The 456,122-nt window shown below is 71.3% G+C and carries 418 protein-coding genes, 1 pseudogene and 2 riboswitches (2 of these 421 running past the window's edge); of the genes and pseudogenes, 227 read left to right on the top strand and 192 right to left on the bottom strand.

Going from position 1 to position 456,122, the window contains the following annotated elements; translation table 11 throughout:
- On the bottom strand, window positions 1–265 hold the 5' portion of the coding sequence (locus OHU35_RS26045) for a hypothetical protein (RefSeq protein ID WP_189722695.1). 608 nt of this gene lie to the left of the window's left edge; the window shows 265 of its 873 coding nt (coding positions 1–265); it begins with the start codon at window positions 263–265; the stop codon falls past the left edge of the window.
- Between the two features lie 74 nt (window positions 266–339).
- Between OHU35_RS26045 and OHU35_RS26050 the strand changes: the two genes are divergently transcribed.
- The 4 genes from OHU35_RS26050 to glmM all read left to right on the top strand — a co-directional run bounded on the left by OHU35_RS26050 (window position 340) and on the right by glmM (window position 3,442).
- The gene (locus OHU35_RS26050; RefSeq protein ID WP_189722696.1) at window positions 340–705 is read left to right on the top strand and encodes a hypothetical protein; all 366 of its coding nucleotides are present in this window, start codon (window positions 340–342) and stop codon (window positions 703–705) included.
- Window positions 706–919: 214 nt separating this feature from the next.
- Window positions 920–1,363 carry a 50S ribosomal protein L13 gene (gene rplM / locus OHU35_RS26055; RefSeq protein ID WP_003992380.1) on the top strand — a complete coding sequence of 148 codons (444 nt, stop codon included), beginning with the start codon at window positions 920–922 and terminating at the stop codon, window positions 1,361–1,363.
- Window positions 1,364–1,407: 44 nt separating this feature from the next.
- Entirely contained in the window at window positions 1,408–1,920 is a 513-nt protein-coding gene (gene rpsI, locus OHU35_RS26060) for a 30S ribosomal protein S9 (protein ID WP_184591418.1), read from the top strand.
- A 163-nt stretch (window positions 1,921–2,083) separates the two neighbouring features.
- The gene (gene glmM, locus OHU35_RS26065; protein WP_189722697.1) at window positions 2,084–3,442 is read left to right on the top strand and encodes a phosphoglucosamine mutase; all 1,359 of its coding nucleotides are present in this window, start codon (window positions 2,084–2,086) and stop codon (window positions 3,440–3,442) included.
- A 98-nt stretch (window positions 3,443–3,540) separates the two neighbouring features.
- Here the strand turns inward: glmM and OHU35_RS26070 are convergent, their stop codons facing one another.
- Window positions 3,541–4,479, bottom strand: a complete 939-nt coding sequence (locus OHU35_RS26070; protein WP_189722698.1) for a DUF389 domain-containing protein — start codon at window positions 4,477–4,479, stop codon at window positions 3,541–3,543.
- Window positions 4,480–4,511: 32 nt separating this feature from the next.
- Window positions 4,512–5,480 (bottom strand): type I pantothenate kinase, encoded by a 969-nt coding sequence (gene coaA, locus OHU35_RS26075; protein WP_189723274.1) that lies wholly within the window; start codon window positions 5,478–5,480, stop codon window positions 4,512–4,514.
- A gap of 201 nt (window positions 5,481–5,681) precedes the next feature.
- Here coaA and OHU35_RS26080 point away from each other — a divergent pair, with 201 nt between their 5' ends.
- The 3 genes from OHU35_RS26080 (at window position 5,682) to glmS (ending at window position 9,471) form a co-directional block, all read left to right on the top strand.
- Entirely contained in the window at window positions 5,682–6,710 is a 1,029-nt protein-coding gene (locus OHU35_RS26080; protein WP_189722699.1) for an ATP-binding cassette domain-containing protein, read from the top strand.
- Window positions 6,707–7,516 carry an ABC transporter permease gene (locus OHU35_RS26085; protein WP_189722700.1) on the top strand — a complete coding sequence of 270 codons (810 nt, stop codon included), beginning with the start codon at window positions 6,707–6,709 and terminating at the stop codon, window positions 7,514–7,516. The genes OHU35_RS26080 and OHU35_RS26085 overlap by 4 nt, the downstream gene beginning before the upstream one ends.
- Window positions 7,517–7,623: 107 nt before the next feature.
- Window positions 7,624–9,471 carry a glutamine--fructose-6-phosphate transaminase (isomerizing) gene (gene glmS / locus OHU35_RS26090; RefSeq protein ID WP_405507068.1) on the top strand — a complete coding sequence of 616 codons (1,848 nt, stop codon included), beginning with the start codon at window positions 7,624–7,626 and terminating at the stop codon, window positions 9,469–9,471.
- 70 nt (window positions 9,472–9,541) lie between these two features.
- Here the strand turns inward: glmS and OHU35_RS26095 are convergent, their stop codons facing one another.
- Window positions 9,542–9,901: a hypothetical protein gene (locus OHU35_RS26095; RefSeq protein WP_405507069.1), complete on the bottom strand. Its 360-nt coding sequence runs from the start codon at window positions 9,899–9,901 to the stop codon at window positions 9,542–9,544.
- A gap of 172 nt (window positions 9,902–10,073) precedes the next feature.
- Window positions 10,074–10,748 (bottom strand): ankyrin repeat domain-containing protein, encoded by a 675-nt coding sequence (locus OHU35_RS26100; protein ID WP_405507071.1) that lies wholly within the window; start codon window positions 10,746–10,748, stop codon window positions 10,074–10,076.
- A 49-nt stretch (window positions 10,749–10,797) separates the two neighbouring features.
- Here OHU35_RS26100 and OHU35_RS26105 point away from each other — a divergent pair, with 49 nt between their 5' ends.
- Window positions 10,798–11,169 carry a holo-ACP synthase gene (locus OHU35_RS26105; RefSeq protein ID WP_189722704.1) on the top strand — a complete coding sequence of 124 codons (372 nt, stop codon included), beginning with the start codon at window positions 10,798–10,800 and terminating at the stop codon, window positions 11,167–11,169.
- A gap of 14 nt (window positions 11,170–11,183) precedes the next feature.
- Here OHU35_RS26105 and OHU35_RS26110 read toward each other — a convergent pair whose 3' ends face one another.
- Window positions 11,184–11,456: a hypothetical protein gene (locus OHU35_RS26110; RefSeq protein WP_405507073.1), complete on the bottom strand. Its 273-nt coding sequence runs from the start codon at window positions 11,454–11,456 to the stop codon at window positions 11,184–11,186.
- An 82-nt stretch (window positions 11,457–11,538) separates the two neighbouring features.
- Between OHU35_RS26110 and OHU35_RS26115 the strand changes: the two genes are divergently transcribed.
- Window positions 11,539–12,543 (top strand): BtrH N-terminal domain-containing protein, encoded by a 1,005-nt coding sequence (locus OHU35_RS26115; RefSeq protein WP_405507075.1) that lies wholly within the window; start codon window positions 11,539–11,541, stop codon window positions 12,541–12,543.
- A gap of 24 nt (window positions 12,544–12,567) precedes the next feature.
- On the opposite strand, the gene OHU35_RS26120 is transcribed toward OHU35_RS26115, so the two are convergent.
- Window positions 12,568–13,722: a hypothetical protein gene (locus OHU35_RS26120; RefSeq protein ID WP_405507077.1), complete on the bottom strand. Its 1,155-nt coding sequence runs from the start codon at window positions 13,720–13,722 to the stop codon at window positions 12,568–12,570.
- Window positions 13,723–13,965: 243 nt separating this feature from the next.
- On the opposite strand from OHU35_RS26120, the gene OHU35_RS26125 reads away from it, so the two are divergent.
- The 5 genes from OHU35_RS26125 to OHU35_RS26145 all read left to right on the top strand — a co-directional run bounded on the left by OHU35_RS26125 (window position 13,966) and on the right by OHU35_RS26145 (window position 18,874).
- On the top strand, window positions 13,966–15,402 hold the full coding sequence (locus OHU35_RS26125) for an NAD(P)H-hydrate dehydratase (protein WP_359887210.1): 1,437 nt from the start codon (window positions 13,966–13,968) through the stop codon (window positions 15,400–15,402).
- 123 nt (window positions 15,403–15,525) lie between these two features.
- Complete coding sequence (gene alr / locus OHU35_RS26130) at window positions 15,526–16,695, top strand: alanine racemase (protein ID WP_189722709.1); 1,170 nt, start codon at window positions 15,526–15,528, stop codon at window positions 16,693–16,695.
- A gap of 122 nt (window positions 16,696–16,817) precedes the next feature.
- A complete protein-coding gene (locus tag OHU35_RS26135) occupies window positions 16,818–18,077 on the top strand; it encodes an alpha/beta hydrolase (protein ID WP_359887206.1) in 1,260 nt (419 codons plus the stop codon).
- A complete protein-coding gene (gene tsaE, locus OHU35_RS26140) occupies window positions 18,046–18,564 on the top strand; it encodes a tRNA (adenosine(37)-N6)-threonylcarbamoyltransferase complex ATPase subunit type 1 TsaE (protein WP_184591390.1) in 519 nt (172 codons plus the stop codon). Before OHU35_RS26135 ends, tsaE begins: the two co-directional genes overlap by 32 nt.
- 142 nt (window positions 18,565–18,706) lie before the next feature.
- The gene (locus OHU35_RS26145) at window positions 18,707–18,874 is read left to right on the top strand and encodes a hypothetical protein (RefSeq protein WP_189722711.1); all 168 of its coding nucleotides are present in this window, start codon (window positions 18,707–18,709) and stop codon (window positions 18,872–18,874) included.
- A 17-nt stretch (window positions 18,875–18,891) separates the two neighbouring features.
- Here OHU35_RS26145 and OHU35_RS26150 read toward each other — a convergent pair whose 3' ends face one another.
- On the bottom strand, window positions 18,892–19,446 hold the full coding sequence (locus OHU35_RS26150; RefSeq protein WP_189722712.1) for a hypothetical protein: 555 nt from the start codon (window positions 19,444–19,446) through the stop codon (window positions 18,892–18,894).
- Window positions 19,447–19,776: 330 nt separating this feature from the next.
- On the opposite strand from OHU35_RS26150, the gene tsaB reads away from it, so the two are divergent.
- The 4 genes from tsaB to OHU35_RS26170 are packed head-to-tail and all read left to right on the top strand — an operon-like array spanning window position 19,777 to window position 22,289.
- Window positions 19,777–20,430, top strand: a complete 654-nt coding sequence (gene tsaB, locus OHU35_RS26155) for a tRNA (adenosine(37)-N6)-threonylcarbamoyltransferase complex dimerization subunit type 1 TsaB (RefSeq protein WP_189722713.1) — start codon at window positions 19,777–19,779, stop codon at window positions 20,428–20,430.
- An 11-nt stretch (window positions 20,431–20,441) separates the two neighbouring features.
- Window positions 20,442–20,933 carry a ribosomal protein S18-alanine N-acetyltransferase gene (gene rimI, locus OHU35_RS26160; protein ID WP_405509328.1) on the top strand — a complete coding sequence of 164 codons (492 nt, stop codon included), beginning with the start codon at window positions 20,442–20,444 and terminating at the stop codon, window positions 20,931–20,933.
- The gene (tsaD, locus tag OHU35_RS26165; protein WP_405507079.1) at window positions 20,926–22,035 is read left to right on the top strand and encodes a tRNA (adenosine(37)-N6)-threonylcarbamoyltransferase complex transferase subunit TsaD; all 1,110 of its coding nucleotides are present in this window, start codon (window positions 20,926–20,928) and stop codon (window positions 22,033–22,035) included. The genes rimI and tsaD overlap by 8 nt, the downstream gene beginning before the upstream one ends.
- Window positions 22,032–22,289: a hypothetical protein gene (locus OHU35_RS26170; protein WP_189722715.1), complete on the top strand. Its 258-nt coding sequence runs from the start codon at window positions 22,032–22,034 to the stop codon at window positions 22,287–22,289. The genes tsaD and OHU35_RS26170 overlap by 4 nt, the downstream gene beginning before the upstream one ends.
- Window positions 22,290–22,298: 9 nt before the next feature.
- On the opposite strand, the gene OHU35_RS26175 is transcribed toward OHU35_RS26170, so the two are convergent.
- The gene (locus OHU35_RS26175) at window positions 22,299–24,623 is read right to left on the bottom strand and encodes a glycoside hydrolase family 3 N-terminal domain-containing protein (protein ID WP_405507081.1); all 2,325 of its coding nucleotides are present in this window, start codon (window positions 24,621–24,623) and stop codon (window positions 22,299–22,301) included.
- A 163-nt stretch (window positions 24,624–24,786) separates the two neighbouring features.
- Between OHU35_RS26175 and OHU35_RS26180 the strand changes: the two genes are divergently transcribed.
- From OHU35_RS26180 to OHU35_RS26195, 4 genes are all read left to right on the top strand, one after another.
- The gene (locus OHU35_RS26180) at window positions 24,787–25,866 is read left to right on the top strand and encodes a LacI family DNA-binding transcriptional regulator (protein WP_405507083.1); all 1,080 of its coding nucleotides are present in this window, start codon (window positions 24,787–24,789) and stop codon (window positions 25,864–25,866) included.
- Window positions 25,867–26,084: 218 nt separating this feature from the next.
- Window positions 26,085–27,128 carry an LCP family protein gene (locus OHU35_RS26185; protein WP_405507085.1) on the top strand — a complete coding sequence of 348 codons (1,044 nt, stop codon included), beginning with the start codon at window positions 26,085–26,087 and terminating at the stop codon, window positions 27,126–27,128.
- A gap of 141 nt (window positions 27,129–27,269) precedes the next feature.
- A complete protein-coding gene (locus OHU35_RS26190; protein WP_189722719.1) occupies window positions 27,270–27,626 on the top strand; it encodes a YciI family protein in 357 nt (118 codons plus the stop codon).
- 47 nt (window positions 27,627–27,673) lie between these two features.
- Entirely contained in the window at window positions 27,674–28,951 is a 1,278-nt protein-coding gene (locus tag OHU35_RS26195) for an RNA polymerase sigma factor (protein ID WP_405507087.1), read from the top strand.
- Between the two features lie 11 nt (window positions 28,952–28,962).
- Here the strand turns inward: OHU35_RS26195 and OHU35_RS26200 are convergent, their stop codons facing one another.
- Complete coding sequence (locus OHU35_RS26200; protein WP_189722721.1) at window positions 28,963–30,126, bottom strand: THUMP-like domain-containing protein; 1,164 nt, start codon at window positions 30,124–30,126, stop codon at window positions 28,963–28,965.
- A gap of 176 nt (window positions 30,127–30,302) precedes the next feature.
- Between OHU35_RS26200 and OHU35_RS26205 the strand changes: the two genes are divergently transcribed.
- The 4 genes from OHU35_RS26205 to groL all read left to right on the top strand — a co-directional run bounded on the left by OHU35_RS26205 (window position 30,303) and on the right by groL (window position 34,170).
- Window positions 30,303–31,181, top strand: a complete 879-nt coding sequence (locus OHU35_RS26205) for a polysaccharide deacetylase family protein (RefSeq protein WP_359887184.1) — start codon at window positions 30,303–30,305, stop codon at window positions 31,179–31,181.
- Window positions 31,178–31,945 carry a polysaccharide deacetylase family protein gene (locus OHU35_RS26210; RefSeq protein ID WP_405507089.1) on the top strand — a complete coding sequence of 256 codons (768 nt, stop codon included), beginning with the start codon at window positions 31,178–31,180 and terminating at the stop codon, window positions 31,943–31,945. Before OHU35_RS26205 ends, OHU35_RS26210 begins: the two co-directional genes overlap by 4 nt.
- Before the next feature lie 169 nt (window positions 31,946–32,114).
- Entirely contained in the window at window positions 32,115–32,423 is a 309-nt protein-coding gene (gene groES, locus OHU35_RS26215) for a co-chaperone GroES (RefSeq protein WP_003974211.1), read from the top strand.
- Between the two features lie 121 nt (window positions 32,424–32,544).
- Window positions 32,545–34,170 (top strand): chaperonin GroEL, encoded by a 1,626-nt coding sequence (gene groL / locus OHU35_RS26220; protein ID WP_189722724.1) that lies wholly within the window; start codon window positions 32,545–32,547, stop codon window positions 34,168–34,170.
- 74 nt (window positions 34,171–34,244) lie between these two features.
- Here groL and OHU35_RS26225 read toward each other — a convergent pair whose 3' ends face one another.
- From OHU35_RS26225 to OHU35_RS26235, 3 genes are all read right to left on the bottom strand, one after another.
- Window positions 34,245–34,952 carry an ester cyclase gene (locus OHU35_RS26225; protein WP_189722725.1) on the bottom strand — a complete coding sequence of 236 codons (708 nt, stop codon included), beginning with the start codon at window positions 34,950–34,952 and terminating at the stop codon, window positions 34,245–34,247.
- A gap of 94 nt (window positions 34,953–35,046) precedes the next feature.
- Window positions 35,047–35,820 (bottom strand): SDR family oxidoreductase, encoded by a 774-nt coding sequence (locus OHU35_RS26230; RefSeq protein ID WP_189722726.1) that lies wholly within the window; start codon window positions 35,818–35,820, stop codon window positions 35,047–35,049.
- A gap of 94 nt (window positions 35,821–35,914) precedes the next feature.
- Entirely contained in the window at window positions 35,915–36,583 is a 669-nt protein-coding gene (locus tag OHU35_RS26235; RefSeq protein WP_405507092.1) for an MOSC domain-containing protein, read from the bottom strand.
- Window positions 36,584–36,664: 81 nt separating this feature from the next.
- On the opposite strand from OHU35_RS26235, the gene OHU35_RS26240 reads away from it, so the two are divergent.
- The gene (locus OHU35_RS26240) at window positions 36,665–37,561 is read left to right on the top strand and encodes a LysR family transcriptional regulator (protein WP_189722728.1); all 897 of its coding nucleotides are present in this window, start codon (window positions 36,665–36,667) and stop codon (window positions 37,559–37,561) included.
- 47 nt (window positions 37,562–37,608) lie between these two features.
- On the opposite strand, the gene OHU35_RS26245 is transcribed toward OHU35_RS26240, so the two are convergent.
- Complete coding sequence (locus OHU35_RS26245; protein WP_184591351.1) at window positions 37,609–37,938, bottom strand: WhiB family transcriptional regulator; 330 nt, start codon at window positions 37,936–37,938, stop codon at window positions 37,609–37,611.
- 380 nt (window positions 37,939–38,318) lie between these two features.
- Between OHU35_RS26245 and OHU35_RS26250 the strand changes: the two genes are divergently transcribed.
- The 4 genes from OHU35_RS26250 (at window position 38,319) to OHU35_RS26265 (ending at window position 42,904) form a co-directional block, all read left to right on the top strand.
- On the top strand, window positions 38,319–38,930 hold the full coding sequence (locus OHU35_RS26250; RefSeq protein ID WP_003948568.1) for a response regulator transcription factor: 612 nt from the start codon (window positions 38,319–38,321) through the stop codon (window positions 38,928–38,930).
- A 487-nt stretch (window positions 38,931–39,417) separates the two neighbouring features.
- On the top strand, window positions 39,418–40,005 hold the full coding sequence (locus tag OHU35_RS26255) for a sigma-70 family RNA polymerase sigma factor (protein ID WP_189722729.1): 588 nt from the start codon (window positions 39,418–39,420) through the stop codon (window positions 40,003–40,005).
- 149 nt (window positions 40,006–40,154) lie between these two features.
- Window positions 40,155–41,663, top strand: coding sequence for an IMP dehydrogenase (gene guaB, locus OHU35_RS26260; protein WP_189722730.1), 1,509 nt, complete (start codon window positions 40,155–40,157; stop codon window positions 41,661–41,663).
- 116 nt (window positions 41,664–41,779) lie between these two features.
- Complete coding sequence (locus OHU35_RS26265) at window positions 41,780–42,904, top strand: GuaB3 family IMP dehydrogenase-related protein (RefSeq protein ID WP_184591345.1); 1,125 nt, start codon at window positions 41,780–41,782, stop codon at window positions 42,902–42,904.
- A gap of 15 nt (window positions 42,905–42,919) precedes the next feature.
- On the opposite strand, the gene OHU35_RS26270 is transcribed toward OHU35_RS26265, so the two are convergent.
- Entirely contained in the window at window positions 42,920–44,128 is a 1,209-nt protein-coding gene (locus OHU35_RS26270) for a nucleotide sugar dehydrogenase (RefSeq protein ID WP_189722731.1), read from the bottom strand.
- 270 nt (window positions 44,129–44,398) lie between these two features.
- On the opposite strand from OHU35_RS26270, the gene OHU35_RS26275 reads away from it, so the two are divergent.
- Entirely contained in the window at window positions 44,399–46,105 is a 1,707-nt protein-coding gene (locus tag OHU35_RS26275) for a glycerol-3-phosphate dehydrogenase/oxidase (RefSeq protein WP_189722732.1), read from the top strand.
- A gap of 56 nt (window positions 46,106–46,161) precedes the next feature.
- Here OHU35_RS26275 and OHU35_RS26280 read toward each other — a convergent pair whose 3' ends face one another.
- Window positions 46,162–47,205 (bottom strand): serine hydrolase domain-containing protein, encoded by a 1,044-nt coding sequence (locus OHU35_RS26280; RefSeq protein WP_405507095.1) that lies wholly within the window; start codon window positions 47,203–47,205, stop codon window positions 46,162–46,164.
- A gap of 172 nt (window positions 47,206–47,377) precedes the next feature.
- On the opposite strand from OHU35_RS26280, the gene OHU35_RS26285 reads away from it, so the two are divergent.
- The 8 genes from OHU35_RS26285 to OHU35_RS26320 all read left to right on the top strand — a co-directional run bounded on the left by OHU35_RS26285 (window position 47,378) and on the right by OHU35_RS26320 (window position 62,377).
- A complete protein-coding gene (locus tag OHU35_RS26285; protein ID WP_189722734.1) occupies window positions 47,378–49,423 on the top strand; it encodes a serine/threonine-protein kinase in 2,046 nt (681 codons plus the stop codon).
- 153 nt (window positions 49,424–49,576) lie between these two features.
- Window positions 49,577–52,078: a protein kinase gene (locus OHU35_RS26290; protein WP_405507097.1), complete on the top strand. Its 2,502-nt coding sequence runs from the start codon at window positions 49,577–49,579 to the stop codon at window positions 52,076–52,078.
- Window positions 52,079–52,245: 167 nt separating this feature from the next.
- The gene (locus tag OHU35_RS26295) at window positions 52,246–53,997 is read left to right on the top strand and encodes a serine/threonine-protein kinase (RefSeq protein WP_189722736.1); all 1,752 of its coding nucleotides are present in this window, start codon (window positions 52,246–52,248) and stop codon (window positions 53,995–53,997) included.
- A gap of 105 nt (window positions 53,998–54,102) precedes the next feature.
- The gene (locus OHU35_RS26300; RefSeq protein ID WP_359887162.1) at window positions 54,103–55,314 is read left to right on the top strand and encodes a protein kinase domain-containing protein; all 1,212 of its coding nucleotides are present in this window, start codon (window positions 54,103–54,105) and stop codon (window positions 55,312–55,314) included.
- An 81-nt stretch (window positions 55,315–55,395) separates the two neighbouring features.
- Window positions 55,396–57,057: a serine/threonine-protein kinase gene (locus tag OHU35_RS26305; protein WP_405507099.1), complete on the top strand. Its 1,662-nt coding sequence runs from the start codon at window positions 55,396–55,398 to the stop codon at window positions 57,055–57,057.
- Window positions 57,058–57,128: 71 nt separating this feature from the next.
- Complete coding sequence (locus tag OHU35_RS26310) at window positions 57,129–58,742, top strand: protein kinase domain-containing protein (RefSeq protein WP_405507101.1); 1,614 nt, start codon at window positions 57,129–57,131, stop codon at window positions 58,740–58,742.
- A 144-nt stretch (window positions 58,743–58,886) separates the two neighbouring features.
- Complete coding sequence (locus OHU35_RS26315; protein ID WP_405507102.1) at window positions 58,887–60,515, top strand: succinic semialdehyde dehydrogenase; 1,629 nt, start codon at window positions 58,887–58,889, stop codon at window positions 60,513–60,515.
- A 74-nt stretch (window positions 60,516–60,589) separates the two neighbouring features.
- Window positions 60,590–62,377, top strand: a complete 1,788-nt coding sequence (locus tag OHU35_RS26320; RefSeq protein WP_405507104.1) for a GMC family oxidoreductase N-terminal domain-containing protein — start codon at window positions 60,590–60,592, stop codon at window positions 62,375–62,377.
- Between the two features lie 81 nt (window positions 62,378–62,458).
- Here the strand turns inward: OHU35_RS26320 and OHU35_RS26325 are convergent, their stop codons facing one another.
- Window positions 62,459–63,445: an LAETG motif-containing sortase-dependent surface protein gene (locus tag OHU35_RS26325; RefSeq protein WP_189722742.1), complete on the bottom strand. Its 987-nt coding sequence runs from the start codon at window positions 63,443–63,445 to the stop codon at window positions 62,459–62,461.
- A gap of 212 nt (window positions 63,446–63,657) precedes the next feature.
- On the opposite strand from OHU35_RS26325, the gene OHU35_RS26330 reads away from it, so the two are divergent.
- Window positions 63,658–64,794, top strand: coding sequence for a hypothetical protein (locus OHU35_RS26330; protein WP_405507106.1), 1,137 nt, complete (start codon window positions 63,658–63,660; stop codon window positions 64,792–64,794).
- Window positions 64,795–65,251: 457 nt separating this feature from the next.
- Here OHU35_RS26330 and OHU35_RS26335 read toward each other — a convergent pair whose 3' ends face one another.
- Window positions 65,252–65,545: a chorismate mutase gene (locus tag OHU35_RS26335; RefSeq protein WP_189722744.1), complete on the bottom strand. Its 294-nt coding sequence runs from the start codon at window positions 65,543–65,545 to the stop codon at window positions 65,252–65,254.
- Window positions 65,546–65,902: 357 nt separating this feature from the next.
- On the opposite strand from OHU35_RS26335, the gene guaA reads away from it, so the two are divergent.
- Entirely contained in the window at window positions 65,903–67,483 is a 1,581-nt protein-coding gene (gene guaA / locus OHU35_RS26340) for a glutamine-hydrolyzing GMP synthase (protein WP_189722745.1), read from the top strand.
- 9 nt (window positions 67,484–67,492) lie between these two features.
- On the opposite strand, the gene OHU35_RS26345 is transcribed toward guaA, so the two are convergent.
- Window positions 67,493–67,966: a pyridoxamine 5'-phosphate oxidase family protein gene (locus OHU35_RS26345; RefSeq protein ID WP_189722746.1), complete on the bottom strand. Its 474-nt coding sequence runs from the start codon at window positions 67,964–67,966 to the stop codon at window positions 67,493–67,495.
- 188 nt (window positions 67,967–68,154) lie between these two features.
- Here OHU35_RS26345 and OHU35_RS26350 point away from each other — a divergent pair, with 188 nt between their 5' ends.
- Entirely contained in the window at window positions 68,155–68,949 is a 795-nt protein-coding gene (locus OHU35_RS26350) for a class II aldolase/adducin family protein (protein WP_189722747.1), read from the top strand.
- Between the two features lie 8 nt (window positions 68,950–68,957).
- On the opposite strand, the gene OHU35_RS26355 is transcribed toward OHU35_RS26350, so the two are convergent.
- A complete protein-coding gene (locus OHU35_RS26355; protein ID WP_405507108.1) occupies window positions 68,958–69,851 on the bottom strand; it encodes a DUF4429 domain-containing protein in 894 nt (297 codons plus the stop codon).
- Between the two features lie 184 nt (window positions 69,852–70,035).
- Here OHU35_RS26355 and OHU35_RS26360 point away from each other — a divergent pair, with 184 nt between their 5' ends.
- Together OHU35_RS26360 and OHU35_RS26365 are read left to right on the top strand one after the other, a co-directional pair.
- Complete coding sequence (locus OHU35_RS26360; protein WP_405507109.1) at window positions 70,036–71,412, top strand: hypothetical protein; 1,377 nt, start codon at window positions 70,036–70,038, stop codon at window positions 71,410–71,412.
- Between the two features lie 157 nt (window positions 71,413–71,569).
- Window positions 71,570–72,097 (top strand): DoxX family protein, encoded by a 528-nt coding sequence (locus tag OHU35_RS26365; protein ID WP_189722749.1) that lies wholly within the window; start codon window positions 71,570–71,572, stop codon window positions 72,095–72,097.
- A gap of 21 nt (window positions 72,098–72,118) precedes the next feature.
- On the opposite strand, the gene OHU35_RS26370 is transcribed toward OHU35_RS26365, so the two are convergent.
- Together OHU35_RS26370 and OHU35_RS26375 are read right to left on the bottom strand one after the other, a co-directional pair.
- Window positions 72,119–72,337: a hypothetical protein gene (locus OHU35_RS26370; protein ID WP_189722750.1), complete on the bottom strand. Its 219-nt coding sequence runs from the start codon at window positions 72,335–72,337 to the stop codon at window positions 72,119–72,121.
- Window positions 72,324–73,787 (bottom strand): PspC domain-containing protein, encoded by a 1,464-nt coding sequence (locus tag OHU35_RS26375; protein ID WP_405507111.1) that lies wholly within the window; start codon window positions 73,785–73,787, stop codon window positions 72,324–72,326. Before OHU35_RS26375 ends, OHU35_RS26370 begins: the two co-directional genes overlap by 14 nt.
- Window positions 73,788–73,965: 178 nt before the next feature.
- Between OHU35_RS26375 and OHU35_RS26380 the strand changes: the two genes are divergently transcribed.
- Together OHU35_RS26380 and OHU35_RS26385 are read left to right on the top strand one after the other, a co-directional pair.
- Complete coding sequence (locus OHU35_RS26380; protein ID WP_372498747.1) at window positions 73,966–75,252, top strand: PspC domain-containing protein; 1,287 nt, start codon at window positions 73,966–73,968, stop codon at window positions 75,250–75,252.
- Complete coding sequence (locus OHU35_RS26385) at window positions 75,249–75,992, top strand: response regulator transcription factor (protein ID WP_189722753.1); 744 nt, start codon at window positions 75,249–75,251, stop codon at window positions 75,990–75,992. Before OHU35_RS26380 ends, OHU35_RS26385 begins: the two co-directional genes overlap by 4 nt.
- A 23-nt stretch (window positions 75,993–76,015) precedes the next feature.
- On the opposite strand, the gene OHU35_RS26390 is transcribed toward OHU35_RS26385, so the two are convergent.
- Window positions 76,016–77,083, bottom strand: coding sequence for an NlpC/P60 family protein (locus tag OHU35_RS26390; RefSeq protein ID WP_405509329.1), 1,068 nt, complete (start codon window positions 77,081–77,083; stop codon window positions 76,016–76,018).
- Window positions 77,084–77,505: 422 nt separating this feature from the next.
- On the opposite strand from OHU35_RS26390, the gene OHU35_RS26395 reads away from it, so the two are divergent.
- On the top strand, window positions 77,506–77,859 hold the full coding sequence (locus tag OHU35_RS26395) for a hypothetical protein (protein ID WP_189722754.1): 354 nt from the start codon (window positions 77,506–77,508) through the stop codon (window positions 77,857–77,859).
- Here OHU35_RS26395 and OHU35_RS26400 read toward each other — a convergent pair.
- Entirely contained in the window at window positions 77,837–78,853 is a 1,017-nt protein-coding gene (locus OHU35_RS26400) for a hypothetical protein (RefSeq protein ID WP_359887137.1), read from the bottom strand. The two genes, OHU35_RS26395 and OHU35_RS26400, sit on opposite strands and share 23 nt — an antisense overlap.
- Before the next feature lie 77 nt (window positions 78,854–78,930).
- Complete coding sequence (locus OHU35_RS26405) at window positions 78,931–80,115, bottom strand: C40 family peptidase (protein WP_189722756.1); 1,185 nt, start codon at window positions 80,113–80,115, stop codon at window positions 78,931–78,933.
- 8 nt (window positions 80,116–80,123) lie between these two features.
- A riboswitch (cyclic di-AMP (ydaO/yuaA leader) is annotated at window positions 80,124–80,281 on the bottom strand.
- Between the two features lie 304 nt (window positions 80,282–80,585).
- Between OHU35_RS26405 and pcrA the strand changes: the two genes are divergently transcribed.
- A complete protein-coding gene (gene pcrA, locus OHU35_RS26410) occupies window positions 80,586–83,066 on the top strand; it encodes a DNA helicase PcrA (RefSeq protein WP_189722757.1) in 2,481 nt (826 codons plus the stop codon).
- An 82-nt stretch (window positions 83,067–83,148) separates the two neighbouring features.
- On the opposite strand, the gene OHU35_RS26415 is transcribed toward pcrA, so the two are convergent.
- Both OHU35_RS26415 and OHU35_RS26420 read right to left on the bottom strand, forming a co-directional pair.
- A complete protein-coding gene (locus OHU35_RS26415) occupies window positions 83,149–84,816 on the bottom strand; it encodes a M23 family metallopeptidase (protein WP_405507113.1) in 1,668 nt (555 codons plus the stop codon).
- 97 nt (window positions 84,817–84,913) lie between these two features.
- Complete coding sequence (locus OHU35_RS26420) at window positions 84,914–85,780, bottom strand: triacylglycerol lipase (RefSeq protein WP_189722759.1); 867 nt, start codon at window positions 85,778–85,780, stop codon at window positions 84,914–84,916.
- 476 nt (window positions 85,781–86,256) lie between these two features.
- On the opposite strand from OHU35_RS26420, the gene OHU35_RS26425 reads away from it, so the two are divergent.
- Window positions 86,257–86,673 carry a cobalamin B12-binding domain-containing protein gene (locus OHU35_RS26425; protein WP_189722760.1) on the top strand — a complete coding sequence of 139 codons (417 nt, stop codon included), beginning with the start codon at window positions 86,257–86,259 and terminating at the stop codon, window positions 86,671–86,673.
- A 143-nt stretch (window positions 86,674–86,816) separates the two neighbouring features.
- On the opposite strand, the gene OHU35_RS26430 is transcribed toward OHU35_RS26425, so the two are convergent.
- Complete coding sequence (locus OHU35_RS26430; protein ID WP_405507114.1) at window positions 86,817–88,484, bottom strand: DUF5691 domain-containing protein; 1,668 nt, start codon at window positions 88,482–88,484, stop codon at window positions 86,817–86,819.
- A 160-nt stretch (window positions 88,485–88,644) separates the two neighbouring features.
- Window positions 88,645–90,000: an SWIM zinc finger family protein gene (locus tag OHU35_RS26435; RefSeq protein WP_405507116.1), complete on the bottom strand. Its 1,356-nt coding sequence runs from the start codon at window positions 89,998–90,000 to the stop codon at window positions 88,645–88,647.
- A 145-nt stretch (window positions 90,001–90,145) separates the two neighbouring features.
- Here OHU35_RS26435 and OHU35_RS26440 point away from each other — a divergent pair, with 145 nt between their 5' ends.
- The 6 genes from OHU35_RS26440 to sucD all read left to right on the top strand — a co-directional run bounded on the left by OHU35_RS26440 (window position 90,146) and on the right by sucD (window position 98,912).
- On the top strand, window positions 90,146–91,264 hold the full coding sequence (locus OHU35_RS26440; protein ID WP_405507117.1) for an AAA family ATPase: 1,119 nt from the start codon (window positions 90,146–90,148) through the stop codon (window positions 91,262–91,264).
- A 52-nt stretch (window positions 91,265–91,316) separates the two neighbouring features.
- The gene (locus OHU35_RS26445; protein WP_189722764.1) at window positions 91,317–93,707 is read left to right on the top strand and encodes a DUF5682 family protein; all 2,391 of its coding nucleotides are present in this window, start codon (window positions 91,317–91,319) and stop codon (window positions 93,705–93,707) included.
- A 139-nt stretch (window positions 93,708–93,846) separates the two neighbouring features.
- Window positions 93,847–95,010 (top strand): VWA domain-containing protein, encoded by a 1,164-nt coding sequence (locus tag OHU35_RS26450; RefSeq protein ID WP_405507119.1) that lies wholly within the window; start codon window positions 93,847–93,849, stop codon window positions 95,008–95,010.
- Window positions 95,011–95,233: 223 nt separating this feature from the next.
- On the top strand, window positions 95,234–96,325 hold the full coding sequence (locus tag OHU35_RS26455) for a hypothetical protein (protein ID WP_405507121.1): 1,092 nt from the start codon (window positions 95,234–95,236) through the stop codon (window positions 96,323–96,325).
- Window positions 96,326–96,827: 502 nt separating this feature from the next.
- A complete protein-coding gene (sucC, locus tag OHU35_RS26460; protein WP_189722767.1) occupies window positions 96,828–98,006 on the top strand; it encodes an ADP-forming succinate--CoA ligase subunit beta in 1,179 nt (392 codons plus the stop codon).
- A 21-nt stretch (window positions 98,007–98,027) separates the two neighbouring features.
- A complete protein-coding gene (gene sucD, locus OHU35_RS26465) occupies window positions 98,028–98,912 on the top strand; it encodes a succinate--CoA ligase subunit alpha (RefSeq protein WP_189722768.1) in 885 nt (294 codons plus the stop codon).
- 74 nt (window positions 98,913–98,986) lie between these two features.
- Here sucD and OHU35_RS26470 read toward each other — a convergent pair whose 3' ends face one another.
- Window positions 98,987–100,228, bottom strand: a complete 1,242-nt coding sequence (locus OHU35_RS26470) for a helix-turn-helix domain-containing protein (RefSeq protein ID WP_405507124.1) — start codon at window positions 100,226–100,228, stop codon at window positions 98,987–98,989.
- 114 nt (window positions 100,229–100,342) lie between these two features.
- On the opposite strand from OHU35_RS26470, the gene OHU35_RS26475 reads away from it, so the two are divergent.
- The gene (locus tag OHU35_RS26475; RefSeq protein WP_405509331.1) at window positions 100,343–102,379 is read left to right on the top strand and encodes a DUF6350 family protein; all 2,037 of its coding nucleotides are present in this window, start codon (window positions 100,343–100,345) and stop codon (window positions 102,377–102,379) included.
- A gap of 16 nt (window positions 102,380–102,395) precedes the next feature.
- Here OHU35_RS26475 and OHU35_RS26480 read toward each other — a convergent pair whose 3' ends face one another.
- On the bottom strand, window positions 102,396–103,169 hold the full coding sequence (locus OHU35_RS26480; RefSeq protein ID WP_405507125.1) for a hypothetical protein: 774 nt from the start codon (window positions 103,167–103,169) through the stop codon (window positions 102,396–102,398).
- Between the two features lie 346 nt (window positions 103,170–103,515).
- Here OHU35_RS26480 and purN point away from each other — a divergent pair, with 346 nt between their 5' ends.
- On the top strand, window positions 103,516–104,154 hold the full coding sequence (gene purN / locus OHU35_RS26485) for a phosphoribosylglycinamide formyltransferase (protein WP_189722771.1): 639 nt from the start codon (window positions 103,516–103,518) through the stop codon (window positions 104,152–104,154).
- A complete protein-coding gene (gene purH / locus OHU35_RS26490) occupies window positions 104,151–105,716 on the top strand; it encodes a bifunctional phosphoribosylaminoimidazolecarboxamide formyltransferase/IMP cyclohydrolase (RefSeq protein ID WP_405507127.1) in 1,566 nt (521 codons plus the stop codon). Before purN ends, purH begins: the two co-directional genes overlap by 4 nt.
- 332 nt (window positions 105,717–106,048) lie before the next feature.
- Here purH and OHU35_RS26495 read toward each other — a convergent pair whose 3' ends face one another.
- The 12 genes from OHU35_RS26495 to OHU35_RS26550 form a co-directional block, all read right to left on the bottom strand.
- On the bottom strand, window positions 106,049–106,480 hold the full coding sequence (locus OHU35_RS26495) for a peptidoglycan-binding protein (RefSeq protein WP_189722773.1): 432 nt from the start codon (window positions 106,478–106,480) through the stop codon (window positions 106,049–106,051).
- Window positions 106,481–106,680: 200 nt separating this feature from the next.
- Window positions 106,681–107,133: a peptidoglycan-binding protein gene (locus OHU35_RS26500; RefSeq protein WP_189722774.1), complete on the bottom strand. Its 453-nt coding sequence runs from the start codon at window positions 107,131–107,133 to the stop codon at window positions 106,681–106,683.
- A 136-nt stretch (window positions 107,134–107,269) separates the two neighbouring features.
- A complete protein-coding gene (locus OHU35_RS26505) occupies window positions 107,270–107,656 on the bottom strand; it encodes a peptidoglycan-binding protein (RefSeq protein ID WP_189722775.1) in 387 nt (128 codons plus the stop codon).
- 262 nt (window positions 107,657–107,918) lie between these two features.
- On the bottom strand, window positions 107,919–108,386 hold the full coding sequence (locus tag OHU35_RS26510; RefSeq protein WP_189722776.1) for a peptidoglycan-binding protein: 468 nt from the start codon (window positions 108,384–108,386) through the stop codon (window positions 107,919–107,921).
- A gap of 342 nt (window positions 108,387–108,728) precedes the next feature.
- Complete coding sequence (locus OHU35_RS26515) at window positions 108,729–110,216, bottom strand: protein kinase domain-containing protein (RefSeq protein WP_405507129.1); 1,488 nt, start codon at window positions 110,214–110,216, stop codon at window positions 108,729–108,731.
- Window positions 110,213–110,389 (bottom strand): hypothetical protein, encoded by a 177-nt coding sequence (locus tag OHU35_RS26520; RefSeq protein ID WP_189722778.1) that lies wholly within the window; start codon window positions 110,387–110,389, stop codon window positions 110,213–110,215. Before OHU35_RS26520 ends, OHU35_RS26515 begins: the two co-directional genes overlap by 4 nt.
- Window positions 110,390–110,511: 122 nt before the next feature.
- The gene (locus OHU35_RS26525; protein WP_405507132.1) at window positions 110,512–111,120 is read right to left on the bottom strand and encodes an ALF repeat-containing protein; all 609 of its coding nucleotides are present in this window, start codon (window positions 111,118–111,120) and stop codon (window positions 110,512–110,514) included.
- 105 nt (window positions 111,121–111,225) lie between these two features.
- Window positions 111,226–112,578: a protein kinase domain-containing protein gene (locus OHU35_RS26530; RefSeq protein ID WP_405507134.1), complete on the bottom strand. Its 1,353-nt coding sequence runs from the start codon at window positions 112,576–112,578 to the stop codon at window positions 111,226–111,228.
- Window positions 112,575–113,315, bottom strand: a complete 741-nt coding sequence (locus OHU35_RS26535; RefSeq protein WP_405507136.1) for an FHA domain-containing protein — start codon at window positions 113,313–113,315, stop codon at window positions 112,575–112,577. Before OHU35_RS26535 ends, OHU35_RS26530 begins: the two co-directional genes overlap by 4 nt.
- Window positions 113,316–113,507: 192 nt before the next feature.
- Window positions 113,508–115,064 (bottom strand): protein kinase domain-containing protein, encoded by a 1,557-nt coding sequence (locus tag OHU35_RS26540; protein WP_233878536.1) that lies wholly within the window; start codon window positions 115,062–115,064, stop codon window positions 113,508–113,510.
- A complete protein-coding gene (locus OHU35_RS26545) occupies window positions 115,061–115,807 on the bottom strand; it encodes an FHA domain-containing protein (RefSeq protein ID WP_405507138.1) in 747 nt (248 codons plus the stop codon). Before OHU35_RS26545 ends, OHU35_RS26540 begins: the two co-directional genes overlap by 4 nt.
- A 133-nt stretch (window positions 115,808–115,940) precedes the next feature.
- Window positions 115,941–116,516, bottom strand: a complete 576-nt coding sequence (locus OHU35_RS26550) for a hypothetical protein (RefSeq protein WP_189722784.1) — start codon at window positions 116,514–116,516, stop codon at window positions 115,941–115,943.
- Between the two features lie 276 nt (window positions 116,517–116,792).
- Between OHU35_RS26550 and OHU35_RS26555 the strand changes: the two genes are divergently transcribed.
- From OHU35_RS26555 to OHU35_RS26600, 10 genes are all read left to right on the top strand, one after another.
- Window positions 116,793–117,647 (top strand): bifunctional methylenetetrahydrofolate dehydrogenase/methenyltetrahydrofolate cyclohydrolase, encoded by an 855-nt coding sequence (locus OHU35_RS26555; protein WP_086602564.1) that lies wholly within the window; start codon window positions 116,793–116,795, stop codon window positions 117,645–117,647.
- Entirely contained in the window at window positions 117,637–118,248 is a 612-nt protein-coding gene (locus tag OHU35_RS26560) for a DUF3017 domain-containing protein (RefSeq protein WP_189722785.1), read from the top strand. The genes OHU35_RS26555 and OHU35_RS26560 overlap by 11 nt, the downstream gene beginning before the upstream one ends.
- Before the next feature lie 393 nt (window positions 118,249–118,641).
- Window positions 118,642–119,973: an XRE family transcriptional regulator gene (locus OHU35_RS26565; RefSeq protein ID WP_229872856.1), complete on the top strand. Its 1,332-nt coding sequence runs from the start codon at window positions 118,642–118,644 to the stop codon at window positions 119,971–119,973.
- A gap of 546 nt (window positions 119,974–120,519) precedes the next feature.
- Entirely contained in the window at window positions 120,520–121,509 is a 990-nt protein-coding gene (locus OHU35_RS26570) for a malate dehydrogenase (protein ID WP_189722787.1), read from the top strand.
- An 81-nt stretch (window positions 121,510–121,590) separates the two neighbouring features.
- Window positions 121,591–122,175 (top strand): DinB family protein, encoded by a 585-nt coding sequence (locus OHU35_RS26575; protein ID WP_359887084.1) that lies wholly within the window; start codon window positions 121,591–121,593, stop codon window positions 122,173–122,175.
- A gap of 180 nt (window positions 122,176–122,355) precedes the next feature.
- On the top strand, window positions 122,356–123,876 hold the full coding sequence (locus OHU35_RS26580; protein WP_405507142.1) for an aldehyde dehydrogenase family protein: 1,521 nt from the start codon (window positions 122,356–122,358) through the stop codon (window positions 123,874–123,876).
- A gap of 67 nt (window positions 123,877–123,943) precedes the next feature.
- Window positions 123,944–125,476: a GMC family oxidoreductase gene (locus OHU35_RS26585; RefSeq protein WP_405507144.1), complete on the top strand. Its 1,533-nt coding sequence runs from the start codon at window positions 123,944–123,946 to the stop codon at window positions 125,474–125,476.
- A gap of 41 nt (window positions 125,477–125,517) precedes the next feature.
- Window positions 125,518–126,588, top strand: coding sequence for a glycine betaine/L-proline ABC transporter ATP-binding protein (locus OHU35_RS26590; protein ID WP_189722790.1), 1,071 nt, complete (start codon window positions 125,518–125,520; stop codon window positions 126,586–126,588).
- Window positions 126,588–128,537, top strand: coding sequence for an ABC transporter permease (locus OHU35_RS26595; RefSeq protein ID WP_405507146.1), 1,950 nt, complete (start codon window positions 126,588–126,590; stop codon window positions 128,535–128,537). The genes OHU35_RS26590 and OHU35_RS26595 overlap by 1 nt, the downstream gene beginning before the upstream one ends.
- Window position 128,538: 1 nt before the next feature.
- Window positions 128,539–129,495: an ABC transporter substrate-binding protein gene (locus OHU35_RS26600; protein WP_189722792.1), complete on the top strand. Its 957-nt coding sequence runs from the start codon at window positions 128,539–128,541 to the stop codon at window positions 129,493–129,495.
- Between the two features lie 6 nt (window positions 129,496–129,501).
- Here the strand turns inward: OHU35_RS26600 and OHU35_RS26605 are convergent, their stop codons facing one another.
- From OHU35_RS26605 to OHU35_RS26615, 3 genes are read right to left on the bottom strand one after another with little or no spacing between them, the layout of a single operon-like run.
- The gene (locus OHU35_RS26605) at window positions 129,502–130,218 is read right to left on the bottom strand and encodes an isocitrate lyase/phosphoenolpyruvate mutase family protein (RefSeq protein ID WP_189722793.1); all 717 of its coding nucleotides are present in this window, start codon (window positions 130,216–130,218) and stop codon (window positions 129,502–129,504) included.
- Window positions 130,215–130,661, bottom strand: coding sequence for a carboxymuconolactone decarboxylase family protein (locus tag OHU35_RS26610; RefSeq protein ID WP_405507148.1), 447 nt, complete (start codon window positions 130,659–130,661; stop codon window positions 130,215–130,217). Before OHU35_RS26610 ends, OHU35_RS26605 begins: the two co-directional genes overlap by 4 nt.
- Window positions 130,658–131,176: a carboxymuconolactone decarboxylase family protein gene (locus OHU35_RS26615; RefSeq protein WP_405507150.1), complete on the bottom strand. Its 519-nt coding sequence runs from the start codon at window positions 131,174–131,176 to the stop codon at window positions 130,658–130,660. Before OHU35_RS26615 ends, OHU35_RS26610 begins: the two co-directional genes overlap by 4 nt.
- Window positions 131,177–131,223: 47 nt before the next feature.
- On the opposite strand from OHU35_RS26615, the gene OHU35_RS26620 reads away from it, so the two are divergent.
- The gene (locus OHU35_RS26620; RefSeq protein WP_405507152.1) at window positions 131,224–132,612 is read left to right on the top strand and encodes a PLP-dependent aminotransferase family protein; all 1,389 of its coding nucleotides are present in this window, start codon (window positions 131,224–131,226) and stop codon (window positions 132,610–132,612) included.
- Window positions 132,613–132,661: 49 nt separating this feature from the next.
- A complete protein-coding gene (locus OHU35_RS26625) occupies window positions 132,662–133,129 on the top strand; it encodes a carboxymuconolactone decarboxylase family protein (protein WP_189722797.1) in 468 nt (155 codons plus the stop codon).
- Window positions 133,130–133,212: 83 nt separating this feature from the next.
- Here OHU35_RS26625 and OHU35_RS26630 read toward each other — a convergent pair whose 3' ends face one another.
- The 7 genes from OHU35_RS26630 to OHU35_RS26660 form a co-directional block, all read right to left on the bottom strand.
- Window positions 133,213–134,010, bottom strand: coding sequence for an aminotransferase class IV (locus OHU35_RS26630; protein ID WP_189723277.1), 798 nt, complete (start codon window positions 134,008–134,010; stop codon window positions 133,213–133,215).
- A 13-nt stretch (window positions 134,011–134,023) separates the two neighbouring features.
- Entirely contained in the window at window positions 134,024–135,202 is a 1,179-nt protein-coding gene (locus tag OHU35_RS26635; protein WP_405507154.1) for an FAD-dependent monooxygenase, read from the bottom strand.
- Window positions 135,199–136,800 (bottom strand): class I adenylate-forming enzyme family protein, encoded by a 1,602-nt coding sequence (locus OHU35_RS26640; protein ID WP_405507156.1) that lies wholly within the window; start codon window positions 136,798–136,800, stop codon window positions 135,199–135,201. The genes OHU35_RS26635 and OHU35_RS26640 overlap by 4 nt, the downstream gene beginning before the upstream one ends.
- A gap of 23 nt (window positions 136,801–136,823) precedes the next feature.
- Complete coding sequence (locus tag OHU35_RS26645) at window positions 136,824–138,347, bottom strand: AMP-binding protein (RefSeq protein WP_405507158.1); 1,524 nt, start codon at window positions 138,345–138,347, stop codon at window positions 136,824–136,826.
- Window positions 138,344–141,028: an aminodeoxychorismate synthase component I gene (gene pabB / locus OHU35_RS26650; RefSeq protein WP_405507160.1), complete on the bottom strand. Its 2,685-nt coding sequence runs from the start codon at window positions 141,026–141,028 to the stop codon at window positions 138,344–138,346. The genes OHU35_RS26645 and pabB overlap by 4 nt, the downstream gene beginning before the upstream one ends.
- Before the next feature lie 30 nt (window positions 141,029–141,058).
- Window positions 141,059–141,673, bottom strand: a complete 615-nt coding sequence (locus OHU35_RS26655) for an antibiotic biosynthesis monooxygenase (RefSeq protein ID WP_405507161.1) — start codon at window positions 141,671–141,673, stop codon at window positions 141,059–141,061.
- Window positions 141,674–141,750: 77 nt separating this feature from the next.
- Window positions 141,751–142,611, bottom strand: a complete 861-nt coding sequence (locus OHU35_RS26660) for a hypothetical protein (RefSeq protein ID WP_405509333.1) — start codon at window positions 142,609–142,611, stop codon at window positions 141,751–141,753.
- Window positions 142,612–142,736: 125 nt separating this feature from the next.
- On the opposite strand from OHU35_RS26660, the gene OHU35_RS26665 reads away from it, so the two are divergent.
- The 5 genes from OHU35_RS26665 to OHU35_RS26685 all read left to right on the top strand — a co-directional run bounded on the left by OHU35_RS26665 (window position 142,737) and on the right by OHU35_RS26685 (window position 147,780).
- A complete protein-coding gene (locus OHU35_RS26665) occupies window positions 142,737–143,099 on the top strand; it encodes a hypothetical protein (protein WP_189722801.1) in 363 nt (120 codons plus the stop codon).
- Between the two features lie 14 nt (window positions 143,100–143,113).
- The gene (locus OHU35_RS26670; protein WP_189722802.1) at window positions 143,114–144,298 is read left to right on the top strand and encodes a glutathionylspermidine synthase family protein; all 1,185 of its coding nucleotides are present in this window, start codon (window positions 143,114–143,116) and stop codon (window positions 144,296–144,298) included.
- 69 nt (window positions 144,299–144,367) lie between these two features.
- A riboswitch (ZMP/ZTP riboswitch) is annotated at window positions 144,368–144,454 on the top strand.
- On the top strand, window positions 144,454–145,932 hold the full coding sequence (locus OHU35_RS26675; protein ID WP_268249316.1) for a glycine hydroxymethyltransferase: 1,479 nt from the start codon (window positions 144,454–144,456) through the stop codon (window positions 145,930–145,932). Its footprint overlaps the riboswitch before it by 1 nt.
- Before the next feature lie 114 nt (window positions 145,933–146,046).
- A complete protein-coding gene (gene trpS / locus OHU35_RS26680) occupies window positions 146,047–147,060 on the top strand; it encodes a tryptophan--tRNA ligase (RefSeq protein ID WP_189722804.1) in 1,014 nt (337 codons plus the stop codon).
- 141 nt (window positions 147,061–147,201) lie between these two features.
- Window positions 147,202–147,780 carry a 2'-5' RNA ligase family protein gene (locus OHU35_RS26685; RefSeq protein WP_189722805.1) on the top strand — a complete coding sequence of 193 codons (579 nt, stop codon included), beginning with the start codon at window positions 147,202–147,204 and terminating at the stop codon, window positions 147,778–147,780.
- A 274-nt stretch (window positions 147,781–148,054) separates the two neighbouring features.
- Here the strand turns inward: OHU35_RS26685 and OHU35_RS26690 are convergent, their stop codons facing one another.
- Both OHU35_RS26690 and OHU35_RS26695 read right to left on the bottom strand, forming a co-directional pair.
- On the bottom strand, window positions 148,055–148,810 hold the full coding sequence (locus OHU35_RS26690) for a decaprenylphospho-beta-D-erythro-pentofuranosid-2-ulose 2-reductase (protein WP_189722806.1): 756 nt from the start codon (window positions 148,808–148,810) through the stop codon (window positions 148,055–148,057).
- Between the two features lie 24 nt (window positions 148,811–148,834).
- Entirely contained in the window at window positions 148,835–150,217 is a 1,383-nt protein-coding gene (locus OHU35_RS26695) for an FAD-binding protein (protein ID WP_405507165.1), read from the bottom strand.
- Between the two features lie 133 nt (window positions 150,218–150,350).
- Between OHU35_RS26695 and OHU35_RS26700 the strand changes: the two genes are divergently transcribed.
- The 4 genes from OHU35_RS26700 to OHU35_RS26715 are packed head-to-tail and all read left to right on the top strand — an operon-like array spanning window position 150,351 to window position 153,178.
- Complete coding sequence (locus OHU35_RS26700) at window positions 150,351–150,872, top strand: phosphatase PAP2 family protein (protein ID WP_189722808.1); 522 nt, start codon at window positions 150,351–150,353, stop codon at window positions 150,870–150,872.
- Window positions 150,865–151,809, top strand: coding sequence for a decaprenyl-phosphate phosphoribosyltransferase (locus tag OHU35_RS26705; RefSeq protein ID WP_189722809.1), 945 nt, complete (start codon window positions 150,865–150,867; stop codon window positions 151,807–151,809). The genes OHU35_RS26700 and OHU35_RS26705 overlap by 8 nt, the downstream gene beginning before the upstream one ends.
- Window positions 151,806–152,261 (top strand): GtrA family protein, encoded by a 456-nt coding sequence (locus OHU35_RS26710; protein WP_189722810.1) that lies wholly within the window; start codon window positions 151,806–151,808, stop codon window positions 152,259–152,261. The genes OHU35_RS26705 and OHU35_RS26710 overlap by 4 nt, the downstream gene beginning before the upstream one ends.
- Window positions 152,249–153,178 (top strand): YihY/virulence factor BrkB family protein, encoded by a 930-nt coding sequence (locus OHU35_RS26715; protein ID WP_189722811.1) that lies wholly within the window; start codon window positions 152,249–152,251, stop codon window positions 153,176–153,178. Before OHU35_RS26710 ends, OHU35_RS26715 begins: the two co-directional genes overlap by 13 nt.
- A 200-nt stretch (window positions 153,179–153,378) precedes the next feature.
- Here OHU35_RS26715 and OHU35_RS26720 read toward each other — a convergent pair whose 3' ends face one another.
- Window positions 153,379–154,692 (bottom strand): D-alanyl-D-alanine carboxypeptidase family protein, encoded by a 1,314-nt coding sequence (locus OHU35_RS26720; RefSeq protein WP_405507168.1) that lies wholly within the window; start codon window positions 154,690–154,692, stop codon window positions 153,379–153,381.
- A 91-nt stretch (window positions 154,693–154,783) separates the two neighbouring features.
- On the opposite strand from OHU35_RS26720, the gene OHU35_RS26725 reads away from it, so the two are divergent.
- From OHU35_RS26725 to OHU35_RS26735, 3 genes are all read left to right on the top strand, one after another.
- Window positions 154,784–155,023 carry an SCO4848 family membrane protein gene (locus OHU35_RS26725; protein ID WP_189722813.1) on the top strand — a complete coding sequence of 80 codons (240 nt, stop codon included), beginning with the start codon at window positions 154,784–154,786 and terminating at the stop codon, window positions 155,021–155,023.
- Window positions 155,024–155,046: 23 nt separating this feature from the next.
- Complete coding sequence (locus OHU35_RS26730; RefSeq protein WP_405507171.1) at window positions 155,047–156,720, top strand: metallophosphoesterase; 1,674 nt, start codon at window positions 155,047–155,049, stop codon at window positions 156,718–156,720.
- 200 nt (window positions 156,721–156,920) lie between these two features.
- Window positions 156,921–158,477, top strand: coding sequence for an ABC transporter substrate-binding protein (locus tag OHU35_RS26735; protein ID WP_405507172.1), 1,557 nt, complete (start codon window positions 156,921–156,923; stop codon window positions 158,475–158,477).
- 16 nt (window positions 158,478–158,493) lie between these two features.
- Here the strand turns inward: OHU35_RS26735 and OHU35_RS26740 are convergent, their stop codons facing one another.
- The 9 genes from OHU35_RS26740 to OHU35_RS26780 form a co-directional block, all read right to left on the bottom strand.
- Window positions 158,494–159,237, bottom strand: a complete 744-nt coding sequence (locus OHU35_RS26740; RefSeq protein WP_189722816.1) for a TetR/AcrR family transcriptional regulator — start codon at window positions 159,235–159,237, stop codon at window positions 158,494–158,496.
- A 32-nt stretch (window positions 159,238–159,269) separates the two neighbouring features.
- Window positions 159,270–159,764, bottom strand: a complete 495-nt coding sequence (locus OHU35_RS26745) for a DCC1-like thiol-disulfide oxidoreductase family protein (RefSeq protein ID WP_359887023.1) — start codon at window positions 159,762–159,764, stop codon at window positions 159,270–159,272.
- Window positions 159,765–159,776: 12 nt separating this feature from the next.
- Entirely contained in the window at window positions 159,777–160,184 is a 408-nt protein-coding gene (locus OHU35_RS26750; RefSeq protein ID WP_184591204.1) for a hypothetical protein, read from the bottom strand.
- A 214-nt stretch (window positions 160,185–160,398) separates the two neighbouring features.
- Window positions 160,399–161,019: a Uma2 family endonuclease gene (locus OHU35_RS26755; protein WP_189722818.1), complete on the bottom strand. Its 621-nt coding sequence runs from the start codon at window positions 161,017–161,019 to the stop codon at window positions 160,399–160,401.
- A gap of 156 nt (window positions 161,020–161,175) precedes the next feature.
- The gene (locus tag OHU35_RS26760) at window positions 161,176–161,955 is read right to left on the bottom strand and encodes a succinate dehydrogenase iron-sulfur subunit (protein WP_359887018.1); all 780 of its coding nucleotides are present in this window, start codon (window positions 161,953–161,955) and stop codon (window positions 161,176–161,178) included.
- Window positions 161,955–163,709 (bottom strand): succinate dehydrogenase flavoprotein subunit, encoded by a 1,755-nt coding sequence (sdhA, locus tag OHU35_RS26765; protein WP_189722820.1) that lies wholly within the window; start codon window positions 163,707–163,709, stop codon window positions 161,955–161,957. The genes OHU35_RS26760 and sdhA overlap by 1 nt, the downstream gene beginning before the upstream one ends.
- Before the next feature lie 19 nt (window positions 163,710–163,728).
- A complete protein-coding gene (locus OHU35_RS26770) occupies window positions 163,729–164,211 on the bottom strand; it encodes a succinate dehydrogenase hydrophobic membrane anchor subunit (RefSeq protein WP_189722821.1) in 483 nt (160 codons plus the stop codon).
- 5 nt (window positions 164,212–164,216) lie between these two features.
- Window positions 164,217–164,597, bottom strand: coding sequence for a succinate dehydrogenase, cytochrome b556 subunit (gene sdhC, locus OHU35_RS26775; RefSeq protein ID WP_031107855.1), 381 nt, complete (start codon window positions 164,595–164,597; stop codon window positions 164,217–164,219).
- A 192-nt stretch (window positions 164,598–164,789) separates the two neighbouring features.
- The gene (locus tag OHU35_RS26780; protein WP_405507175.1) at window positions 164,790–165,284 is read right to left on the bottom strand and encodes a 2-oxo-4-hydroxy-4-carboxy-5-ureidoimidazoline decarboxylase; all 495 of its coding nucleotides are present in this window, start codon (window positions 165,282–165,284) and stop codon (window positions 164,790–164,792) included.
- Window positions 165,285–165,592: 308 nt separating this feature from the next.
- Between OHU35_RS26780 and OHU35_RS26785 the strand changes: the two genes are divergently transcribed.
- The 4 genes from OHU35_RS26785 to OHU35_RS26800 all read left to right on the top strand — a co-directional run bounded on the left by OHU35_RS26785 (window position 165,593) and on the right by OHU35_RS26800 (window position 168,981).
- On the top strand, window positions 165,593–167,170 hold the full coding sequence (locus OHU35_RS26785) for a beta-N-acetylhexosaminidase (RefSeq protein WP_405509334.1): 1,578 nt from the start codon (window positions 165,593–165,595) through the stop codon (window positions 167,168–167,170).
- A gap of 96 nt (window positions 167,171–167,266) precedes the next feature.
- Window positions 167,267–167,773: a hypothetical protein gene (locus OHU35_RS26790; RefSeq protein WP_189722823.1), complete on the top strand. Its 507-nt coding sequence runs from the start codon at window positions 167,267–167,269 to the stop codon at window positions 167,771–167,773.
- Between the two features lie 108 nt (window positions 167,774–167,881).
- Window positions 167,882–168,436 (top strand): hypothetical protein, encoded by a 555-nt coding sequence (locus OHU35_RS26795; RefSeq protein ID WP_189722824.1) that lies wholly within the window; start codon window positions 167,882–167,884, stop codon window positions 168,434–168,436.
- Between the two features lie 149 nt (window positions 168,437–168,585).
- Complete coding sequence (locus tag OHU35_RS26800; RefSeq protein WP_189722825.1) at window positions 168,586–168,981, top strand: hypothetical protein; 396 nt, start codon at window positions 168,586–168,588, stop codon at window positions 168,979–168,981.
- 2 nt (window positions 168,982–168,983) lie between these two features.
- Here OHU35_RS26800 and OHU35_RS26805 read toward each other — a convergent pair whose 3' ends face one another.
- Window positions 168,984–170,231, bottom strand: a complete 1,248-nt coding sequence (locus tag OHU35_RS26805) for an N-acetylmuramoyl-L-alanine amidase (RefSeq protein WP_405507176.1) — start codon at window positions 170,229–170,231, stop codon at window positions 168,984–168,986.
- A gap of 231 nt (window positions 170,232–170,462) precedes the next feature.
- On the opposite strand from OHU35_RS26805, the gene OHU35_RS26810 reads away from it, so the two are divergent.
- Together OHU35_RS26810 and OHU35_RS26815 are read left to right on the top strand one after the other, a co-directional pair.
- Window positions 170,463–171,080 carry an RNA polymerase sigma factor gene (locus OHU35_RS26810; RefSeq protein WP_405507178.1) on the top strand — a complete coding sequence of 206 codons (618 nt, stop codon included), beginning with the start codon at window positions 170,463–170,465 and terminating at the stop codon, window positions 171,078–171,080.
- A gap of 137 nt (window positions 171,081–171,217) precedes the next feature.
- Entirely contained in the window at window positions 171,218–171,763 is a 546-nt protein-coding gene (locus OHU35_RS26815) for a hypothetical protein (protein ID WP_189722828.1), read from the top strand.
- 30 nt (window positions 171,764–171,793) lie between these two features.
- Here the strand turns inward: OHU35_RS26815 and OHU35_RS26820 are convergent, their stop codons facing one another.
- The 21 genes from OHU35_RS26820 to OHU35_RS26920 form a co-directional block, all read right to left on the bottom strand.
- Window positions 171,794–172,768, bottom strand: a complete 975-nt coding sequence (locus tag OHU35_RS26820) for a ScbA/BarX family gamma-butyrolactone biosynthesis protein (protein ID WP_405507180.1) — start codon at window positions 172,766–172,768, stop codon at window positions 171,794–171,796.
- Between the two features lie 415 nt (window positions 172,769–173,183).
- Window positions 173,184–173,660, bottom strand: a complete 477-nt coding sequence (locus OHU35_RS26825; RefSeq protein ID WP_189722830.1) for a flavin reductase family protein — start codon at window positions 173,658–173,660, stop codon at window positions 173,184–173,186.
- A 123-nt stretch (window positions 173,661–173,783) separates the two neighbouring features.
- On the bottom strand, window positions 173,784–174,893 hold the full coding sequence (locus OHU35_RS26830; RefSeq protein WP_189722831.1) for an LLM class flavin-dependent oxidoreductase: 1,110 nt from the start codon (window positions 174,891–174,893) through the stop codon (window positions 173,784–173,786).
- Between the two features lie 88 nt (window positions 174,894–174,981).
- Window positions 174,982–176,247: an ATP-grasp domain-containing protein gene (locus OHU35_RS26835; protein ID WP_405507182.1), complete on the bottom strand. Its 1,266-nt coding sequence runs from the start codon at window positions 176,245–176,247 to the stop codon at window positions 174,982–174,984.
- Window positions 176,244–177,587: a PLP-dependent aminotransferase family protein gene (locus tag OHU35_RS26840; protein WP_405507184.1), complete on the bottom strand. Its 1,344-nt coding sequence runs from the start codon at window positions 177,585–177,587 to the stop codon at window positions 176,244–176,246. The genes OHU35_RS26835 and OHU35_RS26840 overlap by 4 nt, the downstream gene beginning before the upstream one ends.
- Window positions 177,588–177,661: 74 nt before the next feature.
- On the bottom strand, window positions 177,662–177,964 hold the full coding sequence (locus OHU35_RS26845; protein ID WP_189722833.1) for a YciI family protein: 303 nt from the start codon (window positions 177,962–177,964) through the stop codon (window positions 177,662–177,664).
- A 56-nt stretch (window positions 177,965–178,020) separates the two neighbouring features.
- Window positions 178,021–178,776 carry an SDR family NAD(P)-dependent oxidoreductase gene (locus tag OHU35_RS26850; protein WP_189722834.1) on the bottom strand — a complete coding sequence of 252 codons (756 nt, stop codon included), beginning with the start codon at window positions 178,774–178,776 and terminating at the stop codon, window positions 178,021–178,023.
- Window positions 178,777–178,782: 6 nt separating this feature from the next.
- A complete protein-coding gene (locus tag OHU35_RS26855; protein ID WP_359886995.1) occupies window positions 178,783–180,072 on the bottom strand; it encodes an MFS transporter in 1,290 nt (429 codons plus the stop codon).
- The gene (locus OHU35_RS26860; protein WP_405507186.1) at window positions 180,072–181,547 is read right to left on the bottom strand and encodes a transposase; all 1,476 of its coding nucleotides are present in this window, start codon (window positions 181,545–181,547) and stop codon (window positions 180,072–180,074) included. Before OHU35_RS26860 ends, OHU35_RS26855 begins: the two co-directional genes overlap by 1 nt.
- Window positions 181,548–181,701: 154 nt before the next feature.
- Window positions 181,702–182,931: a hypothetical protein gene (locus OHU35_RS26865; RefSeq protein ID WP_405507188.1), complete on the bottom strand. Its 1,230-nt coding sequence runs from the start codon at window positions 182,929–182,931 to the stop codon at window positions 181,702–181,704.
- Window positions 182,928–183,815: an FAH family protein gene (locus tag OHU35_RS26870; protein WP_405507190.1), complete on the bottom strand. Its 888-nt coding sequence runs from the start codon at window positions 183,813–183,815 to the stop codon at window positions 182,928–182,930. The genes OHU35_RS26865 and OHU35_RS26870 overlap by 4 nt, the downstream gene beginning before the upstream one ends.
- Window positions 183,816–183,887: 72 nt before the next feature.
- A complete protein-coding gene (locus OHU35_RS26875) occupies window positions 183,888–185,033 on the bottom strand; it encodes an enolase C-terminal domain-like protein (protein WP_229872860.1) in 1,146 nt (381 codons plus the stop codon).
- Window positions 185,023–185,904, bottom strand: coding sequence for an alpha/beta hydrolase (locus tag OHU35_RS26880; protein ID WP_189722838.1), 882 nt, complete (start codon window positions 185,902–185,904; stop codon window positions 185,023–185,025). Before OHU35_RS26880 ends, OHU35_RS26875 begins: the two co-directional genes overlap by 11 nt.
- 50 nt (window positions 185,905–185,954) lie before the next feature.
- Entirely contained in the window at window positions 185,955–187,628 is a 1,674-nt protein-coding gene (locus OHU35_RS26885) for a GH3 auxin-responsive promoter family protein (protein ID WP_189722839.1), read from the bottom strand.
- Window positions 187,629–187,768: 140 nt separating this feature from the next.
- Entirely contained in the window at window positions 187,769–187,963 is a 195-nt protein-coding gene (locus OHU35_RS26890) for a hypothetical protein (protein ID WP_189722840.1), read from the bottom strand.
- Entirely contained in the window at window positions 187,960–188,652 is a 693-nt protein-coding gene (locus OHU35_RS26895; RefSeq protein ID WP_405507193.1) for a hypothetical protein, read from the bottom strand. The genes OHU35_RS26890 and OHU35_RS26895 overlap by 4 nt, the downstream gene beginning before the upstream one ends.
- A gap of 302 nt (window positions 188,653–188,954) precedes the next feature.
- Window positions 188,955–189,761: a carbon-nitrogen family hydrolase gene (locus OHU35_RS26900; protein ID WP_189722842.1), complete on the bottom strand. Its 807-nt coding sequence runs from the start codon at window positions 189,759–189,761 to the stop codon at window positions 188,955–188,957.
- Between the two features lie 47 nt (window positions 189,762–189,808).
- Window positions 189,809–190,570: an SDR family NAD(P)-dependent oxidoreductase gene (locus OHU35_RS26905; RefSeq protein WP_189722843.1), complete on the bottom strand. Its 762-nt coding sequence runs from the start codon at window positions 190,568–190,570 to the stop codon at window positions 189,809–189,811.
- Window positions 190,571–190,613: 43 nt separating this feature from the next.
- Complete coding sequence (locus OHU35_RS26910) at window positions 190,614–191,177, bottom strand: TetR family transcriptional regulator (protein WP_229872861.1); 564 nt, start codon at window positions 191,175–191,177, stop codon at window positions 190,614–190,616.
- 204 nt (window positions 191,178–191,381) lie between these two features.
- On the bottom strand, window positions 191,382–192,350 hold the full coding sequence (locus OHU35_RS26915; protein WP_189722844.1) for an NAD(P)-dependent oxidoreductase: 969 nt from the start codon (window positions 192,348–192,350) through the stop codon (window positions 191,382–191,384).
- On the bottom strand, window positions 192,347–193,012 hold the full coding sequence (locus OHU35_RS26920; protein ID WP_189722845.1) for a ScbR family autoregulator-binding transcription factor: 666 nt from the start codon (window positions 193,010–193,012) through the stop codon (window positions 192,347–192,349). Before OHU35_RS26920 ends, OHU35_RS26915 begins: the two co-directional genes overlap by 4 nt.
- A gap of 141 nt (window positions 193,013–193,153) precedes the next feature.
- Between OHU35_RS26920 and OHU35_RS26925 the strand changes: the two genes are divergently transcribed.
- The gene (locus OHU35_RS26925) at window positions 193,154–194,095 is read left to right on the top strand and encodes a ScbA/BarX family gamma-butyrolactone biosynthesis protein (protein ID WP_189722846.1); all 942 of its coding nucleotides are present in this window, start codon (window positions 193,154–193,156) and stop codon (window positions 194,093–194,095) included.
- A 49-nt stretch (window positions 194,096–194,144) separates the two neighbouring features.
- Here the strand turns inward: OHU35_RS26925 and OHU35_RS26930 are convergent, their stop codons facing one another.
- The gene (locus OHU35_RS26930) at window positions 194,145–195,065 is read right to left on the bottom strand and encodes a LysR family transcriptional regulator (protein WP_189722847.1); all 921 of its coding nucleotides are present in this window, start codon (window positions 195,063–195,065) and stop codon (window positions 194,145–194,147) included.
- Between the two features lie 126 nt (window positions 195,066–195,191).
- On the opposite strand from OHU35_RS26930, the gene OHU35_RS26935 reads away from it, so the two are divergent.
- The 4 genes from OHU35_RS26935 (at window position 195,192) to OHU35_RS26950 (ending at window position 199,141) form a co-directional block, all read left to right on the top strand.
- Window positions 195,192–196,217 (top strand): DMT family transporter, encoded by a 1,026-nt coding sequence (locus OHU35_RS26935; protein WP_229872862.1) that lies wholly within the window; start codon window positions 195,192–195,194, stop codon window positions 196,215–196,217.
- Window positions 196,214–196,978: a cyclase family protein gene (locus OHU35_RS26940; protein ID WP_189722848.1), complete on the top strand. Its 765-nt coding sequence runs from the start codon at window positions 196,214–196,216 to the stop codon at window positions 196,976–196,978. The genes OHU35_RS26935 and OHU35_RS26940 overlap by 4 nt, the downstream gene beginning before the upstream one ends.
- 397 nt (window positions 196,979–197,375) lie before the next feature.
- Complete coding sequence (locus OHU35_RS26945) at window positions 197,376–198,050, top strand: RNA polymerase sigma factor (RefSeq protein WP_189723285.1); 675 nt, start codon at window positions 197,376–197,378, stop codon at window positions 198,048–198,050.
- On the top strand, window positions 198,050–199,141 hold the full coding sequence (locus OHU35_RS26950) for a hypothetical protein (RefSeq protein WP_189722849.1): 1,092 nt from the start codon (window positions 198,050–198,052) through the stop codon (window positions 199,139–199,141). Before OHU35_RS26945 ends, OHU35_RS26950 begins: the two co-directional genes overlap by 1 nt.
- A 157-nt stretch (window positions 199,142–199,298) precedes the next feature.
- On the opposite strand, the gene OHU35_RS26955 is transcribed toward OHU35_RS26950, so the two are convergent.
- Window positions 199,299–200,147, bottom strand: a complete 849-nt coding sequence (locus OHU35_RS26955) for a L,D-transpeptidase family protein (RefSeq protein ID WP_189723286.1) — start codon at window positions 200,145–200,147, stop codon at window positions 199,299–199,301.
- A gap of 149 nt (window positions 200,148–200,296) precedes the next feature.
- Between OHU35_RS26955 and OHU35_RS26960 the strand changes: the two genes are divergently transcribed.
- Together OHU35_RS26960 and leuE are read left to right on the top strand one after the other, a co-directional pair.
- Window positions 200,297–201,877, top strand: a complete 1,581-nt coding sequence (locus OHU35_RS26960) for a methylmalonyl-CoA mutase (protein ID WP_189722850.1) — start codon at window positions 200,297–200,299, stop codon at window positions 201,875–201,877.
- Between the two features lie 66 nt (window positions 201,878–201,943).
- Complete coding sequence (gene leuE / locus OHU35_RS26965) at window positions 201,944–202,597, top strand: leucine efflux protein LeuE (protein WP_189722851.1); 654 nt, start codon at window positions 201,944–201,946, stop codon at window positions 202,595–202,597.
- 4 nt (window positions 202,598–202,601) lie between these two features.
- Here the strand turns inward: leuE and OHU35_RS26970 are convergent, their stop codons facing one another.
- Window positions 202,602–204,005, bottom strand: a complete 1,404-nt coding sequence (locus tag OHU35_RS26970) for an FAD-dependent oxidoreductase (protein WP_189722852.1) — start codon at window positions 204,003–204,005, stop codon at window positions 202,602–202,604.
- A 75-nt stretch (window positions 204,006–204,080) separates the two neighbouring features.
- Between OHU35_RS26970 and OHU35_RS26975 the strand changes: the two genes are divergently transcribed.
- Entirely contained in the window at window positions 204,081–204,731 is a 651-nt protein-coding gene (locus OHU35_RS26975; RefSeq protein ID WP_189722853.1) for a TetR/AcrR family transcriptional regulator C-terminal domain-containing protein, read from the top strand.
- Window positions 204,732–204,740: 9 nt separating this feature from the next.
- Here OHU35_RS26975 and OHU35_RS26980 read toward each other — a convergent pair whose 3' ends face one another.
- From OHU35_RS26980 to OHU35_RS26995, 4 genes are all read right to left on the bottom strand, one after another.
- Window positions 204,741–205,661 (bottom strand): class I SAM-dependent methyltransferase, encoded by a 921-nt coding sequence (locus OHU35_RS26980; RefSeq protein ID WP_189722854.1) that lies wholly within the window; start codon window positions 205,659–205,661, stop codon window positions 204,741–204,743.
- A 63-nt stretch (window positions 205,662–205,724) separates the two neighbouring features.
- On the bottom strand, window positions 205,725–206,879 hold the full coding sequence (locus OHU35_RS26985) for an acyltransferase (RefSeq protein WP_189722855.1): 1,155 nt from the start codon (window positions 206,877–206,879) through the stop codon (window positions 205,725–205,727).
- Between the two features lie 253 nt (window positions 206,880–207,132).
- Window positions 207,133–208,464 (bottom strand): alpha-2,8-polysialyltransferase family protein, encoded by a 1,332-nt coding sequence (locus OHU35_RS26990; RefSeq protein WP_189722856.1) that lies wholly within the window; start codon window positions 208,462–208,464, stop codon window positions 207,133–207,135.
- Entirely contained in the window at window positions 208,464–209,450 is a 987-nt protein-coding gene (locus tag OHU35_RS26995) for a glycosyltransferase family 2 protein (protein ID WP_189722857.1), read from the bottom strand. Before OHU35_RS26995 ends, OHU35_RS26990 begins: the two co-directional genes overlap by 1 nt.
- A 198-nt stretch (window positions 209,451–209,648) precedes the next feature.
- Between OHU35_RS26995 and OHU35_RS27000 the strand changes: the two genes are divergently transcribed.
- The 4 genes and pseudogenes from OHU35_RS27000 to OHU35_RS27015 all read left to right on the top strand — a co-directional run.
- Window positions 209,649–210,995, top strand: coding sequence for a DUF6716 putative glycosyltransferase (locus OHU35_RS27000; protein ID WP_189722858.1), 1,347 nt, complete (start codon window positions 209,649–209,651; stop codon window positions 210,993–210,995).
- Window positions 210,996–211,030: 35 nt separating this feature from the next.
- Window positions 211,031–212,296 carry an N-acylneuraminate cytidylyltransferase gene (locus tag OHU35_RS27005; protein WP_189722859.1) on the top strand — a complete coding sequence of 422 codons (1,266 nt, stop codon included), beginning with the start codon at window positions 211,031–211,033 and terminating at the stop codon, window positions 212,294–212,296.
- 13 nt (window positions 212,297–212,309) lie between these two features.
- Window positions 212,310–213,248, top strand: coding sequence for an N-acetylneuraminate synthase family protein (locus OHU35_RS27010; protein WP_189722860.1), 939 nt, complete (start codon window positions 212,310–212,312; stop codon window positions 213,246–213,248).
- 47 nt (window positions 213,249–213,295) lie between these two features.
- Window positions 213,296–214,342: pseudogene (locus tag OHU35_RS27015) on the top strand (hypothetical protein); the annotation flags it as partial.
- Window positions 214,343–215,202: 860 nt separating this feature from the next.
- Here the strand turns inward: OHU35_RS27015 and OHU35_RS27020 are convergent.
- Window positions 215,203–215,883 (bottom strand): class I SAM-dependent methyltransferase, encoded by a 681-nt coding sequence (locus tag OHU35_RS27020; RefSeq protein WP_189722862.1) that lies wholly within the window; start codon window positions 215,881–215,883, stop codon window positions 215,203–215,205.
- Window positions 215,884–216,182: 299 nt separating this feature from the next.
- Between OHU35_RS27020 and OHU35_RS27025 the strand changes: the two genes are divergently transcribed.
- The 9 genes from OHU35_RS27025 (at window position 216,183) to OHU35_RS27065 (ending at window position 226,634) form a co-directional block, all read left to right on the top strand.
- The gene (locus OHU35_RS27025) at window positions 216,183–217,415 is read left to right on the top strand and encodes a M20 family metallopeptidase (protein ID WP_189723287.1); all 1,233 of its coding nucleotides are present in this window, start codon (window positions 216,183–216,185) and stop codon (window positions 217,413–217,415) included.
- A gap of 249 nt (window positions 217,416–217,664) precedes the next feature.
- Entirely contained in the window at window positions 217,665–218,711 is a 1,047-nt protein-coding gene (locus OHU35_RS27030) for a BMP family protein (RefSeq protein WP_189722863.1), read from the top strand.
- Between the two features lie 263 nt (window positions 218,712–218,974).
- Window positions 218,975–220,024, top strand: a complete 1,050-nt coding sequence (locus tag OHU35_RS27035) for a BMP family protein (RefSeq protein WP_189722864.1) — start codon at window positions 218,975–218,977, stop codon at window positions 220,022–220,024.
- 212 nt (window positions 220,025–220,236) lie between these two features.
- Entirely contained in the window at window positions 220,237–221,808 is a 1,572-nt protein-coding gene (locus tag OHU35_RS27040) for an ABC transporter ATP-binding protein (protein ID WP_189722865.1), read from the top strand.
- Entirely contained in the window at window positions 221,808–222,929 is a 1,122-nt protein-coding gene (locus tag OHU35_RS27045; protein WP_405507195.1) for an ABC transporter permease, read from the top strand. Before OHU35_RS27040 ends, OHU35_RS27045 begins: the two co-directional genes overlap by 1 nt.
- Window positions 222,926–224,191 carry an ABC transporter permease gene (locus OHU35_RS27050; protein WP_359886943.1) on the top strand — a complete coding sequence of 422 codons (1,266 nt, stop codon included), beginning with the start codon at window positions 222,926–222,928 and terminating at the stop codon, window positions 224,189–224,191. Before OHU35_RS27045 ends, OHU35_RS27050 begins: the two co-directional genes overlap by 4 nt.
- Window positions 224,188–224,592, top strand: coding sequence for a cytidine deaminase (locus tag OHU35_RS27055; protein ID WP_405507197.1), 405 nt, complete (start codon window positions 224,188–224,190; stop codon window positions 224,590–224,592). Before OHU35_RS27050 ends, OHU35_RS27055 begins: the two co-directional genes overlap by 4 nt.
- Window positions 224,593–224,676: 84 nt before the next feature.
- Window positions 224,677–225,954, top strand: a complete 1,278-nt coding sequence (locus OHU35_RS27060; protein ID WP_405509336.1) for a thymidine phosphorylase — start codon at window positions 224,677–224,679, stop codon at window positions 225,952–225,954.
- A gap of 95 nt (window positions 225,955–226,049) precedes the next feature.
- On the top strand, window positions 226,050–226,634 hold the full coding sequence (locus tag OHU35_RS27065) for a Uma2 family endonuclease (RefSeq protein ID WP_359886938.1): 585 nt from the start codon (window positions 226,050–226,052) through the stop codon (window positions 226,632–226,634).
- 1 nt (window position 226,635) lies between these two features.
- Here OHU35_RS27065 and OHU35_RS27070 read toward each other — a convergent pair whose 3' ends face one another.
- Window positions 226,636–227,562, bottom strand: coding sequence for an AEC family transporter (locus OHU35_RS27070; RefSeq protein WP_189722870.1), 927 nt, complete (start codon window positions 227,560–227,562; stop codon window positions 226,636–226,638).
- A 138-nt stretch (window positions 227,563–227,700) separates the two neighbouring features.
- Between OHU35_RS27070 and OHU35_RS27075 the strand changes: the two genes are divergently transcribed.
- The gene (locus OHU35_RS27075) at window positions 227,701–228,087 is read left to right on the top strand and encodes an STAS domain-containing protein (protein WP_405507199.1); all 387 of its coding nucleotides are present in this window, start codon (window positions 227,701–227,703) and stop codon (window positions 228,085–228,087) included.
- On the opposite strand, the gene OHU35_RS27080 is transcribed toward OHU35_RS27075, so the two are convergent.
- The 3 genes from OHU35_RS27080 to OHU35_RS27090 form a co-directional block, all read right to left on the bottom strand.
- Window positions 227,971–228,987 carry a sigma-70 family RNA polymerase sigma factor gene (locus OHU35_RS27080; protein WP_189722872.1) on the bottom strand — a complete coding sequence of 339 codons (1,017 nt, stop codon included), beginning with the start codon at window positions 228,985–228,987 and terminating at the stop codon, window positions 227,971–227,973. The two genes, OHU35_RS27075 and OHU35_RS27080, sit on opposite strands and share 117 nt — an antisense overlap.
- 140 nt (window positions 228,988–229,127) lie before the next feature.
- Window positions 229,128–230,279: a DNA polymerase III subunit beta gene (dnaN, locus tag OHU35_RS27085; RefSeq protein ID WP_405507201.1), complete on the bottom strand. Its 1,152-nt coding sequence runs from the start codon at window positions 230,277–230,279 to the stop codon at window positions 229,128–229,130.
- A 99-nt stretch (window positions 230,280–230,378) separates the two neighbouring features.
- Window positions 230,379–231,650 carry an MFS transporter gene (locus tag OHU35_RS27090; RefSeq protein ID WP_189722874.1) on the bottom strand — a complete coding sequence of 424 codons (1,272 nt, stop codon included), beginning with the start codon at window positions 231,648–231,650 and terminating at the stop codon, window positions 230,379–230,381.
- 63 nt (window positions 231,651–231,713) lie between these two features.
- Here OHU35_RS27090 and OHU35_RS27095 point away from each other — a divergent pair, with 63 nt between their 5' ends.
- A complete protein-coding gene (locus OHU35_RS27095; protein WP_189722875.1) occupies window positions 231,714–232,673 on the top strand; it encodes a LysR family transcriptional regulator in 960 nt (319 codons plus the stop codon).
- A gap of 74 nt (window positions 232,674–232,747) precedes the next feature.
- Here the strand turns inward: OHU35_RS27095 and OHU35_RS27100 are convergent, their stop codons facing one another.
- Window positions 232,748–233,509, bottom strand: a complete 762-nt coding sequence (locus OHU35_RS27100; protein WP_359886924.1) for an alpha/beta hydrolase — start codon at window positions 233,507–233,509, stop codon at window positions 232,748–232,750.
- Window positions 233,510–233,632: 123 nt separating this feature from the next.
- Here OHU35_RS27100 and OHU35_RS27105 point away from each other — a divergent pair, with 123 nt between their 5' ends.
- The gene (locus OHU35_RS27105) at window positions 233,633–234,790 is read left to right on the top strand and encodes an adenosine deaminase (RefSeq protein ID WP_189722877.1); all 1,158 of its coding nucleotides are present in this window, start codon (window positions 233,633–233,635) and stop codon (window positions 234,788–234,790) included.
- 142 nt (window positions 234,791–234,932) lie between these two features.
- A complete protein-coding gene (locus OHU35_RS27110; protein ID WP_189722878.1) occupies window positions 234,933–235,259 on the top strand; it encodes an ATP-binding protein in 327 nt (108 codons plus the stop codon).
- Between the two features lie 85 nt (window positions 235,260–235,344).
- Here the strand turns inward: OHU35_RS27110 and OHU35_RS27115 are convergent, their stop codons facing one another.
- The 5 genes from OHU35_RS27115 to afsQ1 all read right to left on the bottom strand — a co-directional run bounded on the left by OHU35_RS27115 (window position 235,345) and on the right by afsQ1 (window position 239,202).
- Entirely contained in the window at window positions 235,345–235,557 is a 213-nt protein-coding gene (locus OHU35_RS27115) for a PspC domain-containing protein (protein ID WP_189722879.1), read from the bottom strand.
- Window positions 235,558–235,620: 63 nt separating this feature from the next.
- Window positions 235,621–236,205: a VanZ family protein gene (locus tag OHU35_RS27120; protein ID WP_189722880.1), complete on the bottom strand. Its 585-nt coding sequence runs from the start codon at window positions 236,203–236,205 to the stop codon at window positions 235,621–235,623.
- A gap of 98 nt (window positions 236,206–236,303) precedes the next feature.
- Window positions 236,304–236,924 (bottom strand): hypothetical protein, encoded by a 621-nt coding sequence (locus tag OHU35_RS27125; protein WP_359886915.1) that lies wholly within the window; start codon window positions 236,922–236,924, stop codon window positions 236,304–236,306.
- Window positions 236,924–238,528: a HAMP domain-containing sensor histidine kinase gene (locus OHU35_RS27130; RefSeq protein WP_359886913.1), complete on the bottom strand. Its 1,605-nt coding sequence runs from the start codon at window positions 238,526–238,528 to the stop codon at window positions 236,924–236,926. The genes OHU35_RS27125 and OHU35_RS27130 overlap by 1 nt, the downstream gene beginning before the upstream one ends.
- Window positions 238,525–239,202, bottom strand: coding sequence for a two-component system response regulator AfsQ1 (gene afsQ1, locus OHU35_RS27135; RefSeq protein WP_097219620.1), 678 nt, complete (start codon window positions 239,200–239,202; stop codon window positions 238,525–238,527). The genes OHU35_RS27130 and afsQ1 overlap by 4 nt, the downstream gene beginning before the upstream one ends.
- A 237-nt stretch (window positions 239,203–239,439) precedes the next feature.
- On the opposite strand from afsQ1, the gene OHU35_RS27140 reads away from it, so the two are divergent.
- Window positions 239,440–240,180, top strand: coding sequence for a SigE family RNA polymerase sigma factor (locus OHU35_RS27140; RefSeq protein ID WP_189722883.1), 741 nt, complete (start codon window positions 239,440–239,442; stop codon window positions 240,178–240,180).
- Between the two features lie 215 nt (window positions 240,181–240,395).
- Here the strand turns inward: OHU35_RS27140 and OHU35_RS27145 are convergent, their stop codons facing one another.
- Window positions 240,396–241,100 (bottom strand): uridine kinase, encoded by a 705-nt coding sequence (locus tag OHU35_RS27145; RefSeq protein ID WP_372498748.1) that lies wholly within the window; start codon window positions 241,098–241,100, stop codon window positions 240,396–240,398.
- A 56-nt stretch (window positions 241,101–241,156) separates the two neighbouring features.
- On the opposite strand from OHU35_RS27145, the gene OHU35_RS27150 reads away from it, so the two are divergent.
- Window positions 241,157–241,552, top strand: coding sequence for a hypothetical protein (locus OHU35_RS27150; protein ID WP_189722885.1), 396 nt, complete (start codon window positions 241,157–241,159; stop codon window positions 241,550–241,552).
- A gap of 1 nt (window position 241,553) precedes the next feature.
- Here the strand turns inward: OHU35_RS27150 and OHU35_RS27155 are convergent, their stop codons facing one another.
- A complete protein-coding gene (locus tag OHU35_RS27155) occupies window positions 241,554–243,077 on the bottom strand; it encodes a DHA2 family efflux MFS transporter permease subunit (RefSeq protein WP_405507205.1) in 1,524 nt (507 codons plus the stop codon).
- Window positions 243,074–243,670: an NADPH-dependent FMN reductase gene (locus tag OHU35_RS27160; RefSeq protein WP_405507207.1), complete on the bottom strand. Its 597-nt coding sequence runs from the start codon at window positions 243,668–243,670 to the stop codon at window positions 243,074–243,076. Before OHU35_RS27160 ends, OHU35_RS27155 begins: the two co-directional genes overlap by 4 nt.
- 115 nt (window positions 243,671–243,785) lie before the next feature.
- On the opposite strand from OHU35_RS27160, the gene OHU35_RS27165 reads away from it, so the two are divergent.
- Entirely contained in the window at window positions 243,786–244,532 is a 747-nt protein-coding gene (locus OHU35_RS27165; RefSeq protein WP_189722888.1) for a TetR/AcrR family transcriptional regulator, read from the top strand.
- Between the two features lie 75 nt (window positions 244,533–244,607).
- On the opposite strand, the gene OHU35_RS27170 is transcribed toward OHU35_RS27165, so the two are convergent.
- From OHU35_RS27170 to deoC, 3 genes are read right to left on the bottom strand one after another with little or no spacing between them, the layout of a single operon-like run.
- Window positions 244,608–245,492: an aldehyde dehydrogenase family protein gene (locus OHU35_RS27170; RefSeq protein ID WP_405507209.1), complete on the bottom strand. Its 885-nt coding sequence runs from the start codon at window positions 245,490–245,492 to the stop codon at window positions 244,608–244,610.
- Window positions 245,485–246,921 carry an aldehyde dehydrogenase family protein gene (locus tag OHU35_RS27175; protein ID WP_189722890.1) on the bottom strand — a complete coding sequence of 479 codons (1,437 nt, stop codon included), beginning with the start codon at window positions 246,919–246,921 and terminating at the stop codon, window positions 245,485–245,487. Before OHU35_RS27175 ends, OHU35_RS27170 begins: the two co-directional genes overlap by 8 nt.
- 20 nt (window positions 246,922–246,941) lie before the next feature.
- A complete protein-coding gene (deoC, locus tag OHU35_RS27180; RefSeq protein ID WP_189722891.1) occupies window positions 246,942–247,904 on the bottom strand; it encodes a deoxyribose-phosphate aldolase in 963 nt (320 codons plus the stop codon).
- Window positions 247,905–248,059: 155 nt separating this feature from the next.
- Between deoC and OHU35_RS27185 the strand changes: the two genes are divergently transcribed.
- A complete protein-coding gene (locus OHU35_RS27185) occupies window positions 248,060–248,761 on the top strand; it encodes a PH domain-containing protein (protein ID WP_189722892.1) in 702 nt (233 codons plus the stop codon).
- A gap of 104 nt (window positions 248,762–248,865) precedes the next feature.
- On the opposite strand, the gene OHU35_RS27190 is transcribed toward OHU35_RS27185, so the two are convergent.
- The 3 genes from OHU35_RS27190 to OHU35_RS27200 all read right to left on the bottom strand — a co-directional run bounded on the left by OHU35_RS27190 (window position 248,866) and on the right by OHU35_RS27200 (window position 252,205).
- Window positions 248,866–250,530 (bottom strand): phospho-sugar mutase, encoded by a 1,665-nt coding sequence (locus OHU35_RS27190; protein WP_405507212.1) that lies wholly within the window; start codon window positions 250,528–250,530, stop codon window positions 248,866–248,868.
- A 309-nt stretch (window positions 250,531–250,839) separates the two neighbouring features.
- Window positions 250,840–251,676 (bottom strand): purine-nucleoside phosphorylase, encoded by an 837-nt coding sequence (locus OHU35_RS27195; protein WP_189722894.1) that lies wholly within the window; start codon window positions 251,674–251,676, stop codon window positions 250,840–250,842.
- 91 nt (window positions 251,677–251,767) lie between these two features.
- On the bottom strand, window positions 251,768–252,205 hold the full coding sequence (locus OHU35_RS27200; RefSeq protein ID WP_189722895.1) for a gamma-glutamylcyclotransferase: 438 nt from the start codon (window positions 252,203–252,205) through the stop codon (window positions 251,768–251,770).
- Window positions 252,206–252,301: 96 nt separating this feature from the next.
- On the opposite strand from OHU35_RS27200, the gene OHU35_RS27205 reads away from it, so the two are divergent.
- Together OHU35_RS27205 and OHU35_RS27210 are read left to right on the top strand one after the other, a co-directional pair.
- Window positions 252,302–253,750 carry an NAD(P)H-quinone dehydrogenase gene (locus OHU35_RS27205; protein ID WP_189722896.1) on the top strand — a complete coding sequence of 483 codons (1,449 nt, stop codon included), beginning with the start codon at window positions 252,302–252,304 and terminating at the stop codon, window positions 253,748–253,750.
- Window positions 253,751–253,915: 165 nt separating this feature from the next.
- Window positions 253,916–254,890 carry a DeoR/GlpR family DNA-binding transcription regulator gene (locus OHU35_RS27210; protein WP_405507213.1) on the top strand — a complete coding sequence of 325 codons (975 nt, stop codon included), beginning with the start codon at window positions 253,916–253,918 and terminating at the stop codon, window positions 254,888–254,890.
- Window positions 254,891–255,095: 205 nt separating this feature from the next.
- On the opposite strand, the gene OHU35_RS27215 is transcribed toward OHU35_RS27210, so the two are convergent.
- Window positions 255,096–256,871, bottom strand: a complete 1,776-nt coding sequence (locus OHU35_RS27215; RefSeq protein ID WP_189722898.1) for a biotin carboxylase N-terminal domain-containing protein — start codon at window positions 256,869–256,871, stop codon at window positions 255,096–255,098.
- A gap of 344 nt (window positions 256,872–257,215) precedes the next feature.
- On the opposite strand from OHU35_RS27215, the gene OHU35_RS27220 reads away from it, so the two are divergent.
- Window positions 257,216–257,692, top strand: coding sequence for a hypothetical protein (locus OHU35_RS27220; RefSeq protein WP_189722899.1), 477 nt, complete (start codon window positions 257,216–257,218; stop codon window positions 257,690–257,692).
- Here OHU35_RS27220 and OHU35_RS27225 read toward each other — a convergent pair.
- The 4 genes from OHU35_RS27225 to OHU35_RS27240 form a co-directional block, all read right to left on the bottom strand.
- Window positions 257,661–258,281, bottom strand: a complete 621-nt coding sequence (locus OHU35_RS27225; RefSeq protein WP_189722900.1) for a nucleoside triphosphate pyrophosphatase — start codon at window positions 258,279–258,281, stop codon at window positions 257,661–257,663. The genes OHU35_RS27220 and OHU35_RS27225 overlap by 32 nt on opposite strands.
- A 27-nt stretch (window positions 258,282–258,308) precedes the next feature.
- Window positions 258,309–258,437 (bottom strand): morphogenic membrane protein MmpB, encoded by a 129-nt coding sequence (mmpB, locus tag OHU35_RS27230; RefSeq protein ID WP_255961279.1) that lies wholly within the window; start codon window positions 258,435–258,437, stop codon window positions 258,309–258,311.
- A 110-nt stretch (window positions 258,438–258,547) separates the two neighbouring features.
- Window positions 258,548–258,757: an acyl-CoA carboxylase subunit epsilon gene (locus OHU35_RS27235; protein WP_189722901.1), complete on the bottom strand. Its 210-nt coding sequence runs from the start codon at window positions 258,755–258,757 to the stop codon at window positions 258,548–258,550.
- A 24-nt stretch (window positions 258,758–258,781) separates the two neighbouring features.
- On the bottom strand, window positions 258,782–260,386 hold the full coding sequence (locus OHU35_RS27240) for an acyl-CoA carboxylase subunit beta (RefSeq protein WP_189722902.1): 1,605 nt from the start codon (window positions 260,384–260,386) through the stop codon (window positions 258,782–258,784).
- A 110-nt stretch (window positions 260,387–260,496) separates the two neighbouring features.
- Between OHU35_RS27240 and OHU35_RS27245 the strand changes: the two genes are divergently transcribed.
- Together OHU35_RS27245 and OHU35_RS27250 are read left to right on the top strand one after the other, a co-directional pair.
- Complete coding sequence (locus OHU35_RS27245) at window positions 260,497–261,372, top strand: biotin--[acetyl-CoA-carboxylase] ligase (protein WP_359886885.1); 876 nt, start codon at window positions 260,497–260,499, stop codon at window positions 261,370–261,372.
- 213 nt (window positions 261,373–261,585) lie between these two features.
- Complete coding sequence (locus OHU35_RS27250) at window positions 261,586–262,689, top strand: adenylate/guanylate cyclase domain-containing protein (protein ID WP_189722904.1); 1,104 nt, start codon at window positions 261,586–261,588, stop codon at window positions 262,687–262,689.
- A 9-nt stretch (window positions 262,690–262,698) separates the two neighbouring features.
- On the opposite strand, the gene OHU35_RS27255 is transcribed toward OHU35_RS27250, so the two are convergent.
- Window positions 262,699–263,349: a hypothetical protein gene (locus OHU35_RS27255; RefSeq protein ID WP_405507218.1), complete on the bottom strand. Its 651-nt coding sequence runs from the start codon at window positions 263,347–263,349 to the stop codon at window positions 262,699–262,701.
- 218 nt (window positions 263,350–263,567) lie between these two features.
- Between OHU35_RS27255 and OHU35_RS27260 the strand changes: the two genes are divergently transcribed.
- From OHU35_RS27260 to hutH, 3 genes are all read left to right on the top strand, one after another.
- Entirely contained in the window at window positions 263,568–264,368 is an 801-nt protein-coding gene (locus OHU35_RS27260; protein ID WP_189722906.1) for an enoyl-CoA hydratase/isomerase family protein, read from the top strand.
- Window positions 264,369–264,497: 129 nt separating this feature from the next.
- Window positions 264,498–265,652, top strand: a complete 1,155-nt coding sequence (locus OHU35_RS27265; protein ID WP_189722907.1) for a sensor domain-containing diguanylate cyclase — start codon at window positions 264,498–264,500, stop codon at window positions 265,650–265,652.
- Window positions 265,653–265,748: 96 nt separating this feature from the next.
- Window positions 265,749–267,287, top strand: coding sequence for a histidine ammonia-lyase (gene hutH / locus OHU35_RS27270; protein ID WP_405509338.1), 1,539 nt, complete (start codon window positions 265,749–265,751; stop codon window positions 267,285–267,287).
- A 67-nt stretch (window positions 267,288–267,354) separates the two neighbouring features.
- Here the strand turns inward: hutH and OHU35_RS27275 are convergent, their stop codons facing one another.
- Window positions 267,355–267,669, bottom strand: coding sequence for a hypothetical protein (locus OHU35_RS27275; RefSeq protein WP_189722908.1), 315 nt, complete (start codon window positions 267,667–267,669; stop codon window positions 267,355–267,357).
- Window positions 267,670–267,778: 109 nt separating this feature from the next.
- On the opposite strand from OHU35_RS27275, the gene OHU35_RS27280 reads away from it, so the two are divergent.
- The 5 genes from OHU35_RS27280 (at window position 267,779) to OHU35_RS27300 (ending at window position 275,580) form a co-directional block, all read left to right on the top strand.
- Window positions 267,779–268,159: a hypothetical protein gene (locus OHU35_RS27280; protein ID WP_189722909.1), complete on the top strand. Its 381-nt coding sequence runs from the start codon at window positions 267,779–267,781 to the stop codon at window positions 268,157–268,159.
- 244 nt (window positions 268,160–268,403) lie between these two features.
- Window positions 268,404–269,669, top strand: coding sequence for an Ig-like domain-containing protein (locus tag OHU35_RS27285; RefSeq protein WP_189722910.1), 1,266 nt, complete (start codon window positions 268,404–268,406; stop codon window positions 269,667–269,669).
- 143 nt (window positions 269,670–269,812) lie between these two features.
- Window positions 269,813–271,270 (top strand): ABC transporter permease, encoded by a 1,458-nt coding sequence (locus OHU35_RS27290; protein ID WP_189722911.1) that lies wholly within the window; start codon window positions 269,813–269,815, stop codon window positions 271,268–271,270.
- A gap of 104 nt (window positions 271,271–271,374) precedes the next feature.
- Window positions 271,375–272,058, top strand: coding sequence for an ABC transporter ATP-binding protein (locus OHU35_RS27295; RefSeq protein ID WP_189722912.1), 684 nt, complete (start codon window positions 271,375–271,377; stop codon window positions 272,056–272,058).
- A 207-nt stretch (window positions 272,059–272,265) separates the two neighbouring features.
- On the top strand, window positions 272,266–275,580 hold the full coding sequence (locus OHU35_RS27300; RefSeq protein ID WP_405509340.1) for a S8 family peptidase: 3,315 nt from the start codon (window positions 272,266–272,268) through the stop codon (window positions 275,578–275,580).
- A 59-nt stretch (window positions 275,581–275,639) separates the two neighbouring features.
- On the opposite strand, the gene OHU35_RS27305 is transcribed toward OHU35_RS27300, so the two are convergent.
- Complete coding sequence (locus tag OHU35_RS27305) at window positions 275,640–276,566, bottom strand: helix-turn-helix domain-containing protein (RefSeq protein WP_405507220.1); 927 nt, start codon at window positions 276,564–276,566, stop codon at window positions 275,640–275,642.
- A gap of 180 nt (window positions 276,567–276,746) precedes the next feature.
- Between OHU35_RS27305 and OHU35_RS27310 the strand changes: the two genes are divergently transcribed.
- Window positions 276,747–277,787 carry an NAD(P)-dependent alcohol dehydrogenase gene (locus tag OHU35_RS27310; protein ID WP_189722914.1) on the top strand — a complete coding sequence of 347 codons (1,041 nt, stop codon included), beginning with the start codon at window positions 276,747–276,749 and terminating at the stop codon, window positions 277,785–277,787.
- Between the two features lie 46 nt (window positions 277,788–277,833).
- Here the strand turns inward: OHU35_RS27310 and OHU35_RS27315 are convergent, their stop codons facing one another.
- Genes OHU35_RS27315 through OHU35_RS27325 form a run of 3 tightly spaced genes read right to left on the bottom strand, consistent with a single transcriptional unit; the run spans window position 277,834 to window position 280,933 of the window.
- Entirely contained in the window at window positions 277,834–278,886 is a 1,053-nt protein-coding gene (locus OHU35_RS27315) for an iron ABC transporter permease (RefSeq protein WP_359886868.1), read from the bottom strand.
- The gene (locus tag OHU35_RS27320) at window positions 278,883–279,893 is read right to left on the bottom strand and encodes a FecCD family ABC transporter permease (RefSeq protein ID WP_405507223.1); all 1,011 of its coding nucleotides are present in this window, start codon (window positions 279,891–279,893) and stop codon (window positions 278,883–278,885) included. The genes OHU35_RS27315 and OHU35_RS27320 overlap by 4 nt, the downstream gene beginning before the upstream one ends.
- A complete protein-coding gene (locus OHU35_RS27325) occupies window positions 279,890–280,933 on the bottom strand; it encodes an ABC transporter substrate-binding protein (RefSeq protein WP_405509342.1) in 1,044 nt (347 codons plus the stop codon). Before OHU35_RS27325 ends, OHU35_RS27320 begins: the two co-directional genes overlap by 4 nt.
- A 96-nt stretch (window positions 280,934–281,029) precedes the next feature.
- On the opposite strand from OHU35_RS27325, the gene OHU35_RS27330 reads away from it, so the two are divergent.
- Complete coding sequence (locus OHU35_RS27330; RefSeq protein ID WP_189722917.1) at window positions 281,030–281,413, top strand: VOC family protein; 384 nt, start codon at window positions 281,030–281,032, stop codon at window positions 281,411–281,413.
- Window positions 281,414–281,521: 108 nt separating this feature from the next.
- Entirely contained in the window at window positions 281,522–282,283 is a 762-nt protein-coding gene (locus OHU35_RS27335) for an SDR family oxidoreductase (RefSeq protein WP_405507225.1), read from the top strand.
- Between the two features lie 30 nt (window positions 282,284–282,313).
- On the opposite strand, the gene OHU35_RS27340 is transcribed toward OHU35_RS27335, so the two are convergent.
- The 5 genes from OHU35_RS27340 to OHU35_RS27360 all read right to left on the bottom strand — a co-directional run bounded on the left by OHU35_RS27340 (window position 282,314) and on the right by OHU35_RS27360 (window position 287,241).
- Window positions 282,314–283,231: a DUF5829 family protein gene (locus tag OHU35_RS27340; RefSeq protein WP_405509344.1), complete on the bottom strand. Its 918-nt coding sequence runs from the start codon at window positions 283,229–283,231 to the stop codon at window positions 282,314–282,316.
- A gap of 88 nt (window positions 283,232–283,319) precedes the next feature.
- Window positions 283,320–284,021 (bottom strand): DUF4389 domain-containing protein, encoded by a 702-nt coding sequence (locus tag OHU35_RS27345; RefSeq protein ID WP_189722919.1) that lies wholly within the window; start codon window positions 284,019–284,021, stop codon window positions 283,320–283,322.
- Between the two features lie 102 nt (window positions 284,022–284,123).
- Window positions 284,124–285,230 (bottom strand): AI-2E family transporter, encoded by a 1,107-nt coding sequence (locus OHU35_RS27350; protein WP_372498749.1) that lies wholly within the window; start codon window positions 285,228–285,230, stop codon window positions 284,124–284,126.
- Window positions 285,231–285,365: 135 nt separating this feature from the next.
- Window positions 285,366–286,034: a peptide-methionine (S)-S-oxide reductase MsrA gene (gene msrA, locus OHU35_RS27355; RefSeq protein ID WP_405507227.1), complete on the bottom strand. Its 669-nt coding sequence runs from the start codon at window positions 286,032–286,034 to the stop codon at window positions 285,366–285,368.
- Window positions 286,035–286,122: 88 nt separating this feature from the next.
- On the bottom strand, window positions 286,123–287,241 hold the full coding sequence (locus tag OHU35_RS27360) for a hypothetical protein (protein ID WP_405507229.1): 1,119 nt from the start codon (window positions 287,239–287,241) through the stop codon (window positions 286,123–286,125).
- A gap of 163 nt (window positions 287,242–287,404) precedes the next feature.
- Between OHU35_RS27360 and OHU35_RS27365 the strand changes: the two genes are divergently transcribed.
- Complete coding sequence (locus tag OHU35_RS27365; protein ID WP_189722922.1) at window positions 287,405–288,559, top strand: cystathionine gamma-synthase; 1,155 nt, start codon at window positions 287,405–287,407, stop codon at window positions 288,557–288,559.
- 20 nt (window positions 288,560–288,579) lie between these two features.
- Here OHU35_RS27365 and OHU35_RS27370 read toward each other — a convergent pair whose 3' ends face one another.
- From OHU35_RS27370 to OHU35_RS27380, 3 genes are all read right to left on the bottom strand, one after another.
- Window positions 288,580–288,828, bottom strand: a complete 249-nt coding sequence (locus OHU35_RS27370; protein ID WP_189722923.1) for a hypothetical protein — start codon at window positions 288,826–288,828, stop codon at window positions 288,580–288,582.
- Between the two features lie 25 nt (window positions 288,829–288,853).
- Window positions 288,854–289,357 (bottom strand): sigma factor-like helix-turn-helix DNA-binding protein, encoded by a 504-nt coding sequence (locus tag OHU35_RS27375; protein WP_405507231.1) that lies wholly within the window; start codon window positions 289,355–289,357, stop codon window positions 288,854–288,856.
- 135 nt (window positions 289,358–289,492) lie between these two features.
- A complete protein-coding gene (locus OHU35_RS27380) occupies window positions 289,493–289,999 on the bottom strand; it encodes a MarR family transcriptional regulator (protein WP_189722925.1) in 507 nt (168 codons plus the stop codon).
- A 163-nt stretch (window positions 290,000–290,162) separates the two neighbouring features.
- Between OHU35_RS27380 and ilvA the strand changes: the two genes are divergently transcribed.
- From ilvA to OHU35_RS27395, 3 genes are all read left to right on the top strand, one after another.
- Complete coding sequence (gene ilvA, locus OHU35_RS27385) at window positions 290,163–291,392, top strand: threonine ammonia-lyase (RefSeq protein ID WP_189722926.1); 1,230 nt, start codon at window positions 290,163–290,165, stop codon at window positions 291,390–291,392.
- Window positions 291,393–291,540: 148 nt separating this feature from the next.
- Window positions 291,541–292,542, top strand: coding sequence for an ATP-binding cassette domain-containing protein (locus tag OHU35_RS27390; protein WP_189722927.1), 1,002 nt, complete (start codon window positions 291,541–291,543; stop codon window positions 292,540–292,542).
- Window positions 292,539–293,396 (top strand): ABC transporter permease, encoded by an 858-nt coding sequence (locus OHU35_RS27395; RefSeq protein ID WP_189722928.1) that lies wholly within the window; start codon window positions 292,539–292,541, stop codon window positions 293,394–293,396. Before OHU35_RS27390 ends, OHU35_RS27395 begins: the two co-directional genes overlap by 4 nt.
- Before the next feature lie 62 nt (window positions 293,397–293,458).
- Here the strand turns inward: OHU35_RS27395 and greA are convergent, their stop codons facing one another.
- Window positions 293,459–293,956: a transcription elongation factor GreA gene (gene greA / locus OHU35_RS27400; protein ID WP_184591048.1), complete on the bottom strand. Its 498-nt coding sequence runs from the start codon at window positions 293,954–293,956 to the stop codon at window positions 293,459–293,461.
- A 179-nt stretch (window positions 293,957–294,135) separates the two neighbouring features.
- Window positions 294,136–294,534 carry a DUF4307 domain-containing protein gene (locus OHU35_RS27405; RefSeq protein ID WP_189722929.1) on the bottom strand — a complete coding sequence of 133 codons (399 nt, stop codon included), beginning with the start codon at window positions 294,532–294,534 and terminating at the stop codon, window positions 294,136–294,138.
- Between the two features lie 146 nt (window positions 294,535–294,680).
- Here OHU35_RS27405 and mca point away from each other — a divergent pair, with 146 nt between their 5' ends.
- Together mca and OHU35_RS27415 are read left to right on the top strand one after the other, a co-directional pair.
- Window positions 294,681–295,562: a mycothiol conjugate amidase Mca gene (mca, locus tag OHU35_RS27410; RefSeq protein ID WP_405507234.1), complete on the top strand. Its 882-nt coding sequence runs from the start codon at window positions 294,681–294,683 to the stop codon at window positions 295,560–295,562.
- Window positions 295,555–295,848, top strand: coding sequence for a hypothetical protein (locus OHU35_RS27415; RefSeq protein ID WP_189722931.1), 294 nt, complete (start codon window positions 295,555–295,557; stop codon window positions 295,846–295,848). Before mca ends, OHU35_RS27415 begins: the two co-directional genes overlap by 8 nt.
- Window positions 295,849–295,880: 32 nt before the next feature.
- On the opposite strand, the gene OHU35_RS27420 is transcribed toward OHU35_RS27415, so the two are convergent.
- The 4 genes from OHU35_RS27420 to OHU35_RS27435 all read right to left on the bottom strand — a co-directional run bounded on the left by OHU35_RS27420 (window position 295,881) and on the right by OHU35_RS27435 (window position 304,389).
- The gene (locus tag OHU35_RS27420) at window positions 295,881–296,870 is read right to left on the bottom strand and encodes a hypothetical protein (RefSeq protein ID WP_405507236.1); all 990 of its coding nucleotides are present in this window, start codon (window positions 296,868–296,870) and stop codon (window positions 295,881–295,883) included.
- On the bottom strand, window positions 296,867–298,204 hold the full coding sequence (locus OHU35_RS27425; RefSeq protein WP_405507237.1) for a CHAT domain-containing protein: 1,338 nt from the start codon (window positions 298,202–298,204) through the stop codon (window positions 296,867–296,869). The genes OHU35_RS27420 and OHU35_RS27425 overlap by 4 nt, the downstream gene beginning before the upstream one ends.
- A 13-nt stretch (window positions 298,205–298,217) precedes the next feature.
- Window positions 298,218–301,082 (bottom strand): hypothetical protein, encoded by a 2,865-nt coding sequence (locus tag OHU35_RS27430; RefSeq protein ID WP_405507239.1) that lies wholly within the window; start codon window positions 301,080–301,082, stop codon window positions 298,218–298,220.
- A 106-nt stretch (window positions 301,083–301,188) separates the two neighbouring features.
- Window positions 301,189–304,389 (bottom strand): tetratricopeptide repeat protein, encoded by a 3,201-nt coding sequence (locus OHU35_RS27435; protein WP_405507241.1) that lies wholly within the window; start codon window positions 304,387–304,389, stop codon window positions 301,189–301,191.
- A gap of 237 nt (window positions 304,390–304,626) precedes the next feature.
- On the opposite strand from OHU35_RS27435, the gene OHU35_RS27440 reads away from it, so the two are divergent.
- The 5 genes from OHU35_RS27440 (at window position 304,627) to OHU35_RS27460 (ending at window position 313,379) form a co-directional block, all read left to right on the top strand.
- Window positions 304,627–306,663, top strand: coding sequence for a thioredoxin domain-containing protein (locus OHU35_RS27440; RefSeq protein ID WP_405507243.1), 2,037 nt, complete (start codon window positions 304,627–304,629; stop codon window positions 306,661–306,663).
- A 147-nt stretch (window positions 306,664–306,810) separates the two neighbouring features.
- Complete coding sequence (locus OHU35_RS27445; protein WP_189722937.1) at window positions 306,811–308,130, top strand: glycosyltransferase; 1,320 nt, start codon at window positions 306,811–306,813, stop codon at window positions 308,128–308,130.
- Window positions 308,127–309,779, top strand: a complete 1,653-nt coding sequence (locus tag OHU35_RS27450; protein ID WP_405507245.1) for an ArnT family glycosyltransferase — start codon at window positions 308,127–308,129, stop codon at window positions 309,777–309,779. The genes OHU35_RS27445 and OHU35_RS27450 overlap by 4 nt, the downstream gene beginning before the upstream one ends.
- On the top strand, window positions 309,776–310,984 hold the full coding sequence (locus OHU35_RS27455; protein WP_359886834.1) for a glycosyltransferase family 2 protein: 1,209 nt from the start codon (window positions 309,776–309,778) through the stop codon (window positions 310,982–310,984). Before OHU35_RS27450 ends, OHU35_RS27455 begins: the two co-directional genes overlap by 4 nt.
- A complete protein-coding gene (locus OHU35_RS27460) occupies window positions 310,968–313,379 on the top strand; it encodes a galactose oxidase-like domain-containing protein (RefSeq protein WP_405507248.1) in 2,412 nt (803 codons plus the stop codon). The genes OHU35_RS27455 and OHU35_RS27460 overlap by 17 nt, the downstream gene beginning before the upstream one ends.
- Here OHU35_RS27460 and OHU35_RS27465 read toward each other — a convergent pair.
- The 4 genes from OHU35_RS27465 to OHU35_RS27480 form a co-directional block, all read right to left on the bottom strand.
- Entirely contained in the window at window positions 313,370–314,101 is a 732-nt protein-coding gene (locus tag OHU35_RS27465) for a Mut7-C RNAse domain-containing protein (protein WP_189722941.1), read from the bottom strand. The two genes, OHU35_RS27460 and OHU35_RS27465, sit on opposite strands and share 10 nt — an antisense overlap.
- Before the next feature lie 33 nt (window positions 314,102–314,134).
- On the bottom strand, window positions 314,135–314,761 hold the full coding sequence (locus tag OHU35_RS27470) for a TetR family transcriptional regulator (protein WP_359886829.1): 627 nt from the start codon (window positions 314,759–314,761) through the stop codon (window positions 314,135–314,137).
- Window positions 314,762–314,766: 5 nt separating this feature from the next.
- On the bottom strand, window positions 314,767–316,326 hold the full coding sequence (locus OHU35_RS27475) for a DHA2 family efflux MFS transporter permease subunit (protein ID WP_405507250.1): 1,560 nt from the start codon (window positions 316,324–316,326) through the stop codon (window positions 314,767–314,769).
- Between the two features lie 112 nt (window positions 316,327–316,438).
- Window positions 316,439–317,152: a hemolysin III family protein gene (locus OHU35_RS27480; protein ID WP_189722943.1), complete on the bottom strand. Its 714-nt coding sequence runs from the start codon at window positions 317,150–317,152 to the stop codon at window positions 316,439–316,441.
- 328 nt (window positions 317,153–317,480) lie between these two features.
- Here OHU35_RS27480 and OHU35_RS27485 point away from each other — a divergent pair, with 328 nt between their 5' ends.
- Both OHU35_RS27485 and OHU35_RS27490 read left to right on the top strand, forming a co-directional pair.
- A complete protein-coding gene (locus OHU35_RS27485) occupies window positions 317,481–319,310 on the top strand; it encodes a phosphoenolpyruvate carboxykinase (GTP) (RefSeq protein ID WP_189722944.1) in 1,830 nt (609 codons plus the stop codon).
- A 240-nt stretch (window positions 319,311–319,550) separates the two neighbouring features.
- Window positions 319,551–321,284, top strand: coding sequence for an Ig-like domain repeat protein (locus OHU35_RS27490; protein WP_405507252.1), 1,734 nt, complete (start codon window positions 319,551–319,553; stop codon window positions 321,282–321,284).
- 202 nt (window positions 321,285–321,486) lie between these two features.
- Here OHU35_RS27490 and OHU35_RS27495 read toward each other — a convergent pair whose 3' ends face one another.
- Together OHU35_RS27495 and OHU35_RS27500 are read right to left on the bottom strand one after the other, a co-directional pair.
- The gene (locus OHU35_RS27495) at window positions 321,487–321,903 is read right to left on the bottom strand and encodes a hypothetical protein (RefSeq protein WP_189722946.1); all 417 of its coding nucleotides are present in this window, start codon (window positions 321,901–321,903) and stop codon (window positions 321,487–321,489) included.
- A 110-nt stretch (window positions 321,904–322,013) separates the two neighbouring features.
- The gene (locus OHU35_RS27500; protein ID WP_189722947.1) at window positions 322,014–323,225 is read right to left on the bottom strand and encodes a pyridoxal phosphate-dependent aminotransferase; all 1,212 of its coding nucleotides are present in this window, start codon (window positions 323,223–323,225) and stop codon (window positions 322,014–322,016) included.
- Between the two features lie 126 nt (window positions 323,226–323,351).
- On the opposite strand from OHU35_RS27500, the gene OHU35_RS27505 reads away from it, so the two are divergent.
- Both OHU35_RS27505 and OHU35_RS27510 read left to right on the top strand, forming a co-directional pair.
- Window positions 323,352–324,026, top strand: coding sequence for a hypothetical protein (locus OHU35_RS27505; protein WP_405507253.1), 675 nt, complete (start codon window positions 323,352–323,354; stop codon window positions 324,024–324,026).
- 161 nt (window positions 324,027–324,187) lie between these two features.
- Window positions 324,188–325,114, top strand: a complete 927-nt coding sequence (locus tag OHU35_RS27510) for a serine protease (RefSeq protein WP_189722949.1) — start codon at window positions 324,188–324,190, stop codon at window positions 325,112–325,114.
- A 22-nt stretch (window positions 325,115–325,136) separates the two neighbouring features.
- On the opposite strand, the gene OHU35_RS27515 is transcribed toward OHU35_RS27510, so the two are convergent.
- Together OHU35_RS27515 and OHU35_RS27520 are read right to left on the bottom strand one after the other, a co-directional pair.
- Window positions 325,137–326,750, bottom strand: coding sequence for an amidohydrolase family protein (locus OHU35_RS27515; protein WP_189722950.1), 1,614 nt, complete (start codon window positions 326,748–326,750; stop codon window positions 325,137–325,139).
- A 12-nt stretch (window positions 326,751–326,762) separates the two neighbouring features.
- Complete coding sequence (locus OHU35_RS27520; RefSeq protein ID WP_189722951.1) at window positions 326,763–328,040, bottom strand: amino acid deaminase; 1,278 nt, start codon at window positions 328,038–328,040, stop codon at window positions 326,763–326,765.
- Between the two features lie 141 nt (window positions 328,041–328,181).
- Between OHU35_RS27520 and OHU35_RS27525 the strand changes: the two genes are divergently transcribed.
- From OHU35_RS27525 to OHU35_RS27545, 5 genes are all read left to right on the top strand, one after another.
- Window positions 328,182–329,216, top strand: a complete 1,035-nt coding sequence (locus tag OHU35_RS27525; protein WP_189722952.1) for a sugar kinase — start codon at window positions 328,182–328,184, stop codon at window positions 329,214–329,216.
- Window positions 329,213–329,974 carry an IclR family transcriptional regulator gene (locus tag OHU35_RS27530; protein ID WP_189722953.1) on the top strand — a complete coding sequence of 254 codons (762 nt, stop codon included), beginning with the start codon at window positions 329,213–329,215 and terminating at the stop codon, window positions 329,972–329,974. The genes OHU35_RS27525 and OHU35_RS27530 overlap by 4 nt, the downstream gene beginning before the upstream one ends.
- Entirely contained in the window at window positions 329,971–330,381 is a 411-nt protein-coding gene (locus tag OHU35_RS27535) for a RidA family protein (protein WP_189722954.1), read from the top strand. The genes OHU35_RS27530 and OHU35_RS27535 overlap by 4 nt, the downstream gene beginning before the upstream one ends.
- Window positions 330,382–330,483: 102 nt before the next feature.
- On the top strand, window positions 330,484–331,962 hold the full coding sequence (locus OHU35_RS27540; RefSeq protein WP_189722955.1) for a GntP family permease: 1,479 nt from the start codon (window positions 330,484–330,486) through the stop codon (window positions 331,960–331,962).
- Window positions 331,963–332,027: 65 nt separating this feature from the next.
- A complete protein-coding gene (locus OHU35_RS27545) occupies window positions 332,028–332,558 on the top strand; it encodes a hypothetical protein (RefSeq protein ID WP_189722956.1) in 531 nt (176 codons plus the stop codon).
- Window positions 332,559–332,579: 21 nt separating this feature from the next.
- Here the strand turns inward: OHU35_RS27545 and OHU35_RS27550 are convergent, their stop codons facing one another.
- On the bottom strand, window positions 332,580–333,932 hold the full coding sequence (locus OHU35_RS27550; protein WP_189722957.1) for a M14 family metallopeptidase: 1,353 nt from the start codon (window positions 333,930–333,932) through the stop codon (window positions 332,580–332,582).
- Window positions 333,933–334,204: 272 nt separating this feature from the next.
- Between OHU35_RS27550 and OHU35_RS27555 the strand changes: the two genes are divergently transcribed.
- From OHU35_RS27555 to OHU35_RS27575, 5 genes are all read left to right on the top strand, one after another.
- Window positions 334,205–337,321 (top strand): LuxR C-terminal-related transcriptional regulator, encoded by a 3,117-nt coding sequence (locus OHU35_RS27555; RefSeq protein ID WP_308400931.1) that lies wholly within the window; start codon window positions 334,205–334,207, stop codon window positions 337,319–337,321.
- A gap of 43 nt (window positions 337,322–337,364) precedes the next feature.
- Complete coding sequence (locus OHU35_RS27560; protein WP_189722958.1) at window positions 337,365–338,276, top strand: MEDS domain-containing protein; 912 nt, start codon at window positions 337,365–337,367, stop codon at window positions 338,274–338,276.
- A gap of 73 nt (window positions 338,277–338,349) precedes the next feature.
- Window positions 338,350–338,832 (top strand): ATP-binding protein, encoded by a 483-nt coding sequence (locus tag OHU35_RS27565; RefSeq protein ID WP_229872868.1) that lies wholly within the window; start codon window positions 338,350–338,352, stop codon window positions 338,830–338,832.
- Window positions 338,833–338,989: 157 nt separating this feature from the next.
- Window positions 338,990–340,306: an Nramp family divalent metal transporter gene (locus OHU35_RS27570; RefSeq protein WP_189722959.1), complete on the top strand. Its 1,317-nt coding sequence runs from the start codon at window positions 338,990–338,992 to the stop codon at window positions 340,304–340,306.
- Window positions 340,307–340,323: 17 nt separating this feature from the next.
- Window positions 340,324–340,764, top strand: coding sequence for a hypothetical protein (locus OHU35_RS27575; protein ID WP_189722960.1), 441 nt, complete (start codon window positions 340,324–340,326; stop codon window positions 340,762–340,764).
- Window positions 340,765–340,770: 6 nt separating this feature from the next.
- Here the strand turns inward: OHU35_RS27575 and OHU35_RS27580 are convergent, their stop codons facing one another.
- The 5 genes from OHU35_RS27580 to OHU35_RS27600 are packed head-to-tail and all read right to left on the bottom strand — an operon-like array spanning window position 340,771 to window position 345,454.
- Window positions 340,771–342,459: a chitinase gene (locus OHU35_RS27580; RefSeq protein WP_189722961.1), complete on the bottom strand. Its 1,689-nt coding sequence runs from the start codon at window positions 342,457–342,459 to the stop codon at window positions 340,771–340,773.
- 31 nt (window positions 342,460–342,490) lie between these two features.
- The gene (locus tag OHU35_RS27585; RefSeq protein ID WP_189722962.1) at window positions 342,491–342,880 is read right to left on the bottom strand and encodes a hypothetical protein; all 390 of its coding nucleotides are present in this window, start codon (window positions 342,878–342,880) and stop codon (window positions 342,491–342,493) included.
- Entirely contained in the window at window positions 342,880–343,311 is a 432-nt protein-coding gene (locus tag OHU35_RS27590; protein ID WP_189722963.1) for a DUF3592 domain-containing protein, read from the bottom strand. Before OHU35_RS27590 ends, OHU35_RS27585 begins: the two co-directional genes overlap by 1 nt.
- A 2-nt stretch (window positions 343,312–343,313) precedes the next feature.
- A complete protein-coding gene (locus OHU35_RS27595; protein WP_189722964.1) occupies window positions 343,314–343,874 on the bottom strand; it encodes a hypothetical protein in 561 nt (186 codons plus the stop codon).
- 20 nt (window positions 343,875–343,894) lie between these two features.
- The gene (locus tag OHU35_RS27600) at window positions 343,895–345,454 is read right to left on the bottom strand and encodes a hypothetical protein (protein WP_189722965.1); all 1,560 of its coding nucleotides are present in this window, start codon (window positions 345,452–345,454) and stop codon (window positions 343,895–343,897) included.
- Window positions 345,455–345,835: 381 nt separating this feature from the next.
- Here OHU35_RS27600 and OHU35_RS27605 point away from each other — a divergent pair, with 381 nt between their 5' ends.
- The 17 genes from OHU35_RS27605 to OHU35_RS27685 all read left to right on the top strand — a co-directional run bounded on the left by OHU35_RS27605 (window position 345,836) and on the right by OHU35_RS27685 (window position 361,310).
- Window positions 345,836–346,669, top strand: a complete 834-nt coding sequence (locus OHU35_RS27605; RefSeq protein ID WP_189723297.1) for a hypothetical protein — start codon at window positions 345,836–345,838, stop codon at window positions 346,667–346,669.
- A 70-nt stretch (window positions 346,670–346,739) separates the two neighbouring features.
- The gene (gene cpaB / locus OHU35_RS27610; protein WP_189722966.1) at window positions 346,740–347,447 is read left to right on the top strand and encodes a Flp pilus assembly protein CpaB; all 708 of its coding nucleotides are present in this window, start codon (window positions 346,740–346,742) and stop codon (window positions 347,445–347,447) included.
- Between the two features lie 9 nt (window positions 347,448–347,456).
- Complete coding sequence (locus OHU35_RS27615) at window positions 347,457–348,710, top strand: AAA family ATPase (protein WP_189722967.1); 1,254 nt, start codon at window positions 347,457–347,459, stop codon at window positions 348,708–348,710.
- Complete coding sequence (locus OHU35_RS27620; protein ID WP_189722968.1) at window positions 348,707–349,087, top strand: TadE/TadG family type IV pilus assembly protein; 381 nt, start codon at window positions 348,707–348,709, stop codon at window positions 349,085–349,087. The genes OHU35_RS27615 and OHU35_RS27620 overlap by 4 nt, the downstream gene beginning before the upstream one ends.
- Window position 349,088: 1 nt before the next feature.
- A complete protein-coding gene (locus OHU35_RS27625; protein ID WP_189722969.1) occupies window positions 349,089–349,448 on the top strand; it encodes a TadE/TadG family type IV pilus assembly protein in 360 nt (119 codons plus the stop codon).
- Window positions 349,449–349,464: 16 nt separating this feature from the next.
- The gene (locus OHU35_RS27630) at window positions 349,465–350,802 is read left to right on the top strand and encodes a CpaF family protein (protein ID WP_189722970.1); all 1,338 of its coding nucleotides are present in this window, start codon (window positions 349,465–349,467) and stop codon (window positions 350,800–350,802) included.
- A 9-nt stretch (window positions 350,803–350,811) separates the two neighbouring features.
- Entirely contained in the window at window positions 350,812–351,756 is a 945-nt protein-coding gene (locus OHU35_RS27635) for a type II secretion system F family protein (RefSeq protein ID WP_189722971.1), read from the top strand.
- Between the two features lie 23 nt (window positions 351,757–351,779).
- Window positions 351,780–352,667, top strand: coding sequence for a DUF5936 domain-containing protein (locus OHU35_RS27640; protein ID WP_189722972.1), 888 nt, complete (start codon window positions 351,780–351,782; stop codon window positions 352,665–352,667).
- Between the two features lie 12 nt (window positions 352,668–352,679).
- The gene (locus tag OHU35_RS27645; RefSeq protein ID WP_189722973.1) at window positions 352,680–354,248 is read left to right on the top strand and encodes a histidine kinase; all 1,569 of its coding nucleotides are present in this window, start codon (window positions 352,680–352,682) and stop codon (window positions 354,246–354,248) included.
- 24 nt (window positions 354,249–354,272) lie between these two features.
- Window positions 354,273–355,256, top strand: coding sequence for a response regulator transcription factor (locus OHU35_RS27650; RefSeq protein ID WP_189722974.1), 984 nt, complete (start codon window positions 354,273–354,275; stop codon window positions 355,254–355,256).
- Window positions 355,257–355,401: 145 nt separating this feature from the next.
- Window positions 355,402–355,635 carry a hypothetical protein gene (locus OHU35_RS27655; protein ID WP_189722975.1) on the top strand — a complete coding sequence of 78 codons (234 nt, stop codon included), beginning with the start codon at window positions 355,402–355,404 and terminating at the stop codon, window positions 355,633–355,635.
- Complete coding sequence (locus tag OHU35_RS27660; RefSeq protein WP_189722976.1) at window positions 355,635–356,252, top strand: pilus assembly protein TadG-related protein; 618 nt, start codon at window positions 355,635–355,637, stop codon at window positions 356,250–356,252. Before OHU35_RS27655 ends, OHU35_RS27660 begins: the two co-directional genes overlap by 1 nt.
- Before the next feature lie 16 nt (window positions 356,253–356,268).
- Entirely contained in the window at window positions 356,269–356,850 is a 582-nt protein-coding gene (locus OHU35_RS27665; protein ID WP_189722977.1) for a hypothetical protein, read from the top strand.
- 8 nt (window positions 356,851–356,858) lie between these two features.
- Entirely contained in the window at window positions 356,859–357,506 is a 648-nt protein-coding gene (locus OHU35_RS27670) for an OmpA family protein (protein ID WP_189722978.1), read from the top strand.
- A gap of 128 nt (window positions 357,507–357,634) precedes the next feature.
- Complete coding sequence (locus tag OHU35_RS27675) at window positions 357,635–359,707, top strand: Flp family type IVb pilin (protein ID WP_189722979.1); 2,073 nt, start codon at window positions 357,635–357,637, stop codon at window positions 359,705–359,707.
- Complete coding sequence (locus OHU35_RS27680; protein WP_189722980.1) at window positions 359,704–360,543, top strand: hypothetical protein; 840 nt, start codon at window positions 359,704–359,706, stop codon at window positions 360,541–360,543. Before OHU35_RS27675 ends, OHU35_RS27680 begins: the two co-directional genes overlap by 4 nt.
- A gap of 59 nt (window positions 360,544–360,602) precedes the next feature.
- Window positions 360,603–361,310, top strand: coding sequence for a hypothetical protein (locus OHU35_RS27685; protein ID WP_189722981.1), 708 nt, complete (start codon window positions 360,603–360,605; stop codon window positions 361,308–361,310).
- 16 nt (window positions 361,311–361,326) lie between these two features.
- Here the strand turns inward: OHU35_RS27685 and OHU35_RS27690 are convergent, their stop codons facing one another.
- Entirely contained in the window at window positions 361,327–361,704 is a 378-nt protein-coding gene (locus OHU35_RS27690) for a DUF192 domain-containing protein (protein ID WP_189722982.1), read from the bottom strand.
- Between the two features lie 332 nt (window positions 361,705–362,036).
- On the opposite strand from OHU35_RS27690, the gene OHU35_RS27695 reads away from it, so the two are divergent.
- The 5 genes from OHU35_RS27695 to OHU35_RS27715 all read left to right on the top strand — a co-directional run bounded on the left by OHU35_RS27695 (window position 362,037) and on the right by OHU35_RS27715 (window position 366,259).
- The gene (locus OHU35_RS27695) at window positions 362,037–362,696 is read left to right on the top strand and encodes a hypothetical protein (RefSeq protein ID WP_189722983.1); all 660 of its coding nucleotides are present in this window, start codon (window positions 362,037–362,039) and stop codon (window positions 362,694–362,696) included.
- Between the two features lie 71 nt (window positions 362,697–362,767).
- Window positions 362,768–363,721: a hypothetical protein gene (locus OHU35_RS27700; RefSeq protein ID WP_189722984.1), complete on the top strand. Its 954-nt coding sequence runs from the start codon at window positions 362,768–362,770 to the stop codon at window positions 363,719–363,721.
- A gap of 127 nt (window positions 363,722–363,848) precedes the next feature.
- Complete coding sequence (locus OHU35_RS27705) at window positions 363,849–364,169, top strand: hypothetical protein (RefSeq protein ID WP_189722985.1); 321 nt, start codon at window positions 363,849–363,851, stop codon at window positions 364,167–364,169.
- Complete coding sequence (locus tag OHU35_RS27710) at window positions 364,166–365,527, top strand: putative T7SS-secreted protein (protein WP_189722986.1); 1,362 nt, start codon at window positions 364,166–364,168, stop codon at window positions 365,525–365,527. The genes OHU35_RS27705 and OHU35_RS27710 overlap by 4 nt, the downstream gene beginning before the upstream one ends.
- A gap of 120 nt (window positions 365,528–365,647) precedes the next feature.
- Window positions 365,648–366,259 carry a hypothetical protein gene (locus tag OHU35_RS27715; protein ID WP_189722987.1) on the top strand — a complete coding sequence of 204 codons (612 nt, stop codon included), beginning with the start codon at window positions 365,648–365,650 and terminating at the stop codon, window positions 366,257–366,259.
- A gap of 532 nt (window positions 366,260–366,791) precedes the next feature.
- Here OHU35_RS27715 and OHU35_RS27720 read toward each other — a convergent pair.
- Window positions 366,792–367,076, bottom strand: coding sequence for a hypothetical protein (locus OHU35_RS27720; protein WP_189722988.1), 285 nt, complete (start codon window positions 367,074–367,076; stop codon window positions 366,792–366,794).
- Between the two features lie 298 nt (window positions 367,077–367,374).
- Here OHU35_RS27720 and OHU35_RS27725 point away from each other — a divergent pair, with 298 nt between their 5' ends.
- From OHU35_RS27725 to OHU35_RS27735, 3 genes are read left to right on the top strand one after another with little or no spacing between them, the layout of a single operon-like run.
- Window positions 367,375–368,253, top strand: a complete 879-nt coding sequence (locus tag OHU35_RS27725; RefSeq protein WP_189722989.1) for an LLM class flavin-dependent oxidoreductase — start codon at window positions 367,375–367,377, stop codon at window positions 368,251–368,253.
- Between the two features lie 55 nt (window positions 368,254–368,308).
- A complete protein-coding gene (locus OHU35_RS27730) occupies window positions 368,309–368,770 on the top strand; it encodes a GNAT family N-acetyltransferase (RefSeq protein WP_189722990.1) in 462 nt (153 codons plus the stop codon).
- Between the two features lie 20 nt (window positions 368,771–368,790).
- The gene (locus OHU35_RS27735) at window positions 368,791–369,609 is read left to right on the top strand and encodes a class I SAM-dependent methyltransferase (RefSeq protein ID WP_189722991.1); all 819 of its coding nucleotides are present in this window, start codon (window positions 368,791–368,793) and stop codon (window positions 369,607–369,609) included.
- On the opposite strand, the gene OHU35_RS27740 is transcribed toward OHU35_RS27735, so the two are convergent.
- On the bottom strand, window positions 369,610–370,761 hold the full coding sequence (locus OHU35_RS27740; protein WP_189722992.1) for a winged helix DNA-binding domain-containing protein: 1,152 nt from the start codon (window positions 370,759–370,761) through the stop codon (window positions 369,610–369,612). It lies immediately after the preceding gene.
- Window positions 370,762–371,517: 756 nt separating this feature from the next.
- Between OHU35_RS27740 and OHU35_RS27745 the strand changes: the two genes are divergently transcribed.
- From OHU35_RS27745 to OHU35_RS27760, 4 genes are all read left to right on the top strand, one after another.
- Window positions 371,518–372,291, top strand: a complete 774-nt coding sequence (locus OHU35_RS27745) for an isoprenyl transferase (protein ID WP_189722993.1) — start codon at window positions 371,518–371,520, stop codon at window positions 372,289–372,291.
- A 388-nt stretch (window positions 372,292–372,679) separates the two neighbouring features.
- The gene (locus OHU35_RS27750) at window positions 372,680–374,005 is read left to right on the top strand and encodes a PhoH family protein (RefSeq protein ID WP_189722994.1); all 1,326 of its coding nucleotides are present in this window, start codon (window positions 372,680–372,682) and stop codon (window positions 374,003–374,005) included.
- 401 nt (window positions 374,006–374,406) lie between these two features.
- Window positions 374,407–375,114, top strand: coding sequence for a transglycosylase SLT domain-containing protein (locus OHU35_RS27755; protein ID WP_189722995.1), 708 nt, complete (start codon window positions 374,407–374,409; stop codon window positions 375,112–375,114).
- Between the two features lie 85 nt (window positions 375,115–375,199).
- Window positions 375,200–376,510 carry an AI-2E family transporter gene (locus OHU35_RS27760; RefSeq protein WP_189722996.1) on the top strand — a complete coding sequence of 437 codons (1,311 nt, stop codon included), beginning with the start codon at window positions 375,200–375,202 and terminating at the stop codon, window positions 376,508–376,510.
- Window positions 376,511–376,588: 78 nt separating this feature from the next.
- Here OHU35_RS27760 and OHU35_RS27765 read toward each other — a convergent pair whose 3' ends face one another.
- On the bottom strand, window positions 376,589–377,122 hold the full coding sequence (locus OHU35_RS27765) for an alkyl hydroperoxide reductase (RefSeq protein ID WP_189722997.1): 534 nt from the start codon (window positions 377,120–377,122) through the stop codon (window positions 376,589–376,591).
- Window positions 377,123–377,128: 6 nt separating this feature from the next.
- Window positions 377,129–377,683, bottom strand: coding sequence for a peroxiredoxin (locus OHU35_RS27770; RefSeq protein WP_189722998.1), 555 nt, complete (start codon window positions 377,681–377,683; stop codon window positions 377,129–377,131).
- A gap of 133 nt (window positions 377,684–377,816) precedes the next feature.
- On the opposite strand from OHU35_RS27770, the gene OHU35_RS27775 reads away from it, so the two are divergent.
- The gene (locus OHU35_RS27775; protein ID WP_189722999.1) at window positions 377,817–378,767 is read left to right on the top strand and encodes a LysR substrate-binding domain-containing protein; all 951 of its coding nucleotides are present in this window, start codon (window positions 377,817–377,819) and stop codon (window positions 378,765–378,767) included.
- A gap of 33 nt (window positions 378,768–378,800) precedes the next feature.
- Here OHU35_RS27775 and OHU35_RS27780 read toward each other — a convergent pair whose 3' ends face one another.
- The 5 genes from OHU35_RS27780 to OHU35_RS27800 form a co-directional block, all read right to left on the bottom strand.
- Window positions 378,801–381,143, bottom strand: a complete 2,343-nt coding sequence (locus OHU35_RS27780) for an ABC transporter permease (protein ID WP_189723000.1) — start codon at window positions 381,141–381,143, stop codon at window positions 378,801–378,803.
- The gene (locus tag OHU35_RS27785; protein ID WP_189723001.1) at window positions 381,140–381,829 is read right to left on the bottom strand and encodes an ABC transporter ATP-binding protein; all 690 of its coding nucleotides are present in this window, start codon (window positions 381,827–381,829) and stop codon (window positions 381,140–381,142) included. The genes OHU35_RS27780 and OHU35_RS27785 overlap by 4 nt, the downstream gene beginning before the upstream one ends.
- On the bottom strand, window positions 381,826–382,350 hold the full coding sequence (locus tag OHU35_RS27790) for a PadR family transcriptional regulator (protein WP_189723002.1): 525 nt from the start codon (window positions 382,348–382,350) through the stop codon (window positions 381,826–381,828). The genes OHU35_RS27785 and OHU35_RS27790 overlap by 4 nt, the downstream gene beginning before the upstream one ends.
- A gap of 143 nt (window positions 382,351–382,493) precedes the next feature.
- Window positions 382,494–382,754 (bottom strand): hypothetical protein, encoded by a 261-nt coding sequence (locus OHU35_RS27795; RefSeq protein WP_189723003.1) that lies wholly within the window; start codon window positions 382,752–382,754, stop codon window positions 382,494–382,496.
- Window positions 382,751–383,686, bottom strand: coding sequence for an SPFH domain-containing protein (locus OHU35_RS27800; RefSeq protein ID WP_189723004.1), 936 nt, complete (start codon window positions 383,684–383,686; stop codon window positions 382,751–382,753). Before OHU35_RS27800 ends, OHU35_RS27795 begins: the two co-directional genes overlap by 4 nt.
- Window positions 383,687–383,947: 261 nt before the next feature.
- Here OHU35_RS27800 and OHU35_RS27805 point away from each other — a divergent pair, with 261 nt between their 5' ends.
- A complete protein-coding gene (locus OHU35_RS27805; protein WP_405507264.1) occupies window positions 383,948–386,236 on the top strand; it encodes a transglycosylase domain-containing protein in 2,289 nt (762 codons plus the stop codon).
- Between the two features lie 70 nt (window positions 386,237–386,306).
- Here the strand turns inward: OHU35_RS27805 and OHU35_RS27810 are convergent, their stop codons facing one another.
- Complete coding sequence (locus OHU35_RS27810; RefSeq protein WP_189723006.1) at window positions 386,307–386,687, bottom strand: hypothetical protein; 381 nt, start codon at window positions 386,685–386,687, stop codon at window positions 386,307–386,309.
- Window positions 386,688–386,866: 179 nt separating this feature from the next.
- Between OHU35_RS27810 and OHU35_RS27815 the strand changes: the two genes are divergently transcribed.
- Complete coding sequence (locus tag OHU35_RS27815; protein WP_189723007.1) at window positions 386,867–387,466, top strand: hypothetical protein; 600 nt, start codon at window positions 386,867–386,869, stop codon at window positions 387,464–387,466.
- Window positions 387,467–387,705: 239 nt separating this feature from the next.
- On the opposite strand, the gene OHU35_RS27820 is transcribed toward OHU35_RS27815, so the two are convergent.
- From OHU35_RS27820 to OHU35_RS27845, 6 genes are all read right to left on the bottom strand, one after another.
- A complete protein-coding gene (locus OHU35_RS27820) occupies window positions 387,706–389,850 on the bottom strand; it encodes a SpoIIE family protein phosphatase (RefSeq protein ID WP_189723008.1) in 2,145 nt (714 codons plus the stop codon).
- 322 nt (window positions 389,851–390,172) lie between these two features.
- Window positions 390,173–390,865 (bottom strand): DUF402 domain-containing protein, encoded by a 693-nt coding sequence (locus OHU35_RS27825; protein WP_189723009.1) that lies wholly within the window; start codon window positions 390,863–390,865, stop codon window positions 390,173–390,175.
- 83 nt (window positions 390,866–390,948) lie between these two features.
- Window positions 390,949–392,346 (bottom strand): aspartate ammonia-lyase, encoded by a 1,398-nt coding sequence (locus OHU35_RS27830; RefSeq protein ID WP_189723010.1) that lies wholly within the window; start codon window positions 392,344–392,346, stop codon window positions 390,949–390,951.
- Between the two features lie 69 nt (window positions 392,347–392,415).
- Window positions 392,416–395,601 carry an NACHT domain-containing protein gene (locus OHU35_RS27835; RefSeq protein WP_405507266.1) on the bottom strand — a complete coding sequence of 1,062 codons (3,186 nt, stop codon included), beginning with the start codon at window positions 395,599–395,601 and terminating at the stop codon, window positions 392,416–392,418.
- Window positions 395,564–395,947 carry a hypothetical protein gene (locus tag OHU35_RS27840; protein WP_359886723.1) on the bottom strand — a complete coding sequence of 128 codons (384 nt, stop codon included), beginning with the start codon at window positions 395,945–395,947 and terminating at the stop codon, window positions 395,564–395,566. The genes OHU35_RS27835 and OHU35_RS27840 overlap by 38 nt, the downstream gene beginning before the upstream one ends.
- 224 nt (window positions 395,948–396,171) lie before the next feature.
- Window positions 396,172–397,842: a fumarate hydratase gene (locus OHU35_RS27845; protein WP_189723013.1), complete on the bottom strand. Its 1,671-nt coding sequence runs from the start codon at window positions 397,840–397,842 to the stop codon at window positions 396,172–396,174.
- A 177-nt stretch (window positions 397,843–398,019) separates the two neighbouring features.
- On the opposite strand from OHU35_RS27845, the gene OHU35_RS27850 reads away from it, so the two are divergent.
- Window positions 398,020–398,700 (top strand): DUF1707 domain-containing protein, encoded by a 681-nt coding sequence (locus OHU35_RS27850; protein ID WP_189723014.1) that lies wholly within the window; start codon window positions 398,020–398,022, stop codon window positions 398,698–398,700.
- 174 nt (window positions 398,701–398,874) lie between these two features.
- Window positions 398,875–399,252 carry a WhiB family transcriptional regulator gene (locus OHU35_RS27855; protein WP_184590908.1) on the top strand — a complete coding sequence of 126 codons (378 nt, stop codon included), beginning with the start codon at window positions 398,875–398,877 and terminating at the stop codon, window positions 399,250–399,252.
- A gap of 98 nt (window positions 399,253–399,350) precedes the next feature.
- Here the strand turns inward: OHU35_RS27855 and glpX are convergent, their stop codons facing one another.
- A complete protein-coding gene (gene glpX / locus OHU35_RS27860; RefSeq protein ID WP_184590906.1) occupies window positions 399,351–400,385 on the bottom strand; it encodes a class II fructose-bisphosphatase in 1,035 nt (344 codons plus the stop codon).
- A gap of 127 nt (window positions 400,386–400,512) precedes the next feature.
- On the opposite strand from glpX, the gene OHU35_RS27865 reads away from it, so the two are divergent.
- The gene (locus OHU35_RS27865; RefSeq protein ID WP_189723015.1) at window positions 400,513–401,037 is read left to right on the top strand and encodes a DUF4245 domain-containing protein; all 525 of its coding nucleotides are present in this window, start codon (window positions 400,513–400,515) and stop codon (window positions 401,035–401,037) included.
- 74 nt (window positions 401,038–401,111) lie between these two features.
- Here OHU35_RS27865 and OHU35_RS27870 read toward each other — a convergent pair whose 3' ends face one another.
- From OHU35_RS27870 to xseA, 3 genes are all read right to left on the bottom strand, one after another.
- The gene (locus OHU35_RS27870; RefSeq protein ID WP_184590902.1) at window positions 401,112–401,702 is read right to left on the bottom strand and encodes a malonic semialdehyde reductase; all 591 of its coding nucleotides are present in this window, start codon (window positions 401,700–401,702) and stop codon (window positions 401,112–401,114) included.
- 124 nt (window positions 401,703–401,826) lie between these two features.
- Window positions 401,827–402,072: an exodeoxyribonuclease VII small subunit gene (locus tag OHU35_RS27875; protein WP_189723016.1), complete on the bottom strand. Its 246-nt coding sequence runs from the start codon at window positions 402,070–402,072 to the stop codon at window positions 401,827–401,829.
- A gap of 9 nt (window positions 402,073–402,081) precedes the next feature.
- Window positions 402,082–403,290, bottom strand: coding sequence for an exodeoxyribonuclease VII large subunit (gene xseA, locus OHU35_RS27880; protein ID WP_189723017.1), 1,209 nt, complete (start codon window positions 403,288–403,290; stop codon window positions 402,082–402,084).
- Window positions 403,291–403,588: 298 nt separating this feature from the next.
- On the opposite strand from xseA, the gene OHU35_RS27885 reads away from it, so the two are divergent.
- Both OHU35_RS27885 and ppgK read left to right on the top strand, forming a co-directional pair.
- Window positions 403,589–404,626, top strand: coding sequence for a 4-hydroxy-3-methylbut-2-enyl diphosphate reductase (locus OHU35_RS27885; RefSeq protein WP_189723018.1), 1,038 nt, complete (start codon window positions 403,589–403,591; stop codon window positions 404,624–404,626).
- 92 nt (window positions 404,627–404,718) lie between these two features.
- On the top strand, window positions 404,719–405,465 hold the full coding sequence (gene ppgK, locus OHU35_RS27890) for a polyphosphate--glucose phosphotransferase (protein WP_189723019.1): 747 nt from the start codon (window positions 404,719–404,721) through the stop codon (window positions 405,463–405,465).
- 31 nt (window positions 405,466–405,496) lie between these two features.
- Here ppgK and OHU35_RS27895 read toward each other — a convergent pair whose 3' ends face one another.
- The gene (locus tag OHU35_RS27895; protein ID WP_189723020.1) at window positions 405,497–406,105 is read right to left on the bottom strand and encodes a DUF6542 domain-containing protein; all 609 of its coding nucleotides are present in this window, start codon (window positions 406,103–406,105) and stop codon (window positions 405,497–405,499) included.
- 170 nt (window positions 406,106–406,275) lie between these two features.
- Here OHU35_RS27895 and ychF point away from each other — a divergent pair, with 170 nt between their 5' ends.
- Both ychF and OHU35_RS27905 read left to right on the top strand, forming a co-directional pair.
- Window positions 406,276–407,364 (top strand): redox-regulated ATPase YchF, encoded by a 1,089-nt coding sequence (ychF, locus tag OHU35_RS27900; RefSeq protein WP_189723021.1) that lies wholly within the window; start codon window positions 406,276–406,278, stop codon window positions 407,362–407,364.
- Window positions 407,365–407,488: 124 nt separating this feature from the next.
- Window positions 407,489–408,928 carry an ATP-binding protein gene (locus OHU35_RS27905; RefSeq protein WP_405507272.1) on the top strand — a complete coding sequence of 480 codons (1,440 nt, stop codon included), beginning with the start codon at window positions 407,489–407,491 and terminating at the stop codon, window positions 408,926–408,928.
- Window positions 408,929–408,984: 56 nt separating this feature from the next.
- Here OHU35_RS27905 and OHU35_RS27910 read toward each other — a convergent pair whose 3' ends face one another.
- Both OHU35_RS27910 and OHU35_RS27915 read right to left on the bottom strand, forming a co-directional pair.
- Window positions 408,985–409,398 carry a cupin domain-containing protein gene (locus OHU35_RS27910; protein ID WP_359886708.1) on the bottom strand — a complete coding sequence of 138 codons (414 nt, stop codon included), beginning with the start codon at window positions 409,396–409,398 and terminating at the stop codon, window positions 408,985–408,987.
- 30 nt (window positions 409,399–409,428) lie between these two features.
- The gene (locus tag OHU35_RS27915) at window positions 409,429–409,749 is read right to left on the bottom strand and encodes a carboxymuconolactone decarboxylase family protein (protein WP_405507274.1); all 321 of its coding nucleotides are present in this window, start codon (window positions 409,747–409,749) and stop codon (window positions 409,429–409,431) included.
- Window positions 409,750–409,901: 152 nt separating this feature from the next.
- Here OHU35_RS27915 and OHU35_RS27920 point away from each other — a divergent pair, with 152 nt between their 5' ends.
- Entirely contained in the window at window positions 409,902–410,798 is an 897-nt protein-coding gene (locus OHU35_RS27920; RefSeq protein ID WP_189723025.1) for a helix-turn-helix transcriptional regulator, read from the top strand.
- 30 nt (window positions 410,799–410,828) lie between these two features.
- Here OHU35_RS27920 and arsM read toward each other — a convergent pair whose 3' ends face one another.
- Window positions 410,829–411,578, bottom strand: coding sequence for an arsenite methyltransferase (arsM, locus tag OHU35_RS27925; protein ID WP_189723026.1), 750 nt, complete (start codon window positions 411,576–411,578; stop codon window positions 410,829–410,831).
- Window positions 411,579–411,659: 81 nt separating this feature from the next.
- Between arsM and OHU35_RS27930 the strand changes: the two genes are divergently transcribed.
- The 3 genes from OHU35_RS27930 to OHU35_RS27940 are packed head-to-tail and all read left to right on the top strand — an operon-like array spanning window position 411,660 to window position 413,311.
- Complete coding sequence (locus OHU35_RS27930) at window positions 411,660–412,130, top strand: ArsR/SmtB family transcription factor (RefSeq protein WP_405507276.1); 471 nt, start codon at window positions 411,660–411,662, stop codon at window positions 412,128–412,130.
- Window positions 412,127–412,858, top strand: coding sequence for an aquaporin (locus tag OHU35_RS27935; protein ID WP_405507278.1), 732 nt, complete (start codon window positions 412,127–412,129; stop codon window positions 412,856–412,858). The genes OHU35_RS27930 and OHU35_RS27935 overlap by 4 nt, the downstream gene beginning before the upstream one ends.
- Before the next feature lie 30 nt (window positions 412,859–412,888).
- Window positions 412,889–413,311: an arsenate reductase ArsC gene (locus tag OHU35_RS27940; protein WP_189723028.1), complete on the top strand. Its 423-nt coding sequence runs from the start codon at window positions 412,889–412,891 to the stop codon at window positions 413,309–413,311.
- A gap of 57 nt (window positions 413,312–413,368) precedes the next feature.
- Here OHU35_RS27940 and OHU35_RS27945 read toward each other — a convergent pair whose 3' ends face one another.
- Both OHU35_RS27945 and OHU35_RS27950 read right to left on the bottom strand, forming a co-directional pair.
- Window positions 413,369–414,949 (bottom strand): S8 family peptidase, encoded by a 1,581-nt coding sequence (locus OHU35_RS27945; RefSeq protein WP_405507280.1) that lies wholly within the window; start codon window positions 414,947–414,949, stop codon window positions 413,369–413,371.
- 215 nt (window positions 414,950–415,164) lie between these two features.
- Window positions 415,165–415,995, bottom strand: coding sequence for an oxidoreductase (locus OHU35_RS27950; RefSeq protein WP_359886699.1), 831 nt, complete (start codon window positions 415,993–415,995; stop codon window positions 415,165–415,167).
- An 88-nt stretch (window positions 415,996–416,083) separates the two neighbouring features.
- Here OHU35_RS27950 and OHU35_RS27955 point away from each other — a divergent pair, with 88 nt between their 5' ends.
- On the top strand, window positions 416,084–416,989 hold the full coding sequence (locus tag OHU35_RS27955; RefSeq protein WP_405509345.1) for a LysR family transcriptional regulator: 906 nt from the start codon (window positions 416,084–416,086) through the stop codon (window positions 416,987–416,989).
- A 50-nt stretch (window positions 416,990–417,039) separates the two neighbouring features.
- On the opposite strand, the gene OHU35_RS27960 is transcribed toward OHU35_RS27955, so the two are convergent.
- On the bottom strand, window positions 417,040–417,189 hold the full coding sequence (locus OHU35_RS27960) for a hypothetical protein (RefSeq protein ID WP_359886694.1): 150 nt from the start codon (window positions 417,187–417,189) through the stop codon (window positions 417,040–417,042).
- Between the two features lie 244 nt (window positions 417,190–417,433).
- On the opposite strand from OHU35_RS27960, the gene OHU35_RS27965 reads away from it, so the two are divergent.
- From OHU35_RS27965 to OHU35_RS27990, 6 genes are all read left to right on the top strand, one after another.
- On the top strand, window positions 417,434–418,552 hold the full coding sequence (locus tag OHU35_RS27965; protein ID WP_405507281.1) for a septum formation family protein: 1,119 nt from the start codon (window positions 417,434–417,436) through the stop codon (window positions 418,550–418,552).
- Between the two features lie 147 nt (window positions 418,553–418,699).
- On the top strand, window positions 418,700–419,452 hold the full coding sequence (locus OHU35_RS27970; RefSeq protein ID WP_189723032.1) for a GntR family transcriptional regulator: 753 nt from the start codon (window positions 418,700–418,702) through the stop codon (window positions 419,450–419,452).
- Between the two features lie 341 nt (window positions 419,453–419,793).
- On the top strand, window positions 419,794–419,979 hold the full coding sequence (locus tag OHU35_RS27975; protein WP_184590840.1) for an SPOR domain-containing protein: 186 nt from the start codon (window positions 419,794–419,796) through the stop codon (window positions 419,977–419,979).
- 69 nt (window positions 419,980–420,048) lie between these two features.
- Window positions 420,049–420,501 (top strand): (deoxy)nucleoside triphosphate pyrophosphohydrolase, encoded by a 453-nt coding sequence (locus tag OHU35_RS27980; RefSeq protein WP_359886685.1) that lies wholly within the window; start codon window positions 420,049–420,051, stop codon window positions 420,499–420,501.
- Between the two features lie 172 nt (window positions 420,502–420,673).
- Window positions 420,674–421,069, top strand: a complete 396-nt coding sequence (locus tag OHU35_RS27985; RefSeq protein WP_189723034.1) for an ATP-binding protein — start codon at window positions 420,674–420,676, stop codon at window positions 421,067–421,069.
- A gap of 252 nt (window positions 421,070–421,321) precedes the next feature.
- Window positions 421,322–424,015: a SpoIIE family protein phosphatase gene (locus tag OHU35_RS27990; protein WP_189723035.1), complete on the top strand. Its 2,694-nt coding sequence runs from the start codon at window positions 421,322–421,324 to the stop codon at window positions 424,013–424,015.
- 24 nt (window positions 424,016–424,039) lie between these two features.
- On the opposite strand, the gene OHU35_RS27995 is transcribed toward OHU35_RS27990, so the two are convergent.
- From OHU35_RS27995 to OHU35_RS28015, 5 genes are all read right to left on the bottom strand, one after another.
- Window positions 424,040–424,318 (bottom strand): hypothetical protein, encoded by a 279-nt coding sequence (locus OHU35_RS27995; protein ID WP_405507283.1) that lies wholly within the window; start codon window positions 424,316–424,318, stop codon window positions 424,040–424,042.
- Between the two features lie 97 nt (window positions 424,319–424,415).
- A complete protein-coding gene (locus OHU35_RS28000; RefSeq protein ID WP_189723037.1) occupies window positions 424,416–425,192 on the bottom strand; it encodes a succinate dehydrogenase/fumarate reductase iron-sulfur subunit in 777 nt (258 codons plus the stop codon).
- Window positions 425,189–427,126, bottom strand: a complete 1,938-nt coding sequence (locus OHU35_RS28005; RefSeq protein WP_189723038.1) for a fumarate reductase/succinate dehydrogenase flavoprotein subunit — start codon at window positions 427,124–427,126, stop codon at window positions 425,189–425,191. The genes OHU35_RS28000 and OHU35_RS28005 overlap by 4 nt, the downstream gene beginning before the upstream one ends.
- A 16-nt stretch (window positions 427,127–427,142) precedes the next feature.
- Complete coding sequence (locus tag OHU35_RS28010) at window positions 427,143–427,979, bottom strand: hypothetical protein (RefSeq protein ID WP_405507285.1); 837 nt, start codon at window positions 427,977–427,979, stop codon at window positions 427,143–427,145.
- Window positions 427,980–428,034: 55 nt separating this feature from the next.
- Window positions 428,035–428,325 carry a hypothetical protein gene (locus tag OHU35_RS28015; RefSeq protein ID WP_189723040.1) on the bottom strand — a complete coding sequence of 97 codons (291 nt, stop codon included), beginning with the start codon at window positions 428,323–428,325 and terminating at the stop codon, window positions 428,035–428,037.
- Between the two features lie 289 nt (window positions 428,326–428,614).
- On the opposite strand from OHU35_RS28015, the gene OHU35_RS28020 reads away from it, so the two are divergent.
- The 7 genes from OHU35_RS28020 (at window position 428,615) to OHU35_RS28050 (ending at window position 439,321) form a co-directional block, all read left to right on the top strand.
- A complete protein-coding gene (locus OHU35_RS28020) occupies window positions 428,615–430,744 on the top strand; it encodes an ABC transporter family substrate-binding protein (RefSeq protein ID WP_189723041.1) in 2,130 nt (709 codons plus the stop codon).
- 235 nt (window positions 430,745–430,979) lie between these two features.
- Window positions 430,980–432,887, top strand: coding sequence for a translational GTPase TypA (typA, locus tag OHU35_RS28025; RefSeq protein ID WP_189723042.1), 1,908 nt, complete (start codon window positions 430,980–430,982; stop codon window positions 432,885–432,887).
- Window positions 432,888–433,479: 592 nt separating this feature from the next.
- Window positions 433,480–435,093, top strand: a complete 1,614-nt coding sequence (locus tag OHU35_RS28030; RefSeq protein ID WP_189723043.1) for an ABC transporter substrate-binding protein — start codon at window positions 433,480–433,482, stop codon at window positions 435,091–435,093.
- A gap of 132 nt (window positions 435,094–435,225) precedes the next feature.
- Window positions 435,226–436,155, top strand: a complete 930-nt coding sequence (locus tag OHU35_RS28035) for an ABC transporter permease (RefSeq protein ID WP_189723044.1) — start codon at window positions 435,226–435,228, stop codon at window positions 436,153–436,155.
- The gene (locus OHU35_RS28040) at window positions 436,148–437,110 is read left to right on the top strand and encodes an ABC transporter permease (protein WP_189723045.1); all 963 of its coding nucleotides are present in this window, start codon (window positions 436,148–436,150) and stop codon (window positions 437,108–437,110) included. The genes OHU35_RS28035 and OHU35_RS28040 overlap by 8 nt, the downstream gene beginning before the upstream one ends.
- 11 nt (window positions 437,111–437,121) lie before the next feature.
- Window positions 437,122–438,180 (top strand): ABC transporter ATP-binding protein, encoded by a 1,059-nt coding sequence (locus OHU35_RS28045; protein WP_189723046.1) that lies wholly within the window; start codon window positions 437,122–437,124, stop codon window positions 438,178–438,180.
- Window positions 438,173–439,321 carry an ABC transporter ATP-binding protein gene (locus OHU35_RS28050; RefSeq protein WP_189723047.1) on the top strand — a complete coding sequence of 383 codons (1,149 nt, stop codon included), beginning with the start codon at window positions 438,173–438,175 and terminating at the stop codon, window positions 439,319–439,321. The genes OHU35_RS28045 and OHU35_RS28050 overlap by 8 nt, the downstream gene beginning before the upstream one ends.
- 138 nt (window positions 439,322–439,459) lie before the next feature.
- On the opposite strand, the gene OHU35_RS28055 is transcribed toward OHU35_RS28050, so the two are convergent.
- Window positions 439,460–439,900, bottom strand: a complete 441-nt coding sequence (locus OHU35_RS28055) for a GNAT family N-acetyltransferase (RefSeq protein ID WP_405507288.1) — start codon at window positions 439,898–439,900, stop codon at window positions 439,460–439,462.
- 249 nt (window positions 439,901–440,149) lie between these two features.
- Window positions 440,150–442,270, bottom strand: a complete 2,121-nt coding sequence (locus OHU35_RS28060) for a prolyl oligopeptidase family serine peptidase (protein WP_405507290.1) — start codon at window positions 442,268–442,270, stop codon at window positions 440,150–440,152.
- 177 nt (window positions 442,271–442,447) lie between these two features.
- Here OHU35_RS28060 and OHU35_RS28065 point away from each other — a divergent pair, with 177 nt between their 5' ends.
- The 8 genes from OHU35_RS28065 to OHU35_RS28100 all read left to right on the top strand — a co-directional run bounded on the left by OHU35_RS28065 (window position 442,448) and on the right by OHU35_RS28100 (window position 450,178).
- Window positions 442,448–442,642 carry a hypothetical protein gene (locus tag OHU35_RS28065; protein ID WP_189190144.1) on the top strand — a complete coding sequence of 65 codons (195 nt, stop codon included), beginning with the start codon at window positions 442,448–442,450 and terminating at the stop codon, window positions 442,640–442,642.
- Between the two features lie 61 nt (window positions 442,643–442,703).
- Complete coding sequence (gene mshB, locus OHU35_RS28070; protein WP_359886665.1) at window positions 442,704–443,564, top strand: N-acetyl-1-D-myo-inositol-2-amino-2-deoxy-alpha-D-glucopyranoside deacetylase; 861 nt, start codon at window positions 442,704–442,706, stop codon at window positions 443,562–443,564.
- Window positions 443,561–443,971 (top strand): DUF6113 family protein, encoded by a 411-nt coding sequence (locus OHU35_RS28075; protein ID WP_359886662.1) that lies wholly within the window; start codon window positions 443,561–443,563, stop codon window positions 443,969–443,971. The genes mshB and OHU35_RS28075 overlap by 4 nt, the downstream gene beginning before the upstream one ends.
- Window positions 443,972–444,126: 155 nt before the next feature.
- Window positions 444,127–446,610, top strand: coding sequence for a hypothetical protein (locus OHU35_RS28080; RefSeq protein WP_405507293.1), 2,484 nt, complete (start codon window positions 444,127–444,129; stop codon window positions 446,608–446,610).
- A 142-nt stretch (window positions 446,611–446,752) separates the two neighbouring features.
- Window positions 446,753–447,664, top strand: coding sequence for an ABC transporter ATP-binding protein (locus OHU35_RS28085; RefSeq protein ID WP_189723052.1), 912 nt, complete (start codon window positions 446,753–446,755; stop codon window positions 447,662–447,664).
- Complete coding sequence (locus OHU35_RS28090) at window positions 447,661–448,401, top strand: ABC transporter permease (protein ID WP_189723053.1); 741 nt, start codon at window positions 447,661–447,663, stop codon at window positions 448,399–448,401. Before OHU35_RS28085 ends, OHU35_RS28090 begins: the two co-directional genes overlap by 4 nt.
- Entirely contained in the window at window positions 448,398–449,567 is a 1,170-nt protein-coding gene (locus tag OHU35_RS28095) for a sensor histidine kinase (protein WP_405507296.1), read from the top strand. The genes OHU35_RS28090 and OHU35_RS28095 overlap by 4 nt, the downstream gene beginning before the upstream one ends.
- Window positions 449,564–450,178 (top strand): response regulator transcription factor, encoded by a 615-nt coding sequence (locus tag OHU35_RS28100; RefSeq protein ID WP_189723055.1) that lies wholly within the window; start codon window positions 449,564–449,566, stop codon window positions 450,176–450,178. Before OHU35_RS28095 ends, OHU35_RS28100 begins: the two co-directional genes overlap by 4 nt.
- Before the next feature lie 85 nt (window positions 450,179–450,263).
- Here OHU35_RS28100 and OHU35_RS28105 read toward each other — a convergent pair whose 3' ends face one another.
- Window positions 450,264–451,115 carry a transglutaminase-like domain-containing protein gene (locus tag OHU35_RS28105; protein ID WP_189723056.1) on the bottom strand — a complete coding sequence of 284 codons (852 nt, stop codon included), beginning with the start codon at window positions 451,113–451,115 and terminating at the stop codon, window positions 450,264–450,266.
- A 30-nt stretch (window positions 451,116–451,145) separates the two neighbouring features.
- Window positions 451,146–452,162 (bottom strand): GNAT family N-acetyltransferase, encoded by a 1,017-nt coding sequence (locus OHU35_RS28110; RefSeq protein ID WP_189723057.1) that lies wholly within the window; start codon window positions 452,160–452,162, stop codon window positions 451,146–451,148.
- Window positions 452,163–452,302: 140 nt separating this feature from the next.
- Here OHU35_RS28110 and fdxA point away from each other — a divergent pair, with 140 nt between their 5' ends.
- The gene (gene fdxA / locus OHU35_RS28115; RefSeq protein ID WP_010047804.1) at window positions 452,303–452,620 is read left to right on the top strand and encodes a ferredoxin; all 318 of its coding nucleotides are present in this window, start codon (window positions 452,303–452,305) and stop codon (window positions 452,618–452,620) included.
- 126 nt (window positions 452,621–452,746) lie between these two features.
- Window positions 452,747–453,838, top strand: a complete 1,092-nt coding sequence (locus OHU35_RS28120; RefSeq protein ID WP_189723058.1) for a bifunctional succinyldiaminopimelate transaminase/glutamate-prephenate aminotransferase — start codon at window positions 452,747–452,749, stop codon at window positions 453,836–453,838.
- Between the two features lie 94 nt (window positions 453,839–453,932).
- Here the strand turns inward: OHU35_RS28120 and OHU35_RS28125 are convergent, their stop codons facing one another.
- Window positions 453,933–454,379, bottom strand: a complete 447-nt coding sequence (locus OHU35_RS28125; protein ID WP_189723059.1) for an ATP-binding protein — start codon at window positions 454,377–454,379, stop codon at window positions 453,933–453,935.
- Window positions 454,380–454,722: 343 nt separating this feature from the next.
- Window positions 454,723–455,706 carry a heavy metal transporter gene (locus OHU35_RS28130; protein WP_189723060.1) on the bottom strand — a complete coding sequence of 328 codons (984 nt, stop codon included), beginning with the start codon at window positions 455,704–455,706 and terminating at the stop codon, window positions 454,723–454,725.
- An 85-nt stretch (window positions 455,707–455,791) separates the two neighbouring features.
- Between OHU35_RS28130 and dapE the strand changes: the two genes are divergently transcribed.
- Window positions 455,792–456,122: the 5' portion of a succinyl-diaminopimelate desuccinylase gene (gene dapE, locus OHU35_RS28135; RefSeq protein ID WP_189723061.1), read on the top strand. 749 nt of this gene lie beyond the right edge of the window; 331 of the gene's 1,080 nt are visible here — the first part of the coding sequence; its start codon is at window positions 455,792–455,794; its stop codon lies beyond the right edge, outside the window.

Below are 456,122 nucleotides of genomic sequence, written 5' to 3' on the forward strand. Positions count from 1 at the left end.
CCGAGGGCAGGGAGGCCGGGTTGTTCGCCTGGTTGTCGCCATTGGCCGAGACCACGGCCACGGCGACGGCGGCACCGATCGCGACGGTGGCGACCGCGCCGCCGCCGACCAGCAGCAGCCGGCGTCGTTTGTTACGTGACTCGGACGCCTCGGCGAGCGCGGCCCAGTCCGGAGACTGGCCTCCGCCCCCGCTGTTCCAGGGCTGCTGCGACTGCGGTTTCCAGGGATCCCACTGGGACTGGGGTCCCCCCTGCCCATAGCTCATGGGGCGCATCTTAGACGGGACATGGGGTGTGCTGGTCCGCACGGATCGGCCTCGTAACCCCTAGCGTTCCTCCCATGCGGACGGGCAAAGGCGACATCTCCGGGTGGTTGGGGCGACTCGTGAGCGGGAGCCTGTGGGTGGGGTCCGTGGGGGTGCGGGCGCTGGTGGCCGTGGCGCTGCTGGTGTGCCTGCTGTCGTGGCCGGCGGTCGGACTGCAGGCCGGGCTGTCGGCCGGGACGTCTGCGGGGATCGCTGTGCTGCGGGCGTGCCGTCGTCCGCGCGGTGGCGGTTCCGTGCTGCGGTGGGGTGCCGCGGTGGTCGTCGATGTGCTGCTGTCGTCGGTGTTTCCGTTTGTGCGGCCGGTCCGGCGCAGGACCCTGAGGAGGGCTGTCACGCTGTGTGCGGGCCTGTGCGTCTGCGTGTTCGACCGTCGACGATGATCCCGCGTTTTGACCCTTGTGGTGAGCCCCGGTACTCTGCTTGTTCGTTGTGTATTGGCTTGCTCATTCTCACGGGACGGGCCCTTACACCGGTCCGCCGGGCCGATGACCAGCGACCAGCACGCGGTTTGCGTCACCGCAGTGCGGTCAAGGCTGTCGTGATCGTTTCGGTGACCTGTTCAGGACCATTCACTCGAAGCGAAGGCTACGAACCGTGCGTACGTACAGCCCCAAGCCCGGCGATGTGACGCGCCAGTGGCACGTCATCGACGCCCAGGACGTTGTCCTGGGTCGTCTCGCCACCACCGCAGCGACCCTCCTCCGGGGCAAGCACAAGCCGATCTACGCCCCCCACGTCGACGCTGGTGACTTCGTCATCATCATCAACGCGGACAAGGTGCACCTGTCCGGCAACAAGCGGACCCAGAAGATGGCGTACCGCCACTCCGGTTACCCGGGTGGTCTGCGCTCCGTCCGTTACGACGAGCTGCTGGACAAGAACCCCGAGAAGGCCGTCGAAAAGGCCGTCAAGGGCATGCTCCCCAAGAACTCCCTGGGCCGTCAGATGCTCTCGAAGCTGAAGGTCTACAAGGGTGACCAGCACCCGCACGGCGCGCAGCAGCCGCAGCCGTACGAGATCACCCAGGTCGCGCAGTAAGTCCGGCCACACCCCCTAAGACTGAACAGAATCTGAGGAGCATCGTGGCCGAGACCACTGCCGAGCAGCCGCTCGAAGAAGTTGACATCGACAGCTACACCACCGAGTCCGAGGTTCCGGTGGAGGGTGAGTACACCTCCGAGTCCCTCGCCTCGCGTTTCGGTGAGCCCCAGCCGGCCGCCGGCCTGGGCCGTCGCAAGAACGCCATCGCCCGTGTCCGGATCGTCCCGGGCACCGGCAAGTGGAAGATCAACGGTCGCACCCTTGAGGACTACTTCCCGAACAAGGTGCACCAGCAGGAAGTCAACGAGCCCTTCAAGGTGCTCGAGCTCGACGACCGCTACGACGTCGTCGCCCGCATCTCCGGCGGCGGTGTCTCCGGTCAGGCCGGTGCGCTCCGTCTCGGTGTCGCCCGTGCGCTGAACGAGGCGGACGTCGACAACAACCGCGGCCCGCTGAAGAAGGCCGGCTTCCTCAAGCGCGACGACCGTGCGGTCGAGCGCAAGAAGGCCGGTCTGAAGAAGGCCCGCAAGGCCCCGCAGTACAGCAAGCGCTAATCGCGTCCGCTGTTTTTGCAACGATCGCCCCGGCGGCACGAATGGTGCCGCCGGGGCGGTTCGTTTACACAACCCCTACCGCCCCCGGACAGTCTCAGGGATGTACTAGGGATGTACTTGGGGATGTGAGCCGCACTCTCACAGCAATTCGGAGGACACCACAGTGGGACGACTCTTCGGCACTGACGGCGTGCGCGGTGTCGCCAACGCGGATCTGACGGCGGAGATGGCCCTGGGCCTCTCCGTGGCCGCGGCGCACGTACTGGCCGAGGCGGGCACCTTCGAGGGGCACCGCCCGACCGCGGTCGTCGGGCGCGACCCGCGCGCGTCCGGGGAGTTCCTGGAGGCCGCCGTGGTCGCGGGCCTCGCCAGCGCCGGTGTGGACGTCCTGCGGGTCGGCGTGCTGCCGACCCCGGCGGTGGCGTTTCTGACCGGAGCGCTCGGCGCCGACCTCGGTGTGATGCTCTCCGCGAGCCACAACGCCATGCCCGACAACGGCATCAAGTTCTTCGCCCGCGGCGGGCACAAGCTCGCCGACGAGCTGGAGGACCGGATCGAGTCCGTCTACGAGGAGCACCGCACCGGCGCCCCGTGGGAGCGGCCGACCGGGGCCGGAGTGGGCCGCGTCCGGGAGTACGGGGAGGGCTTCGACCGGTACGTCGAGCATCTGCTGGGTGCCCTGCCGAACCGGCTCGACGGGCTGAAGGTCGTCCTCGACGAGGCGCACGGCGCCGCCGCCCGGGTCTCGCCTGAGGCGTTCCAGCGGGCCGGTGCCGAGGTCGTCACGATCGGGGCCGAGCCCGACGGGCTCAACATCAACGACGGGTGCGGCTCCACGCACCTGGACAAGATCAAGGCCGCCGTCGTCGAGCACGGGGCCGACCTGGGCATCGCGCACGACGGTGACGCCGACCGGTGCCTCGCCGTGGACCACACCGGCGCGGAGGTGGACGGCGACCAGATCCTGGCCGTGCTCGCGCTGGCGATGCGGGAGCGCTCCGCTCTGCGGGCCGAGACGGTGGTCGCCACGGTGATGTCCAACCTCGGGTTCAAGCTGGCCATGGAGCGTGAGGGCATCCGGCTGGTGCAGACCGCTGTCGGCGACCGGTATGTGCTGGAGGAGATGAAGGAGCACGGGTTCGCCCTCGGGGGCGAGCAGTCCGGGCACGTGATCATCCTCGACCACGCGACGACCGGGGACGGGACGCTGACGGGGCTGCTGCTGGCGGCTCGGGTGGCAGAGAGCGGGCGTGCGTTGCGGGAGCTGGCCTCTGTCATGGAGCGGTTGCCGCAGGTGCTGATCAATGTGCCGGATGTCGACAGGACGCGGGTGGGGACGTCCGCGGAGCTGTCGGCGGCCGTTGCCGATGCGGAGCGGGAGCTCGGGGCTACCGGGCGGGTGCTGCTGAGGCCCTCCGGGACCGAGCCGTTGGTTCGGGTGATGGTGGAGGCGGCTGATATCGAGCAGGCGCGGTCTGTCGCGGGGCGGCTGGCTGATGCGGTGAAGTCCGCGTTGGGGTAGTTGGCCTTTGCGGTTCGGGGTGGGGGGTCTGTTGTGGGCGGGCTGCGGCTGCGTCGTGGCTTGTCGCGCAGTTCCCCGCGCCCCTGGGGACGCTGCCCCTAAAGGGCGTCTACTTGCTTACGTTGTTTCGACCAGAGCCATTTCTGGGTCAGCAGCGTTGCCGTGCCGGCGACGATGATGCCCAGGAGGTTCAGCAGGAGTTGCTCGGTGGAGCCCCAGGTCTGGGTGGTGTCGCCGTAGCTCAGGGCCACCGCGGCGTTCGCGGCTGCCGGGACCGTCGTCACGGAGATGGCCACGCCGACCAGGGCGCCGGACTTCGCTGAGGTCAGGGAGAGGGTGCCGGCGATGCCGGCCAGGACCGCCACGACGAAGGAGAACCAGTCGGGGGCGTAGATGAAGCCGGTGTTCGGGCGGTCGGCCTCGAGCTGTTCCTTGCTGAACAGGTCGACCGCTTCCATGAAGAGGCTGAAGGCCACCGTCACCGCCATCGCCACCGCGAAGCCCACCAGCAGCGCGATCAGCGAGCGCAGGGCCAGGCGCGATCTGCGCCGGACGATCGCGGTGCAGACGCCGGCGAGGGGGCCGAACTCCGGGCCCACCGCCATGGCGCCCACGATCAGGATCGCGTTGTCCAGGACCACACCGCAGGCCGCGATCATCGTGGCGAGCGTGATGAAGGCCAGGTAGGTGACGGAGAGCGTCGACTCCTCGTGGGTCGCGTCGCTCAGGTGCTCCCACAGGACCGCGTCCGCGCCCTCGCCCGGCGCGTCGGCCTCGGCTTGGTCGGCTCGCTCGGACAGCGACAGGTCGATGGTCTCGACGGCGATGGAGCCGCTGGTGTCGATGCCCAGTTCCCGCAGGCCGGTGAGCAGTTCGTCGCCCGCCTCGCGGGCCACGTCGCACATGACGACATCCCCGGAGGGGTTGCGGGCGGCGTCCGGCAGCACGACGAGGTGGGTGGTGCCGACCGTCTTCTCGATCAGCAGCACCACTTCGTCGGTCTTCCCGGACGGCGTGATCAGGCGCAGGTGAAGCATGGCGACCATCTAACCGGCCTTTTCCCCGGGAGTCACAGCTTGCGCAGGCTGAGGCGCTGCACCTTGTGGTCGGGGCCCTTGCGCACGACGAGGGCGGCCCGGCCGCGGGTGGGGGCGATGTTCTCGACCAGGTTGGGCCGGTTGATCGTGCGCCACATCGTCTGCGCGTAGTCGAGGGCCTCCTCCTCCGAGACCTGGGTGTACTTGCGGAAGTACGAGGACGGGTTCTGGAAGGCGGTCGCGCGCAGCTTGCGGAAGCGGTTGAGATACCAGCGCTCGACGTCCTCGACGCGGGCGTCGACGTACACGCTGAAGTCGAAGTAGTCGGCGAGGCCGACCCGGGTGCGGCCGTCCTTGCCGGGCAGGGCCGGCTGGAGGACGTTCAGGCCCTCGACGATCAGGATGTCGGGGCGGCGGACCGTGAGCTTCTGGTCCGGGACGATGTCGTAGATGAGGTGGGAGTAGACCGGGGCCGTGACCTCGTCCTTGCCGGCCTTGATGTCGGCGACGAAGCGGGTCAGGGCGCGGCGGTCGTAGGACTCGGGGAAGCCCTTTCGTGACATCAGGCCGCGGGCCTGGAGCTCCTTGGTGGGCAGCAGGAAGCCGTCGGTGGTGACCAGCTCGACGCGCGGGTGCTCCGGCCAGCGTGAGAGCAGGGCCTGGAGGAGGCGGGCGACCGTGGACTTGCCGACCGCGACCGAGCCGGCGACTCCTATGACGAACGGGGTGCCGGACTGGGAGCCCTGTTCGCCCAGGAACGTGTTCAGGGCGCCTCTGAGGCCGTCCGTGGCGCCGACGTAGAGGTTGAGGAGTCTGGACAGCGGGAGGTAGATGTCCCGCACCTCGTCGAGGTCGATGACATCGCCGAGACCGCGCAGCTTCTCGACCTCCTCGGCCGTCAGTGGCAGCGGCGTCTTGTCACGCAGCGCGCTCCACTCGGCTCGGGTGAGGTCGACATAGGGAGTCGCCTCCGGCCGCTGCCGGTGGGCGCTCCGGGGCATCGAGGAGACCGGAGAGATCACAGTCCATTGTTACGGGCATACGAACGGACGGTGAGGTGGGATCCGTCACGCGAGGTATTCGCCCCTGTCCGCCCGTGTTTGTTCGGAGAAATTCCGACACGGGCGGAATGTCAGTGGCGTGCGTCACAGTTGTGGGAGGAGTGGGCCCGGTCCGGGGTCCATGAACGCCTGGGGGTACCCATGACGTATGCGATAGAGGCGGAAGGCCTGGTCAAGCGGTTCAAGGAGACCGAGGCGCTGGCCGGCGTCGACCTGGCCGCCCGCAAGGGCACGGTGCTCGGGTTGCTGGGGCCCAACGGTGCCGGGAAGACGACCGCGGTGCGGATCTTCGCGACACTGCTGCGCCCGGACGGAGGCAGAGCCCGGGTGGCCGGCCACGACGTGGTCCGGGAGGCCGGGGTCGTACGCTCCCTCGTCGGGCTGACCGGGCAGTACGCGGCGGTGGACGAGAACCTGACCGGTACGGAGAACCTGCTGCTCATCGGCCGGCTGCTGGGTCTGTCGCGGCGGGAGGCGAAGGCGCGGGCGGGTGAGCTGCTGGAGCGGTTTCAGCTGACGCACGCGGCCGGGCGGGCCGCGAAGACCTTCTCGGGCGGCATGCGGCGACGCCTGGACCTCGCGGCCAGTCTGGTGGGGCGGCCCAGCATTCTCTTCCTCGACGAGCCGACCACGGGTCTTGATCCGCACAGCCGCGGTGAGCTGTGGGATCTGCTGCGCGGCCTGGTCGCGGACGGGGCGACCGCCCTGCTGACCACGCAGTATCTGAACGAGGCCGATGTGCTCGCCGACGACATCGTGGTGATCGACAAGGGCCGGGTGATCGCCGAGGGCACACCGGACCGGCTGAAGGCGCAAGTCGGCGGGCAGGTGCTGGAGCTGCGGCCGATCGTCGGGAAGGACCTCGCGCGGGCGCACGCGCTGGTGGCCGGGGCCGCCGGACCCGAGGCCCGGATCGAGGGCGAGATGGTCACCGCCCCGGTGAAGGACCCCGAGCTGATGCCGGCCGTGGTGCGCGCGCTGGACCGGGAGGGGATCGCGGTGGGGGAGCTGGCCCTGCGCCGTTCCTCGCTCGACGAGGTCTTCCTCGCCCTGACCGGACATCGCGCCGAGCCGGGCGAGCCCGAGGGGAACGGCGGGGCCGCCGTCCACGACGACGGTGAGACCGCCCGCGACGACGACGGGCTGGAGAAGGCGGTGAGCCGGTCATGACCGCCACCACGCTGACTCCGCCCGTCACCGCGTCGGGCCGTGTGCCGCCCCTCGCCGGGATGCGGCAGACCTTCACGATGGCCTGGCGGAGTCTGGTCGCCGTCAAGCACAACCCGCTCGAACTGGTCGACTACAGCATCACGCCGATCATGTTCGTGTTCCTCTTCACCTATGTGCTGGGCGGGCAGATGGCCGGATCGCCCGAGGCGTATCTGAAGTACGCGCTGCCCGGGATCATCGTGCAGAACACCCTGTTCATGACGATGTACACGGCGATGGCGCTCAACACCGACCTCACCAAAGGCGTTTTCGACCGGCTGCGCAGCCTGCCGATCGCGCGTTCCGCGCCGCTCATCGGGCGGATCACCGCGGACCTCGCCAAGCATCTGTGGGCGCTGGTGCTGATGATCGGCCTCGGTCTGGCGCTCGGCTTCCGCATCACCGGCGGATTCGGCGGGTTCCTGCTCGGGGCGCTGCTGGTGACGGTGTTCGCCGCGGCCGTGTCCTGGAGCGCGGTGCTGATCGGGATGCTGGCGGGCGACGCGGAGAAGGTGCAGGCGTTCGCCTTCACGCTCATCTTCCCGATCACCTTCACCAGTAGCGCGTTCGTCGTCGTGGACACGATGCCCGGCTGGCTGCAGGCGTGGAGTGACGTCAATCCGGTCACGCATCTGTCCGACGCGTTCCGGGGGCTGCTGCTGGGCGGGGCGGTGGCGGAGCCTGTGATGTGGTCGTTGGTGTGGGCTGCGGGGATCGCGGTGGTGTTCTATCCGTTGGCCATGCGGGCTTATCGGGCGAAGGTCTGAGGAAAGGGCGCCCGTTCGCGATCCGGCGTTCGTGCGACGGTGGGAATTTCCGATTTCGGGCACGCAACGGCCCGTTCGGCACGGGAATCGACCCTAAGCTGCCGCCCATGTGTGGAATCGTGGGATACGTGGGGCCGCAGTCCGCGCTCGAGGTTGTGATGGCCGGGCTGAAGCGACTGGAGTACCGGGGGTACGACTCGGCGGGTGTCGCCGTGCTGGCCGATGGTGGGCTGGCGGCGGCGAAGAAGGCCGGGAAGCTCATCAATCTGGAGAAGGAGCTGGACGGCAGGCCGCTGCCGACCGGCACGACGGGGATCGGGCACACCCGGTGGGCCACGCACGGCGGGCCGACGGACTCCAACGCCCACCCGCACCTCGACAACGCGGGTCGGGTCGCTGTCGTGCACAACGGCATCATCGAGAACTTCGCCCTGCTGCGGGCCGAGTTGGAGGAGCGGGGCCACGCGCTGGGCTCCGAGACGGACACCGAGGTCGTCGCGCATCTGCTCGCCGAGGAGTTCTCGTCGTGCGCGGATCTCGCCGAGGCGATGCGGCTGGTGTGCCGGCGGCTGGAGGGCGCGTTCACGCTGGTCGCGGTGCATGCGGACGAGCCGGACGTGGTGGTGGGCGCACGGCGGAACTCGCCGCTGGTGGTGGGCGTCGGAGAGGGCGAGGCCTTTCTCGCCTCGGACGTCGCCGCGTTCATCGCCCACACGCGGTCGGCGATCGAGCTGGGGCAGGACCAGGTGGTGGAGCTGCGCCGGGACGGGGTGACGGTGACCGGCTTCGACGGACGGTCCGCCGACGTCCGCTCGTACCACGTCGACTGGGACGCGTCGGCCGCGGAAAAGGGGGGCTATGACTACTTCATGCTCAAGGAGATCGCCGAGCAGCCCAAGGCGGTCGCCGATACGCTGCTGGGCCGGATCGACGGCTCAGGGTCGCTGACCCTGGACGAGGTGCGGATCCCCCAGGGGGTGCTGCGGGAGATCGACAAGGTCGTCATCGTCGCGTGCGGTACGGCCTTCCACGCCGGGATGATCGCCAAGTACGCCATCGAGCACTGGACGCGCATTCCGTGCGAGGTGGAGCTGGCCAGCGAGTTCCGGTACCGGGATCCGATCCTGGACGCGCAGACCCTGGTCATCGCCATCTCGCAGTCCGGCGAGACCATGGACACGCTCATGGCACTGCGCCACGCCCGCGAGCAGGGCGCCAAGGTCCTGGCCATCTGCAACACCAATGGCTCGACGATCCCGCGCGAGTCCGACGCGGTGCTGTACACGCATGCCGGGCCGGAGGTCGCGGTGGCGTCCACCAAGGCGTTCCTGACGCAGTTGGTGGCCTGCTATCTGGTCGCCCTGTATCTGGGGCAGGTGCGGGGCACCAAGTGGGGCGACGAGATCCGGGCCGTGATCCGGGACCTGTCCTCGATCGCCGGTGCGGTGGAGCAGGTCCTGGGGACCATGGAGCCGGTGCGGGAGCTGGCCCGTTCGCTCGCCTCCAAGGACACGGTGCTGTTCCTGGGGCGGCATGTCGGGTATCCCGTGGCGCTCGAGGGCGCGCTGAAGCTCAAGGAACTGGCGTACATGCACGCCGAGGGGTTCGCGGCGGGGGAGTTGAAGCACGGTCCGATCGCCCTGATCGAGGAGGACATGCCGGTGGTCGTCGTGGTGCCGTCGCCGCGAGGGCGGTCCGTGCTGTACGACAAGATCGTGTCCAACATCCAGGAGATCCGGGCGCGAGGGGCTCGGACGATCGTCGTCGCGGAGGAGGGGGACGAGGCCGTGGTGCCGTACGCGGATCACCTCATCCGGATTCCCGTCACGCCGACTCTGCTGCAGCCGCTCGTCGCGACGGTGCCGCTTCAGGTGTTCGCGTGTGAGCTGGCGACGGCTCGCGGCAACGACGTGGACCAGCCTCGGAACCTGGCGAAGTCGGTGACGGTGGAGTGAGAGTGGGGGGCGAACGGCTGGGTTCCGTTCGCCCCCTGGGTCAGCCGGTCAGGCCGTCAGGTGCTCAGGCTCAGACGGGCAGGCAGGTCGCCGGGACCCAGCCTTCCTTGCTGGTGCTGTTGGGGCCGCCGAAGTACCACTTGTTGCTCGTCTTGCCGCAGGCCGTGTAGCTGCCACCCGTGGTGGGCTTGCGGTCGCCGAAGCAGACCCCGCCCTTCTGGCCCTTGCCCCAGGTGCCGAGAGCCGTGGCGCTCGTCTTGGGAGCGCTGCGGAGGTTGACGGTTTGCTTGGGCTTCACGTTGACCAGCGCGCTGCTGCAGTCGGGCTTCGTCGCCGCGGCGGCGGTGCCGGCGGTGGCGACGGCGCCGGTGAGGGCCGTGCCTATGAGGGCCGCGGTGGTCAGCGCGGTGCCCAGAGACTTCAACTTCAAAGCTGTGTCCTCCCGTTTGCGCGATGCCGTTTGCTCATCGCGATCATCGCGAACTGTACAAGGGACAGGGCGAGTTCAGGCTCGGGGGGTGTCCGCTGGGAGTTCGGTGCGGAGGGCTGCTGTGAAGTGGGTGAGAGTTGCTGCCGGGAAGTTCATCGCTGCGTGAGGGACGTCAGTACGGGTAGCTCCAGGGCGGCGGCGGTGCGGGGCTGTACGCGAGCTTGGTCCAGCCGTCCGGGGTCACGTGGTAGAAGTCCCCGTTGTCGCCGTCCATCCGGGACCTGCCGTTCACGTGCACGGTGTCCGTGTGCAGGCGGTAGTGGAAGCCGCCCATCATGCCGACCACCCGGAAGAAGATCCGCACGTCCAGACCCTCCGTCAGGGGAGACAGCGGTGGCAGCAGGTGCTCGATCTCGTCGAAGCAGCTGCCGGTGCGCTCCCGCAGCATCGCGTGGAAGTGGTGCTCCAGCACGTCAGAGGGGGAGGGGAGCTGCCGCACCGCGACCGGCTCCAGGAGCTCCAGCAGATGCGCATGACCCCGCTCCCGTGCGATATCCACGGGGAGCCGTCCGTCCCGGGTGCGCCGCGTGCGCCAGGCGCCGTGCGCGATCAGCCGGGAGACGACGGCCACGCCGGCGCCGTGCCAGGCGGCCTGGTGCAGCGGGGCGAATCCGCTGCGGTTCCCGGGCCGGGCGAGATTGACGTACCCGGGATTCTTCTCCAGCTCCCCGAACAGGCCGTCCCAGTCGGCATCCCGGGCCAGGTCCGAGAATCGGTCCCGAGCCTTCAGATACCAGTCCCCGTAGCGGTCGCGGTCGGTGAGGCCGTCCCATTCCATGCTGATCATGCTAGTCACCGCGAGCAATGCGCCGTGGCGTCACCGTAGGGTGCTGCGCATGAGCATCATCGGGGTCGGGATCGACGTCGCCGAGATCGATCGGTTCGCGGCGTCCTTGGAGCGTACGCCCGCGTTGGCCGAGCGGCTGTTCGTGGAGCGGGAGTTGCTGCTGCCCAGTGGGGAACGCCGGGGTGTCGCCTCCCTGGCCGCCCGGTTCGCCGCCAAGGAGGCCCTGGCCAAGGCGCTCGGTGCCCCGGCCGGGCTGCTCTGGACGGACGCCGAGGTGTACGTCGAGGACAGTGGGCGGCCCCGGCTGCGGGTGACCGGGACCGTGGCCGCGCGGGCCGCCGAGCTCGGGGTGCGGTCCTGGCACGTGTCCCTGAGCCATGACGCCGGAGTGGCCTCGGCGGTTGTCATCGCGGAGGGGTGACATGTGCCGATGGGTCAGTACATCGCCCACAGGAGGGTGACGGTGCCGATGAAGCCCGCCGCGCCCAGTGCCGTGCCCGTCGCCGCCGTCCACAGCCGGCCCATGCCCTTGCGGGCGTAGTGGATGCCCATCGCGCCGAACGTCATGGCCAGCGCACCGGCCATCACCGTCCAGGGGATCAGGAACGCCCACGTGCCCACGGCGGAGAAGGCGCCGAGGACGAGTGCCGTGGGACCAAGGGCGGTGGCGGGCGTGTCGGTTGCCGTGGACGCGGTGGATCCGGTCATGGTCTGGCCTCCCGTCGGAGAACGACTTTTTGAACGAGTTCAAATCGTACGTTGATCGTAGCGGACTTCCGGGAGGCTCGGCATGGCCATGGTGAAAGGCATCGACACCCGCGGTGCGCAGCACTGCGAGACGACGGCACTGGGAGTGCTGCTGCGGCACCAGGGCATCGATCTGTCCGAGCCCATGCTCTTCGGCCTCGGCTCCGGCCTGTCCTTCGTCTACTGGGACAGCAAGAAGATGGACTTCCCGTTCCTCGGAGGGCGGGTCAAGCCCTTCGAGCTCACCAGGAACCTGGCCGGCAGACTCGGGCTGGGGCTCGTGGTGCAGGAGACCGGATCCGCCCGCAAGGGATGGGAGAACGTGGCGGCGGCCATCGACGCCGGCCGCCCCGTCGGGCTGCAGCTCGACAGCTACCACCTGGACTACTTCACCTCGAGGGTGCACTTCGGCGGCCATGTCGTCGCCCTGTACGGCTACGACGAGCAGGACGCCTACCTGGTGGACACCGTCCAGCAGGGCGGCGCCGTGTCCACCGGCCTGGCCGCCCTGGCCCGGGCCAGGGCCGCACGCGGGCCGATGACCGCCCGGCACCGGTCCTTCGTGCTGACCGCTCCGGGGAAGCCGCCCGCCCTGCAAGACCGGATCGTTCCCGCCATCACCGCCTGCGCGGACGCCTTTCTCGAACCGCCCATCGCCAACCTTGGTCACCGGGGCATCGACAAGGCCGGGAAGCTCGTACCCGGCTGGCTCCAGCGCACCGACGCCCCCCAGAGGGACCTGCCGCAGGCTGCCCGCCTGATGGAGAAGGCCGGCACCGGTGGTGCCCTGTTCCGCAACCTCTACCGCGACTTCCTCGCCGAATGCGCCGAGTGGCTCGACAGCGGGCATCTCCGCACCGGGCACAGGCTGTACTCCGAGGCGGCCGCGCTGTGGACGGATGTCGCGGCCCTGATCGCGCGAGCCGGCGAGTCGGGCGATGAGGGGTGTCTCGTGCGGGCGGGCACCGTCCTGTCCGACATCGCGCGCGTCGAGCGCGACGCCATGCGGGCGCTGAGCCGCCTGCGCGGTGAAGCCCCCGCCGGGTGAGGGCGAGGGCTCCGCGGACGGGCGTCAGCAGATCGACTGGCTGGTGTTCACCCGCGTGATGTTGCGGAACGTCGTGTTCTCGCCGCACGGGCTTTCCCTGATGGCCGAGTTGGTGACCGTCAGGTTCTGGACGGTGATGTCCTTGTTGTTCGGGAACTCCGAGCGGGCGGCCAGGCGCAGTTCGCCGCCACCCGTGATCGTGCCGCTCTGGGCCGCCAGATCGACGTTGTAGCAGTTCTCGATCAGGACCGAGTTGTTGCCGGTGCCGGAGAGCGTCACCTTGTTGATCGTCGCCCCGCCGCTCTCCGAGACGCAGAACACGCCGCGTCCGCCGCCGCGGGCGATGACCTCGCCGACGCGGATGTTGGTGGGGTAGCCGCTGCCGACCCGGCCGTTGCGGTTGGCCATGCGGAAGGCGGCGTAGCCGGTGCCGGTGCCGGCGTTCTCCGCGTCGACCTTGGTGACGTCGGCGTTGATCGTCTGGTTGAGCAGCAGGCCGGACTCGCCCACGTTGCGGGCGGTGACCGTGCCGATGGTGAGGCCGTCGACGCCGTAGGTCTCGACCGCGTGGCTGGACGCGCCGGAGACGTAGACGTTGTCGATGCGGACGTTGCGCGTCCACTGGCTGGTGTCGCCGCGGTTGTCGATACGGACGCCCAGGCCGCGGGAGAGGCGCATGTCGATCTGGCCGAGCACCACGTTCTGGACGTTGCGCAGGAAGATGCCGTAGAGCGGGGTGCCGGTGAGCTTGAGGTTCCGCACCTCGATGTCGCGTGTGCCGCGGGAGTAGACCGGCGCCTGGTCGCCCGAGCCGCTGCCGGTGACGTCGATGGTGCCGCAGACGTCGAGGACGGTGTAGCTCGGGAGGGAGACGCGTGAGCCCGCCGGGATCGAGCCCGAGCCGCGGACCACGACCCGCTCCTTCGAAGTCCGGCCCGAGGTGAGGCTGTTGACGGCGGCCTGGACGGCGGCGCGCATGTCGGTGCCGGTGTAGACCGTGCTGCTGCCGCGCCGGGCGGTCCAGTTGGCGCCGTTCTGCACGGCCTCCGCCTGGTAGGAGCCGTCTCCGCAGGCCGCCGCTCGCGTGGGGGCGGCGGTGGCGGGAGCGGTCAGGGTGCCGGCGGCGGTGAGGAGGGCGATGGCACCGGCGGCGGCGAGGAAGGCGGATCTGCGTCCCATGAGGGCCTCGATTTCGTCGGACGTGGGGGGTGTGCAAGCGCTTTCTCCGCCTGCGGCCGGTGAGTCTGGCAAAGGGTCGGCAAAGCGTCAATGGATAGGGCAGGGCGTCGAGTTGGGCGGGATGCGGCACGGTTCCGGGGTGCGGGACACGGCACCGTTCGCGGTCGTGCGAGGCAGGCAGCGGTTCGCGGTCGCGCGAGTTGCGCGGGAGTGGCCGGGCGGTCGTACGGGAAACTCGACCGCATGCGGAGTGCGTACAGCGTGGAGACGGTCAGGACCGCCGAACGGGAGCTGATGGCGCGGCTGCCGGAGGGGGCGCTGATGCAACGCGCCGCCGCCGGACTCGCCGCCGCCTGCGCCGACCTGCTCGGGCGGGTGTACGGCAGCCGGATCGTGCTGCTGGTCGGGAGCGGCGACAATGGCGGTGACGCGCTGTACGCCGGCGCCCGGCTGGCCCGGCGCGGGGCCGGAGTCACCGCCGTGCTGCTCGCGCCGGAGCGTGCCCATGCGGCGGGGCTCGCGGCGTTGCGGCGGGCCGGAGGGCGGGTCGCAGAAGCCGGTGGCGGTGGCGTCGAGGAGTTGATCGAGCGGGCGGACCTCGTCCTCGACGGCATCGTCGGGATCGGCGGGAAGGGCGGGCTGCGGCCGGACGCCGTGCCACTGGCCGCAGCCGCTGGGCGGGCGCGGGGCGCCGTGGTCGCCGTCGATCTGCCGAGCGGGGTCGACGTCGACACCGGGCAGGTGCGCGGCGTCGCGGTCCGGGCCGATCTGACGGTGACGTTCGGGACGCACAAGCCGGGCCTGCTGATCGATCCGGCTCGGGAGTACGCCGGGTCGGTGCGGCTGGTCGACATCGGCCTCGAGCTGCCGGTCGAGCCGGAGCTGGAGGCGTTGCAGCACGCGGACGTGGCGGGGCTGCTGCCGGTGCCCCGGGCCGAGAGCGACAAGTACCGGCGGGGTGTCGTCGGGATCGCCGCCGGGTCCGCGCGCTACCCGGGCGCCGCCGTACTGGCTGTCTCGGGGGCGTTGCGGGGCGGGGCCGGGGCCGTGCGGTACGTGGGGCCGGCCGGGGACGCCGTCATCGCACGGTTTCCCGAGACGCTCGTGTCGGACCAGGGGCCGAAGCACGCCGGGCGGGTGCAGGCTTGGGTCGTCGGGCCGGGGGCCGGGGACGACGCGGCGACGGTGGGGGAGGTGCTGGCGGCGGACGTGCCGGTGCTGATCGACGCGGACGGGTTGCGGCTGGCCGGCGCGGAGGCCGTACGGGGGCGGAGGGCGCCGACGCTCATGACGCCGCATGCCGGGGAGGCGGCGGCGCTGCTCGGCGTGGACCGCGGGGAGGTCGAAGGGGCCCGGCTGGCGGCGGTGCGGGAGCTGGCGGGGCGGTACGGGGCGACCGTGCTGCTGAAGGGGTCCACGACGCTGGTCGCCGACTCGGGAGGCGGGGCGGTGCGGGTGAATCCGACGGGGACGTCCTGGCTGGCCACGGCGGGGAGCGGGGACGTGTTGTCCGGGCTGGCGGGGTCGTTGCTGGCGGCGGGGCTGTCCGCGGTGGACGCGGGGAGCGTCGGGGCGTATGTGCATGGGCTCGCCGGGAGGCTGGCGGCGGACGGGGCGCCGGTGGGGGCGCACGATGTGGCGGAGGCCGTTCCGATGGCCTGGCGGAACGTCCTTGGCTGAGGAAGTGGGGGCGGGTGGGGGCCTCGTCTCGGCCTGGACGGCCTCGTCCTCGAGTGCCGGACGGGCTGACATTGCGGGGCCGCTGCCCCGGCAGTGCCGGGCCGCTCTGAGACACTGGGCGCGATGAGCGAGAGAACAGCCCCGCGGACCGCGCCCTCGCGGGCCCGCGCCGAGATCGATCTGGCCGCCCTGCGGGCCAATGTGCGGGCCCTGCGTGCCCACGCGCCGGGCGCGGCCCTGATGGCCGTGGTGAAGTCCGAGGCGTACGGCCACGGGGCTGTGCCGTGCGCCCGCGCCGCCGTCGCCGCGGGGGCGGACTGGCTGGGCACCGCCACGCCCGAGGAGGCCCTCGCCCTGCGGGCCGCCGGGCTGCCGGGCCGCATCATGTGCTGGCTGTGGACGCCCGGCGGGCCCTGGCGCGAGGCCATCGAGGCCGACCTCGACGTGTCCGTCAGTGCGATGTGGGCCCTGGACGAGGTCACCGCGGCGGCCCGGCTCGCCGGGCGGCCCGCGCGGGTGCAGCTCAAGGCCGACACCGGGCTCGGACGCAACGGCTGCCAGCCCGGCGACGACTGGGCCGGACTCGTCCGCGCGGCCCTGCGCGCCGAGGCCGAGGGACTCCTGCGCGTCACGGGGCTGTGGTCGCACTTCGCCTGTGCCGACGAGCCCGGCCATCCCTCCATCGCCGCCCAGCTCGCCCTCTTCCGGGAGATGGTCGCCTACGCCGAGGAGCGGGGCGCCCGGCCCGAGGTCCGGCACATCGCCAACTCGCCGGCCACGCTCACCCTCCCCGAGAGCCATTTCGACCTGGTCCGCACCGGCATCGCGACCTACGGCATCTCGCCCAGCCCCGAGCTCGGCACCCCGGCCGACTTCGGGCTGCGCCCGGTGATGACGCTGTCCGCCTCGCTCGCGCTGGTCAAGCACGTACCGGGCGGGCACGGGGTCAGCTACGGCCACCGGTACGTGACCCCTGGCGAGACCACTCTCGGCCTCGTCCCGCTGGGCTACGCGGACGGCATCCCGCGGCACGCTTCCTCGGCCGGACCGGTCCTGGTCGAGGGCAAGTGGCGCACGATCGCGGGACGGGTCGCCATGGACCAGTTCGTGGTGGACCTGGGCGGCGACGAGCCCGCGGCGGGCGCCGAGGCGGTGCTCTTCGGGCCCGGGGACCGCGGTGAGCCCACCGCCGAGGACTGGGCCCAGGCGGCCGGAACCATCGCCTACGAGATCGTGACGCGGATCGGAACGCGCGTTCCCCGCGTCTATGTGAATGAGGAACAGGACGGGTAACTCGCACAGGGAGCCGTCACGCGAGAAACAACAGGCACCCTGACAACAGTGGCACCAACGGCAGCACCCGACCGTCCCATGACAACGAACCTGATCAGCACCCCGGCGAAGAGGAGCGGTACGTGAGCGAGAGCAGTGCGGAGGCCGTCGCGAACGCCGCCTCCGCGGCCGTCGCGGCCTCCGCCGCGGGGGCGGCGGGAGGCTGGCGCCGGGCGACCGGTATCGCCGGCGTCGCTATAGGCGTGGTGGCCGCGGGCGCGGCCGCCGGTGTCGCCCTGGAGCGGATGACGGTCGGCCGGGGCATGCGCCAGAAGGCCCGGCTCGCCCTGGACTCGGCGGGGCCCTACGGCTCGCTGCGCGGCATGCCAGGCAAGGCGTTCGCCGACGACGGTACGGAGCTGTACTACGAGGTCGACGACATCGACCCGGAGGCCGCGCCCGCCGCCATCGGCCCGCGCCGCCGCAGGCTCTTCGGCCGCAAGGCACCCGCTCCCGTCACGGTCGTCTTCAGCCACGGCTACTGCCTCAGCCAGGACTCCTGGCACTTCCAGCGGGCCGCGCTGCGCGGCGTCGTACGGACCGTGCACTGGGACCAGCGCAGCCACGGCCGGTCCGCGCGGGGCGTGGCGCAGGCGCGGGACGGCGAGCCGGTCACCATCGAGCAGCTGGGCCGCGACCTCAAGGCCGTCATCGACGCGGCCGCCCCGGAGGGGCCGATCGTGCTGGTCGGCCACTCGATGGGCGGCATGACGGTGATGGCGCTGGCCGACCAGTACCCCGAGCTGATCAGCGAGCGGGTCGTCGGGGTCGCCTTCGTGGGCACGTCGTCGGGGCGGCTCGGCGAGGTCAACTACGGGCTTCCGGTCGCCGGCGTCAACGCGGTGCGGCGGGTGCTGCCCGGCGTGCTGAAGGCGCTGGGACAGCGGGCCGACCTGGTGGAGAAGGGGCGCCGGGCCACCGCCGACCTGTTCGCCGGGATCATCAAGCGGTACTCCTTCGCGTCCCGGGACGTCGATCCGGCCGTCGCCCGGTTCGCCGAGCGGATGATCGAGAGCACGCCGATCGACGTGGTCGCCGAGTACTACCCGGCGTTCAACGACCACGACAAGACCGAGGCGCTCGGATGCTTCGCCGGCATGCCGGTCCTCGTCCTGGCCGGTGTGCAGGATCTGGTCACGCCCAGTGAGCACAGCGAGGCCATCGCCGATCTGCTGCCGGACGCCGAGCTGGTGCTGGTGCCGGACGCGGGGCATCTGGTGATGCTGGAGCATCCGGAGGTGGTCACCGACCGCCTCGCCGACCTGCTCACCCGCACGGGTGCCGTGCCGGCAGGGGCTACCGTGAAGGGCTATGGAAGCACCAGCACCGCACAGCCCGGCTGAGCCCGGATCCGTCCAGATCGTCGTCACGTCCCCCGAGCAGATGCGGGAGCTGGGCCGCCGGCTCGCGAAACTGCTGCGCGCGGGTGACCTGGTGATGCTCAGCGGAGAGCTCGGGGCGGGCAAGACGACACTGACCCGTGGGCTGGGGGAGGGGCTGGGCGTGCGCGGGGCCGTCACCTCGCCGACCTTCGTGATCGCCCGGGTGCATCCCTCGCTGGGCGACGGGCCGCCGCTGGTCCATGTCGACGCCTACCGGCTCTCCGGCGGCCTTGACGAGATGGAGGACCTCGACCTCGATGTCTCGCTGCCCGAGTCCGTGATGGTCGTTGAGTGGGGAGAGGGCAAGGTCGAGGAGCTGACCGAGGACCGGCTCCAGGTCGTCATCCACCGCGCGGTGGGCGACACGACCGACGAGGTCCGGCAGATGACGATCACCGGTGTGGGCGAACGCTGGGCGTCGGCGGACCTGAGCGTGCTCGCCGCGTAAGTCGCGGTGTGCGGTCTTTTGATGAACGTTCCGACAAGACGTCGGCAAGATGTTGCGTTCGGCGTCTTGTGCGTGGTCACATGGTATCCAGTCCGTGGTTAGGTGAACCTAACTTCGTTGCCCCGGCCTTCGGGAGGCGTCCATGTCGGCTACAGAGAGCAAGGGGCAGCCGCAGCCGTTCGCGGTCGCCGGGGTGTCCATGCGTGACCTGCTGGCGGCCGGCGAGGCGGCGGCCCTGATCTCCACGCCCCCGCGCGCTCCCGAGCCCGAGTTCTCCGAACGGGCCCCGGAACACCGCGAAGCGGCCTAGGCCCTACGGACGGATCCCTAGCGGACCACGACGACCCTGCGGCCGATCGTCGCGAACGTCCACATCGCGTCGCCGTTCACACGTGACTCGCGGATGCCACCCGTGCGGACCTTCGGGTCGGGGGTGGCGGTCGAGCCGGGCACGGCCGCGCTGAAGCCGATGACCACGCCGTCCACGCTGGTGAAGCGCACGACATGCTCGACGGGGATGCCGTCGGAGCCGGTGATCGCGTTCGAGCGGGACGTCACCGAGTAGCTGCCCGGGGCCGGATCCACCGCGCTCGGGTCGACCTCGAACGTGCGCGTGACCACCTCGTCCGTGCCGACCAGCCACACCCGGTCGCCGCCCAGGGAGTACACGACCCGGGCGCCCTGGCCGGAGCCGCCGGGCAGCGCGGCAGGGTCCTTCTTGGGCCGGGGCGCCTTCGAGGCGCCGGCCTTCGGCGAGGCGCCCGCCTGCGGCCTGCCCAGACCGGCCGGGACGGTCGCCGACGCCTGGTAGGCCAGGTAGCCGACCGTCGCGAGGGCCGCGGCGGTGAGCCCGGCCACGATTCCCGAGCTGCTGACTGCCACCGGCGGCCACCTCCGCGTCTTACGTCCCTGCCGTGACGGAAGGTGACGGTAGCAGCAGGTGACGGCCCGGCAGGTGCGGCTCCGCCGGGCCGGAGGCCCGTGTCGAACGTCGTGCGTGCCGCGCGATGCCAGGCACGCACGCTCGCCGCGCTGTCGGGCCGTCTCCGACCCCCTGGAACGGGGATGGCCCTCGGCCCTGCGGCGCACCTCCCCGAGCATCCGGCTTCGCCGGAGATGGGGGGCCACCCCCTCCGTGCCGCCGCGGGGCCCGCTCGACGGGCGGAGGGCAAGGCGTCCGACACCCGCCCTGAGGAGCCGTAGGCTGTTTGCGTGCTCTTGCTCGCTCTGGATACCGCCACACCCGCCGTCACCGTCGCGCTGCACGACGGCCGCGACGTCATCGCCTCGTCGAGTCAGGTGGACGCGCGGCGGCACGGGGAACTGTTGCTGCCGGCGATCGACCGGGTGCTCGCCGAGGCCGGTCTGAAGCTGGACGCCGTCACCGGGATCGTCGCCGGCATCGGTCCGGGCCCGTACACCGGGCTGCGCGTCGGGCTGATGACCGCCGAGACCTTCGGGCTGGCGCTCGGCGTCCCCGTGCACGGCGTGTGCACGCTGGACGGCCTCGCCTTCGCCGCCGACCTCGAGGGCCCGTTCGTCGTGGCGACCGACGCCCGCCGCAAGGAGGTGTACTGGGCGCGCTACGCCGACTCCCGCACCCGCCTCACCGACCCGGCCGTCGACCGGCCCGCCGACATCGCCGAGCAGGTCAAGGGCCTGCCCGCGGTCGGCGCGGGCGCGCTGCTCTACCCGGACACCTTCCCCAAGGCGCACGAGCCCGAGCACGTGTCCGCCGCCGCCCTCGCCCGGCTGGCCGCCGAGAAACTGGCGGCGGGCGAGGAGTTCGCCGCGCCCCGGCCGCTGTATCTGCGCCGCCCGGATGCCCAGGTCCCCAAGAACTACAAGGTGGTCACCCCCAAGTGACCGAACCCGTGATGTGTGCGCTGCGTGAGATGCGCTGGTGGGACATCGACCCCGTACTGGAACTGGAACGGGACCTGTTTCCCGAGGACGCCTGGTCGCGAGGCATGTTCTGGTCCGAACTGGCCCACTCGCGCGGGCCGGGGGCGACCCGGCGGTACGTGGTCGCCGAGTCCGGCGGCCGGATCACCGGGTACGCCGGACTCGTCGCCACCGGCGAGCAGGCCGACGTCCAGACCATCGCCGTCGCCCGGGACCTGTGGGGCACCGGCCTCGGCGGGCTGCTGCTGGCCGAGTTGCTCCGCGCGGCGACCGCCTTCGAGTGCGCCGAGGTGATGCTGGAGTGCCGCGTCGACAACGTCCGCGCGCAGAAGCTCTACGAGCGCTTCGGCTTCGAGCCCATCGGCTTCCGGCGCGGCTATTACCAGCCCGGGAACGTGGACGCCCTCGTGATGCGCCTCACCGACCCTTCAACTTCCGTACAAGGAACCGAGATCAATGGCTGACGAACCGCTCGTCCTCGGCATCGAGACCTCCTGCGACGAGACCGGCGTCGGCATCGTCCGCGGCACCACCCTGCTGGCCGACGCCATCGCCTCCAGCGTCGACGAGCACGCCCGCTTCGGCGGCGTCGTCCCGGAGGTCGCGAGCCGTGCCCACCTGGAGGCGATGGTCCCCACCATCGACCGCGCGCTGAAGGAGGCGGGCGTCAGCGCCCGCGACCTCGACGGCATCGCCGTCACGGCCGGTCCCGGCCTCGCCGGTGCGCTGCTGGTCGGCGTCTCGGCCGCGAAGGCCTACGCGTACGCGCTCGGCAAGCCCCTCTACGGCGTCAACCACCTCGCCTCGCACATCTGCGTGGACCAGCTGGAGCACGGCCCGCTGCCCGAGCCGACCATGGCGCTGCTGGTCTCCGGCGGCCACTCCTCGCTGCTGCTGTCCTCGGACATCACCTCCGACGTCCGCCCGATGGGCGCGACCATCGACGACGCGGCCGGGGAGGCCTTCGACAAGATCGCGCGGGTGCTGAACCTGGGCTTCCCGGGCGGGCCGGTCATCGACCGGTACGCGCGGGAGGGCGACCCGAACGCGATCGCGTTCCCGCGCGGCCTGACCGGCCCGCGCGATCCGGCCTACGACTTCTCCTTCTCGGGGCTGAAGACGGCCGTGGCCCGCTGGATCGAGGCCAAGCGGGCGGTGGGGGAGGAGGTCCCGGTGCGGGACGTGTCGGCCTCCTTCCAGGAGGCGGTCGTGGACGTGCTGACCCGCAAGGCCGTCCGGGCCTGCAAGGACGAGGGCGTCGACCACCTGATGATCGGCGGCGGTGTCGCCGCCAACTCCCGGCTGCGCGCCCTGGCCCAGGAGCGCTGCGAGGCGGCCGGGATCCGGCTGCGGGTGCCGCGGCCCAAGCTGTGCACGGACAACGGGGCGATGGTCGCCGCGCTCGGCGCCGAGATGGTGGCCCGGAACCGGACCGCGTCGAGCTGGGACCTGCCGGCCGACTCCTCGCTGCCGGTGACGGAGCCTCATGTGCCGGGCAAGGACCACGGCCACCACCACGGCCACGACCATGTGCACGAGGTCAGCAAGGAGAACCTCTACCCGTGACAGTCGCCCTGATGTGGGAGGCGCGGGCCGTTCCCGGGCGCGGCGAGGAGCTGCTGGCCTGGGCACGCGCCCAGGAGCTGCCCCGCGAGCCGCTGCGCCGGGAGACCCTGCGCGCTCCCCAGGACCGGGTCCTCGTCCTCACCTGGTGGGACGCCCCGTACGACGCCGAGCTGCCGGAACTGCCCGAGCCGGACGGGGAGTTGGTGACCCGGGCGGTGCACCGGTGGCGGTTCGAGTCGGTCGCCGTCGGCTGACCGGGCCGGTCAGCTCGGGTTCGGCGACACCTCCGTCTCGCAGCGCAGCCGCCGGTCGGTGCCGAGCACCCGGACCGGGCCCGTCAGGGTGAGGCACGCGGTGTGCCGCACGTCCGCGCTCGATGCCGCCAGCCTCAGTTCCAGGGCGCCCGGCTCGACCACCCGCCGCCCCGCGCGGTCGGTGAAGGACGACAGGTCCGCGTGGAAGCGGAACGTCACCCGGGCCGTCTCGCCCGGGGCCGCCGCCACCCGCTGATAGCCGATCAGCCGCATGTCGGGGCGGGTCACGGACGCCACCGGGTCGTGCAGATACAGCTGCACCACCTCCGCGCCCTCGCGCTCGCCCGTGTTGCGGACCGTCACCGACACGTCGTACGAGCCGTCCGTGCCGATCTCGGCCGGCTCCGCGCCGCCCGTGCCGTCCTCCCAGGCGAACGTCGTGTACGAGCGGCCGTGGCCGAAGGCGTACAGCGGGGTCGGGTCGAGGTTGCTGACCTCGCCCGCGAGGCCCAGGGGCGGCTGGAGATACGTCCAGGGCTGGCCGCCGGGGACCTGCGGGACGCTCACGGGGAGACGGCCCGACGGGTTCACGCGGCCCGACAGGACGCCCGCGACCGCCGGGCCGCCCTCCTCCCCCGGGAAGAAGGCCTGGACGACGGCTCCCAGACGTCCGTGCCACCGCCCGAGGGCGTACGGCCGGCCGGTCAGCAGGACCAGGACCACGGGCACGCCGGTGGCGATCAGCGCGTCCAGCAACTCGCCCTGGGCGCCCGGCAGGCCGAGGTCCGTCGCGTCGCAGCCCTCGCCCGAGGTGCCCCGGCCGAACAGGCCCGCCCGGTCGCCGAGGACCGCCACGCACACGTCCGCCTCGGCGGTGCGGGCGACGGCCTCCTCGAATCCCGCCGTGTCCGGGCCGGTCACGTCGCACCCCTGCGCGAACGTCACCTTGGCGTCGGGAAGTTCGGTGCGCAGGGCGTCGAGGACGGTCGGGATCTCGATGCCGGTCGGCACGTCGGGGTGGTGGGTGAGGACGTGGGACGGGAAGGAGTAGCAGCCCAGCATGGCCAGGGCGTCGGCCGCCCGGGGGCCGACCACCGCGATCCGGGTGTCGGGGGCCAGCGGGAGCAGTCCGTCGGGGTTGTCGAGCAGGACCACCGACTCCTCGGCCAGGCGGCGGGCCAGGATCCGGTTGCCCGTGGAGTCCAGGTTCACCGCGGCGGTCGGCTCGGGGGTCCAGTCCTCGTCCAGCAGGCCCAGTTCGCACTTCTGGAGCAGGACGCGGCGGGCCGCGCGGTCCACGAGTTCCTCGGGCACCTGGCCCGACCGGACGGCGGCCGGCAGCGGATCGCCGTAGCACTTGAGGGTGGGCAGTTCGACGTCGATGCCGGCGGTGAGGGCCGCGTGGGCCGCCTCGGCCGGGGTGCCGGCGACGCGGTGCAGGGTCTGGAGGAAGCCGATGCCGAAGTAGTCGGCGACGACCGTGCCGGTGAAGCCCCACTCCTCGCGCAGGAGTTCGGTCAGCAGCTCGGGGTCCGCCGAGGCCGGGACGCCGTCCCGCTCGGTGTACGCGGCCATCACCGAGCGCGCCCCGCCCTCGCGCAGCGCCATCTCGAAGGGCGGGAGCGTGACGTCCGCGAACTCGCGGACGCCGGCCCGTACCGGTGCCAGATTGCGGGCGCCCGCCGAGGAGGCGTACCCGGCGAAGTGCTTGAGCGTGGCGACGACCCCGGCCGACTCCAGGCCCCGCACATAGGCCGAACCGACCGTGCCGACCAGATACGGATCCTCGCCGATGGTCTCCTCCACCCGGCCCCAGCGCGGATCGCGTACGACGTCCAGCACGGGCGCGAGGCCCTGGTGGACACCGGCCGAGCGCAGGTCGTCGCCGATCCGGCGGGCCATCTCCTCGACCAGCGGGGGATCCCAGGTCGCGCCCCAGGCCAGCGGGACCGGATAGGCCGTGGCCTGCCAGGCGGTGAAGCCGGCCAGGCACTCCTCGTGCGCGATCGCCGGGATGCCGAAGCGGCCGGCCTCGGTGATACGGCGCTGGGCGCGGGCCAGAGCACGCACGCCGAGCGCCGGGTCAACGGGGGCGGTGCCGAAGGAGCGCGTGAGCTGGCCCAGGCCGCGCGTGATCAGCTCGTCCCATGCCTCGTCGGAGTAGTCGACGGTCATGTCGTGCTGATGCGGAGCGACTCCGTCGCCGTCCGTCGAGGCGCCCACCCACACGCCGTACAGCTGGGCGGTCTTCTCCTCCAGGGTCATCCGGGAGAGCAGGTCGTCGACGCGGGCGGCGGCGGGCAGGGCGTGGTCACGCCAGGGCGCGGTGGTCATGAAGCTCCTGTCGGGTGGACGGACGGCCCTCTCACGAACGGTGCTGACGAGCGTTTCTCACGAACGTATTCACGAATGTTTCGTTATGTACTCCGAATGTTCCGGGAACCTATGGCGCCGCGAGGACTTCGTCAAGGGGGCCCGCAGGGTTACGATCGCCGCCATGACTTCCCCGGAGCCCGCTGAAAGCCGGCCGCAAACCCGGACGCAATCCCGGACGCAGGGGCGCACCGCGCAGACCGCGACGCTCGCCGAGATCGCCCGTGAGGCCGGTGTGTCGGCGCCGACTGTTTCGAAGGTCCTGAACGGCCGGGCCGATGTCGCCCCGGCCACCCGGGCCCGCGTGGAGGACCTGCTGCGCGCCCACGGCTACCGGCGCCGCCGCGCCGAGGCGACCCGCTCGCCCCTGATCGACCTGGTCTTCCACGAGTTGGAGAGCGCCTGGGCGATGGAGGTCATCCGGGGCGTGGAGAACGTGGCCCGGGACGCCGGGCTGAGCGTGGTGCTGTCGGAGAGCGCGGGGCGGCTCACCCCCGGGCGTACCTGGGCCGACCAGGTCGCCGCGCGCCGCCCGCACGGCGTCGTCCTCGTGCTGTCCGGACTCGACGCGTCGCAGCGGGCGCTGCTGACCAGCCGCTCCATCCCGTTCGTGGTGATGGACCCGGCCGGCGACCCGGGCGCCGACGTGCCGTCGATCGGCGCGACCAACTGGCAGGGCGGTCTCGCGGCCACCCGGCATCTGGTCGAGCTGGGGCACCGCAGGATCGGCGCGATCACCGGGCCGTCGCAGATGATGTGCAGCCGCGCCCGGATCGACGGCTACCGGGCCGCGCTGGAGACGGCCGGGCTGCCGGTGGACCCCGAGCTGATCGCGGACGGCGACTTCCACCACGAGGCCGGCTACCGGCGGGGCCTGGAGCTGCTGCGCCGCCCGGACCGGCCGACCGCCGTCTTCGCCGGGAACGACCTCCAGGCGCTCGGGCTGTACGAGGCCGCGCGCGAACTGGGGCTGCGCATCCCCGAGGACCTGAGCGTGGTCGGGTTCGACGACCTGCCGGTGGCGCCCCTGGTCGGGCCGCCGCTGACGACCGTACGGCAGCCGCTGACGGAGATGGCCGAGGCGGCGGCCAAGCTGGTCCTCGACCTCGGCCGCGAGGAGGGCACCCCGGCGGCGACCCGGGTCGAGCTGGCCACGAGCCTGGTGGTGCGCAGCAGCACGGCGGCGCCCCTGGCCGGAAGGTGACGTATGGACGGGTGGGACGGGCGTCTCCACCCTCCTCCGAAGCCAATCGGTTGCACCATCGAAACTTTCGAAGGCGCCCGCAAGGAGACCGTTGTTCGCCGCCTGGGACGTGGTGAACGAACCGTGCGGCGAAACCTGGTCCATCGTCGTCTGAGAATTTCCGAAGAAAAGGCGCGTCGAGGTCCCTGCCCGTAATAATTCGGACTTATGTTCCTGCCGTGACGGGACACGAGGCGAACGGGGACGAGAGCAGAGGCGCGGGCCGGCGGTCGATCGCGCTCCGGACCGCCGGCCTCACCCTGACGGCCCTGCTGATGCTGGCCGCCGCGGCGGCGGGCTGGGCCTACTGGCATCTCGACAGCAACATCAAGAGCGTCGACATCGACAACGCGCTGGGCGACAACCGCCCGCCGAAGCCGGTGGCCACACCGTCGCCCTCGGCGTCCGCCCTGCCCAGTGGGGCGCTCAACATCCTGGTCCTGGGCTCGGACTCGCGCAGCGGCGAGGAGAACCAGAGGCTCGGCGGCGGCGACAGCGCGGGTGCCCGCTCCGACACGGCGATGGTCGTCCACCTCGACGCCGGGCGGACCAGCGCGACGGTGGTGAGCATCCCGCGCGACACCCTGGTCACCCGCCCGTCCTGCCCGCGCTCCTCCGGCGGGTCGACGGCGGTTGCCTACGACTCCATGTTCAACAGCGCCTACGCGGTGGGCGGTCCGGTCTGCGCCGTGAAGACGGTCGAGTCGCTCACCGGCGTCCGCATGGACCACTACATCGAGATCGACTTCTCCGGCTTCGCGAAGCTCGTGGACGCGCTCGGCGGCGTCACCGTCACCACGAAGGAGGACATCGCCGACGACCACAGCCATCTGCGCCTGAAAGCCGGCACCCACCACCTGGACGGCACCCGGGCCCTCGCCCTGGCCCGCACCCGGCACGGCATCGGCGACGGCAGCGACCTCGGCCGCATCGGCCTCCAGCAGACGCTGGTGAAGGCACTGCTGGAACAGATCACCGCACAGAACCTGCTCACCGACCCGGCGCAGCTGTACCGGGTCGCGGACGCGGTGACCGCCGGCCTCACCACCGACACCGGCCTGGACTCCCTGACCGACCTGACCCGGCTCGGACAGAGCCTGCGGGGCCTGTCGGCGAGCGAGGTGCGGACGGTGACCATGCCGGTGGTGCGGGCGCCGTCGGACCCCAACCGGGTGGTGGCCGAGGAGCCCGAGGCGAAGAAGCTGTGGGAGTCGCTGCGCTGACCTGCGCGAACGCGGCCCGGAAAAGTATCCGGAAAAAAATCCCGAAGAAACGCTGCGACCGTGTCGATCCCGGCGTCTCCCGATCGACGCAGGGGTGTGAGCGGGAACAGACACCGCTCCGGAGACCCCCGAGGAGTCACCATGCCGCGCTTTCTCACCCTGATCCGCATCGACGAGAAGAACGCCCCCGCCGAGGGCCCGAGCCCCGAGCTCATGGAGCGGATGGGCACGCTCCTGGAGGAGATCACCAAGGCCGGGGTCATGCTCGACACCGCCGGGCTCACCCCGACCTCCGACGGCAGCCGGGTGACCTGGGAGGGCGGGCGGCTGTCCGTCACCGACGGGCCGTTCACCGAGTCCAAGGAGGTCATCGGCGGCTACTCGATCAGCCAGTGCAAGGACAAGGCCGAGGCGATCGAGTGGACCAAGCGGTTCCTGTCCGTGCACGAGGACTACTGGACGATCACGGCCGAGGTCCGGCAGATCACCGAGGACTGACCGGATCTGCTTGGCCGGGTGCCGCCGAGGGTGTCTGATGGTGGGCTGTGACAGCGCAGCCCACCCCGGACCCGAGCGGCACCGGCACGGCCATCGAAACGGTCTTCCGCATCGAGTCGCCTCGCATCATCGCCGGCGTCGCCCGGGTCGTCCGGGACGTCGGCATCGCCGAGGAACTCGCGCAGGACGCCCTGGTCGCCGCGCTGGAGCAGTGGCCGCGGGACGGGGTGCCCGACAACCCGGGCGCCTGGCTGATGACCACCGCCCGCAACCGCGCCGTCGACCTGGTCCGCCGCCGGGAGAACTACGCCCGCAAGCTGGCGGAGATCGGCCGCGACCTGTCGACCGTGTCTCCCCCGGAGGAGCCCGCGGTTCTCCATGACCCTGACGACATCGACGACGACCTGCTGCGCCTGGTCTTCACCGCCTGCCACCCGGTGCTGTCCACCGAGGCCCGCACCGCCCTCACCCTGCGCCTCCTCGGCGGCCTCACCACGGCCGAGATCGCCCGCGCCGTCCTGGTCCCGGAACCGACCGTCGCGCAACGCATCGTCCGCGCGAAACGCACCCTGGCGACGCGGAACATCGCCTTCGAGGTGCCCTACGGCCCCGACCGCGAGGCCCGTCTCGGCTCCGTCCTCGACGTCATCTACCTCATCTTCAACGAGGGCTACGCCGCCACGGCCGGCGACGACTGGCTCCGCCCGTCCCTGTGCGAGGACGCCCTGCGGCTGGCCCGGGTGCTCTCGTCCCTCATGCCGAAGGAACCCGAGGTCCACGGCCTGACCGCGCTCCTGGAGTTCCAGGCGTCCCGCACGGCGGCCCGGACCGGCCCCTCCGGCGACCCCGTCCTCCTCAAGGACCAGAACCGCGCCCGCTGGAACCGCATGCTCATCGCCCGCGGCGTCGCCGCGCTGGGCAGGGCCGAGGCCACCTCCTCCGGCGCCCCGGGCCCCTACCTCCTGCAGGCCGCCATCGCCGCCTGCCACGCGCACGCCTACACCTACGAGGAGACCGACTGGCCGCGCATCGCCGTGCTGTACGGCCTCCTGGCCGCTCGCTCGCCCTCCCCGGTCGTGGAGCTGAACCGCGCGGTGGCCGTCTCCATGGCCGAGGGCCCGTCCCAGGCCCTGCCCATCGTCGACGCCCTGACCGACGACCCCGCCCTGCGGGACTACCACCTGCTCCCCAGCGTCCGGGCCGACCTCCTCTCCCGCCTGGACCGTACGACGGAGGCCCGGGCCGAGTTCGAACGGGCGGCGTCGCTGACGCGGAACGAACGGGAACGGGAGTTGCTGCTGCGCCGGGCGGCGGAACAGTCCTGACGGTGTCCCGGCTACGCGGGGTGCCCGATGAGCATCGCCGGTGCCCCCGCCATCCGGGTCAGGAACACCGTGGCCGCGTGCGGGCCCTGCGGCTTGACCTTCTTGCGGAGTTCCTCCGGCTCGACGGCCGAACCCCGCTTCTTGACGGTGAGGGTGCCGACCTGACGCTCCCTCAGCAGGGCCTTCAGCTTCTTGACGTTGAAGGGGAGATGGTCGGTGATCTCGTAGGCGGTGGCGTACGGGGTCGGGTGCAGGGCGTCGGCCGTGACGTACGCGATGGTCGCGTCGAGCAGGCCGCCGTCGACCCGGTCGGCCACCTCGGAGACCAGATGGGCCCGGATGACGGCGCCGTCGGGCTCGTACAGGTAGCGGCCGGGCGGGCGGACCTCCGGGTCGGGCAGACCGCGCGAGAGCAGGGTGCGGGGGCCCGGCAGCAGCGTGGCCCGTACCGCCCCCGGCTCGGTGCCGAACCACAGCACCGCCTCCTTCACGTCCCCGCCGTCGGAGATCCACTCGGCCTCGGCGTCCTCGGGCACCGCCTCGTGCGGGATGCCGGGGGCGATCTTCAGCGCGGCGGCGCGAGGGGCCCGGCGGGCGGCCGACACCGCCCAGGACAGGGGCGGTGAGTAGGCCTCGGGGTCGAAGATCCGGCCCCGGCCGCCGCGCCGGGCCGGGTCGACGAAGACGGCGTCGTACCCCGCCGTGTCCACCTCGGTGACATCGGCCTCCCGCACCTCGATCAGGCCTGCGAGACCCAGCGCGTCGGCGTTCGCCCGCGCCGCCGCGGCCGTCAGCGGGTCCCGGTCCACGGCCAAGACCCGGATCCCGGCGCGGGCCAGCGCGATCGCGTCCCCGCCGATGCCGGAACACAGGTCGGCGACGGAGGTGATCCCCAGGTCCTTCATCCGCTCGGCCCGATACGCCGCCACACTCGCCCGGGTCGACTGCTCCACCCCGTTCGGCGTGAAGAACATCCGCCCCGCGTCCTGGGCCCCGAACTTCACCGCCGCCCGCTGCCGCAGCCGCGCCTGGCCCAGCGCCGCCGACACCAGCTCGGCGGGGTGCTCCCGGCGCAGCCGCGTCGCCACGGCCAGCTCCCGCGCCGGGTCGGTGTCCCGCACCTCGTCGAGGAGGGCGCGGCCTTCGGGGGTGAGGAGGAGGGCGAGGTCGTTCACCGGATCATTGTCGGCCACGGAGCGGCGGGGGCGGCGGGCCGGGGCGGATGTGGGCCAGTCGGAGGACGGTGGGGCCGTCGGCCGCGGTGTCGCGGCGGGTTCACAGGGGTGGGCTGCGAGGATCCGGCATCATGCGAGCAGTCGTACAAAATGACAAAAGGCGGTCAACTGGCGGCGTGCGCATCGGCCTCGCCGTACTCGCCCTCGCTGCCATCGCCTCGGGCTGCGCGCAGGCGGACGGCGGCCAGGTCGCCCCGGCCGGCGGTCAGCAGCCCCTCGAGGCGCCCCCGGCCCGCGCGCTGGACTCCTACGCCACCAAGCTGCGCGCCGCGCACGCCGCCCGCATCGCCGCGGCGCACCGCTGGGGGCTGAGGAGGGTCCCGCTGGCCGCCCCGCCGGCTCCCGGGAAGAAGCCCAGGATCAGGACCCGCAAGGGCTTCGAGGTGGACGGTCACCGGGAGCTGGATCTGCCGCCCGTCTTCACCGCGATCCCCACCCGGGACAAGGTCGTCTTCCTCACCATCGACGACGGCGCCGAGAAGGACCCGGCGTTCCTGCGGATGATGAGCGACCTGGACGTCCCGTACACCGCCTTCCTCAGCGGCTACCTCGTGAAGGACGACGACCGCTACTTCCGGCAGATGCAGGCCAGGGGCGCGGTCCTGAACAACCACACCCTCTGGCACCGCTACATGCCGGGCCTGTCGTACCGCGCGCAGCGGCGCGAGATCTGCGGCATGCAGCGCTTCATCGAAAGGCGCTACGGCACCCGCCCCACCCTCTTCCGCCCGCCCTTCGGCAGCTACGAAAGGGCGACCCTGCGCGCCGCCAAGGACTGCGGCATCGAGTACGTCCCCCTCTGGAACGCGGAGGTCTTCGTCGACCACTGGGAGTACCGCGAGCCGGGCCGGAGGCTGCGGCCGGGCGACATCGTCCTCACCCACTTCCGGGGCCGCGAGCAGTGGAAGGGCGCGATGCCCGACATGATCCGCCGCTTCCTGAACAAGGTCACGACCGAGGGATACGCGGTGGCGCGGCTGGAGGACTACCTGTGAGGCGGCTGCCGACGGCCGCCGCGCTCTGTGCGGTCGTGCTCCTGCTGGCCGGGTGCGCCGGGGCGGCGGGGGAGCGGGCGGGAGCGGACGCCCGGGGCCAGGACCCGGCACACGCGGCCGGCCCCCTCGTGCGTCCGGCGCGCCTGCCGCCCGTCGTGGACCGGGTCCGCACCCGCGACCCGGTCGTCTTCCTGACCTACGACGACGGCGCCGAACGCGACCCCGGCTTCGCCGGCCTCGTCAGCGAACGGCGGCTCCCGGTCACCCTGTTCCTCACGGACCGCGTGGCGGGCCCCGGATACGGCCACCTGGCCCGGCTGCGCGCGGTCGGCGCGTCCCTCCAGAACCACACCCTCGACCACCCGGCCCTGCGCGGCCTGCCCCACGCCGGCCAGCGCGCCGAGATCTGCGGCCAGCAGCACAAACTCCGCTCCCGCTTCGGCATCCGCCCCCACCTCTTCCGCCCGCCCTACGGCACGTACGACAGGACGACCCTGCGCGCCGCCGCCGACTGCGGCATCACGGCGGTCGTCCTCTGGCGGGCGTCCCTGTCCGCCGACGGCGAACTGACGTACCCCCACGGCGAGCCGCGCCTTCGCCCCGGCGACATCATCTCCGTGCCGTCGGCCGAGACGGAGTCCCTGACGCCGGCGGAACGGACCGTGCGGCTGCTGGGCGAGATCGAGGGGCGGGGGCTGCGGGTGGGGCGGCTGGAGGACTACCTCCGACACGAAATCACCGGCCGACGCGCCGCAGGCAATTAGCAGTCCGCTTGACCGAGTGCTAATCGCGGTCATAGTCTCGGCTCTGGCACTCCCCACTGGAGAGTGCCAACACAGCGACGGGCAGGTCCGGCACCCGCGACGACGGATCGACCTGGTCGCCACCTCAGACAGTTAACCCCGTGAGATCTCCGAAGGGGGAGGTCGGATCGTGACGACCACCAGCTCCAAGGTTGCCATCAAGCCGCTCGAGGACCGCATTGTGGTCCAGCCGCTCGACGCCGAGCAGACCACCGCCTCTGGCCTGGTCATCCCGGACACCGCCAAGGAGAAGCCCCAGGAGGGCGTCGTCCTGGCCGTGGGCCCGGGCCGCTTCGAGGACGGTAACCGTCTTCCGCTCGACGTCTCCGTCGGCGATGTCGTGCTCTACAGCAAGTACGGCGGCACCGAGGTGAAGTACAACGGCGAGGAGTACCTCGTCCTCTCGGCTCGCGACGTGCTCGCGATCGTCGAGAAGTAATTCACCCGGCATTACCAGCATTGCAGTGAACTGCGCCCCTGGCCCCCGCGACCTTATGAAGCCGGGCGTCGGGGGCGCAGTTCGTTTCACCCACGTTTTCCGAGAGGGCTGAACCGCTCCCATGGCGAAGATCCTGAAGTTCGACGAGGACGCCCGTCGCGCCCTCGAGCGCGGCGTCAACAAGCTTGCCGACACGGTCAAGGTGACGATCGGCCCCAAGGGCCGCAACGTCGTCATCGACAAGAAGTTCGGCGCCCCCACCATCACCAACGACGGTGTGACCATCGCCCGCGAGGTCGAGGTCGAGGACCCGTACGAGAACCTCGGTGCCCAGCTGGTCAAGGAGGTGGCGACCAAGACCAACGACATCGCGGGTGACGGTACGACCACCGCGACCGTGCTCGCCCAGGCGCTCGTGCGCGAGGGCCTGAAGAACGTCGCCGCCGGTGCCTCCCCGGCCGCCCTGAAGAAGGGCATCGACGCCGCGGTCAAGGCCGTGTCCGAGGAGCTCCTCGCGACCGCCCGCCCGATCGACGAGAAGTCCGACATCGCCGCCGTCGCCGGTCTGTCCGCCCAGGACCAGCAGGTCGGCGAGCTCATCGCCGAGGCGATGGACAAGGTCGGCAAGGACGGTGTCATCACCGTCGAGGAGTCCAACACCTTCGGTCTGGAGCTGGACTTCACCGAGGGCATGGCCTTCGACAAGGGCTACCTGTCGCCGTACTTCGTGACGGACCAGGAGCGCATGGAAGCCGTCCTGGACGACCCGTACGTCCTCATCACGCAGGGCAAGATCTCCGCCATCGCGGACCTGCTGCCGCTGCTGGAGAAGGTCATCCAGGCCAACGCCTCCAAGCCGCTGCTGATCATCGCCGAGGACGTCGACGGCGAGGCGCTGTCCACCCTCGTCGTGAACAAGATCCGCGGCACCTTCAACGCCGTCGCGGTGAAGGCCCCCGGCTTCGGCGACCGCCGCAAGGCGATGCTGCAGGACCTCGCGGTCCTCACCGGCGCCACGGTCGTCTCCGAGGAGGTCGGCCTCAAGCTCGACCAGGTCGGCCTGGACGTCCTCGGCTCCGCCCGCCGCATCACCGTCACCAAGGACGACACCACGGTCGTCGACGGCGCCGGCAACAAGGACGACGTGCAGGGCCGCGTCGCCCAGATCAAGGCCGAGATCGAGTCCACCGACTCCGACTGGGACCGCGAGAAGCTCCAGGAGCGCCTCGCGAAGCTGGCCGGCGGCGTGTGCGTCATCCGCGTGGGTGCCGCCACCGAGGTCGAGCTCAAGGAGCGCAAGCACCGTCTGGAGGACGCCATCTCCGCGACCCGCGCCGCGGTCGAGGAGGGCATCGTCTCCGGTGGTGGCTCCGCGCTCGTCCACGCCGTGAAGGTCCTCGAGGGCAACCTCGGCAAGACCGGCGACGAGGCCACCGGTGTCGCCGTCGTCCGCAAGGCCGCCGTCGAGCCGCTGCGCTGGATCGCCGAGAACGCCGGCCTGGAGGGTTACGTCATCACCTCCAAGGTCGCCGAGCTCGACAAGGGCCAGGGCTTCAACGCCGCCACCGGCGAGTACGGCGACCTGGTCAAGGCCGGCGTCATCGACCCGGTCAAGGTCACCCGCTCCGCCCTGGAGAACGCCGCCTCCATCGCCTCCCTCCTCCTCACGACCGAGACCCTGGTCGTCGAGAAGAAGGAAGAGGAGGAGCCGGCCGCCGGGGGCCACGGCCACGGCCACGCCCACTGAGGCACCGACCTCGTAGCAGAAGCCCCCGTTCCGCCCAGGCGGAACGGGGGCTTCTCCCGTAGATCCCGCGCCGGTCAGAGCTCCAGCGGCTCGAGCGCCCCGAGCTGCTGCATCAGCCCCAGCCGGTCGTACTCCCACCAGCCCTCGGCGATCTTCCCGTCCGGCGTGCACCGGTGGACGGTCGTCCCGGTCATGGTGACGTCCTTCCCGGTCGGCGGAATCCCGAGGAAGTCGCCCTTGTGGTGCCCCTTCCAGGCCCACCGGGTGCACACCCGGTCGCCCTGGGCGAGCTGGTCCTCGACCGTGAACGAGAAGTCGAAGCCGCCCCGCCACATCTCCACCTCGCGCCGCATCGCGTCCAGCCCGATGACGTCCTGCACATTGGCGGGATCGTGGTCGTGGTAGTCCTCGATGAACACGTCGTTGAACGGGGGCGCCGCACCCTGCCCGGGCGCCTGCTCGAAGAACCTGCGCGCGGTGGCCGCGTACAGCTGCTCGTCCCGCACCACGTCCAGATCGGTGAACGTCGGCGTCTCGTCGCAGAGCGCCACCATCTCCTGGAAGATCCGGTCGGTCTCCGGAAGCCCGGAGTTCCGCATCGCCTCCTCGTACGACGGAAACTCCACGATCTCGACGACGTGCGAGGCGTCGGCCCGGTCCTTCGCCACCACACTGTGCGAAGCGGTCCGCTTCCCCTTGGTCTGCTCGACCCACCTGTCCATCAGCCGGTTCATCTCGTCGAGCCGACTGGTCCTGCATTCGATGAGCTGTACGAAGGTCATGGCCTCGCCTCCGGCCCCCCTGGGTCCGGCTGAACAGCTCCATCATCCCAAGCGGGACGCCCGGGTGCCTCCCGGCCGGACCGACCGTCGTCCCCTACCGCGGCCCGTACTTCCGCCCCGTCCTGGACGAGACCGCCCCGAGCATCCCTCTGGGCACCAGCTTCGCCGCCCCCATCAGCGCCTTGTACCGCGGGTCCGGGATCGACAGCGTCTTGCCCCGGGCCAGGTCGTGCAGCGCCGCCGCCACCAGCTTGTCCGCGTCGAGCCACATCCAGCTCGGGATGTTGTCCGTGCCCATGCCGGCCCGGTCGTGGAACTCCGTGCGCACGAAACCGGGGCAGAGCGCCATCAGCCGTACGCCGCTGCCGGCCAGGTCGCGCGCCGCGCCCTGCGTGAACTGCACGACCCAGGCCTTGGACGCGCCGTAGGTGCCCCGCGGGACGAACGCGGCGACCGACGCCACATTGACGACACCACCCCGGCCGCGCGCCCGCATGCCCTCGGTCGCCGCCGACGTCAGCCGCAGCACCGCCTCGCAGTGCACCTTGAGCATCCGCAGCTCATCGGCCATGGAGACATCGAGATAGCGGCCCTTGTTGCCGAATCCGGCGTTGTTGACCAGGAGGTCGACGGGGTTCTTGCGGTCGCCCAGCCTGGCGGCCACCGCCTCGATGCCCTTGTCCTCCGCCAGGTCGGCCGTCAGCACCTCCGCCTCGATGCCGTGCCCGTCGTGCAGCTCGGTCGCCTGTTCCCTGAGCCGCTTGGTGTCGCGGGCCACCAGCACCAGGTTGTGCCCGTCCGCCGCCAGTCGCCGCGCGAACGCGGCCCCGATGCCTGCCGTCGATCCCGTAATCAGAGCCGTTGTCATGGCAGAAGGTTAGTGACCCGGACTGGGTGCGTCCGCTTCCGGACGGGGCCTTCGCCGGTGAAGGGTCGGTGGAGACAGCCGCGGTGAGCCGCCGTCAGGCCCCGTACTTCTCCACGTACTCCCGCGCCGTCCGCAGTACCTCCGGGTGCAGCGCCTCGCCCGCCGCCAGCAGCCGCGGCAGCAGCGGCCGCTCGGTGGTCACCGCCCGGAACTGCAGGGCCACCGTCACGTCGTGGTCCGGCCGGTGCACGATCTCGACGGCGTCGCCCGCCCGAATCGCGCCGGGCTCGATCACCCGCAGATACGCCCCCGGCGCGCCGCGCTGTGTGAACCGCTTCACCCAGCCCTTCTCCTCCAGATGGCCCTGGAACGTGCGGCACGGGATCCGCCCGGAGGTGATCTCCAGCACCACCTCGGGCCCGATGCGCCAGCGCTCGCCGATCCGCGCGCCGGACACGTCCAGCCCCTGGGTCGTGAGGTTCTCGCCGAACGCCCCGTCGGCCAGCGTCCGGCCCAGCTCGCGCTCCCACTCGTCCAGGTCCTCGCGCGCCATCGCGTACACCGCCTGGTCGTCGCCGCCGTGGTGCTCCAGCTTGCACACCGCGTCCCCGGCCAGACCGCTCCCGCCGATGCCCTTGGGCCCGGGCGCGGACACCCGCACGGACCCGTCCACCGGCTGCTTGTCGATCCCGGTCACGCCCTCCGGGTTGTCCGTGTACGGCACAGCCTTGGCGCGGCCCAGATTCACAGACAGAAGCTTCATGCACCGCACGGTAAGGGACCGGACCCCAAAGCGTCGACGCATTATTCGCATCGGCGTCAAAGGGTCGCTTATTCTCGAAGGGTGATCGAAGCTCGTCATCTCCGCGTACTGCGCGCCGTCGCCGCCACCGGTTCCTTCTCCGCCGCGGGACGGGAACTGGGCTGCACCCAGCCCGCCGTCAGCCAGCAGATGAAGGCCCTGGAAACCTCCGTCGGCACCCCCCTTCTCATCCGCACCGGGCGCGAGATGCGTCTGACCCAGGCCGGTGAGGCGCTGGTGCGGCACGCCGCCGGGATCCTCGCCGGGCTCACGGCCGCGGAGGAGGAGGTCGCCGCCATCGCCGGGCTGCGCGCGGGACGGGTCCGGCTCGTCTCCTTCCCCAGCGGCAGCTCCACGCTCGTGCCGACGGCCCTCGCCGCGCTGCGCGCGGCACACCCCGGCACCCGCGTCTCCCTGGAGGAGGCCGAACCGCCCGCATCGGTCGGCCTGCTGCGCGAGGGCGACTGCGACGTGGCGCTCGCCTTCCGCTACGAGGGCGCCGCGGGCGCGGAGGAGTGGGACGACCTCGTCGTACGGCCGCTGCTGTCGGACCGGCTCGTCGCCCTCGTGCCGGAGCGGCACCGGCTCGCGGGCGCGCGGTCCGTCGCCATCGGCGAGCTCGCGCAGGAGCCGTGGATCGCGGGCTGCCCGCGCTGTCGCGGCCAGTTGGTCGAGGTGTGCGCGGCGGCCGGCTTCACGCCTCGCATCGACTTCGCCACCGACGACTACCCGGCGGTCGTCGGCCTGGTCGGCGCCGGACTGGGTGTGGCCGTGCTGCCGCAGCTGGCCGTCGAGTCGGTACGGCCCCGGGGCGTACGCACCGTGACGCTGGAACCGGCGGTGCGGCGGGAGATCGTCGCGCTCACCCTGCCCGACCTCGCCCAGGTCCCGGCGGTGTCGGCGACGCTCGATCAGCTGGCGCGGGCGGCCGTCCGCTAGCGAAAACCAAGAGCACGCGTGCGCGTGCCGTTCGCAGAAACGTTATTTCAGTGGTGCGAGGCGGTATGCCCGCCCGGTGCCGACGCCGACACCAGCCGGTTGCGCGCCCGCCCCATGAGCTCTTCGCGCTCGTCCTCGGTCAGCCCGCCCCACACGCCGTACGGCTCGCGCACCGCCAGTGCGTGGGCGGCGCACTCGGCGCGTACCGGGCACCTCATGCAGACCTCTTTGGCCGAGTTCTCGCGAGCACTCCGAGCCGCACCGCGCTCGCCCTCCGGATGGAAGAAGAGCGAGCTGTCCACCCCGCGACAGGCAGCCAGCAGCTGCCAGTCCCACAGGTCCGCGTTCGGTCCGGGAAGGCGGGAGAAATCTGCCATTACGTGACCCCTTGTTGCCGTTTTGGGCGGATCCGGTGTCTACGACCGTACAACTACGATCTAAGGAGATGAAAATATGACTCATTGCGAATCTAGCTCCAGACACTGGCAAAGCGGAAGAAATGGGTCTGAATGGGGCATAGGTTGTGATGAAAGTTCGTGGGTCTGCTGCGCATGTCTGCACCGTGTCCGCCCCCTCACGTAGAGTGCCGAAGATGACAGCCGACCCCGTAACTCTTTCGAGTGACCGTCGTTGAGAGGGCGAGGCGGTTGAAGGAACAAGCGCTCGGACGGGCGTCCGAGTCGGTCGACCGCACAGGTGACGATTTCGTACCAGCCTGGAGGCTCAAGGTGACGTGCATCAGCTGCGGAGGGCGGTCATGACTTCCGTCCTCGTCTGCGACGACTCCCCGCTTGCCCGAGAGGCGCTCCGTCGCGCGGTCGCGACCGTGCCCGGCGTAGAGCGCGTGACGACGGCGGCCAACGGCGAGGAAGTCCTCCGCCGCTGGGGGGCCGACCGCTCGGACCTGATTCTGATGGACGTGCGCATGCCCGGTCTGGGCGGCGTCGAGACGGTCCGGCGGCTGCTGTCGGCCGACCCCGGTGCGCGCATCATCATGCTCACGGTCGCCGAGGACCTGGACGGCGTGGCGCTCGCTGTCGCCGCCGGTGCCCGGGGTTATCTGCACAAGGACGCCTCCCGCGCCGAGCTGCGCGCGACGGTGACGCAGGCCCTGGCCGACCCGACCTGGCGACTGGCCCCGCGCCGGCTGCGCTCGGCCGAGATGGGCGCCGCGCCCACGCTCACGGCGCGTGAGATCCAGGTCCTCGAAGGCATGAGCCACGGCCGCTCGAACGCGGAGATCGGCCGCGAGCTGTTCCTCTCCGAGGACACCGTCAAGACGCACGCCCGGCGCCTGTTCAAGAAGCTCGGCGCCTCGGACCGGGCCCACGCCGTGGCGCTCGGCTTCCGGTGGGGCCTGGTGCGCTAGGGCCTGTCGTTCGGATCGGGCCGGCTTCGGCGCGAGGCATTCGGCGCGGGCCGGTGAGCGGGGGCATGCGGATGCCCCCGCGCGAGCCGTACGCACGCGTGCGACGGCCGGCGGCCGACGGCAAAGCCGGTGCGGGGCACCGCCTCCCGGGACGGAGTCGAGAGTTCGGCCGGGTGCCTGCGAGGCCGCCTGCCCCCGGGACGATCCGAACGGCAGGTCCTGAGGGCGGCCGCGCATGTGGCGGTGGTCGCAGTGGGGGCACGAAGAGCCAGGTGGGCGGGGTCGGGCCGGGTGTCCGCCGGGAGCCCGCTGCTTGTTTCGCCGCGGATGCCGCATCCTTGAGGGTGTGGAGTTCCTCGGGGACGAGTCGGTCGAGCGGAAGGGGAGGGCGCAGGGGATGAGTGCCGGCGCACCTGCTCATAACGCTTCGGTGCACAACAACGGGCGCGGTGCCGCGGACCCAGTGGCCGCAAGGCACCATGGACCGATGCGCGACGACGAGGCGGTCAATGCCCATGGGGCGATCGGAGCGCTCGTCCACCGCGCCGTCGACGGGGACGAGCAGGCCACGCACGATCTGCTCGCCCATGTCCACCCCTTGGCGCTGCGCTACTGCCGCACCCGTCTGTCCCGTCTCCCGGGCGACGCCCGGCACTTCGTGGAGGACCTCGCCCAGGAGGTGTGCGTGGCGGTGCTCCTCGCGCTGCCCCGCTACCGGGACACCGGGCGTCCCTTCGAGGCGTTCGTCTTCGCCATCGCCGCCCACAAGGTCGCCGACCTGCAGCGCGCGGCGATGCGCCACCCCGGCTCGACGGCCATCCCCTCCGACGAGATGCCCGAGCGCCCCGACGACTCCCTGGGACCGGAGGAGCGCGCACTGCTGAGCAGTGACGCCGAATGGGCCAAGAAACTCCTGGCCAACCTGCCCGAGAACCAGCGGGAGCTGTTGCTGCTGCGCATCGCGGTGGGGCTCACGGCCGAGGAGACGGGCCAGATGTTGGGAATGTCACCCGGCGCGGTCCGGGTGGCGCAGCACCGGGCGCTGAGCCGGCTGCGGGCGCTCGCCGAGCAGTAGCCCTTCAGCAGCCCTTGATTGAACAGGCGGTGCGCGGCTTCCGTACGAACATACGAAGCCCGGAGCCGACCGGAACCGTGGAATGAGACAGCCGCGCTTCCCGTTAGCATGGACATCCGCACCGATCAAGGCCATTTGGGGAAGGTGTCATGACTGCCAACGTCGACGGAGTGCCCGGAAAATTCGCGACACTCGGGCTGACCTACGACGACGTGCTGCTGCTGCCGGGCCCGTCGGACATGGCACCCGACGAGATCGACACCGCCTCGTACGTCTCGAAGAACGTGCGGGTCAACATCCCGCTGCTGTCCGCCGCCATGGACAAGGTCACCGAGTCGCGCATGGCGATCGCGATGGCCCGCCAGGGCGGCGTCGGCGTGTTGCACCGCAACCTGTCCATCGAGGACCAGGCCAACCAGGTCGACCTGGTGAAGCGGTCCGAGTCGGGCATGGTGGCCGACCCGATCACGGTCCACCCGGACGCCACGCTCGCCGAGGCCGACGCGCTGTGCGCCAAGTTCCGCATCAGCGGTGTCCCGGTCACCGACCCCGCCAAGAAGCTGCTCGGCATCGTCACCAACCGCGACATGGCCTTCGAGACCGACCGCACCCGCCGGGTCCGGGAGGTCATGACGCCGATGCCGCTGGTCACCGGCAAGGTCGGCATCTCCGGTGTCGAGGCCATGGAGCTGCTGCGCAAGCACAAGATCGAGAAGCTGCCGCTGGTCGACGACGAGGGCGTTCTCAAGGGCCTGATCACCGTCAAGGACTTCGTCAAGGCGGAGAAGTACCCGAGCGCCGCCAAGGACGCGGAGGGCCGCCTCCTCGTCGGCGCCGCCGTCGGTGTCGCGGGTGACTCCTACGAGCGGGCCCAGGCCCTGATCGAGGCGGGCGTCGACTTCATCGTCGTCGACACGGCGCACGGCCACTCCCGGCTGGTCGGCGACATGGTCGCCAAGATCAAGTCGAACGCGTCCGGTGTCGACGTCATCGGCGGCAACATCGCCACGCGCGACGGTGCCAAGGCCCTGGTCGACGCGGGCGTCGACGGCATCAAGGTCGGTGTCGGCCCCGGCTCCATCTGCACCACCCGCGTGGTCGCCGGTGTCGGCGTTCCGCAGGTCACGGCCATCTACGAGGCCGCTCTCGCCGCCAAGGCGGCCGGTGTCCCGGTCATCGGCGACGGCGGTCTGCAGTACTCCGGCGACATCGCCAAGGCCCTGGTCGCCGGCGCCGACACCGTGATGCTGGGCTCGCTGCTGGCCGGCTGCGAGGAGTCGCCGGGCGAGCTGCTCTTCATCAACGGCAAGCAGTTCAAGTCGTACCGCGGCATGGGCTCTCTGGGTGCCATGCAGACCCGCGGCGACCGCAAGTCCTTCTCCAAGGACCGCTACTTCCAGGAGGGCGTCGCCTCCGACGAGCAGCTGGTCCCCGAGGGCATCGAGGGCCAGGTGCCCTACCGCGGCCCGCTCTCCTCGGTCGTCCACCAGCTGGTCGGCGGCCTGCGCCAGTCGATGTTCTACGTCGGCGGCCGCACGGTGCCGGACCTCCAGGACAACGGCCGTTTCGTCCGGATCACGTCCGCGGGCCTCAAGGAGAGCCACCCGCACGACATCCAGATGACGGTCGAGGCGCCCAACTACAGCCGCAGCAAGTGACCCGCACGCGCGCGTGAGACGGACCAGGGGCGGTCCCGGAGCATCCGGGACCGCCCCTGTCGTGCCCGTCGGCGATACTGGAAGACGCTGCAACGCATCAGGGAAAGGCCACAGACGTGACTGAGATCGAGATCGGGCGCGGCAAGCGCGGCCGCCGGGCGTACGCCTTCGACGACATCGCCGTCGTCCCCAGCCGCCGTACGCGGGACCCGAAGGAGGTCTCGATCGCCTGGCAGATCGACGCCTACCGCTTCGAGCTGCCGTTCCTGGCCGCCCCCATGGACTCGGTCGTCTCCCCGGCCACCGCCATCCGCATCGGCGAGCTGGGCGGCCTCGGCGTGCTGAACCTCGAGGGCCTGTGGACGCGCCACGAGGACCCGCAGCCGCTGCTGGACGAGATCGCCGAGCTGCCCGCCGAGGCGGCGACCCGGCGCCTTCAGGAGATCTACGCCGCGCCGATCAAGGAGGAGCTGATCGGCGCCCGCATCAAGGAGGTGCGCGACTCGGGCGTGGTCACGGCCGCCGCGCTCTCCCCGCAGCGCACGGCCCAGTTCTCCAAGGCCGTCGTCGACGCGGGCGTGGACATCTTCGTCATCCGCGGTACGACGGTCTCGGCGGAGCATGTCTCCGGGGCGTCCGAGCCGCTGAACCTGAAGCAGTTCATCTACGAGCTGGACGTTCCGGTGATCGTCGGCGGCTGCGCCACGTACACCGCGGCCCTGCACCTGATGCGCACCGGCGCGGCCGGTGTGCTGGTCGGCTTCGGCGGCGGCGCCGCGCACACCACGCGCAATGTGCTCGGCATCCAGGTCCCCATGGCGACGGCGGTCGCCGACGTCGCGGCCGCGCGCCGTGACTACATGGACGAGTCCGGCGGCCGGTACGTGCACGTGATCGCGGACGGCGGTGTCGGCTGGTCCGGCGACCTGCCCAAGGCGATCGCCTGCGGTGCCGACGCGGTCATGATGGGCTCCCCGCTCGCCCGCGCGACCGACGGTCCGGGCAAGGGGCACCACTGGGGCATGGAGGCCGTGAACGAGGAGCTGCCGCGCGGCAAGAAGGTCGACCTCGGCACGGTCGGGACCATCGAGGAGATCCTCACCGGCCCGTCCCACACCCCCGACGGCTCGATGAACCTCTTCGGCGCCCTGCGCCGCGCCATGGCCACCACCGGCTACAGCGAGCTGAAGGAGTTCCAGCGCGTCGAGGTGACGGTGGCGGACTCGCAGCACCGGCGGTAGGCCTCGGGCACGATGTCACAGACGGTGGGCGGCACCCGCGGGTGCCGCCCCTCGTGTGTCCAGGAGCAGCTGCGCCTTCACCGACAGGCCCTGGAGGTCGTAGGTGCGGTGCTGCTGGAGCAGGATGGTCAGATCCGCGTCGGCGGCCGCTTCGTAGAGGGAGTCCGCCCGGGGGACGGGGCGGTCGAGGACGCTCCAGGCCGGGACGTGCGGGTCGTGGTAGCTGACCGACGCGCCCAGGTCCATCAGACGCAGGGCGATCTCCTGGGCGGGGGTGCCCTGCAGGTCGGCGAGGTCGGGCTCGTAGGTGACGCCCAGGAGCAGCACGCGTGCGCCGCGCGCGGACTTGCCGTGCTCGTTGAGGAGCTGGGCGCCGCGCTGGACGACGTAGCGGGGCATCCGGCTGTTGACCTTCTGGGCCAGTTCCACCATGCGCAGGCTGCGGCCGCCGTGGGCGGTCAGGTCCTGGGGGAGGGTGTGGCCGCCGACGCCCGGGCCGGGGCGGAAGGCCTGGAAGCCGAACGGCTTGGTCTCCGCGCAGCGGATCACGTCCCACAGGTCGATGCCCAGGTCGTGGCAGAGCGCGGCCATCTCGTTGACGAGGGCGATGTTGACGTGCCGGTAGTTGGTCTCCAGCAGCTGCACGGTCTCCGCCTCGCGCAGTCCACGCGCGCGTACCACCTTGTCCGTGAGCCGTCCGTAGAAGGCGGCGGCCGACTCGGTGCAGGCCGGGGTGAGGCCGCCGATGACCTTGGGGGTGCCGGCGGGCGTGAAGTCGCGATTGCCGGGGTCGACGCGGCTGGGGGAGTGGGCGAGGTGGAAGTCGCGGCCCGCCCGCAGGCCCGAGCCCTCTTCGAGGAGCGGGCGCAGGAATTCCTCTGTCGCCCCGGGGTACACAGGTGACTCCAGGATCACCGTGGTGTGCGGGCGCAGGTGTGCGGCCAGGGTGCGGGCGGCGGTCTCCACCTGGCTCAGATCGAGCCGGCCGTCCGCATCCGGCGGGGTCGGTGCGCAGATGACCGCGGTGCGTACCCGGCCGAGCTCGGCGGCGTTCGTGGTCGGCCGGAAGCCCCCCGAGAGCATCCGGCGCAGTTCGGCGGGGCTGAGGGAACCGGTCTCGGGGCCGGTCCGGTAGCCGATGGTGGGGACGCCGGCGGCGACGGCGGCCTGAGCCAGGGGCAGGCCGTAAGGGCCGAGTCCGATGACGGCGAGATCTGCGGGCACGGCGTGGCCGTCCTTCCCAGTAGCCGAAGTGGGACAGGTGCGCAAGCCCTGTGGACAGGACGGGCGAGCGCAATGTCAGACTAGGAGTAAATATGACCGATATGTGGGATTGCCTGGCCGAGTTTCGGTGAGTGTTCCGTGCGGGTTGTCCACAGGCTGAGGGCCCGTGGTGGCTGAAGCCGGGCAACCCGGTCAGAATTTGGGCAGGGGGGATACGACGGGGCCTCACCCGACGGGTGCGGCCGGCGCGACCGATGAGCGGGAGGCAGCGTGAGGACAGCGACACTCGGGCCGGCGCAGCGAGCCGAGTCACTTGCATCCATGGCCGAGCGAGAGCTGGACGTGCTGGTCGTGGGCGCGGGCGTGGTCGGTGCGGGCACCGCCCTCGACGCCGTGACCCGGGGCCTCGCCACAGGCCTGGTCGAGGCCCGCGACTGGGCCTCGGGCACCTCCAGCCGGTCCAGCAAACTGATCCACGGCGGTCTGCGCTATCTGGAGATGCTCGACTTCGCGCTCGTCCGGGAGGCGCTGAAGGAGCGCGGCCTGCTGCTGGAGCGGCTCGCCCCGCATCTGGTGAAGCCCGTGCCGTTCCTGTACCCGCTGCGGCACAAGGGCTGGGAGCGCCTGTACGCCGGGTCCGGCGTGGCGATGTACGACGCCATGTCCATGGCGCGCGGCCATGGCCGGGGCCTGCCCGTGCACCGCCACCTGACCCGCTCTCACGCCCTGCGCGTGGCGCCCTGCTTGAAGAAGGACGCGCTGGTCGGGGCGCTCCAGTACTACGACGCCCAGATGGACGACGCCCGCTACGTGACGAACATGGTGCGCACGGCGGTGGCGTACGGCGCGAAGGCCGCCAACCGCGCGCGGGTGACGGGCTTCCTGCGCGAGGGCGAGCGGGTCGTCGGCGCGCGGGTGCAGGACGTCGAGGGGGGCGGGGAGTACGAGATCCGCGCCAAGCAGGTCGTCAACGCGACCGGCGTGTGGACGGACGACACCCAGGCGATGGTCGGGGAGCGCGGCCAGTTCCACGTCCGGGCCTCCAAGGGCATCCACCTGGTCGTGCCGCGCGACCGGATCCACTCCACGACCGGGCTGATCCTGCGCACGGAGAAGTCCGTGCTGTTCGTCATCCCCTGGGGCCGGCACTGGATCGTCGGGACCACCGACACCGACTGGGACCTCGACAAGGCCCACCCGGCCGCGTCCAGCGCGGACATCGACTACCTGCTGGAACATGTCAACTCGGTGCTGGCGGTGCCCCTCACCAGGGATGACGTCCAGGGTGTGTACGCGGGCCTGCGGCCGCTGCTCGCGGGCGAGTCGGACGCCACCAGCAAGCTGTCGCGCGAGCACACCGTGGCGCACCCGGTGCCCGGGCTCGTCGTCGTCGCGGGCGGCAAGTACACGACGTACCGGGTCATGGCCAAGGACGCGGTGGACGCGGCGGTGCACGGGCTCGACATGCGCGTCGCCGAGTGCGTCACCGAGGACGTGCCGCTGCTGGGCGCCGAGGGCTACCGGGCGCTGTGGAACGCGCGGGCGCGGATCGCCGCCCGGACCGGACTGCACGTGGTGCGGGTGGAGCACCTGCTGAACCGGTACGGGGCGCTGACCGAGGAGCTCCTCGAGCTCATCGCCGAGGACCCGTCGCTGGGCGAGCCCCTGGCGGCGGCCGACGACTATCTGCGCGCCGAGATCGTGTACGCGGCCTCGCACGAGGGGGCGCGGCATCTGGACGACGTGCTGACCCGGCGGACGCGCATCTCGATCGAGACCTTCGACCGGGGCAGCCGCAGCGCACGCGACGCCGCCGGGCTGATGGCGCCCGTGCTCGGCTGGGACAAGGACCAGGTCGAGCGCGAGGTCGAGCATTACCAGAAGCGGGTGGAGGCCGAGCGGGAGTCGCAGCGGCAGCCCGACGACCTCACGGCGGACGCGGCGCGGCTGGGGGCGCCGGACATCGTGCCCCGGTAGGCACCTCACTCGAACGAGTGTCGTGAACGGGGATCTCCGTTCGGGGCCCGGTCGTTCTACGGGGTGCGGGGGCAGAACTCGGCCGCGAGCACCGCGGGTTCGAGGTCGGGATCCGCGATCGCGTCCGTGTTCACGCGGAAGGTGAGGACATGCCGGCCGTCGACGGTGGCTGCGGTGCGCACGTAGCTGCCGGAGATGTGCCCGTTGTGCCCCCACACCGTGGTGCCGCACGGAAGTTTCTCGGGGAGCAGACCCATGCCGTACGCGCCGTGTGCGGCACGGGTGTCGAGCATCTCGCGCAGCCGGCGCGGGGGCAGCAGCCTGCCGTCGAGCAGGGCCGCGTAGAAGCGGTCCAGATCGGCGAGCGTGGTCACCAGCTCGCCCGCCGCGCCGGCCACCCGCGGGTCGAGATCGGTGACGTCGGTTCCGTCGGCGGCGTAGGCGCGGCCGTGCGGAGAGGGCAGCGAGGAGCGGGAGCCGGGGAAGGAGGTGCCCGTCAGACGCAGGGGAGTGATGATGCGGCGCTCGGCCTCGGTGGCGTACGAGTCGCCGGTGACCTGCTGGATGACCAGGCCGAGCAGGACGTAGTTGGTGTTCGAGTAGGAGAAGCGGCCGCGCGCGGCCGGAGGGTGGGTGAGGGCGATGCGGACGGCCTGACGGGGTGTGACGGGTGCCGTTCCGCCGGTGTCCGCGGTGAAGTCGTACAGGCCGCTGGTGTGGGTGAGCAGGGAGCGCAGGGTCAGCGCGCGGCCGTCGTTGCCCGCTCCCCGCACCAGGCCGGGCAGGTGCCGCTCCACGGTGTCGGACAGCGACAGGCGGTGCTCGGCGGCCAGTTGCAGCACGACCGTCGCGATGAACGTCTTCGTGATGCTGCCGGCGCGGAAATGGTCCGAACGGGCGATTCCGGGACCGGCATGGGCATAGCGGGTGGTGTGTCCCTCCCGGGCCAGCAGGGCCGCGGCGGGAGCTTCGCCCCGGGTCACAAGCAGCGGCAGCACCGCGTCCGTGGGCGGGGCCGAGAGGTCCGAGGAGTCGGCCGGGGGCAGGCCGAGGAGGGCGACGGACACCGGCAGGGCCAGCAAGGTCCGAAGCGGCGGCATGCGGGCTCCTCCCTCGTCAGGGCCCATCATGCAAGGCGGCGCGGGGCGTGGCACACCCGGGTTCCGGGTGGGTGGGCCCGGTGCCCGGTGCCCAGGGGCCCCCTGGGCACGGGGCACTTGTCGGGTGAGAGACAATGGAGGCTCTGTCAGGGCGGGTTGTATGAGGGGACGCATGTCGGAGGCGGAGCGGGCGGCGGGCACATCTCGTCAGGACACTCGTCAGGACAACAGGGAGCGTCTCCTGGCCGGGCGGTACCGGCTGGGCGAGGTGCTCGGCCGCGGCGGCATGGGCACCGTGTGGCGTGCCGAGGACGAGACGCTGGGGCGGACGGTCGCCGTCAAGGAGCTGCGGTTCCCGACGAACATCGACCAGGAGGAGAAGCGGCGGCTGATCACGCGGACGCTGCGCGAGGCCAAGGCGATCGCGCGGATCCGCAACAACAGCGCCGTGACCGTCTTCGACGTGGTCCAGGAGGACGACCGGCCCTGGATCGTGATGGAGCTCGTCGAGGGCAAGTCGCTCGCCGAGGCCATCCGGGAGGACGGCCTCCTCGAGCCGAAGCGGGCCGCGGAGGTCGGGCTCGCCGTCCTCGACGTGCTGCGGTCCGCGCACCGCGAGGGCATCCTGCACCGCGACGTGAAGCCGTCGAACGTGCTGATCTCCGAGGACGGCCGGGTCGTGCTCACCGACTTCGGTATCGCCCAGGTCGAGGGCGACCCGTCCATCACCTCGACCGGCATGCTCGTCGGCGCGCCCTCCTACATCTCCCCGGAGCGGGCGCGCGGGCACAAGCCGGGCCCGGCCGCCGACCTGTGGTCGCTCGGCGGGCTGCTGTACGCGTCGGTGGAGGGAGCTCCGCCGTACGACAAGGGGTCGGCCATAGCGACCCTCACCGCGGTGATGACCGAGCCGCTGGAGGAGCCGAAGAACGCGGGTCCGCTGAAGGACGTCATCCACGGGCTGCTCACCAAGGACCCCGCCAAGCGGCTCGACGACGCGGGCGCCCGGGCGATGCTGAACTCCGTCATCCACGCGCCGGAGACGGCCGAGCCGGAGCCGATGGACGCGACGAAGGTCGTGCCGCTGCCTGCGCAGCCGGACAAGGCGTCGCGCAAGGGCGGCTCGGCGGGTGCCGGGAGCAAGCGGGGCGAGGAGGCCGGGGAGCGGCTGCGCGGGGCGTTGCGCTCCGTGCGCAAGGCCGCGGCCGGACCGGCCGCGGCGTCGGCCGCGACCCGTACCAAGACCGAGGGCGCCAAGGCCACACCCGGACCGAAGGACGAGGCGGCCGCCGGGAGCGCGGGCACGGCCGTGTCGCAGTCGGGTCCCAAGCAGGCCTCGGGGGCGACGGCTTCCGGGTCCGGTGAGCGGGGCGCGCAGGACGCGAAGGCGACCTCCGAGGGACGGAGTTCGGGGTGGCCCGTCATGCCGCCGCCGGACCTGCCGCCCCGGCAGGTGCCCCGGGCGCCGCTCACCGACGTGGTATCGCGCCGGACCCTGCTGATCATCGCCGTGGTCGTGGTGCTCGCCGTGATCGGCACGGTGCTCACCATCGCGTTCAGCGGGGACGACAAGGGCTCGAAGGGGGCCGCCGGCGGGAACGGCGGCAAGACCGTCGCCACCGCGTCGGGCAGCGCCGACACCAAGGGCGACGAGAAGGACGGCGCGGGCACCGACAACACCGCGACGCAGCCCGCGCCGTCGGGGCCCACCTCGAACACCGAACCGAGCGGCGGGGCGAGCGGATCCGCCGGCGACGGCGAGGGCGGGTCCGCCGGAAAGGGCACCGCGGCGGAGTCGACTCACGAGGGGAACCAGGGGTACTCGATCGGCCTGCCGAAGGGGTGGAAGTTCCAGTCCACGGGCTCCGCCGGCGACCGGTTCACCGGGCCCGACGGGCAGAAGCTGCTCATCGCCTGGACGTCCACGCCCAAGGGCGACCCGGTGGCGGACTGGAAGAGCCAGGAAAGCTACATGCAGCGCGCGGCGTACAAGAAGATCCGCATAGAGAAGGTGGATTACCGCGGCTGGAACACGGCCGACTGGGAGTTCACCTACCGGGAGAGCGGCACCAAGTACCGGACCATCGACCGCGGATTCGTCGTCGACGACTCCCAGGGCTACGCGCTGATGTACACGGCGAAGGCGGCCGACTGGGACGGCGAGTCGCGCAAGGACACGTGGGCGACGCTGACCAAGACCTTCGAACCCAAGTCCTGAGCATGAGCGTCCCGGGGTTTGGGGAGGCAGATCTGGCATCCCCACATTGCGGGTTGCCTGCGGCACGTATCGTAAATATTTGCGGTCCGTGCGCAGCCGGAACGGACCGTGGGGCGAACGGATGTGACCGACCGGGCTGACGGGGGAGGCAACGTGGACGACTATGCGGGCCGGGTACTCGCCGACCGCTACCGCCTGCCGCTGCCGCCGTCCGACGAGTACGAACTCACCGAGACCCGGGCCTTCGACACCTACAGCGGACAGGAAGTCCTGGTCAGGCAGGTGCCGTTGCCGGAGGTGGTCGAGGCCGAGGTCCTCGACGCGGAGGGACTGCCCGACGGCTTCACCGCGCGTGACGGTGGTGCGCGCCGGTCCGGCACGCGCCCGGGCCCCCGGCGGCCCACGGACCCGGTGGTACGGCGCGCGGTCGACGCCGCGCAGGCCGCCGCGGCCATTCCCGACCATCCACGGCTCGACCAGGTCTTCGACGTGTTCGCCGAGGGCGGTTCGCTGTGGATCGTCAGTGAGCTGGTGGCCGCGCGTCCGCTGGCGGCGCTGCTCGCCGAGAAGCCGCTGACGCCGTATCGGGCCGCCGAGGTCGCTTCCGACGTCCTCATGGCGCTGCGGGTGCTGCACGCCCACGGCTGGGTGCACCGGAACGTCACCGCGCGGACGGTGCTCGTCTGCGACGACGGCCGGGTGATGCTGACCGGTCTCGCGGTGGGCGCGGCGGAGGAGGCGCTGTGCGGGTACGACCCGGTTCCGGCCTCCGAGGAGCTTGAGCAGGGACCGGGCCACGGCGGTGGTGCCGTCGGAGGTCCGGGGGGCGGCGCCCCGGCCGGCCTCGGTGGCGCGGCCGATCCCGAGGCCGCGCGGCGAGCCGCCATAGAGGCGCGGGAGGCCAGGGGACTGCCCTCGGCCGGGGGTGACACGGCGGGCGGGGGCCCGGCCGTGCCGGCCCGCAGAAGTGTGGACGACAGCGGTGACCCACGGGTCGCGCGAGCCGGGGCGATCGCGGCCTACCGGGCGGGGGCCCGGGCCGCCGCACGGGTCCAGGAGGCGCAGGAGGGCGAGCGGGCCGCACTGCCCGGTGCCCGGTCCGCCCCGGACAGCGGGCCCGCGCCCCACGGCAACGGCTCGGCGCAGTCCCCGTACATCCCCGGGCAGGGCACGGCACCCGGTGCGCCCCCGCCGGGTCGGATAGCCGACCCCTACGGCGTCGGCGGCGCCCCCCGGACCACCGCCTGGCACGGTGCCACGCCCCGGGGCGGAACCGGCAGCGCGCCCCTGCCGCAGGGGCAGGAGCAGGCGGCTCTCCCGCCGGCCCCGGACCCCTCCGCCCAGGGCTCGCCCGCCCGGTGGGACGAGCTGGTCGCCGACACCCCCGCACCCCGGCGCGGCCCGGCCACGGCCCTGGCCGCCGAGCGGGCGCGGCAGGCGCGGATGGCCGTGGTGGGTCCCGTGACGGAGCGCTGGGCGCCCGAGCAGGCCGGACCCGTGCACGAGAACTGGCAGTTGGCCGCCCCGATCGGTCCCGCGACCGACCTGTGGGCGCTCGGCGCGCTGCTCTTCAGGGCCGTGCAGGGGCATGCGCCCTACCCGGAGGAGTCGACGGCCGAGCTGGTGCAGATGGTGTGCGCCGAACCGCCCGCGTACGCCGAGGAGTGCGGGCCGCTGCGGCCGGTCGTGGAGTCGCTGCTGCGTCAGGACCCCACCGAGCGCCTCGACTTCGAGGAACTGCGCGGCTGGCTGCGCTCGCTCGTACGCTCGGCGCCCGAGCCGGAGGCCGGGGTGCACGTCGTCGCGGCGCCGCCCGCCGACGCGAGCCGGCTGCCCGTCGTACGCCGCCGGGGCGAGCTGGTGCGCAGGCGCAAGGCCGGGCTGCCCGCGCACCACGGGCGGCACAAACGGGCCAAGCGCGAGTCCCGGTCGCCGAACCGCCTCGGCCGCACCCTGCTCCTGCTGGTCCTGCTCGTGATGGCCGCCGCGATCGCCTACGCCATGCTCTTCATGCCCAAGTCGAAGACCGACGGGGCAGAAGGCACGGACGGCACGGACCGCACCGGTTCCGCCGGTGAGGTCAGCCAGGCGCCCGGGCCGGACGCCAGCAGCGAGCCCCGGCCCGACCAGACGTCGCCCGAGCCGGAGAAGAGCCCGTCGACGTCGGCCGGTTCCGCCGAGACGCAGACCGCCGGCCCCGATGTCGCCGACGGCTTCACCCTGCGCAAGGACGCGGCGGGGTTCCAGGTCGCCGTCGCCAAGGGCTGGGACCGCACCTCGCGGGGCAGCGGCCAGGTCGTCTACGCGAAGGGCGACTTCGAGCTCATCGTCGTACCGGGCCGGGACAGCGCCGCGGAGTTCGGCGGTGATCCGATGGCCTACCAGCGGGAGAGGGAGCGCGAGTTGCAGCCGTACCGCGACTCCAGCTGGGCCACCTCCACCGGGCTGAAGACGATCGAGGTGGGCGGGCGGACCATGGCCGAGGGGCAGTTCACCTGGACCGGCGGCGACGGGGGCGAGCTGTATGTGCGCAACCTCGCGATGCTGGTCAAGGGGCGGTACCACGTGGTCCAGGTGCGCGGGCCGGAGGCCGAGCGGGACGAGGTGACGCGGCTGTACGAGCAGGCGGCGGCGACCTACAAGGCGACGGGCTGAGCGCCCGGCGCGCCGCCTGTACGCGGTAGTTCAACCTCTGGTTGCCTCGCGTCCCGACAGGCGACAACCGTCACAGTGCGGTCACCGTGGTACCCCGCTTGTTCCCTGAGGAAGGGCGGGTCCTTACGCTGACCCTGTCAAGACCATTGCGGGGCAACGTGAATCAGATGCAGGGCCAGCTCGTCGCGGGCCGCTACCGGCTCGCCGACTCCATCGGCAGCGGCGGCATGGGCCGGGTGTGGCGCGCCCATGACGAGGTGCTGCACCGATCCGTCGCCATCAAGGAGTTGACGGCAGCCCTCTACGTCTCCGAGAGCGAGCAGGCCATCCTCCTGGCGCGCACCCGGGCGGAGGCGCGGGCCGCCGCGCGGATCAACCACTCGGCGGTCGTCACGGTGCACGACGTGCTGGAGCACGACGGCCGCCCGTGGATCGTGATGGAGCTGGTCGAGGGCCGCTCGCTGGCCGACGCGGTCAAGGAGGAGGGGCGCGTCGAGCCGCGCGAGGCGGCACGCGTCGGCCTCTGGGTGCTGCGGGCCCTGCGCGCTGCGCACACCGCCGGTGTCCTGCACCGCGACGTCAAGCCGGGCAACGTCCTCCTCGGCCGGGACGGACGCGTCCTGCTCACAGACTTCGGCATCGCCCAGATCGAGGGCGACACGACCATCACACGGACCGGAGAGGTCGTCGGCTCGGTCGACTACCTGGCGCCCGAGCGGGTGCGCGGCCATGACCCGGGTCCGTCCTCCGATCTGTGGGCGCTCGCCGCGACGCTCTACACGGCGGTGGAGGGCCGGTCGCCGTTCCGCCGGACCACCCCGCTGACCACGATGCAGGCGGTGGTCGAGGAAGAGGCCGCCCAACTGCAGCACGCCGGTCCGCTCGCGCCCGTCATCAACGCCCTGCTGCGCAAGGATCCGGCCACCCGGCCCGACGCGTCCGAGGCCGAGCAGATGCTCGCCGAGGCGGCGGAGGGGCGTCGGCCGAGCGGGGCACAGGCGTACGTCCCGACGCAGTACGGGGGGACGCCGTACCGGGACGTCCACAGCGGCATGGGCACGGCGGGCACGGGCACGACCGGCCCGGGCATGGGCACGGGCCCGTCCGGCACCGGCTCCGGGTCGCACACCCGGACACCGCTTCCGCCGCTGGCCGGCACCCCCGCCACAGGCACCCCGGCCCCCGGGACGCCGGCGTCCGGGACCCCCGTCGCCGGCCATCCACCGACCAATCCCACCACCATCGGTCCGACGGCGACGGGTCCGCAGCAGACCGGTCCGGGCCGGCGTCGCCGGCTGCGTACGCTCGCCCTCGTCGTCGCGCTCGCGGCCATCATCGGCGGGACCACCGCCGTGGTGCTGCAGCAGTGGAACGAGGGCCGGCAGACGCCGGGCGGCGCCGCCGACTCGGCGAGTCCCACGAGTACACAGCAGCCCGGGGGATCGGTTCCCGACAGCTGGGTCCGCCACGACGACCCCGCGGGTTTCAGCCTCTCCCTGCCCAAGGGCTGGAAGCGCAAGCCCTTCGGACCGCAGGGCGAGCTCAAGCAGATCGACTACACGCCGGACGGCGGACGGCACTTCGTGCGCATAGCCGTCGACACCTCCCCGGACTTCGCCGACCCGTACGCGCACCAGCTCGACCTGGAGCAGCAGATCAAGGATCTGGTCGCCTACAAGCGGATCACGCTGGAGCGCAACGTCTACCGTGACCGGGGCGGCGCCCTGTGGGAGTACACCTGGACCGCGCGGGCGAAGGACACCCCGTTCCCCGGCCCGCGCCGCGCCATCGAGGAGACGTACATCGCCCGCGACGGCACCGAGTACGCGCTCTACATGTCGTCGCCCGCGCAGGACTGGGCCAAGGCGCGCAAGCAGTTCACCTCGCTGCTCCAGGGCTGGCAGGAGAAGACCTCCTGACGCAGGGGCCTCCTGACGTGGAGCCCCTCTGACGCGGGCCGTCTGTTTCGGCCACCCGCGGCCGCGGCCCCGGAGCCGATCCGTCCGGTGGGGCATGATTGCCGCATGGGGACCGAGGGGCACAACACGCGTGTCATCGCGGGCCGCTACCGGTTCGAGGAGAGACTCGGGCGCGGTGGCATGGGCGTGGTGTGGCGGGCGACCGACCAGCTGCTCGGCCGGGGCGTGGCCGTCAAGGAACTCCCCTACGACGAGACGCTCTCCGCGGCGGAGGCACGCAGGCAGCGGGACCGTACGCTGCGCGAGGCCCGGGCCGTCGCCCAGCTGAGCCATCCGCACATCATCGTCGTCCATGACGTCGTCGAGGACGACGAACGCCCGTACATCGTCATGGAGCTGATCGAGGGCGGCTCGCTCGCCGACCGGCTCGCCCACCATGGTCCGGTCGACGCCTCCGAAGCGGCCCGCATCGGCATTGCCCTGCTCGGCGCGCTGAGCGCCGCGCACGCGGCCGGTGTGCTGCACCGCGACCTCAAGCCGGACAACGTGCTGCTGGAGACCGGCACCGACCGCGTCCTCCTGACCGACTTCGGCATCGCCCAGGTCGCCGGAACCCCCACCCTCACCGAGAACAACTCCTTCGTCGGCTCGCCCGAGTACACCGCGCCCGAGCGGATGTCCGGAGCCAGGACCGGGCCCGAGTCCGACCTGTGGTCGCTGGGCGCGCTGCTGTGCGCGGCCCTCAGCGGCGAGTCGCCGTTCCGCCGCGACTCGTTGGGCGGCATCCTGCACGCGGTCGTCGCCGCCGAGATCCGGCCACCCGCGCAGGCCGAGCCGCTCCTGCCCGTCGTACAGGGCCTGCTCGAACGCGATCCGGACCGGCGGCTTGACGCGGACCGGGCGGAGCGGATGCTGCGGGCCTTCCGAGACACGGGCCGGACGCCGGAGGCGCCGCCGCCCGGGTACGCGCCGACGGTCCGCCACGCACCGCGCGGCCGGTCGCGCCGAACACCGCAGGACACCGCGGGCCGGCAGCCGTTCACGACGCCGGCGGGCATGCCCGCACCGGGCCGGCTCGCCGAACAGCTGATGCGGCAGCCCACCCGGAGGGTGCTCGTGGCCGCGCTGCTGGTCGCCGCGATGGCGGGGGCCGGGGTGTCCGCGGCGGCGCTGCTCATGGACGAGGGCGGCGAGCCGGGAGGCCACACGCCGACGAGTTCGGCTCCCGAGACGCCCACGACCCGGCCCTCGTCCCCGAGCGCCTCCGCCCCCACGACCACCCCTGTCAGCTCTCCTACCGGCACAAAGGGGAGATAAGGCCCAGCCAGGGTCACGGGTCTGTGACCGGTTCGCGGCCTTGGTGGATACGTAAGCGCTTGGCGCGATATGGATGACCTCATGAGCAGCGACGGGGGATCTCGATCCGGGGCCGATGAGCCGACAAGTTTTGTTCTGCAACCTCCCCATCCGCCGGCGCCGATACCGGGCAACCCGTACGCGACGCCCACCCAGGTCGTGCGGCCCCGGTCGGCGGACGCGGCACCGGCGGCGACGGAAACGGCCGAGGATCCCGGTGCCGGGCGCCTCATCGCCGGGCGCTACCGGCTGATCGCCAAGCTCGGGCACGGCGGCATGGGCACGGTGTGGCGGGCCGAGGACGAGACGGTGGACCGGGAGGTCGCCGTCAAGGAGCCCCGCGTCCCGGATCATCTTCCCGAACGCGAACGTGCCAACGCCTTCGAGCGTATGCGTCGTGAGGCGCGTGCCGCGGCCCGGCTCGACCACCCGGCGGTGGTCGACGTCCACGACGTGGCGGTCGTGGACGACCAGCCGTGGATCGTGATGGAGCTGGTGCGGGGCCGGTCGCTGGGCGACGCGCTCCAGGAAGGGACCCTGTCCGCGCGCGAGGCGGCCCGGATCGGCCTGGAGGTGCTCGGCGCGCTGGAGGCCGCGCACGCGGCGGGCATCCTGCACCGCGATGTGAAACCGGACAACGTGCTGCTCGGCCGGTACGACCGGGTCGTCCTCACGGACTTCGGCATCGCCCAGATCGAGGGCGAGACCAACCTGACCGACACCGGCGGCTTCGTGGGCTCGCCCGAGTACATCGCGCCGGAACGGGTGCTGGGCCAGCGCCCGGGACCGGCCAGCGACCTGTGGTCCCTGGGCGTGGTGCTGTACGCGGCGACGGAGGGCGTCTCGCCGTTCCGCCGCAGCAACACCCCCGCCACGCTGCAGTCCGTCCTCAACGCCACGCCCGCGCCGCCCGCCTCCGCCCCGAGCCCGCTCGCCGAGGTCATCACGGGCCTGCTGCACAAGGACCCGGCCCGCCGCCCGAACGCGGCACAGGTGCGTGCCCGGCTGGAGGCGGCCGCGAACCCGCCGGCCGCTCAGCCCACCCAGGTCGTGCGGGTCACGGGCCAGGGCGCCGCCGGCCGGGGCATCCGGCTCGGCCGCGGGGCGTGGACCGGACTCGGCGCGCTGGTCGTCGCGGCGGCGGTGACGGCGTACCTGGTCATGGCGGACCCGTTCGCCGGGCCGTTGCCCGACGGCTGGCAGACCAAGCAGGAGAAGGGCCTCGCCGCGTCGCTGGCGGTTCCCGGCGACTACCAGCGGACCGTGCCCGACCGGGAGAGGGACCAGGGGCGCTGGGTCACGTACACCGACTGGAGCGGCAGCATCTGGATCGGCCTGACCCTCGAAAAGAAGGCGGAGGACACCGGCAGCAATATCGCGGGCTCCGCGGCCGCCGAGATGTACGACGACGACAGCGGGTTCAAGGACAGCGGCAGCTACGACCTGGACATGCCGGAGAACCCGAGGACCAACCCCCGGGTGACCACCTACAGAGACAAGAAGGCCGCCGAGAACACCGTCTCCTACGACACCGACGACAGCGAGAACCCCCGCCCCCGCGAACTGCGGATGCTCTACTACAAGACTCCCGGCGGCGACATGTACAAGCTCACCGTCAGCTACCCGGGCAAGGGCGACTTCACCGAGCGCGGACGTGAGGTGGCGAGCACGGCGATCGCGAACCTCGACATCGACGGGACCTGAACCCGCGCCTCCAACGCCCCCGGAAAACACCCGCGTCGACAACCGCCCGCCCCGCACGGTACTGATGGGGCATGAGCAACGACGGGGGCGGGACGGGCGCTCAGGGCCGGCTGATCGGTGGGCGCTACCGGCTGATCGAGCGCATCGGCTCCGGCGGGACGGGCACCGTCTGGCGGGCCCGCGATGAGCTCGTACAGCGTGAAGTCGCCGTCAGACAGCCCCGGTTGCCGGGCCGCCCGGAGGACGAGAGCCACCGGCGGGCGGCCCACCGGCTCCACCGTGAGGCCCGGGCCGCCGCCCGCGTCGACCACCCCGCCGCCGTCACCATCCACGACGTGGTCGTCGAGGCGGAGCGGCCGGACGAAGGCCTGCGCCCTTCGGGCCCCGACGAGCTCGACGCGGCCGAGGCGCTCGACGGACTCCCCTGGATCGTCATGGAGTCGGTCCAGGGCGAGTCCCTGCACGAGACGCTCCGGCGCGGACCCGTCGACGCGCGCGAAGCGGCCCGGATCGGCCTCGCCGTCCTCGGCGCCCTGCGCGCCGCGCACTCCGTCGGCATCGTGCACCGGGACGTGAAGCCCGCCAACGTGCTGCTCGGCCCCGGCCGGCGCGTCGTCCTCACCGACTTCGGCATGGCCCATGTCCAGGGCGAGGAGTCCCTCACGGGCGGCGGGGAGTTCGCCGGCTCGCCGGAGTTCGTCGCCCCCGAGCGGATGTCCGGCCGTACCGCCGGGCCCGCATCCGACCTGTGGTCCCTGGGCGTCCTGCTGTACACAGCCGTGGAGGGCTCGTCGCCGTTCCGCCGGACCACGCCGGAGGCCACACTCGCCGCGATCCGCGCCGCCGAGCCGCCCGAACCGGAGCGGGCCGGACCGCTCGGGCCGCTGATCGTCCGGCTGCTGGCGCACGACCCCGACCGGCGGCCGGACGCCGAAGAGGTCGCGAAGGAACTGGAAGCGGTGGCGGGGCCGACAGCGGCCGGGGAACCTCAGGAGGCCGAGCCCATACGGGAGTTCCCGGAGGACACCGGCACACCGGCGCCCGAGGAGAGCACCGAACCGCCGGAGGACGGCCCCGCGGAGCGGCGGGATTCCGCACCCCCGAAGCGCCAGAGCCTCCTCCGCCCCGCCCCCTTCGCCCTCCTGAGCGCACTGCTCGCCGGCGGCATAGGCGCAGCGACCCACCTCGACGGCGCCGGCAGGGCGGAGAGCGCCGAACAGGCCGCCGACACGACGGACACCTGGACCCCGCACCACGATCCCGACCTGGCGGCCGTCCTCCATCTCCCGCGCCACTACCGCGAACTCGACCGGACCGGCAGCGCGATCGACCAGCCCCGCACGGTGCTCTACGGCGACGAACGGGGCGGCACCGTCCAGGTCCGCCTCCTCCTCTGGGACCGGGCCCCGGGCTCCCCGATGGACCAGGCCCGCAAGACACCCGTCGTCCCGGGTGACACGCGGTACACCCGCACCGGCGTCCAGGGCCACGAAGCCGCCCTCGCCGACACCACCTACTACGCGGACCAGCGCCCCAGGCGGGTCACGCGCGTGCTGATCCGCACCGGTGACGACCGCATGTACGAACTGCGCGTCGACATGCCGAGGGGCACACCGGAGGAGGAGGAAGGCACCTCGGTGTTCCAGGGCGCCCGGGACCGGCTGGAGGTCGGCACGGGATCGTAAAAGGCTGAATTACACCGACTGTCACCGCACAACGCCCTGATCAGGGTGTTTGTTGCCAGCAGCCACTGGCGTCGTGTGTGCAGTCGGTGAAGCCGTATTACCGACGGGTACCCAAAGCCTCCGCCGGGGCATACCCTGCGCCTCATGACGGACGCGCACGCCCCGGAGAAGACCGGCACGGCACAGACCGGCACGAACCCCCTCGCCCCCGCCCCGGAGGGCGCCCGCACCGCCGCCGACGTGGTCACCCCCGAGCTGGTCGCCCAGCTCACCAAGGGCGTGGTCGGTTCCGGGCGCACCGCCAACCACACGCCGTTCACCGGGGAGAAGCTGGCCGACCTCCCCGAGTCGACGCCCGAGGACGTGGCGAGGGCCTTCGAACTGGCCCGCACCGCCCAGGCCGTGTGGGAACGGACGCCCGTACGGCAGCGCGCCGCCGTCCTGCTCCGCTTCCACGACCTGGTGCTGGAGCGCCAGGCCGAGGTGCTCGACCTGATCCAGCTGGAGACGGGCAAGGCCCGGCTGCACGCCCACGAGGAGGTCCAGGCCGTCGCGGTCGCCGCCCGGCACTACGGCCGCAAGGCCCCCGCCTACCTCCGGCCCAAGCGGCACGCCGGTGCCATGCCGACCCTCACCAAGGTCACCGAACTGCGCCACCCGCGTGGTGTGATCGGCCAGATCGCCCCCTGGAACTACCCGCTGGAGCTGTCGGTCGGCGACGCGCTTCCGGCGTTCGTCGCGGGCAACGCGGTCGTCATGAAGCCGGACACGGAGACCTGCCTCACCGCCCTGTGGGCCCGTGACCTGCTCATCGAGGCCGGCCTGCCCGCCGATGTCTTCCAGGTCGTCCTCGGCGACGGCCCGGTCGTCGGCCCCGAGGTCGTCCGGCACGCCGACTACGTCTCCTTCACCGGCTCCACCCGCACCGGCCGCGAGGTCGCCCAGGGCGCCGCCGCCCGGCTGGTCGGCGTCTCCCTCGAACTCGGCGGCAAGAACGCCATGCTGGTGCTCGAGGACGCCGACATCGAGAAGGCGGCGGCCGGCGCCGTCCGCGCCTGCTTCTCCTCCGCGGGCCAGCTCTGCATCTCCATCGAGCGGCTGTACGTCCACGAGTCCGTCGCGGACGCCTTCCTGGAGCGCTTCGCCGCCCGTACGAGGACGATGCGCCTGGGCAGGTCGCTGGCGTACGGCGCCGACATGGGCTCCCTGGTCGGCGAACGCCAGCTCGAGACCGTCACGCGGCATGTGGAGGAGGCGGTTTCCAAGGGCGCGAAGGTCCTCGCCGGCGGGACGGCCCGCCCGGACATCGGCCCGTACTTCTTCGAGCCCACGATCCTCGACGGGGTCGAAACGGAGATGTCCGTCTGCACCGAGGAGACCTTCGGCCCGGTCGTCTCGATCTACCGCTTCAAGGACGAGGACGAGGTCATCGAGCGCGCCAATGCCACGGCGTACGGCCTGAACTCCTCGGTCTGGACGAAGAACGGCCGACGTGGCCAGGAGGTCGCCGCCCGTCTGCGCACCGGCACGGTCAACATCAACGAGGGTTACGCCCCCGCGTACGGCAGCGTCCAGTCGCCCATGGGCGGCATGAAGGACTCCGGCCTGGGCCGCCGCCACGGCTCCGAGGGCATCCTCAAGTACACCGAGGCCCAGACGGTCGCCCACCAGCGCGTCCTTCCGATGGCCCCCTCCCTGGGCATGGACGACGAGAAGTACGCCCAGTTCATGAGCAGGAGCCTCCGCCTGATGAAGGCATTCCGCTTCCGGTGACGCCTTAGGGGCGCGGGGAACTGCGCGAGCAACCACAGAGCACCCGCACTGCACACTCAAAGGGGAGACGGCACGTGCCAAAGGACGCTTACGACTACGACGTCATCGTGGTCGGCTCCGGCTTCGGCGGCTCGGTGACCGCCCTGCGCCTCACCGAAAAGGGCTACAAGGTAGGCGTCCTGGAGGCCGGCCGCCGCTTCACCCGCGAATCCTTCCCCAAGAACTCCTGGGACCTCAAGAACTACCTCTGGGCGCCGAAGCTCGGCATGTACGGCATCCAGCGCATCCACCTGCTGGGCAACGTCATGGTCCTGGCGGGCGCGGGCGTCGGCGGCGGCTCCCTCAACTACGCCAACACCCTCTACGTCCCGCCGAAGCCGTTCTTCGAGGATCCGCAGTGGCGGGACATCACGGACTGGCAGGACGAGCTGAAGCCCTTCTACGACCAGGCCCGGCGCATGCTGGGCGTGCGGCTCAACCCGACCATGACCCCGTCGGACGTCCACCTGAAGGCCGCCGCGGAGCGCATGGGCTGCGGCGACTCCTTCCACCTCGCCCCGGTCGGCGTCTTCTTCGGCGACGGCGAGGACGCCGACGGTACGGCGAAGGCGAAGCCGGGCCAGGAGGTGCCCGACCCGTACTTCGGCGGCGCGGGGCCGGCCCGCCGGGCCTGCGCGGAGTGCGGCGAGTGCATGACCGGCTGCCGCCACGGCGCGAAGAACACCCTCAACGAGAACTATCTGCACCTGGCCGAGAAGGCCGGCGCGGTCGTCCACCCCCTGACGACGGTCGTCTCGGTCACCGACGACTCACGCGGCGGATACGCCGTCGCCACGCTCCCCACCGACGACCGCCGCAAGGCGAAGGGCCGCACCTTCACGGCCCGCAAGGTCGTCCTCGCGGCCGGCACCTACGGCACCCAGACCCTGCTGCACCGCATGAAGGCCGGCGGCCAGCTGCCCTACATCTCCGACAAGCTGGGCGAGCTGACCCGCACCAACTCCGAGGCCCTGGTCGGCGCCCAGACCGACGACCGGCGCTACCGCAAGGCCCACGGTGCCCGGAAGGCCGACTTCACCCGGGGCGTGGCCATCACGTCCTCGATCCACCCGGACGAGAACACCCACATCGAGCCGGTTCGCTACGGCAAGGGCTCCAACTCGATGGGCGGCCTGTCCATCCTCCAGGTCCCCTACGCCCGCGGCGCCTCGGGCACCTCGCGGGTCCTCGGCTTCCTCGCCCACGCGGCGAAACACCCCTTGCTGGTGCTGCGTTCCCTGTCCAACCGCCGCTGGTCGGAGCGGACCATCATCGGCCTGGTGATGCAGTCGCTGGACAACTCCCTGACGACGTACCTGAAACCGTCGGGTGCCGGCCGCGGCCTGCTCACCGCACGCCAGGGCCACGGCGCCCCCAACCCCAAGCAGATCAAGGCCGCCACGGAGAGCGCCTCGGCGCTGGCCGCCGAGATCAACGGCTTCGCGGGCTCGAACGTCGGCGAACTGATGGGCACCCCGCTCACCGCTCACTTCCTGGGCGGCTGCCCCATCGGCGCCTCCCGCGAGACCGGCGTGATCGACCCGTACCACCGCCTCTACGGCCACTCGGGCATCTCGGTGGTCGACGGCGCCGCGGTCTCCGCCAACCTGGGCGTCAACCCGTCCCTCACCATCACCGCCCAGGCCGAGCGGGCGATGTCGTACTGGCCCAACAAGGGCGAGCCCGACCTCCGGCCGCGGCAGGGCACGGCCTACGAACGTCTCCAGCCGGTCGAGCCCAAGTCCCCGGCGGTCCCGGCGGACGCGTTCGGCGCGCTGCGGCTGCCGTTCCTGGGCATGCCCGCGGTGCCGCCGAAGAAGTAACCGAGCCGGTACAGAGAAGAGGGACCTGCGCCCCCCTCCGAGCGCAGGTCCCTCTTCCGTCTTGCGTAAAGCTCTGGCGTGTTACGCCTCCGCGCCGGCCTTGCGGCGACGCACCACGAAGATCGCACCGGCACCGGCGACGACCGCGGCACCGCCGACGAGGCTGATCATCGGCAGGGCTGAGCTGGAGCCGGTCTCGGCGAGGCTGCCGGTGACCTCCGGCGTGGTGCCGGCCGGCTTCTTGTCGGTGACGGGCGCCTTGCCGCCTTCCTGCGGCTTGGTGCCGCCGGTGTCCGTACCGGCCGAGACGATCTGGAACTTGTAGGAGATCTGGCCGAAGCCGGTGCACTCGGCGTCGTTGTCGCCGTAGATCGTCGCGCCGAGCGAGAAGCCGGCGCCGACCGGGGCGGACTTGCTGACGTTGAGACGCAGCGGGATGTTGACCTCGTAGTCGGGCTTCAGCTCGTCGGTGTAACCGACGTAGCCGACCGCGAGGCCGCCCTCGTTGAGGTCGACCCAGATCTTGTCCTGGGGGTCCCAGGCCTGGAGCTGGACCTGCTTGCTGGAGAACAGGTCCTCGCCGTTCTTGTCGGCGGAGGCGCCGGCGAAGAAGTCGAGGTCGTTCAGCGTGGAGTCGGAGTTGTTGAGCACGTTCAGCGAGAACTTGTGCCAGCCGCTGCCCGCCGAGATCTTGCCGGGCAGGCCGCTGATGCTGACGTCGACCTTGGTGTCCTCGCAGACCGAGGGCTCGGGGTCGGGGGACTCCGACTCCTCGGGCTCGGACGCGGTGGGCGCCGGGGAGGACTCGCTCGTGGACGGGCTCGGCGAGGTGGACGTCTCGGGAGCGGACTCGCTCACGGACGCGCTCGGGGTCGGCGTCGTCTCGGCGGGCTTGGACTCGGTCGCCGACGGCGAGGGACTGTTGCTCTCGGGCGCCGACTCGCTCGCGGAGGCGCTCGGCGTGGGCGTCGTTTCGTCGGTCGCGTACGCGGCCGGTGCCGCGAGCAGTGCCACCGGGGCTATGACCGCCGTAGCGGCCGCTGCTGCCATGGCGCGGCGAAGCTTCATGAAGACCTCGGAGAGTCCGGCGTACCGCACTGTGCGGTACGAACTGGGGGAGGCCTCCGCGTGTGGGGCGCGGGAGTGGCCCGTGGTTCTGAAGGTTTGATCCGTGAAACCTGTGAATGGTTGCGCTGGCATTCACAGAATTCTTATGTGGTCTGAGTCACAGCCATGACCTTCTTGTGAAGGCGCTTGCCGAGCGCCTAGAACTGTCGCTCGTGTCTGACAAGCCGTCCGACGATCATTCGTCGGCCTCCGAGATCCCCGACGATGTCTGGGAACAGTTCATCCGCGACGCCGAACGGGACACCCGCGGCTCAGCCCCGAAGGAGCCGTCCGCGCGGGCGCGCATGGTGACCGAGCGGTTGCGTCGGCAGGAGGAGCGGGGCGAGTCGCCCCCGGGGTGGCGTACCGGCCCCGTGTCGCCGGAGACGAACGGCCGGGCGGGCCGCCGTCGCACGCTGTGGGCCGTTCTCGGTGTGCCGGTCGCCGTCGCCGTGGCCCTGGTGGCCCTGAAGCCGTCACTGCTGCCCGGTGACCCGTTCGGTACGGGTGAGTCCGCGGCCGCCGAGGCTTCGCCCCTGCCTGCCGAGTCGGCGGCGCCCACCGCCGCACCCGGGGCGTCGGACCCCGAGCCCCCCACCCTGGACGAGCCCTTCGCCGGCTCTCCGGCGCTGCGCTGGGCCGACGGCGAGGCCGGCATCGTCCTGCCCGAGGCGAAGGCCGTCGGCCCGGTCTCGAAGGACCGTGTGGAACAGGCGCTGAAGCTGACGAGGAAGCTGCTGGTCGCCGCCAACCTCGACCCGGAGACGGTACGCGGCGAGCGTCCCGAGGCCGCGCTCTCCCTGCTCGACCCCAAGCAGCCGGGACTCCTCGACGACCTGAACACCGCCCTGCGCGCCCCGAGCGGCACGCACGACCCGGTGACGATGTTCAGCCGGTTCGACCCCGACGAGATACGGCCGGCCGGCGACGTGATCAAGACGCGCGGGCGCATGACGTTCGAGAAGGGCTCGCACGCCGGGGTCGCGGTGCGCGCCGACTACACCTTCGTCTACCCCGTCACGCGGGCCGACGGATCGACCGAGGTCACCCGAACGATCGTGCGCAGGGTTCTCGACGTCGAACTCGCCGATCCCGCCCACTACCGGGTCACCCCGGGCCGGCTGACCGTCCGGAAGTACGACGAGGAGATCGGCAACTCCACCTGCGACGTCAACGACGGCTACCTGCACCCGGAGTTCCCGTCGAGGAGGGAGAAGGGCCCCGACCCCACCGGCCCGACGACGGATCCGTACGACCGCAGCAGGAGCCTCGACGACGGCCACGCCTGCGGGACGGTGACCCGCACCTGAGCAGGCGCGAAAAAGCATGAGCGGGCGCGAAAAGCATGAGCGAAGGGCCCCGCGGGATGGAGCCGCGGGGCCCTTCCTCTCGTCAGCACCGACGTCAGGGCTGCGCCGGTGCCTGGAAGCGGCGCCGGGGGGTTGCGCCGCTGGTCTCGACCTTCTGGCAGTCGGGCAAATGCGGGTGTCGGCGGGGGATGTCCGCCGGGCGGCCCCGGGCGTCCCCGGAGCCGTCCGTTCTCTTGGGTGACCGGGCTGCTGTCCCCTGCCGTCCGGTCACTTCCCTGGAGCGAGGTCCCACGACGTACGGCACGATCCGTACGTCTCATCGCTCCAGTGAGCCACGCGTGGTTCTTTCGGGCCCGCCCCTGGCTGGCACGGACAACGAGACCAACGAGGCGTCCCGGGGCCGGTCACGCGCCGTACGGGTGAGAGGGGTGCGTACGTCTGTCCCGGGAACGCGGATTCAGATCTTGCCCCGGCACAGCTCCAGCAGGGTCATCGCCAGGGCCGTACCCGGCTTGCCCAGCGCGTCCCTGTAGTGGCCGAGCACCTCCATCTCGCGGGAGAGGTTCACGCGCCGGCCTCCGGAGGTGATCCGCGCCTCCTGGATGACGGCCGACACGGCCACCCGTTCCTGGATCAGGCCGATGATCCGGTCGTCGAGCGCGTCGATCCGCTCACGCGCGCCGGTGATCACCTCGGCGGCCTCGGGGGTACGGGCGCCGGTCACCTCGGTGGTGGTCGTGGGAACGGTCATGGGAGGGGCTCCTCGTCGTCTGGGGGTGCCCCGGAGCGGCAAGGCCCGGACGACGACAGACGCCCCGGGCCTTGTCGGCCCGGGGCGCCTGGGAAGTCGCTTGTCAGTTGCTCAAGCAGCACGACCATGGCAGCCGGCGGGCCGGATGCCATAGGTAAAGCGGAAGGTCTGGTGCGTGAGCATGGCGCTCAGTATGCCCTGGGGCGGCGCGGCGTCCAAGCGGGTTCGCATGGTGAGACTCGCATGGTGAGACGAGAGGTCCGGAGTCCGGGCCTCCCGTGGGCGGGACACCGCGCACGAGCACCTCGGTAGAATCGGGTGGCACAAGACCCCCGCCCCACCGCCGGAAGGCACCCCGTGTCATCAGCGACTCCCGCTGCGAACGCCCCCGACACCGTCCTGGTCGTCGACTTCGGCGCGCAGTACGCCCAGCTCATCGCCCGTCGTGTCCGCGAGGCGCGGGTCTACAGCGAGATCGTGCCGAGCACCATGCCGGTCCAGGAGATCCTCGCCAAGAACCCCGCGGCGATCATCCTCTCCGGCGGCCCCTCGTCGGTCTACGAGGAGGGCGCCCCGAGCCTCGACCGCGCCATCTTCGAGGCCGGCGTCCCCGTCTTCGGCATGTGCTACGGCTTCCAGCTGATGGCGCGGACCCTCGGCGGCACCGTCGACAACACCGGAGCCCGCGAGTACGGCCGTACCGGCCTGCACGTCTCCAAGTCGTCCTCCACCCTCTTCGAGGGCACCCCCGCCGAGCAGGCCGTCTGGATGTCGCACGGCGACGCCTGCTCCGCCGCCCCCGAGGGCTTCTCCGTCACGGCCTCCACGGACGTCGTCCCGGTCGCCGCGTTCGAGAACGACGAGAAGAAGCTCTACGGCGTCCAGTACCACCCCGAGGTGATGCACTCCACGCACGGGCAGCAGGTGCTGGAGCACTTCCTGTACCGGGGCGCGGGCCTCACGCCGAACTGGACGACCGGCAACGTGATCGAGGAGCAGGTCGCCGCGATCCGCGAGCAGGTCGGTGACCGGCGTGCCATCTGCGGGCTGTCCGGCGGTGTGGACTCCGCCGTCGCCGCCGCCCTCGTCCAGAAGGCCATCGGCTCCCAGCTGACCTGCGTGTACGTCGACCACGGCCTGATGCGCAAGGGCGAGACCGAGCAGGTCGAGAAGGACTTCGTGGCCGCGACCGGCGTACAGCTGAAGGTCGTGGACGCGGAGGAGCGGTTCCTCAAGGCGCTCGCCGGGGTCTCCGACCCCGAGGAGAAGCGGAAGATCATCGGCCGTGAGTTCATCCGGGTCTTCGAGCAGGCCCAGGCCGAGATCATCGCCGACCAGGGCCCCGCGGTGGAGTTCCTCGTCCAGGGCACCCTCTACCCGGACGTGGTCGAGTCCGGCGGCGGCACCGGCACTGCCAACATCAAGTCCCACCACAACGTGGGCGGCCTGCCCGAGGACCTCGAGTTCAAGCTGATCGAGCCGCTGCGCCAGCTGTTCAAGGACGAGGTCCGGATGGTCGGCCAGGAGCTCGGCCTGCCGGACGAGATCGTCCAGCGCCAGCCGTTCCCCGGCCCGGGCCTCGGCATCCGTATCGTCGGCGCGGTCAGCAAGGAGCGCCTGGACCTGCTGCGCGAGGCCGACGCCATCGCCCGCGAGGAGCTGACGGCGGCCGGCCTCGACCGGGACATCTGGCAGTGCCCGGTGGTCCTGCTCGCGGACGTCCGCAGCGTCGGCGTCCAGGGCGACGGCCGTACGTACGGCCACCCGATCGTCCTGCGCCCCGTCTCGTCCGAGGACGCCATGACGGCCGACTGGTCGCGCCTGCCGTACGACGTCCTCGCCCGGATCTCCACGCGGATCACGAACGAGGTCAAGGACGTCAACCGCGTCGTCCTCGACGTGACCTCGAAGCCCCCGGGGACGATCGAGTGGGAGTGACCCCCAGGCCTATGTGCGCTTGATCGTGCGCAGGGGCTCGCCGGGCGTCCAGACCTGGACGACGAGGTACGTGTCGTCCTCGACGTAGGTCCTCACGACCTCCGTCAGCTCGGTGCGGAAGAGGTGGAACGGCTCCGGCGGTTCCACCTCTTCGACGTATCCGGCCTTGGTCTCGGCGTCTTCCACCTCGATCGCCCGGCCGCTGATCCGGACGTCGCCGCCGCCCATGCCCGTGCCCTCCCCGGGGTTCGCCTGGAGCGCGAAGCGCGGGTCGCGGCGCAGGTCGAGCGCCTTCACCGAGTCCGGCATCATGCCGAGCCACAGCTCACCGCTCAGGAACCGCACCTCCAGGCCGCTGGTGCGGGGCGAACCGTCCTTGCGGAGGGTGGCGAGGACGTGGTGGGTGTAGGCGCCGAAGCGCTTCTCGACCGTGTCGGCCAGGTCCGGTTCGGCGGTCGCGAAAGCCGCCCAGTTCGCTGTCATACGGAGAGTGTGGCGCCGAAATCCGACATCTTCTGTCGGCTATTCGTGGGGTAGGGGAGACCGGAGGCACGAGGGTGCGCACAGGGTGCTCACGGGGGCGCTCGTCTCATCTTTACGAAACGGTTCTGTTCATCCCGGCCCGACCGGCGGTAGCTTCCGCCCGTACGAAGAACCACGCTGGAGGACCTATGCACGGGCCCACCCCGCCCCTGCCGCTGCCCACCGACCGGCTGCGGTTCGCGATGCCGCCCATGCACGAGTCGGTCGAGGACGAACGCCGGCACCGCAAGGAACGGCTCGCGGGCGCCCTCAGGATCTTCGGGCGGCTCGGCTTCGAGGACGGCGTGTCCGGTCACATCACCGCCCGCGACCCGGAGTACACCGACTGCTTCTGGGTCAACCCGTTCGGGCTGCCCTTCCGGCACGTCACGGTGAGCGACCTGGTCCTCGCCAACCAGGACGGCCAGGTCGTCGAGGGCCGCTACCACGTCAACCAGGCCGCGTTCACCGTGCACGCCCAGGTGCACGCCGCCCGCCCCGACGTGGTCGCCGTCGCCCACTGCCACTCGGTGCACGGCCGGGCGCTCGCGGCCCTCGGCGAGCTGCTGGAGCCGATCACCCAGGAGAGCTGCGCCTTCTACGAGGACCACGCCCTCTACGACGCCTACACCGGCGTCGCGGTCGACGCCGAGGAGGGGCGGCGCATCGCGGCCGTGCTCGGCTCCCGCAAGGCGCTCGTGCTGCGCAACCACGGCCTGCTGACCGTCGGCGACTCGGTGGACGCGGCGGCCTGGTGGTTCGTGTCGATGGAGCGGTCCTGCCAGGTGCAGCTGACGGCGCAGGCGGCCGGGCGGCCGGTCCGGATCGACCACCGGATGGCGGTGGCGACGCGGGAGCAGCTGGGTGGCGACCTGGTGGCGTGGATCAACTACCAGCCGATGTGGCAGGACGTCAGCCGGAGCGAGCCGGATCTGCTGAGCTAGGAGAGCCTTCAGAAGCCGCGCAGCACCACGGCCTTCGTTCGTGCGAACTCCTCGTCCGTGAGCACGCCGTCCCGGTGCAACCGGCCCAACTCGCGCAGGCGGCGCAGCAGCACGTCGTGATGGTCGGCCGCAAGCGGCAGGGCATGTGCCGATCGGGAGTCCTGAGCGTACGAGTCGCTCTCTGACCCGGCCCGGGACGACGGGTGCGGCAGCCGGGCCGTGACCGCCGTGGCGACGAGCGCCGTGAGCAGATCGCGGCGGGCACTGCCCCACAGGTCCAGGGCGTACGGGTCCTTCTCCGGCGGCAGCTTCGAGAACACCGTCTCGCGGGTCACGAACCGCAGGAGGCCGTCCTCGTGGCCGGAGTTCGGCAGCCACTCGACCTGGACCAGGTCGCCCATGGTGATGATCCGCGGGCCGGTGGCGCGTTTGACCCGCTCGGAGGTGTCGGCCCAGTCGATCCGTACCCGGGTGCCGTCGAAGGAGACCGTCCCGTCGGACGAACGGACCGAGACCGGGACCGGCGGGCCGGGCAGCAGATAGGCCTTCGCCGGCTCCTTCGGGATCCGGTCCAGGAGCAGCGCGCGGCGGATCTCCTCGGCGACGTACTCGGCGACCCCCGTCCGGTCGGCGTCCACCGCCAGCCGGTACGGATCGGCCGCGTCCGGCAGCCGCCCGCCGGTCGCCTGGAGCAGGGGGTCGGCGCCCTCCCGCAGCCGCAACCGCAGTCGTCCGCGCCTGCGTTCCGGTTCGAGGACGACACCCGAGACCGCCTCGAGCGGCACGGCGATCTCTCCGTACGTCTGCCGGAACAACGGAACGGAGCGGTGCAGACCGGGCGTGATCCGGACCGTGTCGCCGTCGAAGGCCCAGGTCCCGTCACGCTGGATGATCTCGGCCATAGGGGAATTCTCCCAGTCAGGTCAACACGGCACGCCGAACTTCACCCGTGTTGACCAGACCGAGCGGACGTGAACCGGCTGGTGTAGGGCACAATTCGCTGTCGTCGCAGGGGAGTTGTACAGCGGTGTTTCCGGGGTCCGGAAGGCCGACGGTGGTTGGGTCGCGGGAAGGCGGGCGTCGGGCGTGGCGGTGCGCGAGGGACAGGGCGGCGCGGACGCGGGTGGGTACGCGGACGCGGGGGCGTATGCGGGCCGGTACGCGGGTGGGCCCGGCGGGTACGCGGGCGGCCAGGGCGGTGCTTATGGCAGTGCTCCCGGCGGTGTTCATGAAGGCGGGTGTGCCTGCGGGGACTGTCCGCACGGGGCGCGTGAGGGGCACCGGCGGGCCGTCGCCGCGTTCCTGCGCAGGCGCGACGAGTTCGCGGCCGGGCAGGGACTGCCGGCCGCGGTGGCCCACTCCGCCTCGGCTTCCCGGCAGTGGGTCTCGGAGGAACTGGCGCAGTCCGCGGAGTGCGTCGCCGAGCGCGGGCGGGCCGAGGGCCGGGCCTGGCTGACGGGCCTGTGGCGCCGTACGGCGGGTGTGGTGTGGGCGGCCGTCGTGCTGTTGCTGCTCGGGCAGTGCCTCACCGCGGTCGGCGCGGGCTGGACGACGGCGCGTACGGCCGGGCTGGCCGCGGCGCTGGTGGTGGCCGGTGCGGTGACCGCGGCGTCGTGGTTCCACCGGTCGAAGGGCGGTGCGCTGGCGCCCGTGATCGGCGACGACAACCGGCTGTCCACCTCCCGCACGGTCGCCGCGGCGTGGGTGCTGTTCGTGGCCTACGCGGTGCTCGTCCTGGCGGGGCGGCTGGCGGCCGCCTCCCGGCACCGGGAGCGGGACGCGCTGATCTCCGGGCTGGAACTCGCCCGCGGCGCCGGGGTCGTGACCGTGCTCGCCGTGGTGTGCGGGATCGCCGTGCTCGTGCGGCGGGTGGTCGGGCTGCGGGTGCTGGGGCAACGGCTGCAGAAGGTGCGTGCCGACCGGCCGCGCGCCGCCGACCTGCTGACCGACGACGCGGGCCGGGGCACCTTCGCCGACATCCAGTACGTCGTCATCAGCGGTGTCGCCCTGGTCTTCGCGGCGGTGCGGCTGGCCAGGCGCCCGGACCAGTTGCCGGACCTGCCGTGGGGTCTGGCGGTCGTGGTCCTGGTGTCGGCGGCGACCTATCTGGCCGGCAAGTACGCGGAGGGCGGCCGGCCGGTCATCCTCTCCGTGGTCCGGGCCCGGGAGGCCGGCGACCTCGACGGGCCGATCCGCACGGGCGACGACATCGAGATCCGGGGCGCCGGGTTCGTGCCGCCGGGTGCGCAAGGGGCCGACCGGTTGGCCCGGATGGTCGTCCGGGTGGGTGCCGTGCACGTCCACGTCCCGCTGGTACCGGTCCCCGGCGGCTTCAGCAACCCGGCGGACACGCTGCTGACGGTGCCGGTGCCGGCGGATGTGGAACCGGGGCGGGTGGACGTGCAGGTGGTCACGGCGGCGGGGGTGGAGACGAATCGGTACGCGGTTGATGTGACGGAGTGACGGTCGCCCGCCGGATCCGGCGCTGGGGCGAAAACAGGGACACGCAAGGGACACGTCAGAAAAAAGCCGTCGCGTCAGGATTGAGCGCGGTCTGTTTGTCGTACGTATCGTCTGTTGAGGGGGTCTCGGCACCGGCGGCGAGAGGCGGCTAGCAGCGATGACTCACAGTATGCGATCGGACACGCCCACCCCCCACTTCCGCGGCGACGGAGGCTGGCGGGATACCGCCGGCCGCTACGCCCTCCTTCCTCTGCGCATCTTCCTCGGCGTCACCTTCATCTACGCCGGCCTGGACAAAATCACCGACAGCGCCTTCATGAAGGACTCCGGCGCCGGGTCGATCGGCGACATGATGCGCGCCGTCCGCGACTCCTCCGCCATTCCCGCCCTGGTCGACCTCTCCCTGAAGAGCCCGGTCGGCTTCGGCTACGCCATCGCCTTCGGAGAACTGGCCGTCGGCATCGGCACCCTCCTCGGTGTGCTCGCCCGTCTGGCCGCATTCGGCGGCGCGCTGATCTCCCTCAGCCTGTGGCTGACCGTGAGCTGGGCCTCCGATCCGTACTACTACGGCAACGACCTCGCCTACCTCATGGCCTGGACCCCCCTCGTCCTGGCGGGCGCGCCCCTGTGGTCCGTGGACGCCGCCCTGAGGTCACGACGACGGCAGAGGCGGGAGTACCGGTAGCCGGAGCCCCGGTACCGGCGGCTAGTCGGCGGCGGTACGGCCCGCCGTGCGGCGTCGGCGCAGGCGGCCCGTCAGGAACGCCACCGCGCCGGCCAGGCACAGTCCGCCCGTGACGAGGGGGAGCGCCACGAACCACGGGATCTCCCAGGCGCCGCCCGCGTCACCGGCGTAGAGGACGCCCGTCAGGACGAGTACGACACCGGCGACCAGCTTTCCGGGCTTGGGCTCATGACGCAGCACGGGTCACCTCCGCCTGTCCCATGCCGACCTGGAGGTCCAGGTCGATGGTGCCGGACCTCTCGACGCCCTGGGCGGGGGAGAGGGTGATCCGCTTCTGCTGGCCCGGTTTCACGTCCACGTCCTTCGTGTCGTCGCCCGGCAGCTGGAGGTCGCCGAGTCCTACGTCGACGCTCAGCCGCACGGTCACGTCCTCGGGCACGAGCACCTTCACCCGGCCGATGCCCACATCGGCGCGTGTCGTCACGGTCTGTCTCCCGGCCACGTCCAGCCCGGTCAGGTCGAGGGTGCCGACGCCGGTGCCCAGTTCGTACTGCTGCTGTACGTCCGCCACCGTGGCGGGCCGCCAGGTCGTGCGGGCCCACTGGGTGTCGATGTCCTTGGGCAGTGCCGCCGAGCCGGCGAGCAGTCCGGCCGTGATGATCGCCAGGAGGATCGAGCCCGCTCCGGTCCGCCCCAGGAAGGCGCTGACGGCTATGCCCAGGCCCAGGACGGCGAGCGCGCAGGACAGACCCGTCTGCAGGCTGGTGCCCAGCGGGTGCTCGTCCCAGGTCAGGTCGGTGCCCAGGGCACCGGCGAGCAGGGCCAGCAGGAAGACCCAGCCGCCGATCCAGCGGGGGCCGCGCGGCTCGGGTGGCCGGCCGCGCGGGACGGCTATGTCCTCGCGGCCGCCGGCCCGGGTGCCGAGCCCGATGTTGATGGCTGCCGCGACGTCCGGGTCGCGGGCGTCGCGGGGGCCCCACAGATAGCCCGTGCCGCCGATGTGGGTGCCGTCCTTGACGATGGGGTCGCGCCACCAGGAGGGGGAGGTGGCGAGGACCGGCGGCGCCTGGGGTTCGGGCGGGGCGTCGGCGGCGGCCTGGGCGGCCAGCGGGTCGGGGCTGGGGGCGCCGCGCTGGCGTGACCAGTACCCGGAGCCGGCCAGCAGTATGGAGAGGACGAAGGCGAAGGTCAGCACTCCGCCGTTGTTCAGCAGGGTCAGGAACACTCCGCAGCCGACCAGCGCGAACAGCACGGCTGTCAGCGCCTGGCCGTCGACGCGGCCGGTCAGCAGCTTGCGCACCTCGTTCTCGTCCTCGTCGTCGTACGGGACGAGGAGCCAGACGAAGCCGTAGAAGAGCAGACCGATGCCGCCGGTGACGGAGAGCACCGCGAGCGTGATCCGGAAGATCACCGGGTCCAGGTCGCACTGCCGCCCGAGCCCGGCGCAGACGCCGGCCAGGGTCTTGTGGCGGCGGTCGCGACGGAACGCGCGGGGAGGGCCGGGCGGGCCGGGCGGGGTGGCTTCCCCGGCCGGGTCGGCCGCGTCGGTGGCTCCTCCCTGTTCTCCCGCGCCCACACGCCCTTGCGCGGAGGAGCCGGCGGGCGCGGCATCCTGCGGCCCGGCGCCCGGTGCGGGGCGCGGGCCGGAGCCGGGTCCCGGACCCGTCGCGGCGTGCTCGTGATCGGTCATGGGTCCATGGTGACGGGCGCGGCGCCGCGGCGGCAGTCGGAATGACCCTGGCCGGACCCTGATATCGGCCCTGAGGAACGGCGCGGGAAACGTTCGACGGGCCGGCCCGCGGAGATCAGGGGAGTCTCCGGGGTCGACCCTGATGCTCCGGCCTTCCGGCCGTGTGACCATCAATGGCATGTCGGAAGCCGCAGCAGCGCCACTCGCCGAACCGCGGCCGCCGCGCAAGCTCTACCGCAGCAGTGACGGACGCTGGCTCGGTGGCGTGGCGCGAGGCCTCGCCGGGCACCTCGGGCTGCCCGTCGTCTGGGTGCGGCTCATGTTCGTCGGCCTGTTCATGGCCGACGGCCTCGGCGCGCTGCTGTACGCCGCGTTCTGGTTCTTCGTCCCGCTCGGCGTCGGCGGAGTCGACGCGCAGAAGCCGCCGGCCGCCTCGGAGACCGCGCCCGACGGCCGCCGCAGACTCGTCGCCCGCAAACCCGACAAGGGCCAGATAGTGGCTCTGCTGCTCATGGTCGCCGTGGCCCTGGTGTTCGTGGGCAATGTGAACCTCAGCGGCGGGGCCCGGGCCTACCTCTGGCCGGCGGTGCTCGTCGGCGCGGGTGTCGCCCTGGTCTGGCGGCAGGCGGACAACGCCCGCCGGGCCCGCTGGGTCGAGGTCGGCCGCCGCCGGCGCACGGTCACGCTGCTGCGCGCGGGGGGCGGGGTGCTGCTGGTGACGGCCGGCGTCTCCGGCATCTTCGTCATGCAGGGATCCGCCGCCCATCTCGGCTCCGTCCTGCAGGCGGCCCTCGCGGTCCTCGTCGGGATAACGCTCCTCGCCGGGCCGTATCTGGTGCGCATGACGCAGGACCTCTCCGAGGAGCGCCTGATGCGCATCCGTGCCCAGGAGCGCGCGGAGGTCGCCGCCCATGTGCACGACTCGGTGCTGCACACCCTCACCCTGATCCAGCGCAACGCGGAGAACGCGAACGAGGTGCGCCGCCTCGCCCGCGCCCAGGAGCGCGACCTGCGCACCTGGCTCTACAAGCCCGAGGGCACCGGCAAGGACGAGGCCGACGAACCCACCACGCTCGCCGACGCCGTGCGGCGCAACGCGGCCGAGGTGGAGGACAAGCACGGCGTCCCCATCGAGGTCGTGGTGGTGGGGGACTGCCCGCTCGACGAGGGGATCGGCGCACAGATGCAAGCCGCACGGGAAGCAATGGTGAACGCCGCCAAGTACGGTGGCGAGGGCGGAGCCGTACAGGTCTACGCCGAGGTCGAGGGGAAGACGGTCTTCGTGTCCGTCCGGGATCGTGGCCCCGGCTTCGACCTCGACTCGATACCCGCCGACCGCATGGGTGTCAGAGAATCGATCATCGGCCGCATGGAGCGCCACGGCGGCACGGCGCGGCTGCGCGCGGTGCCGGACGGCGGCACGGAGGTCGAGCTGGAGATGGAGAGGGCGGAGAAGACGTCATGAGCGACCCGACCGAGGCGAACGGTACGGCGGAACCGGCGGAGGCGGCCGGGCCCGCGGAGTCGGGCGGCGGCGCCGTCGGGCGTCGGGTGCGCGTGGTCCTCGTCGACGACCACCGCATGTTCCGTACGGGGGTCCAGGCCGAGATCGGGCAGACCGAGCAGACCGGTGTCGAGGTCGTCGGCGAGGCCGCGGACGTCGACCAGGCGGTCACGGTCATCACCGCGACCCGGCCCGAGGTGGTCCTCCTCGACGTGCATCTCCCGGGCGGCGGCGGGGTGGAAGTGCTGCGCCGCTGTGCCCCGTTGATGGCCGACGCCGAGCAGCCGGTCCGCTTCCTCGCGCTGTCCGTGTCGGACGCGGCGGAGGACGTGATCGGCGTGATCCGCGGCGGGGCCCGCGGGTACGTCACCAAGACGATCACCGGCACGGACCTCGTCGACTCCGTCTTCCGCGTCCAGGAGGGCGACGCGGTGTTCTCCCCGCGGCTGGCCGGGTTCGTCCTCGACGCCTTCGCCTCCACGGACGCGCCTCCGGTCGACGAGGACCTGGACCGGCTGACCCAGCGCGAGCGCGAGGTGCTGCGGCTCATCGCCCGGGGGTACGCGTACAAGGAGATAGCCAAGCAGCTGTTCATCTCCGTGAAGACGGTCGAGTCGCATGTCTCGGCGGTCCTGCGCAAGCTCCAGCTCTCCAACCGGCACGAGCTGACGCGGTGGGCCACGGCTCGACGGCTGGTGTGACCCGCGGCCCGGGGTCGGCCCGGTCAGACCACCCGCGTCGCCCCCGCGTAAGGCATCTCGTCGAGCGGGGCGACCCGTACCGGGGCCGCTGAGTTCGGGGCGTGGATCATTTGCCCGTTGCCCACGTAGATGCCGACGTGGCTGATGCCGGCGTAGTAGAAGACCAGGTCACCGGGGAGGAGTTCGGAGCGGGAGACGCGGCGGCCGGCGGCGATCTGGGAGTACGTCGTGCGGGGCAGCGAGACGCCCGCGGAGCGGTACGCGGCCTGGACGAGGCCCGAGCAGTCGAAGGCGTTCGGGCCGGTCGCGCCCCAGACGTAGGGGCTGCCGAGCTTCTGGTAGGCGTAGGAGACGGCTGCGGCCGCGCGGGCGTTGGGCGCCTGCGAGCCGGCGGACCCGGGGGCCGCCAGGGTGTCCCGGAGGCCCGTCGAGGAGCGTGAGGCGCGGTTCGTGCCCGGCCCTTCGCCTAGGGAGGCACGTTCCTGCGCGGTGAGCCGGGACAGCAGCTGCCGTGCGGAGCCCAGCTTTCCGGTGATCGTCTTCTTGTGCCGCTTCAGCTCCGTCTGCCGCGACTTCAGGGACGTCAGCTCGATGTGGGCGGCCCCGCGCAGCTGCTCGATCTCCCGGAGCTGCTTGCGGACTCCCGCGACGGCGGACTTCTGCCGGTTGCCGGCCCGCTCCACGAACTCTGCGTTCTCGAGGTACCGGTCGGGATCGTCGGACAGGGCTAGCCGGAGGGCGGGGTCGATGCCGCCGTCCCGGTACTGCGCGGCGGCGACCGAGCCCAGGGCGTCGCGGGCCGAGTTGAGCCGTTCCTCCTTGCGGGCCGCCTGGTCCTGGAGCTTCTTGATCCGCTCTCCGGCGGCGTCGGCCTTCTCCTTCGCGCCGTTGTACTTCTCGGTGGCGACCTCCGCCTCCTGGTACAGCTTGTCCACCTCGGCCTTGACCTGGCCGGGGGTGAGCTGCGGTTCGGCGTGCCCGGTTCCGTCGAAGCCCGTCGCGGTCGCCGCGCCGGCGAGCGCGATCGTGGCGGCCGTACGGGCCGTGTTGCCGCTCGCGGTGCGCTGTCGGGGCTTGCGGTGCGCTGCCACCTTGGGAGCCACGTCCTTTCGTGCGACCGCCCGGGTGCGTGCGACGGCCGCCGTGGGGAGCGGACGGGCGGCCTGCGCGTCCGGCGACGGCCCGCACAGGGGAAGCGGGCCGCCGCCGACCTTCTGGCGGTGGTGCCCGACTGCCGCCCCTGGCCCGGGCGGCGGTGGGGAGCCGGTCACCTGGGGGAGGACGCTAAACCTCGCCATGGCGGGCCCGTGGCCGGTGCGCGGAACTGTTCCGAGAGGACCGACGGTGACCGTATGCGACCGCGATCCCGCCGTGACGCCGTCGCCTTAACTCAGCGTGATGACCGATGCGTCGAATCATGGGCGAGTGACGGTGATCGGGTGCTATGGGGCGCATTTATGCATCGGTGGGCCGGTGTCGGGCGGATCGGACCCCCTGATTAGGCTCCGGCCTCATGGACGTACTCATCCACCTCTTCGTCGGCCTCCACATCATCGGCATCGCCTCGCTCCTGGGCGGCTTTCTCACCCAGATGAAGGCGATAGGCGAGGGCACCGCCCGCTACACCCCGGCGATGCTGCACGGCGCGCTGACGATGCTGGTCACCGGTGTGATCCTGGTCGGCCTCAACCAGGCCGACGACCAGTCCGTGAACAACATCAAGATCGGCGTGAAGCTGGCCCTCCTGATCGTGATCCTCGGCCTGGTCTACGTGAAACGGGACGACGAGAAGGTGGACAAGGGCCTGTTCGGCCTGGTCGGGCTGCTGACCACGGCGAACATCTTCATCGCCGTGCTCTGGACCTGACCGGGCGCCCGGGGAGCAGCCCGGAACGGGCCGAGGCCGCCGTCCAGGCGGCGGCCACGAGCCACGCCGCGACCGCGATCCACAACAGCGCCTCCCCGAACCCGTCGAGCCAGGAGACGTCGAGGGCGACGGCGACGGCCAGGGCCGCCGTCCCCGTCTTGGCCCAGGTGAACACGGTCGCCCAGCGGCGGACGTCATGGCGGGGCCGGGGCCACAGGAACTCGGCGGCGAGCAGGACGGCGTAGCAGACCAGTGCGAGCACGAGCAGCACGACGGTGACGGTGCGCAGGACGTCCCGGTCGTCCTCGTTCCACAGGTACAGGCGCGCGCTGTCGGCGCTGAGCAGCCGCGCCCCGGCGAGCGCCGAGAGGGCGAGCGCCCCGCCCGCGAGCCAGTGATCGCCGGTCCCCCCGGCCACCTGCCGCACATCGAAACGGACCAGGGCGAGGACGTACAGCACCAGCCCCAGCCAGAACAGCACCAGAGCCGCGTGCGCGAACCAGGCCTCCGACTCGGCCGCGGCCAGCGTGGCGCCGAGCACGGCGAGCCCCTGCGTGGCCATGCAGCGCGCGAACACCGTCCCGGGCTTGCGCCGCTCCCCGCCCTGCGGGACGAGGACGAGCGGCACCGGCCAGAGCAGTACGGCGAGCACCAGCAGCGTCACGGCCAGAGCCTGGGAGCCGGCCGCCGAGAAGGCGGTCCCCAGGACGGCCGTCGCCGCCACGGTGGTGAGGGCGGCCGTCGTCACGCTCTCGAGGACGCCCGGCCTGCGCGCATACGCCCGCCACCTGGTCCCGGCCCGCAGCAGCCGCCGGGTGAAGTCCGCGGCGAACATCAGCCAGGCCGCGCAGGCCAGGCCGAGGGTGATGTGCGAGAGGACCTCGTACCCCGACAGATCCAGACCGACCGACAGGGTGCCGGTCGCCAGCACGGCGGCACTGGCCGCCGGAGCACGCTGCGCCCACCAGGTGACAGAAGGGGAGGTGCCGGGCATACGGCCGATGCTAGGAGGCCCCGCGCGCGTTACCGGCCAGGGCACGCGCGCGGGGCCCCAAAAACGTGCGAGACCGGTCAGGCCGGCCGCACCACGCTGTGGATCGACGACTCGCCGTCGTAGTAGATCGACTCCTCGCGCACGTACGTGCCGGGCTTCGGAGCGTGGATCATCATGCCGTTGCCGATGTAGATGCCGACGTGGGTGACATCGTCGTAGAAGAAGACCAGGTCACCGGGCCGGGCGTCGGCCAGGGGGACCGTGGTGCCGGCGTTGACCTGGTCGTACGTCGTCCGCGGCAGGGTCACCCCGGCGGCCTTCCAGGCGGCCTGGGTGATGCCGGAGCAGTCGTAGGAGCCGGGGCCGGTGGCGCCCCAGACGTACGGCTTGCCGATCTGGGCGCGGGCGAAGGCGAGCGCCTTGTCGGCCTTGGTGGCGTACGAGGAGTCGGGCGCGGTGGACGACGAGGACGACCCCGCGGACGAGGACGAACCCGCCGAGGAGGAGCCGCTGCCCTGCTGCTGGGCGGCCTCCTGCTCCCGCTCCTTCTGCTGTTCGGCCTGCTGCCGGGCCAGCTCGGCGGCCTTGCGGGCGGCCTCCTGCTGCTTCTCCTTCTCGATCGCCGCGAGCCGCGCCTTCTCCTCGGCGGTCAGCTTCGACAGCAGTTCGCGCGCGTCGGCGAGCTTCCTCTGGACGGTCGCCTTGGCCGTCTTCAGGTCACCCTGTGACTCGGTGAGCGTCTCGAGGCTCTCGGCGGCCTCCTGACGCTTCTCCATCGTCTCTGACTGCTGGGTGATGTAGTCGTCGACCGCCACCTTCTGACGGCCGGTCATCCGGTCCATCAGCTGGGTCTGGTCGAAGTAGTCCTGCGGGGTGTCCGCGAGCAGGAACGTGGCGGTGTCCGGGGCGGAGGCGCCGGTGCGGTACTGGGCGGCGGCGAAGGTGCCCAGCTCCTCCCGCGCCTCGTTCAGCTTCTGGGTGCGCTGGGCGACGTCGTCGAGGAGGGTGTCGACGCGCTTGCGCTGCTTGGCGGTCTTCTCCTTGGCCCCGTTGTACTTCTCGGTCGCGGACCCCGCCTGGCGGTAGAGGTCGTCGACCTTTTTCTCGACTTCCTCGAGGCTGGGCTTGTCGTCGGCCTCGGGGGCGGCGTTGGCCGACTGGGACAGCAGGGCCACGGAGGTGAGGGCCGCCGTTGCGAGGGCGGGGGTCCGTATGCCTGCCACGCGCGAACCCGTAGGACGCGACTTGCGGTGCGACGCCAAGGGAGGCGACTCCTTCCATGCTCCGCCTACCGGGTTAGCTGTCGGGTTCGGGCGGATGCTTCGGAAGGGTTGCCCTACGGCCTTCTCCGGAAAGGGAGTCGGGCCGATTCACCCCGGGGTCTCGGTGGGTCCCCGGCTCTGGCTGCCGCTGCGGCACGCCGGACTCGGCGGAGGCCACGCGGCCCGGCGACGTTCGCCGGTGGGGGTCGTGTGGCCTCCTCGCACGGTAGCCAACTCGTGTGGCCCTTGTGAAGGTTGAAGGGTGATATGCCCGATACATTTCCGTGACCTTGCTCATGAACGTCGCCGAGAGTGATCAATCGAGGGGGGTTGGTCACCATTCGCACGTAATTGTGAAGGCCATAGCGGCCTGTGATCGCGTGGACCTGGAGGGTGACAGGGGGGTCCTTTCGGCGATGTTCTCAGGGCGGCGGCGGGCTGTCAGTGGGGCGCCCTAGACTCGGAGAGCGATGAGCAGCCTCTTTGACGACAGCTTCCTGGCGGACCTCCAGGCCCAGCGGGGCCCCGCGGACGAGCCCCCGCCGCCGCCCGAGGACGATCACGGATCGGAGCACGTTCCGGACGATCTGTTCGGCGGGAAGTTCGACGTGCCGCCGGACCGCGACGCCTACTACCGGGACGGCGCCGCGCGCCCGCCGGTGGACGCCGCCGCGCTCCTGGAGGGGCTGAACGACAACCAGCGCGCCGCCGTCGTGCACTCCGGCTCCCCGCTGCTCATCGTGGCCGGCGCCGGCTCCGGCAAGACCCGCGTGCTCACGCACCGCATCGCCCACCTCCTCGCCGAGCGGGACGTCCACCCGGGCCAGATCCTCGCCATCACCTTCACCAACAAGGCCGCCGGCGAGATGAAGGAGCGCGTCGAGCAGCTCGTCGGCCCGCGCGCGAACGCCATGTGGGTGATGACGTTCCACAGTGCCTGCGTGCGCATCCTGCGCCGGGAGAGCAAGAGGCTCGGCTTCACGTCGAGCTTCTCGATCTACGACGCCGCCGACTCCAAGCGCCTGATGGCCCTGGTCTGCCGCGACCTGGACCTCGACCCCAAGCGCTTCCCGCCGAAGTCCTTCAGCGCCAAGATCAGCAACCTGAAGAACGAGCTGATCGACGAGGAGGACTTCGCCGCCCAGGCCGCCGACGGCTTCGAGAAGACCCTCGCCCAGGCCTACGCGATGTACCAGTCGCGGCTGCGCGAGGCGAACGCCCTCGACTTCGACGACCTGATCATGACGACGGTCAATCTGCTGCGCGCCTTCCCGGACGTCGCCGAGCACTACCACCGCCGCTTCCGCCATGTGCTGGTGGACGAGTACCAGGACACCAACCACGCCCAGTACGCCCTCGTCCGGGAGCTCGTGGGCACCTCCGAGCACCCCGTCGACGTACCGCCCAGCGCGGACGACCTGCCGCCCGCCGAGCTGTGCGTGGTGGGTGACGCCGACCAGTCGATCTACGCCTTCCGCGGCGCGACGATCCGCAACATCCTCCAGTTCGAGGAGGACTACCCGAACGCGACGACGATCCTGCTGGAGCAGAACTACCGCTCCACGCAGACGATCCTGAGCGCGGCCAACGCGGTCATCGAGCGCAACGAGTCCCGCCGCCCCAAGAACCTGTGGACCAACGCGGGCACGGGCGCGCAGATCACCGGCTATGTCGCCGACACCGAGCACGACGAGGCCCAGTTCGTCGCCGACGAGATAGACCGTCTCACCGACGCGGGCGAGGCGAAGGCGGGCGACGTCGCCGTCTTCTACCGCACCAACGCCCAGTCCCGTGTCTTCGAAGAGATCTTCATCCGCGTCGGCCTGCCCTACAAGGTCGTCGGCGGTGTCCGCTTCTACGAGCGCAAGGAGGTCCGGGACGTCCTGGCCTACCTGCGCGTGCTGGCCAACCCGGAGGACTCGGTGCCGCTGCGCCGGATCCTCAACGTGCCCAAGCGGGGTATCGGCGACCGCGCCGAGGCGATGATCGACGCCCTCTCCCAGCGGGAGAAGATCAGCTTCCCGCAGGCGCTGAAGCGCGTAGACGAGGCGTACGGCATGGCCGCGCGCTCCACCAACGCCGTCAAGCGGTTCAACACGCTGATGGAGGACCTCCGTACGGTCGTCGAGTCCGGCGCCGGCCCCGCCACCGTGCTGGAGGCGATCCTGGAGCGCACCGGATACCTCGCCGAACTGCAGGCCTCCACCGACCCGCAGGACGAGACCCGGATCGAGAACCTCCAGGAACTCGCCGCCGTCGCCATGGAGTTCGAGCAGGAGCGCGGCGAGGACGAGCGGGGCACCCTGGCCGACTTCCTCGAGCAGGTCGCGCTGGTCGCCGACTCCGACCAGATCCCCGACGAGGAGGACGGCGACGGCGTCATCACCCTGATGACCCTGCACACCGCCAAGGGACTGGAGTTCCCGGTCGTCTTCCTGACCGGCATGGAGGACGGCGTCTTCCCGCACATGCGCGCCCTCGGCCAGACCAAGGAACTGGAGGAGGAGCGGCGCCTGGCGTACGTGGGCATCACGCGCGCACGGGAACGGCTGTATCTGACGCGCTCCACCCTGCGCAGCGCCTGGGGCCAGCCGTCGTACAACCCGCCCTCCCGGTTCCTGGAGGAGATCCCGCCGACCCACTTGGAGTGGAAGCGGACCGGTGCGACCGCGCCCGCGTCCTCCGGGCCGGTCTCCGCCGTGGCGGCCTCGCTGTCGTCGTCCCGTTCGCGTTCGTCGGCTTCGGGAGCCTCAGGTTTCGCCACCCGCCGTACCTCCGAGAAGCCGGTCGTGGCACTGGCTGTCGGGGACCGGGTCACGCACGACCAGTTCGGGCTCGGGACCGTCGTGGGGGTCAAGGGCACCGGCGGGAACGCCGAGGCGACGATCGACTTCGGGGACACCAAGCCGAAGCGGCTGCTGCTGCGGTACGCACCGGTGGAGAAGCTGTAGCCCGGTGCGGCGGCAGTCCCGTGAGGCAGTAGTCCTGTGAGGTGAGCCTCCGCCGGCCGGACCGGCGGGGGCCGCCGGGACGTTACGTCGGGTCGACGCCGTGGCTGCGCAGCCACGGGAGCGGGTCGATCGGCGAGCCGCCGGCCGGACGCACCTCGAAGTGCAGATGAGGGCCGGTCGAGTTGCCGGAGTTGCCCGAGCGCGCGATCGGATCGCCGGCCTTCACGGACGTACCGGAGGGGACCGTGTAGGTGGAGAGGTGGCAGTACCACGTCTCCGTGCCGTCCTTCGCGGTCAGGATCAGCATGTTGCCGTACGCGCTGTTCCACTGGGTGCGGACGGTGCCGTCGGTCGCGGCCATCACGGTCGTGCCGTACGAGACGGGGAAGTCGATGCCGGTGTGCAGGGACATCCAGTTGATGCCGGACTGGCCGTACTGGGCGCTGAGTCCGTGGCGGGCGACCGGCATGGCGAACTTCGGGCGCAGCCGTTCCTTGCGGGCCGCCTCTTCCGCCGCCCTCTTCCGCTCGGCCGCCTGCTGAGCCTTGAGGTCGATACGTTCCTGCGTACGGCTGGCCCGGTCGGCGAAGTCGTCGGCTCCGGCGGAGAGGCTCTGCAGCTGTGTGTCCAGCTTGTTGTTGGCGGCGGCCGGCTGCACCGGCTGCGCGTCCGCCGCGGTGGTCTGCGCCTCCGCGGCGCTGTCCTCGGTGAGGCTGCCGACGGACGCGGCGGCGATCCCCGCGACGCCCATCACACACGCCGAGGGCACCGCGATGGTCATCAGCGCCGAGCGCTTGGGGGGCGTACGGCGGCGGGAACGGGACCCGGCGCGCGCGGCCGCCCGTGCGGCGGTGCGCGGGCCGACCTCTTCCTGGCCGTCCAGGAGCGGGGCGACGGTGGGCAGTTCGCCGGTGGCGGCCGGCTCACCGCCGTCCGCGGCGGGGTCGTCGTAGGAGGCCCCGGTGGCCTCGTCGTAGCCGAGCTGCTCGAACGTCGCCGTCTCTTGCTGGTGGAAGGCGTCCGCGTGCTGCTCGTACCCGTCGGGGGACGGCGCGGCGGAGCCGTCGGAGTTCCACTGCGTGGCGTCGTAGGTGCCGGTGTCGAAGGCCTGCGTGCCCCATTCCCACTGCTGGGTCTGGTCGGCCGGATTGCCGGACTGGTCGGGCTTGAGCCAGGCGCCGGTGTCCCACTGGCCGGTGGCGTCGGGGGACGCGGCCTGCGGCGGGATGACCGACAGCGGCTGCTGCTGGGCCGGCCAGGAGGTCGTGTCGTAGACACCGGTGTCGTAGGCGGCGTGGTGCTGGGCCGCGTACGCGTCGTAGTGCGGGTTCTCGTGCGTGCCCGTGGGCCAGTGACCGGTGTCGTACGTGCCCGTGTCGGAGCCGCTGCCCGGGAGGTTGCCGAAGAGGGGGTCGCTGGCGAAGCTCGCGGTGGCGTGCCCGGTGGCATCGAAACCGGCGCCGTCCGTACCGGTGGTGTGGACGCCGGTGGCGTCGAATCCGGTGGCGGCGTAGTCGCCGTACGTGGTGAAGTCGCCGTACGGGGCTTCCTGGGTGCCGTACGACGCGTAGTGCGCCGAGGCGGCCTCGGAAGCCGGAGCCGGGGGCATGGTCCCCGACGGGTGACGGTCGTTCACCAACTTCTCTTTCGCCTCGACAACAGGGGCTGCCAGAGCAGTGCGGCGACTGTACCCGGCGGTACGCGGGCACGACAATCTTCGGCAGGTTTCGCGCGCGCATGAAACGGGCATTCGGCCGTGTTTTGGCGGACGGCGGGCGCGGGTTTGGCTTTGTGTTCGAAGTTTGTTCGACATTTCGATGCGAGGCGGGCGTCGGCCGGGTCCGGTGTCAGGCCACCGTGAGGCCGCCGGTGTGATCGACGGACGGTTCACCCGGGTGGGCCGTGTCGAGGACCTGCCGTATTCCGTTGGCGACTGCGGGGTGCACGGGCAGGGCGAGATGGCCGATGCCGGTCACCCGCACGTTCTGCACCGTCAGATCGGGATGGTCGATGCGGGCCGTCTCCAGCGGGTCCATCACGGTGTCCAGGTCGCTCCAGTAGCTGACGAAGTGCGTACGGCAGTCAGGGGCGGGCCGAGTGAGCTCCTCGAGCACCGGTGAGCCGGGGCGCATCTGGCGCACGATGGGGTGCGCGTCCGCCAGGGGCGCGACTCGGGTGCCGGAGTGCGGCGTGCCGAGGGTGACGAGGGTCCGGACACGGGCGTCACCGCCGAGCCGCTGTACGTAGTAACGCGCTATCAGGCCGCCGAGGCTGTGCCCGACGACATCGACCCGCGGGGCTCCGGTGCGCTCGCAGATCTCCTCTATGCGCCGGCCGAGCAGCTCGGCCGCGGCGCGTATGTCGCAGGTCAGCGGCGAGTAGTTGAGGGATTCGATCTGCTGCCTGCCGTGCTGGGCGAGGCTGCGGCGCAGCAGGACGAAGACCGAGCGGTTGTCGATGAAGCCGTGCAGCAGGACGACCGGGGGCTTGGCCTCCGTGGGCAGTTGGGCTGCGCCGTCCGCCGGGGGCAGTGCCGGGGCGGGGGCTCGTCGCTCCTGGGTGATGCCGGAGGGATAGAGAAGGAGATGCCCGGCCAGGATCGCGATCTCCAGTGCGGTGGCCTTCAGAAGTGCCAGGGAGAGTCCCGTCAGCCGGCTCGGCAGCAGGCGCTGGCAGAACGGAAGAAAGGGCAGAGCAGCCCTGGTGACCTTCATGGCCGACCTCCTGTCGGCACGCGGAAGGACGGCTCCGCCCCCCGTGTGCCCTCGTGGAAAGCTGCTGCGAAGACGGCCGGCGATGACCACGTGAGCGGCCTGAGCCGCGTGTGCCGTGGGGCCCGAGTGTGGTGTGTGGCGTGTGTGGCGCCAGTGGTCCCCTGCGTGCGGTATGTGCCGTACGTGCGGTTCTTGCCCTGCGTGTCTTCGCCGAAGTGCCGTACCGCCGCTGTGCGTGGTGGGTGGAGCGGCGGTACGGCGACTTCGTCGCGGCTCCCCTTGCGCTTGTCCCACCGTGTGATTTCCCCCTCGGTCCACAGCGCGAAACTGCCGGTGGCGGGATCCTGGAGATAACGTTCGTTCACTTGCCCGGACGATGCGGGGCGAGGTGTCCGTGCGGTGCGGCGTGTACGGCGTGCCCGATGTGTGCGGTACTTGTCGGTACGGATGGATGTATTCGCTTCATGGAGGCAGTGATGGGTGTGGCAGCCGGTCCGATCCGCGTAGTGGTGGCCAAGCCGGGGCTCGACGGCCACGATCGCGGGGCCAAGGTGATCGCGCGGGCCCTGCGTGACGCCGGTATGGAGGTCATCTACACGGGGCTCCACCAGACTCCCGAGCAGATCGTCGGCACGGCGATCCAGGAGGACGCCGACGCGATCGGGCTGTCCATCCTCTCCGGCGCGCACAACACGCTCTTCGCGGCGGTGATCGAGCTGCTCAAGGAGCGGGACGCGGCGGACATCCTGGTCTTCGGCGGCGGGATCATCCCCGAGGCGGACATCCCCCTGCTGAAGGAGAAGGGCGTCGCGGAGATCTTCACGCCCGGCGCGACGACGACGTCGATCGTGGAGTGGGTCCGGACGAACGTACGCCAGCCGGCCGGGGCGTAGGCCTCCGGCGGTGGGGCCGGGACGGCTTCGGCTGGTCGGAGCCGGAGCCGGAGCCGGAGCCGGAGCTGGGCCCGGGGTCGGGGCTGGTGGGGCTTTTGTCGGCCGGGGCCGGTTCCTCGCGCAGTCGTCGGGTACCAGCGGGTCTACGACGCGCTCAGTTCCTCCGCCATCGCCGCGCGCAGCCGCAGGGTCGTGACCAGGCGCTGGAAGGCCTCCGCCCAGTAGCCGCCGGCCCCGGGTGACGCGTTCTCCGGTTCGTCCGGTACGGCCAGCAGAGCGTCGAGACGGCCGGCCTCGGACGGGTCGAGGCAGCGCTCGGCCAGGCCCATGACCCCGCTGAAACTCCATGGATAACTCCCTGCGTCCCGAGCGATGTTGAGCGCGTCCACCACCGCCCGGCCGAGCGGCCCGGACCACGGCACCGCGCACACCCCGAGCAGCTGAAAGGCCTCGGACAGGCCGTGCGTCGCGATGAAGCCGGCCACCCACTCGGCCCGTTCGGCGGCGCCCAGCGTGCCGAGCAGCTTGGCGCGTTCGGCCAGGGACACCGCGCCCGGGCCGCCTGCCTCCGGCGCCGAGGGTTCGCCGAGCAGCGCGCGCGACCACTCGGCGTCCCGCTGGCGCACCGCCGCGCGGCACCAAGCCGCGTGCAGTTCGCCCTGCCAGTCGTCCGCCACCGGCAGCGCCACGATCTCCCGGGGCGTCCGCCCGCCCAGGCGCCGCGACCAGGTCCCGAGCGGTGCCGCCTCCACCAACTGGCCGAACCACCAGGACCGTTCTCCCCGCCCCGCCGGGGCCTTCGCCACGACGCCGTCGCGCTCCATGCCCGGGTCGCACTCGTGGGGTGCTTCGACGGCGATCGTCGGTGCGGTCGGTGCGGCCTGGGCAGTCTGAGCTGCCGGTGCGGCCTGTGGGGTCTGCGTGTGGTCGATGGCCACACATGCCTCCGCCCTGACCGCCATCCGCGCGGCGAGCGCCGAACCGGGCAGCGCCGACAGCAGCTCCGCCGCCGTCGCCCGGACGTTGCGGCTGCGGTCGGCCAGGGCCTGTTCCAGGAACGGCTCGTCGTCCGGGCCCAGGCCCGCGCGCAGGGAGTCGAGGAACATCAGTCGGTCCTCGGCCCGTTCCTTCGTCCAGGTCGCCGCGATCAGTTCGCGTGCGGCGGCCGGTTCGCGGGAGCGCAGGGCGGAGAGGAGAGCGACCCGTTCGGCGAACAGGCCCTCCTGCCACAGCTGCTGGATCCGGTCGTCGTCATCGACGTGCGGCAGGGATGCCCCACCGCCCGGTGCCGAGCGCAGGGCGAACCGCCAGTCCTGGTTCAGCCGCGCCAGCCACAGGGCCCGCGGCCCGGCGAATTCCAGTACCGCAGGACGCAGGTCGGTACGCCCCCGGGCCGCGTCCAGCAGCGCGGGAAGCGCGTGCGGAGGCGGTGCGAAACCGCGGGTGTTGGCCGCCGCGAGCCACTGGGGCAGCAGCTCCATCAGGTCGGGCGCGGAGCCCCGGCGGCCACCGCCGGACGGACCGGGGCGGTCGGCCAGCAGCAGGGCGAGTCTGCGGGCCGCCGCGGGCGGCAGCGGCGGACGAGGGTCCTCCGGGGCCGCTTGCGGGCGCTCCGCCGCCCGCGCCGGACGCAGCCCGGCCCGGCGCCGCACGGTCTCCGTCGCCGCCGTGTCCAGCAGGGCAACCGGTGCCTCCGGGCCCGGCCCGGTGCCCGGCGGGGTGCGCCGGTCCGTGCCCAGCAGCGCCGTGGTGACGAGCCCCTCCCAGGCGCCCGTGACGGGCGCGTCCACAGGAGCGGAGGTCCTGGTCATGAGCTTCCTTTCCGTGGGGCGCCCGGGAGTGGTTGAAGACTCACCCTTACCGGTTGTCCCGTGATGCCTGAAAGATGCGTTGATTTGGTTGATTCATGGGAAGGGTGGGTCGAGGGGAAAAGGTGGTTCGGGGCGGAAAGGCCGGTCCGCCGCCGTCGGTTCAGCACAGGGCCACCGCGTCGCCCGGGCCCTCGGGCCAGGCCGTCAGCGGGGTGAAGCCCTGGTGGCCGCATTCGCCGAAGACCCTGACCGGTGCGCCGCCCGACAGGGCGACGAGCCGCCACAGGCCGGGCCGGGAACGCGCGGCGGGTGTGAGCGGCAGCGCCGCGTCCTCGTCGGCGTCCGCCAACTGCCAGGAGCCGCCGTCCGGTGTGGGGACGACCCGGTCCAGCGTCACCGGGACGGACTCCAGCCATGGATCGTCGCGCAGGGCGTCGCCGTAACGGGCCGCCGCCTGCGATGTCGTCACTCCCGGCGGACGCATGTCCGTGGGCATGGGTGGTGCGAACTGTTCGCCCAGGCCCACCCGCAGCTGCCCGGCGCCCGGGTAGGCGGACAACTCGGCATCCAGGCTCAGGCCTACCGGCAGCGCCAGCTCCGGGGCGCGGCCGGCGGCGCCGTAGGAGAGGAGCAGCACGGTGTGGTGCGAGCCGGCGCCGTGCAGCCAGATCCGGCGGGTCGTCAGGCGTGGGTCCGTCGTGTCGTACTGGGCGAGCACCAGCCAGCGGTCCCGTACCGGCGGGCCCTCCGCGGAGGCCGGCAGGCCGATCCGGGAACGGACCGTGGCGGCGAGACCGTCCGGCAGCCGCTCGCGGCGCAGCCAGCCCTGGCCGAGGAGATGCAGCAGCGCGCACTCCTCCAGCAGCCGCACCGGCCAGCCCGGACCGGTGGACGGGATCGCCCCCAGCTCCCGGACCCGCGTGGCAAGGCCCTGCGCCTGCGCGTCGACCATGCGGGCCGCCGTCTCCTCCCAGAGGCCGTAGCCCGACTGCTCCGCTGTCGCCAGGCCGCCGCGCAACAGGTCCGCCAGGCGCTGCTCCAGCTCCACCGCGCCTGCCGTGACCCGCTCGGCCCGCCGTTCCGCACGGCGCCGCGCCGCCTCCGGATCAGCGGACCCGGACGGCGAACCCGAGCTCTCCCCCGGCCCCTTCTCCTCAGCGCGCTTGCGCCGCCCCGCTATCCACTGCCCGGCCCACTCCGGTGCCTGTCCCGACGGCACCGCTCCGTCGCCGCCCGCCCAGAGCAGCAGCAGCCCGAGAGCGTGCTTGCACGGGAACTTGCGGCTCGGACAACTGCACTTGTACGCGGGCCCGGAGGCGTCCGCGATGTCGACGACCGTCTGATACGGCTTGCTTCCGCTGCCCTTGCACAGCCCCCACACCGTCCCCTCGTCGGAACTCCCCGCCTCGGACCACGGCCCCGCCGCGCCGAGTTTGCTTCCCGCTTTGCGTGACGCGGTGTCAGGCGCCAGTGCCAGCACCTGGTCCGCCGTCCAGCGCACCCCCTGCTGAGTCATGTCATCGAAGGTAGATCCCACCACTGACAATCGGGTCCGTGAGCGGCTCCGGCAGGGCGTTTGTGCAGGTCAGAACGCATTGTCAGTGGTGTGGTGCAACGTGGTCACCAGATCCGAACCGGCCGAGCTGGAGGGGGACTCAGCCATGCCTGTGTCCGTTGAACCGACGTCGCAGACCGACGGTACCGAGGCGCTGCGGCCGCACGCCGAGGACGCTTTCGCCGGCGAACTCGCCGCACTCGCCGCGCAGGACGACCGCCCGCGCCCGGCCCGCTGGAAGCTGTCGCCGTGGGCCGTCGCGACCTACCTGCTCGGCGGCACGCTGCCGGACGGCACGGTGATCTCACCGAAGTACGTGGGCCCGCGCCGCATCGTCGAGGTCGCGGTCACCACGCTCGCCACCGACCGAGCCCTGCTCCTGCTCGGCGTGCCCGGCACGGCGAAGACCTGGGTGTCCGAGCACCTGGCCGCGGCGGTCAGCGGCGACTCCACGCTGCTGGTGCAGGGCACCGCCGGCACACCGGAGGAGGCCATCCGGTACGGCTGGAACTACGCGCGGTTGCTCGCCCACGGCCCGAGCCGCGACGCCCTCGTGCCCAGCCCGGTCATGCGGGCGATGGCCGACGGCATGACCGCCCGCGTCGAGGAGCTGACGCGTATCCCGGCCGATGTGCAGGACACGCTCATCACGATCCTGTCGGAGAAGACGCTGCCGATACCGGAGCTGGGCCAGGAGGTGCAGGCGGTCCGCGGCTTCAATCTGATCGCCACGGCCAACGACCGCGACCGCGGGGTCAACGACCTGTCCAGCGCCCTGCGCCGCCGCTTCAACACGGTGGTGCTGCCGTTGCCGGAGAGCCCCGAGGCCGAGGTCGACATCGTCTCGCGCCGCGTCGACCAGATCGGCCGCTCCCTCGACCTGCCGGCCGCGCCCGACGGCCTCGACGAGATCCGCCGGGTCGTCACGGTCTTCCGGGAGCTGCGCGACGGGGTCACGGCCGACGGCCGCACGAAGCTGAAGTCGCCCAGCGGCACGCTGTCCACGGCCGAGGCGATCTCCGTCGTCACCAACGGACTCGCCCTGGCCGCCCACTTCGGCGACGGCGTGCTGCGGCCCAGCGATGTCGCCGCGGGCATCCTCGGCGCGGTGGTCCGCGACCCGGCGGCCGACCGCGTCATCTGGCAGGAGTACCTGGAGACGGTGGTCCGCGAGCGCGACGACTGGAAGGACTTCTACCGGGCCTGCCGTGAGGTGAGCGTGTGAGCGGTACGAGGAGGGGCCAGCAGGGGCGCGCGTGGAGGGGGAGGGGGTTGGCGTGACAGGCGTGGAGAGGGCTGAGGGCCGGGGGGCCGGGGCCGGGCCGCTGCTGCTCGGCGTGCGGCATCACGGGCCGGGGTCCGCCCGGGCGGTGCGGGCCGCGCTGGAGGAGGCCCGGCCGCGGGTCGTGCTGATCGAGGGCCCGCCCGAGGCCGATGCCCTGATCCCGCTCGCCGCCGACGAGGAGATGCGGCCTCCGGTCGCCCTGCTCGCCCATGCCGTGGACGAACCCGGCCGCTCGTCGTTCTGGCCGCTGGCCGAGTTCTCCCCGGAGTGGGTCGCCATCCGCTGGGCCCTGGCACACGACGTCCCGGCCCGCTTCATCGACCTGCCGGCCACGCACACGCTGGCCTGGGGGAGGCAGGAGGACGCGACGAGTGCCGACGGCGACGGCGACGGCGAAGGCGAAGGCGACAGCGACTCGGGCCCCGGCCCAGCCGACCTGCGGATCGATCCGCTCGGCGTGCTCGCCGAGGCCGCCGGCTACGACGATCCGGAGCGGTGGTGGGAGGACGTCGTGGAGCACCGGGGCGTGGGGAAGGGCGACGCGCTCGCGCCGTTCACCGTGCTCGAGGAGGCCATGGGGGCGCTGCGCGAGACCTACGGCGTCGGGGGCCATGAGCGGGACCTGGTGCGGGAGGCCCATATGCGGCTCCAGCTGCGGGCCGCGCAGCGGGAGTTCGAGGACGGCGTGGCCGTCGTCTGCGGGGCCTGGCACGTGCCCGCCCTGCGGCAGAAGGCGACCGTCGCGGCCGACAAGGCGCTGCTGAAGGGGCTGCCCAAGGTCAAGACGGACATGACCTGGGTGCCGTGGACCCACCGCAGGCTGTCCCGGATCAGTGGATACGGGGCCGGCATCGAGTCGCCGGGTTGGTACGGGCATCTGTTCAGCGCCCCGGACCGGCCGGTCGAACGGTGGCTGACCAAGGTGGCCGGGCTGCTGCGCGCCGAGGACCGCATCGTCTCCTCCGCGCATGTCATCGAGGCGGTGCGGCTGGCCGAGACGCTCGCCGCGATGCGCGGCCGTCCGCTGCCCGGCCTGAGCGAGACGACCGACGCGGTGCGGGCGGTGATGTGCGAGGGCTCGGACGTACCGCTGGCGCTGGTGCACGACCGGCTGGTCGTGGGGGACGTGCTGGGGGAGGTGCCGCCGACGGCGCCGGCGGTTCCGCTGCAGCGGGACCTCGCCCGGCTCCAGCGCCGGCTGCGGCTGAAACCGGAGGCGCTGGAGCGGGAGTTGGAGCTCGACCTGCGCAAGGAGACCGACGCCGGCCGCAGCAGGCTGCTGCACCGGCTGCGATTGCTCGGAGTCGGGTGGGGCGAACCGGCCGCCTCACGCGGCAGTACGGGCACGTTCCGGGAGACCTGGCGGCTGCGCTGGGAGCCCGAGCTGTCGGTGCGGGTCGCCGAGGCCGGTGTGTGGGGGACGACCGTACTGTCTGCCGCGACCGCGAAGGCCGAGGCGGACGGGGTCGCCGCGCAGGGCCTCGCCGATGTCACCGCGCTCGCCGAGCGCTGCCTGCTGGCCGAACTGCCCGACGCCCTGCCCACGGTGATGCGGATCCTCGCCGACCGGGCGGCCCTCGACACGGACGTCGGCCATCTCGCCCAGGCGCTGCCGGCCCTGGTCCGCTCCCTGCGCTACGGCGATGTGCGCGGCACGGACACCGGGGCCCTGGCGGAGGTCGCCGCGGGCCTGGCCGAGCGGGTCTTCGTCGGCCTGCCCCCGGCCTGCGCCGCGCTCGACGCGGACGCCGCCGAGGAGATGCGGCGCCATGTGGACGCGGTGCACGGGGCGGTGGGACTCCTGGGCGACGCACCCGCGGCGGGACACGGCCACTTGAGAGGCCGTTGGCAGTCCGTGCTGCGCGTGCTGTGCGGGCGGGACACCGTGCCCGGGGTGATCCGGGGGCGGGCCGTGCGGCTCCTGCTCGACGACGGGGAGCTGGCGCAGGACGAGGCGGCGCTGCTCATGGGGCTCGTCCTGTCACCGGGCACGCCGCCCGCGGACGCGGCCGCGTGGATCGAGGGCTTCGTGGGAGGAGGCTCCGGTGGCGGGATGCTCCTGGTGCACGACGAGCGGCTGCTCGGGCTGGTCGACGCGTGGCTGACCGGAGTGCCGGCGGAGGCCTTCACGGACGTGCTGCCCCTGCTGCGGCGGACGTTCTCGGCGTACGAGCCCGGGGTGCGCCGGACCCTCGGCGAGCTCGTCCGGCGCGGGCCGGGCGGCGGGGGCGGTTCGGCAGCGGCCGGCTCCGGCATACCCGGCTTCGGGCCCGAGCTCGACACGGCGCGCGCGGATGCCGTGCTGCCGGTCGTGCGGCTGCTGCTCGGGCTGGACGACGTGGAAGAGAGAACCGGTAACGACCTGGCGGGGGTGACGGGATGACGACCGACGGACTGAGGGAGCCGGCTCCGAGGACGGAAGCGGCGGACACCATCGGGAACGGGCCCCGGGCGGAAGGCCGGCCGACGACGACCGTGCCGGTGATCCCGCTGTGGGAACGGCCTCGCGGGGGAGGACACGGATGACGACCGAGGTGACGGACCCGGCGCAGGTGCGGTTGCGGCGGTGGCGGCTGGTGCTCGGCGGTGACACGGCGGACGGCACCGGATGCGCGCTGTCGGGGCAGGACGCCGCGATGGACGGGGCGCTCACCGCGCTCTACGGCAAGGGCGAGAAGCCACAGGGAGGCCGGGACCGTTCGGCGGGGCTCGGGGCGTCGGCGCCGTCCGTGGCGCGCTGGCTCGGGGACATCCGGAGGTACTTCCCGTCCTCCGTCGTGCAGGTCATGCAGCGCGACGCCATCGACCGGCTCGGTCTCGCCACGCTGCTGCTGGAGCCGGAGATGCTGGAGGCGGTGGAGGCCGACGTGCATCTCGTCGGCACGCTGCTGTCGCTCAACAAGGCCATGCCGGAGACGACGAAGGAGACGGCACGGGCCGTCGTGCGCAAGGTCGTCGAGGACCTGGAGAAGCGGCTCGCCACCCGCACCCGGGCCACCCTCACCGGCGCCCTCGACCGCAGCGCCCGCATCAACCGGCCCCGTCACCACGACATCGACTGGAACCGCACGATCGCGGCCAACCTCAAGCACTACCTGCCCGAGTACCGAACGATCGTGCCGGAACGGCTCATCGGGTTCGGGCGGGCGTCCCAGTCCACGAAGAAGGAGGTCATCCTCTGTATCGACCAGTCGGGATCCATGGCGGCATCGGTTGTGTACGCGTCGGTGTTCGGAGCGGTGCTCGCCTCGATGCGGACGATCTCCACGCGACTCGTCGTCTTCGACACGGCGGTCGTCGACCTCACGGACCAGCTCGACGACCCGGTCGACGTGCTCTTCGGCACGCAACTCGGTGGCGGTACGGACATCAACCGGGCGCTCGCGTACTGCCAGTCGCAGATCACCCGGCCGGCGGAGACGGTGGTCGTGCTGATCAGCGACCTCTACGAAGGGGGCATCCGGAACGAGATGCTCAAGCGGGTCTCGGCGATGAAGGCGTCGGGGGTGCAGTTCGTGACGCTGCTGGCGCTCTCGGACGAGGGGGCACCGGCGTACGACCGGGAGCACGCGGCCGCGCTCGCCGCTCTGGGGGCACCGGCGTTCGCCTGCACGCCCGATCTGTTCCCGGAGGTGATGGCGGCGGCGATCGAGAAGCGGCCGCTGCCGATACCGGACGCGGTGTGACGATTTGTCGACGCATCGTCGTCCGATTCGGTCCGGCAAAACGGATATGACGGGCCATCAGTCGAGAGGGGCTTGCGCGACCTCCGCACTCCCGTGCGAGGATCGGCGCCTGCTCGCCAGGGCGTCGCGCCGCGCCGGGCAGTGCCGCGTTGTGCCGACTCGCTGCCCGTAACGCGTGATGCGTTCCGCACTTGTTCCGTCGCACGGGAGGAAGCTCCCCCTCTTGTCCTCGTCAGCAGCTCTGTCCGGTGCCGCTGTGCGCATGCTGCGCACGGCGGCCGGGCGGCGTGCGCTCCAAGTGGCGCTGCTGGTGGGCGGGGTGCTCGTCATCGGGCTCCTGTGCGGCGAGCGGGCGTATGCGGCGGACGGTGTGCGGGCGTCGGCGGACAGCCCGGCCGGGCGGTTGGTCAGCGGGCAGAGACTGCTGGTTCGACCCGACGCGCACGCTCCGGCGGCCCGGGATCAGTCAGACGCGCACGCTCCGGCAGTCCGGAAGCGTCCCTCCGGCAGCACTCAGCTCGTCCGGGGCGTGGGGGAGCGGGCCGTACAAGTGGCCGACGGCGCGAGGGAGTCGGTCAGCAGGGAGCTGGTGAAGGCACAGGCGAGCCTGCCGACGCCGCCGAAGGTTCCCTCGCTGCCGGATGTGCCGGCCCTGCCCGTACCACCGAAGGTGCCGACGCTCCCCGTACCGCCGAAGGCGCCGTCCGCGCCTGCCCTGCCCGGTCTGCCGACCCTGCCTGACGCGCCGGCGATGCCGGACCTGCCCGGACTGCCGGGCCCACCCGCTCCGTCCGACGGCGACGTCACGGTCCCGGGAGCGCCCGCTCTGCCCGCGGCCCCCGGCGACCCGGCGTTCCCCAGTGACCCCCTGCCCGCGCCCGGCACGGTCGATCCGCAGCCGGGCGGGGCGACGACCCCGGCGGCGGGCACTCCTTCCGCCCCCGGCCGGACCGGGGCGGCGGCCCCCGTGGCGCGCGGCGTGCAGGGCGACCAGTACGGCGCCACACAAGCCGACCGCGCAGCCCACGATCACGCGGGCCACGACCGCGCGCACCACGTCAGACGCGCAGCCCATGCCGGACCGTCCGCGAGCGTCGGAGGCGCCGCCCCGGTCGGCCACGTGCCCGGAGGCCGTCCGGACGGCACGCTCTGCACCCGTTCCATGGCCGACAACGGCACACCGCGTCACGGCGACGCACATGCCGTCACGCTGAGCAGCCGTGCTCCGCTGAGCCTCGTGCGCGGTGTCGCTGCCCGCACCTGCGTGGCCGGCACCCGGGACAGCCACCGGGACATTCCCGTCCTTCCCGGCTAGCAGTCGCGCGGGGGCGTGCCCTTTCTGCCGCCCTCCACCGCAAGCACCCCTTGCCCCCAAGACTCCGCGAGCCCTCACGCCCGGACGGTCGAAAGCCGTCGACGGTCCGAGGCCGAAACCTCGTGGATGAGGTCGGCCGGCCCCCATTGGGGTGGGGACCAACCGACCCGCGCCCCGGAGAGCAGGGCCCTGAACTGGGCCTTTGTGTTCCTTCGGAGGTGTTCGGCGGGCCTCACCGGGTTTACCCCAGCCCGGTGAGGCCCCTCACTCCAGGCACGCTGTGCCAGAGAGCGCGGCATCATGTGACAGGTATCACCGCTCAGGTGTGACCCTCGATTTAGGGGCCTCCTGCAAGCAGCGATAACCTGCGAGACGGACATGCCGCGCGCTCGGACACCGTGTGCGCCTCCCTTGTGACTGACAGACGGCGGACGTCACGTTGCCCTCGCGGCACGCCCACGCAGACAACGAACCGCGAGATCACTGATAGGGACGGAAGCGCGTGGACCTGTTCGAGTACCAGGCGAGGGACCTCTTCGCCAAGCACGATGTACCGGTGCTGGCCGGTGAAGTCATCGACACGCCTGAGGCGGCCCGCGCAGCCACCGAGCGCCTCGGTGGCAAGTCCGTCGTCAAGGCCCAGGTGAAGGTCGGCGGCCGCGGCAAGGCCGGCGGCGTGAAGCTGGCGGCGACCACCGACGAGGCGGTCGAGCACGCGACCAACATCCTCGGCATGGACATCAAGGGCCACACGGTCCACAAGGTGATGATCGCCGAGACGGCTCCGGAGATCCTGGAGGAGTACTACGTCTCCTTCCTCCTGGACCGTGCCAACCGCACCTTCCTCTCCATCGCGTCCGTCGAGGGCGGCATGGAGATCGAGGAGGTGGCGGAGACCCGCCCCGAGGCCGTCGCCAAGACGCCGATCGACGCCAACGTGGGTGTGACCCCCGAGGTCGCGCGCCAGATCGTCGAGGCCGCGAACTTCCCGGCCGAGGTCGCCGACAAGGTCGCGAACATCCTCGTCACCCTGTGGAAGACCTTCGTCGAGGAGGACGCCCTCCTGGTCGAGGTCAACCCGCTGGCCAAGGTCGCCTCCGGTGACGTCATCGCCCTGGACGGCAAGGTCTCCCTCGACGAGAACGCCGAGTTCCGTCAGCCGGAGCACGAGGCTCTCCAGGACAAGGACGCGGCCAACCCGCTCGAGGCCGCCGCCAAGGAGAAGAACCTCAACTACGTCAAGCTCGACGGCGAGGTCGGCATCATCGGCAACGGCGCGGGTCTCGTCATGAGCACCCTGGACGTCGTCGCGTACGCCGGTGAGGCGCACGGTGGCGTCAAGCCCGCCAACTTCCTCGACATCGGCGGTGGCGCCTCCGCCGCCGTCATGGCGAACGGCCTGGAGATCATCCTCGGCGACCCGGACGTCAAGTCCGTCTTCGTCAACGTCTTCGGTGGCATCACCGCCTGCGACGAGGTCGCCAACGGCATCGTCCAGGCGCTCCAGCTGCTCAAGGACAAGGGCGAGGAAGTCACCAAGCCCCTGGTCGTCCGCCTGGACGGCAACAACGCGGAGCTCGGGCGCAAGATCCTCTCCGACGCCAACCACCCGCTGGTGCAGCGCGTGGACACCATGGACGGAGCGGCCGACAAGGCCGCCGAGCTCGCGGCTGCGAAGTAAGGGACGAGGGACTAAACAGCCATGGCTATCTTCCTCAACAAGGACAGCAAGGTCATCGTCCAGGGCATGACCGGTGCCACGGGCATGAAGCACACCAAGCTCATGCTGGCGGACGGCACGAACATCGTCGGTGGCGTGAACCCCCGCAAGGCGGGCACGTCCGTCGACATCGACGGCAACGACATCCCGGTCTTCGGCTCGGTCGCCGAGGCGATCGAGAAGACGGGTGCCGACGTATCCGTCCTCTTCGTGCCGCCGGCCTTCGCCAAGGCCGCCGTCGTCGAGGCCATCGACGCCGAGATCCCGCTCGCGGTCGTCATCACCGAGGGCATCGCCGTCCACGACTCGGCCGCGTTCTACGCCTACGCCGTGTCCCAGGGCAACAAGACCCGCATCATCGGCCCGAACTGCCCCGGTCTCATCACCCCGGGCCAGTCCAACGCCGGCATCATCCCGGGCGACATCACGAAGCCGGGCCGCATCGGTCTGGTCTCGAAGTCCGGCACGCTGACGTACCAGATGATGTACGAGCTGCGTGACATCGGCTTCTCCTCGGCCGTCGGCATCGGTGGCGACCCGGTCATCGGCACGACGCACATCGACGCGCTCGCCGCGTTCGAAGCCGACCCCGACACCGACCTGATCGTGATGATCGGTGAGATCGGCGGCGACGCCGAGGAGCGGGCCGCGGCCTTCATCAAGGAGAACGTGAAGAAGCCGGTCGTCGGCTACGTCGCGGGCTTCACCGCGCCCGAGGGCAAGACCATGGGCCACGCCGGCGCCATCGTCTCCGGCTCCTCCGGCACGGCCGCCGCGAAGAAGGAGGCCCTCGAGGCCGCCGGCGTCAAGGTCGGCAAGACCCCGACCGAGACGGCGAAGCTGGCCCGCGCCATCCTCGCCGGCTGAGCAGCGCCTCACGGCTCACAGGTGGGCCCGCTCCCCGCACGGGGGCGGGCCCACCGCCGTTTCACCAAGGGCGCTCACCGCGGCTGCGGCATCAGCCGGTCCGGCCCTTTCTGCTGCTCCTTGCGCAGCTTGGACCGCAGGTCCCGCTCCGACTCCGACAGCGGTCCGGGCGCCACCGGTGGCGGAACGCCCTGGACGGTCTCGCCCGGCGGCACCGGCGGCTCGTAGCGCGTCGGGGCCGTGCGCACAGTGAGCACCGTGGTCCCGGTCAGCAGGACCGTGAAGGCGATGGCGGCCCGGGTCCAGAGGCGGGCCCGGCGTTCCCCGGCCTGCCGCACCACCAGCGGCTTGGCGGCCCGCAGCCGCTCGGTGGAGGCGAGTTCGACCAGCCGCCAGTGCAGGACCTCCGGGTCCGCCAGTTCCGGCAGCCGCTCGGCGACCGCCTCGCGCGCGTGCATCAGCCGGTTCACGGCGGCGCGGGTGCTCGCCTCCGTCTCCGCCGCCGTCTCCGGGAGGCCCAGGCCGACACCGTCGTAGAGCAGCAGGGTGCGGCGGTACGACGGCGGGAGCCCCAGCAGGGTGTCCATCAGCGCGCGGTCGAACGCGTCGGGAGGCGGCGGCTCGGGGTGCCGGTAGCGGGGCCGGAGCCGGTGCCATGGGGAGAGCGCGCACTCGTACGCCACCGCGCGCACCCAGCCCGCCGGGTCCCGGTCGCGGGCCACCTCGGGCCAGCGATGCCAGGCGATCTGAAAGGCCCGCTCGACGGACTCCCGGGCCAGCTCACGGCGCCCGGTCAGCAGGTAGGTCTGCCGGACCAGCGCGGGTGCGCAGAAGGCGTACAGCGCGTCGAAGGCCTGTTCAGGGGCCAGGGCGGAGGTCGCGTCGTCCGGCCGGTGCGGGGCCTTCGCACGGTCGGGGGCCCGGCTGCGGCCGGCGAGGGTGACGCGGGCGGTGGTGTGCCCGCGGTCGGGGGCGGCGGCGCGGCCCCGGTCGGCGAGACGGGTGCGGTCCCGGTCCCTGGCCGGCGGGCGGCTCCTGGCACTCCTGCCCGGGGCGGAGGCCCTGCCTCGGTCGCTGGTGGCGACGCCCATATGAGGCTCCGTCACCTCCCGCTCCGTACCCAGTGAGTTCAGCAGTCGCGCGTACTTCTCCCCCTTCCGGCCGCGCGGCGTCGCGCGGCCGGTCTCCCATCCGCGCACCGTCTCGCTGGTGACGCCCACCCGGGAAGCCAGCTGAGCCCGCGTCAGCGAGGCGGCCTCGCGCAGGCGTCGGCGTTCCTTGGGCGGAGGCAGCGCGAGGGCAGGGCTCTGTGTCACAGGGCGCCCCTCAGTACGGAAAAGTACATAAACGTATATTGAGCGACACAACGGTGGTTCGCCTGTTACGACGGGAAAGCGCGTGTCGTTGGGAGCATGGCGGGCGTGATCAAGATGACCGCTCGCCGACGTCTGTTGGCGCTCCTGCTCACCCGGGTGCGCGACCGTTCGCCCGGACTGGGCGACGCCCTCGTGAGTGGTGCGGTGGCGGCGGGCCTGGGGCTCGCGTGGTTCGCCGTGCTGGTGATGATGCTGTGGATCACTTCGCCGTACCCCGACAGCGGGCCCGGCGGCGTGCTGCACGTCACGGCGGCGCTGTGGCTGCTGGCCCACGGAGCCGAGCTGGTCCGCGTCGACACGCTCTCCGGCGTCCCCGCCCCCGTGGGCATCTCGCCGCTGCTCCTGCTCGCGCTGCCCGTGTGGCTGTTGCTCCGGGCGGCACGCGACGCCACGGACGGCGGGGCGGGGGAAGGGGACGACGACGCCGACGGCTTCGAGGACATCGAGGATGTCGAGGACATGGACGGTGCGGGGCCGCCGCTGGTCGCCGCCCGTACGGCGTGGACGGGCGTCGTCCTCGGCTATCTGGCCGTCGCCCTGCCCGCCGCGCTGTTCGCCGCAGGCGGTGTGCTGCGGCCGTCGTGGCTGTGGACGGCGGTGTACGTGCCACTGGTCGCCGCCGTGGCGGCGGGGGTGGGTGTGTGGTCGGCGTACGGCCGTCCGGGCGGTCCGCTGCGGCGGCTGCTGCGGGTCCTGCCGGTGGGCCTGCGGCAGCTGGTCCACGGCCCGGACGGGCGCCCGGGTGTCGCCGCCCGGGCCGCGGCGGCCGGGGTGGCGGTGCTGCTCGGCGGCGGCGCGCTGCTGGTGGCGGTGTCGCTGGTGGTGCACGGCACGGACGCCCAGGCGTCGCTGCTCCGGCTGACCGAGGGGTGGTCGGGGCGGTTCGCGGTCCTGCTGCTGTGCGCGGCCCTGGTGCCGAACGCGGCGGTGTGGGGCGCCTCGTACGCCCTCGGCCCCGGCTTCGTCCTCGGCGCCGGCCATGTCGTCGGGCCGCTGTCCTCCGCGCCGCCGCCTTACCTGCCGACGTTTCCGCTGCTGGCGGCCGTGCCGGAGGCGGGGCAGGGGGCGTTGATGCACTGGGCGGCCGGGGCCGTTCCGGTGGTCGCCGGGGTGGTGGTGGGCCGGACCGTGGTGAAGGGCGCGGCCCCCGGCGAGCGCGGCGGGACGAAGCCGGGCGGCGGGCGGGGCGTCGGCTGGTCGCCGTGGCGCGGTGCCCGTGCCGCCGCTCTGGCGGCGCTGCTGTGCGCGGCCGTGCTCGCGGGGCTCGCCGCGCTGGCGGGCGGGCCGCTCGGGGTCGCCGTACTGGCCCGTTTCGGGCCGGTGTGGTGGCAGGTGGGCGCGGCGACCCTGGCATGGCTGACGCTGGTGGCGGTCCCGACGGCGGTGGGGGTCGGGATCTGGCGCTGCCGGTCACCCCGCGTGGAGGAGCCGGTGATCGGCAGGCAGCGTGAGGAGCCGGCCGAGGGCGCCCACAAGGCCGGGCGGAGGCGCCGCCGCGGGGGTTGGTTCGCGCGCTCCGGAGCCGCCGGAGCCGCAGGGCGGTCCGGACGCGCCGCGAGCGCCGGGGGCACGGGAGCCGCCGGGGATGGCGGAGCCGCCCGGGGCGCCAGGAACGCCAAGGGTGCCGGAGCCGCCGGGGATGCCAGAACCGCCAGAACCGCCAGAACCGCCAGAAATGCCAAGGGCGCCGGAGCCGCCTGGGATGCCGGAGTCGCCGAGGATGTCGGAACCGCCCGGGACGCCAAGAGCGCCAGGGGCGCCGGAGCGGACTGGGACGCTGGAGTCGCCGGGGATGCCAGAACCGCCAAGAGCGCCGGAGTCGCCGAGGATGCCGAAACCGCCCGGGACGCCAAGAGCGCCAGGGGCGCCGAGAACATCAAGGGCACCGGAAACGCCGGACGCGGCGCCTCGGCGTCGGACGGGGCTACGACGCCGCGCACCCCGGATTCCGCGACGGACCTGCCCTACGTCCCCTACGCACCCTTCGAGTACGACGCCCCGTACGGCCTGCGCGACGAGGACGACGACGCCGGCTACGAGCCCTACGACTTCCTGCCGGCCGACCCGGCTCGCGGGTCCGACAGCACCTGACGGTGCCGGGACCGCCTCAGTCGTTCGTCCCCAGCAGCCCCCGCAGCTCCTCCGGCAGAAGCTTCGTACAGGACTGCTCGGCCTGGTTGGTGAGGGCGTCGTTCGTGCACGTGTAGTAGTCGCTGTAGACCAGCTGCGCCGTGAAGGACGCGGCGACCAGGGCGATCGCCAGGGACGCCGTGACCAGGCCGCTGACCGCGGCGGTCGTCTGGGGGCGGCCCGGCTGCTCGGGGGCCGGGGAGTCCGGGTCGGGCCTGCGGGGCTTGGCGCGCAGCGCGCTGATGCCCCAGTAGAGGGCGAGCGCGCCGAGCAGCAGCGCCACGTACGGCCAGCTGAACAGGGCGAAGAAGAAGGCCCACATGCCCGACAGCAGGGCATAGCGCGCACGGCGCTGGGAGGGGTCCGTCGGGTCCCAGCGCAGGTTCGGGCCGCCCTGGGGCCCCTGGCCCTCGGGGCCGCCGCGGGGGCGCTCTCCGAAGCCGTCGGGGGAGCGGCCGGGCTGCCGGTCGCTCCACTGACTGCCCCACGGCGCACGGTCGCCCTCGCCGCCGTCCTGGGAGTCGTCGCCCGACGGGCGGCGGGGCTGCCAGGGCCGGTCCGGGGTGCCCTCGGGCGGCGGGGCGAAGGGGTTGTCCTCCTGGGGGCCGCGCTCCCGCCCGTCACCGCCGGAGCCGTCCGACGGCGCGTCGGGCGGTGAGCTGGGGCGCTCCCGCAGCAGCACGGCGCCGCGCTCCCCTCCCTGTGCCGACGGCGGGGGGAACGTGAGGAGTCGCAGGCTGCGGTCCGGCATCAAGTGAGCGTCTTCCCGTTGGTGAGTAGGACGGTGAGTGGGATCGGGGGTTCGGGACTGGGGGATCAGGACTGGACGAACAGAAGTCGGTGCGGCGTCGGGACCGGCTCCGTCACCCTCCTGAACGCGTCACGCCCGGACGGCGTTCCCGAACCGGCTCCGCCCAGACGCTACCTTCCGGCCACGCCCCCGTCCCGTGGGGGCCGTCCGGTGTGCCGGTATCGTTGCTGACGGCCGGCCGGTTCGTAGGCTTCCCCGTATACGGGAGCCCGAAGCATTCGTATGAATGTACAAACGCCACGGTCCGGCCGCCTGGACAGACGCTCCCCCGAGAAAGGCCCCCACCGTGGCCGCCAAGCCCGTGGCCCCGCGCGCCAAGCGCCTCGTCGTGCTGGTCTCCGGATCCGGCACCAACTTGCAGGCGCTCCTCGACGAGATCGCCGCCACCGGTGCGCAGGCGTACGGGGCCGAGATCGTGGCCGTCGGCGCCGACCGCGAGGGCATCGAGGGGCTGGCGCGCGCCGAGCGGGCCGGGCTGCCGACCTTCGTCCGCAAGGTCAAGGACCACGGGAGTCGCGAGGAGTGGGACACCGCCCTCGCCGAGGCCGTCGCCGCCTTCGAGCCCGACCTCGTCGTCTCCGCCGGCTTCATGAAGATCGTCGGCAAGGAGTTCCTCGCGCGGTTCGGCGGGCGGTTCGTCAACACGCACCCCGCCCTGCTGCCCAGTTTCCCGGGGGCCCACGGCGTGCGGGACGCGCTCGCGTACGGCGCCAAGGTCACCGGCTGCACCGTCCACTTCGTCGACGACGGCGTCGACACCGGGCCGATCATCGCGCAGGGCGTGGTGGAGGTCCGGGACGAGGACGACGAGAGCGCTCTGCACGAGCGCATCAAGGACGTCGAGCGAAGGCTGCTCGTCGAGGTCGTGGGGCGCCTGGCCCGCAACGGCTATCGCATTGAGGGACGAAAGGTAGTTATCCAGTGACCGCCGAGAGCAACAAGCGGCCCCTTCGCCGGGCGCTCGTCAGCGTCTACGACAAGACCGGGCTCGAGGACCTCGCGCGCGGGCTCCACGAGGCCGGGGTCGAGCTCGTCTCCACCGGCTCCACGGCCGCGAAGATCGCCGCTGCCGGCGTCCCCGTCACCAAGGTCGAGGAACTCACCGGCTTCCCCGAGTGCCTGGACGGCCGCGTCAAGACCCTGCACCCGCGCGTGCACGCGGGCATCCTCGCCGACCTGCGCCTCGAGGACCACCAGCGGCAGCTCGCCGAGCTGGGCGTCGAGCCGTTCGACCTGGTCGTCGTCAACCTCTACCCGTTCCGCGAGACCGTCGCCTCGGGCGCCTCGCCCGACGAGTGCGTCGAGCAGATCGACATCGGCGGTCCTTCGATGGTCCGCGCCGCCGCCAAGAACCACCCGTCGGTCGCGGTCGTCACCAGCCCCGCGCGCTACGCGGACGTCCTGTCCGCCGTGCAGAACGGCGGCTTCGACCTCGACACCCGCAAGCGGCTCGCCGCCGAGGCGTTCCAGCACACGGCCGCCTACGACGTCGCCGTCGCCTCCTGGTTCGCCTCCTCCTACGCGCCCGTCGACGAGTCGCGGTTCCCCGACTTCCTCGGCGCCACCTGGGAGCGCGAGCACACCCTGCGCTACGGCGAGAACCCGCACCAGCCGGCCGCGCTCTACGTCTCCCCGGACGGCGGCGGCCTCGCCCAGGCCGAGCAGCTGCACGGCAAGGAGATGTCGTACAACAACTACACGGACACGGACGCCGCCCGCCGTGCCGCGTACGACCACGCCGAGCCGTGCGTCGCGATCATCAAGCACGCCAACCCCTGCGGGATCGCGGTCGGCGCGGACGTCGCCGAGGCGCACCGCAAGGCGCACGCCTGCGACCCGCTGTCGGCGTTCGGCGGCGTGATCGCGGTCAACCGCCCGGTCAGCAAGGAGATGGCGGAGCAGGTCGCGGAGATCTTCACCGAGGTCATCGTGGCGCCGGACTACGAGGACGGCGCCCTCGAGGCCCTCACCAAGAAGAAGAACATCCGGGTGCTGCGCTGCCCCGACGGCCCCTCCGCCCCGGTCGAGGTCAAGCCGATCGACGGCGGCGCGTTGCTGCAGGTGACGGACCGGCTCCAGGCCGACGGCGACGACCCGGCCAACTGGACGCTGGCGACCGGCGAGGCGCTGAGCGCCGACGAGCTGGCCGACCTGGCCTTCGCCTGGAAGGCCTGCCGCGCGGTGAAGTCCAACGCGATCCTGCTCGCCAAGGACGGCGCCTCGGTGGGCGTCGGCATGGGACAGGTCAACCGCGTGGACTCCGCGAAGCTGGCAGTCGAGCGGGCAGGCGCCGAGCGCGCGGAGGGTTCGTACGCCGCCTCCGACGCCTTCTTCCCCTTCCCGGACGGCCTGGAGATCCTCACTGAGGCCGGTGTGAAGGCCGTGGTCCAGCCCGGCGGTTCGGTCCGTGACGAGCTGGTCGTCGAGGCCGCGCAGAAGGCGGGCGTCACGATGTACTTCACGGGGACGCGGCACTTCTTCCACTGACGGACACCTCACCCGGGCGGCGCCGCGGCGGCTCGACACCTACGTCGAACTGCGCGGTGCCGCCCAGGTGTTGGGTCACACCTTGCCGTCCACGGCGAGGTCCTTGGTCCAGGAACAGGGAGCGCCGGGTCCTGTGGAAAGGCCGCGGTGAGCGGAGGAAACGTGACGCTCACCGCGGCCGCGTACACGGGATGGACCACGCACCTCTGTCGGGGGCGTCAGCCGTACCGACTCCCCCGAGAGTGGTGCGTGAAAACACAGAGGCTGCGCCCGGACGCCCGACGCCGCGTCAGCCCCGTGCTCCGTTCACCCTGTCAAGGCAACGGGGTGGCTTAGACGCCCAGCTTCGAGCAACCCTGCACCGAGCCGCTGCCTCCCTTGTAGAGGGGCCACTTCATCACTTTGCGGGTCTCCGGCCCGTACACGCCGTCCACCCCCACGTCTCCGGCGTCCTGTACGGCCCGTACCGCCCGCCTGGTCTCCGGGCCGTAGATACCGTCCCGTGAGATGTCCTGATGACAGGTGTCGATGGCGATCTGGAGCGCGTACACGGCGTCCGACTGGGCCCCTTGAGACATCTCGCAGTTCCGTGATCCCGTGCCGGTGTAGTAGGGCTGGTAGGTGAAGAGCGACCCGGATGCGGACACCACCTTCTTGGCGTTGCACGTGGGGTACGAGGCGGCGTGAACCGCACCCGGAGACGTCAACACCGCACCCGCGCCCAACGCGAGAGCCCCCAGAGCAGAAGCCAGCTGCTTTCCCATGATCTCTTCCTCCCTCACACCAGAGTCTTCTGGCTGTCGTAGAAGCCGTGTCGCTCGGAAGCCGTAATTGCTGTGGCCGCTAGAGCTGCCGGCAGGCGTGTTCGCCGTTGCCGCTTCCGGTGCCGGACAACAGGACTGCTGCGGCCAGAGGCCCTGCGGGGGCTCGGGACGCGCGAGTGTTCGTCATGATGGCCCGGTTGTCAGAGTCGAACGCACTTGTAGTCGTAGGAGCCGCTGGTTCGGATGAACTCCCACTTCAGGTGAGTGCGGGTCTGGCTGCCGTAGATGCCGTCGGCGCTGATCCCTTCCTTGCCCTGGGCGTACTTCACGGCACTGGTGGTTTTGGGGCCGTATATGCCGTCCGGGTCCAGGCTGCGGTTGTAGCACGTGTTCAGCGAGCTCTGGAGCAGGGCGACGGAGCCGCTCGTCGCGTTCGGGCCCATCGTGCAGTCCTTGTTGCCGTTGTAGCCGGGGAGGTATGCCTTGTAGGCGACCCCGCCGAAGGTCTTGGTCACCGTGGCATAGCCGTCGTTGCAGTAGCCGGCGTACGCGGAGGCCGGCGCTGCCGTGGCGACGCCGAGGCCGAGACCCGACAACAGCGTCAGACTCGCGACGGCGCCTGCCGTGACGCGTGACCTGCGGAACTTCTTCATGTCTTCCCCCGTTTCGTGGTTGGTGTTTCTTGCAGTCGGCAGCACCCGTCTCGCGGTTCGGAGCGGGCGGATACGAAGGCTCGTGAGAACGAGCAACGATGCATCACCGCGGCATCGGACTGAGTGCCGCCGTCCGTTACGAGACAGTGCCGCAGTTGCCGGTCGTGGCGAGCCAGCGGAGCTTGTCGCGGGTCTTCGGGCCGTATACACCGTCGGCCGTGAGGTCCAGCTTTCCCTGCACGATCTCCAGTTCCTGCTCGGTGATCGGCCCGAAGTGACCGTCGACCTCCACTTTGGTTCGGCCGTGGCAGTGGCGCAGCGCGTTCTGGATCGCCTTCACGTGGGAACCGCTGGCGCCCTGCCCGGTGATGCAGCTGTCCGTGCTGCCGTAGGCGGGGATGTTGGTCAGTTGGTGCCCTTCCGCGTTGATGAAACGCCCGAGCGTCTTGTTGCACCAGTAGGTGGCGGAGTCGGCCGCGGTGGCGGTGGTGCCGGACAGGCTCAGCCCGGCAAGTAGCACCACGCCGGCGGAGAGTCCCGCCTTGGTTCGCAGAGTGCTGAGAGTGCGCAAGGTCTTTATGCCCCCTTGTTCTGGTTTGTCGGGTGCGATGGATGCGAGGCGAGGCCCTTCAGCCGGTCACAGATAGGCGTACTCGCCGCCGGCTTCCTCCGTGTTCATGAAGTGCCAGCCGATGTTGGTGCACGACTGCTTGCCGTAGACGCCGTCGAGGCGTGCTGAACGGTGTCTTGAGTGCCCTTATCGGATCGATCCCCCGTTTGTCCGGTTACGCTTCGATGTGGTGGTACTCGCCGAGCCGGACGCAGCCCCAGCGGGATCCCGACCGCTGGTCCCAGTACCAGTCGAGGCCCTCACGCGACTCCTTGCCGTACTTGCCGTCCACGCCCAGCCCTTCCTTGCCCTGCGCGTACTTGAGGGCTGCCTCGGTGGCGGGGCCGAAGTCTCCGTCGACGTCGAGGCTGCGGCCGTAGCACTTGTTCAGCGAGATCTGGAGCGCCTCCACGGCCGCGCTGTTCGCGCCCCGGTTCATGTAGCAGTCCATGGACTTGTCGTGGGCGGGGATCTTCGCTTCGAAGGCGAAGCTGAGGGAACCGAGCGCGCTGCTCCGGGTCACCGACTTGTTGCAGTAACCCGCGTAAGCCTCGGCCGGCGACGCCGTGGCCAGGCCGAGGCCGACGCCGGACAGCAGGACGGCGGCGGTGGAGAGTCCCGCCTTGGCGCGCAGAGTGCTCAATACGTGCATGGTCATTTCCCCCTTGGTGTGTGGCTTGCCCTCACTCTGGCGGAGGTGAGAAAGGACCTGAACCTGAAACTTTTCAGGGTCTGCCCCGTAGTTCGCACCACACGGTCTTGCCTTGTGCGTGCTGGTTCACGCCCCAGCGTGTGGCGACGGCGTACAGCAGGTGGCCGCGGCCTCGTCGTCGGTGGAGGGGTGGCGCATGACCAGCCAGGCGTGCGGGTCCGTGTCGGTGACCTCCTAGGTGCCGGCGGTCGGGTTCGGGTTGCAGGCGTGGGCGGGAGCGTCATGCCGAGCACGGCGCCCGCCTTACAGTGCCGCCCCATGGACCTTGGGGTCTCAGCCGAACAGCGAAAGGATCGTCCACAGCGTCGACTTGGTCGAGCAGCTGTCCACCAGCCGGTGCGACCGCGGTGCGGCCTCTCCCGCCACGTTGCCCATGGAGTTCACGGTCGAGCAGCCGCTGCGTTGGGCCATGCGGCGGCGGTCGGCACCGGCGGGCTCGAAGTCCGCCCCGCGGAAGTAGGTCACGTCGTGGTTCTTCCGCTCGTCCGCGACGTTGTTGAAGATCGAGCGGACCGGAGCACTGGCCGCCCATGTGCAGGTCTCGTCGCCCGAGTGCCAGTCGGCGTCGTCGCCGCGCCAGCTGCACAGGTCACCGTTGCCGTTGTATTCGCTGAAGAAGCAGACGCTGTCCTCGGGGCACCGGTGGTAGCCGTAGACCAGCTGGCCGTCAGGCCCTCTTGACGCCGACTCCGTGGGCAGGGCGGCGTACACCGGCACTCCGTCGTCCTGGTTCACGTAGATGTACCCCGCCCCGAGCGTCCCGGTCGTGGCCAGCAGCACTGTGGCCAGGGCCGACGTCAGTACGGGGTGCCGCTGCCAGAAGCGGGGGCGCAGGCGCGGCAGGCGGGCCGAGCGGGCGACGCCCGCCGCCTCCTCCACGCGGCGCAGGAGCGTGGCCGTGTCGTGCGTGACGCGTTCCCGGTGTTTCGGGGCCAGGCAGTCCCGCACTATCTCCCGCCACGCCTCGGGCAGATCGGGAGACAGCCGCAGTTCCTCCGCGCCCCGCGCGTACCGCATCGCCGCGTCGGTGCGAGCCTCCGTGCTGCTGCCCGGCAAGGGGTAGGAGCCCGTGAGGACCACGTGTGCGAGGACGCCGAAGGACCAGACATCGGCGGAAGGTCGGATCCGCGTGCCCCGCTCGTCGATCTCGGCCCAGAACAGTTCCGGTGGGGTGTAGTCGGGGGTGGCGAAGACGGGCGCGTACGCGTGTGTGCCTTCCAGTTCGGCGGCCAGGTTGAAGTCGGCCAGTCGTACCGAACCGTCCTTCATCAGCAGGACGTTGGCGGGCTTCAGATCGCCGTGCACCCAGCCCGCGTGGTGCAGTTGGTGCAGGCCCTCGCAGATCTGGGCCAGCAGCGCGGGGCCCGACTCGGGCGTCGGGTCGTGTTCCAGCAGGGCGTCCAGGGAGCCTTCGGCGCGTTCCAGGACGAGGACGGTGGCGCCGTCGAGTTCGGGGTGGTCCGGGTCGTCCACGGTCAGTGTCTCGTACATCCGGATCAGGCGCGGTGCGCGGAGCCGCTCCAGCAACTCCACTTCCCGCTTGGCCAGTTCGCGCAGATGGCGCAGTTGGCGCGGGGTGCGGGTGCCCGTCGGCAGGAACTTCAGGGCGGCCCGGCGGGGCAGGTCCGGATCCGCCTCGCCGGTCGCCCTGCCCGCGTACACGGTCGCGAAGGCCCCCGACGCCAGAGGCTCCCGTATCTCCCAGTGCCCCACGCGATAGCCCTGCGGTACGGGGACCGTGTGCGACTGCTGTCCGGTCATGGGGCCGCCTCGCTCGGTGCCGCGGTCAGCACGGCCGGGTCGTCCTCGCGGACCAGGCCGAAGGGCATCGCGAGGGAGACCGGCGACCCCAGGCGTTCCACCAGTTGCTCGACCGCCCGCAGCGGGGCGTCCGGTCCGACGCAAGCCGGTGGCACGACGATGACTCTGTGCACGGACCCGCCCCTCCCCCGATCCACGAGGGCAACCCTCACCCGCCAACGAAGGGCAGAGTAAGGGTCGTTCCAGACAGACGACGAAGCTTTGCCCGGGCCAGGGCGCGTCCGCGAGACGGGGCCTAGCCGTCCACCTCGTACTGCCCCACCTCGATGAAGTACCGCAGCTCCTCCGGCGTCCCGTCGATGGCGTCCTCCGCCGCGGCCCGCAGCGCGTCGCTGATGGTCGGGTCGGCGAGGATGCGGGCGACACGGACGCGGTCGTCCTCGGCCCGGGCGAGGCGGTAGCCGGTCTCCAGGAAGGCGCGAAGGGCCTGAGGGGTGTTGGCGTCGAGAGCCTCGTTGGCCTCCCTGATGACCGCCTTGTCGGTCTTCGGGGCGGCAGACGCGAGGATGCGGGCGATGGCGACGCGATCGTCCTCGGCCTGGGCTGTCCAACGGCCCGTCTCCAGGAAGTACCGCTGGTCCTCGATGGTGCCGTCCATGGCCTGCTGCGCGGCGGCGTACACGGCCTTGCCGGTGCTCGGGTCGGCGATGATGCGCATGATCGCGACTCGGACGTCGTCGTCGGACATCTCGTCGACACCCGAACCGGCCGCGTCGGTCGCGGTCGCCACGGCGACGGCGGACGGCGGAACGGACTCGGCGGCGACGGCCGGGCCGGTCAGCAGGAGCGCCGGGGCCAGTGCGGCGGTTGCCACGAGGGTCAGGGCGGTACCTATCGGTCTCACGTGTGAACCTTCCTTGAACCTGAATACGTCATGTGCCGGTGTGTGTATCTTTCCTGAGCTCGTGAGCCCGCGCCGGAGATCACCGCAATATCCAAGTCCCGCAGGTCACACCTCCCCGCCCTTCCGCAGCGCGTTCCACGTGCGCGCCTCCACCACTCCGTCGGCGTCCAGCCCCGCCCCCTTCTGGAAAGTCACCACCGCCCCGTGCGTCAGCGGGCCGAAGTCCCCGTCAACCTCGCCGACTTCGGTGATGCCGTGCAGATACCTGAGCAGGCACTGGGCCTCACGGACCTGGCTGCCGCCCTCACCCTGCTTGATGGTGAAGTCCCAGGTGTTGTTCCAGCCCGCGGTGTAGCCGCGGCCATGCGCCTCGTCCTCGTACACCACGGGCTTCTCGCAGCTGGGAGGTGCCGTGGCGGCGGGGGGCTCGTCGCGCAGCGCGTAGGTCACCGCTGTCCCGCCCAGCACCGCCACCGCCACGACCGCCGAGACCAGCACCGGACGCCGCCACCGCCGGGGCCGCAGCCTGGGCAGACGGGCCGAGCGGGAGGCGCCCGCCGCCTCTTCCACCCGGCGCAGGAGCGCACCGGCGTCAAGGACCCGGGCGACGCGCTCCACGTGAGTGGGGGCCAGACAGTCCCGGACGATCTCCCCCCAGGATTCGGGGAGTTCGGGGGACAGGCGTAACTCCTCGGCGCCGCGCGCAAAGCGCATCGCCGCGTCGGTACGTGCCTCGGTGCTGCCGCCCGGCAACGGGAAGGAGCCCGTGAGGACGACATGGGCGAGGACGCCGAAGGCCCAGACGTCGGCGGACGTACGGATGCGCGTGCCCCGCTCGTCGATCTCGGGCCACAGCAGCTCCGGTGGGGTGTAGTCGGGCGTGGCGAAGGCGGGTGAGTAGGCGTGCGTGCCCTCCAGCTCCGCCGCCATGTTGAAGTCGGCCAGTCGTACCGAGCCGTCTTTCAGCAACAGCACGTTGGCGGGCTTCAGGTCGCCGTGCACCCAGCCCGCGTGGTGCAACTGGTGCAGGCCCTCGCAGATCTGGGCCAGCAGAGCCGGGCCCGAATCCGGCTTCGGCTCGTGTTCCAGTACGGCGTCCAGGGAGCCCTCGGCCTGCTCCAGCACGAGCACGGTGGCGCCGTCCAGGTCCGGGTGCCCCGGGTCGTCGACCGTCAGGGTGTCGTACATGCGGATCAGCCGGGGCGCGCGCAGGCGGCCCAGCAACTCGACCTCTCGCTCGGCGAGTTCACGCAGGTGCCGCAGCTGCCGAGGTGTGCGGGTGCCGGTGGGCAGGAACTTCAGGGCGGCCCGGCCGGGCATCCCGGAGTCCCTTTCCTCGACGAGCCGCGCCGCGTACACGGTGGCGAACGCACCGGAGGCCAGAGCCCCGCGCACCTCCCACGCGCCGACCCGGTAGCCCTTCGGGACGGGGACGGCGTAGGACGACTGCCTGGTCACCGGACTGTCTCGCCCGCCGTCGCGGCCAGCACCACCAGGTCGTCCTCGCGGACCAGGTCGAAACGGAGCGCGAGCGAGACCAGCGAGTCCTTCTTGCCGTTGACGCGCAGGCTGGGCTCGGCGGCGTCGGGGCCGGGGCGCAGCCGGAGTTTGAGGGCCAGGTAGTCGATGTTCCAGTAGACGGACGACCGGCTGACCGTCGGCCAGACCGGACGTAATCGGTCCACCAACTGCTCCACCGCCGGAAGCGACGCGTGCGGTTCCCCGCGCAGCCGGGGCTCGCACAGGGCGGCCAGCACCGCGAAATACCGGCTGGTGCGGTCCAGGGCGAACGCCGGTGCCGTGGCGGCGCCGGGGAGTCCCCGGCGGTCGGCGCTGCGGAAGGCGTGGCGTGGCGCCCAGACGTCGAAGGTGAGCAGGTCTCCCGCCGCGGGCAGGACCACCCGTGAGAACTCGAACGGTACCGGGGCTTCCGTGCGGCCCGGCGCGATCTTGAGGTGTTCTCCCGCGCCCTCCGGGTTCTCCACCACGTAGGTCTGGTCCTCGCTGAGGTTGCTCAGCAGCCAGAAGGACCGGTGTGCCGTGATCTCCCCGGCGACCCGGGGCACCCCTTCGTGGTCGATCACGAGTCCGCCGTCCGTCCCGGCCCTGCCGAACGTCAGCCGTTCGCCCGCGGCGATCCTGATCTGCCCCTCCGTGCTGCCGCACATCGGTGGTACGACGATGACGCTGTACATGGAGTCGTCCCCCTCCTCCTACGACGCCAAGGGGCGCAGCCCTCAGTCCGATGAGGGGCAGGGTATGGGACGTTTTTCAACGAGTAAGAAGCCCTGCGCCTGATACGGCGTGTCTGTGAAGGGTTCGTGAGAGAAAGCGCCACCCGCGCGGGACGGGACCGGGACGACGGGGGTACCTCAGATCTCCCAGGATCACCTCTTCCCCGGCGGGCTGTACTCCTTGAGGTAGTGCGCGACGCGGTCGGCGTAGGCACGGGTGTCCGGGGGAACGCCGCCCGCGTCGTTCACCGTCTTGTACGACGTCCGGTACGCGGCGGCGACCAGCACCCGCCTCTCGCCCCGCAGCCCGGGCTCCAGGCGCGGGGCGATCCAGCACAGGTAGCGGCCCATCGCCGGGATGGACTCGGCGGGCGGGAACGGGGGTCGGGGGACGGCCTCGCCGGGAGTGCCGTCCTCGTTCATCCACCAGCGCAGGACGCGCGGGGTCCAGCGGGCGATGCCGTACTCGTCGTTGGCGGGGTCGGAGAGGTCCGGGTCGAAGTCGCTCTCCACCTTCAGCATGGCGGCGATCAGGGCCGGGGTGACGTCCTTCTGGTCGCAGTCGTGCGCCGTCTCCACGATCAGCAGCCGGTAGGCGGGCGGGATGCCCTGGTCGGTGCGCAGGTCGGAGGCGCCGTACGTGGCGGCCGAGACGTTCGCGGTGGCGCCGGAGCCACTGCCGCCGGGGGCGCCGTCGGCCCAGACGCTGAAGCCGTAGGCCAGGGCGGCGAGGACGCCGGCGGCCACGGCCGCCGCGACGGACGTACGGCGCACGCGGCGGGCCGGTCCCAGCCGGGGCAGCCGGAAGGGACGGAGAGCCGTCCCGGCGGCAGCCGCCCGGACGCGGCGCAGCAGTGCCTCGCCGGTGATGCGGTCCTGGTGCGACCGGGTCAGACAGGCCCGTACGATCTCCCGCCAGTCGTCGGCCAGTTCGGGCGACAGGCGCAGCTCGTCCGTGCCGCGGGCGTAGGCCGCCGCCGCGTCGCGGCGGGCGGTCGGGGTGGCGCCGGGCAGCGGGAAGGAGTCGGTGAGGACGAGGTGGGCGAGGACGCCGAAGGCCCACACGTCGGCGGAGGGGCGGATGCGGCGGCCCCGTTCGCCGATCTCGGTCCACAAGAGCTCGGGCGGCGTGTAGTCGGGGGTCGAGAAGGCCGGGGTGTAGGCGTGGGTGCCCTCCAGCTCGGCGGCCATGTTGAAGTCGGCCAGCCGGACCGAACCGTCCTCCATCAGCAGCACGTTGGCCGGCTTCAGGTCGCCGTGCACCCAGCCGGCGTCGTGCAACTGGGCCAGCCCCTCGCAGATCTGCGCGAGCAGCGCGGGACCCGCCTCGGGCCGGGGCGTCGCCGAGAGCAGGGCGGACAGGGAGCCCTTGGCCCGCTCCAGGACGAGGACGGTGGCGCCGTCCAGCTCCGGGTGGCCCGGGTCGTCGACGGTCAGCGTCTCGTACATCCGCACCAGGCGCGGGTGCTTCAGCCGCCGGTACAGCGCGACCTCCCGCTCGATCAGCTCGCGCAGGTGGGTGAGCCGGCGGGGCGTGGCCGTACCGGTGGGCAGGAACTTCAGGGCGGCGGTCCGGGGCAGCTCCGCGCTCTCACCGACGCGCCGGGCGGCGTACACACTGCCGAAGGCGCCGGTCGCGATCGGCTCGCGCACCTCCCAGGCGCCGACCCGGTAGCCCTTCGGCACGGGCACCGCGTAGGCCTCGTTCACCGGGTCACCCGGCCCGACGGGGCGGCCAGGACGACCAGGTCGTCCTCCCGGACCAGGTCGAAGCGGAGCGCCAGGGAGACCAGGGACTCCTTCTTGCCGTTGAGCCGCGGGCCCGTGTCCGCGCTCTCCGGGCCCGGTTTGAGGCGCAGCTTCACGGCGAGGTAGTCGATGTTCCACTGCACGGCCGTGCGGGACGCGGCCGGCCAGCTGGGGCGCAGGCGCTCGGCGACCTGGTCGACTGTGGGCAGCGGCGCGTGCGGGGTGCCGCGCAGGCGCGGTTCGCACAGGGCCGCCAGGACCGCGAAGTAGCGCTTGGTGCGGTCGACCGAGAAGGCCGGCGCGGTCGTGGCGCCGTCGAGGCCGCCCGAGCCGCTCAGATAGTCGTGGCGCGGCGCCCACACCTCCAGCGCCAGCAGGTCGCCTGCGGCGGGCAGCACGATCCGCGAGAACTCGAAGGGGATCGGCGCGTCCAGCCGCCCCGGCGCCACCTTGACGTGTTCGCCCGCGCCCTCCGGGTTCTCCACCACGTAGGTCTGTTCGCGGCTGAGGTTGCTCAGGATCCAGAAGGCGCCCTGCGCGGTGATCTCACCGGCCCGGCGGGAGACCCCGTCGTGGGTGATGGGCAGGTCGTTGTCGTGCGCGGACCGGCCGAAGGTGAGGCGTTCGCCGGGCGCGAGTCTCAGTTGGGTGCGGTTTCGCTCGTCCTCCGTGGTCGGCGGAGGTACCACGATGATGCTGTACAAGGTGCTCTCCCCGTGCCTGAACAGCTACCACCGTCAGACTAGGGCGACGCACCAGGGCCGTGCCCCCCACGTACGGGTGAGACACGGCCCTTGGATGTGATTGGCGTGAACTGGTCCGGTCGCCGGGGGAGGTTCAGTAACGGGGGCGGTTGAACCAGGCCTTGCCGTTGGCGTTGCCGACGAACACCGCGACCAGGATGGCCAGGATGGTGTGCACCAGGCCGATGATGACGAACGGGTAGATGCCGAGGACGGCCGTGATGATGGCGAAGACCAGGATGGTGATCCGGGCGCTGTTGCCGCCGGACTTGAACTTCGTCGCCAGGACCGCGCCGAACACGAGCCAGGCCAGGCCGAACACGACGTAGCCCCAGATCACGCCGGTCGACTGGCCGACCAGGTCCTGGAAGGCGGTGTTGTCCTGGAGGGACTCGTCGTCCTTGGCGGCGTTGAGGGCCGCGGCGGCGAAGGCCATGAGCGCCACGCCGACGACCTGCAGACCGACGATCACCCACATCATCGCGCGGGCCGCGCTCACCGAGCCCGCCATCGTGGTCGGCGCGGCGGGGCCGGCGCCGTAGGGGGACACCGGAGGGGCCTGCGGGTAGCCGTATCCGGGCGCCTGGCCCTGCTGCGGGGTGCCGTAGCCCGGCTGCTGCGGCTGTCCCTGGGGAGCGCCGTAGGGGTTGTTCGGGTCGCCGTAGCTCATGGCTGGTTTTCCTCCGTTGGTTCCGAGTGCGGGGACGACGCGGGGCATCCGCACGGAGGAGAAGTACTTCAGATTGCGACCGTCCCCCCGTTGAACTGCCCGCGGCACTTGTCATGTCATCGTTCTGCACCGGTGACTGGCTTGTCCAGCCGCATTCCCGATGTGTTGTGCAAGTGCAACATCGCTGATCATGGGCGGATACGGGAGGAGGGGCCCTCGGTGCCCGGATTGTGGCCGGATTGGAACCGTGGGCGGGTCATCCGCGAGGATGGGGGCATGACCGCCCAGATTCTCGATGGCAAGGCCACCGCAGCCGCGATCAAGTCCGATCTGACCGCCCGCGTGGCGGCGCTGAAGGAGAAGGGCGTCACGCCCGGCCTCGGCACGATCCTGGTCGGGGACGACCCCGGCAGCCAGAAGTACGTCGCGGGCAAGCACCGCGACTGCGCGCAGGTCGGTATCGCCTCCATCCAGCGTGAGCTGCCCGCGACGGCCACGCAGGAGGAGATCGAGGCGGCCGTCCGCGAACTGAACGAGGACCCGGCCTGCACCGGGTACATCGTGCAACTCCCGCTCCCCAAGGGCATCGACGAGAACCGCATCCTTGAACTGATGGACCCGGACAAGGACGCCGACGGGCTCCACCCCATGAACCTCGGCCGCCTGGTCCTGAACGAGCCGGCCCCGCTGCCCTGCACCCCGAACGGCGTGCTGACCCTCCTGCGCCGCTACGGCGTGGAGATCAAGGGCGCGGAGGTCGTGGTGGTCGGCCGGGGCGTGACCATCGGCCGGCCGATGCCGCTGCTGCTGACGCGGCGCAGCGAGAACGCGACGGTGACCCAGTGCCACACCGGCACGCGTGATCTGTCGGCGCACCTCAAGCGCGCGGACATCATCGTCGCCGCGGCCGGTTCCGCCCATCTGATCCGCGCCGAGGACGTCAAGCCGGGCGCGGCCGTCCTCGACGTCGGTGTCTCCCGCAGCGCCGAGGGCAAGATCGTGGGCGACGTCCACCCCGACGTGGCCGAGGTCGCCGGCTGGATCTCCCCGAACCCCGGCGGAGTCGGCCCGATGACCCGTGCCCAGCTGCTCGTCAACGTGGTCGAGGCGGCGGAGCGCAGTGTCGGCTGAGCGGAGCGCGCGGAGCGCGGCGGGCGGCGGGAGCGTGGAGAGCGCCCGGGCCGGTCTGAGCGCGGAGGCCGCCGAGGCCGGCCGGGGCGTCGAGGACGGGCAGGCGGATCCGAGCGCTCCGGCCGAGCCGGGCGGGCAGGACCCGGACCAGGACGACCTCACCGTCCGGGATCCGGTCAGCGCGCCCGACGCCGAGGGGCGGCCGCGGCGGGTCACCCGGCGGTTCCCGCTGTTCACCAAGGACACCGCACGGCCCGAGGGCGGCGGCCGGGCCGTGTCCGGGGACGCGCCCGCGCCCGTGCGGCAGTGGCCCGTTCTCGCCGTGCTGGGGCTGGTGGGGCTCGGGCTGCTGGTGACCGCCTTCGACCAGTTCCGGCTCGGGACGCTGCTGATCGGCGTCGCCCTGCTGGGCAGTGGCGTGATGCGCTGGCTGCTGCCGGACGTCGGCATGCTCGCCGTCCGCTCCCGCTTCACGGACATGGTCACCTACGGCGTGCTGGGCCTGGTGATCGTCCTGCTGGCGCTGATGGCACAGCCGGAGCCGTGGCTCCAGATCCCGTTCCTGAAGGACACGCTGCACTTCACGGTCACCAGCGGATGACCGGACGGCGGTCCGTCCTCTCCCCCGAGGAAGGACGGGCCGCCGCCACGAACCACCCTCCTGCACGGCGAACGGCCTGTTCAACGGCTGTCAGAGCGCTGTGGCACGGAGGTGACAGTTCCGGTACTTCCTCTGGCGGATTACGCACGAAGTGGTGCGACAACGGGGTTGGCGTGGACAATCAGGACGGTCCGGGGGGTATCGCGCGCGGTCTCCATGCTTCTGTGCGCCCCCAGTCAGGGAACTGAGATCCTGAGTGTGCGCATCCCTGTGGGTATCCAGAACGGGGACTCGGACGAGGCCGCCAACGCGCGGGGCGAACAGCGCGGGACATATCAGCACGACCGGCACGACCGGGGGGAAGAGGGGGAAGCAATGCCTCGTTGGAGGGCCTTGCCGGATGAGCTCGATCCACAGATCAGGGAGTTCACCAGCCAGCTGCGCAGGCTCGTGGACCGCAGTGGTCTGAGCATCGCGTCGCTGGCGGACCGCACGGGTTACAGCAAGACGTCGTGGGAGCGTTATCTGAACGGCCGGCTGCTCGCGCCCAAGGGCGCGATCGTGGCGCTGGCCGAGGTCACCGGGACCAACCCGTTGCACCTGACCACCATGTGGGAGCTCGCCGAGCGCGCCTGGAGCCGCTCGGAGATGCGGCACGACATGACGATGGAGGCCATCCGGATCTCCCAGGCGCGCGCCGCGCTCGGGGAGTTCGGCGGGCAGGACTTCGGCGACCCTTCGGCCGGCTCCAAGAGCGGCGGTACGACGGCCTCCGGCGGCAAGACCGCTTCGGGCAAGTCGGCGTCCGGGGGCGACGACAAGCCCGCCCGAAGGAGCGGCAGCGCCACGGTCACGCCGGGTATCGCGGGGCCGGCCGGAGTGGCCCCGACCGTGCCGCCGCAGCCGACGGCGCCCGAGGTCCAGGACTCCTCCACCAGCGGTGGTGTGCGGGAGGACGGTGGCCGGGGCGGTGCGACCGGGGTCAACTCGTGGGGCATAGCCGGGTACCAGGGGCCGTCGCCGTCGGGCAGTCGCTCCACCGGCACCGGCACCGGCAGTGGCACCGGCACCGGCAGTGGACTCGGCACCGGCAGCGGTTCCCGGCCGGGTGCGGGTGGCGGCACTCCCGCCGGGGTGCCCGACGGGCCCGCCCGGACGCCGGGTTCGGGCGGCGGCTCGTACGACCGGTCGCCGCGGGATGCCTCCCGGGGCCGGGCGAAGGGGCCCGCCGGGGGCAAGCGGCGGACCGTGACGTTCCTCGCGGGTGTCGTGGGCGTGCTCGTGGTGATCGCCGGCGCGTTCTATCTCACCGGCGGCGGTGGCGACGACGAGGCCAAGGGCAATGCCAAGTCGCCCACGCCGAGCGCCACCACGAACCCGGACCTGCCGCCCGGTGTGAAGTGCAGCGGCGACAGCTGCACCGGCAAGGACGCGGAGAGCATGGGGTGCAGTGGTGACCTGGTCACCACGGCGCAGACCGCGACCGTCGGCAACACCGTCGTGGAGGTCCGCTACAGCGAGACCTGCAAGGCGGCCTGGGGCCGTGTCACCCAGGCGACACAGGGCGACGAGGTCCAGATCAGCGTGGGCAAGGCGAAGCAGACCGGAAGCATCACCGTCGCCGGCGACGCGATCGCGTACACCCCGATGGTGGCGGTGAAGAACGCCACCGACGCCAAGGCCTGCGCGACCTTGGCATCGGGCCAGCAGGGCTGCACGGAGTAGGCCGCCGGGCGGCGTCGCGGGCGGCCTGCCCCGGCTCGCCGCCCCAAGGGACTTGATCGGGCGCCGACACGCGGTGCCCCGGACGGCGGGTGCGGGCCGGTGGGGGTTGTTCGCGCGGTTCCCCGCGCCCCTGGAAGGTGCCTGTCGGCAGCGCCTTCCAGGGGCGCGGGGAACTGCGCGACCGGCCACGACGGCGCCGCGGCCGACGTGGCATCCGGCGCCGGACGGCCCGGTCGTCGGACCCGTCCGAACGAATTTCGGAGACGGAGGAATGGCCGGGGGAATCGGGGGCACGCGAACCGTACCCCCACGGGAGTCCGGCACGGTCGGTTCCCCCCGGCGGCCGCCTCAGTCCACCTCTCCCGGACGGGCGGCCGCCTTTTGCACGGGCCCCGGACGGGTTGTGGGGTGGGCCACACCGACCCGGCCGTGCGAGATACCGGATGCGCGATAGCCTGACCGCCGGTGGATCTCTTGATACCAAGAGATCGATCAAACGTCCGGGGCAGGGACCGCCCCACCGCCAGCTGTCATACGGAGAACGCCATGACCCGCACTCCCGTGAACGTCACCGTCACCGGCGCGGCCGGCCAGATCGGTTACGCCCTGCTCTTCCGCATCGCCTCCGGTCAGCTGCTCGGCCCGGACGTGCCGGTCAAGCTGCGCCTCCTCGAGATCACCCCGGCGCTCAAGGCCGCCGAGGGCACGGCCATGGAGCTGGACGACTGTGCGTTCCCGCTCCTGCAGGGCATCGAGATCTCGGACGACCCGAACGTCGCCTTCGACGGCGCCAACGTCGCGCTGCTCGTCGGCGCCCGCCCCCGTACCAAGGGCATGGAGCGCGGTGACCTCCTCGAGGCCAACGGCGGCATCTTCAAGCCGCAGGGCCAGGCCATCAACGCCCACGCCGCGGACGACATCAAGGTCCTGGTCGTCGGCAACCCGGCCAACACCAACGCCCTGATCGCCCAGGCCGCCGCGCCGGACGTACCGGCCGAGCGGTTCACGGCCATGACCCGCCTCGACCACAACCGCGCGCTGACGCAGCTCGCGAAGAAGACCGGCTCGACCGTCGCCGACATCAAGCGGCTGACCATCTGGGGCAACCACTCCGCCACCCAGTACCCGGACATCTTCCACGCCACGGTCGCCGGCAAGAACGCCGCCGAGGTCGTGAACGACGAGAAGTGGCTGGCCGAGGACTTCATCCCGACCGTCGCCAAGCGCGGCGCCGCCATCATCGAGGCCCGTGGCGCCTCGTCGGCCGCCTCCGCCGCGAACGCCGCCATCGACCACGTCTACTCGTGGGTCAACGGCACCGCCGACGGCGACTGGGTCTCCATGGGCATCCCGTCGGACGGTTCGTACGGCGTCCCGGAGGGCCTGATCTCCTCCTTCCCGGTCACCACCAAGGACGGCAAGTACGACATCGTCCAGGGCCTGGACATCAACGAGTTCTCCCGCGCCCGGATCGACGCCTCCGTCAAGGAGCTCGAGGAGGAGCGCGAGGCGGTCCGCGGCCTCGGCCTCATCTGACCGGAGCCTCTCCGCGCAGGCCCCCACCGGTTTCGGCCGGTGCGGGGCCTGTCGGCTGTTCCGGGTCGTAGTCTTCGCGGCATGACACCGGACGTGGAACGGGTCGTGGCCGAGATACCGCTGGAGCCGCCGCTCGCGGGCGACGAGGCCGACACGCTGGTCGGCTCCCTGGAGCGCCAGCGCAGGACGTTCGCCTGGAAGTGCGAGGGGCTGGACGAGACCGGTCTGAGCGCGCGGGTGGCCTCCTCGGCCGTCACGCTGGGCGGGCTGCTCAAGCATCTCGCCCTGGTCGAGGACCACTACCTGTCCGTGCGGCTGCTGGGGAGGGAGCCCGCGCCGCCGTGGGACGCGGTGGACTGGGACGCCGAGCCGGACTGGGAGTGGAGCTCGGCCGCCGGGGACCCGCCCGAGCAGCTGTACACACTGTGGACGGAGTCCGTGCTGCGGTCCCGGGCGAATCTGCGGGAGGTGCTCGCGGAGAGCGACGCCGGCCGCCTCGCCGCCTTCACGACCCGGGACGGCCGGTCACCGAGCGTGCGGCGGCTGCTGGTCGACCTCATCGAGGAGTACGCCCGCCACGTCGGCCACGCCGACCTCCTGCGCGAGTCGATCGACGGGCGCGTGGGCGAAGACCCCCCGGAGGGCTTCCGACCTCGGACGACCTGACGTCAGCCGCATCTGATCAGCGAGTGTTTCGCCCCTGTTTGCCCGCATTTTCAGTGACGCAGCGCACTTTCGGCCACGGATCGCGCATGCATCCGGGGGTCGAGGGCAGGCGCACTCGGTCTCTTAGTGACACACCTGTGACACAAGGGCGCTGATCAGGAACGGAAGGCGAAAGCGGTCATGGCGGAAAGCAACGTACTTCAGGCGCGCAGCACCATCCACGCGGGAGGGGAGTGGCGTGCTGCCGTCTCCGGCGCCACCCGGGAGATCCTCGACCCCGCGGACGCGCAGCCGTTCGCCGTGGTCGCGGAAGGCGACGAGAAGGACACCGACCTGGCGATCGCCGCCGCCCGGCGCGCCTTCGACGAGGGCGAGTGGCCCCGCACGCCCGTCACCGAGCGCGCCGCGCTGCTGAGGCGCGTCGCCGACCTGCTGGTGCGCGACCGCGAGCAGCTCGGGCGGCTGGAGGCCCAGGACGCGGGCAAGACCGTCGAGGAGGGCCGCGTCGACATCGACTGTGTCGCCGACGCCTTCCGCTACTTCGCCGACCTGGTCGCGGGCGAGGCTCCCGGCCGGGTCGTGGACGCGGGCTCGCCCGATGTCCACAGCGTCGTCGTGCACGAGCCCATCGGCGTCTGCGCGATGATCACGCCCTGGAACTACCCGCTGCTGCAGGCCAGCTGGAAGATCGCCCCGGCGCTCGCGGCGGGCAACACCTTCGTCATCAAGCCGAGCGAGATCACGCCGATGACGACCATCGCGGTCATCGAGCTGCTGGTCGAGGCCGGGCTGCCCGCCGGCGTCGCCAACATCGTCACCGGGCCCGGCCACTCGGTCGGCGCGCGGCTCTCCGAGCACCCCGACGTCGACCTGGTCTCCTTCACCGGCGGTCTGGTCAGCGGCACCAAGGTCGCCCAGGCCGCCGCTCCCGGCGTCAAGAAGGTCGCCCTCGAACTCGGCGGCAAGAACCCCAACGTCGTCTTCGCCGACGCCTGCGCCACCGAGGAGGGCTTCGACACCGCCGTCGACCAGGCCCTCAACGCCGCCTTCATCCACAGCGGCCAGGTCTGCTCGGCCGGTGCCCGCCTCATCATCGAGGAGTCGATCCGGGACCGCTTCGTCGCCGAACTCGCCCGCCGTGCCGAGAGGATCCGGCTCGGCCGCGGCACCGAGGACGGGGTCGAGTGCGGCCCGCTCGTCTCCGAGCAGCAGCGCGCCAAGGTCGAGATGTACGTCGAGTCCGCCCTCAAGGAGGGCGCGGTGCTGCGCTCCGGCGGCAAGCGCCCCGAGCCGTCCCCGCAGCGCCCCGAGAACGGCTACTTCTACGAGCCGACCGTCCTCGACCACTGCCACCGCGAGATGCGTGTCATCCGGGAGGAGGTCTTCGGGCCGGTCCTCACCGTCGAGACCTTCCGCACCGAGGACGAGGCCGTCACCCTCGCCAACGACACCGAGTACGGCCTCGCCGGCGGTGTCTGGACCTCCGACGCGGGCCGCGCCCGGCGGGTGGCCGGCCGGCTGCGTCACGGCACGATCTGGATCAACGACTTCCACCCCTACCTGCCGCAGGCGGAGTGGGGCGGCTTCGGCAAGAGCGGAGTGGGCCGGGAACTCGGCCCGGCCGGACTCGCCGAGTACCGAGAGACCAAGCACGTCTACCAGAACCTCGCTCCGAAGCCGGTGCGCTGGTTCGCGGGCTGACCTCCCTCACCCTTCGGACCCGACCTCTTCGTCCCCGCTGGTTCATCCCCTCTGGAGCAAGTACGCCATGTCCCACACCAGTCATGAGTACGACTATGTCGTGATAGGAGGCGGAACCGCAGGTTCCGTCATTGCCTCCCGCCTGACCGAGAACCCCGACGTCACCGTCGCCGTCATCGAGGGCGGCCCCAGCGACGTCGGCCGCGACGACGTGCTGACCCTGCGCCGCTGGATGGGCCTGCTGGGCGGCGAGCTCGACTACGACTACCCGACCACCGAGCAGCCACGCGGAAACTCGCATATCCGGCACAGCCGCGCCCGGGTCCTGGGCGGCTGCTCCTCGCACAACACCCTGATCGCCTTCAAGCCGCTGCCGGCCGACTGGGACGAGTGGGAGGCCGCCGGCGCCAAGGGCTGGGGCGCGGTGCAGATGGAGGCGTACTTCGCGCGCCTGCTCAACAACGTCGTCCCGGTCGACGAGAAGGACCGGAACGCCATCGCCCGCGACTTCGTCGACGCGGCCCAGGCGGCGCTGAACGTGCCGCGCGTGGAGGGCTTCAACAAGAAGCCGTTCACCGAGGGCGTCGGCTTCTTCGACCTCGCCTACCACCCCGAGAACAACAAGCGCTCCTCGGCGTCGGTGGCGTATCTGCACCCGGTCATGGACGAGCGGCCCAACCTGACGATCCTGCTGGAGACCTGGGCGTACAAGCTGGAGCTGGACGGCAACCGCGCCGAGGGCGTGCACGTCCGCACCAAGGACGGCGAGGAGATCCTCGTCAAGGCCCGCAACGAGGTCCTGCTCTGTGCCGGCGCGGTCGACTCGCCCCGGCTGCTGATGCACTCCGGCATCGGCCCGAAGGCGGACCTTGAGCGGCTCGGCATACCCGTGACGCACGACCTGCCGGGCATCGGCGAGAACCTGCTCGACCACCCCGAGTCGGTGATCGTGTGGGAGACCAACGGCCCCATCCCGGAGAACTCCGCGATGGACTCCGACGCGGGCCTGTTCGTGCGCCGGGACCCCGAACAGCCGCACCCCGACCTGATGTTCCACTTCTACCAGATCCCGTTCACGGACAACCCGGAGCGACTGGGCTACCAGCGGCCGGAGTTCGGCGTCTCGATGACCCCGAACATCCCCAAGCCGAAGAGCCGCGGCCGGCTCTACCTGACCAGCGCCGACCCCGAGGTCAAGCCGGCCCTGGACTTCCGCTACTTCACCGACGAGGACGACTACGACGGTCAGACCCTCGTCGACGGCATCAAGATCGCCCGTGAGATCGCCAAGACCGAGCCGCTGGCCGGATGGCTCAAGCGCGAGGTGGCGCCCGGCCCGGACGTGACCGACGACGCGGAGCTCAGCGAGTACGCCCGCAAGGTCGCGCACACCGTCTACCACCCCGCGGGCACCTGCAAGATGGGCGACAGCGACGACCGGCTCGCGGTCGTCGACCCCGAGCTGCGCGTCCGCGGCCTGGAGGGCATCCGCATCGCGGACGCCTCCGTGTTCCCCACCATGACCACCGTGAACCCGATGATCGGCGTGCTCATGGTCGGGGAGAAGGCCGCCGAGCTGATCGGTGGTGGTGACCGGTGACCGAGATCCCGACCCTCGAACCCCCCACAGAGGAGCAGAGCATGGACACCACCCCCGTCTTCTCGGTGGAGGGCCTGTGGAAGGTGTTCGGCCCCAAGGCCGAGCGCGTCCCCGCCGACCCCGAGCTCACCGCCCTCGACCCCGCCGAGCTGCGCTCGCGCACCGGCTGCACGGCCGCCGTCCGCGACGTCAGCTTCGATGTGCGCAAGGGCGAGGTCTTCGTCGTCATGGGCCTGTCCGGCTCCGGCAAGTCCACGCTGGTGCGCTGTCTGACCCGGCTCATCGAGCCGACGGCCGGCACCATCGCCATCGACGGCGAGGACGTCCGCGCCATGGACCGCTCCCGGCTGCGCGAACTGCGCCGCCACCGCGCCGCCATGGTCTTCCAGCACTTCGGCCTGCTGCCGCACCGCACCGTCCTCGACAACGTCGCCTACGGCCTGGAGATCCAGGGCATGGGCAAGGCCGAGCGGCGTGAGCGCGCCGCCGAGGTCGTCGCCAAGGTCGGTCTGGAAGGCATGGAGCACCGCCGCCCCAGCCAGCTCTCCGGCGGCCAGCGGCAGCGCGTCGGCCTGGCCCGCGCGCTCGCCGTCGACCCCGCGGTCCTGCTCTTCGACGAGCCGTTCAGCGCGCTCGACCCCCTCATCCGGCGGGAGATGCAGGAGGAGGTGATCCGGCTGCACCGCGAGGAGGGCCGCACGATGGTCTTCATCACCCATGACCTCCAGGAGGCCCTCAAGCTGGGCGACCGCATCGCCCTGATGCGCGACGGCCGGGTCGTGCAGCTCGGCACGCCCGAGGAGATCGTGGGCTCGCCCGCCGACGACTACGTCCGCGAGTTCGTCCGGGACGTCCCGCGCGAGCAGGTCCTCACCGTCCGTACGGCCATGCGCAACCCCTCGGCGGACCTGGACGGCAGCGGACCGGCGGTGCGGCCCGACGCGACGGTCTCCGAGGCGATCGAGGCCGTCGCCCGCGCCGGCGCTCCGGCCCGGGTCGTGGACGACGGCCGGTGCGTGGGGATGGTCGACTCCGACACGCTGCTCGGTGTCGTCGCCGGCACGGAGCAGCCAGCTCCGCCCGGGACGGAGAAGTCCAAGGAGGCGGTGTGATGGCGACCATCACCGCGAACCCGCCCCGGGTCGGCCTGCCCGGCCTCCTCAAGCACCGGGCCGTGCACAAGCTGCTGCTCCTCGCCCTGGCCGCCGCGATCCTCGTCCCCCTGGCCAACGCCCGCTGGGCGAGCGGCAGCTGGCCCACCGCCCTGACCGTCGACTTCTCCGAGCCGCTCGCCAAGGCCAGCGACTGGATCATCGACAACCGCGACAGCCACCCGCTGTTCCTGTACTTCTTCGGCCACGTCAGCAACGTCGTCGTCATCGCCGTACGAGCCGTCTACCTCGGCCTCCTGGCCGTCGGCTGGGCGGGCGTCACCGCCCTGGGCGCGCTGGTCGCCTGGCGCGTCGCCGGCATCCGGCTCGCGCTCGGCACGGGCGTCGCGTTCCTGGCCTGCGGCCTGCTCGGCATGTGGGTGCCCACCATGCAGACGCTCGCCCTGATGGTCGTCGCGGTCCTCGCGTCGGTCGTGGTGGGCGCGCTGCTCGGGCTCGCCGCCGGGCTGTCCGACCGGATGGACCGCCTCCTGCGCCCGGTCCTGGACACCATGCAGGTGCTCCCGGCCTTCGCCTATCTGCTGCCGGTGGTGCTGGTCTTCGGCATCGGCGTCCCGGCGGCCGTCCTGGCCACCGTCATCTACGCCGCCCCGCCCATGGCCCGCCTGACCTCGCTCGGTCTGCGCGGCGCCGACAAGGAGGTGCTGGAGGCGGTCGAGTCACTCGGCTCCACCGCACGCCAGCGGCTGCTGACGGCCCGTATCCCGCTGGCCCGCAAGGAACTCCTGCTCGGCCTCAACCAGACGATCATGATGGCGCTGTCGATGGCCGTCATCGCGGCCGTCATCGGCGCGGGCGGTCTCGGTGACCGCGTCTACCAGGCACTGGCCTCGGTCGACGTCGGTGCCGCGCTCGCCGCCGGTATCCCGATCGTGCTGCTGGCCGTCGTCCTGGACCGAGTCACGGGCGCGGCGGGGGAGCGGCTCGGCGCCGAACCGGAGCCCCGGCGCGGGCTCGGCTGGCTGTACGCCCTGGTCGCCTTCGCCGCCGTGGCGGTCGCCGGGCGCCTCGTCGGCCGGCTCGACTGGCCCGAGTCGTGGGTCGTCGGCATCGCCGAGCCCGTCAACCGCGCGGTCGACTGGATGACCGCGCACCTCTACTCCGGCGTCCCCGTGATCGGCGGCACCGCCGACTGGGCGGGCCACTTCACCACCTGGGTCCTCGACCCGATGCGTGACGGCCTGCAGACGCTGCCCTGGTGGGGCGTCCTGCTGATCGTCGCCGCCCTGGCCTGGGTGATCGGCACCTGGCGCACCGCGCTCACCGCCGTCCTCGCCATGGCCGCGATCGGCGTGCTCGGCGTCTGGAAGCCGTCCCTCGACACCCTGTCGCAGGTCCTCGCGGCCGTCGCCGTCACCCTCGTCGTCGGCTTCGCCGTCGGTATCGCCGCAGCCCGCAGCGACCGCCTGGAGCGGCTGCTGCGCCCGGTCCTGGACGTGTTCCAGACGATGCCGCAGTTCGTGTACCTGATCCCGGTCGTCGCCCTGTTCGGCGTCGGCCGCGCCCCGGCCGTCGCGGCCGCGATCGTGTACGCGCTGCCGGCCGTCGTCCGGATCACCACCCAGGGCCTGCGCCAGGTCGACCCGGCCGCGCTGGAGGCCTCCGGCTCGCTCGGCGCGACCAGCTGGCAGCAGCTGAGGCAGGTCCAGCTCCCGCTGGCCCGCCCGGCCTTGCTGCTCGCTGTCAACCAGGGCCTCGTCCTGGTCCTCGCCGTCGTCGTCATCGGCGGCCTGGTCGGCGGTGGCGCGCTCGGCTACGACGTGGTCTTCGGCCTCGCCCAGGGCGACCTGGCGACCGGTCTGGTGGCCGGCGGGGCGATCGTCTGCCTCGGCCTGATGCTCGACCGGGTGACCCAGCCCACCGAACGCCGCGCGAAGAAGGGAGCGTGACATGCGAGTCCGTACGACTGCCATGATCGCCGCCGTGAGCTCCCTGGCGCTGCTCACCGGCTGCGGCGCCGCCGACATGACCAAGCAGTCCTCGCCCTTCGCCAACGCGCAGGGCGCCAAGTCCGTGACCCTGTCCGTGCAGTCCTGGGTGGGCGCGCAGGCCAACGTGGCCGTCGCCCAGTACCTCCTGGAGCACGAGCTGGGCTACCGCGTCGACACCGTCCAGGTCGACGAGGTGCCCGCCTGGGACGCGCTCAGCCAGGGCCGCGTCGACGCGCTCCTGGAGGACTGGGGCCACCCCGAGCAGGAGCAGCGGTACGTCAAGGACAAGAAGACGATCGCGCCCGGCGGCGGACTCGGCGTCACCGGGCACATCGGCTGGTTCGTCCCGACGTACTTCGCCAAGAAGCACCCGGACGTCACCAACTGGAAGAACCTCAACAAGTACGCCGATCAGTTCCGCACCCCGGAGAGCGGCAGCAAGGGCCAGCTGATGGACGGTTCGCCGTCCTATGTCACCAACGACAAGGCGCTGGTGAAGAACCTGAAGCTGGACTACCAGGTGGTGTTCGCCGGCTCCGAGGCGGCACAGATCACCCAGATGAGGCAGTTCGCCAAGGAGAAGAAGCCCTTCCTCACCTACTGGTACTCCCCTCAGTGGCTGTTCAAGAAGGTCCCGATGACCGAGGTGAAGCTGCCGGCGTACAAGGAGGGCTGCGACGCCGACCTGGAGAAGGTCGCCTGCGCCTACCCGCACACGCCGCTGCAGAAGTACCTCAACGCGGACTTCGCCAAGAACGGCGGCAAGGCGGCGGCGTTCCTGAAGAAGTTCAAGTGGACGACCGAGGACCAGAACGAGGTCTCCCTGCTGATCGCCGACAAGAAGATGACCCCGGAGGAGGCGGCGAAGAAGTGGGTGGACAGCCACAAGTCCACGTGGAAGAAGTGGCTGTCCTGACCTGCCCTACGTCAGCTGAGCGGCGATCTCCCGCAGGGCCCGGGCGGCCCGCCGCTGGAGTCCCGGCCCGAAGGTGATCCGGGTGGCCCCTCGCGCGCCGAGTTCGGCGGGCGAGGGGCCCTCGTCGGTCAGGGCTCCCACGTTGACGGGCCCCTGGATCCCGGCCCGCAGCAAGGGCAGCACCTCGTACGGGGCCCCGATCGGGTAGACACAGTCGGCGCCCGCGGCGACGTACAACGCGGCCCGCTCGATGGCCCGTCCGGGATCGGCGACCCCGCAGGCGAAGGTGTCCACGCGCGCGTTCACGAACAGCCGGTCGCCGGCCGCGGCCCGCACCTCGGCCAGCCGGTCGGCGTGCGCGCGCGGGTCCTTGAGCACCCCGTCCTCGGAGTCCTCCAGATTGCAGCCCACCGCCCCCGTCTCCAGCAGCCGCTCCACCAGCTCCTTCGGCGCGAGTCCGTAGCCGCCCTCGACGTCCGCCGACACCGGCACGTCGACGGCACGGACGATCCGGGCGACCGCGGCGAACATCTCGTCGGCCGGGGTCTGTCCGTCCGCGTACCCCAGGGACGCGGCGACCCCGGCGCTGGGTGTGGCGAGCGCCGGGAAGCCCGCCTCCACGAACACCCGGGCACTGGCCGCGTCCCAGGGGCCGGGCAGGACCAGGGGATCGCCGGGCACCCGGTGGTGGTGCAGGGCGCGGAACACATCGGCCTTGCTCATGGCGTGTAACCCCCCGGCGGGATCCGGCGGCTCACCATCACCCGGTTCCAGTTGTTGATGGCGACGACCAGCCCGATCAGATGGGCCAGCCGGGCCTCGTCGAAGTGCTTGGCGGCGTTCTCGTACACCTCGTCCGGCACGAAGCCCTCCGTCAGGAGAGTCACCGCCTCCGTCAGCGCCAGCGCGGCCCGCTCCCGCTCGTCGAAGACGTCCTCGGCCTCCTCCCACGCGGCCAGCAGGTCGAGCTGCTTCTCACTCACCCCGTACTCGCGGGCGATCGCGAGATGCATGTCGAGGCAGAACGCGCAGTGGTTGAGCTGCGAGGCGCGGATCATGACGAGTTCGGCCAGGGCCGGGTCGCCGAGGCCCTGCTTGGCGACCTTGCTGAGCGCGGACATGGCCCCGCCGACCGCCGGGTCCAGCAGCCGGGTCCGGGTCGTCACTTGTACTGGCCCGGCTGGTAGTGCCCCGGCGTCATCCGGCAGGTCACGCCGAACCGGTTCCAGGCGTTGATCACCGTGATCGCGGCGATCAGCTGCGCCAGCTCCGCCTCGTCGAAGTGCTCGGCGGCCCGCTCGTACACCTCGTCCGGCACGAAGCCGTCCGTCAGGACCGTCACGGCCTCGGTCAGCTCCAGCGCCGCGAGCTCCTTGGCCGTGTAGAAGTGCCGCGACTCGTCCCAGGCGCCGAGCTGCACGATCCGCTCGACGCTCTCGCCCGTCGCGAGGGCGTCCTTGGTGTGCATGTCGATGCAGAAGGCGCAGTGGTTGATCTGGGAGGCGCGGATCTTCACCAGCTCGTACAGCGTGTGGTCCAGGCCCTGCCGGGCGGCGGTCTCCAGCCGGACCATCGCCTTGTAGACGTCGGGCGCGTGCTTGGCCCACTCCAGGCGGGCGGGCCGCTCGGCGGCGTACTCCACGCTCGTCGGGGTCGTCGTCTCATCGGGGTGCGTCGTCATGCCTTCGACCCTAGGAAGGAAGCAGCCCAGGAGTATGGTCCATTTCCATGGCGGAACCATGGGCCACTCTGGGCATCGACCTGCACGTGGAGCCGACCGGTCCGGGCCTGCGCCGCGGGTTGACCGACGCCCTGCGCGAGGCGGTGCGCTCCGGCCGGCTAACCCCCGGCACCCGGCTGCCCTCCTCCCGCGCGCTCGCCGCCGACCTGGGCATCGCCCGCAACACGGTCGCCGACGCCTACGCCGACCTGGTCGCCGAGGGCTGGCTCACCGCCCGGCAGGGCTCGGGGACCCGGGTCGCCGCGAGGACGGTCGTCCCGCCGGCCGGTACGGCACGCCACCCCCGCGCCCGCACCCGCCCGGCCTACGACCTGCGCCCCGGCAGCCCCGACCTCGCGTCCTTCCCGCGCGCGGAGTGGCTCAAGGCCGCCCGCCGCGCCCTCACCGCCGCCCCGTACGACGCGCTGGACTACGGCGACCCCCGGGGCCGCCCGGAGCTGCGGACCGCGCTCGCCGGCTACCTCTCCCGGGCCCGGGGCGTACGCGCCGACCCCGAACGGATCGTGGTGTGCGCCGGATTCGCGCACGGCCTGAAGCTGCTCGGCACGGCCCTGCGGGCACGCGGGGCCCGGACCGTCGTGGTCGAGTCGTACGGGCTCGACACGCACTGGAGGCTCCTCGCCGCGTCCGGCCTGCGCACCGTCCCGCTGCCCTTCGACGGACTGGGCACGGACCCGGGCGAGTTGTCCGGCGCCGACGCGATCCTCCTCACCCCCGCCCACCAGTTCCCCATGGGCGTGCCCCTGCACCGCGACCGCCGTGCGGCCGTCGTGGACTGGGCGCGCCGCACCGGCGGGCTGGTGCTGGAGGACGACTACGACGGCGAGTTCCGCTACGACCGGCAGCCCGTGGGCGCGCTCCAGGGCCTGGACCCCGACCGGGCGGTGTACCTGGGCACCGCCAGCAAGTCCCTCGCCCCCGGGCTGCGGCTGGCCTGGGCGGTGCTGCCGCCGGGCCTCGCCGAGGAGGTCGCGGCGGCGAAGGGCGGCGTCGACACCTGCGGGGTGCTGGACCAGCTGACCCTGGCCGAGTTCCTCGCCTCCGGGGCCTACGACCGCCATGTGCGCGCGACCCGCCTGCGCTACCGCCGCCGCCGGGACGCCCTGGTCGCCGCCGTCGCGGCCCGTGCTCCCGAGGCCCGGGTTACCGGCATCGCGGCCGGTCTGCACGTCCTGCTGCGGCTGCCGCCCGGCACCGAGCAGTCCGTGGTCCAGGCCGCCCACTGGCGGGGCCTCGCCGTCCACGGACTCGCCCGCTATCAGCACCCCGCCGCGCGCGCCGAGCCCGTCGACGCGCTGGTCGTCGGCTACGGGACACCACCGGACCACGCCTGGTCCGGGGCGCTGGACGCACTGTGCGCGGTACTGCCCGGATAATCGCGCGAATTCCCCTTCGAGAATGCGCTTCCGAGGATATGGTCACCTCATGAGTGAAAGCCTTTCCCCGTCCCGCGTGGCCCTGAAGAAAATCACCCCGGACGTCTCCGCCGCAATGGGTTCCCTGCACTCCGCCGCCGTTTCCGCGGCGCAGGACGCCAAGGTCGAACCGGAACTGCTCGAACTGGTCAGGATCCGCGCCTCGCAGATCAACGGCTGCGCGTTCTGCCTCGACATGCACACCAAGGACGCCCGCGCCCAGGGCGAGACCGAGCAGCGCCTCTACACCCTGAACGCCTGGCGGGAGACGCCTTTCTTCACCGAGCGGGAGCGCGCCGCACTGGCGCTGACCGAGGCCGTGACCCTGGTCCACGACGGTCGCGTCCCGGACGCGGTGTACGCCGAGGCGGCCGAGGTGTTCGACGAGAACCAGATCGCCGCGTTGATCTGGGCGGCCACCGTCATCAATGCCTACAACCGCATCGCGATAGCCACGCGTATGGTGCCGAAAGACTGAAAGAACTGAAACGAACAGCGGAAATCACGCCGGGTCGAATTCCTTCGACCCGGCGTCGTCATGTCTTCTGTTCTTCTGCGAATTCAGCTCGGCAGCGGCTCCATGAGGCCGTCCAGCCAGGTCCGCCATTCCGCGGCCCGCTGTGCCGGAGGCACCCGCATCGGGCGTCCCGTCCAGCCCGTCACGGGCCGGAGCCCGTGCAGCGCGTTCACCAGCCACACCTCACGGCCGTCCAACTCGGCCACGGTCCGCTCGCGGTGCGCGATCCGGATCCCGGACCGCAGCGCCCGCTCCTGGACGAGCCCGGCCGTCACACCCGGCAGGACGGGCAGCCGGGGCGGGGGCAGGCACAGGGTGTCGTCCTCCCACCACAGCACGCTGGCGGTGGCCGACTCCAGCACCGTGCCCGAGGGCGCGATCAGCACCGCCTCCTCCGCGCCCTCGCCTGCGGCCCGGCGACGCACCCGGGCCAGGGTCTCCAGGTCCGGGCCCTTGCGCCGGGGCACGGTCCGCGGGTCGGGCTGGCCCGCCGCCCACAGCCGGATCTCCGTGCCGAGCGCCGGGGCGGGACGCACCAGCAGCCGCAACTCCAGGGAGCCCGCCGCGAGTTCCACCCGCGGGAACCACTCACCCGTGCGCGGCAGCGCGGCGGTCACGTCCTGCCAGAACGCGACGAGCCGGCGCGGCTCCGGCCCGCCGCACTCGACGCAGGACCGCGAGAACCGCTCCCGGTGCCGGGCATAGGCCCGCACCCGGCCCTCGCGCAGCAGCCACGAGTCCGCGACGAGCAGTCGTCCCCCGGCCTCCTGGTCCGGGGCGGGGGCCAGGCCACGGCCGGGCGTCCACGTCCACACGCCTTCCGCCACCGCCGGTCGTGTCACCACCAGGGCCTCCTCAGTACTTGCGGCCCGCGACGGCCGGTGCCCCGTTCCGGGGCCCGTACGGCGCGTGCTCCAGCCATGATCCGCACCACGGCAGCACCGGCGCCAGGGCCGCCGCAGCCCGCTGCCTGACCCGGACGATACGGCGGTGCGGCCGCAGCTGGTCCAGGGCCGTACCGGCGGCGGCGCTGTTGAACAGGCCCGCCGCCCGCCGCACCTCCGCGAAGCGCGCGACCGCCTCGCGGGTCCCCGCGGCGATCGCCTCGGCGGCGGCCGCCGCGTCCGCGATCCCGCTGTTCATGCCGCGTGCCCCGAACGGCGGGAAGAGATGCGCCGCCTCCCCGGCCAGCAGCACGCGCCCGTGCGGATCGGTGAACGAGGCCGCCACCTTGCGCAGGAAGCGGTACGTCGACACCCACAGGATCCGCTCGCCGTAGCCGTCCCCGACGATCGCGGGCAGCCAGCGCCGTACGGCCTCCTCGGTCCCGAACTCCTCCTGCGCGTCGTCGTCCCGGCACTGCAGGTCGACCTGGAAGCCCCCGGTGAACGGCACCCGCATCACACTGCGCCCGCCGACCCCGGGATGCTCGTAGTGGAAGACCCGCTCCAGCGGCAGCTCCGCGCCCGGCACGTCGGCGACGTCCACCACGACGTGGAAGCCCTCGCCGTGCGTGCCCTCCATGGGGATGCCCAGCTCGCGCCGGATCGCAGAGCGGGCGCCGTCGGCGGCCACGGCGTACGCGCCGGTCCACACCCGCCCGTCCTCACCCGTCAGCCGGACCCCCGTATCCGAGGTGCTCACGCCCGCCACGCGGGCGCCCCACACGAACTCCACCCCGGCCCCCTCGCAGGCCGCGCGCAGGAACCGTTCGGTGTCGGTCTGGCGCAGGCTGGTGAAGGGCGGCGGACCGGACGGCGGCGGGAACGTGCGGGCGTAGACCTCACGTCCCCGGTAGAGGGTGCGCCGGGTGTGCCAGGTCCGCCCGTACGAGGTGATCTCGGCGGCGAGACCGGGCAGCATCGCGTCCAGCAGGCCCAGGGTCTCCCGGTGCACGAACAGGGCCCGGCTGCCGGGCCGTTCCCGGTCCTCGGGGTCGGCCTCCAGCAGCACGACCGGGAGTCCGTGCCCGCGCAGCGCCAGAGCCGCCGACAGGCCGACGGGTCCGGCGCCGACGACCACGACCGGCGTCATGCCCGGGCGCCTTCGGCCCTGGTGCCGGCCAGCATCCGGGCGATCTCCACGCGCTTCACCTTCCACGTCGCGGTCATCGGCAGGTCCTCGAACCGCCACTGCCGCGGCTCGGCCATCGCCGGCAGCCCCGCCGTCGCCTGCCGCCAGCGCTCCGGGTCCAGGGGCCGCTCGCCGCGCACGCACACCACCGGCACCGGCTCGCGGTCCGCGCCCGGCACGATGACGACCTCGCGCAGCTCCTCCAGCCGGGACATCAGCGCGTCCTCGACCTCCAGATTGCTGTGCACGGCGTCGATCTGGTCCACCTCACGGTCGATCAGGTACAGCCCGCCCAGGCGGCTCCGGTAGCCCATGTCGCCCATCTCCCACCAGCCGTCGGTGAGCTGACGGTCGTAGCGCTCCGGCATGCCGAGGTAGGTGAGGATCCGGCCCCGGGTGCGGGCCTCGATCCGGCCGGGCGTCCCGGGCGCGACCCGTCGGCCCTCGGCGTCGGTGACACGGACCCGGGTGAAGCCGGGTATCCCGATCCCGACCCGGCGCCCGTCCACCCGGGCGGCACCGCGCCGGGTCACCACCTGGAACGCCACCGGGCCCGTCTCGCTCTGCCCGTACAGCTGGATCAGCCAGGGCGTACGGCGCCGGGAGGCACCCAGCAGCCGCCGTACGGTGCGCGGATGGATCGCGTCGAACGTGGAGCCGTACGACCGGACCCGGGACAGCGGGGCCCCGGGCGCGTCGGCCAGCTCCTCCCACAGCACGAACGTGTTGGGATGCGTCTCCACGATCCCGGGCCGGTGCCGGACCAGCAGCGGGCCCACCGCGGCCGGATCCGGGTCGGTGATCAGCACGAGCGGGCTGCCGAAGTGCAGCAGGACGCCCAGCAGATGGTAGAAGCGCGAGTGCACGAAGGACATGTGCAGCGCAGCCGGCTCGCCACGGGTGGGCCAGCCCATCGCCTGCTGCGGCACGAGCCGGTTCCACATGGTCTGCGCGCAGTGCACGGCCAGCTTCGGCACGCCGGTGGTGCCCGAGCTGTGGGTGATCAGGGCGGGTTCGCGCGGGTGGAGCCGGACCGGCGGGGGCGGCTCGGCGCCGGCGTACTTCGCCAGGGGCTCCGCCCCGGGAGCGTCGTCCACGGAGAGCGTCCGCCGCACGAGCCCGGACAGGGCGAGGTCCTTCAGACCGTCCAGGGTGGCGCTGTCGGTGATCAGCCAGGGGCGGCGCAGCCGTGCGAGGAGCTGCCCGGCCACCTGAGGGGCCAGCGCGGGCGACAGCAGCACGGGCACGGCGCCGATCCTGGAGGCGGCGCAGGTCAGCAGCATGATGTCGACGTTGTCGGCCTTGTGCACGACGACCTGCTCCGAGGGCCGCACCCCGGCCTCCCACAGCCGGCCCGACAGCTCCTCGACCACGTCGGCGAGCACCGTGTAGCTCAGGTCGACCCCGAGGGAGGGGCTGACGTCCAGCGGCCGGTCCAGGGTGACGAAGACGGCCCCGTGCCGGTCGGCGGCACGCCGGAAGACCGGTCCCAGCCAGAAGGCGCGATCGGCGAGCGAGGGCAAGGGCAGGGACAAGGGCCGGTCCTGGGACTTTCGCATGCGGCCGTTCCTTTCCGTGGTGTTCACCAGGCACCCCGGCGCACCAGATGGCGGCGGAGCTTCCCGGTCGGGGTGCGCGGCAGCGACGAGACGAAGCTGACGCTGCGGGGGACCTTGAAGGCGGCGAGGCTCTCCCGCGCCAGGCCGATCAGCTCGTCCGACAGACCGTCCCGTACGGACGCGACCGGCACCACGAAGGCCCGCAGCCGGCTCGCGCCCCGCCCGTCCGCGACCGCCGCGACGGCCACCTCCCGCACCGCCGGATGGCCGCGCAGCACGGCCTCCACCTCCAGCGGGGAGACGGTGATGCCGCCGACCATCTCCATGTCGTCGGCGCGGCCCAGATGCCGGTAGGAGCCGTCCGGTTCGCGGCAGGCCCGGTCGCGGGTGGCCAGCCAGCCTCCCACCAGGGTCCGCGCGGTCTCCTCGGGCCGGTTCAGATAGCCCGGCGTGACCGTCGGCCCGCGCACCCACATCTCGCCCTCCTCGCCGTCCGGCACCGGGCGCCCGTCACGGTCCCGCAGTTCCACCTCGAAGCCGGGCACGGGCCGGCCGACGGTGCCCGGGTGGTCGTGGGCGAAGCCGTTGGCGCAGAACGCGTGACCGGCCTCGGTGGAGCCGATCTGCTCCAGCACCGGCGCCCCGAGCAGCGCGGTCAGCTGCCGTGCGAGCCCCTCCGGCAGACCCTCGCCGGCCGACACCGCGGCGCGCACCGAGGCGAAGCAGCCCTCGTGCCCGTTGCCCCGCTCGGCGACCAGCGCGGCGTACGCGGACGGCACGGAGTAGAGCAGCGTCACGCGATGCCGGGCGACCAGCTCGTCGATGGTGGCCGGACCGGGACGCCGGTCCACCAGCACCGCGGACGAACCGGAGAACAGCGGGAAGACGAAGGCGTTGCCGAAGCCGTAGGCGAAGTACAGCCTCGACACCGACAGGGTGACGTCGTCCGCGGTGATCCGCAGCACTCGCCGGCCGACCAGGTCGTGGTACGTCCGCGGATCGCCGTGCGTGTGCACGACGCCCTTGGGGCGGCCCGTGGTGCCGGAGGTGTACTGGATGTAGAGCGGGGCGTGCGCGTCGACCTGGTGGGCGGTCGCGGGCTCGGCGGCCGGGGCGAGCGCCATCAGCTGATCCGCTCCGAGGCAGGACCGGCGGGCGAACCGCTCCTCCAGGCCCGGCCCCGTCACGCACAGCAGGGCCCCGGTGTCCTCGGCCAGGAACACATGGTCGGCCGCGGGGAGTTCGGGGTTGACCAGGACCGCGACGGCGCCGAGACGGGCGGTGGCGAGGAACGCCGTCACCCAGGCGAGGGAGTCGGGCAGCGCCAGCAGCACACGGTCCCCGGGGCGTACCCCGTGCTCGGAGAGCACGGTGGCCGCACGGGCCGCGAGGTCGTGCACCTCCCCGTGGGTCCAGGCCCGGTGCCCCTGGTGAAAGGCGGTCCGCCCGCCCCACCCGCGCCGCTCGGCGAGCTCCGCGAGCTGGGCCGCCATGTTCCCGGGCGCCGCGGCCTCGGCCGGGTTCAGCTCCACCTGCGGACTGGTCATCGCAGGGCCTCCCCGGCCGCCCCGGCTCTGTCCCCCGGCGGGGCCTGCCGCCGTATCCGGTCGGCCGTGTGCTGGTGCAGGGCCCGCATCGGGGCCGCGGTCTTCAGCAGCATCTCCTCGTACTCCGCCTCCGGATCGGAGCCGAGCACGATCGCACCGCCCGCGCCCAGCTGCAGCTGGCCGTCGGCGAACACGGCGGTACGGATGACGATGCTCAGATCCGCGCCGCCGCCGCACCCGAAGTAGCCGAGGGCGCCGGAGTACACGCCCCGGGCCTCGGTCTCCAGCGAGTCGATGATCTCCAGCGTGCGCAGCTTCGGCGCGCCGGTCATCGACCCGCCGGGGAAGCAGGCCCGGACGCAGTCCACCGCGTCCGTGCCCGGCCGCAGCCGTCCCACCACCGTCGAGACGAGCTGATGCACCGTGGCGTACGTCTCCGTGGCCATCAGCTTGGAGACCCGCACCGTCCCCGTCCGGCAGACCTGCCCCAGGTCGTTGCGGAGCAGATCGACGATCATCAGGTTCTCGGCCCGCGTCTTGTCGTCCGACGCGAGCGCGTCCCGCAGCCGGGCGTCCTCCTCCGGCCCGTCGCCCCGGGGCGCGGTCCCCTTGATGGGCCTGGCCTCGGCGGTACCGTCGCGCCCGATCCGCAGGAACCGCTCGGGCGAGGAACCGGCCACCTCCAGTTCCCCGAACCTCAGGAACGCCGCGTACGGGGCCGGGTTGTCGCGGCGCAGCGTCCGGTAGAACTCGAGCGCGTCGGGCGGAGCGGGTAACCGGGCGGCGTTCGTGAGGCAGACCTCGTAGCTGGTGCCGGCCCGCAACTCCCGCCGGCACGCCTCGATGTCCGCGAGATATGTCGCCCGGTCGCGTACGAGCCACGGCTCGGCGGCGCCGGGGTCGGCCGGGGCCGACGTCACGGGCAGGGGTGCCCGTTCCGTCGCCACGCAGCTGAGGTCCGCCAGCGCGCTCTCCAGCCAGTCGGCGGCCTCCCGGGCCGCCTGCGGGGTGTCCTCCGCCAGGCACACGGCGTAGGTGAAGCCCTCCTGGTGGTCCACCGCGATCACCCGGTCGGCGAACAGCCAGGCGGCGTCCGGGGTGGGGGAGCGGTGCCGGTTGGGCGACCCGCAGTCGGCCTTCACCTCGTAGCCGAGGTAGCCGACGTACCCCCCGGTGAAGTCGAACGGCAACCCGGTCGCGTCCACCCGCCGATTCGTCAACTGCCGCTTCAGATAGTCGAAGACACTCGCCGCGATCTTGCGCACCGGCCGCCCGGCCCGCTCGATCTCACAGCGCCCGGTGGTGACGTCGTACCGCACGAACTCGGCGAGCGGCCCGCTGTCGTCCCCCAGGAACGAGAACCGCGACCGCCCCGGCTCGACCAGTGAACTGTCCAGCCAGAACGACCGGGGCGACCCGGCGAACATCCGGGTGAAGGCCGCCTCGGTGTCGACGGCACCGGTGACCCGGCGGGTGTGCAGGCGGTAGCCGACCCGTCCGGGGCGCCGGGGGCGGGGAATGGCGGCGGTGGGCGGCGTGGCGCCGCCGACCGGAACGGAGTCTCCGGCCGCCACAGCCCCGTCGGCTGGTTCCACCGACGCCCGGGCCATCGCCGAGACGGGGAAGACGGCCGCGGGCCGAGCAACTCCGCCCCACAGCGGGCCCGCCGCGGCCCCGGGCTGATGGCCGGCCCCGGCCGTGGAAGCGGCCGCCGTCCGACTGCCGGCCCCGGCCTCGGAAACCCCCGCCGTCCGGCTGTTCGCCGCGGCGCCGGGAGCGGCCGCCGGCCGAGGTTCCGCCCCGGCGCCGGAGACAGCCCCGGGCTGATGGCCGGCCCCGGCCGTGGAAGCGGCCGTCGATCGACTGCCGGCCCCGGCCTCGGAAACCCCCGCCGTCCGGCTGCTCGCCGTGGCGCCGGGAGCGGCCGCCGGCCGAGCATCCGCCCCGGCTCCCGTAACAACCGCCGCCGCAGCCCCCACCGTCGCTCCCCGGCCCCCGGCCGGTCGCCGGACCCCCGCGTCGCACTCCGGTACCACCGTCCGGCGCCGGGTCGGTGCCTCGGGGGACGGCACCGCCGTGTTCTTCGTGCGCAGCTTGCCGGCGCGCTCGGCGGTCAGGTTGCGGAAGTTCACGAGCATGCGGTGGCCGTACTCCGTGAGGACGGACTCCGGGTGGAACTGCACGCCCCACAGCGGCCGGCTGCGGTGCCGCAGCCCCATCAGGACGCCGTCCTCCGCCCAGGCCGTGGCCTCGAGCGCCGGAGGCAACGGCTCGCGCACGGCCAGCGAGTGATAGCGGACGGCGGTGAAATGCTGCGGCAGGCCCTGGAACAGATCCCGTTCGTCATGCCGGACCGTGGAGAGGTGCCCGTGTCGCGGCTCCGGAGCCGGCCCCACCAGCCCCCGCTCCCCGAGCGCGATGCCCTGATGGCCGAGACAGACGCCGAGCACGGGAAGCGGGGAGGTCGCGAGCAGCCTGGTCCCGATGCCGAAGTCACGCGCGTCGCCCGGGTGCCCGGGGCCCGGGGACACCACCAGATTGTCGAACTCCCGGAGATCCGGAATCCCGTCGACGGGGGCGTCGTTACGCACCACCACCGGCTCCTCGCCGTTGACCTCGGCGATCAGCTGGAACAGGTTGTACGTGTACGAGTCGTAATTGTCGATGAGCAGGGTCTTCACCCGCCCACCTCCCTCTGTTCGTTCGCGGACCTACGTGGCCCGGCGTTTGTGCCGCCCACGAAGCGCCTGGAGCGACGGGTACAGCCATTTCCTGAAGAAACGCTGGAGGCGCGGCATGAGAATCCAGGTGACAAGGGCGGTCACACACAGACATAACAACAGCGTGCGTATCAGTGCATTGAGATCACCGAGATAGGGAAGCACCGTCAGATTGAACAGGAGCACCGGCGGGAAAACCGCGCTCATATTCACGAACCACAGTTTCCATTTCTTCGGCGGTGCCGGTGGCGCGGGCGTCAGCGTCTGCGCGTCGAACCAGGCCCGGGCGCCCGGCACTCTCCGGCGCTCCGCCTCCCGGGCGACCCCCTCCAGCCGGGCGTCCCACTGTGTCCGGGAGAGCGATTGCTCCCAGGCCAGGGCCGCCCCCTCGCTGACGAAGCGATAGACGACATGCCACTCCGCCCCTCCTTCGGCAAGAACCCCACCCCCCAGAAACCCCGGCTGCCGCGCGGTCGCGCCCAGCATGGCCCACCCCCAGGAGTGAAAGTCGGCCGCACGGCCCGGCGTCACGCGATAGGCCACGGTGACCGTGACGGGATTACTGGTCACGCCGTCCCATACGGAAAGCGGTTCCTGCGCGTTCAAGATTCAACAAACAATTTTCCGGCTGTCCGGAACGTGAAGTTTTACGGCAGGTGCACCTCTCTGGGGAAAAGGCCGGCTCACTTCGGCGCGACCGCGTCCTCCCCGGCCGCATCGCCCTCGGCCTCCACCGGCGCCTCCCCGAACCGCGACAGCGCCAGCGCCCCGGCCACCGCCACCGCGAATCCGAGCACCGCCAGCCAGCCCAGCCCCTCCCGCGTACGGTCCCCGAGCCACACCACGCCGATCAGCGCGGGCGCGACCGTCTCCCCGAGCACCAGACCGGCCGTCGCCGTGGTCACCGACCCGCGCTGCAGGGCCGAGGTCAGCAGCAGGAACGCGGCCCCGCCCCCGAGCACCAGCGCGTAAGCCGCCGGATTCGTGAAGAGCTCCCCGGGCGACAGCCCGTCGATGAGCCGCACCGCCACCTCCACCACCCCGAACCCGCAGCCGGCCCCGAGGCCGAGCGCGAGCGCCCGCCCCCGCTCCGGCAGCCGCCCGCCCACCGCCCCGAGCAGCAGCACCCCGCCCGCCGCACCGAGCATCGCCCACCTCAGCCAGGCCGGCCCGGCCTCGTCGCCCTCCGCCCCGGCCGCAAGGCCCAGCAGCGCGAGCCCGGCGCACACCACCCCCACCGCCCCCCACTCCATGCGGCTCAGCCGCACCTCGAGCAGCCGCGCCGCGACCACGGCCGTCACCGCGAGGCTCGCGGCCAGCGCCGCCCCCACGGCATAGATCGGCACCGACCGCAGCGCCACGATCTGCAGCAGGAAACCGAGCCCGTCCAGCGCGAGCCCCACCAGATACCGCCACTGCCGCAGCGCCCGCCACAGCAGCGCCACGTCCCCGCCCGGGCCGGTCGCCGCGGCCGACCGCGCGGCCATCGCCTGCAACACCGTCGCCGTACCGAAGCAGACGGACGCACCAAGGGCGCACACCATTCCAAAGATCACAAAACGACAGTAGGGGAGGGGGCCCGGGCAGGGGGGCATGCACGCCCGCTCTCACCGCTCTCTAGGCTGACCGCTCGGCAGGTACACGACGGGGAACACGGGGAGAGACGAAGATGGCCGAGACACGGCGGCGACTGCGCTCGAGCACGGTGGTGCTGGGCGGCATGGGTGTCCTCGCGGCGGCCCTGTCCGCCTGCGGCTCCGACCCGGACCGCCGCTGCGTGGACCGGGACAGCTACGACTACATCAACGGCTACAAGATCGTCGCCGACAAGAACTGCAACTCCGGCTCCTCGTCCGGCTCCTCCTACGGCAAGGGCCGCAAGAAGACCGGCAAGACCAAGACCACGAACGCCGACTGGTACTACGACGCCGACGTCAGCGGCGGCTACGCCGACGACGGCACCTTCAGCCGCAGTGAGGCCGTCGACCGGGGCGGCTTCGGCTGCTCGGGCTCCGGCAGCGGCGGCGGCTGAACGGGCCCGGGCAGATGGAACGCCGCACCATGGAGCCCCGCCCCGGCTGGCAGCAGACCGTCGAGGAACAGGGCCTGATCTACCCCCTCACCCGCTACCCCGACGACTCCCTGCGCCCCTACTGGGACGAGAGCGCGTACTACGTCTTCACCCTGGCGGAGATCGAGGCGCTGGAAGAGGTCGTCGAGGAACTCCACCGCATGTGCCTGGAGGCGGCCCGCCACATCGTCGCCGAGGACCGTTTCGCGGACCTGGGCATCACCGACCCCCGCGTGGCCCGGGCGGTCGCCGAGTCCTGGCACCGCCGCGCCGAACTCCCCTCCCTCTACGGCCGTTTCGACCTCCGCTACGACGGAACCGGCCCGGCCAAGCTCCTGGAGTACAACGCCGACACCCCCACCTCACTGGTCGAGGCCGCCTCCCCCCAGTGGTTCTGGATGGAGGAGCGCTTCCCCGGCGCCGACCAGTGGAACTCCCTCCACGAACGCCTGATCGACGCCTGGAAGAAGCAGGCCGCCCTCCTCCCGCCGGGCAGCCCCCTGTACTTCGCGTACTCCTCCGCCGACGAACTCGGCGAGGACCTGATGACGGTCGCCTACCTCAAGGAGACGGCCGAGCAGGCGGGCCTGGAAACCGACTGGATCTCCATGGAGGAGATCGGCTGGGACCGACTCTCCGGCCGCTTCGTCGACCAGCGCCTCCGCTTCATCCGCAGCGCCTTCAAGCTCTATCCCTGGGAGTGGCTCACCACCGACCGCTTCGCCGGCCACGTCCTGGACACCCTCGACAACGGCGGCGGCACGGGCTCCACGCTGTGGATCGAACCGGCCTGGAAGATGCTCCTCAGCAACAAGGCCCTGCTCGCGATCCTCTGGGAGCTGTACCCCGGCCACCCGAACCTCCTCCCCGCGTACCTGGACGGCCCTCGCGACCTGTCGTCCACCAAGGGCTGGGTGGCCAAGCCCCTCCTCGGCCGAGAGGGCGCGGGCGTCACGGTCCACGACCCCGGCACCGACCCCTTCGTCCGGGACGAACCCTGCGTCTACCAGCAGCTCGCCCCCCTGCCCGACTTCGACGGCAACCGCGTGGTCCTGGGCGCGTGGGTGGTGGAGAACGAGTCGGCGGGCCTGGGCATCAGAGAGTCGTCGGGCTTGATCACAGACGAATACGCCCGCTTCTTGCCCCACGTGATCCTTTAGCGACTTGAGGGGCGCGGGGAACTGCGCGACCAGCCACAACGAGACCCGCAGACGCCGTCCGGTAGGCTGCCCAAGGGCCGTGACTGGCGCGCTGGGATGGGACCGACCATCGGGGAGCGGCCCGAACGACAAGAGCCGTGCGCCTGGGCCGTACCGTGAACGCTGAACGCAACGTCCGGAGGTCCCCCATGCCCGAGCCCCTCTCCACCGCTTCCACCGCCTACCGCGCCGCGCTGGACGTGATCCGCGCCGTGGAGCCCCGCGTAGCGGACGCCATCGGCCAGGAGGTCGCCGACCAGCGCGAGATGCTCAAGCTGATCGCCTCGGAGAACTACGCCTCCCCGGCCACCCTCCTGACGATGGGCAACTGGTTCAGCGACAAGTACGCCGAGGGCACCATCGGCCGCCGCTTCTACGCCGGCTGCCGCAACGTCGACACCGTCGAGTCCCTGGCCGCCGAGCACGCCAAGGAGCTCTTCGGCGCCCGCCACGCCTACGTCCAGCCGCACTCCGGCATCGACGCCAACCTCGTCGCCTTCTGGGCCGTCCTCGGCGCCCGCGTCGAGGTGCCCTTCCTGGAGAAGACCGGCGTACGCCAGATCAACGACCTCACGGACGCCGACTGGTCCGAGCTGCGCCAGGCCTTCGGCAACCAGCGCATGCTGGGCATGTCCCTGGACGCCGGCGGCCACCTCACCCACGGCTTCCGCCCGAACATCTCCGGCAAGATGTTCGACCAGCGCTCCTACGGCACCGACCCGGCCACCGGCCTGATCGACTACGAGGCCCTGCGTGCCCAGGCCCGCGAGTTCAAGCCGCTGATCATCGTCGCGGGCTACTCGGCCTACCCCCGCCTGGTGAACTTCCGGATCATGCGCGAGATCGCCGACGAGGTCGGCGCCACGCTGATGGTCGACATGGCGCACTTCGCCGGCCTGGTCGCGGGCAAGGTCCTGACCGGCGACTTCGACCCGGTCCCGCACGCCCAGATCGTGACGACGACCACCCACAAGTCGCTGCGCGGCCCCCGCGGCGGCATGGTCCTGTGCGACGACTCCCTGAAGGACCAGGTCGACCGCGGCTGCCCGATGGTCCTCGGCGGCCCGCTCCCGCACGTGATGGCCGCCAAGGCGGTCGCCCTCGCGGAGGCCCGCCAGGAGTCCTTCCGTGACTACGCCCAGCGCATCGTCGACAACTCCCGCGCCCTCGCCGAGGGCCTGATGCGCCGCGGCGCGACGCTGGTGACGGGCGGCACGGACAACCACCTCAACCTGATCGACGTCGCCTCCTCCTACGGCCTCACCGGCCGCCAGGCCGAGGCCGCCCTGCTCGAGTCGGGCATCGTCACCAACCGCAACGCGATCCCCGCCGACCCGAACGGCGCCTGGTACACCTCCGGCATCCGCATCGGCACCCCGGCCCTGACCACCCGCGGCCTGGGCACGGCCGAGATGGACGAGGTCGCCGGCCTCATCGACCGCGTCCTCACCTCGACGGAGGCGGGCACGACCAAGTCGGGCGCCCCCTCCAAGGCGTCCCACGTCCTGGACGCGAAGATCGCCGACGAGATCAGCCACAGGGCGACGGACCTGGTCGCGGGCTTCCCCCTGTACCCGGAGATCGACCTCGGCTGACGATGCCGTCAGGGGCAGCGTCCTCAGGGGCGCGGGGAACTGCGCGAACGGGCCCCACCGGCCCGCAGTTCCCCGCGAACCGATCCCCCCGAGGTCTCTGAGACAATAAGAAACATGGCCTCTGACCGTCCCCGCGTGCTCTCCGGTATCCAGCCCACCGCCGGCTCGTTCCACCTCGGCAACTACCTCGGCGCCGTCCGCCAGTGGGTAGCCCTCCAGGAGACCCACGACGCGTTCTACATGGTCGTCGACCTGCACGCGATCACCATCCCGCAGGACCCGAAGGACCTGCGCGCGAACACCCGCCTGGCCGCCGCCCAGCTCCTCGCGGCCGGTCTCGACCCGGAGCGCTGCACGCTCTTCGTCCAGAGCCACGTCCCCGAGCACGCCCAGCTCGCCTGGATCATGAACTGCCTCACCGGCTTCGGCGAGGCCGGCCGGATGACCCAGTTCAAGGACAAGTCCGCCAAGCAGGGCGCCGAGCGCGCGTCCGTCGGCCTGTTCACGTACCCGATCCTCCAGGTCGCGGACATCCTGCTCTACCAGGCCCACGAGGTCCCGGTCGGCGAGGACCAGCGCCAGCACATCGAGCTCACCCGCGACCTCGCCGAGCGCTTCAACGGCCGTTTCGGCCCGACCTTCACCGTGCCGAAGCCGTACATCCTCAAGGAGACGGCGAAGATCTACGACCTTCAGGACCCGACGATCAAGATGAGCAAGTCGGCGTCCACGCCGAAGGGGCTCATCAACCTCCTCGACGAGCCGAAGGCCACCGCGAAGAAGGTCAAGAGCGCGGTCACGGACACCGACACCGTCATCCGCTACGACGCGGCCGAGAAGCCCGGCATCAGCAACCTCCTCGGCATCTACTCGACCCTCACCGGGGCGGGCATCGCCGAGCTGGAGGCGAAGTACGAGGGCAAGGGCTACGGCGCGCTCAAGACGGACCTCGCGGAGGTCATGGTCGATTTCGTGACGCCGTTCCGGGAGCGCACCCAGCAGTACCTGGACGACCCCGAGACGCTCGACTCGATCCTCGCCAAGGGCGCCGAGAAGGCACGCGCGGTCGCCGCGGAAACCCTTTCCCAGACGTACGACCGGGTCGGTTTCCTGCCCGCCAAGCACTGAACCCGCCCCCGCGCACAGCCGTACCACCGGACAGCGCTGTACATCACTCCGGTTGCGCCTGCCCGTAACCCGGCGGTGGCCGTACAGTCGATAACCGGGTGGTCGTATCAGCGACCCGCCAACTGAACGACAGGAGACGACGTGGGGACCGTAACGATCGGTGTCTCGATCGCGGTCCCGGAGCCTCACGGCAGCGAGCTCCAGCAGCTGCGCGCGGGCTTCGGCGACGCCTCGGCTCACGGCATCCCCACACACGTCACCCTGCTGCCGCCGACGGAGATCGACGAGGCCGCGCTGCCGGCCGTCGAGGCGCATCTGACCGAGGTCGCAGCGGCCGGCCGGCCGTTCCCCATGCGGCTGTCCGGCACGGGCACGTTCCGGCCCGTGTCGCCGGTCGTGTTCGTCCAGGTCGCCTCGGGAGCGGAGGCCTGCACGGGGCTCCAGCAGCAGGTCCGCGACCCCGCCGGGCCGGTCCCGCGCGAACTGCAGTTCCCGTACCACCCGCACGTCACGGTGGCGCACGGCATCGACGAGGCGGCGATGGACCGCGCCTTCGAGGAACTCGCCGGCTACGAGGCCGAGTGGCCCTGCACCGGCTTCGCCCTCTACGAACAGGGCTCCGACGGCGTCTGGCGCAAGCTCCGCGACTTCCCCTTCGGCGGCGCGGTCGTACCACCCCAGGTAGGCCCCGCGGAACGCGGCTCGGTCCCGACGCGCTGAAGCGACGGGCGCTGCTCGGGCGCGGAAGCGGCCCGCGTCACCTCGCGCTCAAGTGCCCCGCGTCGCCCCCGCGCTGAAGCGGCGCTTGCCCCCGGGACGGCGGCCGCGGGGCGTCTGTGGCTTGGCGCGCCCACGCGGCGGTAGCCGCACATCGATACAGCCCCGCGCCCTGAGGGCGGACATCGATACAGCCCCGCGCCCTGAGGGCGGACATCGATACAGCCCCGCGCCCCGAGGGCGGACATCGATACAGCCCCGCGCCCCGAGGGCGGTCTCAGATCGGCAGCCGCCGGAACACCCCGCGTGGCAGGTGGCGCAGTGCCGCCATCACCACGCGCAGGGCGCCCGGTACCCACACCGTCTCCGAGCGGCGGCGCAGACCCAGCTCCACGGCCGTCGCGACCGCCTCGGGCGTGGTCGCGAGGGGGGCCTCGGGCAGGCCGGCGGTCATCCGCGTGCGGACGAAGCCGGGGCGTACGACCATGACGTGCACGCCCGTGCCGTGCAGCGCGTCGCCCAGGCCCTGCGCGAAGGCGTCGAGGCCGGCCTTGCTGGAGCCGTAGATGAAGTTCGCGCGGCGGGCCCGCTCGCCCGCGACGGAGGACATGACGACCAGGGAGCCGTGCCCCTGCGCCTGGAGCGCACGGGCGCACACCAGGCTCGCCGAGACCGCGCCGGTGTAGTTGGTCTGCGCGACCCGCACCGCCGCCTCCGGCTCCCGCTCGTCACGGGCCTGGTCGCCGAGCAGGCCGAAGGCGAGCAGCACCATGTCGATGTCGCCCTCGGCGAAGACCTTGCCGAGCACGGCCTCGTGGGAGGTGGGGTCGAGCGCGTCGAACGCGATGGTGTGCACATCGGCCCCGAGCCCGCGCAGCCGCCCGGCGGCCTCCTCCAGGGCGGCCGAGGGGCGGCCCGCCAGCCAGACCGTGCGGGTGCGGCGGGCGACCAGCCGGCGGGCGGTCGCCAGCGCGATCTCCGACGTACCGCCGAGGACGAGCAGGGACTGCGGGAGGCCGAAGGCGTCCTTCATGACAGCTCCTAGTACCGAGGGGGCTTAGAGGTGGAGGCGGCGGGCCAGGTCGGACACGAACACCCCGTGCGGGTCCAGTTCGGCGCGCAGCGCGCGGAAGTCGTCCAGGCGCGGGTACATGGCCGCGAGCAGCTCCGGACGCAGCCGGGCGTCCTTGGCGAGGTAGACGCGCCCGCCCGCGTCGGCGACCTCCTCGTCGAGTTCGTCGAGGAAGGCCCCGAGGCCGGGCAGCCCCGCCGGGATGTCCAGCGCCAGCGTCCAGCCCGGCACGGGGAACGACAGCCAGCCAGGGTCGGACTCCCCGAAGCGCTTGAGGACGGCCAGGAAGGACGGGCAGCGGCGCTCCGAGATGCGGCGGACGACGCGGCGCAGCGCGTCCTCCCGGCCGTGGCCGACGACGAACTGGTACTGCACGAAGCCGCCGCGGCCGTAGACCCGGTTCCAGTGGGGCACGCCGTCCAGGGGGTGGAAGAAAGCGGAGATGCGCTGGAGTTGGCCGATCCGCGCGCGGGGGGCCTTGCGGTACCAGAGCTCGTTGAAGAGGCCCACCGTCGTCCGGCCGAGCAGGCCCTCGGGGAGGATGGCGGGGGCAGCCGGGAGCCGGGGGGTGCGGAAGGCGAGCGGGTCCGAGCGCAGGCGGGCGGGCAGGGCGTCCAGGGGCGCGTGGTCGCCGCGGGTGAGGACCGCCCGGCCGGTGGCGGCGCCGCGGGCCAGCAGGTCGATCCAGGCGACCGAGTAGCGGTAGCGGTGGTCGGTGGCCGCCAGCCGGGCCATCAGGTCGTCGAGGTCCGCCGCCCGTTCCGTGTCGACCGACATCAGCGAGGTCTCGACCGGCTGGAGGCGGATCGTCGCGGTGAGGATCACGCCGGTCAGCCCCATGCCGCCCGCAGTGGCGTCGAACAGGGGCGTGCCGGGGATCACCGTGCGGATCTCGCCGTCGGCGGTGAGCAGTTCGAAGGACAGGACATGCCGCGAGAACGAGCCCGAGACATGGTGGTTCTTGCCGTGGATGTCGGCGCCGATCGCCCCGCCGACGGTGACGTAGCGCGTGCCGGGGGTGACCGGCACGAACCAGCCGAGCGGCAGCAGCACCTGCATCAGCCGGTGCAGGGAGACGCCCGCGTCGCACAGCACGGTCCCGCCGGCGGCGTCGATCGCGTGGACGCGGTCCAGGCCCGTCATGTCGAGCACGGACCCGCCCGCGTTCTGCGCCGCGTCCCCGTACGCCCGTCCCAGGCCCCGGGGGATCCCGCCGCGCGCCCCGCACTCCCGGACGGCCGCCGCGGCCTCCTCGTACGTCCTCGGACGGATCAGCCAGCCCGCGGTGGGAGCGGTGCGGCCCCAGCCGGTGACGGTGGTGTGGTCCGGGCCCATGACGTCCGGGGCGGAATCGGTGTCGGCAGACATGTCCGTGACCGTATCGCCCTCTTGTGAGTGATTAGTTAGCGAACATGGCATCCCTCCCCGAAATGGGTGATTAATGGGATGTCGCTCAATATTGCCGGAGTTCGGGCCACACGGGCGTGAACAGTGAGTCCACATGGACGACCTCGACGATCTCCACGACATGGACCACCGGATCGTTTCGGCGCTCAGGGCGTGCGGCACCGACCCACGCGTGGCCGGAGCCGCGCGTGCCCTGTCCTGGGCCGGCGAGCACGCGGCGCTGTGGCTGGCGGCGGGGCTCGCCGGAGCCGCCGTGGACGGCGGGCGGCGCGGCGCCTGGCTGCGCGGCACGGCGCTGACCGCCGGGGCCCATCTCGTCAGCATGGGCGTGAAACGAGTCGTGCGCCGACCGCGCCCGGCCCATGTCGAGCCCCTGGTGCGCACCGTCGGCCGGCACTCCTTCCCCAGCTCGCACGCCGCCTCCGCCGCGGCCGCCGCCGTCGCCTTCGGCGCCCTGGGAGCGCGCGCGGTCCCGCCCCTCGCCGCCGCCGTGTGCGTCTCACGGCTGGTGGCCGGCGTCCACTACCCCTCGGACGTCGCGGCCGGTGCCGTCCTCGGCGCGCTCACGGCCCGGCTCGGCGCCCGCTGGGTGAAGGGAGGCGCCCGCCATGACTGAGACGGCCGTCCTGCGGCAGCGCGCGGGCGGGGAGCCGCCCGCGCCACCCCGCAAGGGCAGTCTCCTGGCCGGTCTCCTCAGGACCGCGCGTCCCCGGCAGTGGATCAAGAACATCCTCGTGGTCGCCGCCCCCGCGGCCGCGGGCGAGCTCTTCTCCCGGCACGCCCTGACGCAACTCGCCCTGGTCTTCGTCCTCTTCACCGCCTGCGCCGCCGCCGTCTACCTCGTCAACGACGCCCGCGACGCCGAAGCCGACCGGGCCCACCCGACCAAGCGGCACCGCCCGGTCGCCGCCGGGCAGGTCCCGGTGCCCGTCGCCTACGCCGTCGGCGGCGTCCTCGCCGTCCTCGCGCCCGTCGCCGCGGCCCGGCTGTGCTCCCCGGCCGTCGCCGCCCTGCTGGCCGCCTACCTCGGCATGCAACTGGCCTACTGCATCAGCCTCAAGCACGTCCTCGTCGTCGACCTCGCCGTCGTCACGACCGGCTTCCTGATGCGGGCGATGATCGGCGGACTCGCCCTCGGCATCCCGCTGTCGCGCTGGTTCCTGATCACCACCGGCTTCGGCGCGCTGTTCATGGTGTCGGCCAAGCGGTACTCCGAGGCCGTGCAGATGGCCGGGAAGGCGGGCGCCACGCGCGCGTTGCTCACCGAGTACACCAGCGACTACCTCCGCTTCGTCTGGCAGCTCGCGGCCGGGGTCGCCGTCCTCGGCTACTGCCTGTGGGCCATGGAGGAGGGCGGCGTCCCGCACACCAGCGTGCTGCCCTGGCGGCAGCTGTCCATGGTCGCCTTCATCCTCGCCATCCTGAGGTACGCCGTCTTCGCCGACCGGGGCACGGCCGGCGAACCCGAGGACGTCGTCCTGCGCGACCGGGCGCTGGCCCTCATCGGCCTGGTGTGGATGGCGATGTACGGCCTGGCGGTGGCCAATTGGTGACCACGCGCGCGTGGCAGAACCGACCGGCTCTCCCGTGGCGCCGGGAACTGGCCGGCTTCGCCGCCGTCGGTCTCCTCGCCTACGCCGTCGACCTGGCCCTGTTCACCTGCCTGCGCGGCCCCGCCGGACTCGGCCCGCTCACCGCCAAGGCCCTGTCCTTCGTGGCCGCCTGCTCGGTGGCCTACGCGGGCAACGCCCTCGGCACCTACCGGACCACGCGGGGGCGGGGCTGGCGGCCGTACGCCGTCTTCTGCGCGGTGAACCTCGCCGGCGCCGCCGTCCAGCTGCTGTGCCTCGCCGTCAGCCACTACGGCCTCGGGCTCACCTCCCAGCGCGCGGACACGGTCTCCGGGGCGGTCGTCGGCATGGCCCTGGCCACGATTCTGCGGTTCTGGGGTACCCGTACATGGGTGTTCCGGGCGGAGGGCAGAAGCGGATCATGGACTGGCTGAAAAAGCTCCCGGTCGTCGGGCCGTGGGTGACACGGCTGATGATCACGCACGCGTGGCGGTCGTACGAGCGGCTGGACCGCGTGGCGTGGACGCGGCTGGCCGCCGCGATGACCTTCATCAGCTTCGTCGCGCTGTTCCCGCTGCTGACCGTGGCCGCCGCGATCGCCGCCGCCACGCTCAGCACGGACCAGCAGGACAAGCTGCAGGACAAGATCGCCGAGCAGGTGCCCGGCATCTCCGACCAGCTGAACATCTCAGGGCTGGTGGACAACGCCGGCACCATCGGCCTCATCGCGGGCGCGCTGCTGTTCTTCACCGGCATCAGCTGGGCCGGCTCCATGCGCGAGTGCCTGCGCGCGGTGTGGGAGCTGCCCGAGGAGGAGGAGAACCCGGTCCTGCGCAAGGTCAAGGACGCGGGCGTCCTGGTCGGCCTCGGCGGCGCGATCCTCGTCACCCTCGCCGCCTCCGCGGTCGCCTCCGCGATGGTCGGCTGGATCACCCGGCAGCTGGGCATCGACGAGGGCGGCTGGGGCGGGGTCCTGTTGCGGATCGCCGCGTTCCTGGTCGCCGTCCTCGCCGACTTCCTGCTCCTGCTCTACGTCCTGACGCTGCTGCCCGGCGTGGAGCCGACGCGCCACCGCCTGGTCGTCGCCGCGCTGACCGGCGCGGTCGGCTTCGAACTGCTGAAACTGCTGCTCAGCGGCTACCTCCAGGGCGTGGCCGCGAAGAGCATGTACGGCGCGTTCGGCGTGCCCGTGGCCCTGCTGCTGTGGATCAACTTCACCTCGAAGCTGGTGCTGTTCTGCGCGGCCTGGACGGCGACACAGAGCAAGGAGGACGAACTCCCGGACACCGGCCCTCGCCCCCCGGGTGCGTCAGACGGTGCGTCGGATCCGGCGGTGGCGGGCGGCGGGTGACCTGGAAGGCATCGCCCCGCGAGCAGCCTCCGGTGATGCCCGAGCGGGTGCCGGCTGCTGGGCGCCAGCTGTGGTCGCCCGGGCGCGTCAGACGGTGCGTCGGATCCGTCGAGGGCGGGCGGCGGGTGATCGGGGAGGCGTCGCCCGCGAGCGGTTCAGCGCCTCCCCGGTGATGCCCGAGCGTGGTGCCTGCTCCGGCGTCAGCTGTCGTCGCTCGAACGGGCCCGGCGGCGTACCAGGTCCGGCAGCGGCCAGCGGCGGTTGACCAGGAAGGCGCCGGCCGCGAGGAGCACCAGCACCCCACCGGTGATGCCGAGCGCGGTTCCGATGCCGCTGGAGCCGTCCGCGGCCGAGGCGCTGGCCACCGGCTTCGAACCGGTTCCGGCCTTGCCGCCGTCGCCGGAGCCACCGGCCTCGCCGGAGGGGTTGGCGCCGGGCCGGTCACTGCCCTGCGCGGCGCTCTTCGGCGGCACCAGCTCACCGACCGGCTGCACCTTCCCGGCCGCCTTGAACCCCCAGTCGAACAGCCGGGCGGTCTCCTTGTAGACCTCGTTGTGCTCGTCCTTCTCCGGGTTCATCACCGTGACCAGCAGCACCTTGCCGTTCCGCTCGGCGACGCCGGTGAACGTGGCACCCGCGTTGGTGGTGTTGCCGTTCTTCACGCCCGCGATGCCCTGGTAGACGGGCACGTCCGAGTCACCGCTCAGCAGCCGGTTGGTGTTGCGGATCTCGAAGGACTTGCGGACAGACTTCCCCTTCTTGTCCTTCTTCGTCTCGCCGGGGAACTTCGCGCTGACCGTCGAGCTGTACTCCCGGAAGTCCTTCTTCTGGAGCCCCGAGCGGGCGATCAGCGTCAGGTCGTACGCCGACGAGACCTGTCCCTCGGCGTCGTAGCCGTCCGGGCTGACGACGTGCGTGTCGAGGGCCTGGAGCTCCTCGGCGTGCGCGTTCATCTCCTTGACGGTGTTCTCGACGCCCTTGTTCATCGCGGACAGGACATGCACCGCGTCGTTGCCGGACTGCAGGAAGACGCCGAGCCACAGGTCGTGGACGGTGTACGTCTCCTCCTCCTTTATCCCGACCATGCTGGACCCCGCGCCGATACCCGCCAGGTCGGAGGGCACGACCTTGTGCTCGGCCGTGCTCGGGAACTTCGGCAGCAGCGTGTCCGCGAACAGCATCTTCAGCGTGCTCGCCGGGGCCAGCCGCCAGTGCGCGTTGTGCGCGGCGAGCACGTCACCGGTCTCGGCGTCGGAGACGATCCAGGAGCGGGCGCTCAGGTCCTTCGGCAGCACCGGCACACCGCTCGCCAGGTTCACCTGCGTCCCCGGCCGCCCGAGCCGGGCGCCGCCCAGGGTCGACATCGATGCCGGGGGAGTGGCCGAGGGGCTCGCCGACGGACTGCCCGAGGGCTTCGGGGCGGCGACGGCGGCGGGCGCGGCCAGGGCGAGGGACGACAGGGCGGCGGCGGTGACCAGCAGGGATCGCCTGGCGGTCTTCTTCGGTGCGGGCACGGTCGGAAACGTACATGCCGTACGCAGGGAAGTCCCGCTTCCACCCCCACCCCGGGAACGGAACAGGACACGCTCTGGCGATACTGGACTCATGAAGCTCAGCCGCCCCGTCTCCTGGTTCCTGCTCGCCTTCGGGGTGTGGAGCTGGGTCATCTGGATCACTTTCGTCAAAAACCTTGTCAAGGACGGCAGCGGGCTCGCCTTCGACGGCGGTCATCCCACGGCGTACTTCTGGGTGCACCTGTTGCTCGCCGTCGTGTCCTTCGTATTGGGGACGGTCGTCGGGGCCATCGGGTTGCGTGGTCTGCGCGCACTGCGCCGGACGTCATAACAGCAATCGGGAGACACGACACCGTGGCCATCGTCTTCGTACTCGTCGCACTGCTGGTCCTGGCCGTCATCGTGACGGCCAACTGGTACGTGTGGCGCCGCCTGTTCCGCGACACGACCCGCGGCCCGGGCCTCACCCGCCGCGCGGGCGCGGTCCTGATCGCCGGGGGCTGGGCCCTGGCGATCGCGGCCCTGGTCGCCGAACGCTCCGGCGCCCCCTTCTGGCTCCAGCAGACCCTCGCCTGGCCGGGCTTCCTGTGGCTGGCCCTGTCGATATACCTGCTGCTGGCGGTGGTGGCGGGCGAGGTCGTACGCCCCCTGCTGCGGCGGTTCCTGGAACGCCGGGACAGAACGAGGGCCGAGACCGGAACGGCGCCGACGGCGTCTACTGCGGACCAGGCACACGCCACGGCGACCCTGGACACCGACGAGGGCCCGAACGCCCCTGCCGCACCGGGCGGAGCGGGTGCTGCCGGGACAGCGGCCGATCCGAAGGCCGGTGTCGGCGCCGCAGCGCCGGGTGCAGCGGCGGCTGCCGCCGCGCAGGCAGACCCCCGAGGCGGAGCGGTCGCCTCCGCCTCGGCGCCGGCTTCCGCGACGGCCGCCGGCCCGCAGGTGGGCGGCGGTGCCGGGGTGCCCGGCGGAGCGGCTGACGCCGGGACGGTGGTCGACCCGCAGGCCGGCGTCGTCGCCGCGCCCGGTGCCGCAACGGCTTCCCCGGCGGCTGCCGCCGCACAGGCCGGCCCTCGAGGCGGAGCGACCGCCTCCGCCACCCGGCCCCACCCTCGGACGGACCCCACCCCCGACGCCCCGGAGGCCACCCCGCAGCCGCTCGCCCCCACCACCGGCACCACACCCCCCACCCCCACCGGCCCCTCCCGCCGCCTCTTCGTCTCGCGGGTCGTCGCCGGGGCCGCCGCGGCCGCCGCTGTCGGGACCGTGGGGTACGGCACGTACGGCGTGCTGCGGGGGCCGAAGGTGAAGCGGGTCACCGTGCCGCTGGCCAAGCTGCCGCGCGCGGCGCACGGCTTCCGGATCGCGGTGGTCAGCGACATCCACCTCGGCCCGGTCCTGGGCCGCGGCTTCGCGCAGACGGTCGTCGACACGATCAACGCGACCCAGCCCGACCTGATCGCGGTCGTCGGCGACCTGGTCGATGGCAGCGTCAAGGACCTCGGCCCCGCCGCGGCCCCGCTGGCCCAGCTGAGGGCCCGTCACGGGTCCTACTTCGTCACCGGCAACCACGAGTACTTCTCGGGCGCCGAACAGTGGGTCGAGGAAGTCCGGCGCCTGGGCCTCGACCCCCTGGAGAACGCTCGCAGGGAACTCCCGTACTTCGACCTGGCCGGAGTCAACGACATCGCGGGCGAGGACGAGGGCCAGGGCCCCGACTTCGCCCGGGCACTCGGCGACCGGGACACCGCCCGCGCGTGCGTCCTGCTCGCCCACCAGCCCGTCCAGATCGACGACGCGGTCGAGCACGGCGTGGACCTCCAGCTCTCCGGCCACACCCACGGCGGCCAGCTCTGGCCCGGCAACCTCATCGCCTCCGCCGCCAACCCGACCCTCGCGGGCCTGGAGCGCTACGGCGACACCCAGCTCTACGTCTCGCGCGGCGCGGGCGCCTGGGGCCCGCCCACCCGGGTCGGCGCACCGTCGGACATCACCCTGATCGAGCTGGCGTCGAAGCAGGCCTGACCGAGCAGCCCCTGTGAGTTCCCCTGCGCATCACCCTGTGAGACCGCTGTGAAACCGGACCGATTCACCCATCGGTAAGTTCTTTCCCAAGTCGGCAGATCTCCCTTCCCCGAGGTCAAAAGCCTGTGATTGGGTGAGGCCGCCACGAAGGGGTGTGGCACCGGCACAAGGGCCCAAAGGGCCTGGGGAGGGCAAGGCCGATGCGATCGGTTCGCATGCGGATACTCGCGGGGCTGCTCGTCCTGGCCGCCGTGGGCGTGGGCGCCTGGCAGTTCCTGCCGTCGAAGAGCGACGGCAAGACCATCACGGTGGGCACGACGGACGCCGTCACCTCGCTCGACCCGGCCGGTGCCTACGACGCCGGCTCCTGGGCGCTGTTCAGCAATGTCTTCCAGTCGCTGCTCACCTTCACGCCGGGGGGCGCCGCACCCGTACCGGACGCGGCGAAGAGCTGCGCGTTCACCGGCGGCGACCTGACGACGTACCGCTGCGACCTGCGCTCCGGCCTCACCTTCCCGAGCGGCCGGACGATGACCGCCGAGGACGTGAAGTACTCCTTCGACCGGATCCTGAGGATCAAGTCGCCCGTCGGCCCGGCGCCCCTGCTCGACACCCTCGGTTCCGTGAGCGCCGACCGGCTGACCGTCACCTTCCACCTGTCGTCGCCCGACGCGACCTTCCCGTTCAAGGTGGCCACCGGCGCCGGCTCGATCGTCGACCACACCGCGTACCCGGCCGGCAAGCTGCGCACCGACAACGGTGTCGACGGCACCGGCCCGTACACCCTCACCTCCTACACGAGGAACGCCACGGCGGTCCTCGCGCCCAACGCCGGGTACCAGGGCGCCGTCAAGGGCGGCGCGGGCCGCCCCGTCGAGCTGCGCTACTACGACAGCCCCGACGCCCTCGACACCGCCTGGAAGGACAGGCAGGTCGAGGTCGCGACCCGCCAGCTGCCGCCCCAGGTCCTCGCCGACCTGAACCCGAGCGACCCCGCGCAGCGCGTCTTCGAGGCGGACGGCTCCGAGACCCGCAACCTGTACTTCAACACCCGCGCGGGCAAGCCCCTGCACAACCCCAAGGTCCGCCAGGCCCTGGCCTGGCTGATCGACCGCGAGCGACTGGCGGCCACCGTCTACGACGGCACCGTAGACCCCCTGTACTCCCTGATCCCGGCGGGCATCACCGGCCACACCGCCTCGTTCTTCGACGACTACCCCGAGCAGGACGCGAAGAAGGCACGGCAGTTGCTCACCAAGGCCGGTGCCACCCTGCCGGTCCCCCTCACGTACGGCTACGCCAAGGGCCGCGGCGCCGGTGCCCAGGAGGGCGCCGAGATCAAACGGGAGCTGGAGGCGAGCGGACTCTTCAAGGTCACTCTCCAGGGCTACGAGTGGACCGACTTCCAGAAGCGGTGGGCGGACGGCAAGCTCGACGCGTACGCCGTCGGCTGGGTCGCCGACTTCCCCGACCCGGACACCTTCGGCGCCGCGCTCGTCGGCACCGGCAGCGCCATGAACACTGGCTACAGCAGCAAGACCGTGGACCGGCTCATCAAGGACAGCCAGCGCTACGCCGACCGCGGCGAGGCCGACCGGGACTTCCGCGAGGTGCAGCAGACCGTCGCGCAGGACGTGCCGGTGCTCCCGCTGTGGCAGGCGAAGGAGTACGTCGTCACCACCGAGGACATCGGCGGCGGCCAGTACCTCTCGGACGGCACGGGGGTCTTCCGCCTCTGGAGCCTCACAAGGCTGTGAGGTGCCCTGCGCGGCCCTACGACTCGGTGCGGCGCGCCGCCGGGTCCGGGATCGCCCGTGTCATCCCCGGCAGGAAGTCCGTGAACAGCTCGTGCACCTCCCGCACCAGGGGCCGCAGCACCCGGAAGCGGGCCAGGGCGACACCCCGGGCGGTGAGCCGGGCACCGCGCTCCGCGAGCCGGTAGCTGCGCTCCCGCCCCTCCGTACGGTCGAAGATCCAGTACAGGACGAGCCCCATCTGGGACAGCCACATCAGCTCGGGCAGGATGTCCCGCAGTTCCTCGGGCACCTTCGTCTTGGTCGCCCCGGCCAGCACCTCCCGGTGGACGCTGATGGCCTCCACGCGCGCGTGCTCCGACTCGGGGGAGAAGGGGCTGAGCGGGCTGTCCGGGTCGGCGGCGTTCTTGAAGAACTGCACCGCGAACTCGTGGTAGGGCGCGGCGATGTCCAGCCAGGTCCGCAGGACACCCGCGAGCCGTGCCTCCAGGTCGGCCTCCCGGTCCAGGATCTCCCGGACCGCCACCTGGTGCTCGGCGGCGATCCGGTCGTAGAAGCCCTGGATCAGGTGCTCCTTGCCCGCGAAGTAGTAGTACGCGTTGCCGACGGAGACCCCGGCCTCCTGGGCGATGGCCCGCATCGTCGTCTTGTCGTAGCCGCGCTCCTGGAACAGCCGCATGGCCGTCTCCAGGATCAGGGCGCGGGTCTGCTCGGACTTCGTGGGGGCGGCGCCGTCGTCGGGGCCGTCGTTCTTCGCGGACACGGGAAGAGAGCCTAACGTCAGCACCGGTGCGGCTACCGAGGGGCGCAGGTGCCGTCGGCGCAGCCCGGCGCGCTGTAGGTCCAGCCGGCGTCCGGGTCGTACCCCCACCCGTCCGCGCGCCGGTACACCCGGCCGCCCCACTGCGCCCCGCCCCGAGGCCCCTGGTTCCACTGCGCCCCGCGCCACTTGGCGGCGGCGAGCACCGCGCCCTTGGCCAGCCGGGCGCCGGACGGGGTGCTCAGCCGGTGGGCGAGCGGCCGGTGCTCGCGCAGCGCCCACAGGGTGACGATCCAGGCGGCGGGCCCTCGGTAGACCTGCCCGGCGTCGCCGACGACGGTGATCTCGTCGAGGGTGGCGCCGTGATCGAGTCCGGGAAAGCGCCGCCGGGCCTCCTCGGAGGCGGCCGGGACCAGCTCCAGCGGCACCAGCTGGGGCTGCCGCAGGAGCCAGTCGCGCACGAACGCGCACAGGGAGCACTCGGCGTCGTACAGGACGGTGAGCCGGCGGACCGGTGCGGTGGCGTTCACCCGGGCCTCCGCTCAGGCCCGGGCCGACGGGGCCGCCCAGCCCTGCGGTGGCACGGGCGGCACCTGCTCCCGCTCCATCACACCCCGCCGCCGGATCCGGTTCAGCACATAGACGTTGGCCAGGTGCATCACGCCGAGCACCAGCAGCACCACGCCGAGCTTGGTCGACAGGGCCTCGAAGACGCCGCGCGTGTCGGTGATGGTCTCGTCGCCGCTCAGATACAGCGCGACGAACCCGAGGTTGACGAGATAGAAGCCGACCACCAGAAGGTGGTTGACGGCATCGGCGAGCTTCTCGTTGCCGTGCAGCACATCGGCGAGGAAGACCTTCCCGTTCCGGCTGAGCGTCCGGGCCACCCAGATGGTCAACGCGACGCTGACCAGCAGGTAGATGACGTAGGCGATGACCGTGCGGTCCATTGCCCCACCCTTCTTGAACACGTTCAAAACGCTGTCGAGAAGACTGTAGACCTCTTTTTGAACGTGTTCAAGATGGGATTCAGGAGTGAAAACAGAAGAGCCGGGGCCGTCTTCGGCGAAGACGGCCCCGGCTCTTCTGGTCACATCAGTCACAGGAGCCGTGAGACAGGTGGCCGGAACCAGCCCGAATCTGGCCGGTTCCGGGCCCTGCGACTCAGTCGCTCGTCTTCGGCTGGCCGGCCTTGAGGATCTCCGCCACTTCGAGGGTCACCTTGGCGCCGATGGAGTCCGGGAGAGTGACGAGCTCGCCGGGGGCATGAGGACGGTGGTTCTCGTAGGTGCTTCCGACCGGGTCGGTCAGGACGTGGAGGCGCTGGTGCTTGCGGTCCACGATGACGTAGACGGGCACCGTGGCCTCGGCGTAGGCGGCGACCTTGGTCTTGAGGTCGTCCTTCCAGTTGCCGGAGGTGACCTCCAGGACGAGGCGGAAGCAGGCCGGTTCGTACGCGTTGTTCTCGACGAAGTGGTCGTCGATGTCGGCGTCCACCACCACGAGGTCGGGGATGGCGTAGTCCTCGGCGCCGGTGGGGAGCCAGAGTCCTACGTTCTGGAGTACTTCGGTTTCGCCGCCGTGCAGGCCGGCTGCGATGAACGGGATCATGAGACCGGTCAGAGCACGAGCGTGGGCAACATCCGGGGACGGGGTCACGAGGAGATGGCCTCCGATGATCTCGACGCGGTAGCCCGGATGGCGCTCCATGATCTCGTCGGCGATGGTCGTGAGGGTGACCGGCTCTTCATCGTGGAAGGGCTGCTCGACGGAAGCTGCGGACATCAGGTGCCTCCTGGGGGGCTGGTGTCGAGAGCATCATCGTAGGTCCGAGGCAGCCCACACGTCCGTCCTGGACGCCTTCACCCGAAGGTGTGGCATATGCCAGAGGGCCCTGTTCCCAGTGGGAACAGGGCCCTCAAAGCCGTACGGCGAACGACCTCAGAAGCGGCGCGTGATCAGCGCTCGCTTCACCTCCGCGATCGCCTTCGTGACCTCGATGCCGCGCGGGCACGCGTCCGTGCAGTTGAAGGTCGTGCGGCAGCGCCAGACGCCGTCGCGGTCGTTGAGGACCTCCAGGCGCTGCTCTCCGGCCTCGTCGCGCGAGTCGAAGATGAAGCGGTGCGCGTTGACGATGGCCGCCGGGCCGAAGTACTGGCCGTCGTTCCAGAAGACCGGGCACGACGAGGTGCAGGCCGCGCAGAGGATGCACTTCGTGGTGTCGTCGAAGCGCTCGCGGTCCTCGGCCGTCTGAAGGCGCTCGCGCGTCGGCTCGTTCGTGTCCTTCGTGATGAGGAAGGGCATGACGTCGCGGTACGCCTGGAAGAACGGCTCCATGTCGACCACGAGGTCCTTCAGGACCGTGAGGCCCTTTATCGGCTCGACCGTGATCGGCTTCTCGGGGTTGATGTCCTTGATCAGCGTCTTGCACGCGAGGCGGTTCTTGCCGTTGATCCGCATGGCGTCGGAGCCGCAGATGCCGTGCGCGCAGGAGCGGCGGAACGTCAGCGTGCCGTCGACGTCCCACTTGATCTTGTGGAGGCCGTCGAGGACGCGCTCCTTGGGGTCGATCTCCAGCTGGAAGTCTTCCCAGGTCGCCTCGGCCGAGACCTCCGGGTTGAAGCGGCGGACCCGGAAGGTGACGGTGATGTAGGGGGAGTCGGCGAAGCCGGGCTCGGGCTGGCCGGCCGCTTCCGCCTTGTCCACAACAGGGGTAGCCATCAGTACTTACGCTCCATCGGCTGGTAGCGGGTCTGGACGACCGGCTTGTAGTCGAGACGGACGGTTTCGGAACCGTCGGCCCCGACCTCGCGGTACGCCATGGTGTGCCGCATGAAGTTGACGTCGTCGCGGTTCGGGTAGTCCTCACGGTAGTGACCGCCGCGGGACTCCTTGCGGGCGAGCGCGGAGACCGCCATGACCTCGGCGAGGTCCAGCAGGTTGCCCAGCTCGATGGCCTCCAGCAGGTCCGTGTTGAACCGCTTGCCCTTGTCCTGGATCGACACGTTCTTGAACCGCTCGCGCAGCTCCGCGATCTTCTCGACCGCCGTCTTGATCGTCTGCTCGGTGCGGAACACCATGACGTTGGCGTCCATGGTGTCCTGCAGTTCGCGACGGATCGCCGTCACACGCTCGGTGCCGGTGGAGTCGCGCAGGCGCTCCACCTGCTCGATCACGAGCTCCGCCGGGTTCTCCGGCAGCTCGACGAACTCCGCCGTCTGCGAGTACTCCGCGGCGGCGATGCCCGCGCGCTTGCCGAACACGTTGATGTCCAGCAGGGAGTTGGTGCCGAGGCGGTTGGCGCCGTGCACGGACACACAGGCGACCTCGCCGGCCGCGTACAGGCCCGGGACGACGGTGGTGTTGTCCGCCAGGACCTCACCCTCGACGTTCGTCGGGATGCCGCCCATGACGTAGTGCGCCGTGGGCTGGATCGGGATCGGGTCCGTGTAGGGCTCGATGCCGAGGTAGGTGCGGGCGAACTCCGTGATGTCCGGGAGCTTCGCGTCCAGCTGCTCCGGCGGGAGGTGCGTCAGGTCCAGGTAGACGTGGTCGCCCTCGGGGCCGCAGCCGCGGCCTTCCCGGATCTCCGTGTAGATGGAGCGCGAGACGACGTCCCGGGACGCGAGGTCCTTCATGACCGGCGCGTACTTCTCCATGAAGCGCTCGCCGTCCTTGTTGCGGAGGATGCCGCCCTCACCACGGGCGCCCTCCGTCAGCAGGATGCCCATGCGCCAGATGCCGGTCGGGTGGAACTGGAAGAACTCCATGTCCTCCAGCGGCAGACCCCGGCGGTAGACCGCCGCCTGGCCGTCGCCCGTCAGCGTGTGCGCGTTGGACGTCACCTTGAAGAACTTGCCGCAGCCGCCGGACGCGTAGACCACGGACTTCGCCTGGAAGACGTGGATCTCGCCGGTGGCGAGCTCGTACGCCACCACACCGGCCGACTTCTTGACGCCGTCGACCTCGGTGATCAGCTGGTCCAGGACGTAGAACTCGTTGTAGAACTCCACGCCCTCCTTGACGCAGTTCTGGTACAGCGTCTGGAGGATCATGTGGCCGGTGCGGTCGGCCGCGTAGCAGGAGCGGCGGACCGGGGCCTCGCCGTGGTTACGGCTGTGACCGCCGAAGCGGCGCTGGTCGATGGTGCCGTTCGGCGTGCGGTTGAACGGCAGGCCCATCTTCTCCAGGTCGAGGACGGAGTCGATGGCCTCCTTCGCCAGGATCTCGGCGGCGTCCTGGTCGACCAGGTAGTCGCCGCCCTTGACCGTGTCGAAGGTGTGCCACTCCCAGTTGTCCTCCTCCACGTTGGCCAGCGCGGCGGCCATGCCGCCCTGCGCGGCGCCCGTGTGGGAGCGGGTGGGGTACAGCTTGGTCAGCACGGCGGTGCGGCTGCGCTTCGTGGACTCGATGGCCGCGCGCATGCCCGCGCCACCGGCGCCGACGATGACGGTGTCGTACTTGTGGATCTTCATGATTCTCGCAGCCCCGTGCCTAGCGGATGTTCGGGTCGAAGGTGAAGATCACCAGCGTGCCCAGCAGGATGGTGAACACCGTGGCGGTGTAGAGCAGGCCCTTGAGCCACAGCCGGGTGTTCGCGCGCTCCGCGTAGTCGTTGATGACCGTGCGCAGGCCGTTGGCGCCGTGCAGCATCGCGAGCCACAGCATCAGCAGGTCCCAGACCTGCCAGAAGGGGCTCGCCCAGCGGCCCGCCACGAAGGCGAAGCCGATCTTCGACACGCCGCCGTCCAGCACGAGCTGGATCAGCAGGTGGCCGAGGACCAGCACGACCAGCACCACGCCCGACAGGCGCATGAACAGCCAGGCGACCATCTCGAAGTTGCCCCGGGTGGTCTTCGGGGTCTTCTTGGTGCGCTGGCGCGGGGCCTCGATGAAGGGGGCCGGGTTGTCGACGGTGTAGACGGCGCCGCCCTCGACGGGGCCGACGCCGGCGGCGGTCTTCTCAGACGTGGACATTGGCGTCAGCTCCCGAAGAGTTCACGAGCGGCGTGGCCGAGGACGGGGTAGATCGCCCCGAGCATCAGCACGACCCACAGGGCGACGACGGTCCAGAGCATCTGCTTCTGGTACCGGGCGCCCTTGATCCAGAAATCGACGGCGATGACACGCAGGCCGTTGAGCGCGTGGAAGAGGATGGCGGCGACGAGGCCGTACTCCAGCAGCGCGACGATCGGCGTCTTGTACGTGGCCACGACGGTGTCGTAGGCCTCAGGGGACACGCGGACGAGAGCGGTGTCCAGCACGTGAACGAACAGGAAGAAGAAGATGAGGACGCCGGTGACTCGATGAGCCACCCAGGACCACATTCCTTCCCGGCCGCGGTACAGCGTTCCAGCCGGCACGGAATTTTCCTCCGGGAGCGGGGATTGGGGCCGCGCCGGCTTGGTGTGTCGGTCGGGCCCGGCCGGGTACGGTCCACCGGCCCCCAGCATCGTAGCGATGCGCTGCCGCTTGGCTTAGCGGGGGTCTGGCTGTGTGATCAAACTGGCATGCTTACGGGCTAGCCTCTGCGGCTTCTGGGGTGTGATTTCCCGTTATCTGCCGGGTGCGGGTTCGTTGTGGTCGATCGCGCCGTTCCCCGCGCCCCTGAGGGCGTCCACCAGCCGTTCCTTCGCCAGGCGTCGCAGCTCATCGGCCACCACCGCCCGCTCCTCTTCGAGATCGTTGGTCAACCGTGACCGGACGGCCTCCAGGATGTGGTCCAGGACCTCGTTCGGTGTCAGGCCGTCCAGACAGATGACGAACACATGGCCGAAGCGGGCCTCGTAGGCGGCGTGGGCCGCGCTGAGGGCCGTGTGGGCCGCGGCGTAGGTGTCCGGGGGCAGCGCGGGCAGGGGCTCGGCCGCCAGGGCTTCCGTGAGGTCGCCCCATGCCAGGTCGTACGCCGCCTCGTCGGCGGCGGCGAGCAGGGAGGCCAGGTCCGGATAGGGGCGGTGTTCCGCGACACGCCGGGACCAGCGATGGCTGCGCAAGCAGGTGAGGAGCGTCTGCTCCAGCTCCTGCGCGGAGGCTGCGTTGACGTGCTCCACCGGTATGGCGGCTCGGCCGGGGAGGTCTGGGAGACGGTGCGCGGGCAGCGTGGGTCCTCGTGGGCGTCACGTGTGTAGGCAGGGCAAGGTGTGAGAGATGTGACGTCACGCTATCGAGTACGACCGAGACGTGTCCGACGGATGCCCGAATTTCACCCGGGGGAGAGAGTTTCGGAACGTGTGGTGGACGCGCGCCGCGCGCCGTGGGGTTTTAGGTTGGCCGTGTGAGTCAGCACAGGCGCCGGGATACGGCGAAGCAGGTGAAACAGCGGCCAGTGCTGGTCGTGGCCATGGCCGTCGCATTGGTCATGGTCGCGGCCGGGGTGAGTCTGGGGCTCTGGGCGGCCTCGGACGGCGACGGCGGGTCCACGGGGACGGAGGCCAGACCCTCCCAGGGCCGGACCGCGGCCGCCCCGCGGGGCACCTCACCGGAGAGCAGCCCGAGTCCGAGCCGCTCGTACGCCCTGTCCAAGGCGCCGCAGACGATCCCCGCCGTGCGTGACCACGAGCCGGCGCGCGGCCCGGGCTGGCGGCCCGAGAGTGGCAACCGCGTGGTCGTGGACGACGCGGCGCTGGCCGACGAGGGGCGGCTGGTCGCCGGCGAGCTGGGGCTGACGTACGCGGGCGAGAAGGGCGACCGGCGCGCCGGGGATCTGCGGCTGGCGCTGGGCGGTGACAAGAAGGCGAACCCGGAGTCGTACGTCATGACCGTGCGCGACGGGCGCGCGGAGATCACCGGGCCCGCCGACGCGGGCGTCTTCTACGGCACCCGCACGCTCAAGCAGGAGACGCACGACGGCGGGACGGCGCCCGAGGGCGTGGTGCGGGACGAGCCGGCCAAGCCGGTGCGCGGGTTCATGCTGGACATCGCGCGCAAGAACTTCACCGCCGACTGGATCGAGGACCGGATCCGGGAGCTGGGCGATCTGAAGTTCAACCAGCTGGGCCTGCACTTCTCCGACGACCAGGGGTTCCGGATCGAGTCCGACTCGCATCCGGAGATCGTGTCCCAGGAGCATCTGACCAAGGCGCAGGTGCGGAAGATCGTCGACCTCGCGGAGAGCCGGCACATCGCCGTCGTGCCCGAGATCGACTCGCCCGGGCACCTCGGCGCGGTCATCGACGCCCACCCCGACCTCCAGCTGCGCACCGCGCAGGGGTCGGCGGTGCAGGGGGCCATCGACATCTCCAAGGCCGAGAGCGCCGAGATCGTCGACGATCTGCTGAACGAGTACGCGGACCTCTTCCCCGGCCGGCCCTGGCACCTCGGGGCCGACGAGTACCAGGCGCTGGTCCGCTCCGACCCGGAGGCGGCGTTCCCGCAGCTGGCCGCCGCGGCGCAGAAGAAGTACGGCTCCGGCGCCACGGTCGCCGACCTCACCACGGGCTGGCTCAACGACCGCGCCGCCACCGTCCGCGAGCACGGGCGCACCCCGCGCGCGTGGAACGACGGGTTCTTCCGCGGCGGGTCCGTCCAGGCCGACAAGGACATCCAGGTCGCCTACTGGACCGGCAAGGAGATCGGCGCCCGGGAGCCCCTGGAGTACCTGGATGCGGGCCGGAAGGTGATCAACTACAACGACGAGTTCCTGTACTACGTGCTCGGCGAGCCGCAGACCTTCGTCTACCCGACGGGGCAGCGGATCTACGAGCAGTGGACACCGCTGGTGCTGCGCGGCACCACGGCCGTACCCGAGCGCTACAACGGGCAGATCCTCGGCGGGTCCTTCGCCGTCTGGTGCGACCTGGCGAACGCGCAGACACAGGACCAGGTGGCGGCCGGGATCCGGATGCCGCTGCGGGCGACCGTCCAGAAGCTGTGGGACCCGGACAGGCCCGAGCTGTCCTGGGCGGAGTTCCGGGCGCTGGCGGACAGGCTCGGCTGACTCCGCACGAATTGACCCATACGGCTGCGAACTCCCGTGCGACTGTGGTGGTCTTCTGGCGGGAGTCGGACCGAATATGCCGGGGGGAACCGGAACATGGGCTACTGGGGTTACTTCGTCGTGGGCAGAGCGGAGCAGCCGCTGGCGGAGCTGGCCACGCTGCCGGGGGCCGAGGGCGGTATGACACCGCACAGCTCGGCGCCGGGCGGATGGCAGCTGTGGGAGTACCCGAGCGGCGACGGCGACGTCGGAAGCATGAACGACCTCGCCCGGGAGACCGGGGCGCCCTCGCTGTTCGGGTACGTCATGAACAGCGAGTGCGTGGTGCTGGAGGCCGCGGCGCCGGAGAGCGGGGCGTGGACGACGTGCCTCGCGCGGACCGCGATGGCCGGCTACTTAGGCGCGGACCGGGAGGGCCTCACGCTGGAGGACTACTTCCTCGAACCCCGCGACGCCGCCGAGCGCGCGGTGCGCTGGGCCGCCGAGGCCGGACTCGAGGTGAACGCCGACGCGCTGCTGGACGTACTGACTGCAGACCCCGATCCCCTGGCCGAAAACCTCTTCTTCCGCTTCCTCGACCGACTGGGCGTGGTGCCCCTGTGACACTCCGGGGCTGTTGCGCGCAGTAAGGGGAAGTGCGGGTTCCGTGAGGGGTGAGGGCTGGTAGCGGCCTGGTTGGGCCCCGGAGATGGCCCGCGGAGGGAGGCGTGGATGAGCCTGGTGGAGTTGATCGCACAGGCCGACGAACGCGGGCTGGCCGCGAGCGGGCTGGCTTGTTTGGATCGGTGCGTGCCCCTGCTGGGCGGTGACGACGAGATCCTGCGGCCGCTGTGGGCGAGCCTCACCGACGACGCCGGTGCCGGCGACTGGGGTGACGGTCTTGAGCAGGCGCGCGGGAAGCTGGACGCCGCGGGCGACGGGGACGAGGCGGTCGCGCTCGCCCACCGGATGCTCGAGGCCGCCCCCGCGGAGCGGTCCGCCGCCGAGGTGCGGGTGTGGGCCGACGCCTGTTCCGTCGCCTCCCTCCAGATCCACCGCCTCCTCGACACCGCCCCGGACGAGTCCTCCTCGGTCGACACCCGTCGCCAGGGCCGTACGGAGGGCATGTCGCCGCTCGTCGCCGCCGAACTGCGCCGCCAGGTCACCGTCCTCGAGGTCCTGGCCGGACACGGGCCCGCCGGGCTGCGGCGGGCGCTGGAGGTGTCGACGGAGGGGCGCCGGGTGCTGCGCGCCGTGGTCTCCCGCCGGACCCGGCAACGGGGCTGAGCCCGTGAGGGCACCCTGACCGGCCTAAACCCCGTTCCTGAAAGAGTCCTGTGACTGTCGTAAGGCCGAGGTGGGGCGGTCCTGCACCACTTCAGGGAAGTCGCCGATTTCGCGTGACGAAACGCCGCCCCGTAGCGCATTGAAGGGGTGTGACGACTCAGCAGGAGACCAGGCCATCGGCGGCTGCGAAGCCGCTGCGGTGGGCGGCGGACACAGTGGCGACGATGCGCGAGGGAGCACGACTGCGCCTCGACTACTCGGCACAGAGTCTGTGGAGCATCGACCGCATGATCGAGGGGATACGGCGGGAAGGAGCGCCGTACGCGGCCGTGGAGGAGGTGTTGCGCGGGTTCGGGGCCTATGCCGGTGAGGTGATGGCACGTCAGGCCGGGGCCGAGTGGTGGGCCACCGGCGGCGACCACTGGATCCGCACCCCCGACGGGCGCCTCTGGGACCCGATCGACGAGGCCCGCCGCTGCTACGGCGGTCACGGATCGCTGCGGCTGCTGTGCCGGGACGCGGTGGGCACGGCGCCCCGGCAGTAGCGTCAGCGCGCGAGCACGCCCTCGATCCCCATCTCGGCGAGCTCCGTCTCCGACCCGAGGTCCCACTCCGGTGCCGGCTCGGGTTCCGGTTCCGTTGCCGGCTCCGGGTTCGGTGCCGGTGCGACGAGCGTGCCGGGCTTCGTGGCGAGGGAGCGGATCTCGGGCAGGTCGTCGTAGAGATTCTGTCCGGGGCACTCCGTCGGGGAGCCGTCGCGGTGCCCGGAGATGCGGTTGAGCGTGACCTTCTGGCCCGCCTGGTACTTGCCGTTGTCGGCACCGGAGGTCAGCACCACGGTCCCGGCCGGGTCGAGGCCGTACAGGCCGAGCTTCCAGGCCGCCACCTTGGCGACCGCCGCGCGCACCGCGGCGTTGGTGGTCGCCGTGGAGTAGTCGCCGAGCACCGACACACTGCTGGTGGCGGTGTTGAAGCCGTAGGTGTGCGCGCCGAGGACGGGCTTGTCGATGCCGCCCGCACGGCCCTCGAAGACGGTCCCGCACTTGTCGACGAGGAAGTGGTAGCCGATGTCGTTCCAGCCGTTGCTCTGCACGTGGTACAGGAACACACCGCGCACGACCGACGCCGACTGGGAGCAGGTGTAGTCGTTGGTGCCCGCCGTGTGGTGGACGAACATCGCCTGGGTGCCGGTGGTGTAGGTGGGCGGGTCCTTCACCAGGGACTCGTCGGCGCCCCAGGCGGAGCGCGACGTCACGGTGGGGCGGCCGGCCAGGGGCGCTCCGGGGGCCGGTTCGACGGCACCGGGTTCCGGGACGCCCGGTTCGACGACCGAGGTGTGCACGGCGTCCGACCCGCCGTCGGGATCGACCAGCTCGACGCGCAGCCCCTGGGGCAGCCGCCCGCCCGAGACACGCACCTGGACGCCGTCCGAGGGCCCGGTCCACAGCGGCTGGGTGCCGCCGCGCACCCCGGCGTGGTCGTGGTCGGGGCCGCTCTCGGGCGTGCGCACATCGGTGTCCAGCGCCCGCCACGCGCTCCACTCGCCGCTCCCGCGGGAGCGGGTGCGCACATACGCGGTGCCGTCCAGGGCGGCGTCCGGGTCCGCCCAGGTGACTCCGACCATGCTGAACGGCTCGGTGGTGCGCGGGGCGAGGGACCGCTTGTGCGGATCACCGTCCGGCACGCGGACGGTGTACACGCCGTCCGAGGACGAGGCCCGGGCGGGCTGGGTCAGACCGAGGGCACCGAGGGCCAGAGCGGTGGCGACGGCGGTGCGCAGGAGGGGGGACGGCATACGGCGCTCGCCTTTCGTGGGGCGGTTGCATCGCGTGCAGAGCTCCCCGGTACGTCACTTGGCCCAAACCTCCGAGGGCCGGCGCTCCCGAGGACGGCGGGTCGGGTTGACCCGAACGGTGGTCGGCCTCCGGGCGCCTGACGCGCTGTGACACTTCCGCCCGCACCGGCGCTGATCACCGTGGGGGCGTGGTACGGGAGGGCGCGCACTCGGTACGGACAGGGACGGTACGTGGGTCAGGGAGCGGCACCCCGGCGCGTGCAGGCGTACGACGGGGAACTGGGCGCGGCCGTCGCGCGGGCCCAGCATGGAGACGAGGCGGCCTTCGCGGTCGCCTACCGGCTCGTGCAGCCCGGCCTGCTCGGCTATCTGCGCGGCCTGGTCGGGGACGACGCGGAGGACGTGGCGTCCGACGCCTGGCTGGAGATAGCCCGCGACCTGGGACGGTTCCAGGGCGACGGGGCCGGTTTCCGCGGCTGGACGGCGACCATCGCCCGGCACCGGGCGCTGGACCAGCTGCGCCGGCAGCGGGTACGGCCCCGGCCGGCCGTGCTGGAACAGGACGTCCTGGACCTGCCCGGGCCGCACAGCACGCACGACCAGGCGCTGGAGGCCCTGTCCACCGAGCACGCCCTTGAGCTGGTCCGCGGGCTGCCCCGCGACCAGGCCGAGGCCGTGCTGCTGCGTGTCGTGGTCGGCCTCGACGGCCCGGCCGCCGCGCGTGTCCTGGGCAAGCGGCCGGGCGCGGTACGCACGGCCGCGTACCGGGGATTGAAGCGCCTCGCCCGGCAGTTGGGCGCGGAGGGTGTGACGGATGAGGCTCCCCGGACGCTGGGGGAGTCGACGTGAACGAAGCTCAGCTTCTGCGGCGGGGGCTGACGCGACCGCGCTGTCGCTCCGTCCTGAACAGGCCGGACGAGCGGGACGTACTGGTGAGGCCCGACGGGCCGTGCGGGCGAGTGAATCGAACAGGGACGGAATCGGACATGGGTGAACGGCAGAGCGGCGGCGGGCTTCCCGGCCGTCGTTCCCGTCCCGCCCTTCCCGACGCCGAAGTCGAGGCGCTGATCGTCGCCTCCCTCGTCCGGGACGGTGTCGACGCCGAGGCCGAGCGGCGGGCCGTGGCCGCGTTCCGGGCCGCCCGGGACGCCGTGGCCCACCGCGGCCGCGCCCGCCGCCGGGACGACTGGGGGCCCGGGGGACGGCGCCACCCCGTGCCGTCCCTGCGGACGACGCTCTCCGTGCTGTTCGCCGGTCTCATGCTGGTCGGTGTCGCCCTGGGGGTGATCGGCGCGGCGGGATTCCCGGCGGACGACGGCCCCGAACCCCCGGCCCCCGCCCAGGGCGCCGAGGCCGACTGCCGCGACTACCAGGAGGTCGGGGGAAACGGCCAGGGCATGAACGCGACGGTCTGGCAGCGCCTCGTGGCGGCGGCGGGCGGTGAGAGGAACGTCACGGCGTACTGCACGGCACAACTGGCCGAGCCGAAGCCGGGCGGGAACGACGACGAGCCCGCACACCCCACGCCCTAGGAGTGTCCCGAAGATCTTTCCCGCCCCCCTTCAGTCGCACAGACTCGCCACCACGAGGCTGTCGAAGGCCAGCCGGCCGGACTGCCACGCGGTGACCCGGAGCGCGGCGTCCTCGCTCGCGTCCTGCGCGGGGAGCCTGGTCGCGGAGATGCGGCAGGGGAGGTCCAGGGTCAGGGGGGAGTGGAAGGCGCTGCGCAGTTCCACGGGGAGTACGCGGTACGGGGCGCAGGCCGCCTGTACGGCCTGGCGGGCGGCCTCCAGGAGCACCATGCCGGGGATCTCGTGGGTGGGGTGGTCGAAGAGCACCGGGTGGCCGGGGTCGATCCGCAGGTCCCAGCTCAGGCCCCGGCGGGCGGCGGCGGAGCGGGGGACACCGAGGACGACGTCGCGTTCGTCGAGGCGGCCCACGATCGCGGGCGGCACGGGGTCGGGCAGGGGCGGGTATCCGCCGCCCTCCCCCGCGGCGGGGTCCCGGGGGGCGGAAGCGCGCAGTGTCAGCCGTCCCGCGCCGGCGAAGTCGTCGCCGCGCAGGAGATCGGCCTCCAGGGTGAGTGCGGTCGGGGGGCCGGAGCGGCGCGTGGCGCCCCGGACGGCCGTGGCCGCGGCCTCCAGGCGCATCTCGGCGGGGCGGGTGCCGAGCAGGATGACACCCGGCACGACCTCGAACTCCAGTTCGGTGATGGTGAAGTGATGGTCCGCCGGGACGCCGTAGTACGTCTGCCCGACCAGGACGGAGGCCTGCCGTAGCGACTCCGCTGTGAGCAGCGGGTCGTACCAGGTACCCGCGATGGGCGCGTAGAAGTGGTGCCCGCGCGGCCACTGCGCGCCCAGCCGGAACGCGTCGGGGCCCAGCCGCCGCCAGTCGGTGATCAGTACCTCGGCCACGGCGCTGCGGTCGACGAGATGACGCGGGGCGGTCCGGACGAAGCGGAGATCGGTTTCCGGCCCGGCATCCGGCGGCAGGGGGAGGGTGAGCGTCTTGGGTATCGGATCGGTGTGGGACACGCGGGTTGCCTTTCTCATGGGCGTCGACGCGGCGAACGCGTCCCGGGGCGGGTCCCGGGCGTGGCCGGCCCTTCCGAGCCGGGCCGGTACGCCGGGCGGGCGGGGCCGGGTCCGGGTCCGGGGCAGGGCGGAGTGCGGAGTCGGGTCCCGGGGGCGGGGCGGGCCCGTGCGAGCCGGGCTGGGCCCCTGACGGGCGGAGCCGGATCCTGGGAGGGCGGGGCCGTCCAGCCCGGGCTGGGCCCCGCGCCGGGTCGAGGACGCCGGTGGCCTCGGCTCGGCGGGTGGTGAGCGACGGGGCGTCGCGTCCTGCCTGGCGGCTTGACCCGTACGACGGCTGGACCCGGTGCCGGTGCGGGGCCGGAGCCGGAGGGAGCGGCGCCGGGGTCCGGTCCGTCGGTAGCCGGAGGAAGACGGGTCAGGCCGCTGCCAGGGCCGTGAAACGGCCGGCGTGGAAGACCAGGGGGCCCGCCTGGGCCGTCAGGGCGCCTTCCATGGCCTCGGCGATGACCAGTTCGTGGTCGCCCGCCGGATGGACCGTGGCGATACGGCAGTCCAGCCAGCCGAGACCGTCGGCGGGGATGGGGTGCCCGGCACGGGTCGTGGACCAGGCGCCCGCGGCGAAGCGGTCGGCGCCCTTGGTGCTGAACAGGCGGCACAGCTCCGCGTGCTCTTCGCCGAGGATCGTGACCGCGAAGGAGCCGGCCTCGCGGATCGCCGGCCAGGTCGAGGAGGTGTCCGCGGCACACAGGGCGACCAGCGGCGGGGTGAGGGAGACGGAGGTGAAGGAGTTGACCGCCATGCCCTTGGGGCCTTCGGCCGTGTCGGCGGTGACCAGTACCACTCCCGTGGTGAACCGGCCGAGTATGTCGCGGAACGAGCGTTGCTCCAGCATGAGTTCTTTCCGATCGGGTGGGACGCACGGCCGGGCCGACGGAACGGCCCGGCCTCGCGTGACATGACGTGGCATACGGCGGGCTCGGCGAGGACGCTTCCTCGCACCAGGTGCTACAGCGTGCTACTTCTTCCGGCTGGCGATCGCGAAGTCCACCGCCTCCTGCGGGCGGGCCGCCGAGCCGTTGATGCGGGGGGCGACATGGCGGGCCAGCAGTTCCATGCTGCGGTTGGTCTTCTCCCAGGACGTCCAGTCGGCGACGTAGACGAGCAGCGTGCCGAAGCCGCCGGTGATCTCGTGCAGCCGCTCGATGCCGGCGACCACGTCGTCCACCGAGCCGACGAGCGCGCCGCCCGCCTCGACCCGGGCCTCCAGTGCCCTCTCCCGCGGCACGTCGGGGCTGAGGACCTCACGGCCGGCCGCCTTGCCGAAGTACTCGAACAGCCAGCGGTCGTAGCCCTCGCGGACGTCCGCGTACGCCTCCTCGCGGGTCTCGGCCACGTGCACCGGCAGCGCGATACGCCACTTGTCGCGGTCCAGGGTCTGCCCGTGCTCGGCGGCGGCCTCCTCCGCGTACTTCCACTGGTGGGCCAGGTTGATGTGCGCGGGGGCGCCCGGCGTGAGGAGGGCGAAGGGCAGTGCGAACGAGGTCATGCTCAGCCCGTACTGGCCGATCAGGCGCGGGCTGGACTGCGAGGTGCCGGAGGTCGCGACCGCGACCTCGATGCCCTGCGGGCTGAAGCGCGGCAGCTGGAGCTTGGCGTCGCGCAGGTCGAACCAGTCCGTCTGCTGGGTGATCCGCTCGTCGCCGTTGACCAGCTCCAGGACCGTCGGCAGGGCCTCCTCCAGGCGGCGGCGCTGCACCGGCTGCTCCAGGCCGAACATCTTCGCGTCGAAGGGCACGCCCGGGCCGACGCCCAGGATGTACCGGCCGCGGGTGAGGTGGTCGAGGTGGACCGCCCGGCTCGCCACATGGAAGGGGTGGTGGCCGGAGAGCGGTACGACGCCGTGGGCCAGCTTGATCTGGGTGGTGCGCTGGGAGGCGGCGGCTATCAGCGTCTCGGGCGCACCGACCAGGCCCCAGCCCAGCGTGTGGTGCTCGCCGAACCACGCCTCGTCGAAGTTGAGGTCGTCGACGTACTCGACGAGGTCCAGGTTGCGGCGGATCGCGAGGTGCGGGTCCTGGCCGGTCTCGTGGACGGGGGACAGGAAGAGACCGATACGGCTGTGCATGACAGACCTCCGGGAAGCAAGTCGTGGAAGAAGGAAGGGAAGAGGCGGAGAAGAAGGCAGAGAAGAAGGGCGAGAGGCAGGGAGGGGGTCAGGCGACCCGGTACACGGCGTCCTTGAGCGCGCGGACCTTCTCGTAGCCGGCCGTCAGGGCCGTCTCGTCCGGTGCCGTGAGGAACACCCGCATCGAGCTGGTCAGCAGGTCGACCGTGGGCCTGATCCGGGCGCCGGGCGCGTACTTGACCGTCGCGAGGAAGACGCTCTCCAGGGCGCGGATCTCCGCCACGGCCGTCTCGTCGACGGTGTCGACGACACCGTCGAGTTCGGTCGGGGCGTTGTAGACGACGGCGGGCTGAAGCCTCGTGTACGTCCGGCCGGCGTACTCCGCGCGGAACTCGTCGGGCCGGGTGTACGCCTGCGCGGTGAGCGCCGCCTGGTTGTGGCCGAGGCACACGTCGTGGAAGGGGGCGTTGATGTTGCCGTTGAGGCGGGTGCCGATCTCGACCAGGACGGGGCCCTCGTCGGTGACGATGACCTCGGCGTGGGCCGGCCCCCAGGCGACGCCGAGGGCGGCGAGGACCTCGTCGACGTACGAGGTGAGCTCGGCGACCACCGGGTTGTCGTACGGGTCGGCGAGGAGATCGCGGTTGTAGATGTTCTTGCCGGACGGCAGCAGCGTCTTCTCGTACTCCCAGACCCCGCAGACATACCGCTCGCCGCCGCGGCTGACGGTGTCGACGATGTACTCGGTGCCCTTGAGATAGGACTGCACGAGGATCTCGGTGTTGGCGAGGCCGAACATGTTCGGGGCGTCGAGGACGGTCCGGGCGGCGCGGCGGACCGCGTCGGGGCCGTCACAGACGAAGACGCCGTCGGAGGCCGCCGAGCTCAGCGGTTTGACGACCACCGGGTAACTGCCGTGGTCCTCGGCCCAGGCGACCGCCGCGTCCGGGTCGTCGGTCTTGAGCTGCCGCGCGCAGCGCACCCCGGCGCGGCGCAGCGTCTCGATCATCTCGTACTTGTCGCGGCGGGCCGGTGACAGCGCCGAGCCGTTGGAGGGGACGCCGACCGCCTCGCTCAGCCGGTCGGCGAGCGGTACGGACGACTCCTGGCCGGCGATCACGCACACGGGGGCGAGGGCGCGCAGCCGCTCGACGAGGGCCTTCTCGTCGCCGTGTCCGGCGATGTTCTCCCGGTAGGCGGTGAGGTCCGGCGGTGCCATCGCCGGGATCAGCTCCGGGGTGGACTGGACGTGGACGACGTCCGTGCCGTACGCGGCGAAGGCGGCGGGGTAGAAGTTGCCGGCGGAGTAGCCGTCGACGATCACCGCCACGGGGCGCGTGGGGCTGTTGCTCATGAGGTGGCCTCCGGTTCGGACGTGGACTCGGCCTCGATGAAGCGGGCCAGGCGGGCGATGCCCTCGCGGATCGCGGCGGGGGTGAGGTTGCTGAAGCCGAGGCGCAGGGCGCGTTCGCCGCTGCCGTCGAGGTGGAACATGCTCATCGGCGCCCAGCTGACCGCGTAGTCGCGGGCCGACCGTTCCATGGCGACGAGGTCGGCCTCGAAGGGCACCTCGACGACCAGGAAGAAACCGCCGCGCGGCCGGTTCCAGCGCACGCCGTGCTCGGCGTACCGCTCGGGCGGGAAGTGCTCGGCGAGGGCGTCGAGGGTGGCGGCGAGCCGCTCCTGGTAGACGGCGGCCAGGTCGCGGGTGGCGGAGCGCAGGTCGTAGCCGGCGTCGACGAGGATGCCGCCGATCGCGGCCTGGGAGAGCGAGGACGAGCCGACCGTGAACATCGCCTTGGCCTTGGAGAGTTCCTGGGCGAGGGTGCGCCGGGTGCCGTCCTCGCCGACGACCTCCCGGTCACCGACCAGATAGCCGAGGCGGGCGCCCGGGAACGCGGACTTGGCGAAGGAGCCGAGGTAGACGACGTCACCGCGGGTGTCCAGCGCCTTGAGCGTCGGCAGCCGCTCCTCGTCGCTCGCGAAGAGCCCGTACGGGTTGTCCTCCAGGATGGCGAACCCTTCCTCGGCGGCCAGCGCGAGCAGCCGCCGCCGGGCCTCCAGCGGTACGACCGTGCCGGACGGGTTGGAGAAGTCGGGGACCAGGTAGAGCGCGGCGGGCCGCTTGCCCTCGGCACGCACGGCACGCACGGCGGCGGCCACGGCCTCCGGCTCGAGCCCGTTGGGCCCCTCGGTGATGCCCTTGACCGGAATGTCCAGCATGCGGGCGGCGCCGCGAATGCCGACGTACGCCGGGGACACGGACAGCAGCACGTCGTCGGGCGACCGGAACAGCCCCCTCAGGGCGACGAGCGCCGCCTCCTGGAAGCCGTGCGTGATCATGATCGCCTCGGGCGCGACATCGATGTCCTCGTCCTGGGCGAGCATGCGGGCGACCTCTTCCTGGATGAACCCGTTGACGGGTCCGTACTGGAAGTGCAGCCGGGTGACGCGCTGCTCGGGCACCCCCTGCTCCCGCAGGTGCGCGATGTACCGGTCGACGTAGTACGAGAGCTTCGTGAGGTCGTGCGTACCGTCGTGGGGCGCCCCCGACGAGAACGACAGCGCCTCGGGGAACTTCATCGCCGTCTCACTGAGCAGCCGCATCGAGTCCATGCCCGGATCGACGATCCCGGCGTGCAGGGCTTCGCGGCGCAGAGGGGTGGCGTCTTGCTGAACTGGCGTTACGAGCACGTCAGTTGGTCCTTTCGGGGAGGCTTGCTTCCTTACGGGAGGGGCGGCTGGACGGCGGGGATAACCCCTCGGGCTCAGGCCGCGGCCTTCTCCGACGCCGCGGCCCACGTGCCCTTGCCCGGCGCCCACTGCCGGATACGAACCCGGCAGACGATGCCGCCCTTGACGTAGGGCTCGGCGTCCAGAACCTCCTGGAGGCGGTCGCGGTCCTCGGCCTCGTAGACCAGCAGGCCGCCGTTGGTGTCCTGGAGCGGCCCGGCGAGCAGCAGTACGCCGCTGTCGGTGAGGGCCCGCAGATAGTCGGTGTGGGCGCGGTGCAGATGCTCCCGGCCCGCACGGTCGACGTTGTACTCGAACTCGACGACGAACTTCGCCATGGATACCTCCGGTGTCACGGGCGTGGGATCGCGTGGGATGGGGGTGCGGGCGGGACTCACATGTAGAGGCCGCCGTTGATGTCGATGACGGACCCGGTCGAGTAGCCGGCGCTCTCGGAGCAGAGGTGCAGCACACTGCCGACGGCCTCGGCGACGGTGCCGTAGCGGCCCATCGGCAGCTTGGCCAGGACGGCCTGCTGCTGCGCCGGGTCACGCCGCTCGAACGCCCCGGCGACCCGCTCGGTGGCGATGGGACCGTGGGCGACGACGTTGACGACGACCCCGGTCGGGGCCAGCTCGTACGCCATCTGCTTGGTCATGCCGATGACGGCGGCCTTCGCGCCGACGTACGCGGCGTTGTTGAAGTGGCTGTACGTACGGCCGCCCGCCGAGGCGAAGTTGACGATGCGGCCGTAGCCGTCGGCGGCCATGCGCGGGGCGCACACCTTGACCGCGATCCAGCTGCTGACGACGTTCTCCAGGAACGACTGGTCGAAGTGGTCGGTGGTGAGGTCGGCGTAGCCGATCACGCGGGTGTCGCCGCCGACGCCGTTGACGAGGATGGACGGTGCGAACCGGTCGACGATGTCGGTCAGCTGGCGTTCCGCCGCCGGGATGTCGGTGATGTCACCGACGACGGCCTCGACCTTGGTGATCCGTCCCAGCTCCTCGGCGAGCCGGCCGACGGCCTCGGCGTCCCGGTCGAACAGGACCAGCGTGTGGCCCTCCTCGGCGAGCTCGCGGGAGACCTCCTTGAGGATGCCGCCGGCGGCGCCGACGAGGAGTGCGGTGCGGGGGGTGGGTGCGGGCATGGTGGGTCACCTTGTCTCTCGGGTGAGGGGTTCCGGGGTGGTCGCTCGGGCGGTGGTGACGGACTCGGTGTCGAGGCCGGAGTCGGGGTCGGAGTCGGAGTCGGGGCCGGGCTTGGTCACGAACCCGGCCAGTCGGGGCAGCAGGGTGAAGCCGGCCGTCACCACGAGCCCCAGGCCGAGGACGGACATCCACAGCGCCCCGTAGCCGTGGGAGTGGGCGAGGGCGAGTCCGGCGGGACTGCCGACGACGAACGCCGCGTTCCAGGCGAAGAAGTACGAGCCCTGGTAGGTGCCGCTGCGTCCGGCCGGGGCCCGGTCGGCGATGAAGGTGGCGGACATCGGGGCCCACAGCACCTCGCCGAGCGTCCATACGACGGTGGCGACGGTGAAGGAGACCATGCCGCCGGCGAGGGCGTTGCCGCCGAAGCCGAGGGCCATGAACACGGCCGCCAGGATCAGCGGGACGTGGGCGCGCAGCCCGCCGACCAGGCGGGGCACGAGCGGGAGCAGCAGCACGGACAGGACGGCGTTGACGGCGAGGACGAAGCCGATGTCCCCGGTGCTCAGCCCGCTGGCCCGCATGTCGAGCGGCAACGCGGAGTTGACCTGGAGGTAGATGCAGGCCAGCAGGAAGGTCAGGAGGAGGAAGGCGACCAGGACGGGAGTCCGGAAGGGTTCGGCGATCCCGCGTGCGGCCGCCTTGAGGGCCGCCGCGGCCCCGGCGGGCCGGTCGGCGCCCTGCGCGGGCGGCGGATCGGCGGGCACCGCGAAGACGAGGGCCGCGTAGACGAGGCTGGAGGCCGCCCAGACGACGAAGAGGGCACCGGGGCTGACTTCGAGCAGGAAACCGGAGAAGACCGGGCTCAGCGACATGCCGATGTTGAAGCCGACGAGGAAGAGGCTGTACGCCTTCGAGAACTGCTCCTGCGGAACGATCGCGGAGATCAGCCCGGCCCCGGCCGGCCGGTCGACGGACGACAGGAACCCGGTGATCAGCGACAGCGCGCACAGGGCGACGACGTTCTCGGCGACGGCGAAGAGCAGAGCCATCGCGGCGGTGACCGGCTGGGCGGCGACGATGGTGCGACGCGGCCCGATCAGATCGGCGACCGCCCCTCCCACCAGCCCGGACAACACGACACCGGCACCGAAGAGCCCGACGATGAGCGGGGTCGTACCCGGGGCGACGAGCCCGTCCTGCTCCATGTAGAGCACGAGGAAAGCAGGGGCGAGCGTCCCGAGCCGACTGACGGTCTGCCCGAACCACAACAACCAGAACGCTTTGGGAAGGGCCATCAGGATTCCGTTCGTATCGGGGTGGGGAGCGGCTGCGAGGGGGGTGCGGGGAGCCGGGGCGGGATGACGAGGGTGCGTGTGGGGGGCGCCGGAACCGCGGACGACCGCGCCGATGTCGCGAGGGGACGCGCCGTGGCGGTGGAGGTCCGCACCGGCGCCTCAGCCGTCCGCGCCGGAGCCGCCGGCGCTCGCCCGGGTGCCGTGAGCGCCCGCACCGGAACCCCGGCACCGCGCCCCGGCGCCGTACCAGCCCGTCCCCCGGTCGTCGAAGTCCGCGCTCGGTGCGGCGGGCGGGCGGTGCGTGGCCGGGGTGACGGGTGCGCCGGGTCGCCGGGCCGCGTCGGGGCGGCGGAGCCGAGCGTGCTGTAGGCGAAGGCGGCGGAGACCAGGGTCTTGTGGTGGTGCCAGCCGGCGTACGAGCGCCCCTCGAAGGCGCGCAGACCGAAGTCGTCGGCCAGCCGCTCCACCGTGTCGACGGCATCCGTGTGCAGCCTGGCCAGCGCCAGCACCTCGCGCGGCGACCTGTCCACGAGATCCGTGAGCCAGATCCGTCCGCTCCCGGGCTCGCCGACCAACCGGAGGGCGACGGGGGCGCCGGGGAGGCGGACCACCCCCGTCGCCACTCGCGCCGGGTGGGCCGTGAGGAGGCTCCGCGCGGACACACCAGCGGCACCGGCACGAGAGCCGGGCCCACCGGGAGCCGTACGGTCCGGGTGCACCACTAAGTCATCAGGTACGGCCACGACAAACCCCCGCCCCCGGCCGACGAGCCCGCCCACCAGCGCGGCGGTGTCCGCGAACCCGACCAGGTCGGCGACGACCGGCACTCCGCCCGAGCCGGCCACACCCCGAGTCCCAGCCCCGTCGACCAGGTCCAACGCCAGGGCGTCGGCCGAACCCCCGGCCGGCCCCGAACCCGCGTCCTCGGCCCACCGCCCGGGCAGCAGCAACCGCCAGTCGACCGGCGTCGTCCCCTGCTCCACCGCGAGGAACGCCCCCAGACCGACCTGGCAGTTGACGGTACGTCCGTCCTGCGGGACGAAGCGGCGGTGCACTCCGCAGGAGCGGTCACCCCGCTTGGGCAGCACCGCCGTAGCGATGACCAGGGCACGCGGCCGGGACCGCCGTGCGACCCAGTCGGCCAGGCGGGCGCGGACCGGTTCCCAGTCCCAGGGGCTGGCGTTGACGAACTGGTGCAGGGCCTGGGCCGCCGTGGTGGAGTCCGAGGCGGAGGCCGCGAGCCGGCGTACCGTCTTGCGACCCGGCGTCACCAGCAGGCCCCGGGTGTAGACATGGGCCCATCTGCGCTGGTCGGCACGGGGCAGCCGCTCGAAGATCTCCGCGATGAAGGCATCGAAGGCGTCGGAGGCGGGGCGGCGTGCGGAGGATCCGCCCCGTGCGCCACGCGCCGGCCGTGCACCCGGCAGCGCCGTCGTGACAGGCCCGGGAGCCACCCTGGAAAACGCCCTCACCATGACGCGTTCCCTTCCTCTGGACTGGTCGCACTGGACGGGCCCCGCCGGTTCGAACGAAGCCTGCCCTCAAAAAATAGAGAACGAACTCTTTGTTTTCAATCGAAGGGACCACCTTCACCTACGACTTTGAGGAGTCCGCGCTACCGCAGGGCTCTCACCTGCGGTTGTGCAAAAGCATCGCGTCATTCAACTCCCGCTCGGCCACGGCCGCCCAAGGCCCACCGACGGCCAGCCCCACCGTCAACGCCCCCTTGAACGACGACAGATGCAGCGTGCCGTCGAGCGCCCCGTCACCCCGGGCCGCCACGGTCCGGAACCCCGTGACCCTCCCCGCGTGCGGTCCGAGCGCGGTGTCCACCGAACCGGCGTCGGTCACCCGCAGCTCCGGCCCGCCGCCCTCCGTTTCCCGTTCCACGGCCCGGCGGATCGCGGTGTGCGCCCGCCGCTCCGGACGCCAGTCCCGCCCGGCCGAGCACAGCACCTCCGCGTGGCCCCGGGCCCTGCCCACGAGGTCGCCCCCCGCATCCACGGCGTCCCGACCGGCGCCGCCCGCCCGCAGCCGCGCCCGCACCACGCCCAGCACACACCCGGGCTCGCTGATCAGCGCCCGCTCGGCGTACCGCCGGCGCAGGGACACCGCCGTGGCGACCGTGACCTCCCGGCGGCCGCTCTCCCGGGCGAACGCGTCGGCCAGCACGGTCGCGAGGAACCCGCTGACCGTCAACCGCCGCGCCCCGCACCAGTCACGCAGCCGCCGGGTCTCGTACGGACCGATGGCGAGGGTCACACCCCCGCCACTCTCGCGCACCACCCCGGCCGACCGCCCGCGCCCATGTCCTGGCCCTGCTCCTTCCCCGTACGACGTCACGGCCCGCCGTGCCGGTCCCGGCACGCACACCCCGCACACCCCACCGCTCTCGTACGTCAGCTCGTCGGTGTCCGGCGGCAGGTCCTCCTTCCCGGCACAGGCCCCGGGAACGCCGAACAGGGCGTCCAGCAGCGGCCGTACGAGACGCCCGACGGAGTGGCCGTCGCAGATCGCAGGGTGAAGGCTGAGGGAGAAACGTGTCGCCCCCTCCGCAGCCCGCCCGACCCGCAGCCCCCACAGCCGCTCACCCGCCGACGGCCCGGGCGTCCCCTGCCGGAACCACAGCTCCCCGCCCCCGGTGTCCTCGATGCGCAGCGACAGCAGCGGCAGCCTCCTCAGCCACAGCTCCACGGCCGCCTCCACCCGCTCCGGCGAGAACACGCCGTTCATCGTGAAGGAGGTGGTGAGCCCGCCCCTGCCACCCATCAGCGCATGGGTGTACGCGAACGTCGCCTCCGTGTCACTGAGCCTGCGCACCCGGTCGACCGGCGTACGCTCCCGCTCGCCGCCGCTCACGATCCCTCGTGCGCGGCGGCCGCGAGGGTCGGCGACGCACATCGCACGGTGTTCGACAGGGTGACCCCGTGGCTCGCGAAGTCCAGGGTGACGCGGTCGCGGTCGGCCATGCGGAAGCCGTCGTGGAAACTGCTGCGGTCGGCGCCGATGTAGGCGTAGTGCACACGGCCGGGGGCGAGCAGAGCGTCGTAGGAGAACAGTTCGGACATGATGTCGTCGAGCCCGTAGTGCAGGGCCTTGGTGCCGGTGGTGAAGTCGCCCCGCCAGCACGGCTCGCCGTCCCGCTCGATCGTGACGTGCCCGGTGACGTGGCGCGGCGGTTCGTCGAGGAAGAGCCAGGGCGCCACGGCCGCGTCGCACAATTTGGCGTACGAGAGGTGTCCCCGGTGGCGGCGGAAGCGGCCGATGTCGGTGAGGTCGTTGCCGAAGGTGTAGCCGACGTATCGGGGTATGCCCTCCGCGTCGGTGACGTGGACGAGGACGACCTCCGCCTCCTCGGTCAGCGCGACGGACCCGACCGGCGCGCGCAACTCCTCCCCGGTGGTCCTCAGCACATCGCCGAGGCCCTTGAGGAACCAGTTCGGCTGGGACGGGGTGTCCGCGTCCACCTTGACGTTGTGGGTCTGCATGAAGCCGCCGACGACCGCGTCACCGAGGTGGCCGGGCAGCAGCGGCGGGCGGAAGGACACGGTGTCGCGTTCGCTCACGGGAACGGTCACCGTCTCGGCGGAGGCGAGGAGCACGGCGACGTCACCGCCCTCGGCGAGCAGCTTCCCCAGGTCCAGGTTCCTGAGCGGTGTGAGGCTCAACGGCTGGTCGGCCTTGGGCAGTCCGAAGCCGAAGTAACGGTCACCCCGGTAGGTGCATTCGAAGAGAATGGTCATGATGTTCCCGCCTTTCGGGCATGAGTGTGTGGTGGGGATGTGCGTCGGTGATGTGCGAGTGGGAAGGCCGGCTCAGAGGTCCCGTACGGCCCAGCGCTCCGCGCTCGCGGCGAGGTCCATGCCCCAGCCGGTGCCGTCCGCCGGCGCCAGCGTGTTCGTGTGGCGGTCGACGGCCGGGGGCGGGGCGACGATCATCTCCGGGAAGAAGCGGTCGGACTGTCCGGCCTCGACGGTGAGCGCGTCCGGGTGGCCGAAGGCCAGTGCCCGGCCGGAGTTGATGAGCGGGCCCACCTCGGCGACCTGGACCCCGAACTGGAAACGGACGCCGTTCTCCCGGGCATAGGCGACGAGCCCGGCGGCCGGCAGCGGCCCCCCGTTCTTCGACACCCGGATGTTGAACGCGTCGCAGGCCCCGGACTCGACCGCCGTACGGGCGTCCCGGCCCGTGCACACCGACTCGTCCAGCATGATCCGCAGCCCGCCGTCGCGGCGCAGTGCGCGCAGCGCCTCCCACGAGCCCTTGGGCAGGGGTTCCTCCACATAGTCGACGCCGGCCTCGCGCAGCCGGCGGGCGTGGTCGACCGAGTTCTCGGGTGTCCAGCACATGTTGGCGTCGACCATGACCGGTACGTCGTCGCCGATCTTGTCGCGGATCGTCCGGACGGTACGGGCGTCGTGCTCGATGTCGTCCGACGCCTTGATCTTCACGAAGTGGAAGGGCCCCCGGGTGGCGAGGAACTCCTCGGCGTCCAGGCTGAGGTCGAGCACCTGCGAGACGGGCAGCGAACGGCGCCCCTCGTCGGCCTCGCCCGGCAACAGCTCCCGCGCTCCCACCCCCGAGCGGCGCCCCAGCCAGTCGAGGACCGCCGTCTCCAGCAGGCAGAGCAGGTTGTTGCCGCCGTCGATCCCGAAGGTCCGCGCGAAGCCGTCCCGGTGGAGCAGCCCCAGCAGTTCCTGCGGGTCGCGGCCGGTCAGCAGCGCGAACAACGCGTCGAAGTCGACCTGTTCGAGCGCCGTGCGCACACTCCCGGTGGTCTCCCCGGTGACGTACGACCGGGGCGCGCACTCGCCGATGCCGTCCACGCCGTCGGCCGAGAGCCTCAGGACCAGGCTGTCGGACGTACGACGCCGGGCGGCGGGATGGTCGAACGGTGTCCGCATGGGGAGCTCGACGTGGTACAGCCGGGCCCGTCCGGACCTCCCGGCCTCAGGCGCCACGGTTCACCCCCTGGAGCAGGGTGTACGTCGACGTCCAGTCGACCAGGTCGCCGCTGACGTCGGTGTAGAAGAGGTAGTGCTTGTCGGTGGGGAACTTCATGATCGAGCCGCGCCCGGAGACCAGGTCCTGGAAGACGGAGTGCGCGGCGTCCAGGTCCACGATCGGGTCGGTCATCCCGGAGACGAAGGTCGTGGCGGGGACCGTCGGGCCCAGGCGCCCGCGCGTCAGATAGAGCCGCTCCAGTTCCAGCAGCACCGCCCGCGACCGCCGCGTCAACTGCCGTACCGCCAGGTCGTCGTGGTCGATGAAGTGCTGGTACTTGACCTCGTCGGTGAAGTCGCCGGCCTTGAGCCCCGCGTCCCACAACTCCTCGCTCCGGCTCGCCGCGACGGCCTCGCGTGCGTCCGGGTCGAGCGTCGCGTGCATCCGGCCGAGCCAGGACGAGCAGAACACGGCCGCGTCGTACGAGGTGGTGAACCCCTCGTACGACATCAGGGCCGCCAGGAAGGAGCCACCGAGGCAGTGCCCGAACAGGGACAGAGGCACGGTGTCGCCGATCATTCCCCGGACGAACGCGACGGCGTTCGCGTAGTCGCCGAGGACGGTGTCGACGTCCGGTATCTCGTGCCGCGGCCCGGGGCTTATGCCGCTGCCGCGCCGGTCGAGGACGAAGAACGCGATGTCGTTGTCGGCGAACTGCGGGCCCACTTCCCACAGCCACCCGGCGTGGCTCTGCAGTCCGTGGAAGTAGAAGACGGCTCCCTTGATCTGCTCCGGCCGCCACACGTGCAGGGCGAGCCGGGTGTCGCCGCAGGGCAGGTCGATGATCTCGCGGCGGGTGTTCTGCGGGGGCCTGAGGGTCTCCAGCATGGTCAACTCTCCTTGATCGGCATGGGGATTGAGTGGGTGAGGGGCGCTGTTCAGTCGGCGAGGATCGCGCCGACGAAGTCGATGTCCTTCTGGAACGGCTTGTACTTGTACTGAGTGGCGTTGCCCCGCTGCCGCCGCGACTCGACGTACGCGGCGATCGCGCCCTGCGCCACGGTCCGCACCTGGAGCGCGGAGAGCCGACCGCTGTCCCGCTTCGAGGCGTACTCGATGTTGATGACGGACAGTTCGCGGTCGATCGCGGCGGACAGCACCTGGTCGAGGTCCGCTCCGGGTTCCGGTACCTCGACGACGACGGTGTAGGACGGCGGCTCGTCCCAGCGCGGCCCGCACATGTACAGCCCGGTGTCGAGCCCGCTGCCTTCGAGCCCCTGCCGGATGGCCTGGGTGACCTGGCCCTCGGTGATCTTCTCGCCGGTGAAGGAGTGGAAGACGCCGTCGCGGTGGGTGAAGTGGACCCAGGGGGTGCCGTCCGCGATCCGGTCCACGCGGTAGATGTCACCGGTCCACAGCCGGTAGAGGCCGTTCCCCTGGGACATGATCAGGTGGTAGTCGCGGCCCGCCTCGACCTCGTCGTACAGCAGCGTCTCGACCTTCTCGCCGGCGTCGAGGAGCGCGCCGAGCGGCACGTCGGCGGGGACGAACTCGAAGTACGCCTGGCTGACGGCGAGCGGCTGGCTCTCCAGCGTGTCGTCCACGGGGATGGTGGTGACGCCCTCGGTCCCGCAGCTCATGAACGGCAGCTTGGCGACACCGGGCAGCACCGCGTCCAGGCGCGGCCGGTACAGCTCGGCGGAGGCCGACAGCCAGCAGCTGTACAGCGTCAGCGAGGGCCAGATGTCCACGAGGCTGAACTCGCCCTTGTCCAGTACCTGTTCGAGGTGCAGCGCGGCCTTCTCGTCGGGCTCGGTCCACGGCTTGCCCTGGAGGGTGCCCTCTCTCAGGTCGCGCACCAGCTCGGCGCCGTGCTCGGCGATCAGGTCGCGCAGCGAGACGAGGGTGCTGGGGTTGATCGCCGAGATGTAGTGCAGGTCCTTGCCGACGAGGTGCCGTACGCGGTGGTACATGCGCCCGGCGTGGCTGGTGGGCGTGTCGGGGCCGAACCACGGCGACTCGTACCACGGCGGGTTCCAGTCCCGGCTGTTGATCTGTGGGTGCCGGTTGCTGATCGCCTGGTGCTCGACGCCGTGCACGAAGTCGTACACGTCCTCGCGGACGGTCTGGGTGTCGAGAGTGGCGAAGGGGTGGGCGAGGATCTCGGGGTGGTGTTCCAGGTAGGTGCCCCACATCGCCTTCATCGCGGGGATGCGGTACTTGAGCAGCCAGTGCAGCGTGTACGGGACGCGCTTGGGGGTGCCCGTCGTCCCGCTGGTCTTGAGCCAGCGCAGCACGGGGCTGCACGACAGGATGCCGCCCTTGGTGTGGGTCTCCCGGTCGATCTGCTCGACGAAGTCGTTGTAGCGCATGATCGGCAGGACCGCCCGGAAGGTCCCCGGGTCGGTGGCGACGGCGTCGTACCCCTTCTCCTTCCAGTGGAGCGAGGCGGCGCCGATGTCGATGAGGTCGTCGAGGACACGGGCCTGGGCGGCGCCGGGGTCCTTCAGATCGGCGAGCAGGTTCTCACGGGCCCGGAAGCACTCCTCGACGAAGGGGTCGCGCCGGTCCTGCCAGTGCTGCTGCCATTGCGATGTGCCGTGCGTCTCCATGGCTGTCTCTCCTCAAGAGCTGTGCGGCGGCCCGTTTTCGGGCATGCCGAAGGGCCGCGCGGCGATGGCCGAACGGTGGTGTGGGTGCTAGGGAACTGGGGAGGTCTGCGGTGCGTGGAGCGTCTTTACGGGGGAGGGGGCTACGCGCCGTTCTCCCCGGCCGCGAGGGCGGCCAGCTCGTTCAGGTCGTACAGGGCCTGGCGTTTGGTCCCGTACCGGGTGATCTTGCCGCGGTTGGCCCACTGGCGGATCGTTCCCTCGCGGACGCCGAGGGCGAGGGCGGCGAGCGCGGTGGGGACGCGTTTGCCGCGCGGGGTGCGCAGGTCGTCGTTCATGCCGACTCCTTGGTCTCGAGCGTCGATTGACGATGGTTCATGAGCAGCCACTGGCGTGGCGTGAGCACATGCCCCGCGCCGCACATCGGTCCGCGCAGCACCAGCTCGTCGCCGCCGCGCCCGGGGAGCGACACCTCGGCGTCGCAGTCCGGTTCCACACACCGGCCGAGCGGTACGAGGCCGGGCCTGGGCGGCGCGACCACGAGCCGGAGGGCGGTGGCGGTGCGGGCGATCTCGTCGGCCGCCGGGCCCGCGGCGGGGTGGGCGGCCAGGAAGTCGATGTGCCGGCCGAGGAAGACGGCCAGCTCGGGGACGGACCGCTCCGGCGGGGCTCCGGCGGCCGGGTCCTCGTCGAGGACGAGCCGGGCCCAGGACGCCAGTCGTACGACGGCGTCGTGCCGGGCGTCCAGCGCCGCGTCGCTCACGGGCGGCGCGTCCGGACGGTGGCCCGTGACCCGGGCGAGGCCCCCCTGCCGGGCGGGGAGTACGAGCCGCTGCTCGCTCTCCTCGTGGAGCGCGGGCAGGGCGGTCAGATCGGCCGCGAGGGCGCGTTTGCAGGGACCGCAGAGCCGGGCACCGGGCGCGGCGGGTCTGCGTCGCAGGCTGTCGGAGCGAGCCGCGCGGCGGCAGCGGTTCGACGCGCACTGCTCCGGGCGGGGTTGTGAGGGGGTCGGGTCGGCCATGGTCACAGGTCGCCTCACCTTCGGGAGACAAGGAGATGCGGGGAAACGAGGAAACGAGGAGGTGCGGAAGCGGAACCGCGGAAAACAAAAAAGCGCCGCTCGACGGCGACGCGATGGCAGTGCGAAGGCTCCTGGAAGTGGGCAGACTGCCTCGCGAAAGAGTGTTACACGTCTGCCTCATGGGCCGCAAGAGGTCACCGGAAAATATCCAACCCGTTTGTATCGCCCGGTAGTTGGCGGCGCACAGACGACAGGTGCCGTCCGCCCCGGCACTCGCGGGGCGGACGGCACCTGTCGCCGACGGCCGGTCAGCGGGGCGTCGGCACACCGAGAACACGGTCACGAAGGGCGGGGAACTCGGCACGGGTCTTGGCGACGAGCGCCGGGTCGAGGTCGACGACGAGCGTCTCCTCTCCCGCCCCGGCCTCGGCGACGACCTCGCCCCACGGATCGACCACCACGCTGTGGCCCGCCTGTTCCACCCCGGCGTGCGTACCGGCCGTACCGCAGGCGAGGACGTACGCCTGGGACTCGACGGCCCGCGCGCGGGCCAGCAGCGACCAGTGGGCGCGACGGGCGGCGGGCCAGCCGGCCGGGACGATGAACATCTGCACGCCGGCGTCCACCAGCAGCCGGAACTGCTCGGGGAAACGCAGGTCGTAGCAGGTGGCGAGCCCCGCCGTCGGCTCCGCCGGGCCGCCGTCCCCCAGCGTGACGGTGACGGTCTCCTCGCCCCGGCCCAGCAGGGCGGCCTCGCCCCGGTCGAAGCCGAAGCGGTGGATCTTCCGGTAGGTCCGGCGCAGCCGGCCGTCGGGCGCGAAGACGAGGGAGGTGTTGTACAGCGTGCCGCCCGGGCCGTGTTCGATGATCGAGCCCGCGTGCAGCCAGACCCGGGCCTCGGCCGCGGCCGCGCCCATCGCCTGGGCCGTGGGCCCGTCCAGCGGCTCGGCGTGGGCACGGAACTCGTCGAAGGCGAACGCGCCGACCGTCCAGAGTTCCGGCAGGACCACCAGGTCGGCGGTGTGCTGTTCACGAACGAGACCGGCCACGCGGGCACGCCGCTCGGCGACGGTTTCGTCCGGTCGTACGGCGATCTGCGACAGCGCGGCGCGCACGGGGTCTCCCTGAGGTGTCGGGCGGCCCGGGAGGGCCGGGGGTGGGGTCAGCGCAGGTGCGAGGCGCCGTTGACGTCGATCACGGCACCGCTGCACCACTCGGCCCGCTCACCGCTGAGCCAGGCCACGGCGGCCGCGACGTCCGAGGGCGCGGCGATCCTGCCGAGCGGGCTCTGGCGGCGTACCTGCTCCTCGGCGTCCCCGACGAGCATGCTTTCCGCCAGGTCCGTACGGACGAAGCCCGGGGCCACGGCGGTCACCGCGACGCCGAGCGGGCCCAGGGACTGGGCGAGCGACTGGGTCAGCGAATGCAGGGCGGCCTTGGTCGCTCCGTAGGCGGGGGCGTCGGGTTCGCCCCGGTAGGCGCCGCGCGAGCCGACGTTGACGATCCGGGCGCCGCGCGGGCCCTGCGGCCGCTGCCGGAGATGGTCGACGAGGTGCCAGATCAGGTCGGCGGGTCCGAGCAGGTTGACGTCGACGACGCGCCGCCAGTCGGCCTGCCAGTCCTCGTACGAGGTGGTGGCGACGGGCTGCTCGGCGTAGATGCCGGCGTTGTTGACGAGGACGTCCACCGTGCCGAGTTGCGCGACGGCGGACTCGATGATCCCGCGGGCCCCGCCCGGTGTGCCGACATCACCGGTGACCAGGGCGTGGCCGGTGCCGGGCAGGGCGTCCAGGACGGCCTTCGCGGCGGCGGAGTCGGCACGGCAGTGCACGGCCACGCGGTGTCCGTCGGCGGCGAGTTCGGTCGCGATGGCGGCCCCGATGCCCCGGGAACCACCGGTGACGAGCGCGCAGCGTCGAGTCATGGGATGAGCCTTTTCGTCGGAACGGTCAGAGAGAACAAGGGAATCAGTGAGGCCCGACCGGACACTCATTCGATAAGTGCACCAGGGTCCACAGACACTTCAGTTGGGCCTGTACCTCCGCGCCGGTGCTCCCCGACCGCAGGGCCGCCTCGGCGCCCGCCGTCAGATAGACCGCCAGCAGTTCCAGTTCGTCGGCCGAGGGCCGGTCACCGGCCGGTTCCCGGGCCTCGGCCACCAGGTCCCGCAGGGCTGCCCGCCAGAGGGTGTACCAGTGGGACGGGACGGCCCGTTCCCGGGTGAGCCGGGCCGCCGCCCGGACGGTGACCTCCTGCTCCAGCAGCCGGGCCACTTCGAGGGTGAACTCGGCGACCGGCGGGAGCGGTCCGGCCGGTACGAGCCGGGCGAGAGTCTCGCCGGTGAGGGCCTCGGCCTCACGGCAGACCGCGGTGGCCAGGTCCGCCTTGGCGCGGAAGTGGAAGGTGAGTGCTCCCATCGTCGCCCCGCAGGCCCGGTGCACGGCGGACAGCGAGGTTCCGGCGTACCCGTGCCGGTCGAACTCGACGGCCGCCGCCGCGATCAGCGCCTGACGGGTACGTTCCGCTCTCACCTGCTTCACCATGGGCTTGACCTCTGCATCCATCACGGGAAATGACTCCCACGGGCCCGCCGCGGACGGGGGCGGGCGGGGGTACGGGGGAGGAACGGAAGGCCACGCCCCCAGTCCTGTGAACGTACCGCCGCTTTCCCCCGCGGACGCCTCCCGTGCCCAAGCCCGCCACCACTTGGCCAAGTCGGGCGCGCCGCCTCGACTTCACCCGGCGCGCAGATGCTCCCGGTACCAAGCCGCCGCCCCGGCCAGCCGCTCCAGCGGTCCCGGCCCGGGGGCGCAGCCCGTCAGTCGCCAGATCTGCTCGCTCTCGTACCAGTGGTCCCGCGCCAGCAGGGCGAACTGCCGCTCGCTCATGCGCCCGGGCGTCTCCCGCAGCCGCGCGAGGCATGTCTCCCAGGCCCAGTCGTCAGGGCCGGCCGACGGCAGTATGCCCAGCTCGGCGAGTCTCGCCATGAGGTCGCCGATGCGCACCGGCACCGGATGGCTGGCGTGGTGGACACCGGAGGCCACGGCGCCGCTGTCCGGTGCCGTGACCAGGGCGGTGACGAGGCGGGCCAGGTCGTCGACGTCCACGGCGGAGACCTGTCCGTGCCCGCCGTCCCAGCGGCCCGGCACCCGCTGGAGCAGTTCGCCGAGCGCGGGCACGACCCATCGGTCCCCGGGACCGAGGACCAGCCCGGGGCGCAGGACGACGGCCCCCGCGTCGAGCGCGATCCGCTCGGCCGCCAACCGCGTACGGCTGGCCGCCGACACGGGCGCGGGCACGACCCCGTCGACGGGGATGCCCCGGTGCGGACCGGGCCCGTACACCGCCGCCGTGGACAGGTGGACGACACGCCCCACCCCCGCACGACGTGCCTCGTCGACGATCGCCCGGGTGCCGCCGACGTTCGTCCGCTCGCACTCCTCCGCCGCGCCGGAGACCCGGCAGGCGAGGTGGACGAGGACGTCCGTACCGCTCGCCGCCCCATGGAGCGACGCGGGGTCCGACAGGTCCGCGCGCACCCACTCCACGCCCGCCCACTCACCCGTGGCGGCGGGAACGGCGCGGGCGACGGCCCGCACCTCGACGCCCCGCCCGTCGGCCCCGCGTGCGCGCAGCAGCCGGCTCAGGACCGCCCGCCCGACGAACCCGGTCGAACCGGTCAGTAACACCCGGACACCTGTCATGAAGCCGCACCCTCCCCAGGCTCCGCCTCCACCAACGATTCCCCCGCCGTCTCCCCGTTCCCAGGGAACTCCAGCGAGGCGACGACTTCCGCCGGCGCGATGGCCGGCAACAGACATCGCAGCATGTTCTCTATGCGTGCGGGCAGGTCGGACCGGTTGGTGGAGAGCCGGGACATGATCTGCGTACCGGTGTACGAGGCGACGATCACCTGGGAGAACGCGGCCTCGTCCACCGCCGGATTCAGCTGGCCGAGCTCACGCGCCTCGGCCAGATGGGTGCGGAACTGCTCGGACCACCAGTCGTAGATCGAGTAGTCGAGCAGATTCACCTCGCTCTGCTCGACGGCGAGCCGGACGCCGGCCCGGAACAGCACGTTGGAGCGCATCTCCACGGCCAGGTACTGGCACACGTCGATCAGCTGCTGCAGCCCCTTCTTGCCCTGGGGCCACTGCAGCTCGGCGGCCTGGTCGACGATGACCGCGCGGGCCAGCTCTTCCTTCGACTTGAAGTGGAAGTACATGGCTCCGGTCGTGATGCCGGCTCTCTGGAGGATCGCGTTCAGACCCGCGCCGTGGTACCCGGCCTGGTCGAACACCTCCGCAGCCGCGTGGATGAGCGCGGCCCGAGTCCGTTCCGCGCGTTCCTGCCGTTGTCGTGCCATCGGCAGACTCCCTCACACCCTGTAGACAAACAAAAAGAACGACCTCTATTTTATTCACGTCGGCGCCGTCCTGTCACCGCAAGCGCCTTCGCTTCATCTGCGCGTGCCCATAAGCGAGTCACCGCATCAGGGGGGAACGCCATGTCCATCAGCCTTGCCCAGCACGGCGTCGAAAACCGTTTTGAGACGGTTTCTTCCGTTCTCACGCACAAGACGAACCAGGACGAAGTGCTGCTGCGCAGCTGGCGGCGGACCGCTCCCGACGCCTTCACGGTCACGGCCGCCTGGCCCGCCACCCACCCGTTCTACGTCAACCGCCTGGGCCTGCACGACCCGCTGATGCTCAGCGAGACCGTACGGCAGACGCTGCCGCTGCTGTCCCACGGCGCCTACCACGTGCCGTTCGGCCACCAGCTGCTGTGGAAGGACTTCAGCTGGACGCTCGACCCGGCGGCCGCGTACGCCGACGGCGGCCCGGCCGAGCTGGAACTGCACATCACCTGCGACGAAGTGACCTACCGTCGTGAGCGGGCGTCCGCGATATCCCTGAGAGTCGACGTCGAGCGCGCCGGCCGCCCGCTGGCCTCGGTGCGCTCGCGCTTCACCATCCAGGACCGCACCGTCTACAACCGGCTGCGCGGCCCTTACGCCGACGCGGCCGCGGCCACCGCGCGCGCCGTGCCGCTGCCGCCTCCGGCGGGCCTCACCCCGTTCGGCCGCGACCGCTTCGAGGACGTGGTGCTCGCCGCGACCGACCGGCCCGACCGCTGGCAGCTGCGGGTGGACACGACCCACCCCATCCTCTTCGACCACCTCGTGGACCACGCCCCGGGCATGCTGCTGCTGGAGGCCGCCCGCCAGGCCGCGCTGGCCACGGCCCACCCCGACACGGTGACGGTCACCGGAATGGAGACCGACTTCGTCCGCTACGCCGAGATGGACATCCCCTGCTGGCTGGAGGCGGAGCAGCTGGCGGACCCGGACCAGGTCAGGATCAGCGCCCGGCAGCACGGCAAGGAGATCTTCGCCAGCGTGGTGACCCTGGCCGCCGCGCCCGCCGACCCCACCGCCCACCGCGTCTGACATGTGCCTCTTCCGCCCTCGCCGCCGACCCGCGCCCCATGGGCAGCGGTCAGTCCGCCCCGGATCCATCGGGCGGGTCGGCGGTGGCGGCCGCGTCCCGCAGCGCGTCCAGCAGGCCGCGCAGGGCGGGCTGTTCGAGGGCGGTCTCCCGTACGGCCGCCGAGATCACCCGGACCGGTTCGGGGTTGCGGACCGGGCGTACGACGATGCCGGGGTGCTGGTTGCGCAGCCCCAGCCTCGGCATCAGACCGACGCCGAGACCGGCCGCGACGAAGCCCTGCGCGGTGGCGTAGTCCTCGCTCTGGATGACGAAGTCGGGGCTGAAGCCGGCCGCCGCACAGGAGTCGATGACGGGTTCGAGGCAGGGGCCGGGGGGCTCGCTGCCCACCCACTGCTCACCGGCCAGCTCATGGAGGTCGACGATCTTCTTGTCGGCGAGCGGATGACCGAGGGGCAGTACGGCGGCGTACGGGTCGTCGAGGAGGTGGACGAGCCGGAAGCCGGCGCCCGCACGGTCATGGGTCCGGACGACCACGGCCAGGTCGGCCCGGCCCCGTGCCACCTCCTGGAACGGGTCCTCCGGGTCGGTGAGTTCGAGGTCGACGCGGACGCCGGGGTGCTCGGCGCGCAGCTGGGCCAGGGCGGGCGCCACCAGGGTGGAGCCGGCCGTGGCGAAGTAACGGACCGACAGCCGGCCGGTGCGCCCGGCGCGGAGGTCCGCGAGGGCGGACTCCGCCTGGGCGACCGCCGAGCTGATCAGGGCCGCGTGCTCGGTGAGCAGCAGACCCGCGGCCGTGGGGCGCACCCCTCGGCCGACCCGCTCCAGCAGCGCCGTACCGGCCTGCTTCTCCAGTGCCGCCACCTGCTGGCTGACGGCGGACGGTGTGTAGCCGAGGTGGGCCGCGGCGGCGGTGACCGTGCCGCTGGTGACCACCGCGCGCAGGACCTGGAGTCGCCTCACATCGAGCATGTAGCTGAGCTTAACAGAATAGGTAGAACCATTTGCTTGTCCTCAAAGCTTGACTGAGGCACCTTCGTAGGAACGGGACGAGACGAGACGCGGACGCAACGGGGCCCGTGGAATGGAGGACACATCGTGAACAGCGATACGCGGAGTCTGTGGGGCGGATTACGGGTGGCCGTGCTCGCCCTGCTGTGGGGATCGACCTTCCTCTGGATCGAGTTGGCGCTGCGCGGGCTCTCCCCGCTCCAGGTCACGTTCGCCCGCTGTGCCCTCGGCGCGCTGGTCCTCGTCGTCGCCTGTTACGCGACCGGGCATCGGATGCCCCGGGGCGTGACCGTCTGGCGGCACATCGCCGTCGCGGCCTTCTTCTGCAACGCGCTGCCGTTCGCGCTGTTCAGCCTGGGCCAGCAGACGGTCGACTCGGGTCTCGCCGGTGTCCTGAACGCCACGACCCCGCTCTGGTCGATCGCCCTCGGTCTGGCCCTCGGCTCGGAACGCGGACTGCGCCCCGTACGGCTGGCGGGCCTTCTGCTGGGCTTCACCGGGACGATCGTGATCTTCGCCCCCTGGCAGACGACCGGGGCGACCGGCTGGGGCGCCCTCGCCATCCTCGGCGCGGCGGCCAGTTACGCCGTCGCCTTCACGTACATGGGCCGCACGCTGGTCCGCAAGGGCACGCCCACCATCTCGCTCTCCGCCGCCCAACTCGTGGCGGCGAGCGGGCTGACCGCACTCGCGGTGCCGGTGGGCGGCCTGGAGTCGATCGACGTCGGTCCCGCCGTCGTGACCGCGGCCGTCGTCCTGAGCGTCTTCTGCACGGCGATCACCTTCCACCTCACCTACCGGATCATCAACGACGAGGGCGCCACCAACGCCGCGGTGGTCGGTTACCTGCTGCCGGTCGTCTCCGTCCTGCTGGGCGCGGTCGTCCTGGGCGAGAACCTCAGCGTGCGGGTGGTGCTGGGCATGGTCGTGGTCCTCGTGGGTGTCGGGCTGACGCGGCGGAAGGCGGCGGCTTCGGGGGACGGGGACGGGCAGCGGGGGGAGCCCGGCACCGTACAGCCGGCCTCGGAAGCGCCCGCCACCGAGAAGCCGGCCTCCGCGGAGCCGGCCCGCGGTGACACTCCCGGGCGCACCCTCCTGGAGAACGCCCGGTGACCCTCGGCGCATCCGAGCCCGGGCTGTGGTCGGCGTATCGCGCCCTGACCGAGAAGGCGGTCTTCACGGACCTCACCCACGCCTTCCGGCCGGGGCGGCCGCATTTCCCGGGCTTCGGGGACGAGCGGCGCGAGACGCCCTTCGACCTGGAGCGCGGCGACGGTTTCACCGTCCACCGCTACACGCTGGTCGGCCAGTGGGGCACGCACGTCGACCCGCCCTCCCACTTCGTGGCCGGGGCCCGCCCGCTGGACCGTATCCCGGTCGAGGAGATGATCCTGCCGCTGGTGGTGCTCGACATCGCCGCCCGGGTCGAGACCGACCCCGACGCCACGCCCACCCTGGACGACGTGCGGTCCTGGGAGGAGCGCAACGGCCGCATTCCGTCCGGCTCGTTCGTCGCCCTGCGCACCGGATGGAGCCGGCGCTGGCCGGACCCGGTGGCGCTCGTCAACCGGGACGAGGCGGGCGTCAGCCATACGCCGGGCTGGTCGGCCGAGGTGCTGCGGTATCTGTTCGAGGACGCGGGGGTCACCGCCATCGGTCACGAACAGTCCGACACCGACCCGGGTCTCGCCGCCTCCGCGGGCGACTACAGCCTTGAGGCATACGTCCTGCGACGCGACCGCTGGCAGATCGAACTGCTGGCCAATCTCGACCAGGTCCCCGAGGCAGGGGCTTTGATCGTCGCCACCTGGCCCAAGCCGCAGGGCGGTTCGGGTTTCCCGGCACGGGTGTTCGCCGTGCGTCCGGCGGAGTGAGCGCCCCCAGCCGACTGCGGCACGTCCGGACGGCTGGGCGCATCGGAGTGGCGAGGATCACATGAGGCGGTAGACCGTGGCAACGGCCGGGGCCGCCACCCCCCACAGGAGAGGCCCCGGCCGTCGCGCGGCACGGACCGCGCGGCGGCCCGTACTTCCTACAGCGCCATGTCTGCGTTTTCTGTCACACCCTGGCGGGTCACGGCTTAGTTGCATCCTGGACGGACATGGACGGGGAGTGGTTTCAGGTCGTAACGTGCCTTTCGCGCCAACGCGGAGGCGGCAAGACCACCGCAACCACCTGCGGTCTCAACACCGCAACCACCACTTGAGGAACCACGACGGCGAGAACCCGGTCCGCGAGAGCGGCGCCGGCTCAGGCGCAGAAGGGCGCGCGGTGCTGGGGGACGACGCGGAGCTGACCGCCGCGGTGCGTGCGGCACAGGACGGAGATGAAACCGCGTTCCGGACTGTGTACCGCGCCGTGCACCCGCGGCTGCTCGGGTACGTACGGACGCTGGTCGGCGATCCCGACGCCGAGGACGTGACGTCCGAGGCCTGGTTGCAGATAGCCCGTGACCTGGAGCGGTTCACCGGCGACGCGGACCGTTTCCGCGGCTGGGCCGCCCGTATCGCCCGCAATCGCGCGCTGGACCACATACGCATGCGCGGGCGCCGGCCCGCGATCGGCGGTGACGAGACCGAACTGACGGGCCGGGCCGCCGAGTCGGACACGGCCGGTGAGGCCATGGAGGCGCTCGCCACCGACGGCACGTTCTCCCTGATCTCCCGGCTGCCGCAGGACCAGGCCGAGGCGGTCGTGCTGCGGGTGGTCGTGGGGCTCGACGCGAAGTCCGCCGCGCAGACGCTCGGCAAGCGCCCGGGCGCCGTCCGGACGGCGGCGCACCGGGGTCTGAAGCGGCTCGCCGAGCTGCTCGGCGAGGACCCGGAGGCCGATCCGGAATCGGCCGGGGTGCTCGACGCTCTGCCGCCCCAGCGAGAACCGCGTGGCGGTGCGGTGACGTCCGCAGGTGTGACGCGTAGCGTCCCGCGGACGCAGAAGGATGTGTGATGGCCGACGAGCAGTACAGGTGGCTGGACCGCGAAACGGCGGAGCGTTTGCTGAGCGGAGAGCCACTCGAGGCTGTCGACGGCGCCGACCGGGGCGAGGCCGAACGACTCGCCAGGACGCTCGGGGCGCTGTCCGCGTCACCCCCGCTGACCAGCGAGGAACTCCCCGGTGAGGCCGCGGCGATGGCCGCTTTCCGCAAGGTGCGCGCGGAACGCGCCGACGCCGCCGCGGCCCTCGCGGCCCCAGGGGGCACGGGCGGACGGGCCGCTGCCGAGGTCGTGGACGCCGGACTGGTCCGGATCGGAACCTCGCACGGCGGTGGCTCCGGCGCTGTCCGGCGGCCTCGCTGGGCGCGTCCCGCACGCCTCGCCCTGGCCGCCGCGCTGGCCGTCGGCATGGTCGGCGGGATCGCGGTCGCGGCCGGAACCGGAGTCCTGACACCGTTCGGCGGCGACGAGCCCGACCCCGGTGCCTCGGTGTCCGCCGCCGTCTCTCCTCCCGGACGCCCGCTGAAGTCGCCCTCGCCCAGCGACTCCGTGCAGGGCGGGTCCACCCCGGACGACGTCCCGAGCGGCCCCGCGGCGGGCGGCGCCGGTGGCTCCGGACGGGGCGAGGCACGCGACGACACGGCACCGAAGCCCGGCTCCGGCGAGCGGGGCGATGGCCCCGGCGACAGCCGCAGGAAGATCGCCTCCGCCTGCCGCGACCTCCGCGACGGCAAGCGGCTGAACGCCGACCGCAGGCGAGCCCTGCGGGACGCGGCGGGCGGCACCCGGGTGTGGAAGTACTGCAAGGGCGTCCTGTCCACGGCCGGCTCCCGCTCCACGGACCGCGACGACGAGGACAGCGGCAAGGGCAGGTCCAAGGACACCGACCGGGACAGTGACCGGGACGGGGACCGCAAGCGGGGCAAGGCCGAGCGGAAGGCCGACCGTCAGGCCGAGAAGCACGCCGAGAAGCAGGCCGAGCTGCGTTCCGAGAAGCGGAGCGACGACGATGACGTCGCGGACCGCGGCCGCGCCCGGCAGTCTCTCGCACCCCTGCGACCTGCGGTTTCGTACTCCGTGAAAATCTCCGGGCCGAGGGTGTGACGTTTTCGGCCGCCCAGGCGCAGTAATGAGTGAGCCGACTGGTCATCGGCCGTCGCACAGAGCCGGGGTTCCCCCCGTACCTACGGCTCGTGCACCTGAGCGCGGGCGGGACACGTTCCCCCGGTCCCGCCCGCGCCCCAACTTCCCTTCCGCGTCCTCACCAGGACACGACGACCTTGTCGCCGTCGCGGACCTGCGCGTACAGCTCCGCGATCGCCGCCTCGTCCCGGACGTTGACGCAGCCGTGCGAGGCCCCCGCGTAGCCCCGGGCGGCGAAGTCCGTCGAGTAGTGCACGGCCTGGCCGCCGCTGAAGAACATCGCGTACGGCATGGGTGAGTCATAGAGCGTCGACACATGGTCGCGGGACTTCCAGTAGATGGAGAAGACGCCCTCCCGGGTCGGCGTGCCCTGCGAGCCGAAGCGGACCGCCATCGTCGACACGGTCCGTCCGTCGATCATCCAGCGCAGCGTCCTGCTGGTCTTGTCGATGCACAGCACCCGGCCCGTCGTGCAGCGCGGGTCCGGCGGGTCGGCCGGCTGGCCGCCCATCAGGTACAGGTCCCACCTGCCCGGCTCGCGGGTCATCCGCAGCAGCCGCTGCCAGGTGACGGTGTCGGTCCGCCCGGTGCGCGGCAGCCCGCGCTTGCCCTGGAAGCCGCTGACCGCCCGCTCCGTCTGCTCGCCGTACGTCCCGGTCGGCCCCTCGAAGAGCCAGGCGACCTGCCGCAGCCGGGCCTGGAGCTCGCGGACGTCCCGGCCGGTGGCACCGCGGGACCACAGCACGCGGGGCGGGGCGGGTGCCGCGCTGGGCTTGTCGTCGCCGGGCGGGGCGGGGGCGGTGCTCGGGCTGCCGCCGCCGGTCGGGGTGCGCGCCGGGGACGGGGTGCCGCCGGGTAACTCGATGTGCACCGGCGAGCGGCGCTTTCCGTCGCCGTCGGAGGGCTGCACCGTGCAGCCGGTCACCGCGGCCAGCGCGGCGAGTGCCGCCGCGATCGCTCTCCCCATGCCCTTGGTACGCACGCGGCCCCCTGTCGTCTCACCGGTGTGCCCGGATGTCACCTGAGATGTTCCCCTGGCGTGACCCGTCGCGAACCAGGGGGCATGGTGGGGAGCGAGGTCCCGACCACCCACTGCTCGGCGGGAGGCATCACACCATGGCGCGTGAGTCGGAGTCCGGGCTGCCCATCGAGCCGGTCTACGGACCGGAGGCTCTCCAGGGCTGGGATCCGGCGGAGAAGCTGGGGGATCCGGGGGCGTATCCCTTCACGCGGGGCGTGTACCCGTCGATGTACACCGGCCGTCCCTGGACGATGCGCCAGTACGCGGGCTTCGGCACGGCGACGGAGTCCAACGCCCGCTACCGGCAGCTGATCGCCCACGGCACGACGGGCCTGTCCGTCGCCTTCGACCTGCCCACCCAGATGGGCCACGACTCCGACGCCCCGATCGCGCACGGCGAGGTCGGCAAGGTCGGCGTCGCCATCGACTCCCTCGACGACATGCGGGTGCTGTTCGGCGGCATCCCGCTGGACCAGGTCTCGACGTCGATGACGATCAACGCCCCCGCGGCCCTGCTGCTCCTGCTCTACCAGCTGGTCGCCGAGGAGCAGGGCGTCAGCGCGGACCGGCTGACCGGCACGATCCAGAACGATGTGCTGAAGGAGTACATCGCCCGCGGGACGTACATCTTCCCGCCGAAGCCGTCGCTGCGCCTGACCGCCGACATCTTCAAGTACTGCAAGGCCGAGATCCCGAGGTGGAACACGATCTCCATCTCCGGCTACCACATGGCCGAGGCGGGCGCCTCGCCCGCGCAGGAGATCGCGTTCACCCTGGCCGACGGCATCGAGTACGTCCGTACGGCGGTCGCGGCCGGGATGGACGTCGACGACTTCGCGCCCCGCCTGTCGTTCTTCTTCGTCGCCCGGACGACGTTCCTGGAGGAGGTCGCCAAGTTCCGTGCCGCGCGCCGGATCTGGGCGCGGGTGATGAAGGAGGAGTTCGGCGCGAGGAACCCCAAGTCGCTGATGCTGCGCTTCCACACGCAGACGGCCGGAGTGCAGCTGACCGCCCAGCAGCCCGAGGTGAACCTGGTCCGGGTCGCCGTGCAGGGCCTGGGAGCGGTCCTCGGCGGCACCCAGTCCCTCCACACCAACTCCTTCGACGAGGCGATCGCCCTCCCGACCGACAAGAGCGCGCGTCTGGCCCTGCGCACCCAGCAGGTCCTCGCCTACGAAACAGACGTGACAGCGACCGTCGACCCCCTCGCGGGCTCCTACGTCGTCGAGAGGATGACGGACGACGTCGAGAGCGCGGCCGTCGGGCTGATGGCCAGGGTCGAGGAGCTCGGCGGCGCGGTCGGCGCCATCGAACGCGGCTTCCAGAAGAACGAGATCGAGCGCAGCGCCTACCGGATCGCCCGGGAGACCGACTCCGGCGAGCGGGTCGTGGTCGGCGTCAACCGCTTCCGGCTCGACGAGGAAGAGCCCTACGAGCCGCTGCGCGTCGACCCCGCCATCGAGGCCCGGCAGGCCGAACGACTGGCCAAGCTCCGCGCGGAGCGCGACCAGCAGGCGGTGGACACCGCGCTCACGGCCCTGAAGCAGGCCGCGCGGGGTGCGGACAACGTCCTGTACCCGATGCGGGAGGCCCTGCGGGCGCGGGCGACCGTGGGCGAGGTGTGCGACGCGCTGCGGGAGGTGTGGGGCGCGTACGTCCCCTCGGACGTCTTCTGACGGGCGGCCGAGGGAGGGGCGGCCGGGGGAGGGGCGGTGTCAGACCCGCGTGCGACACTCCTTTGCATGTTCGGTGTCATCGATCTGCCCACCTACCTTGTGGGCCTCGTCCTGATCGTCCTGCTGCCCGGTCCCAACTCGCTGTACGTGATCTCCGTCGCCGCGCGACGCGGCACGCGCACCGCGTATCGGGCCGCGGCCGGGGTGTGGTGCGGGGACGCGGTGCTGATGACGCTGTCGGCGGCCGGGGTCGCCTCGCTGCTCCAGGCGAACGCCGTGCTGTTCGGCATCGTGAAGTACGCCGGCGCCGGATATCTGGCCTGGCTGGCGGTCGGGATGCTGCGCGCCGCCCGGGGGCTGTGGCGGACCCGCCGTGAGCGGGCCGCGGACGGCGGTGTGCCCGGGGCCGCCGCCGACGAGCGGCCCTTCCGCAGGGCGCTGGTCATCAGTCTCCTCAACCCCAAGGCGATCCTGTTCTTCGTCGCCTTCTTCGTACAGTTCGTCGACCCGGGCTACGCCTACCCGGCCGTCTCCTTCGTCGTCCTCGGCGCCTTCGCCACGCTGGCCAGCGTCCTCTACCTCAGCGCCCTGATATTCGGCGGCACCCGGCTGGCCGCCGCCTTCCGCCGCCGCAAGCGTCTCGCCGCGGGCGCCACGTCGGCGGCGGGAGCCCTGTTCCTGGGCTTCGCGGTGAAGCTGTCCCTGGCGTCGAGCGCGTAGCGCCTCACGCGCGGCCGAACCGGGCGAGATACTCCGCGAGTCCGGTCGGCGAGTCCCCCGCCCAGCCGACGTATCCGTCGGGCCGTACGAGGAACAGCCCGGCCCCGTAGGCCGCGTGCGCCGGCCCGTGGACGGTCCGCACCCGCTCGCCCTGGGCGGGAGGCCGCGCCCCGCCCAGTGCCAGCAGCGTCCAGTGCGGTCCGCGGAACGCGTCGAAGAGGCGGGTCCCGTCCACGGTCCCGTCGGGTGCGCGGTCCCCGGCCCGTACCGCTCCGGGGTCGGTGCGGGTCTCCCGCGTGAGTGACGACGCGCGGTAGCCGAGGCCCAGCTGACGGGTGGCCACGCCCCGCCGGGTCTCGCCGCGGTGGACGCTGGTGGACAGCCCGAGCATGTCGGCGGCGACGGGACGCCGCTCCTCCTCGTAGGAGTCGAGCAGGGCCGCCGCCGTGCCGTCGCGCAGCACCGCGCCCAGCTTCCAGCCCAGGTTGTAGGCGTCCTGGACGCTGGTGTTGAGGCCCTGGCCGCCGGCGGGGGAGTGCACATGGGCCGCGTCACCGGCGAGGAAGACCCGCCCGGAGCACATGCGGTCCGCCAGGGCCGCCCGGGGGCGGAAGTCCGAGGCCCAGCGCAGCTCGGTCACGGACTCGGGGGCGAGGTGCGAGCGGGCGGCGACGACCTTCCGTATGCCCTCCAGCGAGAGGTCCGGGGCCGTCCCGTCCGGGAACTGTGCCACCAGCTGGAAGTCCTCCGTGCCGGCGAGCGGGCAGAGCGCGAGGTAGCCGTCGGTGTCACCGCCCGGCGGGAAGATGTGCCAGTTGTCCCGGTCCAGGCCGCTGATCCGGACGTCGGCCACCAGCGTCGGGTTCGGGTCGAGGGTCTCGCCCGCCATGCCGATGCCGAGCAGTCCGCGCACCGTCGAGCGGCCGCCGTCCGCCGCGACGGCGTACCGGGCGGTGACGGGCTCGCCCGAGGCGAATTCCGCGCGCACCCCGTCCGCGTCCTGTGTCAGCCCTACGAGCTCCCGGCCGAAGGCCACCTCTCCTCCCAGTTCCGCCAGCCGCGCGTGCAGGATCTCCTGCGTGCGCCACTGCGGCACCATCCACGGCTCCGTGTACGGCGCGTCCTCGCTCGCCTCGGCCGAGTCGAACATCCGGTGCTCGCCGGCCCGCCTGCCGTCCTGCCAGATCATCCCCACCGGGTAGGGGCCGCCCGCCGCGCGGATCGCGTCCAGCACCCCCAGATCGTCGAAGACCTCCATCGTGCGCGGCTGGATGCCCTTGCCCCGCGAGCCCGGGAACAGCGCCTCCGCCCGCTCGACGACCAGCGCGTTCACACCGCGCCGGGCGAGGTCGATGCCGAGCGCCAGGCCGGTCGGGCCCGCGCCCACCACCAGTACGTCCGTGTCCATGATCCATCCTCTCCTTAACGTTGTTAAGTTCCTGCTCTTCACGAGAGTCGCCTTAACGGTGTTAAGTTGTCAAGCGTGAGTACGGAACGACGTGAGCCCCTGGACCGGCGGCGGGTCGCGGACACCGCCCTGCGGCTGCTGAACGAGGTGGGCCTGGACGGCCTGACCCTGCGGGCCATCGCCCGGGAACTGGATGTGAAGGCGCCCGCCCTCTACTGGCACTTCAAGGACAAGCAGGCGCTGCTCGACGAGATGGCGACGGAGATGTACCGCCGGATGGTCGCCGGGGCCTCGCTCGACCCCGCCGACACCTGGCGCGAACGGCTGCTCAAGGCCAACCGGGGGCTGCGCGCGGCCCTGCTCGGCTACCGGGACGGCGCGAAGGTGTTCAGCGGCTCACGCTTCACCGGCATCGAGCACGCCGGTCAGATGGAGGAGAACCTGCGCCTGTTCACGGCCGCCGGTTTCACCCTCGCCCAGGCGGTCCGGGCGCTCACCACCGCGTACCTGTACACGCTCGGCTTCGTCACCGAGGAGCAGGGTGTGCAGCCCTTGCCGGATGGGCGCCGCGAGGGCTACGACGTGAACGAACGCGCCCGCCTGATGGCCGACTTTCCCTTGTCGGCCCAGGCGGGCGCGGAAATCTTCGAGGACTACGAACAGCACTTCGAGGAGGGACTCGCCCTCGTGATCGAGGGGATCGGGGCGCGCTACGGGGTCTCATGACACCCGGCGTCAGGAGCGGTTCGCGCGTGCCCGCCGTACGGCCCGGGTGACCAGGGGTGGCAGCAGGTCCTTGGCGAGCCGGCGCGCCCGGGACGGGGCAGGGCGGGCCGGTCGCGCCGCACGGGACTCGGTCACCTCGGCGGCGGGGGCCTTCGGTGCCACCGGCGCCACATAGTGCCGGGAGGCCGGGAACGGCGGCGGCTTCATGCCCCGGGACCGGGCGCGGACCAGCCGGTGCCCGGCCGCCGACTGCACGCTCAGCCCGACGTCCGAGCGCTGCCGCAGCATGTCGAGCAGTTCCTCCTGGAGCGGCTCGGGATCGCCCCAGGTGCCGTACAGCTTCTGTGTGCTGAGGCAGATCGGGCGCAGACCGCGGTTGAGGACGGCCTCCCAGGCGGCGACCGAGACACCCGGGGTGTGCTCGGAGCGGAAGTCGTCGAGGACCACGATGCCCTCGGGCACCAGGATGTCGTGGGCCGCGCCGATGTCGCCGTGCACGTGCTCGTACAGGTGCGAGGCGTCGACGTGGATGAAGCGGCAGGTGGCCGGGGCCACCTTCTCGGACACCACGGAACTGGGGGCCGCGATCACCGTGGGCAGGTCGTCGTGGAAGGAGAGGTAGTTCCGCTCGAAGATCTGCTGGGTCAGCGAGGCGTACGACTTCGCCGACTCCGCCTGGTTGGCCCCGTCCGGGGCGTCGCCCTCGAACAGGTCGCAGACCGTGAACTTCTCGCCGTCCTGGAGGTGATGGCCGAGCAGGATCGCGCTCTTGCCCATGTAGACGCCGAGTTCCAGCAGGTCACCCTTTATGCCCTGCTTCTGCTGCCGCTCCAGGAACCAGGTGAACAGCATCTGGTCCAGCGGCGGGAACCAGCCCGGAACGTCCGTGAGTTCGCCGGGGTGCTTGTCGGTCGCTTGTGCGTTGGTCATGAGACGAGCCTTCTCTCTGAGCGTTGCCCAAACCGACGGTCGGTTGAACGTCCCGTGAACAGCTCAGCGATCCTTCGCCAGTACTGCCCGCAACCGTGGCGTCAGGGGCTTCTCCACATACTGGTTCAGCAGCCACGCGAGCAGCAGCATTGAGGCCGCGGTCAGGGCGAATGTCGCCCCGGATGGCAGGCCCACGCCGCGGTGCAGGGCGTGGATCACCACCCAGCCGAGGTGTTCGTGGACGAGGTAGAACGGATACGTCAGCGCCCCCGCCACCGTCAGCCAGCCCCAGTTGGCCCAGCGCAGCCAGCCCAGGGCGATCGCCGCGACCGCCAGGAAGCCGAAGGTCACGACGAGGACGATGCCGGTCGAGGAGCGGTAGGAGAAGCCGTCCGCGCCGGCGGCGTGCCACAGGCTCTGCACCGCGTAGTGCTGCCCGATCAGCCAGCTGACGGCGACGATGCCCCACGCGTAGGCGTCCCGCCGGTCGAGGTGGACGAGGTAGAGGCCGACACCGCCGATGAAGTACGGGGCGTACTCGGGCATCAGGACGATGTCGAGCAACGGCATGTTCGCGTTGTCCGCGATCACCGCCGCCAGCATCCAGCCCGCGCAGAACATGATCACCCGGCGGCGGTTGGCCCCCGGGAGCACCACGCACAGCGCGAACAGGGCGTAGAAGCGGACCTCCGCCCACAGCGTCCAGCACACCCCGAGCACCCGGTCCACGCCGAGCGGCATCTGCAGCATGGTCAGGTTCACCAGGGCGTCGCTCGGTGACACCGCCTTGTAGGCGACCACCGGCAGGGCGAACACCACCGTCACTATCGCGACCGCCACCCAGTAGGCGGGCAGCAGCCGGGACGCGCGGGAGGCGAAGAACGACTTCAGGGGACGGCCCCAGCCGCTCATGCAGATCACGAACCCGCTGATCACGAAGAAGACCTGGACGCCCAGGCAGCCGTAGGCGAAGAACTCGTGCAGGGTGGGGAACTGGACCTTGGGCGAGCTGCCCCAGGCCTCGGAGACCTCACCGTCCCGACCGCCGTAGTGGTACGCCGCCACCATCAGCGCGGCCACCAGCCGCAGGCCGTCCAGGGCACGCAACCGGCCGCCGGAGCCCTTCTTGCGCCGGGGAACGGTCGTGGCTCCCGGTGGTTCGACCAGCACGGTGACATCGGGCTGGGGCTTGCGGGTGCTGACGACCGTCTCGGTCACGCTGGAAACCTCTGTAGCTCGTATGTCCTTCACCTGAGCCGCCTGTGGGCGGGCAGGGCGCCGCCTGTCACCCTAGGACGAGAATTGACGCTTAAACGTTCGACGGAAACAGGCTTCGCCTTCCTGTTCCCATGGATTCATCTGGATGTCGGTCGCGGGTGGCTGAAACGTCGGTCGCGGACAGCCGAAAACGCGGAGGCGCCGGTCCGCCTCTACGGGGGACCGACGCCTTTGCGGTTCTCGGCATACGTTTTCAGCGGCGTACCGCCTTGCGCAGCGCCCTGGCCCGCCGGACCACCCGGCGTGCCGTGGAATTGCGCGGCAGGAATGCCAGCCGCTGCGGAATACCGCCGGGCAGGCCGAGCGAGGTGAGACGGCGCTTCTTGAAGTAGCGCCGGGTGCGCGGACCGAGATACCGGGAGAGGAACCGCTCCGCCTGCGGGCGCAGTTCCGGGTAGATCTGCGGCTGCATGGTGAACCCGACGGCGGTGACCAGGCCGGACAGCCGCTCGGCCGGCAGGACGTCGCCGTCCTGCCCGCCGTCCAGGTCGGGCAGCAGCGCGTCCGCCAGGGTCGTGGGGATCCGGTTGCTGTTCTGGTACGGCGTCAGCCGCTCCAGCAGCAGCTCGGTGCCGATGCGCGCGACCGGCAGGTCGTAGAACGCCGAGGCCGTGAACAGCGCGGTCGAGAAACAGCCGACGACCAGCGCGGGCCGGGCCCGGTCGAACAGCACCTCGGCGAGCACGGGCGTGTCCAGCACGGTGAGGTCCACGCCGAGCTTCTCGGCCTCGGTCTCCAGGGCGCGGCTGTAACGGGCCGGCGCGGTCGGGTGCGGCTTGAAGACGACCGTGCGGTGTCCGCGGGCGACCGCGCCCCGCATCATCCGCACATGCAGATCTTCTTCCTCCTCGGGGGAGAGGATGTTCAGCGCCGACAGGTACTGGCCGAGCAGCAGCGCCGCGTCGCCGGGCAGGGCGGGCAGCTCGGGCACGGTCTCGGTGACCTCGCCCAGCACCTTCAGGAAGGCGGGCGACGGCACCAGGTGCGCCGGCACCTCGAACTCGGTCAGCAGCATCGGCGTGAGCCCCGGCACCAGATCGAGGTGCAGCAGCCGCCGCACACGCGTGCCGACCAGCGGGTCGAGCTTGTTGCGCGTGGGGCCGTAGCTCATCAGCCCGTCGGCGTAGACGTCGATGGGGGCGTCGGTGAACAGCTGGGCCACGGTGAGCGCGGGCGCGACCTGGATGGACTCCAGCACCAGGCTCACGCGGTCGTCGCCGAGGCCCCACAGCATCCGCAGATAGCGCTCGAACAGCGGGATGTCGTCGGAGCGCGGCGTCCAGGCGCCGGGGTGGAAGGGGCGGATCGCCTCGTTCCAGGACAGCACCTCGTCGAAGTGCTCGCGCAGCGGCGCGAAGCCCGGCATCTCGTCGAGGGCCGGGGTGGTCTCCGGGGTCGCGGAGTTGTTGAACACCAGCAGCACACGACGGTCCGGCTCGTCGAAGAGGTCCGAGTCGATCGCGGCGGCCAGGGTGGCGACGCCGTACAGCGTCGAGGCGCAGAAGATCTGAGTGGTCCCGGGCATCAGGCGGCCGCCTCCGTGGTGGTGACCCTGCGGCGCAGCCGTCGCAGCCTGGACGAGCGGTCCATGTCCATCGCCTCCAGTGCGTCACCGAGTGCGTCCTGCGGCATGCGCTTGATGGCCGCCGCGCTCATCGCCCGCAGCTGCCTCGCCACGGCCGGTTCGAACCTGTCTTCGTTGGAGAGGTGGTGGGCGATGATCGCGCAGTAGGTCCGCACCGCCTTGGGCAGCAGCCGGTCGGCCTCGCGGTCCGCTGCGGTCTCCTCGATCACCTGGTCGAAGGCCCGGATGAAGTCGAGCTGGCGGACATCGCCGATCTGGGTCAGCGACGAGGCCACCCCGCGCCGGTAGAACACGCCCAGCAGGCTCACCACGGCGAACGACTCCGCCTCACGGTGCAGCTTCCAGATCCACGGCCGGTCCTCGGCCGTGCGCAGACCATGGGTGAAGTGGAGCACGCCCTGGTCGAGGAGGCGGCGGTGGTAGGCGCCGGCCCAGGCGTAGGCGTAGTCCACCGATGTCGAGCGGTGGGCGGGGAGGATGGCGTCCCGCGGGCTGAACACCTCCCAGCGGCGGCCGACGGGCACCCGGCTCACGGAACGGGCGCGCGCGGTGGCCTGCACATGGTCGGTGCGCACGAAGTCGCATCCCAACTCGTCCATGGCGGACACCAGTTCGGTGAAGTATCCGGGGGCCAGCCAGTCGTCGCCGTCCAGGAACGTCAGGTACTCGCCCTGGGCCGCGTCCAGGCCGGTGTTCCGGGCGGTGGCGAGGCCGCCGTTCTCCTCGTGGCGGATGTAACGCACCTGGGCGACATCCGAGAGGTCCTCGGCCGCTCGCTCGAGAATGGCCGGGGTTTCATCCTTCGAATGGTCGTCGACCAGGATGAACTCGAAATCACGGTCGGCGTTCAGCCGAAGGCTTCTGAGGGTGTCCGGGGCATATTGCTGCACGTTGTAGAACGGCACGATCACGGAAAGCTTAGGCACCTGCAAAACGTTAGGAGCCCGCCCGGCAGCGCAACTTTCCGATGAACGTACACCGGGTGAACTCAATGTGTCAGAACGGTGCACCCCGTGTACTTCCGGCCTTCCAGCGGGCCAGTTCGGCTCTCGGTGGGGTGTTGTTAACTTTTCGTTGATTCGTGGTTCCGCCATACCTCGGATTCGCTTCCTAGCGTCATCGACGTGCCAGCAAGTACACCGAAGCGCCCGCGAATCGCCGTCCTCGCGGACTCAGACACCCGATGGAAATGGGGTGCGCTGACCGCGGACCGCATCGCCCCGGGCCCGTCCATGGAAGCCGGACCGCGCGAGGGCGCGCAAGTCCGCCCTGTCCTCGACGGCTACCTGCTGCGCGGCCGGGCGACGCCCACACCGCGCCAGCTGGAAGAAGTGGGCGTGCGAGCCGACTCGCTGCGGGAGGTCACCGCCGTCGAGTTCCTGCGCGCCATGGAAGAGGAGTCGTACGACCTCCTGGTCCTCGCCCTCGTAGGCGGCGGTGTACAGGCGATGCTGCACGGCCTGGCGCGCGTCTGGCAGGACCGCACCGCGCGGCCCGTCGTCGTCACCGGCTACGTCGGTGTCGTCTACGAGAAGCTCGCCGACGGCCTGCTGCTGCGGCACGGCGCGGACCTCGTCCTCGCCAACTCCCGTCAGGACGCGGACCGCTTCCGGGCCGTCTACGACGGAGTGGGCGCCGACGCCTCGTCGGTGACCGAGGTGGCCCTGCCGTTCCTCGGCGGCGCCCCCTACACCGGCGAGCACGACCCCTACACGGTCGTCTTCGCCGCCCAGCCCTCCGTCCCGGACAGCCGCAAGGACCGTACCTACCTGCTGAACCGGCTGGTGCAGCACGCCCGCAGGCACCCCGAGCGCGAGGTGCTGCTGAAGCTGCGCTCCAAGCCGGGCGAACACACCACCCACATCGAGGAGCTGCCGTACCAGAAGCTGGTGCAGCGCCTCGATCCGCCGGACAACTTCCGCCTGGTCTACGGAAACATGGGCGAGGTCCTCGACCGCACCGACCTGCTGGTGACGGTCAGCTCCACGGCCGCCCTGGAGTCGCTGCACCGCCGCGTCCCGACCGTCGTCCTGACCGACCTCGGTGTCCGCGAGTCGCTCGGCAACCACCACTTCGTGGGCTCCGGCTGCCTCGCCTCCTGGGACCAGCTGGACGCCGGGCACCGGCCGGCGCCCGACGAGGAGTGGGTCGCCCGGCAGGGCGTCGCCGCCGACGGCTCGTACGAGTCCGCCTTCGACGCCGCGCGCGAACGCATCGCCAAGCTGCTCGACCGGCCCGGCGGCCTGCCCCCGCTGGCCCCGTACTACACACCCGTCACCGCGCCCGGCTATCTGCCCGGGATCCTCGCCCGCCACCACCTCGGCCCGGACGGCACCCCGCTGCCCGGCGCGCCCGCCGCCGACAAGGAGCCCGGACCGGTCCGGCAGGTCGTGCGCCGGGCGGCGCGCGGCGCCTACCGGCACGGCGTGCAGCGCGTGGCGCCCGTCATCCGGCGGATGGGCGAGCTGTGAGCCGCCCCGAATCCCCTGCCCAAGGAGTAGTCCCCATGTCCCAACCGGAAGCGGGCCGAGGCGCCTCGGTGCGCCGTGTGCTCGCGGTGATCCCCGCGCGCGGCGGCTCCAAGGGCGTGCCCGCGAAGAACCTCCTCCCCGTCGGTGGCGTCCCGCTGGTGGCGCGTGCGGTGCGCGAGTGCCGCGCCGCCCGCCTCGTGACGGACGTCGTGGTCTCCACCGACGACCAGGCCATCGCGGCCGCCGCCCGCGAGGCGGGCGCCGAGGTCGTGCTGCGGCCCGCCGCCATCGCCGGCGACACGGCCACCTCCGAGGCCGCCGTCCTGCACGCCGTGGACGCCCACGAGGCCCTGCACGGCGCGGTCGTGGACGTGGTGCTGCTGGTGCAGTGCACCAGCCCGTTCATCACCCGGGAGGACGTGGACGGGGTCGCGGGCGCGATCGTCGAGAACGGCGCCGACACCGCGGTGACCGTGGCTCCCTTCCACGGGTTCATCTGGCGGGACGCCGAGGACGAGGTGGCCGCCGGCAGCGTCTCCGAGGCCGACGCGGCCACCGGCGGCGGCTACGGCGTCAACCACGACAAGTCCTTCCGCCCCCGCCGCCAGGACCGCCCCCAGGACCTGCTGGAGACCGGCGCCGCCTACGGCATGGAAGCGGTCGGCTTCCGCAAGCACCAGCACCGCTTCTTCGGCCGCACCGAACTGGTGCGCACCGACCCCGCGCGCGTGCTGGAGATCGACGACCCGCACGACCTCGCCCGCGCCCGGGCCCTGGCCCCGCTCTTCGACGCGGACCGGCCCGGCGCGCTCCCGACCGCCGACGACATCGACGCGGTCGTCCTCGACTTCGACGGCACCCAGACCGACGACCGGGTGCTCGTCGACTCCGACGGACGGGAGTTCGTCTCCGTGCACCGCGGGGACGGACTCGGCATCGCGGCCCTCCGCAGGAGCGGCCTGAAGATGCTGATCCTGTCCACGGAACAGAACCCTGTGGTCGCCGCCCGGGCCCGGAAGCTCAAGCTCCCGGTGCTGCACGGCATCGACCGCAAGGACCTCGCGCTGAAGCAGTGGTGCGAGGAGCAGGGCATCGCGCCGGAGCGCGTGCTCTACGTCGGCAACGACGTCAATGACCTCCCGTGCTTCGCCCTCGCGGGCTGGCCCGTGGCGGTCGCGAGCGCCCACGACGTCGTGCGCGGCGCCGCACGCGCGGTCACCACCGTCCCCGGTGGCGACGGCGCGATCCGAGAGATCGCCAGCTGGATCCTCGGCCCCTCTCTCGACTCCCTCACCAAGTAAGGACATCTGCGCCATGAGCAACAACTCCCGCATCCGCAAGTTCGGTACCCGCGAGGCCGGCCCCGGCCGCCCCGTCTACGTCACCGGCGAGATCGGCATCAACCACAACGGCGACATCGAGAATGCGTTCAAGCTGATCGACGCCGCCGCCGAGGCCGGCTGCGACGCGGTCAAGTTCCAGAAGCGCACGCCGGAGATCTGCACCCCGCGCGACCAGTGGGACATCGAGCGCGACACCCCCTGGGGCCGGATGACCTACATCGACTACCGCCACCGCGTCGAGTTCGGCGAGGACGAGTACGGCCAGATCGACGCCTACTGCAAGAAGCGCGGCATCGACTGGTTCGCCTCCCCGTGGGACACCGAGGCCGTCGCCTTCCTGGAGAAGTTCGACGTCCCGGCACACAAGGTCGCCTCGGCCTCCCTCACGGACGACGAGCTGCTGCGCGCCCTGCGCGCCACCGGCCGTACGGTCATCCTCTCCACGGGCATGTCCACCCCGAAGCAGATCCGCCACGCGGTCGAGGTCCTGGGCAGCGAGAACATCCTCCTGTGCCACGCCACCTCGACCTACCCGGCGAAGGCCGAGGAGCTCAACCTCCGCGTCATCAACACCCTGCAGGGCGAGTACCCGAACGTCCCGATCGGCTACTCCGGCCACGAGACCGGTCTGCAGACCACCCTCGCCGCGGTCGCCCTGGGCGCCACCTTCGTCGAGCGTCACATCACCCTCGACCGCGCCATGTGGGGCTCGGACCAGGCCGCCTCCGTGGAGCCGCAGGGCCTCACGCGCCTCGTCCGCGACATCCGCACCATCGAGGCCTCCCTCGGTGACGGCGTGAAGAAGGTCTACGAGTCCGAGCTCGGCCCGATGAAGAAGCTGCGCCGCGTCAGCGGTGTGGTCGCCGAGGCGGAGATCGCCGACGCGGCGGGCGAGCCGGTCGGCGTCTGAGCGCACCACCCCCACAACCCCCCTTACGACGGGACGGTCGTACGTCGATGAGCCCCCGCGCCGGGAACGCCGGCCCCCACACTCTCGCGTTCGTCGAGAGTCCGGTACAGCTGCTGAACGTGCTGGAGTGGGCGCACGCGCATGCGCCCGGCGTGGGGCTCACCCTCGTGGTGCTGTCGCCCGTCGACCCGATGACGCGCGGCCAGCTGCGGCGGATGTCCGACCTGGCCCGTGACGAGGGGCACGAGGTCCGCTGGGAGGAGGCGCGCGGCGGGCCCCTGGCGCCCTTCCAGACCATCGGCGGCCTCACGGGCCTGCTCCGCAGGGCGCGCCGGGTCGTGCTGGGGGACCCTTTCTCCCGCTACGTTCAGCTCCTCCTGACCATCACTCGCGCCCGTGACCTGGTCGTCGTCGACGACGGCACGGCGACGATGGAGTTCGTCGGCCAGCTGGCCCGGGGCGAGCGGCTGGTGCGCTGGCACCGCAAGGGCGGGCGCCCCGGCCCGCGGGACCTGATCTTCGCGCCGGTCTCGTCCTCGGCCCGCCGCCGCCTCACCCCCGGGGGCGGGCGCCGGGTGGAGATCTTCTCCTCCATGCCGATGGAGGAGACCCCGGAGGGCGTCACGATCAGCGCCAACGACTTCGCGTGGACCCGGGCCCGGTTCGGCCCGCCCCGCATCACCAAGGGCGCCGACATGGTGGGCACGTCCCTGGTGGAGACGGGCGTCGTCGACGACGACCGCTACCTGGAGGCCGTCCGCGCCCTGGCCGCCGCCCACGGCGCCACCCGCTACTTCGCCCACCGCCGCGAGAGCCCGACCAAGCTCCGCCGCCTCGCGGTCGAGACGGGCCTGGAGATCGTCCGCCCGGAACTCCCCCTCGAACTGATCGCCCGCCGGGGCCCCATCGGCCGCACGATCCTCAGCTTCCCCTCCACGGTCGTCCACACCCTCCCCCTGGCCCTCTCCGGCACCGAGGTCCGCGTGGCGGTCTGCGACATCGACCCCGCTTGGCTGACCGAGAACGCCTCCCCCCGAGCCCAGGGCTTCCTGTCGGGCGTGACGGGGGCGGCACGGGACGTGCACCGGCTGTCCACGGGGGGTTCCGGGGACCCGGGGACTACGGAGGGCCCGACCGGCCCGGCAAGCCCGGGAAGCATCACGGGCCCGGCGGGCTCGGCGCCCATGACCGGCCCGGCCGGGCCGGGGAGTGTCACGGGTGCGGCGGGTGCGGCGGGCAGGGCCGGCTCGGCTGGGTCGGGCAGGACCGGTCCGGCTGGGTCGGGGAGTGTCTCGGGTCCGGCGGGTCCGGCGGGTCCGGCGGGTGCGGCGGGCAGGGCCGGCTCGGCTGGGTCGGGCAGCATCCCGGCTCCGACGGGCAGGCCGAGCGTGTCCGGCCCGGCGGGGACGGTGGGCTCTGCGGGCAGGGCGGGCCCGGCGGACGCCGCGGGCGCGGTGGCCGCCGGCTGACGCCCCACAGGGCCCCTCAGGGACCGGGCGGCCCAGGTGGCTCGGGCGCCCTCGTGGCTCTGGCGGTCCACCGGGCCCGCCGGATCAGGCTGGTCGGGTCGCGGCGGTCTCAGGCCCTATGGGCGGGCTGGCGTGTTGATCGGGGTGGTCTCATGCGCCGCTCTTGTGGCTCTGGCTGCCGACCGGATCCGCCGGATGAGGCTGGCCGGGCGGCGACGGCCTCCAGCCCCACGGCGGGCTCGCGCGTCGACCGGGCGACCCCCGCTCCGACCCGGGGCGGACCTACGCCGACCGGCGCCCACCGAAGCCGCTTCATACGCCGGGCCGGGGGCGTACTCACGCGCCGACCGAGGCTCCTCACAGCGCGACCCGCACGGGTCCATGCCCCGACCAGGGCGCAGCGACGGGTCGACCGGCGGACCCACGTGCCCGCCGAGGCAACGACCACGCGCCTCAGGCCCGGCCCCCCCCCGACCGCGACCGGCTCACCCCCCGGCAGGACCCGGCCGGTGGGCCAGCAGGAACGCGCGGGGGTGCTTCTCCTCGCCCTCCGGCTCGCGCAGTACACGGGCGTGGATACGCAGGCCGGCCTTGGTGAGGGCGGTCGCGACGGTGTCCGGGGTGCGCCAGTAGTAGTCGAGCGAGATCGGGCTGCCGAAGCGCTCGGTGAGACGCAGATGCCCGTCCTCGTCGCCGGACTGGAAGCCGAGCAGGACCGGCGCGCCCGGCAGCAGCACGCGGTGGAACTCGGCGAAGACCGTCGGCAGATGATCGTCCGGCACATGAATGATCGAGTAGAGCGCGACGATGCCGCCGAGCGTCTCGTCCGGCAGGTCCAGGGCCGTCATCGAACCGACGTGGAACCTCAGCTCCGGGTGCGCCCGGCGGGCCAGGGCCACCATGCGGGGCGAGACGTCGACCCCGAACACCGGCAGCCCGAGGCCGTGCAGCCGGGCCGCGACGTACCCGGGGCCGCTGCCGATGTCCGCCACCGGGGGCCGCGCAGACGCCCCGGGTGCCCGGACCAGATCCACGAAGGCCGTGAGCAGCGCCCGCTCCAGCGGTCTTCCGGCCAGGCTGTCGGGGAACCCGGCGGCATAGGCCTCCGCGATGGCGTCGTACGAGGCCTGGGTGGCTGTGAGGAACTCGGGGCTGTCGGCGCGCACGGGCCGCACACTATCGGGGCCGTGCGTCAGTGAGATGAACAAGACAGTGTTCCCCGCGCGGGGCGTGGTATCCGTGGAGAGGATGGTTGGGTACCGGAGTCGTGACGGAGGTGTGGCCGATATCACACTCCGCGGGGTGCGGTGACCGGCTCGGCCCAAAAGGCGGGCGAGTTTACCCATCTCACTTGATAGCTATACGCCCGGCGGTCATATTTTCTTCCCCTAACGGGTTGAAGTTTTGTTGATCGAGGGTCAGCCGACCGCCCTGGCGCCCTACCCTTCAGAGGGTGAAGCAATTGATGTCACTGGAGTCCGAGGTCGATCTTCCCGGCGAAGCCGTACTTCCCGGCGCACTGCCCGACGCCCTGCGCGCAGAGCTCATCGCGTTCCGGCGCGACATGCACATGCACCCGGAGCTGGGCAACCAGGAGTTCCGCACGACGGCCGCGATCAAGGAGCGGCTCGAGCGGGCCGGCCTCAAACCGCGCGTACTCACCGTCGGAACCGGACTCGTCTGTGACATCGGCGTAGAGGGCGAGCAGTGGGACGGAGGTCCCAGCATGCTCGCCCTGCGGGCCGACATCGACGGCCTGCCCATCCCGGACACCAAGGCCGAGTGCCCGTACCGCTCGACCGTGCCCGACCGCGCCCACGCCTGCGGCCACGACGTGCACACCACCGCCGTCCTCGGCGCCGGCCTGGTCCTCGCCGACCTGCACAAGCAGGGCCGGCTGCCCCGCCCCGTCCGGCTGATCTTCCAGCCCGCCGAGGAGGTGCTGCCCGGCGGCGCCGCCGACGTCATCAAGTGCGGGGCGCTGGAGGGGGTCGGCGCGATCATCGCCGTGCACTGCGACCCCCGGGTGGACGCGGGGAAGATCGGACTCCGCGAGGGTCCCATCACCTCCGCCTGCGACCGGCTGGAGATCTCCCTCGACGGCCCGGGCGGCCACACCGCACGCCCCCACCTCACGACCGACCTGGTCACCGCGGCCGCCCGCGTCGTCACCGACGTACCGGCCCTGGTCGGCCGGCGCTTCGACAGCCGCAGCGGGCTCGCCATCACCTGGGGCCGCGTCGAGTCGGGGCACGCGCCGAACGTGATCCCGCAGCACGCTGAGCTCTCCGGCACGGTGCGGTGCCTCGACATCGAGGCATGGCGGCAGGCCCCCGACGTCGTGGTCGCGGCGATCGACGAGATCGCCAACCTCTACCGCGCCAAGTCGGAGATCAACTACGTGCGCGGCGTGCCGCCCGTCGTCAACGAGCCCGGCGTGACCGAACTGCTGCGCGACGCCATGATCGCCCGTCGCGGGGTCGACTCCGTCCTGGGCACCGAGCAGAGCCTCGGCGGCGAGGACTTCTCCTGGTACCTGGAGCACGTCCCCGGCGCCATGGCCCGACTGGGCGTCCGTGTCCCCGGCGAGCGCCACGTACGCGACCTCCATCAGGGCGACTTCGACGTCGACGAGTCGGCGATCACGGTCGGCGTGGAACTCTTCACGGCTGCGGCCCTGGTCAACGGCCTCCGTTAGGACGGCCCTGGATCTCCGAAAAGGACTTCCGACGAGGGCAAAGGAACGGCGCGTGTCGAACAGGCTCGCGCCGTGCCCGCGGCGCACCTTTCGGCCCCGTTCGCTCCCGTGGTTCACAAGGACGTAACCGGCCATCGGCACGAATGGATAACGGCCCCACTGCGAACCGTTCCCAAGGGTGTCTACGCGCGTTAATGTGCGCCGCACTGAGCACCCACTGCGGGGCTTTGGAGAATGGGGAACTTCAAGATGCGTCGGATTTCCAGATTGACCCGCGTCGCGGTGGGGGTCGCGTCGCTCGGGCTCGTCGCCACGGCCTGTGGCAGCACCAGCAGTGAGAGCGGCGGCAGCGACACGAAGGACGACAAGGGCCTCGCCATCGCGTACGACGTCGGCGGCAAGGGCGACCAGTCCTTCAACGACGCCGCCTACGCCGGCCTGACGAAGGCGAAGGCCGAGTACGGCTACAAGACGGCCGACATCGAGCCCACCGAGGGCGAGACCGACGCCGACAAGGAACAGCGGCTGGTCTCGCTGGCCAAGCAGGGCTACAACCCGGTCATCGGCGTCGGGTACGCCTACGGCCCGGCGATGAAGGCCGTGGCCGCCAAGTACCCGGACACCACCTTCGGCATCGTCGACTCCGTGGTCGAGGGCAAGAACGTCGCTTCCCTTGTCTTCGCGGAGGAGCAGGCCTCGTACCTCGCCGGTGTCGCCGCCGCCAAGGTCACCAAGTCGAACACCGTCGGTTTCGTCGGCGGTGTGGACATCCCGCTGATCCACAAGTTCGAGGCCGGCTTCAAGCAGGGCGTGCAGGACACCGACCCGAAGGTGAAGGTCCTGTCGCAGTACCTGACGCAGACGGCCGAGGAGGGCGGCTTCGCCAGCCCCGACAAGGGCAAGGCCGCCGCCGAGGGCCAGATCGAGAAGAAGGCCGACGTCGTCTACCAGGCGGCGGGTCTCTCCGGCCAGGGTGTGATCGAGGCCGCCGCCAAGGCGAAGGTCTGGGCGATCGGCGTCGACTCCGACCAGTACAAGCAGGCCCCCCTCGCCGCGTACAAGCAGTACATCCTCACCTCCGCCCTCAAGGACGTCGGCGGCGCCGTCTACGCGCTGGCCAAGTCCGTCGACAGCGGTAAGCCGCTGACCGGCACCCAGACCTTCGACCTGAAGGTCAACGGCGTCGGAGTCTCCGAGGCGAACCCGGAGTTCGGCAAGGTCGCGGGACTCAAGGACGCCGTGGACAAGGCCAAGAAGGGCATCATCGACGGCTCCATCAAGGTCAAGACCGAGTAGCGATACCGGTCTGCGACAGCCGCAGAGGGCGGGCACCCCGGGGTGCCCGCCCTCTCCGGCGTTCCCAGGGCACGGATCACCCAGCGCCACCCCTCGTTCGCGGTCGGCAACGCCCGGGCCAAGGCGCGGGCATGGCTTGGGCACGGGCGCATAACAAGGTGGACAGAAGGGGTTTTCAGGCAGGTCTACGCGCGTTAATCTGCGGCGAAACCAGCGCCGAAGCTGAACCGACCCCGGCGCGTTGTACGACAGGAGCCCCACACATGCGCCGGATTTCCCGGATCACGGTCGCAGGCGCAGCGACCGCTTCCCTGGCCCTCGCACTCTCCGCCTGCGGCAGCACCTCGACCTCTGCGGGGTCGTCGGACTCGAAGGGGAACAAGGGCCTCGCCATCGCGTACGACGTCGGCGGCAAGGGCGACCAGTCCTTCAACGACGCCGCGTACGCGGGCCTGGAGAAGGCGCAGAAGGACTTCGGCTACGAGACGGCCGACGTGGAGCCCACCGAGGGCGAGACCGACGCCGACAAGGAGCAGCGTCTGGTCTCGCTGGCGAAGCAGGGCCACAACCCGGTCATCGGCGTCGGCTACGCGTACGCCTCGGCCGTCAAGGGCGCCGCGGAGAAGTTCCCGGACACCACCTTCGGCATCGTCGACGACGCCACGATCAACACCAAGAACGTCGCCGACCTGGTCTTCAACGAGGAGCAGGCCTCCTACCTCGCCGGTGTCGCCGCCGCCAAGAGCACCAAGTCGAAGGTCGTCGGCTTCGTCGGCGGTGTGGACATCCCGCTGATCCACAAGTTCCAGGCGGGTTTCGCGCAGGGCGTCAAGGACACCGACCCGAAGGTCAAGGTGCTCTCCCAGTACCTGACGCAGACGGCCGAGGAGGGCGGCTTCGCCAGCCCCGACAAGGGCAAGACGGCCGCCGAGGGCCAGATCGAGAAGAAGGCCGACGTGGTCTACGCGGCCGCCGGTCTGTCCGGTCAGGGCGTCATCGAGGCCGCCGCCGCCAAGAAGGTGTGGGCGATCGGCGTCGACTCCGACCAGTACGAGCAGGCCGCCCTCGCCAAGTACAAGGACTTCATCCTGACCTCGGCGATGAAGGACGTCGCCAAGGCGGTGTACAACCTTGCGAAGTCGGTCGAGGACGGCAAGCCCGAGACCGGTATCGTTCGTGGCGATCTGAAGACCGGCGAGGTGAGCCTCTCGGACTCCAACCCGAAGTTCGCGGACGACGCCGAGCTTCAGGAAGCCATCAAGACGGCCAAGGAGAAGATCATCAGCGGCGAGATCAAGGTCAAGAGCAGCTGACGACTTACTGCCTCGAGCAGGCAGTGACCCCCGGGGGTCGCGTCCGCTCAACGGGGTGCGGGGAGGCTGCTCCTCGTGCCCCGTTGGCGCGGGGGCGCCGGCCCCTTTGTTTGCCGTAGGGGCGCTACGCGCGTAGACGACCCCCGTCCCCAGGAGAGTGCGTTATCAACGCGTCCAGCAGCCCTCCGGCCGGAGCGGCGGTCAACGAATCGGTGACCGCCGTCGAACTCGCCGGGATCACCAAGCGTTTCCCCGGCGTCGTGGCCAACCACGACATCCACCTCAGCGTCCGCAAGGGCACCGTCCACGCCCTTGTCGGCGAGAACGGCGCGGGCAAGTCGACGCTGATGAAGATCCTCTACGGCATGCAGAAGCCGGACGAGGGCACCATCGCCGTCGACGGCGAGCAGGTGGCATTCTCGTCGCCGGCCGACGCCATCGCCCGCGGCATCGGCATGGTTCACCAGCACTTCATGCTCGCCGACAACCTCACGGTCCTCGAGAACGTGGTGCTCGGCAGCGAGAAGCTCTACGGCATCGGCGCCAAGGCCCGCCGCAAGATCAAGGAGCTCTCCGAGCGCTACGGCCTCGACGTGAAGCCCGACCTCCTGGTCGAGGAGCTCGGCGTCGCCGCCCGCCAGCGCGTGGAGATCCTCAAGGTCCTCTACCGCGGCGCCACCACGCTGATCCTCGACGAGCCCACGGCCGTCCTGGTGCCGCAGGAGGTCGACGCCCTCTTCGCCAACCTGCGCGAACTGAAGTCCGAGGGCCTGTCGGTCATCTTCATCTCGCACAAGCTCGGCGAAGTGCTCTCCGTCGCCGACGAGATCACCGTCATCCGCCGCGGCACCACCGTCGGTACGGCCGTCCCCGCCGAGACGACCCCGCGCCAGCTCGCCGAGATGATGGTGGGCAGCGAACTGCCCACGCCCGAGACGGCCGAGTCCACGGTCACCGACCGTCCGGTCATCACCGTCGACCAGCTGCGCCTGGCGGCCCCCGGCGGCAAGGCCCTCCTCGACCACATCAGCTTCACCATCCACGCGGGCGAGGTCCTCGGCATCGCCGGTGTCGAGGGCAACGGCCAGACCGAGCTGGTCGACGCGCTCATCGGCCTGAAGCACGCCGACTCCGGCACGATCACCCTCGTCGAAGAGGAGATCACCGCCTGGCCCACCCGCAGGCGCCGCGAGCAGGGCATCGGCTACATCCCCGAGGACCGGCACCGCCACGGCCTGCTCCTGGAGGCACCCCTCTGGGAGAACCGCATCCTCGGTCACGTCACCGAGAAGCCCCTCGCCAAGGGCGTCTGGCTGGACCCGAAGGCCGCCCAGGAGGACACCCGCCGGATCGTGACGGCGTACGACGTCCGTACCCCCGGCATCGACGTCACCGCCGCCTCCCTCTCCGGCGGCAACCAGCAAAAGCTCATCGTGGGCCGCGAGATGAGCCACAAGCCCCGCTTCCTCATCGCCGCCCACCCCACCCGGGGCGTGGACGTCGGCGCCCAGGCCGCCATCTGGGACCACATCCGCGAGGCCCGCCGCGAGGGCCTGGCCGTGCTGCTGATCTCCGCCGACCTGGACGAGCTGATCGGCCTGTCCGACACCCTGCGCGTGATCTACAACGGCCGGCTGGTCGCGGACGCCGACCCGGCCACCATCACCCCCGAGGAGCTCGGCTCGGCCATGACCGGTGCCGCGACCGGACACCTCGAGCACGAAGAGACCCCCGAGATCTCGAAGGCCGACGCCCCCGAGTCTCCGGAAGACGAGGCCCGCTGATGAAGAAGTTCGACAAGGAGCGCGTGCTCCTCGCGGTGGCCGGGCCGGTCATCGCGCTCGCCGTGGCCTTCGTCCTGATCGCGATCGTGCTGGTCGCGTCGGGCAAGAACCCCATCGAGCCGTTCGCCCTGATGTTTGAGCAGCTCGGCTTCTCCGACATCCAGGTGCTGATCATCAACCAGGCGTCGATGTACTACATCGCGGCGCTCGCGGTGGCCATCGGCTTCCGGATGAACCTGTTCAACATCGGCGTCGACGGCCAGTACCAGCTCGCCGCCATGATGGCCGCCGTCGTCGGCGCCCACGTGAGCATGCCGGCCGCGATCCAGGTGCCGCTGCTGCTCCTGACCGCCGTCCTCACCGGCGCCTTCTGGGCCGGCATCGCCGGTGTCCTCAAGGTCACCCGTGGCGTCAGCGAGGTCGTCGCCACGATCATGCTCAACGCGATCGCCACCTCGGTGATCGCCTACCTGTGGCTGCCGGACGTCTTCGGCGTGAAGGTCGGCAACAACAACACCACCGGCGAGATGGACGAGTCCGGCTGGATCCCCGGCATCGGCATGGGCGCGGCCGGCGAGATCTACGGCCTGGTCCTGCTCGCCGTCCTGCTCGGCATCGGCTACTGGGTCGTCCTCAACCGCACCCGCTTCGGCTTCGACCTGCGCGCCTCCGGCGCCTCGTCGACCGCGGCCGCGGCCAGCGGCGTCGACCCCAAGCGCATGGTGCTGACCGCCATGCTGCTCTCCGGCGGCCTCGCGGGCCTGGCCGGCCTGCCGATCCTGCTCGGCGACACCCACACCTACAGCCTGAACTTCCCCACCGGCATCGGCTTCCTCGGCATTGGCATCGCCCTGCTCGGCCGCAACAGCCCGGTCGGCATCGCCTTCGCCGCCCTGCTGTGGGCCTGGCTCGACAAGGCCTCGCCCGAACTGGACTTCCACGGCTACGACAAGGAGATCGCGGTCATCATGCAGGGCCTGATCGTGCTCTCGGTCGTCGTCTCCTACGAGGCCGTCCGCGAATGGGGCCTGCGCCGCCAGCAGCGCCGGGTCGGCGCCGAACTGGCCGCCGGTCACGTCCTCGGCACCCACAACACCACGAAGGAGGTGGCTGGCCGATGACGACCGTGACCGACCTCAACCAGCCCACGCTGCAGCCCGCGGCGCCCACCGGCCGCCGCCTGTCGTGGCCCGTCCTGCTGCTGGTCATCGCCGGCGGCCTGGCGCTGACCTCGATCGTCCGCATCATCACCGGCGCCGACGGCATCACCAACGTCAGCCAGATGTCCACCGCGCTCCAGCTCGCCGTGCCGATCGGCCTCGCCGGTCTCGGCGGCCTGTGGGCCGAGCGCGCGGGCGTCGTCAACATCGGCCTCGAGGGCATGATGATCCTCGGCACCTGGTTCGGCGCCTGGGCCGGATTCCAGTGGGGCCCGTGGACCGGTGTCCTGGTGGGCATCGCGGGCGGCGCGATCGGCGGCCTGCTGCACGCCTTCGTCACCGTCACCTTCAACGTCAACCACATCGTCTCCGGTGTGGCCATCAACATCCTCGCCCTCGGCGCCACCCGCTACCTCGCGCCCCTCGCCTTCGAGGGCCACACCGGCGGCTCCGCCAAGCAGTCCCCGGCGGTGGACTCCCTCGGCAACTTCACGGTGCCGGGCCTTTCCGACGCCCTGCGGGACCTCAACGCCCACGGCTGGTTCCTGATCTCGGACATCGCCGGCCTGCTCGGCGGCCTGGTCACCAACGTCTCCTGGCTGACCCTGATCGCCATCGCGCTGATCCCCGCCACCTGGTGGATCCTGTGGCGCACCGCCTTCGGCCTGCGGCTGCGCTCCTGCGGCGAGAACCCCGTCGCCGCCGAGTCCCTCGGCGTCAACGTCTACAAGTACAAGTACATCGCCGTGATCATCTCCGGCGGTCTGGCCGGCCTCGGCGGTGCCTTCCTGTCCATCGTGGCCAACCCCTTCTACCTGGAGGGCCAGGTCAGCGGCCGCGGTTACATCGGCCTCGCCGCGATGATCTTCGGCAACTGGATGCCCGGCGGCCTCGCCATCGGCGCGGGCCTGTTCGGCTACACCGACAGCCTCAACCTGCGCGGCGGCTCGGCCAACGTCCACGCCCTGCTGTTGCTCGGCGCGCTCCTGCTGCTCATCGGCGCCATCTGGCTGGTGGTCCGCAAGAAGTACGTCCAGGCCGTGATCACCCTGATCGTCGGCGGCCTGGTGTTCGCCTGGTACGCGACCACCGACGAGGTCCCGAACCAGGTCGTCTCCGCCACGCCGTACGTCATCACCCTGGTGGTGCTCGCCCTGTCCGCGCAGCGCCTGCGGATGCCGAAGGCGGACGGCATGCCCTACCGGAAGGGGCAAGGCAAGTGACCGGCGCCGGCCCGGCCGTCGACTGGGAGAAGCTGCGCGCGGTGGCCCGGGACGCCATGTCCCGGGCGTACGCCCCGTACTCCGGCTACCCGGTGGGCGTGGCCGCCCTGGTCGACGACGGCCGGATCATCTCCGGCTGCAACGTCGAGAACGCCTCGTACGGACTGGGCCTGTGCGCCGAGTGCGGCCTGGTGTCGGAGCTGCACAACACCGGCGGCGGCCGCCTGACGCACTTCACCTGCGTCGACCGCGACGGCGCCCCGCTCGTCCCGTGCGGCCGCTGCCGCCAGCTGCTGCACGAGTTCGGCGGCCCGGACCTGCTGCTGGAGACCCCGGCGGGCATCGTGCCGCTGTTTCAAATGCTGCCCCAGGCCTTCGGCCCCGGCCACCTCAGCAAGTAGTCATTCCCGTACGGCCCCTCCGAGTCGCTCAGGAGGGGCCGTACGGCTTCTGGAAATCCTCGGAAGGAAGCCCAAGCCATGGCCATGGACGCCATCTCCGTCATCCGCACCAAGCGGGACCGCGGCGAACTCAGTGACGACCAGATCGACTGGGTCATCGACGCGTACACCCGCGGGGAGGTGGCCGACGAGCAGATGTCCGCCCTCGCGATGGCCATCCTGCTCAACGGCATGAACCGCCGTGAGATCGCCCGCTGGACCGCCGCGATGATCGCCTCCGGCGAGCGCATGGACTTCTCGTCCCTGTCCCGCCCGACGGCCGACAAGCACTCCACGGGCGGTGTGGGCGACAAGATCACGCTCCCGCTGGCCCCCCTGGTCGCCGCCTGCGGGGCCGCCGTACCCCAGCTCTCGGGCCGCGGCCTCGGCCACACCGGCGGCACGCTGGACAAGCTGGAGTCCATCCCCGGCTGGCGGGCCCTGCTCTCCAACGAGCAGATGCTGAACGTCCTGGACACCACCGGCGCGGTGATCTGCGCGGCGGGCGACGGCCTGGCCCCCGCGGACAAGAAGCTCTACGCACTCCGCGACGTCACCGGCACGGTCGAGGCGATCCCCCTGATCGCCTCCTCGATCATGTCGAAGAAGATCGCCGAGGGCACGGGCTCGCTGGTCCTGGACGTCAAGGTCGGCACGGGCGCCTTCATGAAGACTCTGGCCGACGCCCGCGAACTGGCCTCCACGATGGTCGGCCTGGGCACGGACCACGGTGTGCGCACGGTCGCCCTGCTCACGGACATGTCGACCCCGCTCGGCCTCACCGCCGGCAACGCCCTGGAGGTCCGCGAGTCGGTGGAGGTCCTGGCGGGCGGTGGCCCGGCCGACGTCGTGGAACTGACTCTGGCGCTGGCCCGCGAAATGCTGGACGCCGCCGGACTGAAGGACGCCGACCCGGCGAAGGCCCTGGCCGACGGCTCCGCGATGGACGTCTGGCGCCGCATGATCTCCGCCCAGGGCGGCGACCCGGACGCGGAGCTGCCGGTGGCCCGTGAGCAGCACGTGATCAAGGCGGCCGCCTCGGGCACCCTGACCCGCCTCGACGCCTACGACATCGGCATCGCCGCCTGGCGCCTCGGCGCGGGCCGCGCCCGCAAGGAGGACCCGGTCCAGGCGGGCGCGGGCGTGGAGATGCACGCCAAGCCGGGCGACACGGTGACGGAGGGCCAGCCCCTCCTCACCCTCCACACGGACACCCCCGAACGCTTCGAGTACGCCCTCCAGGCGATCGAGGGCTCCTACGACATCGCAGCGCCGGGGACGGACTTCACGGCGTCGCCGGTCGTGCTGGAGCGTATCGCCTGAGCTGCGGTTTCCTCCTTCGGGTGAACGGGATCGGTGGACCCCCGCCGGTCCCGTTCGGCATGCTGGACTCGGTGACGCACCGATAGGAGATCGCCATGAGCGCACTCACCGTGAGCCAGGACCCCGAGCAGAGCTGGGACGACCTCGTCCGGTTCTGGGAGGAGATGGAATGGCCTGAGGGCAGCAAGGTGGAGATCATCGAGGGGATCATCACCGTGTCACCTGCTCCCGCGTACCGCCACAACGTGATCGCGGCCCGCATCCAGCGGCGCCTCTATTCGGTGATCCCCGAAGACTGGGAGGTCTTCCAGACACTTGCGATCGCCGTGCCGTCACGTCTGGGCATGCTCATCCCGGATCTTGTTGTGGCTCCTGTACGTGAGGATGCCGACACGGACACTCATATCCCGGCCGCCCTCGCCGAACTCGTCGTAGAAGTCACGTCCAAGTCCAACGCGCGCCACGACCGAATCAGCAAGCCCGCGGCCTATGCCACGGGCGGGGTTCCGCTCTACCTCCTCGTCGACCGTTGGGCCCCCGACGGCCCCACTGCAACGCTCTACGGGGAGCCCAAGGGTGATGTCTACCGGCCTCTGAGCACCGCTAAGTTCGGCGAATCCATCAAGCTGCCCGCTCCCTTCGACCTCGTCATCGACACCGGCGAGTTCCCCGACAGCTGACTCACCCCAGCAACGCCGCCACCACCACAAGCACCGGCACCGCCAGCACCGTCGACAGCAGAATCGCCTCCCTCGCCAGTACCTCGCCCACCCGGTAGCTGCTCGCGTAGGTGAACAGGTTCTGGGCGGCCGGCAGGGCGGAGGTCACCACCACGTCGAGCAGGGACGCTCCGTGGAGGCCGAAGACGCCCGTGGCCAGGGCCCAGGCGATCAGCGGCTGGGCGATGGCCTTGAGGACAACGGCCAGCAGGACGGGGGCCCGTTCCGCGCCGCGCAGGGGGAGTGTGCTGCCGCGCAGGGAGATGCCGAAGGCCAGGAGGACCGCCGGGACGGACATGTTGCCGATCAGGGTCAGGGGGTCCATCAGCGGGCCCGGGACGTGGAGGCCGGTCGCCGACGCCGCCACCCCGGCCAGGGAGCCCAGCGCTATCGGGTTGCGGAGCGGCGTGAGCAGGCTCTGCCACAGGGGGCGCTTGTCCTCGTCCCCGACGGTCGCCAGGTCCAGGACCGTCAGCGCCACCGGTGTGACGGCGACCAGCTGGAACAGCAGCACCGGCGCGACCAGCGACGCGTCGCCCAGGACGTACACGGCGATCGGGATGCCGAGGTTCCCCGAGTTGACGTAGCTGGAGCACAGGGCACCGATCGTCGTCCTGCCCACACCCCACCCGCGCACGGCACCCACCGCCACGAACACCCCCGCCGCCGCTGCCGTGCTCATCGCCGTGACCAGCAGCCGGTCGGAGAAGATCACCGACAGGTCGGCCTGCGCGAGCGTCGTGAAGAGCAGCGCCGGAGACGCCACGTGGAAGGCCAGCTTCGTCAGGACCTCGCGGCCCCCGTCGCCCAGGTAGCCGCGGCGGCCGATGAGATAGCCGACCCCGATGACCACGGCGATGACCGCGAACCCGCTCAGCACTCCCTGCACGACGCCCCCTCACCGGCGAGGAAGGCATCAGGCAGCGCGGGAGGGGCAGGTGCATGGGGCATACAGCCAACCCTCCGGGGAAGGCCATGTCCCGGTCAATGTGATCTTTGCAGCGCGCCGACAGGAAGGACCGTCGCGATGAGTTACAGCCGCCCGCCCGGTCTACCGATCGTGGACGCCATGACACCCCCCGTGCTCGTGCTGCCCGGCCCCGTCACCCGGGACGAGGTGAGAGGGCTGAGCGACGACGTACGGGCACTGCTGCACACCAGCGGTGCCCGGGTCGTGGTGTGCGATGTCGCAGGCCTGGGGCCACCGGGCCTCGCCACCGTCGACGTGCTGGCGCGGCTCCAGCTCGCCGCCCGCCGGGCAGGAGGCCGGATCAGGCTCCGCGACCCCGACCCGGCCCTAGGCGCCCTGCTCGAGCTGGTCGGCCTCCGCTTCGAGACGGAGGGGCAGGTCGAAGAGCGGGAACCAGCGCTCGGTGTCGAGGAAGCAGTGGAACCCGGTGATCCGGCCGTCTGAGATCTCCAGCACCTGGACCGCCCAGGGCATGAAGCCGCCGCCCTCCGGGTCGGGCTTGTACTGGGCGAACCCCGGCAGCCCGTTCACCCGGACCGGCACCAGCCGGGAGCCCGCGCAGGGCGCGCCGAGCGTGGTCATGAAGCCGGTGATGTCCTTGACGCCGGTCAGCCACAGGTCGAACGGCGGCATCGTCATGACCGCGTCCTCGTGCAGCAGGGCCGTCAGCGCCGTCATGTCGTAGCCCTCGAAGGCCGCCACATAGCGATCCAGCAACTTCTGCTGGTCCTCGTCCAGCGGGTCGGACACGACCGCGTCGGCGCCCGGCTCCTGCCGCTCGGCCAGGGTGGCGCGGGCCCGCTGGAGGGCGCTGTTGACCGACGCCACCGAGGTGTCCAGCAGCTCGGCGACCTCGCTGGCCTTCCAGGCCAGGACCTCGCGCAGGATCAGCACCGCCCGCTGCTTGGCCGGCAGCTGCTGCAGGGCGGCCATGAAGGCGAGCCGCACCGACTCCTTGGCGACCGCCGCCTCCGCCGGATCCCCGGTCGTGGGCAGCACGCGGGCGTCCGGCATCGGCTCCAGCCAGGTGTTGTCCGGGCGGGGGGAGAGGGCCGCCTGGGCGAGCGGGGTGGAATCGGTGAGGTCCATGGGCCTGGCGCGCTTGTTGCCCGCGGTCAGCATGTCCAGGCACACGTTCGTCGCGATGCGGTAGAGCCAGGAGCGCAGGCTGGAGCGGCCCTCGAACTTGTCGTAGCTGCGCCAGGCGCGGACCATCGTGTCCTGCACCGCGTCCTCGGCCTCGAAGGAGGAGCCGAGCATCCGGTAGCAGTACCCGGTCAGCTCGGTCCGGTGTGCCTCCAGCCTGGTGTCCAGGTCCGTCGGTGTCGCCGTGCCGTTCGTCATCGTCCACCCACCCCTGTGGAATGTCTGTCACGCGCCTTTGCGCCCAGTACTCCGGAAGCTACCGCAGCCCACTGACAACGGCCCCCCGAGCGCACAAACGCGCAGACGGGAGCGGCCGCTTCAGACCAGTTGCAGCCGCCTCAGACCAGCTGCTTCACCGACATCAGCAGATGCCGGTGCGCCCCGGCCTCCGCCGTACCCGCCCCGGGGTCCGGCACCCGGTCCGGCACCCCGTGCAGCAGCGCCCGCTGCCCCGCCCCCAGCAGCTCCAGCCGTACCCGCGGGCTCTCGAACGACGTCAGCGCGTCCAGCAGATAGGCCGGGTTGAAGGCCACCGGCATCTCGTCGGCGCCGCTCAGCGTGGCCGGCAGCCGCTGGGCCGCCACGTCGTCCCCGAAGCCTGCGCGCAGCATCACGGACCCGTCGGACGAGAAGTCCAGCCGCACCGGACTGTTCGCCTCCGCCACCACCGCGACCCGCCGCACGGCCTCGGCCAGCCCTTCGCACTCCACCTCGGCGACCGCGGCCCCCGCCATGTCGAACAGCGACTTGTACGTCGGCAGCCGCCCGTCCAGGAGCCGCAGAGCCGTCCGCGTCGGCCCGCCCTCGAAGCCGACCAGCCCGCCCCCACGGGCCGGATCCCACCCGATCACCACGTCCCCGCAGCGCCCCAGCGACCGCGCGACATCCAGCAGCCGCCGCGACGGCAGCAGAGCCTCCACCACCCCGTCGGCCGCCGCCCCCGGCTTCCACTCCAGCCGCCGCACCGCATACCGGTAGCGATCCGAGGCGGACAGTGTCATCTCCCCGCCGTCGAGGCGCAGTTGGACGCCCGTCAGCAGCGGCAGCGTGTCGTCGCGTCCGGCGGCGACCGCGACCTGCGCGACGGCGGTCGCGAACGCGGCGGCGTCCACCGTGCCGTAGGGCGCGGGCGCCACCGGCAGGGCCGGGTACTCGGCGAGCGGCAGCGTGGAGAGACCGAAGCGCGTACCGTCCGCCTCCACCGTGAACCGTGACGTCTCCAGCGCACAGCTCACCGGCCCGTCCGGCAGCACCCGGCTCACGTCCAGCAGCCGCCGCCCCAGGACGAGCACCCGCCCGGGCACCGCGACCTCCGCTTCGGCCTCCACCCGTACCGCCGCCTCGAAGTCGAACCCCGTCACGGCCAGCCGTCCCGCGTCCGCCTCCAGCAGCAGTCCGCCCAGCACCGGCACCGGCGTCCGCGCGGGCAGCGCGCGTACCGACCGGCCCACGGCATCGGCGAACGCCGTACGGTCGATGCGGAACTCCATGAAAAATCCCCCTGCTCGGTCCGGTGGTCAGCGGACGCGGACGTTATCCGTGCCCACTGACAACCGGCCCCGACCAGGGGGAATGCTCCGGCGTACGACTCAGGCGGCCGTGATCAGCCGCCGCTGCAGCCGAGCAGCCCGCGTCCCGAACACCGTGATCGTCACGACGCCGAGCACCGCCAGCAGTCCGACGCCGACCGTCCCGGCCCAGCCGCCCGCGTGGAAGGCGATCGCGCCGACCGTGCTGCCCGCGCTGGAGCCGATGTAGTACGCGGACTGGTACAGCGCCGAGGCCTGCGCGCGGCCGGTCGTGGCCGTCTTGCTGACGGCCGAGGAGGCCACCGCGTGGCCCGCGAAGAAGCCGCCGGTGATGAGGACCAGACCCAGCAGGATCAGCGGCAGGGAGCCGGCGAGGGACAGCAGCAGGCCCGCGGCGGTCGTGCCGCCCGCCGCGTACAGCGCGCCCCGGCGGCCCATCCGGCCCACCAGCCGGCCCGCGGTCGACGCCGACACCGTCCCGACCAGGTACACCAGGAAGATCGAGCCGATGATGCCCTGGGGCAGCGAGAACGGGGCCTCGGTCAGGCGGTAGCCGATGACCGTGTACACGCCGCCGAACACCGTCATGAACAGCGCGCCGATCGCGTACAGCCGGCACAGCAGCGGGTTGGACAGGTGGTCACGGACCGTGCGGGCCAGGACACGCGGGCGCAGCGAGCCCGGCTTGAAGTGCCGGGGGGCGGGGATCAGCGCCCGGAAGGCCACCGCGCAGGCCACGGCGATCGCGCCGATGACACCGACGGCGACCCGCCAGCCCCACTCCTGCGCGACCCAGCCGGTGATGACCCGGCCGCTCATCCCGCCGACGCTGTTGCCCGCGACGAACAGCCCGATCGCGGTGACCAGCGCCTTGGGGCTGACCTCCTCCGCGAGGTACGCGGTCGCCGACGCGGGCAGCCCGGCCAGGGCCGCGCCCTGGAGCGCCCGCAGCACGACCAGCACGCCCAGCGACGGGGCGAAGGGCACCAGCAGCCCGATCGTGACGGCCACGGCCAGTGACCCGGTCATGACCGCACGCCGTCCGAAGCGCTCGGACAGGGCGCTCATCGGCAGGACGAACAGAGCCAGCCCGCCCGTCGCGGCGGCCACCGTCCAGCTCGCGTCGCTCGCCGCCACCCCGAACTCGCCGGAGATCAGCGGGAGCAGCGCCTGGGTGGAGTACAGCAGCGCGAAGGTCGCGACACCCGCGAGGAAGAGCGCGAGGCTCATCCGGCGGTAGCCGGGCCCGCCCGGCGACATACGGGAGTCGGAAGCAGGGACAGAGACATCGGCGCCCACGGTGGTGGACGCCCCGGTACTGGCGGGAGACATGCCTCGAAATTACGTACGGACCCACTGATCCGTCCAATGCATGGAACGGCGATAATCGTTCCCATGGTGCATCAACCCAGTTCAGCGGCTCGCCTGTCACCATCCGGTGACACAGAAGACATGGCAGAGATGTCCAAGGTGCTGGCCCCCCGCCTCGCGTACTTCGCAGGCGTCGCCCGCACCGAGCACGTCACCCGCGCCGCCCAGGAGATGGACGTCCCGCAGTCGACCCTCTCCCGGTCCATGGCCCGCCTGGAGCAGGACCTGGGCGTCGACCTCTTCGCCCGCCACGGCCGTACGGTCTCCCTCACCCCGGCCGGCCGCACCTTCCTCACCTCCGTCGAGCGCGCCCTGGCCGAGGTCGAGCGCGCCGCCGAGGAGGTACGGGCCGACGCCGACCCCTTCACCGGAAAGGTCGCCTTCGGCTTCCTGCACACCATGGGCGCCGAGACCGTCCCTGGCCTCCTCCAGGCCTTCCGCGCCGACCATCCCCGCGTCCGCTTCAGCCTGGTCCAGAACTACGGCGAGGCCATGCTCGAACGCCTCCGCGCCGGCGAACTCGACCTGTGCCTGACGTCCCCCGTCCCCGACGCCCCCGGCCTGGTGGCCCGCCGCCTCGACGAACAGAAACTCCGCCTGGTCGTCCCCGGCGACCACACCCTCGCCACCCGCCGCCGCATCCGCCTCGCGGAAGCCGCCGACGAAACCTTCGTCACCCTCGAACCCGGCTACGGCCTGCGCCGCATCACCGACGACCTCTGCCAGGAGGCGGGCTTCAAGCCCCGCATCGCCTTCGAGGGAGAGGAGGCGGAAACCCTGCGAGGCCTGGTGGCGGCGGGCCTGGGAGTAGCCCTCCTGCCCCCGCCGGCCGTCCCTCGCCCGGGCGTGGTGGAACTGACGGTGACGGCCCCCCGAGCGGTCCGCGAAATCGGCGTGGCCTGGCTGGAGGGCCACCCGGACACACCCCCGGTGGCAGCCTTCAAAAGGTTCCTGCTCTCAAGAAGAGGCAGCTTGCTCCCCTAGTCAGGGGCGCGGGGAACTGCGCGATCAACCACCACGAACCCGCACCCCGAAACCCACAGGCACCTCAAACGGCGCTACCGTCGCAACGAAGAACCAAACCCCGCAGCCAACGGCATCCGCAACCCCAGCGGCGGCGGCGCGGCGAACGCGTCCCGCACAGGCCGGGACACCGCCCGCCCGTACACCGCCCCCATCACGAAGTCCTCGGCCAGCGCCAGCACTTCATCCCGGTACTGGTGCAACCCGTGCCCATCCGCATGCACTTCGAACCGGCACACGTCCCGATTCGCCTTCTTCACCCGCGCCGCCAGCCGGAACGACAACTCGGGATCGGTCCGCTCGTCGTTCGTGCCGTGCACGATCAGCACCTGCCGCCCCACCAGCTGCTTCACCGGTTCGGGTGGCGCCGCCACTTCCTCCTCCGGCAGCCAGGGGGCCAGCGCCAGCACGGAGTTGACGGCCTCGTGCCCACCCGCCCGCAGTCCGGCCCGGCCGCCCATGCCGATCCCCGCGAGGCAGACGGGCACGTCCCCGTAACGCCGTACGACCTCGTCGGCCGCCCACGCGGCATCGGCCGCGAGATTGGCCTCGCCGCCGTTCCAGCCGCGGCAGCGGTAGTGCACCACGTGCGCGACCAGACCCTCGTCCCGGCCCGCGCGGGCCAGCCGGCGCCCCAGGGCGCGTACGGAGGCGGTCGCCAGCATGGGCGACGGTCTGCGGGCGGAGACCTCGTCCCCGTTGGGCAGCAGCAGCACCACGCCGCTCACCGCCGTCGGCTCCGGACCGAGTGTCCTGCCCAGCCGGGCCCTGCGAACCGGCGTCGCTTGGTGTGCCATGACAGAACAGTGTCAGAAGCGCGGGTGTATTCGACCCGTCCTCGGGGTCACCGTTACGTATCGACGAAAACGTAAAGGGGCCGAAGAGGCGCCATCTACGCGCGTAGGAGTTAGAGTGCGGAAATGACGAGCCAGACCATCGCGAACACCCCGACACCGGACCAGATCCGCCGGGCGCCCAAGGTTCTGCTGCACGACCACCTCGACGGCGGCCTGCGCCCCGCCACGATCGTCGAACTCGCCCGCGAGAACGCCTATACCCAGCTCCCCGAGACCGACCCGGAGAAGCTCGGCATCTGGTTCCGGGAGGCCGCCGACTCCGGTTCCCTGGAGCGGTACTTGGAGACCTTCTCCCACACCGTCGGCGTCATGCAGACCCGCGACGCCCTGGTCCGGGTCGCCGCCGAGTGCGCCGAGGACCTCGCCGAGGACGGCGTCGTCTACGCCGAGGTGCGCTACGCCCCCGAGCAGCACCTCGAGGGCGGGCTGAGCCTCGAAGAGGTGGTCGAGGCCGTCAACGAGGGCTTCCGGGAAGGGGAGCGGCGCGCCAGGGAGAACGGCCACCGCATCCGCGTCGGCGCCCTGCTCACCGCCATGCGGCACGCGGCCCGCGCCCTGGAGATCGCCGAACTCGCCAACCGTCACCGGGACCTGGGAGTGGTGGGGTTCGACATCGCCGGTGCCGAGGCCGGCTACCCGCCCACCCGGCACCTGGACGCCTTCGAGTACCTGAAGCGCGAGAACAACCACTTCACCATCCACGCCGGCGAGGCCTTCGGGCTGCCGTCCATCTGGCAGGCCCTCCAGTGGTGCGGCGCCGACCGGCTCGGCCACGGCGTGCGGATCATCGACGACATCCAGGTCCACGAGGACGGCCGGGTCGAACTCGGTCGGCTCGCCTCGTACGTCCGGGACAAGCGCATCCCGCTGGAGCTGTGCCCGAGCTCCAACCTCCAGACCGGGGCGGCCTCCTCGTACGCCGAACACCCCATCGGGCTGCTGCGCCGGCTGCATTTCCGCGCCACCGTCAATACGGACAATCGCCTCATGTCCTACACGAGTATGAGCCGGGAATTCGAGCATCTTGTCGAGGTGTTCGGTTACACGCTCGACGACATGCAGTGGTTCTCAGTCAATGCGATGAAATCAGCGTTCATTCCTTTCGATGAACGACTGGCCATGATCAATGACGTGATCAAGCCCGGATACGCCGAGCTGAAATCCGAATGGCTGTTCCGGCAGACCGCCTCCACCAGCGGCTCTGTGGATTCGGAGGGCTGACCCGGGAGGAAAGGGCGCACAGGGAATGCGGACGGTGTTCACACGCCGTCCGCATTTCGATGTTTGCGGCGGGTGGTGCCGCGTGATTACGGTCGCCGCACCGCTCACACACCCCGTCATCCCATTGCGAGGACGCGTTTTCATGAAGCAGTCTGCTGCCAAGTCCCTCGGTGTCGCCGCTCTCGGTGCCGCCTTCGCCGCCACCGGTGCGGGCGCCGCCGACGCCGCCCCGGCCGTCCCGGACGCCACGCAGGCGCTGGGGGGCGTCACTCAGGCGCTCCCGGCGGAGCAGCTCTCCCAGACGCTGCCGGCGGGCACGGGCGAGGCGGTGGGCCAGGGGCAGAGCCTGGCCGGCACCGGTCTCGCCGCCGCCCAGCCGGTCGCCGGGCAGCTGCTCGCCCAGGGCCCGAACGGCCCGGCCCCCAAGCTGCTCGGCGGGCTCCCGGTGAACGGCATTCCCCTCGCCTGACCCTCCCGCCCGTGCGGACGCACACGCCGACGGGGCGCACCCCTGGACACAGGGTGCGCCCCATCGGCGTTTCAGCGGCGGGCGGTCACCAGGCCGTCTGTGCCTTGTTCTGCACCTTGTCCTCCGAGGGCAGCACGATCCACAGCGCGATGTACAGCAGGAACTGCGGGCCGGGCAGCAGGCAGGAGACCAGGAAGATCACCCGCATCGTCGTGGTGGAGGTGCCGAAGCGCCGTGCCAGCGCGGCGCACACTCCGCCGATCATGCGGCCGTGGGTGGGGCGGGCGAGGCGGGACATGTGCGGCTCCTTCAGCGTCGGTGTGCGAGGTCTCTCGTCCGAGTACCCCATCTGCACTCCACGCTACGGAGACGAAGGGGGCAAAGCGTCGCTCCACGGGGCGATCCCGACCCTGGGAATCGTCGGGGTCCGACCCTGAGCCGGCTCCTCCGGGGCCAGGGGCGTGCGGGTCAGGGGCGCGATGGTGCGGCGGCGCAGCCAGGAGCGGCCCGCGGGGACGAGCGCGAGGTGCGCGAGGGCCACGCCCGCGGTGTTCAGGAACAGGGAGTCGACATCCACGACCTGACCGGGCACGCCGGTCTGCAACAGCTCGATGCCCAGCGACAGCAGCGCCCCGGCTGCGACGGTGCGCAGCAGGGACGCCAGAGGCGAGACCACCAGCCTGCCGCCCACCATCGGCAGCAGCACGCCCAGCGGGGCGAGCAGCGCCATCCCCTCGCCGATCCGGCGGGCCGCCCCCGGCCAGCCCAGGGCGAGATCGGCCCGGATGCCGTCGAACGGCCGCAGATTGGCGGGCATCACCCAGGGCACCTCCAAGGGCCGCAACGTGAACCAGGCGACGAACGCGAGGTGTGCGACGAGGAGGACACCTCCTGTCACACGGATGCGGAACTCGGCGCTGCCGCCGATGGAGCCATGACGCTGCACGCCCCCCTAGACGCGGCCTCCGGCAGGATCGGTTCCGGGATGCCCCCCGGGAGGCCTGTGAGGCGTGCGCCACAGCCCGGCGGAGACCGCCCCGGGCCTCACTCGCCGGCCACGTCCTTGGACGGCGGTTCCGTGCTGCCCGGGCGGGCCCGCACCTCGTCGGTGCACTCGTAGCGGCGCGGAGACTCGGGGCCGGGGCCGCCGAGGACCACGGAGCCGTCGCCCTCGGCGGCGGCGGAGTCGGAGAAGGTACAGACGATCTGTGCCAGGGCGTACGAGGTGAGGCTGTCCGGCGACACGCTCAGCCGCAGCGCGTCCTCCGGGTCGCCCTTCAGGGGCCCGCCCACGGTGATGCCGCCGCGAACGTCCGTGCTGTAGCCGGCCTCCTTCTCGGCGGGCGACGGGGGCTCGGCGAGCTGGTCCAGCAGGCCCTGCGCCACCAGCATGCGCCGCTCGGAGTCGGCCGCGCCGTCCGGGACCCGTACGGTCCGGTCGACGGTCACCAGCGAGGACCCGCACAGCAGGAACACCTGCACCGGCAGCCCCCGCGCGGTCTGCGTCGACACATCCGGCTCAGCCAGCGAACACTGCACCCGCGAGGGCGCGGGCCCGAAGTTCGTCGGCACCTCCGTGGCCCGGATCCCGCAGCCGGCCAGCAGGACGGCGAGCACGGGCAGGCCGGCCAGCCGGGCCAGGGCTCGTGGACGTCGGGTGGTCATCAGGCGTCCCCCTTCGAGTCCTCGGCCCGGCTCCGGTCGGCGTCCGGCCCGGGCTCCTCTTCGTCCTCGGCGGGCTGGTCCGCCGAGGCGGAGGTGCCGCGCGGGAGCCGCAGGGTGAACACCGCGCCCGAGTCGGCCGAGTTGGCCGCGGTGATCTCGCCGCCGTGGATGTGGGCGTTCTCCAGTGCGATGGACAGGCCCAGGCCGCTGCCCTCGGAGCGCGGCCGGGACGCGCTGGCCTTGTAGAACCGGTCGAAGACATGCGGCAGCACGTCCTCGGGGATGCCGGGCCCGTGGTCCCGCACCTCGATGACGAGCGAGTCGTCGTCCGCGCGGACGATGACCCGCACCGGGGAGCCGCCGTGCTTGAGGGCGTTGCCGATGAGGTTGGCCAGGATGACGTCGAGGCGGCGCGGATCAAGGCGGGCGTGGATACCGCGCTCGGCGTCCAGCTCGACCGCGTCCAGCCAGGCCCGGGCGTCGATGCACGCGGTGATCTGGTCGGCGATGTCGACGTCGTCCAGGACGAGCCGGGCGGTGCCCGCGTCGAAGCGGGTGACCTCCATCAGGTTCTCGACCAGGTCGTTCAGCCGCCGCGTCTCGCTGACCACCAGCCGCACGGCGGGCTCGATCATCGGGTCCATGCTCCCGGTCTCCGCCTCCAGCTCCTCCTCCAGCACCTCCGTCACGGCGGTGATGGCGGTGAGCGGCGTACGCAGCTCATGGCTCATGTCCGCGACGAACCGGCGGGACGCCTCGTCCCGCGCGGCCATGTCGGCGACCCGTTTCTCCAGCGCCTCGGCCGCGTTGTTGAACGTCCGGGACAGATCGGCGAGTTCGTCGGTGCCCGACACCCTGAGCCGGGTGTCCAGCTTGCCCTCGCCGAGCCGCCGCGCGGCCGTCCCGAGCCGCTGCACGGGCTTCAGCACCGTCGTCGCGGCGGCCTGCGCGAGCAGCGCCGAGCCGATCAGCGCGAGTCCCGTGGCGATTCCCAGCGACCAGGCGAGCGAGTTCAGATCCTTCGCCTCCGGTTCCAGCGACTTGAGCATGTAGCCGGTCGGGCCGCCGCCGATCACCCGCGTCCCGGCCACGAGATACGGCGTGTCGTGGTCTATGACCCTCTGCCAGTACAGGTGGTACGGGTGCTTGTTGGCCCCGTCGACCTTCTGCGTCTTGTTCACCGCCGTGCGCAGCGAGGCCGGCACGTCCCGCAGCGAGAAGCCGCTCAGCCCGCCGGAGCTGCCGTAGACGGTCCTGCCGTCGGCGTCGCGGGCGACCAGCAGCACGCTGAAGCGCTGGTCGCTGCCCGCCATCTGGCCCGCGGTGTGCTGCAACTCGTCCTGCGTCGGCCGCCCGGGCAGCGCGCCCGCCCGGTTCTGCATCTCCTGCTCGAAGTCGCGCAGCACGGCGTCCTGGGTGCGTGTGAGGACGGCCTCGCGGTTGAGCCAGTAGGCGATCCCGGACGCGGACACGGCGGCCGTCAGGGCCACCAGGCCGAAGACGACGACCAGCCTCAGCCGCAGGCTCGTGAAGCGCAGCCGCGACAGAGCTCCCTTGCGCGCCCCGGTCCAGCCGCGGGCCCCCCCTTGGTGCGCCTGTGTCACTGAGGCGCGTCCAGCCGGTAGCCGACACCCCGCACGGTACGGATCAGAGTCGGGGACGACGGCACGTCCTCGACCTTGGCGCGCAGCCGCTGGACACAGGCGTCCACGAGCCGCGAGTCACCCAGGTAGTCGTGCTCCCACACCAGCCGCAGCAGCTGCTGCCGGGACAGCGCCTGCCCCGGCCGACGGCTCAGCTCCAGCAGCAGCCGCAGCTCGGTCGGCGTGAGCTGGAGGTCCTCGCCGTTCTTGGTCACGGTCATCGCCGAGCGGTCGATGACGAGGCTGCCGAACGACGCCGCGTCGTTGGACTCCCGCTCGCCGCGCCGCAGCACGGCCCGGATCCGGGCGTCGAGCACACGCCCCTGCACCGGTTTGACGACATAGTCGTCGGCGCCGGACTCCAGCCCGACGACCACGTCGATGTCGTCATTGCGCGCGGTCAGCAGGATGATCGGCAACTGGTCCGTGCGCCGGATGCGCCGGCACACCTCGAACCCGTCGATGCCGGGCAGCATCACATCCAGCACGATCAGATCCGGCCGCTGCTCGCGCAGCAGCTTCAGACCGTCCTCACCACTGGCAGCGGTCGCCACGCGGTGACCCTGGCGCGTCAGTGAGAGCTCCAGGGCCGTCCGGATGGCGTCGTCGTCCTCGATCAGCAACAGGGAAGGCACGGGCTCATTCTGGCCCATGAGGGGGGCGGGGTTCGACCTGTGGGCCGAGATCATGCCCGCGCCTACCGCCGACGCCTGTGTACGAACCGTGGTCGGCCTGTGGCCGGGCCCTGTGACAGGCCTGTGACAGTCGGCGGACACGGCGATGAAAGTGCCGGGGCAAGCTTTTCGGCACAGGCAAGGAAGCCCGCCCGACCGGCGGGCCGCACACCGGAAGTCCACGACGGGGGGCGCGAGATGAACACGCTGCACGGCATCAGCACCAGCGCAGTGATCACGCGTCTGCACGACGTGCACCGGGGTTCCGAGAAGTCCGGTGCCGTGAGCGGGCGGGGGTGCGCTCGCGGCACCGGGCGTCAGCACACCGGTTACATGACGGTGGTCGACGCACGCACGGGGGACAAGGCTCACGGGGGAGCCGCGTACAGGGAGGACTCGGGGGAGCGCCGCTCGCTGTCGGAGGCGGAGTTCACCGCCTACGTCCAGGAGCGCCGCGCCTCCCTGTACGCCACTGCCTACCACCTCACCGGTGACCGCTTCGAGGCCGAGGACCTGCTGCAGAGCGCGCTGTTCTCGACCTACCGAGCGTGGGACCGGATCAGTGACAAGGCAGCGGTCGGCGGATACCTCCGCCGCACCATGACCAACCTGCACATCAGCGCGTGGCGCCGCCGCAAGCTGAACGAGTACCCGACCGAGGAACTGCCGGAGACCGCCGGTGACACGGACGCGATGCGCGGCACCGAGCTGCGCGCCGTCCTGTGGCAGGCGCTGGCCCGGCTGCCCGAACTCCAGCGGACGATGCTGGTCCTTCGTTACTACGAGGGCCGCACGGACCCGGAGATCGCGGAGATCCTCGACATCAGTGTCGGCACGGTGAAGTCCAGCATCTGGCGGTCGCTCCGCCGGCTGCGCGAGGACGAGGTCCTCAGCTTCGGCCGTGACGAGGAAGACGCCTTCGGCGAGCTCGTGGCCTGAAGGTCTGGGGGGGAGCACCACAAGGGGGCCCACGGGGGACTGTGGAGACGCTGGGGGGCGTCTCCTCAGGAGAGTGGGGACACGGGGGAACGAGGGGGAGGAAACGGGGGAGCACCACGGGGGAACACAGGAGCGGGACTGGAGGGCCGGGGGGTCCGTCCAGTCCCGCTTTTCCGTTCCCGCGTCTTACGCCGCCCGTCCGGCGTCGTCGCCGCTCAGGCCGCCGTACGGAGACTCGCGCACCGGCCCGCCGCAGCAGCCGCCAGCCGGCCCATCGCCTCGTCGCGGTCGCAGGCGTACGCGCCCAGCGCGGTCTGGCGGGCGACGATCGAGCGCTCCTGCCGCATCAGGCGCCAGCCGCGGCGCAGCAGGAACGGCACCGACTTGCGGCCCTCCTTCAGATCCCGCAGGAAGCGGCGGCGGAACGTCTTCACCGGGCCGCGGCTCAGGCACAGCGCGTCGGCCAGGAGGCCGAGTTCCCGGCAGCGCGTGACGATCTCCGCGGCGAAGATGCCCTCCGCGAGGAACAGCGGGGTCCGTCCGATCTCGACCGTCTCCTCGCCGGTGCGGGCGCTGAGCGAGAGGTCGTAGACGGGGACGGCCGTACGGCCCGTGCGGCACAGCTGGGTGATCGCGGTGACGGCCGTGTCCGCGTCCCAGGAGTCCGGATGGTCCCAGTCGATGTCCGAACTCCCCTCCACCGAAGGCAGAGTCGGGTCGTCGCCCTCCTTGTAGAAGTCGTCGAGCCGCAGCACCGGAAGGCCGGAGCGGGCCGCGAGGAGGGACTTGCCGGAGCCGGAAGGGCCGCAGAGCAGCACGACTCGCGTAGGTATGGGCAGAGGGGAACTCACGGGACACCAGTGTGAGGCATCCATCGGGGACCGTACGACCCCGCGGGTCGCCTTTGATGCGCGCGTCACATCTCAACTACCCTTCGTGTCGTTCCGATTACCCAAAGCGTCAAGAGGTGGCAGTGATGGCCCGACACGACTCACCCAAGAAGCCGACCGTCCAGCGTGCCCTGGCCGTCCTCGCGACCGCGGGAGTGGCGCTGGGGGCGGGGGCGGGGGCGGCCGCGGCGGGCACCGGCTCGGTCCTGGACGTGGTGCACACCTCCCTGGGGAAGACCGACCCCCGGGCCGGTCTCCAGGCCGCGAGCGACACCCTCGCCTACGCCACCGGCACGGTCACCGGCCTCAAGCCCAATCCCCTCGCCGGCACGGGAGTCGACCCGCTCGACAACAGCGTCGGCACCGAGGTCGCCGACTTCAGGCCGATGGCGTCCCGGGAGGTGACGGGGCCGGTGGCTCAGGCCCCGTCGGTCGGGGGCATTCCGGTGGTGGAGCAGGTGACCGCGCCGCTCTCGCGGTAACTCAGCGGCCCCGCAGCGGGACCTCCCGGACCAGCCAGGACACCGCGAACGCCACGGCGCACAGGACGGCCGTGCCGAGCGCGACACCGTGTAGTCCGTCCACCACGCCCGCCCGGAAGGCGTGCCGGACCGGCTCCGGCAGGTCCCGCAGCGCCTCGGGGGTCAGCTCACCGCCCGTCAGCCGGGCGCCCTCGGCGCCGAGCCGGTCCGTGACCGCGGCCGTGAGCCGGCCGGTGTAGACGGAGCCGAGGACGGCGACGCCGAGCGAGCCGCCGATGGTGCGCAGCAACGTCTGGGTGCCACTGGCCGCGCCCATGTCGCGTGGTTCCGCGCTGTTCATCGTGATGAGCATCGTCGGCTGCATCAGACAGCCGATGCCCACGCCCAGCACCAGCGTCAGGCCGGAGGCGACCGGCGCCGTCGTGGTCGTGCCGAGCGTCAGCAGGGCCAGCGCCCCCGCCGAGGCCAGCGCACCGCCCGCGATGGGGTAGCCGCGGTACCGCCCGCCGTCGCCGACCCGCCGGCCGATGACGAGCTGGGCGGCGATCATGCCCAGCATCAGCGGAAGCAGCAGCAGTCCGCTCTCGGTGGACGACATGTCCCGTACGAACTGCAGGTACTGGGGCAGATAGCTCGCCGCCGCCAGCATGGCCGCGCCCGTGACGAAGCTGAGCACCTGCGCCACGGAGAAGTTGCGGTCGCGGAACAGCCGGGGCGGGATCACCGGTTCCGGGGCGCGCCGCTCGACCCGTACGAAGGCGGCCAGTGCGACCGCGGAGACCAGGGCGAGCCCGAGGATCTGCGGCGAGGACCAGGCGTACGTCGTCCCGGCCCAGCTCGCGAGGAGGGTCAGGGCGAGGATCGCGCCGGTCAGCAGCCCGGCTCCGGCCAGGTCGATCCGGGCCTTGACCCGGGCGGCCCGCAGCCGCACCCCGAAACCGATCAGGGCGAGCGTCACCGCGCCGACCGGGACGTTGACGTAGAACACCCAGCGCCAGTCGAGCTGGTCGGTGAGGAAGCCGCCGGCCAGTGGTCCGCCGATCATCGCGGCGGGCAGCAGCACCCCGATCAGCGACTGGGCCCGCCCGGCCTCCGCCGGGGTGAGCAGGGTGCCGATGAGGGCGAGCGCGCCCACGAAGAGGCCGCCCGCGCCGATGCCCTGAAAGGCCCGGAAGGCGATCAACTGCCCCATGTCCTGGGCGAGTCCGCAGAGCACGGAACCGGCGAGGAACACGGTGATGGAGGTGAGGTAGCTGCCCTTGTGGCCGTACAGGTCGCCGAGTTTCCCCCAGATCGGGGTGGTGACGGCGGTGGTGAGCAGATAGGCCGTGATCACCCAGGACAGGTGGTCGAGGCCGCCCAGGTCGCCGACGATGGTGGGCAGCGCGGTGCCGACGACGGTTCCGTCGAGCGTGGCGAGCACGATGCCGAGCAGCAGGCCGAGGACGACGAGCCGGGAGGGCGGGGCGTCCGGCCGGGCCGGATGTGCCGTGCTCGCGGGCGAGGCCGTGGTCTCCCCGGTCATGCGACGTAGTCGCGGACGGACTTGGCGTCCCGCAGGGCGTGGCCCCACCAGGCGAGCTGGTCGAGCAGGGCCTTCGCGGCCGTGTCGGCGGCGGGTTCCGTGCAGATGCCGTCCTCGTCGAAGCGGCTCCAGGCGTTGTGGAAGCTGACGGTGTTGCGGATGGTCGTGGCGTTCACCTCGGCCATGACGACCCGTAGCTGCTCCACCGCGCGCAGACCGCCGGACAGGCCGCCGTAGGAGACGAAGCCGACCGGCTTGCCGTGCCATTCCTCGCCGTGCCAGTCGATCGCGTTCTTCAGGGACGCCGGGAAGCTGTGGTTGTACTCGGGTGTGACGAGGACGAAGGCGTCGGCCGCCGCGAGCCGTGGGGACACGAGGGCCAGTTGCTCCTCGGTGCCGGGCGGCGGCTGCCGGCCGAAGGCCGGGAACACCGTCGGCAGCGGCGTCTGAGCGAGGTCGACGACATCGGCGCGCAGGTCGTCGCGCTGGTCGAGGTGGCCGGTCAGCCACTTGGTCACGACCGGCGCGAAGCGTCCCTCCCGGGTCGAGCCAACGAGGACGGCGACGTGGAGCGGTTCGGTGGTGGCGGGCATGGGTCTCCCCCTGGATGTGTACAGCGTATCTTCAGTGCGTACAACGTACACAGCGATGTGTACGACGTCTACTGGAGATACGCTGTACACGACATTCGACCGGGAGGAGCGGACCATGGCGGTCGCGAAGAAGAAGGAGGGCGAGGAGAGCGGGGCGGAGGCGCCCTCCCTCTGGGAGCGCATGGAGCGGCCCGCTCCGGCCCCTCGCACCTCACTGACCCTGGAGCGGATCGCCGCCGCCGCGGTCGAGATCGCCGACGAGGAGGGCGGCGCGGCCGTCACCATGCGCCGTCTCGCCACGAAGCTCGGCGTCGCGCCCATGGCCGCCTACCGGCACGTCAACGGCAAGGACGACCTCTGGGCGCTCATGATCGACCGGGTGTCCCGGGAGCTGACCGTGCCGGACGGGGCGACGGACTGGCGGGACGTGCTGCGCTCCTACGCCCTCCAGACACGGGAGCTGATGCTCGCCCACCCGTGGATGGCCGTCATGCCCACGCCGGTGATCACGCTGACGCCGTCGCGGATGGCCGTGGCGGAACGGCAGTTGGCCGCGCTCGCCGTCTGCGGCCTGGACGCCGACTCGGTGATGGCCGCCTTCCGGGCCGTCACCTCCTTCGTGCACGGGTCCGCCCAGTCCGAGATCGCCGTGCGGGAGTACCAGGAACGGCACGGCTGGACCAGCGGCGACGAGACCCGCCGGGCGCTCGCCCCGCAGATGGTCTACCTGATGAGCACGGGCCGCTATCCGGCGTACGAGCAGTACGCCCTCAGCGCGGCCCGCAAGGACGACCGGGCCTGGGAGTTCGCGTTCGGGCTCGACTGCGTGCTGGACGGCATCGCGCGGCGGCTCGGGATCTGAGCGAGGCCGCCTACGGAGAAGCCCCGGCCCTCCTGGACGGAGGAGGGCCGGGGCTTCCGTACCGGAAGAGTGCGTCTAGTACGAGGAACCCGACGCGCCCAGTGACCCCGTGGGGTGCCAGACCGTTTTCGTCTCCAGGAACGCCGTCATGCGGTCGGTGCCCGGGGTCTCCGCGTAATCCACAGGCTGTGGACGGAGAACGCGCTTGAGGTTGTCGGCCGCCGCGATCTCCAGTTCCTTCGCGAGGACCTCGTCGGCGCCCGCGAGGTCGATCGCGTTGACGTCCTGGTGGGAGGCGAGCGGGGTCGCGATCTCCGCCGTGCGGCCCGAGAGGACGTTGACCACACCGCCGGGGACGTCCGAGGTGGCCAGCACCTCGGCCAGGGACAGGGCGGGCAGCGGGGACTTCTCGCTCGCCACCACGATCGCCGTGTTGCCGGTCGCGATCACCGGGGCGAGGACCGACACCAGGCCCAGGAAGGACGACTCCTGCGGGGCCAGCACCGCGACCACGCCCGTCGGCTCGGGAGAGGACAGGTTGAAGAACGGGCCCGCCACCGGGTTGCCGCCGCCGACCACCTGGGCGATCTTGTCGGTCCAGCCCGCGTACCAGACCCAGCGGTCGATCGTCGCGTCCACGACCGCCGCCGCCTTGGACTTCGACAGGCCCTCGGCGTCGGCCACCTCACGCGTGAACTGGTCGCGGCGGCCCTCCAGCATCTCGGCGACGCGGTAGAGGACCTGGCCGCGGTTGTACGCCGTCGCCCCGGACCAGGCGCCGAACGCCTTGCGGGCCGCGACCACGGCGTCCCGGGCGTCCTTGCGGGAGGACAGGGGCGCGTTCGCCAGCCACTTGCCCTTGGAGTCCGTCACCTCGTACACCCGGCCGCTCTCGGAACGCGGGAACTTCCCGCCGACGTACAGCTTGTAGGTCTTCAGGACGTTGAGCCGATCAGACATCGAGGTACGCCTCCAGGCCGTGGCGGCCGCCCTCGCGGCCGAAGCCCGACTCCTTGTACCCGCCGAACGGCGAGGTCGGGTCGAACTTGTTGAACGTGTTGGACCAGACGACACCCGCGCGGAGCTTGTTCGCGACCGCCAGGATGCGCGAGCCCTTCTCCGTCCAGATGCCGGCGGAGAGGCCGTACTGCGTGTTGTTGGCCTTGGCGACCGCCTCGTCCGGCGTGCGGAAGGTCAGGACCGACAGCACCGGGCCGAAGATCTCGTCGCGGGCGATCCGGTGCGCCTGGGTGACGTTCGTGAAGAGCGTCGGGGCGAACCAGTAGCCGCTCTCCGGAAGTTCGCAGGCCGGCGACCAGCGCTCGGCGCCCTCCGCCTCGCCCTGCTCGACGAGGGAGGTGATGCGCGTGAGCTGCTCCTCGGAGTTGATCGCTCCGATGTCCGTGTTCTTGTCGAGCGGGTCGCCGAGCCGGAGCGTCGACAGGCGGCGCTTGAGGGAATCGAGCAGCTCGTCCTGGATCGACTCCTGGACCAGGAGACGGCTGCCGGCGCAGCAGACCTGGCCCTGGTTGAAGAAGATGCCGTTCACGATGCCCTCGACGGCCTGGTCGATCGGGGCGTCGTCGAAGACGATGTTGGCGCCCTTGCCGCCCAGTTCCAGCGTGAGCTTCTTGCGGGTGCCGGCGACCGTGCGCGCGATCTGCTTGCCGACGGCCGTGGAGCCGGTGAAGGCGACCTTGTTCACGTCCGGGTGGCCCACCAGCGCGGCGCCCGTGTCGCCGTAGCCGGGGAGGATGTTGACGACGCCCTTGGGGAGACCGGCCTGGCGGCAGATGTCCGCGAAGAAGAGCGCCGAGAGGGGGGTCGTCTCGGCGGGCTTCAGGACGACCGTGTTGCCCGTCGCGAGTGCCGGGGCGATCTTCCACGCCAGCATCAGGAGCGGGAAGTTCCAGGGGATGACCTGGCCCGCCACTCCGAGCGGCTTCGGGTTCGCGCCGTAGCCGGCGTGGTCGAGCTTGTCGGCCCAGCCCGCGTAGTAGAAGAAGTGCGCGGCGACCAGGGGCAGGTCGGCGTCGCGGGTCTCCTTGATCGGCTTGCCGTTGTCGAGCGTTTCGAGGACGGCGAGTTCGCGGGAGCGCTCCTGGATGATGCGGGCGATGCGGAAGAGGTACTTCGCGCGCTCCGCGCCCGGGAGGGCCGACCACTTCTCGAAGGCCTTGCGGGCGGCCTGTACGGCGCGGTCCACGTCCGCCTCGCCCGCCTGGGCGATCTCGGAGAGGACCTCCTCGGAGGAGGGGCTGACCGTCTTGAAGACCTTGCCGTCGGCCGCCTCGGTGAACTCACCGTCGATGAACAGGCCGTACGAGGGCGCGATGTCGACGACCGCGCGGGACTCGGGGGCAGGGGCGTATTCGAATGCGGGTGCCACGTTTTCCCTCTTCATGGGGCTCAGTCCACCGTCACGTAGTCGGGGCCGGAGTAGCGGCCGGTGGCCAGCTTCTGGCGCTGCATCAGCAGGTCGTTCAGCAGCGAGGAGGCGCCGAAGCGGAACCAGTGGTTGTCCAGCCAGTCCTCGCCCGCGGTCTCGTTGACCAGGACCAGGAACTTGATGGCGTCCTTCGACGTGCGGATGCCGCCGGCCGGCTTCACGCCGACCTGGATGCCGGTCTGCGCACGGAAGTCACGCACCGCCTCCAGCATGAGCAGCGTGTTCGCCGGGGTCGCGTTGACGGCGACCTTGCCGGTGGACGTCTTGATGAAGTCCGCGCCCGCCAGCATCCCGAGCCAGCTCGCGCGGCGGATGTTGTCGTACGTGGACAGCTCGCCCGTCTCGAAGATGACCTTCAGGCGCGCGGAGGTACCGCAGGCCTCCCGTACGGCGGTGATCTCGTCGTACACCTTCAGGTACCGGCCCGCGAGGAACGCGCCGCGGTCGATGACCATGTCGATCTCGTCGGCGCCCGCGGCGACGGCCTCGCGGACGTCGGCCAGCTTGATGGTGAGCGGGGCGCGGCCCGCCGGGAACGACGTGGCGACGGAGGCGACCTTCACGTCGGAGCCGGCAACGGCCTCCTTGGCCACGGCCACCATGTCGGGATACACGCAGACCGCCGCCGTGCTGGGCGTCGAACGGTCGGTCGGGTCGGGCTTGACCGCCTTGGCGCCGAGCGCCCGGACCTTGCCCGGGGTGTCCGCGCCTTCCAGCGTCGTCAGATCGACCATCGAGATGGCGAGGTCGATGGCGTACGCCTTCGCGGTCGTCTTGATCGAGCGCGTACCGAGGGAGGCCGCACGTCCCTCGAGTCCGACCGCGTCGACGCCGGGGAGCCCGTGGAGGAAGCGGCGCAGCGCGCTGTCGGACGCGGTGACGTCCTTGAGGGGGTGAGCTGCGGTGAGTGCAGAACTGGGCATGGTCACCAGACGAGCATATCTACGCGCGTAGCGGCTGTACAGCCCCCGGGTTGTCTTGGGTGGGGAGGCGGTGGAGCGGACGGCTGTGGGTGGGGTGCGGTGGACTGAGCCGGGGTGCCGGGGGTGAGGGTGTCGGCGTCCGGCAGAATCGAGGTATGACGAGCCCCGAGTCCCAGTCGCCCGCGCCGCAGCCGGAGCCCGAGTCCAAGGACCGGGTCTACCGGTCGGTCCCGGCCATCGCCGGTGGCGTGCTGCTGCTCGCCATCGCCGGGTGGCTCGGCATCGACGCGCTCGTCTCGGGGGAGGGGCGCACGCAGTGGCTGGCGCTCGCGCTGATGCTGCTCATCGTGCCGCTCGTCGTCGCCTTCACCCTGCGGCCCGCCGTGTACGCCGGCGACGACCGGCTGCGGATCCGCAACCCCTTCCGCGTCATCGCGCTGCCCTGGGGGCAGGTCGCCTCGCTGAAGTCCGCCTACTCGAACGAGGTCCTCACCGAGTCCGGCGCCAAGTACCAGCTGTGGGCCGTCCCCGTGTCGCTGCGCGCCCGCAAGAAGGCCGCGCGGCGTGAGATGCGGGCGACCGCGCAGGCACGGCGGACCATGGGGCGGGACGAGGGGCGTGGCAGCGCGCTCGGGATGCGTGCGGGGCTGGGGCAGGGCCTCGGTGGTGGTCCGGAGCCCGAGGGGCCCGCGCGTGCGGAGACCGACCAGGTCATGGACGAGCTGCGGGGGCTGCACGAGGCGCGGCACCGGGCGGAGACGGCGCAGGGTGAGGTGACCGTGCGGTGGGCCTATGAGGTGGTGGGGCCGGCGGTTGCCGGGGTGGTGCTCGTCGCGATTCTGCTGGCTGTGGGGTAGAGCGGTTCGGCCGGCCGTGGGCGGAGCGACTCGGCCGGCTTCGGGGTGGGGCGTGGTGGCGGTCGACCTGGGGTGCCCTGGTCGGGGCACCCCTTTTCGTCTGGTCAGATGCCCGCTGCCTTCGACAGGTCGCGCTTGATCGACTCCAGTAGCGTCGTCGCCTTCGCGCGGGCCGCGGGGAGGTCGGTGTGTGACGCGACCGGGATCACGACCTCCAGGTAGCACTTCAGCTTCGGCTCCGTGCCGCTCGGGCGGACGATCACCCGGGCGCCGTCGAGCGTGTAGCGCAGGCCGTCGGTGGGCGGGAGGCTTTCCGTGCCCTGGGTGAGGTCGTCGGTGCGGGTGATGGGCAGGCCGGCGAGTTCGGTCGGGGGCTGTTCGCGCAGGCGGCGCATCGCGGCGGCGATGAGGGAGAGGTCCTCGACGCGGACCGACAACTGGTCCGTGGCGTGCAGGCCGTGTTCCACGGCCAGGTCGTCGAGGAGATCGAGGAGGGTGCGGCCTTCCGACTTGAGCCGCGACGCCAGTTCCGTGATCAGGAGGGCGGCCGTGATGCCGTCCTTGTCGCGTACGCCGTCGGGGTCCACGCAGTAGCCCAGGGCCTCTTCGTAGCCGTAGCGCAGGCCCTCGGCGCGGGCGATCCACTTGAAGCCGGTGAGGGTCTCGACGTGGGGGAGGCCCGCCTTCTCGGCGATACGGCCGAGGAGGGAGGACGAGACGATCGACTCCGCGAACGTGCCGGTCGCTCCGCGGTGGACCAGGTGGGCGGCGAGGAGGGCGCCGACCTCGTCGCCGCGGAGCATGCGCCAGTCGGTGTCGGCGGCGGCGGTGTCGTTGCCGTTTCCGTCGCCGTCTCGTACTGCGACGGCGCAGCGGTCCGCGTCCGGGTCGTTGGCGATGATCAGGTCGGGGGTGGTTTCGCGGGCGGTGGCGAAGGCCAGGTCCATCGCGCCGGGTTCCTCCGGGTTGGGGAACGCGACGGTCGGGAAGTCCGGGTCTGGGTCGGCCTGTTCCGTGACGAGGGCCGGCGTCGGGAAGCCTGCGCGGGCGAAGGCCGCGAGGAGGACGTCCTTGCCTACGCCGTGCATCGCCGTGTACACCGTGCGGGCCGTGCGGGGGGAGTCCTTGGCCAGGACGGCGTCGGTGCGGGCGAGGTAGGCGTCGAGGACGCTGTCGTCGAGGGTGTCCCAGCCGAGGGTGGGGCGGGGGACGGTGGTGAGGGACTGGATGGCGGCGATCTCTGCCGCGATGTCGATGTCGGCTGGGGGGACGATCTGGGAGCCGTCGCCCAGGTAGACCTTGTAGCCGTTGTCGCGGGGTGGGTTGTGGCTGGCGGTGACCTCTACGCCGGCGACCGCGCCGAGGTGCCGTATGGCGAAGGCGAGGACGGGGGTGGGGAGGGGGCGGGGGAGGACCGCGGCGCGGAGGCCGGCGCCGGTCATGACGGCAGCGGTGTCCAGGGCGAAGTCGACTGACTTGTGGCGGGCGTCGTAGCCGATGACGACCAGGCCGTTGTCGTGGCCCTGCTTCTTGAGGTACGCGGCGAGGCCCGCGGCGGCGCGGATGACGACCGAGCGGTTCATGCGCATGGGGCCGGCGCCGAGTTCGCCGCGGAGGCCGGCGGTGCCGAACTGGAGGGTGCCGGTGAAGCGGGCGGCGAGTTCGGTGTGGTCCTGGGCGTCGATGAGGCGGGCGAGCTCGGTGCGGGTGTCCGGGTCGGGGTCCTCGGTGAGCCACGCCTGGGCCTGTGCGATGAGTTCGTCGTGCACGGTCGGGGTCAGCCTCTCGGTTGTCGGGGGTGCGCGTAGCGCCTTGCGCCGGGTGGTGGGTCGGGGCCGTGTCGGGGGGTGTCCGTCCTCGGAACGGCGCGATGGGGTCGGATACCGACTAACCGTCCGTTGACGCGCCAACCAGCTGCGGGCGGACACCCCCCGACACGTCCCCTTCCGTGAGCCGGCGGGTGCGGGTCCGCTCAGCTGCGGGCAATCGTGCCGCTAAGGGCGGCACGGGTGGGCGCAGCGGCACCCCGTTTCCGCCGGGCTGCGGACCCACCCGGCTCCAGCATCGACGCCGGGTGCTTACAGGCGTCCCAGGACCTGGGCGAGCAGGGAACCCATCCTCGTCGCGGAGTCGCGTCCGGCCTGGAGGACCTCCTCGTGGTTGAGGGGCTCTCCCGTCATGCCCGCCGCGAGATTGGTCACCAGGGAGATGCCGAGAACCTCTGCACCCGCCTCCCGCGCGGCGATCGCCTCGAGGACCGTCGACATGCCCACCAGGTCCGCGCCGATGACGCGGGCCATGCGGATCTCGGCCGGAGTCTCGTAGTGCGGGCCGGGGAACTGGGCGTAGACGCCCTCCTCCAGGGTGGGGTCGACCTCCTTGCACAGGGCGCGCAGGCGCGGGGAGTAGAGGTCGGTGAGGTCGACGAAGTTGGCGCCGATGATGGGGGAGGTCGCCGTGAGGTTGATGTGGTCGCTGATCAGGACCGGCTGGCCGGGGCGCATGCCCTCGCGCAGGCCGCCGCAGCCGTTGGTGAGGACGATCGTCTTGCAGCCGGCCGAGACGGCGGTGCGGACGCCGTGGGCGACGGCGGCCACGCCGCGGCCCTCGTAGTAGTGCGTGCGGCCGAGGAAGACCAGGGCGCGCTTGTCGCCGATCTTGTACGAGCGGATCTTGCCTCCGTGGCCCTCGACCGCCGGGGGCGGGAAGCCGGGCAGCTCGGTGACCTGGAACTCGGCGTCGGGGGCGCCCAGGGCGTCCACGGCCGGGGCCCAGCCGGAGCCCATCACGAGGGCGACGTCGTGGGTCTCGGCGCCCGTGAGTTCGCGCAGGCGGGCCGCGGCGGCGTCGGCGGAGGCCCTGGGGTCGATCGGGGCGGCGCCCTGGATGTCGTCCGGAAGAAGAGATGCGTTCACGCCGACGAGGGTAGCCGGTGAATGCCTACGCGCGTAGATGGTGGAGCCAACGGGGTGGCGATCGTTGTCTTGTCGTTTCCGACGATGTGGCTCAGCAGGGGCGCTTGCGGAGTTCCATCACGTAGTCGTGCGGGGCCCCCGCCGATTCGGCGGCGTCGGCGATCTCGCCCAGGTAGCGGGCGGAGGGGAGGCCGCCCTCGTAGGCGTTGAGGGCGTAGGACCAGGCCGGCTCGTCGCCCTCCAGGGTGTGGACCCGTACGCGTGTGCGCCGGTAGATCTCCAGGCCCACGCCCTCCCAGCGGTCCATCGAGTCCTCGTCCATGGGGGCGATGTCGTACAGGGAGACGAAGACCTGGGAGGTGGGGTCCTCGACGATCGTCGGCAGGGCGCCCTCCCAGCCCATGTGCTCGCCCCCGAAGGTCAGCCGCCACCCGTTCAGCCAGCCGGTGGCGCGCAGCGGCGAGTGCGGGGCGCGGCGGGACATCAGCCGCGCGTCGAGGTTGCCGGCGTACGCGGCGTAGAGCGACATGGGGGAAGGGTACGGCAGGCGGACTCGCGTCACTCGCGTAACGGAGCCGCATCGCGGCGGGCCCCCGGGCGGTATCGCGTTGAGGGGTGCGGGACAATGGAGTACGTGACTCGGATCGTGATCATCGGTGGCGGACCCGGCGGATACGAAGCGGCGCTGGTGGCCGCTCAACTCGGCGCGGAGGTGACCGTCGTCGATTGCGACGGTCTGGGCGGGGCGTCGGTGCTCACCGACTGCGTACCGTCGAAGACTCTGATCGCGACGGCCGAGGTGATGACCACCTTCGACTCGTCGTACGAGGAGCTGGGGATCATCGTCGCCGACGACACCCCGCCCATGGAGCAGTCCGCCCGGGTGGTGGGGGTCGACCTGGGGAAGGTCAACCGGCGTGTGAAGCGGCTCGCGCTCGCCCAGTCGCACGACATCGCCGCCTCCGTGACGCGTGCCGGGGCGCGTGTCATGCGCGGGCGCGGGCGGCTGGAGGGCATGCAGGCGCTCGACGGGTCGCGGAAGGTCGTGGTGCGCGCCGCTGACGGGAGTGAAGAGACTCTTACGGCTGATGCGGTGCTCATCGCCACCGGTGGGCATCCGCGCGAGCTGCCCGATGCCCTGCCGGATGGTGAGCGGATCCTGAACTGGACCCAGGTGTACGACCTGAACGAGCTCCCCGAGGAGCTGATCGTGGTCGGGTCGGGTGTGACCGGTGCCGAGTTCGCGGGTGCCTACCAGGCGCTGGGCTCGAGGGTGACGCTCGTGTCGTCGCGGGACCGCGTTCTGCCGGGCGAGGACCCGGACGCGGCCGCCGTGCTGGAGGACGTCTTCCGGCGGCGCGGCATGAACGTCATGGGGCGTACCCGGGCGCAGTCCGCCAAGCGGGTCGGGGACCGGGTCGAGGTGACCCTCTCCGACGGGCGCGTCATCACCGGGTCGCACTGCCTGATGGCCGTCGGTGCCGTGCCCAACAGCGCGGGCATGGGGCTGGAGGACGCCGGGGTCAGGCTGCGCGAGTCGGGTCACATCTGGACCGACAAGGTGTCGCGCACGACCGCTCCGGGCGTCTACGCGGCCGGTGACGTGACCGGTGTGTTCGCGCTCGCGTCCGTCGCCGCCATGCAGGGGCGGATCGCGATGTACCACTTCCTCGGCGACGCCGTGGCCCCGCTGAACCTGAAGACCGTGTCGTCGAACGTCTTCACCGACCCGGAGATCGCCACGGTCGGCTACACCCAGGCCGATGTCGACGGCGGGAAGATCGACGCCCGGGTCGTGAAGCTGCCGCTGCTGCGCAACCCGCGCGCCAAGATGCAGGGCATCCGCGACGGCTTCGTCAAGATCTTCTGCCGCCCGGGCACCGGGATCGTGGTCGGTGGCGTCGTCGTGGCGCCGCGGGCCTCGGAACTGATCCACCCGATCTCGATCGCGGTCGACAACAATCTGACCGTCGAGCAGATCGCGAACGCCTTCACCGTCTACCCCTCGCTGTCGGGCTCGATCGCCGAGGTGGCACGGCAGTTGCACACGCGCAAGGAGACCGGCGAGGGCTGAGGCCGAAACCGGCTCCTCGCTGGTCACGGGGAGTATTCGACCATGTGTGTGGCATAGGCGGCGGGACTAGGCCCTATACCACTTCCCGCTGCTCCGTGCGAACATCTTCTGCTATTCAGCGCAAACTGCTGAAAGCAGACGGTCGCTGGCGTTACTGTCAGTTTCGTGTTCGCTGCAGAACGTCGCCAATTGATCCTCGAAATGGTGCGAGCGAACGGGGCCGTGTCGCTCCGTGAGCTCGCCCGCGTCGTCCAGACCTCCGAAGTGACCGTACGGCGGGACGTGCGCGCGCTGGAGGCAGAAGGACTCCTCGACCGCCGGCACGGCGGTGCGGTACTGCCGGGCGGTTTCACGCGGGAGTCCGGCTTTCCGCAGAAATCCCATCTCGCGACCGCCGAGAAGACCGCCATCGCCGACCTCGCCGCGAACCTCGTGGAAGAGGGCGAGGCGATCGTGGTCGGGGCGGGTACGACGACCCAGGAGCTGGCGCGCCGGCTCGCCCGGGTGCCCGGACTGACCGTCGTCACCAACTCGCTGCTGGTGGCGCAGGCATTGGCCCACGCCAACCGGGTCGAGGTCGTGATGACCGGCGGTACGCTCCGCGGTTCGAACTACGCCCTGGTCGGCAGTGGTGCCGAGCAGTCCCTGCACGGGCTGCGGGTGTCGCGGGCCTTCCTGTCCGGGAGCGGTCTGACCGCGGAGCGCGGGCTGTCCACGTCCAACATGCTGTCGGCGTCCGTCGACCGGGCGCTGGTGCAGGCGGCCGCGGAGGTCGTGGTCCTCGCCGACCATACGAAGCTCGGGACGGACACGATGTTCCAGACCGTGCCGACGGATCTCATCACTCGCCTTGTGACGGATGAGCCGCCCGCCCATGACGACCGTGCGGCCACCGAGCTTCAGGCGCTTGCCGACCAGGGTGTGCAGATCGCCGTGGCCGGGGGGCAAGGGGGGGCGGCGGGGGCGGCCGGGCCGGGGGGTGACGCGGTCCCGGCTCGCCAGCAGCGTCGGGACGTGCCGTTGCCCGGGCCTCGGCGTCAGGTTCCTGGTGCGGGGGGTGGGTTGCGGTCCGCCGCGATGCTGGGGGAGCAGGGGGCTGGGGCGGAGCGGGCTCGGGTCGCGGATCTGCGGCGGCGGTAGGGAGCCGGGTGGGTCGGTCCAGTTGCTGTGAGGTACCGGGCACCCGGCGTTGGTGCTGGGGGTGGGTGGGTCCGCAGCCCGGCTGAGCGGGGTGCCGCTGCGCCCACCCGTGCCGCCCTTAGCGGCACGATTGCCCGCAGCTCAGCGGACCCCCCGACACGTCCCCGACCCACCACCCGCCGGGTGGTGGGTCGGGGACGTTGCCTCAGTCCTTGATTTCGCAGATGGCCGCGCCGGACGTGACCGACGCGCCGATTTCCGCGCTCAGGCCCTTGATCGTGCCCGACCTGTGGGCGTTGAGGGGCTGCTCCATCTTCATCGCCTCGAGGACGACGACCAGGTCGCCCTCCTTGACCTCCTGGCCCTCCTCGACGGCCACCTTGACGATGGTGCCCTGCATGGGAGAGGCGAGGGTGTCGCCGGAGGCGACGGGGCCCGACTTCTTCGCCGCGCGGCGCTTGGGCTTGGCGCCCGCCGCCAGGCCCGTACGGGCCAGGGACATGCCCAGCGAGGCCGGGAGGGAGACCTCCAGGCGCTTGCCGCCCACCTCGACGACGACCGTCTCGCGGTCCAGCTCCTCCTCCGCCTCCGTGGCGTCGGCCGGAGCGGCGAAGGGCTTGATCTCGTTGACGAACTCCGTCTCGATCCAGCGGGTGTGAACCGTGAACGGGTCGGACGAGCCGGTGAGCTCGGGGGCGAACGCCGGGTCCTTCACCACCGCACGGTGGAACGGGATCGCCGTCGCCATGCCCTCGACCTGGAACTCCTCCAGCGCGCGGGCGGCCCGCTGCAGGGCCTCCGCGCGGGTGCGGCCGGTGACGATCAGCTTGGCCAGCAGGGAGTCCCACGCCGGGCCGATGACCGAGCCGGACTCCACGCCCGCGTCCAGGCGGACACCCGGGCCGGCCGGCGGGTCGAACCTCGTGACCGTGCCGGGGGCCGGGAGGAAGTTGCGGCCCGGGTCCTCGCCGTTGATGCGGAACTCGAAGGAGTGGCCGCGCAGCGCCGGGTCGTCGTAGCCGAGGGCCTCGCCGTCGGCGATGCGGAACATCTCGCGGACGAGGTCGATGCCGGCGACCTCCTCGGTGACCGGGTGCTCCACCTGGAGACGGGTGTTGACCTCAAGGAAGGAGATCGTGCCGTCGAGGCCGACGAGGAACTCGACCGTGCCGGCGCCGACGTAGCCGGCCTCCTTCAGGATCGCCTTGGAGGCCGAGTACAGCTCCTCCACCTGCGCGTCGGACAGGAAGGGGGCGGGGGCCTCCTCGACCAGCTTCTGGTGCCGGCGCTGGAGCGAGCAGTCACGGGTGGAGACCACGACGACGTTGCCGTGCTGGTCGGCCAGGCACTGGGTCTCCACGTGCCGCGGCTTGTCCAGGTAGCGCTCGACGAAGCACTCGCCACGCCCGAAGGCCGCGACCGCCTCGCGCACCGCCGAGTCGTACAGCTCGGGCACCTCTTCGAGCGTGCGCGCGACCTTCAGGCCGCGACCGCCGCCGCCGAAGGCCGCCTTGATGGCGATCGGCAGACCGTGCTGCTCGGCGAAGGCGACGACCTCGTCGGCGCCGGAGACCGGGTCGGGCGTGCCCGCCACCAGCGGGGCGCCCGCGCGCTGCGCGATGTGCCGGGCGGCGACCTTGTCACCGAGGTCGCGGATGGCCTGCGGGGGCGGGCCGATCCAGATCAGGTCCGCGTCCAGGACCGCCTGGGCGAAGTCCGCGTTCTCGGAGAGAAAGCCGTAGCCGGGGTGGATGGCGTCCGCGCCCGACTCCCGCGCGGCCTTCAGCACCTTCTCGATGTCGAGATAGCTGGTGCCCGGGGTGTCACCGCCCAGGGCGAACGCCTCATCCGCGGCGCGGACATGCAGAGCGTCCCGATCCGGGTCGGCGTAGACGGCCACGCTCGCGATGCCGGCATCCCGGCAGGCCCGGGCCACGCGGACAGCGATTTCGCCACGGTTGGCGATGAGCACCTTGCGCACGATGAGGCTCCCTCCTTGAAACAAGCCGAGTTTAGGGACTGCCGACACGGCACTTCGACCCGTCCCCAGTGGTGAGCTTGCCCACACGGAGCGTGATGCGAGGCTCGCTCGACCCGCGAAATCCCTTGTCGCACCGCGGTACGCAGCACTCCTGCGGGAAACCCTAGCCGTCCCTTGTGGTCAAGGTCTCTGTCATCACGTGCTGCGGGCCACTCCGTTTCTTTGTGGAGTCCCTACGAATGGCCCAATGATTCTTTGCCCGCCGCTGAACCCTTGTCCCAGGGTTTACCTGTCAGTAGCGTTCGCGATGTCTCGAACGTACTAGGGGTAAGAGGGTGGGCCCGGTGGTGCGCAGGCCGGTGGCGTGGGTCGTGGCGGTGGTGCTGTTCGGTGAGGCGTTCGGCATCGCCGCGCTGAACTGGTTCCTCGGAGTCGTCGTCGACCGGCAGGACATGTCCCTGGCCGGGCTCGATCCGCACATGATGTCGGTGTCGTCGAAGATCGGCGGGATCGCCTTCGGCCTCTACTTCGCGCTGTGCGGCCTGGTCGCCCTGCTCGTGGCGCTGCGGGACCGCCCACCGGCGGGCGTCGGGCGCGTGCTGCTGATCAGCGCGGCGGTCGTGCACGGGCTGCTGGGCGCCTTCACCTGGGGTCTCGTCGGCTGGCCCGCGTTCCTCTTCATGATGCTGGTGCTCGGCCTGGTCGTCCTGCTGCTGATGACGTACGACCGCCCGGCCGAGCCCGCCGACGCCGCGCCCCGGGCCGGGACCGGCGGCGACGGGTCCCCGGTCACTGCTCCGCCGGCGCCCACAACTCCGTGATGCCGACGCCCAGGTCGGCGAGGAGCCGCCGGACCAGGGGCAGGCTGATGCCGATCACGTTGCCGTGGTCGCCGTCGATGCCGTTGATGAACGGGGCCGAGCGGCCGTCCAGGGTGAAGGCCCCGGCGACGTAGAGGGGTTCGCCGGAGGCGACGTAGGAGGCGATCTCCTCGTCCGTGGGGTCGCCGAAGTGGACCACGGTGGACGCGGTGGCGGAGACGTAGCGGCCGGTGAGCGTGTCGTAGACGCAGTGGCCGGTCTGGAGGGTGCCGGCGCGGCCGCGCATCGACTTCCAGCGGGCCGTGGCCTCCTCGGCGTCCGCGGGCTTGCCGAGGGCCTGGCCGTCCAGGTCGAGCACCGAGTCGCAGCCGATCACGAGCGCGCCCTTGGTCTCCGGCCGGGCCGCCACGACGGAGGCCTTCGCCTCGGCGAGGGCGAGCGCCAGTTCGGCGGGGGTGGGGGCGGTGACGGCGTCCTCGTCGACGCCGCTCACGATCACCTCGGGGGTGAGTCCGGCCTGGCGGAGCAGTCCCAGCCGGGCGGGGGACTGGGAGGCGAGGACGAGTCGCCTGCGGCGCTGAGCAGTCATGCGGTCAGGTTAGTCGGCGAGGCCGACTCACCTCACGCCGATCACGAGCATCGCCACGAACATGGCCAACGCCATGAGAACGCCCAGCCGCCGAAGCATGTCCTGCATGTCGCGGAGTTCTTTCGGCGGCTCGTTCTCGGGGTCGGACCACAACATGAGTCCAGCGTGCGGCTTGACGGAGCGGGGCGCCTGAGTAGGGGTACTCAAATCGGCGCCCCGCGTTGTTCCGCCGTGCGCGGTTCCCCGCGCCCCTGAGGGCCAGAGTGCTAGCCCGGCCAGTAGGTGCGGCCCCAGGCCGTCGGGCCCGGCTGGGGCAGGCGGTGGGACGCGATGCGGGACGGGTCGGACCAGGAGTCGCGGGGGGCCGGTGCGCCGGGCGGTGTGTCTGCCGCCGCCGCGGCGCGGGCCCTGACCACCGCCAGTGCGGCGGCCAGCTCCTCCGGGGTCGGGTTGCCCCGTACGACCTTGATCGTCATGTGGGCCTCCTGGGCTCGCCGGTGCTAGAGGGGGATGTTGCCGTGCTTCTTCGGAGGCAGGGATTCCCGCTTCGTGCGCAGTTGACGCAGACCCCGTACGACATGGCAGCGGGTGTCGGACGGCATGATCACCGCGTCGACGTAGCCGCGCTCGGCCGCGACGTAGGGGTTGAGCAGGGCGTCCTCGTACTCCTGGATCAGCCGGGCCCGGACCGCCTCGAGATCCTCGCCGTTGGCCTCCGCCTCGGCGATCGTGCGGCGGTGCAGGATGTTGACCGCGCCCTGGGCGCCCATGACGGCGATCTGGGCGGTGGGCCAGGCGAGGTTGAGGTCGGCGCCCAGGTGCTTGGAGCCCATGACGTCGTAGGCGCCGCCGAAGGCCTTGCGCGTGATGATCGTGATGAGCGGGACGGTGGCCTCGGCGTAGGCGTAGATCAGCTTGGCGCCGCGGCGGATGATGCCGTCGTGCTCCTGGTCGACGCCGGGCAGGAAGCCGGGGACGTCCACGAAGGTGATGACCGGGACGTTGAAGGCGTCGCAGGTGCGCACGAAGCGGGCCGCCTTCTCGGAGGCGGTGATGTCCAGGCAGCCGGCGAACTGCATCGGCTGGTTGGCGACGATGCCGACGGGGTGGCCCTCGACCCGGCCGAAGCCGGTGACGATGTTCGGCGCGTACAGCGGCTGCGTCTCGAAGAACTCGGCGTCGTCCAGGACGTGCTCGATCACCGCGTGCATGTCGTACGGCTGGTTCGCGCTGTCCGGGACGATGGCGTCCAGCTCGCGGTCCTCGTCGGTGATGTCGAGGTCGGCCTCCTCCGCGAAGACCGGCGGCTCGGAGAGGTTGTTGGACGGCAGGTACGACAGCAGCTGCTTGACGTACTCGATGGCGTCCTTCTCGTCCCCGGCCATGTGGTGGGCCACGCCCGAGGTCGCGTTGTGGGTGCGGGCTCCGCCGAGCTCCTCGAAGCCGACGTCCTCGCCGGTGACCGTCTTGATGACGTCGGGCCCGGTGATGAACATGTGCGAGGTCTGGTCGACCATGACCGTGAAGTCGGTGATGGCCGGGGAGTAGACGGCCCCGCCCGCACACGGGCCTACGACCAGGCTGATCTGCGGGATCACGCCGGAGGCGTGGGTGTTGCGGCGGAAGATCTCGCCATAGGCGCCGAGCGAGGCGACGCCCTCCTGGATCCTGGCCCCGCCGGAGTCATTGATGCCGATGACCGGGCAGCCGGTCTTCAGGGCGAAGTCCATGACCTTGACGATCTTCTGGCCGTAGACCTCGCCGAGCGCCCCGCCGAAGACCGTGAAGTCCTGCGAGAAGACGGCGACGGGGCGGCCGTCGACGGTGCCGTACCCGGTGACGACGCCGTCGCCGTACGGGCGGTTCTGGTCCAGTCCGAAGTTGGTGGACCGGTGCCGGGCGAACTCGTCCAGCTCGACGAAGGAGGCTTCGTCCAGGAGGAGTTCGATCCGCTCACGGGCCGTCAGTTTGCCCTTGGCGTGCTGCTTCTCGACGGCGCGTGCGGAGCCGGCGTGCGTCGCTTCCTCGATGCGGCGCTGAAGATCCGCGAGCTTGCCCGCGGTCGTGTGGATGTCGGGCTGCTGCAGCTCTTCCGGCTCGGACATCGGGATGCGGCTCCCTGCCTGCTCAAAAGGGGGGACGGTTACTCATCCGTAGAGTAGTGCGGTGCCCTCGGGTCGGCAGTGCGGCGTTTACCACACCTAGGGTGGCTTGCATGACGCCGCGAGATGCATCAGAGCCGAGAGAGCCGAACGGCAGCCGTTGGTCGGACCTGGACCGTCCGCCCCTCAATGTCACCGCCCTGCGCCGGGGACTGGTGCGGGAGGGAGGGCTGTGGTCGGAGGTGGACGTGGTGCAGCGCACCGGCTCCACCAACTCCGACCTCGTGGCCCGGGCGGCCGAGGGCGGGGCCGTAGAGGGCGCGGTCCTCGTCGCCGAGGAGCAGACGGCCGGGCGCGGCCGCCTGGACCGGCAGTGGACGGCGCCGCCGCGGTCGGGCCTGTTCTTCTCCGTGCTGCTCACGCCGAGCGAGGTGCCGGTGGCGCGGTGGGGGTGGCTGCCGCTGCTCACGGGTGTGGCGGTGGCGACGGGGCTGTCGCGGGCGGCGGGTGTCGACACGGCCCTGAAGTGGCCGAACGACGTCCTGGTCACGGTGCGGGGCGAGGAACGCAAGGCCGGGGGGATCCTCGCCGAGCGGGCCGGTGACGACGGGGTCGTGATCGGGGTCGGCATCAACGTCTCGCTCAAGGAGGACGAGCTGCCGGTGCCGACGGCGGGGTCGGTGGGGCTGGCCGGGGCGGTGAGCACGGACCGGGATCCGCTGTTGCGGGGGATGCTTCGCTCTCTGGAGGAGTGGTACGGGAAGTGGCGTGCGGCGGGGGGCGACCCGGGGGTGAGCGGGCTGCAGGAGGCGTATGCGGCGGGGTGCGCGACGCTCGGGCGGACCGTGCGGGCGGAGCTGCCCGGGGATCGGGGCGTCGTGGGGGAGGCCGTGGCCGTGGATGGGGACGGGCGGTTGGTGCTGGCGACGGAGGACGGGGTGCAGGAGCCGGTGGGGGCGGGGGACATCGTGCACCTGAGGCCGGCGTGAGCTGAGGCCGGTTGGGTGCGCGGCCCGGCGTTGCGGGGTGCCTCCCCCACTCTCGGCTTCGCTCGAGCGGGGGGACCCCCACCGCCCACCCGTGCCGCCCTTTGCAGCACGCATGCCCGCAGCTGAGCGCCTGACGGAGTGAGCTGGCGCACACCTGCCGTAGAGTTGAGGCCGGTCGATACATGACCGTGACAGATCGGAAGGGCAGCACGCGTGACCGTCGAAGACCCGGATTCCGGCACGGACGCGCAGGGCGCCGACCCCGGCGAGGACCCGCTCGCCCTGCGCCTCGAAGGGCTCATTCTGGGGGCCGAGCGCCGGTACACCCCGTTTCAGGCGGCCCGCAGCGCCGGTGTCTCCATGGAACTGGCCTCCCGCTTCTGGCGGGCGATGGGCTTCGCGGACATCGGGCAGGCCAAGGCCCTCACCGAGGCGGACGTACTCGCCCTGCGGCGCCTCGCCGGTCTCGTCGAGGCGGGGCTGCTGAGCGAGGCCATGGCCGTTCAGGTGGCCCGGTCCACCGGGCAGACCACCGCACGGCTCGCCGAGTGGCAGATCGACTCGTTCCTGGAGGGGCTGACCGAGCCGCCCGAGCCGGGCATGACCCGCACCGAGGTGACGTACCCGATCGTCGAGCTGCTCCTGCCCGAGCTGGAGGAGTTCCTCGTCTACGTCTGGCGGCGCCAGCTCGCCGCCTCGGCGGGACGGGTCGTGCAGGCCGCCGACGACGAGGAGATGGTCGACCGGCGCCTCGCCGTCGGCTTCGCGGACCTGGTCGGGTTCACCCGGCTCACCCGCCGGATGGAGGAGGAGGAGCTCGGCGAGCTGGTCGAGGCCTTCGAGACCACGGCCGCCGACCTGGTGGCCGCGAACGGCGGACGGCTGATCAAGACCCTCGGCGACGAGGTGCTGTACGCCGCCGACGACGCGGGCATCGCCGCCGAGATCGCCCTGCGGCTGATCGAGACCATGGCGCACGACGAGACGATGCCGGAGCTGCGCGTCGGCATGGCGTTCGGCACCGTCACCACCCGAATGGGCGATGTCTTCGGTACGACCGTGAACCTGGCCTCCCGGCTCACCTCGATAGCTCCGAAGGACGCCGTCCTCGTCGACACCGCCTTCGCCGAGGAGCTGATCCGCACGCAGGACGCCCCGTCCTCCGAGGCTGAGGCGGCCGAGGAGGCCGCGGCGGCGGAGAAGGAGGGCGAGGAGCCTCCGTCGTACCGGTTCGCGTTGCAGCCGATGTGGCAGCGGCCCGTGCGTGGGCTGGGCGTCGTGGAGCCGTGGCTGCTCACGCGGCGGGACCTGGGCTGACAGGGGCCGTCAGCCGCGGCGGCCCGGCGTGTCCACGCACAGGCCGATGACCGGCACGCACAGGCCGGGCTCGTCCGGTTTCCTCGGCTGTTCGGGCTTGGGCGCCGGGGCGGGCGTGGTCCGGCTCGGAGGAGCGGGCGCGGCCGGGGTCGGGCGCGGGGCGTCGCCCTGGGTGGCCGGTGCCGGGGTGTTCGGCGTGTCGGGGATGGTCGTGGGCCGGTGAGCGGCGGTCGTGGCGGCCCCTCGGGTGCCGGTCGCGGCGGGTGGGGCCGGCCGTGCGCCCCTGGTGACCGGGGACGGGGTCAGGCCGCCCAGGACCGTGGGTGACGAGGGGCTGATCCCGGGGGCGGCCGGGAAGGTCGCGGTGGTGCCGGTGGCCTGGTCCGTGCCGGTGGTGACCGGGTCGGGGCGGGGTGCGGCCTCGACGGTGCCGACGGCGTCGGGGCTCGGGCCGGAGGCCAGGCGTACGAGGTTCAGGGCGCCGGCGGCCAGGGCGAGGCCGCCGGCGGCGAGCATGACCTTGTGGGAGCGGGGCTTGCGGTGGCGGCCTCGGACGCGAGGGGTGAAGAGGCCGGTTTCCGTCGGGGGCGGCTCCCTGTGGCGGGGTGCCGTGGCGGCCCTGGTGTCCCGCTGTGGCTCCGTCGGCGTGTTCGTCCTCATCACGGTTCCTCCCCGATGCGCACGCGCCCCCTGTGCGCCGCTGGCGGACGCACGCTATGCGCTCCCATGGGCGGTCGGACCGGAATTGAGGTGATGTCACTCGAACGGGTGGGCGGGTGATCGCGCGGGGACCGGTCGCGTCCGCTCTTTCGTGCGTGGGGTGCGGCTGCGATGATCGGGGCGGTGAGGTTGTTAACCCGCGTTAACCGGAGGGTGTCATGAACGAGGAACGGTTCGGGGAGTTCGTGCTGGTGCGGCGGCATGAGCAGGGACATGTCGCGGAGCTCGTCCTCGACCGGCCCAAGGCCATGAACGCCGTGTCGACCGAGATGGCGCGGTCCGTCGCCGGGGCGTGTGCGGCGCTGGGGGAGGACCGGGACGTACGGGTGGTCGTGCTGACCTCGACGCATGAGCGGGCGTTCTGTGTGGGGGCCGATCTGAAGGAGCGGAACTCGTTCAGCGACGCGGATCTGGTGCGGCAGCGGCCGGTGACGCGTGGGGCGTACACCGGGGTGCTGGAGATGCCGGTGCCGACGGTGGCGGCGGTGCACGGGTTCGCGCTGGGGGGCGGGTTCGAGCTGGCGCTCGCGTGTGACGTGATCGTGGCGGACCGTACGGCGGTGGTGGGGCTGCCGGAGGTGTCGGTGGGGGTGATTCCCGGGGGTGGGGGCACGCAGTTGCTGCCGCGCCGGGTGGGGGCGGCGCGGGCGGCTGAGCTGATCTTCTCGGCGCGGCGGGTGGAGGCCGTCGAGGCGGGCGAGTTGGGCTTGGTCGATCAGGTGGTGGAGGAGGGGCGGGACCGGGAGGTGGCGCTGGAGCTGGCCTCTCGGATCGCGGGGAATTCGCCGGTGGGGTTGCGGGCCGCGAAGCGGGCGTTGCGGTTGGGGCAGGGGCTGGATCTGCGGGCGGGGCTCGAGGTGGAGGACGCGGCGTGGAGGGCGGTGGCGTTCTCCGGGGACCGGGCGGAGGGGGTCGCGGCGTTCAACGAGAAGCGGAAGCCGGAGTGGCCGGGGGAGTGAGCTGCGGCACGCATGCCCGCAGCTAGGGGCGGCGCGCCCGCAGCTAGGGCGGCGCGCGCCCGCAGCTTGGTCCGCCCCGTTCGCGTCGTCAACAGAACGGATTGGCTGAAAAGTCCCTAGCCTGGAGTGATGGGTGAGGACAGACGGCTGGTGGCCGTCGTCGCGTTGGCTCAGGGGATGGCGGCTGCGCACGGGTCGCGTGAGGCGTGGCGGGCGGCGGCTGCCGGGGCGTGCCGGGCGCTGGGCGGGAGTTTTGCCGCGCTGTCGGTGTGGGAGCGGGAGCTGGGGCGGCTGAAAGTCCTCGTGAACGTCGGAGCGCTGGCGGACGGGGAGGAGGAGTTCCCGGAGGACGAGGCCTATCCGGTGCACCAGTTCGCGGAGATCACCGAGTTCCTGCACGAGCAGTGGGCGGCGGGGGGCGGGGAGCCCGACGCGTGGGTGGAGACCGCCGAAGGGCCCGCCGCCGGGCGGCGTCCCGGATACTGCCATCAGCGCGTCGCGGCCCTGCGCCGCCGGGGCCGTGGCTGCTGCGTGGTCGCGCCGATCGTGCTGCACGGGCGGGCCTGGGGCGAGCTGTACGTGGCCCGGCCGGCCGGTGAGGCCGTCTTCGAGCGGGACGACGCCGACTTCGCCACCGTCCTGGCCTCCGTCGTGGCCGCCGGCATCGCCCAGACCGAGCGGCTGGAGGAGGCCCGGCGCCTCGCGTTCACCGACGCGCTGACGGGGCTCGCCAACCGTCGTGCCGTGGACGTACGCCTGGAGCAGGCGATCGAGCGGCACCGCAGGGACGGCGCGGTCGTCAGCCTCGTGGTCTGCGATCTGAACGGGCTCAAGCGGGTCAACGACACCCATGGGCACGCCGTCGGCGACCGGCTCCTGGAGCGTTTCGGGTCGGTGCTGTCGCTGTGCGGGGCCATGCTGCCGGGGGCCCTGGCGGCGCGGCTCGGCGGGGACGAGTTCTGTCTGCTCGCGGTCGGGCCGTCCGCCGACCAGGTCGTGAAGGCGGCCGGTGAACTGTGCCGCCGGGCGTCCGAGTTGGAGCTCGGGGACGGCGTGGCCTGCGGGGTCGCCTCCACCGAGGATCCGATCGGGCCCGTACGCTCCGCGCGGCGGCTGTTCCGGCTCGCCGATGCGGCCCAGTACCGGGCCAAGGCCGAGCGGGCCGTCCGGCCGGTGGTCGCGGGCCGGGCCGGGCCCGATGACCCCGTCATGCGGCTGGCGGACGAGCCGTCCAAGGGCGCCGACGGAGAGCGCCGGCGATTCCGCGGGCGGCACGCGCCGTAGGGGAGCCGCCCGGGGATGTGACGTATCGGTAAGGGGTGAACCCCGTCCCCAGTGGTGACATCATCGAATTCACTGCGTACGCTCCTGAATATGGATATGCACACTGTGGTGGTGGGAACGTCCGGCGTGACCGCGTCCGACGTGCTCGCCGTGGCGCGTGCCGGTGCCCGCGTCGAGCTCTCCGAGGAGGCGGTGGCCGCCCTCGCAGCGGCCCGCGAGATCGTCGAGGCGCTGGCGGCCAAGCCGGACCCCGTGTACGGCGTGAGCACCGGCTTCGGGGCCCTGGCGACCCGGCACATCAGCCCCGAGCTGCGCGCACAGCTCCAGCGCAACATCGTCCGCTCGCACGCCGCCGGGATGGGGCCGAGGGTGGAGCGGGAGGTCGTCCGCGCCCTGATGTTCCTGCGGCTGAAGACCGTCTGCTCCGGGCGCACCGGCGTACGGCCCGAGGTCGCCCAGACGATGGCCGACCTCCTCAACGCCGGTATCACCCCGGTCGTGCACGAGTACGGCTCCCTCGGCTGCTCCGGCGACCTCGCACCGCTGTCCCACTGCGCGCTCGCGCTCATGGGGGAGGGCGACGCCGAGGGCCCCGACGGTGCCGTACGCCCGGCCGCCGAACTCCTCGCCGCGCACGGCATCCAGCCGGTCGAACTGCGCGAGAAGGAAGGCCTCGCCCTCCTCAACGGCACCGACGGCATGCTCGGCATGCTGGTGATGGCCCTGGCCGACCTGGACACGCTCTACCGGTCCGCCGACATCACGGCCGCCCTGTCGCTGGAGGCCCTGCTCGGCACCGACCGGGTCCTCGCCCCCGAACTGCACGCCATCCGGCCGCACCCGGGGCAGGCCGCCAGTGCCGCCAACATGCTGGCCGTGCTGAAGGGTTCGGGCCTGACCGGGCACCACCAGGACGACGCCCCGCGCGTCCAGGACGCCTACTCGGTGCGCTGCGCCCCGCAGGTCGCCGGGGCCGGGCGGGACACCATGGCCCACGCCCGGCTGGTCGCCGAACGCGAGCTGGCGTCCGCCGTGGACAACCCCGTCGTGCTGCCCGACGGCCGGGTGGAGTCCAACGGCAACTTCCACGGGGCGCCGGTCGCCTACGTCCTGGACTTCCTCGCCATCGCCGCCGCCGACCTCGGCTCCATCGCCGAGCGGCGCACCGACCGGCTGCTCGACAAGAACCGCAGCCACGGCCTGCCGCCGTTCCTGGCCGACGACGCCGGTGTGGACTCGGGCCTGATGATCGCTCAGTACACGCAGGCCGCGCTGGTGAGCGAGCTGAAGCGGCTCGCCGTACCGGCGTCCGCCGACTCGATCCCGTCCTCCGCGATGCAGGAGGACCATGTCTCGATGGGCTGGTCGGCGGCGCGCAAGCTGCGCACGGCCGTCGACAACCTCACCCGCGTCCTGGCCGTCGAGCTGTACGCCGCCACGCGCGCCGTCGAACTGCGCGAGGGCCTGACGCCGGCGCCCGCCACGCGGGCGGTCATCGACGCCGTACGGGAAGCGGGAGTTCAGGGTCCCGGGCCGGACCGGTTCCTGGCGCCCGACCTGGCCGCCGCGGACGCCTTCGTGCGCGACGGGCGGCTGCTCGCCGCGGTGGAGACGGTCACCGGGCCGCTCCAGTAGGACGAGCGCGGCCGGGGTCTTGCCGCGCGGCAGGGCCCCGGGGAGGTCGCCCCCGCGCCAAGTGCGCTCAGAGGCCGAGTCGTTCCCGGCGGACCGAATAGGCGACGAAGCCCGCGCCCAGCATGAGGAACATCGTGCCGCCGGCCACGTAGGGCGTGCTGTCGAAGCTGCCCGTATCGGCGAGGCGGGTGTCGGTCACGGAGTCGCCCGCGGTCGTGGCCGCGATCCGCGCCTGCTCTGTGACCTGCGGCGACGGGCTTGCCGAGACCGCGTCTCTGACCGGGGAGTCCGACGTCGCGTTGGCGGACGGGACGAACCACAGGGCGCCGAGCAGGGTCGCTGCGGCGGTGGTGGTCAGCAACGGGCGGCGAGCGGATGACACGGAATATCGATCCCCTTGTGGCACTGGCGAATTGGCCGTGTGGGGTGATGTTAGTAAAAGGCGCGGGTCACGGGAAAGTCACGGGAGGTCCTGGACGTACGCTCGCGCCATGAGCACTCCTGAGACATCACGTTTTGTACGGGTTCGGGTGGAACTCGTGCTGGAGGTCGACGACGCGGACGCGGTCACCAAGACCGCGCTGCGCCGGATCGCGGACGACGCCGAGTTGCCGGCGTCGGAGCGGGTACACGCCGAGGGCGCTGTGACGGAAGACACCGCGGAGGCCCTCGCGTACCTCGTGGACCCGTTCGACCTGGTCAGCCAGGTCCCGGGGATCGAACTCCAGCAGGCCTCCTGGAGCAGCGAGCGGATCGAGTACGACCCCGATTCGCCGGAGTGGGACTACGACGAGGATGATGAGGAAGGCGAGTACGACCTGAACGACAGTGACGAAGGGGACGGCGGAAGCCGGGCGGACGCGGCCGGCTGAGGCGGCTCGGGGAAAACATGACCCCGGGGGGCAACCGCCACCCGGGGTTTCGTCGTCTCAAGCGACGCACCGACCGCACCAGCACCATCCGCAACGCGGACGTGGTGATCCCCACACCCGTGTCACATGGGGAACCTGACGAACCGGTCGTAGCGTTGAAAGGTCTCGACGAGGACTCACGAGTCCTGACGGGGGCACTTGGTCTTGGACGGGGACACTCGGGGTCTTGGGGAAATCGGCAACGATGGAGAAGCGTGTGATAACGGTCAGTAAGCGGCGCAAGGGCCTGGCGGTCGCGTCCGCACTGCTCGGTGGAGTGCTGGCGCTCTCGGCCTGTACCGGCGGCGACGACAACGCCTCCGGAAGTGACGGCGGTGACAGTTCCCAGTCGAAGGTCGACGAGGCCGCGGCCAAGAAGACCTCCGCGGCCCAGATCAAGATCACGCCCGAGGACGGCTCCGACAACGCCTCCATCAACAACTCCGCCGCCGTCACCGTGAGCAAGGGCACGCTCACGGACGTCTCGATGACGACGTCCGACGGCACGGAGGTCAGCGGCGAGATATCCGCCGACAAGAAGAGCTGGAAGCCGAGCACCCAGCTGGAGCGCTCCACGAACTACAAGCTCGCCGCCGAGGCCAAGGACTCCGACGGCCGGGTCGCCCACGAGAACGCCTCGTTCACCACGGTCTCCCCGGCCAACAGCTTCATCGGCAACTTCACGCCGGACGACGGCACCACCGTCGGCGTCGGCATGCCGGTCTCGATCAACTTCGACAAGGCGATCACCAACAAGGCCGCCGTCCAGAAGGGCATCAAGGTCAGCACGACCGGCGGCCAGGAGGTCGCCTGCCACTGGTTCAACGCCAACCGCATGGACTGCCGCCCCGAGGAGTACTGGAAGGAAGGCTCCACCGTCACGCTGAAGCTCGCGCTCGACGGTGTCGAGGGCGCCGAGGGTGTCTTCGGGGTCCAGCAGAAGACGGTCACCTTCAAGATCGGCCGCAACCAGGTCTCGTACGTCGACGCGAAGACCAAGCAGATGAAGATCACGCAGGACGGCAAGACCGTGCGGACCATCCCGATCTCCGCCGGCTCGCCCGAGAACAAGACCTACGAGGGCATCATGGTGATGTCCGAGAAGTTCAAGGAAACGCGCATGAACGGCGCGACCGTGGGCTTCACGGACGACGACGGCAAGGGCGAGTACGACATCAAGGACGTGCCGCACGCCATCCGCCTCTCCAGCTCCGGCACCTTCATCCACGGCAACTACTGGGGCGCGAAGTCCATCTTCGGCGGCGTGAACACCAGCCACGGCTGCGTCGGCCTCCAGGACGCGAAGGGCGCCGACGACCCGAAGACGCCGGGCGCGTGGTTCTACAACAACTCGATCCTCGGTGACGTGGTCGTCGTCCAGAACACCGGCGACAAGACGGTCGCGCCGGACAACGGCCTCAACGGCTGGAACATGAGCTGGGCCGACTGGAAGGCCGGCTCCGCAGCCTGACGATCCGGTAGCTCCTGAAAGGAAGCCGCCACCCGCCCCGGACCGGGGACGGGGTGGCGGCTTCCTTCGTGTTCCCGGCTCTTCTCATCCAGCTCTTATGCGTGGCTCAAGTCCTCATCACAGACCGTCCCTAGCTTGCGGCCATGTTCTTCACCTATCTGAGGCGCGAGCTGCGCCGCCGCAGAAAGGCGGCCCTCGTCGTCGCCTCCGGCCTCGCGCTGGGCATCGCGCTGGTCATCGTCGTCACCTCGGTGTCCGCCGGCATGAGCAAGGCCCAGGACAAGGTCCTCCAGTCCCTGTACGGGCTGGGCACGGACATGACCGTCACCAAGGCCGCCGCACCGGCCGGGAGCGGCTCCGAGCGGCCGCGCTTCCGCTTCGACGCCCAGGACGACGACTCCGGAGGTGAGCAGAGCAGCGACCGCGTCATGGTGCAGGGCTTCCAGACGCTGGCGAGTTCGACCGTGGGCGAGGTCGACGCGCAGAGCGGGGTCGCGGACGCCGTGGGCGGGCTGAGCCTCCAGGTCGTCAAGGTCAACGGTGAGTTCACCCGCGGCCGGTTCCAGCAGGGCGAGGGCGGCGGGCAGGAAGGCGGTCGGGGCGGCGGCCTCGGGGGTGCTCAGCCGTCTCCGCAGGGCCGCGTCGAGGGCGGCGGCGCCGACTTCGACGTCAACAGCTACTCCGTCTACGGCACGGACGTCACCAAGCCGGCCCTCGGCCCGCTGACCTCTTCCAAGATCACCAGCGGCCGTGCGTTCAGGACGAGCGAGACCGACGCCAAGGTCGCCGTCGCGGACTCGGCGTACGCCAAGGAGAAGAAGCTCAAGGCGGGGTCCACGGTCACCGTCAAGGGAACCGAATTCGAGGTCGTCGGCATCGCCACGGCCGACAGCGGGGACGCGGCCGCCAACCTCTACATCCCGCTGCGGCGGGCGCAGACGCTGGCCGACGCGAAGGACAAGGTCACCACGATCTATGTCAAGGCCACCGACTCCCAGCGGATCGACTCCGTCAAGTCGGCCCTGCAGAAGAACATCTCCGGTACGACGGTGACGACCTCCGCCGACCTCGCGGACACGGTGTCCGGCTCGCTGTCCACGGCGTCCTCGCTGGCCGCGAGCGTCGGCAAGTGGCTGTCGGTCGTCGTCCTCGTGGCCGCGTTCCTGGTCGCGGGCCTGCTCACGTCCTCGGCGGTCTCCCGCCGCGTCCGCGAGTTCGGCACGCTCAAGGCGCTGGGCTGGAAGTCGGGCCGGGTGACGGGGCAGGTGGTCGGCGAGGCGGTCGTCAACGGGCTGGTGGGCGGGGCGCTGGGGATCGCGCTGGGATTGGCGGGGGCGTATGCGGTGACCGCCGTCAGCCCGACGCTTCAGGCGCAGTTGGGCTCCGGGGGCGGTGACGGCTTCCGGGGTGGCGGTGGCTTCGGCGGACCCGGCCGCCAGGCCGCGAAGACCCTCGAGGTCGCCCTCACCGCACCGGTCGCCCTGACGACGATCGCGCTGGCGGTGGGGCTGGCGGTGGCGGGCGGCCTGATCGCCGGAGCGTTCGGCGGGTGGCGGGCGTCGAGACTGCGTCCGGCTGACGCCCTGCGCCGAGTTGAGTAACGCCCCTTTCCGGGGGCGCGGGGCTGCATCGAGATGCGGCTCCGCCGCGTGGGCGCGACCAGCCCCCACCCAGCCGCACTGAAAGACGATCAGGAGCCCGAACCATGTACGAACTAAGAGCAGTCACCAAGCACTACACCCGAGCCAAAGACACCGTCCAAGCCCTCGACGGCATAGACCTCACCATCCCCGACGGCGACCGACTGGTCATCCAGGGCCCCACGGGCGGCGGCAAGTCCACCCTGCTGCAGATGCTCGGCGGCCTCGACCGCCCCACCTCCGGCCAGGTCGTCCTCGACGGCACCGATCTCGCCGCCCTGCCCGAGGCACGCCTCACCCGCGTCCGCAGCGAAAGCATCGGCTTCGTCTTCCAGTCCTTCAACCTGATCCCGACGCTCACCGCACAGGAAAACGTGGAAACCGCCCTCGTCCCGCTCGGCATGAAGCCGAAACAGCGTCGCGAACGGGCCGCGGAGGCACTGGAATCGGTCGGCCTCGGCGAACGCCTCGCGCATCTGCCCGGCGAGATGTCCGGCGGCCAGCAGCAGCGCGTCGCCATCGCCCGGGCCCTCGTGAAGCAGCCGAAGGTGCTGCTCGCCGACGAACCCACCGGCAATCTCGACGAGTCGACGCGCGATGAGATCATGGACGTGCTGATCCGCATGTGGAAGGAGCTCGGGCTCACTTTCGTGATGGTCACCCACGACTCGGCCCTCGCGAAGCAGGCCCCGCGCGTGGCGACCATCCGCAAGGGGCGGATCACCGTCCAGGAGAACGCCCGGGCGTAACCCCGCGGCTCTGTAACGGAGTTCCGGCGGCCGTGTAACAGTCGGCCGACGGATTTCTTACCTTCTTCTCATCTATTGAGCACCTGATCACCCCTCGGCATACTGCGTATTCCGGGGGGTGTACGTCCATGCGTACGAGACCACCCCCGGCCGGGTGAACGGGGAATTCACCTGGTTCTTCTGCAAGGGGGAATCTTGCGCAGACAAGTGAAAAAGGCGTGCGCGGCCACGGTCGCCACAGCGGCAGCCGTGGCCCTGGCGGCGGGAATGACCAGCCCGGCGTCGGCGAACGGCGAGCAGACGGCCGCAGCCTCCAAGCCCACCTCGCTCACCGCCAAGCACCGCATCACGCTGATCACCGGCGACCGGGTCGTCCTGGACGCCAAGGGGCGCGTCGTCGGCCTGGAGCGGGCCAAGGGACGCGAGGACATTCCCGTCCAGGTCCGCAAGCTCGACGGCCACACCCTCGTGATCCCGGCCGACGCGGCCCGCCTGGTCGCCGCCGGCAAGCTCGACCAGCGGCTCTTCGACGTCACCGAGCTCAACAAGTCCACGACCCGCAAGGCCCAGAAGAAGGGCCTGAAGGTCATCGTCGGCTACCAGGGCAGCGCCGCGGCGGCCAAGGCCGACGTCCGCGACGCGGGCACGCTGAGCCACTCGCTGAAGTCCGTGAACGCGGACGCGGTGCAGACGCCCAAGGAGGACACGCCCGACCTGTGGGACGCGGTCACCAACGGCGACCGGACCGCCTCCGGCATCGCGCACGTCTGGCTCGACGGCGTCCGCAAGGCCAGCCTCGACAAGTCCGTCGCGCAGATCGGCACCCCCAAGGCGTGGGCGGCCGGCTACGACGGCAAGGGCGTGAAGATCGCCGTCCTGGACACCGGTGTCGACGCCACCCACGCCGATCTCAAGGGCCAGGTGATCGGCGCCAAGAACTTCACCACCTCACCCGACACGACCGACAAGGTCGGCCACGGCACGCACGTCGCCTCGATCGCGGCGGGCACCGGCGCGAAGTCCGGCGGCAAGTACAAGGGCGTCGCGCCCGGCGCGAAGATCCTCAACGGCAAGGTGCTCGACGACGGCGGCTTCGGCAGCGACTCCGAGGTCCTCGCCGGCATCGAGTGGGCCGCCGCCGAGGGCGCCGACGTCGTCAACATGAGCCTGGGCGGCGGCGACACGCCCGCGATCGACCCGCTGGAAGCGGCGGTGAACAAGCTGTCCGAGGAGAAGGGCATCCTGTTCGCCATCGCCGCCGGCAACGAGGGCGACTTCGGCGAGCAGACCATCGGCTCCCCGGGCAGCGCCGCCGCGGCCCTGACCGTCGGCGCGGTCGACGACAAGGACGTGCTGGCCGATTTCTCCAGCCGCGGCCCCGGCTTGGACGGCGCCCTCAAGCCCGACGTGACCGCGCCCGGCGTGGACATCACGGCGGCCGCCGCCCCGGGCAGCCAGATAGCCCAGGAGGTCGGCGAGAACCCGGCCGGCTACATGTCGATCTCCGGTACGTCGATGGCGACCCCGCATGTCGCGGGCGCGGCGGCGATCCTCAAGCAGCAGCACCCGTCGTGGAAGTACCCCGAGCTGAAGGGCGCCCTCACCGGCTCCACCAAGGGCGGCAAGTACACCCCGTTCCAGCAGGGTTCGGGCCGGATCCAGGTCGACCAGGCCATCAAGCAGTCCGTGGTGGCCGAGCCGGGCTCGGTGAGCTTCGGCGTGCAGCAGTGGCCGCACACCGACGACAAGCCGGTCACCAAGGAGCTGACGTACCGCAACCTCGGTACGAAGGACGTCACGCTGAAGCTGGCGTCGACCGCCACCAACCCCAAGGGCGCGGCCGCCCCCGCCGGCTTCTTCAAGCTCGGCGCCACCTCGGTGACCGTCCCGGCCGGCGGCAAGGCCTCCGTCCCGTTCACCGCCGACACCAAGCTGGGCGGCACGGTCGACGGCGCCTACTCGGCGTACGTGACGGCGACCGGCGGCGGCCAGACCGTCCGCACGGCCGCCGCGGTGCAGCGCGAGGTCGAGTCGTACGACGTCACGCTGAAGTTCCTCGACCGTGACGGCAAGGCCGCCAAGAACTACAGCGCCGACCTGGCCGGCGTCTCCGGCCTGGGCAACGGCAAGTTCTTCACGCCGTACGACGCGGACGGCACCGTCACCGCCCGTCTGCCCAAGGGCGGCTACATCCTCAACACGAACATCTACGTCGGCGACGACCCGGAGAAGTTCGAGGGCGCCGACTGGCTGGCCCAGCCCAAGCTGAACGTCACCAAGGGCACGACGATCACGCTGGACGCCCGCAAGGCCAAGCCGGTGGACATCACCGTGCCGGACGCCGCCGCCAAGCCGGAGTTCGCCTCGGCCGACTACACGGTGGAAGCGGGGGACTCCAGCTTCGGCTTCGGCTGGTGGCTGGACTCGTACGCCGGCTTCCGCACCGCGCACGTCGGCCCGCAGATCACCGACGGCTCGGTGACCCAGCAGTGGGACGCTCACTGGAGCAAGGGCGACAAGGAGCAGTACGACGTCACCGGCGGCGGTCCGGTCAAGCAGCTCGCCACCGGCTACACCAAGCACTACAAGGCGAGCGACCTCGCCACGGTGAAGGCGGGCCTCGGTGCCGCGGCGAGCGGCAAGAAGGGCTCGATCAGCGCCATGGGCTGGCTGCCGTGGAGCGGCGGCGCCTCCTCGGTCGGCTTCGAGCAGACCCTGCCGGGCACGCGGACGCTGCACCTGTCCACCCTGGGCGGTGTGAAGTGGGACCTCGACTTCGTCCAGAACGGCGGTGTCGACGCCGAGGGCTTCCCGGTCTTCGAGGCCGGCTACTCGCTGGGCGGCCAGAAGTTCGCCGGCGGCAAGAGCTATTCGAAGACGTTCAACACCGCCGTCTTCGGGCCGCGCATCAACGCCGACTTCGGACTGTTCCGCGACGGCAACCAGATCCAGGGCTCCCTGCCGCTGTTCGCCGACAGCAAGGGCACCCCGGGTTCCTCGCTGCTCACCTCGGCGAGCACGACCCTCTACCGCAACGGCACCAAGGTCGGCAGCAACGACGACCCGCTGAGCGGCGGTGAGGCGTTCAAGGTCCCGGCCGGCGACGCCGAGTACAAGCTGACGACGTCGGTCAAGCGCAGCGTCAAGGTCGCGGCGGCCTCCACCCGCATCGACGCCAGCTGGACGTTCCGCTCGAAGAAGACCACCGGCATCAAGCAGCTGCCCGCCTCCACGGCCCGCTTCAACGCGGCCACGGGTCTGGACAGCAAGGTCCCGGCCGGCAAGACCGTCAGCATCCCGGTCACCGTCGAGGGCGCGGCCAAGGGCAGCAACCTGAAGTCGCTGTCGGTGTACGTGTCGTACGACTACGGCAAGACCTGGAAGAAGCTCACGGTCAAGGACGGCAAGGTCAGCGTCAAGAACCCGGAGAAGGGGAAGGCCATCTCCTTCCACGCCAAGATCGCCGACAAGAAGGGCAACAAGTCGACGATCTCGATCTACAACGCGTACTACGGCAAGTGAGTACCCGTTAGAGTGCGGCCCGTCGGAAGCCCCGGCTTCCGGCGGGCCGTTCGTGTGGGTCAGGCGGGTGGGGCCGTGCTCCAGGCACCCGCCCGGGTCGCGTCCGCGCCCCAGCTCGCCAGCAGGCGCAGGGCCTCCGCGGACGGGGTGCCCGGTTCCGCGTGGTACGTGATCAGGGACTGCTCGGCGTCGTCGACCAGGCGGAACGTCTCGAAGGACAGCGTCAGGTCGCCGACCAGCGGATGCCGCAGCCGCTTGACGCCGAAGCTCTTCTCCTTGACGTCGTGCGCGGCCCACAGCCGGCGGAACTCCTCGCTCTTCACGGAGAGCTCGCCCACCAGGGCGGACAGCCGCGGGTCGTCGGGATGGCAGCCCGCGTCCATGCGCAGATAGCCGACCATGTCCTGGGCCTTCTGGTCCCACTCGACGAACAGGTCGCGGTACTCGGGCCTGAGGAACACCAGCCGCGCCCAGTTCCGCTCCGGCGCCGGCAGCTCACCCCAGTCGCCGAAGAGGGCCGCGGCCATGCGGTTCCAGGCCAGGACGTCCGAGCGGCGCCCCACGATGTACGCCGGGACGGTGTCGATCGAGTCCAGCAGATGCCGCAGCGTCGGCCGCACCTGCTGGGTGCGCGCCACCGGCTTCTTCTTGTGCTGCTTCGGCTTCGCCAGGTGCATCAGGTGGGCGTGCTCGGCGTCGCTCAGCCGCAGGGCGCGCGCGATCGCGTCCAGCACCTCCGCCGAGACGTTGCGCCCGTTGCCCTGCTCCAGCCGTGTGTAGTACGCCACGGAGACCCCGGCCAGCTGCGCCAGCTCCTCGCGGCGCAGCCCCGGCACGCGCCGCCGCCCGAAGTCGGGCAGTCCCACGTCCTCCGGCTTCAGCCGGGCACGCCGGGTGCGCAGGAACTCACTGAGCTCGGCACGCCGGTCCAGGCCCCCGCCGGACTGCGCTGCGGGCTCCTGTGCGGGTTCGGGCTGTTCGTCCATGCCCTCCAGTATTCACGGTCGTACGCACACGAGCCTGACCCCGCCAGTGGTACGCACCGTGTGCGTACGCAAAACGGTGGTCTGGGTAGATGCTCGCGTTTTCGGCACGCTGGTGATCGTGCCCGGTCAGAAGATCCAGAAGGCAGCCGGGCACGGAACCCCCGCTAGGAGAACCCCGGCATGACCACTGTCGCCGCGTACGCCGCACCCGCCCCCAAGGCTCCGCTGGAGCGCACCACCATCGAGCGCCGCGAGGTCCGCGAGTTCGATGTCCTGATCGACATCAAGTTCGCCGGCATCTGCCACTCCGACATCCACCAGGCCCGCGAGGGCTGGGGCGAGGCGATCTTCCCGATGGTCCCCGGCCACGAGATCGCCGGTGTCGTCACCGAGGTCGGCCCGGGCGTGACGAAGTTCGCCGTCGGCGACCGCGTGGGCGTCGGCTGCATGGTCGACTCCTGCCGCGCATGCGAGAACTGCAAGGCCGGGCGCGAGCAGTACTGCGTCGAGGGCAACGTCCAGACGTACAACGCCGTCGGCAGGGACGGCGAGCCCACCTACGGCGGCTACTCGCAGAAGGTCGTCGTCGACGAGAACTTCGTCGTCGGCATCCCTGACGGCCTCTCCCTCGACGTCGCCGCGCCGCTGCTGTGCGCCGGCATCACCCTCTACTCCCCGCTCAAGCGCTTCGGCGCCGGCCCCGGCAAGAAGGTCGCGATCCTCGGTCTGGGCGGCCTCGGCCACATGGGCGTGAAGATCGCGCACGCCCTCGGTGCCGAGGTCACCGTGCTGTCGCAGTCCCTGCGCAAGCAGGAGGACGGCCTGCGGTTCGGCGCCGACCACTACTACGCCACCAGCGACCCGAAGACCTTCGAGGAGCTGAACGGCACGTTCGACCTGATCGTGTCCACGGTGTCGGCCCCGCTGGACTTCAACGCCTACCTGGCGCTGCTGAAGCCCGAGGGCACGCTGGCGAACGTCGGCGCCCCCGAGGAGCCGATCTCCCTCAACCTCTTCTCCGTGATCGGCGGCGGCAAGTCGCTCGCCGGTTCCATGATCGGCGGCATCCCGGAGACCCAGGAGATGCTGGACTTCTGCGCCGAGCACGGCCTCGGTGCCGAGATCGAGCTGATCCGCGGTGACCAGATCAACGAGGCGTACGAGCGGGTGCTGGGCAGCGATGTGCGGTACCGGTTCGTGATCGACACGGCGACGATCTGAGACCGGACGGTCTGAGAGCGAGGGCCCCGGCTGTGCGCCGGGGCCCTCAGCGCCGTCCGAGGAGCCACAGCAGGTACGGCCCGCCCACCAGCGAGGTGAGCGCGCCCACCGGGATCTCCAGCGGCGGCAGCAGCGTACGGGCCGCCAGATCGGCGCCGACCAGGATCACGGCACCCGTCAGGGCCGAGGAGAGCAGCGGCAGCTGAGGCGTGCGCGTGAGCCGCCTCGCCAGCTGCGGAGCGGTCAGCGCGACGAAGCCGATCGGGCCCGCCGCGCCGGTCGCCGTGGCCGCGAGCACCACACCCAGGACCGTCAGTCCCAGCCGGGCCCGGCCCACCCGTACGCCGAGCGAGGCCGCGGTCTCGGGGCCGAGCCCCAGCGGGCGAACGGCCCGGCTCGCCCACACCAGCCCCGGCAGACACAGCAGGCACACCACGGCCAGCGGCCCGGCCTGCTCCCAGCCCCGCCCGTTCAGACTCCCGGTCAGCCACAGCTTGACCTGCTCGGCGGCCTCCAGCTCGCTGTCCGTCAGATACAGCTGCACCACGGCGGCCAGCGCGACGCCGATCCCGACCCCGGTGAGCACGAACCGGCTCGGCTGCATGCCGTGCCGCCAGGCCAGCACATAGACCAGCGCGGCGGCGGCCAGCCCGCCCGCGACCGACACGGCGGGCAGCGCACCCGGCGAACCCACCGCCCCCGTAGCCAGCGCGAGCACGGTCGCGGCGGCGGCCCCGTGCCCGACCCCGATCACATCCGGGCTGGCCAGCGGATTGCGGGTCACGGCCTGCACCAAGGCCCCCGCCACCCCCAGCGCCCCGCCGGCCAGCGCCCCCAGCACGATCCGGGGCACCCGCAACTCGCCCACGACGAGCTCGTGGGGCCCGCTCCCGGTACGCAGGGTGTGCCACACCTCGCCGGGCGGTACGTACGCCTGCCCGGCACAGGCGGAGACGAGCATGACGACGCCGAGGAGCAGGACGAGTGCCAGGGCGACGGCGGCGGAACGGCGGTGGAGCAGGAGGGAGAGGCGGGGGTGGGGCCGGAGGACGGTGACGTGCGCCGGCCCGGCCGCGGGCGGTCGTGCGGTACCGGTCACGCCACAGCTCCCCTGCGCCGTACCAGCACCACGAGCACCGGCATCCCCACCACCGCCGTCATGACCCCCGCGGGCACCTCCGCGGGGGCCCGGACCACACGCCCCGCCACATCGGCTCCCACCAGCAACCCCGCCCCGAGCAATCCGGACAACGGCAGCACGACCCGCTGGCCCCCGGACACCACCCGCCGGGCAAGATGCGGCACGGCCAGCCCCACGAACGCGATCGGCCCCGCCGCGGCCACCGCCGCAGCGGTCAGCAATGTCGCCCCCGCAGCGGTCACTCCCCGCACCAGCCCGACCCGATGCCCCAAGGCCCGTGCCGCCTCGTCACCGAGCGCCAGCGCGTCCAGCCCCCGGGCGCACGCCAGCACCGCCAGCAGCCCCACGCCGAGAAACGGCAGCATCGCGCCGACCGTGTCCGCGTCCCGGCCGCTGAGCGCCCCGACCTGCCAGAACCGGAACTGGTCCAGCGTCGCCGAGCCGGCCGTCAGCACGACCGTCGTGGCACCCGCCGTCATCGCCGACAGGGCCGTCCCGGCCAGCGCCAGCTTCACCGGCGAGGCCCCGCCCCGGCCGCGCGCGGCGATGCCGTACACCAGGCAGGCGGCCACGACCGCGCCGGTGAAGGCGTACCAGACGTATCCGCCGAAGCCGCCGGCGAGCCCGGACGCGATGGCCACGACGACCCCGGCCGCGGCGCCCTGGCTCAGCCCGAGGATCCCCGGGTCGGCGAGCGGATTGCGGGTGACCGCCTGCAACGCGGCACCCGCGATGCCGAGCGCCGCGCCCGCGGCCAGCCCCACCGCGGTCCGCGGCACCCGCAGGGACCGTACGACGAGGGCGTCCGGGGAGCCGCCGCCGTGCAGCAGGGCGTCGAGCACGCGGTCCGGCGCCACCGGCCGGGTGCCGACGGTGAGAGAGAGGAGACCGGCGACGGCCACCACCAGCACGGCGCCCGTCACGGCGACCGCGGCCGGCGGCCGGACGGCGAGACGCCGGGTCACCTGCCGAGGTGTTCGGCGAGCTGCCGTACGACGAGGCGGGCGGCGGTGGGACCGGCGTTGAGGTACCAGGGGTCGTCGTCGACCTTCACGGCGTGCCCGGCGCCGACGGCCTTCATCGACTTCCACAGCGGCCCGGCCAGCACACTCCCGGCGTCGGTCTTCTCCGGGTCGCCCTGCACCGAGTAGAAGATCCAGTCACCGTCGGCGACATCGATGCTCTCCGGCCCGACGTCCTCGGAGATCGCCGTGAACCGCTGGGACTCCGGCCGCTTCAGCCCCATGTCCACGGCGAGGGACCCGGTGAAGGAGGAGACGCCGAACATGCGCGTCCGGTCGGGCGTGAACCGCACCATGGAGACGGCCGGGTCACCCTGCACGTCCTGCCCCTGCTCACGGGCGTCCGCGGCGATGCCGTCGAGCAGTCGCCGTGCCCGCTGCCCCTTGCCGACCGCCTCGCCGACGAGCAGCAGGTCGCGCTTCCAGTTGATGCCGTTGCCGGCGGTGATCACGGTCGGCGCGATCTTCGACAGCTTGGGGTAGAGCTCGCCGAGCGAGTCGTTGGCCAGGATCAGGTCCGGCTCGGCGGCGGCCAGGGTCTCCAGGTTGGGTGCGGAGCGGGTGCCCGCGTCGGTCAGGCCGGTGAGCCGGTCCTTGTGGCGCGGGAAGGCGTCGGCCAGGTAGCCGGGCACGAGGCCGGCGTTGCCGGCGCGGGTGGTTGCGGTCGGGACGATCCCCAGCGACAGCAGGTCGTCGAGCTGCCCGGTGCTGAGGACGGCGATCTTCCGCGGCCGGGCCTTGATCGCCGTACTGCCCTCGAAGTGCTTGACGGTGCGCGGGAAGACCCCGTCCTCGTCGGTGTCGGCGCCCATACCCTTCGCGAGGGCGCTCGGCGCGGCGGAGGGTCCCGCGGAGCCTTCGGCGGCGCCGATGACCTGGCTGCGCGAGCCGTCCCCCTGCTTGCCGCTTCCGCTGCCGCCGCCCGGCGACGAGCAACCGGCCAGCAGCCCTCCGGCGACGGCCAGGGCCAGGGCGGCCCTCATTCCCACTGCACGCACCACGCACTCCGATCAATGAACTAAGGTGAGCCTTACCTTAATCGGTGCGGGAGTATGGTGGATCGGGAGGGGAGGCCCACCATGACCGTGCAGCTGAACCACACCATCGTCGTCGCGCACGACAAGCGCGCCTCGGCCCGGTTCCTCGCCGACCTCCTGGGACTCGAAGTGAGCCCGCCCTACGGCCCGTTCCTCCCGGTCGAGATCCCCAACGGCGTGACGCTCGACTTCATGGACACCCCCGGCGCCATCACGCCGCAGCATTACGCCTTCCTCGTCTCGGAGGACGAGTTCGACGTGATCTTCGGCCGTATCCAGGAGGCCGGTCTGACGTACTGGGCGGACCCGTTCCACAGCCGCCCCGGCGAGATCAACCACAACGACGGCGGTCGCGGCGCGTACTTCGACGACCCCGACGGCCACCGACTGGAGATCATCACGAGGCCGTACGGCAGCGGCGGCTGATCTCCCGGGCCTCCTTCTGCTGTTACATCTCCTCCGGCTGTCACATCTCCCCGCCGCCCTCCGTCATACCGGCGAAGGCGAATCGGAAGTCGACATCGGGGAGCAGTCATGACGTCATCCATCCTGGTCACCGGCGGCACGGGCACCCTGGGCGGCCATGTCGTCCCGCTGCTGCGCGCGGCCGGCCACGACGTGCGGATCCTCAGCCGGAAGGACCGCCCCACCGCGGACGGCATCGAGTACGTCACCGGCGATCTGCTCAAGGGCGAGCGTGTCGAGGCCGCCCTCGACGGCGCGGAGACCGTGCTGCACCTGGCGGGCGGTCCCAAGGGCGACGACGAGGCGACCCGTCATCTGGTCCGCGCCGCGTCCCGGGCCGGTGTACGGCACCTGGTCTACATCTCGGTCATCGGCGCGGACCGGGTGCCGCTGGCCTGGATGCGGACGAAGCTGGAGTCGGAGCGGGCCGTCGCCGACTCGGGCATCCCGTGGACGACCCTGCGCGCGGCCCAGTTCCACGACCTCGCGCTGACCATGGTCGAGAAGATGGCGAAGCTGCCGGTGTTCCTGGTCCCCGCCGGCCTGCGGCTCCAGCCGGTCGACTCCCGCGACGTCGCCGCCCGCCTCGCGGAGCTGACCCTCGGCGCCCCGTCCGGCCTCGTCCCGGACCTGACCGGGCCGCACGTCCACGGCCTCGCCGACCTGGCCCGCCCCTACCTCCGCCTCCGGGGGCGGCGCCGCCCGATGCTGCCGGTGCGCATCCCCGGCAAGGCGGGGCGGGCGTACCGGGCAGGGGCGAACCTCACCTTGCGGGGGGCGGAGGAGGGGAAGCGGACCTGGGAGGAGTTCCTGGCGGAGCGGCTGGGCTAGGGGCTTCCGCCTATACCGGGGAGCCGGTCCCTACCGGGGAGCCGGCCGGTCCTGTTCCTCGAAGGTCCACACGGCCCGGGGCCCCGGGCCGACGGCGAGGACCGAGTGGCCGATGCGCTCCTCGTGCCGGTACGACACCGGCCCGTTCAGCGACATCTCGACCTGCCGCAGCCCCACCTGGTCGAGGGGTACGGTGTCGAAGCGGAGTGTGGTGCCGCCGCCCTTGGCGACGGCGCCCCCGTCCGGCAGGGAGCGCACGGCGAACCCGCCGGCCTTCAGCAGCGGCACCGTGTTGGCGAGGTCGCGTGCGGTCACCGCGAGCCGGATGCCGGTCACGTCCCGCATCAGGTGGTCGCGGTAGGCGTCGGGCAGATAGCGCTCCCGGCCCACGTCACCGGGGTGTGCGGCGGGCTCGGTGTTGCCGCGCGGGTCGGCGAAGTACTCCGGCCGGTACTCCATGCCCCAGGCGCCGAAGAGGTCGTACTGGTCGGTGGTGAAGACGGCGTCGAACCACGGCACGGGGACGCCGTCGCCGAAGTCGCGCGTCTGCTGGAACTCGATCGGGTCGCCGACCCCCTGCTCGCGCAGCCGCGCGAGCGCCGTCGCCAGGTCGCCCTTCCGCTCGGTCGAGACGCCCATGCCGGTGGAGCCGAGGGTGCCGTCCTTGCCGGGCACGTCGCCGACCCCGAACAGCTCCAGGTAGGTCTCGCGGCCCATCAGATAGCGGCCGGTCCAGGTCTGCCCGCCGGAACCGGTCGTGGTGCGGACCTGGAAGTTGGCGAAGTCGCGCAGATAGGCGGAGTGCTCGATGGCGTCGGCGGTCTCCCGGTCGAGGACGCCGTAGGCGTGGTTGTAGAACAGCAATTGCCGTCCGGCGTCTGCGGTCTGCGCCGAACTCACCCCGCCCTGGACCGCCCCCGCGAGGACCAGGGCGACGACCATGATCATCTGTAATGCTCGTCTGACCGTCATGCGGAGGAGCGTAGAGCGGGAGGAATCGCTTCCGCTGGGGAATCCGCCGGGGATTCGGACGTTGTCAGGGGCTCTTTGTCAGGGGCCCTTGGTCAGGGGGCCCTTGGTGCGGGAATCCTTGGCCGGGGGATTCCTGCCCGCCCATGTCGAGGCGGAACGGCGGGTACTGGTCGGTCATCAACGCGGCGTAGGCGGTCACCCGCGCGCACCAGCGGGCGAGGCCGAGCAGGAAGTCGAAGAGGTGCCGTGGATAGCGGGCGGTGAACAGCAGGATGACCACCGCGACCAGGGAGAGCCAGGGCATCAGCCCACCGCCCCGCCAGTCGCCCCCGCCCCAGCCGCCCCCGACGAACATCGCGACCACGATGTACTGCGGGATCGCCAGCAGCCACCACTTCACCAGGACCAGTCCGCGCGACAGCCGCTCGGGATAGACGACGTCGAAGTGCGCCGGATATTCGGGCACGTCGGCGAGGGTGAACGGCGGGTACCGGTCGGTGCCGAGCGCGGTGTGGGCGTAGTAGCTGACCCGCCAGTTCCAGCGCAGCACGCCGACGCTGAAGTCGAACAGGGACCGGGGATACCGGGCGGTGAACAGGATGGCGAAGAACGCGATGACCGTCACGACCGCGAACGCGATCCACAGGAAGAACAGCACGATGTAGTGCGGGATGGCGAGCAGCCACTTCACCAGCCACAGCCATCGGGACAGCCGGGCGTCGACAGACGCCTCGATACGCACGGGCGAAGCGGTGACAGGAAGCATGTGGCGGACTCCTTTCGCCTGCAGACTCGCAAGCGAGGAGGAGCCCCGCGACCTGGGCGGGGCCGTTCGCGCGTCGGGGACCGTCGGCGCGTCCCGGACCGGTTACGACGGCACGGGGTCGGCGGTGTCCGGCTCGTCGGTGCCGTCCGGTTCCCGCGGCGGGTCGCTGAGCTGCTCGCGCACGTAGTTCCACACCACCGCGATCAGCGCGGCGATGGGGACGGCGAGCAGACTGCCCACGATGCCGGCCAGACTGCCGCCCAAGGTCACGGCCAGCAGCACCACGGCCGCGTGGAGGCCGAGCCCACGACTCTGGATCATGGGCTGGAAGACGTTCCCCTCGAGCTGCTGCACCACCACGATGATGGCCAGCACCATCAGCGCGTCCGTCAGGCCGTTGGAGACCAGCGCGATCAGGACCGCGACGAAACCGGCGAACAGGGCGCCGATGATCGGCACGAACGCGGAGACGAAGGTCAGCACCGCCAGCGGGAGCACCAACGGCACGCCCAGGATCCACAGGCCCAGGCCGATCAGGACCGCGTCGAGCAGGCCGACGGCCGCCTGGGACCGTACGAAGGACCCCAGGGTGGCCCAGCCGCGCGCGAACACGATCGGGACGTCGGTGGCGAACCGGCCCGGGAGCTGCCGGGACAGCCACGGGAGGAACTTCGGCCCGTCCTTGAGGAAGAAGAACATCAGGAACAGCGCGAGGACGGCGGTGACCACTCCGCTCACCACGGTGCTGACGCCGGTGACGACCGTGCCGACCATGCTGCCGACGCCCTCCTGGGCGCGGGCGACCGCCGAGTCGAACGCCTTGTTGATCTGGGCGTCACCGATGTTCAACGGCGGCCCGGCGGCCCACTCGCGCAGCCTCTGGATGCCCTCGACCACACCGTCGGTCAGCTCACCGGACTGCGACGCCACCGGCACCGCGATCAGCGCCACCACGCCCGCGGCGACCAGCAGGAACAGCACGGTCACCAGCGACGCGGCGAGCGCGGGCGGCCACCCGCGACGACGCAGGAAGCGGGCCGCGGGCCAGGTCAGCGTGGTCAGCAGCAGTCCGACGACCAGCGGCCACACCACCGACCACATCCGGCCCAGCAGCCACAGAGACACGGCCAGCATCACGAAGACCAGCAGCAACTCCGCGGACACCCGCGCGGACAGACGCAGCGCGTGACGGGCTTTCGCCGAACTCAGGGTCGAATTCAAGGGGGCAGTCACGGAGGCACCCTATTGCCAGGGAGCCCCCGTGTATTCAGGGGTACCGGTGTTCAGGCGGTACCCGCGGTCAAACCCTCGCTCGCTCCGCGAGGCCATCCGCGAGGCCGGGGTTCAGCCCTCGGCCTTGGCCACACCGATCGGGCAGGACACGCCCGTGCCGCCGATGCCGCAGTATCCCGCCGGGTTCTTGTCCAGGTACTGCTGGTGGTAGCCCTCGGCCGGGTAGAAGGGGCGGCCCTGCGCGGGGGCGATCTCCGTGGTGATCTCGCCAAGTCCGGAGGAAGTGAGGACCTCCTGGTAGGACTCGCGGGAGGACTGGGCGGTGGCCGCCTGCTCGGGGGTGTGGGTGTAGACCGCCGAGCGGTACTGCGTGCCCACGTCGTTGCCCTGGCGGAAGCCCTGCGTGGGGTCGTGGGACTCCCAGAACGTCTTCAGGAGGCGCTCGTACGAGATCAGCTTCGGGTCGAAGACCACACGCACGACCTCCGTGTGGCCGGTCAGGCCCGAGCAGACCTCCTCGTACGTGGGGTTCTCGGTGTGGCCGCCCTGATAGCCGGCCAGGGTCGTCCACACCCCTGCCGGGAGCTGCCAGAACTTGCGCTCGGCGCCCCAGAAGCAGCCCAGACCGAAGTCGGCGACCTCCAGGCCTTCCGGGTAGGGGCCGAGCAGGGGGTTGCCGAGGACGGTGTGGCGGTCGGGGACCGTGAACGCCGGGACCGGGCGGCCGGGCAGCGCCTGCTCGGGGGAGGGCAGCTGGGGCGTACGGCTGTGCAGGAACATGCGGTCTCCAATCGGGGCGACGCCGCGCCGGGGCGACGCTCCTTACAACGTGCGGCGGCCGGGGGGAATTCCGGCCGGAGCCCGTGCCTCAGTGCGGCAGGCTCGCGGGGCTGCCGCCGTTCGCCTCGTAGCCCGCCACCGCCAGCGCCCGGTACACCGCGAACTCCGCCGCCGGGTCCGCGGACAGGGTCCAGGGCAGGGCGCCGACGTGGCCGTCGATGTGTATCAGCTGGCTCATGGCCTCCGCCCAGCGCTCGCTGCGGACCAGGAAGTAGACCAGCAGGTGCCGCGCGTGCGCCAGCATCGGGTCGGCTGGGCGGGCCGAGTGCACCGCGTGCAGCGCGCCGTGCATCGCCTTCGTGACGACCTCGGTCTGCCAGAAGCTGCTGACCAGGGTCACCTCGGGGAGGTGCTCGAACACCGCGAAGAGGGGCATCGCCGCGAGCAGGGAGCCCTGGGGCGCGCGGGCCGCCGCGGCCTCGGCGAACGAGTAGGCCAGCTCACGCGAGCCGTGCCACTTCTCGCACCAGTAGTGCAGCGCGGCCAGATGCGCACCCATGTGCGCCGGGTCGCGGTCCAGGATCTTCAGCCAGACCTGCTCGAAGTCCTTCTGCGAGTAGCCCAGCCCGCGGGCCACCGACAGCTCGATGATGTACGGGATCGGATCGCCGGGGGAGAGCAGCGCCGCATCGCCGCACGCCGACCTGGCCTCCTCCATGATGATCCGGAACTCGTCCGTCCCCGGCGTCGCCGTCCGCCACGCCTGCTGCACCAGGAACTCGGCGTGCACCGCCGCGCCGCCCGCGTCCTTGGGCGCCTCGGCCCGCCACACGCGCAGCCACTGCCCGCCCGGCGCCTCGCCGACCCCGCCGGGCCGCTGCGCGAGCTCCAGGGAGGCGGCACCCGCGAAGGCCTGCACCCGCTGCCAGCGCCGCTCGCCCTCCGTCTCCGTGCCCGCGAGGAGCTGCTGCGCCGCGCGGTAGTCCTGCGAGCGCTGCACCACGTCCAGGACGTCCAGCAGGTCCTGGTCGGGGCCGGGCATGCGGATGTCGAGCTCCTCCTCGCGGACGAAGCCGTAGTTCGCCGGGTCCGCGGCGTCCGGGTGGTCGGGCGAGACCAGTCCGATCACACCGCGCCTGCGCCGCAGGAAGGGGAGCAGCACGAAGCCCAGCATGACCAGTGCGATCAGGACCCAGAGAATCTCCATGCAACAAGCGAACCAGACCGCGCCGACAATTGGCCAACCTGCTCCCCGAACCTGTGGAAAACCCGGCCGAGTAGCCCCCGTGGCCCTGTGGAAACCCCGTCGCCGGGCCCGCGTCGCCTCGTACCCCGGCACTCTTCGCGTCGGCGCACTACCCTCGGTCCTCATGAGCGACAGGCACATCAGTCAGCACTTCGAGACGCTCGCGATCCACGCGGGCAACACCGCCGACCCCCTGACGGGCGCGGTCGTCCCGCCGATCTACCAGGTCTCGACCTACAAGCAGGACGGCGTCGGCGGTCTGCGCGGCGGCTACGAGTACAGCCGCAGCGCCAATCCCACCAGGACCGCGCTGGAGGAGAACCTCGCCGCCCTTGAGGGCGGCCGCCGCGGACTCGCGTTCGCGTCCGGGCTGGCGGCCGAGGACTGCCTGCTGCGTACGCTGCTCAGCCCCGGCGACCACGTGGTCATCCCCAACGACGCCTACGGCGGCACGTTCCGGCTGTTCGCCAAGGTCGTCGCCCGCTGGGGCGTGGAGTGGTCGGTCGCCGACACGAGCGACCCGGCGGCCGTACGGGCCGCCCTCACCCCGAAGACCAAGGCCGTGTGGGTGGAGACCCCCTCCAACCCGCTGCTCGGCATCACCGACATCGCCGCCGTCGCTCAGATCGCCCGGGACGCGGGCGCCCGCCTCGTCGTCGACAACACCTTCGCCACGCCCTACCTCCAGCAGCCGCTGGCGCTGGGCGCGGACGTCGTCGTGCACTCGCTGACCAAGTACATGGGCGGCCACTCGGACGTGGTCGGCGGCGCGCTGATCACCAGCGACGCCGACCTGGGCGAGGAACTGGCCTTCCACCAGAACGCGATGGGCGCGGTCGCCGGGCCCTTCGACTCCTGGCTGGTGCTGCGCGGTACCAAGACGCTCTCGGTCCGCATGGACCGGCACAGCGAGAACGCCGTCAAGGTCGCCGACATGCTCACCCGGCACGCGCGCGTGACGAGCGTGCTGTACCCGGGCCTGCCGGAGCACCCCGGCCACGAGGTCGCCGCCAAGCAGATGAAGTCGTTCGGCGGCATGGTCTCGTTCCGTGTCGAGGGCGGCGAGGAGGCGGCCGTCGAGGTCTGCAACCGCGCCAAGGTGTTCACGCTGGGCGAGTCCCTGGGCGGCGTCGAGTCGCTCATCGAGCACCCCGGCCGCATGACGCACGCGTCCGCCGCCGGCTCGGCCCTGGAGGTCCCGGCCGACCTGGTGCGTCTGTCCGTGGGCATCGAGAACGCCGAAGACCTGCTGGAAGACCTTCAGCAGGCGCTCGGCTAGGACGGCCCGGCCCTCCAGGGTCACCAGCCGGTCAGGGGTGGAGTCGTGTCCGACGGCGGCTCCACCCACGGGCGGGCCGTCAGCGCCCACACCGTGAACGCCACGGCCGCCGCGAGCAGCAGCAGCCACAGCAGCCGGCGGGCCAGCGCCCTGCGCCGCAGCATGCGGCCGCCCCGGCGCACCGCCTCCGTGTGGATCTCGGGCGGCACGGGCCGCGGCGCCTGCTCCATGAGCCGCCGCACGGTCGCCTCGCGGTCGTTCCCGCTCATGACGGTCTCCGGTCGCCGTAAGGGCTCATGACGGCACCGCCTTCGTGGCCGTCACCGCCGGTGCCGGTCCCCGCGGCCGGTGCAGCAGGATCGAGATCGCCCGGTGGCAGATGGCCCGTACGCGCTCTACGGACAGGCCGAGCAGGGCAGCCGTCTGCTCCTCGGCGACGCCTTCGTACAACCTGAGGACCAGGATCAGGCGTTCCTGCGGGGTGAGCGGCGCCAGGGGGCCGGCGGGGTGCGGGCGGGCGCGGCCGAGGCCGCCGTACCGGTGCCAGGTGCCGCGCGCGAAGCGGGTGGCGAGGAACTGGCGGGTGTGGTCGTAGGGATCCTCGCCGCGCAGCCGGTCCCAGCACGCGTACGTGTGCGCCAAGGACAGGGTCAGCAGGCGCCGCGCGCGGGGATTGTCGTCCGAGGCCTCCGCGGTGAGCAGGGTGGCGGCATGCAGCAGCCGCCCCGCCGCGCCCGCGACGAACGCCTCGAACTCCCGGGCCCGACGGGTCGCCCGGGACGCATGCCGTTGCCGCATCGCGCCTCCCGCCCGCCGGCGACCCTGAGGATGCGGGCCCGGCCGCGTACGGACGCGACGGCCGCGTACGACAGGACCCGGTCTCATATCAGGCCAGGGTCGGCCCCGAGGTCAAGAGCCGCGCACGGCCGGCGCTCAGGACGGCGACTGCGTCTCCGGCCCGGGCACCCCCGGCACCGCCATCCGGGCGGACAGCGCGCTGTTGAAGCGCGTGAGGAGCGTGCAGAACGCCTCGCGCTCCTCCGGCTCCCACTCCTCGGTCAGCTCGGCCATCAACTGCCGCCGCGACGAGCGCACTTCCTCCAGCCGGGCCTGCCCGCGCGGGGACAGCTGGAGCACCACCGCGCGTCCGTCCTCGGGGTGCGAGGTGCGCTTGACCAGGCCGGTGTCGACCAGCGGAGCCACCTGCCGGGTGACGGTCGACGAGTCGATCCCCATGCTCGCGGCGAGCGCCTTGACGCCCATCGGGCCTTCCTTGTCGAGACGGTTGAGCAGCAGGTACGCGGCGCGGTCCATGGAGTTGCGCACCTGTCCGACTCCGCCGAGCCGGGTCTGTTCGGCACGGCGGGCGAACAGCGCCACCTCGTGCTGCAGCGTGTCGAGAAGACCGGTGTCACCGACGGTCGTCATGTCCATCGACATTTCAGGTGTTGTGGGCATCGCCGGGGGCTCACTTCGTGGAGGGCTGGCTGATTGGGGGACAGGGTACGCGGCCGGGGGGCGGGTCGTACCGGCGCTTCACAAAGCGGGTCTCGGAGGTTGGTCACAACCGTCGTTCCCGCCTGTGAACTGCGATGCTGGTGTCATGAGCTACAGCACGGCTGACTCCTTGCGACCCGTCACCCTCGACGATGTGCGCGGCGCCCAGAAGATGCTCTCGGGTGTGGCGCGGGTGACCGCGATGGAAGGCAGCAGGCACCTCTCCCAGATGGTCGGCGCGCCGGTGCACCTCAAGTGCGAGAACCTCCAGCGGACCGGTTCGTTCAAGCTGCGCGGCGCGTACGTCCGGATCGCCGGGCTGCTGCCCGAGGAGCGCGCCGCCGGTGTCGTCGCCGCGAGCGCCGGAAACCACGCGCAGGGCGTCGCCCTGGCGTCCTCGCTGCTCGGGGTGCGCTCCACGGTGTTCATGCCGAAGGGCGCCCCGCTGCCCAAGGTCAGCGCCACCCGGGACTACGGGGCCGAGGTGCGGCTGCACGGCCAGGTGGTCGACGAGACGCTGGCGGCCGCGCAGGAGTACGCGGCCGAGACGGGCGCGGTGTTCATCCACCCCTTCGACCACCCCGACATCATCGCGGGCCAGGGCACGGTGGGGCTGGAGATCCTCGAGCAGTGCCCCGAAGCGCGCACGATCGTCGTCGGTATCGGCGGGGGCGGTCTCGCCGCCGGGGTCGCGGTGGCGGTGAAGGCCCTGCGGCCGGACCTCAGGATCGTGGGCGTCCAGGCGGAGGGCGCGGCGGCCTACCCGCCCTCACTGGCGGCGGGGCGGCCGGTGACCGTCGAGAACCCGGCGACGATGGCCGACGGCATCAAGGTCGGGCGGCCCGGCGACGTGCCGTTCGGGCTCGTCGGCGAGCTGGTCGACGAGGTGCGCACGGTCAGCGAGGACGCGCTGTCCGCCGCGCTGCTGCTGTGCCTGGAGCGGGCCAAGCTGGTCGTGGAGCCGGCCGGGGCGAGCCCGGTCGCGGCGCTGCTGAGCGAGCCCGGCGCGTTCGAGGGGCCGGTCGTCGCGGTGCTGTCGGGCGGCAACGTCGACCCGGTGCTGATGGAGCGGGTGCTGCGGCACGGCATGGCCGCGCAGGGCCGCTACCTGGCCGTTCGGCTGCGGCTGACGGACCGTCCCGGCGCTCTCGCCACAATTCTGGGCGTGTTGTCAGTGGTGGACGCTAACGTCCTCGATGTGAGCCATGTACGAACCGACCCACGGCTCGGGCTCACGGAGGCGGAGGTCGAGCTGCACCTGGAGACGAAGGGCCCGGCGCACTGCGCCGAGGTCGGCCAGGCGCTCCGCGAGGCGGGCTACACGGTCATGAACTGAGCATCCCCCTGGCGCCGGTCAAGATCCCTTTTTCTCACGGAACGCGACACCGATTAATCCATTGTGAGACGCGATACATCGCGTTATGGTGTGTTCGTGCGAAGCATCAGCTATCTGTCCGGTGATCCCCGAAGACGTGGAGACTCATATGCCAGGCGCCATCTATGCCGAAGGTCTCGTCAAGACCTTCGGTGACGTCAAAGCCCTGGACGGCGTCGACCTCGACGTGCCCGAGGGCACGGTCCTCGGCCTGCTCGGGCCGAACGGCGCGGGCAAGACGACCACCGTCCGCTGCCTGACCACCCTGCTGCGACCCGACAGCGGACGGGCGGTCGTCGCGGGCATCGACGTGCTCAAACAGCCCGACGCCGTCCGCCGCTCGATCGGCCTGTCCGGCCAGTTCGCGGCCGTCGACGAATACCTGACCGGCCGTGAGAACCTCCAGATGGTCGGCCAGCTCTACCAGATGAGGGCGAAGGCGGCGAAGGAGCGCGCGGTCGAGCTGCTGGAGCAGTTCCACCTCACGGACGCCGCCGACCGGCCCACCAAGACCTACTCCGGAGGCATGCGCCGCCGGCTCGACCTCGCGGCGGCCCTGGTCGTCTCGCCGCCCGTGATGTTCATGGACGAGCCGACGACCGGCCTCGACCCCCGCAACCGCCAGCAGCTGTGGGAGGTCATCAAGCAACTGGTCTCCGGCGGTACGACGCTGCTGCTGACCACCCAGTACCTGGAAGAGGCCGACCACCTGGCGCACGACATCGCGGTGGTCGACCAGGGCCGGGTCATCGCCCAGGGCACCTCCGACCAGCTCAAGGCCCGCACCGGCGGCGAGCGCGTCGAGGTCGTGGTGCACGAGCGCGAGCACATCCAGGCCGCCATCGAGGTCCTCGCCGGCTTCGGCAAGGGCGAGACCACGGTCGAGGAGCACATGCGCAAGCTGACCGCGCCCGTCACCGGCGGCGCCAAGCTCCTCGCGGAGGTCATCCGCGAGCTGGACACCCGCGGCATCGAGATCGACGACATCGGCCTGCGCCGGCCGACCCTCGACGACGTCTTCCTGTCCCTGACGGGACACGTGGCCGAGGTCAAGGACGAGGGGACCGACGAAGAGATCGACAAGGGGATCGACAGGGAGGCCGCCAAGTGAGCGCCGTCACCGACACCGTGCGGGTCGCGCCGACCGCGAACCCGGTCAGCCAGTCGATCCGGGACTCGATGGTCGTTGCGAAACGCAATCTGATCAGAATGTCCCGCATTCCCGAGATGATCATCTATGGGCTGATCCAGCCCATCATGTTCGTGGTGCTGTTCACCTATGTCTTCGGCGGTTCCATGCAGATCGGCAGCAGCACCAGCGCCGTCGACTACAAGAACTTCCTGATGGCCGGCATCTTCGCGCAGACCGTCACGTTCGCCACGGCCAGCTCCGGCGCGGGCATCGCCGACGACATGCACAAGGGCCTCATCGACCGCTTCCGCTCCCTGCCCATGGCGCGCGGCGCGGTGCTCACCGGGCGCACCCTCGCCGACTCGGTGCAGACGGCCCTGACCCTGGTGGTGCTCGCGGTGGTCGCCCTCCTGGTGGGCTGGCGCGTCGGGTCGGACGGCAGCACGAACGCCGGCAAGGTGCTCGGGGCCTTCGGCCTGCTGCTTCTGCTCGGTTACGCGTTCACCTGGATCGGCGCCCTGATCGGCATGTCCGTCAAAACCCCCGAGGCGGCCACGTCCAGCGGGCTCATCTGGCTCTTCCCGGTCACGTTCATCTCGAACGCGTTCGTGGACACCAGCCACATGACCCCGTGGCTGCGCCACATCGCCGAGTGGAACCCCTTCAGCGCCACGGTCCAGGCCTGCCGCGTGCTGTTCGCCAACCCGGGCCAGTCGCCGTCGGACGCGTGGCCCATGCAGCACCCCGTCTGGGCCTCGCTGATCTACTCGGTCCTCATCCTGGTCGTCTTCCGGACACTGGCGGTGCGCAAGTACCGCTCCGCGACGGCATGACACGGCATGACAATGCCCCCGGCGCCGCAGCGACGCCGGGGGCAGGTCAAGGCTCGGCTGGTTCAGCCGTCGTACGGATCGGCCTTGATGATCTTCACCGAGGCCTTCTTGCCGTTCGGCAGCTCGTACTCGGCGTCCTCGCCGACCTTGTGGCCGATCACGCCGCTGCCCAGCGGGGACTGCGGCGAGTACGTCTCGATGTCGGAGCTCGCGTATTCGCGTGAGGCGAGCAGGAACGTCAGCGTGTCGTCCTCGTCGCCGTCGAACGCGATCGTGACGACCATGCCGGGCGCCACCGCACCGTCCGCCGCGGGCGCCTCGCCGACCTTCGCGCTCTCGAGGAGCTGGGTGAGCTGGCGCACACGGAGTTCCTGCTTGCCCTGTTCCTCCTTGGCCGCGTGGTACCCGCCGTTCTCACGCAGGTCGCCCTCCTCGCGCGCGGCGGCGATCTTCGCGGAGATCTCCGCCCGCGCGGGACCAGTAAGGTGCGCAAGCTCAGCCTTGAGCTTGTTGTACGCCTCCTGGGTCAGCCAGGTGACGTTCTCGCTGGTCTGGGTCACAGGTGCTCCTCGTAGGTACTGGGAATACAAAGCATCGCCCTACCCAGAAGAATGTTCCTTCACGGATGGGCGAAACCACGAGCCTAACAATTCAGGAGCAGAAGGGGGAGGACATAAGCCACCAGATTCACGTCAACGCAGGTCAGGCGCTACGTATTGCAGGTGACCTCCGTGCGGTCTCAGTCGGCCTGACAGCCCTGGAGCTCGGCCGTCGTCCCGGGCGCCGTCGTGCGCAGCGTGAAGACCTTGTCGATGACGGTGGCGTCCCCGGTGAAGCGCAATTCGGCCCGGCCCACCACGGAACCGTCCTCGGCCTGTGAGCGCACGGTGCAGTAGCCGGTGGCACCGGCGTCCTTGCGGACCTCCAGGTGCACCTTCACGGATTCCTTGCCGGGCTCGAAGCTGATCACTTCGGCGCTGATCTCGTTCTGGACGACGTAGTGGTAGCCGAACCAGCCGACCAGGCCCAGCAGCGCCGCCCCCAGGACGGAGCCGATGATCTTGAGCTTGCGGTCGGCGCGCTCGTCCGAGGTACGGCCGTAACGGCCCTCGGGCAGTCGCGTGCTCGCCGTACTCATGATCGTCCTCCAGACAGGGCCGGGGCGAGGTCCCGGAAGAGGCTTCGTGGGCCGGTCCCGGAATTATTCGCCCCCCGGTTCGGTCACTATAGAAGCCGCTGATTGCGCCGACGCACAGAGGGCGCCGACTTACTGAGGATTGAGTCTTGACTGACCAGTTGCGACTGATGGCCGTGCACGCCCACCCCGACGACGAGTCGAGCAAGGGCGCGGCGACCATGGCGAAGTACGTGTCCGAGGGGGTGGACGTGCTGGTCGTCACCTGCACGGGCGGGGAGCGCGGCTCCATCCTCAATCCGAAGCTCCAGGGGGACGCGTACATCGAGGAGCACATCCACGAGGTACGCAAGAAGGAGATGGACGAGGCCCGGGAGATCCTCGGGGTCAAGCAGGAGTGGCTCGGCTTCGTCGACTCGGGGCTGCCCGAGGGAGACCCGCTGCCGCCGCTGCCGGAGGGCTGCTTCGCCCTGGAGGACGTCGACGTGGCGGCCGGGGAGCTGGTGCGGAAGATCCGCGCCTTCCGCCCCCAGGTGATCACCACCTACGACGAGAACGGCGGCTATCCGCACCCCGACCACATCATGACCCACAAGATCTCGATGGTCGCGTTCGAGGGGGCGGCGGACACCGAGAAGTACCCGGAGGACGCGTACGGACCGGCGTACCAGCCGCTGAAGATGTACTACAACCAGGGCTTCAACCGCCCCCGCACCGAGGCGCTGCACCAGGCGATGCTGGACCGGGGCCTGGAGTCGCCCTACGGGGACTGGCTCAAGCGCTGGGACGAGTTCGGTATGAAGCAGCGCACGCTCACCACGCACGTGCCGTGCGCCGACTTCTACGAGATCCGCGACAAGGCACTGATCGCGCACGCCACGCAGATCGACCCGGACGGGGGCTGGTTCCGGGTGCCGATGGACATCCAGAAGGAGGTCTGGCCGACGGAGGAGTACGAGCTGGCGAAGTCTCTCGCCGATACCTCCCTCCCCGAGGACGACCTCTTCGCGGGCGTCCGCGACAATGCCTGACATGAGCGCAAGCGCAAGCCTGGCAATGACGCACCTCGTCTCCTTCGCCAAGGAGGTCGACGAGGACAAGGTCACCCCCGGCGTCCTCGGCTTCATCGTCTTCGCGGCGATGGCCCTGGCGGTGTGGGCCCTGATGAAGTCCATGAGCCGGCACATGAACAGGGTCGACTTCACCCAGGTCCCGGACCCCAAGGCCGAGCAGGCGGAGGCGGAGCCGGAGCCCGAGTCGAAGGGGACCGCCGAGAGCGCCGCAGGGTCCGCGAAGAAGCCGTCCGCGAACGGCTGACCACCCTGCGGCCGCTGGGCGGCAGCGCGCTGTCACCGGCTGTGGGCGGCCAGTGACAGCAGCAGGTGCGCCGTCTCCGGCCGCAGATGGTCGGAGTGGGCGCCCGCCGGGCCGTGCCCCCGGACGAAGACGTCGCTCGCGTCCACGCTGACGAAGCGGTGGTCGAGCGCGCTGAGGGGATAGGGCTCGGCGGGCGGCAGCATCCGGACCGCCGAGACGGGGGCGGGCGCGGTCCCGATGCCCGCGTGGCCGACCCCCGCCCGCTTCTCGGCCCGCAGATGCCAGAAGCCGGTGGCACGGTCGTGCAGGGAGTACGTCGCGACCACAGGGCCCCGCAGGGGCGCCTCGGAGAGGGCCGGGAAGCCGGTCGCGAACGCGTCGCGCGGAGCGGCCATCTGCAACAGCAGCATCGAGTCCACGGTGAAGGGCCGGCCGGGCGGCTCCGGTGTGCTCCAGCCCAGGGTGAGCGGCTCGTCGGCGGCCCACTGCACGGCCTCGCACAGGAAGCGGCAGCCGAAGGAGTGGCCGATCAGGTGCAGGTACTGGCCCTCGCGGTTGGCGAGGACCGGCGGGGCCGCCGGGTCCCCGCGCCGGCCGTCCAGATAGCCGAGCAGCCGGCCGATGACCTGAGCCGCGTGGCCCCGGGTGCTCATGGCGTGCGCCCGGTCCCGGATGCGCCGGTAGCCGCCGAGCGAGGGCAGCGAGCGGGAGGGCCAGCGAACCAGGACGGTCCACGGCTGCCACGGCCGCAGCCCCCGGTACAGGGCCTGGCGGCGGTCGTACTGGGCCGTGGCGAGGGCCAGCAGGCGGCGGACGGTCACCAGGGCCGCGTCGGGGTCGGTCTGCCAGCCGTGGACGTAGACGAGGAGGTCCGTCGCCCAGGCGGGCGGGGACAGCTCCTCGTGGAAGTGGTCCGCCAGCCGGTCGGCGGGTACCGGGCGGGGACCGCGGCGCGTCTCTTCCAGCAGCCAGCCGTCCGGACCCAGGTCGACGGTGCGCACCGGCACGTCGGGAGAGCTCATACGGGCACCTCCCGTTCGGCGTCCGCGTCGGGCGCGGCGGCCCGTTCCAGACGGGTGTCCATGCCGTGGTGGAGGGCGTAGGCCAGGCCCAGGGGATTGTGCAGTTCGTCGGCGAAGTGCCGGGCCACCGCGAGGGCGATGGTGCCCGCGGTCTGCGTCCCGTCCAGGTAGCGGGTCAGGAACTCCAGGGCGTACTCGGCCGCGAAGGCCTGGGGTATCTCTATCTGCGGGCCCAGCACACCCCGCGCTCCCGCGTCGACGAACGCCCGGCTCAGGAACTTGGCGTCGGTGCTTCCCTCGGGCAGCCCCGCGTAGCAGGCGTTGAGGACGACGAACGGCTGGAACGGGTGGTCGACGCCGAAGCGGCGCCGCCGTTCGCGGATCGTGTGCGCGTCGATGCTCTTGTGGTCGGTCAGGCTGAGCACCAGGGAGGGCGGCTGTGCCCCGTCGGCGGTGAAGCGGCCGTGGCACCAGAAGTACATCAGCTGCTCGCACAGATCGGACCGGGCCAGCGCGCTCACCAGTTCCTGCCAGGTGGACCGCTCGACGAACCGGGTGCCCTTGGCGAGGAGGGCCGCCACGTCGGCGGCCCGGGTGCGGCCCGCCCGGTCGACGCGCGTGTCGTGGTTCAGGCTCACCGCCGGCACCTCGGGGGCGTCACGGAGACCGGCGAGCCAGGGATAGGCGCCGCCGGTCTGCTCGATCTGGTGCCGGTGGCCGAGGAAGCGGCGGAAGAGCGCGGGGAGGGCCTCCGCGGGGGGCTCGGGGTCGGGCGGCAGGTCCTCCGCCGCCAGGCACACCATCGGCCAGGGCAGATGCAGGTCCGAGTCGAAGCGGAGCCGTAGGCCCTCGCCCCGGGCCAGTGCCTCCGTCAGATAGCTGCGGAAGCGGGCGATGCGCGGGTCGGTGCCGCCCAGCAGCGTGCCGTACAGCAACTCCGAGCCGACCAGGGCGAGTTCCTCCATGAGGGGAGCCAGCTCGTCCACCGGCCGGGAGCGCAGGTCCACCAGGGACGCGTACGGCGTCTCCGGCTCGCCCGGCACGGGCCGGCCGTCCGCCGCCAGGGGGCGGTGGTCGACGAGGACCTCCTTCCACATCCGGCACAGCCGGGCCGCGGCGGACCGCACCTCGGCCGGATGCACCGCCAGATCCACCCGGTGCTCGGTGCCGTGCAGCGACGGCACGGCGGGGCCGTACAGGCGCGCCCTGAGACGGTCGTCGCCGAGGACGTCCAGGGACACCGTGATGTCCGGCCCCTCGCTCAGCGCGTCGGGCAGTGCGGTGAAGCCGCGGCTGGGGTCCTGGATGATGCGGACCTGAAGCTCTCTTGGCATGCGTGGGGCGTTCCTAGCGGCCTCGGTGCGTGACGGCTTCGGGCGAGGACAGCCCGCCGTGCTCGTCGTGATCCAGGATGTCGAGTTCTGTTTCCACTTGCTGCAGGACCGTCCCGGTGCGTTCGAGGGCGATGGTGAAGCGGATGCGGTGCGTGCCGGTGCGATGCGCGGTGAAGGCGAACTCGGCGCCGTGTGCGGCCTGTTCCGAGGGGCGCAGGAGGGAGCTGGCGGGGTCGACGGACGCGGGGGTGAGGGGCGCGGCCGTCACCATCAGCCAGGGCCGGTCCGACCCTGAAGCCCCCCAGGGGTGGCCGTCCTCGGGGGAGACCCGCAGGAGCAGCCGGGCGGTGGTGTCCTCGGCGGGGGTGTCGTCGAGCAGGGTGACGCGGACTCGGCAGCGGGGGCCGGCCTGGCCGGGCACGTCCAGGAACCAGGGGCCGGAGTGACGGACTGCGACGGTGTCGCGGGCGTGGGAGGGGATGGTCCGGCCTCCCAGCACGCCCCCGCCCTCCCAGAACCGCGTGATCTCCCGTACCAGTCGCTCCGGGTCCGGGATCGGGATGTCGTGCGGGAAGGAGGCGACGAGGGCCCCGGCCGAGCGTGGACCGTCCCCGTGCAGATGGGTCCGGTGTACGGCCCTGACGGCGGCCGCCCATGCCAGGCCGTACGCGTCTCCCAGGGCCCGGAAGCGTTCCTCCGCCGAGTCCAGGAGAGGCAGGTTGAGGTCGGTGGGCCTGCGGCGGGCCACCATCTCCAGTTCGGTCCACGCCGTCCCGAGCGGGCATCCGATCTCCCCAAACTGCGCCCAGACGGGCCCCAGCGACACCAGCACGGACGCGGAGTGGACCTCGTCGCGGACGGAGGGCAGGAGAGCGGCCCGGTGCTCCGTCCAGGCGCTGCCGAGGTCGTCTCCGCACTCCAGGAAGAGCTGCGCGGCACTCGCCAGCGCCCCGCGGGCACCGTGGAGGTCGCCCTGCTCCAGATTCGCGAGGGCCCGGTACAAGGCCGTCCACGCCGACCCGCGGACGTCCTCGGCGCCCTGGTGCTGTGCATGTGCCTGCCGGCCCAGTTCAGCGGCAGCCGCCGGCTCCCAGCGCCGCAGCGCGAGCCGGAGCCGCTCCGTCGTGACCCAGTTCCCGCCGCGGGTGTCCGCGACGGACAGCAGTAACTCGTCGGCCTCGTCGAGCAGACGGCCGGCTTCGGTGTCCCGGCCGCTCAGCAGGCACACCCGGGCACTGTGCAGCAACGTCCAGCCGAGCCCGCGCCGACACCCTGAGGCCCGGTGCAGGGCGGCCGCCCTGAGGAGCGCCCGCTCGGCCTCCGCCACCTCGCTCTGGTCGCACCGGACGGCCCCGAGGACCAGCAGTGCCCAGGCCGTGTGCCGGTCGTCGGGGCGGGCATCGTCCCCGAGCAGCCCGTCCAGCACGCTCAGCGCTTCGGTGAGCTGCCCCGACTGCCGGCAGAGGGCGGCGGCGTGGTGGACGGCGTCCGGGTTGCGCCACTTGTCGGTGTCGTACAGCGCCCTGGCCTGCTCCAGCAGGCCCAGATCGGCGGCGAGCGAGCTGAGCGCCCGGCGTACGGAGAGGACGGGCCACAGCCGGTGCAGCGCCACGAGCCGGTGCGCGTCACCGAGGACGGCCAGCAGCAGGGCCAGGCCGTCCGCGATCGCGTCCTCCTGCCGTCCCCGGTGCGCGCTGTTGGTGAGCAGGGACAGGAACTCGTCCAGGTGGGGGACGAGTTCCCGAGGGTCGAGTCCTTCGGGTGAAGGGCCGATGTGGTGCTCGGGCAGGGGCCGGCCGTCCAGCGCGGCAGCGGTGCGCTGCAGGGCGCGCTCCGCCCACAGGGCCGTGACCGTCCTCACCGACGAAACCGGCTCCGCCGCCCGTACGACGTCCGTCACCGGCTGGGGAAGGCAGAAGGTCCCGTCGCTGCTCCACCGCTGCACCAGCTCCTTGACCAGCAGGCCGCCCAGCACGGAGCGCACCTCGCTCGGGTCGCTGTCCAGCGAGCAGAGCAACTCCGCCGTGCGCTGGGTGAACGGTGCCCCGGAGTTCCGCTCCGCCAGACGTCTCAGCAGCGCCCGCTGATCGGTCGTACAGTCCTCCAGGGCCAGCCGGACGAGCCGTTGAGGCCCTGACTCGCCCGTCCGCGGTTCCGGCCGCGGCGCCATCCTGTTGGCGATGAAGAAGCCGGCGATCCGGGCGAGTGCGGGCAGCCCCTGCGCCGCGCTGACCAAAGAGGCCGGCCAGGACGCGAGTCCGTACCAGGTGTCGCGGTCTCTCCAGGGCGCTCCGGTCGCCATCCGGGCGACGAGATCCCTGCTCGCCCTGGGACCCAGGCGCTCGACGTCGAGCAGCCGGGCCCCGATGCGCCGCCAGCCGGCCTCCTGCCGTGAGGTGACGAGCACCGCCAGGCCGCGACAGTCACGCAGGTACGGCAGCAGGGCCCGCACCACCGGGGGCGCGGCTCCGTCCAGGACGACGAGGCGGTCGCGAAGCTGCCGGGCGAGTTCGCCGCGCAGGGCGCGCCGGAACGCACGGTCGTCGCCCAGGGCCGCCCTCACGATGGCGGCGCGTGATCCGCCGCTCTCGCCGAGCAGCCGTAACAGCGTGGGTTCCACGTCCGTGCGAGTGGCGTCGTAGAGGGAGATCCAGTGCGTGTGCACGGCGTACCGCTGGGCGGCCTGGGCGGCCAGGGCGGACTTGCCGACGCCTGCCGGGCCGTGCAGCACCATCAGGGTGGGCAGGCTGCGGCCGGACGGCGGGGGCGGGGCTGTGCGCAGCTCCAGCCACGTCCCGATGCGGCCGAGTTCGTCCGCCCGCCCGAAGAATCCCCCGAACGTCGGAGGCGGTGTCGGATCGCGCGGGTCGTGTCCCAATGGCTTCCCCCCGTCGGCCCTCCCCATCGGCACTGTCCGTCAACGGTTGCAGTCCCCAGACCACGCCGTCAGCGAAACGTCCGACAATGACCCGTAAGGGCCCGCCTCACCCCCGTTCCGCCGAGACCGCCACCCCCATGACCTCCCGCGCATGCCGACTCGGCGTCATCCCGAGCCCCCACGCCTGCCACCCGGCCTCCAGGCTCGCGCCCCGTTCCAGCAACAGCCCCCAGGCGTCGATGTATTCGTCGAGCTTCTCGTCCCGCAGGGGATGGCCCGCGCGGGACAGCTGGGCCAGTTCCTCCTGGGCCACGGCCGTGCCGACCTCCGCGCCGCCGGGGGCCGCGTACGGCAGGAGGGTGCAGCGCAGGAAGCGGGCCCAGTCCTCGCCCCGGCGGTCGCCGTACGACGTGAAGAGGCCCGTCGCCTCCTCGCACAGGGCGAGCGCCTGCTGGGTGCGGGCGTTGCCCGCGTCCACGACCGCCAGTTCCAGGCAGGTCCACGCCTCGCCGTGGGCGACGCCGATGCGCTGGAAGTCGGCGCGGGCGTCGACCAGGAGCTGGCGGGCGAAGCCGGAGTTCCTCAACGAGCCCGTCTGGGCCGCGCGCTGGTCACGGGTGACGCGCGCGGAGTGGTGGCGGGCGCAGGCCAGGCCGTACACGTCGCGCATACGGGAGAACATCGTGCGGGAGCGTTCGAGTTCGCGGACCGCCTGGTCCAGGTTGCCCGTCTCCTCCAGGGCCTGGCCCAGGTAGTAGAGGGTCCAGGCCTCGCCCCGCGCGTCCTCGTTGTCGCGGTGCCGGGCCGCCGCGCCGCGCAGTTCCTCCAGGGCCGGGGACGCGTCACCGGCGACCAGCAGGGCCCGGGCCAGCTGGGTCAGGGCCCAGGCCTCGCCACGGGCGTCGCGGGTGCGGCCGTACAGCTCGAGGGCCGCGCGCAGCTCGGCCTCGGCGCGCGGGACGTCGCCCATGCGCAGACCCAGCTGGCCGAGCTGGAAGTGGGCCCACGCCTGGCCGTGCACGGACTCGCCGGCGCGATGCAGGACCAGGGACTCGGTCAGCAGCTCCAGCGCCTCCGCCACCCGGGCCCGGTCCCGCTCCACCGCCGCCAGGGCGTGCATCGTCCACGCCCGGTCTGTCGCCAGCTCGGCGGAGGACTGCAGGGCCAGGGCCTCGCGGAGCTTCGCCGACGCCTCCGTCAGATTGCCCTGGTGGTGGAGGGTGATGCCGAGGGAGCACAGGGCCCGGGCGGCACCCGCGTCGTGGTGGGCCTCCCGGTAGAGGTCGACGACCGAGGCGAGGGTGGTGCGGGCCTTGTCGAGTTCGCCCAGTTGCCGCGCCGCGATGCCGGTGCGCCACTGCACCGAGCGGACCAGCAGTCCCTCGTCCACCGCTTGGGCCAGCTCGCTGATCTCGCCCAGCCGGTAGAGGTCGCCGCGCAGCAGGCAGTAGTCGCACAGGGCGCCCAGGAGGTTCAGCACCGCCGCCTGGTTCACGCCCTCGGCGTGCCGGAGCGCCGCCGTGATGAAGCTCGACTCGTCGTCCAGCCAGCGCAGCGCCTCGTCGAGGGAGGTGAAGCCGTACGGGCTGAAGCGGTTGGTGCGGGTCGACATGTTGCCGTCGACCATGCGCAGCACCGAGTCGGCCAGCTCGGCGTAGTTCACGATCAGCCGCTCCTGCGCGGCCGTGCGCTCGGCGGGTTCCTCCTCGTCGAGGAGCCGGGCCTGGGCGAAGGCGCGGACCAGGTCGTGCAGCCGGTAGCGGTCGCCCCGGACGTGGTCGATCAGGCCCGCGCGGGTCAGGGCCTGGAGGTGACGCTTCGCCTCCGCCTCGTCGGTGGCCAGCAGCGCGGCGGCCGCGGCGGCGCCGAGCGAGGCCCGGCCGGCCAGGGCCAGCCGGCGCAGCAGCCGCCGTACGGTGTCGGACTGGTCGGTGTAGCGCAGCCACAGGGCGCGCTCGACCGGCTCGACCGGGCCGTACGCGCCGAGGTCCGTGGCCAGCGCGCGCGGGGAGCGGGGGCCGAGGCACGACCCCACGATGCGCAGCGCGAGCGGCAGCCCGCCGCACAGCTCCCGGACCCGGTCGGCGGACTCGGCGTCGTACGGCCCGGAACGGTCCTGTGCCGCCGCGCCCAGCAGTTCCTCCGCACCCGCCGCGTCCAGCGGCTCCACCGCCAGCTGATGCACCCGCGCGGGCAGCTCGGCCGGCTCCAGCGGGCCCCGCGCGGTCACCAGCACCAGGCTGTCGGACCGCTCCGGCACCAGGGCGCGGACCTGCTCGGCGTCCGAGGCGTCGTCCAGGACGATCGTGACCGGCAGGCCGGTCAGATGCTGGTGGTACAGCTCGCTCAGCCGCTTGACCTGCTGGTCGGGGGAGGAGCGCTCACGGAACAGCAGTTGCTCACGGGGCGCGCCGAGCCGGTTGAGCAGATGGAGCAGGGCGTCGCGGGTGGACAGCGGGGACCCGCCCGGGCCCTCGGCACGCAGATCGACGACGCAGGCGCCGCGGAAGTAGTCCCGCAGATCGTGCGTGGCCCGCACCGCGAGCGTCGTACGGCCACTGCCGGGCGTGCCGTGCAGGACGACCACCGTGGGGCGGGACTCCGTGCTGGCGCGGGCCGCCTGCACCCACTGCCGGATCTGCGCCAGCTCCGGCCGCCGCCCGGCGAACGGCTCCGCCGGATCCGGAAGCTGCGCGAAGGACTGCTCCAGCACATTGCGCCCGCGCGCCGCCGCGCTCTTGTCGGTGCCCCGCAGCCGCGGCCCGGTCTTCTTCGGCCCGGTGGAGGCGGCGAGCACCCGCTGCTGGTCCAGGAACGGCCGGATGCCCCGCACCTCCAGCGCCGTCAGCCACTGCAGCCGCAGCTGTTCAGGACCGCCCGGCTGGCTCACGGCCCCGGCGCGGTGGTGCGCGGCCGGCAGATGGGAGCCGACCACCTTGACGACCGTCGCCGCGGCGCCCACGACCCCGACGGCCACGCCCGCGCCCAGCGCCGTCCCGGTGCTCGTGCCGAGGGCCAGGTCGGCGACGACGGCCGCGACCGCCGCGACCCCGGCCACCAGCAGCGGAGTCCCGGCGCCGTCACGGGCGTACCGCTGCCCGAAGGTGAGCTGCCCGGCCGCCGCCTCGTCGAGGGCGCGCGTGTAGGCCTCGTACTCCTCGGCCGCGCTCTGCGCCATTCCGTCGAGCCCCCCGCGCGCCCGGGCGAGCAGCACCTTCCCGTCGCTGCGCCCGCCGGTCCGCCGCACCTCCTCCTCCACGGCCCGCGCCAACAGCCCCTCGGCCTCCGCCCGATGACTGTCCCGCATGTCACGTCCCCCTCCGGCGGCAACGGCGTTCTCTCCGTCGTTGCGGTCGTTCCCTCGGTCGTTTCCTTGGTCAAGTGTGCTGCGGACGGCGCATCGTTGCGAGGGGGCGTGCCCCGCGTGATTGTGTGAAGACACGGGCCCGGAGGCGCGCCGCGTGCCCGGCGGGCGTGCGTCGGGAGCGTCGCCCGGGCAGCGCCTGACGCGTGACCGGCGGGGTACTGCGGCAGGATGGACACCATGCCGAACCGACTGGCGCACGAGACGTCCCCCTACCTCCTTCAGCACGCCGACAACCCCGTCGACTGGTGGCCCTGGTCGGCGGAGGCCTTCGAGGAGGCCCGCAAGCGGAACGTGCCCGTCCTGCTCAGCGTCGGCTACAGCAGCTGTCACTGGTGTCACGTCATGGCACACGAGTCCTTCGAGGACCAGCAGACCGCCGAGTACCTCAACGCGCACTACGTGAGCGTCAAGGTCGACCGCGAAGAGCGCCCCGACGTCGACGCCGTCTATATGGAGGCCGTGCAGGCGGCGACCGGGCAGGGCGGCTGGCCCATGACCGTCTTTCTCACGCCGGAGGCCGAGCCCTTCTACTTCGGCACCTACTTCCCGCCCGCGCCCCGCCAGGGCATGCCCTCGTTCCGGCAGGTGCTCCAGGGCGTGCACCAGGCGTGGGACGAGCGGCGGGACGAGGTCACCGAGGTCGCCGGGAAGATCGTCCGGGATCTGGCGGGCCGGGAGATCTCCTACGGGGACGCCCGGACCCCCGGTGAGGAGGAGCTCGCGCAGGCGCTGCTCGGGCTCACCCGGGAGTACGACCCGCAGCGCGGCGGATTCGGCGGGGCGCCGAAGTTCCCGCCGTCCATGGTGCTGGAGTTCCTGCTGCGGCATCACGCGCGGACCGGTGCCGAAGGTGCCCTGCAGATGGCGTCCGACACCTGCGAGCGCATGGCCCGGGGCGGCATCTACGACCAGCTCGGCGGCGGCTTCGCCCGCTACTCCGTCGACCGCGACTGGGTCGTGCCGCACTTCGAGAAGATGCTGTACGACAACGCCCTGCTGTGCCGGGTGTACGCCCACCTCTGGCGTGCCACCGGCTCGGAGCTGGCCCGCCGTGTCGCCCTGGAGACCGCCGACTTCATGGTGCGCGAACTGCGGACGAACGAGGGCGGGTTCGCCTCCGCGCTCGATGCCGACAGCGACGACGGGACGGGCAGGCACGTCGAGGGCGTGTACTACGTGTGGACGCCCGAGCAGCTGCGTGAGGTGCTCGGTGAGCAGGACGCCGAGCTCGCCGCGCAGTACTTCGGTGTGACCGAGGAGGGCACCTTCGAAGAGGGTGCCTCCGTCCTGCAGCTGCCTCAGCAGCAGGACGTGCTGGTCGACGCCGGGAAGATCGCCTCCGTCCGGGAGCGGCTGCTCGCGGCGAGGTCGGAGCGTCCCGCGCCCGGCCGGGACGACAAGGTCGTGGCCGCGTGGAACGGGCTGGCGATCGCCGCGCTCGCCGAGACCGGCGCCTACTTCGACCGGCCCGACCTCGTCGAGGCCGCCGTCGCCGCCGCCGACCTCCTGGTCCGGCTGCACCTCGACGAGCAGGCCCGGCTCACCCGCACCAGCAAGGACGGCCACGCCGGCGCCAACGCGGGCGTACTGGAGGACTACGCCGACGTGGCGGAGGGCTTCCTCGCGCTCGCGTCCGTCACGGGTGAGGGCGTCTGGCTGGAGTTCGCCGGGTTCCTCGTCGACCACGTCCTGGTCCGCTTCACCGACCCGGAGTCGGGCTCCCTGTACGACACCGCCGCCGACGCCGAGCAGCTCATCCGCCGCCCGCAGGACCCGACCGACAACGCCGCCCCGTCCGGCTGGACCGCGGCGGCGAACGCCCTGCTCGCCTATGCCGCGCACACCGGATCCGAGCCCCATCGCACCGCCGCGGAGCGGGCGTTGGGTGTCGTCAAGGCGCTCGGGCCGCGCGTGCCCCGCTTCATCGGCTGGGGGCTCGCCGCGGCGGAGGCCGTGCTGGACGGGCCCCGCGAGGTCGCGATCGTGGGGCCGTCCCTCGATCACGAGGGCACGAAGACCTTGCACCGCACGGCACTTCTGGGCACCGCGCCGGGCGCGGTCGTCGCCGTCGGCGCGCCGGAGAGCGACGAGTTTCCGCTGCTCGCGGACCGTTCCCTTGTCGGGGGTGAACCAACCGCGTATGTCTGCCGTAACTTCACATGTGACGCGCCGACAACGGAAGTTGACCGGTTGCGTGCGGTGCTGAACGACTGAAGTCGGGAATCAAGGGAAACACGCTCTTTATCTGAACAGCCCCCAGGCTTCACAGTTCCCCCCTAATCTCTCCACGGTGACGTGACGGATGGGGCCGCACCGGCACACCGTCACGCCTGGGGGTTTAAGGGATCTGGGGGGATCTGTTTGCTGACGTCTGTCTTCATCGCTGCCGTGTCACTGGCCCTGTTCTGGATGGCGGCGTTCACCCTGTGGTGGCAGATGCACGCCTGGCGTACGCCGGAAGTGCTCGCCTCCACGCGGTTCAGCAGTCCGGACGGGGACGAGCACGTCTCCTTCTCGCTGCTGCTGCCCGCCCGGCACGAACAGGCGGTGCTGGACCACACGATCCAGCGGCTGCTGGAGTCGAGCCACACCGACTTCGAGATCATCGTGATCGTCGGGCACGACGACCCGGAGACCACGGAGGTGGCCGAGAAGGCCGCGGCACGTGACCCACGGGTCCGCGTCGTCGTCGACACGCACGAGAAGAAGAACAAGCCGAAGGCCATGAACACGGCCCTGCCGCACTGCCGCGGCGATGTCGTCGGGGTCTTCGACGCGGAGGACCAGGTCCACCCCGAGCTCCTCGCGCACGTCGACCACGCCTTCCGCACCACCGGCGCGGACGTCGTCCAGGGCGGCGTGCAGCTGATCAACTTCCACTCCAGCTGGTACAGCCTGCGCAACTGCCTGGAGTACTTCTTCTGGTTCCGCTCGCGGCTCCATCTGCATGCGCAGAAAGGTTTCATTCCGCTGGGCGGCAACACCGTCTTCGTCCGCACGGACGTCCTGAGGGAAGCCGACGGCTGGGACCCCGACTGCCTCGCGGAGGACTGCGACCTGGGCGTACGGCTCTCCAGCGTCGGCAAGAAGGTCGTCGTCGCCTACGACTCCGACATGGTGACCCGGGAGGAGACCCCGGGCTCGCTGATGTCCCTGCTGAAGCAGCGCACCCGCTGGAACCAGGGGTTCCTCCAGGTGTACCGGAAGAAGGACTGGAAGCAACTGCCCACCCTCGGGCAGCGGCTGCTCGCCCGTTACACCCTGATGACGCCGTTCATGCAGGCCTTCACCGGCCTGATCATCCCGCTGAACGTGGCGATCGCGCTGTTCCTCGACGTGCCCGTCGGCATCGCCTTCATCACCTTCCTGCCGGCCGTCACCGCCCTGGTCACCTTCGTCTTCGAGGTCGTCGGACTGCACGACTTCGGCAGGCAGTACGGACTGCGTGTCCGCTTCGCGCACTACCTCAAGCTGGTCCTGGGCGGCCCCTTCTACCAGGTCCTGCTCGCCGGGGCGGCCGTGCGCGCCGTGTGGCGGGAGCAGCGCGGCCGCAACGACTGGGAGCTGACGACCCATGTCGGCGCCCATCTCGACGAGACGGCCGCGAGCCGGGCGGACACCCCGTACCCCCGTGAGGACGTCGAGGACGTGCCCGTGACCCGAGAGGACGTTCCCGCGTGACCTCCACCCTTCCCGCGGCGACCGCCCCGAAGGTCCCCGCGCAGCGGCGGTCTGTGCCGGGGGCCGGTTCGACCCGTCGCACACCCGAGCCGCCGAGCCGGCTCCGCTCCTCCCGGCCCGACCTGATCCTGTGCGCTGTCCTCCTGGTCGCGGTCCTCACCGTGCAGGGCTGGAACATCGCCGACTACCCGGCCCTCAGCGACGACGAGGGCACCTACCTCGCCCAGGCCTGGTCGGTGCAGCAGGGCGACGGCCTGGCCCACTACACCTACTGGTACGACCATCCGCCCCTCGGCTGGATCCAGATCGCCCTGCTCACCTGGATCCCCGCGCTGATCAGCCCCGAGTCGATGACGGTGGGCACCATGCGTGCCGCGATGCTGCTGATCAGCGGCGTCAGCGCGGTCCTGGTCTTCGTGCTGGGCCGCCGCCTGGCGCTGCCCCGCTGGGCGGCCGGGCTCGGCATGGTGTTCTTCGGGCTCTCCCCGCTGTCCGTGGTCCTCCAGCGGGAGATCTTCCTCGACAACCTCGCGGTGATGTGGACGCTGCTGGCCTTCACCCTCGCCGCGTCCCCGAGCCGTCACCTCTGGCACCACTTCGGCGCGGGGATCGCGGCCGCCACGGCCGTCCTCACCAAAGAGACGATGCTGCTCGTCCTGCCCGCCCTGTTCCTCACCATGTGGCGGCACAGCCACCGGGACACCCGCAAGTTCGCCCTCACCGGAGCCGTCACGGCCTGCACGCTGATCGGCTTCTCGTACCCCCTGTTCGCCCTGCTCAAGGGCGAGCTGCTGCCGGGCGCCGGGCACGTGTCCCTCTGGGACGGCGTCAAGTACCAGATGACCAGACCCGGTTCGGGCTTCATCCTCGACCAGGGCTCCGGCTCCTGGGGCGTGCTCCAGTCGTGGCTGTACTACGACCGCGTCCTGCCCCTCGGTGGTCTCGCGGGCGCCCTGCTGCTGCTCGCCACCTGGCGCTGGTCGGTCACCGCCCGGGCCCTGGCCGGACCGGCCCTGGCCGTCGCGATCTTCGCCGCGCTGGCCCTGCGCCCGAACGGCTACCTGCCCGCGATGTACGTCATCCAGGCCCTGCCGTTCCTCGCGCTCGTCCTCGCCGGCGGCACCGCATCCGTCGCCCACGGGGTGCTGAGCCGCTGGCGCTCCGAGGCGGAGAAACGGTACGTCAGCCTGGGCCGGTACACGCTCGCCGCGGTCCTGGCCCTCGCCGCAGGCGCCTACGTCTTACCGCGCTGGTACGACGGTGCCCGCATCGCCGTCACCACCGACGCCAACGCCGGCTACCAGGCGGCCTCGAAGTGGCTGGCCACGGAGGTCGAGGACCCGGAGCGCACCCGGGTGCTGGTGGACGACGCCCTCTGGCTGGACCTGGTGCACCAGGGCTACCGGCCGGGGCTCGGCGTCATCTGGTTCTACAAGGCCGACCTCGACCCGGCGGTGACGAAGACGATGCCGCGCGGCTGGAAGGACCTGGACTACGTCGTCGCCTCGCCGACGGTACGGCGTGACGCGGCCGACCTGCCCAACGTCAAGGCCGCCATGGAGCACTCGGACCCGGTCGCCACCTTCGGCACCGGCGAGGACCGCATCGAGATCCGCCAGATCCAGACGTCCGCCGGAGGCGCGCGATGAGCCAGGAGTCCACCGTCCCCGGGGAGGTCGTCGAGACCACCGAGATCCCCGAACCGGGCGCCGTCACCATCGTCGTACCGACGTTCAACGAGTCGGCGAACGTAGGGCAGCTGCTGCACCAGATCACCGAGGCCGTACCGGCCCGGCTGCCCTGCGAGGTCGTCTTCGTGGACGACTCCACCGACGACACGCCCGAGGTCATCCAGAAGGCGGCGCGGGACTGCCCCTTCCCGGTGACGGTCCTGCACCGGGACGAGCCGGTGGGCGGGCTCGGCGGCGCGGTCGTCGAGGGCATGAAGGCGGCGACCTCCGACTGGATCGTCGTCATGGACGGCGACTGCCAGCACCCGCCGTCCCTCGTGCCCGACCTGGTCGCCACCGGCGAGCGGGCCAACGCCGGGCTCGTCGTCGCCTCCCGGTACATCAAGGGCGGCAGCAGGGCCGGGCTCGCGGGCAGCTACCGGGTGTTCGTCTCACGTGGGGCGACCTGGCTGACCAAGGCGCTGTTCCCGCGCCGGCTGCGCGGCATCAGCGACCCGATGAGCGGCTTCTTCGCGATCCGCCGCAGCGCGGTCACGGCGGAGGTCCTCCAGCCGCTCGGCTACAAGATCCTCCTCGAACTCGCCGTCCGCAGCCGCCCGCGCACGGTCACCGAGGTGCCCTTCGTCTTCCAGGACCGGTTCGCCGGGGAGTCCAAGTCGACCGCCCAGGAGGGCTTGCGCTTCCTGCGCCACCTGGCCGGGCTGCGCACCGCCTCGCCGGCCGCGCGCATGGTCGGCTTCGGCCTGATCGGGCTCACCGGCTTCCTGCCGAACCTGGTCGGCCTGTGGGCGCTGACCGCGCTCGGCATGCACTACGTACCGGCGGAGATCCTCGCCAACCAGCTGGGCGTCGCCTGGAACTTCCTGCTCATCGAGCATCTGCTGTTCCGCGAGCGACGGCGGCACCGCCGCTGGTGGGACCGGGCCGGCCGGTTCGCGCTGCTCGCCAACGCCGATCTGGTGCTGCGCATCCCGCTGATCGCCCTGTTCGTGCACCAGTTCCACCTGGGTGTGCTGTCCGCCACCGCGCTCGCGCTGGTGACGACGTTCGTCCTGCGCTTCGCGGGGACCGAAGCGCTGGTCTATCTGCCGCGCCGGGGGCGTGAGAAGCCCGTGCGCGGGAGCACCGCAGAGCAAGGAGAGCCGTGTGAACAGACGTCGTAGATCTACCGCACTCCTGGCCGTGGCGGGCCTCACCTCGGGCCTGCTGCTGGCCTCTCCGCAGACCGCCTCCGCCGCCAACCTGATCAAGAACCCGGGCTTCGAGACCGCAGGCACCGGCGACATGCCGTACTGCTGGGAGAAGTCCGGCTGGGGCGACAACGACTTCACCTTCACCACCACGGCCGACGCGCACTCCGGCGGCAAGGCCATGAAGGTCGAACTGACCCGCCGCGCCGACGGTGACCGCAAGGCCCTGATCACCGAATCCGCCGAGTGCGCACCGGTGGTGACGCCGGGCAAGCAGTACGACCTCGGCCTCTGGTACAAGACGACCACCCCGGACGCCGCCCTCACCCTCTTCCGGCACGACGCGACGGCCGGCTGGCAGTACTGGACCGACCTCAAGACGCTGGAGACGGCAGGGAACTGGACCGAGGCCACGGTCCGCACCCCCGAGGTCCCGGCCGGCACCGACCGCATCTCCTGGGGCGTCTCCGTCTACGGCACCGGCTCCGCCACCACCGACGACTACACGATGGACCAGGTCCCCGACCCGGTCCTGCCGCCGCGGTGCACCGGCACCGCCGAGCAGTGCGCCAACGGCGAGTGGGACGTCCTGCCCACCCGGAACCCGGTCCGCTCCATGCACTCCGTCGTCCTGCACAACGGCAAGGTGCTGCTGATCGCGGGCTCCGGCAACGACGAGTCGATGTTCGAGGCCGGCACCTTCACCTCCGCGGTCTACGACCCGGCGGACGGCTCGTACAAGGTCGTCCCGACGCCGAAGGACATGTTCTGCGCCGGGCACGTCCAGCTCCAGGACGGGCGCGTGCTGGTGATGAGCGGCAACAAGGGCTTTCCGTCGGCGGACGGCCGCGTCGGCTATCAGGGCTACAAGGACTCGTACGTCTTCGACCCGGAGACCGAGACCTACTCCAGGACCAACGACATGAACGACGGCCACTGGTACCCGTCGGCCACGATCCTCGGCAACGGCGACGTCATCTCCTTCGGCGGACTGCGCGAGGACTCCACCGGCTCGGTCACCGCCGAACTGTTCTCCGAGGCCGGGCAGCAGTGGCAGCCGCTGTGGAAGGTCAACCAGACCTGGTCCTACTGGGGCCTGTACCCCTCGATGATCCTCATGCAGGACGGCCGCCTCTTCTACTCGGGCAGCCATGTCTTCGGCAACAACATCCCGGGCACGGGCTCGGCGCTCTACGACTACGACGCCAACACGGTCACCCAGGTGCCGGGCCTCCGGAAGAAGGACGAGCGCGACCAGTCGGCCAGCGTGCTGCTGCCCCCGGCGCAGGACCAGAAGGTCCTCACCCTCGGCGGCGGCAACATCGACTCCAACCCGGAGGCGAACCGCCTGACCGACATCATCGACCTCAAGCAGCCGAACCCCTCGTACGTGGCCGGGCCGCCGATCCCGCAGGGCACGGTCGACCTCGGCAACGGCCCGGTCCCGCAGACCGGCGACCAGGGCAAGATGTACGTCTCCGCCGTGCTCATGCCCGACGGCAAGGTGCTGGAGACGGGCGGCGCGCTGCACAACCGCGCCAACCCGGTCTACGAGACGTCGATCTTCGACCCGGAGTCGGAGACCTTCGACCCGGTGGCCGTCGACCCCGAGGCGCGCGGCTACCACTCGTCGGCGTTCCTGCTCCCCGACGGCCGGGTGATGACGAGCGGCGACAACCCGGGCAACGGCACCTGGAACCACGACGTGTCGGTGTACAGCCCGCCCTACCTGTTCAAGGGGCCACGCCCCACGATCACCTCGGTGATCGACACCGAGTGGACCTACGGCGACACCCAGCGGATCACCGTCGATCGGCCCATCGCCAAGGCCGAGCTGATCCGTCCGGCCGCCGTCACGCACTCCTCCGACCCGAACCAGCGGTTCGTGGACCTGCCCCTGTCGGTGGACGGCAACAACGTCGACCTGAACGTGACGAGCAACCCCAACCTGGCCCCGCCCGGCTGGTACATGCTCTTCGCGGTCGACGCGAATGGAGTGCCGTCGGTGGCCGAGTGGGTGCACCTCCAGGGCCCGCAGGCGCTCAAGGCCACGGACGCGTCAGCGCATGTCCACGACTTCGCCGACGCGCCGAAGGGCAAGGCCGCGGGGCCCGGCAAGAAGCGCACCTCGCAGAAGGTCAGCCCGACGATCTCCGGCTGCGACCGCCACTACGGCTCGATCAACGTCTGCGTCCCGACCGACTTCCCGGCGGAGGTGAGGAAGACGACGGCCGACCGTTGCGCGTGGCTCAAGGCCAACGACTACGGCCGCTTGAAGATCAACGGCAAGGACGACCCACTGAACCTGGACCGGAACAGGGACGGAATCGCCTGTGGAAAGGGTGATGTGAAGAAGGGTCAGCGCTGACCGCGTGACTCCGCCAGGGCGCGTTCCACGATGGCCTCCAGCTGCTCGTGATGCGCGCCCTTCCAATAGGCCCGCCCGCACTCCGTGCACTGCGCGAACACGTCGTACGTCGCGTGCGTGCCGTGCTTCAGCTGGTCGGAGACCTCGTCCTTGGTCGCCTTGCGGAGCACCCCGTTGCAGGCGGTGCAGCGCGTCCAGGGAAGCAGCTCGGGGCGGAACCGGTCCAGGACGTCCCGGAGCTGCTCCTCGGGACGCGTGCTGTACACGAACGCCCCGGCCCACAGCTCCCGCCGCCGCAGCAACCCCCGGTCGCGGCTCAGCATCACCCGCTGCTCGGCGGCCGACAGCGCGGCCAGCGCCGGGTCGCCGATGTCGGTCGACTCATAGGCCGTGTCCACGCCGAGCAGCCGCAGCCGGCGGGCCAGGGTGCCGAGGTGCACGTCGAGGAGGAAGCGCAGGGGAGCGCCCGGGACCTTCTGGGGGCGTGCGACGGTCCGTACGGTCACGGACTCGCCGGCCGCCGGGACGTGCGAGACGGGCACCTCGCGGCCGTCCACGACCAGGGCGCCCACCTCGGTCAGCGGCACGCCCAGCGACTCGACGACATGGCCGAGGCCGGCGACACCGTCGGTGGCCGTCCGTACGGTGCCCGCACGCCGGGCCAGGGGGACGAACACATGGAGCTCGGGGGCGAACTCGACGTGGATCTCGGGACCGTTCACCCGGTCAGGATGACACGGCGGAGGGCCGCCGCCTCAGGGTTTTCCGGTCGGCAGGCCGTGTTCCAGGACGTCCAGGGCGCGGTCGACGAGGTCCCGGATGTCGTCCCGGTGGCCGGTCTCGGCCCAGTAGTGGGAGACCTCCATCAGCCCGCCCATCACGGACATGGCGAAGACCCGTAGCTCCAGGCTGTCGGGGTCGAGCCCGGAGCGCTCGGCGAGGGCCTCGCGGAGCAGCAGACCGGTCGCCGCCGTGCTCTCGATCATGCGGGCCCGGACCGCCGGCACCTCGACCCCGAGCCGCGTCCGCAGCCGGGTCACCTCGGGTTCCTCGGCGAGGCTCAGGTCGAGTGCCTTGCGCATCACGTGCCTCAGGACGTCGGCCCACGACTCGTCCTCCGGCCGGGCCCGCAGCTCCGCCAGCATGACCGGGTCCCACTCGTCGGTGATGACGATGTCTTCCTTGGTCGGGAAGTAGCGGAAGACGGTCGACGGCGACACCTCGGCACGGTCGGCGATCTGCTCGATCGTCGTGGCGTCGTAGCCCTGCTCCTCGATCAGCGCGTAGGTCGCGCCGCGGATCGCCTGGCGGGTCTTGATCTTCTTCCGCTCCCGGAGTCCCAGTGGGGGCCGGTCGGCGGGGGTGGTGCGTGGGGCCGTCATGAAGGTCATTGTCGGGCATCGGCCTCGGGCTCGGCCATGGCCGGGGCGCCGCTCGCCCCACCCGGGGCGGACCGTGCGCCGGGCAGGAACGCCCCGGCGAACAGCGCGGCGACCAGGGACGCGACGCCGCAGACCAGCAGGACGACGCCCATGCCGTGGACGTACGCGCTGTCCGCGGAGGCGGCCAGTCCGGGCGTGGAGGTCCGCTCGGCGACGAGGTGCGCGGCGACCACGGACTCCCCGGCGGTGTCGGCGGCCCTGGCGGGCAGCCCGGTGACGTCGAGCCGGTCCCGGTAGACGCCCGCGAGCAGACTGCCCAGCAGGGCGATGCCGATCGCGCTGCCGACCTGGCGCAGGGTCATGAGCAGCCCCGAGCCGCTGCCGGCCCGGTCGGCGGGCAGCGCCGCCATCGCCCCGTCCATCGCCGGGACCACGGCGAAACCGAAGCCGATGCCCGTGATGGTCAGCCACAGCGCGGTGAAGCCGTAGCCGGAGTCGGCCGCCGTGCGGCTGCCGAGGAACGCGGCGAAGGCCAGCACCACCAGGCCGCCGCTGACCACCGCGGGGGGACCGAGCCGGGCGGCCACCGGCTGGGCGGCGCGCGCGGCGACCACCAGCCCGCCCATCATCGGCAGCAGCCGCAGCCCGGTGCCGAGGGCGTCGTGGCCGAGGACGGCCTGGAGGTAGGGCGGCAGCAGGAACAGCAGGCCCGCCAGGACGAAGGTGACCAGGGTCGCCGTGAGCGTGTTGACGAGGAAGCCCCGGTGGCCGAGCAGCTCCATGTCGAGCATGGGCCGTGCCGCCCGGCGCTCGCGCAGGACCAGCGCGGTCAGCAGGACCGCGGAGCCCGTGAGGAACCCGGCCACCAGCGGGTCGCCCCAGCCGCGCGTGGGCGCCTCGATGATGGCGTAGACGAGGGCGCCGAGGCCGGCCGCGGTGAGTGCCTTCGAGATCGTGTCGACCTTGGGGGAGGCCGGGTCGCTCGTCTCCGGCAGCAGGAAGAGGCAGGCCGTGATGCCGATGCCGACCATCGGGACGTTGACCAGGAAGACCGAGCCCCACCAGAAGTGGTCGAGCAGCCAGCCGCCGAGGATCGGGCCGAGCGGCATGCCGAGCGCGGAGGCGGCCGACATGACGCCGATGGCCTTGCCGCGCTCGTCCGGCCCGAACAGCGAGGGCAGCACGGACAGCGCGAGCGGCATGACCAGCGCACCGCCGACGCCCATCACGGCACGGGCGGCGACGACCCAGGTCACGTCCCCGGCCAGGGTGCCCGCGACCGAGCCGGCCAGGAAGATCCCGAGCCCGGTGACCAGCATCAGCCGCCGCCCGAACCGGTCGCCGAGCAGCCCGGCGGGGAGCATCAGGGCGGCGAACACTACGACGTAGGCGTCTGCCATCCACTGTTGCTCGCCGGTGGTCGCTCCGAGGTCCGCGGCCATGGTCGGCAGCGCGACGTTGAGGATCGTCATGTCGAAGCCGAGCGTCAGCATGCTCGCGACCAGGGCACCGAGGGCCCACCAGCGGCGCGGGTCCTGCCGGACCCCGTTAGTGACAGTAGCCATGAAATGAAAGTAACTCTCAAAAAACAGGTACTGTCAATCTGCGGTCCGGGTCCGGGTACAACGAGAACGGCCACGGCTGGAGAGCCGTGGCCGTGGAGGTCGGGTGGGGGATCTACGCGTGCTGGTACGCCACCAGCGAGATCCCCACGTAGTGCGCGATGAAGGCCGCCAGGGTGAAGGAGTGGAACACCTCGTGGAAGCCGAACCAGCGTGGCGACGGGTTGGGCTTCTTGATCCCGTAGACCACGCCGCCCACGCTGTAGAGCAGGCCGCCGACGATGACCAGGACGAGGACGGCGATACCGCCGGCCCGCATGAAGTCCGGCAGATAGAAGACGGCCGCCCAGCCCATCGCGATGTAGCACGGTGTGTAGAGCCAGCGCGGGGCGCCGACCCAGAAGACGCGGAAGATGATCCCGGCCGCCGCCGCGGCCCAGATGCCCCACAGCAGCCACTCACCCTTGGCGCCCGGCAGGAGCAGCATGGCCAGCGGCGTGTACGTGCCCGCGATGATCAGGAAGATGTTGGCGTGATCCAGACGGCGCAGAACGCCGTCCATGCGCGGACTCCAGTCGCCCCGGTGGTACAGCGCGCTCACGCCGAACAGCAGGCACGCCGTCAGCGCGAAGACACCGCAAGCGATACGTCCTCTGGTCGAGTCGGCGAGGGCGGTCAGCACCAGGCCCGCGACGAGAACGGCCGGAAACATGCCGAGGTGCAGCCAGCCGCGCAGCTTGGGCTTCACCGGGTGCGGCAACGAGAGCGCCACCGGGCCGCGGCCGTCGGCCGGCGTATCCGAGGGCGCGTCGGGGACGAACGCAGTCATGGCCGAATGGTAGCTACGGAACCGTAAGTGACCTATCGGTCGGGTCGATTGGCCGATGAAGAGTGGCCATCCTCTCAACCGTCGCCGAATGATGGTTACGCAAACGGACGGTCATATGAACCCAACGTGCACGCAAAGCGTCGCGAGAAACCGTGGCGATCCTCACGTTGCTCACCTGTGCGCTCCTCTGGACAGATGGGCGCGGACGTCGGATGATCAAATGAGTGCGGTCGGCACCGGATGAGCGCCTGAGTTCACCGTGAAGCATCCGGGTCGCAGCCCCCACGGGGCCTCCACATCAACACAAAACCCTCATTTAGGAGCAATCGTGGCGCGCGACATCGCGGCTCCCACCGTCCCCACCACTCACCAGGGGCTGATCTCGTGGGTGAACGAGATCGCCGAGCTGACCCAGCCGGACAACGTGGTCTGGTGTGACGGATCCGAGGCCGAGTACGAGCGCCTGTGCGGGGAGCTCGTCGAGAAGGGCACCTTCCGGAAACTCGACCCGATCAAGCGCCCCCACTCCTACTACGCGGCCTCCGACCCCACCGACGTCGCCCGCGTGGAGGACCGGACGTTCATCTGCTCCGAGAAGGAGGAGGACGCGGGCCCGACCAACCACTGGAAGGCCCCCGCCGAGATGCGGGAGATCTTCCAGGGTGCCGGGGGCCAAGGGGGTCTGTTCCGCGGCTCGATGCGCGGCCGCACCCTGTACGTCGTGCCCTTCTGCATGGGCCCGCTGGGCTCGCCGCTGTCCGCGCTCGGCGTCGAGATCACCGACTCGGCGTACGTCGCCGTCGCCATGCGCACGATGACGCGCATGGGCCAGGCGGTCCTGGACGAGCTCGGCTCCGACGGCTTCTTCGTCAAGGCCGTGCACACCCTGGGCGCCCCGCTGGAGCCCGGCCAGGAGGACGTCCCCTGGCCCTGCAACCAGACCAAGTACATCTCGCACTTCCCCGAGGACCGCGAGATCTGGTCCTACGGCTCCGGCTACGGCGGCAACGCCCTGCTCGGCAAGAAGTGCTACGCCCTGCGCATCGCCTCCGTGATGGCGCGTGACGAAGGCTGGCTGGCCGAGCACATGCTGGTCCTCAAGCTCACCCCGCCGCGCGGCGAGGCCAAGTACGTCGCCGCGGCCTTCCCGAGCGCCTGCGGCAAGACCAACCTCGCCATGCTGGAGCCGACCGTCCCCGGCTGGACGGTCGAGACCATCGGCGACGACATCGCCTGGATGCGCTTCGGCGAGGACGGCCGGCTGTACGCCATCAACCCCGAGGCCGGCTTCTTCGGTGTCGCCCCCGGCACCGGCGAGCACACCAACGCCAACGCCATGAAGACGCTGTGGGGCAACTCCGTCTTCACCAACGTCGCCCTCACCGACGACAACGACATCTGGTGGGAGGGCATGACGGAGGAGACTCCGGCCCACCTGACGGACTGGAAGGGCAACGACTGGACCCCGGAGTCCGGCGTCCCGGCCGCCCACCCCAACGCCCGCTTCACCGTTCCGGCCTCGCAGTGCCCGATCATCGCGCCGGAGTGGGAGGACCCCAAGGGCGTGCCGATCTCGGCGATCCTCTTCGGCGGCCGCCGCGCCACCGCCGTACCGCTGGTGACGGAGTCCTTCGACTGGAACCACGGCGTCTTCCTCGGCGCCAACGTGGCCTCCGAGAAGACCGCCGCGGCCGAGGGCAAGGTCGGCGAGCTGCGCCGCGACCCGTTCGCGATGCTGCCGTTCTGCGGCTACAACATGGGCGACTACATGGCCCACTGGATCGACGTGGCCAAGGACAAGGACCAGTCCAAGCTGCCGAAGATCTACTACGTCAACTGGTTCCGCAAGGACGACCAGGGCAAGTTCGTGTGGCCCGGCTTCGGCGAGAACGCCCGTGTCCTGAAGTGGATCGTGGGGCGCCTGGACGGCACGGCCGAGGGCGTCGAGTCGCCGATCGGCGTCCTGCCGGCGAAGGGCGCCCTCGACACGGACGGCCTCGAACTGTCCGACGCCGACCTGGACTTCCTGCTCACGGTCGACAAGGAGGTCTGGCGCGAGGAGGCCGCCCTGGTCCCCGAGCACCTCAACACCTTCGGCGACCACACGCCGAAGGAACTGTGGGACGAGTACCGCGCGCTGGTGAAGCGCCTGGGCTGAGACCCGCACCCAAGACTCCGCGGCCGGTCTACCGAGAGTGCCCTGACCAGCAACATCGTCACGGCCGGCCGCGGTGACAGCACCACCTTCAGGCAGGGGTTCGCACCACGGTGTGCGAGCCCCTGCCTTCGTCGTTCCCGTCGCGCCCCCTTGCTCACCGAATCTTCACGCCTGTTTCATGTTCTACAGGCGCCTCACCGGTCCCGGTGGGGCTCTCAACACAGCCTGTGGGGGGCACAGTTGAATACCGCACACCGTTCCAGACGGCTCGCCGCCACGCTGTCCGCCGCGTTATTCGCGGGGACCGGCCTGACCGTCGCCGCCGCACCCGCGGCGCACGCGGCGGCCTCCGACGCCGTGGCCAAGCTGCCGATCTCGTCGTACTCGGCACTGGCCGTCGACAACGTCCACCAGCGGGTCTTCGTGGCGGACAGCAACGTCGGCTACTACCTCAACTCCGGCACCATCGCCGTCTACACCTTCCAGGGTGAGCGCCTGACGACGCTCACCACCAACCAGGCCCATGTCTCCGGCCTCGCGGTCAGCGCCGACGGCAACACGCTGTACGCGGGTCTGCGCGACCGGATCGACGCCTTCGACACCACCACCTACCAGCGCACCACCGTCGCCTCCGCCAACACCGACACCTGCGGCCGGGAGGTCGCCCAGTCCGGCGGCCAGCTCTACTTCACGACGCCGTACGCGTCCTCGACCTCCCAGTGCGCCACCGCCGAGACCCATCTCGACGGGATCGTGAACGGCGCGCACACCCGCACCGGCTGGAACGACAGCGGCGATCTGCTGCTGGAGGCCGGCGCCGGGGACCGCATGCTCATGGGCCAGCCGCTCAACGCGAAGGCGGCCGACCCCTTCCTCGCCGTCTACGACACCAGCGACGGCGCCCTCGTCCGCAACGCCGCACGGCGCTTCGCCGACGGCCAGGGCAACGGCGCCCTGAACCTCAAGGACCTGGCGTTCTCCGCCGACGGCGGCAAGGTCGCCCTGGCCGACGCCACCGCGGGCACCCGGCTGCTGAACACCGGCGACCTGTCGGACGCGGCGACCGGTTACCGGTCCCTGCCCGAGGGGGCCACCGCCAGCGCGGTCGCCTTCAGCGGCGACGGCAAGTACATCGCCCGCGGAGCCTCCGCCACCGGCGCCGTCCCCGACCTGCTGGTGCAGCCCGCCGACCCGGGCGACTCCACCACCCCGCTGGAGTTCGTCTTCGAGGGCAGTCTCGACGGCGACCGGGTCGTGCCGCGCGGCATGAAGTGGTCGGCGGACGGTTCCCGGCTGTTCGCGGTCACCACCAACGCGGCCGGCGGCCAGTACTGGCTGCACATCATCAAGCCGCCCGCCGTCCAGTACGACGCCCGCTTCACCGGAGGCCTCACCCACAGCCCCGGCCAGGCCGTGGCGGGCGAACCGCTGGCCGTGCGCGGCAAGCTGGAGCACGACGGGCCGGCGCCCGCCGAGCCGCTGAAGGTCAAGGCGACCCGCACCGACGCGAGCGGCACCCACGACCTGGGCACCGCCACCGTCAAGGCGGACGGCACCTTCACGGTCCTCGACGAGCCCGACCGCCTCGGTGAGGCCACGTACACCGTGTCCTACCTCGGCGACCTGACCCACCGTCCGGCCACGGACATCACCCACACGGTGACGGTCGCCAAGGCCCCCACCACGATCGCCCTCACCGCCCCCGGCGAGGCGAACCTCTCCGACGGCATCGAGATCACCGGCAGGTTCGAGGCGCGGGGCAAGGCTCTCGCTGACCGTGCCGTGCTCAAGGTCGTACGCGAGGACCGCCTCGGCAGGGGCACGCTCTCATCGGTGACCGTCGCCGCCGACGGCACCTTCACCATCAACGACATCCCCCGCACGTACGGCGACGTGACCTACACGGTGACGTGGCCGGGCGACGCCCTGCACGAGGGATCGACGGCGTCGGCGGAGACCTACGTCAGACGCTAGCCATTGCGATGCCGCTGGGGGAGACGCCCCTCCTGGGGGCGCGGGGAACTGCGCGACCGGCCACACTGAACCCGCACCCGCCCACGGGCGATACCCCAACGGCGATAGACGGCTCAAGCCAACGCAGAGCTGTGGCACCCGGCCCGCGCGTCGCTGCGGGTGCGCGCGGACCGGGGCCGTTCAAGGGAGCCGTGAAACAGGCTCAGCGGGACGCGAGTGCGCGCGGCCCCAGAGCCGCCGTATGGGCGTCCATGCACTCGGCGGCGAGAATGGCGGCAGCCGTATCGGCCCGGGACGCGGCGACGACCAGCGCACGCCCCGCCAGGGCATGCGCCCGCCGGTGGAGCGCCACGGCGCTCCGCTCGCGCCGGCCCCTGGACGCGCGGGTCGGCGTACGCCCACCCCTCAGCCGGGCCACCTGCTCCGTGAGCCGCTCCGCCGAGGCGTCCAGATCGGCCGACGGTGCTGCCGCGCGGAGTTCGTCCGTGACGGCGAGCAGCGCGGCGAGATGGCCCGCGAGCTGGATGTCCAGCTCTTCCTCGCGCGATCGGTGGGGGAAGTCGGCGGTGGTGCCGGCCATCGTGGTGTGGACCGACTTGGCGCGGATCGGTTCGTACATGGGACGGCCTCCTGAGTGCTTCAGGAAGCCATCCTAGCTTAGATTTCGTCTAAAGTTGAGTTGTTCACAAAGCCGGACCGCCTGCACACGCAGTGTGAGCGGGTCTCCGGTCAGGGCTGGCTGTAGCCGTCCAGGAAGTGCCCGATCCGGCCCATCGCGTCCCGCAGGTCGCCGACCGACGGCAGGGTCACCACGCGGAAGTGGTCCGGCTCCGGCCAGTTGAAGCCCGTGCCCTGGACGACCATGATCTTCTCGCGCCGGAGCAGGTCCAGGACCATGCGCCGGTCGTCCTTGATCTTGAAGACCTTGGGGTCGAGGCGCGGGAAGAGGTACAGCGCCCCCTTCGGCTTCACGCAGCTCACGCCGGGGATCTGGGTCAGCAGCTCGTACGCCACGTCCCGCTGCTCGCGCAGCCGGCCGCCCGGCAGCACCAGGTCGTTGATCGTCTGCCGTCCGCTGAGCGCCGCGACCACGCCGTGCTGTCCCGGCATGTTCGCGCACAGGCGCATGTTCGCGAGGATCGTCAGGCCCTCGATGTAGGAGTCGGCGTGTGCGCGCGGCCCGGAGATCGACATCCAGCCGACCCGGTAGCCGGCGACCCGGTACGCCTTCGACATGCCGTTGAAGGTGAGGGTGAGCAGATCGGGGGCGACGGCGGCGGTCGGGGTGTGCGTGGCCTCGTCGTAGAGGATCTTGTCGTAGATCTCGTCCGAGCAGACCAGCAGGTTGTGGCGGCGGGCGATGTCGGTGAGCCCCTTGATCATCGCCTCGTCGTAGACGGCCCCGGTCGGATTGTTGGGGTTGATGATGACGATCGCCTTGGTGCGGTCGGTGACCTTGCGCTCGACGTCGGCCAGATCCGGCATCCAGTCGGCCTGCTCGTCGCACCGGTAGTGCACGGCGGTGCCGCCGGACAGGGAGACGGCGGCGGTCCACAGCGGGTAGTCCGGCGCGGGGACGAGGACCTCGTCGCCGTCGTCGAGCAGTCCCTGCATCGCCATCACGATCAGCTCGGAGACGCCGTTGCCGATGAAGACGTGCTCGACGTCCGTCTCGATGCCGAGGGTCTGGTTGTGCATGACGACCGCGCGCCGCGCGGCCAGCAGCCCCTTGGCGTCTCCGTATCCGTGTGCGGAGGACACGTTCCGGAGGACGTCCTCCAGGATCTCGGGCGGACACTCGAAGCCGAACGCCGCCGGGTTGCCGGTGTTGAGCTTGAGGATGCGGTGACCCGCGGCTTCCAGGCGCATCGCCTCCTCGAGCACCGGGCCCCGGATCTCGTAACAGACGTTGGCGAGCTTGGTCGACTGGATCACCTGCATGTCAGGGAGCTTACGGCCCGGTAATGCCCCGCGGCTCGTGTTTTCCGCCACGTGAGACGCGCCGTTTTGGACCGGTATCGCCGCACGCTGTCCCACCAGCCCTTTCGACGCCTAGAATTCGCCGCCATGTTCAGGCCATCCGAGTACGCCGACGGAGCGACGGGCGGCGAGCCCCAGGGGCCGCCGAACGTGTATCTGCCGCGGACCGCCCCGCCCCCGGCGTACGACGCGTACGCCGATCCGGCGGCGGCGCACGGCTGGCAGGACGTGTACGAGCCCGAGGGCGCGCGGGGCGGCGCGGGCGACACACGCGAGCTGCCGCCGGTGCCGGCGCACGGCCGGTCCGGTGCGGGCCGCCGCTCCCGGCGCCGACCGGGGCCGTGGCGTGCCCGCCGAGTAGCGGTCGCCGCCGGGGCCGTGGGCGCCGTGTCCGCGGCCGCGCTGATCGCCGGTCTCTCCCTCTCGGACGCACCCTCCGGCGGGGCGCGCGGTGGTGAGCGCGGCCGAACGGGCCCGACGGCAGGGCAGTCGCCGACGCCGCCGCCCACCGGCACCGGCCCGGCATCCACTCCCGCGGTCCCGCTCGTCGGCGGCCCGGCGGATGGTGACGAGCCGTCCGGCGCCGCGTCCGCGAGCCCGTCCACCGCGGCGAGCCGCACCCCGTCCGAGTCCGGGACGGACGCCGGGAGTCCCTCGGCCGACAGCCCGACGCCCTCCGCTCCCGCCGCCACCACGTCGGCCCCGGGCCGATCCGAGGGAAGACCCGGACACGGTCCCGGCGGCACGAAGGGCCCCAAGTAATCCGTCTCCCAGGGCCATTGAGTAGGGTCAGGCCCGACGGGCCGGTCCTGGCAGGAGAACAACTCCTTGCCCGCCCGCCTTGCGACGATCACAATGCGCATGACAACACTGCGGGCGGCCGGAAGATTTCCGGCCGCCTCCGTCGCAAGAGGGGACCCCCCATGAGAAAACCTCTCGCCGCCGCGTTCTTCGCCCTGGCGATAGCCGGGGCCGGCGCGGCTCCCGCGACCGCTGCCGAGGCTGGCCCCCAGGGCTTCGGCAAGGCCGCGGACGCGGGCAAGGTCACGTCCGCCGTCTCGGACGTGGTCACGTCCGCAACGGAGACCCTGTCCGGGCTCAGGAGCCCGTCGGCCAAGGCTGTGAACTTCGCCGGCACCGTCGCGCTCAGCAACTGCTCCGGCTCCGTCGTTCGCATGCCGGACTCCGAGGACAACGACCCGGCGCTGGTGATGACCAACGGCCACTGCCTGGAAGGCGGCATGCCCGAGCCCGGTGAGGCCCGCGTCGACCAGGCCTCCAGCCGTACCTTCGGCCTGCTCAACGCCTCCGGCTCGCGCGTCGCCACCCTGCGCGCCGCCAAGCTCGCGTACGGCACGATGACCGACACGGACGTCGCGTTCTACCAGCTCACCACCACGTACGGGCAGATCAAGAGCTCGTACGGCATCAACGCGCTGACGCTGAACGACTCGCACCCGGTCGCCGGCACCGCCATCAGCATCCCCTCGGGCTACTGGAAGCGGATCTACAGCTGCGACATCGACGGGTTCGCGCACACCCTGAAGGAAGGCGACTGGACCTTCAAGGACTCGGTCCGCTACACCTCCGCCTGCAACACCATCGGCGGCACGTCCGGCTCGCCCGTCGTCGACCAGGCCACCGGCAAGGTCGTCGCGATCAACAACACCGGCAACGAGGACGGCGAGCGCTGCACGGTGAACAACCCCTGTGAGGTCGACGCGAACGGCAACGTGACCGTCCGCAAGGGCATCAACTACGCCCAGGAGACCTACCAGATCCCGTCCTGCTTCGGCGTCGACAACAAGCTCGACCTGAGCGCGAGCGGCTGCACCCTGCCCAAGCCGTAAGGCAGGGTGCCGGGCCGGGTGGTCACGCGCGGGCGGTTCCGCGCACCGCCCGGCCCGCCAGGACGTCCGTGCGCCGGCCGTCCTCGATCACGAAGCGGCCGTCGACCAGGACGTACGGGATGCCCGTCGGGAGCGTGCGGGGTTCGGCGAACGAGGACCCCGCCGCTACCGTCGCCGGATCGAAGAGGACCAGGTCCGCGACGTACCCCTCGCGCACCAGGCCCCGGTCCGGCAGTCGCAGCCGGGCCGCCGGGCGTGCGGTGAGGTGCGCGACGCACTCCTCCAGCGACAGCACCCCCAACTCCCGCACGTAGTGCCCCAGGTAGTGCGGGAACGTGCCGTAGGCGCGCGGGTGCGGCTTGGCGCCCTGGAGGATGCCGTCCGAGCCGCCGGTGTGCACCCGGTGGCGCATGATCGCCCGGACGTTCTCCTCGTGGCCGACGTGCTGGAGGATCGTCGGGGCCAGCCGGTCGGCCAGCAGCAGTCCCCGCGCGGTCGTCCAGGGGGCCTCGCCCCGCACGTCCGCCGACTCCTTCACCGTCCGGCCGACGAACTCGGCCAGGGCCGGATCGCCCACGCCCGAGATCTCGACGGTGTCCCACTCGATGGGCACGCCGTGGCAGCCGTCCGAGCCGGTGACCTCCAGGTCGTGGCGGATCCGCTCGGCCGTCTCCTCGTCCGCCAGCCGCACGAGGGCCGCCTCGGGGCCGCCCTCGTTCGCCCAGCTCGGCAGCATGGCCGCCAGCGTCGTACAGCCCGGCGTGTAGGGGTACGTGTCGAGGCTGATGTCGGCCCCGGCCACCAGCGCCTCGTCCAGCAGGGACAGCAGTTCCGGCGCCCGGCCCTTGTTCACGCCGAAGTTCATGGTGGCGTGGGCGAGATGCAGGGAGCAGCCCGCCTGACGGGTCAGGTCGACCATCTCCCGGTACGCCTCCAGGGCGCCCGCGCCGTAGGAGCGGTGGTGCGGGCAGTAGTAGCCGCCGTACGACGCCACCATCCGGCACAGCTCGGTCAGTTCGGCGTCCTGGGCGTACATGCCGGGTGTGTACGTCAGCCCGGACGACATGCCGACGGCGCCCTGCTCCATGCCCTCGGCGACCAACTGCCGCATCCGGTCGAGCTCTTCGGGGGTCGCCTTCCGGTCCTCCCAGCCGACCGCGAGCGCGCGGACCGTGCCCTGGGGGATCAGATAGGCCGCGTTGACCGCGATCCCGCGGTCCAGCCGGTCCAGGTACTCGCCCACCGACCGCCAGTCGAAGTCGATGTCGTCACCGGAGCCGTTCCACCCGGCGATCGCCCGGCGCACCTCGCCGAGCGTGCGGTCGTCGACCGGCGCGTACGACAGTCCGTCCTGGCCGATGACCTCCAGGGTGACGCCCTGCGCGGCCTTGGCACTGTGGTCGGGATCGCGCAGCAGGGCCAGGTCGCTGTGGGCGTGCATGTCGACGAAGCCGGGGGAGAGGACCAGCCCCTCCGCGTCCAGTTCCCGGCGTGCCTTCGGCCGCTGGCAGCCGGCCGCCGCAGCCTCCTTGACGATTCCCACGATCCGGCCGCCGTCGACCACGACATCGGCCCGGTACGAGGGCCCGCCGGAGCCGTCCACGACCTCCGCGTCCCGGATGACGAGCTCTTCCATCGCGCGGGCCTCCTAGAAGAACGTGCGGACGTAGTCGACGACCGTGCCGTCCGCCGCCACGACCGGGATCAGCTGCCACTTGTCGAACGACGTGCACGGATGGGACAGACCGAGACCGACCCAGTCCCCGACCTCCAGATCCGCCTCCGGCGTGGTGCTCAGCCAGGCGTGCTGGTCGGACAGGCCGGTCACCGACACCCCGGTGGCCGGGCGCTCGGCGCCGTCCCGGCGGATCACCTGGGCGAAGGGCAGATCGAGGTCGTAGGCCGCGTCCCGCTTGCCCGCGTTGACGAAGGCCTGCTCGGCGGAGGGCCGCGACACCACCTGGGTCCACAGGCGGAACGCCGGCTCCAGGGCGCCCTCCTCGGGGACCCGGTTGAACGGGGTCAGCTTGCGGTAGTGGCCGTCGTCGTGCGAGACGTAGGCGCCCGAGCGCAGCAACTTCAGTACAGGGCGGGAGAGTCCGGGGATCTCCGCGAAGACCTCGGCGACCGCGTCGAACCAGGCGCTGCCGCCCGCGCTGACGACGACCTCGTCCACGCCCTCGAAGCGCCCGGCCTCGTCGAAGCCGGCGGCGAGCGCGACCAGCCGCCGCAGCCACGCCGTCACCCGCTCCGGATCGGCCTTCGGCACCTCGCCCTCGTAGCCCGCGACACCGACGAGCCGCAGGGTCCGCGTGCGCGCCACCGCGTCCGCGACCGCCGCGCACTCCGCCTCCGTGCGGACCCCGGTCCGGGCGCCCTCCCCGGCGGCCAGTTCGACGACGACGTCCACGGGGCGCCCCGCCCCGCTCAGCGCGGCGTCCATCAGTTCCACCCCGCGCACGGAGTCGACGTAGCAGACGAAGCGGAAGTCCGGGTCGGCGTCCAGCTGTGCGGAGACCCAGCGCAGGGCCGCCGGGTCGACCAGCTCGTTCGCGAGGAACACCCGCCGGGTCCCGAACGCGCGTGCCACCCGCACCTGGTGGGGGACCGCCAGCGTGATGCCCCACGCCCCGTGCTCGATCTGCCGCTGGAACAGCTGCGGTGCCATGGAGGTCTTGCCGTGCGGTGCGAAGGCCAGGCCGTGCCGGGCCGCGTAGGTCTCCATGAGCCTCAGGTTGTGTTCCAGGCGCTCGGCGGACAGCGCGAGCACGGGCGTGGCGAAGCCGCCGGTGAAGAGATTGCGGCGCTGGGCGGCCAGCTCGCCCACGGTCAGGCCGTCGGCGTCCGGCGGGAGGCCCTTGAAGCGGTGGTCGACGCGCTCGGCGGCGAGCCGGGCGAGGGACTCGGCGGCGGTGTCGGCTGTCATGGAGCCTCCTGATCAGTTGTGTTGCATTCTCTGCAATGTGCATTGCGTATGTCGCTGAACGCTGTCTAACATCTCGGCCACCCGCGGTCAATGAAACCGCCACCGGCCACCCCGACGCCTCGACGAGGAGCTACGAGCATCGTGACCCCCACCGGACCCTGCAACGCCCCCGACGTCGTGGACGTCGTCGCGCTCGGCGAGTCCATGGTCACGTTCCTGCCCTCCCGGCCGGGGCGGCTCGCCGACGTGCCCTCCTTCGACCGGGGCATCGGAGGCGCGGAGTCGAACGTGGCGTGCGTGCTGGCCGCCGCCGGGCATTCCGTGCGGTGGGTGAGCCGGGTGGGGGACGACCCGTTCGGTGATCACCTGGTCGAGGCGATCGGCGGGTACGGGGTCGACGTGGCGCATGTCCGGCGCGATCCCGGCCGCCCCACCGGCATCTACTTCCGCACCGCCGGGGACCGGGCCACCGACGCGCACGAGGTGGCGTACTACCGGACCGGTTCCGCGGCGTCCGCGATGAGCGTGACGGACCCCGATCCGGCGGCGGTGCGCGCCGGGCGCGTGCTGCATCTGTCCGGGATCACGCCCGCGCTCTCCGCGAGCTGCCTGGACCTGATGCGCGAGCTGACCGCCCGCCGGCCCGGCCGCCCCCTGGTCTCCTTCGACGTCAACCACCGGCCCGGACTCTGGGGGGACACGGACGCACCCCGGGTGCTGCGGGACCTCGCACGCGGCGCCGACCTCGTCTTCGTCGGACAGGACGAGGCCTGGGGGCTGCACAGCCCCGAGGCCGTCCGCGCCGCCCTCCCCGAACCCGACGTGCTGGTCGTCAAACAGGGCGCCGCGGGAGCCACCGTCTTCGAGAAGCGGGACGTCACCTTCGTCCCCGCCCCGCGCGTCGACGTCGTCGCCGAGGTCGGGGCGGGCGACGCCTTCGCCGCCGGGTTCCTCTCCGCCACCCTGCGCGCACTGCCCGTCCGGGACCGGCTGCGGCACGGGCATCTGATGGCCGCCGCCGCGCTCACCGTCCCCGGCGACCACGCCACACCCCCTTCCCGGGAGCACGCCGACCGGCTCGCCGCCCTGGACGACGCGGCATGGGGGAGACTGCGACTCGGCCCGGGCTGGACCGCGGAGGCACAGCGGGCCGACGAGGAGGTACGTACGCCATGAGCCAGACCGTCGACCGCGCGCTGAGCATCCTGCCGCTGCTCGCCGAGGGCCCCGCCGACCTGGGGCAGGTCGCCGACCGCCTCGGCGTGCACAAGTCCACGGCCCTGCGCCTGCTGCGCACCCTCCACGAGCACGGCCTCGTCTACCGCCAGTCCGACCAGCGCTACCGCCTCGGCGCCCGCCTCTTCGCGCTCGCCCAGGAGGCGATGGAGAACCTCGACGTCCGCGAGATCGCCCATCCCCACCTGGTCCGCCTCAACGAGAGCTGCGGCCACACCGTGCACCTCGCCGTGTACGAGGAGAACGAGGTCCTCTACATCGACAAGGTCGAGAGCCGCTACCCCGTGCGGATGTACTCCCGGATCGGCAAGCCCGTCGCCATCACCGTCGCCGCGGTCGCGAAGCTGCTGCTCGCCGACCTGCCCGAGCACGAGCGGCGGGCCGTGGCCGAGAAGCTCGACTACCCCACGTACACGGCCCGTTCGACACCCAACGCCGGCGCGTTCCTGCGCGAGCTGGACAAGGTGCGCGAACAGGGCTGGGCCACCGATCTCGGCGGCCACGAGGAGTCCATCAACTGCGTCGCGGCGCCCATCCGCGGCGCCGACGGCCGGGTCGTCGCCGCGATGTCGGTCTCCGCGCCGAACGTCGTCGTCACCGCCGACGAACTCCTCACCCTCCTGCCGCTGGTGCGCCGTACGGCGGACGCCATCAGCGGCGAGTACTCCGGCAGGACACCAGTGAAGGGCACCGTATGACGGACAAGATCGCACTCACCCCGAAGACCCACACCACCCCGCCGGCGAAGTTCTCGCACGGTGTGAGGAAGGGCAACATCCTCCAGGTCGCCGGCCAGGTCGGCTTCCTGCCCGCCGAGGAGGGCAAGGCGCCCACGCCCGCCGGGCCGACCCTGCGCGAGCAGACCCTCCAGACCCTGGCCAACGTCAAGGCGATCCTCGAGGAGGGCGGCTCCGGCTGGGACGACGTGATGATGATCCGCGTCTACCTCACCGACGTCGACCACTTCGCCGAGATGAACGCGATCTACAACGCGTACTTCGAGGAGCAGGGCCTGACCCAGCCGCCCGCCGCGCGCACCACGGTCTACGTGGGCCTGCCCGCGGGCCTCCTCATCGAGATCGACGCGCTGGCCGTCCTCGGCTGACCCTCCACCCCACCTCGCTCGTCCAGGCGCGGCGCCACCGGTGCGCCGCGCCGCGCTCCCCCCTACCCCGAAACTGCATGCATTTAAGTAGAGGACCCCCAAATGTCCCATCCGCTCGCCGCGTCAGCCCCTGCCGAGACCCCACCCCACACCGGAGGCCTGCTCCTCCTCGTGGACGGCACGGCCGGACTGCTGCTCACCGCCGCCCTCGGTATCGGGCTCCTGCTGTTCCTCATCATCAAGATGAGACTCCAGCCGTTCGTCGCGCTGCTCGCGGTCTCCATAGCCGTCGGCCTGGCGGCCGGTCTGTCGGTCACCGAACTCTTCGGCACGGTCCAGAAGTCGGACGCCGTCTCCACGATCGAGTCCGGCATGGGCGGCATCCTCGGCCATGTCGCGATCATCATCGGCCTGGGCACCATGCTCGGCGCGATCCTCGAAGTCAGCGGCGGCGCGGAGGTACTGGCGAGTCGCCTGCTCGGCCTGTTCGGCGAGAAGCGCGCCCCGCTCGCCATGGGCCTGACCGGCCTGATCTTCGGTATCCCGGTCTTCTTCGACGTCGGCATCTTCGTCCTGGCACCGATCGTCTACGCCGCCGCCAAGCGCTCGGGCAAGTCGATCCTGCTCTACTGCCTGCCCCTGCTCGCGGGCCTCTCCGTCACCCACGCCTTCCTGCCCCCGCACCCCGGCCCGGTGGCCGCGGCCGGTCTCCTCAACGTCGACCTCGGCTGGGTCATCCTCATGGGCATCGTCTGCGGACTGCCCGCCGTGCTGGCCGCGTGGGCCTACTCGGCGTGGATCGGCCGCCGCATCTTCGTCGCCGTGCCGCAGGACATGGTCGAGGCGGCGGAGGAGGCCAAGCAGGCGGTCCTCGACGAGCAGCGGGCCACCGGCACGGAGCCGCGCGAGCAGCCGGTCTCCCTCGGCACGGTCCTCGGCATCATCGGCACCCCGCTGGTCCTGATCCTGGCCGCGACCTTCTCCTCGATCGCCCTGGACCCCTCCACGCTCCGCTCGGTGATCGAGTTCTTCGGCAACCCCTTCGTGGCGCTCACGCTCGCCCTGTTCCTCGCGTACTACCTGCTCGGCATCCGGCGCGGCTGGTCCCGCAAGTCCCTGGAGACGGTGTCCACGGCGTCCCTCAAGCCGGTCGGCAACATCCTGCTGGTCGTCGGCGCGGGCGGCATCTTCGGCGCCGTCCTCAAGGCCAGCGGCGTCGCCCAGGCCCTCTCCGACACGTTCAACGACGTGGGCCTGCCGGTGCTCGTCCTCTCCTACCTGATCTCCGTGGTCCTGCGCGTCGCCCAGGGCTCGGCGACGGTCGCCATCGTCACGACGGCGGGCATCGTGGCCCCGCTGCTCTCCGAGGGCGACCACTCCCAGGCGTTCGTCGCCCTGGTCATCATGGCCATCTCGGCCGGCTCCATCTTCGCCTCGCACGTCAACGACGGCGGCTTCTGGATGGTGGCGAAGTACTTCGGCATCAGCGAGCGGGACACTCTGAAGTCGTGGACGGTGCTGGAGAGTGTGCTGTCGGTGGCGGGGTTCGTGGTGGCCGCGGTGCTGAGCCTGTTCGTGTAGGCGTCTGATAACGATGCTGGGGCTGGTTGTGTGCGGCACAGGTTTGTCGACCATACTGCTCCGCTGTGGAGCAGCGCATAGGTTCGAGCAGCCAGCCCCTGGAAGGCGCCGGATTCGACCCGGCCTTCATCCCCGGGCTCACGTCACCCGCGTCCGGACGGACGAAGGACGAGGAGCCGGAGAAGGAGCCCGAGGTCGCGGAAGCCGAAGACGCCGAGGAATCCGAGGAGTCCGAGCCATCCGAGGGGGCCGAAGAGGCCGCCCCGGAGCCGGAGGAGGACGCCGCGGAGGAGGACGCCGCACCGGAAGGCGGTCCCGTCTTCGAGGCGTCCGACCGCCGCGCGAAACTGGTCGCCGACCACAGAGGCGTACGACTTTTCCTGGACGACCAGGAATGCGAGTTCCGCTGGGACGAGATCGGCGCGGTCGAGACGGAGACCGCCCGCTTCGGCAAGCGCTACACCGTCACCGTCCACACCCCTGACCGGCGCTGGTACCCGATCGAGATCGAAGCGCCGGCCAGGAGCCGTTTCACGGAGTGGGACAGCCAGTTGGACGCGGTACTGGACGCTTACTTCGACGACAACGCCGAGTAAGGGGCGCGGGGAACGCGCACCTCAGCTGCAGTACTGAGTCTCCTTTCCGATGGACCTGTACATGCAGTCCGCGTTCTCCAGCAGTTGCAGCACCGCATCGCGGTTACGCGACGTCTCCCGCTCGATGACCTCGTCGGGCGGGTAGAACCCACCTCCACCGGACCTCGGATACATCTCGAACGTGTACGCGAAGATCTTGTGCGTGCCCCAGAGGAAGTCGTCGATCGACCCGTCCGTGATGTACAGATCGCTCGACTGCTCCGCCGTGTAGCCGTTGCTCGCGGCCAGCTTCTGCCCGACCGCCTTGAACGCCGCGTTGTCGTCCGCGGTCATCCCGGTCGTGGTGTCCGAGTACGTGTAGCCGAACGGCCACAGCACCAGCTCGCTGTACGTGTGGAAGTCGACACCGGCCTTGATCTGCTGCTTCCCGCCGACGACCCGGCTGCGCACGAAGTCGGCGACGACCTTCACCTCGGGCGCCGACTCCGCCGCCGTGCCCCGGTAGGTGTCGGAGGACGCCGAGCCGGAGGAGCCGCCGCAGCAGCCCCAGCGGTAGTTCCAGTTGCGGTTCAGGTCCGTGCCGACGTACGACGAACCCGAGTTGGGCTGGCGGTTCTTGCGCCACGAGCGGTACGAGCCGGTGGCGATGTCGTACTCGCCGCCGTCCGGGTTGATGTCCGGGACGATCCAGATCTCGCGGTTGTTCACCATGCTGGTGACGCGTGAGTCGGAGCCGTAGTCGGAGGTCAGCTCGCGCAGCAGGTAGAGCGCCATCTCGACGGTCAAGTGCTCGCGGGCGTGCTGGTGGTGCGTGAACAGCACCTCCGGCTCGGCTTCGTCGCTGGCGACGTTGTCGCTGATCTTGAGGGCGACGATGTCCCGGCCCTGGTACGACTTGCCGATCACGCGCCGGCTCGCGATCGACGGGTTGGCCGAGACGATCGAGTTGATCTCGGTCGTCATCTCCGCGTAGTTGTGGTAGCGCGAGTCGGCGGACGGGAAGTCGAGGATCCGGACGTCGTCCTCGCCCGCGGACCGGTCGGGCACCGCGCCGAGTGCGGTGACCTCGTAGCCCAGCGCGCGCAGCTTCCTGATCTGGTCCGCGCGTCCGGAGACGACGACACCGTGACCGTGGGCCTCGTCCACGGTCACGCCCGTGCGCTGAAGTGCCGTGCGGTCCTTGGCCGTCGCGTGCAGGTGGACCTCGTACTGCCTGACGTCGTCGGCCGAAGGGGCCGCCTTGGGCGCGCTGTCGGCGGTGGCGTCAGGCGCCGTCGCGGACAGGGGCGCCGCGAGGGCGAGTGCGAGAAGGGCGGCGAGGGCGGCGGTGCGTCTGCCGGTGCCGGCACCGGAGCCTCGTATGCGAAGTCGCATGAAATCTCCTTGTGGGAGGTGGGGTTGTTCCGTGCGACGTACGTAGTGCGGGTGGCGCACATCGTTCTGCCAATGGCATGAGCAGGTCAAGACTGAAAGCGGTCGCGCAGTGTACGCGTGCGGCGTGGCCGTCGAGGTGTCACGGGCGAAGTACACCCACGGGTGTGACTCGCGCGTGCATATATGTAGGCCAGGGGAGAGAGTGAGGGTCCGCGCAAGGGGAGCCGGACTGTCCGGATCCCCGGACCACACCCCCAGAGGACTGGCTGATCATGGGCGGATCAGCGCCACGACGGGACAACCAGCTGCCGGCCGAGACGACCAGCTTCGTCGACCGGCGTGGCGAACTGACCGAGGGCCGCGAACTGCTGGCCCGGGCACGGCTGGTGACGCTGACCGGACCGGGCGGCGTCGGCAAGACCCGGCTCGCCGCGCGCATCGCGGCCCGTGTGCAGCGCGCCTTCCCGGACGGCGTGCGCTTCGTGCACCTCTCCGGGCTGCACGACCCGGCGCTCGTCCCGCTCGCCGCCGCCGACGCGCTGGGGCTGCACGACCACTCCGCCCAGCCGCCGCTTGACGCCCTCGTCGAGCAGGTACGGGACCGGCGGCTGCTCCTCGTCGTCGACAACTGCGAGCACCTGGCGGGCGCGTGCGCCCAGCTGGCCGCGGCCCTGCTGCGCGGCACCGGGGGTGTCCGGATCCTCGCCACCAGCCGGCACCGGCTCGGACTCACCGAGGAGCATCTGCTGGAGGTACGGCCGCTGCCGGTGCCCGACCCGGACGGCGACCTGTCCGCGGCCGAGGGGTATCCGGCCCTCACCCTCTTCGCCGACCGTGCCGCCGCCGTCGTCCCCGGCTTCCGCCTCACCCTCAGCAACCTCGCGTCCGTGGCCCGCCTCTGCCGCCGCCTGGACGGCCTGCCCCTGGCCATCGAACTCGCCGCCGTCCGTATGCGCGTTCTCGACGTCGACCAGCTCCTCGACCGCCTCGACGACCGCTACCGCTTCCTCACCACCGGCAGCCCCGCGGCCCTGCCCCGCCACCAGACCCTGCGGGCAGCGGTCGCCTGGTCCCACGACCTGTGCACCGGCCCCGAGCAGGCGGTCTGGGCCCGCCTGTCGGTCCTGGCGGGCAGCTTCGACCTGGAGACGGCGGAGGCGGTGTGCGCGGACGACCAGGGGGAGGGGGACGCCGGGTGGGGAACGGGCCTGGCACCTGCGCAGGTGCTCCTGCCGGAGAGCGCGGCGGGGCGGGGAGTGGCGGCCGGAGAGCGCCCTCACCCGGCGCAGGCGCTCACGGGGACCACGACACTGCCCCCGCGCGACGACGGCCCTGGCACCCCGACGCCGCCCGCCCTTGGCCCGGCCGACGGAATCGCGCCGAGGCCCGTACTACGCCGTTACCCCCTGGCCGCTCCCCGCCCCGGTGACGGCCCTGGCGGCGGGATGCTGCCCTCGCCCGTGCCGTGTCCGGGCGGTGTGCCGCTGTCCCCGGGCGTGCCGGGTCCCGTTGGTGTGCCGCCGTCTCCGCCCGTGTCCGGCCCCGGCGCTGCGACGCTGTCTTCGGCCGTGCCCGGCTTCGGCGGTGTGCCGCTGCCTCCGGTCGTGTTGTGTCCGGGCGGTGCGATGCCGCCCCCGGGCGTGCCGGGGCCTGTTGGTGTGCCGCCGTCTCCGGGCGTGTCCGGCCCCGGCGGTGTGCCGCTGTCTTCGCCCGTGCCCGGCTTCGGCGGTGTGCCGCTGCCTCCGGTCGTGTTGTGTCCGGGCGGTGCGATGCCGCCCCCGGGCGTGTCCGGCCCTGGCCGTGTGCCGCTGTCCGGCCCCGGCGGCCTGGCGCTGCCCTCGCCCGTGCCGTCTCCTGGCGGTGTGACGCCGTCCCTGACCGTGCCGGGCCCCGGGGGCGTCGCCGCGACCCCGGCCGGGGAGGCCGTACACGCCGTAGGCGACCGGCATGCCGGGCCCGGCCCGGTCGGACTCCGTACCGAGGACGTTCTCGACGCCGTCGCCGGGCTCGTGGACAAGTCCGTGTTGTGCCGGGAGCCGGGGCCCGGTGGGGTGCGGTATCGGATGCTCGACACGCTGCGGCAGTACGGGCTCGAGCGGTTGCGTCGGACGATCGGGGAGGAGGGCGCCGCGCGGCGGCGGCAGCGGGACCGGATGCTGCGGCGGGTCGAGGACTGCGAGCGCGGCTGGTTCGGGCCCGGGCAGCCGGAGACCGTCGCCCGGCTGCGCGCCGACCGGGACAACCTGCGCGCCGCCCTCGACTTCAGCCTGTCCACCCCGGGCGAGGAACGCGCCGGACTCAGGCTCGCCGGCACCCTCTGGTTCTGCTGGCACGCCTGCGGTGCCCCCCGCGAGGGCCTGTACTGGCTCGACCGGGCCCTGGCCGCGAGCCCCGAACCGACCCGGGAGCGGGCCCGCGGCCTCTGGGTCGCCGGGCTGCTGGCCGCCACCACCCAGGACTTCCCCCGGGGCCACCGCCAGGCCACGGAAGCCCTCGCCCTCGCCCGTGCCCTGGGCGACACCGCCGAGGCCGCCCACGCCGAGTACGTCATCGGCGTCATCCGGCTGTTCGGCGACGACCTGCCCGGGGCGCTGACCCACTTCGAAACCACCGTCGCCCGCGGCCCCGTACCCGGCCAGCACCTGAGTCTCGTAGGCCTCGACCAGGTCGAACTCGCCTGCGCGCTGGGCTTCCTGGGCGAGGCCGACCGGGCCGTCGAGATCTGCGAGCAGGCCCTGCGGCTGTGCGAGCGGCACGGCGAGCAGTGGGTACGGTCGTACGTCCTGCGCATCCTCGCCCTCGCGCACACCGTGCGCCGCGACTGGCCCCGGGCCGAGCGGCACGCCCGCGAGGCCCTGCGGCTCAAACACGCCGTCCACGACATCATCGGCATGGCCCTGACCCTCGACCTGCTCGCGTCGATCGCCGCCGAACGCGGCGCCCACCGGCACGCGGCCCTGCTGATGGGCGGCGCCGACCGCGTCTGGGCCGACATCGACACCGGCCGCTGGGGCTCGCACACCCTCAACTCCGTACGCCGGGACAGCGAGGAGCGGGCCTGCCGGGCCCTGGGACGGGACGCGTTCGAGCGGGCCCACCGGCGCGGCGGCGGCCTCGGCCTCGCGGAACTCGTCGGCCAGGCGCTCCAGGAGCCGGCCCGCCCGTGCCCCGGAGACTCCCCGGCCCCGCACGAGAGCACCACGGTCCGCCTGACCCGCCGCGAGTCCGAGGTCGCCCGGCTCGTCGCCGAGGGGCTCGCCAATCAGCAGATCGCCGACCGCCTGGTGATCGCCCGCCGCACCGCCGAAGGCCATGTGGAACGCATCCTCAGCAAGCTCGGCTTCAGCAACCGCAGCCAGATCGCCGCCTGGGTGACGGCGCAGCGCTGACCCTCCCGCACCGGAAAACCCACCCGTCTCCCGAGGGGAACTCATGACCGTCCAAAGGCCCTCCGTACCCGCCCCGTTCGACCACCGCATGGCCGTCTTCGACTCCGACGAGGACTTCGTGGCCGCCGCCCTGCCCTTCCTCGGCGAAGGCCTCGCCGCTCCCGGCGAACCACCCCCCGTGGCCATCGCCGACCCCCGCAACCTGGACCTGCTGCGGGACGCCCTCGGCGGCGACGCCAAGGACATCACCTGCATCCCGCACACCGACTGGTACACCGGCTCCGCCGCCAACGCCGTCGCCCGGGCCGCCGCCTACCTCGCCGCCCACGCCGGCCCGGGCGGCCGGATCCACCTCCTCATGGAGCCCGTGTGGAGCGGCCGCGCCGGCCGTTCGACCCGCGAGACCACCGAGTGGATCCGCTACGAGGCCCTCGCCAACCCCCTCTTCGCCCCCATGGCCACCACCGCCCTGTGCGCGTACGACACCCGCACCGCCGGGCCCGCCGTCGTCGCCGCGGCCCGCCGCACCCACCCCGACACGGAGGTCTACGAGGAACCGGTACGGCTCGCGGCCGAACTCGACGCCGTACCGCTGCCGCTGCCCCCGGTCGGCGCGCGGCGCCTCGCACAGCCGCACGCCGGGGCCGTGCGGTCCTGGGCCGAGACCCGCGGACTGCCCGCCGCGGACGCCGAGTTGTTCGCCACGGCCGTCGCGGAGACGGCGGCGGCCCTGGCCCCCCTCGACGGCAGCGCCCTGCTGTGGGGCGAAGCGCCCGCCTGCGTCTGCGAACTGCGCTCGGCCCGCCGTATCGACGACCCGCTCGCCGGCTTCGTCCCGCCACCGGCCACCGGCCCGGAGCCCGGACCGGGCCTCTGGTACGCGCGTCAGGTGTGCGCGTACGTCGACATCCGCGACGACACCGAGGGGGCCACGGTCCGCCTCCAGTACGCGTGACCTGCACAAGCAGGTAGGGGATCGGGTAGTCCTCCCCCTGCGCCCGACCGCCCCCGGGGATCACCCTGGACCCATGCTGCAACTCTCCGGGCGCCACCTCCCGGACCCCGAGGCACGGTACGGTCCGTTCCCCCAGCCGCCCCTGGGAGCGGGCCACCTGAGCGTCGAGTACGCGCCCCGGCCCTCCGCCGTCCGCGAGGCACGCGCGGAGGTCCGCAGGCAGTTGGAGGGCTGGGGGCTCGCGGAGCGTGGTGAGGTGGCGTACGTGGCCGAACTGCTCGTCGGCGAACTGGCCACCAACGCCCTGGTGCACGCCGAGAGCCGCTTCCGGCTGACCCTCTTCGCCGCGCACGGCGTCCTGCGCTGCGAGGTCGCCGACGAGGAGCGCCGGGTGCCGCGGGTGCTGGACGCGGACACCGGGGAGAGCGGCCGTGGGATGTTCCTGGTGGACGCGCTCGCCCAGCGCTGGGGCTGCCACCGGGACGGGCCGGGCAAGACCGTGTGGTTCGAGCTCGGTACGTGCGGATCGGACGGCTGCGGTCGGCGACAGCCGTGACGCTCCGCTGGGTGGGCCATGGCGGTTTGTCACAGCCGCCTTGGCCTGTTCCCGGGCCGCGGGTCTGTGGGGGCTGGGTGCGCAGTTCCCCGCGCCCCTAAGTCGATTGCCTCACGCCCTCTTGTCGGCCCGGCTCCTTTGATGTTTCTTGACCTCCATGGCGGATACCACGGGAAACACCACGGAGAACGAAGCCCAGCAGCCTCCTCGGCCCCGTAAGGCGAGTTGGAAGCACATCGGTCCGGGCATCGTCGTCGCCGCGACCGGGGTCGGAGCCGGTGACCTGGTCGCCACGCTCATCGCGGGCAGCAACTTCGGCTACACCCTTCTGTGGGCCGCGATCATCGGCTGCCTGGTGAAGATCTCACTGGCCGAGGCGGCCGGCCGCTGGCATCTGTCCACGGGGCGCACCCTGTTCGACGGCTGGGCGAGCCTCGGCCGCTGGACCACGTGGTTCTTCGCCGTGTACGTCGTCGTCTGGGGCTTCGTCTACGGCGCGGCGGCGATGTCGTCGAGCGCGCTTCCGCTGCAGGCGCTGTTCCCGGACGTGATGGACCTGAAGTGGTGGGGCATCGCCTGCGGTCTGGTCGGTCTGGTCTTCGTCTGGTTCAACAAGTACGCGGTGTTCGAGAAGGTCATGACGGTCCTGGTGGGCGTCATGTTCGTGGTGACGGTGTACCTGGCGATCCGTGTCACCCCGAACCTCCTCGACGCCTTCGCCGGTCTCCTCCCGGTGCTGCCCGACGAGAAGGACTCGGTCCTCAACACCCTGGGCCTGATCGGCGGCGTCGGCGGCACGATCACGCTCGCGGCGTACGGCTACTGGGTCAACGCCAAGGGCTGGACCGACACCGGCTGGATGAAGGTCATGCGCCTGGACAACCGCGTCGCCTACGCCACGACCGGCATCTTCGTGATCGCCATGCTCTTCGTCGGCGCGGAGATGCTCCACTCGGCGAACGTCGCGATCGCGAGCGGCGACAAGGGCCTGATCCAGCTGGGCGACATCCTGGAGGCGGAGTACGGTGCGGCGACGGCGAAGTTCTTCCTGGTCGGCTTCTTCGCCACGTCGTTCACCTCGCTGATCGGCGTCTGGCACGGCGTGAGCCTGATGTTCGCCGACTTCGTGGCCCGGCTGTCGGGCACGCGCCAGGCCAAGGGCGAGGAGGTCGCCTCGGGCGAACGCGAGCGCTCCTGGCCCTTCCGCGCCTACCTGCTGTGGCTGACCTTCCCGCCCATGATCCTCCTCTTCGAGGGCCAGCCCTTCCGCCTGATCATCATCTACGGCGTTCTCGGCGCGGCCTTCCTGCCCTTCCTCGCCGGCACCCTGATCTGGCTGCTGAACTCCAGCCGCACGCCCAGGGAGTGGCGCAACGGCCCGGTGAGCAACGCCATGCTCGCCATCGCGGGCCTGCTGTTCCTGGTCCTGTGCGTGAAGCAGATCTGGGACCAGCCGTGGGGGGAGTTCTTCTAGGCAGGGAGAATCGACGGATGACCGAGCAGCCACCTCCACCTCCCGGCCCCGGCTTCGGCCCGCCCCCGCCGCAGTACGCGCCCGCGCAGCCCTCCTACGCGCCCCCGCCCTCCCCGTACCCGCCCACACCACCCGTGGCCCCGTACGCCCAGACCCCGCCCCAGCAACCGGCCCCGGCCGGACCGGATTTCCTCGCCGTCGACAAACGCAACGCGGTCGTCGTCGACGCGACCGGCGTCGCCTTCGAGTCGTCCGGCCAGACGATCGAGTTCCGCTGGCCCGAGATCCGCAGCGTCCACTACCGGGCGAGCCCCGACGGCAAGGCCCTGATGGTCTCCGTGGTCCACATGGACGGCCGGTTCTACGAGTGCGTGGTGGAGGCCAAGCCCAGGTCACGGCTTCAGGAGTGGTTCCCGCAGCTGGCCTGGGTGCTCGGCCACTACCGTCCGATGGGCTAGGGGCGGCTACGGCAGCCCGTGCACATGCGGACCCACCGCGTCGGACCACGCGTTGCCCGCCGTCGCGTCCCAGTTGGTCGACCAGGTCATCGCGCCCCGCAGGCCGGGATACGTCCGCGAGGGCTTGAAGGACCCGCACCCCGTGCCCTTGGCCAGGCAGTCCAGGGCGTTGTTCACGACGGACGGCGACACATAGCCGCTTCCCGCGCCCCGGGTCGAGGCGGGCAGGCCGAGCCCGACCTGGGACGGGGCCAGGCCGCCCTCCAGCTGGATACAGGCCAGGGCGGTCAGGAAGTCCACCGAGCCCTGGCTGTAGACCTTGCCGTCGCAGCCCAGCATCGAACCGCTGTTGTAGTACTGCATGTTGACGACCGTGAGGATGTCCTTGATGTTCAGGGCCGTCTGGAAGTAGGAGTTCGACGTCGACTGCATGTCGATGGTCTGCGGCGCCATCGTGATGATCAGCGACGAGCCCGCCTTCGCCGAGAGCGACCGCAGGGCCTGGGTCATGTAGGTCGCGTTGAGGCCGTTCTCCAGGTCGATGTCGACGCCGTCGAAGCCGTACGTCTGCATCAGGGAGTGCACCGAGTTCGCGAAGTTCGCCGCCGAGGCCGCGTCGTTCACCGCCACCGTGCCGCGCTCACCGCCGACCGAGACGATGACCTTCTTCCCGGCGGCCTGCTTGGCCCTGATGTCGGCCTTGAACTGGTCGACGGTGTAGCCGCCCAGCCCGGCCGAGTCCAGGTTGAACGTCACCGCGCCCGGCGTCGAGGCCGCGTCCGCGAAGGCGACGGCGATGATGTCGTACTGCGACGGGACGTCGGCGAGCTTCTGCACCGCGGCACCGTTGTTGAAGTTCTGCCAGTAGCCGGTCACCGCGTGCTTGGGCAGGGCCGGACCGGGACCGGTCGGCGCGTTCGTCCGGCCCGTCACCGCCGCCGACTTCGGCGATTCGCCCGCCTCGTTGGTCGCCGCGACCTGGAAGGAGTACGACGTCGAGGCCGCGAGGCCGGTCACGGTCGCCGAGGTGCCGGAGACCGCCGTCACCTTCGTGCCGTCGCGGTAGACGGTGTAACCCGTCGCCCCGGAGACGGTGTTCCACGCCAGCGACACCGACGAGGACGACGTCCCGGAGACGTTCAGACCGCCCGGCGTGGCCGGGACCGTGGGGCCGGGGTCGGTGCCGCCGCCTCCGTCGGGCCCGAACACCGACACGTCGTCCGCGTAGTACGCGGCCTGCCCGTACCAGCCGTGCGTGTACACCGTCACCGAGGTCGTCGACGAGCCCGTCCTGAAGGTCGTCGAGAGCTGCTTCCAGGTGGAGGAGTCCGGGGTCCAGGTCGACACGTCCGTCGTGCCCGTGCCCGTGACGCCGAGGTAGGCGTATCCGCCCCGGACCCAGGCGCCCAGGGTGTACGTCGAGCCGGGCCTCACCCGCACCGTCTGGGCGCACCGGGCGTTGTCCTGTTCCGCCGGGGTCCCCTTCAGCGCGGCCGTGCCGGCGTGCGCCGGTGAGGAGACGGCCGTACCGCTGCCCGCGGAACAGGTCCAGTCGCTCAGGCCCGACTCGAAGCCGGCGTTCCTGGCGTTGTTGACGTCGGCGGCGGAGGCCTGGCCGACGGTCGTGATAGTGAGGGCCAGGGCAGCCGTGACGGCACCCGACCACAGCCGCATGGATCGTCTGTGTCTGGACATGACAAAAAAATGGTCCAGACCAGAGGTGCTGTCAAGAGGTCCAGACCAACCTGTCGAGCAGCAGTCCCACCGCGCAGCCCGCCAGCAGCACCCCGGTGGACATCCAGAACGCCGGGCCCGCCAGATCCAGCACATCCGGCCGCAGCGTCAGCAGCAGCACCTGTGCCGCCGCCGGAGCCGCGCACGCCGCCGCCAGATGCCGCACCGGCATCTCCCGCCACGGCTCCGGATGCACCCGCGCCGCCGCCCAGGTGGCGAGCACGACGCACACCAGGTTCGGCAGATGCACCAGCGCCAGCGCGGCATCGAACGAGCCGACGCCCTCCGGGCCGGCCAGCGGGCCGTACACCAGCGTCATCTGGACGTACTCGCTGACGACGAGGACGACGATGCCCACGGCCCAGCAGCGGACGAGAACCATCAATTCCCCCCGGCGATCTCGAAGTAGAGAAGGATCGCGAAACCGGCCGCGCCCATGCCGCAGCCCGCGACCAGCGCCAGCGACTGGAGCACCGGGGACCAGCTGCCCCGGCCCGCCACCGTCGCCGTGCCCCGCGGATCACGGGGGTCGTAGGTGACGGTGACCGAGCTGCCCTCCGTCGTCGACCAGCCCGCCAGGTCCTCGAACTCGACCCATGTGCCGTCGGCCGTACGGAAGGCGAAGAAGTGCCGCCTGGCATCGGAGCGGTTGTAGGGCTCCGTCTCCACCCGGACGCACTCGCCCTCCGCCCGGACACCGGCGCGCAGCACCCGCGTCACCGTCACCAGCCGCCGCGCGTACTTCCACGCCAGCGCGCCGAACAGCGCCACCAGCAGAGCGAGTACGACGTAACCGGCGCCCGGCACCTCCACGGCTAGTGCACCTCGACCGAGTCGATGATCCGGTCCAGGTCCCCGTCCGGCAGGGTTCCCTGTCGGGCGTCGATCCGGATCGCGAAGGTGGTGTCCTTCGAGTCGAGCCCCGCCAGGATCACGCCCTGGACCGGGGTGCCCTTGGCCGGGCCGCCGTCCTCGCCGGTCGCCTCGAAGGTGAAGTCGATCCGCTTGGCCTCGTCCGTGCCGGCCAGCTCCACGTCCTTCTGGCCCTTGACGTCCGCGCCCAGTTGGATGCCCGCCTCGGCGGCGATCGCGGCCTGCTCGGCGGAGTTCGCCTCGGTGAAGCCGAGCTGCACGGTGATGACCGAGACCTTCTTCCCGTCCTGCGTGCGCACCGCGGCGGCCGCGTTGTGCTTGCCGCGTTCGGCGGCGCTCTGCTCCTCGTACCCCTTCGGATACGAGACGTCGACGCCCTTCGTCTTCAGCGTCCCCCAGCCGTCGGGCACCGAGGCCCCGCCGGAACCGGAGCTCCCGCAGCCGGTGAGGGCCACGGCGGTCAGCAGGGCGGCGGCGGCCAGGCAGGCACGGCGGGTCTTCATCGGATCGGGCTCCCGTCTCGTCAGTTCGCACAGTAGCTGTAGGGAAGGTAGGAGCGACCGTCCCCGCGGGGCGCCCCCAGGAACTGGGCATCGGTCAGCGTCTCCGACTTCTTCTCCGTGCTGATCGTCATGCCCAGACTGAGCCCGAGATTCAACTCGAAGCCGTACTCGGCCGCGTTCACCTCGCCCGTGTACGTCATCCGGCTCGACTTGCCCTGGTCGAACATCAGCTGCCCGAAGGGGTCGTCGGCGCCCGGCCGGGCCGTCGGCGCGTGGTCGTCGAACATGTACTGGAAGGGCGTGGCGACCTGCTCGTTGTTGCTGTCCAGCCAGCGCTCACCGACCGCCCGGTCCTGGTCGCCTGCCGGGCCGGGGTCGAAGGTGACGGTGTTGGTGACGATCTCGATGCCGGTCCCCGAGTCGGTGCCCTTGACGCCGGCGTTCCCGCCCCGCTTGTCGCCGTCCTTCTTGCCGTTGTCGCCGCCGGCCTTGGCACCGTCCTTCTGGCCGCCCTCCTCGACGGTCCGGGTCATGTCGATCCGCACCAGCTTGTCGGTCTTCTTGTCGTAGGTGACCGTGATGGTGCCGGTCTGCGTCGTGTTCGCCGCGTACTCGCCGCTGAGCGGGCCCGCCTCGTAGCCCACCTTGGAGCCGTACTCGATGGACGAGGAGTACGTGTACGACTTGGTGTTCTTGTAGGCGTTGTCGGTCCAGGTCACCTCGGGGGAGTACTTGAAGGTGCCGCCGAGCGCGGCGCTCAGCTTCTTCTCGTCGCCCGCCGAGATCTTCAGGCCCGCCGACGCCGAGGCCTCCAGGCCCACCTTGCCGTAGGTGATCTTCCGGTTGTCGCCGAGGTTCTCCTTGATGCGGTTCTGGGTGTCCTCCTCGTCCTTCAGCGGCCCGGTGCCGAAGAGGTAGGCGATGCTGTCGCCGAGGCTCGCCTCCGCGCCGCCGGGCATGGTGCGCCGCATCTCGTACATCTGGAGCTTCTCCACGTCGTCCCGGAACCGCTGGGCCTCCTCCGGGCTCTGGAAGACCCAGGTGTCGCCGTTGGTCACCTTGATGCCGAGCCCGAGCTCGACCTTGTCGGCACCGAAGCGGCCCACCTTCATGCCCGGTTTGAAGTCCTTCTTCGCGGCGACGGACGCGGCGTCCGTGAACGTCAGGTAGACCAGCTGGTCGTTGTCGTCGACCTTGCCGTCGCCGTTGACGTCCGTGTTCGCCTTCAGATGCTGCTCCTGGAAGCCGTACTCCTTGCCGATCTCCCAGAAGAAGATCTTCGCCTTGGAGCCCGCCTTGTCGGTGACGGAGGAGATCTGGCACAGCGCCGGCTCGAAGTCGGCGTCGGTGAGCGGCTTGCCCGGACCGGTCCCGCCCGCCCCGCAGTCGCCGCCGCCCGCGACCTTGCAGACCTGCGCGGCGATCCTGTCGTAGATCAACTGTCCGACGCCGGTGGCCGAGACCGCGAGCACGATCGCCGCGCTGACGACGACCATCCCGAGATACTCGGTGCCGGTCGCGCCGCGGTCGTCGAAGACCGGTCTGTGCCTGTACGTCCGTATGCCGCCCCCGCCAGTCATACGGCACCCCTCCTCGCCCGAACCACGTATCCGTGGACGGCGAGCGTAGGGACGGGCCCCCGCGCCGGGCGTGGGCCTCAGGGCCCAAACGGAGACCCACCGTCAACGCTGGGCCCTCTGGGCCCACCGCCCGGACCCCCCGAGTCCTCGCCCGCGACCGGCGAGATGCTCAACCTGCCCCGTTTTGACGCATCTTGTGCAACGACAGTTGCTCCCCAGCTACACAAACGCTGTTCTCCGGTCACAGAGCCGTGGATACAGTGCTGAGGTAGTCACGCAGTGAAGTCACCGAAGTGTGCCGGAGTCACACCGGCGCGCCGACGGGCATGGGGAAACGGGGAGCTGCGCGTGCCAACTGCCATTGCCGTGACAAGTGCCGACATGGCGCTGCCGCCACAGGACGAACGCACCCTGCCCGCCGTCGTGCTGCGGGACATCGACCGGCGCCCCCTGGAACAGGTGCTCGCCGAGATGCAGGCCCTGGTCGAGCACCACGGACACGTGATCGTGGTCTGCTCCCAGGCCGCGCCCACCGCCGTACAGCGCCGGCTGCACACCCTGCGCTCCCTCATGGAGAGCGACCGCATCGCCCTCTTCCGCCCGGACCTGCCCCCGCTCGGACTGGCAGTCCTGGCCCGCCAGTTAAGACAGCTGGCGTCCTGCGACATCAGCCCCGGCGTGCTCGCATCGGCAGGCCGGCTGCTCGTCCACTACATCCACGCCGGGGCACTGCTCAACTCCGTCACCCGCCTCGACCGCGTCCCCGTCGGCCTGAAGTCGCACGCCAAGTCCTGGGTCCCGGGCAGCCAGTTCGGCGTCCTCGCCCACCCCGAGCCGCAGCTCGTCAGAATCACCCCCGAAGCCGCCCTCCCCGGCCCCGAGTTCGGCACCTGGATGCTGGTCGCCAAGGGGCAGCTCCAGTCCGACTGGGTCACCGCCACCCTCGCCCCCTCCTGGAAGGTGCAGGGGCTGCGCGAGATCCCGCTGCCGTCCGAGTCGCCCGGCTGGTGGGGCACCGGCAAGCTCATCGAGTTCTGCAGCTACCTGCCCGACCTGTCGGTCCTCTATCAGCTGGTCACCTCCGTACGGCGCAGCAGCTGCCACTGGTGCGGCATCGACGTCATCGGCGACCGCTGCGTGTTCTGTTCGGCCAAGCCACCCGTCTACGACAGCCCGCCCCTCAAGCAGCTCGAGAACCGAACGGCCGTCGGGTGAGCCCTGACACCGCTCGCCGGCACCGCTCCGATCCCGACCGACCGCTATCCCCAACGAGGTTGCACGGTTCATGAATTCCCGTCAGCGCCGCGGCGTGCTTCTCCTGCTCCTGTCGGTCGTCTGCGCCCTGGGCGCCTTCACCGGCGTGCTCTCCGTCATAGGCGACGTGAAGTCCAAGGTCGGCCCCGAGGTCACCGCCTACCGGCTGAAATCGGACGTGCCGCCCTACACCACTCTCACCACGGGCCAGTTCGAGAAGATCAAGATGCCCGAACGGTGGCTGTCCAGCAACGCCGTCACCGATCTGCGGGAGATCCAGGGCAAGATCGCCGTGACGACGCTGCGTTCGGGCTCCCTGCTCCAGTCCGACATGATCGTCCGCCAGCCCGCCCTCCAGCCGGGCCAGCAGGAGGTCGCCATCATGATCGACGCGGCGACCGGCGTGGCCGGCAAGATCACGCCCGGCTCCTCGGTCAACGTGTACGCCACGTTCGAGGGCAAGCGCGAGGGCGACCCCGACCAGTCGAAGATCATCGTGACGAACGCCAAGGTCATCGACGTGGGCGACCTGACCGCGCTGAAGCCGGACGAGAACAACCGCACCCAGCAGCCCACCGACGCCGTCCCGATCACCTTCGCGCTGTCCGCCCTCGACGCCCAGCGCATCACCTACGCCGAGTCGTTCGCCCAGCGGGTCCGGCTCGCCCTCGTCGCGCCCGGCAGCGACACCACGGTCCCGGAGCAGGACCGGACGTACGAACTCGCGAAGGACAAGTGAGAGGCCCGCATGCCCACGAGGATCCTCCCGGCAGTCGGTGAAGCGGACGCCGTCCGGTCCATCACGACGCTGCTCAGCCAGCTCCCGGACGCCGAGCCGGTGGCCCCGGTGGGCGACTCCACCCAGCTCATCGACACCCTCGCGCGGCTGGCCGCCGAGTCCGTCGACGAACTGCCCGAGGTCGTGGTCGTGCACGAGCGGATCGGCCCGGTCCCCGCGCTGGAGCTGATCCGCGAAGTGGCCCTGCGCTTCCCGGCCGTCGGCGTCATCCTCGTCACCTCGGACGCGAGCCCCGGCCTCTTCCAGGCCGCCATGGACTACGGCGCCCGCGGCCTCGTCGCCCTGCCCCTGAGCTACGAGGAACTGGCCAGCCGCGTCCAGGCGGTCGCCCAGTGGTCCGTCGGCGTACGGCGGCACCTGGGCGCCGGCGGCGACGTCTTCACCGGCGTCGGAGGCACCGTCGTCACCGTCAGCGGCGCCAAGGGCGGTACCGGAGCCACCCTGACCGCCATCCAGCTGGCCCTGGCCGCCCAGGCCTCCGGCCGCAGCACGGCCCTGGTCGACATGGACCTCCAGACCGGCGACATCGCCTCCTACCTGGACGTCCAGTTCCGCCGCTCCGTCGTCGACCTGGCCGCCATCACGGACATCTCCCCGCGCGTCCTGGCCGACGCGGTCTTCCGCCACGACACCGGCCTGGCCCTGCTGCTCGCCCCGGCCGAGGGGGAACGCGGCGAGGACGTCACCGACCGCGCCGCCCGCCAGATCGTCAGCGCCCTGCGCTCCCGCTACGAGATCGTCGTCATCGACTGCGGAGCCCAGCTGAGCGGCGCGGGCGCGGCGGCCGTGGAGATGGCGGACCGGGCCCTGCTCATCACCACGCCGGACGTGGTCGCCGTACGGGGTGCCAAACGGGCGGTACGGATGTGGGACCGGCTGCAGATCCGCAAGGCCGAGGAGACGACCGTCGTCGTCAACCGGCACAGCCGCGCCACGGAGATCCAGCCGCCCCTGATCCAGAAGATCACCGGCACGGCGGTCGCCGCCACCGTCGTCCCCGCCAACTTCAAGGAACTGCAGAGCGTCGTGGACGCGGGCCGCATCCACGAACTGGAGAACAAGAGCGCGGTGAAACAGGCCCTGTGGGGCCTCGCGGGAGAACTGGGCCTGGTCAAGGTCCCCGACGGCGCGCAGAAGACGGGCCGGGGGTTCCGGGGCGGCGACCGGGGGTCGGTGAGCTTTCGGCGGAAGAGGGAGGGATGAACATGCCCTTGAGAGAGCGGGACGGGGGCCAGGTCACCATCGAGTTCCTCGGGATGACACCGACGATCATCGTGACGCTGATCGCGCTGTGGCAGATCGTCCTCGTCGGCTACACCTACACCCTCGCGGGAAACGCGGCGGACGAGGCGGTACGGCAGGCGACGGCGGCGGAACCGGGAGCGCGGCAGGCCGCGTGCGAGACGGCGGGGCTCAAACACCTGTCGGAGGCGTGGCGCTCCGGCGCCGAGGTGACCTGCGGGGGATCCGGCTATGTCACGGCCGACGTCAAGCTCGAGGTCCCCATCCTCTTCCCGGGCACGCTCTCCGTCCCGTTCCCGGTCAGGGGGCACGCGGGTGCGGTCGAGGAGGCGGACTGAGATGGAGCGTTCCGGTAAGGGCCGCGACCGGGGCCAGGTCGCCATCGAGTACATCGGCTTCCTGCCGATCCTGCTGCTCGTCGGCCTGGCGGCCGTGCAGCTCGGCCTGATCGCGTACACGGCCCAGCAGGCCGGCACGGCGGCCCGGACGGGGGCGCGCAGTGCGTCGCTGGAGGGGCCGTACGAGGCGGACTGCCGGGCGGCGGTGAGCAGTTGGCTCGCGGACGAGACCAGTTGCCCGGCGTCGTACGGCGGGGACGAGGTCACGGTCACGGCCGAGATCACCATCCCGTCGATCTTCCCGGGCAAGGACAACTTCGGCACGGCCCGCAAGACCGCCACGATGCCGCGCGACCACTGATCGGAGCACCGCCCCCATGAGCCTGCGAGCACGCATCAACTCCCCCGAGGAGAACGGAAACCGGGGCGAGGACGGCCACATGGTCGCCTCCTACCGGGCCAAGCTCCTGGAGGAGATCGACCTCGCGGAGATGAGCTCGCTGGCCGCCGCCGAGCGCAGGGCGCGGCTGGAGCGGGTGCTCGGGCACATCATCAGCCGCGAGGGCCCGGTCCTGTCGACCGTGGAGCGCTCGCAGCTGATCCGCAGGGTGGTCGACGAGGCGCTGGGCCTGGGCATCCTGGAGCCGCTCCTGGAGGACGCCTCCATCACGGAGATCATGGTGAACGGCCCGGACGCCATCTTCGTGGAGCGCGGTGGCCGGGTGGAGCAACTGCCCCTGCGGTTCGCCTCGAACGACCAGCTCATGCAGACGATCGAGCGGATCGTCTCGACGGTCAACCGCCGCGTCGACGAGTCGAACCCGATGGTCGACGCCCGCCTCCCGTCCGGCGAGCGCGTCAACGTCATCATCCCGCCCCTGTCCCTGACGGGCGCCACCCTCACGATCCGCCGCTTCCCGCGCTCCTTCACGCTCCAGGAGCTGATCGGCCTGGGCTCGCTCGACGAGCACATGCTGTACCTGCTGGCGGGCCTGGTGCAGGCGAAGTTCAACGTCATCGTCTCGGGCGCGACGGGCACGGGGAAGACGACCCTGCTGAACGCGCTCTCCGGGCTGATCCCCGGGGGCGAGCGCATCATCACCATCGAGGACTCGGCCGAACTCCAGCTCCAGCAGGCCCATGTGATCCGCCTGGAGTCACGCCCGCCGAACGTCGAGGGCAAGGGCCAGGTGTCGATCCGCGACCTGGTCCGCAACTCCCTGCGCATGCGCCCCGACCGGATCGTCGTGGGTGAGGTCCGAGGCGGCGAGTCCCTGGACATGCTCCAGGCGATGTCGACGGGCCACGACGGCTCGCTGGCCACCGTCCACGCCAACAGCGCCGAGGACGCGCTGATGCGGCTGCAGACCCTGGCCTCCATGTCGGACGTGGAGATCCCCTTCGTGGCGCTGCACGACCAGATCAACAGCGCGGTGGACGTCATCGTGCAGCTGACCCGGTTCGCGGACGGCGCCCGCCGCATCACCGAGATCGCCCTGATGGACAGCCACGGCAGCGACCCGTACCGGCTGGTCACGGTCGCCCGCTTCAACGCGCGGCCCATGAGCTCCGACGGCCGTATCCACGGCGCCTTCGAGTACTTCCCCGTCCCACGCCGCACCGCCGACCGCCTCTACATGGCGAGCCAGCCCCTCCCGCAGGCCTTCGGCATCGCCCGGTCCGCGGATCAGCTAGCCACCCGAGAAGCCAGGTAGGACCGACCGATGGATCTGCACACGCTCATCACGCTCACCACCGGCATCACCCTGCTGACGTGCGTCCTCGCGGTCGTCGGCCTGCACTCCTACGCCACGGGCAAGGCACAGCGACAGGCGCTCGTCGACCGCCTGTCCGCCACCGGCCAGATTCCGATCGGCGGCCGTCGCCGGCACTTCCGGAACCTGGACCGCCGGCTGCGGCGCACCGGGCTCGGCAAGAAGCTGGAACTCCGCCTGGCGGCGACGGGCCTGGACATCACCCCGGGTGAGTTCTTCGTCTACATGCTCGCCACGGTCGCCGGCCTGTGGCTGATCGGCCAGGCGGCCCTGGCCCCGTTCTTCGGCCCGCTGGCGGGACTGCTCGGCATCGGGGTCGCCGTGCAGTTCCTGAACTGGCAACGCCAGAAACGCATCGAGAAGTTCATCAACCAGCTCCCCGAGATGGCCCGGATCCTCGCCAACGCGACCCAGGCGGGACTGGCTCTCCGCACGGCGATCGGCATGGCGGCGGAGGAGATGGAGGCCCCGGCGGGGGAGGAACTGGGCAAGGTCTCCGCCCAGCTGGCGGTGGGTGCCTCGCTGGACGACGCGCTCGACGAGATGGCGGACCGCCTTCCGTCCCGGGAACTGGTCGTCCTGGTGACGACGTTGGTGCTGTCGAACCGGGCCGGCGGCCAGGTGGTCAGCGCGCTACGCAACCTGACGGAGACGTTGGAGGAGCGCAAGGAGACCCGACGCGAGGTCCGCACCCAGCTGTCCCAGGTCAGCATGACGTCGTACGCGGTGCCGGTCCTGGGCGTGGGCTCGCTCTTCCTCATGAACGGGGTGAAGGACGGCGCCCTGGACCGCATGACAGGTTCCCCCTTCGGCCAGGGGGCGGTCATCATCGCCTTCGCGCTCTACGCCGTCGGCTTCGTCCTCATCCGCCGCCTGTCCCGCATCGACGTCTGAGAAGCCAGGAGGGAACGGAATCCATGGGACTTCTCCTCGCCCTGCTGATGGGCCTCAGTGTCTGGGGCATCTTCGCCGGCATCCGCATGTACCGCGCCGAGGCCAAACTGCCCGGCGACCTCGCCCTCGCCCTGGAGGTCGGCTCCACCCGCACCGGAGCGGTCGACTCGCTCATCGACCGCATGGGTATGCGCTACGCCCCCGCGGTGCTGCGCCTGATGGGCCCCAAGCAGGTGGCCAGGTACCGCCGCAAGATCGACCTGGCGGGCAACCCGGGCGGCCTGACGATCGACCGCTACGCGGCCCGCCGGGCGGTCTACGGGGCCCTGGGCGGGGTCGGCTTCCTGGTCTTCCTGATGCGGGGCCAGCTCCTGGTCGCCCTCCTCCTGCTCGCCTTCGGCGCGTTCTGGACGGAGGTCGGCATCTGGTCGGCGATCCGCATCCGCAAGGACGTCATCGAACGGACCCTGCCGGACTTCCTGGATGTCCTGGCGGTCGTGGTGAGCGCCGGCCTCGGCTTCCGTCAGGCCCTGGACCGGGTCGCGTCCAAGTACGAGGGCCCCTGGGCGGACGAACTGCGCATCACCCTCCGCCAGATGGACCTCGGCATGAGCCGCCGCCAGGCCTTCGCGGAACTGCGGCGCAGGAACGACTCCGAGCAGGTCGCCATGTTCGTCACGGCGCTGCAGCAGGGCGAGGAACTGGGCGCGCCGATCGTCGACACGCTCGTGGCCCTCGCCAAGGACATGCGGCGCACGGATGCGCAGAACGCCCGCCGCAAGGCCGCCCGGGCCGTTCCCAAGGCCACGATGATGATCACGACCTTCATGGTCCCGGCCACGATGCTCCTCCTCGGCGCCGGCCTGATCCTCGGCTCGGGCACGGACTTCGGCTCGGTGACGGGCAAGTAGGGGGGTGACGGCATGTCGATGACAGGGGAACGCGCCGGGCTGCTGCGCCGCCGCCCCAAGACACCGGAGATCACCACGCCCCCGGCGGGCACGGTCCTCCCGTCCCACGTCCGCACGGGCGCGCCGGACATTCCGGTGACGTCGGTGACGCCGGCGTTGCCGCCGGGGTGGGAGCGGGTGGAGGGGTATGCGGACGGCGGGTCGGCCCCGTACGGGAACGGTCGGTCAGCCGCCGATGGCGCACAGCCCCGGCCGGGGCCACCCGCACCCGACAACGAAAGCCGCACAGGCGGTGCGGGTGGGAACCCCATTCCGGCCGAAGGCCGGGACACGGACGACACCCCCACCAGCCCCGCGATCGACATCCAGGTCAACGCCCTACAGGCATTGTCCCGACAGGTCTTCGGCTTCCGCCTGGCCATGATCGCCCTGGCCACCCCCACCGCCCTGGTCAACGCCAACAACGGCCTCCCCACCCGCCTGGTAGGCGCAGCCGTAGTCGTCACCTTCATGACCTCCTACGTCCTCTTCAGGGACTGGGAACGCTTCGGCCCCCTCCTCCTGCGCCACCCCACCCTCCTCGCCGCTGACACCCTCTTCGGCGCCCTCCTCCTCATCTCCGCGGGCCCCGACAGCACGCTCGCCTACGTCAGCGTCTGCACCCCCCTCCTGGCCGGCCTCGTCTACGGCTGGCGAGGAGCCGCCGTCTTCGCCAGCCTCCAGGCCCTCCTGCTCCTCCTCATCCACGCGGCACAAGAGAACCCACCCCCCGGCCTCACCGAGTCGACCCTCCTGCCCGGCCTCTGCATCATCGCCGGCGCCGTCGGCTCCAGCCTCCGCAACCTCATGCTCCGCTTCGGCGCGGCCACCCAGGCCCTCACCACCGTCCAGGCCCGGCTCGCCGTAACGGAAGCGGTCAGCGCCGAACGCGCCCGTCTGGCCCGCGAGATGCACGACTCGGTCGCCAAGACCCTGCACGGCGTGGCGCTGGCCGCCGACGGCCTGGAGAACACCACGGCCGCCGACCGGATGAACCCGACCCTGATCAGACAGCAGGCGGCACTCGTCGCCCGCTCGGCCCGCCGGGCAGCCGCCGAATCCCGCGAACTCCTGGCGGACCTACGCCGCGAATCGGACCCGGCCCAGGCCACGGACGTCCTGGTCGAACTCGCCGCCCGCACCCGCGACTTCAGCACCCGCACCGGCCTCCCCGCCGTCTACCGCCCCACCGGCGAGCACTCCGTACCCCCCGTCCCACCCGCGGTGGCCCGTCAGCTCCTCACCATCGCCTCGGAAGCCATGGAGAACGCCCACCGCCACGCACACCCCAGCCGAGTCGACGTCCGCGCGGGCGTCCACGGCGACCTGCTCCGCATCAGCGTGTACGACGACGGACGCGGCCTCCCGCCCGGCACCACGCTCGAACAACTCCGCCGGGCGGGCCACTTCGGCCTGGTCGGCATGGTCGAACGCGCCGCCTCGGTGGGCGCCCGCATCCGCATCGGCCGCGGCGGCCACCCCCAGGGCACGGAAGTCCGCCTGGAACTCCCCCTGGCCGCCCTGACCACACCCACCGCATAACCCACGAACGAGAGGAGGCCCCCGATGCCGGACCAGCCGCTCCCACCCCCCGGCGCACCGCAGCCGCCGCACCCCCCGTCACCGTCGCAGAACCCGTTCGCCGACCTCGTGCGGCCCGCACAGCCGAGCCGCGGCCTCCGGGTCGTCGTGGCGGACGACAACCCCGTGGTCCGCGCGGGTCTCACCGCGCTCCTCTCCGGCCGCGCGGACATCACGGTCGTAGCGGAGGCGGCCGACGGCCGCCAGGCCTACGAGGCAGCGCACCAGCACCGCCCGGACGTAGTCCTCCTGGACGTCCGCATGCCCGGCGTGGACGGCATCTCGGCCCTCCCGTACCTGGTGGGGATCGCCCCGGTCGTGATGCTGACGTACAGCAGGGAGTCGGAGATCGTCCAGGAGGCCCTGCGCCGAGGAGCGGGCGGCTACCTGGTGCACGGCGAGTTCACGGCCGACCAGCTGGTCGAGGCCGTACGGGACATCAAGGAGGGCAGGGCCCACTTCACCCCCACGGCGGCGGGCGCCCTGCTGGCCCAACTCCGCCAGGACCAAGCACCGACGCCACCCCTCCCCGAGGGCCTGGGCAGTCAGTCATCAAATGCGACTGCATACGGAATTTCCCCCTCCGCAAACCCGCATACTCAATCTCAACCACCCACTCCACCAGCTCATTTGTATCCACCCCACATCCCACCCCCACCCATTTCTCCAGAAAACCTTTCGCAAGTGCAACCGCATGTGGGACAGTCGTCGTCTGGATGGACGACGAGTGGCCGACCGGCCGCTCCGGACAGGTCGCGGTTCCAACTGAGCACGAGGGAGGCGGAGATCATGGACCTCATCGCGTCCGGCATGAACAACCAGCAGATCGCCGCCACGTGCTTCATCAGCGAGAAGACCGTCAAGAACCACATCAACCGCATCTTCGCCAAGCTCCACAGCACCAGCCGCTCCGAGGCCGCCGCGAAATGGATCGGCACGGCACCGGACCCACACCGAGGACTGGGGTGACCTTCGGTGACGGTCTGGGGAAAGAGCCGGTCGGGCCCGCGCGATTGGGCCCGGAATTGGGCCCAGGGGCCCTCTGACGGACGGGATGTCCCGCCGTACGTTCCTCCTGTCGAAAGCGACACAGCCGAAACCGGAGGGGAACACCATGAGCGACCTGATGCTGAAGACCGCCGTCGCGACCAAGGTCCGCGTGAACGGCTGGAAGAACACCACGGCCGCGGCGATGCAGCGCCGCGCCGGCGACAAGGGGCAGACGGCGGTCGAGTACCTGGGCATCATCGCGGTGGTGGTGGCGATCGTGCTGGCGATCACGGGTACCAGCCTCGGCCAGACGATTCTCGGGAAGATCCAGGCGCAGATCGCCAAGGTCGCTCCTTGATGCGACCTCGCCGGTACGGCGACGCAGGGCAGGCCTTCCCCATCTACATCACGGTGGTGGGGGGCCTGCTCTTTCTCGCGTTCGCCTACTTCGCGGTCGGCCAGGCCGCGGCGAACAGGAACGGTGCCCAGACCGCTGCCGACGCGGCGGCTCTCGCGGCGGCTCAGGACAGGCGGGACCAACTCGCGGGCGCGTGGGTGAAGGACGTACTCGACCCGAACAAGTGGCAGGCCATCTTCGAGGGCAACGCCGAGGGACTCACCCCGTCGTGTTGGCGCGCGCATCAACTCGCCGAGCGGAACGACGCCAGAGTGCTCTCCTGCGGGAATCCGGAGGGGCCTCTGCGCTTTTCGGTCGAGGTTCAGACGAACAAGCCCATGGGAGACTCCATCGTCCCCGGCGAGGCAGAGCGGAAAGCGCATGCTTCCGCTGACGCCGTGATCGAGTCCCGCTGCGAATTCGATCCCCCGGCCGCGGGCGCCGGTCCCGACGTGCTGCCAGAGCTCTCGTGCAAGGGCGTGAACTGGGAGCTGGACCCGGACGATCTCGATGTTCTGCCGAAACCCGAGGACCTCTTCGACGTCCACCTGGCCGAACCACAAGCGAACGACGAGTGACGAAGGAAGCAGAGAGATGAGCATTCGGTTCACTGCGAAGGCCCGCAGGGGGATGGTCGCGCTGACCGCCGCGGCCGGACTTGCCCTCGGCGTGGCCGGCTGTGGCGGCGGTGGTGACAACGATGACAAGTCGAGCCCGTCGGCCTCCGCATCCAAGGACAGTGGATCCAAACCGAGTGCTCAGGAGGGGCAGTCGGGGACACCGCTGGCGGAACTGAAGGGCACGAACGGACTGCTCCTTCAGATCACGTCCGCCGCGAGGGACTCGGGCGGCTTCCTCACCCTGAACGGAATCGTGAAAAACGACGGAGACAAGTCCGTGGTGGTGCCCCCTCAGACGAGCGGTGACGAGACAGAGGTCATCAAGCACGGTCCCTCGCTAGGTGGCGCCACCATCGTGGATGCCAAGGGGAAAAAGCGCTATTACACACTGCGCGACACCGAAGGGCGCCCACTGACGACAACCGGCCTCGGCAACCTTGAGGCGGGCCAGACTCTCCCCGTCTTCATGCAGTTCCCCGCACCGCCGACGAGCACGACCGAGGTCGATTTGCAGGTACCGACCTTCTCCAGCGCCCCCATCAAGATCTCCGGATGAGGCCGGACATGACCCCCACGCCCACCCGAACGGCGACTCCACGCCTCGCCCTGGTCCTCACCGCCGCCGCCCTCATGGTCGCCACGAACATCTACGGCGCCGTCTCGGCCCACGCCGACGAAACCCCCGGCGTCCCCCCTGGCACCGAGGCCTCCCCCTCCGCCCCCGTCGAGGTCGACCCCAACGACCCCGACCTCAAACTCCCCGAGGGCGCCACCCTGGCCTCCGCCAAGGTCCTCGACATCAAACAGGTCGTAGAAGACCAAAGCGGCGACGAACGCCGGGAAGACACCAACGCCGACGTCAAGTTCGCCCTCCAGGCCGAGGTCCTCTTCGGCAAGGACAGCGCGAAGCTCAGCGCGGAGGCGAAGTCCCGCATCTCCGCGATCGCCGAGGAGATCAAGACGCAGAACGCGACGAAGATCCGCGTCTTCGGCTTCACGGACAACCTCGGTTCCTCCGCCCACGGCGACGTCCTGTCCAGGCAACGCGCAGACGCCGTACAGAACGTCCTGGACCAGGAACTGACCGACTCCAACGTCACCTACGAGGTACGCGGCTACGGCGAGCAGTACCCGATCGCGGACAACTCCTCGGAATCCGGCCGCAAGAAGAACCGCCGGGTCGAGGTCTCCTTCCCCCGCTCGGAGAGCTGAGCAAGCGCAGGAGGACCTGACTCCCTGGGCCTCACGGTTGGGCCCCGATTTGGGGCCACGGACCCATCTCGCCCCGCCCTCCCCTCCCTACTCTCGGGTCACGTCGTAGACCAGGAGGGGGGACGGGCATGGCCGCGACCGCTGGACCACCACCGAACTCCGGCCCCGGAGCCACATGGCGACCGCCGGGCCACGCCGGACGCATCCCCATGCCCACCGCGCTGGCGACGGCCCTGGCCCTCACCCACACCCTCTTCGCGGTCACTCTGCTCGGCGGCTTGGGCGTCCTGCTCACCGCTGCCTCGTACGACGCCGTGGACGGCGGCGTCCTGGCCCTGACCGCCTACGCGGCAGCCCCGGGCACTCTCGGCTGGTGGCTCGCCCGCCGCACCTGGCAGGGCGGAACCAGAACCCGGGCCGCCCTGATCGCCGTACAGGCATGGCTGATCCTCGGCGCGACAGCGAACATCACCGACGGCTCACCCCGCGGCTACACCCAACTCTTGCTCCCCTCCCTGACCCTCTACTTCCTCACCCGCAAGGACAGCGCGGGCTGGTACCGCCTCCCCACCCACGACCGTGCCGAACGCCGCCCGTTCTCCCTGCCCCGCATGATCCGCTGGCGCCGCGACGAGGGCCAGACGGCAGTGGAGTACGCCGGCCTCATCGCGGTAGTCGCCGCGATCATCACAGCCCTGGTCGTCAGCGGCCTGGGCACCCAGATCTACGGCGGCCTCCAGTCGGCGGTCTGCAAGGTCACGGGAACGGCCTGCCCGGCACAGCCGTCCGGAGACGGCACCGGCATCACGGCCGAGCGCGGCACGCCGAACCGAGAGGGCACGAGGCCGGAGGCCGGCGACGACGATCAGCCCGAGTCCGAAAGCCGGCACACCCCGCAAAGCAAGCCCGAGGACGACGAGGACGAGAAAGACCAGAACACGGACGACGACGGCTGCTTCTCCGGATTCGGCGCCTTCTTCGGCTGCACGGGCGACCAGCTCAAGCAAGTCGGCGAAGGCCTCTTCGTGGACGGCATCGGCGGCGAACTCAAAGGCATCTGGGACACCGTCACCAACCCGCTCGACACCCTGGACGGCCTCAAGGACTACGGCGGCGTCATCGCGGACCAGTGGTCGCAGGACGCCAGGGACGCCGGCGACAAATGGGCGAAGGGCGACTACTTCGACGCCCTCACCGACTGGGGCGGCGCGACCCTGAACTCGGGCGGAAAGATCCTCGACGACATGTTCATCGGGGAGGAGGTCCGCGACCAGTGGAACAAGGGAAACAAGACCCGCGCCGTCACCACGGTCGTCTGGAACGTCGGCTCCCTCTTCATCCCCGGCTACGGTGAGGCCAAGCTCGTCGGAAAACTCGGCAAGCTGGGCAAACTCGGGAAACTCGGCGACCTGGGCAAACTCACCGACAAGGCCGTCGACGCGGCGGACGACGCGAGAAAGGCGGCCAAGGCCGGCGACGCGGCGGCCGCACGCAAGGCGGCGAAGGAAGCCGACGAAGCCGCGGACGCGGCCGAGAAGAAGGCCCGCGAATCCGGCTGCACCCTTGCGGCCCCACCCCGCAGAACCCCCTACGGCGGTGCCCCCGGCACCGGCACCACGCTCCTGGCCGCGGCCCGAGCCGACTCCCCGTACGTCGTCCTCGCCGAGGACGGCTGCGACGAGGAGGCCAAGGAACAGGCGCAGGAGGCTCGCAAACAGGCGAACGAGGCCGACAAGGCCGCCGACGGTGCGCAGGCGAAAGCGCGGGAGTGGGTCGCCGACGAGAACGTCGACGGACCTGCCTCGGGCAGGACCCTGAAGTTCCCGCACCCCCGGCACACTGTCTCCGGTGCCAAGCACGGCGAGATCAAGGCGAAGAACAGCGTCATACTGAAGGGGCACGAGGCCGACGTCGAGGCAGACATCAAGGCGATCGCCGAGAACAAGGCCCATTTCAACACGGCGACGAACCGCTACGAGATCAACGGCCGTAGCTATGGGGTGGAGGACTCCGGGCGTGTCTACCCGGACTCAGGGCCAGGGATCGTAGAAATGGACCGCAACGAGTACGCCGCTCTCAAGGAGATCGCCAGGGCGAACGGCGACGTGAACGCCCCCGCCCTGACGAAGAATCCGCGCTTCGCCAACAACCCTGAGGCCGTGGCCAAAGCCAAGAAGGTGTATGACGGGACCTACCGATGATCTATGACCTGCTGCTGGTCGGGCCGCCGGTGTCCCCCATGTCACTGGCCGAGGCTCTGGCGGGGGCCGTGAGAACTGAAGGCGCGGACGTGGACGTGGCCGACCGGGACGGCGACCAGAGCCAACGCGACTGGGCCGCACCTGTCCTGTGCGGCTACATCAGACTGCGCGGCGACCTGTCGTTGGCCCTGGACATCTACGTCGAGGACGCCTTGGTCAACGAGGCGCCGCCCGAGCCCGAACTCGCACGACGCCTGGCGGCAGCGCTGGGTGTTCCCGTTCTGTACCCAGCCGAGGAGGACCTTCCGCCGTCGGCATACTGGCTGGCGACCTCTTCGGGACAGTCCGTCCGCGCCCGTCTGCTGTCCTCGGACGACGAACCACCCGTGCACGTGATCGACGCGGTCGAGGAGGAGGTCCCCGACCTGCCCCGGGCGACCATCGAGATCCTTCCGGAGATCCTCGAAAGAGAGCCCATCCCCACCCCCGTCTCCGACACCCTCCTCGCCACACTCCCCCCAGGCACGGCAGCGACCGTCGAAGGCCAGGTACACCACCACCTCCGCGTGTGGGAAAGACTGACCCGCCGACTCCAGTCCGACTGGGCCCCTTCGGGTCACTACCGAGCGGACCTGTTCCACCGCGACCTGGAAGCCAGAGACGCCCTGGAACGACTTGTCCCGAAACTGGGCAAGACACACGCGGACGCCCTACAGGACGCGGTCACCCGCCTCGACCGAACGTTCAGCGAGCACACAACCCCCAAGCCCACACCAGACAACGGGGGAGCGACCCCCTGGTGGCGGAACCGAGTCCCTCGCCACGTCCCCTGGTAAGCAGGTGCACGCCGTTGCACAGTTTCGATCCGTTCAGGAGAACCCCCACCGAGTCGGTCATGGAGCCGACTGCCGAGGAGACGTGGGATCCGCAGGTCGCGCGGTGGCGTGATCCGGAGGGTGACTATGTCCTGCCCCGCGCCCTGCGGTCCTTGCCGCAGCCCTGGGACGAGTGCGACTGGCCTTGGATCGCGGAACTGCCCCGTACCGACGAGCGCCTGGCGGAAGCCCGGCGAGTGGTGACCGTACTCCTGGAAGACCCGGAACTGGTTCCGAACGTGCCCCAGCCGCCGTCGCCCGGCCTGTTGTGGCAGGTGTGGGAGGAGTTCCATCAGGCCGTCGCGAAGAGCATGCCCCGCACGAGCCAGGTGACGTGGTCCGGCGTAGACGACCTGGTCCACGCATGGCGGGACCGACCGCACCTGTATTCGCTGCCACTGCATGTCGTGCGGCATGCCGAAGCGGCGATGCTGGCCATGATTCCCTCGCTGCGGGACGACATCGCCGACTCGGCATTCCGCTGGCTGGCTCTCGACCCTGATCCGGGCCGCTTCGCCGACTGGGCGGTGGGCCTGGCCGAGCGATGCGTAACCGAGGACATCGGCGCCGACCCGGCCATCGAGCTGCTGGGCGCGATGGGCAGCCCAGAGGCCAGGGCGGCACTTGAGCGCCTGTCGGTGAAGCCGGGCGGCCCGGCGAGTTGGGAGAACGCGGAAGCGGCACAGAGCACGCTCTTCGACTTGGGAAACGAAGGAACGAGCCTCTGAATCGAGAACAGGACGCCTAACCCCCACTCACGACGACCTCCACCCCGGCACCCTCCCGCACCCCCCACCCACTCATCACTCCCGCCTCCGCCTCCACCACATGCCGTGCCCGCAGCCGAGGCATCCCCAGCCGCCCCGGCCGCATGGTGCGCACGGCGATGACACGAAGGTGTCGATCGAGATAGGCGACATCGATCGGCATGCGCATACGAAAGGTGTGCACGCTATTGGCGGGGGAGAGCAGAATCGCCCCCTCGATGGAATCCCGCCCCAACAGCCCTTTCGTACGGGCCCGGTACGAGGCGGCGATCTCCAACGGAACACGGACGGACGACCCCCCATCACCCCCGTGCACGACCAACTCCCCACGCCCGTCCCGCCAGCGCCGCTTCATACGGGCCCACCTCCGACCGTGCCACCCTGTCGCCTACGACCTGCTGTCCGAACCCGAACGTATCCGCAGGGGAGTAGGCCCCACATAGGTCCACGGGCCCAAGGCCTTTGCTGGGCCCTTTGCTGGTTCGTGACTGAAACGCCCCGCACAGCACCCCAATGGGCCGACAAATCACCGCGTTATGCAACCGTTACGGCTGATACCGGTCGGCGAATCGCCGCTTTCTCCCCATACACCCCGCCAGTTGACAACCTTCACCCTGGTGCGGCTCCACCCCGCTGTATAGCTTTGGTTCGCTCAAGAGAAGCCTCGCCTCTTACCGGGAGCCGACCGTGAACCGCCGCCCCACCTTCCTCGCAGCGCTCACGCTGACCGCCGCTGCGGCCCTGACGCTGTCCGCGTGCGGGAGCGATGACAGCTCCAAGAACAAGGACAACGACAAGATCGCGGGAGCCGACACGGGAAGCGAAACGGCGGCTTCCCCGACCGCCTCCGACGCGTCCTCCGCTGAACGACCGAAGATCGACCTGCCGTCCGACCTGTCCTACACCTTCGACTGGCCCAAGACAGGGGACAAGGACAAGGACGCGATCCTGGCGGACGGCGAGCAGTCCATCAAGGCTGTGGACTTGGCGATCGTCAATCAGGACGCGCTCGACAAGGCGTACCTCCATTACTACGAGGGCGAGGCGGCTGCCTCCACGCAGAAGTTCATCCAGAACTATGTCGACCACAAGGCGTCCATCACCGGCGTCTACCGCTTCTACGCCCCCGAAGTTGCGGTCGACAAAGACGGTACGGCGTCCCTCAGCTACTGCGAGGACCAGGGCAAGGCGTATGTGAAGTACCTCAAGACAGACAAGGTCAAGAAGACTGAGGTAACCGCCAAGAGCTACGTCATCTACCACACGTCGCTCAAGAAGAACGACAAGGGCGTCTGGGCGGTCCAGAAGATGGTTTCGCAGAGTGGGAGTCCCAAGTGCCAGCCATGAGACGTCCGTTGAAGCGGCTATCTACGGTGGTCATAGCCGGCACGTGCTGGTCCCTTCTCGCACTTCCCGGCATGGCGCGCGCTGACGACACCCTGGGTGGCGACACACAGGGCGCCAACCAGGAGGCCAACGCCGGCAAAGACGGCACCGTCTCCGTAACCGTGGGCGGCGTCGTCTTCGACCGCTCCAAGAACGCCACGGGCAACTCCGCCGGCGCCCTGACGTCGTCCACCTCCTGGACGCCACCGCCCTGCTGGTACGCCCCCAAGTACACCCCGGAGCAACTGCAGAAGACCCTGGAGCCGGTCTGGGAGGCCGGTTCGACGGGGTACGAGTGGGACGCCGAACAGCGCGACCACTACGTCAACGGCCACCCCTACAAGGACTTCAACAAGGACAAGACCGGCAAGGGCTACTTCTGGGACTCGTACGTCGACGAGGACTTCCCCCCGGGGTGGGACTCCTGCAAGAAGCCCGCCTTCTGGGTGGACCAGGGCGACCCCCCGCCCGCCAACGTCGAGAACGCCGTCACCCCGAAGATCCTCGCCGACCTCGCCTATGCGGAGATCCGCGTCCCCAGCACCAAGGTCACCCTGGCACCCGCCGCCGCGACCAAGGTCAACCTGCCGACCTGGTCCTGGCTGGACGCCGCCGACTTCAAGCCGGTCTCCGTCACCGCGTCCGTACCGGTCATCGGCATCACGGCGACCGCGACCGCCGTACCGCAGTCGCTCAGGATCGAACCGGGCACCAAGGACGCGGTGACCTACCCGGCCTCCGGCGTCTGCGACATCAACAACGGCCGCATCGGCGAGCCCTACGCCAAGGGCAAGGCCGACCGGACCCCACCCTGCGGAGTGAGGTACCTCCGCTCCTCGGGCAACGGCACGTACCCGCTCCAGGCCACCGTCACCTGGAAAATCGACTGGACCGGCAGCGGCGGCGCAGGCGGCAACCTCCCCGACGGCACGTTCGGAGCCACACAGGACGTCGTCGTACAGGAGATCCAGGCCGTCAACCGCTGAGCCGAGCGTTAGATCGTACTGGCGGGGCGACCACTCGTGAGGGTGATCGCCCCGCCAGACCTGCAACCGAATGAATAGAGTCCCTTCCTCGTGAGAGCGCAACGGAGCGCGGAAGGGAAGCGGCTGCATGGCAGAGCGGCTGGCCGTCGACGACGACGAGCTCGGGCACTTCATGAAGTTGCTCACCAAGTCAGGCAACTCCTTGAAGGGGTTACGCAAGGCGCTCGGTGGAGCCACCGTCACGGGGCTGGGCACCGACGACCTCGACTCCGCGTGTGAGGACTTTCAGGAGAGCTGGAAGTACGGCACCGAGCAGATCGGGGAGCAGACCGAGAACCTTGCCAAGATCATCGGAAAGAGCAAGGACAGCTACCTCGAAGTGGACAAGGCGCTGGACGAGGCCTTGAGGAAGGCTCGGGACAGCAAGGGTTCCGGTGGGTCAAAGTGACCTATACCCCTGGCATCGAACAGCGAGGTGCCGCCCGCGATCCCCAGACGCTTGCGGACATCGACAAGCCTCAGGGCCTCAAGTCGGCTCCACGCATCGCCAACCCCGACTATCCGCACCTCGGGTTCAATCCGGCGCCGGGCAGCACCGACACGGTTCGTGACCTCTACGGGAAGCTTGCCAGTTGCGCCAAGGTCCTGGAGGAAACGCACGACCTCGTCACCAAGCTGATGGACGGCAGCCATTGGAAGGGCGACGCCGCTGTTGCCTTCCGTGAGGAGCTGGATGGCGGGCCCCTTCCGCTGAACCTGAAGAACGCAGCGCACTCCATCCGCAAAGCAGCCAGGCAGCTTGACCGCTGGGAAGGCGAGCTGGACGACTTCCAGCGCCGTGCCAAGCGGCTGGAAAGCGACGCGAAGGATGCCCAGGCGGATCTGGACGCGGCGAAAGGGCGGGCGGAGAAGGCAAAGGACGATCAGAGCGGTAAGGGAGCTCGCCACAACGACGCTCGCCACAACGATGCGCGGGACAACCCGACCCACGTGAACTCTGCCATCGACGAGGCGCAGGCCGAACTCGATAAGACCATGAGCAAAGCCAAGAGGCTGGCCGAGGAACACGAGGAGAAGGCTCGCTACCGAGCGGGCAAGATCCGGGACGCGACGAAGAAGTTGGCGCCGCGTGAACCGGGCTGGCTCGACGAAGCCCTCGACTGGCTTGACGAGAACCTCGCAGACGTCCTCAGTTGGACAGCTGCTGCGATCGGGATCGCCGCCCTGTTCGTGGCCACAGGCGGGACGGCGGCAGTGGTGCTTCTCCTCGTCGGCGCGACGCTGAGCGCAGAAGCCATGGCCAAGCGGCTGTCGGATCCGGAGGTGCGAGCATCCCTGTGGGACGGTGTGCGTCACGGAGAGTTGGACGCCGACTTCTGGAGCAACGCGGTCGGAGTCGCGGCGGACGGGCTGGGCGCCCTGCCCGGGGTGGGGGCTGTCGCGAAGGGCGCACCCAGCCTGCTCCGAGGGGTCGGCGAGGCAGGCGAAGTGCTCACGCTCGGCCAACGGCTTGCCGGTGCCGGCGGTAAGACCATGGCGGCTGCCAAAGAGTTCGCCGACGTGAAGAACCCGTTCACGGACTGGGTGGTGGGGAAGGCACCGCAACTGACCAGGACGGTCGAAGTCGGTGAGAAGACCGCGCCGTGGGCCGGCATGGCCACTGCGTCCTATGGCCTGGCCACGAAGATGCACGACTCATTGGAGAGCGACACAGGTGAGGTGATCGGCACATCGGTCGACGGCGCCTTCCTGGGGCCTGTCGACGTGGCGGAAACCGTAGATCTGGCCCGCCGTGTTTTCCGGTAGATCGTGAACTGTTCGTATCAATCCTCCTTGAATCGGACGAGAAGGCAACATCCTGTGCATCCCACCACTCACCCCATGGCCTGGAGTCATGCGCCCACCCGTAGTTCCTGGATAAGGCACATGCTCATGAACGTCGTCGGTCTCCTCGGCTGGCCCGGAGGCTGGATCGCCCTGATCGGAATCTCCACATATACGCCGAACTGGGTTGTGTGGATCTTCATGCCCTATTTCCTGTACGGGTTCTACCGATTCTTCAATCAGCTGACCTACTTCCCGGCAGCCTTGCGCATGCGGCGAGTTCTGCGTGAGTATCCCTGGCAGCTGCTGGAAGAAATGCCCAGCGGCCTCGGCAAGCACCCCGAGGCCCGAGACGACGGAATGTGGTTCGAGTTTCGCAACCCTGCCGCCCCTGAGGAGAAGATCCCGCTGGTGTTCATCAAGCACCAGCGGTCGTACTGGTGGCTGAAGCGTCTGGACGGGCCGCGTACCAAGCCTCATCGCAAGGCACAGATTGAACCGCTCTGGTTCGCGGGCGATCCACGTTTCCTCGGAGTAGTCGCTGCGGCGGGTAGGGGAGGCCGGGCGCCAAAGCGGCTCCATTTGCTCTATCAGCGCGCGGTGTTCGACCGGCGCTACGCCGCCGAGACCTGGGGTGCCTCGCCTGCTGATGTCCAGCGCGCAGGCCGCTCCGGTGCCCTCTACGTCGACGACCTCGCGCAGAGCCAAGCGTAGAGACCCGCACATACGAGCCATGACGACATCGACACCGAACTTCGTTCTCCACCCGAGTGCCACCGCACCAGGGGAGGGTGTTTGGTATGCCACTCCCGCTGGGTTTACGCCCCTGTCGCTCGAATCCCTGCTCGCATCGCCGATAACTGCCGCGGCGGACGGTCTCCACCAAGCCTTGGGCCCTGTTCTTACCTCGGCGCCCGACGAGGCAACCCGCGAGGCCGTCCTGGCAAGACTCGGCACCGCCCAACGGATGTTCCAGGTCATGCACGAGACAGGCACGGTCCACTGCTCCCTCGGGCTTCACCGCGATGACACGGGGGACGGCGACGGGGGGCCACTCCTCTCCTTGTTCACCATCACCTGGGTGGAGACCGCCTGGGCCCCGAGAACAGTCACTGCTGCCAGAGCCGTCGCCACGGCCGAAGGCCACACACATATTGAGTATGTGGAACTCCCCAGTGGACCGGCCACGTTCAGCGAGACCGTACGCAACCCCACACCCGAGTCCGGACTACCGCAGCAGCCATTGCTACAGGTCCACGCCCACATTCCGCACCCCGACGGCAGGCGCCTGGCAGTGCTCACGCTCAGCGCGACGGCCGTAGGCCACCGCGAGCACTACCGAGCGGTTCTCCAACAGATCGCGGGTCTGATCAGCTTCGAGGATCCATTCGCGTCCAGTGCAGATGGACGGAATACGGACCGATGAGGGAGCGCCGGTGAGCACGCCGATTCCGCCACTTCCCTGTGCGTCGCAGCCCGCCGTCAGCCACCCGCCCACGCGTCGTGTGATCCACCGCCGTTTGGTCGTCATCCTGCCGATCCTTCTGCCGCTCAACATCTGGGCAGCCGTGACAGCTCTGCGCCTGCAGCGCAGGTGAACATACTCGTACCACCTTGTGCGGTGTGAGGTTGTTGCACACACCACTCGCGGCTGGCGCTTGCGGGAACGCGGCCCCGCGTTGGGGCGGGCCTCCGGGCGTGGGAGCCGTCCTGTCCGAACCAGGGGGCGCCCGCCGCCCCTTTAGATTGACCAGGTACACAGGGCCCATCGGGGCTGTGCAAGCCCAAATGGAGTTGTAGAGCCGCTCTGCCCCGGATAGGAAGCCCTCATGACCACACTCGGCGCCGTCTTCCGCCCCCAACTAGCCCCCGAGCGGCTTCGATCCGTCGCCCGTACTGCCGATGAGACAGGCCTGGACCAACTCTGGCTCTGGGAAGACTGCTTCCGAGAAGGCGGCATCTCCACCGCCGCCGCTGCCCTCGCCTGGACCGGGAACGTACGGATCGGCGTCGGACTGTTGCCCGTGCCCTTGCGGAACGTCGCCGTCACGGCCATGGAGGTCGCCTCGCTGCACCGGATGTTCCCGGGCCGGGTGATCGTCGGTGTGGGGCATGGTGTGCAGGACTGGATGGGGCAGGTGGGGGCGCGGGTCGAGTCGCCGGTGACGTTGTTGCGGGAGCATCTCGTCGCGCTTCGGGCCTTGCTGGGCGGGGAGCGGGTGACCACCGAGGGGCGGTACGTCAGGCTCGACGACGTCGCCCTCGACTGGCCGCCGGAACACACGGGAGGTGGCGTGCTCGCCGGGGCCACCGGGCCGCGGTCGCTGCGGCTCACCGGGGAGGCCGCCGACGGGACGATCCTCACCGCCGCCACCAACGCCGAGGGCGTGCGCAAGGCGCGGCAGCTCATCGACGCAGGGCGGGAGACTGCCGGGCGAGGGGCCGGGCCGCACCCGGTCGTCGTGTATCTGCTGACCGCGACCGGGGCCGGCGCCGCCGGCCGGCTCCGTGCCGAGCTGGCCGACGAGGGGCTCGAGTCCGTTCCGGATCTCGGGGTCGCCGGGGACGCCGGTGCCGTCGCCAAGGCCGTCGAGCGGCTGGCCGAGGCCGGGGCCGACACCGTGGTGCTGCAACCGACCGGGGACGAGCCCGACCCGGAGGGGTTCGTGCGGTTCGTCGCCGAGGAAGTGCGTCCGCTCGTTCCCTGAGGGCCGAACGGTTCCCTTCAGGGCCGTTGTCAGTGGCGGCTGCGACACTCCGGGCATGAGCGATGACGACGTGGACGTGCGGCTGCGAGCTGTTGCGGAAGCCGATCTGGAGTTCTTCCTGGCGTACGAGCATGATCCGGAAGCCGTCCGGCGTTCGAGGTTCACGCCCCGGCCGCGCGACGCGTTCATACGGCACTGGAAGGCCAGGGTCCTCGGGGACGACACCGTTTTCGTGCAGACCGTGACCGTGGACGGAGACGTCGCCGGCAACGTCGTCGCCTGGTGGGACGGCGACCGCCGCTTCCTCGGGTACTGGCTCGGACGCCCGTACTGGGGACGCGGCATCGGCAGCCGGGCCCTGGCCCTCTTCCTGGAGCGGGAACAGAACCGGCCGCTGTACGCCGACCCCTTCAGCGGGAACACCGGCTCCGTTCGTCTCCTGGAGAAGCACGGCTTCCGACGTGACGGTGTCGTCCAGCACGGAGAGGACGAGCATGTCGTGCTCGTCCTCTCGTGACCGGGAGAAGGAGAGGGAGAGTGGCGCCGGAGCATCCGAAACCGCACCGCACCTTCGAGGACCTCGTCGCCGAAGGGGCCTCCGTCCCCACGGAGGGATGGGACTTCTCCTGGTTCGAGGGGCGGGCCACCGAGGCGCGGCCGTCCTGGGGCTATGCGACGTCGATGGCCGGACGGCTGGGGCGGGCGAGTGCCGTGCTCGACATCCAGACCGGGGGCGGGGAAGTCCTCGACTTCGCCCTTGCTCGTACGACGCCCTCCCCGCCCCGGCTCGCCGTCGCCACCGAAGGCTGGCCGCCCAACGTCGCCAAGGCGACCGCCCTGCTCCGGCCGCGCGGAGTCGCGGTCGTCGCCGCGCCCGAGGACGCCCCGCTGCCCTTCGCCGACGCTGCCTTCGACCTGGTCGTGAGCCGGCATCCCGTCCGCCCGCACTGGGACGAGATCGCCCGGGTCCTCCAGCCCGGAGGGACCTATTTCGCCCAGCACGTCGGGCCGGCCAGCGTCTTCGAACTCGTCGAGCACTTCCTCGGGCCCCAGCCGGACGACGTGCGCGGCGGACGCGGCCCCGACCGTGAGCGTGCCGGCGCCGAGGCCGCCGGGCTCGACGTCGTCGATCTGCGGGCAGAGCGGCTGCGGATGGAGTTCCACGACATCGCCGCGGTCGTGCACTTCCTGCGCAAGGTCGTCTGGATGGTTCCCGGCTTCACCGTCGAGGCGTACGAGCCGCAGCTCCGCGCGCTGCACGAGCGGATCCGGGCCGAGGGACCCTTCGTCGCCCACAGCACCCGCCACCTCTTCGACGCCCGCAAGCCGGACTCACCCTCTCCCCGCGACCCCTGATCACGCGTGCGGCCCCACCGTCACCCTCCCCACCACCAACTCGGCCGTCGCCTCCAGCACCTCGCCCACCCGCTCCGCCTGCTCGCCCAGCTCCCGTTCCTGCCGTGCCGTCAGCCGGCCGAGCGGCTCGACCGTGACGGTCGTACGACGGCCCCGGCGCCGCTGGTGCCACACCCCCGCCGCCACACCGTCGACGAGCAGCACCGGATAGTTGCCCGCCTGGCCGCCCGCGAGGGCGCGCCGGTACGCCTCCCCGGGGAACAGCCGCTCGCGGGGCTGCCCGGCGATGACGTACGCGTCGAAGTAGGGGAGCAGCCGCACACCCCGTGCGGGCCCGTCCGGGAAATCGGTGTCACCCGCCGCCACCCACGCCGGTGTCCCCTCGAAGTCGACCTGCTCGATACCGCCCGCGGCGGCCAGCTCGCCGAACAGGGAGGTGGCCCAGCCGGGTGGTGCCGCCAGCCACTTCGCGAAGTGCTGAGGGGTGGCCGGTCCGTAGGCGTGCAGATAGCGGCGTACGAAGGTGCCCAGCGCATCGGCCACGGACTCCGTGCGCGGCGGGCGCGTGTAAGTCGCCTTGCGACCGCGGTTCGGGCCGAAGCACAGCGTGCCCGCCCAGCCCGCCCGGTGCATCACCTGCCGCCAGCGCGGCCACAGGTCCTGGAACGCCGGCATCACCCGGTCACCGGCCCACGGGCCCGTACGGGCGACGATCTCCTCGGTCAGCTCGTCGAGGGTCAGACACCTGCCGTCGAGCGCGTCGCCGATCGCCGTCACGATCTGTCCGGCCTGCTCCTCGGTGAGCCGTACGTCGGGCGGGAACGGGCTCGGTCCGGTCGGAACCGCCGTCAGGGCGGCGGACCAGAGGGGGAGTTCACGCGCGGGGAGCAGATGTACCGTGCCGCGCGGACCGTACGTCTTGACCAGGGACCGTTCGTCCCAGAGTGCCGTCCGTACGTCCGCCCGCGTCAGCTGGGCCGTCCGCACCCCGACCGAGACCTCGGCCGCGGACAGCACCTGCGCGTGCGCGCCCGCCATCGCGCCGACCACCTCGGCGACCGGTGTGCCGCTCCCGGCCGGCCCGGCCAGGAACTGCCGTTCCGCCCGCCGTGCGCTCGCGGCGTCCCATGTGATCCTCGCGGTCGTCGTCATGGAGCGACGTTAGGTGCGAATGAGGACAGAAGCTGTCCTATTGAGCCGCCGTTGGTGAGTCACTCCTTCCACTCACTCCACTTGCGCAACTTCCGCCGAGGTTTTTCACATCGTTATCGCTCGCGGCTCGCCTTCGGTGCCGCCGCTCGCGTAAGTTCAGACCAAGGTAATTCGCGTCAGCAAAGCTGCGCGGGCGGTACCGCGCAGTGGAGGGGGCTGCGCGGTGCCAGGGCCTCCCTGTTGAGGCGGCGACGAGGCCGCGCCGGGGTCAAGCCGGCGTTCGCAGCCGGGTCACCCGTCGGAGGGACGCCGGGGACAAGTCGCCGAGCAGGCCCCAAGGTGCGTCAAATCCCCCGGACCCTGCCCGGGGGTGCCCGATTTCGCTGCGTATCGGCCGTGTTTCAGTCAAGAACAAGCCATGAGCGAGGGCTTCCGCGGGCATCGCCCCGTTGCCGGATGGCTCCGGAGAGTAGTTGTGGCACGCCAATGCACGCAGCATCACTTACGAAGGGTTATGGTGGAAACCCCCCCTCGGGCCGGTCCGTCTCCCCCCCACGGACCGGCCCGATTTTTTTCTGTGCGGGGCGGGCCGGAACACCGGCCGGAATTCTTCGTTCCGCACCCATGGACGGCCCGCGGACGCGGCAGGGGTAGGCTTCGCCTCCGGGGACTGCCGCACGGGCAGGGACCGCCTGCGGCCACGACCGGGCCGCACATCGCGGCCTGTCCGATCCTTACGGAGGGGCTGACAATCACGTGAACCTGCGCGACAAGCTGCGTGGCCTGCTGGTCAGGCTGTACGCACGCCGGGTGGAAGGTCACCTGGACCACGCTCAGGTGCCCAAGCACATCGGCGTCATCATGGACGGCAACCGGCGCTGGGCGAAGGCCGCCGGTTCCAGCACGGTCGACGGACACCGGGCCGGTGCCGGAAAGATCGAGGAGTTCCTCGGCTGGTGCAGTGAGACCGACGTCGAGGTCGTGACCCTCTGGCTGCTGTCCACGGACAACTTCGACCGGCCGCAGGACGAGCTCGGCCCGCTGCTCGGCATCATCGAGGACGTCGTGCGCACCCTGGCCGCCGACGGCCGCTGGCGTGTTCACCACGTGGGCACTCCCGACCTGCTGCCCTCCGGGATGCAGACGGTCCTGAAGGAAGCCGAGGAGACCACCGCGCACGTCGACGGGATACTGGTCAACGTCGCCATCGGCTACGGCGGCCGCCAGGAGATCGCCTACGCCGTGCGCTCCATGCTGCTCGACGCCCAGGAGAAGGGCACCTCGATGGAGGAGCTCGCCGAGGCCGTCGACACCGACATGATCGGGCGTCACCTCTACACGAGCGACCAGCCCGACCCCGACCTGGTGATCCGCACCAGCGGTGAGCAGCGGCTGTCCGGATTCATGCTCTGGCAGACGGCGCACTCCGAGTACTACTTCTGCGACGTCTTCTGGCCGGCCTTCCGCAAGGTCGACTTCCTCCGCGCCATGCGCGACTACGCCGCCCGCCACCGGCGTTTCGGCGGCTGAGCCGTACAAAGCTGAACTTTCGCGGGAGACCGTACGCGGCCCGGCGGATGCCCGGGCACCGCGGTCACCGCACGTCGCAACCCTTCCCGGTACCCCTCCGAAGACGCACGTAACACGGAGTTCACCGGCTCGCCGTCATATGCCGTGGCATGGCGAAGCTCGTTCGAGGGCATAAGCCTGTCAGGTCGACGCCCGAACCACGGGTGTCGGATCTCAGCGGACGGCACGGGGCCGTCCGCCCGGGAGGCCCTTTGCACCAGCCCGATCGTGCGGTCACAGCACGGACGAAGAGGCGGAGGGCCGGTTCTCGGCCCGCGCAGGGCGGCCGACGACCGGTCCAGCTCCACTCCGTCGCTCCCCGACCTCATCCGAGGGGGTACGTCCTTCCGTGGTGACCAGCACAAAGCGCCACAAGCCAGACCGGCGCACCTATGTCCTCGACACCAGCGTTCTGCTGGCCGACCCCAACGCCCTGAGCCGCTTCGACGAGCACGAGGTCGTGCTCCCCATCGTCGTGGTGACGGAACTGGAGGCCAAGAGGCACCATCCCGAACTCGGCTACTTCGCCCGGCAGGCCCTGCGTCTGCTCGACGACTACCGGATTCGCCATGGCCGTCTGGATTCCCCGATTCCGACCGGGGACCTCGGCGGGACCGTCCGTGTCGAGCTCAACCACTCGGACCCCAGCGTGCTGCCCAGCGGCTACCGCCTGGGGGACAACGACTCCCGCATCCTCGCGGTCGCCCGCAATCTGCAGGCCGAGGGGTTCGACGTCACCGTCGTGTCCAAGGACCTCCCGCTCAGGATCAAGGCGTCGTCCGTGGGTCTCCTCGCCGAGGAGTACCGCGCCGAACTCGCCATCACGGACTCCTCCGGCTGGACCGGAATGTCCGAACTGACCCTGCCCGGCGAGCAGGTGGACATCCTCTTCGAGGAGGGGCACGTCTACGTCCCCGAGGCCGCCGAACTCCCGGTGCACACGGGCCTGACCATCCAGTCGGAGCGCGGCAAGGCCCTCGGCCGGGTCACGCCCGAGGGCAACATCCGTGTCGTACGCGGGGATCGGGAGGCGTTCGGCATCAAGGGCCGCAGCGCCGAGCAGCGCATCGCGCTCGATCTGCTGCTCGATCCGGACGTCGGGATCGTCTCCATGGGCGGCCGGGCCGGCACCGGAAAGTCGGCGCTGGCGCTGTGCGCGGGCCTGGAGGCGGTGCTGGAGCGCCGTCAGCACCAGAAGGTGATGGTCTTCCGTCCGCTGTACGCGGTGGGCGGGCAGGAGCTCGGCTATCTGCCCGGCTCCGAGGCGGAGAAGATGAGCCCGTGGGCGCAGGCCGTCTTCGACACGCTGTCGGCGGTCACCAGCCGGGAGGTCATCGAGGAGGTCACCGCGCGCGGGATGCTGGAGGTCCTGCCGCTCACCCATATCCGCGGCCGCTCGCTGCACGACGCGTTCGTGATCGTGGACGAGGCGCAGTCACTGGAAAGGAATGTGCTTCTTACCGTTCTGTCCCGGATCGGGGCCAATTCACGGGTGGTTCTCACCCATGACGTGGCCCAGCGGGACAACCTCAGGGTCGGCCGGTACGACGGTGTCGTCGCCGTCGTCGAGAAGCTGAAGGGGCATCCCCTCTTCGCGCACGTGACCCTGAACCGGTCCGAGAGGTCCCAGATCGCTGCCCTTGTGACCGAAATGCTCGAAGACGGGCAGATCTGACCGTCCCGCCCCAAGCGGTGGTGGTTACGCAGTAGTTGGCGCCGTCCGAAAAGGCGAAGAGCCTAGCCGGGCGGCGTCTTCGCGCGTGACAGTTTCCGTGAATCTCCTGGGCCAAACGGGATGTGAGCTTTCACACCCAGCACAGAATTGCCTTGCCCCGTCGTGTTACGGCAGAGTCTCACTCCTGTCAGGCCCCGCATACGACACACCTGTACCCCCAGCGGTACGGCACCACAAAGCAACAGCATCAACTGCATAGCGATGTCGTATGCCGCCCGCGCACCACGCGGCACTCCCTCCCGAGGGAGTTGCCCACCGGGCCCGTGCCTCCCGTGACCCGTAGTTGGGGAGGCCAGTGTCAGGGGGCACGATTGCGTCCGCGAGGGTCACCGAAGCGGGCGATGCTGGAAGGAAACCGTGTGAGCCGGATCTCGGTCCGGGGATTCGCAGTGGCTTCGGCTACGGCGGTCACCGCTGTCGGAAGCGTCGTCGGCGTTGCCTCGGGCAGCACCGCGCAGAACAACGACGCCGAAGCGACGGCAAACGGCACCACGTTGCTCGCGGACATCCCCTCGGGTCAGCAGGCCCAGGTGCAGACCGCGTCGCTGACGCAGCAGGCCGACGTACAGGCCATCGCCGCCGATGTGAGCGCGAAGAAGGACGCCGAGGAGGCTGCCCGCAAGGCCGCCGCCGACACGGCGATCGCGAAGAAGGAGGCCGCCGAGAAGGCGGCGAAGGAAGCCAAGGAGCGCACGGAGGCCAAGGAGGCCGCCAGCCGTTCCAAGGACATCTCCGACATCCCCGTCGCGAGCTCCTACTCGATCGCGCAGATCCAGGCGATGGCACGGCAGATCGTGCCCTCCGGTCAGTTCCAGTGCTTCAGCAACATCGTGGACCACGAGTCCGACTGGAACTACAAGGCCGTCAACCCCTCCTCCGGGGCCTACGGCATGTTCCAGGCTCTGCCCGGTTCCAAGATGTCGTCCGTCGGCGCCGACTGGCGGACCAACCCGGCCACCCAGATCAAGTGGGGCCTCGGCTACATGAACGACCGCTACGGCAGCCCGTGTGACGCCTGGTCGTTCTGGCAGGCCAACAACTGGTACTGAGCCCCCCGGCCTTCGGCCGCTTCGTCCTTCGCGCGAGCCCCACACCGTCGTACGGTGTGGGGCTCGCGCCATGTACGGTCGGATCATGTCGCGAGTGCCAGGGTGGCTCGGCCGGCTCGGCGCCGGACTGACCGAGATGAGCGAGCAGTGGAACGAGCGCCGCGCCGAGGCCGAACGGGAGCGCGGCGAAGCCGAGTCCCGGGTCGGGGCCGACGAGCACGTGCCACCGCCCCCGGACTACGCGCCCGACGTTCCCGCCCGGTCCGATCCCGCGCTGGCCGTGCCGTGGGGGGTGCGGGTCGCGGCGGAGGCCGCCTGGCGGCTGCTCATCCTCGCGGGCACCCTGTGGGTGCTGATGCGGGTCATCAGCGCCGTCCAGTTGGTGGTGCTGGCGTTCGTGAGCGCGTTGCTGATCACCGCGCTGCTCCAGCCGACCGTGGGCAGGTTGCGGCGGCTCGGAGTGCCGCGTGGGCCGGCCACCGCGCTGACCGCGATCCTGGGCTTCGTCATCATGGGCCTGATCGGCTGGTTCGTGACCTGGCAGGTCATGGAGAACATCGACGACCTCTCGGGCCAGATCCAGGACGGCATCGACGAGTTGCGGAACTGGCTGCTGAACAGCCCCTTCCACGTCACGGACAAGCAGATCAACGAGATCGCCAAGAACCTGCGTGAGGCGGTCGGCGCGAACACCGACCAGATCACCTCGGCGGGCCTGGAGGGTGTGACGGTCGTCGTCGAGGCGCTGACCGGCATCCTGCTGGCGGTCTTCTCCACCCTGTTCCTGCTCTACGACGGCAAGCGGATCTGGGAGTGGACGCTGAAGCTGGTTCCGGCGGCGGCGCGGCCGGGAATGGCCGGGGCCGGGCCGGCGGCGTGGCGGACGCTGACGGCGTATGTGCGGGGCACGGTGATCGTCGCGCTGATCGACGCGATCTTCATCGGCCTGGGGATCTACTTCCTCGATGTGCCGATGGCCGTGCCGCTGGCGGTGTTCATCTTCCTGTTCGCGTTCATCCCGCTGGTGGGCGCCGTGGTGTCCGGGGCGCTGGCCGTGGTGGTCGCGCTGGTCACCCAGGGGGTGTTCACGGCCGTCATGACGCTGGCGGTGGTGCTCGCGGTGCAGCAGATCGAGGGCCACATCCTGCAGCCGTTCATCCTGGGGCGGGCGGTGCGGGTGCATCCGCTGGCGGTGGTGCTGTCCGTCGCGTGCGGGGGGATGGTGGCCGGGATCGGCGGTGCGGTGGTCGCCGTGCCGCTGGTCGCGGTGACGAACACGGTGGCCGGCTATCTGCGGTCGTATTCACGGGAGTCGGCGCTACGGCATTCGGTACGGCCGCGGGGCGCCACGGCGGTGAGTGCCGAGCCGCCTGCGCCGGACCCGCCGTCGGAGTAGCCCCGAGGACATGCGACAGGGCCCCGTCCACCATGCCCAGGGGACGGGGCCCTGCAGTTCATCGCCTGCGGCCGGGAGTTACTCCGTCAGGACCGCCTCGGCGTCCAGCGTCACGCCGACCGCCTGGATCACGGACGCGATCTTGAAGGACTCCTGGATCACGTCGCGGTCGATTCCGGCCTTGCGCAGGACCTGCTCGTGGGAGTCGAGGCACATGCCGCAGCCGTTGATCGCGGAGACCGCGAAGGACCAGAGCTCGAAGTCGACCTTGTCGACGCCCGGGTTGCCGATGACGTTCATCCGCAGGCCCGCGCGCAGGGTGCCGTACTCGTGGTCCGAGAGCAGGTGGCGCGTGCGGTAGAAGACGTTGTTCATCGCCATCACCGCGGCCGCGGCCTTCGCCGCCGTGTAGGCCTCCGGCGACAGGTTCGCCTTCGCCTCAGGCTCCAGCTCGCGCAGCACGATCGGGGAGCGCGAGGCGATGGCCGTGGCCAGCACCGTGCCCCACAGCTGCTGGGCCGGCAGGTCGGAGTTGCCGATGACCGAGCCCAGGTTGAGCTTCAGGTCCTTGGCGTAGTCCGGTATCGCGGACTTCAGGTTGTCGAGGGACATCTCAGATCACTCCCCGGACAGCAGCGCGACGGGGTCGAGCGTCTCGTCGCCCTTGCTCCAGTTGCAGGGGCACAGCTCGTCGGTCTGCAGGGCGTCGAGGACCCGCAGGACCTCCTTCGGGTTACGGCCGACCGAACCCGCGGTCACCATCGAGAACTGGATCTCGTTGTTCTGGTCCACGATGAACACCGCGCGCTTGGCGAAGCCGTCCTCGCCCTCGATGCCGAGGTCCCGCATGAGCTCGTGCTTGGAGTCCGCCATCATCGGGAACGGCAGGTCACGCAGGTCGTCGTGGTCCTTGCGCCAGGCGTGGTGGACGAACTCGGAGTCACCGGAGAAGCCGAGGACCTGCGCGTCGCGGTCGGCGAACTCCTCGTTCAGCTTGCCGAAGGCGGCGATCTCGGTCGGGCACACGAAGGTGAAGTCCTTGGGCCAGGCGAAGACGACCTTCCACTGACCCTCGTAGGTCTTGTGGTTGATCTGCTCGAACTCCGCGCCCTTCTCCAGCGAGACACAGGCGGTCAGGTCGAACTCGGGGAACTTGTCACCGACGGTGAGCACACACTCTCCTTGCAGCGAAGAAACACCCGGATTGCGGGTGTTTCCCATGGGTTGGACTGTGTTGATGTTGGCACAGCCTCGATTGATTACGGAAATAGCTACACTCGGTCGGGTTGATCGGAGGTAGTTATTAGTGACTGTGGGTAATAAGCGCAGGCAGCCCAGCCTCGCCCAGCTGCGTGCCTTCGCGGCCGTGGCCGAGCATCTGCACTTCCGGGACGCCGCCGGGGCGATCGGGATGAGCCAGCCCGCCCTCTCGGGTGCCGTCTCGGCGCTGGAGGAGACACTCGGAGTGACGCTCCTGGAGCGTACGACGCGCAAGGTGCTGCTCTCACCCGAGGGCGAGCGGATCGCCGTACGGGCCAAGGCGGTCCTGGGCGAAGTGGGCGCTCTGCTGGAGGAGGCCGAGGCGGTGCGGGCCCCGTTCACCGGGGTGCTGCGGCTCGGGGTGATTCCGACGGTGGCGCCCTATCTGCTGCCCACGGTCCTCAGGCTCGTCCACGAACGGTATCCGCACCTCGATCTCCAGGTGCACGAGGAGCAGACCACCAGCCTGCTCGACGGTCTCACCAGCGGGCGGCTCGACCTGCTGCTGCTCGCGGTGCCGCTCGGCGTCCCGGGCGTGAGCGAACTGCCGCTCTTCGACGAGGACTTCGTGCTCGTCACCCCGCTCGACCACTGGCTCGGCGGGCGCGAGGGCATTCCGCGGGAGGCGCTGCGCGAGCTGAACCTGCTGCTGCTGGACGAGGGGCACTGCCTGCGCGACCAGGCCCTCGACATCTGCCGGGAGGCCGGCCGCGACGACGTGCCGGTCACGACGACCGCCGCCGGGCTGTCCACGCTGGTGCAGCTCGTGGCCGGCGGGCTGGGTGTCACGCTGCTGCCGCGCACCGCCCTCACGGTCGAGACCTCCCGCAGCGACCAGCTCCTCACCGGGTACTTCGCCGACCCGGCCCCCACCCGCCGTATCGCCCTGGCGATGCGGGCGGGGGCGGCGCGCGGCGCCGAGTACGAGGAACTGGCGGCGGCCCTGCGGCAGGCACTGCGGCCGCTGTCCGTACGGGTCGTCGGCCAGGACACCTGACCGGCCCGTACGGACAGCGGCCCGTACGCGGACCTACTCGGTCCGCAGACCGTCCGGCCGCATCAGCTTCCACAGCGGCGGCAGGCTCAGCAGGGTCACCACCAGTACGACCCCGGCTCCGATGCCCGTCATCGACAGCACGCTCGGCCAGTCCACCCGGACGGACGTGTCCGTCATCCGCAGCAGGACCGCGCCCAGGGCCATGCCCACCGTCGTGGCCAGCAGCAGGCCGAGACCGATCGGGATCGCCGTCTGCCACAGCACCGACAGGCTGAGGGTGCGGCGCCGGGTGCCGAAGGCGACCAGCGACGACAGCAGCTTGCGGCGTTCGCGCAGCTGCTCCAGCTGCGAGACCAGCAGGCTCGCCCCGATCAGCGCCAGCACACACGCGGCGCCGACGGACAGGCCGGTGCGGATGGTGGCGTAGCGCTCGTTGCTCTCGATGCTCTGCCAGGTCATGGGCTGGGAGACCGGGTCGAGACGCGCGGCCGTGTTGCGCACGTACTCCTGCGCGTCCGGCACGGAGCTGTCGAGACTCAGGTAGAGCTGCGCCGAGGCGAACGATCCGAGGTTCTCGGGAAGCGCGCGGGGCGTGAACAGGATGCCGCCGCGCTTGGTGCCGGTGGGGTCTTCGCGGGACTGGACCGGCTTGATGCCCTGCGGCACGGTCCAGGAGGTCCAGCGGTCGCCGGACTCGGTGGTGTCCACCGGGTCGGCCCACAGTGTCCGGCCGGGTTTGGCCAGCTTGGCCGTGTCGGTGTCGTACTCCCCGCCCGCGACGGCGAAGACGTCACCGTCGCGGCAGGACGGCAGTGTGGCCACCTCCCGCAGCGAGGCGCAGTCGGCGACGGTGATCTGGACGTAGGCGTCCCCGTCGTCGCCACGCTGACCGGCGAGATAGCCCTCGTTCAGCGCGGTGACCTTCCGCACCCCCTTGGTGTCGCGGAACTCTCCGGCCGCCGTGGCGGGTTCGGTGCCCTCCGGCACGTTCACCTCCATCTGAGCCCGGTAGACGTCGTACCGCGAGGCCTTGGTGTAGCTGCCCTCCACTCCGGCGAACAGCATCTGCAGGGCGATCGCGCCCGCCACGGCCACCGCGATGCCGTTGACCATGCGGGCCGCCGTGCCGCTGCTCAACTGCAGCCTGCGCACGGCCAGTTGCCAGGCGACCCCGCCGGAGCCGAGCCGGGCGACGACCGTCTCCACGATCCAGGGCAGCAGGGCCGTGACGCCGACGAGCAGGAGCACGACTCCGCCGACCACGAGGTACTGGTTGAAGTTCCCGTCGTCGTTGCCCTGCCCGATCATGGGCAGGAGCATCGCGAGCCCGCCCACCGGCAGCAGCAGCCGCCACCACAGCCGGCGGCGCGCCGGCTTGGCCGTGCGCACCACGCCGAGCGGCTCGATGACCACCCCGCGCAGGGCGAAGAGGGTCACCAGCACGGCGGCCGTCGGCACCGCCACCGCGACCAGCGCGGCCAGCAGGGGAGAGGGGTTCAGATAGCTGGGGAACACGCTGATGCGGAACACCTCGAGGGTGGCCGCCAGCTGTCGCCCGAGCAGGAAGAACCCGGTGCCGAGGACGAGTCCCAGCAGGGATCCGGCCAGCGCCTCGCCGGCGGCGATCCGCCGCGTCATCCGGCTGTCGGAGCCGACCAGCCGCAGCGCCGCCAGCCTGCGGTCGCGCCGCTCACCGCCGAACCGCACGGCCGCGGCGATGAACACGGCGACCGGCATCAGCAGCACCACGAAGACGACCAGGACCAGCAGGAGCAGCACCGGGTCCCAGGGGTCGGACGACCCCAGATCGTCGTTGCCGAAGCTGTCGATCCGGGCCCCGCTGGCGGTGCCCTCGAGCCGGTCCCAGAGGCCCTTGCCGCCCGCGAAGTAGGCGAGTTCCTGGGAGCCGACGAGCCCCTGCTCGCCGATGGTGCCCGTGATCCGGTAGTCGAGGCGCTCGCGCAGCAGTTTCCCCTCGCCGGAGGCGAGCAGCTCCTTCAGCGCGGGGGAGACGATCATCTCGCCCGCCGCGGGAAACTCCGAAACGCCCGGCGGCAGCGGGGCCTTCGGGCCCTCCGGCTCCATCAGACGCCCGCGGACGTCAAGGTCCCGGAATGTGGTGTCCGCGTCCAGGACGACCAGGGTGTTGTCGGCCTTCGGTATCTTCTGCTGGCTGAAGGTGTGGTCGCTGCGCGCCTCCTCGCGCCGGTCCCGCTCCGCCAGCGCGTTCGGGATGGCGGTGGTGAGCAGCAGCAGCGCCACGCCGAGCCCGACGCCGACGGCCGTGAGCAGCGCCCGGGTCCATCCCTCGCGTCCGCCGGCGAAGGCGTACCGGGTTCCCATCGCCAGGTCCCGGCCCCACTGCCGTGCGCTCATACGACGCGCTCCATGTCCCGGGACTTCCCGTCCCGTACGACGATCTCGCGGTCGGAGTAGGCGGCGACCCGCGCCTCGTGCGTGACGAGCACCACGGCCGCGTTGGTGGACCGGGCGGCCTCGGTGAGCAGTTCCATCACGCGCTCGCCGTTGAGCGAGTCGAGCGCGCCGGTCGGCTCGTCGGCGAAGATCACGCGCGGATTCGTCACCAGCGAGCGGGCGACGGCGACGCGCTGCCCCTGACCGCCGGACACCTCGCCGGGCCGCTTCTTGCACAGCTCGTCGACCTCGAGACGCTCCATCCACGCCAGCGCGGTCCGCTCGGCCTCCTTGCGGGACGACCCGTTCAGACGCAGCGGGAGCGCGACGTTCTCCACACAGGTGAGTTCCGGCACGAGCTGGCCGAACTGGAAGACGAACCCGAACTCGGAGCGCCGGAGCGCACTGCGCTCGGCGTCGCTCATCCCGGTCACCTCCCGCTCGTGGTACGTGATCGAGCCCGAGTCGGGCATGACGATCCCGGCGAGGCAGTGCAGCAGTGTCGACTTGCCCGAGCCGGACGGGCCCATCACGGCGACGACCTCGCCCGGATGGATGGAGAACTCGGCGCCGTCGAGCGCGGTGGTCGGGCCGTACACCTTGCGCAGGTCCCGGGCGGCGAGCAGCGAACCAGGGGGAATGGTCATCGGGCCACCGCCTCACGGAGCTTGTCCAGACGCGCCGCGGTCAGTTCCAGCCAGCGCAGGTCGGCCTCCAGGTGGAACAGGGCGTGGTCGCAGATGAGCTGGTCGGCCAGGTCGCCCTTGCGCTTGCGCTCGGTGAGGATCCGCATGCTGCGCAGGTGCTCGGAGCGCTGGGTGTCGAGGATGTCGGCGGCGTCGCGGTGGGTGAGCAGCGCGAGGACGACCTTGGTGTAGAGGGTCGACTGGAGGTACGGCTCCGGCTTCTCCGGCGTCGCGAGCCAGCGCTCGACGTCGGTGATGCCGGCCTCGGTGATCGCGTACCGCTTGCGCTCGGGCCCGCCGCCCGCCTCGATGCCGTCGACCTCGACGAGCCCGTTCTTCAGCAGGCGGGACATCGTCGAGTAGACCTGGCCGTAGTGGAGCGGCCGGTCGTGACCGAACTTCTCGTCGAAGGCCCGCTTCAGGTCGTAACCGTGCCGCGGGCCGGACTCCAGGAGTCCCAGAAGAGTGTGACCGATGGACATGCCGAGCACACTACACACCGTGTATACGTCGCATGTATACGCCGGGTGTGTAGAACGTGGCGGGCAGCACGAGTGCGCAGGTCGGGCCTGGTTGTCACAGTCCTGCAACGCCCAGCCCGTCCGGTGCTTGAGGACGAGGCCGTTCAGGCCGACGGGGGTTCGGGGTTCGATCCCCCGGGCGGCCGCCCACGCCGGGGGATGGGCCCTGTCTCCCGCGGCAGGCGCCCGGCGTCGGCCAGCGCCTTCCGAAGCAGGAACTCGATCTGGGCGTTGGCCGACCGCAGCTCGTCCCCGGCCCACCGCGCCAGCGCCTCGTGCACCGCCGGGTCCAGCCGCAGCAGCACCTGCTTGCGCTGCTGCTGCGGCCGGCGCTGAGGGCCCGGACCCTCGGGAGGGACGGTCACTGGTAGAGGGACCCGGTGTTGAGGACCGGCTGCGCGGCGCGGTCCCCGCACAGCACCACCATGAGGTTGGAGACCATGGCCGCCTTCCGCTCGGAGTCCAGCTCCACGATGTCCCGCTCGGTGATCCGGGCGATCGCGGCCTCGACCATGCCCACCGCTCCGTCCACGATCTGCCGCCGGGCCGCGACGACCGCGCCGGCCTGCTGGCGCTGGAGCATCGCCGAGGCGATCTCGGGGGCGTACGCGAGGTGCGTGAAGCGCGACTCGATGATCTGCACGCCGGCCGCCTCCACGCGCGCGTGCAGTTCGACGGCGAGCTTCTCGGTGATCTCCTCGGCGTTGCCGCGCAGCGAGAGGCCGTCCTCCTCGTGCGCGTCGTAGGGGTACTCGATGGCGATGTGCCGCACGGCGGCCTCGGTCTGGGTGGAGACGAACTCGATGTAGTCGTCCACCTCGAAGGTGGCCTGGGCGGTGTCCTCGACCCGCCACACCACGACCGCGGCGAGCTCGATCGGGTTGCCGTAGGCGTCGTTGACCTTCAGGACGGCGGTCTCGTGGTTGCGGACCCGCGTCGAGATCTTGGTGCGCGAGGTGAGCGGGTTCACCCAGCGCAGGCCGTCCTCCCGGATCGTCCCCCGGTAGCGGCCGAAGAGCTGGACGACTCGGGCCTCGCCGGGCGCCACCATGTTCAGCCCGCACATGGCGAGGAACGCCGCGAGCGCGACCAGGATGCCGCCGATGATCAGGCCGGCCTTCGCGCCGGTCCCGTCCACCGCCGTGGCGGCCGCGATCAGCCCGGCGCCGGCCAGCAGTCCGAGCAGGCCGAGGAGCAGGGCGAGCCCGCCGCCGATGCTGTGCGCGGTGAACTCCCGTACGCGTGGGGCCGGCATCTCGGGTACGTCGGCGGTGACCTGCGCGTCGTGTGTGGACATGGGTGAATCCCCCGTTCCTTCAGCGGAGCCATCCTGCATAGCGTCCGTCTATCTAAGTGATATCACTTTATCGCGTCCTGGCAACCCTTCGGGTGTCTCGAACGTCGGTTCCGTTGGGATGGGTGCTGATTGTCACGTCCGCAAAGGGCCGGATCGGCAGCCCTATCTCTTATCTCCCGGTGTTAGCTTTCTGAGCTGACCTGAGCGGCGAACCTGTGTGACGCGTGAGCACACATGAACGAAGCGGAGCGGATCGGACCCATGGGACGAGCGGAAGAGAGACGCGCCCGACAGCGCGGTGGGCGCCGGGCGGCACCCAAGAGCCACCGTTCGTCGGCCGCGGCCGGGAAGGGCGGCATACGCAGGCTCTTCACCTGGAAGAAGCTCCTCGGCACCTTCTTCGGCCTGTGCCTGCTCGGCATGGGTGCCTTCATCGTGCTGTACATGGTGATCGACATCCCCGAGGGGAACGCCGACGCCAAGCGGCAGAGCAACATCTACAAGTACAGCGACGGCTCGATCATGGCCCGCGACGGCAAGGTCAACCGTGAGGTCGTCGACCTGTCCAGGGTGCCCAAGGGCGTCGGGCGCACCTTCGTCGCGGCCGAGAACAAGACCTTCTACAAGGACGCCGGCGTCGACCTCAAGGGCACCGCCCGCGGCGTGCTCAACACGCTCTCCGGCCGCGGCGCGCAGGGCGGTTCGACGATCACCCAGCAGTACGTCAAGAACTACTACCTGACGCAGGAACAGACCGTCTCGCGCAAGCTGAAGGAACTGGTCATCTCGCTGAAGCTGGACCGGGAGAAGTCCAAGGACTACATCCTCGCCGGCTACATCAACACCAGTTACTACGGCCGCAACGCCTACGGCATCCAGGCCGCCGCCCAGGCCTACTACCGCACCGACGCCGAGGACCTGACGGTCGCGCAGGGCGCCTACCTCGCCGCGCTCCTCCAGGCACCGAGCCAGTACGACTGGGCGGTCGCCTCCGAGGGCGGTAAGAAGTTGGTCAAGGCCCGCTGGAACTACGTCCTGAAGAACATGGTCGAGGAGGGCTGGCTGAGCCAGTCCGAGCGTGACGGCATGAAATTCCCGGTGCCGAAGGACCCCAAGCCCGCCCCCGGTATGGAGGGCCAGAAGGGCTACCTGGTCAACGCGGCCAACGCGACCCTGGAGAAGCGGCTCGTCGCGGAGGGCACGGCGGGCAGTGCCAAGGAAGCCGAGGCGATGGTCAACGCCGGCGGCTGGACCATCACGCTGAACATCGACAAGAAGAAGCAGGCCGCGCTGGAGAAGTCCGTCCAGCAGCAGCTGAACAGCAAACTCGACCCCGACAAGCGTGAGGTCGACGCGGACGTCCAGGCGGGTGCCGCGTCCGTGAACCCGAAGACGGGCGCCGTGGTCGCGATGTACGGCGGCCAGGACTACTTCAAGCACTGGTCCAACAACGCCACCCGCACCGACTACCAGCCGGCCTCCACCTTCAAGCCGGTCATCCTGGCCGCCGCCCTGGAGGAGCAGGCGAAGACGCAGGACGGCGAGCCGATCAACGCGCGCACGGTCTACGACGGCACGAGCAAGCGCCAGGTCGTGGAGGACGGCAGCAAGGTCGGCTTCGCGCCCGAGAACGAGGACGACCGGAACTACGGGCCCATCAGCGTCCAGACGGCGATGAACAAGTCCGTCAACTCCGTCTTCGCGCAGATGGGCGTCGACGTCGGCATGTCCGAGGTGGTGAAGGTCGCCGGCGAACTCGGCATGGACACCGAGAACATGGAGGCCGTGCCCGCCCAGACCCTGGGCAGCATGGGCGCGAGCCCCCTGCAGATGGCCGGGGTCTACGCCACCCTCGACAATCACGGCAAGAGGGTCACCCCGGCGCTCGTGAAGTCGGTGGAGCATCTGAACCAGACGGTCGACATGCCCGACCCGGTCGGCGACCAGGTCATCAGCCGCGAGGCCGCAGATTCCGTGACCTCGGTGCTGACCGGCGTGGTCGACGACGGCACCGCGCAGGCCTCCGTGCGCAACAACCCGGGGCGCGACGGCCAGCAGGTCGCGGGCAAGACGGGTACGTCCGACAACAACAAGTCGGCCTGGTTCACCGGCTACACGCCGAACCTGGTCACCTCGGTGGGCCTGTTCGGCGAGGACGACAAGCCTCCCTACAAGCACGTCCCGATGTACAAGGCGGCCGGCAAGCCCCGCATCGACGGCGGTGGCTTCCCGGCGCGGATCTGGGCGGCGTACACCTTCGGCGTGATGGGCGACGTCAGCAAGTTCGACCTGGACACCCAGCAGGGCGCGGCCGTCCAGCCGACGTGGACGCCGACGCCCACGCCGTCGCAGACCGAGGAGCCCACGCAGGAGCCGACCACCGAGGAGCCCTCGTCCTCCCCGCCGCCGACGACGGAGGAGCCGAGCAGCTCGCCGCCGCCGACTCCGTCGACCTCACCGCCGACGTTCACGCCGCCGACGGCCCCGGAGACGACGCCGCCCACCGACGGCGACCCGTTCGACCCGGTCAAGCCGGGCGACGAGGAGTAGGAGACGCGAAGGGGCGCCCGGCATCATGCCGGGCGCCCCTCCTGGTCCGCGAGCGGAACCGCCTGCTGCCTTACGAGGTCGAGATCGTCGTCGTGCTGAGAGTGGACCAGATGATCCCGCCCGTGGGCGTCCCCGACCAGTCGCCGATGACGGCGCCGAGCGCAATGGCGCGGTTTTCCTCGAGGTCGAGGTTCACGTGACGGGTGGTGTCCACGCCGTCTCGGTTCCAGTAGTAGTACTGGGCGCCTCTCTCGATGATGCCGATTGCCGAATGCCCGTCCTTTCGCATGTCGGTGATGTAAAGGTGATCACCGTTCGCCACGAACTTTGACCTGGCGTCGAGGCCGACGCTGTGAATGGTCGCGTCCTCGGCGAAGGCAGACGTGGACGTGCCGGCAGCGACGATCGCGGCGGTGGCACCGATAACGGCTATACGGGCGATTGACCTCACGTGATGAACCCCCTTGTTTATGTTTACCGCTCGGACTGTAACAGAGGCGATCATGGAATAAAACGTTCCATTTCTTACCGGTTGGCCATTCCGACGTGTCTGGTTTGCGTGAATATAGATATGTCGTTCTCGTTTTCGGAGGGTTGTTGTTTCCGTCTCTCGGATGTTTAGGTAAAGGCATGATGAGAGTGCGGGGTGCGGCCTGGTCTGCCCTGGTCGCGGCGTTGGCGGTGCTGGCCACCGCCTGCGGAGGCAGCGGTGATCCTGACAAGGCCGACAGCACCCGGAAAGCGGCGCCGGTGACCGGGAGTGCGAAGCCGGTGCCCGGGAGGACGGATCTGATGGCCTTCATGAAAGAGACGGCCGATGCCGGAAAGGGGTTCTCCCTCAAGGACGCCACGACCCTCGGTCGGTACATTTACCCGGCTGCGGCCAAGGGGTATGTCGTGTGCTTCGAGAAAGAGGTTCCCGACCTGGCGGCAGTGGACCTCTATGCCGTCCCGGACAAGGAAAGCTGTCCTGCTCGACCGGGTGGCAAAGGCCCCGCTCTCCGCGTTCCTGATCTGAGTGGGAAGCAGGTGGAGGAATCCCTTGTCGAGGCGTTGGTGACCGGCTACGGCCCGAAACGCGTCAAGGTGGCCGAGGCCGGCGATCCCGGCCGGGTGATCGAGCCGAAGCCGGCCGCGAAATGGCGTGTGTGTGCGCAGAAACCGCGGGCGGGAACGGTTTTCGACGCGTCTGATGAGCTGCGCTTGCAAGCGGCGAAGAAATGTCCGTGACCGTGCGGGGGAGTGCTTTCGGCTCGCGTCCGGAATGACGCACGCCTCTTACCGGAGGCACGGCGTCGCGGCGCTCTCATCTGTTCCGGCGCCGACCCGCTCCAGCCGTCGCGGAAGCGTTCCGCCGAACGCCTCGCCCCACAGCAGTCCTGAACGAAACGGTGGCCCGCCCGGTGTGACGGGCTTCGACGAAGGGCCGGTCCCCGCGGTGCGGGGACCGGCCCGTGCCGTATGTGCGCTCAGCTCCGGTTCAGCTCGAACCAGACGACCTTGCCCGTGCTGAGCCGGGTCGCGCCCCAGCGCCGGGCCAGCCGGTTCACCAGGTACAGACCGCGTCCGCCCTCGTCGGTGGCGCGGGCCTGCCGCAGGCGCGGCAACTGCGGGACGTCGTCCCCCACTTCGCAGCGCAGCACATCCGTGCGCAGCAGGCGCACGGTGACCGGCCGGGTCGCGTACCGCACGGCGTTGGTGACGACCTCGCTGACCAGCAGCTCGACGGAGTCGCTGAGTTCCTCGAGGCCCCAGCGCTGCAGTGCGCGCCGGGCCAGCCGGCGGGCCCGGCCGGGAGCGGCGTCCTCCGGCTCCAGGAACCAGTACGCCACGTCGCTGGGCGCGATCCCGTCGAAGCGGGCGGCGAGCAGCGCGATGTCGTCGTCCCGGTCACCCGGGCCGAGCATGTCGAGCACCTCGTCGCAGAGCGCCTCCAGGGGCGGCGGATGGTCGGGACCGGTGAGCTGCGCGGTCGCGGCGAGCTTCTCGCGCAGCTGCTCGATGCCGGTCCACACATCCCTCAGACGCGACTCCACCAGACCGTCGGTGTACAGCAGCAGGGTCGCGCCGGCGGGCGCGTCCAGCTCCACCGCCTCGAAGTCGACGCCGCCGACCCCGATGGGCGCACCGGCCGGCACGCGCAGCACCTCGGCGCGGCCGCCCAGGTGGAGCAGGACGGGCGGCGGGTGACCGGCGTTGGCGATGGTGATGCGGTGCGATACCGGGTCGTAGACGGCGTACAGGCAGGTCGCCATGCGGTCCACGCCGAGGCGCTGGGCCTGTTCGTCGAGGTGGTGCAGCACCTCCTGCGGCGGCAGGTCGAGGCCCGCGAGGGTCTGGGCGGTGGTGCGCAGCTGGCCCATGATGGCGGCCGAGGTCATGGAGTGGCCCATGACGTCACCGACGACCAGGGCGACCCGGCTGCCGGGCAGCGGGATCGCGTCGTACCAGTCGCCGCCGACGCGTGCGGTCTCCGCCGCCGGCAGGTAGCGGGAGGCGAGCCGCACGCCGGTGGGGCGGGGCAGCGTCTCGGGCAGCATGGTGCGCTGGAGCTCGTCCGCGATGTACGCCTCGCGTCCGTACAGCACGGCCTTGTCGATGCCCAGCGCGCTGTGCGTGGCCAGCTGGGCCGCCACCAGCAGGTCGTCCGGTTCGAAGGCGACGCGTTCGGGGCGGCGCAGGAACAGGGCGGCGCCGATGACCCGGCGCCGGCCGCGCAGCGGGGCGAGGATCGCCCGCTGTCCGTCCGGTACGGCGAATTCGCCGCCTTCGCCGAGCAGCTCGGGCAGCGCGGCACGGGCCGCGGGAGCGTCGGTGAAAACCGGGCGCACGCCCCGCAGAACCTCGGCGAGCGCGCTGCCGGGCCGCACCTCGCACAGCTCGGCGCCGACCGTGTCCAGCTCGTCGGGTTCGGGCTGCGTGGCCGGCTGGAAGCCGTTTTCGGTGTCGCGCTCCGCCGGTATCCGGTCGGTGCGGCGCAGCCGCAGCACCAGCGGGCCGGTGGGCCGCTCGTCGCCGACGGGCAGCGGGTCGCGCAGATAGACCAGGATCGCGTCGGAGAAGGTGGGCACGGTGGCCCGGCACAGCCCCATCACGATCTCGTCGAGATCGATGCCGCGGGCGATCCGCCGGGTGGCGGCGCCGACGAACCGGAGCCGGTCGCCGTCCCGCCGCATCGGCGTGGGCTTGCCCGGCGGCAGGCTCTGGCCGCTGCGGCGCTCGGGCCCCTCGGGATTCGGCGCCGGCCGGTCCTGCTCGTCGGCCGGCTGGACCGGAATGCCCTCGGGGGCGGGGCGCGGCCGCGGGGTCTCGCGCTCGGCGGTCTGCTCGGCACCCGGCTGGGAGTGCTCGGAGGCGGGGTCGCTCACGGTGTCCTTGCCCTTGCCGAACGGCGTGGAGGTGCCCGGCTCCGAGGTGCCCGGCGTGGTGTGCGCCGTCGTGACCGGAACGGTGACGTCGCCGCCGGAGCGGCCCTGTACCGGTAAGGCGCCGGAGCCGGGCGTGCGCGCCGGTGTCGAGGTATGCGCGAGCGCCCCGCGGGGATCCGCGGGGTCGATGCCCGTCTGCGGGCGTTCGAAGGAGGTCGGCTGCTCCGTCACGCGTGTCGAATCCATCCGTCCGGGGCTGCACGCCAGAGGTGCAGGTGGTCCCGCCGAAACTCCGATACCCGGAATACGTGCCCCAGGAACGGAATTCCCGCGTGGTCAGAGGTTGTTTCTGTGCCACCGGCCGACCGTCTGCGGCCCCCAGGGGCCTTCTGACGGCCCCTGGGGCCCGTGGAGCAGGCCCTGCCGGTGTTGCCCTCGTACCCCTCGCTCACGTCCTGCCGCCCCTCGGTGACGATCGGTCAAGCCCAGCGCGTGCTCCGGTAGTTGCCGCCGCGCGCCCTTGCGGAGGACGATCCTACGTTTCTTGCCCGGGGGCGCATCAAGGGTCTCATGAGGACACATGCGCGGGCGTACGATCCCAGTCCTCCGGCAGTGACGGTACCCCCCAGGACGGATCCGGGCGCCAGTGCTGCCAGCCTTCCGAGAACGGCGGCCCCCACGCGCGGATCACCTCCACCGCGGCCTGCCCCGCCGCTCGTACCTTTTCCGCCTGTTGGTCGTCCATCAACCCGTCCCGCCGGGCCTGGGCGAACTCGTCCTCGTCCCGCCAGTGCCAACTGCGGTCCGGATGGACGGAAATGTCCAGAAAGTGGTCCACGGAGTCGACGCCGCCCGCCCAACGGGCGAGCGGCTCCTCCAGGTTCACGTACCAGTTCTTGAACTGCCAGCCCGGATCCCAGAACAGCCACACCGACCAGGGCTCGCCGGGCCGGGCCAGCTTCAGGACACCCGTACCGAACCACCGGTCGCGCTGCACGGTGCGCGGCTTGGTGTAGCGCGACTCCAGTGGCTCCAGGTGCACGGGCGTGCCGTCGGCGAGCACGGGCTTCACACACTCGGTGCCTGGCGCCAGCCACACGGCGAGCAGATCCGCGTCGTCCCGTACGACGGTGACGGGACGCACGATGTGCAGATGCGCACCGCCGTTCTCCCGGTACCGCCACAGGATCCGGCTCCCGGGCGCCCAGAAGCCTGCCGCACCACCCGTCTCCACGCGTCTCACCGCTCCGCCCTCTGCCATGCACAGATATTAGGTGCCGTAGGCATACGACGCTGCGGCGCGTGTCACGGTTCACGCGCCGGGCGTACTCGCTCCTCGAATCGTCACGGGTGTGTCATCCGCAGGACATCCAGTGCCTCGTCGAGCTGCTCCCTGGTCAGGTCGCCGCGCTCCACGTACCCGCTGTCCAGGACGACCTGACGGATGGTCTTCCGCTCGGCCAGCGCCTTCTTGGCGACCTTCGCGGCCTCCTCGTACCCGATGTACTTGTTGAGGGGTGTGACGACGGAGGGGGAGGACTCGGCGTACTCCCGCGCCCGCTCGCGGTCGGCGGTGACGCCGTCGACGGTCCGGTCGGCGAGCAGCCGCGAGACGTTGGTGAGCAGCCGGATCGACTCCAGCACGTTCTTCGCGATGACCGGCAGCATGACGTTGAGCTCGAAGTTGCCGGCGGCGCCCGCCGTGGCCACGGTCGCGTCGTTCCCGACGACCTGGGCCGCCACCATCAGCACGGCCTCCGGAATGACCGGATTCACCTTGCCCGGCATGATCGAGGAGCCGGGCTGGAGGTCGGGCAGGGCGATCTCGGCGAGGCCGGTGCGCGGTCCTGAGGACATCCACCGCAGATCGTTGGCGATCTTCGTCAGCCCGACGGCGATGGTCCGCAGCTGCCCGCTGGTCTCGACGATGCCGTCCCGGGCGCCCTGTGCCTCGAAGTGGTCACGGGCCTCGGTGAGGGGCAGCCCGGTCGTCCGGCCGACCTCCTCGATCACGGCGGCGGAGAAACCGGGCGGGGTGTTGATGCCGGTGCCGACGGCCGTGCCGCCGAGGGGCAGTTCGGCGAGCCGGGGGAGGGAGGCCTCGAGCCGCTCGATGCCGTACCGCACCTGGGCGGCGTACCCGCCGAACTCCTGCCCCAGCGTCACGGGCGTGGCGTCCATCAGATGGGTCCGCCCCGACTTCACGACGTCGGCGAACTCCTCGGCCTTGCGCCCGAGGGCGGCCGAAAGATGCTCCAGGGCCGGGACGAGGTCCCGGATGACCGCGGCGGTGGCGGCGATGTGGATCGACGAGGGGAAGACGTCGTTCGACGACTGAGAGGCGTTCACGTGGTCATTGGGATGCACGCTCCTGCCCAGCCGCTCGGTGGCCAGGGTCGCGATGACCTCGTTGGTGTTCATGTTGGACGAGGTCCCGGACCCGGTCTGGAACACGTCGACCGGGAAGTGCTCGTCCCACCTCCCCTCGGCCACCTCCGCGGCGGCCCCCTGGATCGCCTCGGCGATCTCCTTGTCCAGGACCCCCAGCTCGGCGTTGACCTTGGCCGCCGCCCCCTTGATCCGCGCCAGCGCCTCGATGTGCGCCCGTTCGATGCGCTGCCCGGAGACGGGGAAGTTCTCCACGGCCCGCTGGGTCTGGGCCCGCCACTTGGCGTGGGCGGGGACGCGCACCTCGCCCATGGAGTCGTGCTCGATCCGGTACTTCTGTTCCTCGTCGGCCACAGCCGATCACCTCCACCTCGGACAGCACACTCGGCCTGCGTACTGTTCCCGAAGCTCGTACCCGTCCGCCTACCGCGCGCGTAGCTGTTCGTCCAGGCGGCCCAACTCGTCGATCAGCCCGCCATGCCCGCGCCAGGCCCCCAGCGCCCGCAGGGCGTCCTCCCGCAGCAGGTCCGGCACGCCGGCGTCGCTCCCCTCCGGGGCCGGACGGCCCTGAAGGCGGGCGATGCAGATGCGGACGGTCTGCCGCTCCACCGTGCCCAGATCCAGACCGGGCGTGCCACGGATCAGCCGTACGTACTCGGCCGCCTCGTAGCCGTCGCGGAGCGAGAACATGTTGTCGAAGAAGGCGAGGCTGCCCCGGGAGCCGCGGCGCGCGGCATCCCGGACGCGGCGCGTGGACCGTATCGCCCGCACCACATTCACCACCACGACCAGGGGGAAGTAGGCCGTGATCAGGCCGACCAGTGCCCAGGCGACCAGGCGTCCGGTGCGGCCCCCCAGGTGGTAGAGCAGCAGGTAGCCGCCCCACAACGGTGACGTGATGACGACGAGCTTGGCCAGATGCCAGGTACTGCCCACCACGAACGCGATCCAGTGCCACACGGACAGGCCGTGCACCGGATGTCCCTCGAGGCGCATCGCGTCGGGGACGGCCAGGACCAGCCTCGGCGTACGCAGCGCCCGTGCGCTCCGGCCGCAGCGCACGGCGTACAGCACGCTGGGCCCCCACAGCAGTGCGTACACGCTCAGCGAGGCGTACACCGTGGCCTGGATCAGCCCCCTGAGCGGTTCCCCGCGCAGCATGTCGGCGATTCCGAAGCCGAACTGCAGCGCCGCCTGCAGCCCGGCGAGCAGGACCAGCGTCCGCAGCAGCACGACGGTGTCCAGGGCGTCCATCTGCAAGCCCACCGTGCGCTTGAGGACCCGTTCCAGGAAGACGCGGGCGCGGCTCTTTCCCGTGCCGTAGGACAGGGGCTGGGTGGACTGGAACCACCAGAAGAAGAAGAACGGGACGGCGTTCCACCACAGCAGTTGGTCCCGTACGACCCACCAGGTGCCGTTCGGGTAGATGAACACACCGACCAGGGCATGCAGGACGCACACGAGCGCGACACCGACGGGGGCCCTGCTCACGACCCTGCGGACCTTGACGAGGTCGTCGTCGGTCTGCAGCCGACGCAGGTCGACGTCGACGGCGTGGGACTCCGCCGCCAGCGACCGCTCGCTCAGCATGGTGATCAGCAGGCGTCGGATCGACAGCCGGATGCCGTCGGTGAGCGCGGGCAGGGTGACGCAGTCGCGCAGCGCGGTCGTACGGATCCAGTAGCTCCCGCCCGCGAACGCCCGGTCGATGTACTGCTCCCGCGCCCCCTCGGGCAGCAGCGGCAGGCAGTCGATCGCGAACTTGCGGTCACTGATGCTGCCGTGGCACCACGCCGCGTGCACCAGGGATTCCACCAACGGCTGGATCCGCTCGTGCGGCCACCGCGCGCGGCCCTGGTACGCGGTGGTCAGCAGCTCCAGGCAGTGCACACCGGCCGACGACCAGGCGAACGGGGTGTGGGCCGGAGGCGCCTTCGATCTCTCCTCGCCCACCAGGGATCCGTACGACGACCAGCTCAGCTCAGTGACGACGGGCACGTGGGGACGTTCCGCGGCTGCCTGGGCCGTCTGGTACCGGACCAGCTCCCTCTCCAGGATCCCGGCGAGTTCCGCGAGGAGCGGAGCGACGACCTCCGGCAGGCCGTCCTGGAGCACGGTCACGGCCGTCTCGCGCCAGCGGCCGTGGGCGGCGAGGTCCTGGGCCGACAGGGCGGACGGATGCTCGGCGACATAGCGGCTCGCGAAGTACTCCTTGACGAGCCGGTGGCAGAAGAAGACCCGGCGTTTTCCGTACCCCTCACCCGAGGACGCCAGGAGCCTCGACCTGGACAAGGCGCCCGTCAGCGCCTCGGTCAGTGCCCGGTCGCCGCCCGCGTGCTCGGCGATGGCCTCCAGGTACCTTCCCTCCGTCACCGACAGACCGCGGCCGGTGGACGTCAGCTGAAAGGCGAACCGCTCGAGGAAGCTCTCGGTCAGCCGCAGCTCGGCCACGGAACCGCCGTCGGTGTCGCCCGCCGGGTCGGCCTCCGCCCACGCCGCGCACAGCCGCTCGGTGACGTGCTCCTTGAACAGGTCGCCAGGACGATCCGGCAGGGTTCTCCTGGTCCGTACGTAGGCGGCGAGCAGCTTGACGTTCAGCGGATTCTGCAGCTCCGTCACGAAGCCGTGCCGGGGGTCGGTCAGCAGGGGCTGGACGAGTGCGATGCCCTGCCGGTCGAGACCCAGCCGGCGCAGGAACGTCTCCTGCAGGAGCGGTGACAGGCCGAGAATCTTCAGCCTGGTCCAGCCGGCCGCCGAGGGGCCCTTGTACTCCCGGGAAGCGAGCACACAGCGGCCGCCTCCGCCGACGAGCTCGATGACCGTCTGCACGTAGGGGTTGACCGCCTCCTGGATGGTCGCGCTGCCGAGGACCGACGGGATCTCGTCGAAGGAGTCCAGCAGCAGGATCACCCGGCGCTCGCGGAGGTCCTCGCCGAAGTGGTGGGCGAAGTACGCCGTGACCTCGGGGCTGCCCTTGGGGCCGGTCTGCTGCTCGATGTACCGGCGCAGCACCGTCACGTTGATCTCGTTGGGCCTTGCCCGCAGCTCGCGCAGGTTGACGTAGATCGGCAGCGGCGCGTCCGGGGTCTTCCCGGCGGCGATCTGTTCCAGCGCGAGCCGGGCCTGCTGGCGCAGTGCCACGCTCTTGCCCGCTCCCGGCGCGCCTTGGAGCAGGACCAGATCCGACTGCGGACGGGCCAGGACCTCGGTGAGGGGCCGGGTGGCCTGCCGGCCGTACCGGCGCCGGAGCCCCCGACGGCCGGTGGTCTGGTACTGGTCCACGTCCTCGACGATGACGGACAGGTCGATCAGCCGGTGGTCGACCCAGTGGATCTCGTCCATGGTCGACGTCAGCTTGCGCAGCAGGAGCGTGGCCAGATTCCTGCGGAACGCGCGGTCGTTCGCCGGCGCGGGCGGCACCGGCGGAGCCGCGAGGTCGGCGGCGGACCGGAGTGGTGCCCCGTCGACGTTGATCAGGTTGTTGATGACGTTCTTGACATTCCAGCCCGCCTGGTCGAACCCCGGCTCCGGCTGTCTCGCAGGTGAGCCCCACGTCTCGGCGCGGGGCGGATCAAAAGTGAGTACCGGCCCACTGCGCCAGCTGGTCAAGGGAGTTGCCCGCCTCGGCGACCGCGTTGGCCGATCCGCCCAGCGCCCGCAGCCGGTCGGCGATCCGGGTGAGACGCCCGGCGACGACGTCCCCGTCCTCATCGGCGTCGCCGTCCCCGTCGCCTTCCCCCTCCGCAGCGGGGTCGACCACCTGGGCCAACTCGGCGTCCACCCGCGCGAGTTCCTCGGCCGGGACGCCCTCCAGCTCCCGGATCCTCGACCGGAGCTCACCGAGCACCTCGGCGAACTCCCGCGGCCCGCTGGCTTCCGTCAGATGCAGGTCGCCCGCGATGGTGTAGATCCGGGCATCGCCGTGGAACTGCCACCCAGGCTGATTGATGGTCACCGACATTCCCCCCGATACGTCCCCCGACATGATCTGCCGTCAGAATAGGGTCGACAAACGCCCGTTGTCAGTAAATCGGACAGGACGGCTGTCAGTGGGAAGAATGTTACGGATGGCGTCAGATGCCCAGAGCAACCGAATCGGGACGCATCCGGGCGGCACCGGCTCCGGGGCGAAGCCGACGGGCGGCGGAGACGAGGACCGCCTCCACCGCCCGCAGAGCACTACGCCAGCCCAGGGCCCCGTACGGGAATGGACGTGAACGTCGGCGCCGGAGCCGGGTCCTGGAAGAAGTCGTTGCCCTTGTCGTCCACGACGATGAACGCCGGGAAGTCCTCGACCTCGATCTTCCAGACGGCCTCCATGCCGAGCTCCTCGTACTCGACGACCTCGACCTTCTTGATGCAGTCCTGGGCGAGGCGGGCGGCCGGGCCGCCGATGGAGCCGAGGTAGAAGCCGCCGTGGCTGTCGCAGGCGTCCGTGACCTGCTTGCTGCGGTTGCCCTTCGCCAGCATCACCTTGGAGCCGCCGGCCGCCTGGAACTGCTCCACGTAGGAGTCCATACGGCCGGCCGTCGTCGGGCCGAAGGAGCCGGACGCGTATCCCTCCGGCGTCTTCGCGGGACCCGCGTAGTACACCGGGTGGTCCTTCAGGTACTGCGGCATCTCCTCGCCCGCGTCCAGCCGCTCCTTGATCTTGGCGTGCGCGATGTCACGCGCCACGACCAGCGGCCCGGTGAGCGACAGCCGCGTCTTCACCGGGTACTTCGTGAGCTCGGCCAGGATCTCGTCCATCGGCTGGTTCAGGTCGATCTTGACGACGTCGCCGTCCGACTCGAGCTGCTCGTCCGTCGTCTCCGGCAGGAACCGCGCCGGGTCCTTCTCGAGCTGCTCCAGGAAGACACCCTCGGCCGTGATCTTCGCGACGGCCTGGCGGTCGGCGGAGCAGGACACCGCGATGGCGACCGGGCAGGACGCCCCGTGCCGCGGCAGCCGCACCACGCGCACGTCGTGGCAGAAGTACTTGCCGCCGAACTGCGCCCCGATCCCGATCTTCTGCGTCAGCTCGAAGACCTTCTGCTCCAGGTCCTCGTCCCGGAAGCCGTGCCCGAGCTCCGATCCCTCCGCCGGGATCTCGTCCAGGTAGTGCGCGGAGGCGTACTTCGCCGTCTTCAGCGCGTACTCGGCGGACGTACCCCCGACCACGATCGCCAGGTGGTACGGCGGACAGGCGGCCGTACCCAGCGAACGGATCTTCTCCTCCAGGAACTTCATCATGGAGGCCTCGTTCAGAACGGCCTTCGTCTCCTGGTACAGGAACGACTTGTTGGCCGAGCCGCCGCCCTTGGCCATGAAGAGGAACTTGTAGGCACCGCCGTCGGTCGCGTACAGCTCGATCTGCGCCGGGAGGTTGGAGCCCGTGTTCTTCTCGTCCCACATGGTCAGCGGGGCCATCTGCGAGTACCGCAGGTTCAGGTTCTGGTACGCGTCGTAGATGCCGCGCGAGAGGGCCGCCTCGTCGCCGCCCTCCGTGAGGACGTTCTGTCCGCGCTTGCCCATGACGATCGCCGTGCCGGTGTCCTGGCACATGGGGAGGACGCCCGCGGCCGCGATGTTCGCGTTCTTCAGCAGGTCCAGCGCCACGAACTTGTCGTTGCCGGACGCCTCGGGGTCGTCGATGATGCGGCGCAGCTGCGTGAGGTGGGCCGGGCGCAGGTAGTGCTGGATGTCGTGGATGGCCTCTTCGGCGAGCTTGCGCAGCGCCTGAGGCTCCACCTTGAGGAAGGTCCGCCCGTCCGGCCCCTCGACCGTGGAGACACCCTCGGAGGTCACCAGCCGGTACGGCGTGGTGTCCTCCCCTTGGGGGAGCAGATCGGTGTACGCGAACTCAGGCATCTCGCCCATTCCTCACTCGACAGACGCGGCCCGCCTCCTTTGGCGAGCGTCCACCAGCGTAGAACCTGCGTCTGACGGCGAGCTTGTGAGGTAAGGCTCAGTTCGTCACGGTCAGGGGGTCGCAAAGGCCGTGAGCGGGGGGTGTCGCGATCTATCGTGTTTGGGTACGCTGCTGCCGTGGACCTTCAGAAGCAGACCGCGCCCGCCGGCTCCGAGCTCCGCGCCTCCGACGCCGAGCGTGACCGCATCGCCGAGATCCTGCACGACGCCCTCGCCGAGGGTCGTCTCACCGCGGACGAGCACGCCGAGCGTGTCGACGGGGTGCTGCGCGCCAAGACGGTCGGCGAGCTGGAGGTGTTCATACGGGACCTGCCCGCCGCCCACCGCCCGGGCCCGGCCCCGTCGCCCGCCCCGCACCGCCCGACCGCCGGTGCCATTCCGATGGACCCGGACGACACCGTGGTCGCGATCTTCAGCGGAGCCCTCCGCAAGGGCCGCTGGCGTGCGGGCCGCCGCATCCACGCGTACGCGATCTTCGGCAGTGTCGAGATAGACCTCAGCGAGGCCCTCTTCGACCACCAGCAGGTCGTGATCAAGTCGTTCGCGGTCTTCGGCAGCGTCGACATCCGCGTCCCGGAGAACGTGTCGCTGCGCGGCATGGGCGGTGGTGTGCTCGGCAGCTTCGAGGTGGACACCCTCGACTCGGGCGACCCGGAGGCCCCCGTCGTCTACGTGGACGGCTGGGCCGTCCTGGGCAGCGTCGAGGCGCGGCCCCGGCGCGGCACGTTCGTCGCGGACATCCTGGACCGGGTGCAGCGCAAGGTCGACAAGAGTTTGCGCAAGCACCTGGATCATTGACAGTCGCGAATCCTCCCCGGGTTCGGAGCAAATCGGTGCACCGGTGACGCGACCCCACGGACCTTGCGAACGGGGCGAATCCAGCGCTTCGGAACTCAGTGCATAGGCGCGCGTACAGCGGGTAGGCCTTGCTGCATCGTCTCTCGCTCGCGAAGCCGTCGTCAGGAGTAGACCGTGCTGCAACCGCCGCATTCGTCCCTGCAGGTAGCTGCCGTTCCGGCCCCGCGGGTGCCAGCGCGAGACAGGGATCAAGACGCCCCGTGGCACACCGAGGCGGTGTGCCGGCGGGACGAAGCGGGCCTGTTCTTCGCACCCTCCAAGGAGCCCACCGCGGCCCGGCTCTCCCGGGAGGAGGCGGCGAAGCGGGTCTGCGCCCGCTGTCCGGTGATGGTCGAATGCCGCGAACACGCCCTGCTCCAGCCCGAGCCGTACGGCGTCTGGGGCGGCCTGACCGCCGCGGAACGCCGCGTGGTCCTGGCCCGGCGCCGACGCCGTGACCTGGAGCTGAAGAAGGCGGCCCGTTCGTCGGACCGCATAGCCGCGGCAGGCTGAGCGACAGAGGAAGAGGGCGCCCCCACCGCACCGGGGGCGCCCTCTTTCTCGGCTCTTCAGCGGATCTTTTCGGAACGTCGATCTTTCCGAATCGGGGGCTACTTCCCCTTGTCGAAGTCGATCGCGCTGTACGCCCGCAGCTTGCTCAGCCGGTGCTCGGAATCGATTCTGCGGACCGTGCCCGACCGCGACCGCATCACGATCGAGTCGGTCGTGGCGGTCTCCGCCCGGTAGCGAACCCCCCGCAGCAGCTCCCCGTCGGTGATCCCGGTCGCCACGAAGAACACGTTCTCGCCGGTGACCAGATCCTCCGTGGTCAGCACCCGGTCGAGGTCGTGCCCGGCGTCGAGCGCCCGCTGCCGCTCCTCGTCGTCCTTGGGCCACAGCTTGCCCTGGATCGTGCCGCCCAGGCACTTCACGGCACAGGCCGAGATGATGCCCTCCGGCGTACCGCCGATGCCGAGCAGCAGGTCGACGCCCGTGCCCTCGCGCAGCGCCAGGATCGAGCCGGCCACGTCACCGTCGGAGATCAGCCTGATCCGCGCACCGGCCTCACGGATCTCCTTGATGATGCCCTCGTGCCGCGGCCGGTCCAGGATCACCACCGTCACGTCCTCGGGCGTGGACCGCTTGGCCTTGGCGACCCGGCGGATGTTCACCGACACCGGCGCGTTGATGTCGACGAAGTCGGCCGCCTCCGGGCCGGTGACGAGCTTGTCCATGTAGAAGACCGCCGACGGGTCGAACATGGAGCCGCGCTCGGCCGCGGCCAGCACCGCGATCGCGTTCGTCATGCCCTTCGCGGTCAGCGTGGTGCCGTCGATCGGGTCCACGGCGATGTCGCACTCGGGCCCGGTCCCGTCCCCGACGCGCTCCCCGTTGAACAGCATGGGGGCCTCGTCCTTCTCGCCCTCACCGATGACGACGACGCCGTTCATCGAGACGGTGGAGACGAGGGTCCGCATGGCGCGCACCGCGGCGCCGTCGGCGCCGTTCTTGTCACCGCGTCCCACCCAACGGCCCGCGGCCATCGCCGCTGCCTCGGTCACCCGGACCAGTTCCAGGGCGAGGTTGCGGTCGGGGGCCTCGGAGGGCACATCCAGTTCGGACGGCAAATGATGATGCTCGGTCATCGGAGCGCACCTTTCTGTACGACGACGGCCGGATGAGGGCTTTGTCGCCTGACTCTATCGCCGAGGCCGCAAAATGAGCAGGGGCCCCCACGGATGAGCGCTCCGGAGACCTGCGACGATAGGGGGCGTGGCAGGCACGAACGGCAAGCAGAAGACGGCGCGGGACATGATCCTCTCCATGGGTGTCATCGTCCTCGTGGCGGGCTTCGTGTATCTCTTCATCCCGCACGACGACAGTCCGCGCGAGGCCAAGGCGGTCGACTACCGGGTCGAACTGCTCACGGCACGCCGCGCCGCCTCGTACCCCGTGGCCGCGCCCGAGGGCCTGACCGACTCATGGAAGGCCACCTCCGTCCGCTATCAGGGCGACGACTTCGACACCTGGCACCTCGGCTTCCACGACCCCGAGGGGGAGTACGTGGCGGTCGAGCAGTCCACTCAGCGGCGCCCCGTCTTCCTCGACGAGGCGACCCAGGGCGCGCGGGAGACCGAGAAGACCGAGAAGATCGCCGGCCGGACGTGGACCCGCTACGAGGGCGGCCGCTACGACGCGCTGGTCCTCGAGGGCACCAAGGGCTCGACGACGGTCGTGACGGGCACGGCGTCGTTCGCGCAGCTGACGAAGATGGCTGAGGCGCTGCGGACCAAGTGAGCCGCGTACCCGCGTAGGCACGGCGAAGGCCCCCGGCGTGATGCCGGGGGCCTTCGCCGTGCTCTGGGAGGGGCTCAGACCGTGGTGACGACCTGGTCGAACTCCAGGCGCGGGGAGCGCGGGTACCAGGCGTCCGGGCCCGGACGGCCGATGTTGACGATCATCAGCGGGGTGTGGTCGTCGTCCAGGAACTCCTTGCGCACGCCCTCGAAGTCGAAGCCGGTCATCGGGCCGGCGGCGAGACCGGCGGCGCGGACGCCGACGATGAAGTACGCGGCCTGGAGGGCGGCGTTCAGTCCGGCGGCGTTCTCACGGACCGGGCGCTCGGTGAAGAAGACGTCCTTGATCTGCGGCGCGGCCGGGAACAGGTGCGGCAGCTCCTCGTGGAACTCGTTGTCCGCGGAGAGGATCGCGACCAGCGGGGCGCCCGCCGTCTTGGCGCGGTTGCCCTCGGCCAGGTGCGGCACGAGGCGCTCGCGGGCCTCGGGGGAGCGGACCAGGGTGATGCGCAGCGGGGTCTGGTTGAAGGCCGTCGGACCGTACTTGACCAGGTCGTAGATCGCCTGCACCTGCTCGTCGGTCACCGGCTCGTCGGTGAAGGCGTTGGCGGTGCGGGCCTCGCGGAACAGCAGGTCCTGGGCGGCGGGGTCAAGAACGAGGGACATGGATGCACTTTCTCGCGACGGTCGGTCCGGAAGATCGGCTGACGTCTTCGACCGTACGCGAGTGAAGTTCAACGTTCAACTAACCTGAGGGTGTCGTGTGTCACCCCGCACCGAACGGGTCGAGCTACTCGGTGTCCCCGTCCTCCGCGGCCTCCTCGGCCAGCGCCGCATCCAGCCGCGCCCGCGCCCCGTCCAGCCAGCGCCGGCAGACCTTGGCCAGCTCCTCGCCGCGCTCCCAGAGCGCGAGGGACTCCTCCAGCGTCGTACCGCCCGCCTCCAGGCGCCGGACGACCTCGATCAGTTCGTCCCGCGCCTGCTCGTACCCGAGCGCCTCGGACGTGCCCGGCGTCTCATCAACCTCGCTGGTCATCCATCCACCCTATGTGTCCACTCGTACGGAGAACTCACCCTCGGAGACCCGGGCGCGCAGCGCCTCGCCGGCCTCCACCTCGCCGGGATCGCGGACGGCGTGCCCGTCCGCCTTCTGCAGCACGGCGTACCCGCGCTTCAGGGTCGCGGCGGGGGAGAGGGCCACCACGCGCGCGTGCGTGTGCGTCAGCTCCGAGTCGGCCCGGTCGAGCTGGTGCCGCAGACAGCGCCGGCCCCGGTCGAGCAGGTCCGCCACGTGGTCGGCGCGCTCGTCGATCATCCGGTGCGGGTCCTCTATCGACGGCCGTGCGAGGGCATGGGCCAGCCCGCGCTCCTCCCGCTCGACCAGCGCCGCCACACACCGCCGCGCCCGGTCCCGCAGCAGCCGCACGCGCTCGTACTCCTCGCCGACGTCCGGTACGACCTTCTTGGCGGCGTCGGTCGGGGTGGAGGCGCGCAGGTCGGCGACGTGGTCGAGAAGCGGGTTGTCGGGCTCGTGCCCGATCGCGGACACCACGGGCGTACGGCACTGGGAGACCGTCCGGATCAGCTGCTCGTCGGAGAACGGCAGCAGGTCCTCCACACTGCCGCCGCCCCGCGCGACGATGATCACGTCGACGTCCTCGATCGCGTCGAGCTCCTTCACGGCCTGCACGACCTGCGGTACGGCGTGCACGCCCTGCACGGCGACGTTGCGCACCTCGAAGCGGACGGCGGGCCAGCGGTGCCGGGCATTCTCCAGGACGTCCCGCTCGGCGGCCGAGGCCCGTCCGCAGATCAGTCCCACGAGCTGCGGCAGGAACGGCAGCGGCTTCTTCCGCTCCGGCGCGAACAGCCCCTCCCGCGCGAGGGTCTTCTTCAGCTGCTCCAGACGCGCGAGCAGCTCACCGACGCCGACGGGCCTTATCTCGGCGGCCCGCAGCGACAGCTGCCCACGCGGGGCGTACCACTCCGGCTTCGCGAGGACGACGACCCGGGCGCCCTCGCTCACCACGTCCGCGACGGCGTCGAACACCTGCCGGTAGCAGGTGACGCCGACGGAGATGTCGTGCGACGGGTCGCGCAGCGTCAGGAACACCACACCGGCGCCCGGCCGCCGCGACAACTGCGTGATCTGACCCTCGACCCACACCGCCCCGAGCCGGTCGATCCACCCCCCGATGAGCCGCGACACCTCACCGACGGGGAGCGGGGATTCCGCAGACGTGTTCACAGCCATGCCCGCGAGGGTAGTGGGCGCCGCTGACAACGAGGCTCAGCCGCTCGGAGAGGCGTTCTCCAGGCTCAGGGCGAGGGCGACGCGTCCCGCCGGCTGCCCCGCACCGTCGGCACCACCAGCCCGACGAGCGTGTTCCCCGTCGGCCGCGGGGGCCGCCGCCGTCCCGGTCCCCGGCATCGTGCCCTCTCCGTATCCCCTCTCCGCTCCCCTCCGCCCGCGTCCCTCACCTCGCGTCCCGTCAGTCTTCCCGGGGACTCCACACCGACGCGATCTCTGACCCGCCGAACGCGGCCTTACGATGGGACGCATGTCTGCTTCGCCTGGCCGTCGTGTCCTGCTCGCCGCCCCCCGTGGCTACTGCGCGGGTGTGGACCGCGCCGTCATCGCCGTCGAGAAAGCGCTGGAGCAGTACGGGGCTCCGGTCTACGTCCGGCATGAGATCGTCCACAACAAGTACGTCGTGCAGACCCTCGAGAAGAAGGGCGCGATCTTCGTCGAGCAGACGGAGGAAGTGCCCCCGGGGAACATCGTCATGTTCTCCGCACACGGCGTCGCCCCTGTCGTCCACGAGGAGGCCGAGCGCGGCCGCCTCGCCACCATCGACGCCACCTGCCCCCTCGTCACCAAGGTCCACAAGGAAGCCGTCCGGTTCGCCAACGAGGACTACGACATCCTCCTGATCGGCCACGAGGGCCACGAAGAGGTCATCGGCACCTCCGGCGAGGCCCCCGAGCACATTCAGCTGGTCGACGGGCCGGGCGATGTCGCGAAGGTCGAGGTCCGCGACCCGTCCAAGGTCGTCTGGCTCTCCCAGACCACGCTGTCCGTCGACGAGACCATGGAGACCGTCGACGCGCTGCAGGACAAGTTCCCGCAGCTCATCTCCCCGCCCAGCGACGACATCTGCTACGCCACGCAGAACCGTCAGCTGGCCGTGAAGCAGATGGGCGCCGAGTCGGAACTGGTCATCGTGGTCGGCTCCCGCAACTCCTCCAACTCCGTGCGGCTCGTGGAGGTCGCCAAGCTCGCGGGTGCGCGTGAGGCGTACCTCGTGGACTTCGCCGACGAGATCGACGAGGCCTGGCTGGAGGGCGTCTCCACGGTCGGCGTCACCTCGGGTGCCTCCGTCCCGGAGGTCCTGGTCGAGCAGGTCCTGGAGTGGCTCTCGCAGCGCGGCTTCGAGGACGTCGAGCTGGTCAAGGCGGCCGAGGAGTCCATCACGTTCTCCCTGCCCAAGGAGCTTCGCCGCGACCTGCGCGAGGAGGCGGCGGCGCTGGCCGCCGAGCGCGGTGGGGCCGGGGCCGGGACCGCCACCGGTGAAAATTCCGGGGAGTGATCGCGGAGCGGCCGGGGAGTGCTCGGGGAGTCACTGCGTGAGGACCGCAATCCGGCCGGTGACTGCATGGCCCTACGTCGTAACGTAGGGCCATGCAGATCTTCGGTGTGGACATCGGCGGTTCCGGGATCAAGGGCGCCCCGGTGGACCTGGACAAGGGTGACCTGGCGCAGGAGCGCCACAAGGTCCTCACCCCGCACCCGGCCACGCCCGACGGGGTGGCCGACGGCGTCAAGCAGGTCGTCGACCACTTCGGCTGGACGGGCCCGATCGGGGTCACGTTCCCGGGCGTGGTCACCGACGGAGCCGTGATCCGTACGGCGGCGAACGTCGACGACAGCTGGATCGACACCGACGCCCGCGCGCTGCTCGGCGAGCGGCTGGGCGGCCTGCCGGTGACGGTGGTGAACGACGCGGACGCGGCGGGCGTCGCCGAGATGCACTTCGGCGCCGGCCGCGGCCGCCAGGGCACGGTGATCGTGCTCACGCTCGGCACGGGTATCGGCAGCGCGGTCTTCGTCGACGGCGTCCTCGTTCCCAACACCGAACTGGGTCATCTGGAGCTGGACGGGCACGACGCGGAGAAGCGGGCCTCCAGCAAGGCCCGGGAGGACCACGACATGACGTGGGAGCACTGGGCGTCGCACCGTGTGAGCAAGTACCTCGCCCACGTCGAGATGCTGTTCTCGCCGGAGCTGTTCATCATCGGCGGCGGCGTCAGCCGCAAGTCCCACAAGTTCCTGCCCCACATCGAGGGCATCAAGGCGGAGATCGTCCCGGCACAGCTGCAGAACAACGCGGGGATCGTGGGGGCGGCGATGCGGGCGGCCGGGCACTAGGGCCCGGCAGGCGTCACACCACCGGCAGGCGTCACACCGGCGGACGGGGCTCGGCTGCTGCCGTCGCCCGCCGCCGGTGCACCAGCCGGATCCGCCGGACGATGACGATGAGCCCGGCGACGAGCGTCCCCCCGTACAACCATCCGGCCTGCGTGGCGAGCGCCGTCACCACTCCCATCAGCCTGCCGCCGGCCCCTCCGTCGCCGTCGGCCACCGGCAGCAGACCCACGGCGAACGCGATCGGCACGACGACGGGCGCGATCATCAGATCCCCCCGGCGCACCCAGACCGCGGTCAGCACACACACCGGCAGGAACAGCACGCCGTAAGCCGTCAGCGACGTCCCGAACAGCGCCGCGCACAACGAGCCGAGCAGGAACATCACCAGTCCGCAGAACAATCCGCTGCCCAGCCCGGTCAGCCGGGGATTCGGCAGCCGTCCCGCACCGGGTGCCGCCGACGCGGGCGCGGTCCGCCGTACCGGCGCCGTACGGCGCTGCGCCCCCGGCGCCCGCTCCGCCCGTTCCGCTCGCACCGCCGCCTCGCCGTCCGTACCCCGGTGCGCCTGGGGTGGCAGTGACGATCCCGGCCGGTCGCGTCGCGGTCCGTACCGGGCAGGTCGCGTCCTGTATTGCTCCACTGCACCAACGTAGGTCGTTTAATGTGCCGAATCGCCCCTCAGACACGCCGTGGGCCGGGGCTTGGCCAAGCGTTCGACAGGTCGCCGGGCCGGTTGCGGGTACGCCGTAGACTGGTGGATCGGCCGGTCCCCTGGCCCCCTGGCCCTCTCCACTCACGGGAAGTCGCAACGTGTCGCTCACGATCGGAATCGTCGGTCTGCCGAATGTCGGCAAGTCGACCCTGTTCAACGCCCTGACCAAGAACGACGTGCTGGCGGCCAACTACCCGTTCGCCACCATCGAGCCGAACGTGGGCGTCGTCGGCGTCCCCGACCCGCGGCTCGGCAAGCTGGCCGAGATCTTCAAGTCGGAGAAGGTCCTCCCGGCCACGGTCGACTTCGTCGACATCGCGGGCATCGTGCGCGGCGCGTCCGAGGGTGAGGGCCTGGGCAACAAGTTCCTGGCGAACATCCGCGAGTCGGACGCGATCTGCCAGGTCATCCGTGCCTTCGCGGACGAGAACGTCGTGCACGTGGACGGCAAGGTCTCGCCCAAGGACGACATCGAGACGATCAACACCGAGCTGATCCTGGCGGACCTCCAGACGATCGAGAAGGTCCTCCCGCGCCTCCAGAAGGAGTCGCGCATCAAAAAGGACATCGCCCCGAAGGTCAAGGCCGTCGAGGAGGCCAAGGAGATCCTGGAGAAGGGGGACACCCTCTTCGCCCACGGGATCGTCCAGGGCAGCGAGCGCAACGAGCTCCTGCACGACCTGCACCTGCTCACCACCAAGCCGTTCCTCTATGTCTTCAACGTCGACGAGGACGAACTGGTCGACGAGGACTTCAAGAACGAGCAGCGGGCCCTGGTCGCCCCCGCCGAGGCGATCTTCCTCAACGCCAAGCTGGAGGCGGACCTCGCCGAGCTCGACGAGGACGAGGCCCTCGAACTCCTCCAGTCCGTCGGCCAGGACGAGCCCGGCCTCGCCACCCTCGCCCACGTCGGCTTCAACACCCTCGGCCTCCAGACCTACCTCACGGCCGGCCCCAAGGAATCCCGCGCCTGGACCATCAAGAAGGGCGCCACGGCCCCCGAGGCGGCCGGCGTCATCCACACCGACTTCCAGAAGGGCTTCATCAAGGCGGAGGTCATCTCCTTCGACGACCTGGTGGAGACGGGCTCGGTGGCGGAGGCCCGCGCGAAGGGCAAGGCGCGCATGGAGGGCAAGGAGTATGTGATGCAGGACGGGGATGTGGTGGAGTTCCGCTTCAACGTGTGAGCGGATGAAAACGAGCGGGGCCCGACTCTTGGGAGTCGGGCCCCCTGCTTTTGCCAGTAGGCCGCCGGGGCTGAAGTAAGATTCAATCTACGTAAGAATCAATCTACGTAGCCCTGGGGTTGCCGTGGAGTTCCAAGGCCGGGTCGGAGATCTTGAACTGCTGGCCGAGCAGTACCGGACAGTGGCAGAGGGTGCTGGAGCCGCTCCAGGGCGGGCTGTGATCATGACGGGTCGGCGCCGGGTGGGGAAGTCGCGACTGGTCCAGGAGTTCTGCGACCGCTCGGGAGCGCCGTACGTGGTCTTTCAGGCCACCCGGGGACGTAACCCTGTGACGGAGCGTGCCGACTTTGCCGCGACCCTCGCGCAGTCGCTGCTGCCGGGGGCGGAGCTGGTCGCCGGTCTCCAGGCGCGGGACTGGAACCAGGCCCTGCGCTCGCTGGCGCTCGCGGTACCCGATCACGCGCCCAGCATCGTGGTGATCGACGAGGTGCCCTGGCTGGTCGAGCAGGATCAGGAATTCGAGGGCGCACTCCAAACTGTCTGGGACCGTCACCTGTCTTCCAAGCCCGTGCTTCTGCTGCTGGTCGGCAGCGATACCTCGGTGATGGAGGCGCTGCAGTCGTACGGGCGCCCGTTCTTCGGCCGGGCAGCGAAAATGACCGTCCGTCCTCTGAACCTGGCCGACGTGCAGGCGATGACCGGACTCGACGCCGCAGGGGCCGTCGACGCCCAGTTGATCACTGGAGGATTCCCGGAGATCGTGCAGTCATGGCGGCCGGGTATGGAACGTACGGCCTTCTTGCAGGCTTCGGTCGCCCATCCCCTTTCGCCCCTGCTGGTGGCCGGCGAGCTGACCCTGCTGGGCGAATTCCCCGAGGCTTCGCACTCACGTGCCGTACTGGAAGCGGTGGGCAGCGGTGAGCGCACGTTCAGCGCGATCGCGGCCCAGGCCGGCGGTGCCAGTGCGCTGCCGTCCGGCACTCTCTCCCCGCTGCTGGCCACACTGCAGGCCAAGCGAGTCCTGGCCGCTGATCTCCCACTGTCCGCCAAGCCGGACAGCAAGAACAAGCGCTATCGGATCGCCGACCCGTATCTGCGGTTCTGGCTGGCCTTCCTGGCGCGCGCGATCCCGCTCATCGAGCGTGGCCGCGGTGACTTGGCACTGGAACGCATCGAGCGGTCATGGGCCACTTGGCGCGGGCGAGCGGTCGAGCCACTGATCCGCGAGTCCTTGCTGCGTCTGATGCCCGATGACGAGTGGCCGGAGACCGAGGCCGTCGGCGGTTGGTGGAACCGTCAGAACAACCCCGAGATCGACCTCATCGGCGCGGATCGCGAGCCGGTGGCCCGGCAGGTGCACTTCGTCGGGTCGGTCAAGTGGCTGGAGACTCAGCCCTTTGGCCGCCATGAGTACGACGCCTTGGTACGCGACATGCTCGCCGTCCCCGGCACCACCCCCGATACCCCGCTGGTCGCGGTCTCCCGTTGCGGGGTGGCGGATGATCTGCCGCTGACCGCGCACTGGGGTCCGGAGGACCTCGTACGGGCATGGCAGCCCCGATAGCCGCGGAGCCTGACGGTGCTGGGGCGACCTGGCCTCAGATCAGCGCGAAGGGACCGTCAGCTTTCGACGCCGGCGAGTGCCGCCTCGTACTGCTCGTCCGTCACCGGCTCCAGCCAGGTCGTGCCGTCGCCGGTGGGGGTGCCGACGACCAGGGCGATGTGGGCCAGGAGGTTGGTGTCGGTGGCGCCGTGCCAGTGTTCCTCGTTCGGGGGGCACTTGACGGTTTCGCCGGCGCTGACGCGGATGACGTGGCCGTCCCGGGTGCCGACCAGGCCGACGCCGTCGGTGATGTGCAGGACCTGGCCCAGGGCGTGGGAGTGCCAGTTGGTGCGTGCGCCGGGGGTGAAGCGCACCAGGGCGGCGGCCAGGCGGGCCGGTTCCGCGGGGGTCTCGATCATGTTGAGGTAGACGTCGCCGGTGAAGCGCTCGGCCGGGGCCCTGAGGGTGGGGGTGTCGGTGATGTGTTCCACGGTTCGCTCCTGTCGTCAGGCGTCGCGTCGTCAGGCGTCGCGCGCGTCGGTGATCTGCTTGAGCCGGGTGATCGCGGTCATGGCGTTGGGCCAGCCGGCGTAGAAGGCCAGGTGGGTGATCGCCTCGGACAACTCCTCTGCAGTCAGGCCGTTGTCCAGGGCCACACCGAGGTGGTAGCCGAGCTGCTCGCCGCGGTACAGGGCGGCCAGCACGCTCACGGTCACCAGGCTGCGGTCGCGCGGGGACAGCCCGGGGCGTTCCCAGACGTCACCGAACAGGACCTCGTCGGTGACCTCGACGAGCTTGGGCGCGATCCCGGCCAGCTCCTGGGGTGCGGACTGCTTCGGCATGAGAGATCTCTCCTCGATCAAGACGGACTGTGCGGACTTCAACCGCTGCCGGTATCGAGGAAAACGCAGCCCGGTGTGGTGGAGAAGGGACTGCCGTTACAGGTACTGACAGGGCCCCCCACCCGTGGCACGCCGGGCCTAGCCTGGAACGCGTGAGTACCGAGAGCGACGTCCGCGAGTTCCTGGCATCCCGCCGCGCCAAGATCACGCCGCAGCAGGCGGGGCTGCCCGCCTACGGCGGCAATCGGCGGGTGCCGGGCCTGCGTCGCGAAGAGGTCGCGCTGCTCGCCGGTGTCAGCATCGACTACTACGTCCGCCTCGAACGCGGTCACCTCGCCGGCGCCTCCGAGGAGGTCCTCGACGCCGTGGCGAACGCTCTCCAGCTCGACGACGCCGAGCGCGCCCATCTGTTCGACCTGGCCCGCGCCGCCGCCAAGCGCCCGGCCCGCCGCCCCAGACGCGCCCGTGGCCCCCTGCCGGACAGTGTCCTGCGCGTCCTGCGGTCGATGACCGACTCCCCGGCCTTCATCCGCAACGGCCGGCTGGACATCCTCGCGACCAACCACCTCGGCCGGGCCCTGTACTCCCCGCTGTTCCCCGACCGCACCGTCCGGACGGTCAACATCGCCCGGTTCCAGTTCCTCGACGCCCGTGGCCGCGACTTCTTTCCCGACTGGGAGGAGTCCCTGAACACCACGGTGTCCCTGCTGCGGACCGAGGCCGGACGCGCCCCTCACGACACCGAACTGACCGGCCTGATCGGCGAGCTCGTCACCCGCAGCGAGGAGTTCCGCACCGCCTGGGCCAGGCACAACGTGCGCCTGCACCACACCGGCCGCAAGTCCTTCCGCCACCCCGAGGTCGGTGTCCTCACCCTCGACTTCGACGCCATGGAACTGCCCGCCCAGCCTGGCCTGACCCTCACCGCCTACAGCGCCGCACCCGGCTCGGCAGACCACGACACCCTCCAACTGCTCACCGCGTGGGCCGCCACCGAGGAGGCGCCGTTCACCGGTGACGCCGCCGCCCCCGACCAGCGGCAGGGCTGAGCACGCCGGGCCGCGCGCGGCACCGGCCGGTCAGCGCGGCTTGGTCGCGCGGACGATCGCCGAGTGCATGCCGTCGGCCACCGCGTGGGTCGGGGTGATCTCCACGTCGGTGAAACCGGCGGCCTCCAGGCCCTGCCGGTACTCGGCGAAGGACAGCGCGCCGGCGATACAACCGGCGTAGTCACCGCGCTCGGCACGCTGAGCGGGGGCGAGGGCGTCGTCGGCGACGATGTCGGAGACGCCGATCCGGCCGCCGGGCCTCAGCACGCGGAACGTCTCGGCGAACACGGCCGGCTTGTCGGTGGACAGGTTGATCACGCAGTTGGAGATGACCACGTCGATGGTGTCGGCCGGCAGCGGGACGGCCTCGATGGTGCCCTTGAGGAACTCGACGTTCGTCGCGCCCGCCTTCTCGGCGTTGGCCAGGGCGAGTTCGAGCATCTCGTCGGTCATGTCCAGTCCGTAGGCCTTGCCGGTCGGGCCGACGCGGCGGGCGGAGAGCAGGACGTCGATGCCGCCGCCGGAGCCGAGGTCGAGTACGCGCTCGCCGGTGCGGAGTTCGGCGACGGCGGTGGGGTTGCCGCAGCCGAGGGAGGCGGCGACCGCCGCGGCGGGCAGGGCGTCGCGCTCGGCGGTGGCGTAGAGGGTGGAGCCGAAGTTCTCGTCGACCTCGACCGGCTCGGGGCCGCAGCAGGCGGTGCCGCCCGTGGTGACCGACACGGCTGCCTCGGCGTATCGGTGGCGGACGATTTCGCGCAGGTCGGTGGAGTGCTCGCTCATGACAGTAGCCTCCGAACGGGCTGTATTGATGTTTGTTGATACAACCTTGCGCCTTGAATCGAAAAACGTCAACATAGAGGCATGTCGAAACAAGAGCTCGAGGTGATCGACCAGGACGCCGCCTGCTGCGAGGGCCTGGCCACCGCGCCCCTGGACGAGGAACGTGCCCGGGAGCTGGCCAAGGTGTTCAAGGCGCTGGGTGACCCGGTGCGGCTGCGGCTGCTGTCGATGATCGCCTCGCGCGGGGAGGGCGGCGAGGTCTGCGTCTGCGAGCTGACCCCGGCCTTCGACCTGTCCCAGCCGACGATCTCCCACCACCTCAAGTTGCTCCGCCAGGCCGCTCTCATCGACTGCGAGCGGCGCGGAACGTGGGTGTACTACTGGGTGCTGCCCGGCGTCCTGGACCGGATCGCCGCGTTCCTGAGCGCGCCGGAGTCCGCCGGGACCGCCGCCATGGCCGCCACGGCCGCACCGCAGCCCACCGGAGTCCCCCGAGCCACGGGAGCCGTCGGAGTCACCGAAGCCGTCGGAGTCACCGGAGCCACCCCATGACCCCGCCCCTCGGCCGCCGCGTCGCCGCCGAAGCGCTCGGGACCGCGCTCCTGGTCGCCGTGGTCGTCGGGTCGGGGATCCAGGCCGCCCAGCTGTCGCACGACGCCGGTGTGCAACTGCTCGCCAACTCCCTCGCCACCGTCTTCGGCCTGGCCGTGCTGATCACGCTGCTCGGGCCGGTCTCCGGCGCGCACTTCAACCCCGCCGTCACCCTCGCCGTCTGGTTCACCGGCCGCCGCGACGGCACCGGCCCGAGCTTGCGGGAGGCCGCCGCGTACGTGCCCGCGCAGGTCGCCGGGGCGATCGGCGGCGCGGTCCTGGCCGACGCCATGTTCGGGAAGCCGCTGGTGAGGTTCTCCACCCAGGACCGTTTCGCCGGGCACCTGTGGCTGGGCGAGGCCGTCGCCACCGCCGGGCTGATCCTGCTCGTTCTCGGCCTGGGGCGCATCGGCCGCACAGCCCTGGCCCCCGCCGCCGTGGCCTCGTACATCGGGGCCGCCTACTGGTTCACGTCCTCCACCAGTTTCGCCAACCCCGCGGTGACCGTCGGCCGTGCGTTCACCGACACCTTCGCCGGTATCGCCCCCGCCTCCGTCTCCCCGTTCATCGCGGCCCAGTTGCTCGGTGCCGCGCTCGGTCTGGGCGTCGTCGCGATGGTCTACGGACGTCCCGCTCGTGCGGCGCACGTCGTCGTCCCGCGCGGCGAGCCCGAAGTCGCCCACTCCTGACCGACCGTCCCCGTCTGCAAGGACACCGCCATGAGCGCTGCCGCCCCGCGTCCCTCCGTACTGTTCGTCTGCGTCCACAACGCCGGCCGCTCCCAGATGGCCGCCGCCTTTCTCGCCCGCCTCGCCGGCGACCGGGTCGAGGTGCGCTCGGCGGGATCGGCACCCGCCGAGACCGTGAACCCGGCCGTCGTGGAGGCGATGCACGAGGCCGGTATCGACCTCTCCGCCGAGACCCCGAAGATCCTCACCCCCGAGGCGGTCCAGGCGTCCGACGTGGTCATCACCATGGGCTGCGGGGACACCTGCCCCGTCTTCCCCGGCAAGCGGTACCTGGACTGGCGGCTCGACGACCCGGCGGGACAGGGCGTCGACGCCGTCCGCCCGATCCGGGACGCCATCGAACAGCGCGTGCGCGGTCTGCTCGCCGAACTCGGCGTCCCGGCCGGGGCGTGACGCCGTGAGGACGAGCCTCGTCCTCACGGCGGGCCGGGCCTGTCAGGGAATCCAGGTTCAGAACTGAAGCGCCCAGGCGTCGATCCGCCCGGTGTCCAGGCGGGCGTTGTCGCTCACCCGGAGGGTCCACGTGCCGTTGGCGGCCTCGGCCGAGGCGTTCACGGAGTACGTGGTGTCGATGTTGTCCGCACTGCCGCCGGTGCCGTACCCCTTCAGGGTGTACGCCGTGCCGTCGGGGGCGATCAGCTGGACCTGGAGATCGCCGATGTAGGTGTGGACGATGTGGACCTCGACGGCCAGGGCCGAGGGCGCGTTGCCGGAGACACCGGAGACGGTCACCGGGGACTCGGCGGTGGCGTTGTCGGCGATGGCCTGGTCGGCGGTGTTCTCGAAGCGCGGGCCGGGCGGGGTGGTCGTACCGCCGCCGACGTTCAGGAGCCGGTTGGGCGAGCCGCTGCCGGGGCTGGTGACGACGCCGGTCGTGGCGGCGGCCGTCAGCGCGGCGGAGACCTGCGCGGGAGTGGCCGTGGGGTTGCCGGCCAGGTGGAGGGCGGCGGCTCCGGCGACGTGCGGGCTCGCCATCGACGTACCGGAGATGGTGCTGGTCGCCGAGTCGCTCGAGTTCCACGCCGAGGTGATGGACGAGCCGGGCGCGAACAGGTCCAGCACCGTGCCGTAGTTGGAGTAGCTCGCCTTCGCGTCGCTCGACGTCGTGGCGCCGACCGTGACGGCCTCGGTGACCCGGGCCGGGGACCGGGTGGAGGCGTTGGTGGACTCGTTGCCGGCCGCGACCACGAAGGTGACCCCGGAGGTGACGGCGTTGCGTACGGCGGTGTCGATGGCCGTATCGGCGGGGCCGCCGAGGGACATGTTGGCGACGGCCGGCTTGACCGCGTTCCCCGCGACCCAGTCGATGCCCGCGACGACCTGGGCGGTGGTGCCCTGGCCGGAGTTGTTCAGCACGCGGACACCGACGACCTTGGCCTGCTTGGCGACGCCGTAGGCGCTCCCGGCGACGGTGCCGGCGACGTGGGTGCCGTGGCCGTGGCCGTCCTGGGCGGTGTTGTCGTTGTCGACGGCGTCGTAGCCGTAGGAGGCGCGCCCGCCGAAGTCGCTGTGGGTGATGCGGACGCCGGTGTCGATGACGTACGCCGTGACGCCCTGGCCGGCCGAGTCCGGGTAGGTGTACGAGCTGTTCAGCGGCAGGTTCTTCTGGTCGATGCGGTCCAGGCCCCAGGAGGGCGGGCTGGGCTGCGTCCCGGTGATGCCGTAGGTCCTGTTCTGCACGACGGAGGCGATGGCCGGGTCGGCGGCGAGACGTCTCGCCTCGGACTCGGACGCCTCGACGGCATAGCCGTTCAGGGCCTTGGTGTACGTGCGCTCGATGTCGGCGCCGTACTTGTGCGCGAGGGCACGGCCCTCGGCGGAACCGGCCTTCGCGGTCTTCAGGGTGACGATGTAGCTGTCGGCGACGGCGTTCGCGGCGCCCTCGTACTGGACGCGTCCCTCGGCGGCGACCGGGGCCGCGCCGGCGGGGAGGGCGGAGACGAGGCTCGCGACGAGCGCCGCGGTGGCCGTCGCGCCGAGCGCGGCCAGTCTTCGCCGGGTGGATCCGTGGGGAGTACGCATCACTGCCATCTGAGGGGTCCTCCTCGATCGGTGGTGCGCTGTGGGGTGTGGTGCACGCCCGTCGAAGCCACCCTGGAGTCATGGTCATGTCAATCCGAGGACGACTCCTGTGCGTCAGCCGAAAGATTGAGGCCTCCACAGGAATTGCACAAGGGCCCTGCACGAACAGGCAGGGCCCTTGTGATGCGTCGTCAGATATGCCGTCAGTTCGCCAGATGTACCGTTCAGTCGTCGAATCCCGTGTTCCGGGTGCGCTTCTCCCACGCCACGACCTCGTCCCGCACCTGGTCGAGATGGCCGAGGACCGCGCTGACGCCGTCGTCGCCGAGGGGCAGGCGCAGCGGGGCCGGGTCGGCCTCCAGGGCGGCGAGGATGAGGGCGGCGGCCTTGGCCGGGTCGCCGGGCTGGGCACCGTCACCGCCGGCGACGGCCCCACGGGTCTCGCTGACCTTGCCGTACACCCCGGTGTCCGCACTGGCGCCGGCCCGTCCGGTCTCGAACAGACTGGTGCGGAAGGCGCCCGGCTCGACGATCAGCACCTTGATGCCGAAGTCCGCGACCTCGTCCGCGAGTCCCTCGGACATGCCCTCCAGGGCGAACTTCGTCGCGCTGTACGCCGAGAAGCCCGCGAAGGACAGCTGTCCGCCCATGCTGCTCATCTGCACGATCGCGCCCGAGCGCCGCTCCCGCATGTACGGCAGCACGGCCCTGCTGAGGGCGGCCGGGCCGAAGACGTGCACGTCGAACAGCGCCCGCAGCTCCTCCTCGGTGGTCTCCTCGAAGGCCCCGACATGCGTCCGGCCCGCGTTGTTGACCAGGACGTCGATCCGCCCGTGCCGCGCCACGACGTCCCGTACGGCGGCCTCGGCGGCGCCGGTGTCGGCGACGTCCAGGCGCAGCGCCTCCACCCGGTCGGGGTGGGCGGCGACCAGGTCGTCCAGCGCCTCGGGGCGCCGGGCCGCGCCGACCACCACATCGCCCGCCGCGAGGGCCGCCTCGGCGATCGCCCGCCCGAAGCCGCTGCTCGCACCCGTGATCAGCCACACCTTGTTCATGTCAGCTCCCCGTCTCGTGTCGTTACGTCCTTCACCCTCTCGCCGGGTCTGCTGCCCCGTCCAAGACTCAAGGTGATAACCAATGGTTATGACCCTGGACGTGCATGTACGGGAGCTGCGGTACTTCGTGGCGGTGGCCGAGGAACTGCACTTCACCCGCGCCGCCGAGCGCCTCTACGTGTCCCAGCCCGCCCTGAGCAAGCAGGTCCGGGCCCTGGAGCGGCAGTTGGGCGTCGAGCTGTTCCGGCGCGACCGGCACGGCGTGGCCCTCACCGACGCCGGTACGGCACTGCTGCCGCACGCCCGGCGGGTGCTGGCGGACTGGGCGGAGGGAGCGGCCGCGGTGGAGTCGGCGCGGGCGGCGCAGCGCAGCATCCTGGTGGTGGGCATGAGCACCAGCCCGGTCCGCGGCGGTCTGCTGCCGGCGATCCGCTCCCGCTTCACGGCGGCGCACCCGGAGGCCGTCGTCCGGCTGCGGCAGGTGAACTGGGAGGACCCCACCGCGGGCCTCGCCGACGGTGCCGCGGACGTGGCGTTCGTCTGGCTGCCGCTGCCCGGCCAGGACCGCTTCGCCTGGACGGTCATCGCCGAGGAGCCGCTCCTGGTCGCCCTGCCGGAGACGCACCCCCTCGCCGGCCGTGCCGAGATCGACTTCGCGGACCTGCTCGACGAGCCGTTCCTCGCGCTGCCCGAGAGCACGGGCCCGCTGCGCGACTACTGGCTCGCCCTGGACGCGCGTGACGGCCGACCGGCCCGGATCGGCGCCGAGATCGCGAGCACGGAGGAGACGTACGAGGCACTCGCCGCCGGCCTCGGCGTGTGCCTGGTGGCCGAGGGCAACGTCCCCCTGCTCACCCTGGGCGGCGTGACGGCCCGCCCGGTGCGTGGTGTCACCCCCAGCCGCTATGTCCTGGCCTGGCGCCGGGAGGACGAACGGCGGCCGCTGGTACGGGCGTACGCGGAGGCCTGCCGGCGGGTGACGGAGAGGGCGTAGCACGGGCCCTCACCGTCCGCGACGGCCTCCCGGCCCGTCGGCCCGGTCCGTCAGCCCGCCGGGCGGGCCTGCTCCAGCACTTCGGCCGGCAGGGCGGTGCCGGCCCCGATGACCTCGATGCCGAGCAGCCGCCACGACCCCGGCGACGGGGATCTGCCGGACGGCGGCGCCGTCGGCGATGTGCGCGACGAGCGACACATAGGCCGTGTCGTTCTCGCGGTCGTGCTGGCGCGTCGAACGTACCGAGGTACTCCTCGCCGCGGCTACGGCCCGGGCCACTGACAGGATCAGCACGGACCGGCCCGGTGACCTGAACTGACCAGCCGTCGGTCGGTGAAGCCCTCCGCGCCGCATGCCGCCGTCCCACCCTGCCGCGCCCGCTTACGATGCGCGCAGCCGTACGAAAGACCCCCGCCCACCGCCTCAGCCAGGAGCACCGAACCCGTGTCGATACCCCCGCCCCCTGGGAACCCGCAGCCCCAGGACCCGTACGGCCAACCTCCTGCCAACTGGCCTCAGGCGCAGCGTCCTTACGGCACCCCGGTCTCCGTCAACGCGCTCGCCGTGGCCGCTCTCGTGCTCGGCGTGCTCTGCTTCCTGCCCGCCGCGGGGCTCGTCCTGGGGCTGATCGCGCTGTGGCAGATCCGGCGGTCCGGGCAGAGCGGGCGAGGGATGGCGATCGCCGGGGTGGTGCTGTCGTCCGTCGGAGCCGTGCTGTGGGGGGTGGTGCTGGCCACGGGCGCCGCGTCCGAGGTCTGGGCGAAGTTCGAGGACGGCGCGCGGGGCAGCGAGAGCCTGTCGCTGCACACGGGCGACTGCTTCGACGCGCCCGACGGTCTGGAGGGCGACACCTACGACGTCGACCCGGTCTCCTGCCAAGACGGGCACGACGGTGAGGTGTTCGGGGTCGTCACGCTGCCGGGCGGCGCCTTCCCGGGCGACGGCAAGGTCACCGACATCGCCGACGAGAGGTGCTACGCGCTCCAGAGCCAGTACGCCATGGACACCTGGGCGATGCCGACCGACGTCGACGTGTACTACCTCATGCCGTCCCGGGAGAGCTGGCGCTACGGCGACCGCGCGATCATCTGCGTCTTCGGCAGCACCGACGCGAAGGCCGAGCTGACCGGCTCCCTGCGCGGCGACCCCACCACGCTCGACACCGACCAGGTCGTCTTCCTGTCCACGGCCAACGCCGTCGACGCGGCGCTGTACGAGGAGCCGGAAGAGCCCCCGGAGGACGACCTCGCCGGACCCCGGGCCTGGGCCGCACAGGTGCACGATGTACTCGGCGAACAGATCGAGGCCCTGCGCGGCCACTCCTGGCCCTCGGCCGCACAGAAGCCCGTCGCCGACCTGGTCGAGGAGATGGAAGAATCCCGCGAGCAGTGGTCGAAGGCGAGCGAGGCCGGTGACGTGGACACCTACTTCACGCACTACGAGAAGGCGTACGCGTACGTCGACGGCCCGGCGACCGTCACCGCGCGCAAGGCCCTCGGGCTGGCCACCACCCCGCCGTCGTTCAACGACAGTGAGAGCGGGAACTCCGAAGTCGAGGTGTGACGGCGGCTATAGCGGGGAGAAAGTGCCTGCGTAAAGCCCCCAGGGCCACCATGTCATCACATCGAGTGATTCTCTGGCCTTTGCTTGCATCGCACAACCTACGGTTGCCACGCTGTTGCTGTCTGTACAACCTGATGGGAGCGGCCAGTGACATTCGGTGAGCAGCCGGCGTATCTGCGCGTCGCGGGTGATCTCCGCCAGAAGATCGTCGACGGTCAGCTGCCACCGCACACCCGCCTCCCCTCCCAGGCCAGAATCCGCCAGGAGTACGGAGTCTCGGACACCGTCGCCCTGGAGGCCCGCAAGGTGCTCATGGCGGAGGGGCTGGTCGAGGGCCGCTCCGGCTCGGGGACATATGTGCGCGAGCGGCCCGTACCCCGGCGCGTCTCCCGCTCCGGATACCGCCCGCCCGGCGGAGCCACGCCGTTCCGCCAGGAGCAGGCCGACGGAGAGGGGCGCGGCACCTGGGAGTCCAGCAGCGAGCAGTCCGAGGCGAGTGTCGCGGTCGCCGAGCGGCTGGACATCGAGCCGGGCGACCGGGTGATGTGCACGAAGTACCTCTTCCGCGAGGGCGGCGAGGCGATGATGCTCTCCACGTCCTGGGAGCCGCTCTCGGTGACGGGCCGTACGCCCGTGATGCTGCCGGAGGAGGGGCCGCTCGGCGGCATGGGCGTCGTCGAGCGGATGCGCGCGATCGAGGTGATCGTGGACAACGTCACCGAGGAGGTCGGCGCCCGTCCGGGGCTCGCCGAGGAACTGCTCGTCCTGGGCGGCGTCCCCGGTCATGTGGTCGTGGTCGTCCAGCGCACGTTCTACGCCTCCGGCCGCCCGGTCGAGACGGCCGACGTGGTCATTCCGGCCGATCGGTACCGGGTCGCCTACCACCTTCCGGTCAAGTAGCGAACGCTCACATCCGTCCCGGGGCGCGCTCCCTGCGCGCCCCGCTCACACGATCACCGAGGCGGCCGTCGTCGAACGGGGCGGTCCGTATTTCCTGGCCGGTCGTCGTCTTCGCAGGTCGACAGCGGTGTCTGCGGTATGCCTCCGGCCGGATGCGTCGAGGTACTCAGACGGCGCGTTCATCGGCGCGCGCCCCCTGCGTTCTGGCTGGTTGCGTACCTCTTTGTGAAAACCCGTATTCGCTCCGTGAAGGTTAGGCGTAGGGTCGGGCATATGCGCATTGCGGTTTCCTTAGCGGGTGGGGCGCGGCACAGGCCGCGGGTGGGAAGTGGAGGGGCGCGATGAACGACAGCACGATCACTCTTCCCTGGCTCGTGATACGAGAAGACGACAACGGCAACCGCTACCGGGTGGGCCGGTACGCGACCCGGTCCGAGGCCCAGAAGATCGCGGACAGCCTCGACGGCCGCGGTCACAAACAGCTGTACTGGGTCGAGCGGCTGGGGCAGAACGGGGCGGGCGCGTGACGCGGGGCTGAGCCACCCGGTGCCTGCGCCCGGAGCCGGTGTCCGGCCGTGCTCCCGTAGGCTCCCCGCATGAGTGAGCGGATCGTCGTCGTAGGTGCCGCGCTGGTCGACGACGGGCGGTTGTTGGCGGCCCGGCGCAGCGCGCCCGTCGAGCTGGCCGGGCGCTGGGAGTTGCCCGGCGGCAAGGTCGAGCCGGGGGAGACGGCCGACGCGGCGCTCGTGCGGGAACTGCGAGAGGAACTCGGCGTCGACGCCGAGGCCTGCGGCCGTGTCCCGGGGGAGTGGCCCCTGAAGTCGCCCTACGTCCTGCAGGTGTGGACCGCGCGGCTGCGCCCCGGCTCCGCCGCCCCCGAGCCCCTCGAGGACCACGACGAACTGCGCTGGCTGGGCCCCGGCGAGATCTGGGACGTGGACTGGCTCGACCAGGACGTCCCGGCCGTACGGCAGACCCTCGCGCATCTCGGAGCCGCGGAAGGCCTCACCTCTTCCGGCCCTGGCGCGAAGGAAGTCCCCGGCGCCTGAGGCGATCCGGGGGCGTGCGGTGTCGGGCGTCTGCCGTGCGGGCGCCCCCCTGTGCCTTTCGTGCCACTGTGCGCTGCCCCGCGCGGTACTCCGACCCGGATATCGGGTATGTGCCCATTAACCCCATGAAACCGGACATGGGCGGGCCTCCTGTCTGGGAGTGATCGGCGTGATGGACACCGAAGGTGACTGCGCCGAGTGGACCTTTCCCGCCGAACCGGGCGCCGTGCGCACCGCCCGCCAGGTCGTCCGCGGCCAACTCCGCGACTGGAACCTCGACAGCCTGGCCGACCTCGCGGCGTTGCTGGTCAGTGAGTTGGTCACCAACGCCCTGCGACATGCCACGGGCCCCATCGGGGTCCGCCTGCTCCGACCGTCCGCCCTGGACGGCGTCCTGCGGGTCGAGGTCTCCGACCCACTCCCGGACCCGCCCCGCGAGCGCGCCGCCCGGCCCGAGGACGAGAGCGGCCGCGGACTGCAACTGGTCGCCTCCTCCTGCCGCCGCTGGGGTACCCGGCCCGGCGCCGCGGGCAAGACGGTGTGGTTCGAACTCGTCGTGCCGGGGTGAAAAATCGGTGTACGTACGCCCTGTCACTGTCGAGCGATTGGTTCAGGCCAGTGGCGGTTGTCGGCAGACGTGATTCGACGACGTGTCCCCTGGTTAGAAGACTGGAAGTGTTGTCACGGTCCGGACCGAAAACCATCGGGACCGTGCTGTGATCGTGAACACCGTGTTGTGCGGCACCGTAGTGCTGGATACTGCGGGCAGCCGCCCCCGGTGACCGGTGCCGGACGCGGTGAGCTGGAGGGGACGGTTCGCGTGAGCGAGATACCAGCGAAGGCCACGGAGTCCGAGGACCCGTCGCACGGCGCGAGGGCCAGGGCCGCGGACGGCCTGGCTTCCGCGGTGGGAGGTGCGCTCGCGGCCGACGGGGTCCCGCTCGGGGACGCCATGTGGCAGAGCAGTCCCCCGGGATCCATCTACGACTACATCAAGGTCGCGTCCTTCTCGATCGGCCCCGACGGGCTGGTCGACCAGTGGAGCCTGCGCGCCGAGCACCTTTTCGGCATCTCCGCCGCACGCGCCGTCGGCATGGACCCCATCGAGGCCTTCATCGACCCGCGCCATCGCGAGCGGGGCATGCGCAAGATGGCCGAGATCCTCGACGGCCGCGAGTGGACCGGCGTGGTGCCCTTCCGGATGCCCAAGGGCGCCGAGGGCGGCGAATGCGGTCATGAGGGACTCGCCGAGGTGTACGTCATGCCGACGCGCACCGAGGACGGCGAGAAGGCCGCCGTCTGCATCGTCGTCGACGTCCGCACGCTGCGCAGCATCGAGACCGACCTCGCCGCCTCGCAGGCTATTTTCAGTCAATCCCCGTTCGGATTCCTCCTGATCGACCCCGACCTGCGGGTCCGCCGCGTCAACCAGCGGTTCGCGTCGATCTTCGGCGGTGACGTCGACGACCACCGCGGCAAGGGCGTCCACGACTACCTCCAGCGCGGCGAGGCCGACCGGGTCGCCGCCACGCTGCGCCGGGTGCTGGAGACCGGCAGTTCCATCACCGACATGCACGTCACCGGCTTCGTGCCGGGCTCCGACGAGCGCCGCCACTGGTCCGTCAACCTCTACCGCGTGCACAGCGGTTCGGGCCGGCCCATCGGGATCGCCTGGCTCGGAATCGACATCACCTCCCGCCGTGCCGCCGCCCGCGAGGCCGCCGCCGCCCGGCGCAACCTCGCCCTGCTGAACGAGGCCGGCGCCCGCATCGGCAACTCCCTCGACCTGGAGACCACGGCCAGGCAACTCCTCGACGTCGTCGTGCCCGGCTTCTGCGACCTGGCCACGGTCGATCTGTACCAGGGCCTGCTGGTGGGCGACGAGACCCCGCCCGGGCTCGCCGACGGCAGCGCCGAGCTGCGCCGTGTGGCCTTCGCCAGTGCCGTCTCCGACGAGCCCTTCGCCGGTACCGGTGTGCCCGTCTCGGTCGGCGCCGTGCACCACTACCCGTTCAACTCGGCCTGCGCGGACGCCCTGCGCACGGCCCGACCCCAGTCCGTCCCCGGCGAGGACGGGGGGCTCGTGCAGTCCACGCTCGCCGTGCCGATGGTCGCCCACGACACCGTCGTCGGGCTCGTGCAGTTCGCCCGTACGAAGGGCAGCGAGCCGTTCGGCGACCGGGACCGCGATCTCGCGGTGGAGCTCGCGGCGCGCGCGGCCGTCTGCATCGACAACGCCCGCCTGTACCGGCGCGAGCACGAGCGGGCGTTGATACTGCAACGGTCCCTGCTCCCGCCCGGCGACCCGGAGGCCTCCGGTCTCGACATCGCCTGCCGCTATCTGCCCGGCAACGCCAACACCGGCCGGCCCAGCGAGGTCGGCGGCGACTGGTTCGACGTCATCGAACTCCCCGGGCACCGCACCGCGCTCGTCGTCGGCGACGTCATGGGCCGCGGCCTGCGCGCCGCCGTCGCCATGGGCGAACTCCGTACGGCGGTCCGGACCCTGGCGCAGCTCGACCTCGAACCGGCCGAGGTGCTCTCCCAGTTGGACGAGATCGCCCGCGGCCTCGGCGCCCCCGGGGGTGTCACGCAGGCGACCCGGGCGGCCCGCCGCCCCCGCGAGGCGGACCTCTCGGAGGTGTACCTCGCCACCTGTGTCTACGCCGTCTACGACTCCGTCACCCGGCGCTGCACCTTCGCCAACGCGGGCCATCTGCCGCCCGTCCTGGTCGAACCGGGCGAGTCCGCCCTGATGCTCGACGTGCCGCCGGGCCTGCCGCTCGGTGTCGGCGGCGAGCCCTTCGAGGAGGTCGAGGTCGAACTCCCCGAAGGCGCTCTGCTCGCGCTCTACACGGATGGACTGGTCGAAAGCCGCGACCATCCCCTGGACGAGGGCCTCCAGGCCTTCGTCAGCGCCCTGTCCGACCCCGCCCGCCCGTCGCCCGGCCACCACCCCTCGACGGCGGCGCTGCGCACCGACCCCTCTCAATACCTGGAGGACGTCTGCGACCACGTCCTCAACACCCTCGACACCCACCACGGCGAGGACGACATCGCGTTGCTGATGGCACGTGTACAGGGCCTGCCGACCGAGTCCGTGGGCGACTGGACCCTGCCGCGCGAGCCGCGGAGCGTGGGCCGGGCCCGTGAGTACGCGCGTGCCCAGCTGATCAGCTGGGACATGGAACCCCTGGTCGACACGACGGAACTCCTGGTCAGCGAGCTGGTCACCAATGCCCTGCGCTACGGCGAGGGAGAGATCCGCCTCCGGCTGCTGCTCGACCGCACCCTGGTCTGCGAGGTCTGGGACTCCGGCCTGGTCCAGCCCCGCCGCCGCCGGGCCCGCGACACCGACGAAGGCGGCCGCGGCCTCCAGCTCGTCGGCCTCCTCAGCGCCGCGTGGGGATCCCGGCGCACGCCCCGGGGCAAGACGGTCTGGTTCGAACTCCCCCTGCCCGGCGGCGAAACGCGCCTGACGGATCCGGCGGAGGCGCTGCTGAGCCTGTTCTGAGCACGGCCCGCGGCCACCGTACGCTCACGCCATGCCGACCCCCACCGCACGGCTCCGAGCGCCGTCCACACCGACGGCCCCCGCCCTGCTCCTGCGCCCCTGGCCCCCGGGGACGCCGCAGGGCTGGCCGCACTGGGCGGGGACGACGCCCTGCACCGCTGGACGTCCTTCGCCGTCGACGACGAGACGAGCGCCGCGCGGTGGCTGCGCGAGCAGCAGCGGGGCTGGGAGCAGGGCCGCCGCTACGCGTTCGCCGTCGAGGAAGTCCCGCCCTCCGGCGCGGACGGGCTGCCGGCGGGCCACGTGGTCCTCAAGGACGTCACCCTCGGCACCGCCGCCCGGCTATCCGCAGGAGGGCCATGTGCACGTACGGCACCTGGCAGAGGGCGCCGGCCCGCCCTCAGCCTGCTGAAGACCTCCTCCTGATCTTCGAGCCCAGCCATACCAGCGGGTCGTACTTGCGGTCGACCGCTCGTTCCTTCAGTGGGATCAGCGCGTTGTCCGTGATCTTGATGCCCTCGGGGCAGACCTCCGTGCAGCACTTGGTGATGTTGCAGTAGCCCAGGCCGTGTTCGTCCTGGGCGGTGGTCTTGCGGTCCAGGCCGGATTCCGAGGCCGCGTCCAGCGGGTGCATGTCGAGTTCCGCCACCCGCATCAGGAAACGGGGGCCCGCGAACGCCTGCTTGTTCTCCTCGTGGTCGCGGACCACATGGCAGGTGTCCTGGCACAGGAAGCACTCGATGCACTTGCGGAACTCCTGCGAGCGGTCGACGTCCTCCTGCATCATGCGGTACTCGCCGGGCGCGACCCCGGCCGGCGGTACGAAGGCCGGGACCTCCCTGGCCTTGGTGTAGTTGAAGCCGACGTCGGTGACCAGGTCGCGGACGACCGGGAACGCCCGCAGCGGCGTCACCGTGATCGTCTCCTCCCGGTCGAAGACCGACATGCGGGTCATGCACAGCAGCCGCGGCCGGCCGTTGATCTCCGCCGAGCAGGAACCGCACTTGCCCGCCTTGCAGTTCCAGCGCACGGCGAGATCGGGGGCCTGCGTGGCCTGGATGCGGTGGATGATGTCGAGGACGACCTCGCCCTCGTTCACCTCGACCTTGAAGTCCTCCAGGCCGCCGCCCCCGACATCGCCCCGCCACACCTTGAAGCGGGCTTCGTAGCCGCTCACTCGTACAGCTCCTCTTCGGCCAGGTACTTCACCAGCTCCTCCTTGTCGAACAGGGCGAGCAGGTCCGCACGGACGGGTTCGGTGGTCTCGCTGGAGAGGGTGATCTGGCCGCGGACCGGGTCCACCGCCAGCCCGCCCGTGGGGTCGGTGAGCGCGCACAGCAGGTTGATGCGGCGCCACTTGCGGTCCATCGCCGGATGGTCCTCACGCGTGTGCCCGCCGCGCGACTCGGTGCGCTCCAGCGCGGCCCGCGCCACGCACTCGCTGACCAGCAGCATGTTCCTGAGGTCCAGGGCGAGGTGCCAGCCCGGGTTGAACTGCCGGTGCCCCTCGACCCCGGCCCGGCGCGCCCGTACCCGCAGCTCGGCCAGCTTCTCCAGGGCCTGCTTCATCTCCGGCTCGCGGCGGATGATGCCGACCAGGTCGTTCATCGTCTGCTGGAGTTCCTGGTGCAGGGTGTACGGATTCTCCGGCGGGCCCCCGGCGGGGTCCTCGATCTCGGCCTCGGCCGAGAAGGGCCGCAGCGCCTCGGCGGCGGCGGAGTCGACCTGGACGTCGTCCACGACGGGCCGTGCCCCGGCCAGCCCGGCCGCGTACTCGGCCGCGTGCCAGCCCGCCCGGCGGCCGAACACCAGCAGGTCGGAGAGGGAGTTGCCGCCCAGCCGGTTGGAGCCGTGCATACCGCCGGCCACCTCACCGGCCGCGAACAGCCCCGGCACCCCGCGGGCCGCCGCCGTGTCGGACTCGACCGCGACCCCGCCCATCACGTAGTGACAGGTGGGCCCGACCTCCATCGCCTCCGCCGTGATGTCGACGTCCGCCAGCTCCTTGAACTGGTGGTACATCGACGGCAGCCGGCGCTTGATGACATCGGCGGGCATGCGGGTCGACACGTCGAGGAACACGCCCCCGTGCGGCGAGCCGCGCCCCTCCTTCACCTCGGCGTTGATCGCCCGTGCCACCTCATCGCGGGGGAGCAGCTCGGGGGGACGCCGGTTGTTGTCCGGGTCGTCGTACCAGCGGTCGCCCTCGTCCTCCGACTCGGCGTACTTGTCCTTGAAGACATCGGGGATGTAGTCGAACATGAACCGCTTGCCGTCGGAGTTGCGCAGCACACCGCCGTCGCCGCGCACCGACTCGGTGACGAGGATGCCCTTCACCGACGGCGGCCAGACCATGCCGGTCGGGTGGAACTGCACGAACTCCATGTTCAGCAGGGGAGCGCCCGCGAGGAGGGCCAGGGCGTGGCCGTCGCCGGTGTACTCCCATGAGTTCGACGTCACCTTGAAGGACTTGCCGATACCGCCGGTCGAGATCACGACGGCCGGTGCTTCGAGCACGAAGAAGCGGCCGGACTCGCGCTCGTAGGCGAAGACCCCCGAGACCCGGCCGTCCTCCTTCAGCACGCGCGTGACCGTGCACTCCTGGAAGACCTTCAGACGGGACTCGTAGTCGCCGGTCTCCTTGAAGTCCTCCTGCTGCAGCGCGACGATCTTCTGCTGGAGGGTGCGGATCAGCTCAAGGCCCGTGCGGTCGCCGACGTGGGCGAGACGCGGGTACTCGTGGCCGCCGAAGTTGCGCTGGGAGATCCGGCCGTCCTTGGTGCGGTCGAACAGCGCCCCCCAGGTCTCCAGCTCCCACACCCGCTGCGGCGCCTCCTGCGCGTGCAGCTCGGCCATCCGCCACTGGTTGAGGAACTTGCCGCCGCGCATGGTGTCGCGGAAGTGGACCTGCCAGTTGTCGCCGGTGTTGACGTTGGCCATCGCCGCGGCGATGCCGCCCTCGGCCATCACCGTGTGGGCCTTGCCGAACAGCGACTTGCAGATCACGGCCGTACGGGCACCCCGCTCGCGGGCCTCGATGGCGGCGCGCAGCCCGGCCCCGCCCGCGCCCACCACGACGACGTCCCACTCCTGCCGGTCGACCACGGACATCAGAACGCCCCCCTCATCAGAAGAACCGCGGATCGTCGAAGGCGCCGGAGGCGACCAGATAGACGTAGAAGTCGGCGAGCGCCACGCTCACCAGCGACGCCCAGGCGAGCTGCATGTGCCGGGCGTTGAGCTTCCCGGCCCACTGCCACATCCGGTAGCGCACGGGATGCTTGGAGAAGTGCTTGAGCTTGCCGCCGACGATGTGCCGGCACGAGTGGCAGGAGATCGTGTACGCCCAGATCAGCACGATGTTGATCAGGAACACCAGCGTGCCGAGGCCCATGTGGCCCCACGCGTAGTTCTCGTCGCGGAAGGCGAGCACGGTGTCGTACGTGAGGATCCCGGCGACCGCGATCGCGGCGTAGAAGAAGTACCGGTGGATGTTCTGCAGCACCAGCGGGAAGCGGGTCTCACCGGTGTACTTCTTGTGCGGCTCGGCCACCGCGCAGGCCGGCGGGGACGCCCAGAAGCCCCGGTAGTAGGCCTTGCGGTAGTAGTAGCAGGTCAGCCGGAAGCCGAGCGGGAAGATCAGGATGATGACGGCGGGCGAGATGCCCCACCAGCTGCCGAAGATCTCCCAGTTCGGGCCGGCCTTCATCGGCTCGCACCGCTCCGCCAGACACGGGGAGTAGAAGGGCGAGACGTACGGCGCCGCGTAGTAGTGGGCGTCGGCGAAGGCCCGCCAGGTCGAGTAGACGATGAAGGCCAGCAGGCCGGCGGCCGTGCCGACCGGGGCCAGCCACCAGCGGTCGGTGCGCAGGTGCGGGGCGGAGATAGCGGCGCGCGTACCCGCCCGTACGCCGCCGCTTCTGGGTTGGGGTTCGGTGGCGGGAGGTTCCGTACCAGTGGTCACGTGACGACTCCGGTCGGGGTTCGGGGGAGGTGCCGGTCGTACGACTCCTGCCCGGTCAGGGAGCGCGCCGGTCGCGGGCGCCGAGCCCCTCGTCGTCCGAGTCGCGCCACAGGGCGGAGTCGTACGGCGCGTCCGAGATGGTGACGAGCTCGGGGCGCTTCGGTGCGGCCGGCGAGGCGGCGGCGTCGCGCAGCAGGGCGACGCTCTCGCGCAGATGGTTGGCGTCGGCACGGACGCGGCGCATCTCCAGGCCGCCGGTGCCGAGCTGCTTCTCCAGGCGCCCCACCGACCGGAGCAGGTCGTCGAGACTGCGCTGGACTGACGTCAGTTCGTCGTGAACGGACATGACTTGCCCTCACTTCCGCGGGTCCTTCGAGGCCCAAGGCGGCAACGTTCATGCGCCTGCGAGTGTTGCGCGTCACACCTTGTGCTGTGAAGGGATGTGCATCGATTGGCCGAGGCGCGCGGGTGCACCGTGCCGTGTATTGCTCCGCACGGGTGACTCTCTACCCGTGACCGCCGTGTCGCCCTGTGTTGCCGAACCCTTTCCTCTTCAGTGGGCCGCATACATCAGATGAAATCCAAATACCGCCAAAAGTGATCATAACGCCCGCGGCTTTCCGGAGGTAGCACAGATGTCCCAGCACGGCGTCGGCCCGCGTGCGGTCTCGCGTTCGGTCGCCTTCCTCCTCACCGCGGGAGTGCTCGCGGTGCCCGCGCTCGCCGGATGCGGCTCCGAGGATCCGGCCGGCAAGCCGCTCGCCGGGCAGGACATCCAGCCCGCGCCCCGCGACCGGATCACCGACGGCGGAACCCTGCGCTGGGCCGTCGACTCCGTGCCCGACACCCTGAACACCTTCCAGTCGGACGCCGACGCCACCACCACCCGCGTGGCCCAGGCCGTCCTGCCGTCGATGTTCCGGATGAACGCCGACGGCCGCCCGGAGGCCAACCCCGCCTACCTGGAGTCCGCCAAGGTCGTCGAGACGGAGCCCAAGCAGGTCGTCCTGTACAAGCTCGACCAGCAGGCCGTCTGGAGCGACGGACGGGAGATCGGCGCCGCCGACTTCGCCGCCCAGTGGCGTGCCCTGGCCGGCAAGGACACCGCCTACTGGACCGCCCGCAACGCCGGCTACGACCGCATCCAGAAGATCGAGCGCGGGGACAACGCCCTGGAGGTCCGGGTCACCTTCAGCCGCCCCTACGCCGACTGGCGCTCCCTGTTCTCGCCGCTGTACCCGAAGGACGTCATGGGCACCCCGGACTCCTTCAACGACGGGGCACGCAAGAAGCTCAAGGTCACCGCGGGTCCCTTCCTGGTGAAGAAGCTCAGCCGCAAGGACGAGCAGATCACCCTCACCCGCAACCCGCGCTGGTGGGGCCGGCCGGCCAAGCTCTCCGAGATCGTGCTGCGCACCGTTCCGCGCGAGAAGCGGGCCGGCGAGCTGGCCGCCGGCACCATCGACCTGGCCGAGATCGCCCCCTCCGAGGCCCGCCGCATCACCGTCGCCGCCCGCCCCCGGGGCTCCAGCAGCCCGGTGATGGGCCCCGAGGCGGACCGGAAGCCGCGCAAGGCGGCCGCCAAGCACGCCCGGCAGCAGCCGGCCCTGCGCGGCTTCGAGGTGCGCAAGTCCCTGGAGCCGGCCTTCACCCAGCTTGCCCTGAACGGGGCCGAGGGGCCGCTCGCCGACGAGCGCGTCCGCAGGGCCGTGGCTCGTGCCCTGGACCGCAAGGAACTGGCCAAGGCCGTGCTGAAGCCCCTCGGACTGCCCGCCGTACCGGTCGGCAGCCACCTCGCCCTGTCCGGGCAGGCCGCCTACGCCGACAACAGCGGCGCCCTCGGTGGCCAGGACACCAAGGAGGCCCAGGCGCTGCTCGCGGACGCCGGGTGGGTGCGGGGCGGCCCGATCAAGGAACAGAAGAAGAAGGGGGAGAAGGCGGCCGGCGCCGAGGGCGAGAAGGCCGGCAGGTCCTCCGAGGACGAGTCCCGCAACGACGACGGCGAGTACATCGTCGGCGCGGACGACAAGGACCGGCAGGACGGCAAGGCACACCGCGAGAACGACCCGGCCCACCTCGCCCAGGACGGCAAGCAGTACAAGCAGCCGCACCAGGGCGGCGCCCCCGGCGCGTACGCCCCCATGGGCACCGCCGCCCCGGCGGGCCGCGAGGCCGCCCCGCTCGCCAAGAACGGCAAGCCGCTCACCCTCCGCTTCGTGCTCCCCTCCGGGCCCGGCTCCCAGACACTGCGCACGGTGGCCGACCGCATCTCCCGCATGCTGGAGCGCGTCGGCATCGGCACGGAGATCTCCAAGGTCTCCGACGAGTCCTACTTCAAGGACCACATCGCGTCCGGCCAGTACGACCTCGCCCTGTACTCCTGGCCCGCCTCCGCCTTCCCCGCCACCGACGCCCGCCCCGTCTACGCCAAGCCCGTCCCGGCCGCCGACGGTTCGCTGAACGTCGAGCAGAACTACACCCGTGTCGGCACCGACCAGGTCGACCAGCTCTTCGACCAGGCCGTGGCCACCCTCGACGAGGGCGAGTCCCGCTCCCTCATCCGCAAGGCGGACTCCCGCATCTGGGCGGCGGCCGGCTCGATCCCCCTCTTCCAGCGCCCCCAGCTCATCGCCGCCCGCAAGAACCTGGTCAACACCGGCGCCTTCGGCCTCGGCACCCCGATCTACGAGGACATGGGCTTCCTGAAGAAGGGCGCGAAGCCGGCATCGGGCCCGTCAGGTGCTGCCAGCCCGTCCGGCGCTTGAGGACGAGGCCGTTCAGGCCGAAGCGGGGGTCCGGGGGCGGCAGCCCCCAGCAGACCCGGAGCGGCTGCCGAACAGTCTGAAAACCGTCCTGACCAGCACTGACGTATCCCGGCTAAGCCCAGCCGCCGCGCACCCGTACCATGGGGTGAGGCCGTGGCATGTTGAGCCCGGCAGGGTCCGCGCACCGCAGACGTCCGCGCAGGGCCTTCCTCACACTCCGGGAGTACGCCTTCTTATGGCCACGCGCCACGACATCCGCAACGTCGCCATCGTCGCCCACGTCGACCACGGCAAGACCACCATCGTCGACGGCATGCTGAAGCAGGCCGGTGCCTTCGCCGCCCACCAGCTCGAGGGCGTCGACGACCGCATGATGGACTCGAACGACCTGGAGCGTGAGAAGGGCATCACGATCCTGGCCAAGAACACGGCGGTGAAGTACCACCCGAAGGCCGGGGGGGACGTCATCACCATCAACATCATCGACACCCCCGGCCACGCCGACTTCGGCGGTGAGGTCGAGCGCGGTCTGTCGATGGTCGACGGTGTCGTCCTGCTCGTCGACGCCTCCGAGGGCCCGCTGCCGCAGACCCGCTTCGTGCTGCGCAAGGCGCTGCAGCAGCGCCTGCCCGTCATCCTGTGCATCAACAAGACGGACCGCCCGGACTCCCGGATCGACGAGGTCGTCAACGAGACCTACGACCTCTTCCTCGACCTGGACGCCGACGAGGAGCAGATCGAGTTCCCGATCGTCTACGCCTGCGGCCGCGACGGCATCGCCTCGCTGACCAAGCCGGACGACGGCACGGTCCCCGCCGACTCCACCAGCCTGGAGCCGTTCTTCTCCACGATCCTGGAGCACATCCCGGCCCCGACCTACGACGAGGCCGCCCCGCTCCAGGCTCACGTCACCAACCTGGACGCCGACAACTTCCTCGGCCGTATCGCGCTGCTCCGCGTCGAGCAGGGCGAGCTGCGCAAGGGCCAGACGGTCGCGTGGATGAAGCGCGACGGGTCCGTCAGCAACGTCCGCATCTCCGAGCTGATGATGACCGAGGCGCTCACCCGCAAGCCGGCCGAGATGGCCGGCCCCGGTGACATCTGCGCGGTCGCCGGTATCCCGGACATCATGATCGGCGAGACCCTGGCCGACCCGGAGAACCCGGTCGCGCTGCCGCTGATCACGGTCGACCAGCCCGCGATCTCCATGGTCATCGGCACCAACACCTCCCCGCTGGTCGGTCGTGGTGCCACCGGCAAGGGCGCCGACAACAAGGCGGCCGTCAAGGACCGCAAGGTCACCGCCCGCCAGGTCAAGGACCGCCTCGACCGCGAGCTGATCGGTAACGTCAGCCTCCGCGTGCTGGACACCGAGCGGCCGGACGCCTGGGAGGTCCAGGGCCGTGGTGAGCTCGCGCTCGCCATCCTGGTCGAGACGATGCGCCGGGAAGGCTTCGAGCTGACCATCGGCAAGCCGCAGGTCGTCACCAAGGAGGTCGACGGCAAGACGCACGAGCCCGTCGAGCGCATGACGATCGACGTGCCCGAGGAGCACATGGGCGCGGTCACGCAGCTCATGGGCGTGCGCAAGGGCCGCATGGACAACATGTCGAACCACGGCTCCGGCTGGGTCCGCATGGAGTTCGTCGTCCCCTCCCGCGGTCTGATCGGTTTCCGTACGGAGTTCCTGACCCAGACCCGCGGCACGGGCATCGGCCACTCCATCCACGAGGGCTTCGAGCCCTGGTTCGGCACGCTCCAGACCCGTAACAACGGCTCCCTGGTCGCCGACCGCGCCGGTGCGGTCACCGCGTTCGCGATGACCAACCTCCAGGAGCGCGGCGTGCTGTTCACCGAGCCGGGCACCGAGGTGTACGAGGGCATGATCGTCGGCGAGAACTCCCGCGCCGACGACATGGACGTCAACATCACCAAGGAGAAGAAGCTCACCAACATGCGGTCCTCCTCGGCCGACTCGTTCGAGGCGATCGTCCCGCCGCGCAAGCTGTCGCTGGAGCAGTCCCTGGAGTTCTGCCGCGACGACGAGTGCGTCGAGGTCACCCCGGAGGCCGTGCGCATCCGCAAGGTGAACCTGGACGCCCGCGAGCGCGCCCGCGCCGCGAGCCGCGCCAAGCACGGCTGACGCCTGCCACGCACGACGACGCCGGGCACCCCGCGATGCGGGGTGCCCGGCGTCGTCGGTGAAGAAGAGGTAGAGGGAAAACCCTCGACTTGGCGGGGACAGCCGTCCGGAGCGCCCAGCTCGCACTACCCTTTCGCGGAAGTGCCGAGCCCTGCCCGGATTCGGAGGCCGAACAACGGCCTTGCGGCGGCGGCCTTCTGACAGGGCGGCAGCCGCCCGGTGGCACCTTGCACGGGAGTTACGGGAGTCGCAACCCGTTTATCTCATTCTCGCGTCCGGAATGCGGACACCTGCTACCGATAGATGTGTAACAAGTCCGTTTCGCAGGGATCTCTCACCAAACCCTTTGTCCGGATTTTGGAAGATGTATACGCGAGCTGTGATCGAACCGAGACCTCGAGGGTGTGGTTCGGTCCCAGTGTTTGGCAGATAGTTAGGCGCGTAGAGCTCGGATGAACGGGTCACTCGCCGGCTGCGGCGCGACTCACGAGCGCGGGGGCACTCGACGAATTCCGGCACCGGCGACGGGCGGGGGCCGTGATGTGTCGTGTGCTCCCTTCGCGGTGAACCAATGACTTCATAGGAGGAACCCATGCGCGGTGCCAAGAGCGCCAAGTGGGTCGCGGGGGCGATAGTCGTCGCTCTGGCCGCCACTGCCTGCGGCGGCGACAGTGATGGTGAGGGGAAGAGCAAGGGTTCCGGACCTGCGGGGTACGTGTCGATCGACGTCGGCGAGCCGCAGAAGCCGCTGATCCCGGCCGACACCAACGAGAGCAACGGCTCGTACGTCATCCAGTCCCTGTTCACGCAGCTGCTGGACTTCGACGGCAAGGGCAACGTCGTCTACACGAACGCCGAGTCGGTCACGACCAAGGACTCGAAGACGTGGACGGTCAAGCTCAAGAAGGGCTGGAAGTTCCACAACGGCGAGGAAGTCACCTCCAAGTCGTACATCGACGCTTGGAACTGGTACGCCAACATCAAGAACAACCAGCAGAACTCCTTCTGGTTCCAGGACATCAAGGGCTACGACGATGTCCACCCGGAGAAGGGTGACCCGAAGGCCGAGACCATGTCCGGCCTGAAGGCCGTGGACGACCACACCTTCACCATCGAGTTGAAGAACACCATGCCGTACTTCAACTACAAGCTGGGCTACACCACATGGGCCCCGCTGCCCAAGGTCTTCTACGACGACCCGAAGGCCTTCGGCCAGAAGCCGGTCGGCAACGGTCCCTACAAGTTCGAGAAGTGGGACCACAAGAAGCTCATCCAGGTCAAGGCCTGGGACGCGTACCAGGGCCCGAACAAGGCGAAGAACAAGGGCGTCCAGTTCAAGGCCTACACGACGCTCGAGGCCGCCTACAAGGACGTCGTCTCCGGCAACCTGGACATGATCCGCCAGGTCGGCCCGACGGACCTGCCGAAGTACAAGCAGGACCTGGGCGACGGCGCCATCGAGCAGCCGTACGCGGCCATCCAGACGCTGACGCCGGCGTTCTACTCCAAGACCTTCAAGGACATCGACCCGAAGGTCCTGCAGGGTCTGTCGATGGCGATCGACCGTGACACGATCACCAAGACGGTTCTGAACAACACCCGTACGCCGGCCAAGGGCTTCACGCCGCCCGGCGTCAAGGGCAACCAGAACCTGGACACCGACGTGTTCACGTACAACCCGACGAAGGCCAAGCAGCTCATCAAGGAGGGCGGTGGCGTTCCGGGCAACAAGTTCACCGTCCAGTACAACACCGACGGTGGGCACAAGGAGTGGGTGACCGCGGTCTGCGAGTCCATCCGCAAGGCCACCGGCGTCGACTGCGTCGGCGACCCGAAGCCCGACTTCGCCACGGACCTCGAGGCCCGTGACAACGACCAGGTGAAGGGCATGTACCGCGGTGGCTGGGTCGCCGACTACCCGGTCAACGCCAACTTCATGAAGGAGCTGTACCACACCACCGCCGAGGCCAACAACGGTCGCTTCTCCAACAAGGAGATCGACGGGCTGATGAACAAGGCCGACAAGGCCAAGTCCCTCGACGAGTCGGTGAAGGCCTTCCAGGAGGTCGAGAAGAAGCTGGTCGAGCACATGCCGGCCATCCCGCTCTGGTACTACCGCATCAACGGCGGCCACGGTAAGAACGTCGACAACGTCAACGTCGACTTCCACGGTGACCTCGAAGTGTGGGCCGTCACCACCAAGTAAGAGGAGCCTCGCAGGCTCTTCCCACTAGGCCGTAAGCCCGCCGCCGCTCCGGTGGCGGTGGGAGGTGCGTGGGGCCGTCTCGTCACCAAGAGACGGCCCCCGCACCTGCGTTAACCCCTCACGGAGGCACCTATGGGGCGCTATGTCGCACGACGACTGCTCCAGATGATCCCGGTCTTCATCGGGTCAACCCTGCTCATCTTCTGCATGATGTACGCCCTGCCCGGCGATCCCGTCCGGGCGATGATGGGGGATCAGGCGTACGACCCGACGGTGGTCGCGAGCATCAAGAAGGACCTCGGTCTCGATCAGCCGCTCATTCAGCAGTATGCGAACTACATGATCGGGCTGTTCCAGGGCGACTTCGGTACCCAGATCGCCAGTCAGCGGCCCATCGCGGACGTCATCGCCGACGCGTTCCCGGTGACGATCAGACTGACGCTCTTCGCTTTCACCTTCGTCACGGTCGTGGGCATCGGCCTCGGTGTCGTCGCCGGCCTGCGCCCCGACACGCTGCGGGACCGCGGACTGCTGACGCTGACGCTGATCCTCGTCTCGATGCCGTCCTTCGTGCTGGGCTTCCTGCTGCAGTACCTGCTCGCGTTCAAGTGGTCGGTGACCACTCCCACGGTGACCGACTCGACGGACTTCTCCCAACTCGCGCTGCCCGCAACGGTATTGGCGTCGCTCTCACTGGCCTACGTCGCCCGATTGACCCGGACGTCGATCGCGGAGAACCTGCGCTCCGACTACATCCGCACCGCCGTGGCCAAGGGGCTGCCGCGCCGCCGTGTCGTCGGTGTCCACCTGATGCGCAACTCGCTGATTCCCGTGGTCACCTTCCTCGGTATCGAGATCGGCAGCCTGATGACCGGCGCCATCGTGACCGAGGGCATCTTCAACGTGCGGGGTATCGGTATCGAGATCTACGACGCCCTCAGCCGGCGCGAGGGCGCCACGGTCGTGGGAATCGCCTCGCTGATGGTGCTCATCTACCTCGCTGCCAGCTTGATCGTGGACCTGCTCTACGCGGTCCTGGACCCGAGGATCCGGTATGCCTGACAAAACCGTCGAGAAGAAGGTCGAAGCCCTTCCCGGTGACACCGTGAGCACCGCGGGCGTCGTCGTGACCGACTCCGGCCCGGCTCCCGAGAAGGCGCGCAGCCTGTGGTCCGACGCCTGGCACGACCTGCGGCGCAACCCGCTGTTTCTGATATCGGCCGTGCTGATCGTGTTCCTGCTGGTGATGTCGCTCTGGCCGGGACTGTTCACCAGCGCCTCGCCGCGCGACGCCGATCTGGCCAAGCACTACCTCGGGAAGCCGAACTGGGGCCACGTCTTCGCCCCGGACTGGTTCGGCTACGACGTCCAGGGCCGCTCGATCTACGCACGGGTCGTCTACGGTGCCCGCGCCTCGATCACCGTCGCCGTGGGTGTCAGCCTCGCCGTCACCGTCATCGGCACGGTCATCGGCATGATCGCCGGCTACTTCGGCGGCTGGACCGACACCCTGCTCTCGCGGGTGACCGACATCTTCCTCGGCATCCCGTTCCTGCTCGGTGCCCTGGTGGTGCTCAACTCCTTCGACGACCGCACCGTCTGGGTCGTCATCATGGCCCTCGCCTTCCTCGGCTGGACCCAGATCGCCCGTGTCGCCCGCGGTGCCGTGATCACCATCAAGCAGGCGGACTACGTGGTGGCCGCCAAGGCACTCGGCGCATCGACGTCCCGGATCCTGTTCCGGCACATCCTGCCCAACGCGCTCGCGCCCATCATCGTCGTGGCGACCATCGCGCTCGGCGGCTACATCGCGGCCGAAGCCACCCTGTCCTTCCTGGGCGTGGGCCTCGGTGACACGGCGGTGTCCTGGGGCGGCGACGTGGCGCGTGGACGTGAGCAGCTCCGTATCGCCCCCCACACCCTGATCATCCCGTCGGTGATGGTCTCGATCACGGTGCTCTCGTTCCTGATGTTCGGCGATGCGGTACGCAACGCCCTCGACCCCAAGCTGCGCTGAGGGAGGCGTACGTGACCACCATCGATGAAACGGCCGAGAGTCCCGCGCCCAACGGCGCCGAGGACTCGGGCCGCCCGCTGCTCGAAGTCCGCGACCTGCACGTGGAGTTCCGCACCCGTGACGGGGTCGCCAAGGCCGTCAACGGCGTCAACTACTCCGTCGCCGCGGGCGAGACGCTCGCCGTGCTCGGCGAGTCCGGCTCCGGCAAGTCCGTCACCGCCCAGGCCATCATGGGCATCCTCGACATGCCGCCCGGCCGCATCCCGAAGGGGGAGATCCTCTTCCGCGGCCAGGACATGCTGAAGATGTCCAACGAGGAGCGCCGGAAGATCCGCGGCAGCAAGATCGCGATGATCTTCCAGGACGCGCTGTCCTCGCTGAACCCGGTGCTCTCCGTGGGCTATCAGCTCAGCGAGATGTTCCGCGTCCACCAGGGCATGTCCAAGAAGGACGCCAAGGCCAAGTCGATCGAGCTGATGGACCGGGTGAAGATCCCGGCCGCCGCGGCCCGGGTGAACGACTACCCGCACCAGTTCTCCGGCGGTATGCGCCAGCGCATCATGATCGCGATGGCGCTTGCCCTGGAGCCGGACCTGATCATCGCCGACGAGCCGACCACGGCCCTCGACGTGACGGTCCAGGCCCAGGTCATGGACCTGCTCGCGGAGCTGCAGCGCGAGTACAACATGGGTCTCATCCTGATCACCCACGACCTCGGCGTCGTCGCCGACGTCGCGGACAAGATCGCGGTGATGTACGCGGGCCGGATCGTGGAGACCGCCCCGGTGCACGAGCTGTACAAGCGGCCCGCGCACCCGTACACCAAGGGTCTGCTGGACTCGATCCCGCGCCTGGACCAGAAGGGCCAGGAGCTGTACGCGATCAAGGGTCTGCCGCCCAACCTGCTGCGCATCCCGTCCGGTTGCGCCTTCAACCCGCGCTGCCCCCAGGCCCAGGACGTCTGCCGTACGGACATTCCGGCGCTGCACCCGGTCGCCGAGCGGGACGGCACCGAGCTGGCCGGCCGCGGATCGGCCTGCCACTTCTGGAAGGAGACGATCCATGGCTGAGCTCAGCAAGACCGGCGAGCCGCAGGACGCCACGCCGAACGTCTCCGAGGTCGAGGTCGTCGACGCCCACTCCGAGACGGAGGCGGTCGCCGCGATCGAGGCGCCGGTCGAGCGGGGCGAGCCGATCCTGCAGGTGCGCAACCTGGTGAAGCACTTCCCGCTCACCCAGGGCGTCCTCTTCAAGAAGCAGGTCGGGGCGGTCAAGGCGGTCGACGGCATCTCCTTCGACCTCTACCAGGGCGAGACGCTCGGCATCGTGGGCGAGTCCGGCTGTGGCAAGTCCACGGTCGCCAAGCTGCTGATGATGCTGGAGAAGGCGACCGCGGGCGAGATCTTCTACAAGGGCCAGGACATCACCAAGCTGTCCGGGCGTGCGCTGAAGGCGGTGCGCCGGAACATCCAGATGGTGTTCCAGGACCCGTACACCTCGCTCAACCCCCGTATGACGGTGGGCGACATCATCGGCGAGACCTTCGAGATCCACCCCGAGGTGGCTCCCAAGGGCGACCGCCGTCGCAAGGTCCAGGACCTGCTGGACGTCGTCGGTCTCAACCCCGAGTACATCAACCGCTATCCGCACCAGTTCTCGGGCGGTCAGCGCCAGCGCATCGGCATCGCCCGCGGCCTCGCGCTCAACCCCGAGATCATCATCTGCGACGAGCCGGTCTCCGCGCTGGACGTGTCCGTCCAAGCGCAGGTCATCAACCTGATGGAGAAGCTCCAGGACGAGTTCAACCTCTCCTACCTCTTCATCGCGCACGACCTGTCGATCGTCCGGCACATCTCGGACCGGGTCGGGGTCATGTACCTCGGCAAGATGGCCGAGATCGGCTCGGACGCGGAGATCTACGACCACCCGACCCACCCGTACACCCAGGCGCTGCTCTCGGCCGTCCCGGTCCCCGACCCGGAGTCCCGCGAGGGCCGCGAGCGCATCATCCTCACCGGCGACGTTCCGTCCCCGGCCAACCCGCCCTCGGGCTGCCGTTTCCGCACCCGCTGCTGGAAGGCCCAGGACAAGTGCGCCGAGGAGGTGCCCCTGCTGGCGGTCCCCCAGCGCTTCGAGGGCACGGACACGCCGGCAGCGCACGAGTCCGCGTGCCACTTCGCCGAGGAGAAGGACGTCGTCCACGCGGTGTGAGCTGCGGTCAGGACCCGGCCGCTGTACCCGGCCCCGCGTTCCCGGCACCGACATCGGTGCCGGGAATCGGTGTCGTTACCCGTCGCGTCGTACGTGCTGTCAGAGAGCGTCAAGTCGTCCCTGGCCGGCGGTCCGGTGTCAGGAGAGGCGCAGATCGATCCAGGGGATGGTGTCACCCGGCAGCAGGTACCGTTCGATCTCGACGAACCCCCGTTTCTTTGCGAACCGCAGTCCGTCCTCGTTGCTGGAGAGCACGACCGTCTCGATCGTCTCCGCGCCCAGGTCGCGCGCCCGGGCGACCCCTCGCGCATAGAGCTCGGTGCCGAACCCCTGACCACGGTGAGCGGGGAGCGTCCGGGCGATCACGGTCGCCGTGAGCGTGTCGCCCGTGGGCGGGCGCACCGTGCTGCAACCCACGAGCACGTCATCGAGGTAGGCGACTTCGAGGTGGTTGCGTCCGGCACGTTCCCGTACCTCGGCCAGAGAAAGAACGTGAGTAGGAATGATCACGTTGTGGACGTGCTGCCAGTCTCTGAGACCGGCGTCGTCATGCGGCTGCTCGGTGCGAAGTTCGGACATCGGCACAGGAAACCCGAGCGCGTTTCGAACGGCAACCAAGTTTGCCTCGGACGGGTTCGACCGCTGCCCCTGACTCCTGGTATCCGAGGCCGCACACCCCCGCAAACCCCCGCGAACTCCGTTAACACACAGGCAACTTAGCCGACCCGGTCCCGATATACGGACGCGTCAGGCTGGACAGCGTACGGCCGTGCGGGTGCCGTAAACGGGCCGGGGCGCGCCATGTCGTCCCGGCCCGTTGCCGTGCGCTCAGGTGGTGATGCCCAGGGAGCGCTTCAGGAAGTCGACCTGGAGGAGGAGCAGGTTCTCCGCGACCTGTTCCTGGGGGGTGATGTGCGTGACCCCGGACAGCGGCAGCACCTCGTGCGGGCGGCCGGCGGCCAGGAGGGCCGAGGAGAGGCGCAGGGCGTGGGCGACGACCACGTTGTCGTCGGCGAGGCCGTGCACGACCATCAGGGGGCGGTGCGGCGCGGCGGGGGAGGACAGACCGTCGGCCGTGACGAGGGAACTCGCCGCGTACGACTCCGGGTGATCCGCCGGGGTGCCCAGGTAGCGCTCGGTGTAGTGCGTGTCGTAGAGGCTCCAGTCCGTCACCGGCGCCCCCGCGATGCCCGCGTGGAAGACATCGGGGCGGCGCAGCACCGCGAGGCCCGCCAGCCAGCCGCCGAAGGACCAGCCGCGGATCGCCACCCGGGACAGATCCAGGGGATACCGCTCCGCGAGGTCCCGCAGCGCCTCCACCTGGTCGTCGAGCGACAGCGTGAAGTCGTGGTGGATCCCCTTCTCCCACGCCGGGGAGCGGCCCGGCGTGCCGCGGCCGTCCGCGACGATCACCGCGAAACCGTGGTCCGCGAACCACTGCGAGGTGAGGTGCGGGTTGTGCGCGGCGACCACCCGCTGCCCGTGCGGCCCGCCATAGGGGTCCATGAGCACCGGCAGGGGGGTGTCACCGGCGTAGTCCCGAGGCATAAGCACGGCGCACGGGATGCGGCGTGCGCCCCCCTCGGTGAGCGTCACGCGGGGGGACATACCAGGGTCTTCGGCGTAAGAGGGGACAGTTGCCGTCGGTTTTCCGTCGCGCAGTACCTGCACCCGCACACCTGGCCGATTCAGCGTCGCCGAGACCAGAACCGTGACGTCCCCGGCCCGCACCGCCGAGTGCACGCCCGGCTCCTGCGACACCCGCTCCAGGCCCAGCTCGTTCACCCGGTACACATGCGTCTGGCCCGTCTCCGCCTCGCCGGCCTCCTCGCCCGCCGACGCCGAGACCAGCACGTCGTCGTCGGAGACGTCCAGCACGGCCCGGACGTGCAAGTGCGCTCCCGTGAGCGGCCGTTCCCCGACCGCCAGCACCCGCGCACCGCCCTCGTCCGCGATCCGGACCAGCTGCCCGGACGGGCTCCAGCACGGCACCCCGGGGAAAAGATCAAGCCATGTTCGATCTTCGTCGGCGTGCACCATCCGCGTCGCGCCCGACTCCGGATCCACGGCCAGGATCAGCTGGCTGCGCTGGTCGCGCGCCTGTACGAGCAGCAGCGGCGCGCCCGCCGCTGACCAGTGGACATGCGCCAGATACGGATACCGCGCCCGATCCCAGGCGACCTCCGTGCGCAGCCCGTCCAGGCCGATCACGAACAGTCGCACCTCCGCGTTGCCGGTGCCCGCCGCCGGATACGCCACCCGCTGCGGCTCCCGCCCGGGATGCGCCGGATCGGAGATCCACCACCGCTCGACCGGCGTGTCGTCCACCCGCGCCACGAGCAGCCGGTCCGACTCCGGCGCCCACCAGAAACCGCGTGAACGCCCCATCTCCTCGGCCGCGATGAACTCGGCGAGCCCGAATGAGACATTCTCCGACTCCGGCTCGGCGAGCGCCCGGTCGCCGTCCCCCTCGGCGCCCACCACGCGCAGGGCGCCCTGCGCGACGTAGGCGATGTGCCGCCCGTCGGGCGACGGACGCGGGTCGATCACCGGCCCGGGCGTGGGCAGTCCACGCGCCGTCCCGGCCCGCAGCTCGGCCGCGAAAAGCCGCCCTGACAAGGCGAAAGAGGCCAACTCGACCGCCGAGTCGGTGGCGTACCCGACGATGCCCGCCCCGCCCTCGCGACTGCGCTCACGCCGCGCCCGCTCCTCGGGCGACAGGTCCTCCGAGGCGTCGCCCAGCAGGGCGCGCGGGTCGGCGGCGACGCGCTCTCCGCCCCCCTCCGTGTCGAGGACCCACAGCGAACTCGCCCGGTCCGTACCGGAGCTGGAGCGCAGGAACGCAACACGTGAACCGTCGGGCGCCACACTGAACGAACGCGGCGCGCCGAGCGTGAAGCGCTGGGTGCGGGCGTGCCGCCGGGGGAAGGAGTCAGGCTCGGTCGTCATGCCCTGACCATATTGGCCATGCGCCCCCTTGTGCGGCCGTGCGCCGATCGATGCGCACGGACGGATAGTTATGATCAATGTCGCATAGTGGGTATGAACCTGCTGGCTGCTGTACGGATTTAATGCCCCCATAGTCCGACCCCCCGCGACCTTGTGGATCTTTGGAGGTGAGCCGCCGTGGCACTCTCGATTTCGGCGGTGGTGCTGCTGGCGATCATCGTCTTCTTGCTGATCAAGAAGTCGGGACTGAAAGGCGGGCATGCGGTCGTGTGCGTGCTGCTCGGCTTCTACCTTGCCTCCTCGACCGTCGCTCCCACGATCAACGAGCTGACGACGAACATCGCGGGCATGATCGGCAGCATCAAGTTCTGACCGGCCGGGTCCCGCGTACGGCCTCGTGAGCCGGGGTCGTGGGACCTCGTAGGGTGGTTCCATGACGGAACTGCCCGACCGGCGTCTGTTGCTGGTGCACGCGCACCCGGACGACGAGTCGATCAACAACGGCGCCACCATGGCCAGGTACGCGGCCGAGGGTGCCCACGTCACCCTGGTCACCTGCACCCTCGGCGAACGCGGCGAGGTCATCCCGCCCGAGCTCGCGCACCTGACCGGCGCCGCCCTCGGGCAGCACCGTCGCCAAGAGCTCGCCGCCGCCATGGCCGAGCTCGGCGTCCAGGACGTCCGCCTGCTCGGCGGCGCCGGACGCTACAGCGACTCCGGGATGATGGGCCTGCCCGACAACGACGACCCCGGCTGCTTCTGGCAGGCCGACGTCGACGAGGCCGCCGCCCACCTCGTCGAGGTGATCCGCGAGGTACGCCCCCAGGTCCTCGTCACCTACGACGACGACGGCGGCTACGGCCATCCCGACCACATCCAGGCCCACCGCGTCGCCATGCGCGCGGCCGAACTCTCCGCCGAGGCCGGCCGTCCGGTCCCGAAGGTCTACTGGAACCGGGTCCCCCGGCCCGTTGTGGAGGAGTCCTTCGCCCGGCTCCGTGACGACCTGCCCGGCCTCCCCTTCACCAAGGCGGCCGCGGTCGACGACGTACCCGGTGTCGTGGACGAGGAGCGGATCACCGCGGTGATCGACGGCACCGCCCACGCCGCCGCCAAGGCCGCCGCGATGCGCGCCCACGCCACCCAGATCACCGTGGCCGAGCCGTATTTCGTGCTGTCCAACGAACTCGCCCAGCCGCTCCTCACGACCGAGTACTACGAGCTGGTGCGGGGCGAGCGGGGCTCCGGTGAGCGGGAGACGGACCTGTTCGCCGGCGTCGAGGAGGCCTCATGAGCGACCGGAGTCCGATGCTCGCCCAGCCCATGCGGCCGCCGTCCGCCGCACGGGTCACCGCCTGCCTGGGGTTCTTCCTGCTCGGGGCCGTGGTCGGCGTGGCCGGGGCGCTGGTGCAGCCCGCGTGGTTCCCGGGCGGGCTGCTGCTCGCCCTCGCCGGGGAGGCCGGGGCCGTCCTGTGCGCGGCACGCGTCACCCGCGGCCGGGTCGGAGGCGTCGCGGCCGCCGCCGGCTGGATGCTCGCCGTCATCCTGCTCACGGCCAGCCGCCCCGAGGGCGACTTCCTCTTCGCCGCGGGGAGCGGCTCCTATCTCTTCCTGCTCGGGGGCATCGGTGTGGCTGTGATGTGCGCCACCCTCGCCCCGGGGCGGCAACCAGACGGCGGTCCCGTCCGACTTGCCAAATGACGTACCACTTCGCCAGGACGTGCCCGTGGGGGTCCGGTGTGGGATTCCCGGCGGTCGTGGGATACGGGCCAGAAGTGGCCAGTATGGTGGTGCGCGCCGCCGAGCTGCCCGCGTGAGGTTGTGTCGGGCGGCGGAGCCAACCGGGAGAACCTGCCTTGAGTCGTGAAACTGACACTCCGTCCTCCGGGCCCAACGGGCGCGGTGGAGCCGCCTACCCGTCGGGTACGCCGCCGTACGGGACCCCGAAGGTCTCCGACGACGGTACGGACGCGGGCCGTTCGGCCGCGCGGCCGGAGGAACGCAAGACCGAGACCACGCTGACGACCCGGATCCGGATCAACATCCCCGGGTCACGGCCCATTCCGCCCGTGGTGGTGCGCAAGCCCGTCGGGGATGCGGAGGGCTCGGGCGACACCGGGACCGGTGCGGGCACCGGCAACGAGGCGTCCGCGCCGGGGGCCGCCACCTCCAGGGGCACCGGCACGGTCGAGCCTCCCGCCGAGCCCGCGCCGTCCGCCGACGACAAGCCGACCAGCGACTGGTTCGCGCCCCGCAAGTCCGGCACGGGTCCGGGCGGTCAGGGCGGCGGCTCCACCAACGGGGCCGGTCTGCCGGGCGGTTCGAACCCGGCGGCGGGCGGTCCCGGCGCGGGCGCCCCTGGTGCGGGCGCTCCCGGTGCCGGTGCGTCCGGCGGGGCTCGGCCCGGTGCCGGGCGGCCCGGAGGCGTGGTCGGCTCCATGGGCGCGCCGGGTGGTTCCCGGTCCGGCGGTACGAACGGTGCCGGGCTCCCCGGCGGCGCGACCGGCGGACCCGTCGCGCCCGGGCACGGCGGCGGCACCGGCTCCTTCGACGTCACCGAGGCACTGGCGGCGGGCCCGCTGGGCAACGGTTCGCGTCCCGCCCCTGGCAGTGGTGGTGGCGAACCGCGCCGCGACGATCTGCCGTACTTCTCGGAGAACGACCGTGTGGGCCAGGGCGGCCCCGGCTCCCAGGGCCCGGCCGGCCCGACCGGCGGTCCGGTCACCGGTGACGGCCCGATGGCGCCGCCGGCCGGTGGGCCCGGCGCACCGGGCGGCTTCACCGAGCAGAGCGGTCCCGGCGCCTTCGCCGGACCGGGTGGACCGGGTGCCCCCGGCCGCCCTGGCGGGCCCGGCGGTCCTGGTGGACCCGGTGGCTTCAACGAGCCGGGCAGGCCCGGCGCCCCCAGCGCCTTCAACGACCCCGGCCGGCCGGGAGGCCCCGGCGCACCCGCCGGCCCCGGAGCCATAGGCGGGCCCGGTGGACCCGGTCGCCCGGGCGCGCCCGGCGGCCCTGCCGGCAAGAGCGGCCCCGGAGGCCCGGGCGGCCCCGGAGGCCCGGGCGGCCCCGGAGGCCCGGGTGCGGCCAACCCCGGCGGCCCCGCCGGTGCCGGTGGCCCCGGCCCCCTGGGCGGCGCCCCCGGCGGCGGTATGAGCGACGACACCGCCATCCTCACCCCGCAGAAGCCGGCCCCCGAACCGGACGGCCAGGGCTACGGCCCCCGCCATGACAACGTCTCCGGGCACACCGTCACCAGCGGTATCCCGGTCGTGCCGTCCGGCGCTGCCTCCCCGTTCGGCCCGGGCGCGCCCGGCGAAGGCCCGGTGCCGCACGCGGCCCCGAAGCTGCCCGAGCCGGTCTCCCCGCCCCCGGCGAGCTCCTCGAAGGCGCCGAAGAAGAAGGGGCGCAACAAGCTCGTGCTGCTCGCGGTCGGCGTGGTCGTCGTCGCCGGCGGCCTCTACGGCGCCGGCCTGCTGATGAACCGCACCGACGTCCCCAAGGGCACCACCGTCCTCGGCGTCGACATCGGCGGCACCACCCGTGACGGCGCGGTCAAGAAGCTCGACGAGGCCTTCGACGCCCCTGCGGGCAAGCCGCTGAAGCTGTCCGTGGGCGGCAAGACCGTGCCCCTCGACCCGGACAACGCGGGCCTCCAGTTCGACATGGACGCCACGGCCGACGCGGCGGCGAAGAGCGACTACAACCCGGTCTCCGTGATCGGCTCGCTCTTCGGCAACCACCGCGTGGTCACTCCCGTCATGCCGATCGACGAGGAGAAGCTGCACGCGTCCCTGGAGACCGCCGCGGGCGGCTCCGGCTCGTCGTCCGACGGCACCATCAAGTTCCAGGGCGGCAAGGCCGTCGCCGTGTACGGCAAGGCGGGCCAGGGCATCGACGTCGACAAGTCGACCGCGGCGATCGAGGAGGCCTACCGCACCCAGGTGGAGACCGGCACGTCCGGCGCGGTGAACCTCCCGACCACCACCCGGCAGCCGACCGTCTCGAACGCCGAGGTCGACCGGGTGCTGAAGGACTTCGCGCAGCCCGCGATGTCGGCCAAGGCCATCGTGCAGACCGACGCGGCGCACAGCATCCCGTTCGGCGCGCTGTCGCTGCCGAAGATCCTCGGGTTCAAGGCCGTCGACGGCAAGCTCGTCGAGACCTACGACCTGAAGGCGCTCAAGGAGGCGTACGGCACGACCTTCGACGGCGTGCAGATCCAGACGGCCACCGGGAAGCGTGACGTGCTGCCGCAGGACGTCGTCTCCGCGCTGCGCAAGGCGCTGCGCGGCAAGACGACGGCGGAGCGCACCGCGGTCATCGACACCAACCCGAGCTGATCCCCGCCTGAATGACGACAGCCCCTGCCCCATCGGGCAGGGGCTGTCCGGCGTTGTCACCCCCGCGGCATGACATCTGTCATCCGGCACTCGGGACGCCCGACACTGCCCCCGCCGACACCCCCGAAGCCACCATGGCCGTATGACAACGACAGCCTCGGTGGTCGCGTTCGACCAGGTGAGCAAGGCATACGACACCGTCCGGGCCGTGGACGGACTGACCCTGACCCTGCGTCCGGGGGAGACCGTGGCGCTCCTCGGCCCCAACGGCGCCGGCAAGTCCACCACCCTCGATCTGCTCCTCGGTCTCAAGAAGCCCGACAGCGGCACGGTCCGCCTCTTCGGAACCGGCCCCCGGGAGGCCATCGTCGCCGGGCGCGTGGGTGCCATGCTGCAGAGCGGCGGGCTGATGGACGAGGTCACGGTCGCTGAGCTGGTGCGGCTCGCCTGCGACCTGCACCCGAAGCCGTACCGGCCCTCCGAGGTCCTGTCCCGCGCGGGCATCGCGCAGATCGCCGACCGCAAGGTCAACAAGCTCTCCGGCGGCCAGGCCCAGCGCGTCCGCTTCGCCCTCGCCACCGCGGGCGACAGCGACCTCATCGTCCTGGACGAGCCCACCACCGGCATGGACGTCACCACCCGCCAGGCCTTCTGGGCCACCATGCGCGAGCAGGCCGACCAGGGACGGACCGTCCTCTTCGCCACCCACTACCTCGAAGAGGCCGACGCCGTCGCCGACCGGGTCCTGGTGCTGCACCGCGGCCGGCTCCTCGCCGACGGCACGGCCGCCGAGATCAAGGCCAAGGCGGGCGCCCGCCGCGTCTCCTTCGACCTGGCGGGCGACGTCGACGAGGCGGCCCTGCGCGGCCTGCCGTTCCTGACCTCCCTGGCGCTCTCCGGTCGGACCGTCCGCATCCAGTCCACCGACGCCGACGCGACCGTCCACGCCCTCTACGGCCTCGGCGTCTACCCCCGCAATCTCGAAGTCGCCGGGCTCGGTCTGGAGCAGGCCTTCGTCGCGATCACCGCCGCCGAGGAGGCGAAGTCGAAGTGAACAGCCTGATCAAGCTGGAACTCACCCGCGCCCTGCGCAACCGCAAGTTCCTCTTCTTCTCCGTGCTCTACCCGTCGATCCTGTTCCTGATCATCGCGGGCAACTCCGACAGCACCACGAAACTCCCCGGCACCGGCCTGACCCTGCCGACCTACATGATGGTCTCCATGGCCTCCTTCGGCGCTCTCACGGCCGTCCTCATGGGCAACAGCGAGCGCATCGCCAGGGAGCGCGAGGACGGCTGGGTGCGGCAACTGCGCCTGACCACCCTGCCGGGCCGCGGCTACGTCCTTGCCAAGACCGCGAGCGCCGCCGTCGTCAGCCTGCCGTCCATCGTCATCGTCTTCGCCGTCGCGGCGGCCGTGAAGGGCGTACGCCTGGACGCCTGGCAGTGGCTCGCCCTCACCGGCGCGATCTGGGCCGGCAGCCTCGTCTTCGCCGCGCTCGGCGTCGCCCTCGGCTACCTCGCCAGCGGCGACGCGGTCCGCCCGATCACGATGATCACCTACTTCGGCCTGTCGATGCTCGGCGGCCTGTGGATGCCGACGACGACCTTCCCGGTGTGGCTCCAGGACATCGCGAAGTGGCTTCCCACGCACGCGTACGCTGCGCTGGGGCGGGCCATCGAGCAGAGCCGCGCCCCGCACGTCCAGGACCTCGCCGTCCTCGTGGTGTCGTTCGCCCTGTTCGCGGGCGGCGCGGCCTGGCTGTACCGGAAGGACACCCTGAAGGCGTGAACGACGTCGGCGTCGGCATCGGGCAGCGCCCGGTCAACCGCAGGCAGCGGGTGGTGAAGTCGCTGTGGACCGGCATCTGGCTGGTCTACCTGAGCGCGCCCGTCAGCGACCTGCTGCACGGCGGCCACAGCACGGGCGTGCGGATCCTCGGCTGGATCGGCCTGGCCGCGTTCGTCACCTGGTACATGCTGCTGATCTTCCGTACCGGCCGCGGCGAGCGCAACGGCCTGGTGCTCGGCTCGCTCGGGGTCCTCGCGGCCCAGTCCACGCTCCTCGCCCTCACCCTGGGCCGCGAGTGGCTGGTGCTGTTCGTGTACGTCGCGATCGCCTCCGGCGCGGCCCTGCCCCTGCGCATGGCCCGCTGGACGATCCCCGCCGCGTGCGCGCTGCTGACCGCGGTGGGGCTCGCGACGCACGACGGCCTGGCCTATCTGTCCGGGCTCCTCATCCCGGCCCTGCTCGGCGGCTTCGCCATGACCGGCGTGCGCGAACTCGTCCGGACGACCATCGCCCTGCGCGAGGCCCGCGCCACCGTCGCCCAGCTCGCCGCCAACGAGGAGCGCCTGCGCCTGGCCCGGGACCTGCACGACCTGCTCGGCCACTCCCTCTCCCTGATCACGCTCAAGAGCGAGCTGGCCGGCCGGATGCTGCCCGGGCAGCCGGACAAGGCGGCCCAGCAGGTCGCCGACATCGAGCAGGTCAGCCGCCAGGCCCTGGTGGACGTACGCGAGGCCGTCACCGGCTACCGACGTCCCCGCCTGAGTGCCGAACTCGCCGGTGCCCGGGTCGCCCTGACCGCAGCCGGCGTCACCACCGACCTGCCCGCCGAGCCGCCCGGCCTCGCCGGCGTCCCCGAGGAGAGCGAGTCCGCCCTCGCCTGGGCCCTGCGCGAGGCGGTCACCAACGTCGTACGGCACAGCGGCGCCGGCCGCTGCACGGTCGAGCTGCTGAGCCGCCAGACCCTCGACGGCCCGGTGCTCGAACTCACCGTCGAGGACAACGGCTCCGGCGGCCCGGGCGACGGCTACGGCAACGGCCTCACGGGCCTCACCGAACGCCTGGCCAAAGCGGGCGGCACCCTGGAGGCGGGCCCGCTCAAGCACGGCTTCCGCCTGGTCGCCCGCGTGCCGACGGCCGATCCGGCGGACGTAGGATCCCCGGCATGAGCCGCACGATCAAGGTCCTGCTCGCCGAGGACCAGTCGATGGTCCGCGAGGCCCTGGCCGCCCTGCTCGGCCTGGAAGCGGACATCGAGGTCGTCGCCCAGGTGGCCCGCGGCGACGAGGTCCTGGAAGCGGCCCGCGAACACGAGGTCGACGTGGCCCTCCTGGACATCGAGATGCCCGGCGCGACGGGCATAGAGGCCGCGGCCCGCCTCCACGAGGAGCTCCCGGCGGTGAAGCTGGTCATCCTCACGACCTTCGGCCGCCCCGGCTACCTCCGCAGCGCGATGGAGTCCGGCGCCGACGCCTTCCTGGTCAAGGACGCCCCCGCCGCCCAGCTCGCCGAGGCGATCCGCAAGGTCCTCACCGGCGAACGCGTCATCGACCCGACCCTTGCGGCAGCGGCCCTGGCGGACGGCGCCAACCCCCTCACGGACCGAGAGCGGGAGGTCCTGAGAGCGGCGGCGGACGGCTCCACCAACGCCGAACTGGCAGCCACCCTGCATCTCTCCCAGGGCACCGTCCGCAACTACCTCAGCACAGCCATCCAGAAGCTGGCGGTGAGAAACCGAGCGGAGGCGGTCCGAGCAGCACGTGAAAAGGGCTGGTTGTAAAGCTCTTGGGGGCGCGGGGAACTGCGCGATCAACCACAACGCACCCGCACACGCCACACAACACAGGCCCTACGGCGAGACGGCTTCAGTTGAGCATCGCCCGAGCCGCGAAAGCCTCCCCCCGAACCCGCTCGGCAGCCCCCTCATCCACCGCCGCCACGACGTCCGCGTACGCCTCCAACTCCAAGGCCCCCGGCACGAAATCCCCCCGCTGCACCAGCAACCGCGCCCGCTCGTACCGCAACCGGGCCGGATGCGAAGGCAACAGCAGCGACAACTCGACCGCCCACAGCGAGACGTCCGACCGCTCCGGCCGAGCCGCCGCCCACGCCCGCACGTTGTTCAGAATCCGCAGCACCACATCGAGCGGATCCGCCGGCCGCAGCATCGCCGGATCGAGCCCCGTCCCCGTGGCCCCGGCGACCAGCACCTCCGCGTCCGCCCCCGTCAGCACCCGCCCCCCGTCGAACGGGTCCGCGAGCACCTGCCCCTCGTCGGGCCCGAACCCGACCACGAAATGCCCCGGCAGAGCCACCCCGTACACCGGCGCCCCGGCCCGCCGGGCCACCTCCATCCACACCACGGACAGCAGAATCGGCAACCCCCTGCGCCGCACCAGCACCTCGTGCAGCAGCGAGGACTCCAGCCGCTGGTAGTCGGCCGGGCTGCCGCCGAATCCCATCCGCTCACCGAGCAGCTCCCGCAGGGCGACCGCCCAGGCCCGCGGCCCGCCGGGACGGTACGGCAGCAGCCCGGCCAGCCGGTCCAGCTCGACCTGCGCGGCGTCCAGGCCCGCCTCGTCCAGCTCCCGGTCCGCCTCCGCGCCCAGCAGCAGGCACAGCGCCGACAGATCGGGCCGCTCGGATCGGGCCTCCTCGGCGAAGCGCCGCCGCAGCTCGGCGGAACGCTCCGGGGACGGGGGATAGGGGGGACGCATAGCTTGCTGGTGCCCTCTCGCGACGATCGGTTACCGGCCGGTGCCGCCGGATTCCGGCGCCCGGTAGTGGTGGTAGGCATGGTGCGCGGCGAAGCCCATCCCGGCGTACAGCTCCCGCGCTCCCGCGTTCTCGGCCTCGACCTGGAGCCACGCGGCCGACGCACCCTCGTCGAGGGCCCGCCGGGCCAGCGCCGCCATCACCGCCGTGCCCAGCCCCTGCCGCCGCAGCGCCGGATCGACCTCGACGGCGGCGAACCCGGCCCACCGCCCGTCGACGACACACCGCCCGATGGCGTCCGGAGCGGCTTCCTCCGTGGCACCGGGCACCGTCGCGAACCACACCGAGGGCCCGCTCCCGAGCACCCGCAGCGCCACGTCGCTCACGCCCCTGCGCTGGTACCGGGCCAGCCACGCCTCATCCGCCTCCCGGGACAGCACGACCCCGGACGGCTCCGCACGGTCGGCGACCGGCGCCAGCGGCCCGACCCACAGCTCGGCGGTCACCTCCCGCACCCAGCCCCGCGCCTCCAGCTCGGCGCACAGCAGCTCCTGCGTGCCCTCGGCGCCGGTCGCGGTCTGGACGTAGGCGGGCAGCCCGCGGTCGCCGTACCAGCGCCGCACAGCGCCGAGCGCCTCGTCGAGCGGCACCCCCGGCTCGCCGAGCGGCAGTACCGAATTGGCCCGCCGCGTGAACCCGGACGCGGCCCGCAGCTCCCAGTCCCCGAGCCGCTCGCTCTCCACGGGCCGCCAGGCCCGCGCTGCGACCCGGGCCAGTTCCTCGTACGAGGCGGCCGGACCACGGCGACGCGCCGGAGCGGCGGGCACCACCTTGCCCGCGACCAGCGAGGATTCCGCGATGCGGACACTCTCGCCGCTCCTGCGTGTGATGAGCAGCACACCCTTGTCCCATGATGTGAGAACGCCGACCGTGTCGGTGAACTTCTCACCTGGAGCCGCATGTTCGATCAAGCTCCGTACGGAGACCCGTTTGCCCACGTCAGCAGCGGTGATAGCCACCTCGAGGCGACCGGCGGCAGAGATTTCCACAGGTCCGTACACCCCTCCTGTTCGGATCATGCCCAAGAACGGAGATACTAGAGGCGGGCATCGACGACGCCGCGCTCCCGCGCGCCAGGCGGCGGAGCCTGAGGAGGCCCGCCAGCGCCCTATCGAGGAGGAACGACAGCGTGACCTACGTCATCGCGCAGCCTTGTGTCGACGTCAAGGACAAGGCGTGCATCGAGGAGTGCCCGGTCGACTGCATCTACGAGGGCTCCCGGTCCTTGTACATCCACCCGGACGAATGCGTCGACTGTGGTGCCTGTGAGCCGGTCTGCCCGGTCGAGGCGATCTTCTACGAGGACGACACCCCGGAGGAGTGGAAGGACTACTACAAGGCGAACGTCGAGTTCTTCGACGAGCTCGGCTCGCCCGGCGGCGCCAGCAAGCTGGGGCTGATCGAGCGCGACCACCCCTTCATCGCCGCGCTGCCGCCGCAGGCCTAGTCACCGCAAGCGGCCGCACACCGTGCCGCCTCGGTCCCGTACGGCCCGATCACGCCCTGATCGCCGTACGGGGCCGAGGCGTTTGCCCTGGACGGCTCGTACGTACCGGAAAGTGAGCCAGAAACCGTGTCCGCAGTCTCCGACCGTCTCCCCGCTTTTCCCTGGGACAAGCTGACGCCGTTCAAGGCCACGGCCGCCGCCCACCCGGACGGCATCGTGGACCTGTCCGTCGGCACCCCGGTCGACCCGGTCCCCGAGCTGATCCAGAAAGCGCTGGTCGGCGCGGCGGACTCGCCGGGCTACCCGACCGTCTGGGGCACGCCCGAGCTGCGCGACGCGATCACCGGCTGGGTCGAGCGCCGCCTCGGCGCCCGCGACGTCACCCACCGCCACGTCCTGCCGATCGTCGGCTCCAAGGAACTCGTCGCCTGGCTCCCGACCCAGCTGGGCCTCGGCCCCGGCGACCGGGTGGCCTACCCGCGCCTGGCCTACCCGACGTACGAGGTGGGCGCCCGCCTGGCCCGCGCCGAGTACGAGGTCTACGACGACCCGACGGAGCTGGACCCCGAGGGCCTGAAGCTCCTCTGGCTGAACTCCCCGTCGAACCCCACGGGCAAGGTCCTGTCGAAGGCGGACCTCACCCGGATCGTGGCGTGGGCCCGTGAGCACGGCATTCTGCTCTTCTCCGACGAGTGCTACCTGGAGCTGGGCTGGGAGGCCGACCCGGTCTCGGTGCTGCACCCCGACGTCAACGGCGGCTCGTACGACGGCATCGTGTCCGTCCATTCCCTCTCCAAGCGCTCGAACCTCGCGGGCTACCGCGCGGCCTTCCTGGCCGGCGACCCGGCCGTCCTGGGCCCTCTCCTGGAGATCCGCAAGCACGGCGGCATGATGACGTCCGCGCCGACGCAGGCGGCGGTCGTGGCGGCCCTGAGCGACGACGACCACGTCCGCGTCCAGCGCGAGCGCTACGCGTCCCGCCGGGCGCTCCTGCGCGAGGCCCTCCTGTCCCACGGCTTCCGCATCGAGCACAGCGAGGCCAGCCTCTACCTGTGGGCCACCAGGGGCGAATCCTGCTGGGACACGGTCGCCCACCTCGCGGAACGCGGCATCCTCGTCGCCCCCGGCGACTTCTACGGCTCGGCCGGCGCGGAGTTCGTCCGCGTGGCCCTGACGGCGACGGACGAGCGGATCGCCGCGGCGGTACGACGCCTGTAGCCGCCGCGGACTGCCGGCGTCCGGCAGGCACGGAACACGGCGAAGGGGTCCAGGGACACAGTCCCTGGACCCCTTCAGCGGTCTGAGCCCGGCGTCAGCCGACCGGCAGGCCCTTCGCCGGCAGCGTGTTCGCGGACGGCACGCCACCCTTCGTCAGAGAGTCCGTCGGCAGGCCCCCCTGCGCCGAACCGGCGGCTTCACCGACGAGCTGCCCGGCGGAGCCCGCAGCCTCACCGGCCGCCTTCTGCGCGACGGGCGTGGCCTTCTTGACCGTCTTGCCGCCGAGCTTGCCCGCGGCCGGCACCGCCTTCTTGACGGTCTTGCTGCCGGTGTCGCCGGCGGTCTTGCTGACGTCCGTCGCCGCGCCGTCGACGGTGTTGCCGACGTTCGCCCCGTCCAGGGCGGTCAGTCCGCCGAGGTTCGGGTTGGCCGGCAGCTCGGGGGCCGCACTGGCGGAGCCGGCCGCACCGACCCCGGCAGCCGCTCCCGCAGCGACAATGAGCGCGGCACGGGCGATCCGACGGGTCAGGGGGAGGGACATGGTGCTCCTTCGACGGAGAGAACAGTGAGGTTCGTGAAGTGTCCGACCGGCTCCGGGAGTTGATCGACTGGCTGTGGACCGCCCGGCTCGGACGCAGTGACTACCGCTCGAAGCCCTGGAAGGTTGCGGCGTCGCAACGTAAAGAGTTGGTAATGCGTCGCATAATCGGCTGTGGACAAACGGGCAAAAAGGCCCCCGCCGGAAAGTCCGCCGAATCCTTCCGGCCCTGTACGCCCAAGGGTTTTCACGGATTCCAGGGTGAGGGTGCGAAAACCTGCGCACACCGTCACGGCCGAGCCGCGCTGGTAACCCCCAGGGGTGAGTTCCCGTACCCCTGCGCGATCTAGCGCATCGTGACAATACGGACGGCTTCCGCGTCCCGTTCCGCACCCGCGGTGCTCTTGGCCGTCGGAGCACGCCACTCGCTGGCGGTGTTCCCGGCGACCCACTCACGCCCGGCGTACGTCACGCGCGCGATGTGCAGCTCGGAGGCGTTGGCCACGGCCCAGTGCGCCAGCTGCCAGCCGCGCCGCTCCAGGCTCCGCCCGGTCGCGGAACCCGTGTCGGCGGTCACCGGCAGCGTCACCGTCCGCCCGCCGGATTCGCCCGTACCGCCGCTCGGGGAAGGCGCCGGCGTGGCCGCCGACGAGCCGCCCACCTGGGCACCGGCCGGCTCCAGCACATCGCGCCCGAAGTCCCGCACGAGCGCCGTACGCACCCCGTCCGGGCCCGTCGCCCGGGTCGCGCCCGGGCGGCCCTCGCAGGTCAGCGTGGCCGCGGACTGGCCGGTCAGAGCGGCGGCGAGCAGCGCGGCGTCCGGCTCGTGCTTGGCGTAGGCCTGCGGGAAGCCGCTGCGCTGCACGCGCTGCGCGGCGACGGTGAGGGGCAGCCGTGTGTAGCCGGGCACCTTGACCAGGTGGTCGTAGAACTCGCCGGCCGAGTACGTCGGGTCCAGGATCTCCTCCCGCGTGCCCCAGCCCTGCGAGGGCCGCTGCTGGAACAGGCCGAGCGAGTCCCGGTCGCCGTGGCTGATGTTGCGCAGGCTCGACTCCTGCAGCGCGGTGGCCAGCGCGATGGTCACGGCCCGCTCCGGCAGTCCGCGCCCGGTGCCCACGGCGGTGATCGTCGCCGCGTTCACGGCCTGCTCGGGCGAGAACGCGTACGACGCCCCGTCGCCCTTGCCCGAGACGACCTTGCAGCCCGGTTCGCCCGTGCCTCCGGTGATGTACTGCACGACGAGGTAACCGGCGACCGCGAGCAGGGTCACGAAGGCGGACCCGCATCGGAAGAGGCGGCCACGACGCTTGGGGGAGGACGGCTCTGGCACGCGGTACAAGGTACTGGAGAGTACGGATCCTCATGCGCCCGGTGGGGCGGGAGGGCACGGGGTCTGGCGCGTTAGGGTCGACGGCATGGCCGACACCTCGCTTGACCTCACGCTGGACGCCGCGGAGCTCACCGCCCGGCTCGTCGACTTCCGCTCCGAGAGCGGCACCGAGAAGCCGCTCGCGGACGCGATCGAGACCGCGCTGCGCGCGCTGCCCCACCTGACGGTCGACCGGTACGGCAACAACGTCGTGGCCCGTACGAACCTGGGCCGCCCGGAGCGGGTGATCCTGGCCGGTCACATCGACACCGTCCCGATCGCGGACAACGTCCCCTCCCGGCTCGACGAGGACGGCGTCCTGTGGGGCTGCGGCACCTGCGACATGAAGTCGGGTGTCGCGGTGCAGCTGCGCGTCG

It is taken from the genome of Streptomyces purpurascens (genome assembly GCF_045040895.1).
Lineage (GTDB): Bacteria > Actinomycetota > Actinomycetes > Streptomycetales > Streptomycetaceae > Streptomyces > Streptomyces purpurascens.

Excerpts from the sequence above, each read along its gene's own strand:
- OHU35_RS26355 (WP_405507108.1), bottom strand. The coding sequence starts at position 69,851 with ATGGCCGAGATCATCCAGCGTGACGGGACCTGGGCCTTCGACGGCGAC.
- OHU35_RS26555 (WP_086602564.1), top strand. The coding sequence starts at position 116,793 with ATGACCGCCCAGATTCTCGATGGCAAGGCCACCGCAGCCGCGATCAAG.
- OHU35_RS26120 (WP_405507077.1), bottom strand. The coding sequence starts at position 13,722 with ATGGGACGCAGATCCGCCTTCCTCGCCGCCGCCGGTGCCATCGCCCTC.
- OHU35_RS26110 (WP_405507073.1), bottom strand. The coding sequence starts at position 11,456 with ATGACCGGATCCACCGCGTCCACGGCAACCGACACGCCCGCCACCGCC.
- typA (WP_189723042.1), top strand. The coding sequence starts at position 430,980 with ATGGCCACGCGCCACGACATCCGCAACGTCGCCATCGTCGCCCACGTC.
- OHU35_RS27050 (WP_359886943.1), top strand. The coding sequence starts at position 222,926 with ATGACGACCGTGACCGACCTCAACCAGCCCACGCTGCAGCCCGCGGCG.
- OHU35_RS26495 (WP_189722773.1), bottom strand. The coding sequence starts at position 106,480 with ATGGGAAAGCAGCTGGCTTCTGCTCTGGGGGCTCTCGCGTTGGGCGCG.
- OHU35_RS27415 (WP_189722931.1), top strand. The coding sequence starts at position 295,555 with ATGCCTGACATGAGCGCAAGCGCAAGCCTGGCAATGACGCACCTCGTC.
- OHU35_RS26615 (WP_405507150.1), bottom strand. The coding sequence starts at position 131,176 with ATGACGACGCACCCCGATGAGACGACGACCCCGACGAGCGTGGAGTAC.
- OHU35_RS26735 (WP_405507172.1), top strand. The coding sequence starts at position 156,921 with ATGCGATCGGTTCGCATGCGGATACTCGCGGGGCTGCTCGTCCTGGCC.
- OHU35_RS27335 (WP_405507225.1), top strand. The coding sequence starts at position 281,522 with ATGACGTCATCCATCCTGGTCACCGGCGGCACGGGCACCCTGGGCGGC.
- OHU35_RS26115 (WP_405507075.1), top strand. The coding sequence starts at position 11,539 with ATGGCCATGGTGAAAGGCATCGACACCCGCGGTGCGCAGCACTGCGAG.
- OHU35_RS26605 (WP_189722793.1), bottom strand. The coding sequence starts at position 130,218 with ATGAGCAAGGCCGATGTGTTCCGCGCCCTGCACCACCACCGGGTGCCC.
- OHU35_RS26250 (WP_003948568.1), top strand. The coding sequence starts at position 38,319 with ATGACTTCCGTCCTCGTCTGCGACGACTCCCCGCTTGCCCGAGAGGCG.
- OHU35_RS27125 (WP_359886915.1), bottom strand. The coding sequence starts at position 236,924 with ATGACCACCCGACGTCCACGAGCCCTGGCCCGGCTGGCCGGCCTGCCC.
- OHU35_RS27730 (WP_189722990.1), top strand. The coding sequence starts at position 368,309 with ATGAGCGATGACGACGTGGACGTGCGGCTGCGAGCTGTTGCGGAAGCC.
- OHU35_RS26430 (WP_405507114.1), bottom strand. The coding sequence starts at position 88,484 with ATGACCAGGACCTCCGCTCCTGTGGACGCGCCCGTCACGGGCGCCTGG.
- OHU35_RS27150 (WP_189722885.1), top strand. The coding sequence starts at position 241,157 with ATGGCCCGACACGACTCACCCAAGAAGCCGACCGTCCAGCGTGCCCTG.
- OHU35_RS26970 (WP_189722852.1), bottom strand. The coding sequence starts at position 204,005 with ATGGACACGGACGTACTGGTGGTGGGCGCGGGCCCGACCGGCCTGGCG.
- OHU35_RS26450 (WP_405507119.1), top strand. The coding sequence starts at position 93,847 with ATGACGACCGAGGTGACGGACCCGGCGCAGGTGCGGTTGCGGCGGTGG.
- ppgK (WP_189723019.1), top strand. The coding sequence starts at position 404,719 with ATGCAGATCTTCGGTGTGGACATCGGCGGTTCCGGGATCAAGGGCGCC.
- OHU35_RS27655 (WP_189722975.1), top strand. The coding sequence starts at position 355,402 with ATGAGCGACCTGATGCTGAAGACCGCCGTCGCGACCAAGGTCCGCGTG.
- OHU35_RS27765 (WP_189722997.1), bottom strand. The coding sequence starts at position 377,122 with ATGTCCCTCGACAACCTGAAGTCCGCGATACCGGACTACGCCAAGGAC.
- OHU35_RS26105 (WP_189722704.1), top strand. The coding sequence starts at position 10,798 with ATGAGCATCATCGGGGTCGGGATCGACGTCGCCGAGATCGATCGGTTC.
- pcrA (WP_189722757.1), top strand. The coding sequence starts at position 80,586 with ATGAGCAGCCTCTTTGACGACAGCTTCCTGGCGGACCTCCAGGCCCAG.
- OHU35_RS26375 (WP_405507111.1), bottom strand. The coding sequence starts at position 73,787 with ATGACCGATCACGAGCACGCCGCGACGGGTCCGGGACCCGGCTCCGGC.
- OHU35_RS27960 (WP_359886694.1), bottom strand. The coding sequence starts at position 417,189 with ATGTGTCGCTCGTCGCGCACATCGCCGACGGCGCCGCCGTCCGGCAGA.
- OHU35_RS28085 (WP_189723052.1), top strand. The coding sequence starts at position 446,753 with ATGACAACGACAGCCTCGGTGGTCGCGTTCGACCAGGTGAGCAAGGCA.
- OHU35_RS26700 (WP_189722808.1), top strand. The coding sequence starts at position 150,351 with ATGGACGACCTCGACGATCTCCACGACATGGACCACCGGATCGTTTCG.
- OHU35_RS27115 (WP_189722879.1), bottom strand. The coding sequence starts at position 235,557 with ATGTCCCGCCTCGCCCGCCCCACCCACGGCCGCATGATCGGCGGAGTG.
- OHU35_RS27875 (WP_189723016.1), bottom strand. The coding sequence starts at position 402,072 with ATGACCAGCGAGGTTGATGAGACGCCGGGCACGTCCGAGGCGCTCGGG.
- OHU35_RS26225 (WP_189722725.1), bottom strand. The coding sequence starts at position 34,952 with ATGACCTTCGTACAGCTCATCGAATGCAGGACCAGTCGGCTCGACGAG.
- OHU35_RS27800 (WP_189723004.1), bottom strand. The coding sequence starts at position 383,686 with ATGTCCACACACGACGCGCAGGTCACCGCCGACGTACCCGAGATGCCG.
- OHU35_RS27375 (WP_405507231.1), bottom strand. The coding sequence starts at position 289,357 with ATGCGGCAACGGCATGCGTCCCGGGCGACCCGTCGGGCCCGGGAGTTC.
- OHU35_RS26670 (WP_189722802.1), top strand. The coding sequence starts at position 143,114 with ATGGAACGCCGCACCATGGAGCCCCGCCCCGGCTGGCAGCAGACCGTC.
- groL (WP_189722724.1), top strand. The coding sequence starts at position 32,545 with ATGGCGAAGATCCTGAAGTTCGACGAGGACGCCCGTCGCGCCCTCGAG.
- OHU35_RS26785 (WP_405509334.1), top strand. The coding sequence starts at position 165,593 with ATGGTCGCGGCCGGGGTGAGTCTGGGGCTCTGGGCGGCCTCGGACGGC.
- OHU35_RS28035 (WP_189723044.1), top strand. The coding sequence starts at position 435,226 with ATGGGGCGCTATGTCGCACGACGACTGCTCCAGATGATCCCGGTCTTC.
- OHU35_RS26395 (WP_189722754.1), top strand. The coding sequence starts at position 77,506 with ATGGACGTACTCATCCACCTCTTCGTCGGCCTCCACATCATCGGCATC.
- OHU35_RS26660 (WP_405509333.1), bottom strand. The coding sequence starts at position 142,611 with ATGGTGTGCGCCCTTGGTGCGTCCGTCTGCTTCGGTACGGCGACGGTG.
- OHU35_RS28015 (WP_189723040.1), bottom strand. The coding sequence starts at position 428,325 with ATGTCCGTTCACGACGAACTGACGTCAGTCCAGCGCAGTCTCGACGAC.
- OHU35_RS27950 (WP_359886699.1), bottom strand. The coding sequence starts at position 415,995 with ATGAACAAGGTGTGGCTGATCACGGGTGCGAGCAGCGGCTTCGGGCGG.
- OHU35_RS26080 (WP_189722699.1), top strand. The coding sequence starts at position 5,682 with ATGACGTATGCGATAGAGGCGGAAGGCCTGGTCAAGCGGTTCAAGGAG.
- OHU35_RS26815 (WP_189722828.1), top strand. The coding sequence starts at position 171,218 with ATGGGTGAACGGCAGAGCGGCGGCGGGCTTCCCGGCCGTCGTTCCCGT.
- hutH (WP_405509338.1), top strand. The coding sequence starts at position 265,749 with ATGCACACTGTGGTGGTGGGAACGTCCGGCGTGACCGCGTCCGACGTG.
- OHU35_RS28125 (WP_189723059.1), bottom strand. The coding sequence starts at position 454,379 with ATGTCCCTCCCCCTGACCCGTCGGATCGCCCGTGCCGCGCTCATTGTC.
- sucD (WP_189722768.1), top strand. The coding sequence starts at position 98,028 with ATGGCTATCTTCCTCAACAAGGACAGCAAGGTCATCGTCCAGGGCATG.
- OHU35_RS27205 (WP_189722896.1), top strand. The coding sequence starts at position 252,302 with ATGGAGTACGTGACTCGGATCGTGATCATCGGTGGCGGACCCGGCGGA.
- OHU35_RS26575 (WP_359887084.1), top strand. The coding sequence starts at position 121,591 with ATGACACCGGACGTGGAACGGGTCGTGGCCGAGATACCGCTGGAGCCG.
- OHU35_RS27265 (WP_189722907.1), top strand. The coding sequence starts at position 264,498 with ATGGGTGAGGACAGACGGCTGGTGGCCGTCGTCGCGTTGGCTCAGGGG.
- OHU35_RS27305 (WP_405507220.1), bottom strand. The coding sequence starts at position 276,566 with ATGGACGAACAGCCCGAACCCGCACAGGAGCCCGCAGCGCAGTCCGGC.
- OHU35_RS26300 (WP_359887162.1), top strand. The coding sequence starts at position 54,103 with ATGGGGACCGAGGGGCACAACACGCGTGTCATCGCGGGCCGCTACCGG.
- OHU35_RS27740 (WP_189722992.1), bottom strand. The coding sequence starts at position 370,761 with ATGACGACGACCGCGAGGATCACATGGGACGCCGCGAGCGCACGGCGG.
- OHU35_RS27755 (WP_189722995.1), top strand. The coding sequence starts at position 374,407 with ATGCTGGAAGGAAACCGTGTGAGCCGGATCTCGGTCCGGGGATTCGCA.
- OHU35_RS26230 (WP_189722726.1), bottom strand. The coding sequence starts at position 35,820 with ATGACAACGGCTCTGATTACGGGATCGACGGCAGGCATCGGGGCCGCG.
- OHU35_RS26420 (WP_189722759.1), bottom strand. The coding sequence starts at position 85,780 with ATGAAGGTCACCAGGGCTGCTCTGCCCTTTCTTCCGTTCTGCCAGCGC.
- OHU35_RS26425 (WP_189722760.1), top strand. The coding sequence starts at position 86,257 with ATGGGTGTGGCAGCCGGTCCGATCCGCGTAGTGGTGGCCAAGCCGGGG.
- OHU35_RS27690 (WP_189722982.1), bottom strand. The coding sequence starts at position 361,704 with ATGAAGCGGCGCTGGCGGGACGGGCGTGGGGAGTTGGTCGTGCACGGG.
- OHU35_RS26625 (WP_189722797.1), top strand. The coding sequence starts at position 132,662 with ATGAGTGAAAGCCTTTCCCCGTCCCGCGTGGCCCTGAAGAAAATCACC.
- OHU35_RS26580 (WP_405507142.1), top strand. The coding sequence starts at position 122,356 with ATGGCGGAAAGCAACGTACTTCAGGCGCGCAGCACCATCCACGCGGGA.
- glmS (WP_405507068.1), top strand. The coding sequence starts at position 7,624 with ATGTGTGGAATCGTGGGATACGTGGGGCCGCAGTCCGCGCTCGAGGTT.
- OHU35_RS26550 (WP_189722784.1), bottom strand. The coding sequence starts at position 116,516 with ATGAGCTACGGCGACCCGAACAACCCCTACGGCGCTCCCCAGGGACAG.
- OHU35_RS27060 (WP_405509336.1), top strand. The coding sequence starts at position 224,677 with ATGGACGCCATCTCCGTCATCCGCACCAAGCGGGACCGCGGCGAACTC.
- OHU35_RS27255 (WP_405507218.1), bottom strand. The coding sequence starts at position 263,349 with ATGAGGACGAACACGCCGACGGAGCCACAGCGGGACACCAGGGCCGCC.
- OHU35_RS27110 (WP_189722878.1), top strand. The coding sequence starts at position 234,933 with ATGAAGCAGTCTGCTGCCAAGTCCCTCGGTGTCGCCGCTCTCGGTGCC.
- OHU35_RS27030 (WP_189722863.1), top strand. The coding sequence starts at position 217,665 with ATGCGTCGGATTTCCAGATTGACCCGCGTCGCGGTGGGGGTCGCGTCG.
- OHU35_RS26180 (WP_405507083.1), top strand. The coding sequence starts at position 24,787 with ATGACTTCCCCGGAGCCCGCTGAAAGCCGGCCGCAAACCCGGACGCAA.
- OHU35_RS27665 (WP_189722977.1), top strand. The coding sequence starts at position 356,269 with ATGAGCATTCGGTTCACTGCGAAGGCCCGCAGGGGGATGGTCGCGCTG.
- OHU35_RS26705 (WP_189722809.1), top strand. The coding sequence starts at position 150,865 with ATGACTGAGACGGCCGTCCTGCGGCAGCGCGCGGGCGGGGAGCCGCCC.
- OHU35_RS26190 (WP_189722719.1), top strand. The coding sequence starts at position 27,270 with ATGCCGCGCTTTCTCACCCTGATCCGCATCGACGAGAAGAACGCCCCC.
- glpX (WP_184590906.1), bottom strand. The coding sequence starts at position 400,385 with ATGACCGAGCATCATCATTTGCCGTCCGAACTGGATGTGCCCTCCGAG.
- tsaD (WP_405507079.1), top strand. The coding sequence starts at position 20,926 with ATGGCTGACGAACCGCTCGTCCTCGGCATCGAGACCTCCTGCGACGAG.
- OHU35_RS26890 (WP_189722840.1), bottom strand. The coding sequence starts at position 187,963 with ATGAACGACGACCTGCGCACCCCGCGCGGCAAACGCGTCCCCACCGCG.
- OHU35_RS27615 (WP_189722967.1), top strand. The coding sequence starts at position 347,457 with ATGCCCACGAGGATCCTCCCGGCAGTCGGTGAAGCGGACGCCGTCCGG.
- OHU35_RS26930 (WP_189722847.1), bottom strand. The coding sequence starts at position 195,065 with ATGCTCGATGTGAGGCGACTCCAGGTCCTGCGCGCGGTGGTCACCAGC.
- OHU35_RS26365 (WP_189722749.1), top strand. The coding sequence starts at position 71,570 with ATGACTCACAGTATGCGATCGGACACGCCCACCCCCCACTTCCGCGGC.
- OHU35_RS27915 (WP_405507274.1), bottom strand. The coding sequence starts at position 409,749 with ATGCCGAAGCAGTCCGCACCCCAGGAGCTGGCCGGGATCGCGCCCAAG.
- OHU35_RS27645 (WP_189722973.1), top strand. The coding sequence starts at position 352,680 with ATGTCGATGACAGGGGAACGCGCCGGGCTGCTGCGCCGCCGCCCCAAG.
- OHU35_RS27065 (WP_359886938.1), top strand. The coding sequence starts at position 226,050 with ATGAGCGCACTCACCGTGAGCCAGGACCCCGAGCAGAGCTGGGACGAC.
- OHU35_RS27095 (WP_189722875.1), top strand. The coding sequence starts at position 231,714 with ATGGTGCATCAACCCAGTTCAGCGGCTCGCCTGTCACCATCCGGTGAC.
- OHU35_RS27390 (WP_189722927.1), top strand. The coding sequence starts at position 291,541 with ATGCCAGGCGCCATCTATGCCGAAGGTCTCGTCAAGACCTTCGGTGAC.
- OHU35_RS26535 (WP_405507136.1), bottom strand. The coding sequence starts at position 113,315 with ATGTACAGCGTCATCGTCGTACCACCGATGTGCGGCAGCACGGAGGGG.
- OHU35_RS27475 (WP_405507250.1), bottom strand. The coding sequence starts at position 316,326 with ATGGCTACTGTCACTAACGGGGTCCGGCAGGACCCGCGCCGCTGGTGG.
- OHU35_RS27650 (WP_189722974.1), top strand. The coding sequence starts at position 354,273 with ATGCCGGACCAGCCGCTCCCACCCCCCGGCGCACCGCAGCCGCCGCAC.
- OHU35_RS27760 (WP_189722996.1), top strand. The coding sequence starts at position 375,200 with ATGTCGCGAGTGCCAGGGTGGCTCGGCCGGCTCGGCGCCGGACTGACC.
- OHU35_RS26635 (WP_405507154.1), bottom strand. The coding sequence starts at position 135,202 with ATGACGCCGGTCGTGGTCGTCGGCGCCGGACCCGTCGGCCTGTCGGCG.
- OHU35_RS26905 (WP_189722843.1), bottom strand. The coding sequence starts at position 190,570 with ATGACTCGACGCTGCGCGCTCGTCACCGGTGGTTCCCGGGGCATCGGG.
- OHU35_RS27170 (WP_405507209.1), bottom strand. The coding sequence starts at position 245,492 with ATGTCTGATCGGCTCAACGTCCTGAAGACCTACAAGCTGTACGTCGGC.
- OHU35_RS26435 (WP_405507116.1), bottom strand. The coding sequence starts at position 90,000 with ATGACTCAGCAGGGGGTGCGCTGGACGGCGGACCAGGTGCTGGCACTG.
- OHU35_RS27100 (WP_359886924.1), bottom strand. The coding sequence starts at position 233,509 with ATGGCACACCAAGCGACGCCGGTTCGCAGGGCCCGGCTGGGCAGGACA.
- OHU35_RS27470 (WP_359886829.1), bottom strand. The coding sequence starts at position 314,761 with ATGACGGCCCCACGCACCACCCCCGCCGACCGGCCCCCACTGGGACTC.
- OHU35_RS26175 (WP_405507081.1), bottom strand. The coding sequence starts at position 24,623 with ATGACCACCGCGCCCTGGCGTGACCACGCCCTGCCCGCCGCCGCCCGC.
- OHU35_RS27285 (WP_189722910.1), top strand. The coding sequence starts at position 268,404 with ATGGAGAAGCGTGTGATAACGGTCAGTAAGCGGCGCAAGGGCCTGGCG.
- OHU35_RS26255 (WP_189722729.1), top strand. The coding sequence starts at position 39,418 with ATGCGCGACGACGAGGCGGTCAATGCCCATGGGGCGATCGGAGCGCTC.
- alr (WP_189722709.1), top strand. The coding sequence starts at position 15,526 with ATGAGCGAGAGAACAGCCCCGCGGACCGCGCCCTCGCGGGCCCGCGCC.
- OHU35_RS27820 (WP_189723008.1), bottom strand. The coding sequence starts at position 389,850 with ATGGATTCGACACGCGTGACGGAGCAGCCGACCTCCTTCGAACGCCCG.
- OHU35_RS27330 (WP_189722917.1), top strand. The coding sequence starts at position 281,030 with ATGACCGTGCAGCTGAACCACACCATCGTCGTCGCGCACGACAAGCGC.
- OHU35_RS27045 (WP_405507195.1), top strand. The coding sequence starts at position 221,808 with ATGAAGAAGTTCGACAAGGAGCGCGTGCTCCTCGCGGTGGCCGGGCCG.
- OHU35_RS27680 (WP_189722980.1), top strand. The coding sequence starts at position 359,704 with ATGATCTATGACCTGCTGCTGGTCGGGCCGCCGGTGTCCCCCATGTCA.
- OHU35_RS27575 (WP_189722960.1), top strand. The coding sequence starts at position 340,324 with ATGACCGAGCAGCCACCTCCACCTCCCGGCCCCGGCTTCGGCCCGCCC.
- OHU35_RS26805 (WP_405507176.1), bottom strand. The coding sequence starts at position 170,231 with ATGCCGTCCCCCCTCCTGCGCACCGCCGTCGCCACCGCTCTGGCCCTC.
- OHU35_RS26830 (WP_189722831.1), bottom strand. The coding sequence starts at position 174,893 with ATGCACAGCCGTATCGGTCTCTTCCTGTCCCCCGTCCACGAGACCGGC.
- OHU35_RS27780 (WP_189723000.1), bottom strand. The coding sequence starts at position 381,143 with ATGAGCGCACGGCAGTGGGGCCGGGACCTGGCGATGGGAACCCGGTAC.
- OHU35_RS28030 (WP_189723043.1), top strand. The coding sequence starts at position 433,480 with ATGCGCGGTGCCAAGAGCGCCAAGTGGGTCGCGGGGGCGATAGTCGTC.
- OHU35_RS26990 (WP_189722856.1), bottom strand. The coding sequence starts at position 208,464 with ATGCCCGGGACCACTCAGATCTTCTGCGCCTCGACGCTGTACGGCGTC.
- OHU35_RS27720 (WP_189722988.1), bottom strand. The coding sequence starts at position 367,076 with ATGACGACCAAACGGCGGTGGATCACACGACGCGTGGGCGGGTGGCTG.
- OHU35_RS27345 (WP_189722919.1), bottom strand. The coding sequence starts at position 284,021 with ATGCTTCCTGTCACCGCTTCGCCCGTGCGTATCGAGGCGTCTGTCGAC.
- OHU35_RS27455 (WP_359886834.1), top strand. The coding sequence starts at position 309,776 with ATGAGCCAGGAGTCCACCGTCCCCGGGGAGGTCGTCGAGACCACCGAG.
- OHU35_RS26855 (WP_359886995.1), bottom strand. The coding sequence starts at position 180,072 with ATGGCCCTTCCCAAAGCGTTCTGGTTGTTGTGGTTCGGGCAGACCGTC.
- OHU35_RS26880 (WP_189722838.1), bottom strand. The coding sequence starts at position 185,904 with ATGCTGGAGACCCTCAGGCCCCCGCAGAACACCCGCCGCGAGATCATC.
- OHU35_RS27580 (WP_189722961.1), bottom strand. The coding sequence starts at position 342,459 with ATGTCCAGACACAGACGATCCATGCGGCTGTGGTCGGGTGCCGTCACG.
- OHU35_RS26715 (WP_189722811.1), top strand. The coding sequence starts at position 152,249 with ATGGACTGGCTGAAAAAGCTCCCGGTCGTCGGGCCGTGGGTGACACGG.
- OHU35_RS27540 (WP_189722955.1), top strand. The coding sequence starts at position 330,484 with ATGTCCCATCCGCTCGCCGCGTCAGCCCCTGCCGAGACCCCACCCCAC.
- OHU35_RS26570 (WP_189722787.1), top strand. The coding sequence starts at position 120,520 with ATGACCCGCACTCCCGTGAACGTCACCGTCACCGGCGCGGCCGGCCAG.
- trpS (WP_189722804.1), top strand. The coding sequence starts at position 146,047 with ATGGCCTCTGACCGTCCCCGCGTGCTCTCCGGTATCCAGCCCACCGCC.
- OHU35_RS27980 (WP_359886685.1), top strand. The coding sequence starts at position 420,049 with ATGAGTGAGCGGATCGTCGTCGTAGGTGCCGCGCTGGTCGACGACGGG.
- msrA (WP_405507227.1), bottom strand. The coding sequence starts at position 286,034 with ATGTTCCTGCACAGCCGTACGCCCCAGCTGCCCTCCCCCGAGCAGGCG.
- OHU35_RS27640 (WP_189722972.1), top strand. The coding sequence starts at position 351,780 with ATGGGACTTCTCCTCGCCCTGCTGATGGGCCTCAGTGTCTGGGGCATC.
- OHU35_RS27670 (WP_189722978.1), top strand. The coding sequence starts at position 356,859 with ATGACCCCCACGCCCACCCGAACGGCGACTCCACGCCTCGCCCTGGTC.
- OHU35_RS27685 (WP_189722981.1), top strand. The coding sequence starts at position 360,603 with ATGGAGCCGACTGCCGAGGAGACGTGGGATCCGCAGGTCGCGCGGTGG.
- OHU35_RS26950 (WP_189722849.1), top strand. The coding sequence starts at position 198,050 with ATGGCCGACGAGCAGTACAGGTGGCTGGACCGCGAAACGGCGGAGCGT.
- OHU35_RS27715 (WP_189722987.1), top strand. The coding sequence starts at position 365,648 with ATGCTCATGAACGTCGTCGGTCTCCTCGGCTGGCCCGGAGGCTGGATC.
- OHU35_RS27520 (WP_189722951.1), bottom strand. The coding sequence starts at position 328,040 with ATGACAGCCGACACCGCCGCCGAGTCCCTCGCCCGGCTCGCCGCCGAG.
- OHU35_RS27675 (WP_189722979.1), top strand. The coding sequence starts at position 357,635 with ATGGCCGCGACCGCTGGACCACCACCGAACTCCGGCCCCGGAGCCACA.
- OHU35_RS27930 (WP_405507276.1), top strand. The coding sequence starts at position 411,660 with ATGTCGAAACAAGAGCTCGAGGTGATCGACCAGGACGCCGCCTGCTGC.
- OHU35_RS26245 (WP_184591351.1), bottom strand. The coding sequence starts at position 37,938 with ATGGCAGATTTCTCCCGCCTTCCCGGACCGAACGCGGACCTGTGGGAC.
- OHU35_RS27815 (WP_189723007.1), top strand. The coding sequence starts at position 386,867 with ATGATGAGAGTGCGGGGTGCGGCCTGGTCTGCCCTGGTCGCGGCGTTG.
- OHU35_RS27885 (WP_189723018.1), top strand. The coding sequence starts at position 403,589 with ATGGGACGCATGTCTGCTTCGCCTGGCCGTCGTGTCCTGCTCGCCGCC.
- OHU35_RS27480 (WP_189722943.1), bottom strand. The coding sequence starts at position 317,152 with ATGACTGCGTTCGTCCCCGACGCGCCCTCGGATACGCCGGCCGACGGC.
- OHU35_RS27705 (WP_189722985.1), top strand. The coding sequence starts at position 363,849 with ATGGCAGAGCGGCTGGCCGTCGACGACGACGAGCTCGGGCACTTCATG.
- OHU35_RS26400 (WP_359887137.1), bottom strand. The coding sequence starts at position 78,853 with ATGCCCGGCACCTCCCCTTCTGTCACCTGGTGGGCGCAGCGTGCTCCG.
- OHU35_RS26725 (WP_189722813.1), top strand. The coding sequence starts at position 154,784 with ATGAAGCTCAGCCGCCCCGTCTCCTGGTTCCTGCTCGCCTTCGGGGTG.
- OHU35_RS27290 (WP_189722911.1), top strand. The coding sequence starts at position 269,813 with ATGTTCTTCACCTATCTGAGGCGCGAGCTGCGCCGCCGCAGAAAGGCG.
- OHU35_RS27440 (WP_405507243.1), top strand. The coding sequence starts at position 304,627 with ATGCCGAACCGACTGGCGCACGAGACGTCCCCCTACCTCCTTCAGCAC.
- OHU35_RS26795 (WP_189722824.1), top strand. The coding sequence starts at position 167,882 with ATGAGCCTGGTGGAGTTGATCGCACAGGCCGACGAACGCGGGCTGGCC.
- OHU35_RS26870 (WP_405507190.1), bottom strand. The coding sequence starts at position 183,815 with ATGACCATTCTCTTCGAATGCACCTACCGGGGTGACCGTTACTTCGGC.
- OHU35_RS26915 (WP_189722844.1), bottom strand. The coding sequence starts at position 192,350 with ATGACAGGTGTCCGGGTGTTACTGACCGGTTCGACCGGGTTCGTCGGG.
- OHU35_RS27280 (WP_189722909.1), top strand. The coding sequence starts at position 267,779 with ATGAGCACTCCTGAGACATCACGTTTTGTACGGGTTCGGGTGGAACTC.
- OHU35_RS27160 (WP_405507207.1), bottom strand. The coding sequence starts at position 243,670 with ATGCCCGCCACCACCGAACCGCTCCACGTCGCCGTCCTCGTTGGCTCG.
- dnaN (WP_405507201.1), bottom strand. The coding sequence starts at position 230,279 with ATGGAGTTCCGCATCGACCGTACGGCGTTCGCCGATGCCGTGGGCCGG.
- OHU35_RS27185 (WP_189722892.1), top strand. The coding sequence starts at position 248,060 with ATGACGAGCCCCGAGTCCCAGTCGCCCGCGCCGCAGCCGGAGCCCGAG.
- OHU35_RS28050 (WP_189723047.1), top strand. The coding sequence starts at position 438,173 with ATGGCTGAGCTCAGCAAGACCGGCGAGCCGCAGGACGCCACGCCGAAC.
- OHU35_RS27790 (WP_189723002.1), bottom strand. The coding sequence starts at position 382,350 with ATGTCCATCGGTCACACTCTTCTGGGACTCCTGGAGTCCGGCCCGCGG.
- OHU35_RS26125 (WP_359887210.1), top strand. The coding sequence starts at position 13,966 with ATGCGGAGTGCGTACAGCGTGGAGACGGTCAGGACCGCCGAACGGGAG.
- OHU35_RS26475 (WP_405509331.1), top strand. The coding sequence starts at position 100,343 with ATGACCGCTCGCCGACGTCTGTTGGCGCTCCTGCTCACCCGGGTGCGC.
- OHU35_RS28040 (WP_189723045.1), top strand. The coding sequence starts at position 436,148 with ATGCCTGACAAAACCGTCGAGAAGAAGGTCGAAGCCCTTCCCGGTGAC.
- OHU35_RS26295 (WP_189722736.1), top strand. The coding sequence starts at position 52,246 with ATGCAGGGCCAGCTCGTCGCGGGCCGCTACCGGCTCGCCGACTCCATC.
- OHU35_RS28020 (WP_189723041.1), top strand. The coding sequence starts at position 428,615 with ATGTCCCAGCACGGCGTCGGCCCGCGTGCGGTCTCGCGTTCGGTCGCC.
- OHU35_RS27805 (WP_405507264.1), top strand. The coding sequence starts at position 383,948 with ATGGGACGAGCGGAAGAGAGACGCGCCCGACAGCGCGGTGGGCGCCGG.
- OHU35_RS27325 (WP_405509342.1), bottom strand. The coding sequence starts at position 280,933 with ATGAGGGCCGCCCTGGCCCTGGCCGTCGCCGGAGGGCTGCTGGCCGGT.
- OHU35_RS27725 (WP_189722989.1), top strand. The coding sequence starts at position 367,375 with ATGACCACACTCGGCGCCGTCTTCCGCCCCCAACTAGCCCCCGAGCGG.
- OHU35_RS27635 (WP_189722971.1), top strand. The coding sequence starts at position 350,812 with ATGGATCTGCACACGCTCATCACGCTCACCACCGGCATCACCCTGCTG.
- OHU35_RS27505 (WP_405507253.1), top strand. The coding sequence starts at position 323,352 with ATGTTCAGGCCATCCGAGTACGCCGACGGAGCGACGGGCGGCGAGCCC.
- OHU35_RS27260 (WP_189722906.1), top strand. The coding sequence starts at position 263,568 with ATGAACGAGGAACGGTTCGGGGAGTTCGTGCTGGTGCGGCGGCATGAG.
- OHU35_RS28060 (WP_405507290.1), bottom strand. The coding sequence starts at position 442,270 with ATGACGACCGAGCCTGACTCCTTCCCCCGGCGGCACGCCCGCACCCAG.
- OHU35_RS26385 (WP_189722753.1), top strand. The coding sequence starts at position 75,249 with ATGAGCGACCCGACCGAGGCGAACGGTACGGCGGAACCGGCGGAGGCG.
- OHU35_RS26145 (WP_189722711.1), top strand. The coding sequence starts at position 18,707 with ATGTCGGCTACAGAGAGCAAGGGGCAGCCGCAGCCGTTCGCGGTCGCC.
- OHU35_RS27240 (WP_189722902.1), bottom strand. The coding sequence starts at position 260,386 with ATGTCCGAGCCGGAAGAGCTGCAGCAGCCCGACATCCACACGACCGCG.
- OHU35_RS27425 (WP_405507237.1), bottom strand. The coding sequence starts at position 298,204 with ATGCCAAGAGAGCTTCAGGTCCGCATCATCCAGGACCCCAGCCGCGGC.
- OHU35_RS26280 (WP_405507095.1), bottom strand. The coding sequence starts at position 47,205 with ATGCCGCCGCTTCGGACCTTGCTGGCCCTGCCGGTGTCCGTCGCCCTC.
- OHU35_RS27360 (WP_405507229.1), bottom strand. The coding sequence starts at position 287,241 with ATGGAGATTCTCTGGGTCCTGATCGCACTGGTCATGCTGGGCTTCGTG.
- OHU35_RS27010 (WP_189722860.1), top strand. The coding sequence starts at position 212,310 with ATGAGCAACAACTCCCGCATCCGCAAGTTCGGTACCCGCGAGGCCGGC.
- OHU35_RS26345 (WP_189722746.1), bottom strand. The coding sequence starts at position 67,966 with ATGACAGCGAACTGGGCGGCTTTCGCGACCGCCGAACCGGACCTGGCC.
- OHU35_RS27515 (WP_189722950.1), bottom strand. The coding sequence starts at position 326,750 with ATGGAAGAGCTCGTCATCCGGGACGCGGAGGTCGTGGACGGCTCCGGC.
- OHU35_RS27035 (WP_189722864.1), top strand. The coding sequence starts at position 218,975 with ATGCGCCGGATTTCCCGGATCACGGTCGCAGGCGCAGCGACCGCTTCC.
- OHU35_RS27370 (WP_189722923.1), bottom strand. The coding sequence starts at position 288,828 with ATGAGCGGGAACGACCGCGAGGCGACCGTGCGGCGGCTCATGGAGCAG.
- OHU35_RS26695 (WP_405507165.1), bottom strand. The coding sequence starts at position 150,217 with ATGTCTGCCGACACCGATTCCGCCCCGGACGTCATGGGCCCGGACCAC.
- OHU35_RS26620 (WP_405507152.1), top strand. The coding sequence starts at position 131,224 with ATGGCGGAACCATGGGCCACTCTGGGCATCGACCTGCACGTGGAGCCG.
- OHU35_RS28055 (WP_405507288.1), bottom strand. The coding sequence starts at position 439,900 with ATGTCCGAACTTCGCACCGAGCAGCCGCATGACGACGCCGGTCTCAGA.
- OHU35_RS27005 (WP_189722859.1), top strand. The coding sequence starts at position 211,031 with ATGTCCCAACCGGAAGCGGGCCGAGGCGCCTCGGTGCGCCGTGTGCTC.
- OHU35_RS26980 (WP_189722854.1), bottom strand. The coding sequence starts at position 205,661 with ATGACCAACGCACAAGCGACCGACAAGCACCCCGGCGAACTCACGGAC.
- OHU35_RS26380 (WP_372498747.1), top strand. The coding sequence starts at position 73,966 with ATGTCGGAAGCCGCAGCAGCGCCACTCGCCGAACCGCGGCCGCCGCGC.
- OHU35_RS26335 (WP_189722744.1), bottom strand. The coding sequence starts at position 65,545 with ATGACCGTTCCCACGACCACCACCGAGGTGACCGGCGCCCGTACCCCC.
- OHU35_RS28005 (WP_189723038.1), bottom strand. The coding sequence starts at position 427,126 with ATGTCCGTGGTCGACCGGCAGGAGTGGGACGTCGTCGTGGTGGGCGCG.
- OHU35_RS27310 (WP_189722914.1), top strand. The coding sequence starts at position 276,747 with ATGACCACTGTCGCCGCGTACGCCGCACCCGCCCCCAAGGCTCCGCTG.
- rimI (WP_405509328.1), top strand. The coding sequence starts at position 20,442 with ATGTGTGCGCTGCGTGAGATGCGCTGGTGGGACATCGACCCCGTACTG.
- cpaB (WP_189722966.1), top strand. The coding sequence starts at position 346,740 with ATGAATTCCCGTCAGCGCCGCGGCGTGCTTCTCCTGCTCCTGTCGGTC.
- OHU35_RS26595 (WP_405507146.1), top strand. The coding sequence starts at position 126,588 with ATGGCGACCATCACCGCGAACCCGCCCCGGGTCGGCCTGCCCGGCCTC.
- OHU35_RS27155 (WP_405507205.1), bottom strand. The coding sequence starts at position 243,077 with ATGACCGGGGAGACCACGGCCTCGCCCGCGAGCACGGCACATCCGGCC.
- sdhA (WP_189722820.1), bottom strand. The coding sequence starts at position 163,709 with ATGAAGATCCACAAGTACGACACCGTCATCGTCGGCGCCGGTGGCGCG.
- OHU35_RS27625 (WP_189722969.1), top strand. The coding sequence starts at position 349,089 with ATGGAGCGTTCCGGTAAGGGCCGCGACCGGGGCCAGGTCGCCATCGAG.
- OHU35_RS27165 (WP_189722888.1), top strand. The coding sequence starts at position 243,786 with ATGGCGGTCGCGAAGAAGAAGGAGGGCGAGGAGAGCGGGGCGGAGGCG.
- OHU35_RS27845 (WP_189723013.1), bottom strand. The coding sequence starts at position 397,842 with ATGCCTGAGTTCGCGTACACCGATCTGCTCCCCCAAGGGGAGGACACC.
- OHU35_RS27245 (WP_359886885.1), top strand. The coding sequence starts at position 260,497 with ATGACGCCGCGAGATGCATCAGAGCCGAGAGAGCCGAACGGCAGCCGT.
- mmpB (WP_255961279.1), bottom strand. The coding sequence starts at position 258,437 with ATGTTGTGGTCCGACCCCGAGAACGAGCCGCCGAAAGAACTCCGCGAC.
- OHU35_RS27585 (WP_189722962.1), bottom strand. The coding sequence starts at position 342,880 with ATGGTTCTCGTCCGCTGCTGGGCCGTGGGCATCGTCGTCCTCGTCGTC.
- OHU35_RS26350 (WP_189722747.1), top strand. The coding sequence starts at position 68,155 with ATGCACGGGCCCACCCCGCCCCTGCCGCTGCCCACCGACCGGCTGCGG.
- OHU35_RS27140 (WP_189722883.1), top strand. The coding sequence starts at position 239,440 with ATGAACACGCTGCACGGCATCAGCACCAGCGCAGTGATCACGCGTCTG.
- OHU35_RS27600 (WP_189722965.1), bottom strand. The coding sequence starts at position 345,454 with ATGACTGGCGGGGGCGGCATACGGACGTACAGGCACAGACCGGTCTTC.
- OHU35_RS26480 (WP_405507125.1), bottom strand. The coding sequence starts at position 103,169 with ATGCCGGACCGCAGCCTGCGACTCCTCACGTTCCCCCCGCCGTCGGCA.
- OHU35_RS27080 (WP_189722872.1), bottom strand. The coding sequence starts at position 228,987 with ATGACGAACGGCACGGCGACACCGACGGACCTGGACACCAGGCTGGAG.
- OHU35_RS26235 (WP_405507092.1), bottom strand. The coding sequence starts at position 36,583 with ATGAAGCTTCTGTCTGTGAATCTGGGCCGCGCCAAGGCTGTGCCGTAC.
- OHU35_RS26285 (WP_189722734.1), top strand. The coding sequence starts at position 47,378 with ATGTCGGAGGCGGAGCGGGCGGCGGGCACATCTCGTCAGGACACTCGT.
- OHU35_RS27605 (WP_189723297.1), top strand. The coding sequence starts at position 345,836 with ATGGCGCTGCCGCCACAGGACGAACGCACCCTGCCCGCCGTCGTGCTG.
- OHU35_RS26500 (WP_189722774.1), bottom strand. The coding sequence starts at position 107,133 with ATGAAGAAGTTCCGCAGGTCACGCGTCACGGCAGGCGCCGTCGCGAGT.
- OHU35_RS27380 (WP_189722925.1), bottom strand. The coding sequence starts at position 289,999 with ATGTCGATGGACATGACGACCGTCGGTGACACCGGTCTTCTCGACACG.
- OHU35_RS27365 (WP_189722922.1), top strand. The coding sequence starts at position 287,405 with ATGAGCGACAGGCACATCAGTCAGCACTTCGAGACGCTCGCGATCCAC.
- OHU35_RS27940 (WP_189723028.1), top strand. The coding sequence starts at position 412,889 with ATGAGCGCTGCCGCCCCGCGTCCCTCCGTACTGTTCGTCTGCGTCCAC.
- OHU35_RS26850 (WP_189722834.1), bottom strand. The coding sequence starts at position 178,776 with ATGCCCGCACCCACCCCCCGCACCGCACTCCTCGTCGGCGCCGCCGGC.
- OHU35_RS27075 (WP_405507199.1), top strand. The coding sequence starts at position 227,701 with ATGAGTTACAGCCGCCCGCCCGGTCTACCGATCGTGGACGCCATGACA.
- OHU35_RS26310 (WP_405507101.1), top strand. The coding sequence starts at position 57,129 with ATGAGCAACGACGGGGGCGGGACGGGCGCTCAGGGCCGGCTGATCGGT.
- OHU35_RS26085 (WP_189722700.1), top strand. The coding sequence starts at position 6,707 with ATGACCGCCACCACGCTGACTCCGCCCGTCACCGCGTCGGGCCGTGTG.
- OHU35_RS27560 (WP_189722958.1), top strand. The coding sequence starts at position 337,365 with ATGACCGTCCAAAGGCCCTCCGTACCCGCCCCGTTCGACCACCGCATG.
- OHU35_RS26585 (WP_405507144.1), top strand. The coding sequence starts at position 123,944 with ATGTCCCACACCAGTCATGAGTACGACTATGTCGTGATAGGAGGCGGA.
- OHU35_RS27975 (WP_184590840.1), top strand. The coding sequence starts at position 419,794 with ATGAACGACAGCACGATCACTCTTCCCTGGCTCGTGATACGAGAAGAC.
- OHU35_RS26050 (WP_189722696.1), top strand. The coding sequence starts at position 340 with ATGCGGACGGGCAAAGGCGACATCTCCGGGTGGTTGGGGCGACTCGTG.
- OHU35_RS26770 (WP_189722821.1), bottom strand. The coding sequence starts at position 164,211 with ATGTCCACGTCTGAGAAGACCGCCGCCGGCGTCGGCCCCGTCGAGGGC.
- OHU35_RS27630 (WP_189722970.1), top strand. The coding sequence starts at position 349,465 with ATGAGCCTGCGAGCACGCATCAACTCCCCCGAGGAGAACGGAAACCGG.
- OHU35_RS27955 (WP_405509345.1), top strand. The coding sequence starts at position 416,084 with ATGACCCTGGACGTGCATGTACGGGAGCTGCGGTACTTCGTGGCGGTG.
- OHU35_RS26315 (WP_405507102.1), top strand. The coding sequence starts at position 58,887 with ATGACGGACGCGCACGCCCCGGAGAAGACCGGCACGGCACAGACCGGC.
- OHU35_RS27435 (WP_405507241.1), bottom strand. The coding sequence starts at position 304,389 with ATGCGGGACAGTCATCGGGCGGAGGCCGAGGGGCTGTTGGCGCGGGCC.
- OHU35_RS26760 (WP_359887018.1), bottom strand. The coding sequence starts at position 161,955 with ATGGCTACCCCTGTTGTGGACAAGGCGGAAGCGGCCGGCCAGCCCGAG.
- OHU35_RS27535 (WP_189722954.1), top strand. The coding sequence starts at position 329,971 with ATGACGGACAAGATCGCACTCACCCCGAAGACCCACACCACCCCGCCG.
- OHU35_RS26305 (WP_405507099.1), top strand. The coding sequence starts at position 55,396 with ATGAGCAGCGACGGGGGATCTCGATCCGGGGCCGATGAGCCGACAAGT.
- OHU35_RS26860 (WP_405507186.1), bottom strand. The coding sequence starts at position 181,547 with ATGGTGAGGGCGTTTTCCAGGGTGGCTCCCGGGCCTGTCACGACGGCG.
- OHU35_RS27555 (WP_308400931.1), top strand. The coding sequence starts at position 334,205 with ATGGGCGGATCAGCGCCACGACGGGACAACCAGCTGCCGGCCGAGACG.
- mshB (WP_359886665.1), top strand. The coding sequence starts at position 442,704 with ATGACGGAACTGCCCGACCGGCGTCTGTTGCTGGTGCACGCGCACCCG.
- OHU35_RS26645 (WP_405507158.1), bottom strand. The coding sequence starts at position 138,347 with ATGACCAGTCCGCAGGTGGAGCTGAACCCGGCCGAGGCCGCGGCGCCC.
- coaA (WP_189723274.1), bottom strand. The coding sequence starts at position 5,480 with ATGCCCCGGAGCGCCCACCGGCAGCGGCCGGAGGCGACTCCCTATGTC.
- OHU35_RS26590 (WP_189722790.1), top strand. The coding sequence starts at position 125,518 with ATGGACACCACCCCCGTCTTCTCGGTGGAGGGCCTGTGGAAGGTGTTC.
- OHU35_RS27870 (WP_184590902.1), bottom strand. The coding sequence starts at position 401,702 with ATGTCCCTCGTTCTTGACCCCGCCGCCCAGGACCTGCTGTTCCGCGAG.
- OHU35_RS26640 (WP_405507156.1), bottom strand. The coding sequence starts at position 136,800 with ATGCGAAAGTCCCAGGACCGGCCCTTGTCCCTGCCCTTGCCCTCGCTC.
- leuE (WP_189722851.1), top strand. The coding sequence starts at position 201,944 with ATGTTCGGTGTCATCGATCTGCCCACCTACCTTGTGGGCCTCGTCCTG.
- OHU35_RS27700 (WP_189722984.1), top strand. The coding sequence starts at position 362,768 with ATGGCGCGCGCTGACGACACCCTGGGTGGCGACACACAGGGCGCCAAC.
- OHU35_RS27340 (WP_405509344.1), bottom strand. The coding sequence starts at position 283,231 with ATGATCATGGTCGTCGCCCTGGTCCTCGCGGGGGCGGTCCAGGGCGGG.
- OHU35_RS27295 (WP_189722912.1), top strand. The coding sequence starts at position 271,375 with ATGTACGAACTAAGAGCAGTCACCAAGCACTACACCCGAGCCAAAGAC.
- OHU35_RS27565 (WP_229872868.1), top strand. The coding sequence starts at position 338,350 with ATGCTGCAACTCTCCGGGCGCCACCTCCCGGACCCCGAGGCACGGTAC.
- OHU35_RS26835 (WP_405507182.1), bottom strand. The coding sequence starts at position 176,247 with ATGAGCAACAGCCCCACGCGCCCCGTGGCGGTGATCGTCGACGGCTAC.
- OHU35_RS27090 (WP_189722874.1), bottom strand. The coding sequence starts at position 231,650 with ATGTCTCCCGCCAGTACCGGGGCGTCCACCACCGTGGGCGCCGATGTC.
- OHU35_RS26100 (WP_405507071.1), bottom strand. The coding sequence starts at position 10,748 with ATGATCAGCATGGAATGGGACGGCCTCACCGACCGCGACCGCTACGGG.
- arsM (WP_189723026.1), bottom strand. The coding sequence starts at position 411,578 with ATGAGCGAGCACTCCACCGACCTGCGCGAAATCGTCCGCCACCGATAC.
- OHU35_RS27550 (WP_189722957.1), bottom strand. The coding sequence starts at position 333,932 with ATGCGACTTCGCATACGAGGCTCCGGTGCCGGCACCGGCAGACGCACC.
- OHU35_RS26755 (WP_189722818.1), bottom strand. The coding sequence starts at position 161,019 with ATGTCCGCAGCTTCCGTCGAGCAGCCCTTCCACGATGAAGAGCCGGTC.
- OHU35_RS27620 (WP_189722968.1), top strand. The coding sequence starts at position 348,707 with ATGAACATGCCCTTGAGAGAGCGGGACGGGGGCCAGGTCACCATCGAG.
- OHU35_RS26790 (WP_189722823.1), top strand. The coding sequence starts at position 167,267 with ATGGGCTACTGGGGTTACTTCGTCGTGGGCAGAGCGGAGCAGCCGCTG.
- OHU35_RS26600 (WP_189722792.1), top strand. The coding sequence starts at position 128,539 with ATGCGAGTCCGTACGACTGCCATGATCGCCGCCGTGAGCTCCCTGGCG.
- OHU35_RS27105 (WP_189722877.1), top strand. The coding sequence starts at position 233,633 with ATGACGAGCCAGACCATCGCGAACACCCCGACACCGGACCAGATCCGC.
- OHU35_RS27595 (WP_189722964.1), bottom strand. The coding sequence starts at position 343,874 with ATGAAGACCCGCCGTGCCTGCCTGGCCGCCGCCGCCCTGCTGACCGCC.
- OHU35_RS26070 (WP_189722698.1), bottom strand. The coding sequence starts at position 4,479 with ATGCTTCACCTGCGCCTGATCACGCCGTCCGGGAAGACCGACGAAGTG.
- OHU35_RS26845 (WP_189722833.1), bottom strand. The coding sequence starts at position 177,964 with ATGGCGAAGTTCGTCGTCGAGTTCGAGTACAACGTCGACCGTGCGGGC.
- OHU35_RS27985 (WP_189723034.1), top strand. The coding sequence starts at position 420,674 with ATGGACACCGAAGGTGACTGCGCCGAGTGGACCTTTCCCGCCGAACCG.
- OHU35_RS26920 (WP_189722845.1), bottom strand. The coding sequence starts at position 193,012 with ATGGCACGACAACGGCAGGAACGCGCGGAACGGACTCGGGCCGCGCTC.
- OHU35_RS27570 (WP_189722959.1), top strand. The coding sequence starts at position 338,990 with ATGGCGGATACCACGGGAAACACCACGGAGAACGAAGCCCAGCAGCCT.
- OHU35_RS27405 (WP_189722929.1), bottom strand. The coding sequence starts at position 294,534 with ATGAGTACGGCGAGCACGCGACTGCCCGAGGGCCGTTACGGCCGTACC.
- OHU35_RS26325 (WP_189722742.1), bottom strand. The coding sequence starts at position 63,445 with ATGAAGCTTCGCCGCGCCATGGCAGCAGCGGCCGCTACGGCGGTCATA.
- OHU35_RS26665 (WP_189722801.1), top strand. The coding sequence starts at position 142,737 with ATGGCCGAGACACGGCGGCGACTGCGCTCGAGCACGGTGGTGCTGGGC.
- OHU35_RS27495 (WP_189722946.1), bottom strand. The coding sequence starts at position 321,903 with ATGTACGAACCGATCCGCGCCAAGTCGGTCCACACCACGATGGCCGGC.
- OHU35_RS27500 (WP_189722947.1), bottom strand. The coding sequence starts at position 323,225 with ATGCAGGTGATCCAGTCGACCAAGCTCGCCAACGTCTGTTACGAGATC.
- OHU35_RS27945 (WP_405507280.1), bottom strand. The coding sequence starts at position 414,949 with ATGGCAGTGATGCGTACTCCCCACGGATCCACCCGGCGAAGACTGGCC.
- OHU35_RS27225 (WP_189722900.1), bottom strand. The coding sequence starts at position 258,281 with ATGACTGCTCAGCGCCGCAGGCGACTCGTCCTCGCCTCCCAGTCCCCC.
- OHU35_RS27530 (WP_189722953.1), top strand. The coding sequence starts at position 329,213 with ATGAGCCAGACCGTCGACCGCGCGCTGAGCATCCTGCCGCTGCTCGCC.
- OHU35_RS27025 (WP_189723287.1), top strand. The coding sequence starts at position 216,183 with ATGTCACTGGAGTCCGAGGTCGATCTTCCCGGCGAAGCCGTACTTCCC.
- OHU35_RS26960 (WP_189722850.1), top strand. The coding sequence starts at position 200,297 with ATGGCGCGTGAGTCGGAGTCCGGGCTGCCCATCGAGCCGGTCTACGGA.
- ilvA (WP_189722926.1), top strand. The coding sequence starts at position 290,163 with ATGAGCTACAGCACGGCTGACTCCTTGCGACCCGTCACCCTCGACGAT.
- guaB (WP_189722730.1), top strand. The coding sequence starts at position 40,155 with ATGACTGCCAACGTCGACGGAGTGCCCGGAAAATTCGCGACACTCGGG.
- OHU35_RS27420 (WP_405507236.1), bottom strand. The coding sequence starts at position 296,870 with ATGAGCTCTCCCGACGTGCCGGTGCGCACCGTCGACCTGGGTCCGGAC.
- OHU35_RS26925 (WP_189722846.1), top strand. The coding sequence starts at position 193,154 with ATGTCCATCAGCCTTGCCCAGCACGGCGTCGAAAACCGTTTTGAGACG.
- OHU35_RS26440 (WP_405507117.1), top strand. The coding sequence starts at position 90,146 with ATGCCTGTGTCCGTTGAACCGACGTCGCAGACCGACGGTACCGAGGCG.
- OHU35_RS27200 (WP_189722895.1), bottom strand. The coding sequence starts at position 252,205 with ATGTCGCTCTACGCCGCGTACGCCGGCAACCTCGACGCGCGGCTGATG.
- OHU35_RS27510 (WP_189722949.1), top strand. The coding sequence starts at position 324,188 with ATGAGAAAACCTCTCGCCGCCGCGTTCTTCGCCCTGGCGATAGCCGGG.
- tsaE (WP_184591390.1), top strand. The coding sequence starts at position 18,046 with ATGGAAGCACCAGCACCGCACAGCCCGGCTGAGCCCGGATCCGTCCAG.
- OHU35_RS26415 (WP_405507113.1), bottom strand. The coding sequence starts at position 84,816 with ATGCCCGTTTCATGCGCGCGCGAAACCTGCCGAAGATTGTCGTGCCCG.
- xseA (WP_189723017.1), bottom strand. The coding sequence starts at position 403,290 with ATGGCTGTGAACACGTCTGCGGAATCCCCGCTCCCCGTCGGTGAGGTG.
- OHU35_RS26885 (WP_189722839.1), bottom strand. The coding sequence starts at position 187,628 with ATGGAGACGCACGGCACATCGCAATGGCAGCAGCACTGGCAGGACCGG.
- OHU35_RS26515 (WP_405507129.1), bottom strand. The coding sequence starts at position 110,216 with ATGACCGGACAGCAGTCGCACACGGTCCCCGTACCGCAGGGCTATCGC.
- OHU35_RS27235 (WP_189722901.1), bottom strand. The coding sequence starts at position 258,757 with ATGACGATCAAGGTCGTACGGGGCAACCCGACCCCGGAGGAGCTGGCC.
- OHU35_RS27935 (WP_405507278.1), top strand. The coding sequence starts at position 412,127 with ATGACCCCGCCCCTCGGCCGCCGCGTCGCCGCCGAAGCGCTCGGGACC.
- OHU35_RS28075 (WP_359886662.1), top strand. The coding sequence starts at position 443,561 with ATGAGCGACCGGAGTCCGATGCTCGCCCAGCCCATGCGGCCGCCGTCC.
- OHU35_RS27825 (WP_189723009.1), bottom strand. The coding sequence starts at position 390,865 with ATGGCAGAGGGCGGAGCGGTGAGACGCGTGGAGACGGGTGGTGCGGCA.
- OHU35_RS26750 (WP_184591204.1), bottom strand. The coding sequence starts at position 160,184 with ATGGACCGCACGGTCATCGCCTACGTCATCTACCTGCTGGTCAGCGTC.
- OHU35_RS27785 (WP_189723001.1), bottom strand. The coding sequence starts at position 381,829 with ATGACCATTCCCCCTGGTTCGCTGCTCGCCGCCCGGGACCTGCGCAAG.
- OHU35_RS26825 (WP_189722830.1), bottom strand. The coding sequence starts at position 173,660 with ATGCTGGAGCAACGCTCGTTCCGCGACATACTCGGCCGGTTCACCACG.
- OHU35_RS26955 (WP_189723286.1), bottom strand. The coding sequence starts at position 200,147 with ATGGGGAGAGCGATCGCGGCGGCACTCGCCGCGCTGGCCGCGGTGACC.
- deoC (WP_189722891.1), bottom strand. The coding sequence starts at position 247,904 with ATGCCCAGTTCTGCACTCACCGCAGCTCACCCCCTCAAGGACGTCACC.
- OHU35_RS26690 (WP_189722806.1), bottom strand. The coding sequence starts at position 148,810 with ATGAAGGACGCCTTCGGCCTCCCGCAGTCCCTGCTCGTCCTCGGCGGT.
- OHU35_RS28100 (WP_189723055.1), top strand. The coding sequence starts at position 449,564 with ATGAGCCGCACGATCAAGGTCCTGCTCGCCGAGGACCAGTCGATGGTC.
- OHU35_RS28105 (WP_189723056.1), bottom strand. The coding sequence starts at position 451,115 with ATGCGTCCCCCCTATCCCCCGTCCCCGGAGCGTTCCGCCGAGCTGCGG.
- OHU35_RS27660 (WP_189722976.1), top strand. The coding sequence starts at position 355,635 with ATGCGACCTCGCCGGTACGGCGACGCAGGGCAGGCCTTCCCCATCTAC.